The organism is Mesorhizobium amorphae CCNWGS0123 (genome assembly GCF_001686985.1).
Classification (GTDB): Bacteria; Pseudomonadota; Alphaproteobacteria; order Rhizobiales; family Rhizobiaceae; genus Mesorhizobium; species Mesorhizobium amorphae.
In genome coordinates, this window is record NZ_CP015318.1 from 3,723,557 (window position 1) to 4,175,068 (window position 451,512).

The following is a 451,512-nucleotide window of genomic DNA, read 5'->3' on the forward strand; positions in this document are numbered from 1 at the left end:
CGGCCCCATCTCGACCGGCACGCCGAGCATTTCGGCAATGATGGTGATCGGCAGGGGCGAGGCAAAGGACGGCAGCAGGTCGACTCCGTCAGGCTCGAACCGGTCGATCAGCTCGTTGGCTAGAGCCTCGACGCGCGGCCGGAGCCGCTCGATCTGGCGCGAGACGAAGGCGCGGTTGACCAGCGTCCGCAGCCTGGTGTGGACCGGCGGCTCGAGTTCCAGCATCGAATTAGCCTCGATGCCGTCGAAGGCGCTGAGATGCGAGCGGTCCGCGCCGACACCGCGGCTGTCGGGAATGCCGGCCGGGTTCTGGCGGCCGAAACGGCGGTCGCGAAGCAGCCGGTTGACGTCGTCGAAACCGCCAAAACACCAGAAGCCGTAATCCTCCCAGAAAAAGGCACTCGATGCGCCATGCAGGAAGCCATAGGCCTTGTATGGATTCTGGAAGAACGCCGGCTCATGCGGGTCGAGCCGCAACCGGCGATTGGCTGGATCAAGCACGAGATAGGAGGGCATCAATTCGATCATGCCAGATGATTAGCGCGCCTTGCCTGCCCGCTGCCAGACCGTATGTTGGCGCCCGGCAACCCAATGTATTGAGCCAGAAGAAGCGGCTACCGAAGGAAGTTTTCCATGAACGTGATCGTGGTTGGTGCCGGCATCGCCGGACTTTCGACGGCGTGGTCGCTGGTCAAGGCCGGCCATAGCGTGTCGCTCGTCGAGCAGGGGCCGATCCCCAATCCGCTCGCCGCGTCCGGCGACCATCACCGTGTCATTCGTCGCGCCTACCGTGCCGGAACCGGCTATGGCCGATTGATCACCGAAGCCTACGAGGCCTGGGACGAGATGTGGGCCGATCTCGGCGAGAACCACCTCGATCCCAGGGGCTTCCTCTGCATCTCGCGCGAGCCGGGCGATGAGGCCGAGGAATACCGCGAAGGTTTGGAGGAGGGGAATTTTCCGTTCGAATTGTTCGAGCCCGACGCTGCGGTTGAGCGCTGGCCGTTCCTCGAGCCCAATTCGTTCCGCTACGCCTATTTCTCGACGGAAGGCGGCGCCCTGCATTGCCGCGGGATCGCCTCGGGCCTCGCGGCATGGCTGCGCGCCAACGGCGCCAACATCTATGAACACAGCAAGGTGACGGAGGTCGACGCCGAGGCAGGCCGCATCGTGCTGGCCTCTGGCGAGACCATGCAGGCCGACCGCATCGTCGTCGCGGCCGGCGCCTGGGTGCTGAAACTGTTTCCGGAACTCGGCGGCGAACTGAAGACTTTTCGCACCGCGCTCGCCTATGTCGAACCGCCGGCGAATCTGCAAGCGACCTGGGAGGCGGCCCCCGTCGTTCTCGACGTTGGCGGCGCCACCGATGGTTATATTATCCCGATCTCGCGTGGCGCCGGCATGAAATTCGGTTCCGGCCTGCACAGGGTGCCGACCAGCGACGCCGACTGGAACCGCGAGCCGGTGCCGGGCGAGGGGGAGGCGATCCGCAACCTGTTCTCGCCGCCCATCGCCAACATCGAGGAATACGAGGTGACCGAAGTCGTCACCTGTGCCTATACCTTCACCGCCGACGAGAAGTTCCTGGCGCATGAGAAGGGCAAATGCCTGATCGTCTCGGCCTGCTCCGGCCATGGCTACAAATTCGGCGCGGCGGTCGGCCGGCGCGTGGCGGCGGCAGTCGGCGACGGCGACATTGCCGGCCTGAAGAAATGGCTGCGGGCGGAGGTTGCCTAATCCGGGCAGTGCCGCGCAATATGCACGCGCCGCCACTTGGTGGAGCCCTCTCGCACCAGCACCCGGCGCGGTACCCTCTGGTATGAAGGCGCAATCTCGGTGATGCGGCGTCGTTCCGGCCGCACCAGTACCTCCCGGGCGACACTTTCATATTCAGCCGGAAGAACCACGCGCCGCGTGCGCGCGGGCTCGACGATCACCGTTTCGGCAACGCGCGCATATCGCGCCTTGCGCCAGACCTTGCACAGCACCTTGCGGCCGTGGATGACGCGCCACTCCCAGGCATAGCCGCCATCGTCGACCTTGACCGTGTGGTAGATGGTGCGCGTGATTGCCGGCACGACCTCATAGGTGACGCGAGGAGGCGCGATCAGCTCCACGCTCTCGCGCGTGCCGTAGATCGGCGGATCGTAGTCGACCAGCTGCCCGCCAGGGCTCACCATCACGTCCTCATAGACCGTGTCGTAGAGGGCCGGCCTGTGCTCTGGTTCATAACATTCAAGCGCGCGGCCGCCGGCCGCGGTTTCGGACGCGGTGGCAAGGATTGCGAGGCTGGCAACGGCGAGCGATGCAGGACTTTTCTGGATCATGACACTCCCCCTTCGCGAACGCGTGGTACAGTTCAACGCAGAAGTGTAGCGCAAGGCGCATCGCGAGGAAGTGATTTTGCCGCGTTTCGTTAAGCGGCGCGGTTAAGGAATTGCTACCGGGGCGTCGCCGCAATTCCTTGCGCTCAACGCTTGATTCGACTTAACCAGATGGCTAGGAGGGGCGGCCTTGCGCTAGGGTGAGCCGGCATCCTATTTACAACGTAACCGTCAAGAACCGATTCTGCCCGACTTGCTCATTTCCCGGCGCCGGAATCCCATCTCCAAAAAGGGATAGTCATGAAGAACCCCGTCGAAACCTACATGAACCTCGTTCCGATGGTGGTCGAACAGACCAATCGCGGCGAGCGGGCCTACGACATTTTCTCGCGCCTGCTGAAAGAGCGCATCATCTTCATCACCGGTCCGGTCGAGGATGGCATGGCGACGCTGGTTTGTGCACAGCTTTTGTTCCTCGAGGCCGAGAACCCGAAGAAGGAAATCAACCTCTACATCAATTCGCCGGGCGGCGTCGTCACCTCGGGCATGGCGATCTACGACACCATGCAGTTCATCAAGCCGGCGGTGTCGACGCTGTGCATCGGCCAGGCTGCTTCGATGGGCTCGCTGCTGCTTTGCGCCGGCCAAAAGGACATGCGCTTTGCCACGCCGAACGCCCGCATCATGGTTCACCAGCCTTCCGGCGGCTTCCAGGGCCAGGCGTCCGACATCGAGCGCCATGCCCAGGACATCATCAAGCTGAAGCGCCGTCTCAACGAGGTCTATGTCAAGCACACCGGCAAGAGCTACGACGAGATCGAAAAGACGCTCGACCGCGACCATTTCATGACCGCCGACGAGGCCAAGGATTTCGGCCTCATCGACAAGGTCATTTCGTCGCGCGAACCGGTCGAAGGCGTTGCCGCATAAGCCGCAATGGCAGCTGGATGGCGGGGATAACGCGCTTTTGGCGCGGTTTGCGGCATTTCGGCCACAATTGGCTGTTCCCTCGACGGTTGGGATTGCCTACGTTAAGGCTATGTTGATTTTCGACGGCTTAGCTTTGCGTGGGGTTTGTGCGAATCATTGCGACGTTTTCTGATTTGTGTTTCGTTCTGAAAACGTTGTGTGAGCTAGGACACTGGCGGCGGCGAATTCCCGCGATAGATTGAATATGCGCCCTTTCAGCCAGACCATCGGCGGGCGGCCATGAAAGGACTGGAAAATGAGCAAGGTCGGCAGCAACGGCGGCGATTCCAAGAACACGCTCTATTGCTCGTTTTGCGGCAAAAGCCAGCACGAAGTGCGCAAGCTGATCGCCGGTCCGACGGTCTTCATCTGCGACGAGTGCGTCGAGCTCTGCATGGACATCATCCGCGAGGAGAACAAGACCTCCATGGTGAAGTCGCGCGAAGGCGTGCCGACACCGCAGGAGATCCTCAAGGTCCTCGACGACTATGTCATCGGCCAGCCCTACGCCAAGCGCGTGCTGTCGGTGGCCGTCCACAACCACTACAAGCGCCTCGCGCATGCCGGCAAGAACAACGACGTCGAGCTGGCCAAGTCCAACATCCTTTTGATCGGCCCGACCGGTTGCGGCAAGACGCTGCTGGCGCAGACGCTCGCCCGCATCATCGACGTTCCCTTCACCATGGCCGACGCCACGACGCTGACCGAGGCCGGTTACGTCGGTGAGGACGTCGAGAACATCATCCTGAAGCTGCTGCAGTCGGCCGACTACAATGTCGAGCGCGCCCAGCGCGGCATCGTCTACATCGACGAGATCGACAAGATCTCGCGCAAGTCCGACAACCCCTCGATCACCCGCGACGTGTCGGGCGAGGGCGTGCAGCAGGCGCTGCTGAAGATCATGGAAGGCACCGTCGCTTCGGTGCCGCCGCAGGGCGGCAGGAAGCATCCGCAGCAGGAATTCCTACAGGTCGACACCGCCAACATCCTGTTCATCTGCGGCGGCGCCTTCGCAGGGCTGGACAAGATCATCTCGGATCGCGGCAGGAAAACCTCGATCGGCTTCGGCGCCATCGTCGCTTCGCCCGAGGATCGCCGCACCGGCGACGTTTTCCGCCTGGTCGAGCCCGAGGATCTGCTGAAGTTCGGTCTCATTCCCGAGTTTGTCGGCCGTCTGCCCGTCCTGGCGACGCTGGAAGACCTCGACGAGCCGGCGCTGATCCAGATCCTGACCGAGCCGAAGAACGCGCTGGTCAAGCAGTACCAGCGCCTGTTCGAGATGGAGAATGTCGACCTGACCTTCCACGAGAACGCACTGTCGGCGATCGCCAAGCGCGCCATCGAGCGCAAGACCGGCGCGCGCGGCCTGCGCTCGATCATGGAAGCGATCCTGCTCGACACTATGTTCGAGCTGCCGGCGCTGGAAGGCGTCCGCGAAGTGGTTATTTCGGAAGAGGTGGTTACCGGCAGCGCCCGGCCGCTCTACATCTATTCCGAGCAGAAGGAAAAGAAGGGCAACGTCAGCGCCTGACGTGAGCCTCAGACAGGATTTTGAAACGGCGCCCGCGAGGCGCCGTTTTGCTGTAGCGGCCGTTTCATGCCGCGCAACGACGGATCGGATGGACCAGCCGGTGTTGACCCTTGATCTTTGCCCCTCGGGCATCCAACTAACAGCAGAAGGCCGCCGGGCCGAATTCTGTGCTGTAAAACTCCCGTCACAAACGGTGGTAGGCGGAACGACCCCCGGTCGCTAATATGAGATTCGCGGTTGGCCGATTGGTGGCCGCGACATGAAAGGTTGGACAATGGCCAAAATATCAAAGGCTCCCAGCGACGGCGTCTTCGCAGTCCTCCCGCTGCGCGACATCGTGGTGTTCCCGCACATGATCGTTCCGCTCTTCGTTGGGCGCGAAAAGTCGATCAAGGCGCTGGAAGAGGTGATGGGTCAGGAAAAGCAGATCCTGCTGGCGACCCAGATGAATGCCGCAGACGACGATCCCGAGCCCGATGCCATATTCGACATCGGCACGCTCGCCAACGTGCTGCAACTGCTGAAGCTTCCCGATGGCACCGTCAAGGTGCTGGTCGAGGGCGCATCGCGCGCGAAGATCGTGTCGTTCACCGACCGTCCCGACTTCCATGAGGCCAGTGCTTCGGCGCTGGTCGAGCCGGAAGAGGAAGAGGTCGAGATCGAGGCGCTCGCCCGCTCGGTCGTCACCGACTTCGAGAATTACGTCAAGCTGAACAAGAAGATCTCGCCCGAAGTGGTTGGCGCCGCCAGCCAGATCGACGATTATTCCAAGCTCGCCGACACTGTCGCCTCGCATCTTGCCATCAAGATCCCCGAGAAGCAGGAGATGCTGGCCACGCTTTCCGTCAAGGAGCGGCTGGAAAAGGCGATGGGCTTCATGGAGGCCGAGATCTCCGTCCTGCAGGTGGAGAAGCGCATCCGCTCGCGCGTCAAGCGCCAGATGGAGAAGACCCAGCGCGAGTACTACCTCAACGAGCAGATGAAGGCGATCCAGAAGGAGCTCGGCGAAGGCGAGGACGGCCGCGACGAGGCCGCCGAGATCGAGGCGCGCATCAAGAAGACCAAGCTCTCCAAGGAGGCCCGCGAGAAGGCGGAAGCTGAACTGAAGAAGCTGAGGACGATGTCGCCGATGTCGGCTGAATCGACCGTCGTGCGCAACTATCTCGACTGGATTCTGTCGATCCCGTGGGGCAAGAACTCCAAGGTCAAGCATAACCTGGCTTTCGCGCAGAACGTGCTCGACACCGACCATTTCGGCCTCGACAAGGTCAAGGATCGCATCGTCGAGTATCTCGCCGTGCAGAGCCGCCAGAAGAAGCTGAAGGGGCCGATCCTGTGCCTCGTCGGCCCTCCCGGCGTCGGCAAGACCTCGCTCGGCAAGTCGATCGCCAAGGCGACCGGCCGCGAGTTCATCCGCATGGCGCTGGGCGGCGTGCGCGACGAGGCCGAGATCCGTGGTCACCGGCGCACCTATATCGGCTCGATGCCCGGCAAGGTCATCCAGTCGATGAAGAAGGCCAAGAAGTCCAATCCGCTCTTCCTGCTCGATGAGATCGACAAGATGGGCCAGGATTTCCGCGGCGATCCGTCGTCGGCCTTGCTCGAAGTGCTCGATCCCGAGCAGAACTCGACGTTCATGGACCATTACCTCGAGGTCGAGTACGACCTGTCGAGCGTGATGTTCGTGACGACGGCCAACACGCTGAACATCCCTGCGCCCTTGATGGACCGCATGGAGATCATCCGTATCGCGGGCTATACCGAGGACGAGAAGATCGAGATCGCCAAGCGGCACCTGATGCCGAAGGTGATCCGCGATCACGCGCTGCAGCCGAAGGAATTCTCCGTCGGCGAGGACGCGATCCGCGGCATCATCCAGACCTACACCCGCGAAGCGGGCGTCAGGAGCCTGGAGCGCGAGCTGATGAAGCTCGGACGCAAGGCGGTGACCGAGATCCTGAAGACGAAGAAGAAGACGGTGAAGATCACGGCGGACAATCTCGCCGACTATCTCGGTGTTCCGCGCTTCCGCTTCGGCCAGGTAGAGGCCGACGATCAGGTCGGTGTCGTCACCGGGCTTGCCTGGACGGAAGTCGGCGGCGAGCTGCTGACTGTCGAAGGCGTCATGATGCCCGGCAAGGGCCGCATGACGGTGACCGGCAATTTGCGCGACGTGATGAAGGAATCGATCTCGGCGGCGGCCTCCTATGTGCGCTCGCGGGCCATCGATTTCGGCATCGAGCCGCCGCTGTTCGACAAGCGCGACATCCACGTCCACGTGCCGGAGGGCGCAACCCCGAAGGACGGGCCGTCGGCGGGCGTGGCGATGGCGACCGCGATCATCTCTGTCCTGACCGGCATTCCGATCAAGGCCGATGTCGCGATGACCGGCGAGATCACGCTGCGCGGCAGGGTGCTGCCGATCGGTGGTCTGAAGGAGAAGCTGCTGGCTGCGCTGCGCGGCGGCATCAAGAAGGTGCTGATCCCGGAAGACAACGCCAAGGACCTGGCGGAGATTCCGGACAATGTGAAGAACGGCATGGAAATCATTCCGGTCGCACGCGTCGGCGAGGTGCTGCGTCATGCGCTGGTGCGCATGCCGGAGCCGATCGAGTGGGTCGAACCGGTCAACCCGCCGGCCGCCGCCGATACGACGGACGATGCCGGAAAATCGCTTGCACATTAGAGCGCCGCGCGTCCACCTGGACGCGCAAAGGACGCTCTAACACTTTAGACTTGCGCATGGTCCTTTCCGAAAACCGGTTACGGTTTTCGGGGCCATGCGTTAGTTTCAGCTAAAGTTGCAGCGCACAAAACGAAAGCCGGGCCTCGCGCCCGGCTTTTTCATGTGAAAAACCCCGGAATTCCGGGCTTTTTTCGACCTCTTGCTGCTTTTTCGACTTGGTTGCAGGAACGCTTCTTTCTAAAGTCCCTTTCCTGCCGGATGAGTCGAGTGTTCTTCCGGTTTTCTCATGGAAGGAAATTTTGATGAACAAGAACGAACTGGTGTCCGCTGTCGCCGACGCTGCGAGCATTTCGAAGGGTGACGCACAGTCCGCCGTCGATGCGGTGTTTTCCGTGATCACTGGCGAACTGAAGAAGGGCGGCGATGTCCGGCTTGTCGGCTTCGGAAATTTCACCGTGTCAAAACGCGCTGCATCGACCGGCCGCAACCCGCAGACCGGCGCTGAAGTGAAGATTCCGGCGCGCACCGTGCCGAAGTTTTCGGCCGGCAAGGGCCTCAAGGACGCGGTCAACTAAGACCTTTTTCTTTAGAGATCAGAAAAGCCGGGCTTGCCCGGCTTTTCTTTTGCCTCCCGATTGGTGTCGCCGGCCGAGAGGAAGGCTGCCTTATGCGGTTGGCGCATCATCGCGCATCAGGCCTTCCTGCTTGAGGTCGGCCCACAGCGCTGGCGGTAGCGTGGCATCGAGCAGCGAGCGGTTGCTTTCTACCTCGCTCGGCCGTTGGCCGCCCGGGATCACCGAGACGACGCAGGGATGCAGCAGAGGGAATTGCAGCGCCGCTTCGATCAGGCGCACGCCGTGGCGCGTGCAAACCGCTTCGATGCGGGCGACGCGGTCCAGGATATCCTGCGGCGCCTCTGAGTAGTTGTAGTAGGCGCCGGGCTTCGGGCCCGTTGCCAGTATGCCGGAATTGTAGGGGCCGCCGAGAACGATGCCGATGCCGCGTTCCTGGCAAAGCGGCAGGAAGGAGGCCAGCGCCTCCTGTTCCAGCAGCGTGTAGCGCCCGGCCAGCAGGAAAAGATCGAAGTCGCCGCGCTCGGCCAGCGTCTGGCAGACCTGCCATTCGTTGATACCCCCGCCGAACGCCTTGATCGCGCCCTGGTCGCGCAGCGAAAGCAGCCCATAATAGCCGGAGGTCATGAACTCCTCGATGCGCTGGTCCGCGGCTGCCTTGCTGCCATGGGTGAATATGTCGACATCGTGCACAAAGAGGATGTCGATGCGGTCGACGCCGAGCCGCTCCAGCGAAGCCTCGAAGGAGCGCATGACGCCGTCATAGCTGTAGTCGTAGACTTCGCGGCGCGACGGCGTGTCGAAGAACTTGCCGATGCCGGTGCGCTGTTCGGGCGGACAGGCACGCATGATGCGCCCGACCTTGCTCGACAGCACATAGTCGTCCCGCTTCTTTGAGCGCAGGAACGGATTGAGCCGGGTTTCCGACAGGCCGAGCCCATAGAGCGGGGCGGTGTCGAAGTAGCGGCAGCCGGTCCGCCATGCCGCTTCCAGCGTGGCGTTGGCATCCTCGTCGGAGACGGCGCGGTAGAGATTGCCGAGCGGCGCCGTGCCGAAGCCGAGCTCGGTGAAGTCTATGCCGCCATTGCCGATGCGGTCGAAATGCCGTGTCTTCATGTCCTGCGCTTATCCTGGATTGATTTGTCTGACATGACACTATCATGCCGGTGGCACAGCAAAAGCACGGAGCGCCGTTGGACACGCATTTTCGCGGTGATAGCATGAACAAAAACAAGCTGTTCGGGGGAAACGTGAAGAAGAGATCGCGATCGTTTTTCAGGCCCCTCATGCGGGTGGAACGCGCATGACCGGCACCGGCACGACCCTGTTCGACGCCGCGCTGGGTGAACTCGGCAAGGTGCTTGCCCGGATCGACGAGAGCCGGGTCGAGGCCGCCTGCGCCATGCTCGCCGGTGCCGGCAAGATCGCCGTCTATGGCTGTGGCCGCGAGGCGTTGCAGCTCAAGGGTTTCGCCATGCGGCTCTACCATCTCGGCCTGCCGGTGTCGGTGGTCGGCGACATGACCACGCCGCCACTGGGTGAGGGCGATGTCTTCCTGGCCAGCTCTGGCCCAGGCGAGACCACCACCGTGCTGACCCTGATGCAGGTCGCGCGCGATGCGGGTGCCACGGTGCTGCTGCTCACCGCCGAGGCGGCAAGCAGCGCGGCCAAACGCGCCGACTTCACCTTGCTCATCCCGGCGCAAACCATGGCCAGCGATCAGGGCACGGCAAAGACCTCTGTCCTGCCTATGGGCTCGCTGTTCGAAGGTGCGTTGTTCCTGCTCTTTGAGGTGATGGTGCTGAAGCTCAAGGACCTCACCGGCGCGACGCCGGAGGTGATGCGCACCCGCCACACCAATATGGAGTAGAGGCGATGCGCTATGAGTTGATGCTGCCGCACCAGATCCGCAGAGCGATCGCGGAGAACTGGCCGGTGGTGCTGCCGCTCGGCGTGCTCGAATACCATGGCGAGCACATGGCTATCGGCATGGACACGCTGGCCGTCGTCAAGACGCTGGATCTGTTCGAAAAGGAAGCCGACATCGTCATCCTGCCGCCTTTCTACTACGGCGCTGCGAGCTATGCGGTGGCGCCGCCGGAGGGCAGCGGTTCGGTGCAGGTCGGCGGCAATCAACTGGCGCCGTTCGCGGAGGAGCTGTTCTACAGCCTGCTGCGCATCGGCTTTCGCAACATCCACGCCATCATCCACCATCAGACCGAGAATTTCACCGCCGGCATGCCGACCGATCTCGCCTTCAAGACCGCCGGCAGGCAGGCGATCTTCCGCTTCCTCGAAAGGCAGCGCGGCGAGGGCTGGTGGGGATCCGAGGCGATGGCCGACTACTATTCCGGACACGCCTCGGGTGAGAATTTCTTCAACTGGGTGCAGGTGCATCCGCTGATGCCGGCGGCCATGAGCGGCAAATACCCGTTCGACCATGCCGGCATCGGCGAGACCTCGCTGATGCTCGCGCTCTGCCCGGAAGCGGTCGACGCCGGCTATTTCGCCGCCAATACCGGCTGGTACACGGCAACCGCGCCGGACGCCTCGGCGGAGATGGGACGGAAGGGCGTCGCCATGATCCTCGATCATTTGCGGGCGGTACTGTCGGCCTAGGGTGGCTTTCCCTTCTCCCACGGGGGAAGGGAAGAGGACGCCGCCTACTTCACCGCACCCGCCGTCATGCCCATGATCAGGTAGCGTTCCAGCGCGATGCCGATGACGGCAAGCGGCGTGATGGCGGCGGTGGCGAGCGCCGCCATCGACCACCAGTTGATGCCTTGCGATCCGGTCTGGCTGGCCACCATGACCGGAATGGTCTTGGCGTCGGTCGAGGTTAGAAGGGCGGCGAAGAAATACTCGTTCCAGCACAGGACCATCGCCAGGATGAAGGCGGCGACCATGCCGGGCAGCGCGATCGGCATGACGATGCGGAAGAAGGCGCCCCAGATCGTCAGGCCGTCGACGAGTGCGGCTTCCTCCAGCTCGACCGGGATCGAGTTGAACTGGTCGCGCATGATCCAGATGACGATCGGTAGCACCATCAGCGTGTAGAGCAGGATAAGCCCGACGCGCGTATCGAGCAGGCCGACTTCGCGGTAGAGCACCAGGAAGGGCAGTGCCAGCACGACCGGCGGCAGGATCAGCTGCGACAGGAAGAAGAAGGAGATGTCCTCGTTCTTGAACCAGGCGAAGTGATAGCGGTAGCGGGTCAGGCCATAGGCGGCGAGGCTGCCGATGATGATGGCCAGGCTCGACGCGCCGACCGAGGTGATGACCGAGTTCATGAAACGCTTGAGGAATTCCTCGCGCACTGTCGAGGTCTGGAACAGCGAATCCGGCGACAGGCCAAGCGAGCGCCAGCCCTTCCAGTCGGGCTGGAAGTCGACGAACGGGATCAGATGGCCCTGGGTGACATCGACCGCGGTCTTGAACGAGGTGGTGATCGTCCAGTAGATCGGGAACAGGCAGATGAAGGCCCAGAACACCAGCGCGCCATAGATAAAGACGCGGTTGGCGACGAAGCTCACCGGCGAGCGGATTTCGGAAGCGGTATAGTCGGTGGTCTGGACGCTCATGGTACCTGCCGGCTCAGTTTACATTGCGCACGAAGCGGGTGGCGAATTTCAGCAGCCAGGTCACGAACACGACGATGATGATGAGATAGGCCATTGCCAGCATCGTGCCGTAGCCGACGTTCGAACGGTCGCGGTACTCGCGATAGATGAAGCTCGACACCGAATCGGTGGCGCCACCGGGACCGCCCGAAGTGACGGTAATGATGATGTCGGCCAGCTTCAGCTTGAAGATGATGCGCAGGATCACCGCCGTCACCGACACCGGCAGCATCAGCGGGAAGGTGACCTGCCAGAAGGTCTGCCAGGGCGTGGCGCCGTCGACGCGCGCCGCCTCCAGCACCTCGCGCGACATCGCCTGCAGCCCGGCGAGCAGCATGATCATCATGAACGGGATGAAGGTCCAGGCATCCAGCACCATGATCGAGATGCGCGCGGTGATCGGATTGGAGAAGAAGGCGGGATTGTCCCAGCCGAGAGTGCGCGCCAGCGTCGACGCTGGTCCGAAGCGGTACTCCATCAGCGACTTGCCGATCATCCACGACACTGCGACCGGCGACAGCATCAGCGGCATCAGGAAGACGACGCGGAAGAATTTTCGCGCCCGGATCTGCGCATTGAGCAGCAGCGCCAACCCGAAGGCGATGACATATTCGACAAATACCGCAAGCACATAGAGCACCATGTTGAACAGCGCGTTGCGGTAGTAGGGGTCGGCCAGCATCTGCCAGAAATTGTCGAGACCGTTGAACTTTCGGCCGGAGAAGGAGCTCAGGTTCCAGTCGGTCAGCGCGATGTAGAAGCCGAACAGCGTCGGGAAGATCACCATGGCGATGGTGAACAGCAATGCCGGCAGCAGGAACAGCGCGCGCTGGCCGTCTTCACCGCGCGTCAGCACCTGGCCGACGCCGAGCGCCACGCCCCACAGCAGATAGGCGTAGACGACCGGCCGCCAGGTTTCGAAGCCGAGCGTGGTGACTTCCGTCTTGTAAAGGGTCTGCAGCGCGATCACGGCCAGCAGGCCGAGTGTCGCCGCAGCCATCAAGGCAAAGCCGAGCCGCTTGCGGCCCGGCGCGATCAGATCGGATGGAACGCCGTTTGCCGGCCAAGTATTGGTGGGCAAGGTCTGTTCAGCCACGCGTCCCGTCCGTTCACAACAAAGACCCTGACCGGCCTCAGGCCGGTCAGGGTTTACTATAGTATCAGGCTACAGGCCAAGCGAGGCCTTGTAGAGCTTGACCTGGTTTTCGCGGCCGATCTGGTCGGTCAGCTTCTCCCAGGCGGCGGCGATCGCGTCGGCGCCTTCCTGCGCCTTCATCTTGCCGGCGAAGGTGTTGGCCAGGATGTCCTCGGCGGCGCTGTAGTACTGGAAGATGCCGGGGATGCGCGGCTCGATCGCGGCGTTCGGATGGTTGTAGCTGTCGCCCTCCGACTTGAGGTAGGAGGTGATGAACGCCTCGTCGTAGCCTGCCGCCACCCATTCCGGAACGTCGAAATGGGAGTTGCGGTAGGGCTGGAAGCCGGACGGATACATCGCCGTCCAGATCGACAGATCCTTGCCGCCGAGATGAGCGGCGGCGGACCATGCCGCCTTCTTCTTCTTCTCGTCGCTGTCGACGCGGGCCATGACATAGACGCCCCAGCCGAGATAGGCGCAGTTCGGCGCATAGTTCGGGCCGCTGGCGAGCTTGTCCCAGGCGCCTGTCTTGGAATTGTAGACGTCGTCGGAGCCCGGCAGGATCGAGAAGCCGGTGACGTCGCCGATGACCGAGCTATCGTTGGTCTTGACGTTGGAGCCGATATCGCCCCACCACGGGATCATCGAACCCGTGCCGGCCAGGAACTGCTGGAAGCCGGTGGTGTTCGGGTCGGCGTTGATCTGGTCCGGCGGCTCCGACGGCAACGCGTCGATCACGTCCTGGATCGCCCGCACCCAGGCTGGGTTGTTGATGCGCGGCTTCATCGTGTCGGCGTCGAACAGCCATGCCTTGTCGTCGGGATGCTTGGCATAGGCGCTGGCGCGGCTGCCGAGGAAGTAGAAGCCGAAACCGCCCCAAGGCTTGGGCGCATCGAGATAGCCGTAGACATCCTGGCCCTTGAACTGCTTGCCCTTGAGGAATTTGGTGACGGCCTGCACCTCCTGCCAGGTCTTCGGCACGCCCCATTCGGTCGTCGCGCCGCTTTCCTTCCACGCCTTGGCGAGGTCGGCATCGGCAAACACGTCGGTGCGGTAGTTGAAGTTGTGCGCATCGCCGTCGATGGTGATGCGGTACTGCTTGCCGTTCCAGGTGCCGACCGGCGGCTTGAGATAGTTGACGAGGTCGTCGAAATCGATCTGCGCCTTGACCCAGTCCGGCATTTCGGAGGTGAGGCCCTTGCCGCAGACATCGCCTTCGAAGGGCGCGCCCATCTCGATGATGTCGAAGTCGACGGTGCCGGTGGCGATCGACTGCTGCAGACGGGCGTTGTAATCAGCCTGCGCCAGGTCGATCCAGCTGATCTTGGCGCCGGTATAGGCCTCCCACGGCTTCAGGAAGCCGCGGAACAGCACGTTGTGCAGGTTCTGGTTGTTGAGGCCCATGAAGGTGAGCTCGACGCCGGCGAATTCGCCTTCCTTGACATTGGCCTTGGTCGCCTCGAGGCAGAGTTCACCGACCTTCTGGAAGTCGGCATCCGTCGGTTGGCCTTTGCCGACACCTGGAATCTGCAGGATCTTGGCGCGCAATTCACTGGCGGCGGAAGCCGGCCGGGTGAGGGCGCCGAGGCCGGCGCCGGAGGCTGCGGCGATCGCAGCCATGCTGGCCGCGCCCTTCAAGATGTCGCGCCGGGTCGCCCCTGCGCGGACCAATTTTTCGTAAAGACCGACTCTCATCTACCATTCCTCCCAGAACAACAGTGGTGAACTGACCAATCTCGAATTTGATATGCCAATCTGTCGGACGCCGGAGCGCCGGCGGTTCTCCTTGATATACGGGGACGTGGGACCCCACCCTGCGTCGCCAGGAGCTCCGATTTTTCGGGTAAAGGACCGGCATTCGGATTGGCGATTTCCACTATTCTCGCAACCGGATGCCGTGTCAACGACATTAGTTTTTTATCTATAAGAGACTGACTTGCCCTTGCCGTCAGCGTTGGTTAGCTTCACGGCAAACGAAGGGCCCGCAGGTCCAAAACCCCAGGGGAGATGATGGCTCAAGTCGCGATCAGCAATGTGGCCAAGGCGTTCGGACCCGTCAAGGTTCTGCACGAAGTCAGCGTCGATATCGCCGACGGCCAGTTCGTCGTGCTGGTCGGTCCCTCGGGTTGCGGCAAGTCCACGCTGCTCAGGATGGTGGCCGGGCTGGAGAGCGTTTCGGGCGGCACGATCGCCATCGGCGAGCGCGTCGTCAACAATTTGCCGCCGGCCAAGCGCGACATCGCCATGGTGTTCCAGAATTACGCGCTCTATCCGCACAAGACGGTGGAACAGAACATGGCTTTTGCGCTGAAGCTGCGCAAGACCGACCCGGCTGTCGTCGCCGAGCGGGTCAAGCGGGCGGCCGACATCCTCGACCTCGCGCCCTATCTCAAGCGCTATCCGCGCCAGCTGTCGGGCGGCCAGCGCCAGCGCGTCGCCATGGGCCGGGCCATCGTGCGCAACCCGCAGGTGTTTTTGTTCGACGAGCCGCTCAGCAACCTCGATGCCAAGCTGCGTGTCCAGATGCGCACCGAGATCAAGGAACTGCACCAGCGGCTGAAGACCACCACCATCTATGTCACCCACGACCAGATCGAAGCCATGACCATGGCCGACAAGATCGTGGTGATGCGCGATGGCCGCATCGAGCAGATCGGCGCGCCGCTGGAGCTGTTCGACCGGCCGGCCAATCTGTTCGTCGCCGGCTTCATCGGCTCACCCTCGATGAACCTTCTGAAGGGCATCGTGAAGAAGGGCGACAAGCCGGTGGTCGACATATCGGGCACGCCGTTCCCGATCGCCGCCAGCAGCGCCGCGCAGGACGGCCAGGCCGTCGTCTACGGCGTACGGCCCGAACACCTCGAGATCCATCCCGACGGCGTCGCCGCCAAGATTTCCGTGGTCGAACCGACCGGCTCCGAAACCCTGGTCTTCGTGCGCTTTGGCGAGGGCGAGATGGTGGCGTTGTTTCGCGAGCGCCACGACTTCAAGCCGGGCGACACGCTGCACCTGAAGCCGCGGCTCGACAAGGTCCACCTCTTCGACGCAGAGACCGGCAAGCGGCTCTGATTTCCAACCGACTTTTCCACGAGGAATACCATGCTCAAAGGGATCAATCCGCTGCTCAACGCCGATGTGCTCCAGGCGCTGCGGGCGATGGGCCACGGCGACGACCTGATCGTCTGCGACACTAATTTCCCGGCCGATTCCGTGGCGCGCCAGACCGTGCTCGGCAAGCTGTTGCGTATTGACGCGCCGGCGGCCGATGTGGCCAGGGCGGTGCTGTCGCTCTATCCATTGGACACATTTGTCGACGACGCGGCCGCGCGCATGGAGATCGTCGGCAAGCCGGACGAAATTCCGCCTGTGCAGAAGGAAGTTCAGAAAGAAATCGACGCCGCCGAAGGCAAGGCATGGCCGATGATTTCGGTCGAGCGCTATGCCTTCTACGAACGCGCCAAGAAGGCCTATTGCGTCATCCAGACCGGCGAGCGCCGCTTCTATGGCTGCTTTGCCTTCCGCAAGGGCGTCGTTCCGCCGGATGCGGAGTAGCATCATGGCGGCCGGCAAGCCTGTCGTCATTCTCGGTGTCTTCGTTGCCGACACCGCCTATCGCGCCGATCGCCAGCCGCGCATGGGCGAGACGATCCTCGGCAACTCGTTCAAGCTCGGCCCCGGCGGCAAGGGCTCGAACCAGGCGGTCGCGGCCGGCAAGCTCGGCGCCGACATCACCTTCCTGACGCGCCTCGGCGTCGATGCCTTCGCCGAGATGGCCAAGCACACCTGGCAAGAGGCCGGTGTAAAGAGCGCCGTCATCGACACGCCTGACAGCTATACGGGCGCCGCCTACATCTTCGTCGAGGAAACGACCGGCAACAACGCCATCATCGTTAGCCCCGGCGCCGCCATGCTGATCTCGCCCGATGACATCGAGGCTCATGCCGGCCTGATCCGCTCGGCAGGCGTTTTCGTCACCCAGCTCGAACAGCCGTTCGAGGCGGCGCTGAGCGCACTCGAGATCGCGCGCGGGGCAGGGGTGACCACGATCCTCAACCCGGCGCCGGCGGCAAGCCTGCCCGACCGCATCTACACGCTCTGCGACTACGTCACGCCCAACGAGACCGAGGCCGAGGAATTGACCGGCATCAAGGTCGCGTCGGTCGACGATGCCCGCCGCGCCGCCGACAGTCTGCTCAAAAAGGGAGTCGGCTCGGTAATCATCACGCTTGGCGAGAAGGGCGCGCTGCTGCACACGGCGAGCCGCTCTGACCATGTCGGCGCGGTCAATGCCGGCCCGGTGGTCGAAACCACAGGCGCCGGCGATGCCTTCAATGGCGGCCTGGCCGCGGCGCTTGCCAAAGGCGTCGAGCCGCTGCAGGCGGTGCGTTTCGCCTGCGCCGTCGCCGGCATTTCGGTGACCCGGCCAGGCACGGCGCCGTCGATGCCGACACTGCAAGAGGTCGAGGCACTGCTGGCGAGAAGTTGAACTCGATCACCAATCTCGATTGCCCACCGAGCCAACAGGCATCGAGGCAGCCGAATTGACGCGGGATGCCAAGCCGCTCGATCAGGGTGGCATATTAGCCACAGGTAATGTTAATCGCCAATCCGGTCTTGCGCCATCGGCATATGTGTCCCGTAATGGGCCAGTGGGTTTGGCATCCCAATTGCACTGTCAGAAATGACCGGGGTCACTTGTTGGCCCGGCAGCCGGGGGGCTAATTTGGGGGGCCCCGCCGCTCCGCAAATGGAGCGGCGGGCTCTTTAAGAGTTGCGTTGAAAGCCGCCTGAATCGCCAAAAAATGGGTGCTGGGTGTCATGTATTTTCCGCAGTTTCTGGTGGGCATGTTCGCAACGTCGTTCATCGTGGCGATCTGGGCAGCGATGGAAACCGGCTCTGTCTGGAAAGCCCTCGGTTGGGCTGTTGTTGCTCTGATCGTTCTTCAGGTCGGATACATCGGTCTGGTCCTCGGCCTGGCCTATGGACGGGGGTCGAAGGGCGCCGAGGCAGACCTGGCAGCGGCAAATTCCATGCCCGCGCTGCGTGGGGAACTGGGTAAATTTCTGCAGCGATGGAATCGAGCCCGTCCGCGGTAATTGGTTCGAGAGACGCGCCGGGCAGAGACGCCGCGGCGAAACGGCATCAGGATGGAAAAGCGCGGTTTGCTCACCATCCCTTCGCGCTTCCGAAATCGTGGGGAATGAGATCGCTGTCGATCGGCAGGCGATACTTGTCGGGATTCGAGTGGTCGTACTGGATGGTCGGAAAGTTGATGACGACCACATCGGACGTACCAATGTTGTGGTCGGCGTGCCAGACGAATTTCGGGATATTGACGAGCCGGGGACGACTGCCGGAAAGGTAGACCTTGGAAATCTTGCCGTATGTGCTGGAGTCCGGCCTTGGATCGTAAACAACCAGCTCCATTTCGCCGCTGACCACGAAATAGCGGTCCTCGTGCAGCTTGTGCAGCCCCCAACCCTTCACCATGCCGGGCCGAATTGTGAAAATGTAGGAGAAGACCAGCGGGTCGGGATGCCAGCCCCAGCGAGGGTCGTAGATCTCGGTGACGCTGCCGCGCTCGTCATCGTGTCGAATGCTGTCGTAGAAGGACATGCCGTCGACCAGAGGCGCAATGCTTTGACGCTGCTCGTCCACCGTTCGCTGGTCCTGCAAGGCAGCGGCGAGGGTGGTCTCAAGAATGTTCGGACGCGTCCCGCTATCCCGGTGGTCGTTCATCGCAAGTCCTCCCTGACCCGAACAACGTGGGTTCGCCAGCAACTTCTCACAGCCGGCACGGGTTTTGTAAATACGGCACAAACGATGCCGCGCCTGCGAACGAGTCCGGTTGAACTCGTGCCAGGTGCGAAACCGATACGTTGAAAATAGTTGGCGCGAGTGACGGGGCTCGAACCCGCGACCTCCGGCGTGACAGGCCGGCACTCTAACCGACTGAGCTACACCCGCGCACAAGACGAGCACGGGTCAGCCGTGTTCGTCGTTGGGCCGCTGGATAAGGGGTTCGCCACCGGGTGTCAAGCGGAGTGGGACAGCATAACAGCAAACAGGAGAAGGTTTTTTGACAAGCCTCGCTTTGTTGGCGAAACCGGCATCCGAACAGGACGTTGCCTGTTCATTTTGCCTTGCGAAGCCTGTCCTGACCGCTTAAAGGTCCGCGCCGGAGCGGGCGATTAGCTCAGTTGGTAGAGCGCTTCGTTTACACCGAAGATGTCGGCGGTTCGAGCCCGTCATCGCCCACCATTTTTCAGGTTTGATCCTATCCCTCTTCACTTGACCCCGATGCCGGCCATCAGGCCGCCGTCGATCTTGTAGTCGGCGCCGGTGCAGAAGCCTGCCTTGGACGAGCACAGGAACGCGATGAGCTCCGCCACTTCTTCCGGTTCGCCGATGCGGCCAAGCGGGTGCGCCTCGCCGAAGCGTTTGTAGGCCGCCTCGACATCGGCGTCGGTCCCGTTGTCGCCGCGCGCCGCTTTTTCCAGGATCGGCGTGCGGATCGATCCGGGGCTCACCGAATTCACCCGGATCCCCTGGCGGGCGTAGTCGAGCGCCAGCGAGCGCGTCAGCGTATGGATCGCTCCCTTGGTCGTCGCATAGGCGGCAACGTTCTGCTGGCAGGCGTGGCCCTGCACCGAAGCGACGTTGACGATGGCGCCGCCGCCCCGCTTGATCATTTCGGGAATGCCGAAATGCGCGGTCAAATAGATCGAGCCGACATTGACGGTCATTGCCCGGTTCCAGGTTTCGAAATCCGTGCTCGTTGCCGTGCCATAAGGGTGCACGGCGGCCGAGTTGACGATGACGTCCAGCCCGCCGAACCGCGCGACGCCGGCGGCGACCGCCCGGGCGACCTGATCCGGCACGGAAACGTCCGTCGTCACCACCAGCGCCTTTGCGCCGGCGCGATCGAGTTCGGCCTGCATCGCTGCATTTGCGTTGCTGTCGATGCCGCAGGCGATGATCGCGGCACCACCCGCCGCCAGGCGTCTGGCGCTTGCCAGGCCGATCCCGGTCGTTCCCGTCACCAGGGCAACCTTGCCGCCAAAGTCGTTCATGGCTCAAACTCCGTCATGCCTCGTTGGGATTGCCGAAGTCTCGACTCCGACTATGGTCCAACAATACGGTTTTGGCTTCGCTTCGGAAGGGACCTTTATGGAACAATGTTGGCGCTGGTACGGGCCGGACGATCCGGTCACGCTCGATCATGTCAGGCAGGCAGCGGCGACGGGCATCGTGTCGGCCCTGCACAACATCTATGACGGCCGTGCCTGGCCTCTGGCCGATATCCTTGAACGCAAGCGCATCATCGAGGCCGCGGGGCTGACCTGGTCGGTGGTGGAGAGCATCCCGGTCCACAACTCGATCAAGATCGGTTCGGCGGAAAGGCAGCGCTACGCCGGCTTCTACAAGGACACCATTCGCGCTTTGGCCAAGGCCGGCATTTCGACCATCTGCTACAATTTCATGCCCGTGGTCGACTGGACCCGCACCGACCTCATGTACCAGTTGCCGACCACCGGCTACGCCTTGCGCTTCGACGCGATCGACTTTGCCGCCTATGACCTGTTCGTGCTGAAGCGGCCGAATGCCGAGGCCAGCTACAGCCCGGCGCGCATCGCGGAGGCGCAAGCGCGGCTGAAGGCTTTGAGCGACGAGCAGATCGACACGATCGAGCGCAACCTCATTGCCGGACTGCCGGCCACCGAACGCAAGTACAACCGCGACACGATGCGCGAAGCGCTTGCCGACTACGATGCAATCGGCCCGGCCGAACTGCGCGCCAATCTTGCCTGGTTCCTGAAGGAGATCATCCCTGTGGCCGAGGAGGTCGGCGCGCGCATGTGCATCCATCCCGATGATCCGCCTTTTTCGCTGTTCGGGCTGCCGCGCGTCGTGTCCACCGCCGAAGACGCACGCTTCATCCTGGAGACGGTCGACAGCCCGGCGAACGGCCTGACCTTCTGCACCGGCTCCTATGGCGTGCGCGCCGACAACGACCTGGTCGCGATGATCGAGGAGTTCGCCCCAAAAATCCATTTCGCCCACCTGCGCAACGTCACGCGCGAGGACGACGGCTCGTTCTTCGAGGCCGAACATCTGGAAGGTTCCACCGACATGGCGGCGGTGATCCTGGGGCTGATGAAGGAAGAGGTGCGCCGGCGCAAGGAAGGCAGGCGCGACTGGCGCATCCCGATGCGCCCGGACCATGGCCACCTGCTCGCCGACGACATCGGCAAGACCAGGATCAACCCCGGCTATTCGCTGATCGGCCGCCTCAAGGGGTTGGCTGAGCTGCGCGGCATCATGCGGGCGGTGGAGCGGTTTGGGCTGGCTTGAAAGAAAACAGCAGAACTTTCAATACTTTATAACGCGGCGTTCAACAAGAACGACGATTGCGAACAGCGCAATCGACAGCGACGACGACAGCACGATCGCCGCATAGAGCCGGTCCGACTGGTAGTTGAAGCTCGCCTGGATGATGAGCGCGCCGAGTCCCTTGTCCGAGCCGATCCATTCGCCCACGATGGCGCCGATAACTGCGGTGGCCGATGCGATCCGCAGCGAGGAGAACAGCATCGGCAGGGCTCGCGGCAGGCGCAGGCTCCAGAAAACCTCCGAGCGCGTCGCCGACAGCACCCGGAACAGTTCGTGCTCGCTGTCGCTGGCCGAATCCAGCCCGCGGATCATGTTGACCAGGGTCGGGAAGAAGCAGATCACGGCGGCAATGACGATCTTCGGTGTCATGCCCAACCCGAAGATCAGGATGATGATCGGCGACAGCGCCAGGATCGGGATCGTGTTGAAGAACAGCACGATCGGGAAATAGGCGGCCTGCAGCACGCGGCTGTGCACGAAGACTACCGCCAGCAGCACGCCGGCGAGGTTGCCGATGACGAAGCCTGCCAGCGCCTCGATCAGCGTCGGCCAGAGATTGCTCATAAACAGCGCAAGGCTCTTCTGGAAAACCCCGAATATGGCTGTCGGTGTCGGCACGATATAGGCCGGCACGCCGAGCCAGGGCAGCAGGAACTGCCAGGAGAACAGGATCGAAGCTGCACCCAGGACGGGGAGCGCGATCGCCAGCGCCGGCGGCAAGGGTTCCTGTCTCATGAGGCTTGCCCCAGCGCGCCACGCAATTCGGCCATGGCGGCGGCGACAGCGGCATCCTCGCGCGAGCAGCGGTTGCCGTCCTGCTTGAACGGCCGCATGTCCAGGTCTTTGATCAAGCGCCCGGGATTGGCGGCAAGCACGATCACACGCTCGCCGAGATAGGCGGCTTCGGCGATCGAATGAGTGACGAAGAGAATGGTCGTGCCGGTGCGCCGCCACAGCGCCAGCAATTCGTCGTTGAGGCGGTCGCGGGTGATTTCGTCCAGCGCGCCGAACGGTTCGTCCATCAAAAGCAACTTCGGTTGTCCAAGCAGCGCGCGGGCGATCGCCACGCGCTGCCGCTGGCCCCCCGACAATTGGTGCGGCAGGCGCTCGCCAAAGCCGGCAAGTCCCATCAGCTCCAGCAATTCGTCGCTGCGATCCTCGATCGTGCGCGTCAGGCTGCCTTGCCCGACGCCGAGCGGCAGGCGGACATTGTCGCGAACCGTGCGCCAGGGCAGCAGGGTCGAATCCTGGAAGACGAAGCCGACATCGCGGCGCGAGCGCACCGCGTGCGGCGTGTCGCCAAGCACGCTGATCGTACCGCCCAGCGGATCGAGCAGGTCAGCGACCACCCGGAGCAAGGTTGACTTGCCGCAGCCCGACGGCCCGAGGATCGACAGGAAGGAGCCGGCCGCGACCGTAAGGTCGAGGCCGGAGAGCACTTTCACCGCCGTCTGCCGGCCGCCATAGCCGACATCCAGCCTGCTTGCCTCGATTGCGTTCGCCATCAGGCGGCGGGCGCGTCGAGCTTGGGCCGATCTACGGCCGAGAGTTCCAGGATCTTGGTGGTGTAGACATCCGCCGCCGCCGGCCGGCCGTTCGGGTATTGCCCGACCTTGTCCAGCAGCGCCAATTGCTCCTCGATCGAGGCTGGGTCGAATGTCCCCCAGCCGTCCTTGGCAGTCTGCCCGTCGAAGGACAGCTTCAGCACCAGGTTGACCGTCTTTTCTTCCCAGCCGAGATCCATTTCCGGATAGGCGGCGACCATTTTCTTCACCGCTTCCTGCGGATTGGCGTGCACCCAGCCCCAACCCTTGGCGACGGCGCCGATGAACTTGGCCAGCGTGTCCGGATCCTTTTCGATCGCTGCATCGGTGGCGAAATAGACATCGGCATAGGAGCTCAGCCCGAGATCGCGCACCAGAAGGTCGATGCGATCGTCGCCGACGACGCTCAGCGCCTGCGTGTTGGTGATCCAGCCGCCGATGGCGTCGACATCGCCGCGCACCAGCGGCGCCTTGTCGAAGCCGACATTGACGATGGTGACTTCGGACGGGTCGATGCCGTTCTTGGCCAGGATCTCGTCGATGACGAAGCGCGCCGTCGGCTGGATGCCGATCTTCTTGCCCTTGAGGTCGGCGACGCCGCGGATCGGCTTGGCCGGCTTCGAGGTGAAGGCATAGGGGCCGGTGCGGAAGCCGCAAGCGATGATCTTGACCGGCACGCCGCTGGCCCGCGCCGCATAGAGCTGCGGCGTCTCGGAGAACTGGCCGAGCTGAGCGGCGCCCGAAATGACCGGCGGTACGGTGGCGGCATTCGGCCCGCCGGGGCTGAATTCCACTTCCAGACCGGCGTCCTTGAAGTAGCCGTTGGCGACGGCGGCGATGTCGCCGATCTGTCCGTTCGACATCAGCCAGTCATACTGGATGACGACCTTGCCGGCCGCCTTGGCGCCGGGCGTCAGCACCAGCTGCATGCCGGCCGATGCGGCGGCAAGGCCGGCGATGCCGGCTTTCACGAAGCTGCGGCGGTTCATGTCGTAGTGTCCGTTCCCACTCATTTGTTGCTCCTGTTGCAAGACTTCTTGTTTCTTCTTCAGGCGCCGCTCCCACGGCGCGGCGTCGTCTACGGCTGTTCGTCGTGGTAGTCGCCGGGGCCGCCGTCGAGCCAGGCGTATAATTCCCAAAGCGTATCGTCGGGATCGGTGAAGTAGGCGCAGCGCGCGTTCCAGACATAGTCTTGCGGAGGGCCATAGAAGGGCACGCCCTTGGCGCTCAGCTCGCCATGCAGCCGGTCGATATCGGCGGGCGTATCGAGTTTCACTGCCACGCAGACCTTGTGCGCCTGGCGCGGCGACTTGAGCTTCGACACGCCGGTATGGCGGCTGATATGGTCGATCTCCCATGCCGCGAGTGTGACGCCCTCGCCATGGAAATCGGCAAAGCCTTCGGCGCGGCGGCGCAGCCGAAAGCCGAGCTTTTCGACATAGAAGTCGACCGTCCGCTCGATATCCTCGACGAGCAGGCAGACATCCGAAATCGCGTATGCGCCTCCGAGCGGCATGGTCATTTTCCCTTGCCGGTATGCTTGGCGCGCGCCGCGGGCAGCTTGACGCCGACACGCTCGGCGGCGCCGATGATATGCGCGCGCATCGCCGCCTCGGCCGCCTTCGGGTCGCCGGCGACCAGTGCCTCGTAGATGCGCACATGCTCGCCGACATTGACGTCGACCAGGTCGTGCAGCGGGTTGGTGAGGCGGGCGTAGTGGATCGAGCGGCGGATCTGCTCGCAGACGAAGGAAATGAAGGTGTGGATGTAGCTGTTGCCGGTGGCGCGTGCGATCTCGCGATGGAACAGCAGATCGGCGTCGATGCTGCCTTCTTCCCAGCGCTCCTCGCCGCTCATGCGGTCGAGTGCTGCCTTGATGGCGTCGAGGTGCTCCTGTCCGCGCCGCTCGGCGGCAAGGGCTGCCGACTCGGCCTCGAGGATGCAGCGCAGCTCGAACAGCCGCTCCATATTCTCGGTGTCTTTCAGTGCTTCGCCGTCGATGCGGATCGAGGCGCGCTGCTCCGGCGCCAGCACGAAGGCGCCGACGCCTTGCCGCGCCTCGATCATGCCGTCGGCGCGAAGCTGGGCGATCGCTTCGCGCACCACATTGCGGCTGACGCCGAATTTCTCCGAAAGCTGCTGCTCCGTCGGCAGCCTGGTGCCCGGATTGAGTTCGCCGGAGTCGATCTCGCGGCTGAGGAAGGCGGCGACACGGTGCGGCAGCGCTTCCACGGTGCCGATGGCGGCCAGTCTTTGCTTCATGAAGAGGTCTCCGTCAAAGGCAGAAGGCAGCCGGGGTTCATCAGTCCTTGCGGGTCGAGCGCATCCTTCAGCGCAGTGACGAGCCGGCGATGGGTGGGTGCCAGGCCAGCCCAGAAGGCGCGGGTGCGGGTGCGGCCGATGCCGTGCTCGGCGCTGATCGAGCCGCCGAGCGCGCCGGCGATCCGGTAGAGTTCCGCGGTGATGTCGGCGCCCGTGGCACGCGCCTCGCTTTCGGCAAGGTCGGCTGGCGGCAGCACGTTGAAATGGATGTTGCCGTCGCCGGCATGACCGTAGGCCTGCGGCAGCCAGCCGGGATGGTCGAGCGTAACGAAGCGGCGAGCCTGATCGATGAGGGTGGGGACGTCCGATATCCTGACGGCAAGGTCGGTGCGCACATGGTAGCCGCGCTTTGCCTGGCCCTCGACCAGCCCTTCGCGGATCGCCCAGAAGGATTTGGCCTGCGCGCCGCTTTCGGCAAGCAAGGCTTCGGTGACGAGACCGCTCCCCATGGCGCCGGCCAGGAAGTCGACCAGCAACGCGCGCAGATCGACCGCGGCACTTGCGGACAGTTCGATCAGCACGTGGACGGGAGCCTCGACCGGCGAGGCAATATCGGCGTCGATCAGGCGCGCCAGTTCGATGCATTCCGAACCGATGATCTCGAAAGCCGACATCAGATCGGCCGAGGCCCGGCGCGCCTGCCGGAACAGCGTGATGGCTGCTTCGAACGAGGCAAGGCCGAGATAGGCCGTTTCGACCCGAACGGGTTTCGGAAACAGTTTCAGCTCGACGCCGGTGATGATGCCGAGCGTCCCTTCGCTGCCGATGAAAAGCTGCTTCAAATCGTAGCCGCGATTGTCCTTGCGCAGACCGGAAAAGCCGCTCCACAATTCACCGTCCGGCAGCACGACTTCGAGGCCGAGGATGAGATCGCGCGCCATGCCGTAGCGCAGCACATTGATACCGCCGGCGTTACTCGCCGCATTGCCGCCGATCTGGCAACTGCCCTGGGCGCCGAGCGCCAGCGGAAACAGGCAGTCATGCGCCTCGCTGGCGTCCTTGATGGTCTGCAGGACGCAGCCGGCATCGGCCTGCAGGACGAAATTGTCGGCATCGACGAGACGGAGGGCGTTCAGCCGTTCCAGGTTGACGACCACCGATCCACGGGCCTCGATGTCGATCGCGCCCGCCACCAGCCCCGTGTTGCCGCCTTGCGGGATGATGCCCAGCCCAAGCGCTGCGCACAGCCGCACCACCGCCTGAACCTCGGCGACCGAAGCCGGCTTCAGCACGGCAAGCGCGCCGCCATGGTGATCGCCCGACCAGTCGCCAAGGTATTTCGCCATGTCGGCGGCGTCGATGGCGACGCCGCCTTGCCCGACAGCGCCTTCCATGGCGCTGAGGATTTTTGGCGAAAGGCGGTGAACGGTCATGAACGGGCCGAAGCGATGTCTGGAGATAGGGTGATACATATCATCCTACAACTGAGATCGAGTCAACGGCTCCCGGGAAAATCGGGCTAATCACCGACACCGTCTGGGATGAAGATGTCGAGAGCTGCCTATGCCGCCGGCAAAGTGAGGGTCGTGTTGGACGTATCGGGTTTAGGACCTGCTCATGCGCCGTCTTGGCCGATTGCCGCCAGGTCGAAAGCATTTCAATGGTGAGCGGCGGCTCGCCCGCGACCGTTGATCCAGCAAGGCATGGGGACAAGATGATCGAATTGCCGTTTACGCGTGACGAATACCAGCAACGGCTTCGAAAGATCCGCGCCGAGATGGCAAGGCGCGGCATCGAACTTCTGATCGTGAACGATGTCGCCAACCAGCATTACATCACCGGCTATGACGGCTGGTCATTCTACACGCCGCAAATGGTGCTCGTTCCGATCGAAGAGGCCGAGCCGGTCTGGATCGGCCGCGCCATGGATGCAGCCGGCGGTCTCCTGACAGCCTGGATGAAGCCCGAGAATGTGGTCGGCTTCCCGGAAGACTATGTCCAACGCGGCGATCGCCATCCCATGGACTGGATAGCAGCCTGGATCGTCGCCAAGGGCTGGGGCAATCGTCACATCGGCATCGAGCTCGAAGCCTATTATTTCTCGCCGAAAGGGCATGCCCGGCTTGTCGCCGGACTGCCCAATGCCAGGCTGCACGACGCTGATCTGCTGGTGAACTGGATACGCGCGGTCAAATCAGCGCCAGAGATCGATTATTTGCGCAAGGCATCAACCTTGGCCGAAGCGGCGGTCGCGCGGGCCTTCGAAATTATTGCACCGGGCGTTCGCGAATGCGATGCGATTGCTTCCATCCAGGCGGCACAGATCGCCGGCAGCCCGGACTTCGCGGGCGACATCACCGCTCTGCCTCCGACAATTCTCGGTGGCGAGAATGCCTCCGCTCCGCACATCATGTGGAGCGACAGGCGGTTCGGGGAGAACGAGACGATCGCCCTGGAACTCGCCGGGGTCTGCCGCCGCTATGCCGCCGGGCTCGCAAGAACGCTGCAGCTTGGCAAGACGCCGACCAATGTTTCGGACACGGCAAGGGCGGTGATCGAGGGCATGGACGCGGTACTCGAAGCGGCCAGGCCAGGAACGACCGCCGAGGCGGTCGAAGCTGCGTGGCGCAAGGTCATTCAACGCTACGGGCTGAAGAAGGAGTCGCGTATCGGCTATTCCATCGGCGTCGCGTACCCGCCGGATTGGGGCGAGCACACGATCAGCCTGAGGCCAGGCGACAAGACGGTGCTTGCGCCTGGCAACGTCGTGCATTCCATTCTCGGCATGTGGATGGACGGCTGGGGCATCGAGATCAGCGAGACCATCCTGGTGACCGAAACCGGCAATGAAACCCTGACCAGGTTCCCGCGAGACATCCATGTCAAATCCTGACGATCCGACGGCGGTTGGCGGTGCCGCGGCTCCCGTCCCAGTCGACATCGATGCCGGGATCCTCGACCGGATGATCGAGATCCGCCGGCATCTGCATCGCAATCCGGAGCTTTCGAACCGGGAAGTGAACACGCAGCGTTACCTGCGGCAGATGCTGGCAGATCAGGGAATTGCCGACATTCGCGACGTCGCGGGCTTTGGTCTGGCCGTCGATATTGTCGGCACCGGGAAGCCTTCAAATCGCAAGCTGGTCATTCGCGCAGACATCGATGCCTTGCCGATCGAGGAAGAATCCGGCGTCGACTATGCGTCGATAAATCCAGGCGTGATGCATGCATGCGGTCACGATGCCCATGCATCGATGGGCTTTGCGGTTGCCGCGCATCTTCATCGGTCGAGGGATGATTTTGGCGGAACCGTGCGCCTCATCTTCCAGCCGGCCGAGGAAGACGAACCGTCGGGCGGGAGACGGGTGGTCGAAGAGGGGCTTCTTGACGATGTCGACGCCGCCATCTGCGTTCATGTCGATCCGTACACGCAGTCCGGCAAGATTGCCGTCAGCTCCGGTCCATACACCCTGGCTTGCGATACGTTCGATGTTGTCGTCACGGGCTCCGCCGCGCACGCCGCAAAACCGTATGAAGGTATCGATGCGATAGCCGTGGCCTGTTCGATGGTCACCGAACTGCAGAAGATCGTCTCGCGCGAGATCGACCCTTACGACCCGCTGGTCATATCCGTTACCACCATCAATGGCGGTAGCGCCTACAATGTGATCGCCGGCAAGGTCACGTTGAAAGGCACCATCCGCAGCGGCAGCGACGCCTCTCGCGAGCGGGCCTGGCGCCGCGTTCGTGCCATACTCGAGGGGATAGCGACGAGCCACGGCGCGAGTGTCCAGCTCGACATCCACAAGGGCGAGCCGGGGGTCGTCAACGATGTCGAGATGACTGAACTGGTTGTCGCCAGCGCCAAGGCCTGCATCGGGGCTGAAAATGTTCTCAACACGCCCGGATGGACCATCGCCGACGACTTTGGCTACTACAGCGAGAAACGCCCGTCGGTCTATTTCCGGCTCGGAATCCGCAATGAAGCGGTCGGATCGGTCTTTCCGCTGCACCATGCCAGGTTTCGTGTCGACGAGGCCGCCCTGAAACTCGGTGCGGCCACTCTGGCTTCGGCAGCGACGATGTTTCTGTCGACGCAGCCGGAAAGTCTCGACGCACAGTGAATTGCGGGACAGGGTGGCCTAGAGGTACTGCTCGACCTTCCTGCCGACGGTCAGGAAACGCAGCGGATCGACGGCCTCGCCATTGTGGCGAACCTCATAGTGCAGATGCGGGCCGGTCGAGCGGCCGCTGCTGCCGGTCTTGCCGATGACGTCGCCGGCCGCGAGCTTCTGGCCGACAGTGACGTCGATTTCGCTGAGATGCCCGTAGCGCGTGGCAAAGCCGTTGCCGTGATCGACCTCGACCATGCGGCCATAGCCGCCGTTCCAGCCGGCCTTGACGACGACACCGGGAGCCGTGACCTTGGCCGCCATGCCGATCGGGGCCCTGAAATCCATGCCCGAATGCAGTGCGGCAGTGCCGAGGATCGGGTCGGTGCGCACGCCGAACGGGCTGGTGACGGAATGGCCGGGAGCGGGATTGGCGAGCGGCAGCTTGCGCGCTTCCTTCTTCAGATGATCGAGCGCGTCCAGCGCCTCGTCCAGTTCCTTGACCTTGCTGTCGAAGATCATCGACCCGTCGACCGGGATCAGCGGGCCGCCGGCATCGCTCTTGCCGAATTCGCTGTCGACCGGCAGCCCGGCAGCCTGCAGTGCCTGGGTTATGGCATCGGCACTCTTGTAGGCGTTGTCGGCAAGCGTGGCGACGCGGGTAAGCTGTTCGGTTTCGATGGCCTTGAGCGACTGGTTGATCGACACGAACAGCCTGTCGGCACGGTCGGCGGCCGAATCGCTGGGCAGCGGCTCGGAGCGGGTCGACCACAGCGAGAACGGCCTGGTGTCGCCGGCGCCCGGACTGGTGGTAAGGCTGGCCACGGAATAGGCCGCTGGCTGGGCGATACCGCCGGTCACGTCGGCATGTTCGTCGGGCTTGGCGGCGGCATCGGCTGCAGCGGGCGCGGTGCCGACTTCGCTTTCGGCACGTTCGAGGATCGGGCCGAGGCGGCCGTGGCGCTGGCTGAGCTGGCTCTGCCGCTCGAGAAGCTCGCTCACCTTGGTTTCCATGAGTTGCTGGTCGAGAAGCTGGCGGCTGGTGATGCGGTCGACCTGGGCGCGAAGCGCCGAGATGCGGTCCTCATAGGCCTGCTGCATGCGTGCCTGGCGCGCCGTGGTGGCGCCGATCAGATCGTCGCGCAGTACCAGATAGGAGGTCGCCAGGAGGTAGCCGATGGCGATCGCCGCCAGCGCCGAGCCGATGAAGGCGGCAAGCCAGGGGCGGATGGTGAAATGCCGTATCTCGTTGCCCCGGGCGATGATGACTGTGTGGGGCTCTTTGCGCCTGCCGAAGACCGCTGACTGACCGGTTAGGTTCACGGGACCAAGCTTTCGTTACGACATCAACGACAGGCCTGATTACACATCATTAAGGTTAACGGTCGGTTGATTTGGCGCAACGCCTTGCAATTCACGGGTTGTAGCCGTTTTAAGATGAGGCGCGCCATCGCGTCGCCCATCGCGCCGACCGGCAAACCTTCTTCACGTGATTCTTCGACGGCATCCTGACCGTCACCAAAGGCGGCAACATGAAGCTTGCCGGCAACGTCATAGCCTCGGTGCTGGACACCCTGACCGTGACCTGGGATGGTACGAAATGTGCCAGTCGGTGAACGTCTAGAGTTCAGCCACCTCAACGACATAGCCATCCCGAAGCCAGTAACGTTCTCGGGATGGCGACAGGCCGGCGGCAAGCATCAGCTCGCGGACGGTGAATGGGTTGGCTTCGTGGTTGATGGAGATCAGAAGTTTGGCGTTCTCCTTCGCCCATTGAATGTATGTCTCGGCGCTGCCCCTCGACATTTCGGTGAACGAATCCACGTTGATGACGATGTCGACCGGCGGGGCTTCCGGCAGCCATTCCGGGATGCGCATGTTTACGGCTGCCCGCTCTTCGCCATGCAGCGAGATTTGATCGTCGCCAAGAGTGCGGCCCAGAAAATAGGCCTGGGCAACACCTGTCGTCGGAAGGTCGATGAGGGTGTAGTCCTCAAAGCCGAACCTTTGGGCGTAGTATGCGGTGCGGCCGAGACCACCGCCGATGTCGAGTACGGAGGGGGAAGGCATCCCGGCGGCATATCGCTTAAGCAAAATGGCCTGGTAGAGGGAGTTGATGGCTCTGTATGAGGCGACGCCGCGCTTCGACGCGATGCCGAATTCGTTCGGGAATGGATTGGGAAACGACAACTCCCCACCCACGATGCCTTCGATACCGTCGATCAATATGTCGGTGTCAAGAGCCGCCCGTGGCCGACTTTCCGGGTTTGCGAGTCTTATCGCGCCGATGACTTCGGCGAGATAAACAAGCCTGATGTGAAAAACGGCGCCCTGCTGCTTTTGAGCGGCATCGCCACCATTCTTGAGCGCGTCGCGGAAGTCGCTCACGAGATTGTCGAAACCATAGTGGAACATCGTACTGGATGGATCGCGCAAGAGCTTGGTGGCCAGCTCAATGTCGTCATTCATCAGCGCAGCTGAGACGTCGCCCTTCTTCTGTTCGACAATCGACTTCCAGAATGAGCCGGCAGGATCGGTGTGCATGGCGCACGCCGCACGGAAGGAGCGGGCTATCCGCCTTACCAGGTCGGCGTCATCGGGCGTGGTCTCGCCGCTGAAAGTGGTGCAGTAGGGAGCAGTCTCTACGGGAGGTTCGGCCTCCCGCTTAAGTTGTTCTTCCTCTCGCTTAAGTTGTTCGACTTCTCCGATGCTGTTCAGCCGAGACTGGGTGCGGAAATGGTCAAGCATGAAGCGTTGCCAAAGCGTCCGCGGTTGTTCTGTCATTGCTGTATCCACCCTAAACACAACTGACCATTAACCGAAAATCAAAACCATGAATAGTTGCCGGCTGCGCCACTGCACAGAGATAATTCTATACCGGTGCCGCGGCGGTATCTCTTGCGATTGCAGGAGGCGCAATCCATGGACCGCAACTTTACCCGCGTGCTGGCGCGGCGGTGCTGAAATCCGAGGACGGATGGTTGGACAATCCGGTCGACCCGCGCGGCGCCACGATGAAGGGCGTCACGCTCGCCGACTTCCGCCGCTACGTGAAGGCGGACGCCGGCAAGGCGAATCTGCCCGAGACCAGCGGTGGGCTAGATCGCCGCTGTCTGCCGACGATTCTATTGGGACGCCGTCGCCTGCGTCGGCAGGACGGACGCATCGACGAGCGCTGCGACAACCGCCAGGCCTTGCTGAAGCCCTGCCGACCTGGCCGACCTTCGGCAGGGGCTAGACGGAACGCGTCGTTTCGGTGTGGGCTCAGGCCTTGCTCAGGGGTTCTTTTGCCGCCACGCCCGCGCGCCAGAAGCGTCGACAGCACCGCACGCCAGGAACCGGCTAACGGCTCCGCGCGTCAAAGCGCGCGCACCGCCTCGAGCACCTCTTCGGCGTGGCCCTTGACCCGGACCTTCCGCCAGATCCTGGCGATGCGTCCGTCCTTGCCGATCAGGAACGTCGCGCGCTCGACGCCCATATAGTTGCGGCCGTACATCGTCTTTTCGACCCACAAATTGTAGGCCTCGATCACCTTGCGCTCCTCGTCGGCGACGAGGTCGACGGTCAGATCGTATTTCTGCTTGAACTTGTCGTGCTTCTTGATGCTGTCCGGCGACAGGCCGATCACCACCGCGCCGGCCTTTTCGAATTGCGGCTTCAACTGCGAAAAGCTGATCGCCTCGGTGGTGCAGCTTGAGGTGTCGTCCTGCGGGTAGAAGTAGAGTACAACAGGCTTTCCGGAATACGCGGCGAGGCTGAGCGACCCGCCACCGTCGCGCGGAAGGTCGAATTGCGGCGCATGGTCGCCCAGGTCGAGATCAGCCATATAGGTGCCCTTGTTTGCGGTTACGCGCCAAGCCGCATCGATATAGTGTCGAGCGGGGATTCGTCCACGATCGAGTTCGCTACAACGGAATATTGCGTGGATCAGGAAGAACCGCAGCACGAGAAGATCAGGTTCAGGCGTGACGAGATCACCGACCTGGGGGCTTTTCCGTCTGCGTGCAAGGTGCCGCCGCTTGGCCGCGCCAGGATCGGCCGCGGCTTTCGCATTCTTGGGCGGCTGGTTGCCGGTCTCGGCGCGCTGGTGCTGCTGGCCGCGGCCGGCGTCTATGTGCTCGGTGCGTCGGGCTTGGGCACCGAGCGGCTTCGGGCCGAGGCGGAGACGGCAATCGAGAAACTGGCCGGCTTCGATGTCGATGTCGCGGTCGGGCCGGCACGACTGACGCTCGATGGCTCGAGCTTCATCGCCTTGCAGGTGAGCGACGTCGTCTTGAAGACCGCCGATGGCAAGCCGATGGCCGATGCCGGGCGTGTGCGTTTCGGCATACGGCTGATCCCGCTGCTTTCGGGCGAGGTGCGGCTGACCAGCGCCAGGATTTCCGACGCGCATATCGTGGCGGCAGCGATGCCGTCAGGCGGCGGCGACTGGACGGCGGCGCTGCGCAACGAAGACGGGCTCGTCGATCCGGAAAAGCTCGCTGACGCGGTGTTCGCCAACGTCAACCATGCGCTCGACGCGGTGCGCGAGGATTCGATGCGCCAGATCGACCTCTCGAATGTCGAGTTCTCTCTGCCGGACACCGGCTCCGTCAAGCGGGTCACCGTCGCCGACGCCTCAGTTCTGCAGACGGGGCCGGGCAGGATGCAGTTGTCGGCCACGGCCGATGTCGATAGCAGGGCACTCACCGTCTCCGCCACCGCCACGCGCGACCCAACGACACGGCGCGTCAGCGCGCTGGACGCCAGCGTCGGGTTGGCTGAGACCAAAGGTGCTGCCACGGCCACCGGCGGAAAGCTGGGCACGGTCGCGCTCAAATTGACGGGATCGGAAGGGGCGGGCGAGACCGCGTCGCGGCTTATGGCCTCTCTGTCGCTTGCCGGCTCCGTGCTCGATCTCGGCACGCGCGGCCTGCTTCCGGCCGACGTCGATACCAATGCCACGCTCATCTCCGGCTCGAACAAGATCCAGGTCGACAGGCTGCTGCTCAAGACCGGCCGCTCGACCTTCGACTTCGCTGGTTCGATCGGACCGAAGCCGGCCTCCGGCACGGCGGGCGAGGAGCCGTCCTACCGCTACGACCTGACCAGCGACCGTTCGACCTTGTCGCCTTCCGAGTCGCCGGAGCCGGCGCTCGACTTCGTCGCGCGCGTTGCCGGCGTTTACCAGACCAGAAGCCACAAGCTCGTCGCCGAGCAGATCGGGGTCCGTTCGGGCGGCTCGAGCGAGGTCATGGGCACGGCCGCGGTCACCTTTGTCGACGGCAAGGCGCCGGGCATATCCGTCTCCCTCAACGTCCACGACATGCCGGTCTCGCACGTCAAGCAATTGTGGCCCTGGTTCTCCGCCCGCAACGCCCGCCTCTGGGTGCTGAACAATCTCTTTGGCGGCCGTGTCGTCAATGGCAGCGTGGGATTCCAGGTCGTGCCGGATCGCCTCGGCAACGGCGTTCCACTTTCCGCCGATGAGGTGTTCGGCCGCTTCCAGATCGAAGGGTCGCGCTTCGACACCGCCGGCCGCATTCCGCCGATCCGCGATGCAGTGGGCGAGGTTTCGTTCCATGGCAACGACGTCGACGTCGCGCTCACCTCGGGCAGCGTCTTCATGCCGAGCGGCCGCACCGTGGCGGCCAGCAACGGCACGCTGACGGTCAAGCAGGCCAACCGCCCGCCGGTGATCGGCGCGCTCGATATCGACGTCGCCGGCGAGGCGCCGGCGATCGCGGAACTCGCTTCCTACGAGCCGATCAACGCCATGCGCCATGTCGGTCTCGTGCCGGAGGATCTGTCCGGCGAAATGACCGGCCACGTCAAGGCGGATATTCCGCTGCAGTCGGGTGTCGACACCTCGAAACTCGATTGGCTGGTATCGCTCGACTACACGGACCTGTCGCTCGCCAAGCCGTTCGAGGACCAGACGGTGACCGAGGCCGACGGTTCGATCACGGTCGGGCCCGATCAGGCGGTGATCTCCGCCAAGGCGCGGCTCAACGGCATCCCGGCCGAGCTTGACCTCGTCGAACCGCTCAGGGACGGTGGCCCTCCGCGCAGCCGCAAGGTCGCACTGGTGCTCGACGACAAGATACGCGCTGCCGCCATGCCTGGCCTGTCGCCGCTGCTTTCGGGAACCATAAAGGTGGCGATCGACAAGAGCGAGGGCGGCGACCAGAACGTCTCGGCTGACCTCACCAATGCTAGGCTGGACATTCCCTGGGCAGGCTGGAGCAAGGGCGCGGGCGTTCCGGCCAAAGTCACCTTCGTCATGGCGAAGTCGGGCAGCACCACGACGCTGTCCGATTTCGACCTCGACGGAAAGAGTTTTTCCGTCGATGGCGACGTGACGCTGGTCAATGGCGGCCTGTCGTCGGCCCGCTTCAGCAAGGTCGCGCTGAACAGGGGCGACGATGTCGCCGTCTCGGTCAAGCGATCGGGCAAGAGCTACGCGGTCAATGTCAGCGGCGAGGCGCTCGACGCCCGCTCGCTGATCAAGCAGTTCACCTCCGACGTCGACACCGCCACCAAGACCACCGGCTCCGATGCGATTTCGGTCAGCGCCGACGTCAATTCCCTGACCGGATTCCATGACGAGGTGCTGTCCAATCTGAAACTGGACTACAGCGCCGCCGGTTCCAGGGTGAACGGGCTGAAAGTCAGCGCAACGGCAAGTTCGGGTGCCGCGATCACCATCAGCAACACCGCCGGTGACGGCACGCGCATGCTCAACATGAAGTCGGCGGACGCCGGCGCGATCCTGCGCTTCCTCAACATCTACGAGCACATGGAAGGCGGCTCGATCACGCTGTCGATGGCTGGCGCAAGCGACGGGCCGATGAAGGGCCAGGTCGATTCCAGCAACTTCTTCATCGTCAACGAGCCGAAGCTTGCCTCGATCGTATCGACGACACCGGCCGGCGACAACCGCAATTTGAGCCAGGCGGTCAAGGCCGACATCGATACGTCGCGGGTCAAGTTCGAGCGCGGCTTCGCCGAGATCGACAAAGGCGCCGGCTATCTGAAACTGGCGAACGGCGTGCTGCGCGGCCCGCGCATCGGCACCACCTTCCAGGGCACGCTCTACGACCAGAGCAACAACATGGACATGACCGGCACCTTCATGCCGGTCTACGGCCTCAACCGTATCTTCGGCGAACTGCCGCTGTTCGGCCCGCTGCTCGGCAATGGCAGGGATCGCGGCCTGATCGGCGTCACCTACCGGCTGAAGGGCAACGCCAACAAGCCGGTCCTGGACATCAACCCGCTGTCGGTGATCGCGCCCGGAATATTCAGGTCGATCTTCGAATATCGGTGAGTCAAACCCAATCGCATTGAGCGACCGAATTCGATCCTAGGCGGATACTCGTTCGCCCTGACCGTGTCCGCGCCCATGGCACGATGCCGACGTCCGCGTTGTCCATTCCTCTGCCGGACGACGCTCAAGAATCACCAGCCGCCGCATCGGTCGCCGCATGACGAAGGAGATGATGCGCGCCAGGCTTCCCATCAGATGGTTCCGTCGCACCTTCGCGGGCGCCGCCCGCGTCTCGATTTGAATAAAGCCCCATCTTGAGTAGGCGCCGGCATTGGGCTCGGCCGCGATCAGCCAAACAGGCTTCTGGTCGTCGGCAAGCAGCGTATCGATCAACCGCGAAGCGATCCCGTGGCCTCGCGCCTCCTTGGCAACGACGAGCGATCCGAGTTCGCGCGAGCCGTCGGTATGTTTGCGCATCTGCACCGCACCGATGATGCGGCCTCCTGTCAACGCAACTATGAAGTTCGGCCAATCGAGGCCGGTTGGGTTCAGACGCTCGGAACGCACCAACGCGCGAATGGCTTGCTGATCCCGCTCCGTGGCGCGACGAACGACAATGGCCAGTTGATCCATGCAATATGCCTCCTGCACCGCGATCTGATCGCATTTCGGCGGCAGGAAGTAGCAAGACGGGTGTTTCGACCAAATGTCGCTACGACCGAGCTTTGTTTCGGCCGGCAGTTGATCGCGTCAGGGCGTTGCCCGTCAGGCCGGTCGCACCAGGACGTGTTTTTTCTTGCCAAGTGAAAGCTTTATGACGTTTTCCGGACTCAAATCCTGAAGTGTCACCATGCGGCGGTCGTCCGAGACCGGCTGGTCGTTGAGGCGCACGGCGCCGCCCTGGATGTGCCGGCGCGCTTCGCCGTTGGAGGCCGCCAGCCCGGCGGTGACGAGCAACGACAGGATGCCGACGCCGGTTTCCAGCGCCGCTCTGTCCACGTCCACGCTCGGCAATGTGTCGGCGAGCGCGCCTTCCTCGAAGGTCTTGCGCGCGGTTTCGCTGGCAGTCTCCGCAGCATCGCGGCCGTGCAGCATGGCGGTGATCTCGGTGGCGAGGATCTTCTTCGCCTCGTTGATCTCCGAGCCGCCGAGTTGTTGCAGCCGCGCCACCTCGGCGAGTGGCAGCGTCGTGTAGAGCTTCAGGAAGCGGCCGACATCGGCGTCCTCGGTGTTGCGCCAGTACTGCCAGAACTCGTATGGCGACAGCATCTCGGCATCGAGCCAGACGGCGCCCGAGGCCGACTTGCCCATCTTGGCGCCCGACGACGTGGTGAGCAGCGGCGTGGTCAGCGCATAGAGCTGCGCGCCTTCCATGCGATGTCCCAGATCGATGCCGTTGACGATGTTGCCCCACTGGTCGGAGCCGCCCATCTGCAGCCGGCAGCCGACGCGCTTGTAGAGCTCGACGAAATCGTAGGCCTGCAGGATCATGTAGTTGAATTCGAGGAACGACAGCGACTGCTCGCGGTCGAGCCTGAGCTTGACCGAATCGAAGGCCAGCATGCGGTTGACGGAGAAATGCCGCCCGACATCGCGCAGGAAATTGACGTAGTTGATCTCCATCAGCCAGTCGGCGTTGTTGACCATGACGGCGTCTTTCGCACCGCTGCCGAATTTGAGATAGGGCGCGAAATTGCGGCGGATACCGGCGAGATTGTCCTCGATATCCTGCGGCGTCAGAAGCTTGCGCGCCTCGTCCTTGAAGGACGGGTCGCCGATCATCGAGGTGCCGCCGCCCATCAGCGCGATTGGCCGGTGGCCGGTCTGCTGCAGCCAGTGCAGCATCATGATTTGGATCAGCGAGCCGGCATGCAGGCTTTTCGCGGTTGCGTCGAAGCCGATATAGGCGCTCACCGTTTCCTTGCTGAAAAGTTGGTCGAGACCGGCATCGTCCGAAGTCTGGTGGATGAAGCCGCGCTCGCTCATCGTGCGCAGGAAATCGGATTTGAAGGCGGACATTTTTTCTTTCCCGGAGATCGCCTGGCCGCTCGACCAGCGTGACGTGAAGGCGGGCGTTTAGCATCCGCGGGCGATCAGCAAAAGTGGTTTCCGGTTTTGCGTCCGATCGCCCGCCAACAAAAGACCAGCGGCCAGCAAAAGTGGGTTTCCGGTTTTGCGGGCCTGCGGCGCCATTTGCGAATCCTTGCCTCATCGTTTTGGCTGGCGTAATGAGGCGCCGCGCAACGGCTTCGCCCGAAGCGCCGCGACGAGGCCAATCGACCGCCCCGCAGATCAAGTCAGGAATCCGGCCTCCCGCACATGAACAGGAACACCCTCATCCTCTTTCTGTTCAGCCTGCTGATGACGCTCAGTGGGCTGATGACCCTTCCGCCGGTCGATCGCGACGAGTCACGCTTTGTCCAGGCCACCAAGCAGATGGTCGAGACCGGCGACTATGTCGACATCCGTTTCCAGGATGTCTCCCGCTACAAGAAGCCGATCGGCATCTACTGGCTGCAATCGGCGGCGGTCGCGCTGAGCGGGCAGGGGGCCGAAGCCCCGATCTGGGTCTATCGCCTGGTGTCGGCCTTGGGCATCGCCATCGCCGTCGTCGGCATTGCCTGGACGGGCACAAAACTTTTCGGCGCCAAGGCCGGTCTCGCCGCCGGCCTGATGATGGCGGCGATCTTCGCCACCGCCTTCGAAGGCCGTGATGCCAAGACGGACGCCATGCTTCTGGCCTGCTGCGTGGCGGCGCAGGGCGCGCTGGCGCAGATCTATCTGGCCTCGCGCCGCAACGAACCGGTTGCCGGCCATCTGCCGTGGGTCTTCTGGATCGCCCAGGGCGCGGGAATCCTCATCAAGGGCCCTGTGAGCCCGCTCCTTTCGGTCCTGACGGTCGCCGCGCTGTTCGCCTTCGAGCGCGACTGGCGCTGGTTGTTGAACCTGAAGCTTGTGCGCGGTATCGCGCTGGTCCTGCTGATCGTGCTGCCCTGGGTCATCCTCATTACCTGGAAGAGCGGCGGCGCGTTCCTGCAGGAAGCCGTCGGCAAGGACATGATTTCCAAGGTTGCGCAGGGCGAGGAATCGCATGGCCTGCCGCCCGGCTTCTATATGCTCACCTATTCGCTGTTCATGTGGCCCTTCGGCCTGATCGCGGTTGGCGCCGGCCTCCAGGCTATCAACCGTTTCTGGGACGACCCGCGCCTGCGCTTCTGCCTCGCCTGGTACATCCCGTTCTGGCTGGTGTTCGAGCTGATCCCGACCAAGCTGCCGCATTATGTCATGCCGGCCTACCCCGGCATGGCGCTGCTGATCGGCTGGCTGCTCACCTTGCCGGCCGAGGAGGCCAATGCGCCCCTACGGCGCTGGCAGTCCTGGCTGTGGTGGGCGACCGCTTTCGGCCTTGTCGTGGTCTCCATAGGCCTGGCTGTCGTCTGCATCGGAGCGCCGCTCTATCTGGCCGGGACATTTTCCTGGTGGAGCATCCCGGCGGCCCTTGCCGCGCTCGGCGCCGGCTATCTGGCCTTCCCGCGCCAATTGCAGGTGCCGCTCGGCCGCATCGGCGGCATCGCGGTCTGCGCCGGCATCACCTTCTCCCTGCTGTTCGGTGTCATCGCGCCGTCCTTGAAGCCGATCTGGCTGAGCCCGGCGATCAAGGCCGCCGTCGACGCGAACCGCCCGTGCGAGACGAGCGTGCTCGCCTCCGCGCCGTATCATGAGCCGAGCCTGGTCTTCCTGGTCGGCACGAAGACGATCCTGACCGATGTCGATGGCGTCGCCAAGCACCTGCTCGACGACCCGGCCTGCGCGCTGGGACTGGCGCCAATCGGGGACGAGAAGAAACTGAACGACGCTCTGGCCGGGCAGGGCAAATCCACACGCCGGCTGGCCGAGATCGACGGCCTCAACTACTCGTCAGGGGACAAGCTGTCGCTCGGCCTCTACCGGGTGGACAAGTGAACACGACGATGACCCCGCCTGCGGTGTTCCGCCGGTCTCTCGGCAACTTCCTCGACACGATGCGGATCGTGCGAAGGCGCTTTGCCGTGCGCAAACCCGACTATCCGCGCATAGCCTGGCCGGTCTGGCTGCTCGCCTGGATCATGCTCACGGCAGCGGTCTTCTTTCGCCTTGACCACGCAGCCGGGACGCGTTGGGGGGAATGGCCTCCCGGTCTTGCGCGCTTCACCGAGTTTTTCACCGATTTCGGCCTGGGCGGCTGGTACCTTATTCCGGCCGCACTCTGCCTTGTCGCCGCCAACCTCACCGACTGGCGAGGCCTTTCGCGGCGCGCGCGGATGCTCGTCTACAACTGGACCTGCTTTGCCTTTCTGGTGCTCGGCGCGGTCGGCCTGTCGGGCATCGCCGTCAATCTGCTGAAATACGGCATCGGGCGGGCGCGTCCGCGCTATTTCGACGATTTCGGGGTGTTGTCGCTGCATCCTTTCGCTTTTGATGCGCGCTTTGCCGGCTTTCCATCCGGCCACGCCACCACCATGGGCGCCGTCTTCGGCGTCGCGCTGCTGTTGTTTCCGAGACGCTGGTACATCGCGCTGGCGATCACTGCATGTATCGCGTCGACGAGGGTTTTCGTCGGCGCGCATTATCCCAGCGACACCGTCGCCGGCTTCGGCCTCGGCTGCGCCAGTGCGATCCTTTGCGGGCTTCTCTTTGCCCGGCTCGGCTTCATCTTCCGCCGGTCGTCGGCGAAGTTGCCCGTCCGCAAGACGACCTTTCGGCTCGCGGGCTACGGCGGGACTGGGAACAGAAGAGTGGCGTCCAGACAGGGCGAAGATCGCGTCGCCGCGGACCGGCCTTAGGGTCTTCAAGAGCGGACATTATGCTCGGCGTTGGCATCGTCATGACCTTGACCTGGTCAAGATGTCCACTCCGGCCAGTGGAATGTCTGGATTTGGCGCGCGATTCCGACCTCAGCGAACGAAGTTATGACACGCCATTCAAGTGAAGAACCGCTTCGCCAATTGCACTGTAATGACATCCGAGACACTCGCGCTTGCCGAAGGGGCTGTCGGCTCTGACGGGATTAGCGTAAGCTAATGTCCACAAGGGGGTGCGCACATGCACCGTGTCATCGCCATAGCGATCTTAGTTCTGGTGGCCGTGTTCAGTTCCGCGCGGGCGGAGGTGCTGATAGGGGTTTCATCCGCGCTGACGGGACGGCTCGCCTGGTTCGGCGAGCAGGGGCAGCGTGGCGCAGAGATGGCCGTGGCCGACATCAATGCAAAGGGTGGCGTACTCGGCCAGCAGATGCGACTCATCACGGCCGACGACTTCTGTGATCCCGAGCAAGCGGTCGCCGCAGCCCAGAAGCTGGTGGGTGACGGTGTGGTGCTTGTCGTAGGGCACTACTGCTCTGGAGCCTCGATCCCAGCATCGAAGGTGTACGAGGCGGCGGGCGTTTTGCAGATTTCACCAGGATCGACCAATCCCCTGTTGACTGAACAAGGCCGCGCCAACGTTTTTCGCGTCATTGGTCGCGACGACGCGCAGGGGATCGTGGCCGGCAACTACCTGGCCGAAAATTGGAGCGACAAAAGGATTGCGATCCTTCACGACGGCACCACCTATGGAAGGGGTCTTGCCGACGAGACTCGAAAACAGCTGAACAAGCGCGGCGTAGTCGAAGCGATCTACGAGGAGTACACCCCCGCCAAGAACGATTATTCGGCCGAGATCGCTTCGCTAAAGGCTGCGAATATCGCCGTGGCATATGTCGGCGGATATCATGCCGAGGTCGCACTCATGGTTCGCGCCGCACGCGACCGCGGCTATACGGTTCAGCTCGTCTCAGGCGATGGCATGGCGACCGAGGAATTTGCTTTGATCGCCGGCCCCGCGGCCGAGGGGACCATCTTCACGTTCCCGGCGGATGCTCGCCGAAATCCCGAAGCGGCCTCAGTCGTCGAGCGGTTCCGGGCTGAAAACTTCGAGCCCGCAGGCTACACGCTGTTCAGCTACGCCGCCGTCCAGGCCTGGTCGCAGGCGGTGGAGAAGGCCGGCTCACTAAAGCTCCAAGCTGTGATTGCGTCGCTGCGCGGCAATCAATTTGATACTGTGTTGGGCCGTATCGACTTTGACGACAAGGGCGACCTCACGACCCAAAACTGGGCTTGGTACGTCTGGCGCGGCGGAGAGTACGTGCCGGTTGAATAGGGTTCGCTGATCGCCGGCGTGCCGGCTGAGACGTCTAGTCTGATGCAGACCAGTGTGGCCGGACTGTTCCGACTCGCCGAGATGCTTGAACGCCTCGGCATACGCGGCCGGCTGTTGCTCGCCTTTTTCGGGATCAGCGCCCTTGCGGTGCTGGCAACCGTTGCGGCGCTTTATGCTTTCCTCCAGGTTGGCGACGTCGTCGACCGAATTACCACGGATCGAGTGCCGTCGGCGCTCGCCTCCCTCCAGCTGTCGCGCCAGGCCGAACGGGTCGCTGCTGCCGCGCCATCGGTGCTGGCAGCGACTAGCAGGGCTCAGCACAACGAGGTCTCGGCTGCCGTCGCGCTCGAGATGTCCCGCCTCGAGGCCCTGCGCACGGACCTACGGGATGCCACGTTAGGCACAGTGCCTTTGGCCGAGATCGAGGAAGCCGCGATTGTTCTGAGGCGCAACCTGAAGGAGCTCGACTCTCTTGTTGTCGCCCGGCTCGACGTGGTCGCCCGCAAGGAGGAGCTCCTGAACCGCCTCGCCGCGACGACGACCGGAAGCCAGCGCCTTGTCGCCACCGGCATCCTGGTCATGGATTCCAGACTCCCGCAATGGCGGGCGGTCGCGGCCGACACGTCGCTGTCGCCCGATCGACGCGCAGCGGCGATGGCCGACCTGGTCCAGGCGATTGCGGCCTACATCCCCCAGCAGAAGGCGCAGCGGGAGATCTCGGCGGTCAACGACGCGCTGGTGAAGGTCGCGAACGCGCCGACGCCGGGCGATCTGGCGTTGATCCTTTTTCCGCTACGCCGTTCGCTCACTGCTCTTGAAAAGGCTTCCATGGAGATCGACGAAAAGCTGCGGACCCGCTTCCGGCAGCGTGTCGACGAATTCAAGGGTTTGACCGACGGCGAGGACAGCATCCCCAAGGCGCGGGAGGACGAGTTTGCTGTCCTGGCACAGGGCGAAAGGCTTCTCGCCGAGAACAATCGACTGTCGCGCAATCTCACCGCTGGCGTCGATCGCCTCGTCGCTACGGCAGACCAGGAGATCGCTGCGTCCGGTCGCGAAGCCGCGCTCGTCCAGCGCTACGGCACCGCGGTTGTGCTCGGCTCCGCCTTCCTCAGCCTCCTGAGTTCGGTTCTGGTCGTCTGGCTCTATGTCGACCGCAGCCTTCTCGCCCGTCTGGGAGCGGTGAGCCAGGGCATGCTGGCGATCGCGGGCGGCGATCTTCGTGCGCCGCTGCCGGCCGCGGGCAGCGACGAAATCGGGCGCATGGCCGAGGCGCTGAGCCTCTTCCGGGATACTGCTGTCGAGGTCGAGGAAAAGAACCTGCGCGACGTTGAAGAAGCGCGCCAGCGGCTGGTCGATGCCATCGAAAGCATCTCCGAAGGTTTCGCACTCTATGACAGAGAGGACAGGCTTGTCCTTAGCAACAGCCGCTACCGCGAACTGCTATACGCCGGTCTGGAGGCCGAGCTAACCCCTGGCACAGCATTCGAGGAGATCATTCGCCGATCCGCCGAACGCGGCTACATCAGGGATGCCGAGGGGCGGGTCGATGAGTGGGTTGCCGAGCGCCTGTGGCTGCACCGCAACCCTGGCGAACCATGGGTGCAGCGGCGGGGCGACGGACGATGGATCATGATAAGCGAGCGGCGGATCAGCGCCGGCGGCACGGTCGCCGTCTATTCGGACATCACCGAGCTGAAGCAAAGGGAGGAGAACCTCGCCGAGAAGTCCACGGCCCTAGAGGCGCTTTCCAGCAAACTGGCCAAATATTTGGCGCCCCAGGTGTACAGCTCGATATTCACCGGCCGCCAAGACGTTAGAATCGCCAGTCAGCGCAAGAAGCTGACCATATGCTTCTCCGACATCGCCGGCTTTACCGAGACCACCGACAAGATGGAGTCCGAAGATCTCACCCAGCTCCTCAATCACTACCTGACGGAAATGTCGAAAATCGCGTCGGATCATGGTGCCACGATCGACAAGTACGTCGGCGACGCGATCCTGATGTTTTTCGGCGACCCTGAGACGCGCGGCGTCAAGGAGGACGCGCTGGCTTGCGTACAGATGGCGCTTGCCATGCAAAAACGGATCAGCGAGCTTACCGAAGTCTGGCGGGACATGGGGATCGAAACACCGCTGCGCTGCCGCATCGGCATCCATACCGACTACTGCACCGTCGGTAACTTCGGCAGCGAGGACCGGATGGACTACACGATAATCGGCGGCGCCGTAAATCTCGCCTCGCGCCTGGAACAGGAGGCGGCACCGGGGGCTATCATCATTTCCTACGAGACGTTTGCGCAAGTGAAGGACACGATTGACTGTGAGGAGATGGGGCACGTCCAGGTCAAGGGGATCGCCTATCCCGTCGCCACCTACCGCGTCATCGATCTGAAGGCCAATCTAGCGGACGCTTGTCGCGGCGTTCGAACCGAGTTGCCGCACTTCAGGCTGGAACTTGAACCGGAGCTGATGTCCGCTGACGAGCGTGGCGGTGCCGCCACTGCGCTTCGAGACGCGCTGGATCGGCTTTCCCACAAGCCCGGGCAGTAGGGCTTGGTTCACAGCGGGCCCTCCCAATGGACGCAAGGAGTAGGATGGGGACGCCGCTTCGCGCGACTGAGAAAGCCCGCGGGTGACGCCGGTCAGATCCATGGACCGCCTGGCGGCGGACTTTCCTCCCGAAGCATCGGCATCGTCCGCAAGGGAGTCGAACGTTTGCCGGGGGACTCGCAAGGTCTGGAGATGGTGCGACCATCTCGGCTGCGAGGGGCAGTCTTTGAACCTGTAGGCGCGTCCGCAGCTCCGACGCGACCGTCTGCCCGGCTCTTCTTAGGCGCTCAAGCGATGGCACCGCGCACCGCCATAATCAAGTATAGTTCCTAGCCGATCGCAGACGGAGGAGAAGAGCAAATGTCCGAGGACGCCGGACCGAGAAAAGTGGACGCCGAATATGCGATTGAGTACCTCCAGGAGCATCCGGAAGCAGGGCTTTGCTGCGACGATGGGCGCTGCTGGATTACGCCGAACGCAAACGAGACCGATCAGCGGATCCTGCTTCTTGAGGTGGTTGAGGCTGACCGGCTCAAAGATGATCCTCGCCTTCGACTCGTGTCCGGAATCGCTCATGCGGGTCGGTCGCTCTGGGTCGTTCGGAGAATGACATAATTACGTTAGCGAGGGTCGCCTCGTCCTTACGGATCATCTGCGCCCAATCGGCGGCATGATCTTGCCGCCAGAGCGCAACCAAATCCGCATTCGGCGGGCCTCGCTATAGGCAGCTATCATCGCCGACCTTGCCAAAGCTGTCGGTGGAAATGTCCATGTCAGTTGCCGAGTGCAACATCTGGCGAAGATGAACGTACGGCAGCTTCCAGGATTGGCGAGGGGATCGGCGGACGGCGCAAAGCTGCCGTTCGCGTCGTGCGATCCTTCGAGCGTCGCCTGAGCGAACGAGCTATGTCCTACTCCAAATGATGTATGCCCTCCCGTAAGGACAGCCTTTTGCGCATGTGCTAATAAAGCCATTGCAGGAGGATGCCATGCCGTCCTTGAGGTGGGCTGCTATTGTCGTGCTTGCCGCGACGCTCAACAATGCGACGCCGATAATGGCCGCCGAAGCAGTGGGCCAGGCAGTCGTGATCAAGACTGCCGTTACCGGCGCAACCGGACCGCTGGTGGTCAGGGCACCCGTTCATCAGGACGAACGTATCAGGACATCCAATACCGGGCTTGGCCAATTCGTGTTCCTGGATGGCACCAAGCTGGCGGTAGGGTGGGGTTCTTCCGTCGTCATCGACAAGTACGTCTTCGACAATGAGAATTCGGTGAAGAAGCTTACCATCCGCGCCGCCAAGGGAACGTTTCGCTGGATAAGCGGAAGCTCGCCTTCGTCCGCCTACCAGATCGTGACGCCCGCAGGCACGATAGGCGTGCGGGGAACAGCATTCGATGTCCACGTCGCACCAAACGGCAAAACCGCCGTCGTGCTCCTGAAGGGGTCGGCCCGATTCTGCGGCGGCGGCGGATGCAGGGAACTGAAGCGGCGCTGCGATTGTGTGGTCGCGACGCCATCAGGCGCAATGAGCGACGTTACCAAGGTCAATCGATCTGTGCTCGCCGCACTCGGCACCTCGCGGGCATTGCCGTTTCTGACCGGCAATCAGAAGCTTTCGGGAGGCCTTGACGGAATCGGCGGAAATTGCGGGCTTGCGGCCGCCATTCAGCAGGAGCATGAGGCGCGGCCGCAACAGCGCAACTCACCGGCGCCCAGTCCACCCAGTCCGGGCACGCCCGATCCGCCGAGCCCGCCGGACCCGCCAACGCCTGGCGTCACGGATGACGGCAACAACGGCCATGGAAATGATCCGGGTAAGCACGATCCCAGCAATCCCGGAAAATCCAACGGTCCTCGCCACGGATAGGGCAAGGGCGGTGGCAACGGCAACAGATAGCCGTTCTTTTCCTTGGCGCGTCCGGTATTCGACTTCGCTGGCCGGTCAGGGCTAACGCGCTCCTATGTCGGTGTGGACGAAATCATTGCCCTTGAACAGCAGCGAGTCCCGCGGTCGACTGGCCTGTATGAATGCAGGTCAGGAACCGGAGCCGAATTGTTGCTCCGCATAGCCGGCATTCGCTTCCGCCGCCGCTCCGGCCCGTTTGGCAAGAAAATCATCCGCTCTGCGCGAAATCCGACCATAGAAGTCCTGCAAGCCTGCCGGCAGGCCCGCGGCCTTGGCTTTGGCCGCCGCGATGATCTTTCGGCTGCCTGGCGAGCGCGAATGCAACGCCTCGACGAGCTTGCCGTGGAGAAGGCGCAATTCCGCAAAATCCGGCGACGACGCAACACTTTCATCGCCGACGACGGCATTGATTCTCGTCCTCGCGCTCTTTCCCTTGAGCTCCAGCGATCCCGCATCGAGCAAGGCCCAGCCTGCCAGCGATCGTACTGTGTCGTCGGACGCGAGGATGTCGAAATTCACCGTCTTGCACGCTGTCTCGATACGCGCTGCGACGTTCACCACGTCGCCAACGGCCGAATAGTTGAATCGCGACTCCGCGCCCATGTTTCCGACGCAGGCGACACCGGTATGGATTCCGATACCGATGCGAACCGTCTGGCCGGCCCCGAATCCGAATGCATCGCTTTCGTTGAGGCGAGCAATCGTCTCGCGCATGGCCAATGCCGCGCGAACGGCCTTGGCGGGATGATCGGTGACATCGACCGGGGCATTCCAGAAGGCCATGATCGAATCGCCGATGAACTTGTCGAGTGTGCCTTCATTGGCGGTGACATGACGGCTGAGCGCGTCGAGAAGCGTATTCAGAAACCGCACGACAGCGGTGGGCGGCAGTCTTTCGCTGATCTCGGTGAAGTTTCGCACATCGACAAACATCATGGTCAGCTCGCGGTCGTCTCCGCCAAGACGAAGTGCGTTGCGCGTGTGCTCGATGCGGTAGAGGAGCGATGGCGACAAATATTGGCCGAAGGCCCGCCGGATCGCGCGCCGCTCCCGGTCAGTCACCAGGAAGCGGAAAGAGGTTGTCGCGAAATGCGTGATCGAGCCCATGACGATCGGTGCAAACGGGTCGAACAGCAGTCCCGCAAGCGAAAAGGCAAGCCATGATGCGACGAGCGCCATGCCCGTGATCGCCAGGCCGCAGGCGAGCGCAATCGCGGGGCTTACGAAAATCGTGAGAATCACCAGAAGGCTGCCCAGCATCGCGATCAACGCGATCTCCAGCCCGTTTGCCCAGTCGGGCCGCGACAGATAGTGGCCGGACAGTACCTGTTCAACCATCTGCGCGTGGAGCGAGACGCCCGGCACGTTCTCACCGAGTGCCGTGACACGAATATCCTGCAGCCCGGCGGCGGAAGTGCCGACAAACACGATGCTGCCCTCGATCGCGGCCCTTGTTTCGGGCGAGACGCCGCCGGGTGCGAGCACGTCCTTAGCCGAAACATACCGTTCCGCCCTGTCGGGACTGACATAGAGCCAGAGTTCGCCGGCCGAGGTCACCGGGATAACGAAGTCGCCGATCTTGACGGAGCTCATTATGCCCTGCCGATCCGGCACGCCGGCAATGAGATAGGTGGAGGCGCCTTGCGCTACCCTCATGGCTTCGAGGGCAAGATCCGGATAAAGCTGCTCGCCATCAGTGAGAAAGAGTGGAGCTGTCCTCACCACAGCGGTCGATCTGCCCGGATTGAGGCTGATATGTCCGATGCCGGCGGCATTGGCCTCAAGCTGCGGCCGCAGCGGTGTGGCTGCCCTGATATGGGGAGGAGCATCGACCGGGCTCTCGCCCGTAAACGCAATGCCAGCCTTCATTCGCGGCCGATAGTTCCCTTCGTTGGAGATGCCGTAACCCAGGACAACTGGCTTGCCGGCGATCGATCGGGCGAAGATTTCGTCGTTGTCGGGCAGGCGGTCGAGCAGGGCAGGATCGATGCCTGGCACGTCGCGGACAACATTGCGAGGCGACAGACGATCGGGCTCGGCGAAAAGGATGTCGAACGCGATGGCCGCCGCACCAAGCTCCGTCAGTTTCTCGACCAGAGCCGCCATGCGATGCCTGGGCCACGGCCACTGCCCGAATTGCTGCAATGAGGCCTCGTCGATGTCGACCACGCGGACGGGCATCGCCTCGAAGCTGCGAGGTGCCAGCCTCTGATATTGGTCGAACGTCGCTTCGCGGGCGAGTCTCAACGGCTGCGGGTCACTCGCCCGGACAATGGTAAGCGCCGCTACCAGCGACAAGCCCAGGATGACGCCGGCCAGCTGGGCGCGTGTCATGATTTCTGCACCAGTTGCTGTGCCGCGCATCCTTCCTGCATGGTACCCGCTCCGGGAAGTAGCTTTTCGAGCCTCAAGGCTAGGCTGCATTGTTCCCGGCAAATGCGCAATCGCCAACCTTACCGCCCAAAGGAGTAGCGCAGTTCTAGCGCTGGTGCGGCACACCAACGGCATGGCGCAGCGCCTGTCATCCTGGATGCTGGCTATCACTTCGCTGCTGAAACCGAAACGAACCAGCTTGTGGCGGAGGCAACAACGATAGCGGACGTTGAACTTCCAATGTCCGATGTCGTGAGGTGACCCAATTCCGCACGCTCGAATGGATACAAGGACTGCTGATTGGGCCGAGCATACCTATTCGGCGAGTCCGGCCTTGCGATACCCCTCGACGAAATGCTGCACGATTGTCTCGTCACGTGCAGGCTGGCTCGCCGCCCAGTGGCTAATGGTGAACTTTGGGTTCTCGGCCATGAACTGCGCTGCCTCGCGCTTCGCCTCTTCCGTTCTCCCAAGTTGCGCAAGGGTTGCTGCTAAAACGCGTCGGGAGGCAGTTGCGTAGGTCGAGGGGTCAGTCAGCATCTCCAATGCGAGCTCGTACTGGCGTGCGGCGTAGTAAGCCAAACCATACTCCCAGTAGTACCAGGCTGCTGGATGCGGATTGACACGCAGAGCGCGCTTCAAAAGGTCTATAGCCTCAAGAGGACGACCGTCGAAAGAAAGTGTCTCAGAGTAGAGGACCAGAGCGTCGGCGTGGTTCGGATCAATTGCTAGAGCAGCCGAGAATTCCGATTGGGATTCAACCCATTTTCCCTCATGTGCAAGAAGATAACCGAGCACCCATCGGTTTGCGGCGTCATCCGGATCGAGTTGCACGGCTCGGGAAGCCATCTCCAGCGCAATCGATCTCGATGGCTCTTTCGGCTCGATCGCGAATGCCCACGCTTGCCAGAGCGCGAATGCTAGCAATCGATAGGCCTCGGCATAACCGGGATCGACAACAGTGGCCTGCCAGGCGATCAAACTTGCCTCGCGGGCTGCCGGAGATCCGGCATTGAACTCAATCAGGCTTCTGGCTCGAACACAGAGGTCGTAGGCCAAAATATCCTTTGGTCGGTTTCGTTCAGGCCGTGGAGCGAGACGCCCCGCGAGTTCCTGGACGATGCGCCCCGTCACTTCATCCTGGACAGCGAAAATATCCTCAAGCCCCCTGTCAAACCGTTCGGCCCACAGGTGACCTCCTTCGGTTGCATCGATCAACTGAACGTTGACCCGTACCCGGCCCGCGGAGCGTCGAGCGCTGCCCTCCAGAATATACCGCACTCCAAGATCGCGTGCGATCAACCGAACGTCGATTGACTTTCCCTTGTATGCGAAAGTCGAGTGTCGGGCGATCACGAACAGACCTGTGTTGCGCGAGAGGTCTGTAATGAGATCCTCGGTCAGCCCGTCGGCAAACATATCCTGATCGGTTTCGCCACTCATGTTTGTGAATGGCAGGACTGCGATGGACGGCTTTGACGGCAGCTGCAGGTTCCACGAATCGTCGCTGAGTATTGCAGTCTGCGTCTGTGCCTTGACCCGGTAGACCTGTACCGGCTCGGAGATGTTTTTGAGAGCCATTGCGCCAAGATCGTCAAATCGGGCTTCAATCTTTTTCCTGACTTGATCGTAGACATTGCCGGCGATGCAGATGTCACCGGGCTGCCCTAGCGCCTCGAGCCGGGCAGCAATGTTAACGCCGTCGCCGTAGAGGTCATCCCCTTCGACGATCACGTCGCCAACGTTGATGCCAATGCGCAGAACCATCCGCGATTCATGCGGTATCTTGTCGTTTGCCAGCCCGGTTTCGCGCTGAAGCTCAATTGCGCATTGCACCGCATCAACGGCGCTGCCGAATTCAATCAGTATGCCGTCGCCCATGAGCTTGACCAGACGACCGCCGTATCTGGCAATCAGTGGGCTTAGGATGTCGCGACGTTGCGCCCTCAGCACATCAAGCGTTCCAGCCTCGTTTTGCTCCATGAGCCGGCTGTAGCCTGATACGTCGGCAGCAAGGATTGCTACGAGACGGCGCGGAACGCGATCCTGGGTCATCACGCAAATCCTATGGGCGCGTTGCCGGATAGTCTATCACTTAGACTTCATAAGAGAGACGGCCCCGAGAACAATCCGCAGAGTATGGCTGGAGCCTCAAGTCCCACCTCTGGCGCGAAGTAGCCGTTAGCGCTTGGACGAGCGATTTCGGCCTTTGGTGGACAGCGATTGGCCGATGGAATGACCGAGATCAGGCGCATCGCCGCCAAGCAGCATTGAGCCGGAAGCGGAACGTCCGCATTGAAGGGCGGAGCCTCGGAAAACCGCCGTTTGTGGATTTAGCTGCGACGTGCTGCTTCCGACCATCCGCAGTTTCTCTCTCCGCCGATGTCGACACGATAATCCGGAGATCGGGCCCGCCGACGTCCTACTCTGCAAACGGTGCGTGATGGAGCAGGTTGACGGCTGAAGATCGCACGTAGCCTCGCACGTATTTCGTGCCGAAGTCGGCAATGAAATTGTCCCGTGTGGTATCCGGCTGACTTCTTGCCAGATTGGATAGGCAGGTCGTCATCATTTCCTTCATTTGAAGCCGGGGATAAGCCGACAGGATGGCTTCCTTGTCGCCAGCGCCGAGCTCTTGGCAGCCGAAGCCGCCATAGTCGCACCCAATGCCGATCCCGCAACAGGCGACATCGACACCCTTGTGCCGCCCGATCGACGCCGTGGTATGCAGTGCGATCGCGTCCCATATTGTCTCAGCGCGCCGTTCGCCCATGTGAAGGGCGAGGGCGAATGCCCGGCCGGTGCCGCGCTTCTTGAAGGTCCACATGCATCTGCGACCATGACGAGATGGGTGCGACGCACATCAGACAGCTTGCTAGGACGGCCCGCCACTTTGCCACAGTTGCCTGAGCCGCTGCTGGACGTGCCCGACTATGATGCGAGATTCATCAATGCTCGACAGGATCGTCCCTGACTTGCGGGTGGAAGCGAAATCGAGCCCGGCAAAATAGATCCCGCTCGCTGCTCCTATGCCGTCCACCTGCAATGGCTGCTGGTCCTCTCCGACCGCACCTGGTACTCTGACCCAACTGAAGTCGCCATCGAAGCCGGTACACCAGACGATGGTTGAGATCCCGCTTTTCTCGAGGTCGAGCGACGTGATCGGCGGCGATGGAATTTTCGGTGCTACCGCTTCGGCCGGATCGTCTTTGGCCGGTGGCGCCGCGATGCCACTTCGCGCGATATAGTCATCGATCTTTCGGCACAACTCAGCCGAGCTTTCATCGGCGAAGCGAATATTATCGGCAACGTCACCTGTAAAGCTTAGCGCAGTGCCATCGGCGCTAAGCAGCCTACCAAGCAGAACTACACCCTGAGCGCTAAGCGACTGCAGGCTGATGGTTTCGAGGGCGCCTTGCAGTGGGCGGCCGGGGATAGCGCCAGACGGCAGAACGAAGTCCTTCCGGCGGATGTCCATCAAACCGCAGTCAACCAGCCACAGAACGACGTCTCGGCCTCGATAACGCCGCGGGAGGCGGCCGATCTTGCTGGTCGCGAAGAAGGTCTGACGGCCGGCGTCGGCGAGGTCCTTGGCGATCTGGCCGCCTGACTGGCCGCTGCCGACCACCAGCACCGCTCCCGGCTCGAGGGGCGTGGCGGAACGGTAGTCAGACGCATCGATCTGGCGGACGAATGGAGGGATCCGCTGCGACGCCGCCGGCCGCCTTGGTCGGTTGAGGCTGCCGCTCGCGACAACAACGTTACGTGCCGCAACCGTCCGGATCGGCGTACGCACGAGGTAGCACTCGGCGCCGTTCGGCGCCACCTCGGTGACCGATTCCCCGGTATGCACCGGCAAGCCGTTCCGCGATGCGTATCCCTCCAGCATGCTGACGAACTCGTCACGCGTCATCGCCCCTTCCGGGTCGCTGCCCTCATAGCGGTCACCTGGCAAAACCGTCAGCACTTTTGGGATGTTGAAATGAAAGGAGTCCCAGCGCTGCGACCGCCAGGTTTCGCCAATTCGTCCACGCTCGAGCACAACGTGGGAAATACCAGAGTGCCTAAGGCCGTGACTGACGCCGAGCCCAGCCCAGCCAGCGCCTATGACCACCACGTCGAGGACGTCACTCATTCGCTCCCCCAAGCCCGCAACAGCCACTCTAGTGTTCTGACCTATTTATAGGAGTCCCTTGATGCCGCAAATCAGTGTAACGACGGTGTATGCGGAGTATCGAGGCAAGCCTGTAAGTCAGGCCCAGTGATCGGGCGACACTGGAGCGGCTCGTTGCCGATGGCAAGATGAGGCGCAAAGCTGCCGTTCGCGTCGTGGAAGATGTACGGCTTCGGGTCGAACTCGGTCGTTCAGAAGTGATTGGGTTTGACCCAAGAGCCTCGGCTTCAGCTACTGGCGTTCAATGCCGCCATAGGATCTAACCAGTTCGGCCATGTCCGGCGCGCTTGCGCTCGGCGCCTCGCTCTCCAGCCCCTCGGCGACGCCGACGCGGTCGGCGACCGGACGGTTCTGGCTGACCTTCCACTTGCCGCTGATGTCGGTGATCTCGATCTCCAGCCCGATGATGCCCTTGATCTGCGACTGGATGAAGCCGGCCGGCGCGTCGGTCACCGCCCAGGGCGCCTCGCGGCTGCCTTCCTGCGACGCCGTCAGCTCGGCGATCTGCTGCGCCAGCCAGGCCTGGTCCTCGATCACCTTGACCGTGCCGCGCACCTGGACGATGGCGTAGTTCCAGGTCGGCACGACCTTGCCGGTCTCGCGCTTGGTCTCGTACCAGGACGGCGTCACATAGGCGTCGGCGCCCTGGAAGACGACCAGTACCGGCGAAGCGGGATTTTCGGCCAGCTGCCGCCATTGCGGGTTGGCCTTCGCCAGATGGGCGCGCAGCCTGCCCTTCGTGCCAATTTCGGCGTCGAGCAGGAACGGGATCGCGTTCGCGACCGGCCCCTCGGCGCCGTTGGAGATCAGCAATCCCAGCGGATGCGCCCGTACCAGCCCGTGCAGGACGTCCTGCCGCGTCTCCTGGAAATGCGGAGGCTGGTACATGGCGATCGCTCCCTATCTCAGGCGCTTCGGCCGCGGGTCGGACAATTCGCCGGCGAGCCGCCGGTCGAGATAGTCGGCGCATTCCTGCAGCAGAAGGTCGGCGTCATTGGCGAAGAAATGATTGGCGCCGGGCAGCGTCTTCTGGGTGATGGTGATGCCCTTTTGCGTGTGCAGCTTGTCGACCAGCGCCTGCACGTCCTTGGGCGGCGCCACCTTGTCGGCATCGCCATGGATGATCAGGCCCGACGACGGGCAGGGCGCCAGGAACGAAAAATCATAGGTGTTGGGCTGCGGCGCGATCGAGATGAAGCCCTCGATCTCGGGACGGCGCATCAGAAGCTGCATGCCGATCCAGGAACCGAACGAGTAGCCTGCGACCCAGCAGCTCTTGGAATCCGGATGCAGCGACTGCACCCAGTCGAGTGCCGCCGCGGCATCCGACAACTCGCCGGTGCCGTGGTCGAATTCGCCCTGGCTGCGGCCGATGCCGCGGAAATTGAAGCGAAGCGTGGTGAAATCGCGCTTCTGGAACATGTAGAAGAGGTCGTAGACGATCTTGTTGTTCATCGTGCCGCCGAATTGCGGATGCGGGTGCAGCACAATGGCGATCGGCGCGCTCTTTTCCTTGGAAGGCTGGTAGCGACCCTCAAGGCGGCCGGCCGGACCGGTAAAAATGACCTCAGGCATAAAATACTCCACATGGCATAAGAATGCGCGGCGCCCGGAACACTCTTTCCTCTGGCCTTGACGCAGGGCGAGCGTCTTCTTAGAAGCTAGTTTAGAATTGTTCAAAACTGGGTGGCCAAAACCTGCCGGCCAGGCCGCCCGCGCCGCAAGCCGCGTAAATAGGACGGCTTGCCTTGCGATTTCAAGGAAATAACGCGCTATCCTCGCCGAATGGCTTTTGACGGGACCAATTGAAGGAAAATGGCCGCAACTCGCGCCTATCTCGACTACAATGCCAGCGCGCCACTCATTGCAGAGGCGCGCGCGGCCATGGTTGTCGCGCTCGACGTCGCCGCCAATCCGTCGTCGGTCCATGCCGAGGGTCGCGCCGCCCGCCGGCTGATAGAGGACGCGAGGCGCGACGTCGCTCGGCTGGTCAACGCCAAGCCGGAGCATGTCGTGTTCACCTCGGGCGCGACGGAAGCCGCCTCGACGCTTCTTTCGCCCGACTGGCAGATGGGGCGCGGCACTGTCCGCATGAGCCGGCTCTATGTCTGCGAAGCCGACCATCCCTGCTTGCTCAATGGCGGCCGCTTCCCGGCGGCGCAACTGACGCGGATCGGCGTCGACGCCAACGGCACCGCCGATCTCGGCGCATTGGCTGCGGCCCTTGCCACCCATGACAAGGCCGACGGCCTGCCGCTGGTGGCGATCCATGCCGCCAACAACGAGACCGGCGTCATCCAGCCCGTCGAGGCCATCGCCGGGATCGTCAAGGCGGCGGGCGGCATACTCGTCGTCGATGCGGTGCAGGCGGCTGGCCGTATTTCCCTGGATATGTCGGCGCCTTACGCCGATTATCTGATCCTGTCCTCGCACAAGATCGGCGGCCCCAAGGGTGTCGGTGCCATGGTTGCGGCGTCTGACCTGATGATGCCGAAGCCGCTGGTCAATGGCGGCGGCCAGGAAAAGGGCCACCGCGGCGGCACCGAAAACCTGACGGCTATCGCAGGCTTTGGCGCCGCGGCACGGCAGGCGCTGGCGGGGCTGAACGACGTCGATGCGCTCGCGCGCCGCCGCGATGAGGTCGAAACGATCATCAAAACGCTGGTGAATGACGCGGAAATCTTCGGAACTGGCGCTCCAAGGCTTGCCAACACGACATTCTTCGCTATTCCCGGCATCAAGGCCGAGACGGCGCAGATCGCCTTCGATCTGGCCGGCGTCGCCCTGTCGGCGGGATCGGCCTGTTCGTCGGGCAAGGTTGGTCCGAGCCATGTCCTGAAGGCCATGGGTTATGGCGACAGCCTTGGCGCCTTGCGCGTGTCCATTGGCCACGCAACGAGCGACGAGGACATTGAACTGTTCCGGACCGCGCTGGCAACGATCGCCGCGCGCCGGGCGGGCAGGGAAGAAGCTGCTTGAGGGCGGCAAAAGGAATTCGGGCCGCAAGGGCCTGGTAGAGCCGTGCGTTTCGCAGTGGCCGGGTGAATTCCCGGCGGGAACGCACTATATGGAACTTACGCCGCCTCGGGTGCCCAAGGGTGCCGTGGCGATGCCATAGTTTGAAAACTGTCGGGCCTTGACCCCGGCGTGGATGGAGAACGCTTATGCCTGCTGTGCAGGACACGATCGATCGGGTCCGAAAGATCGACGTCGACCAGTATAAATACGGATTCCAGACAGAGATCGCGATGGACAAGGCCCCCAAGGGCCTGAGCGAAGACATTATTCGCTTCATCTCGGCCAAGAAGGACGAGCCGTCCTGGATGCTGGAATGGCGGCTTGAGGCCTATCGCCGCTGGCTGACGCTGGACGAGCCGAACTGGGCGCGCGTCAACTATCCGAAGATCGATTTCCAGGACATCTACTATTACGCCGCGCCCAAGAGCACGCCCGGCCCGACTTCGCTCAGCGACGTCGATCCAGAACTCTTGAAGGTCTACGAGAAGCTCGGCATTCCGCTCAGGGAGCAGGAAATCCTCGCCGGCGTGCAGAAGACCGATGTGTCGGAGTTCGAGGAGGCCAGCGACAATGTCTACAAGTCGGGCCGCGTCGCCGTCGACGCGGTGTTCGATTCCGTCTCTGTCGTCACCACCTTCAAGAAGGAGCTGGCGCAGGCCGGTGTCATCTTCTGCTCGATCTCGGAAGCCATTCGCGAGCATCCGGAACTGGTGAAGAAATATCTCGGCTCGGTCGTTCCGACCACCGACAATTTCTACGCCACGCTGAACTCGGCCGTGTTCACCGACGGTTCCTTCGTCTTCGTGCCCAAGGGCGTGCGCTGCCCGATGGAGCTGTCGACCTATTTCCGCATGAACGAGAAGAACACCGGCCAGTTCGAGCGCACATTGATCATCGCCGAGGAGGGGGCTTACGTCTCCTATCTCGAAGGCTGCACGGCGCCGCAGCGCGACGAGAACCAGTTGCATGCCGCGGTCGTCGAGCTGATCGCGCTCGACGATGCCGAGATCAAATATTCGACGGTGCAGAACTGGTACCCCGGCGACGCCGAGGGCAAGGGCGGCATCTACAATTTCGTCACCAAGCGCGGCGATTGCCGTGGCCACCGCTCGAAGATTTCGTGGACGCAGGTCGAGACCGGCTCGGCCATCACCTGGAAGTATCCGAGCTGCATCCTGCGCGGCGACGATTCCAGCGGCGAGTTCTACTCGATCGCCGTGTCGAACGGCTACCAGCAGGTCGACAGCGGCACCAAGATGATCCATCTCGGCAAGAACACGTCGAGCCGCATCATCTCCAAGGGCATCGCCGCCGGCTTCTCGCAGAACACCTATCGCGGCCAGGTCTCGGCGCACCGCAAGGCGACCAACGCCCGCAACTTCACCAATTGCGACAGCTTGCTGATCGGCGACCAGTGCGGCGCCCACACCGTGCCCTACATGGAAGCCAAGAACTCGACGGCGCAGTTCGAGCATGAGGCGACCACCTCGAAGATTTCCGAGGACCAGAAATTCTACGTCATGCAGCGCGGCATCCCCGAGGAAGAGGCGATCGCACTGATCGTCAACGGCTTCGTCAAGGACGTCATCCAGCAGCTGCCGATGGAATTCGCCGTCGAGGCGCAGAAGCTGATCGGAATCTCGCTTGAGGGCTCGGTCGGTTGACCGGACAGATATTCAGGAAACAAAAGAATGCTTGAGATCAAGAATTTGCACGCCCGCATCGTCGATGACGGCACCGAGATCATCCGCGGCCTGAACCTGACGGTGCAAGCCGGCGAGGTCGCCGCCATCATGGGCCCGAACGGTTCGGGCAAGTCGACGCTGTCCTATATCCTCGCCGGTCGCGAGGACTATGAGGTCACCGAAGGCGACATCCTCTACAACGGCCAGTCGATCCTCGAAATGGATCCGGCCGAGCGCGCCACCGCAGGCATCTTCCTGGCTTTCCAATATCCGATGGAGATACCGGGCGTCGCGACCATGGAATTCCTGAAGGTGGCGATGAACGAGCAGCGCAAGGCGCGTGGCGAGGAGCCGCTAAAAATTCCGGAATTCTTGAAGCGCGTGAAGGACGCCGCCGGCTCGCTCAACATGGACATGGCGATGCTGAAACGGCCGCTCAATGTTGGCTTCTCCGGTGGCGAGAAGAAGCGCGCCGAGATCCTGCAGATGAAGCTCTTGGAGCCGAAGCTCTGCGTGCTCGACGAGACCGATTCCGGCCTCGACATCGACGCGCTGAAGATCGTCTCGGACGGCGTCAACGCGCTGCGCTCGCCGGAGCGTGCCATCGTCGTCATCACCCACTACCAGCGCCTGCTCGAGCACATCGTGCCGGACAGCGTGCACGTGCTCTACAAGGGCCAGGTCATCAAGTCGGGCGACAAGTCGCTGGCGCTCGACCTCGAGGCCAATGGCTATGCCGGTGTTATCGGCGAAGCCGCGTGAGATACCAGGGGCGGAATTGATGAACATGCACGCACAACCGCAGCGGACCCCGGCCGAAACGGCGTTGATCGACGCCTTCGGCGAGCGGCTGTCGCTGCTGCCCGGCGATGGCGCGGTGATGCTGAAGCGCGACGACGCCATCGAGGCGATCAAGCACGGCCTGCCGACGCGGCGCGTCGAATCCTGGCATTACACGGATTTGCGCCGTCTGCTGACGTCGGTGCCGGCCTTCGATCCGGCAGCCGCAACCAAGGCCATCGCGCCGGTGATTGAAGGCTCTGCCGTCCTGCCGCTGCTGGACGGTGTCTCGACCGCGAAACTGCCCGATATCGAGGGCGTAACCGTCCAGCGCCTGTCGGAAAAGCTGACCGATGGCAGCGTCGCACCCGGTCTCGACCCCTATGGCGCTGATGATGCCATCGGCGCGCTCAACACCGCCTTCGTCGCCGACGGCTATTTCGTCGACATCGCCGACGGTGCCGAGCTGGACAGGCCGCTCGAACTGCAGAACCTGCAATCCGCAGGCCAGACGCATGTGCGTCTGCTGACGCGCGTCGGCGACGGCGCCAAGGCGACGATCGTCGAGCGCCAGACCGGTGAGGGCGCGGCGCTTGTCAGCTCTGTCAGCCAGCTTGTGCTTGGCGAGGGCGCCGAAGTGACCTGGCTGATCGTGCAGGAGCAGCCCGACACGGCGACGCACCTGGCCCAGTTCAAGGCGCATCTCGGCAAGAATTCGAAGCTGACGCTGTTCGTCATGAACGCCGGCGGCAAGCTCGTGCGCCAGGAGATCGTGGTCAGGACGACGGGCGAAGGCGCCGACTTCAAACTGCGCGGCATCAACCTCTTGGCCGGCGACACCCATACCGACGTGACCATGGTGCTCGACCATGCCGTGCCGCACACCACCTCGACGGAAGTGATCCGCAACGTGGTGACCGGCAAGGCGCGCGGCGTGTTCCAGGGCCGCATCAACGTCCACCAGTATGCGCAGAAGACCAACGCCAAGATGGCCTGCAACACGCTGCTGCTGTCGGACGATGGCGAATTCTCGACCAAGCCGGAGCTGGAAATCTTCGCCGACGACGTCGTCTGCGGCCACGGCGCCACCGTCACCGAGATCGACCACGACCATCTGTTCTATCTGATGGCGCGCGGCATCGACGAGAAGTCGGCCCGGGGCCTGCTCGTGAAAGCGTTCGTTGCCGAGGTGATCGAGGAACTGGACGACGAGGCGATCGTCGACGCGCTGGAAGCACGGCTCGACGATTGGTTTTTGACGCACGGGTGAGCGCCTGACATTCTCCCCTTGTGGGAGAAGGTGGATCGGCGCGTAGCGCCGAGACGGATGAGGGGTGTTGGAAGGAACGCGGCCTAGTACGGCAAGGACTTCGAAATGGACCAAAAAGTCGAAAGCATCCCCTACGACGTCGAGGCGATCCGCCGCGATTTCCCGATCCTGTCGCGGGAAGTCTACGGCAAGCCGCTGGTCTATCTCGACAACGGCGCCTCGGCACAGAAGCCGCAGGCGGTTCTCGACGCCATCCAGCACGCCTACAGCCAGGAATACGCCAACGTCCATCGCGGCCTGCATTTCCTGTCGAATGCCGCGACCGACGCCTATGAGAAGGCGCGCGAGACGGTGCGCCGTTTCCTCAACGCGCCGAGCACCGACAACATCGTCTTCACCTCCAACACCACGTCGGCGATCAACACGGTTGCTTACGGTTATGGCATGCCCAATATCGGCGAGGGCGACGAGATCGTGCTGTCGATCATGGAGCACCACTCCAACATCGTGCCGTGGCATTTCATCCGTGAGCGACAGGGCGCCAAGCTGGTCTGGGTGCCGGTCGACGATCTCGGTGTCTTCCACATCGAGGAATTCGAAAAGCGCCTGACGAACAGGACGAAGCTCGTCGCCATCACCCAGATGTCTAACGCGCTGGGCACGGTGACGCCGATCAAGGAGATCGTGCGCATCGCACACGCCCGGGGAATCCCGGTGCTGGTCGACGGCAGCCAGAGCGCGGTGCATATGCCGATCGACGTGCAGGACCTCGACTGCGATTTCTTCGTCTTCACCGGCCACAAGGTCTACGGGCCCTCGGGCATCGGCGTGCTCTACGGCAAGAAGGACATTCTCGAGCGCATGCGCCCGTTCATGGGCGGCGGCGAGATGATCGAGGAAGTGACGGAAGACATCGTCACCTACAACGAGCCGCCGCACCGGTTCGAGGCCGGCACGCCGCCGATCGTGCAGGCGATCGGCCTGGGCGCCGCACTCGACTATATGGACAAGGTCGGCCGCGAACGCATCGCCGCGCACGAGGCGGATCTCAAGGACTATGCGCATGAGCGCCTGCGCGCCATCAACTCGCTGCGCATCTTCGGCGACGCGCCGGGCAAGGGCGCCATCATCTCGTTCGAATTGCAGGGTATCCATGCCCATGACGTATCGATGGTGATTGACAGACAAGGTGTGGCGGTTCGCGCCGGCACGCATTGCGCCCAGCCGCTGTTGAAACGCTTTGGCGTAACCTCCACATGCAGGGCATCGTTCGGCATGTATAATACCAGGGCCGAAGTCGACGCTTTGGCCGATGCGCTGGAAAAAGCGCGCAAGTTCTTCGGGTGATGATCATGGAAGACGCTAGCCACACCACCGAGACCGCGCCGGAAGCAGCCATTAACCCGCTGGTTTCCGCCTCGGCCATTCCCGCCGACGAACTGGCACGGCTGACCGACGACATCGTCTCGGCGCTGAAGACGGTCTACGACCCGGAAATCCCGGCCGACATCTACGAACTCGGCCTGATCTACAAGATCGATATCGAGGACGACCGCTCGGTCAAGATCGACATGACGCTGACCGCACCTGGCTGCCCGGTGGCCGGCGAGATGCCCGGCTGGGTGGAGAATGCCGTCGGCGCCGTCGAAGGCGTTTCCGGCGTCGAGGTCAACATGACCTTCGACCCGCCCTGGTCGCCCGACCGCATGTCGGAAGAGGCGCAGGTCGCGGTCGGCTGGTATTAGCATCAATGGGTTGGTGCACTTGCGCCTAGCATAAAACTTCACCATTTTAGGTGAAGAATCATTCGGCAGGCCTTGAACCTGCATGGAATGGAGAGAGAAAGAATGGGACGCTTCGCCGTCATCACGATGACCGAAAAGGCCGCCGACCGGGTGCGCGAGATCGTCGCCACCCGAGAAAACGCGCATGGCATTCGCCTCGGCATCAAGAAGGGCGGCTGCGCCGGCATGGAATACACGGTCGACCTGGTGACCGAGCCCAACACCAAGGACGACCACATCGAGCGCGATGGCGCCCATGTCTATGTCGCGCCTGAGGCGGCCCTGTTCCTGTTCGGCACCGAGATGGATTTCGAGCAGACGACCTTGCGCACCGGCTTCACCTTCCGCAACCCGAACCAGAGTTCGGCCTGCGGCTGCGGTGAATCTGTCGAGCTTAAGCCGGCCGATTTGAAGGCGCTGGCCGAGGCGCGCGCTTCGGCCTGATTTTCCTTCGCCCCGTGAACGGGGCGAAGAAGGCTAGTCCACCCACATCCCCGTCCGCTTGTGCCAGTCGGCGATCGATTCCTCGGGATAGACGTCGAACACCTTGTCCTTCTTGCCGATCTCGGGCTCGATCCAGCTCGCCTTGTATTTCAGCATCAGATGCACCTTCTCCGGCGGCCTGGGCAGCTCGCTGTCGACCGCCGAGGCGAAGGGATGCACCAGCTCCGGCCAGGTCGGGTCGTAGAGCCACAGCGCCGAACCGCACTTTTTGCAGAAATTGCGTTCGCCCGTCGAGATCCCGCATTGCGGATGCTCGTCATCGTCGATCTCGGCCCGGTAGACGCCGAGATTGCGCTTGCCGGTGATCTTCAACGTCTCGTAGTCGGCGCCGAGATTGATGGCGAAGCCGCCACCGCCCTGCTGCTTGCGGCAGATCGAGCAGTAGCACAGCATGAACGGCACCGGCGTGTGGCTTTCCACCTCGAAGCGGACGGCATCGCAGCGGCAGGATCCTTTGAGCAGAAGCGGCATGTTGGAACTCCAACGTGTTTGTCCCTCAACCTTGTCAGCATGGTTTTGGTTGCGGCGATGACAAGGCCGGTGACATCATCGCCGCATGGACAACGAACGCATAGAAGAACTTTTTGAAAGCCTGGGTCCGGTCAGCATCCGAAAACTGTTCGGCGGCAAGGGCATCTATTGCGACGGCGTCATCGTCGCCATCGTGGTGAGCGGCGAACTGATGCTGAAGGCGGACGCGGAAAGCGCGCCCGACTTCGAGGCCGCCGGCTGCAGGCAGTGGACCTATACCGGTTCGCGGCACGGCAAGCAGGTTTCGATGCCCTATTGGAGCGTCCCCGACAGCGCCTTCGACGATCCAGACGAGATGGCGGTCTGGGCGCGCCGGGCCTACGAGGCAGGACGACGGGCAGGCAAGTAGGGCCTAAAGCGCTTTCGCGATCCCCGCTGCCAGCCTTGCATTGTTCTCGACCAGCGCGATGTTGGTCTTCAGGCTCCTGCCGCCGGTCAGTTCGAGGATTTTCCCCAGCAGGAACGGCGTCACCGCCTTGCCGGTCACATTGAGCGCTTCGGCCGCCTTTTGCGCGGCCTGGATGTAGCCGTCCATCTCGCTCGCCGGGATTTCGTGGTCTTCCGGCACCGGATTGGCAACGAGCACACCGCCGCCCAATCCCAGCGCCTGCCGCGTCCGGTAAAAATGCGCGATGTCTTCCGGCGCATGCAAGGTCAGCGGCGCGCGGAACGGCGAATGCCTGGACCAGAAGGCCGGCATCGTCTCGCAGCCATGGCCGACGACAGGCACGCCGCGCGTCTCCAGCACCTCCAGCGTCTTTTCGATGTCGAGGATCGCCTTGGCGCCGGCCGACACGACGATGACCGGCGTGCGCGCCAGCTCATCGAGATCGGCCGAGATGTCGAAGCTTTTTTCCGCCCCCTTGTGCACGCCGCCGATGCCGCCGGTGGCAAACACCTTTATCCCGGCCATATGCGCGGCGATCATGGTGGCGGCGACCGTGGTGCCGCCGGTGCGGCCTTGAGCGACCGCAAAGCCGAGATCGGCGCGCGACAGCTTCATGGCGTCACCTGTCATGGCGAGCGACTCGCGCTCGCCGTCGGAAAGCCCGATCTTGATGCGGCCGGAAACCACGGCGATCGTCGCCGGCACCGCGCCATTGTCCAGGATGATCTTCTCGACATTGGCTGCCATGGCGCCATTGTCTGGATAGGGCATGCCATGGGTGATGATGGTGCTTTCCAGCGCCACCACCGGCCTGCCCGCGGCAAGCGCCTCAGCCACAGGTTTGTGGATGTCGATGAAGGGGCGGGCGGTTTCCGGCGTCATGTCTGTCTCCGATCGCCGCGCGTCCACTTGGACGTCGCGCTGTGGCAAGCTGATCCGCCCGCCCTCATGCCACTTCCCGCGGCTGCGGCACAAGGGCCAGCGCCTCGGCAAAGCTCGCCGCCGTGAAGCCAGGCACGGCATCGCAGCTCTCGATGGCAAGCGTCGCCGCGGCGACACCTTCCCGAAGCGCGGCGCGCAGCGACAATCCGCGCAGCAGGGCGGCGATCGTCGCGCCCGCCAGCGCATCGCCGGCGCCGGTGACATCGGCAATCCGTCGGGGGGCAGAGGGCGCGACGGCGAAAAGCCCGTCTCCGTCAAAGCCTAGTACCGGGGCGCCGCCCGCCGTCACCACGCCGCTCGCGAGGCCAGCGCGCCTCAGCCCCTCGACAAGACCTTGCTCGGAGGCATCGGCGTCTACCCCGGCCAGCGCGACTGCTTCGCGCCGGTTCATGAAAAGCAGGGCCAGGCTGCCGAGCACCGGCATCAGCCGTACCACCTTGGCCGGCGAGATGGCGATGGCGAATACCGGCCTGGCGCCGGCCAGCGCCACCAGCCGCTCGAGTGCCGCGGTCGGCAGGTTTGCGTCGCACAGGATCGCGTCGGCGGCGGCGACCACCTCGCGCACCTTGGCGCGGCGGATCTGCTTGGCGAAGGCGAGGTCGTAGAGCGCCATGTCGGCAAAGCCGACGATCAGCTCGCCGTCACGATCGATCAGCGCTGTATAGCTCGGCGTGGTGCGGTCGAGGAACACCGCCGACAGGTCGGCGATGCCCGACGCGGCGATGGCGCGCGACACCGTCTCGCCCGAGGCGTCGCCGCCGCGCAGCGAAAGCAGCGAGGCAGAAACACCGCGCCGCACCAGGCTGCGCAGCGCGTTGAAGACGCCGCCGCCGACATCCTCGCGCATCGTGCCGGGGTTGGACGCGGCCGGCACATAGGGTCCTGCAACCTGGCCGCGCCGGTCGATATGGGCGCCGCCCACGGCCAGGATTTTTGGGGATGTCGTCATGCGGGCGATATGACCTTTGTTATTCCAGCGGCACAAGCGCTAAGCTGTGCGGCGGAGCTTCGCAGGGCAAGGCAGCGATTCGGTGGATCAATACAATCGGATCGGCTGAGCGAATGCGGGACACATCCCGGAACAAAGGGATGGGACAAAAAAAGAACAAATCCGGAAAAATATTGCTTTTCAGAACGTTGGCGCCCCTTGCCAAACGAGAACAAAAGTGGTACAAATAATCAGGGATCGCGGATTGTCCGGCCTTCATTGACGACCAAGGGGTGATGTATCATGGCTCAGAATACTTTGCGGCTTGTAGAGGATAAGGCAGTGGACAAATCAAAGGCCCTGGATGCGGCGCTGTCGCAGATCGAGCGCGCTTTCGGCAAGGGCTCGATCATGCGGCTCGGCGCCAATGAGCAGGTCGTCGAGATCGAAACCGTGCCCACCGGATCGCTCGGCCTCGACATCGCGCTTGGCGTCGGTGGCCTGCCGCGCGGCCGCATCGTCGAGATCTACGGGCCGGAAAGCTCAGGCAAAACGACGCTGGCGCTGCACACGGTAGCGGAGGCACAGAAGAAGGGCGGCATCTGCGCCTTCGTCGACGCCGAACACGCGCTCGACCCGGTCTATGCCCGCAAGCTCGGTGTCGACCTGGAAAACCTTTTGATCTCGCAGCCCGACACCGGCGAGCAGGCGCTCGAGATCTGCGACACGCTGGTGCGGTCCGGCGCCATCGACGTGCTGGTGGTCGATTCGGTTGCGGCGCTGACGCCGCGCGCCGAAATCGAGGGCGAGATGGGCGATTCGCTGCCCGGCCTGCAGGCCCGCCTGATGAGCCAGGCGCTGCGCAAGCTGACCGCTTCGATCTCGCGCTCCAACACCATGGTCATCTTCATCAACCAGATCCGCATGAAGATCGGCGTCATGTTCGGCTCGCCCGAAACCACGACCGGCGGCAACGCGCTGAAATTCTATGCCTCGGTCCGTCTCGACATCCGCCGCATCGGTTCGGTCAAGGACCGCGACGAGGTTGTCGGCAACCAGACCCGCGTCAAGGTGGTCAAGAACAAGCTGGCGCCGCCCTTCAAGGTGGTCGAGTTCGACATCATGTATGGCGAAGGCGTCTCCAAGACCGGCGAACTGGTCGACCTCGGCGTCAAGGCCGGTGTGGTCGAGAAGTCAGGCGCCTGGTTCTCCTACAACTCACAGCGCCTCGGCCAGGGCCGCGAGAACGCAAAGCTGTTCCTGCGCGACAATCCCGACACCGCGCGCGAGATCGAACTGGCGCTCAGGCAGAATGCCGGGCTGATCGCCGAGAAGTTCCTCGAAAATGGCGGCCCTGAGCGCGGCGAAGACGACGGCTTCGAGGAGGAATCCGGCGCGATGTAGGGCTTGCGAGCGGCGGCCGGAGTTCGGCCATAATCTCGGTCCATCACCTGAAGCTTATGTAATCGAGTTCTGTGTTGTTGCGTTTCGAACCGCCGGCCTTGCGCCGGCGGTTCGTGTTTTAGGCGGCACCTTGCGCAGCCGGCAAAGGGCTGCGTTTTCCCTCCATTTTCGGTGGTGGGTCAGTTTGAAATTCGATCAAGATGGATTGCCGAAGGCAATTGCCACGAGAATGGCCGCGCCGAAGCTGCAGAGATAGACAATGACACCATATGCAATCACCCGACGAGCAATCAGGAAACGGGGTGACCAATATTCAGCATACAGCCTTGCATTTCGTTTCCCCAGTCGTTCGCTCCATGGAAGGTTCCGTTCTTCATTTGACCCGTAGAAATCGGTCCGCACAAAAATGCTTAGAGTTGCGAAGAACATGGCGGCGAAACTCAGGACTGCGACAACGCAACAGGCGGCTATTGGAATAAACAAGTGAGGATTGTTCGCCCATTCATACCTCAAATGTCCTCACTCCTCCGCTATTTGTATGGGCCGCGAACCATCGGCTTCTCTGCCTCTTCGGCGGAATTTCAACTGACCCACTACCCCATTTTCGTGTTTCTGGACAGGCTGCGGCGTGATCGCTAAAAGGCCAAGTCCATCTTCCAATGGACAAGACCAGTTTCCGCCGGGTTGCCGGCGGTTTTCGCGAAAAGGCAGCACTCATGAGTGGCGTGAACGAGATCCGGTCGACATTTCTCGACTATTTCCGCAAGGAAGGCCACGAGGTCGTGGCTTCGAGCCCGCTGGTGCCGCGCAACGACCCGACATTGATGTTCACCAATGCCGGCATGGTGCAGTTCAAGAACGTCTTCACCGGCCTCGAGAAGCGGCCCTATTCGCGTGCCACGACCGCGCAGAAGAGCGTTCGCGCCGGCGGCAAGCACAACGATCTCGACAATGTCGGCTACACGGCGCGCCACCTGACTTTCTTCGAGATGCTCGGCAATTTCTCCTTCGGCGACTATTTCAAGGAGCGCGCCATCGAGCTTGCCTGGAACCTGATCACCAAAGAGTTCGGGCTGAACAAGGACAAGTTGCTGGTCACCGTCTATCACACGGACGACGAGGCGGCCGGCTTCTGGAAGAAGATCGCCGGCTTCTCGGACGATCGCATCATCCGCATCCCGACCTCCGACAATTTCTGGGCGATGGGCGATACCGGACCGTGCGGTCCGTGCTCGGAGATCTTCATCGACCGTGGCGAGCATATCTGGGGCGGTCCTCCCGGCACCCCCGAGGAGGACGGCGACCGCTTCCTCGAATTCTGGAACCTGGTGTTCATGCAGTATGAACAGGTGACCAAGGAGGAGCGCATCGACCTGCCGCGGCCGTCGATCGACACCGGCATGGGCCTGGAGCGCATGGCCTCCATCCTGCAAGGGGTGGAAAGCGTATTCGAAACCGATCTGTTCCGTCACCTGATCGATGCAGCGTCGTCTGCGCTCGGCCGCGGTCCGGATGCCGACACTGTCGGCTCGTATCGCGTCATCGCCGACCATCTGCGGTCTTCCTGCTTCCTGGTGGCCGACGGCGTGCTGCCGTCCAATGAAGGCCGCGGCTATGTGCTGCGTCGCATCATGCGCCGCGCCATGCGCCATGCGCAGCTGCTCGGCGCGAACGAGCCGCTGATGTGGAAGCTGGTGCCGGCGCTGGTCCGTGAGATGGCCCAGGCCTATCCGGAACTCGGGCGCGGCGAAGCGCTCATCACCGAAACGCTGAAGCTGGAAGAGACCCGCTTTCGCAAGACGCTGGCACGCGGCCTCGGCCTGCTTTCGGACGCGACGGAAACGCTCGGCGCCGGCGACATGCTGGATGGTGAGACGGCCTTCAGGCTCTACGATACCTATGGCTTCCCGCTCGACCTGACGCAGGATGCGCTGCGCCAGCGCAGCATCTCGGTCGATCTTGCCGGCTTCACCGATGCGATGGAGCGGCAGAAGGCCGAGGCGCGCAAGAGCTGGGCCGGTTCCGGCGACGCTGCCACCGAGACCGTCTGGTTCGCGGTGCGCGAGAAGACCGGCGCCACCGAGTTCCTCGGCTACGAGACCGAGCAGGCGGAAGGCCTCATCCTGGCGCTGGTCAGCGACGGCAAGACCGTCGACAGCGCGAACAAGGGTGACGCGGTTGCCGTGGTCGTCAACCAGACGCCGTTCTATGGCGAGTCCGGCGGCCAGATGGGCGACACCGGCGTCATATCAGGCGAAGGATTCTCGATCGCGATCTCCGACACGCAGAAGAAGGCCGACGGGCTGTTCGTGCATCTCGGCACGGTGGCCGACGGCACCGTCAAGACCGGCGCTGCCGTCGAGTTGAAGGTCGACCATGCGCGCCGCTCCAGGCTGCGCGCCAACCATTCTGCCACGCACCTGATCCACGAGGCGCTGCGCGAGGTGCTGGGTACGCATGTCGCGCAGAAGGGCTCGCTGGTCGCGCCCGAGCGCCTGCGCTTCGACATCTCGCACAACAAGCCCATTTCATCAGAGGATCTCGAAGAGGTCGAGCGCATGGCGAACGAGATTGTCGTCCAGAACAGCCCGGTGACCACGCGGCTGATGTCGGTCGACGACGCCATTGCCGAGGGCGCCATGGCGCTGTTCGGCGAAAAGTACGGTGACGAAGTGCGCGTCGTGTCGATGGGCACCGGCCTGCATGGCGCCAAGGCCAACCGACCCTATTCGGTCGAGCTTTGCGGCGGCACGCATGTCAGGGCGACCGGCGACATCGGCCTGGTGCGTGTTGTTTCGGACAGCGCGGTCGCCGCCGGCGTGCGCCGCATCGAGGCGCTGACCGGCGAGGCCGCCAGGAAACATCTCGACGAGCAGGACAGGCGGCTGAAGACGGTTGCCGCGACGCTTAAGATCTCGCCGGCCGACGTGCCGGCCCGCGTCGAGGCGCTGCTCGACGAGCGCAAGAAGCTCGAGAAGGAACTGACCGAAGCGCGCAAGAAACTGGCGCTGGGCGGTGGTGCCGCTGCCGGTGCGCCGGCCGAGAACGAGACCGTTGCCGGTGTCGGCTTCCTCGGCAAGGCCGTCTCCGGCGTGGCGCCGAAGGATCTGAAGCCGCTTGCCGATGCCGGCAAGACGTCGCTGGGCTCCGGCGTCGTCGTCTTCGTCGGCGCCGGCGAGGACAACAAGGCCAGCGTCGTGGTCGCCGTGACCGACGATTTGCTCAGTCGCTTCAGCGCCGTCGATCTGGTGCGCGTCGCGTCCGCGGCACTCGGCGGGCAGGGCGGCGGCGGTCGCCCGGACATGGCCCAGGCCGGCGGTCCCGACGCATCGAAGGCCAGCGACGCGATTGCAGCGGTAAGGGCGGCGCTCGAGGCCGCCTGAAAGCCACCACATGAAGGTCCTTGTTCTCGGCGGCTATGGTCTGATCGGGGAAGCCCTCATCGGCCGTTTGCTCCGCGACGGCCATCATGTGGCCGGCCTGGGCCGCGATGTTCTGGACGCTGAACGGCGCAGGCCAGCGGTACGCTGGATCGCGGCCGACATGTCGCGACTGCTTGCCGCTCAAGACTGGCTGCCAGTGGTTGCGGGCATGGATGTGGTCGTCAACGCGGCGGGCGCCCTGCAGGACGGCGCGCGCGACCATCTCGACGCCGTCCACCGGGGCTCGGTGGTGGCACTGGTGGCGGCGTGCGAACAGGCCGGCGTGCGCCGTTTTGTGCAGATCTCCGCGATCGGCGCCGATCTCGCCTCGGCAAATCCTTTCTTCAGCACCAAGGCGGCGGGCGACAAGGCCGTCGCGAGCTCGTCGCTGGAATGGACGATCCTGCGGCCGGGTCTGGTGATCGCGCCGGCGGCCTATGGCGGGACCGCGCTTTTGCGTGCCCTTGCAGCCTTCCCTTGTTTTGTTCCCGCGGTCCTATCGCGCCAGCCGATCCAGACCGTATCGGTCACCGACGTCGCCGAAGCGGTCTCACGCGCGGTCGCCGGCTCCCTGCCGCCGCGCCTTGGCGTCGATCTCGTCGAAAGCGAGGCCCGGTCTCTCGCCGATGTCCTGTCTGCCTTTCGCGCATGGCTTGGTCTGCCGCAGGCGCGGGTCGTGCCGATACCGGCCATCCTCGGTCGGCTTGCCGGCGCCGGTGCCGACGTCCTCGGCAAGCTTGGTTGGCGTTCTCCTTTGCGCAGCTCGGCACTTGCCGCGCTGGCAGACGGTGTTACGGGCAATGCCCAGTCCTGGAACGATGTTTGCGACCATAAGCTGCAGTCGCTGGAAGCAACGCTGGCCGACATGCCTGCGCATGTTCAGGAGCGATGGTTCGCCCGCCTCTGGCTGGCAAAGCCGGTCATCTTTGCCTGCCTGTCCCTGTTCTGGCTTGCTTCGGGCATCATCGGCCTGATCCGGCAAGACGAGGCCGCGGACATTCTCGTCTCGCGCGGCGTGCCGGCGAATCTCGCGCATATCCCGGTTCTGGTCGGCAGCGCCGCGGATATCCTTGTTGGCGCGGCGGTTCTGGTCCGGTCCTTGGCCAGGCCGGCGCTGCTGGCGATGATCGCGATCACGCTGTTCTATCTGGCGGCGTCGACGCTTCTTGCCCCCGATTTGTGGCTCGCTCCGCTGGGGCCATTGGTCAAGACAATTCCCGCGCTTTGCCTGGTGCTGGTCGCGCTTGCGGTTCTCGACGAGCGATGAGCCTCTGGGTCGACCTGCTGCACTGGGTGCACGTCATCGGTGCCACGGTGCTCTTCGGCACCGGCGCGGGCATCGCCTTCTTCATGCTGATGGCGCAACGTACCGGCCGCGCCGACCTCGTCGCCCATGTCGCGGGCACCGTCGTCATCGCCGACACCATATTCACGGCGACGGCCGTCATTGTGCAGCCGATATCGGGTGTGCTGCTGGCGCAGGCAACGGGCTGGCCGCTGTCCGAAGGCTGGATTGTGCTGTCCTTGCTGCTCTATGTCGTGACCGGTCTGTTCTGGCTGCCCGTTGTCTGGATCCAGATCCGGATAAGAAATCTGGCGCGACGGGCGGCCATCGAGAACGCACCGCTGCCCGCCGAAGAGCAGCGCTTGTTCCGCATCTGGTTCGCTTGCGGCTTCCCGGCTTTCGCCGCCGTGCTCGCCATTCTCTGGCTGATGGTCACCCGGCCCGAGATAGGGTTTTAGCTGTCGCCTTCTGCTGGGCCCGGTTTGCGGCGGCTCAATCGGCCTTTTCGGTCCTGGCGAAGCTCGCGCGCCCGGCGATGCGCGCCCACCAATCCCCGATCTCCGGAAACGTGGCCAGAAGTTCTTGCCCTTCGGCGACCTTGACGAAATAGCCGATGATCGGCGCCGCATGCAGGTCGGCCAGCGTCAAATCACTGCCCAGCAGCCATGGCCCCGGAGCCTTGAGTGAGGTGAGCACCCGCAGCACCGTCTCGGCTTGCCTCAGGCCGCTGGCAATCAGCGCCTCGTCCGGCGGCGTATTCTCCAGCCGTTCGACGGCGACATCCCAGACCATCGACCGATAGCCATAGGCGTCGAGCATGCCGATGATCTGGTTCATGACGGCTCGCCCGCGCGCGTCTTGCGGCTGCAGTGCCGGACCCTCGAAGGACTCGTCCACAAAACGCGCGATGGCGCTCGCCTCGAACAGGCGAAAGCCGTCATGCTCGAAGGCCGGGATGCGGCCGAACGGATGGTGATCGAGATACCAGGCCGGAACGCCTTCTGGCGCGAAGACATCGACCGGCACGAGCTCGTAGTCGACGCCCTTCTCCGCGAGGGCGAGGCGGACGATGCGCACATAGACGCTGTAGTCCGCCCCGTAGACGATGGGCTTGCCCATGGCGAGTGCCGGTCAGGCCATCGCCTTCTGCAAATTCTCGTCGATCTTGTCGAGGAAGCCGGTGGTCGAGAGCCAAGGCTGGTCGGGGCCGATCAGCAGCGACAGGTCCTTGGTCATGAAACCGCTCTCGACCGTCTGGATGCAAACCTTTTCCAGCGTCTCGGCGAAGCGCTTCAACTCGGCATTGTCGTCGAGCTTGGCGCGGTGGGCGAGCCCGCGCGTCCAGGCGAAGATCGAGGCGATCGAATTGGTCGAGGTCTCCTCGCCCTTCTGGTGCTGGCGGTAGTGGCGCGTCACGGTGCCGTGCGCGGCTTCGGCTTCCACCGTCTTGCCGTCCGGCGTCATCAGCACCGAGGTCATCAGGCCGAGCGACCCAAAACCTTGTGCCACCGTGTCGGACTGCACGTCGCCGTCATAGTTCTTGCAGGCCCAGACATAGCCGCCCGACCATTTCAGGCTGGAGGCCACCATGTCGTCGATCAGCCGGTGCTCGTACCACAGCTTCTTCGCCTTGAACTCGGCCTCGAACTCGGCCTCGTAAACCTCCTGGAAGATGTCCTTGAAGCGGCCGTCATAGGCCTTGAGGATGGTGTTCTTGGTCGACAGATAGACCGGGTAGTTGCGCAGTAGGCCGTAGTTCAGCGAGGCGCGGGCGAATTCGCGGATCGATTCGTCGAGATTGTACATGGCCATGGCCACACCTGCCGCCGGCGCGTCGAACACGTCGTGCTCGATCACCTTGCCGTCCTCGCTGACGAACTTGATCGTCAGCTTGCCCTTGCCGGGGAAGCGGAAATCGGTGGCGCGGTACTGGTCGCCGAAGGCGTGACGACCGACGATGATCGGCTTGGTCCAGCCGGGCACCAGGCGCGGCACGTTCTTCATGATGATCGGCTCGCGGAAGATGGTGCCGCCGAGGATGTTGCGGATGGTGCCGTTCGGCGACTTCCACATCTTCTTCAGCTTGAATTCCTCGACGCGCTGCTCGTCGGGGGTGATCGTCGCGCATTTCACGCCGACACCGTATTTCTTGATGGCGTTGGCCGAGTCGATGGTCACCTGGTCGCTGGTGGCGTCGCGGTGCTCGACGCCGAGGTCGTAATAGTCGAGCGTGAGGTCGAGATAGGGGTGGATCAGCTTGTCCTTGATGAACTGCCAGATGATGCGGGTCATCTCGTCGCCGTCGAGTTCGACGACCGGGTTCGCCACCTTGATCTTCGCCATGGAAAGAATGCCTCGTTGCTGGGGGTATCGGAACGGCCTGCCCGCATGGCTTTCGGCCGGGGATGCGGCTCGTATATCAAAGCATTTTTGGCCGCGCAAACGGCGATCCGCGCTGCTCGGTTCGACCGTGGCATCGGCAGGTCCTTGCTGGAGCTTCATTTTCGCGGCCGAATGTGGCAGGGGACGCTGAAATGCCGCAAACAGCAGTTCATTGACGACGATGTCAGCCGACGAAAATCCCAGCCACACCGCCGCCGCCGGCCCGGCGATCATCCTCGTCGAGCCGCAGCTTGGCGAGAATATCGGCATGGTCGCGCGCGCCATGGCCAATTTCGGGCTCGCCGAACTGCGCCTGGTCAATCCGCGCGACGGCTGGCCGAGCGAGAAGGCACGTGCTGCCGCCAGCCGCGCCGACCATGTCATCGATGCCGTCAAAGTGTTCGACGATCTCGCCTCGGCGATCGCCGATCTCAATTTCGTCTTCGCCACCACGGCGCGCGAGCGCGACGGCTTCAAGGCCGTGCGCGGCCCGGTCGAAGCGGGCAGGGCACTGCGGGCACGCCACACCGCCGGCCAGCGCACCGGCATCCTGTTCGGCCGCGAGCGTTTTGGGCTCTACAATGACGAAGTGGGTCTCGCCGACGAGATCGTCACCTTTCCCGTCGATCCGGCCTTCTCCTCGCTTAACATCGCCCAGGCGGCACTTCTGATGTCCTATGAATGGATGAAGTCCGGCCTCGAGGACGAGACCAGGACCAATTTCTCCGGCCCCGAAATGCCGCCGGCGACCAAGGAGCAATTGCACGGCCTGTTCGCCTATCTGGAAGGCGCGCTCGAAGCGCGCGGCTATTTCCGCCCGGCGCAGAAGAAGCCGAAGATGGTCGACAATCTGCGCGCCGTGCTGACGCGCGCCGGCTTCGCCGAGCCGGAACTCAAGGTGCTGCGCGGCATCATCTCGTCGCTCGACAGGTTTTCACCGGCGATGCCGCGCGGAGACGGTTCACCTGGAGATGATCCAAGGCGGCTTCCTGCAGCGCCGCGAAACCAGTCGCCGGACAAGGAAGAATAGAACCGGTTAAACTTGAGGCTCGCCAGTAACCGAATCTTATTCTGTTTCGTCCATTATCCCCAAAACTGGGGGTGTTGGATGTTTGCGTCCAGTATCGGTCGTTTGCGCTTCTTTCTTTACTCTGTCGCCGCGACCGTGGCGGAGATTGTGGCGATCGTCGTCTGCATCGCGGGAACGATCGGCTTCGCGGGGCTGATCAATTCGACACCCGGCCCGTCGCGGCAAGGGATGGCCGGCGTCATCCTGGTCATGTCCCTGGCGTTTGTGCTGCTGCGCGGCAACCTCGCCTGGCGCCGCAGCCGCGACGCCAACGGACGCAGTTGGATCCTGTGGGCCTACATCGTGTTCTCCGCCATCTACGCAGTCTTGCAGGCAGGGACCATGCTGGTCATCGACTTCGGCAACCCGGACAGCGTGCCCGGCGGCTTGAACCTGCTGGGCCTTTCCATATTCGGCCTCTGGGTAACGATCCTGGTGGCAAAGCCAGCCGCCGGCGTCGATATCGACGAACTGACATCTGTTTTTGATTTCGATGGCGCCGTTCCCGCGCCGGCGGGCGGCGGCAGGATGGCCGCGAGCGCTGCACCGTCTACCCCGCGTACCGCCGCGCCGGCCGCTCAGCCGATCGGCCGGCCACGGCCCGCCGGTTTCGGCAAGCGCGGGCTCTGAGCAGTTCCGGGAAGATTGGGTCTCCGGCCGGAACTGCGCAAAACTTGCTGGTATTCGCCACTTCAAGATCATGATCGTTCGCGATAGAAGCGCCTTGGCCAAATCATGGGCCAGCCTCTTCCCGTGGTCTCAATCCTCCTCGTGATCAGATGACAATGAACGATCGATCAAGCCACCGCCCGATCCTGATGTTCGATTCCGGCGTTGGCGGCCTCACAGTGCTGCGCGAGGCACGCGTGCTGATGCCCGATCGTCGCTTCGTCTATGTCGCCGACGACGCGGCTTTCCCCTATGGCGCCTGGGAGGAGCCGGCGCTGAAGCGCCATATACTGGAATTGTTCGCAAAGCTGCTCGACCGGTTTACGCCGGCCATTTCGGTGATCGCCTGCAACACGGCCTCGACGCTGGTCATCGATGCCTTGCGCGACAGATTTCCCGGCCATCCTTTCGTCGGCATGGTGCCGGCGATCAAGCCGGCGGCGGAGCGCACGCGCTCGGGCCTGGTCTCGGTGCTGGCCACGCCCGGCACCGTCAAGCGCCAATATACGCGCGACCTGATCAGCAAATGGGCGTCGAAATGCCATGTCCGGCTGGTTGGCTCCGACCGCCTGGCGCCATTGGCTGAAATCTACATGCGCGATGGCTTCGTCGACGAAGAGGCCGTGCGCGCCGAGATCGCGCCGTGTTTCGTCGAGCGCGACGAGCTGCGCACCGACATCGTCGTGCTTGCCTGCACCCACTATCCCTTTCTCGCGAACCGCATGCGCAAGACGGCACCCTGGCCGGTCGACTGGCTCGATCCCGCCGAAGCGATCGCGCGTCGCGCCGTTTCGCTGCTCGCCGACATCGATCCCAACGGTCGCGGCGAGGTCTTGCCGGAAGGCGCCGACCTTGCCGTCTTCACCTCGAACAGAACCGATTTCCCGACCCGCCGGCTGCTGCAGGGCTTTGGGCTGGCGATGTCCTGATCGCCGGCAGCGGGAACATCATCGGGGACGGCTGCGTTTTCCTCCCATTGCAAACGGGAGAACCGATCATGCCAGCCACCTCGAAAGCCCAGCAAATGGCTGCCGGCGCGGCACTGTCTGCCAAGCGCGGCGAGACGAAGAAGAGCGAGCTCAAAGGCGCATCGAAGGAAATGTACGAATCGATGAGCGAGAAGCAGCTCGAGGAATTCGCCGAGACCAAGCGCAAGGGGCTGCCCAGGAAGAAGCATTGACGCGCCACACCAGAGGCGGTCCATCAAAAAAGCCCGCGGCCAGAACCGCGGGCTTTTTGATGGCGATTGTCAGTCCTCTGGGGCCGAAGCCGGGCTTACCAGCGCAACCAGCAGCGCTTTACCTTGTAACGGATGACCTTCTTGTGGCCGTGCCGCCACACGACCTTCTTCTTGACCACGATGCGGCAGACCTCATGTGGCCGGTGGCCATGCCAATGCCGCGCCTGTGCCGGTTCCGGCACGGCAACGGACATCGACCCTGCCAGTACGGCTGCACCCACCAACGAAAGGAAGTACTTCTTCATGCGACTTCGGGCTCCTCTGGCTCCGTTCCCTTCCTTCCGCATCGGCCCGAAAATCGATCGATTTTCGGAAAGCACGATGCGAAACTCTAAAAGTCCTTTGAGCGTACTTTGTGCGTCCGAATGGACGCACGTCGCTCAAATGCCGCCGGCGCAACCTCCCGCCACATCCGGAACCGCACTCAACCCAAAGATGTTATATTGTCGCCATCGCCGGCGCCAGCCGCGAGCTTGACACCGGTTAAATCTCCGTTTAACCAGCGCCCCAACACCGGGCCGCAATGCCCGGTCGTTTATTTTGCATGGCAAGACCTCAGGGAAATCAGGTTTTTCGTTTCCTTGGTCTTGTTTGAACTGACGTGTCCCGTGGGTTTTCCGTCGCGTTGCGTGGAAAACCCTGTCAGGTCTCGAAAACGGAGGCCAGAGGAGGGCGCGTTTCCTTCACCCGGACCATGAGGTTCCGGGTGGTTTGTTTTGAAAGGGAATGCGATGAGCAAGCGCGAATCCGCGAAGTACAAGATCGACCGCCGTCTTGGCGAAAACATCTGGGGCCGCCCGAAGTCCCCGGTCAACAAGCGTGAATACGGCCCCGGCCAGCACGGCCAGCGCCGCAAGGGCAAGCTTTCCGATTTCGGCCTGCAGCTGCGCGCCAAGCAGAAGCTGAAGGGTCACTATGGCGACGTTTCGGAAAAGCAGTTCCGCAAGGTCTATGAAGAGGCTGATCGCCGCAAGGGCGACACCTCGGAGAACCTGATCGGCCTGCTCGAGTCGCGTCTCGACGCGGTCGTCTACCGCGCCAAGTTCGTGCCGACCATTTTCGCCGCCCGCCAGTTCGTCAACCACGGCCACGTCAACGTCAACGGCAAGCGCGTCAACATCGGCTCGTACCGCTGCAAGCCGGGCGACGTAGTGGAAGTGCGCGAGAAGTCGAAGCAGCTGGTGATAGTGCTGGAATCGGTTGGCCTCGCCGAGCGCGACGTGCCCGACTACATCGAAGCCGACCACAACAAGATGGTCGCGACCTTCGCCCGCATCCCCGGCCTGTCGGACGTTCCGTTCGCTGTGCAGATGGAACCGAACCTGGTCGTCGAATTCTATTCGCGCTGATAGGTTGCTCTCTGCGACACTATCGAAGGCCGCCCGTCGAGGCGGCCTTTTTCTTTTGTGCATCGCGCTTTGCCAAAAACCGATTTCGATTTCTGGGCCGATGCGCTAATCCGGGCGCAACAGGGATTTGGGCCGACGCGCCATGAACATGTTGCCAGACGCCGATTCACTTGAACCCGTTGCCGATGCCGAAGGCGGCTTTCATCCGCTGTTTGCCGAGGTGCCGTCTTCCGTCGAGTTCAACAAGCTGCGCAAGCGGCTGCTCAGGCTCACCCGTCAGGCGATCGAGGATTTCGCGATGGTCAGGCCCGGCGACCGCTGGCTGGTGGCCTTGTCCGGCGGCAAGGATTCCTACGGCCTGCTCGCCGTGCTGCTTGATCTCAAATGGCGCGGGCTGCTGCCGGTTGAGCTCTTGGCCTGCAATCTCGACCAGGGCCAGCCGAATTTCCCGAAGCACATATTGCCGGACTATCTCGACAGAAACGGGATTCCGCACCGCATCGAGTATCAGGACACCTATTCGGTGGTCACCGACAAGCTGCCCGAGGGCAGCACCTATTGTTCGCTGTGTTCGCGGCTGCGGCGCGGCCACCTCTACCGCATCGCGCGCGAGGAGGGCTGCGCCGCGTTGGTGCTCGGCCATCACCGCGAGGACATCCTCGAAACCTTCTTCATGAACCTGTTCTATGGCGGCCGTCTCGCCGCCATGCCGCCAAAGCTGCTCAACGACGACGGCGATGTCATGGTGCTCAGGCCGCTCGCCTATAACGCCGAGGCCGATCTCGAAAAGTTCGCCGCGGCCATGAAATTCCCGATCATCCCTTGCGACCTCTGCGGCAGCCAGGAAGGCCTGCAGCGCAACGCCATGAAGGCGATGCTGGACGACCTGGAAAAGCGCATGCCCGGCCGCAAGGACACGATGATCCGCGCCATGGCCAATGTGCGGCCCTCGCATCTGCTCGACCGAAAACTGTTCGATTTCGCCGCTCTCAACGAAGCTCCAGATCTCCGGCAAGACAATCCTGATGACATTTGACGACAAAGCGATCGACTGGCTCGCCGACCTCCTGTCCGACGTGGCCAAAGCCGAGATCATGCCGCGCTTTCGCCGGCTGGGCGAGGGCGACATCCGCCAGAAGACGTCCGCCGCCGACCTGGTCACCGAAGCCGACGTCAATGCCGAGCGGCTGATCACCGCCAGGCTGCGCGAGCGCTATCCTGAGGCCATGATCGTCGGCGAGGAAGCCTGTTCCGACAATCCGGCGCTGCTTGGCGGCCTCGGCGATGCCGATCTCGCTTTCGTGATCGATCCGGTCGACGGCACCTTCAACTTCGCCTCCGGCGTGCCGCTGTTCGGCGTCATGCTGGGGGTCGTGGTCAAGGGCGAGACGGTCGCCGGCATCATCCATGATCCGGTCGGCAAGGACTGGCTGATGGGCGCCAGGGGCGCCGGCAGCCATATCCGTCACGCCCATGGCAGCCTGGAGAAGGTGCGCGTCGCGAAGCCGGTGCCGATCTCGCAAATGACTGGCGCGGTGTCATGGCAATACATGCCGGAGCCGGAACGCTCGCGCCTGGCGCGCAACCAGACCAAGTCGCTCTCGCAATTCGGCTATCGCTGCGCGGCGCATGAATACCGCCTGCTGGCCAGCGGCCATGCCCATTTCGTCGTCTACGCCAAGCTAATGCCGTGGGACCATCTGGCCGGTGCGCTGATCCATACCGAGGCCGGCGGCCATGCCGCGCGCTTCGACGGCAGTGCCTACCGGCCTTCGCATCTCGACGGTGGCCTGCTCGTCGCACCCGACAGACAAAGCTGGGAGGAGTTGCGCCGCGAACTCTGGGCCGAATAGGCGATGAACCCTCGGTCCGCACTTGTCGCAGCGGCCCTTGCCGTCGCGCTTGTTGCCGGTTCCAGCGAAGCGGGAGCACAAGCTCGCACCTGTCGCAGTGCCGACCCCATCGACACACTGAAGGAGATGTCGGCCGCCATCTATGCTTGTTGGAAGCCGCCTCCCGGAACCGCAGGCATGTCCCTTACGCTGCGGTTCTCGCTCCGCCGAAACGGCACGCTCATCGGCAAGCCGCGCGCGACCTTTTCCGATCTGGGAACCGACAGCGCTTTGAACCGGGCCTTCGTGGCTTCCATCCTCGAGGCACTCGACGAGGCTCTGCCGCTGCCCTTTTCGGACAGCATGGGCGGCGCAATCGCAGGGCGTATGCTTGCCCCTCGCTTCACGGCAACCTTTGAAAGGGCCTCGTGAAGCGTGTCGCCCAAAGGTGCGCAGCGGTTTTGGGACAACGACACGCACAAAACAAAAACTTAGAGCGCGCCTGCGTGCATCAAACGGGTGGATTTTGCGGCTGGAACATCTTGCCGTGCTCGGCGATGAAGATCATCAGCAATGCCGCGACCGACACGCTGCAGAAGCCGGCGGCCAAAGGCGTCACCGTGCCGTTGAAGGCCTGGCCGATCAGCGTGCCGAGGATGCCGCCGAGGAAGGTCTGCATGAAGCCGAGAATGGATGATGCCGTGCCGGCCAACTGCCCGAGCGGCTCCATGGCCAAAGCGTTGAAGTTGGCGCCAAGCGCACCGAACGGCACCATCGCGCCGGCAAAGAAGGCCATGAACAGCCAGAGCGGCATCTTCATTTCCAGGGACACCAGCAGCCACGCAAGGCTGATCACCAGGAACAGCAGCAGCGCGCTCTGCGACAGCCGGCGCATGCCGAAGCGGCCGACGAGGCGTGAGTTCAGATAGTTGGAAAAGGCGAGCACCGCCGCGACACCGGCGAAGATGACCGGGAACATCTCGCCGACATTGAACACGTCGACATAGATCTGCTGGGCCGAGGCGATGAAGCCGAACATGGCGCCGAAGATGAAGGTGCTGGCGAAGGCATAGCAGAGCGCGATGCGGTTGGTGAGCACGATGCGAAAACCGCCGACGATGGATGCGGCCGTCAGCGGCCGGCGATACTCGGGATGCAGCGTTTCGGGCAGGCGCAGCAGAGACCAGGCGGACACGATCAGCGCGCCGGCCGCCATGGTGATGAAGATCCAGTGCCAGGAGGCAAACAGCATGATGAACTGGCCGATAGCCGGCGCCACCACCGGAATGGCCATGAACACCATGAAGATCAGCGACATGACTTCGGCCATACGCCTGCCGTCGAACGTATCGCGCACGATCGAGACGGCGATGACGCGCGTGGCGGCCGCACCAATGCCTTGCACCATCCGGAGCAGAAGCAGCGTCGCGAAAGACGGGGCGATTGCTGCCGCGCCGGCCGCGAGCACATAGATGATCAGCCCGGCGACAAGCGGAGGGCGGCGCCCGAAACGGTCGGAGATCGGCCCGAAGAAAAGCTGTCCGCCGCCGAAGCCAAGAATGTAGGCGGTGATCACATATTGGCGATGGTTCTCATTGATCACGCCGAGCGAGGCGCCGATCTGCTGCAGCGCCGGCAGCATGATGTCGATGGCCAGGGAGTTGAGCGCCATCAGCGCCGCGCACAGCGCGATAAATTCCCAGCGCGGAATAGGCAGGCTGCCTGTCTGCTGCGGCGCTTCAACCTGCTTGTCCACGGCAAAAGTCCGATCTTTCAAACGAGTAAGCGCCGGAGAACCGGCGCATTGGCTCGTCTCATTCCCGGGGCCCGGGAGCTAGAATTGCCGAGGTGGGGGCAGCCCCGAACGCTTTAGTGCATGTCGTCCAATGCACTAACCGAAATCAGGCGGCGCCTTTGACGCTGACGCCTTTTTCGACGAGGAACGTCTGCAGTTCACCCGCCTGGAACATCTCGCGCACGATGTCGCAACCACCGACGAACTCGCCCTTGACGTAGAGCTGCGGAATGGTCGGCCAGTTGGAATATTCCTTGATGCCCTGGCGCAATTCCGCCGAGTCGAGCACGTTCACGCCTTTGTAGTCGGCCCCGATATAGTCGAGGATCTGGACCACCTGGCCGGAGAAGCCGCACTGCGGAAAACCGGGCGTGCCCTTCATGAAGAGCACCACGTCGTTGCTCTTCACTTCGCTGTCGATGTAGTCGTTGATACCGCTCATGGAGAATCCTTTCACGCCTGTGGGAGTCAGGCTCGAAACATAGCCATCAAATAAACCCATAGGTTGACCGAAACAAGATGTTTGCGCCGCCGCCGCGGAAATGGCGCAAAGGATCGCCGATGTTGGGCCAAGCTTCTGGGCCAACTGCTTTCTCCGGGACGTGATGAAAAGACGATATGGCGCCGCGATCCTGATCGCCATCCTGCTGGTGGCACTGGCTCTGGCCTGGTGGTCGAGGCGCCCTGCGCCGCCGCCGCTGGTCGTCGGTGGCGAACTGCCGGCACCGTGCCGGGATGTCGGCTTCGAGGCCGTGTCCTATGTCGTCTGCGAGATCGACCTTCGCACCAACAGCATCGGCGTCTTCCATGCCGGCGCCGATGGCAAGCCGTTCGGTTCGCTGCAGGCTTTCGACAAGGCGATGCAGGCTCAGGGCCAGCCGGTTCTGCTCGCCATGAATGGCGGCATGTACCACGAAGACCTGACGCCGGTCGGCCTTCTGATAGAGGATCGTATTCAAAAATCGCCGCTCAACCTCGCCGACGGCGAGGGCAACTTCTTCCTCAAGCCGAACGGCGTGTTCCTGATCGGCAAGGATGGCAAGGCGGCGGTCATGGAGGCGAGCGCCTATGCCACCGCCAGGCCGGATGTGGCGTTTGCCACGCAATCCGGGCCGATGCTGGTCATCGACGGCCAGCTTCACCCGCGCTTCGAGCCGAACGGCACGTCGCGCTACATCCGCAACGGTGTCGGCGTGCGTGACGGCAATACGGTCGTGCTGGCGATCTCGCGCTCGGCGGTCAGCCTTGGCAGCTTCGCACGGCTGTTTCGCGACGCGCTCGGCTGCCCCAACGCGCTGTTTCTCGACGGCGCGGTCTCGGCGCTGTCGGGTGGCGAGCGGATGATCGTCGGCGGACATTATCCGGCGGGGCCGATCATCTCCGTCTCGGCGAAGAGACCCGCGGCCGGGTAGACTCCCAAAGGAGAGCTTTCGTCTGCCCTGTCCGGCGTCAATTGGCCGCTGCCGAATATAGCTATAGCTAAATCTTGAAGCATACGCTATCCTTACCGCGATCTGGAGGAACGCAGGCATGCGCGAAACGAAATCCTTGTTGGAGCGAAAGCTCGATCGAAGGCTGCTTCTGGCCGGTGGCCTTATGGCTGCCGGCGGCACGGCGGTCGCGGCGAGTGCCGCCCGCGGGCAGACAAGCCACGCCGGTCACGAGATGCCGGCGGCAGCTGCAACTGAAGCGCAGCCGGCGCATCTTTCGGCCCATGGTTCGATGATCACGGTCGGCGATGTCGACGATGCCCGCAACGGCTTCGATCCTTCGAAGCTGCTGAGCGACTGGTACACCGGAACGGTGTCGACACTGCCGGACGGGCGGACGCTTCGCACCTTCGAGGTCACGGCCGAGGACAAGGAGATCGAGATTGCGCCGGGCATCATGTTCCCGGCCTGGACCTACAATGGTCGTGTGCCGGGACCGACTTTACGAGCGACCGAGGGCGAGCGGCTGAGGATCGTCTTCCGCAACCAGGGTTCGCATCCGCATTCGATGCATTTTCACGGCATCCATGCCGCGCGCATGGACGGCGTTCCAGGCGCCGGCCTGATCGGGCCGGGCGAGGAGTTCGTCTACGAGTTCGATGCCAGGCCGTTCGGCTGTCATCTCTACCACTGCCACGCCCTGCCGCTGAAGCGGCACATCCAGAAGGGCATGTACGGCGCCTTCGTGATCGACCCCGATCCGGCCCGGCATCCGGAGCACGAAGCGGTCGCCCGCTCGCGCCTGCTCGGCACGCCCGAGAATGCCGGCTGGCAGGAATTCGTCATGGTCATGAATGCCTTCGACACCAACTTCGACAACGAGAACGAGGTCTACGCCGTCAACACGGTCGCTCACGCCTATGCGAAGAAGCCGATCCGGGTGCTGAAGGACAAGCCGGTCCGCATCTATCTCGTCAATGTCGTCGAGTTCGACCCGATCAACTCCTTCCACCTGCATGCCAATTTCTTCGATTACTACAATCAGGGTACGACGCTCACGCCCACGCTCAAGACGGTCGACTTGATCACTCAGTGCCAGGCCGAGCGCGGCATCCTCGAGTTCCATTTCCGGGAGCATGAGCCAGGGCTCTACATGTTCCATCCTCACCAGTCGGAATTCACTGAACTCGGCTGGTCCGGCATGTTCGACGTCGTGGAGGCCGTGTCGTGACCGATCTGAGCCGGACTTCCGCCGACACACGCGCCGACCGCCCAAGGTCGGCCTATCTGCTCTGGGTCGCGCTGCCGCTCGTCGTGCTCGGGTTGGCCATCGCCTGGCTGGTCTCCTCGGACCCGCTGTCGAGCTTCCGCAATGGCGCGCCGGCGGTCGAGAACCTCACTTTCGAACGGACGATCCTGGGGGCGGACGGCATCCGCGTCCTCGTCCGAGCCGGCGGATCGGAACCGATGACCATCGCGCAGGTCCAGGTTGATGATGCCTACTGGCAGTTCACGCAGGACCCGCCTGGACCGATCGCACGCGGCGCCACCGCCTGGATCAGCCTGCCGTATCCATGGGTTCTGGGGGAGGCGCATGCGATCAACGTCGTGACCAACACCGGGACGACGTTCGGGCATGAGATCGCCGTCGCCGTACCAACGCCGACACGCGATTCGCTGAGCTTTGCCGCCCAGGCGGTGCTTGGCGCCTTCGTCGGCATCCTACCCGTGGCGATCGGCCTTATGTTCTATCCCGCGCTCCGCGGCGTTGGACGGAACGGCATGGACTTCCTTCTGTCGCTGACCGTCGGCTTGCTCGCCTTCCTGTTCGTCGATGCCCTGGAGGATGCGTTCGAGCTGGCCGGCGAGGCCGCCGCCCTGTTCCAGGGACCGACCATGGTCGTGCTGGCCGCCACGGCCAGTTTCCTGCTGCTGATGGCGGCGGGCCGGCGGAGCGGGACACCGACGGGGTTGGCTCTCGCCACCTTCATCGCGCTCGGCATCGGCCTGCACAATCTCGGCGAAGGGCTGGCGATCGGCGCCGCCTTCGCCTCGGGCGCGGCGGGGCTCGGCACCTTCCTCGTGCTCGGCTTCACACTGCACAACATCACCGAGGGTATCGGCATTGCCGCTCCGATCCTGAAGCAGCGGCCGCCATTGCGGACCTTCGCCGCGCTGACGCTGCTGGCGGGCGGCCCCGCCGTGATCGGCCTGTGGATCGGCAGCCTTGCCTATGCTCCACAATGGTCGGCGCTGGCGCTGGCGGTCGGCGCCGGGGCAATCCTGCAGGTGATCGTCGAACTGGTGTCGATGCAGCTTCGTCAGCGGACCGACGGCACACGCGCCTTGTTCGCACCGAGCGCGATGGCTGGTTTGGCGGCCGGCGTTGGCTTCATGTACCTGACGGCGATGCTGGTAAAGATCTGAGCGTCGCCGGCCGGAAGTTCAGTCCGGGACGCTGGTCTGTAGGGCGAGTGCGTGGAGCACGCCGCCCATATTGCCCTTCAGCGCGTCATAGACCATCTGGTGCTGCTGGACGCGGCTCTTGCCGCGAAAGCTCTCGGCCACCACTTCGGCCGCATAGTGGTCGCCGTCTCCGGCGAGGTCGCGAATCGTCACCTTGGCGTCCGGAATGCCTTCCTTGATCAGCTTTTCGATGTCGTGGGCATCCATTGCCATGGCAAAATCCTGTTTCGAGCGGGGCAGTTAGGCAGCTTATATATAGTGTGACTCGGGCGAGCCTAAAGCCTTTCCAGTTCGGATTGAAGCCGTTCCATCCGTGGATCTACGGGCCATCCTGCCGGGGACGGACCGCACCGCCCTCGCCGATGTCATCGCGCATCGAGAAAGCCCGCCCGAGGCTGAAGGTGAGCACGTAGAGCGGGATATTGATCACCAGGCAGACGATGGGAAGATAACTGGTCATCTGCCAGAGCGGCGAGAAGAAGGGCTGACCATAGCCGTCGCAGACCAGAGACGAGCCGTATTCCCACACCGCCCCGGTGGCCATGGCGACGGCGAAAAGCTTGAGGCAGGTGACGATCTGGCGTGCCCGCGCGGCCTCAGGCGAAAGCCGGTTCCACAGCGCCAGGCAGATGATCGGAACAGCATAGATCAGGTTCTGCGCGAGCAGCATCGGCAGCGTGCCGTTGGCCGCAGCAAGAAACTCCGCCCGCGTTTCCAGGCGGGGGCAAACTTCGCTTCCGGTCGTCGACAGCAGGAAAAAGACGAACGGCCCGAGAAACCAGAAGAAGAACAGCGACGGCCAGAAGACGACTGCGAGCAGCGCCCGGACGGCCAGCCTGGTGGTCAAATGGCCTGATCCATGAAGCGCGGGAACCAGCCTTCGTGAGCGGCTGTCAGGTCGCTGACCGGGATCGCGCGCGCATCGCCGAGTTTCAGTTCGCTGCCGCCGGTCGAGCCGATCCAGGGCGCGAAGATGCCGAGCTTGCTCTGCTCATCGCGAATGGCGTCCCATTCCTTGCTTTGCGGATCGACCGACAGCGTCAGCAGATAGCGGCCCTGATCCTCGCCGAACCAGACCGGGATCGGGTCGGTGCCGGTCAGCCCGGGGATGGTGGCGCCGATGCCCGACGCCATCGCCATTTCGGCCAGGGCCACGGCGATGCCGCCATCGGAGACGTCATGCGCCGCGGTTACCACGCCGGAAGCGATCAGCGCGCGCACATGATCGCCGACGCGCTTTTCATGCTCGAGGTCGACCGGCGGCGGCGGGCCGTCCGCGCGGCCATGGATGTCTCTGAAATAGACGGACTGGCCGAGATGGGTTCCCCACATGGACGGCGCACCGACCAGTATGATCATCTGGCCTTCGGCGGCAAAGCCGATCCGCGCCATCTTCGACCAGTCGGCGATCAGCCCGACGCCGCCGATGGTCGGTGTCGGCAGAATGCCGCGCCCATTGGTTTCGTTGTAGAGCGAGACGTTGCCGGAGACGATCGGGAAGCCGAGCGCGCGGCAGGCGTCACCAATGCCTTTTACCGCGCCGACCAGCTGGCCCATGATCTCGGGCCGTTCCGGATTGCCGAAATTGAGATTGTCGGTGGCGGCCAGCGGCAGCGCTCCGGTGGCGGTCAGGTTGCGCCAGCATTCGGCCACCGCCTGCTTGCCGCCTTCATACGGGTCGGCCTCGCAATAGCGCGGCGTCACGTCGGAGGAGAAGGCGAGCGCCTTGGTCGGATGGCCCTCGACACGGACAACGCCGGCGTCACCGCCCGGAAGCTGCAGCGAATTGCCCTGGATCAGCGTGTCGTATTGCTCCCACACCCAGCGGCGCGAGGAGAGGTCCGGCCCGCCGAGCATCTTGAGCAGGGCGTCGGCGACGTCGGCCTTGGGCGCATCGTTGGCGGCCAGCGGCGCCGGCTTCTTCGACTCAACCCAGGGGCGATCATATTCGGGCGCCTGGTCGCCGAGATCCTTGATCGGCAGATTGGCGACCTCCTCGCCCTGATGAATGACGCGGAAACGCAAATCGTCGGTGGTCTTGCCGACGATGGCGAAGTCGAGGCCCCATTTGTGGAAGATCGCCTCGGCTTCCTTCTCTTTTTCCGGGCGCAGCACCATCAGCATGCGCTCCTGGCTCTCGGACAGCATCATCTCATAGGCACTCATGCGCTCCTCGCGCACCGGCACTCTGTCGAGGTCGAGCTCGATGCCGAGGTCGCCCTTGGCACCCATCTCGACCGCCGAGCACGTGAGGCCGGCCGCACCCATGTCCTGGATGGCGATCACAGCGCCCGAAGCCATCAGTTCGAGGCAGGCTTCGAGCAGGCACTTTTCGGTGAAGGGGTCGCCGACCTGAACGGTCGGGCGCTTCTCCTCGATCTTGTCGTCGAATTCGGCCGACGCCATGGTGGCGCCGCCGACGCCGTCGCGGCCTGTCTTGGCGCCGAGATAGACGACCGGCAGGCCGACGCCCTTGGCCTCGGACAGGAAGATGGCGTCCGTCTTGGCAAGGCCGGCAGCGAAGGCATTGACCAGGATGTTGCCATTGTAGCGGGCGTCGAAATTCACCTCGCCGCCGACCGTCGGCACGCCGAAGGAATTGCCGTAGCCGCCGACGCCGGAAACAACGCCGGCGACGAGATGCCGGGTCTTGGGATGGTCCGGCGCGCCGAAGCGCAGCGCGTTCATAGCCGCTACCGGCCGCGCACCCATGGTGAAGACGTCGCGCAAAATGCCGCCGACGCCGGTCGCCGCTCCCTGGTAGGGCTCGATGTAGGACGGATGGTTGTGGCTCTCCATCTTGAACACGACGCAATCGCCGTCACCAATGTCGACCACACCGGCATTCTCGCCCGGACCCTGGATGACCTGCGGTCCGGTGGTGGGCAGCGTGCGCAGCCACTTCTTCGAGGATTTGTAGGAACAGTGCTCGTTCCACATCGCCGAGAAGATGCCAAGTTCGGTGAAGCTCGGCTCGCGCCCGACCAGATCGAGGATGCGCTGGTATTCATCGGGCTTCAGCCCATGCGAGGCAATGAGTTCCGGGGTGATCGGCACGGAATTGGAAATGGTCATGGGCGGCGATTTGTATCCGTGGGAGCGGGGATTTTGAGTCCCCTCTTATCGCAAGCTTCCGCGCGATACACCCCATCGAATGACGAAAAACGCCGGAAAACCACAGGCTGGCGCTTGCTCGCTGGTAGGCTTAGCGGAGGGCGGGGCGAAATCAGGAAAAACTGTCGTAGCCGGCGCGGCCTTCGTCGAGCAGTCGCCGAATGACCGCGACGCCGCCGGCGACATCCTTGCCCTGCCTTGGCTGCGAAACGCCGAAACGCACGCCGTGGAAGACTTGCTCGGAGCGGCCGGCCTTGAACTCGTCCTCGTCGTCGATGAGCACGCCATGCTCGAGGCAGGCATTCTTGAAGGTGCCGGAGAGCCAGGGGTCGGGCAAGGTTAGCCAGACGAAAGGCACGCTGTCCTTGGCCCTGAATTCGAAACCGGAGAGCGTCTCGCGCACGATGGCGATGCGCGCGCCGATTTCGGCGATGCAGCGCTTGCGGATATCGCTGGCCTGGCCTGACAGCACCAGCCGCGAGCCGACCTCGGCCAGCAGGAAAGGGAGGCCGCCGGTCATCATCTTGTGGGCGACGCGGATGCGATGGCGGTAGGCCGGCGGACAGGCGAGCCAGCCGCCGCGAACGCCCGCCGCGACCGATTTCGACAGGCCGCCGGCAACGATGGTTCTTTCGGGCGCATATTCCGCGAGCAGCGGCGTCGGATCGTCGGTCAGGTCGCCGTAAAGATCGTCCTCGATCAGCACGACATTGTACTCACGGGCGACGCGCGCGATCGCTTGCCGGCGATCCGCTGAATGCGTCACCAGCGTCGGGTTCTTGGCCGTCGGCATCAAGAACATCATCTTCGGGTGCTTTTGCGCGCAGACGCGCTCGAAATCGTCGGGGTCGATGCCGCCCTCGTCGGATGCCACCAGCGCGGTCCTGCGGCCGATCAGGCCGGCGCTGCGCGATATCTGCGAATAGGTGAGGTGCTCGAAGGCGACATAGTCACCGGGCGTGGTCAGCGCGGCGATGGCGGCCATCACCGCTGCATGGGTGCCGAGCGTCGGCACGATGGCGTCAGCCGCCGGCCGGAACGAGTTCCGCGATAGCCAGCGGGCGCCGGCCTCGTACCAGCGCGCCGGGAAATCCCGCGTGTAGCTCGAAATGTCGTACGGATGCTCCTGCGCTATGCGCGACAGCACTTCGGCGATGATGGCGCCCTGACCGATGTCGGGCGCGGCCGTGCTGTCGAAGCGCAGCTTGCCTATCGGCGCGTCGATAAAGCGCGTGCCCTGCACATCGGGCGGCGGGAGATCGGACTTCGTTTCAGACTGCTGGGCGAGCACGTAGGTGCCGCGGCCGACCTCGCCGCTGACCAGCCCGCGCTCGCGCAGCAACTGATAGGCCCGGCCGACGGTGCCGACGGTGGTGCCGATATCGTAGGCGAGGTCGCGCTGCGGCGGCAGTTTTGCCCCGGCGTCGATGACGCCGCGATCGATATCTGACTCAATGCTGTCAGCAAGGCGCTGGTACAGAGGGCCGGAACCGGCGGTGAGATCGGGAAGCCAATTTGTCATGGTGACAATTTTCTACATTGCACCGCACAAGGAGTCAATCCATATGCGCAGTGCATGGAAATGGGTACAAAGGCAACTTTTGGCAGAATGACAATGGATACAATCGAGACAATTCGTTACGCGGGAACTGAATGGATCGGGCAGACGCAACGCCCGTCGGCACGGCCGACCCACGGCCGTCGTCTCATGCGTTTGGTCCGCTCGCTCGCCATGTGGGTGGCCAGGCTGCTGGAGCGCCGGCGCAGCCGGCTGGCTTTGCTGGAAATGACCGACGAGCAGCTCAAGGACATCGGCGTTTCGCGCTGCGATGCCCATCGCGAAGGCCTGAGGCCGTTCTGGGATTGAGCGCTGCCGGGCTCGCACCTTCCGCGCAGGTCTCTAGCAATTCCAGGAAAAGTGCTTGGCGGTTTTCCGTCTGGAATTGCATGAAACAAAGAACCGCTTTAGCGGGCTTTTGATCCCCTGGCGCACGCCACAGTGTGGTCGGCCAGGACGGCGATGACGCACAGCACCAGAAAAAGCCCGGTAACGGCCAGCGCCGAAACAGCGACGCTGGCCGCGCCGTTCTTGGCGACATCGAGGAACGGGTAGGGCACTTCGCCGGCGAACGGCGCCCTCGCCAGCGCATAGATCAGGTAGGCGATCGGATAGACCATCCACCAGGAAATGTCGCTCCAGCGCGTCGTGCCGTCGGCGCCGGCGATCAGCCACCACAGCACGAACAGCATCGGCGTCACATAATGCAGCAGCACGTCGCAGAGCAGGAATAGCCCCTGCGGCTGCCAAAGCTGCGCCAGAACCGTTGCATAGATGATGAAGACCAGCGCGATAGCGATCGCCACGCCGGCCCGAACGCGCGGCCCGGCAAAGGCCGGCAGCCAGGCATAGCCGGTCGACGACAGCAGCGAGGTATGGACGAGAACCGCGCCGATATTGGTCAGGATGGTGAAGAAGCTGAACAGGAAGACGATGGAGCCGAGCAGGCTGCGTCCGGCTTCCATCGACGCCGGGATGGTGATGCAGAACTGCAGGACAAGCCCGGCCAGACCGATGACCAGCCCGGTGATCTGCAGGAAGCGGCCCATTGGCCTACGCGGCCGCGGCGCAGGAGGGATTGCCCGTCTGCCAGCGGGCGATGTCCGAGCCGATGCGGGCTCCGAGCGGGTCGGCCATCAGCGGACCGAACACGTCGACGCGGCTGGAATTGCCCTGCGCCTGTACCACCAGCAGCGGCTTGCCACCATAGTGCTTGGCCGGGACCAGCAGGAAGCGCGGCGTGCCGCTGAACGAATTCAGCTCGTTGGCCATCTGATAGGGCTTGAAGGCCGGATCCTTGCTGGCAATCCAGCATTTATGGGCGGCGATCGCCACCTGTTCCATGGCAAGCAGCGACGCGCTCTTGCCCGACGGGACCGGCGCGCTCTTCGGGCTCGCCTGGCAGGAGGCTAGCGCAAGACCGGCGGCGGCCACGAGAGCAAGGCGAGCAATCGTCAGTCTCATGGTCAGGCAGCCCTGTCTCGCGTTTAGAAGGGATTCTTCAGGTGAAAAAATCAGGCGGCGATGCCGAGGGCACCTTCGAACAACGCCCGGCCGTCACTGCCGCCATGTGCCGCCTCGATCAGGTTCTCGGGATGCGGCATCAGGCCCAGAACATTGCCCTTGTCGTTGATGATGCCGGCAATGTCGTTGATCGAGCCGTTGGGATTGGTGCCTTCGGCGTAGCGGAACACCACTTGTCCCTCGCCTTCGATGCGGGCCAGCGTCTCGGCATCGGCGAAGTAATTGCCGTCATGATGCGCCACCGGCGAACGGATGATCTGGCCCGGCTGGTAGCGGCGGGTGAACATGGTGTTGGCGTTGTCGATCTTGAGCTTCACCTGCCGGCAGACGAATTTCAGCGACGAATTGCGCATCAGCGCGCCGGGCAACAGGCCAGCTTCGACCAGGATCTGGAAGCCGTTGCAGACGCCGATGACCATGACGCCCTTGGCCGCCTTTTCGGCAACCGCCCGCATCACCGGCATGCGCGCCGCGATCGCGCCACAGCGCAGATAGTCGCCGAACGAAAAGCCACCCGGAATGGCGATCAGATCGACATCGGGGATTTCTGTGTCGGTCTGCCAGACGGTCGCCGGCGCTTTCCCGGAAATCTTGGTCAGCGCCGCAATCATGTCGCGGTCGCGGTTGAGGCCAGGCAGGAGGACGACGGCTGATTTCACCTCAGGCGATCTCCACAGCATAATTCTCAATCACCGTGTTCGCCAGCAGCTTGTCGCACATGGCCTTGAGATCGGCCTCGGCCTTGGCCGTGTCGGTCTCGGCGAGCTCGACGTCGAACACCTTGCCCTGGCGCACCTGGCCGACGCCGTCAAAACCCAGCCCGGACAGCGCATGTTCGATCGCCTTGCCTTGCGGGTCGAGCACGCCGTTCTTGAGGGTAACGGTGATACGGGCTTTCATCGATGCTCCTGAGAAATCAATACGGTCTGCTCCGGGCCTGCCGTCACCGGCAAGTCCGGTTTGGTAATTAGTGCTTCATACCCTTGGGCGGCTCGCTGGACGCAACCAGCACCGGCCCGGTCGGGCGCGGCGGCTCGTTCTCGTTCATGATGCCGAGGCGGCGGGCAACTTCCTGATAGGCTTCGACCAGCCCGCCCATGTCGCGGCGGAAACGGTCCTTGTCGAGCTTGTCCTGGGTTGCGACGTCCCAAAGCCGGCAGGAGTCGGGCGAGATCTCGTCGGCGACGACGATGCGCATCATGTCGCCCTCGAACAGGCGGCCGCACTCGATCTTGAAGTCGACGAGCTGGATGCCGACGCCCATGAACAGGCCGGAGAGGAAATCGTTGACGCGGATGGCCAGTGCCATGACGTCGTCGATCTCCTGCGGGCTTGCCCAGCCGAAGGCGGTGATGTGCTCTTCCGACACCATCGGGTCGTCGAGCGCGTCGGCCTTGTAATAGAATTCGATGATCGAGCGCGGCAGCACGGTACCTTCTTCGATGCCGAGGCGCTTGGACAGCGAACCGGCGGCAACATTGCGCACCACCACTTCGAGCGGAATGATCTCGACTTCCTTGATCAGCTGTTCGCGCATGTTGAGCCGGCGGATGAAGTGGGTCGGAATGCCCATTCGGTTCAAATGGTTGAAGATATATTCGGAAATGCGGTTGTTGAGCACGCCCTTGCCGTCGATGACCTCGTGTTTCTTCTTGTTGAAGGCGGTCGCGTCGTCCTTGAAGAACTGGATCAGCGTGCCCGGTTCGGGCCCCTCATAGAGGATCTTGGCCTTGCCTTCATAAATGCGGCGGCGATTTTTCATCTGATTTTTTCTCTGGATTTCCGGGCAGGCGGCAAGCGACCAGTTCCTGTCCGTCTGCCTTAATTAGTACGGCGACGGTTGGGTTCAATGCCGGGTCTATCCCAATCACATCGTTTGCTCAATCGGCAAATCCTTCGAATCAACCGCTTTCGGGATCGAAATGCCGCAGCGCAGCATGCGATGAAGCGTATTGACCGGCCCGCGACCTTTTGGTTTGTGCTTTGGCAACACACATATTCACCGCCAACGAATCGAATTTGACCCGGAGGGACGCCATGAGCAGCATGAAAGACCGCGAAGAGGGCTTCGAGCGCAAATTCGCCTTCGATGAGGAACTCCGCTTCAAGGCCTCGGCCCGCCGCAACAAGGCGCTTGGCCTGTGGGCGGCCGAGAAGCTCGGCAAGTCGGGCGCCGATGCCGAAACCTATGCCAAGGAGGTGGTCGTGGCCGACATCGAGGAAGCCGGCGATCATGACGTTTTCCGCAAGATCCGCGCGGATTTCGATGCAGCCGGCGTTGCCCAGTCCGATCATCAGATCCGCCGCACCATGGATGAGTTGATGGCGCAGGCGATCGAGCAGATCAAGAACACCTAAGAGCATGATCCCGAAAAGTGGAGGCCGGTTTTCGGAAAAGATCATGCTTCGATAGAGCCTTTGTCTGGACCAATCGACCGCCCGGCCCAACCGGGCGGTTTTTCTTTGCCTTTGCCGCCGTTTCCGGCTGAAACTGCTGACGTTAACAAGGAAAGAGCTGATGTCCCTGAAATCACGCCTTGCGGCGGATGAAACGCTGTTCACCGCATGGTCCGGAGTGCCGGACGCGCTCACGGTGGAAATCGTCGCCAAACAGGGTTTTGACGCCGTCACGCTCGACATGCAGCATGGCGGCCATCACGAGGACAGCGTGCTGCGCGGTCTCGTTCCGGTGCTCGCCGCCAACAAGCCGGCCCTGGTGCGCATTCCGGTCGGCCGCTTCGACATGGCGAGCCGGGCGCTCGACTTCGGCGCCGAGGCGGTGATCGCGCCGATGGTGAATTCGGTGGCCGACGCCAGGCTTTTCGCTGCCGCCATGAAGTATCCGCCAATGGGCGAGCGCTCCTGGGGGCCGACCTATGCCTTTCCGCGACATGGCAAGGGCGATCATGCCGAATGGCTGCGCGACACCAACCAGCGCACGATGGCGTTTGCGATGGTCGAAACGCGCGCCGCCTTCGAGGCGCTCGACGGCATCCTCGACACACCGGGCATCGACGGCATCTTCGTCGGCCCGTCGGATTTCTCGATCGCCTGGTCGAACGGCTCCACGGTCAATTCGACGCTGGAAAGCATGATGGAGACGGTCGCCTCGATCGCCGAACGCACGCGCAAGGCCGGCAAGCATGCGGCGATCTACGTCATCGAACCGGCCGTCGCCGGCCGCGTGGTGGCGATGGGCTACCGGCTGCTGGCCATGGGCTCGGATCACGCGCTGATTGCGCTCGGCGCCAAGACCTTGCTGAAGAGCATGCGGGATTCGATCGGCAACTGACGGCGCGGGCGCGCTGTCCCCAGGGTCTTAAGTCCCTTTGAGGTCGGTCAGGAACTTGGCGAAGGTCATCGAGCCCTCCGGCCACGGGCCGAAGCCGGAATCCGCGTTGAGATGGCCGGCATCTCCGGCGTCGATGAACAATGAGCCCCAGGCTCCGGCGATGTCCTCGGCGACGTCGAAGGCGCAGAACGGATCGTTGCGGCTGGCGATCACCACCGAGGGGAAGGTCAGGGGCTCGCGCGGGTAGGGGCCGAAGGTCATCAGGTGCCTCGGCCTGATATCGGGGTTTGCAACGTCGGGCGGCGCCACGAAAAAGGCACCAGCGATCGGGCGCTGGAACTGCGGCATCGCCTGCACTGCTGTCGCGACGCCCAGCGAATGCGCGACGATGACGACCGGCCGTTCGGCCTCGTTGACTGCCTTGGCAACATTCGCCGTCCAGTCCTCGCGCACCGGCTTCGACCATTCCGCCTGCTCGACCCGACGCGCAGTCGACAGTTTCGACTGCCAGCGGGTCTGCCAATGCTCGGGACCGGAATTGGTGTAGCCCGGCACGATGAGAATATCTGCGTCCTTGACCTTCATGGCGCGCATGTAGCGAGCGCCGATGCTGGGTGCAACCATCTCGAATGACGTTGGCGATCACAATAGTGAACACCTTGTTCGCTTCTTGCCATCTTGTGTGAACGATCGCGATCGACGATCTGAGACGGGACAACAAACAGCCGTGAAGGACCGGGATTTTGGCACTGACACGACGTACAATCATCGGTGGCGCCGGACTTCTGGCTTTGGGAGCTTCAACGAGCGCCGCCCGAACGGAGACCATGATGAGCGAACTGCCTTTTGCAGCCACCACCCCGGTGAGCGTTTCCCGCGTTGGGTTGAAGGCGCGCGACGCCGAAAGCCTGGCTGCCTATTATCGCCAGGTCGTCGGTTTGCAGGAATTGGGCCGCGCCGACGGCGCGATCACGCTCGGTGCCGCCAACCGTCCGCTGCTGGTGCTGGAGCCGGATGCGGCCGCCAAACCCGACGATCCGCGTAGCGCCGGCTTGTTCCACACGGCCTTTCTGCTGCCCAGCCGGGCAGACCTTGGCCGCTGGATCAACCACGCCATCGCCAACAAAATCTCCATTGAGGGCGCATCGGACCATCTGGTCAGCGAGGCGCTGTACCTGACCGACCCCGAGGGCAACGGCATCGAGATCTATGCCGACCGCCAGCCACAGGATTGGAAGTGGAACGGCGACAAGATCGCCATGGCGACCGAGCGGCTGAACATTCCGTCCGTTGTCGCCGACGTTCCGGCCGGCGACGCGGGATGGCAGGGCGCACCGGAAAACAGCATTGTCGGCCATGTGCATCTGCGCGTCGGCCGGCCGGAAGAGGCCGAGGCCTGGTGGAACCAGGAATTCGGCTTCGATACCGTCGCCAAATATGGCGGGCAGGCGGTGTTCCTGTCGTCGGGCGGCTATCACCACCACATCGGCGCCAATGCCTGGCAGAGTTCCGGCGCCGGCCGTCGCGATCCGGCCCGTTCGGGCCTGGCCTGGGTCGAGATGCGCTCGGACAATATTGCCAGTGAAACGACCCGCGAGGATCCGTGGGGCACGGTGATCAGGACCGTTCCCGGCAAGGCGTGAGCATCGCCTGATCGACGCTCGAACAAAAAGGCCCGCCGGACAAAGTTAGGCGGGCCTTTTTGTTGGATATCCGTTCGAACGCTCAGGCCTCTCCAAACACCCGCTTGAAGATCGTGTCGACATGCTTGGTGTGGTAGCCGAGGTCGAACTTTTCGCGGATCTCGGCTTCGGGCAAGGCAGCCGTGACCTCCTTGTCGGCCAAAAGTTCCTCAAGGAAATCAGCGCCTTGTTCCCACACCTTCATGGCGTTGCGCTGCACCAGCCGGTAGGCGTCCTCGCGGCTGACGCCGGCCTGGGTCAGCGCCAGCAGCACACGCTGCGAATGCACCAGGCCGCGGAACTTGTTCATGTTCTTCAGCATGTTGTCGGGATAGACCAACAGCTTGTCGACGACGCTGGTCAGCCGAGACAGCGCGAAATCGAGCGTCACCGTGGCGTCCGGCCCGATCATGCGCTCGACCGAGGAATGCGAAATATCGCGCTCGTGCCAGAGCGCCACATTCTCCATCGCCGGCAGCGCCATCGACCGCACCATGCGGGCCAGGCCGGTGAGGTTTTCGGTCAGCACCGGGTTGCGCTTGTGCGGCATCGCCGACGAGCCTTTTTGTCCCGGCGAGAAATACTCTTCCGCTTCCAGCACCTCGGTGCGCTGCAGATGGCGGATCTCGATCGCCAGCCGCTCGATCGACGAGGCGATGACGCCGAGCGTGGCAAAGAACATGGCGTGGCGATCGCGCGGGATCACCTGCGTCGACACCGGCTCCGGCTTCAGCCCGAGCTTTTTCGCCACATGCTCTTCGACATAGGGGTCGATGTTGGCGAAGGTGCCGACCGCGCCTGAGATGGCGCAGGTAGCGATGTCTTCGCGCGCGTGCACCAGCCGCTCGCGGCAGCGCGCGAATTCGGCATAGGCTTGCGCCAGCTTGACGCCGAAGGTCGTCGGCTCGGCATGGATGCCATGGCTGCGGCCGATGGTGACGGTGTCCTTGTGTTCGAAGGCGCGGCGCTTGAGTGCGGCGAGCAGCCCGTCGATGTCGGCGAGCAGGATGTCGCTGGCGCGGGTCAGCTGCACGGCAAAGCAGGTGTCGAGCACGTCCGACGAGGTCATGCCCTGGTGGATGAAGCGGGCATCCGGCCCGACGAATTCGCCGAGATGGGTCAAGAAGGCGATGACGTCATGCTTGGTGACGCGTTCGATCTCGTCGATCGCCTCGACGTCGAATTTCGCCGCACCGCCCTTTTCCCAGATGGTTTTCGCGGCTTCCTTGGGAATGACGCCAAGCTCGGCCAGCGCGTCGCAGGCATAGGCCTCGATCTCGAACCAGATGCGGAAGCGGGTTTCGGGCGACCAGATGGCGACCATTTCCGGCCGGGAATAGCGAGGGATCATCGGTCAGTCCTGACATACGAGGGATTCGCCCGCGTCCTAACAGAGGCTGGCCGAATGCTCAACGCCGCTGGCGCGCAAACCAGACGCTGGCGACAGCGAGTGCCGCGAAACCGAGCGGAAAATAGAGCCGGATGCCGAGAACGACGAACTGGTACAGCGCGGTCAATCCCGTGAACACCAGTTGGAATGCCCAGGTGATGGTGAATGCCGGCTCATGCCATTCGGCATAGTAGGAACGGTACTGCAGGGCAAACAGCGCGCCGGTGAAAGCGAGCGTCGTGGCGAGCAGACAGACGAAGGCAGCGGCAAGCGCAACCTCCCAGTGCCGGCCGCGCGAAACAAGCCGCGCCAGAAACAGGCCAACAGGAAAGGCCAGCGCACCACCAGCGGCATAGAGCAGCGACACAAAGCGGATCTTGGCCGGCGTTTCCCAATTGTCCAGCAGGAGATTGATCAATGCGCTGGCGCCCATCGTCACGCCCCACAGCAGGGCGCCGAGAAGTGCAGTGCGCAGCGATGGCAAGGCGCTCCGCAGACGGCCTCGGGTGGGAGTGCGCATGGTGGGTTGAGGAAGCGGTGTCACAGGCGGCCGGTCACCGCGATCCAGCGAAAATCCGGCCCTTCGAAGCCATACTGGCGCACGGCGATCAGCACGGCGTAGGCGCTGAGACTGTCGAGCGAGAATGTCTGTACCGCGCCGATCTGGTAGCCGTTCGGGCAGCCGCGGCTTTGCGGGATGGATTTGTCTTCATGCAGCAGATGCGTCTGGCCGCCATCCTTCGCCTCGATGCGCAGCAGGCGAAAGCCGTTGATCTCACCCAGGCTCTGGCAGCGTTCGGTGTCGTTCCTGGCGATCTCGTCGAGCCGGAATTCGAGCGGAGGGTCGACCGGCGAGAAGATCGGCCGTGGATTGACCACCATGCGGAACGGATCGACCGAGAGTTCGGTCACCGGGTTGAAGCCGGCGGTGATGCCGCGATTGGCGGTGAGCTCCGCTTGGCTGACGATCGCTTCGCCTTTCTGGCGGGCCTGCAGCCGCGCCGCCTCGAGCGTGGCGTTCTCGTCGTCGAGCCGAACCTTGATCGGCGTGCCCTTCAGGAATGTGTCGTCATTGATGTCGATGTAGTAACGATTGGCATAGGGGAATCCCGATCCGTCCTGGACGCCATACTCTTCGAAGGCGAAGACGCCGCCATCCTTGGTGAAACCGAGGATCTCAAGCTCGGCGACGTCACCGGCACGCACGGCAACCAGGGTCGCAAATTGGGCCAGCAGGCAAACGGCAAACAGGACAAGGGTTCGCATTGGCTCTCCATTTGCACAGCCAGGCACGTTTTCTTCCCTATCACGAGACAATCAAAACGTCGTGCTACCTGAAGGCCATGCATCCATCTCGAGGTCGATTGTCATTGACGCGACGACCAGACCGGAAACAGATCGCCGTCGGCCGGCGTCGCTGCATGCACACCGCGGCTGATGGCGCGCGCCATGGTGGCGCCGGCCGCGGCGTACAGATCGATGGCGTCGTCGGCTGAAAGCGCAATGCCGCTCCTGCCGGTCGCCAGAGCGAACACCAGATCGCCATCGGCCGGCGTGTGTGTCGGCCAGATGGCGCGCACGAAGCCGTCATGCGCCGATATCGCCAGACGCTTGGCGGCGGCCTTGGAGAGGACGGCGTCCGTAGCGATCACGGCGATGGTGGTGTTGCCGCCGGTCTCCGCCTGCCTGTCGCTATCCTTGCCGGTGAACTTGCGGTCGCGGAACTTCAACAGGATCCGTCTTGCGTCTTCCGGCATCGGCGAGGGATAGCCAAGCCCGCCGAACTCGTCGCCGATCTCGAAAGGCGCCGCCCAGAAGTGGCGGGTTCGCCCGACGGTCACCGAGCCGGTCGGGTTGACGGCGGCGAGCGCGCCGATGGTGACGCCGCTTTCCAGCAGCAGTGAAGCCGAACCGAGTCCGCCTTTGAGGCCCGGCGTCAGCGCGCCGGTGCCGGCGCCGGCCGTGCCGAGAGCAAAGTCGGCCGCGGCGGCCTGGGCGGCTTCGTAGCCGAGCTCCCGGTAGGGCGGATAGCGGCCCCAGTCCTTGTCGCCGCCATTGCGCAGGTCGAACAGGATCGCAGCCGGCACGATCGGCACGCGAAAGCCGCCGACCTCGACGCCGATGTTCCTCTCGCGCAAGGCCGCCTGTACGCCGGATGCGGCATCGAGCCCAAAGGCCGAGCCGCCGGAGAGCACAACGGCATGGATCGCCTCGATGGAATTCTGCGGCTCGAGCAGGTCGGTCTCGCGCGTGCCGGGCGCGCCGCCCAGCACCTGTACGCCCGCCACCGCCGGTTCGTCGCAAAGCAGGGCGGTCACGCCCGACTTCAGCCTGGCGTCGGCGGCGTTGCCGACGCGCAGGCCGGCGACATCGGTGATCAGGTTGCGCGGGCCGGTGCGGAACATCACTGCGTCTCGAAAGGCACAAAACGTGTCCCGTCGAAACGGAACGCGCGGTAGGGGTTTTGGCTGAGATCGCCCTTTTCGTCGAAACGGACCGGCCCGATCGCAGTGGTGAAGTCATGCGCGGTGAGCATCTCCGCCAGCGGTTTGCCGGAGGTCTCGGCCGCCGCCACGGCCGCCCTGGCGATCTCGACCGCCGCATAGGCGGGCAGCGCGTAGCCTTCTGGAATGATACTCTTTGCAGCGAATGCCTCGAGCACCTTGGGATCGGCGACATCGACCCATTCGGGTGGGGCGATCATCAGCGTACCCGCCGCATAGGGCACGTCGCCCGGCGGCGTGCGCATATTTTCGCCGCCGGCAAAGGTCATGCCGGCATCGAGCTTGCCGGCATCGCGGCCCATGATGGCGATGTCGTCGCCGTCGCCGCCGGCGAAGACATGCGTTGCGCCGGATTTCTTCAGCCGGCCGATCAGCCCGATCTGGTTGTCGAGCTGCGGCCGGAACGTGTCGACGAACACCGGTTTCAGCCTTGCCTGCTCGGCTGCCGCCCTTAGCGTCTCGGCGATCTCGCGGCCGTAGATGGTGCCGTCGTCGACGATGGCGAAAAGCTCCTTCTGCCAGAGCTTGGTAAGGATGGTGGCGACGGCATTGCGCTCGTCGTCGCCGCGCGGGCCTAGCCGATAGACCGGCCAGCCGGTCTTGGCGCGCCGGTCGGTCAGGCTTTCGGTGCGCACGCCGATGGTGATGACCGGGATGCCGGCGTCCTTGAGGATCGGCAGCGCCGCCTCGATCGCGTCGGTGCAGAGAAAGCCGACGACCACGCTGACTTTCGCGGCGGCGAAGTTGCGTGCGGCGGCAGCGCCGCCGTCGGCCGTGCAGGCATCGTCGACCGTCTTGATTTCGGCGCCGTTCGCCTCGGCCGCAAGGCTGGCCCCGGCCTCGATCTGCTTGCCGAGGATCTCAGACGGGCCAGACAGAGGTGCGGCGACGCCGACAAGCAGTGTCTGGGCGCTGACACCTGCAGGGAAAAGCCAGAGCAGTGCCGCTATCGTCGCTGTCCAGGGTCGCATTCTGACGAAGAATTCCTCCGTGCCGGATGCATGCTCCCGGCGCCTCTTCCCGCCAAGACCTAAAGGCTGCTCGTCCCGGGTGCAACACGCGAATTTCGGGATGTGGGTCAAGCACTTCGCTTGTGGCATGCCGTATGCCGCCATATATAACGATCGGGTTTCGACTTGTGGAAAATCATCAGTGCTGAAGAAGAATGACATCGGGCCGCAGGCCTATCGCGACGCGATGGCGCATTTTGCCGGCCACGTCCATGTGGTGACCACAGACGGCCCCGCCGGCAGGCGTGGTGCGACGGTCATCGCTGCCTGTTCGGTGTCGGACACGCCGCCAACGGTTCTTGTCTGCCTCAACCGTGAGAATCCCAAGAACGAGCCTTTCGTGAAAAACGGCAAATTCGCGTTGAATACGCTGGCTTCGCACCAGGAACCGCTGTCGATCGGGTTTTCCGGCATCACCGGCCTGCCGGTCGAGGAGCGTTTCGCGCTCGGCGAGTGGGATGTCATCTCGACCGGCGCGCCGACCTTGAAGGGTGCGCTCGCCGTGTTCGACTGCGAGCTGTTCGACACCAAGGATCTGGCCACCCACCGTGTGCTTTTTGGCAAGGTGACAGGCCTGCGCATCGGCGATAATTTGCGGCCGCTGATCTATCACGACCGCGCCTACCGCGCGCTCTAGAGGGCTCTGGATGGGCCGCAGCCACGGAGACAGGATGACCGAGCTGAAACCGCGCCCGGCGCCGCGGACGATCGACGAGACGCTCGATCTCCTGACCGGCGCGGACTATGTGGCGGATCGGTCGCTGGCGACGGTTCTGTTTCTCTCTCTGCGCATGCAGCGGCCGCTGTTCCTCGAGGGCGAGGCCGGCGTCGGCAAGACCGAGATCGCCAAGGTGCTGGCGCAGGCGCTCGGCCGCCGGCTGATCCGCCTGCAATGCTATGAAGGGCTCGACGTCTCTTCCGCCGTCTACGAGTGGAACTATGCCGCGCAGATGATCGAGATCCGCATGGAGGAGGCGGCCGGCAAGGTCGTGCGCTCCGACATGGAACGCAATGTATTCTCCGAAAAATACCTGATCCGCCGCCCGGTGCTCGACGCGCTGACCGGCAAGGCGGGTGCGGCCCCGGTGTTCCTGATCGACGAACTCGACCGCACCGACGAGGCCTTCGAGGCGTACCTGCTCGAGATACTCTCCGATTTCCAGGTGACGGTGCCGGAGCTCGGCACGATCAGGGCGGAAGAGCCGCCGATCGTCATCATCACCACCAATCGCACCCGCGAGATCCACGACGCGCTGAAGCGGCGCTGCCTCTACCACTGGGTCGACTATCCCAATGCCGAGCGCGAGCTGGAGATCGTGCACAGGAAGGTGCCGCAGGCCAACAGCCGGCTTTCGGCCGAAGTGGTGTCGTTCATCCAGAAACTGCGCCAGGTCGAGCTGTTCAAGGCGCCGGGCGTTGCCGAGACCATCGACTGGGCCGGCGCGCTGACCGAACTCGACAAGGTGGCGCTCGATCCCGAAACCGTGTCCGACACGATCGGCGTGCTGTTGAAATACCAGGACGACATTGCCCGCATCGGTGCGGGTGAGGGCCGGCGCATCCTCGACGAGGTCAAGGCCGAGCTCGCGGCGGCGGAGTAAGGCAATGAAGGCGCCGCGTCCCGATCCCGGAGAGGCGATAGTGGACGGGCGCATCGCCGACAACATCGTCTATTTCGCCCGCACCTTGCGCAAGGCCGGCATGCGGGTCGGGCCGGCCTCGGTCAAGGATGCCATCGAGGCGGTGCTCGCCGCCGGCATCGGGTCGCGCGACGATTTCTACTGGACGCTGCATGCCGTGCTGGTCTCCAGGCATGAGGATCATCCGACCTTCGACGAAGCCTTCCGGCTGTTCTGGAAATCGCGCGAGCTGATCGAAAAGATGCTGGCGATGTTTTCGCCGGTGGCACCGGACAACAAAGAGAAGCAAAAGCCCCGCGCGGCCGAGAACCGCGTCAGCCAGGCGATGTTCGAGGGTCATCAGAAGAACCAGCCGGTGCAGGAAATCCCGGAGATCGAGGTCGACGCCCGTTTCACCTTCTCCGGCAACGAGGTGCTGCGCGGCAAGGACTTTGCCCAGATGGACGCCGCCGAGATGGCCGATGCCAAGAAGGCGATCGCTCAGTTGCGGTTGCCCTTCGACATGGTCAGGACACGCCGCTTCAAGGCCGATGCGCATGGCCGCCGTGTCGATCCGCGCGCCATGATGCGCTCGGCCGCGCGCACCGGTGGCGAGCTGATCCTGCCGAAATTCCGCTCCGCCCGCGAGGTCCATCCGCCGCTGGTGGTACTGGCCGATATTTCCGGATCGATGAGCCAGTACACACGCATCTTCCTGCATTTCCTGCATGCATTGACCGAAAAGCGCCGGCGCGTGCACGCCTTCGTCTTCGGCACCAGGCTGACCAATCTGACGCGGCAGATGCGCCATCGCGATCCCGATGCCGCGCTCGCGGATTGTTCGGCGGCAGTGAAGGACTGGTCCGGCGGCACCCGCATCGGCGACACGCTGGCCGAGTTCAACCGTCTGTGGTCACGCCGCGTGCTGGGGCAGGGCGCGGTGGTACTTCTGATCACCGACGGGTTGGAGCGCGACGACGTCGCCGGCCTGTCGGAGGAGATGGAGCGTCTGCACAAATCGTGCCGGCGGTTGATCTGGCTGAACCCGCTGCTGCGCTTCGACGGATTCGAGGCGCGCGCCCGCGGCGTCAAGGCGATGCTGCCGCATGTCGATGAATTCCGCTCGGTGCACAACCTCGATGCGCTGGCCGATCTCTGCGCCTCGCTGGACAAGAAGTCGGCCGGCTCGGTCGATCCGCGCCGCTGGCTGGATGCTGGCGCGCGGCGGGCCGCATAGCCATATGTATGCGAAAACAGACTTCCAGAGAAAAACAGACTTCAAGAGAAGTGATTATGGAAAACAGCATCTATCTCGATGAGGCCCGCGATCCCCTGATCATCGCGGAGGGCTGGATGAAGGACGGCAAGGATGTCGCCATCGCTACCGTGGTCGAGACCTGGGGTTCGGCGCCGCGTCCTGTCGGCAGCCATCTGGTCATTGATGCAGACGGCAATTTCCACGGCTCCGTCTCGGGCGGCTGCGTCGAGGGCGCGGTGGTGACCGAGGCGATCGACGTCATCGGCTCAGGCAAGGCGAAGATGCTTGAGTTCGGCGTCGCCGACGAGACCGCCTGGCAGGTCGGCCTGTCCTGCGGCGGCCGCATCAAGGTCTATGTGGAACGCCTGGGCTGACCTCCGATGGATCCGTACGCGCTCAAGACATTGAATGCCGAACGCCGCGCCCGCCGTGCGGCGATCCTGGTCACCGACCTCGGTGACGGCCGCGACCGCATCGTGCGCGAGGGCGACCAGGTCGCCGGTGACCTCGGAGTGGCGATCGACAGGGCGTTTCGGACCGGCAATTCGGGTTCTGTCGAGGCGGAAGGCCGGACCTTCTTCCTCAACGCCCATCTGCCGCAGCCACGACTGGTGGTGGTCGGCGCCGTGCATATCAGCCAGGCCCTGGCGCCGATGGCGAGGATCGCCGGCTATCCGGTCGAGATCATCGATCCGCGCACCGCCTTCGCCACGCCGGACCGCTTTCCCGACGTTGCGCTCTCTGCCGAATGGCCAGAGGATGTGCTGACGCGCCAGCCGTTGGACAGTTACACGGCGCTCGCCGCCGTCACCCATGATCCGAAGATCGACGATTTTGCGCTGAAGGCGGCACTCGACGCCAACTGCTTCTATGTTGGCGCGCTTGGCAGCCGCAAGACGCACGCCAAGCGTGTCGAGCGCTTGCTGGCATTGGGCGCGAGTGCCGACCAGATCGCCCGCATCCACGCGCCGATCGGCCTCGATATTGGTGCTGCGAGCCCGGCGGAGATCGCTGTCGCCATCCTTGCCCAGACCATTCATGCTTTTCGTTCGCGCGGCCTGGAAAGCAAAGGCGCGGTGGCGTGAAATTCGGTCCGGTCCCGATCGATCAGGCCGAAGGCGCGGTGCTGGCGCACGCCACCACGGCCGGCGAGCGGCGCTTCCGCAAGGCGCATAGGCTGAGCGCCGAGGATGTGTCGGCGCTAAAGGCCGCCGGGATCACCGAGGTTGTTGCAGCCGTGCTGGCCGCCGATGATCTCGGCGAGGATGCGGCGGCTGAAATGATCGCCGCTAGCATGAGCCATCGCAACATCGAGGCGAAGCCCGCCGCGACCGGCCGGGTCAACCTCCATGCCGAGACGGCCGGTGTCTTCACCGTCGACGCGGCGATGGTCGATGCCATCAATGCCGTCGACCCGACCATCACCATCGCCACGCTGGCGCAGCACGCGCCGGTCGAGAAGGGCCAGATGGTGGCGACGGTGAAGATCATTCCCTTCGCCGTGGCAACCGCTTTGGTCGATAGGGTGGCAAGGATCTGCGCCAGCGGCGAGATCTTCGCCGTCAATGCCTACCGGCCGGTGCGCGTCGGCGTCATCCAGACCGTGCTGCCCGGCATCAAGTCGAGCGTGCTCGACAAGACGCTCCGCGTCACCGAAGCGCGGCTGGCACGCTCCGGCGGACGGTTGACGGCCGAGCGCCGCACGCCGCACGAAATCGCGCCGGTCGCGGAGGCAGCGGCGTCGCTGGCGCGCGACAACGATATGGTGGTGATCTTCGGCGCTTCGGCGATGAGCGACTTCGCCGATGTCGTTCCGGCAGCGATCGAACAGGCTGGCGGCACCGTCATCCGCGCGGGCATGCCCGTCGATCCCGGCAATCTGCTGGTGCTCGGCACGCTTGACGGCAAACGCGTCATCGGCGCACCGGGCTGCGCCCGCAGTCCCAAGGAAAACGGTTTTGACTGGGTGCTCGACCGGCTGATCGCCGGGCTCGACGTGACGGCCGGCGACATCGCCGGCATGGGTGTCGGCGGGCTGCTGATGGAGATCCCGACCCGGCCGCAGCCGCGCGAGCCGCTGCCGGCGAGAGCCGAGTTGAAGGTCGATATCGTGCTTCTGGCCGCCGGCCGCTCCAGCCGAATGGGCGGGCCGAACAAGCTCCTGGCGCTGTTCGACGGCAAGCCGCTGGTGCGCCGCGCCGCCGAGCGCGCGCTGGGCTCGATGGCAGCGAACACAATCGTCGTCACTGGCCACCAGCAGGAGCGGGTGCGCGCGGCTATGTTGGGCCTCGATGTCACGCTGGCCGACAATCCGGATTTCGCTGACGGCCTGTCCTCTTCGTTGAAGGCCGGTATCGCCCGGGTTGCGGGCGATACGGCCGGCGCCATGATCGTTCTTGGCGACATGCCAGGCGTCTCGGCGGCCGACCTCGACGGGCTGATCGACGCCTTCCGCAGATCCGGCGGCCGCTCGGTGGTGCGCGCCGCGCATGATGGCAGGCGCGGTAATCCGGTGCTGCTGCCGCGTTCATTGTTTCCGGCCATCGCACATCTCGAAGGCGATACAGGTGCGCGCCATCTGGTCGAGGCTGAGGGGCTCGATGTGATCGATGTCGAGATCGGCGAAGGGGCTGCTGTCGACGTCGACACCCGCGAGGCGCTGGAAGGCGCCGGCGGCGTGCTGCAGGATTGACAAACCGAAGCCGAAAAACGCATGCCTTGGGCATGGCTATCCGTTTGCAGTTTCTCCGTCTCTATCTGGCCGCGATGGCTTTTGCCGCGTCTGGCGCTTACGCCGACGCCCTCGAACTAAAACCCTTCAAGGACGATCTCTTCGCCTATCCGGCGACGCTGTCCTCCGCCGACAACGGCGCCTACACGGTCATCGACTACCGCGAAATGCGCGACATCAATGCCCGTGACGAGGTGCCGGAGCGCCGGGTGCATGCCCAGTACACCGACACCGGCGTGCGCAAGGTACAGCAGGACCTGATGCTGAAGACCGACGCCGGTGATGTCAGGCACATCGCCGTCGGCAAGACCGAGGGCGCCGGCATCATCGTGCTCTACCTGCACGGGCAGGGCGGCAGCCGCAAACAGGGCGTTGACGACTTCACCTTCGGCGGCAATTTCAATCGCCTCAAGAACCTGATGGCCGGCAATGGCGGCCTTTATCTCAGCCCGGATTTCACCGATTTCGGCGACACCGGTGCTGCCCAGGTGGCGGCGCTGATCGACCACTATGCCGAAGCCTCGCCGGCAGCGAAAATCTTCGTCGCCTGCGGCTCGATGGGCGGCTCGCTGTGCTGGAAGCTTGCCGCCCGCAACGACACCGGCCGGCGCATCGACGGGCTGCTGCTGCTCGGCTCGCTATGGGATGAGAGTTTCTTGTCGAGCCCCGCTTTCAGGCGCCATGTGCCGGTCTTCTTCGGCCAGGGCAGCAAGGACCCGGTATTTCCCGTGGAAAAGCAGGAAGCTTTCTTCCGCTCCATCATCGCCAGATCGAAAGCCTATCCGTACCCGACCCGCTTCGTCCGCTTCGAGACCGGCACCCACGGCACGCCGATCCGCATGACCGACTGGCGCGGCACGCTGAACTGGATGCTCACCAAGGCGCCTTGATCTGCGCCATCGCGGATCTCGTTCAAGGCGCTGTGTTGTAATCCAGAATGGTCTGCGGGTTGATCTCGCCGTCATAGGATGCGTCGACGTCATACTGCACCAGCGGGAAATTGCCGCTGCGAAACAGATAGGTGCCGGTCGACGAGGCGTCGCCGACGCCACGCCATTTGTTCATCGATGTGATCGTCCTGGTCTTGTCGTCATAATCGGAATTGACCAGCTGGTCGTCGGTCTGGAAGCCGATGATGTGGACCGCCTCGACCTTGCCTTCGCTGTTGTTGTTTTCATAGCGGATGTCGAGCTCCGGCGAGGCGAACTGCAACTGCCTGACGCCCATGACGTCATCAGCGATGTAATAGACCGCGCTTTCATTGTAGGCAGCCATCGAGCAGAAGAAGCGGAACAGCCGCGTCTCGCGTTCGGGTTCGTCGGCGCCGGCATTCGCATCCTTGTAGTGCAGGCTGTATGCATCCGGCTCTGTTGTCGGCTTGCCGTCCGGGGTCTGCTTGTCGCACTGGTCGCCATAGGTGGCGACGAAGGCCTTCTTGGCCTGTTCCAGCACCGTGTCCTGCTTCGGCGGCGGGCCATCGCCGCAGCTTGCCGGCACGGCGTCCTCGAAATTGGCCGTGGAGGGTTTCAGCGCACCCTTGTCGATGAGGATCGGCCGGAACGGCGGCTCCTGGGCCTGGGCGTTGACCTGGCGCAGCGTGTAGCAGCCTGCGAAGACCTTTGCTTCGCCGTTCTTGTCGGTGGCCTGGATGGCAACCGGCACATTGTAGAAAATGCTGCCGGCAGCGCCGTCACTGGAGGCGGCGCCGGTTTTGACGTCGACCTTGTCGGTGCCGTCATAGCCTTTGACGAATGTATCAAAATCCTTTGCCGGCTTTATATCGCCATAATAGTCCCAGGCGCGGGCGAATTCATGCCGGTTGATGGCGCTGTAGAGCGAACGGATGACCGCAGCGGCGTCCGACCGGTCGTCGACATAGGGCGCGTCTTCGGCGAAGGCTGTCTGGCTGATGGCGGCAAGGGAGAAGAAAGCGGTCGCGGCGAAAAGGGCGCTTCTCATCGGGAATCTCCAGTCGATGGCGAAATTCTAACATGCCGATTACGGCGACGCGGTGACGCTTGAAATGTCATGCCCGAAGGCGCTACGTGCCGCCGTCGGTGTTCATGCCGCATAGGAGATTCAAGTGACAATATCGATGTATGAAGCATCCGTGGCGGTGTTCTCGGCCCGGCTGAAGGCGCTGTCCGATATATTGTCGGCGGCCGAGCAGAATGCGGTCGATCGCAAGATCGACCCGCAGGTGTTTCTGACCTCAAGGCTGGCGCCGGACATGTTTGCGCTGACGCGACAGGTGCAGATCGCCACCGACCATGCCAAGGGTGCGCCATCGCGGCTCGCCGGCCGCGAAGTGCCGAAATACGAAGACAATGAGGCGAGCTTCGCCGACCTCCAGGCGCGAATCGCCAAGACGCTCGAACTGCTGGCGTCGTTCTCGCCTGCCGAATTCGAAGGTTCGGATGACAGGATGATCGAATTGAAGCTAGGCCAGCGCGAAATCTCGATGCCCGGCATGCAGTATCTGCTGCATCTGGCAATGCCCAATTTCTATTTTCACGTGACCACCGCCTACGACATCCTGCGCCACAATGGCGTGCCGCTGAGCAAGGCGATGTTCCTCGGACATCGTTGAGCGGTCAGGCTTTTGAGGTTTCCCGGAGCGACCGGGAAACCTTCATGCTCCGACCTTTTTCAGCGCATGGACATTTCGCGCGCGATGCGCGGAAAGTCGGCCGGCTTGATGCCGATATCGGCGCGGTCTGCATTGCTCATCGCGTTCAGCAATGCCAGTGCCGCGCGATAACGCGGATGGTCCTGCGGCCGCGGACGGGCGAACATTTCAGTGAAGAACCCCATGAATCAGGCCCCTTATTGATCCTCCACAATCGCTAATATAGGCAAATTATGAAGATTGTGCAGTGCAGCATTTGCATGGCAGCCATGTCGCTTCGATTTTTTTCGTGATAATCGATATTTTCGTGAAACTTCTCGGTCTTTACGACCGTACGCTTCGTCGCCGGTACATGGCCGGCTTTTCCTCGCCACTCCTGGCGAACTTCCGGGCTGCATGAAAATGCAGTCCGGCTTTTCATTTCGGGCCGTCTGAAGGCAAACTTGTGTGTGGTCAGCCTGGCGAACGCCTAAACTCGTTAAGATCGATGGCATTCATTTTTAACGAGCCGGTTCTAAGGTGCGACCGTCTCAATCGCATGCGCATGCTCAACACAAAGGGAGGCTGACATCGGCGCCAAGCGGGATTTCGCCTCCTTGCTCGACGACCTCTTCGTCGCCTCGGACAAGGACGAGGCGGGCGAGGAGGCCGGTGCACGGCCGTCCATCCCGTTCGACTATCTGTCGGTGGCGGACGAGCTTCATTCCGGCCGCATCAAGGTCTCCGGCGACACGTTCGCTGCGGAGTATCGCGAAGCAGGCGCTGATCTCGCCGCCGAATTCGCCGCCTTGCTCGACCAGGCAAAGCTCGCGCTCGCCGGCGAAGCAGCAATGCCCGCGGAAAAGCTGCCGCCGATCGATCCCGAAGCGATTGCCGCCGAACTCGGCCTCGATCAGCCCGCAAAGGGTGCTGATTTCGGCCGCATGCGCCGCAGTTTTGCCTTCGCCAATCATCCCGATCGTGTCGCGCCGCATCTTCGCCCGCGCGCCATGATCCGCATGCAGGTGGCCAACATGCTGATCGACGAGGCCAAGCGGCGCGCGCTGGCCGGCGCAAGGCGCTGATACGCCTCAGTTTCACGCAAAAGTTCGGCCTTGCCTGACCGCAAGAGCTTGGAGAACAGCGCTCCTTTGCTCTATGCTGCTGCGTCCTCCCCCGCGCCGCCGCGCGCAAAGCCTCCCGCCGGAGAAATTCCATGCACAAACGCCGTCTCGGCCGGACCGATCTTCTTGTGTCGCAAATCTGCCTGGGGTCGATGACCTGGGGCCAGCAGAACACTGAAGCCGAAGGCCATGCTCAGATGGACCTCGCCTTTTCGCGAGGCGTCAATTTCATCGACACCGCCGAGCTCTACCCGATCCCGCCCAAGGCGGAGACGCAAGGCCGTACCGAGAAGATCATCGGCAGCTGGATGAAGGCCAAGGGCAATCGCGACAAGGTTATCCTTGCCTCGAAAGTGGTCGGCCGCACCGCCAACACATGGTTTCGCGGCGACCGGCCGTCGAAGCTGGTGCGCGCCGATATTTTCGATGCGGTTGAAAAATCGCTGACCAAGCTCGGCACCGACTATATCGATCTCTACCAGATCCACTGGCCGGAGCGCGATGTGCCCTGGGGCGCCAATCCGAACCGTATCGGGGCGGTGGCGCCGCGTGCCGACGCTTTAGGTGCCCCGACAGGAGAGACGCCGATCGCCGAGACGCTCGCCGTCTTCGACGAACTTGTGAAGGCTGGAAAGATCCGCCATTTCGGCCTGTCGAACGAAAGCTCCTGGGGCGTCATGCGCTTCATCGCCGAGGCCGACAAAGGGATCGGTCCGCGCGTCGCTTCGGTGCAGAACGCCTACAATCTCGTCAACCGCACCTTCGAGGTGAACCTTGCCGAAGTCTGCGAGCGCGAGCAGGTTTCGCTGCTCCCGTACTCGCCACTGGCGCAAGGCTACCTGACCGGCAAATACGACCACGGCGCGCGGCCGCAGGGCTCTCGCTCGCAGCTTTTCAACCGTGGTCAGCGCTACGAGACGCCGAATGCCGCGGAGGCACAGCTCGAGTATAACGAACTGGCGCGCTCGTTCGGTCTGGAGCCGGCGCTGTTCGCCAATGCCTATGTTTCGAGCCGACCCTTCGTCACCTCCAACATCATCGGCGCCACCGCCATCTGGCAGCTCGAAATGGCACTGTCTTCTGTCGACGTGACCTGGACCGAGGAGATGCAGAAGGCGGTCGACGCGATCCACCAGCGCGTCGGCAACCCGTGCCCGTAGGCAGGCCGCTTTCAGGAATTGTCAAACAATAACAAAGGGAAGGGGACGGTGATGAATTTCCCGATCGAGGCCGTACGGAAAAGATTTCCAGCACTGTTCCTGACCGACCGAGGCCGCCGTCGGATCTATCTCGACAACCCTGCCGGCACGCAGGTGCCGCAAGCGGTCGCCGATGCGGTTTCGCGCTGCCTTTTGACCACCAACGCCAATCTCGGCGGCTTCTTCGAAACGACTGTCGCGGCGCAACAGGTCGTCGACGACGCGCATGCGGCGATGGCCGATTTCCTGGGGGCCGCGAGCCCGCAAGAGATCATCATCGGCGCCAACATGACGACGCTGACCTATCACATGTCACGTACGCTCGGCCGCGCGATGAAACCAGGCGACGAGATCATCCTGACCCGCATGGATCACGAGGGCAATGTCTCGCCCTGGTTGCAGCTGGCCGAAGATCTCGGCCTCGTCGCGCGCTGGCTGCCGTTCGATGAGCACAGCTGGCAGGTCGAGGAGGCGGCGCTGAGCGCACTGCTCAGCGACAAGACGCGGCTCGTCGCGTTGAACTACGCCTCGAACCTCACAGGCTCGATCAACCGCGTGAAGGCGCTGACCGCGATCGCCAAACAGGCCGGCGCGCTGGTCTATGTCGACGCCGTGCAGTTCGCGCCGCACGGGCTGGTCGACGTGCAAAACCTCGGCTGCGATTTCCTGGCCTGCTCGGCCTACAAATTCTTCGGCCCGCATATGGGCATACTTTGGGGCCGGCGCGACGTCATCGATGCGCTGAAACCGTACAAATGCCGCTGTTCGTCCAACGGCCTGCCGGAGCGCTTCGAGCTCGGCACGCCGCAGATCGAGTTGATGGCCGGCCTCACGGCGGCGGTCGACTATTTTGCCGATCTCGGCGCTGCGGCCGGCGAAAGCGGGTCACGGCGTGCCAGGATCGCCAAGGCGTTCGAGCTGTCGGTCGCCTATGAGAACGTGCTGGCGCAAAGGCTGATCGACGGGCTGTCGGACATCGAGGGCCTGACCATCCACGGCATTACCGACCCGGCGCGGGTCGGTGCGCGGGTGCCGACGGTGTCCTTCACCGTTGCGGGCATGGTGCCGGAGACGATCGTGCGGCAGATGAATGCCGAAAACATCTTCCTCTGGTCCGGGCACAACTATGCCTGGGAGATCGTTCACCAGCTGGGCATTCCGGCGGAGGAGGGCGTGGTGCGCATCGGCATCGCCCACTACAACAATGCCGCCGAAATCGACGAGACGCTGGAGAGCGTGCATCGGGTTGTTGCCATGCTACGGCAAGAGCGGACCTGAAGCGCCTATAGGCGAGAGCTATCGCTTCTTGCCGCCGCCAAACCCGGTCAGGAAGGCGGTAAGATTGTCGCCGAGTTCCTCGCAGAGATAGCCGCCTTCCTGGACGATGACCGTCGGCAGACCGAACCCGGCAATGGCTTCGCCGATGAGCGAGAATCCAGGCGTCGTCACCGACAGTCCGCCGAAAGGATCGCCTTCGAAGGCGTCGAGCCCGAGCGCCACCACCAGCGCGTCGGGCGAAAAGGCGCGAATGCGCTGGAAGGCGGTGGCTAGAGCTTCGAGGAATACCGAATCGCCGGATTTCCTGGGCAGCGGCAGGTTCAGATTATAGCCGAGGCCGGGCCCTTCGCCGCGCTCGTCGGCATGGCCCCAGAAGAACGGATAAAAGCGCACTGGATCGGCGTGCAGCGAGACGGTAAGCACGTCCGGCCGCTCATAGAAGATGCCTTGGGTGCCGTTGCCGTGATGCAAATCGACATCGAGGATTGCTACCCGCGCAGCCTGCTTGCGCAGCGTCTGGGCGGCAACTGCCGAATTGTTGATGAAGCAGAAGCCACCGGCGACATCAACAAAGGCATGATGGCCGGGTGGGCGGCACAGCGCATAGGCCGAAGGCGCGCCCGCCATCACCGCTTCGGCAGCCTCGACCGCGCTCCAGGCGCTCCACAGCGCACTCTGCCAGGTCTCGCCTGAGATCGGGCAGGCGGTGTCGGCCATATGGTAGCCGGCCTGACCGACCGCCGAGGCCGGATAAGAGCCGGTCCGCGTGATCGGATGGATGTTGGGGATCACTTCCGCCGAGGCGCCCTCGATACGCTGCCAGCGGCCGAAGATATGCTCGAGAAAGTCAAGATATTCGGGTGTATGCACCGCGGCAATCGGTCCAAGCCCGTGATTCCGTGGTCGCTCGATCGTCAAGCCGGCAGCTTTTGCGCCGGCTAACAAGCGCTCGACCCGCTCCGGCTTTTCCGGGTTGGGTTGCTGAGCTCCGCTGGAGAGGAACGCCTTGGGGTCGTGGCGCTTTTGCTCCTCGGCGTAGAAAGCCTTCATCGTTCGTCCTCCGGCGCGTCGGCAAAGGCGAAGAAAGCCTCGCCAACGATCTTCTGCACCTGTTCGTAGTCCGACCAGGCAATCCCCAGCCTTTCATAAAAGGCCTTGGCGGTTTCATTGTCGGTGTCGACGGACAGCCTGAGATAGACGCCGCCTTCCTTCCGGCAGTCTCGCGCGACACGACGCAGGAGGCGCTCGCCGATCCGGCGGCCGCGAAAGCGGTGCTCGACGTAGAGGTCCTGCACATAGACGCCGGGGCGGCCCATCCAGGTCGAGAAGATTGGGAAATGCAGGCACAGCCCCGCGAATTCGCCACCGACTTCGGCGATCAGGGCGGAGAAGGCGGGTTTTTCGCCAAAACCGTAGCGGCGCAGGTCGTCAGGCGTCGAGGTGATCTCATGATGCGCGCCGATATGGGTGCCGAGGCGCAGCAGCGCGGCGTGCATGGTGTCGACGTCGTCTACCCGGCCGGGGCGGATGACGGTGTCGGTGACCTTGGCTTGGGACTTCCCTCGCATGTATCAGGCCGAGGTTCCGGCCGAGCCTGGCCCTGTCAAAAGATCATCAAGCTCGCCAATGCGGTCTTCCGAAAAGACGCGAATGCCGTTCGCTTCGAGCAATGCGGTGGTCGTGCCAACACCGGCCACTCGGTTGCTCGAAAAACTCCCATCATAGATGAAGCTGCTGCCACAGGACGGGCTGCCGTCGGTTAGAACTGCATAGCGACATCCTGTTTCGCGGGCGAGATCAAGCGCGATCTGCCCGGCTTCGCGGTAAAGGTCGGTCACATCGTTGCCGGTTAGCTCAACCACTTGCCCTTGGCCTCGGAGCACGGCGCGCCCGTCACCTGCGCTGCGAATTTCTGCCGGAGGACGCGGCGTGGAAAAACCTGCGGCGACTTCCGGGCAGACTTGCACGATCCGGCCCTCCGCCTGCCACCGCGCCAGTATGGGATGGTCGTTGAGCCGATAGGAGCCGTTATAGCGAACCTTGCCGCCGAGCAGGCAGGCCGAGACGAGAACCCTTTCCATGTCAGCGCCTCCCTTTGCCACGTGCGACCTCCACTGCGCTCTCAAAACGCCACCCTGTCGCCGCCCTTGAGCGCCAGCATGGCGCGCGCTTCCGCCGGTGTCGCGACCTCCAGAGACAATCCATCGAGCACCGAGCGAATCCGTCGTACCTGATCGGCATTCGACTTTGCCAGTTGCCTGCCATCATAAAGACTGTCCTCCAGCCCGACGCGGACATTGCCGCCCATTGCCGCGGCGATCGAGATCAACGGCATCTGGTGGCGGCCGGCGGCGAGCACCGAGAACTGGTAGCTGTCGCCGAACAATTTGTCGGCGATGCGCTTCATGTGGACGAGATTGTCGGGATCGGCGCCGATGCCGCCCAATATGCCGAGCACAAACTGGATGAACAGCGGCCCCGACACCAGGCCGCGGTCGCGGAAATGCGCCAGCGAATAGAGATGGCCGACATCGTAGCACTCGAACTCGAAGCGTGTACCGCAGCCCGTGCCGAGCTTTTCGAGCACGCCCTCCATGTCGGCAAAGGTGTTCTTGAAGATCGTGTCGCGGGTGGCTTCCAGCAGCTTCGGCTCCCACTCGTGTTGCCAGTCCCTCGGCTTGTCGAGCATCGGGAACAGCGCGAAGTTCATCGAGCCCATATTGAGCGAGCACATTTCAGGCTCTGCCCGCAGAGGGGCAGCCAACCGCTGATCGAGCGTCATCAGCGACGAGCCGCCGGTGGTGATGTTGATCACCGCGTCGGTCGCCTGCTTGATACGCGGCAGGAACTGCATGAACACGTTCGGATCGGCGGTCGGCCGCCCGTCCCTGGGATCGCGGGCGTGAAGATGCAGGATCGAGGCGCCGGCTTCGGCGGCGGCGATGGCGTCCGTCGCGATCTGGTCCGGCGTCACCGGCAGGTAGGGCGACATGGACGGGGTGTGCACCGAACCGGTGACGGCGCAGGTGATGATGACTTTTCGCGGCGCCATATTTTGTCCCTCAGCCTTCGACCGGTAGGTCGAGCTCGGCGGCGAGTGCTTCAAGTGTGTCGCCAAGGACCGAGACAATCTCACCGATCTGATCTCTGGTCACAATCAGCGGTGGGCAGACCATAAAATTGTCGCTCACCGGCCCGCCACGCACGCGCCGCGAATAGATGATCAGTCCGCGCTCGAACGCCAGATCGATGAGCCGCAAATTGGCGTTGAGAGCCTGCGGCAATGGCGTCTTGGCCAAGGGGTCCGCATAGAGTTCAGCCCCCATGAACAGGCCCTTGCCCCGCACGTCGGCAATGAAAGGAAAGCGCCGAGTCAGGGCCTCGAGCTCGCCTCTCAGCAACTCGCCCATGGCGGCGGAATTCTCGACCAGGCCAAGGCGGTCGACCTCGCCAAGAACGGCAACACCCGCTGCGCAAGCGACAGGGTTGCCGCCATAAGTATGGCCATGCAGGAAGCCACCCATCTCGAGAACCGGCCCGACGATCCTCTGTGTCGCGGCAAGTGCGCCAAGGGGAGCATAGCCAGAAGAAAGACCCTTCGACAGTGCGACGATATCCGGCCGGCAGGACCAATGGTCGCCACCCAGGAATTTTCCGGTGCGCCCAATGCCAGTCATCACTTCGTCGTGGATCAACAGGATCCCGTAGCGGTCGCAGATTTCACGGATACGCGGAAAATAGCTGTCGGGCGGAACCAGCGCTGCTGTCGCGGCACCGCCGATCGGCTCCATGACGAAAGCGAGCACGCTTTCCGACCCTTCCTCGAGGATCTTTTCCTCCAGCATATTCGCGTAGCGGATGCCTCGTTGTTCCATCGACAGATTGTCGTGATCGCGATGAACAAACGGGGCCGGCACCAACGGCATTGGCCGGCCGCTCGCGTCGAAGGTCTTGGTGAGTATGTCGTCGCCGGTGACGGCAAGCGTGCCGATCGTGACGCCATGATAGGAGGGCATACGTCCGATGATTTTCCAGCGCTTGTCCTGACCTGTCGCTACTGCCCATTGCCGCGCGAGCTTGAGGCAGGCCTCGATCGCCTCAGAGCCGCCCGATACGAAATAGATGCGGTCGAGCCCGTTCGGCAGTCGCTCGGCCAGCCCCCGCGCAAGCTCGACGGCCTGTTCGTTCTCGAATTGAAAGATGTAGGCAAAGCTGACGCGATCCAGCTGCCGCTTCATCGCGTCGATGACATTGCGGTTGCCGTGACCAACATTGACGTTAACCGCGCCGCTCGATCCGTCTATGTAGCGGCGGCCGCTCTTGTCCCAGAGGTAGATGCCATCGGCGCGGTCCACCATTGGCCGTTGCAGCCGGGTGAAATGGAAAAGATTCGGTCGGCGGTCGGCTTCGACGGACTGCACAGCGGTCATCAACCCCTCTTATTTTCGGCCGAGATAGCGATCGAGGACATTTCTGGTCACACGCTCGACCATCGCGTCCTGCCTTAGCAGGCCGGCGACCCATTCGCAGCTTCCGGCATGAAACACCTCGCCCTTGCCGCGCGGGAAATTGACGATCATGCCGTTGCCGCGTTTGACTTTTTCCAGATTGGCGTCGCTCGCCTCGCCGAACAGGGTTTCTGCAGTAAACCGGCCGTCCTCGTCGCCGAGGAACTGGTCCTTGAGCGGAATGTCGGCGCTCTCCTCGACCTGGCTGGCCATGCCGACCGCAAGTACCTCGAGGCCATCAGGCGCGCCGCTGGTGGCGGTGGGATAGGGCAGGCCGCCGCGGATCTCGAAATCGAGCCCGTCGACCTCGTAGCCATAGATATGGCTGTCGGCGCCCAGCAGATCGCCATAGTAGATGCCGGTGCCGGCGAACGCCCAATGTTCCGGACGGTAGACCGGAAAACCCCGCACGCCGCGCGGCGCACAGCCGCCCCAGCCGGCATAGACGCCCCTGGTCGCATTGAGGCCGAAGGTTGCCGAGCCCGGCCGGCCGATCTCCGGCGCTTCCCAGGAGTTGGTGGCGCGGGTGACGTCGCCACCGCGATAGGCCGGATCTTCGGCACGCGCCTTGTACTTGTAGCAGACCTGCCGGCGGCCCTCGTCCTCAAGCCTGGTCTGCCACATGAAATTGCCGGCGAAACGGGCCGCGTGGCCGCCACGTTTGACGTAATTGTCGACCGCATCGCGCATCTCCCAGGTCCAGTATTCGTCATGGCCGACGAAGACGACACAATCGTAGCCGTCGAGGATCTCGGGCGAGAAATGCAATTCGTGTTGGCTGGCGAGATCGACTGCATAGCCGGCGTGCTCGGCGAAGCGGAAAAAATGGCTGTCGTAGCTCGCCCAGCCGGAAGAGGCGTACTTTTTCGAATGCCCGGTGGCAAAAGCCCATTCCATGTGCGGGTAGCGCGGCACCGTCTTCGGCGGCACGGCGACCTCCAGCGGCACGCGCGGTACATCTTTCGGCAGCACGACGAAGCCGCGGCACCAAGGCCGCTGTGTCGACACCATGCGCGCATACTGGTCGCGGTTCGCGCCGGTGATGCCTTCATAGTGATTGGAGCCGCCCCAGGTGTTGTAGGCGAGCCAGGTGCCCGTCGCCGCCACCTGCAGCACGCGGCCGGGTTTCTTGCCAGGCTTCGGTGCGACGATGAAGAGATGGTGGCAGCGGATCGGCTTGCCGTCACGGCCCTCCGCTTCAAGCGTGATGCGATAGGCGCCGGATGGCCAGTCGTCGCCGATGCGAAACTCGAACGACGCCTCCCAGCCGCAGCCCTCGACCGAGCACTGATCCGGCGTGTCCTGCCAGCGCGCCGCTATTCCCGTCTTCTCGAACGCCTTTGTCTCGAAGCCGCCGTCGCGGACGATCGTGATGCCGAAAGTGGCGGCCGTCGCGCTGACATGCAGCGCCACCGTTTCGCCCGGGCGGTAGGAAAACCGGTCGCTGTAGCACCAGATTTCGCCACGCTCGCCGTCCATCCCCGGCCGTTCGTAGTAATGCGTGCGCACCGCCTGCCGGCGCTGCTCCGGCGTCAGTCCGAAATCGGGAAATTCGGTCGGCAGATGGGTCATGAACACCGCAAAGGGCTCGAACGCCGCCATTTCGGCGATCTGCCGGCCAAGCGTCAAATGGAAACGATCGGGCCAGCAATCGCCAGGGCCACCCTTGGCCGCTCTCGCCAAACCGACTATCTCAAACGAGGCGGTGTTTTCCGCAGGTGGGAGCCGACATGCTGAGAGTCCAGAAGGTCAAGGTCGACGACATCTACGTGCCGACCGCGCGCAAGAAGACGCTGCATCCCGAGACCGTCCGCCATCTGGCGGAGGACATTCTGGAAAACGGCATGAAGATGCCGATCCAGGTCCGCCACGACGGCAAGCGCCATATCCTCGTCGAGGGCCTGCACCGGCTGGAAGCGGCCAAGTGGCTCGGCGAGACCGAGATCGACGCATATCTGGTCCAGGCCAAGCGCCACTAGGCGAACTCCTGAGCCGTCGGCCGACGCCGGCCGTTCCTGTCACCCTCCTGTGAATTTTTTCGCGGACCGTGTCGGCCCGCGCTGCGCTCACCCGTCTTTGAAGCGGAACCGCATATCAAACACACCGAGGAGACCCCATGACCACCAAGCTCGACATCGCCCCCGCCAACGACCGCGAACTGGTTCTCGCCCGCATCATCGATGCGCCGCGCGAGAACGTCTATCGCTGCTGGACCGACAACAAGCTGGTGACGCAGTGGTTCGCGCCAAAGCCGTGGACGACGCCGCGTGCCGAAATGGACGTGCGCACCGGCGGCAACAGCCTGGTCGTCATGGCCGGTCCCGACGGCAATGAATTTCCGAACCCAGGCGTCTTCCTCGAGGTTGTTCGGGGCGAGAAGATCATTTTCACTGACGCCTATACCAGTGCCTGGGAGCCATCTGAAAAACCGTTCATGACCGGCGTGCTCACCTTCGAGGATGAAGGCAACGGCAAGACCCGCTACATCGCGCGCGTCAGGCACTGGAGCGTCGCCGACCGCGAGCAGCACGAAAAGATGGGTTTTCACGAGGGCTGGGGCCAGTGCACCGAACAGCTCGAAGAACTCGCCAGAACCCTTGAACTCACCAAGACACTTTGACAGCGGCAAGACCGGAGGAGACCAGCATGTCCAGATCGATATTTTTCGCCATTCTTGCCTCAGCCGCAGCCCTGTTTGCCGCGCCGTGCCAAGCCAACGCAGAGGAGACCAAGCCCGCCATGACCACCGAGACCAAAGCACTGCCGAAGCCGGAAAAGTCCGGCCTGCTGCCGATCGACGGCCTGAACTATTATTACGCCATCTATGGCAAGGGCGAGCCGCTGCTTCTGCTGCATGGCGGTCTCGGCACCACGGATATGTTCGCGCCGATCCTGCCCAGCTTTGCCGAAAACCGCACCGTCATCGCCGTCGACCTGCAGGGCCATGGCCGCACCGCGCTTGGCGACCGGCCCTTTGGCCTGGAGGCGATGGGCGACGACATGGCCGCGATCGTCAAGGCGCTGGGTTACGACAAGGTCGATGTCCTGGGCTATTCGCTCGGCGGCGGCGTCGCCTTCCGCATGGCCGTCCAGCATCCCGAAACGGTGCGCCGGCTCGTCCTGGTCTCGGCCGGCTATGCCGCCGACGGCTTCTATGCCGAGATGCGCGGCCAGCAGGCGCAGGTCAGCGCGGCGGCGGCCGAATTCATGAAGGACACGCCGATGTACAAATCCTATGTCGCGGTGGCGCCGCGTCCGCAGGATTTCCCAAAACTGCTCGACACGCTCGGCACCTTTATGCGCAAGGATTATGACTATTCCGCCGATGTGGCCAAGCTCAAGATGCCGGTGATGCTGGTCTATGGCGACAGCGACATGTATCGGCCCGAGCACGAGATCAAGTTCTATCAGATGCTCGGCGGCGGGTTGAAGGATGCCGGCTGGATGCGCGAGAATCTGTCGCAGAACCGTCTGGCCATCCTGCCCAACCGCACCCACTACGACGTCTTCTTCGCCCCGGAACTGACAGCCACGGCGCTGCCCTTCCTCAATGGCGAGACCAAGGTGAAGAGCTGGGACGAGGTCGTCAGCGAAACGAAATAGTCATCTGTCCGGCAATTGCCTGACTGCGGCCGTCTCTCCCGGAGACGGCCGCAGGCCTTCTACGAAGCCTTGGCGCGGCGCGGCATCGCGGCATCGGTGAGCTCGCGCTCGGGCGAGGGTGGTCCGAACAGATCTGCAATTCCGATGGTTTCGATGTCCTGCGCCATATGGCTGCCTCCCGAGCGGCTGGCCGCAAGCAGGCGCGGGGTCTGCCGTTCTGTCAATCCCATGCCGGCACCCGTCATTGGGCCAATGACGGCACTGCAACGCCACGGCCACACAACATCACGGCAACAGATGATGTCCCATCAAAGCTTTTGAATTGACGCCACAATCTTCGCCGCTAGCGTGAGCCAATATCCCTTGAAGGCATGGAGTGCGGCGATGGCAAGGTATGGTGGCGGGTGTCTGTGCGGCGCGGTTCGCTATAGCGCGGAGGCTACGCCGATCAACGAGCGCGTCTGCCACTGCCGGGCCTGCCAGAAGGTCATCGGCGCCGCCTTCAACGCGCGCGTGCTGTTCCGCATCGACGACGTGACTGTCGAGGGGCCGGTGGCGATGGTCAACACCTCGCCGGACCTCAAGCGCGGCTTCTGCGCGGCCTGCGGCACGACGATGTTTTCGCGGCGGGATTCCGCCGGCATCATCGGCATCACGACAGGCTCGCTTGACGATCCTTCGCTGTTCAAGCCGCAGATGCATATCTGGACGGCCTCGAAGCAGCCCTGGGTGCAACTCAACGATGGCCTGCCGCACTATGAAGGCGCGCCGCCGCCGAACTAGGTTTTTCCCTCCTCCCACTGTGGGACAAGGGTGGGCGCTGGCGTTAACAGAAATTAATCCGAAACCACGAGATAGCCGGCAAAGCGTCATTGGCGAGCCATCATTGCCTGCTTATCTATCGGCTTGCGGGCCGGTATTCGAGGAGGCGACGGATGAGCGACAGCATCAACACCCTGGACGAGCTTTTGAACGACCCGATGGTCCGGCTCGTGATGGAGCGTGACCGCGTGCAGCCGGCGGAGCTTCGCATGTTGCTCGAAAGGGCCCGCGGGCGCACAGCCGAAGACGCGTCCGCCGATCAGCCGGTCGTGCCGCCGGCGCATGTCGTGGCCAGGACCTGTCTGCAGCAATGGTTGCTCGGATAAGAGCAATTCCGGGAAAAGTTTGCAGCGGTGTTCCGTCCGGAATTGCGTGAACAAAGAGTTGGAGCGGTCAGCTATTCTATCAGCCGCTGAACCGCTCCAGGGACGTTAGCCGGAATTCGCCGGCAAATAGCTGTAATGGCTGCGGAAATAGGCGAGCTTGAAGCCGAGACGCGCATAGTTGCGATAGGCCGGTCCGTCGCGGTCGGGGTGCGGCGCCTCGATGTCGGCGGCAACCAGTTTCGCGCCGGCGGCAATGCCGTCGCGAACCATCGCTTCGCCAAGCACGGCGTCGAGATCGAAGCTCGGCGCCATGATGCCCGGTACCGGCGCATCGATGCCACTCCACGCCATGCCGTCGACGCCGATGAACAGCGAGCGCACCGCCACCACCGCGCTGTCCTGCCTCAGCATGTAATGATGCCAGCCGGGCCGACCGACCAGCGCCAGCAGCCAGGGCGAGGTCGGCAGCCGGTACCGGCTGTCGATGAAACCAGCCCATTCTCCCGCCGTTGCCGGCGTGACCCGTTCGACCGAATGCCCATCGGTCGGGAACAGCGGTTCGATAGCCAATGGCGTCGCGTCGCGAAAAATCCGCTCCCAGCCACTCTGGCGCTGCAGGCCGCGCGCCTCGAGCCAGCATCTGAGCGCCGACGGCTCAGCATGCGGATTGGCATGGAACCATGGTCGGGCAATGCCGGCGGCGCGGTAATGCGCCAGCAGCGCGTCGAGCTGGCTTTCGGTGGCCGGGCGCTCGACGCCAAGATTCTTCACGCAGTTGAAATGGATGAACGGGATCGTCGTACAGGTGGTCCAGACGAGATCGGCCTCCTCGGCGATCGACAGGCCTTGGCGCGCGGCGAAATCGGCAGGCGCCGCGGCGTAGAGGTCGCGCCAGGCATTGACCTCCGCGCGTTCGATGGCGCGGCTGAAGTCGCCGGAGACATCCTCCATTGCAATCGCGGGATGGTGCGGTTCGGGCAGGACAACGGGTTGCAATTCGGACAGTGCAGCGGTCGACACCGGTTCCTCCCAGCTCGCACCTTACGTTGTAAGGTTAGCGAAGGGTAATATTACCACGAAACTTGTCAAGCTGGATCGGACGCACCTTACAAAACCGTGAATTGGATTCCCCGTCTGGCGACGCTATCCCACTGCCGGGATCGGCCGAAAGCGGCGCTTCCCATGCAACTTTCGCCTGGGAAGGATCGACATGGCTGACATCTGTACCCAGGGCCTGGACACCGGCTTCGTCGGCCTGGGCTACGCCAAGGTAGCGTTTCTCGGCGTGGTGCAAGGCATCACCGAATTGCTGCCGATCTCGTCCACGGCGCATATGCGCATCGTGCCGGCCGTACTTGGCTGGCAGGATCCGGGCTCCGCATTCTCCGCCGCCATGCAGCTTGCGGCCCTGGCGGCTGTGGTCAGCTATTTCTGGAGCGATGTCAGGGATATGCTGTTTGGTTCGCTCGACGCCCTGACGCGCCGCGATTTCGCCGACCGACATTTCCGCCTGGCACTGTGGATCGTGTTGGCAACCATTCCGATCGTCATTGCCGGCGTCGCGCTGTCGGGCCTGCTCAACGCCTGCAATTCGCCGCTGCGCAGCCTGAGCGTCATCGGCTGGGCCTGCATCGGCATGGCGATCCTGCTCGCGCTGGCCGAGATTTTTGCCCGCCACCGGCGAACCATCGGCGAAGCATCCATGGCCGACGCGCTGCTTGTCGGCGTCGCCCAGATCGGCGCCTTGATACCTGGCGTGTCGCGCTCCGGTTCGACCCTGACGGCCGCGCTCGGGCTTGGCTTCAAGCGGGCCGAGGCGGCACGCTTCTCCTTCCTGCTCGGACTACCGGCAATCGCGCTCGCCGGCCTCAAGGAATTGTGGGAGCTTCACAAGGTCCATCTCGATGCCCATGGCTGGTCGGTTCTCGCCGTCGGGCTCGTCGTCGCCTCGATTTCCGCCTTCTTTGCCATATGGGGCCTGATGAGCATTCTCGAGCGGTTCTCCGCCTGGCCCTTCGTCGTCTATCGCGGCGTGCTCGGCGTCGTGCTGCTGGTCGCGGTGGCGATGGGGTGGCTCGCCTAAGGTGTGTTGCGCGGCTACCACGCCTGCGATGCAAACGGTCAACCGTCTGTGATCGCCCTGCGCACGCATTGACTTGCTCGTGAATTCTCCCTTAGCCTTTTGTTAACAAACAACAGACGTGGGGCCGCAATGGCATCCTCTACGGGTTGGCGTTGCGCGGCGCGGCTTGCAATAGCTCTGACGGCTTTCGCCTCTGTGCCGGTTTTGGCCAGCGCCGCCAGCCTGTCCATGATGGTCGGCGGTCCGACGTCCCAGCCGGTCGGCCATTATGATTTCTGCAAGATCCATCCCGCCGAATGCTCAATCCGTTCGCCCAACAACACGCCGGAGCATATGACCGGCAGGCTGCTGCGTGAGATCACTGCCGTCGACGCCTCGGTCAACGCGCGCGTCAAGCCGATGAGCGACATGGACAATTACGGCAAGGAGGAATGGTGGGCCTATCCGGACAATGGCTTCGGTGATTGCGAGGACTATGCGCTGGAAAAGCGGCGCGAGCTCATGAGAGACGGTGTTGCCGTATCCAACCTGCTGATGACCGTGGTCCGCAAGCCGGACGGCGAAGGCCATGCGGTACTCACCGTGCGCACGGACAAGGGCGATTTCATCCTCGACAACCTCAGCGACAAGGTTCGCCTGTGGAGCGAAACCGGCTATCGCTACCTGAAGCGACAGGCGAGCGACAACTCCGGGCACTGGGTCTCCATCCTCAGCGGCGACGAGACCCTGGTCAGCTCGGTCAAATAGTCTTGCCGCCAACCCGGCTTCGGTTTCTCCGCAGACAAGAGCGGGGCAGAGCCGCGCTCCCCAACCATTTCGCTAATAATTGATTCAAACTTTGTTGGTAATTTCTCGTTAGGGAATTGCCACTTGTCCGGCGGCGGTTGGTTGCCTTCGGTCTGTTGTGTTTTGCGTACAGGTCCAGATGCGGTTACCAGGCGTCGTCATTTTCTCGCTCGCGTCCCTGTGGCTTGCCGGCTGTTCGTCGACAGCAGGCGTCGATGCCCTGCAAATGCCGTCGAACGAGACGACCAGCTCCGTCGTACGGCCAAGCGTGCCCGTCGCGGCGGCCCCGGACACACCCGTACTTGCGCCCATGTCGGACGAGGCCGCACCAGTGGCCGACAATGCGCCGCCCTTTTCCCTGGCAGAGGAAGAAGAGACGATCGACGCGGACACACCGTTGCCGCAGGAGGCCATCGAGCCACCGGTCGAGCCGGTTGCCCTGGTGTCGCAGCCGAAGCGGCTGACACGCGCGGCACCCCCTATGCTGGCTGGGCCGGTGACGCGCTACGGTTTCCGCGACGCCAAGCCGATCAATTTCGGTCGCGGGGCTTCGCCCCGGCACCTTGCCGTGCACGGCGTCGACGTCTCGCGCTGGCAGGGCAACGTGAACTGGGGCAAGCTGCGCGCCCAGGGCGCCAATTTCGCCTACATCAAGGCCACCGACGGCGGCGACCATCTCGATCCGATGTTCAGGACCAACTGGCGCAATGCCGATGCCGCCGGGCTGAAGCGCGGCGCCTATCACTTCTTCTACTGGTGCCGCACCGCCGGCGAGCAGGCCGACTGGTTCATCCGCAACGTGCCGAGGGTCGAGGGTGCGCTGCCGCCGGTGATCGATGTCGAGTGGAACGGCGAGTCCTCCTGCAAGCGGCGGCCGTCGCGCGCGACGGTGCAGGAGAAGATGCAGGTGTTCATGGACAAGCTGGAGCGACACTACGGCCAGCGACCCATCATCTACACCAGCCCCGATTTCTACCGCGACAATCTGCGCGGCGCCTTCCTGGATTACCCGTTCTGGCTGCGCGCGGTGGCGCGGCATCCATCAAAAGTCTATCCCGGCCGCAAATGGTTGTTCTGGCAATATTCCGGCTCCGGCCTGTCGCACGGGGTGAGGGGCCGCATCGACCTCAACGTCTTCCATGGCGATGAGAGGCAGTGGCGTGCGTGGGCCGGTGGCAGCCGCCAGATGGTGGCCGACGCGGATTAGAGGCGGCGCGCCTGCGTTCTGAAGTTTTGCGGCAAGTTTCAGCGTTTTTCTAACGATCCGCTCACCCTTTTCTTTAGCGGTCCGGCAACGCCCGATTGGTAACATCGGCGTGATCGTGCATGTCGTCCAGAAGCCATGCCCCTTGGCTTACCCCCAAGTGCGCAGCGGTTTTGAACAGCGACATGCTTCAACGCAATGGCGTGAGGGGTCGATGCGCAATCCGGTTCTGGCAGTCGCTTTTGTGGCCGCTCTCGGCTACGGGTTTTTCAACACGCTCGGCCATATGCCGAGCAACAAGCCGGTTACCATCCCGGAGGCGGCACCCGGTGCCTCACCGACGGCGCTGCGTCCGGTCCAGGAAAACGTCGTCGCCTACTATACCGGCGACGAAGCGATGCAGGCCGCCAAGAAGACCGGCCGCTCGACGCTGCCGCGTTTCCACGAACTGATCGCCGCCGGCACGCCCGGCACCTACACGGTGAAATTCCCGCTGACGCAGAACGGCGCCACCGAGCATATCTGGCTGCAGCTGCTCGGCTACAGCGACGGCACCTTCATCGGCCTGCTCGCCGACGAACCGGTCAACGGCAACAAATACAAGATCGGCGACAGGATGAAGGTGGCCGAAGCCGACGTCGAGGACTGGATGATCAGGAACGGGGGCGAAGTCTATGGCGGCTACACCACGCGCCAGGCGTTCGCCGACATGCCCAAGGAACAGGCCGCAAAATACGGCATCACCTTCAAGGATTGAGGACCCGCGACCGCTGCCCTGAAAGCCTATCGGACCTCGCGCCTTTCGCGCTCGCGTATCTCCGCCGTCTGCGCCAGCACCCAGTCCCGGAACACTTTGATCTTGGGTGTGTTGCGGCGGCTTTCCAGGTGCACCAGCCAATAGCCATCGCCATCAGATCCAAGGACTTCGAATGGCTGTATCAACTGGCCCTTTGCCAGAAGGGCGCTGTAGATGTTGCGGGTGAGGATCGCGGCGCCCCGATCGGTCAGCGCCGCCATTGCATCGTAAGCCTGCGACCCCAGCGTCGGGCCCGCGATGACGCGATCGGGCTCGAAGGGTACGCCGGCCGCCTCGAACCAGATTTTCCACCAGGGATCGTCGGCACAGCATAGCGCCACCTTGTAAAGATCCTCGGGGCGGTGGATGCCGCCCACGCTCTCGGCCAGCCTCGGGCTGAGCATTGGCGTATAGTCTGCCTTGAACAGATAGTGAGCCGTCAGGCCGGGCCATTTTCCGGTGCCGGTGCGAATGCCGATATCCATGTCCTCGCGTGTGAAATCGGCCAGCCGGGACGATGTGTTGACCTTCACGGCAAGGTCGGGATGCATCAGCTGGAATGTTCCGAGCCATACGGCCAGCCAGTTCGAGGCAAACGTTTCCATGGTCGTCACCGACAGCACGCCGGTCGCTCCACCCTTCGTGGCGACCCAGGCATCCGCCAGGGCCGAGAAGGCGCCTGTTGCGTGCGGCGCCAACTGCTGTCCGGCCTCGGTCAGGGCGATCTGCCTTGTTTTTCTTATGAAAAGTGACGTTCCGGCGCGTTCTTCCAGCACCTTGATCTGATAGCTGGCCGCCGACTGTGTCATGCCGAGTTCTTCGGCCGCCTTGGTGAAGCTGCCCAGCCGCGCCGCGGCTTCAAAGACGCGAATGGCCGCTAATGGCGGTAGCTCCCAACTCATGACGCATCAGTCCTCCTGATGCATGGTACGCGACGTTCGATTGGAAACCAAGGCCGGAAAACGGCATGCTTTGTCCATCAGATCGAACCCGAAAGGACACGGCAATGACCACTCTGTACAACACGCTTCGTCGTCCGATGCTCGACCTCTTCATCGCGCCGTTCAGGCCCCGCAAACGCGGCCTGCTCGACCACCGTTCGCTGTCGGACCATTTCCTGCGCGATATCGGCATGCTCGATGGACATGTTCCTCCCGGAACCATTCGTTGAGGAAGCTCTTTGACCATGGATGCAAGGGAGGAAAAGATGGATGTGTCATCGGAGGCTCTGGCGAAGAGCCGGCAAACGATCAGTGCCTATGAGGACTATGCCGAACGCTACGATGCGATCGTGCGGCATGTCCCCAACGAGCGAGAGCAGGCATCGCTGAAGCGTCTTGTGGCGATCGCCGGCACGAGCGGCCAGATTCTGGAAGTTGGGTCCGGACCCGGATACGATGCCGACTTTCTCGAGACCCTGGGTGTCAGGGTTCGGCGCACCGACGCAACGAAGCGGTTTCTTGAGCTGCAGGCCGCGCGCGGCAAGCAGGGTGAGCTACTCGATCTCATCACCGATGATCTCGGCGGCCCCTACGACGCCGTCCTGGCCCTCTGTGTCCTGATCCATGTGCCTCGCGACCAGACCGACCAGGTGCTTGCCAAGATTGCCCAGTCGCTGCGGCCAGGCGGCGCCTTCCTCGTCTCGATGCGCAATGGCGATGGCGAGACGGGCGGCGAATATCACACGGTCTACTGGCGCAGGGACGACTTCGCGGCGCGGCTCGAAGCCGCCGGGCTGGTGCTTATCAGGGACGATTTCAACGTCGGCCGCGATCGCGAAGAATGGAACACGTTCCTGGCTGTGAAGCCGGCATGACGCACCGCGGACTGTTGTGGTTTGCGCTGCTAGCCTTCTGTGGAGTGTTCCCTACCGCGCGTCATTCCCATCGCCCTTGGATCTACCAAAAAATCGGCCCGATCTCACGACCGGGCCGATGATGTTCCGTCTTAGCGGCTCAACTTTCCTCAGCTGCACCCGCTCGTAGAACCGCACGTATCGCACTTCTCGCAGGTGCCGTTCCGCACCATGGTGAAGTTGTGGCATTCCGAGCACTCGTTGCCGGTGTAGCCCTGCATCAGCGATTGCTGACGCCGGGTTGCGGCAAGCGCCTTCGCCTCGGCGGCTTCGTTTGCCGCTGCGTCGGTGAACAGCGCCGAAGCCCCCGACGCCTCGTCGGCCGCCTCTTCATAGACGATGTCCTCGACCAGTTCCCGGGCCCGCTCCTCGTAGTCGCGCTTATAGGCGATGGCCTCGTCGCTGGCCGGCTTCAGCGCCAGCACGTTGGAACCCGAAAAGGCAGTCGGCGCGGCGCGGGCAGGGGCGGTGGTCGGCGCCGTGCCGCCAAAGCCCTTGGGCTCTGCGCTGGCGCCCGAGACCAGCTTGACCGGAGAAACGCCGCGGGTCAGGCCCTTCGAGAAGGGCGTTGCCTTGCCTTCGGTGATGCCGCGGCCGAGTGCCGTCTTGTCGAAATCCGACTGGTCGACATGGGCGAGGTCGTGGCGGCCGAGATAGGACACGGCAAGTTCACGGAACACGTAGTCGAGGATCGACGTGGCGTTCTTGATCGCATCGTTGCCCTGCACCATGCCGGCCGGCTCGAACTTGGTGAAGGTGAAGGCCTCGACAAATTCTTCGAGCGGCACGCCATATTGCAGGCCGAGCGAGATGGCGATGGCGAAATTGTTCATCATCGCGCGGAAGGCGGCACCTTCCTTGTGCATGTCGATGAAGATCTCGCCGATACGACCATCGTCGAATTCGCCGGTCCTGAGATAGACCTTGTGACCACCGACGACCGCCTTCTGGGTGTAGCCCTTGCGGCGGTTCGGCAGCTTTTCACGGTCGCGATAGAGACGCTCGACGACGCGTTCGACGATCTTCTCCGTCACCTGCACCGCGCGCTGTGCGGCCGGTGCCTGGATCAGCTGCTCGACCGCATCGTCCTCGTCCTCCTCGCCATCGGCGAGCAGCGAGGAATTGAGCGGCTGCGACAGTTTCGAGCCGTCGCGATAGAGCGCGTTGGCCTTCAGCGCCAGCTTCCACGACAGCATGTAGGCGCCTTTGGCGTCTTCCACTGTCGCTTCGTTCGGCATGTTGATGGTCTTGGAGATGGCGCCGGAGATGAAGGGCTGCGCCGCCGCCATCATCAATATGTGGCTGTTGATCGACAGCGAGCGCTTGCCGATCTTGCCGCAAGGGCTGGCGCAGTCGAACACCGCCAGGTGCTCGGCCTTCAGGAACGGCGCGCCTTCCAGCGTCATCGCGCCGCATACATGGATGTTGGCGGCCTCGATGTCCTTCTTGGCGAAGCCCAGCGCCGGCAGGATCTCGAACGAGAAATCGTTGAGCTGCTCATCCGTGAACCCAAAAGTCTCCTTCACCCAGTCGGCGCCCAGCGTCCACTGGTTGAAGACGAACTTGATGTCGAAGGCCGACTTCAGCGCCGCATTCAGCGCCGCGATCTTGTCGTCCGAAAAACCCTTGGCCTTGAGCGAGCCGGGGTTGATGCCGGGCGCCTGGTTGAGGTTGCCGTGGCCGACCGCATAGGCCTCGATCTCGGCGATCTGGCTCTCGGAATAGCCGAGCGTGCGCAGCGCTTCCGGCACGGCGCGGTTGATGATCTTGAAGTAGCCGCCGCCGGCGAGCTTCTTGAACTTCACCAGAGCGAAGTCGGGCTCGATGCCGGTGGTGTCGCAATCCATGACCAGGCCGATCGTGCCGGTCGGCGCGATCACCGTTGCCTGCGCATTGCGGTAGCCATGCTCCTCGCCGAGCTCGATGGCGCGGTCCCAGGCGGCCTTGGCGTGTTCGGCAAGCGCCTGCTGCTTGAGGTCGGAAGCAACCAGCGGCACCGGATTGACGGCCAGCTTCTCGTAACCGTCCTTGTCGCCATAGGCGGCGCGGCGGTGGTTGCGCATGACGCGCAGCATGTTCTGGGCGTTGCGGTCATAGTCGGGGAAGGCGCCGAGTTCGGACGCCATCTCGGCCGACGTGGCGTAGGCAGTACCGGTCATGATCGCGGTGAGCGCGGCGCAGATGGCGCGGCCCTCGTCGGAGTCATAGGGGATGCCCGAGGTCATCAGCAGGCCGCCGATATTGGCGTAGCCGAGGCCCAGCGTGCGGTATTCGTAGGAAAGCTTGGCGATCTCCTTCGACGGGAACTGCGCCATCATCACCGAGATTTCAAGTACGATGGTCCACAGCCGCACCGTGTGCTCGTAGGCGGCGATGTCGATCGTGCCGTCGGCGTTGCGGTAGGGCAAAAGGTTGATCGAGGCGAGGTTGCAGGCCGTGTCGTCGAGGAACATGTATTCCGAGCACGGGTTGGAGGCCCGGATCGCACCGGCCGACGCGCAGGTGTGCCAGTCGTTCATCGTCGTGTTGAAATGCAGGCCCGGATCGGCCGATGCCCAAGCGGCATAGCCGATCTTTTCCCAGAGATCCCTGGCCTTCAGCGTCTTCAGCACCTTGCCGTCCTTGCGGGCGGTCAGCTGCCAGTCGCCATCCTGCTCGACGGCGCGCAGGAAATTGTCCTTCAGCGAAACCGAGTTGTTGGAGTTCTGGCCGGAAACGGTGAGGTAGGCGTCGGAATCCCAGTCGGTGTCGTAAGTTTTGAACGACATCGACGTGTAGCCTTGCTTGGCGAACTGGATGACCCGGTAGATGTAGTTCTCCGGCACCGCGTCCTTCTTGGCCAGCTTGATCTCACGCTTCAGCGCGGTGTTGATCGCCGGGTCGAAGCAGTCGTCGTCATGGCCTTCGCAGTTGACGCAGGCCTTCATGATCGCTTCGAGATGCTTCTTGACCATCTTCGAGCCGGTGACCAGCGAGGCGACCTTCTGCTCCTCATTGACCTTCCAGTCGATGAATTCCTCGATATCGGGGTGGTCGGCATCGACGATGACCATCTTGGCGGCGCGGCGCGTCGTGCCGCCTGACTTGATGGCGCCCGCCGCGCGGTCGCCGATCTTGAGGAAACTCATCAGGCCGGACGAGCGGCCGCCGCCGGACAGCTTTTCGCCTTCGCCGCGCAGGAACGAGAAGTTGGAGCCGGTGCCCGAGCCGTACTTGAACAGGCGCGCTTCGCGCACCCAAAGGTCCATGATGCCGCCTTCGTTGACGAGATCGTCCTGCACGCCCTGGATGAAGCAGGCATGCGGCTGCGGATGCTCGTAGGAGGACTTCGACTTGGTCAGCTTGCCGGTGAACGGGTCGACATAGAAGTGGCCCTGGCTCGGACCGTCGATGCCATAGGCCCAATGCAGGCCGGTGTTGAACCACTGCGGCGAGTTCGGCGCCACGCGCTGGGTGGCCAGCATATAGGCAAGCTCGTCGCGGAAGGTGCGCGCGTCGTCCTCGGACTTGAAGTAGCCGCCCTTGTAACCCCAATAGGTCCAGGTGCCGGCAAGACGGTCGAAGACCTGGCGGGCGTCGATTTCGGAGCCATAACGCTCTGCCTCGGGGAGCTTGGCCAGTTCCGCCTCGTCGGCGACGGAGCGCCACAGGAAGGAGGGAACGTCGTTCTCCTCGACCTTCTTCAGGCGCGCCGGAACGCCGGCCTTGCGGAAATATTTCTGCGCCAGGATGTCAGCCGCGACCTGGGAGAACTGCGCCGGCACATCGATATTGTCCAAGCGGAACACCACCGAGCCATCCGGATTCTTGATCTCCGAAAGCGCCTTGCGGAATTCGATCTCCGCGTAAGCTGATTGCCCTTGCTTGGTGAAACGACGCTCGATGCGCATTGGTCCGATCCCTTTTGTCTATATATAGCGCTTTTCCCCAGGGATTTCTGCCCCCAAAGCGAAACGCGCAGTCCGCCGTTGGCCGACGTCTTGACAACGCCGGCATCTCCTTTCGCAGCTTCCGCCCGTCCTGCCGGCCAGACTTCTTGCGAAGCGCCTGTCCAACCCACTGGCGACCCCTGCGGGTCCCTCAAATCTGAAACTTTTTGCTCGATTCCCCCGATCGAGGAATTTCACATTATCTAGCGCCGAACCTGCCTGCAAACACTAAATATAGTGTTAACAGAGTATTTTTTCCAGTCCGACAATTGTCCCTTTTCGCCACCCCTGGCCCCAACAACCCCAACGCTTCCGCCGGCCTCGTAACGGGCGGAAATGCGGGCAAAACGCACAAATTCCGGGAAAAAAGACCGGGCTCAGAACATTCCGGTCGCGCTCTCAACAGGAGCGCATGGCCTATAAAAGGCGACTCGTTTTGCGCCGTCAAGGATTCGTTTGCGTAGCTTTTGTGACCCCAATATCTTGTGTGTCACACATGTGGATAACGGGGACAGAATGGCGCTCCTGAAACCCCGGTTTGCCCGGCCTTTGCGACCGCCATGCCTCGCTTTGGTCGCTACGTGCAGCGGCTGTGATCCACTGCCTTTTCATTTAGCCCTCTATGTTCTATGTCTGCCCGTCGCGCGGGGGCGCGTCTTGTCAACCGGAAAAGCATCCGCTACGCCCCGCTCATGACAGTTACCGTCCGTTTTGCCCCATCGCCGACCGGCCGCATCCATATCGGCAACGCACGCACCGCGCTGTTCAACTGGCTGTTCGCCTTGAACAACAAGGGCCGCTTCATCCAGCGCTTCGACGACACCGATATCTCCCGCTCGACGCAGGAGTTTGCCGATTCCATCCTTTACGACCTGCACTGGCTGGGGATTTTCCCCGATGTCACCGAATATCAGTCGCGGCGCGTCGAGATCTACGATGCGGCGGTCGAGCGGCTGAAGGCGGCGCGCGTTCTCTATGCCTGCTACGAAACGCCGGAAGAGCTCGATCTCCGCCGCAAGGTGCGACGCACGCGCGGTCTGCCGCCGGTCTATGGCCGCGAGGCGCTGACGCTGACGCCGGAGCAGGTGGCCGAATACCAGTCGGACGGCCGCAAGCCGCACTGGCGCTTCCTCCTGCCGAACTTCACCAGCGATCCGCTGCAGCCCGAGCGCACCGAGATCCACTGGAACGATCTGGTGCGCGGCGAGGAGACCGTCGATCTCGCTTCGCTGTCCGATCCGGTGCTGCTGCGCGAGGACGGCACCTATCTCTATACGTTGCCTTCCGTGGTCGACGACATCGAGATGGGCGTCACGCACGTCATCCGCGGCGACGACCATGTCACCAACACCGGCGTGCAGATCGCCCTGTTCCAGGCGCTTGAGGCTGTGCCGCCGGTTTTCGGCCACCACAACCTCCTGACCACGGCATCGGGCGAGGGGCTATCGAAGCGCACTGGCGCGCTGTCGATCGAAAGCCTGCGCGAGGACGGTATCGAGCCGATGGCCGTCGCCTCGCTGGCCGTGCTGGTCGGCACCTCCGAAAATGTCGCCACCATGCCTGACCTTGCCGAGCTTGCGGGCCATTTCGATCCGGCCGCGACCTCGAAATCAGCGGCCAAGTTCGATCCGGACGAGCTTTTCGTGCTCAATCGGGCGCTGATACACCATATGCCGTTCTCCGAGGCGCGCGACCGGCTGATCGTGCTCGGCGTCTCCGGCGACAAGGCCGAGCCGTTCTGGCTGGCCGTGCGCGGCAATCTCGACAGGCTGGCCGATGCGGTTCAGTGGTGGCGCATACTCGGCGACGGGCCGCAGGAGCCGCCGGAGCTTTCCGGCGAGGACCGCGACTTCCTTCGCGAGGCGTTCGACCTGTTGCCGGAAGAGCCGTGGAACGGCACCGTCTGGAAGGACTGGACCGGCAAGATCCGGGAGGCGACGGGCCGCAAGGGCAAGGCGCTGTTCATGCCGCTAAGGCTCGCCCTTACTGGACAGCCTTCCGGGCCGGAGCTTGCAGATCTATTGCCCCTGCTGGGTCGGGAAGGAACGCTGGCCCGACGACCCTGACCTTGCGCTGGTCCGGCGGCAACGCCGAGACCGGCGAGGTGGCGGGCTTTTCGGCCATACGCTTGATCGTGTCGCGGTCGAGGCCGCCCTCTGCATTGGCGAGCGTCTCGGGATCGGCGCCCGGATCCGGCTTGTTGGCCGGCACCGGAGTGAACGGCGTCGTCGTCGCATCGGGGACGGATTGTTCCGGGCTTGGCGGATTGCCGGCGATGATCTCGAAATTCCCGGCCTGGGCATTGCAGCCGCAGGCCGGCGGCCTGGGCATATTGGTCTGCTTGTAGAGATAGGCCGTCGGCATTTCGCTATAGGGCCTGCCGGTAACCGACGATGTCATGTTCGCCGAATCGTCATCCATGCCGCGGGTGTAGAAAACCTGCATCTCGGTGCCGGGGCAGCTCGATTCGCAGTTCTTCTGGTCGCGCTCGAAGTCGCCGAGCGAGGCGGCGTTCGACATCGGGAAGAAATAGCCGTCGCAGGTGCGCACGCACATGGTGCGGTACTCGCCGCTCAGCCGCGGCAGGTCCATGCCGTCGGGCTGGTTGATCACCCGGCGTATGGCACGCTCTTCGTCCGGATAATCGGGCTGCTCGAGCGCGTCGAGATGGCCGCTGCCGCCGAAAAGCTGGTCGAACAGGTTGCCGTTGCCGCCTTCGCGAGCCGCTTCCTGGACCGGCGCGCGCCGCGGCTCGATCCTGTCCTCACGGCAGCCATTGGCGTCGAGCGCCGCCAGGATGCGGCTGCGGTCGCGTCGCGTGCCGCCGCCGGCAAGCCGCTCGCGCTTTGCCTGCAGGGCGTCGAGATTGGCATTCATGCGATCGATGGTGGCGTTGAGTGCCGCGCATTCGCTGACGTTGCGGGAAAACAGCGAGAAACCGCAGCTGGCATCGCTCGCCTGTCCGCGCGCCTTGGCCAGTTGCTGGCGCTGGCGGGTGATGGCGTCGTCATATTTGCGGATCATAGCCGGCTTGCCGCCGCCACCATTCGATGCGGCGGCAAGCTGTGCTTCGAGCTGGCGGCAGGTGCGCGAGGCGGCTTGCGGCTCGGTGACGCCAACGACCGATGCCGCGAGCGCGCCAAGCAGCGCGGCAAGGTGCGTCAGCCTCGACCCTGCGCCCGCCATGTGCCCCAAAACTCCGCTTGCCTGTTCGCCCACGAAACTAACGCGACCGCGGTTAACCGCGCCTTAGTCTGCAACCAAACGCAATCGAATCTGCAACCAAACGTGACGGCAGCTTAGCGCCAAATGCGGCCTTAGCCCAGATTGACCACCGCCTGCGCCTTGTGCGCCGCCTCGACCACGGCGAGCGCGGTCATGTTGACGACGCCGCGCGAGGTCACCGAAGGCGTCAATATGTGTGCAGGCTTGTCCGTGCCGAGCAGGATCGGCCCGACATGCAGCGCATCCATCATGGCGCGCAGCGCCGTCAGCGTGATGTTGGCGGAATCGAGGTTTGGGAACACCAGCAGATTGGCTTCGCCCTTCAGCCGCGAATGCGGATAGACGCGCTGGCGCAACTGCTCCGACAGCGCCGAGTCGGCATGCATCTCGCCGTCGCTTTGCAATTCCGGCGCGATGCGCGCCAGGATTGCCGCCGCCTGGCGCATCTTCAGCGCGCTCGGCGAATCGCGCGAGCCGAAATCCGAATGCGACAGAAGTGCTGCCTTGGGCTCGATGCCGAAACGCTGGATCTCCTCCGCCGCCAGCACCGTCATCTCGGCGATCTCTTCCGCCGTCGGGTCGACCGAGACATGCGTGTCGGTGAGGAAGATGATGCCGCGCTGCGAGATCAGCATCGACAGCGTCGACAGATCCCGGTCCTTGATGCCCTCGCGTGGCCCGATGATCAGGGTGACGTTGCGCAGATGCCGCTCGAAACGGCCTTCGAGACCGCAGACCATGGCATCGGCGTCGCCGCGCTTGAGCGCAAGGGCGGCGATCACCGTGTTGTCGGTACGCACCATGGTGCGGGCTGCCTCCGTCGTCACGCCGCGCCGGCCGGCAAGCTCGATCAACAGGTCGACATAGTGGCGGTAGCGCGGATCGTCCTCGGGGTTGATCAGGCCGAAATCGACGCCCGGCTTGATGCGCAATCCATAGCGCTTCAGCCTGACTTCGATGACATGCGGACGCCCGATCAGGATCGGCTCGGCAATGCCTTCCTCAAGCACAACCTGCGCGGCGCGCAGCACCCGCTCGTCCTCGCCCTCGGCATAGATGACGCGCTTGGCGCTCGACGCCTTGGCGGACGAGAACACCGGCTTCATCACCAGGCCGGAGCGGAAGACGAAGCGGTTGAGCTCGTCGATATAGGCGGCGAAGTCGGTGATCGGCCTGGTCGCCACACCGGTGTCGCAGGCTGCCTTCGCCACTGCCGGCGCAATGCGCAGGATCAGCCTGGGGTCGAAGGGCGAGGGGATCAGGAAATCAGGTCCGAAGATCGGCGTCTCGCCCGAATAGGCGCGCGCAGCGACGTCGGACGGCTCCTCGCGGGCAAGGGCTGCGATCGCCCGCACCGCCGCCATCTTCATCTCTTCATTGATGGCGCTGGCGCCGCAGTCCAGGGCTCCGCGAAAAATGTAAGGGAAGCACAGTACATTGTTGACCTGATTGGGAAAATCCGAACGGCCGGTACAGATCATCGCGTCTGGCCGCGCCGCCCGCGCCGCCTCCGGCATGATCTCCGGATTGGGGTTGGCCAGCGCCAGGATCAGCGGCTTCGGTGCCATATGCTGCAGCAGTTCCGGTTTCAGCACGCCGGCGGCCGACAGGCCGAGGAAGACATCGGCGCCCGAAATCACATCGGCCAGCGTCCGCGCTGCAGTATCCTTCACATAAGGATCCTTCCAGCGGTCCATCTCGTCCGTGCGCCCCTTGTAGGCGACGCCGAACCGGTCGGTGACCCAGATGTTTTCGACCTTGGCGCCGAGCGAGACCAGCAGATTGAGGCAGGCCAGGGCTGCGGCACCAGCGCCCGAGGTGACGATCTTGATGTCCGAAATCGCCTTGCCGGCAAATTCCAGCCCGTTGAGCACCGCAGCGGCGACGATGATCGCCGTGCCGTGCTGGTCGTCATGGAACACCGGTATGCCCATGCGGGCCTTGAGCTGTTCCTCGACCTCGAAGCACTCGGGCGCCTTGATGTCCTCGAGGTTGATGCCGCCGAAGGTCGGCTCCAACGCCGAGATCGTCTCGACCATGCGCTCGATCCCGGGCGCGTCGATCTCGATGTCGAAGACGTCGATGCCGGCGAATTTCTTGAACAGCACCGCCTTGCCTTCCATGACCGGCTTGGAGGCGAGCGGACCGATATTGCCGAGGCCAAGCACCGCCGAGCCGTTGGAGACGACGCCGACCAGGTTGGCGCGCGCCGTGTAGTCGGCGGCGGTTGCCGGATTGTCGCGGATTTCGAGGCAAGGGGCGGCGACGCCGGGCGAATAGGCAAGCGCCAGGTCGCGCTGGTTGCCGAGCGGCTTCGTCGCCTGGATTTCGAGCTTTCCGGGGGTCGGGTGCTTGTGGAAGTAGAGTGCGGCCTCGTCGAGGTCCGACCGGGCCGCCTTCTTGTTCTCGCTGTCCATACCGGCCCTCCCTGCGATGTTGCCTCGCTGCCTTTTAGCATGCGGCATCGGTTTTTCGCGACGCCAAATGACGCAAGCGCGAAGGAAAGGGTCAAAGTCGAAAAGACCGAGCTATTTCAATCTTTTGTGTTGAGATCCTGCGAGAAAGCCAGGCCTCGCCGTCAGAACGCGCTGACGTAGAGGCCGCCATCCACCGGAATGTTCTGCCCGGTCAGGTAGCCGGCATGAACCGAGCACAGGAAGGCGCAGATCTGGCCGAACTCCTCTGGTGTGCCAAGCCGCTTGGCCGGCACGTCGGCGCTGATGCGGGCCTTGCGTTCGGCTGCCGCAGCCGGGTCTTCCGGCGTGCCGGCTTCATGCGGGCCGCGCAGCCGGTCGGTATCGAGCTTGCCGGGCAGCATGCTGTTGATGGTCACGTTGCGGTCGATCACAGTGCGGGCCACGCCGGCCAGGAACGAGGTCAAGCCGGCGCGCGCGCCGGACGACAGATCGAGGCCGGGGATCGGCACATAGACCGACAGCGAGGTGATGTTGACGATGCGGCCGAAGCCGCGCGCCGCCATGCCGTCGATGACCGCCTGGATCAGCTCGATCGGCGTCACCATGTTCTGGGTGACGCCTTCGAGGATCTTCTCGCGGTCGAGCGTGCGGAAGTCGCGCAGCGGCGGGCCGCCATTGTTGTTGACGAGGATGTCGGGATCGGGGCAGGCGGCAAGCATCGCCTTCTGCACTTCGGGCTTCGACACGTCACCGAGGATCTCGGTCACCTTGACGCCGTAGCGATCACGGATGTCCTGGGCGGTGCTGGTCAGCAGCTCGCCATTGCGGCCGTTGACCACCAGATCGCAGCCGGCCTCGGCCAGCGCCATGGCGCAGCCGCGCCCAAGTCCTTTGCTTGATGCGCAGACGATCGCCTTCTTGCCGCGAATGCCGAGATCCATGATGATTTTCTCCTCTGATCAAGCGCGGCACGCTAGCTCTTCAGCTGGACCAATCGCAACCGTCATACGGTTGTTGCATGAATCGGGGCATAGCCTGCGCGAAAGCAACGGTGACGATCTGATGTCTGGCCCAGAGCCCCGCACTTTCCGCAGCATGTTCATCTCCGACGTCCATCTCGGCTCGAAGGCGGCCAAGGCCGACTTCCTGATCGATTTCCTGCGCCATCACGACGCCGATATCATCTATCTCGTCGGCGACATCGTCGATGGCTGGCGCCTGAGGCGCAGCTGGCACTGGCCGCAGAGCCACAATGACGTCGTACAGAAATTGCTGCGCAAGGCGCGCAAGGGCGCCAACATCACCTACATCGCCGGCAATCATGACGAGTTCGCGCGCCAGTTCCAGGGCGTGCATTTCGGCGGCATCGTCGTCGCCGACCGCGCCATCCACGAAACCGCCGACGGCAGGCGCCTGCTGGTCATCCATGGCGATCAGTTCGACACCGTCGTCCACAATGCGCGCTGGTTGGCCTATCTCGGCGACTATGCCTATGACGCAGCCATGCTCGTCAACAGGGTTGTGACGCGGCTTCGCCAGTTGCTTGGCCTGCCTTACTGGTCGTTTTCGTCCTGGGCCAAGGTCAACGTCAAGAAGGCGGTGAACTTCATCGGCTCGTTCCAGACCATGCTGACGGAGGAAGCGCGCCGCTCGCATGTCGACGGCGTCATCTGCGGCCACATCCACCACGCCGCGATCGAGAACTACGAGGACGTGCAGTACATCAACACCGGCGACTGGGTGGAAAGCTGCACGGCGGTGGTCGAGCATTTCGACGGCCGGATGGAAATCCTGCACTGGGCCAAGGTCCTGCCCGAGGCTCCGGACGAACCGTTCATCCCGATGCTCATCGAGGACCGGGTGGTCGAAGCGGCGTGAAGCCACGGCCGGTCGCGGACTACCGAATCAATCGATTAGTCCAACCGGTTTCGCCCGTTTTTTCTCCGTGTTAATGGTCGATCACGTTGCTGCCGTCTGGTCGAATGCGGCGTAATTGGATCGATTCATGTCCCTGCCGCCGCTTTCACCCGAACAGCTCGTCAAGCCGCGCCATTTCGAACTGCGCATGAGCCTGATCTTCTTCACGCTGTTCGTGTCGCTCGGCATCCATCTGCCTTATTTCCCGCTGTGGCTGCAGGCCGAGGGTTTCCATGCCGGACAGATCGCGGTCATCCTGGCCGCGCCGATGTTCCTGCGCGTGGTGACGACGCCGCTGCTGACCGCCCTGGCCGACCGGGCGAAGGACCGGGCCAATGTCTATGTCGTGCTCGTCGCCGCGACCATGGTCATCTCCGCCGGCTATTTCCTCACCCCCACCTACGCCATGGTGTTGGCCGTTTCGCTGGCACTGACCATCGTCTGGACGCCGCATTCGCCGATCGCCGATTCTCTGGCGCTTTCGGGCGTGCGCCGCTTCGGCTCCAACTATACCGCCATGCGCAAATGGGGCTCGATCTCTTATCTCTGCGCCAACATCGCCGGCGGCTTCATCCTGGCCTGGACGGGCCCCAAGGCCGTGCCGGCGATCATCTTCGTAGCCCTAGCCGCCGCACTTCTGGCCGGATTGCTGGCGCCGCGTCTTGGCCGTCCGCGCCGCGCCTCGCCGCTTTCGGCCACCGACATCCAGCACGCGGCGCCAAAGCTGCTCAACGCCTACTTCCTGTATTTTACCTTCGGCGTCGGCATCATCACCGCCAGCCATGCCTTTCTCTACGGCTTCGTGTCGATCTACTGGAAGTCGATCGGCATCAGCGATTCCGTCGTCGGGCTGCTCTGGGCCTGGGGCGTGGTGGCCGAGGTCTGCATGTTTTTGTTTTTCAACCGCATTTTCGCCTCCGTTTCCGTCGTCCAGGTCATGGTGATCGCCGGCATCGGCTCGATCGTGCGCTGGATCGCTTTTCCGCTGATCTGGCCGCTTGGCCTTGGCGTTGCCGGCTTCTTCGGCGTCCAGACCTTGCATTCGGTGTCGGTGGCGATGGTGCTGATCGGCCTGCAGAAGATGATCGGCGAAACCGTCTCCGAAGAGCGCACGGGTGCTGCGCAAGGCATTGCCTATTTCTTCAACGGCTTCTTCATGGCTGTGGTCACGCTGGCGTCGGGCCCACTCTACGACCGCCTCGGCGTCGATGGCTTTTGGGCGATGATTCCGATCGCTATCTTTGGTCTGGTGCTGATCGGGCTCGCCGCGCGCTCAGCCCCACAGCGCCCTATCAGGGGGTGAGACCAGCGACCCCTCGTAGACGAGGCCGGGCTCGCGGTCGCGGGCCAAGAGCAGCGGGCCGTCCAGGTCGACGAAATCGGCGTCTTGTGCCAAGAGCACTGCGGGCGCCATGGCCAGTGACGTGCCGACCATGCAGCCGACCATGATACCGAAGCCGAGTTCTCGGGCACGGTCGCGCAACACCAGCGCTTCCGTCAGGCCGCCCGATTTGTCGAGCTTGATGTTGACGGCGTCGTAAAGGCCAACCAGCGCTTCGAGGTTTTTCGCCTCGTGCACGCTCTCGTCGGCGCAGATCGGCACCGGATGCGCGATATGCCCCAAAATGCCGTCGCGACCGGCGGGAAGCGGCTGCTCGATCAAAGCGATGCGTTGCGCGGCGGCAAAAGCGAGGTTTTCGACGATGTTTTCATCGGTCCAGCCCTCGTTGGCGTCGAGGATGATGCGGCTGTCCGGTGCCGCCTCCGCCACGGCACGAATGCGGGCGATGTCGTTGTCGCCGCCGATCTTGACCTTGAGCAGCGGCCGCGAGGCATTGGAGCGCGCCTGCGCCGCCATCGCCTCCGGTTCGCCCAGAGACAGCGTGTAGGCTGTCTCGAGCGCTCGCAACGGAGCCTTGCAAATGCTGGCCGCAACCGGCTTGCCGCTTGTCTTTGCTTCCAGATCCCACAGAGCACAGTCGATGGCGTTGCGGGCCGCCCCGGCGGGCATCGCGTCGAGCAGTTCGGTTCGGCTGATGCCGCCAGCGATCATCTCGCGCATAGCGTCGATCGCCTCGCGCACGCCCTCCATGGTCTCGCCATAGCGCTTGTAAGGAACGCATTCGCCCCGTCCGCGATGGCCGCCGTCGCTGATCGTGCAGACGATCACTTCGGCTTCCGTCTTCGAGCCGCGTGAAATGGTGAAGGTGCCGGCGATTGGAAAACGCTCGGATTCGACCGAAATGACACGCGCCATATTTTTCTTCTCAGGCTATGCGACAACGGCATGCCGGCAAATGACAGGCTGGTTCCGGCAGGCTAAACAGGACGCCATGTTGACCATCGGCAAACGCGACGCAACCGCCAAGGAGCCAAATGGCCAGCCGCGCATCGCCGTCGGCGAGGAGGGCGGCGTTCTCGGCTGCGCCTTTTCCGGAACCTGGACGACACGCACCGTGGCACTGGTCGACGCGGAGATGCGCCGGATCGAGAAGCGCAGCGGTTTCAAGACCTTGGCGCTAGATCTTTCGCAGATTGAAAAGATGGACACCGCCGGCGCCTGGCTGATCGATCGCCTGGTCAGCGCTTTCGAGAAGAAGGGCGTCGAAGTCAAGTTGCAAGGGCAGAGCGAGATTGCTTCGATCCTGCTTGGCGCTGTCGGCGACGCGGTCCGGCGCGAGCCCGAATCGGGAGCGGCCGGGCCGCCCAACATCATCATCCGCGGGCTCGAGGCGGTCGGCCGCCGCGTCTATGAGATGCGCGACGATTTCCTGGCGTCGATGAACATCCTCGGCGCCACCATCCGCGGCGCGCAGATGAAGCTCGGTCGCGGCCATGCCGTCAATCCGGCCGCGATCTTCAACCAGATCGACCGCATGGGCGTCGGCGCCATCCCGGTCGTGGTGCTCATGTCGGCCATCGTCGGCGCCATCGTCGCCCAGCAGGGCGCCTACCAGCTCAGCTATTTCGGCGCCGACATCTTCGTCGTCGACCTCGTCGGCGTGCTGATCCTGCGCGAGCTCGGCGTGCTGATGACCGCGATCATGATAGCCGGCCGCTCCGGCAGCGCCATCACCGCCGAGATCGGTTCGATGAAGATGCGCGAGGAGGTCGACGCGCTGAAGGTCATCGGCCTGAACCCGATTGGCGTGCTGGTCTTTCCGCGCCTGGTCGCCCTGGTGATCGCCCTGCCTTGCCTGACCATCATCGCCAATTTCGCCGCGCTTGGCGGCGGCATCGTCGCAGCATGGCTTTACTCGGACATCCCTCCGGCTGCCTTTATCGACCGTCTGCGCGTCGCCATCGATCTCAGCACGATCTTTGCCGGGCTGATCAAGGCGCCGTTCATGGCCATGATCATCGGCACCATCGCCTCCGTCGAAGGCATGAAGGTCGGCGGCAGCGCCGAATCGCTGGGCCAGCACGTGACCGCTTCGGTGGTGAAGTCGATCTTCGTGGTCATCATCCTCGACGGCCTTTTCGCCATGTTCTACGCAGCGATCGAGTTCTGACATGGCGGTGACGAATGGCAACGGGACCAAGGTGGAGGAGCAGGACGAGAGCGAGATCGTGCTTTCGGTGCGCGACGTCACCGTTGCCATCGATGACAAGCTGATCCTCGACAAACTTTCACTCGACATCAAACGCGGCGAAATCCTGGGCTTTGTCGGCGCTTCGGGCGCCGGCAAATCGGTGCTTTTGCGCACCATTCTTGGCTTGCTGCGCAAGCAGTCGGGGACGATCAAGCTGTTTGGCGTCAACGTCGACAAGGCAAGCGACATCGAGCGCTTGCGCATCGACATGCGCCTCGGCGTTCTTTTCCAGCATGGCGCGCTGTTTTCGGCGCTGACGGTGCAGGAGAACGTGCAGGTGCCGATGCGCGAATATCTCGACCTGCCGAAGAAGCTGATGGATGAATTGGCTTTGCTCAAGATCGAGCTGGTCGGCTTGCCGCCTGACGCGGCGCAGAAATTCCCCTCCGAACTCTCCGGCGGCATGATCAAGCGCGCGGCGCTGGCGCGTGCGCTGGCGCTCGACCCGGACATCGTCTTCCTCGACGAGCCGACTTCCGGCCTCGACCCGATCAGCGCGGCCGAATTCGACGAACTGGTGGTCAAGCTGCGCGATACGATGGACCTGACGGTCTACATGGTCACGCACGATCTCGACACGCTGTTCACTGCTTGCGACCACGTTGCGGTGCTCGGCAAGAAGAAGGTGCTGGTCGAAGGCACGATCGACGACATGCTGAAGAGCGAGGAGCCGTGGGTGAAATCCTATTTCCGCGGAAAACGCGCGCGCCAACTTGATCTTGCGGCGCGCGCATAGCCATAAGTGGGGCAATGGAAACCAGAGCCAACTACGTCATTGTCGGCATCTTCACGCTGGCCGCTATTCTGGCGGCCTTCGCCTTCGTCTATTGGACCGCTGCGATTGGTGACAGGGGCGAGACGGCGGTGCTGCGCGTGCGCATTCCGGGCTCGGCGTCCGGCTTGGGGCGCGGCAGCTTCGTGCTGTTCAACGGCGTCAAGGTGGGTGACGTCAAGCGCGTCTATATCGATGTCGACAACCCGACGGTCGCCATCGCCGACACCGAAATCGACCGCATGACGCCGATCACCAAGTCAACGCAGGCCGATATCGGGCTTGCCGGCCTGACCGGCCAGGCCAATATCGAGCTCAAGGGCGCCGACCCCAAGGAGGTCAAACTGCTCGACCAGGCCGAAAAGGAAGGCAAGGTCGCCGAGATCGTCGCAAATCCGTCCGCCGTCACCAACCTGCTGCAGACCGCGCAGGACATCTTCACCCGCGCCGACAAGGTGCTTTCGAATCTGGAAGGGTTCACCCAGGACGTTCGCGGTCCGCTGACCCAGACCGTCAAGAACGCCCAGACGTTCTCCGATGCGCTGGCCAAGAATTCCGACGGCATCGACAAGTTCCTCGCCAGCGTCAGTTCGCTGTCGGATGAGCTGAAGGGCGTGTCGGGCAAGCTCGACGGCACGCTGAAAGCCGCAGAAGGCCTGCTCAACGCCGTCGACAAGGACCAGATCAAGAGCATCGTCGCCAATGTCGATACGGTCACCGGCAATCTGAAGGAAACCTCCAAGCAGTTCGACGGTGTGATCAAGAACGTCGACACGGCGGTCGGGTCGATCAACAACTTCGCCCAGAAGACGCAAGGTACGCTGGACAAGGTCAATGGCGTTCTCGACGGCATCGATCCGGCAGAGGTGCGCACGGCGCTCGCCAATATCCAGAAGGCCAGCGAAAGTGCCGACAAGGCCGCCGCCGACATCGCCAAAGTGACCGACAGGATCGCCGACAGAAGCGACGATATCGACCAGACCATCAAGGACGCCAAGCAACTGGCACAGCGCCTCAACGATGCCTCGGTGCGCGTCGACGGCATCTTGGCCAGGGTCGACACCTTACTCGGCTCAGGACAGGCTGACGGCGTCATGGCCGATGCCAGAAGTACGTTGAAGTCGTTCAAGCAGGTTGCCGATACGCTCAATGCCCGCCTCGGCACCATCACCGACAATCTGGCTCGTTTCTCGGGCCAGGGTCTGCAGGATGTCGAGGCGCTGGTCCAGGACAGCCGCCGCTCGATCAACCGCATCGAGGAGGCAGTGACCGATCTCAGCCGCAATCCGCAGCGGATCCTGTCGGGTGGCGAGGGCGAGGTCCGGCAATATGACGGCAGGGTGCGGCGTTGACTTCGGCGTCCGTCCACCGCAAGAACATAGACCGCAATTGCGGGTTGATCTTACGATCCGGGGACAACGGGGATCGCGCGTGAAGTCGGTGTGGGTGAGAACAGACGGGTTGACATCGGCTGCGGCATTGCTCGCGCTGACGCTTGCCGGGTGCGCGGCACTTGGCGGCAAGCCTGCGCCGCTCGATACATTCGAGCTTTCGGCGCCGTCGATCGACGCGCATGGCCACAGCCGCCGCCAGATCCTGATTGCCCAACCCTCCGCGCTCAAGGCGCTCGACAGCCAGAACATCGTCATCAAGCCGTCCGACCGCTCGATCCAGTATCTCAAGGGCGCGCAATGGGCCGACCGGCTGCCGCTGATCGTGCAGGCAAGGCTCGCCGAGACGTTCCAGCGCTCCGGCAGCTTCGCTGGCGTCGGCAAGCCGGGCGAGGGCCTGGCGATCGACTATCAGGTGATCGTCGAGGTTCGTTCCTTCGAAGTCCGGGTCGATGGCGGCGAGCATGCCGAGGTCGACCTGTTCGTGCGCATATTGAACGACCGCAACGGCGAGGTGCGCGCCTCCAAGACCTTCACTGCCAGCGCGCCGGTCTCGGGCAGCGGCAACCCGGCCTATGTCGACGCGCTGGACAGCGCTTTCGGTAAGGCGGCGAAGGACATTGTCCGCTGGACGGATTCAGTGATCTGACAGCGCCCGAACGGCTCGGCCGGTGCGCATGCATTCAATGTTGAATGACGGCGGACAAATAAAAAAGGCGGGCTGCGGCCCGCCTTTTTTATGTTCAGCCTATCGTCATTGCAGGCGGCCGCTGGCGTGCGCCAGCATGGTGTAGACCTTGCCGGTGTCCGACGTCAGATAGGTCTGCGCCATGATGTTGTCGCGGTCGTTGCGCGACACGTCCTTGAGCAGCTTCTCGAAATCGTCGCAGTAGCGGTCGACGGCGGCGCGGAACTCTGCCTCCGTCTGATACTTGCGGCGGATTTCGTCGAAGGTCTGCTGGCCCTTCAGCGTGTAGAGGCGCCGCGTGAACACGTCACGCTCGCCACGCCTGTAGCGGTTCCACAGCTCGATCGACGCGTCGTGGTCGATGGCCCGTGCGATATCGACGGACAGCGAGTTCAGCGACTCCATGACGTGAAGCGGCGAGCGCTGGGCCGGAGCGGAACGTTCCGCGGGAACGGCAGGCCTCGCATCCTCCTCACGCGATGCGCCGGTCAGCAGGTCGCGCACCCAGCCGCCCTGTGGCGTGCGGCCGTTGGGGTCGCGTCGCGGAGCCGCCTCGGCGGGGCGATCGAGATCGAGCGTGCCGCGCAGCGTTGCGCCGCCCAGCGGCACCTGAGGCGCCGGACGCTCCGGCTGCTGCGGCGCCGGCGGGCGACGCTGTGGCTCAGGCGCACGTGCAGCAGGCGCCTGCGGTGCGGGGCGCAGGTTGCGCTGCTCCGAGCTGTCGTTGCTACCGCGGCCCGATTTCGCAACGATGTCGGACAGTTCCTTGAGCGCGTTGATCTGCTCGGAGACGGCGCGCCGGATTGCCGAGGTCGATTCCTTGGCCTCTTCCGGCATCTCGATGACGCCCTTCTTCAGTTCGGCGCGGGTCAGGTCGAGCTCGCTCTTGATCGAGCCGGCCGTCCGCCGCATCTCCTCGGTGGCGTCGGCGAAGCGCTTGGTTGCCGAATCGACCACATCGGCAATGGCGGTGCGAATCTTTTCCGCCGATTCTCTCGTCCGCCCCTCGGCGTTCTGCATCGTCTGGCCGACCAGGTTCTCGAACGAACGCATCACCTTCTCGAGGTCTTCCGACTTCTTGACCAGGCCGACGGCGAGGTCTTCCAGCGACGACTGCCGCTCCAGCGTGTGCTCCAGATTGCTCTGGGCCGAGCTCAGCAGGTCCGAAGCGGAAGACAGCAGACGGCTGTGCTCGTCGAACTTGGTGGCGATCGCGGCGACCTCGCGCAGGGTGGCGGACGACAGTTCGGTGAGCCGCGTCGTGTTCGAATCGACCAGGCGTGCCGAGCTCGCGAAGGTCTGCGCCGCCTTTTCCGTCGTCGCCGCGAAGCTTTGCGTGCTGCCGGTCAGGCGTTCGTCGACCTGGCCGAGATTGAGCGCCGCCTGGTCTATCAGCTGACCGAGCTGCGCGCTGGAGTTGCTCATGCGGCCGATGAGGTCGGTGACGCTTTCGGCGAGCGTCGAACGCGCGCCTTCAACCGCCGACAAGGTTTCGGCCGTACGGCTGGCAAGCGCGTTGACGAGGGCCGCGTTTTCGCTGCGCAGCTTCTCGGTCGCCCGCTCGGTGACCTCTTCCATGCTCTTTTGCAGTTCCGAGCCGCCTTGGGCGAAGCGTTCGACCAGAGGCCGCGCCGTCTCGTCGAGGATCCTCGACATTTCGGCCGAACGCGCCGCGAGCATGGTGTTGAGCTCGCGGGTGTTGGCGCCGATGGTCTTGGCGGCATCGTTGGTGCTCTGGCCGATATGCTGGCCGACCGCGGTAAAGGTTTCGGCGATGACGTTGGCGCGCGAGATGAGCTGCGCCTCGGCACCCGAAATCTGCTCGTTGAGCTTCTGGCCCATCGTTTCCGCCGTGTTGGCGAGGCGGTTCTCGACGCCGGCGACCTGTTCCTCGACGCGCGCGGCTGCCGCCGCCGCGCTCGAAGCCAGACGCTCGTCGGCACCGGCCAGCGCCTGCTCGATCTCGCGGGCATGGACAGCCAGGTCCTGACCGGTCTGGCGTGCACGCTCGGCAACGCGCTGCTCGGTGCTGGCAAAGGCGCCGACAATGGTCTCGGCATGCCCACCGATCGCGGTGCTGCTGTCGGCGATGCGCGACACCAGGCGTTGGTCCGCATCGTCGAAGATGCGGGCGATCTCGGATGCACGCGACGACAGCGCTTCCGAACCTTCGGCGATGCGCGATAGCAGATGCTGGTCTGCGGCATCGAAGATGCGGCCAAGGTCCGTGGCGCGAGCCGCCAGAGCTTCGGCCGATTCGCCGATGCGCATGCTCAGCCGCTGGTCGGCGCCTTCGAAGTTGCGCAGGATATCACCGGCGCGAGCCGCTAGCGACTGCGCGGTTTCGACAGCGCGGGCAACCAGCTTCTGGTCCGCCGCGTCGAAGGTGCCGGCGATCTCGCTGGCACGAGCGGCCAGCTGTTCGGCCGTCGCCTCGGCGCGAGCCAGCAGCGAGTTCGAAGTTTCGTCGTGCCTGGCAAGCAGCGCGCTGGTCGTGTCCTCGGTACGCGCAAGCAGCGCACTGGTGGTATCTTCCGCACGCGCATGCAGGCGGCGATCCGCCTCCTCGAAGGCGTGGGCGATGTCCTCAGCCCTGGCGAGCAGGGCGGCCGAGGTCTGCTCGGCGCGCTCGGCGATCTTGCGGTCGGCGTCGCTGAAGGCGAGGCCGGCCTGCTCGTGCAGGGCGCTGGTGACCTCCATGACCTTCTCGCGCAACTGGCCGGCGACGAAGACGGCGCTCTTTTCCAGCACGCTGCGAACACTGTCGACGCCTGTCGACAGCGCGCGCTCCATGGTTCCGGCACGTTCCTCGATGATGCCGGTCTGACGGCTGAACGCCTGCTCGATCTTTTCGACATCGGCGGCGATTGCCGCAGAGATGTCCGTGCTTCTGGCGGCGATCTGGTCGATGTGGCCGGACAGGGAGCGGTCGACGTCCTTGCGCGTGTCGGCAAGCTTGGCGAGATCGTCTTCCAGCGCGCGGGCCAGCATGTCGCGGCCTTCGGTCAGCTTGCCGACGTGCCCGGCGATGATGTCGTCGACCTCGCCGCGGCTGGTCGCGATCTTCTGCAGGTCCGCCTCGAGCGCGCGCCTGAGGATATCGCGGCCTTCAGCCAGCTTCTCGACCTGGCCGGCGACCAGCCCGTCGATCGAGGAGCGGCTTTCCGCCAATTTGGCGAGATCGTCCTCCAGGGCCTTGGACAGCGTCGAGCGGTCCTGCACCAGCCTGTCGGAGTGGCCTTGCAGGAGGCTGTTGACGTTCTCCAGATCGGCTTCCAGCACCCGTGCGAACTCCGAACGGTTTTCGGTCAGCTTCTGCGACTGGTCGGTAATGGCGTTCCTGATCGTGTTGAGATCGGCCTCCAGCGCACGCTTGAGGATATCGCGGCCTTCGGCCAGCTTCTCGACCTGGCCGGCAACCAGCCCGTCGATCGACGAGCGGCTTTCCGCCAGCTTGGCGAGATCGTCCTCGAGCGCTTTTGACAGGGTCGAGCGATCCTGGAACAGCCTGTTCGTGTGGTCGTCCATGATGCCGCTCACGTTCCGTAGATCGTCCTCGACGACCTTCGACAGCGTCGAACGATCCTGGACAAGCCGGTTCGTATGATCGGCAATCAGGCTGTTCACATTCTGCAGATCGGCTTCCAGGGCCTTCGAAAGCTGGCTGCGCTCTTGCGCCACCTGCTCGGAATGACCCGAGATGGCGCTCTTGATCGTGTTGATATCGGCTTCCAGGGCGCGCTTGAGGATATCGCGGCCTTCGGCCAGCTTCTCGACCTGGCCGGCGACCAGACCGTCGATTGACGAGCGGCCTTCCGCCAGCTTGGCAAGGTCTGCCTCGAGCGTCTGCGACAGCAGGCTGCGGTCGTCGGCGAGCCTGACGGAATGATCCTCGATCAGGTTCCTGATGCCCGACAGATCGCCTTCCAGCGAACGGCTGAGCTCGCTCCTGTCCTCGGCGAGCTTGGCGGAATGGGTCTCGATCAGGCTCTTGATACCGACAATGTCAGTCTCCAGGGCCTTTGCCAGGACCGAACGGCCCTCGGCGATCTTCTCGACCTGGCCGGCGACCAAGCTGTCGATGCCGGCGCGGCTGTCGGCGAGCTTGCCGAGATCGGCTTCCAGGGCACGCGAAAGAATGCTGCGGCCCTCAGCGAGTTTCCCGACGTGTCCGGCAACCATTTCATCAATGATCGTACGAGCTTGCACAAGTTTACTGGAGTCGTCGTTCAAAGCTTGGGTAAGCCGGTTGCGGCCTTCCTCGAGCTGTTCGAGATGGCTGCCCAGCGAGGCGTCGATGGCGGCGCGCGACTCGTTGACCTTGCGCAGATCCTCTTCCAGCGCGCGCGAAATGAGACTGCGGCCTTCGGCCAGCTTCTGCACCTGGTTGTTCACGGCGTCGTCGATGCCGGCGCGGTCTTCCGCGAACCTTGCGAGGTCCGCCTGCATGGCCTCGGCCATACGGTCGCGGCTCTCGGCAAGCTTGCGGCTGTGGTTCTCGACGGCTTCCTCGATGCCGACGCGGGCGTCCGCGAGGCGCTGGATATCGCTGTCGAAGGAGCGCGAAACCACGTGGCGGGCCGCTTCCATGCGGCCGGCGAAATCGCCGGCGCGGGCTTCGAGCATCGACGAGGTCGACGAGATGATGTCGGCCATGTCGGCGCCGATCTGGGTCTTGCCCTGATCGATCATCGACGACAGCTGGTCCTTGCTCTCGGCGAAGGTGTGGGCGATCTCGCGTGCACGCTCGACCAGCGTCTCGTTGATCTGGCGGGCGCGAGCCTCGAGCGCGGCATTGAGCTTCTGCGTACCGGTGTCCAGCGCCTCGGCGCGGGTCTGGAATTCGCTGATCAGCGCCTGGCCGCGTTCGGCAAGGGTGCGTTCGATGCCGTCGAGGCTGGCCTCGAATTCGGAGCTCAGCGTGCGCGCGGCACCGCCGAGCAGCGACACCATGCCGGTGGTGCGGTCGTCGAGCAGGTCGGTCAGCGAGCGGGTAAGGCCGTCGGTCGTGTCCGTCAGCTTGGCGATGCGGGTATCGAGCAGCGAAGCGAAGGCCTCGCCCGAGGTCGACAGCTTGTCGGTGATCGTATCGAGACGGCCTTCGACCGAATCGAAGATCGACATCGAGCTTTCGTTGATCCTGTCGATCAGCGTGTCGCCGGAATTGGTGATCGTCATCGACAGCTTGGTCGAGGCATTGAGGATGCTGTCACGAATGATGTCACTGGCCGAGCCGATTTCGTCCCGGAGCGTCTCATGGGCGCCGGCAATCGAGGCGCGCACGCGCTCGGCGTGGGTAACGACCGCCTCGCGCTCGCTGCCGAGCCCGTCGACCAGCGAGCGGATACGCGCTTCATTCTCGGAATAGGAGCGCTCGATCTGGTTCACTTCGCTGTGGACCAGCGTCTCGAGCTCGACGGCGCGTGCAAGCGTGCGCTCGATGCCTTCACCCATCGCCGCCACTTCGCGGCGAACGGCCTGGCCGATCATCATGACGCGATCCTGGGCAAGGTTTTCCGGCTCGGCGAGGCGGAACGCCACTTCCGTCATGGATTGCGCGGCAATGCGCATTTCCTGGGCACGGCGCACCATGGCCGCGAAGGCCCAGAACAGGATGATCGGAATGATCGCGGCGACCGCCAGGCCGATCAGCTCGGGGCGAGCGAAGAACTGGTCGAAAGTGCGGATCTTCCAGATACTCGAGCCGAACAAAAGGTTCGCCAGGCCGCCGGCACCGGCGATCCAGGCAAGCGAAATGAACGCCACCACCCAATAGATCGTGCTCGACGCGCGCCGGTTGAGGCTGTGCAGAAGCGTCCGGTAGTCCTTCTGGCGGTCGTCATTGGCGGGCGTGAAACCGGCCGGCTGCGTGCCGTTGCGGTTTTCCACGGGGCGCAGCTCGGCCGGCTTGGTCGTGACCGAAGTCGTTCCGTTCTGACCCTGATTCCCATTCTGGCTCAGATTTGCGGTCTGGTTCAGATTGGCGGTCTGGCCTTGATTGACCGCCGGCTCGGCTTTCTGGCTGCGCCCTTCGCGCGCCAGTTCGTCCGCCGCCTGCGAAATCTGCGCTTCAAGATCTTCCATCGACGCCGCCATATCGAGGCCGCCGTCGCCATCTCCGCTCAAATCGAGGTCGAGCGCTTTTTCGAGTTCCCTGGCTACGTCGCTGTCGAGATTACGTGTCGTCGTTGGTTTCTTCGCCATGCCTTCGCTACCCTGTACTAGCTGCCGAGGGACTTCTGATTTTGGCCTGATTCTGGCTTCTCTTATCCCGTGCAGGAGGCTGAAAATGGACCCTCGTATCGTAATGACACACAGGGGTAAAGAAAACCTGCATTCCTTGCGATACGTAAAACTTTAAATATAGGGTTAACGCAGACGTGATTTCGCCGCCTCCATCGCAACATTTTTCCGGGCCAATCATTAACCCGTTAGCTACGCGAATGGCCTAGATTTCCCGGCCAGTCAAACATCAAGGAGCTGCAATTCTCATGCGCGGCGAAAGCGGCATTGCCTTTTCCATGCCCGGCGGTGATGTGTCGGGAACGGCCCGGTCGCGGCCTGTGGATCTCGCGCATCTCGCGCGCCAGACGATGGGCGATCGCGGTCTTGAACAGGAGGTGCTGGCGCTGTTCGTGCAGCAGGCACTTTCCGTACGCGACAAGATCCTCGAAGCCGACGTCAAGGAAAGGCTGCTTCTGGCGCACGGGCTGAAAGGCTCGGCGCGAGGGGTGGGGGCCTTCGCCATCGCCGATTGCGCCGCAGCCATCGAGGGGCAGCCGGAGGACGTCAAAACCCTCGGGCGGCTTGGTGTGCTGATCGAGGAAGTACGCGATTTCATCGCCGCCATTAGCCGATAAGCGCAACTCTCCAAAAAAACGTCACGAAGCGGCGCTTTCGCGCCGCAGTTGACTTGTCCGGCCAAGTGATTATCTCGGCTGGAACTCCCTTCAGGTGACAAATGACCAAGCTGACCTTCATTGCCCATGACGGCACACAATTCGACGTGGACGCCGAAAACGGCTCGACCGTCATGGAAAATGCGATCCGCAATGCCGTGCCCGGCATCGAGGCCGAATGCGGCGGCGCCTGTGCCTGCGCGACCTGCCATGTCTATGTCGACGAGGCCTGGACGGCTGAGGTCGGCGAGCCGGAGGCGATGGAGGAGGACATGCTGGACTTCGCCTATGAGGTACAGCCCAACTCGCGGCTGTCCTGCCAGATCAAGGTCCGCGATGCACTCGACGGTTTGGTCGTGCGCGTTCCCGCCCGCCAGGGCTGATCTGCCCGCTCCAATCGATTTTTGTCTTGGCCGCTTGGCAGCGGCCCCATGCTCATGCAGTGTCGCGCGGTTTCTGCAACAAGGCACATGGCATGACCGAGACGATCAAGACGGACGTACTCATTGTCGGGGCAGGGCCGGTTGGCCTGTTCGCCGTGTTCGAGCTCGGCCTCTTCGACATGAAGTGCCATCTGATCGACATCCTCGACCGCCCCGGCGGCCAATGCGCCGAGCTCTATCCGGAAAAGCCGATCTACGACATTCCCGGCTGGCCGCTGATCACGGCACAGGGCCTCGTCGACAAGCTGCTCGAGCAGATCCACCCGTTCAAGCCGGACTTCACGTACAACCGCATGGTCTCCAGCCTCGAAAAGCTTGAGGACGGCAGCTTCCGCGTCACCACCGACGAGAACGAGGTGTTCGAGGCCAAGGTGGTGGTGATCGCCGCCGGCGGCGGCTCGTTCCAACCCAAGCGACCGCCCATTCCGGGCATCGAACCCTATGAGGGCAAAAGCGTCTTCTATTCGGTGCGCCGCATGGAGGACTTCCGCGGCCATGATCTCGTCATCGTCGGCGGCGGCGATTCCGCACTCGACTGGACGCTGAACCTGCAGCCGGTGGCAAAGAGCGTGACGCTTGTGCACCGGCGCCCGGAATTCCGGGCTGCACCGGACAGCGTCAACAAGATGTACGCCATGCAGGAGATGAAGGAACTCGACTTCCAGGTCGGCCAGGTCACCGGCCTGACCGGCGCCGACGGGCAGCTTTCATCGGCGATCATCAAGGGGCCCGACGGTGACGTCGAGGTGCCATGCACGCGCATGCTGCCCTTCTTCGGCCTGACCATGAAGCTCGGACCGATCGCCGAATGGGGGCTCAACCTGCATGAGAACCTGATCCCGGTCGACACGGAAAAATTCCAGACCTCGGTACCTGGCATCTTCGCCATCGGCGACATCAATTGGTACCCCGGCAAGCTGAAGCTGATCCTGTCGGGTTTTCACGAGGTGGCGCTGATGGCGCAGGCTGCCAAGCGCATCGTCAGCCCAGGCGAGCGCATCGTGTTCCAGTACACCACTTCCTCGACCAGCCTGCAGAAGAAGCTCGGCGTTCACGACTGAGGGTTGCTGAGGCCTATTCTGCCAGCACCGGCGCCGCGGCTTCGTCGCGGCCGCGCAGCGGCTTTTCCGGCATAAGCGTCATTGCGACGAGCGCCAGCACCAGGGTGATGCCGGCGGTGATGAAGATCATCACGAACGGCAACGCCGATGCCAGCTGAATATGTATCTGCGCGCCCTCGGCCGAGAGCGGCAGGCCATAGCCGAGCGCGACGGCGCCGAGCATGGCGACGCCCAGCGCGCCACCTAGTGTGCGCAGGAAGGTCAGCACGCCGGTCGCGACCCCGAGATGGGCTCGATCGACGGCGTTCTGGACAGAGACGGTCGCGACCGGGAATGTCGTTCCGCTGCCCAGGCCGATCAGGGTGGTCAGGATCTCGACCTCGAGCAGCGACGCGTGTCCCGCAATGGCACTGAGCACGCCGAGGCTGACAATAGCCAAAGCGATGCCGGTCATGGCGATACGCTTGTAGTGCACGAAGCGGGGGATCATTCGGCCGCTGAAGGTGGCGCCGGCGACCGTGCCGAGCAGAAGACCGAGCATGGCCATGCCGGATTCGCTGACCGAGAGCCCAACGACCGATTGCAGATAGACCGGCAGGTAGACCGAAGCGCCGATATTCGCCGCCTGCAGCAGGAACATCGACAGCGTACCGGCGAGCACGATCGGGTTGCTCAGCACCTCAAGCGAGATCAACGGTTCGGCGGCCCTTAGCAGCCTCAGTGCGAACAGGCCCCAGAACACGGCCGAACAGGCTACCAGCCCGAGGATCTCGCGCGAGAACCACGGATAGGTGCTGCCTCCCCAGTTGAGCGCCAGAAGCAGAAGTGCGGTGGCTATGACCAGAAGCACAGCGCCCAACCCGTCGATGCGATGATGTCTGGCCGCAATCGGCAGCTTCTTTAGCGGGTTGTTGATGATCGCCATCGCCAGAAGGCCAAGCGGAATGTTGATCCAGAAGATCAGCGACCAGTGCAGATGTTCGGCGAAGGTGCCGCCGAGCAGCGGTCCGGCGATGCTGGCGACCGCCCATGTGCCCGAGATCCAGGCGGCATAGCGCGCCCGCTCGCGCGGCGGCACGAGGTCGCCGATGACGGTCTGCGACAGCGCAATCAGGCCGCCGCCGCCGGCACCCTGAATCGCGCGGCCTATCACCAGCACGAACATGCTGGGGGCCATCGCACTGACCAGCGAGCCGATGAGGAAGATGAGGATCGCGGCATAGATGGTCGGGCGGCGCCCGTAGACGTCGGAGATCTTGCCGTAGAGCGGTGCCATGGCGGTGGCGGTCAGCAGGTAGGCCGTGACGATCCATGGCAGATATTCGGCATGGCCGAGCGCGTGGGCGATGGTCGGCAGAGCCGGCGCGACGATGGTCTGGTCGAGCGCCGCCAGCAGCATCGACAACAGCACGCCGCCGATGATGGCGTTCTTCTCGATTTCCGTCAGCGGCAAAGCTGTTCCCATCGTCTGCTTGTCGACAGCCTGATCCATTGTCCTGGTCTTTCATGGGCTTGCGGCGCGCTGCCATGGGCGGCCGGCCTGCCGGTCCGGTGAGTCTGCCGCGTCGATGGGTTGTCTCGTGCTTCGAGGGTTCCGCGTTTGCGAACCTGACATATGTCGTTCTGTTTAGGCCAATTTCGACCGGGCCCCGAAAGTTTTTCCGGCCTGGCACTATGCTTCGGCGAAATTGGCTTGCGTCGCTTACGCTCATCACCGGGCGAAAATCAGGCCGGCGGCAACCGGCCTTTCTCGATGCCCTCGATGCGGTAGCGCAAGAGCCGCAGGATGCGGCTTTCGAAATTGACGCTCTCGACGCGATCGAACCGCAATTGGTCCTGGTCGTGCGCGGCGAGCTGCGTGGCCGTGATCTCGGCTGCCTTCGCCTTTGCCGCCGCGCAGGTCTTTTGCGGATAGCTTGCCTTCAGCGCGTCCTCGAGCTGCTTGCCATGGTTCTTGGCGATCTCGACATGGCGCTCCTCGTGGCGCTTGATGTCGGCGAACAGCGTGTCCCAGAACAGCCGCACGTCAGGGCCTGCTCTGCGCGAACGACGCCATTCCGGAAGGATCACCTTGACCTTGACGGTCACGATGGCGTCGGCGATGCGGCAGGAGCCCGGCTTTTCCGCGTAGCTGACGCGGGTTGTGAACGCCATTTGCGTCGCGCCGGGATGTCTAGACCCGGTGCTCTTCACCTGCGGTCCGTTCTTCGAAAGCTGCTTTTCGATATCGTCGAGCGTGCGACCGCCAATTGCGAAGTAGCTGTAGGTCTTGACCAGATTGGCCGCACCCGCCGGCAGGGCGGTCAAGGCGAGCATCAGGGCGCAGAGCAGGTGTTGTTTCATCAGGTTGCCTCTTTAGCCACCTTGCGTTACGGCCGTGCCCGGCGCAACGGATTTGATTTCCGGCGGATCAAAGATGGTTGATGGGCGATGACGACAAGGCGGTGGCAGCTGGCGCACGGGCGTCATCTCGAGCTTGGTGGCAAGGCCGTGGTCGTCGGCATCCTCAACGTCACACCGGACAGTTTTTCCGATGGCGGCCTGTTCGCCTCCCGCGAGCAGGCAGTGGCTCAGGCGCGCCGCATGGTCGAGGAGGGGGCTGAAGTCATCGACGTCGGCGGAGAATCGACGCGGCCAGGCGCCTCTCCCGTGACGATCGAGGAAGAGCAGGCCCGCGTGCTGCCGGTCGTCGAGGCGCTCGCCGGGCTCGGCGAAGCATTGATTTCGGTCGATACCTATCGCGAGGACACAGCAAGGCTGGCTGTCGCCGCCGGCGCGCACATCGTCAACGATGTCTGGGGCCTGCGGCGCGAGCCGGGCATTGCCCGCGTTGCTGCCGAAACGGGGGCCGGGCTGGTCATCATGCACACCGGCCGCGACAGGCAAAAACTGCCGGACGTGATCGAGGACCAGTTTTTCTTTCTCAGGAAATCGCTCGAGATCGCGCACGCCAGCCGCGTTGCCGACGGCCAGATCGTGCTCGACGCCGGCTTCGGCTTCGCCAAGGAAACGGCGCAGGAAAACCTCGAACTGATGGCGCGGTTTTCCGAGCTCGCGGCACTGGGCTACCCGCTGATGGCCGGTACGTCGCGAAAGCGGTTCATCGGCAACGTCACCGGTCGCGACGCGATGGACAGGGCCGCGGGCACGGCGGCCACCAGCGTCATCTTGAGGCTCAAAGGCGCGCACTTATTTCGCGTCCACGATGTCGCAATCAACGTGGACGCTCTGGCTGTCACCGATGCTATGCTGGCGCGTGAAATTCCGGGAAGCTGAGCCATGTACGTCATCCGCATGAAGAACTGCGCCTTCTTTGCCCGCCATGGCGTGCTGGACGAAGAGGAGACGCTTGGCCAGCGCTTTTATGTAGATGCGGCTTTGACCGTTGAGCCCGGCCGCGCGCTGGTCGACGATTCCATCGACGATACAGTCAATTACGGCGTCGCCTTCGCGGTTATCGAAAAGATCATCACCGGGCAGCGGCGCTTCCTGATCGAGGCGCTGGCGCTGGAGGTGGCACGGGCGCTGACGGCGCGGTTTCCGCAGATCAAGAAGGCCGAGATCACCGTGCGCAAGCCGAACGCCCCGGTGCCCGGCGTGCTCGATCATGTCGAGGTGACCGTTGTCTGGCCAGAATAACACCGTCTATCTCAGCCTCGGCGGCAATCTCGGCGATCCGGCGAAGTCGATGGCGGCCGCGCTGCGCATTCTGGACGGCGACGACAAAACCCGTGTCGTTGCGGTCTCGTCGCTCTACCGCACGCCGCCTTGGGGCAAGCTAGACCAGCCTGATTTTCTCAACGCTGCCGCCGCGATCGCCACGACGCTCGCGCCGCGGGCCTTGCTCGAGCTTTGCCTCGATGCCGAACGCCGGCTGAAACGGGTGCGCGAGGAGCGCTGGGGTCCGCGCCTGATCGACATCGACATCCTGGTGTTCGGCGACCGGATCATCCACGAGACCGGCCTGGAAGTGCCGCATCCGCGCATGCTGGAGCGCGCCTTCGTGCTGGCGCCATTGGCCGAGATCGCGCCGGACCTTGCCGTTGGCGGCAAGAGCGTGTCGGAGCGGCTGAGCAGCGTCGATACGGCAGGCATAGAGAAATTGCCGTCGGGCCGGGACTGGTGGCTGGCCTGACGTCGCCCGAGATCAACCGGAAAATCCGCCACCAGCGAGGAACGCCTGTTCCTCCGGCGTTGTCTCGCGGCCAAGCATTTTGTTGCGGTGCGGAAAGCGGCCGAAGCGCTGGATGATGTCACGGTGCTCCAGCGCATATTTCAGATAGTCCGGTGCCCTGGTGGTGGTGAACTCCACCGATTTGTCCTGGTCGGCGAGAAGCTCCGAATGCTCATAGGGCAGATAGAGGAAGACCCGCAGATCCTGCTCGAGCGCCAGATCATGGCCGGCCGCGATGGCCTTGCCGGCGAAATGCCTGGCCAGCTCGTCGGTCGCATACATGTGGCCGGTGCCGCGAAAGCAATTGCGCGGAAACTGGTCGAGCAGGATCATCAGTGCCAGCGACCCCTCGGCATGCTCTGACCAGGCATCGCATTCGCGCCGCGCGGCACCGTAGTGCAGGTCGAGAAATCGGGTGCGGAAGTCGGTATCGAAGCCGTCGTTCTTTTCGAACCATGCATCTTCGCCGGCATCGCGCCAGAATTTGGCGACTGAGAGCGCCTGCTTGTCCAGTTCGGTCATTGCTTACTCCTCGGCAGGCTCGGATTTGTGCAGCACGCCGGCGGTCTCCTCGTTGAGTGCCTGGCCGGCTCGCCGCGGCGGCGTCAGCGGCGCCGGAATTGGCGTGCCGATATTGCCCTTGAGGAAGCGCGCGCCGGCACGAACGCCTTCCGCCAATTGCGTTTCGAAGCGGGCGGTGTCGCGGCGGCGGACATCCTCGATGACGTCGGCGACGTCGTCCGGGTCGATACCCAACGCCTCCAGGGCGGAGCCGCCGAAGACAAGCGCCGATTCGAAGGTTTCACGCAGCTGGAAGTCGACGCCGGCGCGAATAAGCTGAAGCGCGGTGCCGCGATCGAAGGCGCGCGCCAGCACTGTCAGCAGCGGAAACTCGGCCTTGACCAACTGGGCGATGCGCACGGCGGCCTCGGGCTTGTCGACGCAGATCAGCACCGCGCGTGCCCGTCCGGCGCCCGCCGCATGCAATATGTCCAGCCGTGTGCCGTCGCCATAATAGACCTTGAAGCCGAAATCGGCCGCCGCCTGGATCATCTCGACCTCATTGTCGATGATCGACACGTCGATGCCGCGCAGCAGCAGCGGCTGGCTGGCGATCTGGCCGAATCGGCCAAAACCGATGATCAGCACGCTGCCCGAAAGGTCCGCGGCGACGTCGACCCCATCGAGCGACTGCTCGTCGCGCGGCGTGAGATAGCGCAGCGCGATGATGGCTAAAGGCGTCAGCACCATGGAGATGATGACGATCGCCGTCAGCGTCGCGTTGGCCCGGCTATCGATGATGCCGACCGCCGCGGCGGCCGAATAGAGCACGAAAGCGAATTCGCCGCCTTGCGCCATGAACACGGCGCGTTCGAGCGCTTCACGGTGGCCGCTCTTGAGCATGCGGGCGACCAGGTAGATGCCGAGCGCCTTCATCACCATGTAGGCGACGACATAGATGGCGACGATGCGCCAGTTCGCGACCACGACGTGCAGGTCGAGCGACATGCCGACGGCAAGGAAGAACAGGCCGAGCAGGATGCCGCGGAATGGCTCGATATCGGCCTCGAGCTGGTGGCGGAAGGTCGATTCGGACAACAGCACGCCGGCCAGGAACGCGCCCATCGCCATCGACAGGCCGGAGAGCTGCATGGCCAGAGCCGACCCCAGCACGACCAGCAGTGCGGCCGCCGTCATCACTTCGCGAGCCCGGGCATCCGCCAGGATGCGGAAGAACGGATTGAGCAGGTAGCGCCCCGCCACCACCAGCCCGACGATCGCCCCAAGGCCGATGCCGACTTCGGTCAGCCGTTGCGACAGGCTCATATCGGCGCCGCCCGGCGCCAGGAAGGCGATCAGCGCCAGCAGCGGCACGATCGCCAGGTCTTCCAGCAGCAGGATGGAAACGATGCGCTGGCCCTTGGGCGTGGCCATCTCGCCGCGCTCTTCCAGAAGTTGCATGACGATCGCCGTCGAGGTCAGCACGAAGCCGGCGCCGGCAACGAAGGATACCGCGATCGGAAAGCCGCCGGCCAGGCCGACACTCGTCAACAACAAGGCGCAGACGCCGACCTGCAGGGCGCCGAGGCCGAAGATCTCGCGGCGCAGGCCCCACAGCCGTGACGGCTGCATTTCCAGCCCGATGATGAACAGGAACATGACGACGCCGAGTTCGGCGACATGAAGAATCGCTTCCGATTCGGAGAAGATGCGAAGTCCGAATGGTCCGATCACCACACCGGCGGCGAGATAGCCGAGAATCGAGCCCAGGCCCATGCGTTTGAAGATCGGAACGGCTACCACGCCGGCGGCAAGCAGCGCCACCACCTGGATCAGATCGCTGCCCGATGCTTCCGCCGCCATGCCTGCTCTTCCGTTCCTGGAGGTTCCTCGCATATGCTGCGGAATCGAGGGCAAGGATAGGGACTTCGGCCGGGATCGAACAGAGCGAATCGGCGCGCTACCGTCCCGGCACTGTTGCAGCCGCGTTACACAAATTTATGCGGTGCTCGCGTTGCGTGTCACCACAATCAGCGGTTAAGGGACGCTTGGCTTCGGCCATTGGAGGGGAGTGACGATCAAGTCGCTGCCCTTTTTGAGGAGATGACTGACATGAAGAAGTTTTTGCTCGTTGCCGTGGGTGTTGCGGCGCTTGCTGGCTCGGCCTGTTCGAAGGCGCCTGAGTGCACCGCCGAAATGGCGACCAAGAAGGCGCAGGACATGACGACCGCGCTGCAGGAAGCCATCACCAAGGATCCGTCCAAGGCGGCCGATCTGACGGCCAAGGTGCAGGCGGTGACGACCAAGTATCAGGGCGCCACGACGCTGGACGAAGCCTGCAAGGCCTATGACGAGCTGACGGCCACCATCAAGGGCTGATTGATCGTTCGGAAATTGAAAAAGGCGGCGGCCCTGGTGGGCCGCCGCCTTTTTTCTTGGCTGCTACGAATCTCAGTTCGGTGCGATGGAGCCGACTTCGACCGCATCGACCCGCTTCAGGCTCATGCCGATGACCGGCACCAGCTGCTCTTCGACGCGCACCGCGACGGTCACTGTCATCGAGTTGTCGTCGGGAATGCGGGCCTGCATGACACCGCGCAGCTGTTTACGGTTGATGGTGAAGACGACCTTGTGAGCGTCGACGACATTGCCGCCGATGATGTCGAGGCCTGACCCCGCGGCGCCGCCCATGAAGTTGCCCTTGTAGCCGTCGCGGCCCTTGCGCTCGACTGACGCCGACATTTTCTGGGTGAACATGCCGACCCGACATCCGCCGTCGAGCGTCATGCCGGTCTTGCCGTCAGGCGTCGAGCCGTTGAAACTGCAGGTGAATTTCGTGCCCTTGTACTTGCCGGCGACGATTTCGCCCGGGCCGACCCACTTGCCTTCCACCGATTGAAAGAATTGCTTGTCGGGTTCCGAGCCAAACGCCTTTTCAACGAGGCCGAAAGGGGCTGCAACCGCGACCGCGACAGGCAGGACGCTGGATAGAATTACGCTTTTCATCGACCACACCCGGCAACAAGGAAGCTGTTCTTGGAACACTTCCGACCATGAACAAGATTGGTTAATGCTTGGTGACTGCGGGGCGTCTCTTCACTTGCCGGAGGTCGATGTTTCACTTTCTTTCTTGGTTGCGAAGGATGTCAGAGCGGACAGGAAATCGCCCAGTCCCGGCCGTCTGGCGGCGATGAAGGGCAGGGGCCGCGCCGTCTCCATTGCTGCGATGCCGATCCGTGCCGTCATCATGCCGTTGACGACACCCTCGCCAAGCTTCGCCGAAAGGCGTGCGGCGAGGCCATGGCCGATGATCTGCTGGACAAAACTGTCGCCGACGGCGATCGAACCGGTGACCGCGAGATGGGCAAGAACGCTGCGCGCCAGCCGGAAGAAGCCCAGCGTGCCCGGCCGGCCACCGTAAAGTTCCGACAGGCGGCGAATGAGCCGCCCAGCCTCGAACACGACATAGGCGACATCGACGACGGCCCGCGGGCTGACCGCCGTCACCAGCGACACCCGCTTGGCCGCTTCGAGGATCATGACCTTGGCGCGCGCATCCAGCGGCCCGAGGATCTCGGTCTCGGCCAGCCGCACCAGATTGCCGCCGTCGATGATTTCACCGCGCAGCTCGGCCAGCGAGCGCCTGCCGGCCGCGGTTTCGGGTTTTGCCGCGACAAAGGCCGAAAGCTCGTCGACGACGGCCCTTGCGGCCTTCGGATCGTCGCGCGCCACGGCATCCAGCGACCGCTTCTGCAGTTTTTCGACCTCGGCCAGGCGGGCGATCGCCAGGAATTCGCGCACCAGGATGACCATCAGCGCCAGCAGAGCGATGGCGGCCATTCCAGCGGCCAGCCAGCCCAGCCATTCGGCGCGCTCGAACAGGTCGCGAATGAGCTGGTCGGTCCACAGGCCGACGGCCAGCGAAACCAGGACACCCAGCGCGCCGAAGAACAGCCTGCCGAGCAGCGAACGCTTGCGCGGCGCGGTGGCAGGCGGCGGTTCGGCGGCGACGATGTCAGGTTCGTCGAAAACATCGATCTCGGCCGGCAAGACGACAGCGACGCCAACCCCTGCGGCGCGCGGCTTGCGCGTCTGCGGCGGCTCGGCATGGGCACGGCGCGTCTCCCGCGCCTCCTGCTTTGGTTCGGGCTCAGCCTCGATGCGGAATGCCGCGGGTTTGCGGGGCGCTGTCATGCCAGGTGATCTCCGATCAGGAACTGCAAGGCGCGGTCGAGCCTGATATGCGGCAGCGAGAGCGTAACACCTTCTGCCGTGCGTTCGAGCTTTGGCGGACGAAAGCGCACGAAACGGATCGCCGGCCCGTCAGCATCAGGTTGCTGCGACCCGGAAACATCGAACACCGCATCAGCTTTCTCTGGCAAGTCACCGGGAAATATGGCGGTTTCGGCTTTGCCGTCGAATGTGTCGCCATTGATCCTTTCGTCCTTGAGCGGTGTGCCGATGATGACCGGCAACGTCTCGCGACCCTGCTTGACCGTGCCTTCGCGGGTCGCGCGCACGGCCGCCATGGCAACCACGTCGACATCGGCGCCCGTGAAATTCGCCCGAGTTACCGCCCGGTCGGCCAGCCGGCGCACGATCGCCTGCAGCCGGTCGTGGCTTTCGTGATGCAGATGGTCCGCCTTGGTCGCCGCAACCAGGATGCGGTCGATACGCCGCGAGAACAAGTCGGTGAGGAAATTGCCCCTGCCGGGCCTGAAGCAGGAGAGGATCTCGGTGACGGCGCGTTCCAGGTCGGCCATGGCACCGGGGCCGGCATTCAGTGCCTGCATGGCGTCGATCAGGACGATTTGACGGTCGAGGCGCGTGATGTGCTCGCGGAAGAACGGTTTGACGACATGCGTCTTGTAGGCCTCGTAACGCCGCTCCATCATGGCTTGCAGCGACCCGGAACGCGGCCGCCGGTCGCCTGGCGCCAGCAAAGGCGAGAAAGTCAGCGCGGGCGAGCCCTCGAGGTCGCCCGGCATCAGGAAGCGGCCCGGCGGCAAGGTCGAAAGCGCTCGTTCGTCGAGTTTGCATGCCTTGAGATAGGCGGCAAAGCTCTCGGCCAGGCGGCGCGCCGTCATTTCATCGGCATCGGCGTTCGGATCGATAGTGGCTGCTAGCGCCCGCCAACCTTCCGAAAGATCGGCGCGCACCGGCAGCGCCGCCATCTCCATCGCTTCGCGTGAAAAATCGGCGAAGGATTTGCCGAGCAAGGGCAGATCGAGCAGCCACTCGCCGGGGTAGTCGACGATGTCCAGCGACAATTTCCCGGCCGAAAACAAGCGGTTCCAACCGGAGGCTGATTCAAATTCGATGGTCAGCCGGAGCTCGGAGATGGCGCGCGTCGATTCGGGCCAGATGCGATCGTTGACCAGCGCCGCTATGTGATCCTCGTACTGGAAGCGGGGAACGGCATCGTCGGGTTGTTCCTCGAGGAAAGCCCGGGCGATGCGCCCGGATTTCTGCGCCTCGAACAGCGGCAGGCGCCCGCCATGGATCAGATTGTGGACAAGGGCGGAGATGAACACCGTCTTGCCGGCGCGTGAAAGGCCGGTCACGCCCAGCCGCAGCGACGGGGAAAAGAGCCCGGCCGCCCGCCCTGAAAATGTATCGAGCGCAATCTTGGCTTCGTCGGAGAATGTGGTCAGCGATGATGCCAAAATGGGGTCTCTCGGGCGCTTGTCAGGCTCCGATATAGGCCTTGGACCCGTGGTTTGAAATGGTTCAGAGGTCGGCAGGGGTGAGAAAGGCTTCGAGATAGCCATTGCCTTGCGCGGCACTGGCAAGGGCGCCGGCAAAGCGCACGACGGCAAGACCGGATGTGGGAAAGCCGTGGTTCATCATGCCGCGGGCGGCTTCTTCGCCGTCGCCCGAGACCGCCATCGCCAGATCCTCCGTCATCGGGTTGTGGCCGATGACCAGCAGCGAGCCGGGCCCGCCATTGTCACGGATGAGGGTGAGGTAACCGGCGGCGTCCTCGCTGTATAAAGTGTCGAAGAACAGCACGCGGCCGGTGTCCGTCTGCCCGGCCAGACCTTCTAGCGTCTGGCGCGCCCGCATCGCGTTAGAGCAAAGGGTGATGTCGGGAACATAGTTGCGGACGCGCATGACCTCGCCCATCAGTTCGGCATCGGCCATGCCGGCTGCATCGAGCGGACGATCGAAGTCACGGACGCCGGGCAGCGCCCATCCGGCCTTGGCATGCCTCAACAGGTACAGTCTGCTCACAGCTCCCTCACGCCACAAGACACCCGCCCGATTAGCCATCAGAACGGCCTGCTGCACAATGGCCGGCGCCACTCAAGCACAACAAATCATGTCAGAATTCGCTCGCGTCCTTGAAGCAGAAGGGTTCCGCCATCAACTGCTAACATTTGCGTGACTCTATCGCCGATTGCGCTTGTGCAGGCTTCGGTCCGCGAATATATAGGCGCCAAATTTGGGGTTGTTGGGTGAGTCGCATGAACGACATCGTTACCGCCGATTACGTACCCTCCGAAGACGAGCCGTTCATGAACGAACGGCAGAAATCCTACTTTCGCCTAAAGCTCGTCACCTGGAAGAACGACATTCTGCGCGAAGCGCGCGAAACTCTCGAAATTCTGCAGCAGGAAAACGCCAACCATCCCGATCTCGCCGATCGTGCCTCATCGGAAACCGACCGCGCCATCGAGCTTCGTGCCCGCGATCGCCAGCGCAAGCTCATTTCGAAGATCGATTCGGCGCTGCAGCGCATCGATGAAGGCACCTACGGCTATTGCGAAGAAACCGGCGAGCCCATCGCGCTGAAGCGGCTCGATGCACGCCCGATCGCGACCTTGTCGATCGAGGCGCAGGAGCGTCACGAGCGCCGCGAGAAGGTCTATCGCGACGACTGACGCGAGCAAAACCGGGCAAACTCATAGTCATGGCCGGGTTTCCCGGCCATTTTTGTGCCTGGCTTGTCCTGTGCAATGCCGGGAAAAGTGCAGAAAAACAATGAGTAGAGCGCTTCAGCTCTAGCGTTTGTGGTTGGCCAGTTCGCCGAGAAGCTTCGTCATCTCGTCGTCGAGCGATTGCGGTGGCGCATTGGCCGCCGTTTTGCTCGCAGCCCTCGAATGCGAGTTGTCCAGCGAGACCTCGAGTTCCTGCATCAGCGTATCGTCGATGGATTCTTGCTTTGCCGGCGCCGGGGTGTGCCTGGCGGTGTTGATGGTCGACCCATAGGCCGGAAGCGGCGTAACATTGCTCGCCTGATAGTTGGGCGCGGCCGGTTTCGGTGCCGGCGCCGGAGCCGGAGCCGGCGTGACCGGGCGGGGTCGGGCAGGGGCCGGAGCGGCCGCAACCGGCTGCGGTGGCGCCTGCTTTGCCGGCGCCGGGGCGGGCTGGACTGCGCGCGGCCGCGGTGCCTGGGCCTGCTGCTGGCCGCCATCTCCGGTCAGCGCCGGGCGGCGCGGTGTCGCCAGCCGGATGTCGCGTTCGACGACGACGTCGGTCGGGCCGCCGATCAGGAGCAGGTGCTCGATGTCGTCGCGGCGCACCAGCACAAGCCGGCGATGGCTGTCGACTGCGGTGGCATCCATGACGGCGAGCCGCGTCTTGCGGTTCCTGCCGCCGGCGACGAACGTCCCGAAAGTCAGGCTGCGGACAAGCTTGACGATGAGCAGAACGACGATAAGCAGAACCAGCGCGGCAAATGTCCACAGGATTGCGGCGACATATCCAGGACCCGCTACGCCATCCAGCCACTGCAGCATCGGTGCCCCCAATCGGCTTTTGAAGTGAGGCGACACTAGACTGTAGCGGCAGGCCACCGCAAGTTACCTTTCCGCTTCGTGAACAGCTTGAAACAGCAATGGCCGGACGGCGCCATTTTTATCTGACATTTGCGGCCGGGGCCTTTTCCGGAATAGGAGAATGTGATTCAACCGGGCAGCGCCGGTAGACCGGATTCACAAGCAGGGGGCACATGGCCAAGGAAACGCGCGGCGATTTCTATCCGGTACCTATCGTCGATCAGAACACGCGTCCGGGCGCCGTCACCCGGCTCATCATCTTCATTGCCGTCCTGACCGGCGCCGCGATCATCTTCGGGCTTTTCCGCGAGCGCCTTGGCGATCCCTTCCTGCTTGGAATGCTGGGCGTGCTGGCGATGATCGGCGTCGGCTTCCTGTTCGCCACCGCAATCGGCTTCGTTCAGGTCGCGCCCCGCTCGACCAGCGACGAGCTGTCGAAAGCCTTCGTCGATTCGATGTCGCAAGGCCTTCTGGTCACCGACACCAAAGGGCGTGTCGTCTACGCCAACCGCGCCTATGCCGACATGACGGGTGCTGCCTCGGCGACCGACCTCAAGACGGTCGAGGGGCTGCTTTCCGACGTTCCCGAGGCCTCGATGACCATCTATCGTCTGGCATCGGGCCTGCGCGACGGCCAGCCTGGCGACGGCGAATTCCGGCTGGCGCAGTCAATCAAGCCCGGCGCCGAGCCAGGGGCGCGCTGGTACCGCGCCCGCGCCCGCACCTTTGCCGTGCCCGGCCAGCGCTTGCCCATGCTCGCCTGGCAACTCGCCGACATCTCGCAGGAGCGGGCCGAGCAGGAGCGCTTCTTCCTCGACCTGCAAAAGGCGATCGATCACCTCGACCATGCCCCGGCCGGCTTCTTTTCGGCCGACCAGGAAGGCCGTGTCACCTATATCAACGCGACGCTCGCTGAGTGGCTGGGCATCGACCTTGCCAGTTTCACGCCCGGCGCCGTCTCCCTGCCGGAGATCGTCGCCGGCGACGGCATGGCGCTGGTCCGCTCGGTCAAGGCCGATCCGGGCACCACACGCAACGCCGTCATCGATCTCGATCTGACGACGATGACCGGCGAGGCGTTGCCGGTGCGTTTCATGCACCGTGTTTCGGCGAGCCGCGAAGGCATCGGCAGTCCGACCCGCACCATCGTACTGAACCGGACGCAAGGCGAGGATGCCTCCGCCGATCTTCGCGCCTCGGAGGTCCGCTTCACCCGGTTTTTCAATTCGACACCAATGGCGATCGCCGGCGTCGACGCCAGCGGCCGCATCCTGCGCACCAATGCGCCGTTCCTGTCGCTGTTTTCCTCCGTCGTCGACCGCGACGCTGTCGACCGCCGCGTGCGGCTCGACACGGTCATCCACGAGCGCGACCGGCCGGCATTTGCCGACGCCTTCGAAAAGGCACGCCAACGACAGGCCGACATCGAGCCGATCGACACGTTGCTGCCCGGCAATGACGACCGCCACATCCGCTTCTACGTCAATGCGGTCGCCGACGGCACCGGCGGCGAGGGGGCCGAGGAATCGGCCATCGTCTATGCCGTTGAGACCACCGAGCAGAAGGCGCTCGAAGGCCAGATGGCGCAGAGCCAGAAGATGCAGGCGGTCGGCCAGCTCGCCGGCGGCATCGCGCACGACTTCAACAACGTGCTGACCGCCATCATCATGGCCTCCGACCTTCTGCTGACCAATCACCGGCCGTCGGATCCGTCCTTCCCCGACATCATGAACATCAAGCAGAACGCCAACCGGGCGGCGTCGCTGGTGCGGCAGCTTCTGGCCTTCTCCCGCAAGCAGACCTTGCGGCCGGAGGTGCTCAACCTCACCGACGTGCTTGCCGACCTCAGGATGCTGCTCGCCCGCCTGGTCGGCAACGACATCAAGCTGAAGGTCGACCATGGCCGCGACCTGTGGCCGGTCAAGGTCGATATCGGCCAGTTCGAGCAGGTGGTGGTGAACCTCGCCGTCAACGCACGCGATGCGATGCCGGCCGGCGGCGACCTCACCGTGCGCACCCGCAACGTCACCGCGGAGGAATGCAAGACCTTCTCCTATCGCGAACTCACCCCGGCCGACTATGTGGTGGTCGAGGTCGAGGATACCGGCAGCGGCATCGCCCCCGATGTGCTGAAGAAGATATTCGAACCCTTCTTCACCACCAAGGAGGTCGGCAAGGGCACCGGTCTCGGCCTGTCGATGGTCTACGGCATCATCAAGCAGACCGGCGGCTTCATCTTCTGCGATTCCGAAGTCGGCAAGGGCTCGGTGTTCCGCATCTTCCTGCCGCGCCATATCGCCGAGGTCAGGACGGCAAGCGAGCCCGGCGAAGCGCCGGCGACCCCCGCCAAGCCGGCCGACACGGCCAAGGACTTGTCGGGCTCGGCCACCGTGCTGCTGGTCGAGGACGAGGATGCCGTGCGCATGGGCGGCATGCGGGCGCTAACGTCGCGCGGCTACACCGTTCACGAGGCCTCTTCGGGCGTCGAGGCGCTGGAGGTGTTCGAGGCGCTCGGCGGCAAGGTCGACATCGTCGTCTCCGACGTGGTGATGCCGGAAATGGACGGACCGACGCTGCTTGGCGAATTGCGCAAGCGCCAGCCGGACATCAAATTCGTCTTCGTCTCCGGCTATGCCGAGGATGCGTTCGCCAAAAACCTGCCGGCCGACGCGCATTTCGGCTTCCTGCCGAAGCCGTTCTCGCTCAAGCAACTGGCCACGATCGTCAAGGACGTGCTGGAATCCTAAGGCAATTCCAGGGAAAACTGCGTAGCGGTCTTCCGTCCGGAATTGCGTAAAATCAGAATCAAATAGTCGCGCGCCCGCCCGAATGTGAAAAAGCACACAGACGCCCGTGCCGTGCCGTTTACAGGTGGCGGCGCCGGAGAACGAGCCGTCCGTTCATAACCAGTGAAATCCGGCCACTGGAGCTTCGCAATCGACGCTTGCGCATCGACGCCAGCCTGCCATGATTGCGGTGACAAACGCGGCGGGGAATTGGGGTAGATGCCGTGACGCCGCACAATGAGGCTGGCAGGGGCGATTATGCCGAAACGGTGCTGTTGCCGGGTGACCCGGAGCGCGCCGAATGGATGGCTGAGACTTTTCTGGAAGCGCCGCGCTGCGTGAACCGCCGCAGGGGCGCGCTTGGCTTCACCGGGCTGTTTCGAGGCAAGCCCGTCAGCATCCAGTCGACCGGCATCGGCGCCTCGTCCTTCCTGATCTACGCCCACGAGCTGCTGGATTTCCATCGTGTCAAAACGCTTATCCGCACCGGGACATGCGGTGGCCTGAGCGAGGACGTGGCGCTGCGCAGCGTCGTCATTTCGAGTGCCGTCCACGCCGAGAGTGAGCGCAGCGGCCAGGTCTTCGATCTGTACGAACGGGCAGGCCCCGATCCGGCGCTTCATGCGCTGGCGCTGCAAAGGGCCGCCGACCTTGGCATCGTCTGGAGCGCGGGGCTGACGGTCTGCAGCGACATATTCTACCACCCCGACGGGCGCGACCGCTTTGCTGAAGCGCAGGCGCTTGGGGCAGTGGCGGTCGATATGGAAACCAGCGCGCTTTACCGCATTTCAGCCCATTTCGGCGCGCGTGCCCTGTCGCTGCTGAACGTGGTCGATCATGTCACCACCGGCGAGCAGACCGACTACTCCGAACGCCAGGCGCTTTTCACCGACATGACGCGGCTGGCGCTCGAAGTGGCGGTCGACAGCTAATGCATGTCGCCCAAAAGTGTGCAGCGGTTTTGGGACAACGACATGCATAAAAACAATAACCAAAAGCGCGTCGCATGAGGCCGTTCAGCCGCGACGCGCTTTAGGCGGCTTGCCGCTTCGGCGTCATCTGTTCTTCCGGCCGATGGCCGCGCAGATAAAGCGCGCAGGTGGTGCGCAGCATCGACGCGAAGTTCGGGATCTGGCCGTTGATCTCGATCGCCTCGTCATAGAGTTTTGAGATGAATTTCGGCGTTGTCAGACCCTGGCTGTCGGCGATCTCGTCGAGCAATGCCCAGAACGTTGCCTCGAGCTGGATGCTGGTCGAGTGGCCGTCGATGCGGATCGACCGGTTGATCTGGCGGTAGCCTTCCGGGTCCTGCCCGGCAAAAACCCTGCACATGCTTACCTCCCATTTTGTTGGTTTTGGGCGCGACCGGCAGAGTCGGCACCTTTCAGCAGTCGCTCATCTTCATTCGGAAAACAGAAAACAGCAATCGGACTTTCGTCTTTGGCAGGAATGGCATCGGGCTTCCCGAGAGTTTCGCGTGGTAACCGGCTGCCACCACCTTTTCCCGCCGCCGCCCATAATCGCTCCAGTCACGCTGCAACGGAGACTGATTTGGCGAAGGCGATCCACACCATGATCCGGGTTCTCGAAGAGGCCCGGTCCGTCGATTTCTACCGGAACGCCTTTGGACTCGACGTTGCCGACCGGCTCGATTTCGAGACCTTCACGCTCGTCTATCTCAGCAATGCCGACATACCCTTTGAAGTCGAATTGACCGTCAACAAGGGCCGGCAAGAACCTTATGCGCTGGGTGACGGCTACGGCCATTTGGCGGTTTCCGTCGCCGACCTGGACAGCGAGCATGACCGGCTCGGCGCACTTGGCCTCAACCCGAAGAAGATCGTCGAGTTCAACCGCGATGGCGCGCTGCTCGCGCGCTTCTTCTTCATCGAGGATCCCGACGGCTACAAGATCGAGGTCCTGCAGCGTGGAGGGCGTTTCCAATAGGGGATATCGGCCGCGCCAACCAGCGCGGCGCCAGCAACGGCACCTCTTGAGGTGCGAACAGCCAGCAGGGAGGAAATTATGGTCACGATCTACGAAAGGAAGCCCGGACTGTCGCGGCGCGAGCTTCTGAAACGCGGCGGCGCCAGCGCATTGCTCGTCATTTCAGGCAGTGCCGTCATCAGTCCGCAACATGCGTGGGGCTTGGAGACATCGGCACTCAAGCCCGAGACGATGGCGACGCTGATCCAGATGGCGCGCGACATCTACCCGCACGACCAGGTGCCCGACAAATATTACGCCATCGCCGTCAAGGCGCATGACGAGCTGGCCGGCAAGGACCCGGCCCACAAGGATCTCATCGAAAACGGCATTGCCGATCTCGACACGAAGGCCGGCAGCGGCGGCTACCGCGGGCTTGGATGGGAGGAGCAGCGTGTTGCGCTGCTGAAGGACATCGAAACCTCGCCATTCTTCCAGGCCGTGCGCGGCGGTCTCGTCGTCAGCCTCTACAACCAGAAGGAGGTCTGGCCGATCTTCGGCTACGAGGGCGAATCCTATTCCAAGGGCGGCTACATCAAGCGCGGTTTCGACGACATCGAGTGGCTCTGAGCCTCGTTCGTCTCCAACCGCTTCAGTCAGACATCATGGGAGGAAACCATGGCAGCACCATTTGATCTCAACAATGACGGCGTGGTCGTCATCATCGGTTCGGGCGCCGGCGGCGGCACGCTCGGCAACGAACTCGCACAGAAGGGCGTCGATGTCGTCATCCTCGAGGCGGGCGCCCGTCACGAATATGATGACTTCGTCAACGACGAGTGGGACTCCTTCACCCAGCTTGCCTGGAAGGACAAGCGCACGACCTCGGGCGACTGGCGGGTGGCGAGGGATTTCCCCAACCTGCCGGCCTGGATCGTCAAATCCGTCGGCGGCTCGACCACTCATTGGGCAGGTGCCTCGCTGCGCTTCCAGGAGCACGAATTCAAGGCGCATTCGACCTACGGCAAGGTGGACGGCGCCAGCCTGCTCGACTGGCCGATCACGCTGGCCGAGATGGAACCCTATTATGCCAAGGCCGAAGCCAAGATGGGCGTCACCGGCACCAATGACTGGCCGCGGCTGCCTGGCAACAACAACTTCAAGGTGCTGAAGGCCGGCGCCGACAAGCTTGGTTACAAGGAATGCCACACCGGCAACATGGCCATCAATTCGGTCGATCGTGACGACCGCATGTCCTGCCAGCAGACCGGCTTCTGCTTCCAGGGCTGCAAATGGGGCGCCAAATGGTCGACGCTCTACACGGAGATCCCCAAGGGCGAGGCGACCGGCCACCTCGAGGTCAGGCCGAATGCCATGGCGGTCAAGATCAACCATGACGCCAGCGGCAAGGTGACCGGCGTCGTCTACGCCGACAAGGACGGCAAGCTGCAGGAGCAGAAGGCCCGCATCGTCGCGGTTGCCGGCAATTCCATCGAGAGCCCGCGCCTGCTGCTCAATTCGGAATCAGCCAAATTCCCGAACGGGCTCGCCAATTCGTCGGGGCAGGTGGGCAAGAACTACATGCGCCACACCACCGGTTCGGTCTACGCCATCTTCGACAAGCCGGTGCACATGTATCGCGGCACCACCATGGCCGGCATCATCCGCGACGAGGCGCGTCATGATCCTTCACGCGGCTTCGTCGGTGGCTATGAAATGGAGACGCTCGCACTCGGCCTGCCGTTCATGGCCGCGTTCCTCAATCCCGGCGGCTGGGGCCGTTCCTTCACCACTGCGCTCGACCACTACGACCACATGGCGGGCCTGTGGATCGTCGGCGAGGACATGCCGCGCGCGGAAAACCGCATCACCTTGCATGCCGACGAGAAGGACGAGCATGGCATGCCGATCGCCGACGTCCATTTCGACGACCATGCCAACGACACCGCAATGCGCGATCACGCCTATAAACAGGGTCAGGCGCTCTATGCGGCGGTAGGCGCCACCCGGACGTTCCCGACGCCGCCCTATCCTTCGACCCACAATCTCGGCACCAACCGGATGAGCGAGAAGGCGGAAGATGGCGTCGTCAACAAGCATGGCCAGGCGCACGACATCAAGAACCTGTTCGTGTCCGACGGCAGCCAGTTCACCACCGGCGGGGCCGAGAACCCGACATTGACGATCGTCTCGCTGGCGATCCGCCAGGCCGACTACATCGCCAACCAGATGTCGGAAAAGAGCATTTAGGCACTCCTCCCGACTGCCTACAGGCGCGGAACATATCTGGCATGTTCCGCGCCTTTTTTTACTGAGGCGGTGGCCAACGCCAGGCGTCGCCGCTCAGCCCTTGGTGCAGGTCGAGGCCGTAAAGGCGCCGTCGGGTTGCTTCATGATGATGTCGAAGGAAGGGCTGGTCTGGCCATCCAGGGTGGCTTGCGTCATCGAGATCGAATTGCCGCCGGTCGAGTAGCCACCGAGAGGGCCAAGCCAACTGATCACGCCGTTGGCGTCCATCTGGTAGTTGTAGGCTTGGGGCGCGGTCCCGAACGTCACAGGGCCGGTATAGACGTTGCCCTTGATGGTGATGTCGCCGAGGTTGAAGAACAGGCCGAGCAGGTAGACCTCGCAATGATAGGTCCCGTCCGGCAGCTTGCCGTCAGTGAAGTCGGCACGTGCGCCAACCGTGCTGGCAGACAGAAGCACGATGCTGAAAATGCAAGAAATCCTGGATGCCATGACGTCGCTCGCGTGAAGGCCGACCTTGCCTCATCTCCATGCCGGGCCGCAACCGTTGACGCATGTCGTCCTGATGTTGCGGGCTCAAAATTTAGGCATTGGTCGGATTTGGGCAAAATCTAGGCAGATGTGCGCAATTTCTCCTCATTCAAGATTTCGGTCGGCGCCATTCATGCTTGGCATCTAATATAGTAACCGGCTGATAAGGCTTGGATATCCAGGATCAACCGACCTCATTTCACAGTTTGGCACGGTGGTTGCATAGCTTTGTTGCGGTGCAATCAACCAGCTCGGGAGTGTGGAATATGAGGGGAAATTTCTCAAAAATAACAAAAATGTTTTCGGCAAGCGTGGTTGCTGCCGGCCTGTTGGCGTCGGCTCCCGCGAGGGCGGCGGACGACACGATCAAGGTCGGTATCCTGCACTCGCTGTCGGGGACCATGGCGATTTCGGAGACGACGCTGAAGGACGCCATGCTGATGCTCATCGAGGAGCAGAATGCCAAGGGCGGTCTGCTCGGCAAGAAACTCGAAGCGGTCGTCGTCGATCCGGCGTCCAACTGGCCGCTGTTCGCCGAAAAGGCGCGCGAGCTGATCTCCAAGGACAAGGTCGCCGCCGTGTTCGGCTGCTGGACCTCGGTGTCGCGCAAGTCGGTACTGCCGGTGTTCTCCGAGCTCGACAACATCCTCTTCTATCCCGTCCAGTATGAGGGCGAGGAAAGCGAGCGCAACGTGTTCTACACGGGTGCCGCGCCCAACCAGCAGGCGATTCCCGCCGTCGATTATCTGATGAGCGAGGACGGCGGTTCGGTGAAGCGCTGGGTGCTGGAAGGCACCGACTATGTCTATCCGCGCACCACCAACAAGATACTCGAAGCCTATCTCAAGGCGAAGGGCGTCGCCGCCGAGGACATCATGGTCAACTATACGCCGTTCGGCTTCTCCGACTGGCAGACCGAGGTTTCGGCGATCAAGAAGTTCGGTTCGGCCGGCAAGAAGACCGCTGTCGTCTCCACCGTCAATGGCGACGCCAACGTGCCGTTCTACAAGGAGCTCGGCAACCAGGGCATCAAGGCCGAGGACATCCCGGTCATGGCCTTCTCGGTCGGCGAGGAAGAGCTTGCCGGTCTCGACACCGCGCCGCTGGTCGGCCATCTCGCCGCCTGGAACTACTTCGAAAGCGTCGACACGCCGGAGAACAAGAAGTTCATCGCCGACTGGCACAAGTTCATCAAGAACGACAAGCGCACCACCAACGATCCGATGGAAGCCCACTATATCGGCTTCAACATGTGGGTGAAGGCGGTCGAAAAGGCCGGCACCACCGATCCGGACAAGGTCATCGACGCCATGATCGGCGTCTCCGTGCCGAACCTGACCGGCGGCTATTCGACCATGATGCCGAACCACCACATCACCAAGCCAGTGCTGATCGGCGAGATCCAGGCCGACGGCCAGTTCGAGACGGTGTCGCAGACCCCCGGCCTCGTGATGGGCGACGAATGGTCCGACTACCTGCCGGACTCCAAGGACCTGATCTCCGATTGGCGCGCGCCTTTGTCCTGCGGCAACTTCAACGTCGCCACCGGCAAGTGCGGCGGCAAGGGGACCAACTAATCCTCCCGGGTCTGACCGGTCGCGGATTCTTCCGCGACCCAGGCCGCGAAGCGTCCGGGCGAGCTTTTCCTCCAGTCCGCCCGGACGCGCAATTCCAGATCACAGAAGAGTATCTGAACGGATGATCCTGTTGCGCGCTCTCGGTCTCACACTGTTGTTCCTGATGGCAAGCCTGTTGCCGTCGAACGCAGCCGAGGCTGATCTGCGCGCCATAATCGCCAAATTCGCCACCGGCACCGGCTTTTCGGCCACCGAGGCCGTGGTGCGTGAACTTGCAGCCACTGGCGACCCTCTGGTCGAACGCCCACTCGCGGCACTGGCCGAAGGCAATCTCTACATCCGCAAGGCCGATTCCGCGGTCTTCGTCGGCACGGAGGCCGGCGACAGCGTCGCCTTGCTCGACCCGCTGAGCGGTGAGAAATCGGCCGAGGCCGCCAAGGCCGACATCACCAAGATCAAGGTCAACAACACGCTGCGCCGCGTCATCCGCGACGCGCTGGGCACGCTGACGCTACGCGCCAAGGATCCGACTGTCCGCATTGCCGCCGCCGACACCATGTTCAAGACCCCCGATGCCGCCAACATCGAACCGCTCGATTCGGCCATCGCTGCTGAAACCGACGCCAACGTCAAGGCGCTGTTCGAACAGGCCCGGGCGGCGTCGGTTCTTGTTTCCGAAAGACCCGAGGCCGACAAGCTCGCTGCCGTCGCCCTGATCGGCGCACGTGGCGACCGCGACGCGCTCTCGCTGCTCACCTCGGTGGAGGCGAATTCGCAAGGCGCGGTCAAGGACGCCGCGACGGCGGCGATCGGCAGCATCAACTCGTCGCTGGCGCTCTGGGATGCCGGCCAGAACATCTGGTACGGCATCTCGCTGGGTTCGGTGCTGCTGCTCGCCGCGATCGGCCTCGCCATCACCTTTGGCGTCATGGGCGTCATCAACATGGCGCATGGCGAGATGGTCATGCTCGGCGCCTACACCACCTTCGTCGTCCAGCAGGTGATCCGCACCTCCTTTCCCGGCCTGTTCGACTGGTCGCTGGTCATCGCCCTGCCACTCGCCTTTCTCGTTGCCGCCCTTGTCGGGCTCATCATCGAGCGCGGCGTCATTCGTTTTCTCTATGGCCGGCCGCTCGAAACCCTCCTGGCGACCTGGGGCGTCTCGCTGATCCTGCAGCAGGCCGTGCGCTCGATCTTCGGGCCGACCAACCAGGAGGTCGGCAACCCGTCCTGGATGTCTGGCTCCGTCGACATCGGCCAGTTGGCCGTGACCTGGAACCGGCTGTGGATTCTGGTCTTCGCGCTCGGCGCCTTCGCCGTGCTGCTCTACGTGATGAAGCGCACGCCCTGGGGCTTGCAGATGCGTGCCGTCACCGCCAACCGCCGCATGGCCGCCTCCATGGGCATAAGGACGCCATGGGTCGACGCGCTGACCTTTGCGCTCGGCTCCGGCATTGCCGGCATCGCCGGCGTCGCGCTCAGCCAGATCGACAATGTTTCGCCCAATCTCGGCCGCGGCTACATCATCGACAGCTTCATGGTCGTGGTCTTCGGCGGCGTCGGCAATCTCTGGGGCACGCTGGTCGGCGCCTTTTCGCTCGGCATCGTCAACAAGTTCCTCGAGCCCTATGCCGGCGCCGTGCTCGGCAAGATCGTCGTTCTCGTCCTCATCATCCTGTTCATCCAGAAGCGCCCGCGCGGCCTGTTCGCGCTCAAGGGCAGGGCGGTGGAAGCATGATCACCGGACGCTTCTTCGCCGCCGGTGCGGACCGCCGCATCGCCATCACGATTCTCATCCTGCTGGCGGCCGCGATCATCGTACCGCTGCTCAATCTCGCGGTGTCGCCGGCGAGCGCCTTCTATATCCCGTCCTACATCGTTGCGCTCACCGGCAAGTATCTCTGCTACGCGCTGCTTGCTCTGGCGCTCGATCTGGTCTGGGGCTATTGCGGCATCCTCTCGCTCGGCCATGGCGCCTTCTTCGCGCTCGGCGGCTATGCGATGGGCATGTATTTGATGCGCCAGATCGGCTCGCGCGGCGTCTACGGCAATCCCATCTTGCCCGACTTCATGGTGTTCCTGAACTACAAGGAACTGCCCTGGTTCTGGTACGGGTTCGACCATTTCTGGGTCGCGGCGATCATGGTGCTGGCCGTGCCTGGCCTGCTCGCCTTCGTCTTCGGCTGGTTCGCCTTCCGCAGCCGCGTCACCGGCGTCTACCTGTCGATCATCACCCAGGCGATGACCTACGCGCTGCTGCTCGCCTTTTTCCGCAACGACATGGGCTTTGGCGGCAATAACGGCCTGACCGACTTCAAGGATATTCTCGGCTTCAACGTGCAGGCCGACGCGACGCGCTCGGCCCTATTCGCGGCCAGCGCGATCACGCTTGCGCTCGCCGTCTTCATCACCTGGGCGATCGTCGGGTCCAAATACGGCAAGCTCCTGATGGCGGTGCGCGATGCCGAGAGCCGCACGCGCTTCCTCGGCTGGCGGGCCGAGAACGTCAAACTGTTCGCCTTCACCGTGTCGGCGGTGATGGCCGGCATTGCCGGTGCGCTCTACGTACCGCAGGTCGGCATCATCAATCCCGGCGAGTTCGAACCGTCCAATTCGATCGAGGTCGTGGTCTGGGCCGCCGTGGGCGGCCGCGGCACAATCGTCGGGCCGATCATCGGCGCTCTGCTGGTCAACGCCGGCAAATCCTGGTTCACCGGCGCGCTGCCGGAATTCTGGCTGTTCGCGCTTGGCGGATTGTTCGTCGCCGTCACGCTGTTCCTGCCCAAGGGCATCATCGGCATGTGGGACTCATGGCGCGGCAACGCCAGGGCGCAGCGCGCGGCCTCGCTCGCCGAGGAAGCCGGCACCGATCCCGATGTCCCGCCGCCGAAGGTCGTTCGCAGCGCGGCGACAAAGCCGGGTGACTGGTCCGCGTCCGGCCCCGAACCACAGCCGGCGGAGTGAGCGATGTCGAAGTCGAACACGATCCTCTATCTCGACGGCGTCTCGGTCTCCTTTGACGGTTTCCGCGCCATCAACAATCTGTCGCTGGTGCTGGACAAGGGCGAGATGCGCGCCATCATCGGTCCCAACGGCGCCGGCAAGACGACCATGATGGACATTGTCACCGGCAAGACGCGCCCCGACGAGGGCGAGGTGTTCTTCGACGGCCAGGTCGATCTTACCAAACACGACGAGGCCGAGATCGCCATGATGGGCATCGGCCGGAAATTCCAGAAGCCGACCGTCTTCGAAAGCCACAGCATCGAAGAGAATCTGATGCTGGCGCTCAAGGGCCCGCGCTCGATCTTCCCGGCGCTGTTCCATCGCCGCTCGGCGGCCGAGGCGCGGCGGATCGACGATATCCTCGGCATTATCCGACTCGGCGACAAGCGCAACGAACTCGCCGCCAATCTGAGCCACGGCCAGAAGCAGTGGCTGGAGATCGGCATGCTGCTGGCGCAGGATCCAAAACTGCTTCTGGTCGATGAGCCGGTCGCTGGCATGACCGACGCCGAGACCGAGGAGACCGCGCGCCTGCTCAAGGATATCGCTCGCGACCATTCGGTCGTCGTCGTCGAGCACGACATGCATTTCGTGCGTGAACTCGGCGTCAAGGTCACCTGCCTGCATGAAGGCTCGGTGCTGTCCGAAGGCTCGCTCGATTTCGTTTCGGCCGACGAGCGTGTCGTCGAAGTCTATCTCGGGAGATGATCATGGTCTGGCGGGTGCAATTTCATCGCTTCGATCTGTCGTTTCTCAGGTTCTGGAGAAGGCGCTGACATGCTCGAAGTTTCGAATGCCACGCTTCACTACGGTGCCGCCCAGGCGCTGCGCGGCGTGTCGCTGAAGGCAGGAGCGGGCAAGATCACCTGCGTGCTCGGCCGCAACGGCGTCGGCAAGACCAGTTTGATGAGATCGATCGTCGGCCACCACCGGCTGACGAGCGGAAGTGTTGCCTTCGAGGGGAAGGCGCTCGACCGGAGCGCGGCGTATGACCGCGCCCGGTCGGGCATCGCATTCGTACCGCAGGGCAGGGAGATTTTTCCGCTGCTGACGGTCAGGGAAAACCTCGAATCGGGCTTTGCCCCGCTGAAGCGCGCCGACCGCAACATTCCGGGCCATGTCTTCGAGCTGTTTCCGGTGCTGAAGCAGATGCTGGGTCGTCGTGGCGGCGACCTGTCCGGCGGCCAGCAGCAGCAGCTCGCCATCGGCAGGGCGCTCGTCATGCGGCCGAAGCTGTTAGTGCTCGACGAGCCGACCGAAGGCATCCAGCCGTCGATCATCAAGGATATCGGCCGCGCCATCCGCTATCTGCGCGACCAGGCCGGCATTGCCGTGCTCCTGGTCGAGCAATATCTCGACTTCTGCCGCGAGCTTGCCGACGAGGTCAACATCATGGACCGTGGCCAGATCGTCCATACTGGCCCGGCGGAAGATCTCGACCGCGCGGATGTCAGGAAGTTTCTGACAGTCTAGACCGTTCGTCGGCCTTTCTTCTCCGGCGGCTCCAGTCATTCTCCAATCATGCTGTCTGCAACTCTGGCGCGCCAAGAACTGCGTGCTACTCTTTGCTTGGCTTTGGTGAGTCGGCCACTTTCCGTACCAGTCTGTTTTTGGGTCAGATCAAAGGGACGGCGCGGGCTCGGCGGCAAGTTCCACGCAAGCATGGCCTCCTATCCTCCTCCTGCGATCTGAGTTGTTCAACGCGTTTGGGCAATCTGGCTTGGGGAACGGCCAATGGAGCGTTTTGTCGAGGACTACCAGAAACGGCGGCTCACCGAGCGCGTCGACATCATCACCGCCATCAACATTTTGAGGTCGCAGGGCTACGATCCCGACGAACTGATCGGCGAAATCACCAAGGTGTTCTACGTCGACCTCGATGCCTACAACGAGATCGTCATGGCGTCATAGCGCCGGCGAAGCTGTTAGCCCGTTCGCCTGAACGTCGAGGCAAGCACACGATTGCGGCCGTCGCGCTTGGCGGCATAGAGCGCCTTGTCGGCGGCGCTGAGCACCTTGTCGAAGCTCATGCCGTCCTTGCTGCCGAAGGCATAGCCCGCGCTGACCGTGCACGACAGGGGGCGCGTCTCGGTCTCGATCCGCCGCGCTGCGAAAGACGCGCGGATCCGTTCGGCGGCAAATTCCGCCTTCTCGGGCAAGGTTCGCTTGAGGACCAGCGCGAATTCCTCGCCGCCCATGCGCGCGGCGGCATCGCTCGGCAGCAGATTGGCGGTAAGCTCCTCGGCGAACACTTTCAGCACTTCATCGCCTGTAGCATGGCCGAACTCGTCGTTGATGGCCTTGAAGCCGTCGAGGTCGAACACCACCACCGCCGTGAAGGCGCCGACCGGCGCATTGCCATGCAGGTCGAACAGCGCGCGCCGGTTGAGCAGGCCGGTCAGCGGATCGGTCAGTGCATTGCGGCGATGATGCTGCGCTAGGCGCCCCTGGTTGAGCGCCAGCGACAGCGCGCCGATGCCGGTCATGCAGGCGATGACGATGACAAGGCTCAGATCCTCGGCCCAATTCCTCGGCGCATGGCCAAGCACGAGTTTGCCGTCCGATGCCAGAACCATGGCGCACAGCAGGAAGGATATCGCGGTGATTGAATAGAGCGCCGCGACACCGATGATCGGTACGGGGGATTCGCTGCGCCCCCTCCAGTATTCGAGAGCGGTGGCGAACAAAAGCAGCGCGGCGAACGAATTCTCCAGCATGAAGCCCAGTCCGTCATAACCGAGCGCCATTGGCGGCAGGGCCACGGCAAGTGAGATGCCGGCGCCGAGAGCGATACGCGGTAGCGGCGAACGGCCTGTCGTGAACTGGTGGGCCGCACCCAGCATGGTCGAGAAGCCGAGCAGCAGCAGGGCGAGCGTGGCGACGCCGAGCATTGGCCCGGGCTTGTCGATATAGGCCTTGTAGGCAAAGACGTCGCCGACAACCAGCAGCACGCTGACCGCCCAGGTCAGCAGGAATTTCTCCGAACGCGCGGTGAGCCAGATGCCGAACAACGTCAGGCTCAGGCAGGCGGCGGAAAAGCCGACCGCGAGCAGCAATGAGTTGTAGTCGAGCGCCATGCCTCGTCCTTGCCCGCGCTGGTGCAGCTCAGCGCCCGGTTGGATTCATGCAGCAAGGAGGTATCGATAAGGTTACGATATCGGCGAAGATGTCGAGATTTCACAACGTTAGAGGATCGCCACCGACAAGATACCCTGCAGGTTCCGACAGGGCTGCTGGATGCAGTGAGGGCTCGCCGCCTAATCCATCACCCGTTTCATCAGCGCCATGGCGCCGAAGGGCGCGCGGACTTTGCCTTCGGTGATGAAGTAGGCGAACACATCGCGCGGCTTGACAGGCGCCTCGGTCGAAGGGTCGGCGTGTGGCAGATCGGCAGGCGCCTTGCCTTCCGCCCAGGTCTTTACCCGCGCCGCCCACTCATCGAGCCCTTCCGGTGTGTAGCAGTCGGGATTGTCGTCGCTGCCGGTCTGCAGCCGCGCATAGATGAAATCGCCGGTGACGTCGGCAATCCCAGGATATTTGGCATGGTCGGCATAGACGATCGCCACCTTGTACTTGCGCGCCAGGACTGGGAATTCCGGCACGACAAAACTGTCGTGCCGCACTTCCACCGCATGGCGCAGCGCAACCCCGTCCTGCTTTTCCGGCAGCAGCTTGAGAAAGGCTTCGAAATCGTCCGGATCGAATTTCTTGGTCGGCGCGAACTGCCACAGGATCGGCCCGAGCTTGTCGCCGAGCGCGGCGACCCCCGAGCCTAGGAATCTCGTCATCGATTCACCGGCCTCGCCGAGCACGCGCCGGTTGGTGACAAAGCGGTTGCCCTTCAGCGAATAGACGAAGCCATCAGGCGCCTCGCTGGCCCATTTGACGAAGGTCGGTTCCTTGAAGCTCGAATAATAGGTGCCGTTGACCTCGATGCTCGGCACCTGACGGCTGGCATATTGCAGCTGCTTGGCCTTGGAAAGCTTGTCCGGATAGAAGGACGTGTCCCACGGCTCGAAGGTCCAGCCGCCCATGCCGGCGCGGATTTTTCCCTGGCTGCTCATCGTCGTCCTCCCAATGCTCGAAAATCAGACCGCCATACCGCCGTCGACGGGCTTGGCCATGTCGACGACTGTCCATCCTGGCTGGTAGGGATGGGGCCGTCGACCCGTTTCCCGGAAACCATAGGCCGCGTAGAGCGCAATGTTCCGCTCCATACGCGAATTGGTGTAGAGCCGCACCCCCGGCAAGCCCCACAGCCGCGTCTGCTCCTTGGCGAAATCGAGCAGCTTGATGCCAAGCTTCTTGCCCTGGAAGGCAGGCGAGACTGCGACGCTGAAGATCATCGCATGATCGGGATGCCGCTCGAGAACGATCAGTCCGGCCAGTTCTGAGCCGCTCTCCAGCAGCCAGACCTCGCCGCGTTCGATCCGCGGCGCATAGTCCTCGGTGACCGGGATTGGCGGCGCGCCGAACAGGGCAGTGTAGGGCGCATAGGCAAATTCGGTCAGCGAGACGACGGCGGGTAGGTCACCGGCATGCGCTTGTCTGATGGTCATTCAAAAGCTCTCCAGACACCGCGCTGTCCGCCTACTCCGCCGCTTCGCGCTTGCCTCCAGGACGCCGCTCCAGAAGCTCCTTGAGGAACTGACCGGTATAGCTGCGCTTCTCGCGCACGACCGCTTCCGGTGTGCCGGAGGCGACCAGCTCGCCACCGCCGTCGCCGCCCTCCGGGCCGAGGTCGAGCACCCAGTCGGCGGTCTTGATCACCTCAAGATTGTGCTCGATGACCACCACCGTGTTGCCTTGGTCGACCAGCTCGTGCAGCACTTCCAAGAGCTTGGCGACGTCGTGGAAATGCAGGCCGGTGGTCGGCTCGTCGAGGATGTAGAGCGTCTTGCCCGTCGCCTTGCGCGACAGTTCCTTGGCGAGCTTGATGCGCTGCGCCTCGCCGCCCGACAGCGTCGTCGCCTGCTGGCCGATATGGATATAGCCCAAGCCAACCTGCTTCAGCGTCTCCAGCTTGTCGCGCACGCCGGGCACCGCGGCGAAGAAGTCGACGCCTTCCTCGACCGTCATATCCAAAACATCGGCGATCGACTTGCCCTTGAACAGCACGTCGAGCGTCTCGCGGTTGTAGCGCTTGCCGTGGCAGACGTCGCAGGTGACATAGACGTCAGGCAGGAAGTGCATCTCGATCTTGATGACGCCGTCGCCCTGGCAGGCCTCGCAGCGGCCGCCCTTGACGTTGAAGGAGAAACGTCCCGGCTGGTAGCCGCGCGCCTTGGCCTCCGGCAGCCCCGCGAACCAGTCGCGGATAGGCGTGAAGGCGCCGGTATAGGTGGCCGGGTTGGAGCGTGGGGTTCGTCCAATGGGCGACTGGTCGATGTCGATCACCTTGTCGAGGAACTCGAGACCCTCGATGCGATCGTGATCCGCCGGATGCTCGCGCGAGCCCATGATGCGGCGCGAGGCCGCCTTGAACAGCGTCTCGATCAGGAAGGTCGACTTGCCGCCACCCGACACACCCGTGACAGCGGTGAAAGTGCCGAGCGGGATTTCGGCGGTCACGTTCTTCAGATTGTTGCCGCGCGCGCCGACGATCTTCAGCCGCCGGTTCTTCTTGGCCTCGCGCCGCACCGCCGGCGTCGCCACTTCGAGCTCGCCCGACAGATATTTGCCGGTGATCGAGGCAGGCGTCGCCATGATCTGCTGCGGCGTTCCCTGGGCGATGATCTCGCCACCATGGATGCCGGCGGCCGGGCCGATGTCGACGACATAGTCGGCATGCAGGATGGCATCCTCGTCATGCTCGACGACGATGACCGTGTTGCCGATGTCGCGCAGATGCTTCAGCGTGTCGAGCAGGCGTGCATTGTCGCGCTGGTGCAGGCCGATCGAAGGCTCGTCCAGCACATAGAGCACGCCGGTGAGGCCGGAGCCGATCTGCGAGGCCAGGCGGATGCGCTGGCTTTCGCCGCCCGACAGCGTGCCGGAATTGCGCGACAGCGTCAGATAGTCGAGCCCGACATCGTTGAGGAAGCGCAGCCGCTCGCGGATCTCCTTCAGCACCCGCACCGCGATCTCGTTCTGCTTGTCGTTGAGCTGCGCCGGCAGCTCGGTGAACCACTGGTCGGCCTTGCGGATCGATTGCTCGGTCACCTCGCCGATATGCTTTCCCGCGATCTTCACCGCCAGGGCTTCCGGCTTCAGCCGGTAGCCTTTGCAGACGGGGCAGGGCGTCGCCGACATGAAGCGCTCGATTTCCTCGCGCATCCAGGCGGATTCGGTCTCCTTCCAGCGCCGCTCGAGATTGGGGATGACGCCTTCGAAAGTCTTGGTCGTCTTGTAGGAGCGCAGGCCGTCATCATACTGGAAGGTGATCTCGCGCTCTCCGGTGCCGCGCAGGATCGCCTCCTGGGCCTCAGTGGTCAGATCCTTGAACTTGTCGCCAAGCTTGAAGCCATAGGCCTTGCCCAAAGCCTCCAGCGTCTGCGCGTAATAGGGCGAGGTCGACTTCGCCCACGGGCTGACGGCGCCGTCGCGCAACGACACGTTCTCGTCCGGCACGACCAGATTGCCGTCGATGGCGCGCTGGCTGCCGAGACCGTCGCAGGTCGGACAGGCGCCGAACGGGTTGTTGAAGGAGAACAGCCTGGGCTCGATTTCCGGAATGGTGAAGCCGGACACCGGGCAGGCGAATTTTTCCGAGAACAGGATGCGCTCATGCGTCTCGTTCTTTGACTTGTTGACCGAATCCTCGCCGGTCTGGCTGGCGTCGAGCGGTCGGTCGGCGAACTCGGCCACCGCCAGCCCTTCGGCGAGCTTCAGCGCCGTCTCGATGGAATCGGCAAGTCGCGTCGCCAGATCGCCGCGCACCACGATGCGGTCGACGACGACGTCGATGTCGTGCTTGTATTTCTTGTCCAGCGCCGGCACGTCGGCGATCTCGTAGAAGACGCCGTCGACCTTGACGCGCTGAAAGCCCTTCTTCTGCAGCTCCAGCAGTTCCTTGCGATATTCGCCCTTGCGGCCGCGCACGATCGGCGCCAGCAGGAACAGGCGTGTGCCTTCCTCGACGGCCAGCACGCGGTCGACCATCTGCGACACAGTCTGGCTTTCGATCGGCAGGCCGGTGGCCGGCGAATAGGGGATGCCGACGCGCGCGAACAGAAGCCGCATGTAGTCATAGATCTCGGTGACGGTGCCGACCGTCGAGCGCGGGTTCTTCGAGGTGGTCTTCTGTTCGATCGAGATGGCAGGCGACAGGCCGTCGATCTGGTCGACGTCGGGCTTCTGCATCATTTCGAGGAATTGCCGCGCATAGGCCGACAGGCTCTCGACATAGCGGCGCTGGCCTTCGGCATAGATGGTGTCGAAGGCAAGCGACGACTTGCCGGACCCCGACAGGCCAGTCATGACGATCAGGCTGTCACGCGGCAGGTCGAGATCGACATTCTTCAGATTGTGTTCGCGCGCCCCGCGAATGGAAAGGTATTTATGGTCGGCCATCGCCGGTCGCCGCCTCAGGTCTGGAATTCGTGGGATCGGCGGGTTTTCCCGGCCATCCCCTATGTAGGTATTTTCGCCGCCACGTCGAGAGACGCCACAAATCTCGACAGAAGCCTTTAACCGTCTTTCGCGCGAGGGGGCAAGCGGAAAGAACAAAGGCCGAACACGCTCCTGACAAAGTGCTGTGAAGAACCGGAACGGCGGGCACTCCGTTGGGCAGTTCCGGCATGTCGCCCTTACCTGGACGTAACCTCCCGGCGATCACATTTTCCGTAACCGGCTATTCAAAGGTTGACGCTGCCGACTCGGGGGCGCAGTGTCCACGGGTCAACGGAGCCGGCCGTCTTTCGATGGCCTCGCCGCCCCAGGCGGCTTGCGAGACGCCGCAGGCTTTTGCGATTTGCGCTTCGGACGACATGTCGCAACGGACAGAGGAGTGGAGCATGACGCCACCGGACAGTCCCTTGAGGCTCCACATATGGCTGGAGCCCCGGCAGGCATAAGTGCCAGGGTGGGCGTGAGCGCCCGACCCGACAAACCGTGACCTGCCGATCCCTGACAATTAGAGACCACTGGTCGGATCGTCGGCTGAATGCCGCGAAGCATCCGAAATCAAAGTCGGTATAACACTACCGACACGTTGGATTTTAGATCCATAAAAAGCCCCGTCCGTTTGCGGAAGCAACGGCGGGGCTGCTCGTTTGAGGGGGGGTGCAAAGCCGACTGATGTTGCCGCGAGCGAGAGCTACCGGTTGGAAGGCTTGATCGCACCGGCGCCAACATCGACCGTGATGCTGCCGGAAATCCTGACATCGGTTTCGCCGATCTTGAACTGGCCGTTGCCGCTGGCAGGCAGCGCGTCGTCGGGTTCGGGTTCCGGGGCCGGCTTGGCGATGCGATAGTCGCCGGTCACGCCGGGAAGGGCGCCTTTCTGGGTCGAGCTGTCGTCGGCAAAGGCGGATCCGGCCAGCATGCTGGCGCCGGCGAAGGCGGCGGTGACGGTGCGAACCAGTCTGGAAAGGCGGATGTCGGTCATTGCTGAACTATAGTGTCGCGCCGCTGGCGAGGCCAGACCGACGCGATCAAATTGCCGCGCGCCCGCTGCTTCTCAAGCAGCCTTCTTGCGGGTGTCGAAAACATGGTCGACGAGACCCCACGCCTTCGCCTCTTCGGCGGTCATGAAATAATCGCGGTCGAGCGTGCGCTCGACCTCCTCGTAAGTACGCCCGCAATGATGCGCATAAAGCTCGGTCATCCGCCGCTTGGTGCGCAGTATGCCTTCGGCGTGGCGCTGGATGTCGGAAGCCTGGCCCTGGAAGCCGCCCAGCGGCTGATGCAGCACGATGCTGGTGTTGGGCAGGGCGATGCGCCGCCCCGGCGTGCCGGCCATCAGCAGGAACGAAGCCATCGAGGCGGCAAAGCCCATGCAGACGGTCGACACCGGGCAGGAGATGTATTGCATCGTGTCGTAGATGGCGAAGCCGCTGGTCACCACGCCGCCCGGCGAGTTGATGTAGAGCGATATCTCCTTCTCGGGATTGTCGGATTCCAGCGACAGAAGCTGGGCGCAGACCAGCGCCGATACGCCGTCATTGATCTCGCCGTTGATGAAGACGATGCGTTCGCGCAGCAGCCGCGAAAAAATGTCGAAAGCGCGTTCGCCGCGGCTCGATTGCTCGATCACCATCGGCACCAGATTGGCAAGGCCGCTCATCTTTCTTCTCCGATTTCCCTGTTCAGGCCGCGCGCAGCAGCATGTACGGCGCATTCGCCGCGACAGGCAGTTTGGATTGGGGTGCATCGAGCGACAGCCGGCAGCCGGCGCCTGCCATGGCAAGCACAGGCGTTGCTGCCCGGGCGAACCCGTCATGGACAATACGCAGATGCGTGCCGCCCGAAATCGTACGGTCGAGGGTAAACGTGACGATGCTGTCGAACGCTTGGCTGGCATCGTCCGGCTCCGGCCGTTCGCGCCAGGAATAACGCAGCAGCCTGCCGGGCTCGGCATCGAGGACTTCGCAATCGATCGGCGCGTCCGGTCCGGCAAAGGCAAAGCGGCTGCCGATCTCGGGCCTGATGTCGTTGGGCATCATCCAGGCCGCGAGCAGCTTCGGCTCGGTCAGTGCGCGCCACACTTTCTCCGGCGGTTCCGGCAGCTCGCATTCGAATTCGAGCGAGTCCGCAGCGCTTTTCGCATTCTCTTTCAATGTCATGGGTCCATGTCCTTCAAAACAGCCTTCAGCCTTTCGATGCGCTCCGGCCAGAACGCACGGTAGCGCTCGATCCAGCCGAGCAGCGGGTCGAGCCCTTGCGGGTCGGCGCGGTAGTATGCGTTGCGGCCGGCCCGCCGTTCGGTGACCAGGCCGGCGCCGCGCAGCACCGCCAGATGCTGGGAGACCGCCGGCTGCGATACGGTCATGCCGGTGCGCAGTTCCGACACCGTCATCTCGCTGGCGGCAAGCCGCTCATAGACGGCGCGCCGCGTCGGGTCGGCAAGGGCGCGAAAAATCTCTGCTTCGATCATGGTCAAAGCATAAGTGTATACTTATTGGTTTGGCAAGTGCTGTTTTATGGCGCCGCCGGAAGCCAGCGTCTCACCGGCTCGGCAGATCCGTCAAAAACTGCCTCGAAGATCGGCGATGCCAGCACGGCATTGATGTGAAGCGTCTCGGTGCCGACGTTTCGAAAACCGTGCTTCCTCTCCGCAGGCACGAGAAGCGACTGCCCGGCCGTCAGCGTCATGCTGTCGTCGTCGATCCACATTTCGGCGGTTCCGCTGAGGACGGTAAGCACCTCCTCGACCGAGTGCCAATGTGTCGGAGCCCCAACCCCCGGCTGAACCCATTGTTCAAACAGGCAGAGCTGGCTGGCACCGTTGCCGGCGGAAACCTGCATCCGGGTTTCCACGCCCGCCCGCCATTGCTCTCGCGGGTGATCCATATGTGCGATGACTCTCATTCGCAGCCGCCGCCCTTTCGATCCCGACATATTCGCAATTTCAAACAGGCACCCTACCTCCTGGTGACATTCCTTGACAGCCGAGAGTGACAAGAATAGAACAAAAAAAGAACAAAAACCTTGTGGGAAAAGGCAGCCACAGCAGGCGGGGATTGTCCGTAGGCTGTAAGGTGCGGTCGGCAAAAATTTGTTTCGGATGAGCGCGGAGAAGTATGATGGCGGGTAGCATCAACAAGGTCATTCTGGTGGGCAATCTCGGGGCGGACCCGGAAATCCGCCGCCTGAACTCGGGTGAGCCGGTCGTCAACATTCGCATCGCCACCTCGGAAAGCTGGCGCGACAAGAATTCCGGCGAGCGCAAGGAAAAGACCGAGTGGCACAACGTCGTCATCTTCAACGACCAGATCGCCAAGGTCGCCGAGCAGTATCTGAAGAAGGGCATGAAGGTCTATGTCGAGGGCCAGTTGCAGACGCGCAAATGGCAGGACCAGACCGGCAATGACCGCTACACGACCGAAATCGTGCTGCAGAAATTCCGCGGTGAATTGCAGATGCTCGACGCGCGCGGCGAGGGCGGCGGCCAGGTCGGCAACTATGCCGGCGGCGGCAACAGCAGCCGTGGTTCCGATTTCGGCCAGTCCGGCCCGAACGAAGGTTTCAGCCGCGGCGGCGGTGGCGCCAAGGGCGGCGGCGGCGGTTCGTCGCGCGAGCTGGACGACGAAATCCCGTTCTGAGGCCAATCGACTGCAGGAGAGGGCGCCATGTCGCTGGGACCGCTGCTTGCCGCGCCCCCTCCAATTCCCTGGCATGCCTTCGCGGCCTTTGCCGCATTGGTGACCGGCGCCACGCAGCTGGCGCTGCCCAAGGGCACGACGCGCCATCGCGTCGTCGGCTATGTCTGGGCGGCGCTGATGCTTGTCATCGCCATCTCGAGTTTCTGGATCCAGGAGATACGCCTCATCGGTCCTTTCAGCCCGATCCATCTGCTGTCGATCCTGGTGCTGGTCACCGTGCCGCTGGCGGTGTGGTACGCGCACAGCCATAAGGTCAGCGCGCATCGTGGCGCCATGATCAAGCTCTATGTTTTCGCGCTGATCGGCGCCGGCATCTTTACGCTGCTGCCCGGCCGCATCATGCACGCGGTCGTGTTCGGCCAGTAGTCAGCGCGATGCGCTTGCAGGGAAGAAACCAGTGAAAGCACGGGTAAAGTGGGTCGAGGAACGCACCTTTGTCGGCGAATCCGGCAGCGGCCACAAGGTGGTGCTGGGCACCGCCTTCGAACCGGAAGGCAGGACGCCGGGACCAAGTCCGATGGAACTGGTGCTGATCGGCACTGGCGGCTGCTCGGCCTATGATGTCGTCCACATCCTGGAAAAGGGTCGCGAGGCGGTCGAGAACTGCGTCGTCGAGCTCGACGCCGAGCGAGCCGAGAAAGAGCCCAGGGTGTTCACCCGCATCCACATGCATTTCACCGTCAAGGGCAGGGCGCTCTCGCACGACAAGGTGAAGCGGGCGATCGACCTGTCGATCGAAAAATACTGCTCGGCGACTGCCATGATGGCCAAGACAGCGGTCGTTACGCACGATTTCGAACTGATCGACACCTCGGCGAAGTAGCATTGGCGGTTTGCCACGGGAGCAGAAACCGCGTCGGGGGACACTCCGGCCGCCGTGGGACATCCGGAATGGCCGTACGGATTAGTCTCAACGAGTGATACCGCCAGGAGCAGCGTCGTTTCAGACCCTGCGGGCTAGTGTTCCGTGGTTCCTTCTGCAGCGCGGGCCTCACCCGACTTGGCGTCTATCACTGCGTTTTGGAAGGTGGGATGCTGGGTCGCTGACGCCGACTATGCACCATGGAGGCGCACGATGGAGCCTGACGAGAAGGCCAAGGACGACGCGACGCTCCGTGACCACTCGCAAGAGGATGGGGCCGCCGAAGTCACCGAACCCGACCACGAAGAACGCGACATCTCTGAACGCGATGCCGCGGATCCACGTCATGTCGACATCGGCGTCAACCAGGCCTCGGAGACCAGCGACGATGTCGATATGGAGGTGTCGATCATCGGTTCGCGGCCCGCTATCGTCAAACTCGACGCGGAGGTCGATCAGAGCGGCGAAATAGATCAGGACGCAGAGATCGCGAGCGAAACGGGCGAGCCCAGCGGTCGGGACATCGACGTCGCGGCCGACCAGAGGCCCGAGGTCGATCAGAGAATAGAAGTCGATGTCGAAGTCAGCGAAGACGACGGGATCATCATCGTCGAGATCGATGCGGAGGTGGAGGACGATGTCGAAGTCGAGAGCGATCTGGATGTCGACGTGGACGATGATGACGAAGATAGCCTCGATGCCGAGATCAATCAGGAGACCGAAACTGACGGCAACGTCGATGTCGATGTGGAAGTCCGCGATGACCTCGATGCCGAGGTCGATGTAGACATCGCCGCCCTCATCAAGACCGCTTTGTTGGGCGCCGTCGATGTCGCGGAGAACGATGGCGCGGCCGACATCGATGTCGACCTTTACGAGAAAGCCGCCGTCGATGGAGATGTCGGGATCATCGTCGACTTGAGTGACATCGACGCCTGAACTTTCATGGCCTGAGCAGGAAAAGTGCGTAGCGGTTCTCCGTCCGGAATTGCGGAAAAACAAACACTTAGAATGGGTCGGCTGCTATCAAAAGCTGAACCGCTCTGGGGGAGCAAGCCGGGGTTCGCCCCGGCTTTTTCGTGCCTCGGCTCGCGCGGCAGCACCGCTTCGACTTTGGGTTGCCCGGAGTGGTGCACCTGTTCGGGTCGTCCATCATCCATAAGGACGAGCCAACCTGCACTGGCAATTGCCGTTTGGGCCGAATGCTCATTGGTAACTATTTTCCACAGCGTGAAACAGGGATGCTTGCTGCATCGGCGGGCTGCCTCAGGATCCGCTTGGATCGTAACCGTCGGTCCGCTCCGCAAGCAAGTGCTCGGCAGGGCGGCTGTCCTCGAACAGGGAGGGTGAACCCTTGTCTAAGAAAGCTTACGGCAAATTTGATCCGACCCAATTCAACATCGACGTCGATGCCGACATCGATCAGGACCTCGATCAGGATCAGGATCAGGACGTAGACGTCGATACCGACCAGGACTCCGACGTCGATATCGACAACGAAAATTATGCTGACATCGACAACAAGACCGACCAGGACGCAGACACCGACAACGACGCCAAGGCCCGCGCCGACGCCGACGACAAAAGCGATGCAGACGCCGACGCTGATGCCGACGGCGATGCCGACAACGACAACGACACCGACATCAAGGTCGATCAAGACAACGACAATGATGTGGATGTCGACCAGAAACAGCACGTCGACGTCGATGTCGACCAGGATCAGTACGCTGAACAGGACGCCGACATAGACGTGAATTTCGATTTCGCCTTCGCCTGATAAGTCTTGCTCGTAAGGGGCGTCCGGATTTCATCCGGGCGCTTCCCCGGGGCGGCCTGTGACGAGGCACGGCGGTGAGTGCGGCCTCGGGCTTGCCCTTCCCGCCGGCGCCGGGCCGCCACTCTGACGCCGCCGCGGAGACATGTCAGCCATGAGTTTCCCCAAGGCCTTTGCAACGACCGAAGTGGAGCGCGCATTCCATCATTGCAGGGTCTCGCTGCTCCTGGTCTTCGTGCTCAGCTTCTTCGTCAACCTGCTCGCTCTGACAGTCCCTCTCTATCTCCTGCATGTCTATGATCATGTCCTGTCGAGCCACAGCCTCGACACACTGGTAATGCTGACGATGATCGTGATCGTGGCGCTGGCGGTGCACGCAACACTCGAAGCGCTGCGTCGCGCGATCCTCGCCCGGATCGGCGTCTGGCTCGACGACCGGCTCCAGACCTCCGTTCTTGTAGCGGCTGTCCAGTCGGCCTTGCGTAGCGATCCGGCCGCGGCGGCGCAGGCCTGGCGTGACATCGGTGGCCTGCGCTCTTTCTTCGGCGGCAGCGCCTGCACCTCTCTGTTCGATCTGCCGTGGACGCCGATCTTCATTCTGGCAATGATCGTGTTGCATCCGCTTCTCGGCCTGATCGGCCTTGTCGCGTGTGTTGTCCTGTTCGGTCTGGCGGCGCTCAACGAGGTAGCGACTCGCAAGCCATTCGCCCGCTCCAGTGCCGCCTGGGCAGAGAGCCAGCACCGGTTCGAGGCGCTCCTGCGCAATGTCGAGGTCATCAGCGCCATGGGCATGCTGCCAGGGGTGGCCCGCCTGCTTAATGACGATCAGTCACAGGCGAAAGAGGCCCAGCTCTCCGCCGCCGCACGCGCCAACGTCATCCAGTCCCTCGCTCGCTTCGTCCGGCTGCTCGCCCAAGTCATCGTCATGGCCTGTGCCGCTTGGCTGGTGATCCTGCAGGACGTCAGCCCGGCGGCGATCTTTGCGACATCGATCCTGCTCGGGCGATCCCTGGCGCCGGTTGAGGCCGCCATCGGCACCTGGAAGGCGGTTTCGAGCGTGCGCCTGGGCTACGTCCGTCTCAGGAAGATCATGGCGGCTGCGCCGCAGCCTCGAAAAACCATGGAACTGCCACGCCCCAATGGGCAGTTGTCCGTTGAACAGGTAACCTTCCTGCCGCCGGGCGCGAACACGGCGGCGTTGCGCCGGCTGAGCTTTGTGGTCAACCCGGGGGAGATCCTGGGCGTGATCGGTCCTTCCGGAGCCGGAAAGTCGACCCTTGGACGCCTTATCTCCGGCACGATCGCTCCGACCGCCGGGCATGTGCGCCTTGACAGCGCGGACATGGGAATCTGGCTGGCCGCCGGCGGTCACCGACACTTCGGATATCTTCCGCAGGACATCGAGATCTTCGGCGGCACTGTCCGGGAGAACATAGCCCGCCTGCAGGATGCATCGGCCGATGAGGTGATCGCAGCCGCCGCCATGGTGGGGTTTCACGACACGATCATGCGGCTTCCGCTGGGCTATGAAACCGATATCGGTGAGGGCGGCATGAGGCTGTCCGGCGGGCAACGGCAGAGGCTTGGCCTTGCGAGGGCATTCTTCGGACATCCCCGCGTCATCGTGCTGGACGAGCCGAACGCCAGCCTCGACTTCGAAGGCGAAGAGGCTTTGCGGCAGGCGATCCAGGAGATGCGCCGACGGGGATCGACGATCATCATCATCGCCCAACGCCTTCGCGTCCTGAACATGTCCGACAAGGTTCTGGTGCTCGACAATGGCATGATGAACGCCTTCGGGAACCGTCGGGAAGTCGCCGGCAAGATCAAGACCGCGCGCGCCACCGTTCCGACCGGACAACAACAGATCATCACTGCCCGCAGCAGCGTCAGGCGCCTGGGCCGTGAGGGCGTCCTGGAGCCTGCACGGCACAAGACAGCGAAGAGGCCCGTTTCAGCGGAGCAATCCGGCGTGTCGTGAAACACTCAAGCCACATAGTTGCACTCTGCCTGGCGGCTATCCACTCGCAGCGGTCGAGAACGCTGATGCGCCGTTCGCGCCTCATCGGCGCAAAGATCCTGGCGGACGCCGGCATTTTCGTGATCGGCTTCGGCGCCGCCTGCCTTCGGTGGCTGGAATCGACGAGGGGGACGGCCGGACAATGGGTTTCATCGGCAAGGACGTCCTTAGCCGGCATCACCGCCAATTTTCCTTCAATCGTGTTTCCTTCAATCGTGCCGGTCGGTGACCGGCTGCGCGCAGGCCGGATGGCACTCGGCACGGTCATGACCAGGCGCCGAGGAGGCCTGGGAGCAGCCAACGCCCCGAACGGAGAAAGCAGGCACTTCAGCAACGGGCTCAGGGAGGAGCGCGCCACGATCGGCTGGAAACGCACCGTCACCAATGCGCATGCTTCTATCCCGCCGCCGCCGGCGACACCGTTCCATCGCCTGCGTCTGCTTTTCGCGAGCGCCTTTGCGGTCGTCGGCGTGTTCATGATCGGCTTCAGCGTCTGGGCGGCCTACGCCCCGTTGGAAAGTGCCGCAATCGCAGCGGGTGCCATCGAAGCCGAGTCGAGCCGCAAGACCATCCAGCATCTGGAGGGCGGTATAGTCGGGCGCATTCTGGTGAACGATGGCGATGTGGTGTACGCAGGCCAACCCCTCATCGGCCTTGACGACACGAAGTCCCGCGCCACCGTCCAGATGCTCCAGATGCAACTCTGGGACGCGCTGGCCCTGGAGGCACGCCTGGTGGCCGAGCGCGACGACCGGGAGCGCATCCAGTTTCCGCAGGACATCGTGGCGGCGGCCAGGAAGCATCCTGCCGCGGCGGGTATAGTCGCCGGGCAGACCCGGATCTTCGACACCCGCCGCAGGCTCAACTCATCGCGGATCGACATGATCCAGCGGCGCATAGCCCAGACCGAGCAGGAAATCGCCGGGCTGCGTTTTCAGGCCCAGGCGGCCACGTCGCGTGCGACGATCATCAAGGGAGAGATTGCCGACGTCGCCCCCCTGGTCGCCAAGCGCCTTCTGACACGCGGGCGTCTGCGGCAGCTGGAACGCGAACAGGCGGAGATCGATGGACGGATCGGCGAGGCGACGTCCCAGATATCACGTGCGGAACAGTCGGTCGGAGAATCGCAGGCGATGATCTTCAAGCTCGAGAGCGACCACCAAAGCGAGGTCGCGCAGAACCTGCGTGATACCCAGGCACAGATCCTGCAGTTCATTGAACGCATTCAGGCGGCAAGGGACGTGCTCGCCCGAACGATGGTTCGCGCGCCGGAGGCTGGCACCATCACCGATCTGCGCATCCATACGACCGGAGGGGTCATAGCTCCCGGCGAGCCGTTGGTAGACCTCGTTCCGAGTGATGACCGCCTTATCGTGCTGGTCCAGGTCAAACCGGAAGACATCGACCTGGTTCGTCCAGGTCTCCCGGCCCGCGTCCGGCTGCTGTCCTACAAGCATCGCCGCGTGCCACCCGTGGAGGGCGTCCTCACCTATGTCTCTGCAGACCGTTTGATCGATAGTGAAACGAGGCGGCCCTACTACACCGCCCGTGTCCGGATCACCGATGCTTCCCTGCGCGTATTGCCGGAGGTCGATATCATGCCGGGAATGCCTGTCGAAGTGCTGATCAAGACAGGACAATTCACGGTAGCCCATTACACGCTGCGCCCGGTTTTCGACGCCTTCGATCGTGCCTTTCGAGAGGATTGACGATGTATCGCGTCGACCCGGGCACTCGGCATCTCCCGCCCGCCATGGAATCCGATCCGGAGGAAATCGTCGGACCGGAGATGGCGCTTGCTGGCAGCTTTGCCGACACTCCCACGTTGCCGCCCCCAGTCGCCGTATCGGCGACTCAACCGGCAGTCGATTTGCCGCCTGTCGAGCAAGACACCGATTGGGAAGTCTCACCGATGCCGATAAAGGGGCCGGCGTCGTCCATCGTCTCCCATGGCGCGCAGGCACCTGGGGGAGACCCCGAGTGGCCCCATGTCATGCCCGTTTTGGTGGCCGAGAGCTTTGCTCCGCCGAAGCCGCCGGCGATCGCCCATCGGGACGTGGACAGCGAATCTGCCCACCCTGAGGAGGAAGGGCAGGATGAGCGGTCCGAGTTTGAAAGCGATGACGGCCATCGGCGGCACGACGCCGATGGCATACCTTCCGAATTCGACGACGTCGACAGCATCGACGTCACGCAAGTCGCGGTGGTCGAGCAGGACGCCAGCATCATCGTCAACGGCTATGTGGGCGACGTGGTCACGCGCCTGCAGATAGACCAGGACCTGATGATGCACCAGGACGCGGACATTTCCGTTATCATCGACGGCGACGGACATTTCCTCGTTCTGATCGATCAGGACATGCGCATCGATCAGGATGTCCAGATCGACGTCGATATGTTCGATGTCGACGGTGTGCTCTATGTGGATATTTTCCTGCGCGACACGATCGAGATTGAACAAGACACGGCTATCGACGTGCGCATCACCGACGGAGCTCCTGGCGGCGCGGTTGACGTGAACCAAAGCATCGAGATGGATCAAGACGTGGACATAGACGTCGACATCGAGGACGAGCTGGAAGAACGCTATGTCGTCGATGTGGGTGTCCTGGTCACGCAGACGATCGACGCCGATCAATGTGCTGTCGTGGACATCGAGGACTGGAACGGGGAAATCGACTTGGATCTGGACACCATCCAGGCGGCGACCGTCGAGCAGCAGACCATCGTGCAGGCCGATCTTGTTCTGATCTAGCCCAATCGACATTCATCGAGCTGGCCGCAAACTGCTTGGCTCTGCCCGCAATTCAAACGCATTTGAAACAAATGCGCTCAATCTTAACCATATCGCGAACTATCGGTAGATTAGCGCCAGCTAACACGGTTAGATGCCTTGGGGCGGCAATGACGGGGAAGCAATTGACTCTCTCGTTTTCGGCCGAGCAGAACGGCTCAGCGCATGACCACCCTTCCATTGTCGTTATCGACCACCATCCGCTATGGCGAAGTTGTCTGGCCCGGATTCTTCGCGCCGAGTTCCAGGAATTCGCCATCCTGGAGATCGAGACCGCGCACCATTGGGATTCCATCGTCGGCAAAGACATCAGCCTCGTGGCTCTCAACACAGGGAGCTCGATCGTTACGGACGAGCGGGTGCTGGAGAACCTCGCCTACCTTCGTCGATCGCTGCGCGAGGGATATCTCGTGCTGCTTACGGAGATCGACGAGTCGGCGATAACCGACGCGATGATCTTCGAACTCAGCAAATATGGCGTCAGGGGCTACATTGCGGCTTCCGCCTCCGTCGAGATCGCGCTCGCGGCCTTTCGGCTCGTGATGGCTGGCGGGGTCTATTTTCCACGATCGGTGATCATGAGCTGCTCTGACTGGACGCCGGTCTCACCTGAGAACATCGTCGCCCTGCACCCGAACGCGACCATGATCGGAATGGCGCCCGAGCCACCTGCCATCGCCAACACGGCCTGCGCCATATTCACGGAACGCGAGCGACAGGTTATGGCATCCTTGTTGCGCGGCCTGTCTAACAAGGTCATCGCCAGCGAACTCAATCTGTCGCAGAATACGGTCAAGTCGCACATCTCGCACATCATGCGAAAACTGCATGCGACAAACCGGACCGAAGCAGTCGTACTCTCCCAGCACGCCGGACCCGTTACAAATGGAGGGTTGTAGCGGGGCATTTCCGATGCCTGGGCGCGGCGGAGTTTGGGTTACCCCGCCATCAGCGCCTTGATGCCGTCGGCGACGAACTGCACGGCAAGCGCTGCCAGGATGACGCCGAGCAACCGGGTCAGGATCGAGCGGCCGGTCTGGCCGAGGATGCGGTCGATGCGCTCGGCCAGCACGAACACCAGATAGGTAATGGCAAGGCAGGCGAAGATGATGCCGACCAACGCTGCCTGCGCGCCAAACCCCTGGAACGAGCCGGACAGAAGCACGGTCGCCGAAATCGCGCCGGGACCGGCGATCAGCGGGATCGCCAGCGGGAAGGCGGCGATGTTGTGGATCATGTCCTTGGTGATGGCGACGTCGCCGATCTTCTCCTTGCGATCCTGCCGCCGCTCGAACACCATTTCGAAGGCGATGAAGAACAGCAGAAAACCGCCGGCGACGCGGAAGGCCGGCAGCGTGATGCCGAACACCGACAGGATCGAGGCGCCGGCAACGGCAAACAGCGCCATCACCAGGAAGCCGATGGTCGAGGCGCGCACGGAAACCTGCTGGCGCTCCTCGCGGTTCATGCCGCGTGTCACGGCGAGAAAGAGCGGCGCCAGCCCCGGCGGGTCGATGGTCACCAGGATGGTGACGAAGGCGTTGAACAGGCTGTCGAAGCTCGGCATCTTTCACCCCTCCCGCCGGGCAACGCCCGAACCCCCCAATTGGTAGAGCAAAGCAGGGGCGCTGGAAACAGCGCGGGAGGAGGATTTGAGCCGGCTAGCCGGCAGCGCTGCAGTAGGCTTCGATGCGGTAGCCATCCGGGTCGATGACGAAGGCGGCATAGTAGTTCTCGCCATAGTCGGCGCGCAGGCCGGGCGCGCCATTGTCGCGGCCGCCTTCGCTGAGCGCCGCCTTGTGAAACGCATCGACGCTTGCACGCGTTGGCGCGGCGAAGCAGAAATGCAGGCCGGACTTCGCATCCGCCATCACCGGCCGCGGCGCTTCATTCACCCAGAGCGCCACAGTTTCACCGCCATAGCCAAGTGAAACGGGTGACTGGCTGAGGCAAGAGTAGCCGAGCGGTTTCAGCGCGGCGTCGTAAAAATGTTTCGCGGCATTGGCGTCTCGGACGCCGATCGAGACATGGTCAAGCATAGTTTTCTCCATATTTGCAAATGGTTGGTTGATCAGGTTGAAGTCACGCGGCGAGCCAGGAACTCGACCTCAAGGCGCCAGTCCGTGCCGCCGTCATGCAAACACTCACCCAGCCAGCGGAACGAGTTCTCGGTGATCCGGAAAAAGCTCCAGCGCACGGAGGAGCCGCGGGCGTCGACGCCTTGCTGGACGATCGTGTCGCCTTCGGCGCGGCCGAGTTGGCGGCTGAAATACTGGTTGCGCGGGTCGCTCCAGAAAATGTGCCAGGCATCGACGCCAGGATCGTAGACGCGCAATGTGGTGCCGTAGAACGTCCATGTGCCGAGGGACGGTGAGGGACCGGCATCGCGCGCGGGCAGGATCCATACATCCTGGATCGCTTTGCCTTCCAGGACCCAGCCAAAATGCACCTCGCCGCGCCCGGTAAGCACCGTGCCGTCTTCGAGGTGGCGTGTGGCATCGAAAGTCCAGGCGCCGACGAAACGGCCGTAAAGCTTGAGCTTTTCAGCCAGGTCGGGGTTGGGTCCGTCGCTATGCAGGGCTTCGGCAAAGGGATCGATCATGGTTGCTGCCTCGTTTGTCAGGAGACCACGACCAATAGAGGCATGGCTGGGTTCAGCGCTTGGGAAAAATTGCTATCTTTCAAGCCATGACGACGAGCGAGCAAAACCTTGCATCGGGGCAGGGCTGGCATGTGCACGACGTGGTGTGCACCGCCGGCGCCGGCGACAGCCCGTTCGAGGAAGAGCACCGGACCTTCTGCGTCGCCGCGGTGACTCAAGGCACCTTCCGCTACCGCACGCGGCAGGGCATGGCGATGCTGGCGCCAGGCGCCATCCTGCTCGGCAATCCCGGCGCGTGCTATGAATGCGGCCATGAGCACGGAGCCGGCGACCGCTGCCTCTCCTTCCATTTTGCCCCGGCCTATATGGAAGCCATCGTCGCCGAGGTGCCAGGCGCGAGGCGACTTGGCTTCGGTACACCGCGCCTGCCGCCCTTCCCGGCACTGGCGCCGCTGCTGGCGGAAGCGGAGGCCGCGCGCGAGACGGCCGACAGCGATGCATTCGAGGAACTCGGTCTGCGCATTGCCGCAGCGGCGGTGGCCGTTGCCGCCGGTACCGCGAATGTCGGCCGTGCGCCGAGCCGCCGCGACCAGAAACGCGTCGCAGAAGCGGTGCGGCGGATCGAACTCGACGCCGACCAGCCGATTTCGCTGGCTGAACTTGCCGGCGAGACCGCGACCAGTCCTTATCATTTCCTGCGCACATTCCGGCACGTCGCCGGAATGACGCCTTATCAGTTCCTGCTGAAAACCCGGCTGCACCGGGCCGCGGTGCGGCTGCGCACGTCGGACGAGGCGATCTCTGCCATTGCCTTCGAGGTCGGCTTCAACGACCTGTCGACCTTCAACCGCCGCTTTCGGCGTGAAATGGGGCAGGCGCCTGGCGCCTATCGCGCCCGCCGGCGGATCGTCTAGCGTTCACCGCTTTGCCCCGGCGGCGGCGAAAAGCGCTTTGGCCATATCGTCGCAATCAACGGTATCCTTTTGAAATCGCCGCCGAAATTGTCTCTGGAAAAGCCGTCGCCGACATTGGAGTTTCGGCCGCGCTTCCTATATAAGCAGCCAGTGATTCCTGACTGGATTGTGACCTGATTTGACCGACCAGAAGACACCGCGCGGCGCCGACGGCGGCCCGACCGGCATCGAGCCGATATCCATCATCGAGGAGATGCAGCGCTCCTATCTCGATTACGCCATGAGCGTGATCGTCAGCCGTGCGCTGCCGGACGTGCGCGACGGCCTGAAGCCGGTGCATCGCCGCATCCTCTATGCCTCGCATGAGAGCGGCTACCACTGGAACCGCAAGTATGTGAAATCGGCGCGCCCGGTCGCCGACGTGATGGGTAAATACCATCCGCATGGCGACGCCTCGATCTATGACGCCCTGGTGCGGATGGCGCAGGACTGGTCGCTGCGCGTGCCGCTGATCGACGGGCAGGGCAATTTCGGCTCGATCGACGGTGATCCGCCGGCGGCGATGCGCTACACCGAGTCGCGCCTGACCAAGGTCGCGCACGAGCTGCTCGAGGATATCGACAAGGAAACCGTCGATTTCCAGGACACTTACGATGCATCGGGCAGCGAGCCGAAGGTGCTGCCGGCGCGCTTTCCGAACCTTCTGGTCAACGGCTCCGGCGGCATCGCCGTCGGCATGGCCACCAACATCCCGCCGCACAATCTCGGCGAAGTCTGCAACGGCGCCATTGCCATCATCGACAACCCGGCGATCGACCTGCCGGCGCTGATGGAAATCATCCCCGGGCCGGATTTCCCGACCGGCGGCATCGTGCTCGGCCGGTCCGGTATCTACAGCGCCTATTCGACCGGCCGCGGCTCCATCGTCATGCGCGGCAGGGTCAACATCGAACAGCGCGGCAACGACCGCGAGTCGATCATCATCACCGAGGTTCCCTATCAGGTGAACAAATCGTCGATGATCGAGAAGATGGCCGAACTTGTGCGCGACAAGCGCATCGAGGGCATTTCCGACATCCGCGACGAGAGCGACCGGCAGGGTTACCGCGTCGTCATCGAACTGAAGCGCGACGCCGTCGCCGACGTCATCCTCAACCAGCTTTACCGCTTCACGCCGCTGCAGACCTCGTTCGGCGCCAACATGGTGGCGCTGAATGGCGGCAAGCCGGAACTTATGACGCTGACCGATATGCTGAAGGCCTTTGTGGCCTTCCGCGAGGAGGTGATCACCCGGCGCACGAAATTCCTGCTGCGCAGGGCGCGCGAGAGCGCCCATGTGTTGGTCGGCCTCGCCATCGCGGTCGCCAACATCGACGAAGTCATCAAGCTGATCCGCGCAGCGCCTGATCCGCAGACGGCGCGCGAACAGTTGATGGAGCGGCGCTGGCCGGCCAGCGATGTCGAGTCGCTGATCCTGCTGATCGACGACCCGCGCCATCGCATCAACGAGGACGGCACCTACAATCTGTCCGAGGAGCAGGCGCGCGCCATCCTCGAACTTCGCCTGCAGCGCCTGACCGCGCTTGGCCGCGACGAAATCGCCGATAAGTTGAACACGATCGGCACCGAAATCGTCGACTATCTCGACATCCTGTCGTCTCGCGCCCGCGTCCAGCAGATCGTCAAGGACGAGCTTGCCGCCGTGCGCGACGAGTTCGGCACGCCGCGCCGCACCGAGCTCTCCGAGGGCGGGGCGGACATGGAAGACGAGGACCTGATCCAGCGCGAGGACATGGTCGTCACGGTCAGCCATTCCGGCTACATCAAGCGCGTGCCGCTGTCGCTCTACCGGGCGCAGCGCCGCGGCGGCAAGGGCCGCTCCGGCATGTCGACCAAGGAAGAGGATTTCGTCACCCGGCTGTTCGTCGCCAATACGCACACGCCGGTGCTTTTCTTCTCCTCGCGCGGCATCGTCTACAAGGAAAAGGTGTGGCGCCTGCCGATCGGCAACCCGCAGTCGCGCGGCAAGGCGCTGATCAATATGCTGCCGCTCGAGCAGGGCGAGCGCATCACCACGATCATGCCGCTGCCCGAGGACGAGACCAGCTGGGGCGAACTCGACGTGATGTTCGCCACCACGCGCGGCACCGTGCGCCGCAACAAGCTCTCCGACTTCGTCCAGGTCAACCGCAACGGCAAGATCGCCATGAAGCTGGAGGAGGAAGGCGACGAGATCCTCGGCGTCGAGACCTGCACCGACAATGATGACGTGCTTTTGACCGCAAGCTCCGGCCAGTGCATCCGCTTTTCGGTCGGCGACGTGCGCGTCTTCCAGAGCCGCAACTCGGTCGGCGTGCGCGGCATTGCCATGGCCGAGACCGACAGGGTGATTTCCATGGCGGTGATCGAGAATGTCGATGCTCCGCCGGCTGAACGCGCTGCCTATCTCAAGCGAGCGGCGGCCGAACGGCGGCTCGCCGCCGGCATTGCCGCCGGTGAGGAGGAAGAGATCGCGCTTACCAATGAGGAGATCGGCGAGGAGACGGAACTTTCCGACGAGCGTTACGAATTCCTGAAGGCGCATGAGCAATACGTGCTGACGGTGACCGAATATGGCTACGGCAAGCGCTCGTCGTCCTATGATTTCCGCCTGACCGGGCGTGGCGGCAAGGGCATCCGCGCCACAGACGTTTCGAAAGTGGCCGAGATCGGCCGGCTGGTTGCGACCTTCCCGGTCGGCAATGACGATCAGATCATGCTGGTCTCGGACGGTGGCACGGTCATCCGCGTGCCGGTCGAGGGCATCCGTTTTGCAAGCCGCGCCACCAAAGGCGTGACCATCTTCAATACCGCCGAAGGCGAGAAGGTGGTGTCTGTCGAGCGGATCTCGGAACCGCAGTCGGACGAGGAAGAGAGCGTCGAGGGCGAAGCGGATACCGCGGGCGGCGACGCCGGTCCGAACAACGCCGAATAGGCCTTAGAAACAGCGACGCCGGCCCGATGGGCCGGCGCGGTCGAAAACTCTTCGGCGAAAATGGCTTGCTAATTCAGAAGTGACGGTACGGCTTGCGGGGGCCGAAACCTTCGAAGCGCTTGGTGTTGGCCCTGGCGCGAACGCGCCCAGCTTCCTGATGCAGCCCGAATACAGTGGCGATCAGCATGGCGACGGTCATTGCGGTGGCTAGCATGTAGATCAGCATGTGCGTGTTCTCCTGCGCCTAATAACGGATAGATGGGAATTTGGTTTCATCATCTGAAGTGGCAACCTAGTGAACGCTGCGTGAAGCCTTCGTGATCAACGCATTCATCTGTCGTTCATGTCTGCGAAAAGGTTCACGGATGTTATCTCGATCGGGATTTGCCTTCCGCCCGCGCGCCCGCTAGAAGCACCAGCCATGACCGAACGCATCGCCCTCTATGCCGGCTCCTTCGACCCGCTGACCAACGGCCATCTCGACGTGCTGAAGGCCTCGCTGGCCGTCGCCGACATCGTCTACGCGGCGATCGGCATCCATCCCGGCAAGAAGCCGCTGTTTTCGTTCGAGGAACGGGTCAAGTTGATCGAGACCGCCACCAAGGCCGAATTCGGCAGTGACGGCGCCCGCATCAGGGTCGTGGCCTTCGACGGGCTGGTCATCGACGCGGCCAGGAGAGAGGGCGCATCGATCATGATCCGCGGCCTGCGCGACGGCACCGACCTCGACTATGAGATGCAGATGGCTGGCATGAACGAGACCATGGCGCCGGAACTGCAGACGGTTTTTCTGCCTGCCAGCCCTTCGGTCAGAACCATTACCGCCACACTTGTCCGCCAGATAGCTTCGATGGGAGGCGACATCCGCCCCTTCGTGCCGGCGGCGGTTGCCGGTGCGCTCACCGCCAAATTCGCAAAATAGGTTTCTCGGAGAAGACCATGCAGCTGAAAAAGCTCGCCTCGTTCCTCGTCGTGCTTGTCGGTCTCGTGACCGCATCCGTTTCGGCCTTCGCCGCCGATGCGGAAAACACCATGATCATCACGCTGAAGGACGGCGACGTCACCATCGCCCTGCGTCCCGACCTCGCGCCCAAGCATGTCGCGCAGATCAAGAAGCTGGTGCGCGAAGGCGCCTACGACAATGTCGCCTTCCATCGTGTCATCGACGGCTTCATGGCGCAGACCGGCGACGTCAAGTTCGGCAACATGAAGAAGGGCTTCAACTCCCAGGCTGTCGGCACCGGCGGTTCCGATCTTCCTGACTTGCCGGCCGAGTTCTCGCAGAGCGAACACTACAAGCGCGGCGTGGTCGGCATGGCCCGCTCGCAGGATCCGAACTCGGCCAACTCGCAGTTCTTCATCATGTTCGCGCCGGCGCCGCCGCTCGATGGCCAGTACACCATCGTCGGCAATGTCGTCAGCGGCATGGAACTGGTCGACAACATCAAGAAGGGGGACGAGGCCGACAACGGTACGGTTACCGACCCCGACCGGATGATCAAAGTGCGCATTGCCGCCGACAAATAAATCTGTTTTTTCAAAAGGATATCTGACATGGCTGAGATCAAGGACCGCGAAAACGCGCTCATCATGGAAACGACCAAGGGCCAGGTCGTCATCGAACTTTTGCCCGATCTGGCGCCCGGACACGTCGCCCGCATCAAGGAACTGACACGCGAAGGCGCCTATGACGGCGTGGTCTTCCACCGCGTCATCGACGGCTTCATGGCGCAGACCGGCGACGTCAAGTTCGGCAATTCCTCGAAGCCGACTTTTGCGCCGTCCCGCGCCGGCATGGGCGGCTCCGAGAAGCCGGACCTGAAGGCCGAGTTCTCCAACGCCAACCATGCCCGCGGCACCTGCTCGATGGCCCGGGCCCAGAACCCGAATTCGGCCAACTCGCAGTTCTTCATCTGCTTCGACGACGCCGCCTTCCTCAACCGTCAGTACACGGTCTGGGGCCAGGTCATCGAAGGCATGGACAATGTCGACAAGATCAAGCGCGGCGAGCCGGTGCAGGATCCCGACAAGATCGTGTCGCTGAAGGTCGCGGCCGACATCAAGTAAGGCAAGACGATGATGGGCGCTGTCTGGTCCCTGCTCGGCATACTGTCCGGCGCCTTCATCGCCGTACAGGCGCCCATCAATTCGCAGCTGGCGCGCGGCCTGGGTCTCCCGGTTGCCGCGGCCGCATTCTCCTTCCTGTCCGGCGCCATCGTGCTCGGCATCATCGCCGTCGCGGTAGGGAAGCTTCAGGGCATCTCGCTCGACTGGAAGGCGCCGGCGCCCTGGCTGTTCGTTGCCGGCGGTATGCTCGGCGGCTTCTACGTCACACTTTCGACCATCCTGACGCCGCGCATCGGCGCCGCCGCCCTGATGGCGTTCCTGGTGGCCGGGCAGTTGCTGGCCGGCATGCTCATCGACCGAGCCGGCTTCCTTGGCGTCGCCGTGCGCGAGATTTCGCTCGGCCGTGTCGCCGGTGCGGTTCTGCTGCTGGCCGGAGCGCTGCTTATCCGGCTTTACTGATGCGCGTCGATCTCTTCGATTTTGAATTGCCGGAGGAGCGTATTGCGCTGCGACCAGCCGAACCGCGCGACAGCGCGCGCATGCTGGTGGTCAAGCCCGGTGAAGGGCTCGGCGACCGGACGGTGCGCGACCTGCCGTCGTTTCTCGAAGCCGGCGACGTGCTGGTCTTCAACGATACCAAGGTCATTCCGGCGCAGCTCAAAGGCATCAGACGGCGCGGCGAGGCGCAGGCGCAGGTCGAGGCCACATTGCACATGCGCGTGGCGCCAGACCGCTGGCAGGCCTTCATGCGGCCGGGTAAGCGCGTCGCTGCCGGCGACCGCATCCATTTCGGCCATGACGGCAATTCCTGTTTCCTCGGCCAGCTCGACGCCACGGTGATCGAGAAGGGCGAGGCCGGCGAGGTGCTGCTCGGCTTCGATCTGTCCGGCGCGTTCCTCGACGAGGCGCTGCATGCCGTGGGTCATATCCCGCTGCCGCCCTATATCGCCTCCAAGCGCGACGACGACGATCGCGACCGCAGCGACTACCAGACCATCTATGCCAGGGAGGAGGGTGCGGTCGCGGCACCCACGGCCGGCCTGCATTTCACGCCGGAACTGTTTGCAGCACTTGATGCCAAAGGCATCGAACGCCGCTTCGTCACCTTGCACGTCGGCGCCGGCACCTTCCTGCCGGTCAAGGCCGACGACACCGCCGACCACAAGATGCATGCCGAAACCGGCTCTGTCAGTCAGGACACCGCCGAGGCGCTCAACGCTGCAAAGGTGAGGGGCGGACGCATCATCGCCGTCGGCACGACCTCGCTGCGGCTGCTGGAGAGCGCTGCAAACCCGGACGGCATGCTGGCCGCATGGTCGGGGCCGACCGACATCTTCATCACCCCTGGCTACCGCTTCAGGACGGCCGACATGCTGATGACCAATTTCCATCTGCCGCGCTCGACGCTGTTCATGCTGGTTTCGGCCTTCTCCGGCCTCGAGACGATGCGCGCGGCCTATGCGCATGCCATCGACAACAGCTACAGGTTCTACTCCTACGGAGATGCAAGCCTGCTTTACCGAGCGGAGACGAGCGATGGACGATGACCTCGACGTTTTGGATCGCGACGCCCTGATCGCGGAAGTGAAGAGATTGCGCGCCGGCATTCGTGCGCACCGCGACGCCACGGGACATGATCTGTGCTGGCATCACCCTGATTTGTGGGACCTGTTGCCGGAAAAGACCGAACCGGCGATCGCGGTGCCGCCCTGGCCGAAATTCATGCGCGGCTGCATCCGCTACCGGCAGTCGCTGGACAAACAGGCACCCGGCGCGCCGATGCACGACAAGGAATTCAATGGCTGAGGCATTCTCCTTCAAGGTGCTGGCAGCGGACGGCAAGGCGCGGCGCGGCGTGATCGACATGCCGCGTGGTGAGATCCGCACGCCGGCCTTCATGCCGGTCGGCACCGGCGGCACCGTCAAGACCATGTATATGGACCAGGTGCGCGACCTCGGCGCCGATATCATCCTGGGCAACACCTATCACCTGATGCTGCGGCCCGGCGCCGAGCGCGTGGCGCGGCTCGGCGGCCTGCACGAATTTGCCCGCTGGCCGCACCCGATCCTGACCGACAGCGGCGGTTTTCAGGTGATGTCGCTGTCGAAGCTGAGGAAGCTGACGGAAAAGGGCGTCACCTTCCGCTCGCATATCGACGGCGCCGCCTATGAGATGTCGCCCGAACGCTCGATCGAGATCCAGGGGCTGCTCGATTCCGACATCCAGATGCAGCTCGACGAATGTACGGCGCTGCCGGCCAAGGAGAAGGAAATCGAGCGCGCGATGGAATTGTCGCTGCGCTGGGCCGAGCGCTGCAAGGCGGCGTTCGGCGACCAGCCGGGCAAGGCGATGTTCGGCATCGTCCAGGGCGGTGACGTGCCGTCGCTCAGGGTGCGCTCGGCGCAAGCGCTGAAGGTGATGGAGCTGAAGGGCTATGCCGTCGGCGGCCTGGCCGTCGGTGAGCCGCAAGCGGTGATGCTCAACATGCTCGACATCACCTGCGCCGAACTGCCTGAAGACAAGCCGCGCTATCTGATGGGCGTCGGCACGCCGGACGACATCATTAAGTCTGTGGCGCGCGGCATCGACATGTTCGATTGCGTGATGCCGACCCGCGCCGGCCGCCACGGCCTCGCATATACCAGGCGCGGCAAGGTCAATCTCCGCAATGCCCGCCATGCCGACGATCCGCGCCCGCTGGACGAGGAAAGCGACTGCCCGGCCGCGCGCGACTATTCGCGCGCCTATCTGCATCATCTGGTGCGCTCGCAGGAGGCGTTGGGCGCGATGCTACTGACCTGGAACAATCTTTCTTATTACCAGAATCTGATGCACGACATCCGCGCCGCAATCGAAGCCGGCGCCTTCGAAGCGCGCGCGACGGAGATTTCCGAAGGCTGGGCACGGGGCGATATCCCGGCGAACTGATCGGGTTCAGGTGCTTACCGAGGTCGACGCGCGCAGGCTGCAGCCGGTGATCTGGAAACTGCCGTCGGGCTGCTGCTCCAGCGTATAGACCGCCTCGTAGTCCTTGCCGTCCGGCCCGACGATCAGCACCTGTTGGACGATCGAGGTCGGGCCCGTCTGCTGCACCTTGCCGAAGGAATAGTTCTGCGGCTGGCGCACCGGCGCGTAGCCATTGGTCACCATGTTCATGAAGGTGTCGACGGTCGGGAATATGCGCTTCACGTTCGGCGCGGCGAAACTGTAGGCGGTGGCGCCGTCATTGGCGATGAAGGCTTTCAGTTGGCTGTCGATGACCGTCTGCGCCGCCTTGATCTCGGCATCGCCGGCAAACGCCGAAGACACTAGAAGGAACGGAACGACTGCGAATGCCAGTAAGGTGCGGCGCATGGCCTGCCTCCGGTGTCCCCAGGGAAATCGCTGTTCGAAGACGACACTATACCATACGCATTGCAGCGCTCCGCGGTTTCAACAAGGGCGCAACAATCGCAACGATACGCCAGCCTCGGCAGCCTGAGCGCCCCAAATGCTTGAAAGCCGGGCGGCAGTCTGCCACAAGGGCCGCTTATTCGCGCAGAGACTAGGCAGGACCGGGCAATGAAGGCGTTTTTCGTGCAGATAAAGTGCGACCTGGGCAAGGCCTATGAGGTTGCCGGCGCGCTCGCCGATGCCGAGATCGCCTCGGAAATCTATTCGACCGCCGGCAATTACGACCTGCTCGCCAAATTCTACGTCGAGGACGAAGAAGACATCGGCCACTTCGTCAACGAGAAGGTGCAGATTCTGCCCGGAATCAAGGACACGTTTACCGTCGTTACCTTCCGGGCCTTCTGACCGAATCGAGGCTTGCCCGGGCGCAAGGCAGAGCCTGACCCGACCCTGTCGGCGCTGCCTTAATCTTAGGCAGTTCTGACATACTGACCGCCGGCGTGCCCCAAATCACCGATTGCGCTTGATTTTCTCCGGCGACGCCAGTGAAATGGCGTCACAGGGGAGTATGCGATTGGCAGCGTTCGACGAAATGCTTCCGGAAGTTTCCGGATTGAGAAAACCGTATTCGGCTTACGACCGCTGGCTGAAGGAGCAGGATCCGGCCAGGCTTACCGAGAAAATGCAGGATGCCGAGCGCGTCTTCCGCAAAACCGGCATCACCTTCGCCGTCTACGGCGAACAGGAAGCCTCCGAGCGACTGATCCCTTTCGACATCGTTCCGCGCATCATATCAGGCAATGAATGGCGCCGGCTGACGCAAGGCATCGAGCAGCGCGTGCAGGCGCTCAACGCCTTCCTCGACGATATCTATCACCGCCAGGAAATCCTGCGCGCTGGCCGAGTGCCCAGGGAGCTCGTCGCCAAGAACGAGGCCTTCCTGCCGGAGATGATCGGGGTCAGGCCGCCGGCCGGCGTCTACACCCACATTATCGGCGTCGACATCGTCCGCATCTCAGAGAACGAATTCTACGTGCTGGAGGACAATGCCCGCACGCCCTCCGGCGTCTCCTACATGCTGGAAAACCGCGAGACGATGATGCAGCTCTTCCCCGAGCTGTTCCAGCAGATCAAGGTGCGGCCGGTGGAAAACTATCCGCAGCTGCTGCGCCAGTCGCTGGCGGCGGTGCGACCGCAGAGCACCAAGGGCACCCCGACCATCGCCGTGCTGACGCCCGGCAGCTACAACTCCGCCTATTTCGAACACGCCTTCCTGGCCGACCAGATGGGCGTGCAATTGGTCGAAGGCCAGGATTTGCGCGTCGTCGACGGCCATGTCGCCATGCGCACCACCGAAGGCTACAAGCAGATCGACGTGCTCTACCGCAGGGTGGATGATTCTTTCCTCGACCCGCTGACCTTCCGTCCCGACTCGGCCCTTGGCGTGCCCGGCATCATGGACGTCTACCGCGCTGGCAACATCACCATCGCCAATGCGCCGGGAACCGGCATCGCCGACGACAAGGCGATCTATTCCTACATGCCCGAGATCGTCGAATTCTATACCGGCCGCAAGGCGATCCTCGGCAACATCCCGACCTGGCGCTGCTCGGAGGCTGACAGCCTGAAATACGTGCTCGAGCACATCCACGAGCTGGTGATCAAGGAAGTGCACGGCTCCGGCGGCTACGGCATGCTGGTCGGACCGGCGGCGACCAAGAAGGAATGCCAGGATTTCGCCAAGAAACTCCAGGCCAAGCCGTCTAACTACATCGCCCAGCCGACGCTGGCGCTGTCGACCTGCCCGATCCTGACCGAAAAAGGCCTGTCGCCGCGCCATGTCGACCTCAGACCCTATGTGCTGGTCTCCGACCGTATCCAGATCGTGCCCGGCGGATTGACCCGTGTGGCGCTGAAGGAAGGTTCGCTGGTCGTGAATTCCTCGCAAGGTGGCGGCACCAAGGACACCTGGGTGCTCGATGACTGATTTTCATTCGAAGGTTTTTTGATGCTTCTCGGCCGCACCGCCAACGGGCTCTACTGGATGAACCGCTACATCGAGCGGGCGGAGAATATGGCCCGCCTGGTCGATGCCGGCCTGCGCATGGCGCTGACGCGCACACAGAATGCCTCGGAAGAGTGGAATTCGGTGCTGCTCAGTGCCGGCGCGGACATTGCCTTCACCCAAAAATACCAGGACTACACGGCGGCCAATGTCTCCGATTTCCTTTTGCGCGACACGTCGAACCCGTCGAGCACGATGTCGGCGATCGAGACCGCGCGCAACAATGCCCGCATGGTGCGCACGGCACTGACCCGCGAGACCTGGGAAAGCATCAACGAAGCCTGGATGTCGCTGAAGCGCATGCTGGCGAGACCCATCGACGAACGCGACCTGCCAAGTGTTCTCGATGCGATCAAGCGCGAGACGGCACTGATCCGCGGCTCGTTTTACGGCACCATGCTGCGCAACGAGATCTTTGATTTCTCGCAGCTCGGCACCTATGTCGAACGCGCCGACAACACGGCGCGCATCCTCGACGTGAAATACTACGTGCTGTTGCCCTCGATCTCCTGGGTCGGTTCGACGCTCGACAATTACCAATGGGAATCGATCCTGCGCTCGGTGTCGGCGCACCGCTCGTATCGCTGGGTCTACGAAGCCGACTACAAGCCGACCAACATCGCCGACTACCTGATCCTCAATGTCCGCATGCCGCGCTCGCTGACCTTCTGCTACCGCTTCCTCGCCGAACATCTGAAATTCCTCGGCGACGACTATGGCGAACGCCATGCCTGCCATGCGACCGCCGACAAGACCCAGGCAATGCTGAGGGCGGGCTCGATCAAGGATATATTCGACGCCGGCCTGCATGAATTCCTGGCCAATTTCATTCGCGACAACACCAGGCTCGGCGACGAGATCGCGCAGGATTACAAATTCTACTGAGCACGATCCGGCAAGATCATGCTCGCAAATGGAAAATGACGCCCATGCGGCTCAAGATCACCCACCGGACCGAATACAGCTACGACGCGCCGGTTCAGTATCTGCTGCAGCGCCTGCGGTTGCTTCCGCTCAGCGGGCACACGCAGACCGTGCTGTCGTGGGAACTGAGGATCGACGGCGCGCGCGAGGAAGTGCGCTTCACCGACCATTTCGGCAATGACACGCGGCTGCTGAGCGTCGAGGGCGAGCAGCATGCCATCACCATCGAAGCGTCGGGCGAAGTCGTGACGCGCGACACCACTGGCGTTTCGGGACCGCATCAGGGTTTTGCACCGCTCTGGCTGTTTGGCCAGGAAACTTCGCTGACCGCCGTCGGCGAAGGCATTCGCGAACTTGCCGCCTCAGTGGGTAAGGGCACCGACATCGAGCGGTTGCACCGGCTGATGGCCATCATCGGCGAGCGCGTCGCCTACAAGCCCGGGACCACCAATGTCATGACGCCGGCCGAGGACGCGCTGGCGCTCAAGACCGGTGTCTGCCAGGACCACAGTCATATCTTCACCGCTGCCGCGCGTGCCATGGGTTTTCCGGCCCGCTATATCAGCGGCTATCTGATGATGGACGCGATGGTCCAACAGGCGGCCAGCCATGCCTGGGCCGAAGCGCATGTCCAAGGCCTGGGTTGGGTCGCCTTCGATGCCGCCAACGGTATTTCTCCCGACGAGCGCTATGTGAGAGTGGCAACAGGCCGGGATTATCGCGATGCCTCGCCGGTTTCGGGGATCAGGCTGGGACAAGCGCAAGAACAGCTTGCCGTCACCGTCACGGTAGAGCAGTAATTCCAGCGGAATCGCTGCTAAAAGAGAATCGATGACCTATTGCGTCGGCCTGAAGATTGATCGCGGACTCGTGTTCATGTCGGACACCCGCACCAATGCCGGCATGGATTCGATCTCGACCTTCAAGAAAATGCATGTCTGGGAGGAGCCGGGCGAGCGCGTCATCGTGCTGATGTCGGCCGGCAACCTGGCGACGACGCAGGCCGTCGTCAGCCTGCTCGACGAGCGCACCAAGGCGGTGGCGGATCGCCATGCGACGCTCTTGGAAACGCCGTCCATGTACCAGACGGTGCGGCTGGTTGGCGACACGGTCAAGGAAGTCATCGCCCATTCCTCGCCGGCGGGCGAGAAGGCGGATTCCTATTTCAATGCCTCCTTCATCCTCGGCGGACAGATCAGGGGCAGCGCGCCGCGCCTGTTCATGATCTATCCCGAAGGCAATTTCATCGAATCGACTGACGACACGCCGTTCTTCCAGATCGGCGAGACCAAATACGGCAAGCCGATCATCATCCGCGCCTATGAAAAGACTATGAGCCTGGCCGAGACGGTGAAGCTGCTTTTGGTCTCGTTCGATTCGACGCTGAAGTCGAACCTGTCGGTCGGTCTGCCGCTTGACCTTTTGTTCTACGAGAAGGACGCCTTCAAGATCAGCCTGAAGAAGCGGATCGGCCAGGACGATCAATATTACCGCACTATCTCCGATGGGTGGTCGAGCGCGCTGAAAGCGGCCTTTGCCAGCCTGCCTGACTTTCCCGGATAAGCGGACCTTCTCCCTCAGGCCATTGCCAAAACATATTTCACACGTTAATTAAATTGGATTGAGAACGCTTGTGCTGCGATTGGCAGCGCGTGGTTGAGTTTTGTGGGAGGATGCGATGAACAACGATGAGTTCCGTGCGTGGTCGAGGCGCGCTGCCGATTGGGGCGCCGACTATCGCGACACATTGCGCGAAAGGCCGGTTCGGCCGGCGCTTTCGCCAGGTGCAATTTTCCGTAGCATCGAAGCCTCGCCGCCGGAAACGGCGGAGCCGATGGACAGGATCTTTGCCGATTTTGAAGCGAAGATCGTGCCCGGCATGACGCATTGGCAGCATCCGCGCTTCTTTGCCTATTTCCCGGCCAATGCGGCGCCTGTCTCGGTGGTGGCCGAATATCTGGTCTCGGCGATGGCCGCGCAATGCATGCTGTGGCAGACCTCGCCGGCGGCGACCGAACTCGAGACGCGCACCGTCGACTGGATGCGCCAGGCACTCGGCCTGCCTGACGAGTTCTCCGGTGTCATCCAGGACTCGGCCTCATCGGCAACGCTGGCGGCCGTGCTGACCATGCGCGAGCGGGCGCTCGACTGGCAGGGCAACAAACAAGGCCTGGCCGGGCAGGCAAGGGTGCGCGTCTATTCCTCCGACCAGGTCCATACCTCGATCGACCGCGCGATCTGGGTTGCCGGCATTGGCGAGGAGAACCTTGTCCGCATTCCCGTTGCCGGCCGTTTTCGCGCCATGGATACGTCAGCGCTCGATGCGGCGATCATCTCTGACCGTGAGGCCGGTATGCTGCCCGCGGGCATCATCGCCAGCGTTGGCGGTACCAGCACCGGCGGCACTGACGACATTGCCGCGGTCGCTGCTGTGGCCAAACGGCACGGGCTTTATCTACATGTCGATGCCGCGTGGGCCGGATCGGCGATGATCTGCCCGGAATACCGTCATTTCTGGAGCGGCGTCGAAGAGGCGGATTCCGTTGTCTTCAACCCGCACAAATGGCTGGGCGCGCAATTCGACTGCTCGATCCAGTTCATTCGTCAGCCCGAGGACCTGGTCCGCACGCTGGCGATCAAGCCCGAGTTCCTGAAGACCCATGGCCATGACGGCATCATCAACTATTCCGAATGGACCGTACCGCTCGGCCGGCGCTTCCGGGCGCTGAAACTCTGGTTCCTGTTGCGCGCCCATGGCCTGGAAGGCCTGCGCACCATGATCCGCAACCATGTCACCTGGAGCGAGGGCCTCGCCGCGCGCCTGGCAAGGGAGGCGGATTTCGAGATCGTCACCGAACCGATGCTGTCGCTGTTTTCGTTCCGGCATCGGGCGGGAGTCGACCCCGACGAACACAACCTTCGCCTGGTCAATGCCATCAATGATGATGGTCGCATCTATCTCACTCAGACACGAGTGGATGGCCGCGTCGCGATCCGCTTCCAGGCCGGCCAGTTCGAGGCGACGGCAGCCGATGTCGATGCGGCATTCGGCGTCGTGACGGAAATCGCACGCGGGCTTGCTTGAAACGACGCCGGCAGCCGCGCGCGGGTTTGCCTTTGCAATCGGATCATTTTCATTAGCCGGCTTATGCCTTTTCATCGCTTTCGTTTTCAGGTATAGACAAGAAAAACGAAAACGGGAGGCTTTTGATGTATCTGTCGCCGCGCCACGCCGAAATCATCCAGATGGCCAAGGACCAGGGCCGCGTCCTGGTCGACGATCTGGCGACGCATTTCAACGTGACACCGCAGACCATCCGCAAGGACCTCAACGATCTCTGCGATCAGCGGCTGCTTTCGCGCATCCATGGCGGCGCGCTTTTCCCGTCCGGCATCGAGAACATGGAGTATGAGGCGCGGCGCAAGATCGCTGCCGACGAGAAGGAGGCGATCGGCCGTGCGGCGGCTAGGCTGATCCCCGACAATGCCTCGCTGTTCATCAACATCGGCACCACGACCGAGTCGGTCAGCAAGGCGCTTCTGGATCACAACGGCCTCATGGTCATCACCAATAACATAAATGTTGCCAATAGGATGCGCGTGTATCCTTCGATCGAGGTGGTGATTGCCGGCGGTGTCGTCCGCGGCTCCGACGGCGGCGTGGTCGGTGAGGCGGCGGTCGATTTCATCCGGCAGTTCAAGGTCGACTACGCGGTCATCGGCGCCTCGGCCATCGACCATGACGGTGCGTTGCTCGATTTCGATTTTCGCGAAGTGAAAGTGGCGCAAGCCATCATCGCCAATGCCAGGCACGTCATCCTTGTGTCCGACCAGACCAAGTTCGAACGCACCGCGCCCGTTCGCATCGGTCATCTGTCGCAGGTCAACACCTTCATCACCGACCGTTGCGACATCCCTTCGGTACGCAAGATCTGCCAGGAGGCGGAGGTTCAGCTGATCGAGACGGCTCTCGGCTAGGCGGCTTTTGGGGCCGCATCACAGGCCTCTCACATCTCTGTGATATTTCGTTTGACATTCGTTCCTATTTCGAAATAATCCCGCAACGGTTTCGCAAAAGACCAAAAATGCTGCAATGCGAAATCGCTGGAGGACTTCTTGGACGCATCTCCGATCCATGACATTTTCGTCATCGGCGGCGGCATCAACGGCTGCGGCATCGCCCGTGACGCTGCCGGACGTGGCTTTTCGGTTTTTCTGGCCGAGATGAACGATCTGGCCAGCGGAACGTCGTCCGGCTCGACCAAGCTGATCCATGGCGGCCTGCGCTATCTCGAATTCTATGAATTCCGTCTGGTGCGCGAAGCGCTGATGGAACGTGAGGTGCTCTGGAAGAACGCGCCCCACATCATCTGGCCGATGCGCTTCGTGCTGCCTTACGCCAAGGGCCTGCGCCCGGCCTGGCTGATCCGGCTCGGCCTGTTCCTCTATGACCATATTGGCGGGCGCAAATTGCTGCCGGCGACCAAGACGCTGGACATGGCGAAGGATCCGGCCGGCAAGCCGCTGAAGCCGCTGTTTCGCAAGGCTTTCGAATATTCCGACGGCTGGGTCAACGATGCCAGGCTGGTGGCGCTCAACGCACGCGACGCCGCCGACCGCGGCGCAACCATCCGAACCCGGACGAAGGTGGTCAGCGCACGCCGCGAGGGTGATCTCTGGGCGATAAGGCTGGAAGACGTCCACACCGGGCAAGCGGAAGAGGTCAAGGCGCGGCTTCTGGTCAATGCCGCCGGTCCTTGGGTCGACCAGGTGCTGTCGGCAACGGTCGGCCTGAACGACGTGCACAATGTCCGCCTGGTGCAGGGCAGCCACATCGTCATCAACAAGAAGTTCGACGATCCGCGCGCCTACTTTTTCCAGAACAAGGATGGCCGCATCATTTTCGCCATCCCTTATGAGGAAGAATTCACGCTGATCGGCACCACCGACCGGGATTATCCGGGCGATCCGCACGAGGTGAAGATCAGCGACGCCGAGATCGACTATCTGTGCACCGCGGCGAGCGAATATTTCGCGCAGGGCGTCAAGCGTTCGGACATCGTCTGGACCTATTCCGCCGTGCGCCCGCTCTATGACGATGGCGCCTCGAAGGCGCAGGAAGCGACCCGCGACTATGTGCTCAAGGCCGACGGCGGCGAGGGCGCGGCCCCGATCGTCAACGCCTTTGGCGGCAAGATCACCACCTATCGCCGGCTGTCGGAATCGATGCTGGAAAAGATCGAAGCTTTCCTCGGCAAGCGCGGCAAGCCGTGGACCGCCAACGCTCCTTTGCCCGGCGGCGATTTCCCGGCCACCGGTTTCGACGTCGAAGTGGCGAAGCTGAAGACCGCCTATCCGTTTCTCGATGCGCGCCTGGCCCGCCGGCTGACCCGCCTCTACGGCACCCGTGCTCGCACCCTGCTCGGCCTCGCCAGGTCGAATGCCGACCTCGGCCGGAATTTCGGCGCTGATCTCTACGAGGCCGAGGTGCGCTATCTCGTTCAAAACGAGTGGGCGATGACGGCGGAAGATGTATTGTGGCGCCGGACCAAGCGCGGCCTGCAGTTGAGCCGCGAGCAGGCGGGTGCACTGGACGAATTCATGCGCGGAATAAGCCGGCGCCATGTCGCGGCGGCAGAATAAGGATGGCTGGCTGATGCAGAAAGCCTGGGAGGAGGCATCATGCTGGAACTGAGAAACGTCACCAAGACGGTCGGCGCCGCGGAGCATATCCGTGACGTGTCGCTGACGCTTCAGCACGGCTCGCTCAACGTCCTGCTTGGACCGACGCTGTCCGGCAAGACCAGCCTGATGCGGCTGATGGCAGGCCTCGACGTGCCGACCTCCGGCTCGGTCTGGTTCGACGGCAAGGACGTCACCGGAATGCCGGTGCAGAAGCGCAACGTCGCCATGGTCTACCAGCAGTTCATCAACTACCCGGCGATGACCGTCTACGAGAACATAGCCTCGCCGTTGCGCGTCGCCGGCACCGACCAGGCAAAGATCGACAAGGAAGTGCGCAACGCAGCAGCACTCTTGAAGCTGACCCCCTATCTCGACCGCACGCCGCTCAGCCTGTCCGGCGGCCAGCAGCAGCGCACGGCTCTTGCCCGCGCCATCGTCAAGAATGCCAGCCTGGTGCTGCTCGACGAGCCGCTCGCCAATCTCGACTACAAGCTGCGCGAGGAACTGCGCGCCGAACTGCCGAAGATCTTCGCCGCCGCCGGCACCATCTTCGTCTACGCCACGACGGAGCCGCATGAAGCACTTCTGCTCGGCGGCAACACGGCGACGCTTTCGCAGGGACGCATCACCCAGTTCGGGCCGACCATCGACGTGTTCCGCAGGCCGGTCGACCTGGTGACGGCAAAGACCTTTGCCGACCCGCCGCTCAACACCATCGTGCTGGCCAAGAAGGGTCCGGATTTCCTGCTCGAGGGCGGCGTCAAATTGCCGGTGCCGGCCGATCTCGCCGGCATTGCCGATGCCAACTATACGATCGGCTTCCAGCCGCACCATCTGTCGCTCGAGCGCCCAAACGCCGCCGCCGTGCCGGTGCGGGCAAAGGTCACCATCACCGAGATCACCGGCTCGGAGAGCTTCATCCATCTCGACTTTGCCGACGCGCGCTGGGTCATGCTGACCCACGGCATCCGCGATTTCGAACCCGACGCAGAGGTCGAGGTGTTCATCGATCCGCGCCACATCATGGTCTTCGACGAGCACGGCCGCGCCGTGGCCGCGCCGAAGCTGGCGGCATAGGGAGGCAAGCGATGGCGCGCATCGACGTCAACCATATCAGGCACTCCTATCTGCCGAACCCGCAGAAGGACGCCGATTTCGCCCTGAAGGAAGTGCACCACACTTTCGAGGATGGCGGCGCCTATGCGCTGCTCGGCCCGTCGGGCTGCGGCAAGACCACGCTGCTCAACATCATCTCGGGATTGCTGCACCCCTCGCACGGCCAGCTGCTGTTCAACGGCAAGGACGTGACCCGGCTGTCGACGCAGGAGCGCAACATCGCCCAGGTGTTCCAGTTCCCGGTCATCTACGACACCATGACCGTCTACGACAATCTGGCCTTTCCGCTGCGCAACCGCGGTGTGCCGGAGGCCGACGTCGATCGCAAGGTACGCGAGACGCTCGACATGATCGACCTCGCGGAACTGGCGAAGAAGAAGGCGCGCGGGCTGACCGCCGACCAGAAGCAGAAGATCTCGCTCGGTCGCGGCCTGGTGCGCTCGGACGTTAACGCCATCCTGTTCGACGAGCCGCTGACCGTCATCGATCCGCATATGAAGTGGGTGCTGCGCTCGCAGCTGAAGCAACTCCACCGCCGCTTCGGTTACACCATGGTCTATGTCACCCACGACCAGACCGAGGCGCTGACCTTCGCTGACCGGGTCGTCGTCATGTATGACGGCGAGATCGTCCAGATCGGCACGCCGGCCGAACTGTTCGAGCGGCCGCGCCATACTTTCGTCGGCTATTTTATCGGCTCGCCCGGCATGAACGTCATGCCGGTGGCCATCGACGGCAAGACCGCGACGATCGGCAGCCAGCGCATCGAACTGCCCGGCGTGCCCAAGACTGTTACTGGGAACACCGGCGCAGGCGCCATCGAGCTCGGTATCCGCCCGGAATATGTCAGGCTCGGCCGCGACGGCATGGCCGTGAAGATCAGCAAGGTCGAGGACGTCGGTCGCCACAAGGTGGTCCGCGCCAATCTCGAAGGCCGCGAGATCGCCGCGGTCATCGGCGAGGACGAAGACGTTCCTGCCGATCCGAAAGTGCGGTTCGACCCGGTCGGCATCAACATCTATGCCGATTCCTGGCGTGTCGAGATGGGGGCATAGATGGAAAAGACCTGGAACAACAAGGCCTGGTTCATGGTGCTGCCGGTGCTTCTGCTGGTGGCGTTCTCGGCGGTGATCCCCCTCATGACGGTGGTCAACTATTCGGTACAGGATACGTTCGGAAACAACGTCTTCTTCTGGAATGGCTCGGACTGGTACACAGAAATCCTGGGGTCGGATCGTTTCTGGCTGTCGATGGTCCGCAACCTGATCTTCTCCGCAATCATCCTCGTCATCGAGATTCCGCTCGGCATCTTCATCGCTCTCAACATGCCCAAGAAAGGCTGGGGCGTGCCGGTCTGCCTGGTGCTGATGGCCCTGCCGCTGCTCATCCCGTGGAACGTCGTCGGCACGATCTGGCAGGTGTTCGGCCGCATCGATATCGGCCTGCTCGGCTACACGCTTTCCGCGCTCGGCATCGACTACAACTATGTCAACGACCCGACCGACGCCTGGGTGACGGTCATCCTGATGGACGTATGGCACTGGACGAGTCTCGTCGTTCTGCTCTGCTACGCCGGCCTCGTCTCCATACCGGATGCCTATTATCAAGCCGCCAAGATCGATGGCGCGTCGCGCTGGGCGATCTTCCGCTACATCCAGCTGCCGAAGATGAACCGCGTGCTTCTGATTGCCGTGCTGCTGCGCTTCATGGACAGTTTCATGATCTACACTGAGCCCTTCGTCGTCACCGGCGGTGGTCCCGGCAATTCGACGACATTCATGTCGATTGACCTGGTCAAGATTGCCGTCGGCCAGTTCGACCTCGGGCCGGCAGCTGCCATGTCGATCATCTACTTCCTGATCGTCCTGCTGCTGTCATGGGTGTTCTACACCGTCATGACCACCGTCGATGCGGAGGGTTGAGATGAGCGGCGCCAACGAAAGAACGACGAGGCAGGACCGGGTGAGTGAGACGACGGTTTCGGACGGGCTCGCCAGCACCCTGTCACAGGACCAGATTGCGCGGCTGATGCGCCGGCGCGGCGAAGAATCCCGGTTCTGGTGGCTGGTGCCGACGATCTACATCATCGTTCTGATGCTGCCGATTTACTGGCTGGTCAATATGAGCTTCAAGACCAATCAGGAGATCCTGGGCGCCTTTTCGCTGTGGCCGAAGAACCCGACCATCGCCAACTACATGGTGATCTTCACCGACCCGTCCTGGTACAAGGGCTACATCAATTCGATCATCTATGTCGTCATGAACATGGTGATCTCGGTTTCGGTGGCGCTGCCTGCCGCCTACGCCTTCTCGCGCTACCGGTTCCTCGGCGACAAGCACCTCTTCTTCTGGCTGCTGACCAACCGCATGGCGCCGCCGGCGGTGTTCGCGCTGCCGTTCTTCCAGCTCTACTCGGCCTTCGGCCTGATCGACACGCACATCGCCGTGGCGCTGGCGCACTGCCTGTTCAACGTGCCGCTGGCGGTCTGGATCCTCGAAGGCTTCATGTCCGGCGTTCCGAAGGAGATCGACGAGACGGCCTATATCGACGGCTATTCCTTCCCGCGCTTCTTCCTGAAGATATTCATGCCGCTGATCGCCAGCGGCATCGGCGTGGCCTGCTTCTTCTGCTTCATGTTCTCATGGGTCGAGCTGCTGATCGCGCGCACCTTGACCACGACCGCCGCCAAGCCGATCGCGGCGATCATGACGCGCACGGTCTCGGCCTCGGGCCTCGACTGGGGCGTGCTCGCCGCCGCCGGCGTGCTCACCATCCTGCCAGGCGCGCTCGTGATCTGGTTCGTCCGCAACTACATCGCCAAGGGCTTTGCCCTGGGGAGGGTATGACCATGAACCTCACCTGGATGGCATGGACGCTGCCGACGGCGCTGTTTTTCATCACGATCCTGGTGCTGCTGTGCGGCATGGCGGCCTGGGAATACGCCTCGCCGGGCGGCAATCCGCGCGTCGGCATCCTGCGCTTCGAGACGACGCGCGGCGACCGCCTCTTTGTTTCGCTGCTCGGCAGCGCCTTTATCCATCTCGCTTGGCTGGGTCTTGTCGGACCCAACCTGTGGTGGGCTCTCGCTCTCTCCGTAGTCTACGCCGTCGGCGTGTTCCGCTACGTATAGAGGGGGAAACTGTTGGAGCGGCCGCGTGCCGACGGCCGCTCCAGATCGCACTTGAAACCTGAAAAGTGGAGGAAACTAATGCGAAGGCAATTTTTAACATCAACGACTGCGCTTGTCCTGCTCTGGGGAGCAGGCCAGGCGTTCGCCGGAATGGACGAAGCCAAGACCTTCCTGGATACTGAAATCAAGGATCTGTCGACGCTCGATCGCGGCGCCCAGGAAGCCGAGATGCAATGGTTCATCGATGCCGCGAAGCCTTTCGCCGGCATGGACATCAAGGTGGTCTCCGAGACCATCGATACGCATAGCTATGAGTCCAAGGTTTTGGCGCCCGCCTTCACCGCGATCACGGGCATCAAGATCACCCACGACCTGATCGGCGAAGGCGACGTCGTCGAAAAGCTGCAGACCCAGATGCAGTCGGGCGAAAACATCTACGACGCCTACGTCAACGACTCCGACCTGATCGGCACGCATTGGCGCTACCAGCAGGCGCGCAGCCTGACCAAGTGGATGGCGAATGAGGGCAAGGATGTCACCAACCCCAACCTCGACCTCGCCGACTTCATCGGCACCAAGTTCACGACCGCTCCGGACGGCGACCTCTACCAGCTGCCCGACCAGCAGTTCGCGAACCTCTACTGGTTCCGCTACGACTGGTTCAACGACGAGAAGAACAAGGCCGATTTCAAGGCCAAGTACGGTTACGACCTTGGCGTTCCCGTCAACTGGTCGGCCTATGAGGACATCGCCGAATTCTTCACCGGCCGCGAGATCGACGGGAAGAAGGTCTATGGCCACATGGACTACGGCAAGAAGGACCCGTCGCTCGGCTGGCGGTTCACCGACGCATGGCTGTCGATGGCCGGCAATGGCGACAAGGGCCTGCCAAACGGTCTTCCGGTCGACGAATGGGGCATCAAGGTCAACGAGAAGTCGCAGCCTGTCGGCTCGTGCGTCGCGCGCGGCGGCGACACCAACGGCCCGGCTTCCGTGTATTCGATCCAGAAGTACCTGGATTGGCTGAAGGCCTATGCGCCGCCGGAAGCCCAGGGCATGACGTTCGGCGAATCCGGCCCCGTCCCGTCGCAGGGCACGGTCGCGCAGCAGATGTTCACCTACACTGCCTTCACCGCCTCCTTCGTCAAGGACGGGCTGCCGGTCGTCAACGCGGACGGCACCCCGAAATGGCGCTTTGCTCCGTCGCCGCATGGCGTGTACTGGAAGGATGGCATGAAGCTTGGCTACCAGGACGTCGGTTCCTGGACCCTGCTGAAGTCCACGCCCGACGATCGCGCCAAGGCCGCCTGGCTCTATGCGCAGTTCGTCGTGTCGAAGACGGTCGACGTGAAGAAGAGCCATGTCGGCCTGACGCTCATCCGCGAGTCGACGATCCAGGACAAGAGCTTCACGGAACGCGCTCCAAAGCTCGGCGGCTTGATCGAGTTCTACCGCTCGCCGGCCCGCGTCCAGTGGTCGCCGACGGGTACCAACGTGCCGGATTATCCGAAGCTGGCACAGCTCTGGTGGCAGGCGATCGGCGATGCTTCGTCGGGTGCCAAGACGGCACAGGAGGCGATGGACTCGCTCTGCGCCGAGCAGGAAAAGGTCATGGAACGCCTGGAAAAGGCAGGCATCCAGGGCGACATCGGTCCGAAGATGGCCGAAGAGCATGACCTGGCCTACTGGAACGCCGACGCGGTCAAGAACGGCCATCTCGCGCCTCAGCTCAAGATCGAGAACGAGAAGGAAAAGCCGGTCACCATCAACTACGACGAACTGGTGAAGAGCTGGCAGAAGTAAGACTGTCTGATGCGGGCGTCAGCGCCCGCGCAGGACTTGCGGGGGAGGCGGCTTTTGCCGTCTCCCCTGTTGCATGATTAGCGGAGGAGCGGAAATGAGCGGCTTTGTGCTGGCCATCGACCAGGGCACGACATCGAGCAGGGCGATCCTGTTCGACGACAAGATGAAGGTTGCAGGCACAGGCCAGCAGGAATTCACTCAGCATTATCCGGCCTCCGGCTGGGTCGAGCACGACCCGGAGGAGATCTGGTCGAGCGTCGTCGCCACCGTGAAGGCGGCGCTGAAGAATGCCGGCAGCGCCGCTGCTGATGTCGCCGCGATCGGCATCACCAACCAGCGCGAGACCGTCGTCATCTGGGACAGGGCGACCGGCAAGCCGATCCACAACGCCATCGTCTGGCAGGACCGCCGCACCGCGCCACTGTGCCACAAGCTGAAGAAACAGGGGCTGGAGAAGACATTCACCAGAAAGACCGGCCTGCTGCTTGATCCCTATTTTTCCGGCACAAAGATCGCCTGGATACTGGACAAGGTGAAGGGCGCCAGGAAACGCGCCGAGAAGGGTGAGCTGCTCGCCGGTACCATCGACAGTTTCCTGATCTGGCGGCTGACCGGCGGCAAGGTGCACGCCACCGACGCCACCAACGCCTCGCGCACGCTGGTCTACAACATCGAGAAGAATGTCTGGGACGACGAGCTGCTGTCCATCCTGCGCATCCCGGCCGCGATGCTGCCTCAGGTCAAGGATTGCGCCGACGACTACGGCGTGACCGAGAAAAGCCTGTTTGGCGCCGAAATAAAAATTCTCGGCGTGGCCGGCGACCAGCATGCCGCGACCATCGGCCAGGCCTGTTTCGAGCCGGGCATGATGAAATCCACCTATGGCACCGGCTGCTTCGCGCTGCTCAACACCGGCGCCGACCTGGTGCGCTCGAAGAACCGGCTGTTGACGACCATCGCCTACCGCCTGAATGGCAAGACCACCTATGCGCTGGAAGGCTCGATCTTCATCGCCGGTGCCGCCGTGCAATGGCTGCGCGACGGCATCAAGGTGATCGGCAAGGCCGAGCACAGCGGCGCGCTGGCGGCGACCGCCGATCCGACACAGGAAGTCTATCTGGTGCCGGCCTTCGTCGGCCTCGGCGCGCCGCACTGGGACGCCGAGGCGCGTGGCGCCATCTTCGGCCTGACCCGCAATTCGGGCCCGGCGGAGTTTGCCCGCGCCGCACTCGAATCCGTCGCCTACCAGACCCGCGACCTGCTCGATGCGATGCGCAAGGATTGGAAGGGCGCCTCGGCCAAGACCGTGCTTCGTGTCGACGGCGGCATGGTGGCGTCCGACTGGACCATGCAGCGGCTGGCCGACATCCTCGATGCGCCGGTCGACCGGCCGACCATCCTGGAGACCACCGCGCTCGGTGCCGCCTGGCTTGCGGGTTCAAGGGCGGGTGTGTGGCCAAAAGCCAAGGAATTCGCCAGGAGCTGGGCGCTCGAGCGGCGCTTCAAGCCGGATATGGAGGCCACTGTCCGCTCGGCCAAGCTCGCCGGCTGGCGCGATGCGGTACGCAGGACCTTGAGTACGCAGTAGTTCTGCCAGCAAAACGAAAGCCCGCACCGTCGCCGGCACGGGCTTCCATCAGCCTCCCGTGTTCGATCCGCCCGGGAACCCTAGTAGGGCGAATAGCACTGCTGACGCGGGCCGTCATAAGGCTGGAAGGTGTTGTCCGACGCGCGATAGCTTCTGTAGCGGTCGTAGCACCACTGTACATGCGCGTCGCCGCGATAGACGCGGTTGTTCTCATTGTTGATGATCGCGCCAGTGATCAGCGCGCCAGTGGCGAACGCAGCCAGCGGGAACCAGTAGTCGCCGTGGCGGCGATAGCCGTGACGATATTCGCGATAGCCGCGATGGCCGTTCCAATAGGCGTCGCGGTTGAAGTCGCGACTGACACCACGGCGGTTCCAATGGCGATGCTTCCATTGAAAATCGCCATTGCGGGCCTCGATCTTCTGAATGTCCGACGAAACCGGCAATGCCTGCTGCGGTATGACCATCTCGGCATTGGCAGGCACGGCGGCCGCCGCCGCGAACGAAACTGACAGTGTGGCAGCCAGCAAGCCCGAAACGATCTTCCTCATGGCCTTCTCCTTGAAAGGGGTGACGTCCCTTGTGGTGAGAAAACGGCCCGGCCGGGCTATGGTTCCTGTAAAATCGCAGGTTGCCGATTTGTAATGCTTCTACCGTACGGCGTTGCTGCGATACAGAAACGCTCGTCCTTTCGCGTAAGGCGAGCTCGTCATTGGCCGGGCAACGTGCGAGCGGCGTGCACCGTGGAAAGCAAGGCTTGGAGGCCTTCTTTTTCCGGTTGACCGGTCGCGGCACTCTCCCTATGTTCCGCGCAATTTCGAGGGCGGCCTTTTCGAGCCCGCGGGAGCGCGTAGCTCAGCCGGTAGAGCAACTGACTTTTAATCAGTAGGTCATGGGTTCGAATCCCATCGCGCTCACCAAAACAATCAATCGCTTAGTGAGCTTGGCGCTCATGGTGTCGCGGCCGAAAGGCACTGAACCGCTGCTCGAAAAGCCGTTCTGACGATATCTGGACTCTCGATTGCAACGGAAGCATTCTTTTCCCATTGGGGAGAGAAGGGCGTGGATAAGCTAAGCATAGGGGCTGATGAGGCTAAACGCTGGCGAGACAAGGCCCTGCGCGGTCGCCGGAGAGGCCTCTCGCGCAACGTCGTGTCGTGGGCGCTGATCCTGACGGCGATAATCTCTCTCTCTAGTCTGATTGCGTTGGGCGTCTGAGAGTGGTGCCCTCTCGCCCTCGCGAGCATTTTAGTTTTGCGGGAGTGCAGAGACGTACCCTCAAATGCGACAGTTGCGGGCATTCCGAGGAACACTTTCACGATCCGAACGGCGACGCGAAGCTCAAATAGAGGGCCGTTCGCTAGAGCGCCGGGCGCCCGCTTTGCACGACGCGGAGGCTAGGTTAATGGTCAGGCAGGTAGTTCTTCGAAGATGGTGCGGGACGGTGCGCACGCCGATGGCTGCCGAGTACGCGCGCTACGTGGCAGGGACTGGTGGCGACGAGCTTGGCGCCACCAATCACTTCGAGCATCTGGATGACCGTTTATTTGGCACCAAGAGGAATGCGCCAGAGCCAATCACCGAGGGCGGCGTCATCGAATCTTTTGGCGGAACCTGGAGTGGCAACTGGTGCAATCCTGCAAAATCATGTGCACCAAGTGTTCTGCGGGCAACGTCGCCGGCTCGGGTTCAGCCGCGTTAGTGCGCTTCCCCAGCAGACTTCCGCCGTCCATCATCGTTCCAGGCCCCATCCGCATTTCGGCGTTGATTTGCGGGGGCGCGTTCGCAGCCTCCTTTGCCAGTGCAGTTGCGAGCGTGGCGATGTGGTGAGCCAGTGCCTCAAAACTTCGTCGGTCTTGGTCGATTTCCGGTTTGGCACCGGACAGTGGACCGAGCGATCCGGATGGAAACTCACCAAGGAGGCTCCCGGTTCGATCTCGTAGGGTTTCGGCAGCGTCTCGAAATGTAGCAGCATTGTAAGGGACTTGGCCGTTAAAAATCCCAGCAAGCGTTTTTGCAGCCGTTGCCATTTGTTTCATGGACGCTTGGCGGCTCTCAATGAGTGCTTCAATGCCAACCTTGGCAGCGACCAGGCTCGAAACACAAGCCAGTGCAAGCCCCACCGCAAGGACGAGTCTCACTGAGTTGTGCGCTTCCCCGTGCGGGCAGGCCGCAACTCCAATGTTCATGCGCCTTCCTCCAAGTCACGCTTCGGCCGTACACCTTCCAGTACATGGAAGGTCAAGCCGGGCTCCAACAAGCGATCTCAATCAATGGTGGGAAGGGCAGAATGGCGATCACGGGCTGATGCGCGGCGACGAGAGACTCACCATCGCGCGCTCCAGCAGCCGCTCTCCTGCCCGGCGAAGCGCGCCTCGCGAGTCCCTGGCACCCGCCTATGGCTCGTGGCAACGGGCTTAGCCCGCCCCGATCAAATCCATCAAGAGGCCCACAACGGCAGCGAGTGACCCGCCACCTATGAGCAGTGACCAGCGCCGCCGTTTGACGCGGAGGATCGGCTTGTTCCCCTTGGTAGTCTCAGCATGGGCAGCCTCGATAGCCTTGGCAAACTTCGCGGCCTTGGTAGCCTTCGTGGTCTTGGCGGCATCATGGGCACTATACAGGCGCCTGCCGTCCTCTCCGAACCGATCGCTGTTCGGAGAGGCCTTCTTGGACATCTTCGGCATCACTACGCCCCATCTCCGTCAAGGTATATTAGCGTCTGCTTGAATTTATCCCGAAGCAGGATCATAATGAAGGTGGGTTTTTGAAGGGGTAAAGGGGTAAAGAGTCATGGAATTCGCAAGTTGCTACGACCAGAGCGCGATCGTTTTGGCGTTCCTCAACGTCACTGCCGTGTTCATAATTCTGACCGCATTTGCCGGTGCACGGTTGATTGCGGTGTCAGGCAGGATGCCTGCTGGACAGCTTCAGGCGTCGTAGAGCCGGAAAGCTGCTTTTATCGGAAACTCCGAGGGAGGGCTTTCCGATGCGATGGGCCTTATTGATCATTATTGCCGGTGTTGCCGGGTTCTACCTATGGGACCAGTTGGCAAACGATGGAAAGTATACGGCTCAGGTCGAGCGTGGTTTCGATCAGGCTGCTTCCTTTCCAGGCGAATTGGGCATTCAGGTCACATTCAATTAGAGCCCTTGGCAATCATGCAATGCGAAAAGCGGTCGCCGGCGTGTCTATCCTGATCGTCCTTTCGCTTGGCGCGTTGCTCGCGACGTCGAGCGGCGTCCTCTATCACGAAGAGAAGAGCCCAACGGGTGCATCTACCTGCCACTATTTCACAGGACTCGGCGTGTTTACGACGCCAAGTTATTCGGTGGACGGCTGCCCACGCTTCATCAAGGTAGGCCGATAAGGACGCGCCGATATAGCAGGCTATATATTCGCCAAGTCTAGTCTTTGCGATTATCAGAAATGGTTAGCGCGCGGAATACGCGAATATTTTCATTGGCTTATATTAGCGAGAAGCAGAACATTCTGCGCTCGGGCGCATTCCCAAAGGTTAACAACGAGTTAAGGTCTGTTGACACGACGTGGTCGCCGGGAACAGGATCATCGTCGCGACCGGGGGATGAGCTTTTGCACCTCTGTCTGGGTTTAACGGGTAAGGGGAAATCACATGACGAAACTTCTGAAGCAATTCCGCGACGACGATTCTGGCGCCGCGATGGTTGAATATTCCATCCTCGTCGGCATCATCGCAGCAGCATCGATCCTTGCGATCCTCGCCATCGGTGGCTGGGTTACGGGCCGCTTTACGGGCCTGTGCGCAAATCTGGAAGCATCGCCGCTCGGCACCTGTAACGTCGGAACGGGCGTCGGAACCTGATACGGCCAAAGGGCCACAAGCCTTGTTGAGACAGGGGGTCGGCGCACGTCGCCGGCCCTTTTCTTTACAGCGGCGCGAACGACGCCACGACCATATACAGGGAGACGATACCACCGCCGAAGCGGGCTACTGTGAGGGCACATAGGACCGGCGTCCCCGATCAGCGCTATCGCAATTACAGATTTGCCCTCGCGTGCGTGCAAGCGCGCGAGGGCAAAAGTGATTATGTCCTCAGCGCCAGACAGGTTACGTTACGTCAGCACGAAAGGGAAAGACGATGAAAACGTTGCTGGCAATAGCCGCCGCACTTGGCCTCTCCATATCCGCTGCATCCGCAGAGTGCCCCGGGCATTCGAAGGTACAGGCATCGGTCGACACACAGACGAAGACTGCGAGCGTCGCGTCCGCCGACACAGCAACCGCCGATACCCAGACGATCAAGAAAGAAGTGCCGCCGGAGACCGAATAGCGGTTGAGCTCAGTCACCGGAGGCGCCCCAAGCGGCTGCACGACTTCGGCCTGCAAGGCGGGATATGCTGGCTGCGCAGGTCCACGATGTCTTTGACGACATTACCGGTCCGGGCACCTGAAGGCCCCGGGTGATTTCTCAACCGGAGGTCGCCGGGCGTAAAGACCCAAAGCAGATTTCACAGGCAGACTTGGAGTACCTTCTGGCACACGCGGAACGGCTGCAGACTCGTTCTCTACATTAGCAATCACTTGTATTTCCCTTGAATCAGGATCATGCTGAGCCAGGCGGTGGGGCCACTGGATTGGGGTAGGTGGGTTTGAAGGGGTAAGGCACCATGGAATTCGCAAGTTGCTTTGACCAAAGCGGGACCGTTCTTGCGTCGACGATCTTCCTTGACATCACGGCGGTTCTCATAATCCTGGCCGCATTTGCCGCTGCGCGTTTGATTACAACGTCAGGCGCAGGTTCCATCGAACGGCTTCGTACCGCGTAAAGCCAGCGAGGGCGTCGCCCGCGTGTGTTGCGGCGAACGAGTGCTTCCGCGCTCGTCGGCCTCGACGCAGTGGGGCGGGCTGATCTGCAATCTGCTTTGCCTCTGATCGATTAGGTCGCCCTGTCGGGAACGCTTGGCGCCCCAACCTTGTCGCCACACAGGTCGATGGCTAAACTCAGCCTTCCCAAGGGAGGCTCGAACATGGCACTTCACCTTTCGGCGGAAACTGTAGCTCCCAGGGCGGCGGCACCTCAAAAGTATCTCTTCGGCCCGGTTGCCGATTTCCTCATGCTCGGTGGGAGCGCATTTCTGATCCTGCCGTTTCTGTTCTTGGTGCCGCTCGAGTACGAAGGCGCTGTAGCCGCAACGATGGTCTTTGTGGCCTACGTGATAAACTATCCCCACTTCGCCCACTCATACCAGCTTTTCTACCGCAATTTTGGGCGCAAGGTGAGCGGGGACGGATACGACAGGGGCCTTCAGTTTCGCTACATTTTCGCAGGCATCGTCGTTCCCGTCATCATGGGCGCGTTCTTTGCGTATGGCGCGGCAGCGGCGAACGCCCGCCTCTTGGGATATGCAACCAATGCGATGTTCTTTTTCGTCGGCTGGCACTACGTCAAGCAGGGCTACGGCATGCTGATGGTGGATGCCGTCCTGAAGCGCAAATTCTTCGACGATCGAGACAAGAAGGTGCTGCTGGTCAACAGCTATGCCGTGTGGATCCTGGCATGGCTTCAGACGAATACGGCAGTCACCCAGGGCAAATATTATGGCCTGGAATATTACACATTTGCGGCCCCGTCGTGGATCATCAACATTGTCCTGCTGCTGGCGACTGCTTCCACGGCGGCCACGGGTCTGATGCTGGTCGATCGCTGGCGAAAAAACGGCGGCAACCTGCCGTATAACGGCGTCGTGGCCTACGTCGCATCGCTCTACCTTTGGATTCTGATTGCGAGGATAAACCCGCTCTGGCTGCTTGTGGTGCCCGCGCTCCACTCGCTCCAATACTTGGCGGTGGTTTGGCGCTATCAGACCAATGTCGAGCGCGACGATCCTGGCGCCGTCGGAGATCCGCCGCTGAAGCTCCTGGCCTTTCTTGGTCCGCTCTACAGGCTGCGGGTCCTGGGATTTATCGTCGGTGGTGCCGCACTTGGATATCTCGGTTTCTGGCTGATCCCGTTCGTGCTGACTGCCTTGATCCCGTACGACAAGCAGGTGCTCGGTTCATCGCTCTTCTTCTTCATCGTGCTGATATTCATCAACGTGCACCACTACTTCCTGGACAACGTGATGTGGCGCCGCGGCAACCCGGAGGTGTCGAAGTATCTGTTCCGCTAGGCTGTTCGGCGGCGGCCCGCAAAGGTTCGAATTCCATCGCGCTGGCCGGAAACTCAAGATCGTCCGAAGGCGCCAGAAGGTGGCTCGGAACTGCCGGTCAAGCGTATGGGAGAGGCCGGGTCCGGCAGGGCCTCGGGGTGGCCAGCAACAGGCTGGCACATCCAGAGATGCCGACCACTACGACGAGAGCGGAAATTCCTCCGGCCAAGAAAACGGGATAACACCCAACTTGCTCGACAGCGCGTATCTGTTGATCACTAGCTAACTTATTCTGGCTATATATCGCCCGTGGGCAGCAGAAATGCGTGGGTTGCATGCCTTGGGTTGTCGGCATTGTTGACGCTTGGGCTGGATCGGGTGACACGATGGGCGACAGGTCAGATTTCGCGGCGATCCAGACCGAACAGGGCAGCCTGCGCGCCGATGATGCGGGGGCTCCAATTGTATCGGCGATTATCCCTTGCCTGAACGAAGAGCGCACGCTCGGCATCTGCATTCGCAAGGCTCTTGATGTCTTTGCCGCGCGTGGCATCAGCGGTGAGGTGGTCGTCGGAGACAATGGGTCAAGCGATCGGTCGGTTGAAATTGCCGAGTCCCTCGGCGCGCGTGTCGTGCACCAGCGGGTCAAAGGATATGGCGCGGCGATCAGTGCAGCGGCTGAATCCGCGCGAGGCAAGTACCTCATCATGGCGGATGCGGACGATTCCTACGACTGGAGCAAGCTCGGCGACTTCGTCGACGCCTTGGAGGGTGGTGCCGACCTCGTCATGGGCAATCGCTTTGCGGGCGGTATCGAGCCTGGGGCCATGCCTCCGCTGCATCGATATCTGGGCAATCCGGTGCTTTCAACGATTGCCCGCTGGCTTCACCACTCTCCGGTACACGATTTCCATTGCGGCATGCGCGGATTCACCCGCGATGCGTTTCGCAGGATAGGCGCGCGCTCGCCCGGCATGGAATTCGCCTCGGAGATGGTTATCAACGCGCATCGCGCAGGCCTGGTGATCCGCGAAGTGCCGATCAAACTCCATCGGGACAAGCGAGACCGGCCACCTCATCTGCGTTCATTCCGTGATGGTTGGCGGCACCTGCGGCTGATCGTGGCCCATGCGCCCGATACCATGTACCTCATACCGGGCGTGAGCTTGCTGGTGCCCGGCATTGTTGGCCTTGCAATCCTCGCTGCCGGGCCTGTTCGCATCGGTGGGTGGTATTTCGGAATTCACTTCGTCGCGCTCTCCGCCATGGCGACACTGATTGGCCTTTCAGCCATCCTGTTCGGGATGCTGGCCAAGGTCGCGATCGCGATCTACCAGCCAGTCCACGGAGGCAGACTTGTACCCATGCTGATGCGCGGTCGCCCGTTGGAATGGCTGCTCTTCTCAGGCGGCGTGCTTGCCGTGGCCGGCTTTGTCGCGGATGTATTACTGGCGCTACGTTGGTTTTTTGTCGGCGGGCCAATGGAGCAGTCGGTGCACCTGACCTTTGTGATCACCACTGCCTGCGTGGCCGGCATGTCCATGGTGCTGTCCGGTTTCGTGCTCAAGCTGCTGCTTGATAATTTGGGTGACAAGCGTGCGTTCTAACCGTCCGACTGCCTTCCGAGCGGAAACTCGAGCAGGTAGCCGCGTGGCCGAAAAGCCATTTCTGTCCGTTGTCATGCCGGTCCATGAAGGAGCGGCATGGATTGGCGCGACACTTGACTCGCTGGCTGCTGAGCCGACCGACGGCCTCGAGATAATCGTTATCGACAGCAGCCCGACGAGCGCCACCGCTGCGATTGTCGAGCGATTTGTCCACCAATTGCCCCTTCGGCTGCATCAGCGAAGGGATCTCGGGCAGTGGCAGACGAAGACCAACCTGGCCGTCGAGCTGGCGGCCGCCGATCATGTCTGCATACTCCCATCCGACGACCTGTGGCTGCCTGGACGCGTCGCGGCCGCTCGCCGCTGGCTTGCAGACGCTCCCGAAGCCGCACTTCATTTGGCCCCGACCGCTATCGTCGACCGCAACGGCCGGCGAATGGGGCGCTGGAACTGTCCCTTGCCGGCTGACGAGGTGCTCGGAGCTGAGTTCCTGCTGGAACGGCTGCTCGTGCAAAATTTTGTCTCGGTGCCCGCGCCGGTATTCCGCCGAAGCGCGTGGCTGGAGTGCGGGGGCTTGGATGAGAGACTCTGGTATACGGCGGATTGGGACATTTGGGCGAAGCTCGCCAGTACTGGACCGGTGACCTATCACGACGAGATCACGACGGCCTTTCGGGTTCACGGCAGCTCGCTGACTGTAACCGGATCCCGTGACGCGAGCGAGTTCCGATCACAAATGCAGATAGTCCTGGAGCGCCATTTGCACCGGCTACCGGCAAGCAGTCGCCGCCGGGTCGAACCGGCCGCTCGGGCGTCGATCAGCGTCAATGTGTTGCTGGCCGCTGCGTCGGGCGGTAATTTGAGGGCTTTGGTTCGCGCGACTGGTGTTGTGCTGTCGCTCGGGCCGATCGGAATGAGGCGCTATTTGCGCGACTCGCGGTTGCGTGAGCGTACCGTGAGCCGACTTCGCGCGAAACTGACGGGAGCTTTCTGAGCCAATGCCCAGGACAGCTACGACCTCCGGTGAGCAGGCGGGGCAGGAGCGCCTTGCGGGTGCCCGTGAAAGACCGCTCTTGGAACGAGGGTGGCGATACACACTGGTTGGGTTGGTGTGCGCCATTACGCACAACGTTATCATGATTGCGGTCGATCAAGTGGGGGTGCATTACCTGCTGGGCACCGTGATTTCATTCATGGCAGTAACGCCCCTCGGATACGCACTGCACAGCCGCTTCACCTTTGCCGAGCCTCTTCGCTTGAAGGCATTCGCGCGTTTCATAGGAGGCGTGGCCACGGCCTATCCAGTCTCGGTGGCCATGATGATGGTTCTCTGTTCCGGTCTCGGTCTTGGTGTTGCGATTGCGACACCGATCGCTACCGTCGCTCTATTCGTCTGGAACTTTGTCGCTGCGCACTGGGCCATCCTGCCGCGGCTCTATCTGCAGCCCGCAACCGTGCCGACGGCACCCTCCCGCCCGGCGAACCAGCAATCAGTGGGAAATGAGGAATAAGAATGTTGGCACCAGGTCAGGTCGCGCGCAGGGTTCTCGGCCGCCATTTTGAGCCGGTCGGCAAGGCCTATCGCCGTGTGTTCGTCAACCTCGACACAATAGCGGATTTTCTCGATGGCGAGCTGCCGAACGGCGCGAAGATCTTGGATATCGGCGGAGGTGACGGCGCGCTTATCGAGCGGGTTCTGGATCGACGCCCTGACCTGGCGGTTACGATGTGCGATCCAGCTCCTGTAATCGGTACATTCCTGAGCAACGCAAATCGGGCGAGGGTTGAACTTCTGCCCGCGACTGATCTCACCTGTGTAACGGGATCTTACGATGTCGTAACGATTTGCGACGTCATCCATCATGTGCCGGTCGATCAGCGCGACGCCTTCTTCAAATCGCTGGCTGAAAGCTGCGAACGCTGGGCCTGCCGGAAGATCATCCTGAAGGACGTTGAGCCCGGAGCAATACGCGCCACGCTGTCGCTTCTTGCAGACTGGTACATTACCGGCGACAGGCATGTCGTGCTGTTTTCACGCTCGGACTTTGCGGCCATGGCGCGACGGCATTTCCCGAAAGCGCAGAGAGCGTCGGCGGTCCCGGACTGGCCGAATTATTGCGAAGTGCTGAGTTGGTAGTCTCTGACTGATTGACCCGCGAGACGACGAAGCCCGCGAATGGATGCCACCATTCCTTGCGCTGTTGGGTGTGCGCTGCGAGTGAGAGTCACGGGTTTGGGGGTATCTTGAACACGCAGGAACCGGGACACGGACTAACCAGGCTATTTGGTTTCGAGCAGCGCCAGGCCGCGATATATTTGGGTGTCCTGATCGCACTCAAGATTATTTTGCTGTTCGCCCTGGCTTGGAACACTCGCTTCGTCATGGACGAATTCGTCCAACTTGGATGGGCCAAATATTTCTCCAACGGCCTGTTCGATAGTATCTGGCATGCCAAGGCGGTCGGCTATGCGGTCTTTTACGAGATTGCCCACCTGATCGGCTGGGATGCCCCATCGATTCTGCTTACCGGCCGCATGCAGGTTGCGCTGCTGGCATGCGTGACCATCGCTTTCGTCTATGCATGCGCTCGCGCACTTGGCGAAGACCGCGTGCGCGCGCTGGCAATCGTCCTCATCCTGCTCTGCTTCTCGAATTTCATGGAGCGCATCTTTCGCACCATCGCCGAACCACTGGCGGTTTTCTTCGCCGTGGCGGCGCTGCTGGTTGTCTTGCGGGCCCATGCGTTGAGCGCAAGGCAGCTTCTTGCCGCTGGCATCCTAAGCGGCTTGGCCTTCCTCGCTACTCAGAAGTCAGTCTACTTCAATGTTGCCCTAGGGCTTGGCTTGGTCGCTGACGCAGCTTTGCAGAGACGCTACGCAACAGGCATAGTCCGCGGAGCATGGCTCGTGCTGGGATGGGCTCTTCCTGCAATTGCCTATTGCTTCATCTTCGGTAGCGGCGACCCCGTTCCTATTGCCAGGAGCCTCGTATTCGGCCCGCTTGATATTGCGATGCGAGGGGGCGGTGAATACGGGGGGCTGAGGCGCTTCGTGCTGCAGACGCTCCTGCGGAACTTCGTACCCTATGCCCTCTGTTTTTCCGGCATGGCTCTGTCGCTGATGCAGATCATGAAACTCGATGAACGAAGGCGAATTGCGCTGATCTTCACTGTAGTCATCACAGTGCTGGTTTTCGCGCACGACCAGCCGTGGCCCTACGTGTTCATCATGGCTCTGCCGTTCATGTCACTGTGGTCGTTGGTACTGCTCGACGGCATCGCAACCCACGCGCGTTACCTGCGCCTTGCATGGGTGGCGCTGATCACCAGCGTGGCCATAAGCTACGTGAGCAATCTCATTTATCTTCGCACCGAAAACAATGCGGCCCAACTTGAGCTGGTCGCGCGTGCAGGGTCGTTGCTCGCACCCGATGAGCGATATTTCGACGGTATCGGGATGCTGCCCAATCGGAAGGAGCCGACAACTTTGTGGCTCGATCGGCACTATGTTTTCGCGACCTTGCGGGAAGGCAGGAATTCCGAGGTCTACAAAGTCTTTAGCAAGTCTCCGCCGAAGATGATCCTGTGGTCCTATCGGATGGACAATATCTATCCCGTGGTCGCGCCTCTGATTGCGAACAGCTACGTCAGCGTCGCACCAAATCTCAGGATCGCCGGCTGCCGCCTTCAGCCCGGTGAGAAGACGATTTTCAACGTCCCGATTGCCGGAAGCTATGCGCTCTACGGCGCAACCGGGACGCCCTTGCAAGGTTCGGTCGAAATTGACGGCGCCGTGCTTGATCCGCCATTTCATCTTGAGACCGGATCAAAGACCCTGACATTGAAAACCGATTCCGGCGAAGCATTGCTGCTGCCGACAGGTTCGTACGCCGGGCATTTCAAGGCGGGCAGTGACAACGATCTATTTGCCAACATCTACGACTGAGCCGATTTACGGTCATCGGCAAACAGCGCGATGCCGCCGGGATCAACGGCCAATGCATTACCTGCAAGGATAATGTTTAGCCGGTTGCACAGCGGTTGGAGTCCGAAGGCGCTCGCATTCCCGCATTGGCGGGGACGAGCCGGACGCGCATGGCGCCACGCTCCGCATAAGGTCTAGCCGCCCGCGCCGTCGTCCATCATTGTGTTGGTCAGCGCCTCATAGGCCATGCTGCATGTCTCGGAATGCGGGCAGTCCTTCACAACGAGCACCGGTGCAATGGTAAAGATCGCCGCGATGAAGATTTGTAGGCCGAGACTGATGGCTCTCATCTTCCTGCCGAACAGGCCGCTGAAGAAGAAATAGAGACCCTGAGCCATGCAGGCTGCCGTCAGAATGCCCAGAAGCGGGCGGGTGGCTCTGGCAAAGGGGGTAATGTAGCCGTCCGGAAAACCCACCATGCTGAGCTCTATGGACCATTGCAGGGCCAGCACAACGCTTAGCGCCGCCCAGACACGAGCGGCCGCGCGCGTAAACAGCATTTGCTTTGACCTTTCGCCGGCAGCAGGCTCCAATAAACCTCAAGCCCCTCCGAAAACCAGCGAGACATTGCCGCCGGCGTGGCGCTCCAGCCGGCCGGCGAGGTCCAGTTCCAGCAGCACCATCGAAACCTGCGCGGCGCTGAGGCCGGTATGGCGGATGACATCGTCCACTGCCACCGGCGTCGGGCCGAGCGCTTCGAGCACACCGGCACGCTCGTCCTCGCCGGGCGGCGGCGTTGCCGAGAGTTCGGGCGGCTCGGCAAGCGGCGCCGTCCTTGGCGGCCGGGTGCCGGCGAGCGGCGCGATCGCGCTGGCAATGTCGGCCGCTTCGGTCACCAGCGTAGCGCCATCCTTGAGCAGGCCGTTGGAGCCGGCGGCGCGCGGATCGAGCGGCGAGCCCGGCACGGCAAAGACAAGCCGGCCCATCTCGCCGGCCAGCCTGGCGCTGATCAGCGATCCGGAGCGTTGCGCCGCCTCGATCACGACCAGCCCGAGTGCGGCACCCGCCACGAGCCGGTTGCGGCGTGGAAAATCCTGCGCGCGCGGCTGCCAGCCGAACGGCATTTCCGAAATGATGGCGCCGCCGCGCTCGGCGATCTCGTTGCTGAGGCCGGCATTTTCGGGCGGGTAGGGCAGGTCGAGCCCGCCGGCGAGCACGCCGATCGTTCCCGTCGCTATGCTGCCCTGGTGCGCTGATGTATCGATGCCGCGCGCCAGCCCGGAGACGATCGCGTAGCCATCGCGACCAAGATCCGCCGCCAGCATGCGCGCCATCTTGATGCCGGCAAGCGAGGCGTTGCGGGCACCGACGATGGCGACCGCCGGCAGACGGAAAACCGCGGCCTCGCCTTTCACCGCAAGCAGCGGCGGCGGGTTGTCCATGTTTTTCAGCAAGGGCGGATAGTCGGCCTCGCCGATGCCGACGAAGCGGGCACCGGCCTGGCCGGCGGCCTCCAGTTCCGCCTCCGCCTCGGTGACCGAAGGAATGCGGGCAATGCGGCTGGCACCGCCGGAGATCATCAGCTCGGGCAGCATCTCGAGCGCCGCCTCGGCCGAGCCGAACCGGTTGATGAGCTGACGGAAGGAAGCCGGGCCGACATTCGGCGTGCGGATCAGGCGAAGCCAGCTCAGCCGCTGCCGGTCGCTGAGGTGCGGCCCGACGGCAGGTTTGCTCACCCCTTGGCTCCGATCTTGCCCTCGGTGCCGGCGAGTAGCCGCGAAATGTTGGCACGGTGTTTTATGATGGCGATCAGGCTCATCACCGCGAACAGGCCGGCGATCTGCGGCGTGCTGAGAAAATAGAGTGCGATCGGCACCACCACGGCCGCCACCAGTGCCGCCAGCGAGGAGTAGCGGAACAGGAAAGCGACGGCGAGCCACACGACGGCGAAGATCAACGCCACCTGCCAGGCCAGCCCGATCAGCACGCCGAGATAGGTGGCGATGCCCTTGCCGCCCTTGAAGCCGAGCCAGGCCGGGAAGAGATGGCCGAGAAAGGCACCAAAGCCGGCCCAGAGCCCGAAATCCGGCCCGAAGCGGGCGGCGATCAGCACCGCCGCCGTGCCCTTCAGCGCGTCGAGCAACAGCGTCGCTACGGCGAGCCCCTTGTTGCCCGTGCGCAGCACATTGGTGGCGCCGATATTGCCGGAGCCGATCTTGCGTACATCGCCGAGGCCGGCGGCACGGGTGACCAAGAGGCCGAAGGGAATCGAGCCGAGCAGATAGCCGAACAGCAATGCCAGGATGAGGCCGTAACTCATTGTTTCCCCCCGCGTTTCCCCAACCGTTCGGAACAGCGCAATGCGCCGTGGCCGACTTAGGCCGAAAACACTGTGCGGCCCGCTACCATCGTTTGCAAGACCTTGCCTTGCAGCCGCGCGCCTTCGAAACAGGTGTTTTTCGAACGCGAGCGAAGGCCGCTTTCGCTGACCACCCACGGTTCGTCGAGGTCGACGACCGCAAGGTCGGCGACAGCGCCTGGCTTCAGCGTGCCGCCGGGCAGGCCGAACAGTCTTGCGGGAGCGGTGGACAGTGTCTCGATCAGCCGAAGCAGCGGCACATCGCCATTGTGGTAGAGCCTGAGTGCGGCGCCCAGCAGCGTCTCCAGGCCAATGGCGCCGGCAGCCGCGTCGGCGAAGGGCAGGCGTTTGGTGTCGACGTCCTGCGGGTCATGTGAGGAGACGATGATGTCGATCGTGCCGTCCTTGACCGCCTCGATCATCGCCAGCCGGTCCTCTTCGGCCCGCAGCGGCGGTGTCAGCCGGAAGAAGGTTCGGTATTCGCCGACATCGTTCTCGTTGAGCGACAGATTGTGGATCGAAACGCCCGCCGTGACATTGGCACCGTCGGCCTTCGCTCGTGTCACAGCTTCCGCCGCCATCGCCGTCGAGATCTTGGCCGCGTGGTAGGCGCCGCGCGTCAGCCGCGCCAGCGCCAGGTCGCGTTCCAGCGGGATCGCTTCGGCCTCGCGCGGGATGCCGGCAAGGCCGAGCCAGCTGGCATAGAGGCCTTCATTCATGACGCCGGCCGAGGCGAGGTCGGCGTCCTGGGTCTCATGCGCGATGACGCCGCCGAAATCGCGGGCATAGGTCAGTGCCCGGCGCATCACCAGCGCGCTTGATATGGTGTGGCGACCGTCGGTGAAGGCGACCGCGCCGGCTTCGCGCAGCAGGCCGAACTCGGTCATCTCGCGGCCGGCAAGACCCTTTGTGATCGCCGCCGCCGGGAAGATGTTGACCACGGCCGTGTCCTTGGCGGTGCGCAGCACGAACTCGACCAAAGCGACATTGTCGATCACCGGGTCGGTATCGGGCATCATCACGATGGAGGTGACGCCGCCTGCCGCAGCCGCGACACTCGCCGAGGCAATCGTCTCACGGTGCTCGCCGCCGGGTTCGCCTATGAAAACACGGGCGTCGATCAGGCCGGGAATGAGCGCCTTGCCGGCGCAGTCGACGACGATGGCGCCCTCCGGCATGCCCTGGTTCAGGGCGGCCTTGCCGGCAGCAACGATCTTGCGGCCCTCGACGATGACGGTGCCGATCTCGTCGACACCGCGCGACGGGTCGACGATATGCGTCTTGCTGAACACGGTCGTCGTCATGCGCCGCGCCCCTCATGGTTGCGGCGCGGGTCGAGCAGCGCTTCCATCACCGCCATGCGCACGGCGACACCCATTTCGACCTGCTCCTGGATGACGCTCTGCGGACCATCGGCGATTTCCGAGGCGATCTCGACGCCGCGGTTCATCGGGCCGGGATGCATGACCAGCGCATCGTCCTTGGCCGCCTTCAGCTTTTCGGCGTCGAGGCCGAAATAGCGGAAATACTCGCGGATCGAAGGCACGAAGGCGCCTTCCATCCGCTCGCGCTGCAGGCGCAGCATCATCACAACGTCGGCGTCCTTCAGGCCTTCGGCCATCGAGCGCGCAACGATCACGCCCATCCTCTCGATGCCTGACGGCAACAGCGTCGAGGGGGCGACGACGCGCACCTGCGCGCCGAGCGCGTTCAAGAGCATGATGTTGGAGCGCGCCACGCGCGAATGCAGGATGTCACCGCAGATCGCCACGATCAGCTTTGACAGCGGTCCCTTGGCGCGGCGGATGGTCAGCGCGTCGAGCAAAGCCTGCGTCGGATGTTCATGCGCGCCATCGCCGGCATTGACCACCGAGCAGCCGACCTTCTGCGCCAGAAGCGCCGCCGCTCCAGCCGATTGGTGGCGGATGATCAATATGTCGGGGCGCATGGCGTTCAGCGTCATCGCCGTATCGATCAGCGTCTCGCCCTTCTTCACCGAAGAGCTTGCCACCGACATGTTCATGACGTCGGCGCCGAGCCGTTTGCCCGCAAGCTCGAACGAGGACTGCGTGCGGGTGGAGGCTTCGTAGAAGAGGTTGATCTGGGTGCGGCCGCGCAGCGTCGAGGTCTTCTTCTCAGGCTGCCGCGAAATGGCGACGGCCCGGTCCGCCCGGTCGAGCAAAAGCTCGATATCGGCGGGGGAAAGATCGCGGATGCCCAGAAGATGGCGGTGGGGATAGAGCGGCAGGGACGAAGCATCGGTCATCTCAAGGCGCTGCTATAGGGTGCAGAATTCCCTGCTGCAAGCACCGGCTTTGGATTGCGGCCTTTCTCCCCGGTATTTTCGTCGCGCGCCTTGCGTGGCTTGGGCTATAACCCGCCGATGGCTTCGGATTCGACCGACCTGCGACGACAAGGACAAAGCGTGACCGACGACGTGACCAACCAGCCGCCGCCGCTGACGGGCGGCAACGCCTGGCGGGGCGATCCGTTGCTGATCCAGCTTGCCGAGCGCTTTTCCGATCCGGTGCGCAAGGATCTGGATGGGCTTGGCCGCTTCGTGCTGACGCAGGAAGCGCAGGAACTGGCCCGTCTCGCCAATGTCGAGACGCCGAAGCTCAGGACCCATGACCGCCAGGGGCGGCGCGTCGATCTGGTCGAGTTCCATCCCGCCTACCACGCACTGATGCGCCGTTCGGTCGCCAACGGACTGCATTCCTCGGTCTGGGAAAATGGCGACGCCGAGATCGGCCGCCGCCATCAGGTGCGCGCCGCCCGCTTCTACATCACCGCCGAGCTCGAGACCGGGCATCTCTGCCCGATCACCATGACCAGCGCCTCTCTTGCGGCGCTGATGGCCAGCCCAAAGCTGTTCCGCGAATGGGCACCACGGGTGACGACGCGCAAATACGACCAGAGCCAGAAGCCGCCGGTTGAAAAGACCGGGCTAACGCTCGGCATGGGCATGACCGAGAAGCAGGGCGGCACCGACGTGCGCGCCAACGTCACCAGGGCCGAGCGCGCCGGCAGCGGCTTCTATCGCCTGACCGGCCACAAATGGTTCATGTCGGCGCCGATGTCGGACGCCTTCCTGGTGCTTGGACAGGCGCCGGAAGGTCTTTCCTGCTTTCTCGTCCCGCGCATCCTCGGCGACGGTTCTGGCAACGGCTTCCGCTTCCAGCGGCTGAAGGACAAGCTCGGCAACCGCTCCAATGCCTCGTCGGAAGTGGAGTTCGTCAATGCCATCGGCGAGATGGTCGGCGAACCCGGGGCAGGGGTGAAGACGATCATGGACATGGTGACGCTGACCAGGCTCGACTGCGCCGTCGCCTCCTCGGCGATCATGCGGGCGGGTCTCGCGGAGGCGGTGCACCACACCCGTCATCGCCAGGTGTTCGGCGCCAGTCTGATCGACCAGCCGCTGATGCAGCGCGTGCTTGCCGACATGGCGCTCGACGTCGCCGCCGCCACCGCGCTGTCGTTCCGGCTGGCGCGCTCCTTCGACGAGGCGGCCAGTGACCGTGGCGAGGCGGCCTTCGCCCGTGCCATGACGCCGGTCGTCAAATACTGGGTCTGCAAGATCGCGCCGCCGCTGCTCTACGAGGCCATGGAATGTCTCGGCGGCAACGGCTATGTCGAGGAGGCGCCGCTCGCCCGCTACTACCGCGAAGCCCCGGTCAATGCGATCTGGGAAGGCTCGGGCAATGTCATGGCGCTCGACGTGCTGCGCGTGCTCGGCCGCGCGCCGGGCCTGTTCGAGGAGGTGCTGGCCGGCATCGACCGCGACCTCGGCGCCGGCGGACGCGGCACCATCGGCGTGCTCAAGGCGGCCATGCAGGTGGCGGCGACCGACGAGGGCTCGGCGCGATTGCTCACCGAGCAACTGGCGTTGTCGGCGGCCGCAGCCGAGTTGCGTCGGCTGGGGGCAGGGCGGATTGCCGACGCCTTCGTCGAGACGCGGCTCGCCGGCCAGTGGCGCAACACCTACGGCATGCTCGATTCGCGCCACGATGCGCGCATGATCATCGACACGCTCTATCCGCCGGTGAACTAGCGCCGACGCGGGCTTTTCGCGGTTCGCCTTGTCCTGTGGATAGCCGTTAACCTTAACAAATGGTTTCCGTTGCGGTGGCCGGCCGCAGAGCCCACAGTCCTGCTGGAGCAAGGATTGGTTAACCATAGGCCGCCTGTGCTCGCGAAGCAGGAACGCCATGCGGCACGTACTGACCTCATTTCTGGCATTGCACTGGGCTCTCGTTTTCGCCCTGCTCGCCTTCATCTGCATCGATGGCAACCGCGGTGTCGCCAGCGCACTCGGCGTGCTGGGTGTGGCTGTCGAGAGCACCCACTTAGCCGGTCTAAATGACGCCGTCGTCGTCGCGCCTTTGGCCATCGCACTGCTGGTCGTGGCGGTCCTGTTCTGCTGGGCTTTCGTCGAGACCCTGCTCAACATCGCGGCAAATCCCGATGCCACCGACATCGTCGTGCGCATCGCCTTCATTTCCGCGTCCGGTGTCCTGTCGCTGATCCTGGTCGGCGGCGCCGCGCAAGGCATCGACGGACAGTTCATGGTCATTGCCGTGCAACTGACGGCGCTGCTGGCATCCTATGTTGCCGTGCTGGCCGAGCGCAGGTCGGCCTCGGCCACGACGGTTGTCGCCGAGAGCGAGATCCGTGCCAGAGCCAACGTCATGGCAAGAGGGGCAGCGCACAGTTCCTTGCTCAACCGTATTTCCGGCCGATCGGACACGAAGCATGGGGATGGCCGCTGATGCGCATTCTGTTCGCACTGTGGGCGGCCCCCATGGCCTTGTTCTGGGGCTGGTTCTATTTGTCGCTCAACGACATCAATTTCGGCTATGTGATGCTGAGCCGTCGGCTGCATGATTTGGTGTTCGAGCTCTACGGCCAGATGCTGGGCATCGATCCGGCAATCATTCCGGGCATGGTGGCCAAAACCTGCGTCTTCGACGGCTTCCTGCTGATGGCGTTGTGGGCGTTTCGCCGCCGCCGCAACATTGCCGCCTGGATCAGGAACCGCTGGATGAATCCGGTCCCGCCTGAGCGGATGGCCCGAGCGACTGAAGCCGGTCAAGGACTCCCTGCAGAATAAAGGCGGCCGCCGCCGAATCGATCTTGCCGGCGCGCTTCTTGCGCGAGAAATCCATCTCGATCAGGGTCCGCTCGGCCGCCACGGTCGACAGTCTCTCGTCCCAGAGTACGAAAGGCAGGTCGGACAGGGCAGCCATGTTGCGTACGAAGGCCCGCGATTTCTGGGCACGCGGGCCCTCCGACCCGTCCATGTTGACCGGCAGGCCGAGCGCGATGGCGCCGACATTGTCCTTCTGCAGTTGGGCAAGCAACAGGGCCGCGTCGAGCGAGAATTTCTTGCGCATAATGACAGGGCGCGGATGAGCGAAGGACAGGCCGCGGTCGGAAACCGCCACGCCTATCGTCTTGTCGCCGAGGTCGAGCCCGGCCAGTGTCCTGCCGCCGACAAGCCGTGCCGGCAATTCCTCGATCGCTATGATCCCCAACGGTTTTCCTTCGATGGAGCGTGACACGCTCTTTTGACCGGCAACGACACTATGGCACTTTCATTCTGCAGGAGGCGTTCTATCTTCCGGCGCAGCAAAAATCGAGGAACACGACTGATGAAACTGACCTGGTATGGACATTCGGCATTCCGCATCGAAACGGCGGACGCCAACATCCTCATCGACCCCTACCTGGTCGGCAATCCGTCCTGGACGGGCGGCTGGGAAGGGCCGGCGGAAGGGGTCACGCATGTGCTGCTGACCCACGGCCACAACGATCACGTCAGCGGCGCGCTGGAAGTCCTCAAGAAGAGCGGCGCCATGCTGGTCGCCAATTACGAGATCTGCATGTACCTCGTCGGCAAAGGCGCCAGTGGCGACAAGATCAATCCCGGCAACATCGGCGGCACCGTCGATTGCGGCGCCTTCACCACCACCTTCGTGCAGGCGCTGCACTCGTCATCATTTGGCGGCGAGGGCGGTCAAAACACCTATCTCGGCAATCCCGGCGGGCTCGTCCTGCACTTCCCCGAGGACAAGACGCTTTACCATATGGGCGACACCGACATCTTCTCCGACATGGCGCTGATCAACGAATTGCACGAGCCGAAGATCGGCATCGTGCCGGTCGGCGACCGCTTCACCATGGGCGGCGCGGTGGCAGCCCTTGCCTGCCGGCGCTTTTTTCGCTTCGATACGGTCGTTCCCTGCCATTTCGGCACGTTTCCGATCATCGATCAGACGGCGGAAAAATTCGTTGCGGGAATGGAGGGATCAGGTGTGGAGGTGGCGTTGCCGGGGATCGGCCAGACCATCACTCTCTAGAAAAACCGTCGCACTCTAGAAAAATGGAATGAAACCATGGCGTTCAGGCAGACTCTTTGCGTTTCGATGTTGGTCGCTGCATCTCCCGCGCCGGCGGCCGAGGATTTCATCGAAGGAGTCTATCTCCAGTCCGAGGAGCTCTGCGCCAAGGCCAAGAAGGAGACGCTGCAGAACGTGATCGACGCCGGCAACATCGTGCTGTCGGCCCACGGCCTGCAAAGCGTCGAATACAATTGCGAATTCCTTCAGGTCACCAAGGCAACGCTCTCGCCAAGCTGGGCGGTCACCGCCATCTGCCAGGAGCCAGGCTTTGTCTTTCCGGATGTCCTTTCGGTCACGCAGATGAGCCCGACTCAGATCGACCTGGTTTCGGTCCGCCCGGTCGTCGACGAAAGCGAGCAGGCCGGCAACGGCGGCAGTTACGTGCTGTGCGACGGCGTGGCTCTGCCTTGATGCAATTCCAGGAACGGCGTCGAAAGACGGCACGATGATGAGTGGAGCTGCGTAAGCCCGTGAAAATCCTGGAACGGTTGGGCCTGAAACGGCCGGTGTCAGAACCGAGCCCCGACCGACCGGTCTTTCGCAAGCTCGAGCTGCATGTCGCGCATGGCTGCAACCTGTCCTGCGAGAGCTGTTCGCACTATTCCAACCATGCCCATGCCGGCATCGTGTCGCTGGAAGATGCCGACCGCTGGATGGGCCTGTGGAGCCGTCGCGCATCGGTCACGCGGTTCTCGCTGCTTGGCGGCGAACCCACCATCCATCCGGAGCTGCCGCGTTTCGTCGGTCTGGTGCGAAAACACTGGCCGCGCACCAACATCGAGATCGTCAGCAACGGTTTCTTTCTGCATCGCCATCCTTCCTTGCCGGCCGTCCTTGCCGCCGATCCCGACGCACGCCTGGTCATCTCCGTCCACCATATGGCACAGGAATATCAGGAGAAGCTGAAACCGGTCTTTGCCCTGTTGCAGGAATGGCGGCGCGACCACGGCGTTGTCGCCACAATCCGACCCGCGCACAAGAACTGGACGCGGCGTTACGAAGGTTTTGGCGACACGATGCTGCCTTTCGAGGACGCTGACCCGCGCGCCAGCTGGCAGACCTGTCCGGCCCGCCATTGCAAGCAGCTTCTCGACGGCCGTATCTGGAAATGCGAGCCGCTGGCTTATCTGCCGATGCAGAAGGCGAAATACCGCCTCTCCGAGAAATGGGATCCCTATCTCGGCTACCAGCCGCTCGAACCCGATTGCTCTCCGGCCGAGCTACAGGCGTTCGCCGCGCTCGAGGACGAGGTTGCTTGCGGCATGTGCCCGGCCAAGGAGCGCCTTTTCGAGCTGCCCGTTCCGCTGCGCCCGCCCAGGTCCCGGGCCATCCCGGCCATTTAGCCGTTCCAGGCCTGCCGATCCCGGCACGATGCATGTTGCGCGTCACGCGCCGCGCCGCTATAGCGCTGGTTTTCCCGAGGCAACAGAAATGTCCGTTGATCTTCAGACAGTGAAGCGCGTCGCGCACCTTGCCCGCATTGCGGTGAGCGAAGAGGACGCCGAGCGCATGACCGGCGAGTTGAACGCCATTCTTGGCTTCGTCGAACAGTTGAACGAGGTCGACGTCTCCGGCGTCGAGCCGATGACGTCGGTCACGCCGATGGAGATGAAGAAGCGCCAGGACGTCGTCACCGACGGCAGCAAGGCCACCGACATCGTTGCCAATGCTCCGGCGACCGATGAGAATTTCTTCCTCGTTCCCAAGGTGGTGGAGTAGGTGCCGGTGGCAGTCGAGATCGCCATCGAGACGCCGCTGCAGGACGACGTGCGCGGGCTGGTCGAGGAACTCAACGCCACGCTGCTCGAGCTGACGCCGCCGGAGCATTGCTACCACCTGACCGTCGAGCAGATGGCCGGCGAGGACACGAGCGTCTTCATCGCCCGCGACAACGGCCTTGCCATCGGCTGCGGCGCGCTGAAGCGCCATGATGGCTCGGTCGGCGAGGTCAAGCGCATGTACACGCGGCCCTCGCATCGCAGGCAGAAGATCGGCGCCAAGATCGTCGAGCGGGTCGAGGCGCTGGCACGCAGCGAAGGGCTGAAGCGTCTGGTGCTGGAAACCGGCGACCGCCATCCTGCCGCCTGGGCCGTTTACGAACGCGCCGGCTTCTCGCGCTGCGGCCCGGTCCTAGATTATCCCGATTCCGAGTGGTCGGTGTTTTACGAAAAGAGCCTTGCCTGATGAGCGACCTGACCCACCTGACGATTTCGCAGGCCCGTGCCAAGCTGCGCGGCAAGGAAATTACCGCGGCCGAGATCACCGAGGCTTACCTTTCGGCGATCGAGCGCGCCAATCCGGTGCTCAATGCCTATGTCACCGTGACTGAGGACAAGGCGCGCGATATGGCCAAAGCCTCCGACGCCAAGCTGGCCAAGGGCGAGGGCGGTGCGCTGGAGGGCATCCCGCTCGGCATCAAGGACCTGTTCGGCACCGAAGGCGTCCACACCCAGGCCTGCAGCCACGTGCTGGACGGCTTCAGGCCGCGCTATGAATCGACCGTCACCACGAATCTGTGGGCCGACGGCGCCGTCATGTTGGGGAAGCTCAACATGGACGAGTTCGCCATGGGCTCGTCCAACGAGACCTCGTATTACGGCCCGGTGATCAACCCGTGGCGGCGCTCGCGCCTCGACACGGTGGTGATGCCGACGACGCATCAGGGCGATGGTGGCTTTGTCTCGGCCGGCGGCACCAGGACCGCGCGCACCCTCGACAACGCGCAGCTCGTTCCGGGCGGCTCGTCGGGCGGCTCGGCGTCCGCCGTCTCGGCCTTCCTCTGCGCCGGCGCCACGGCGACCGACACCGGCGGCTCGATCCGTCAGCCCGCCGCCTTCACCGGCACGGTCGGCATCAAGCCGACCTACGGCCGCTGCTCGCGCTGGGGCATCGTCGCCTTTGCTTCCTCGCTCGACCAGGCCGGACCGATCGCCCGCGACGTGCGCGACGCCGCGATCCTGTTGAAGTCGATGGCCTCCGTCGATCCGAAGGACACCACTTCGGTCGACCGTCCCGTGCCGGACTACGAGGCGGCGATCGGCAAGCCGATCAAGGGCATGAAGGTCGGCATTCCAAAGGAATACCGCGTCGACGGCATGCCCGAGGACATCGAGGCGCTCTGGCAGAAGGGCATTGCCTGGCTAAAGGATGCCGGTGCCGAGATCGTCGACATCTCGCTGCCGCACACCAAATACGCTTTGCCGGCCTACTACATCGTCGCGCCCGCCGAAGCTTCGTCCAACCTTGCCCGCTATGATGGCGTCCGCTACGGCCTGCGCGTGCCGGGCAAGGATATTATCGACATGTATGAGAAGACCCGCGCCGCCGGCTTCGGCCGCGAGGTCAAGCGCCGCATCATGATCGGCACGTATGTGCTGTCGGCCGGCTACTACGATGCCTACTATCTGCAGGCGCAGAAGGTGCGCACCCTGATCAAGCGCGACTTCGAGAACGTCTTCGCGGCAGGCGTGGATGTGATCCTGACCCCGGCGACGCCGTCGGCTGCCTTCGGCGTCGCCGACGAGGACATGGCCTCCGATCCGGTCAAGATGTACCTCAACGACATCTTCACCGTGACCGTCAACATGGCCGGCCTGCCCGGCATCGCCGTGCCCGCCGGCCTCGACGCCAAGGGCCTGCCGCTCGGCCTGCAGCTCATCGGCCGTCCTTTCGATGAGGAAACGCTGTTCCAGACCGCCCATGTCATCGAGCAGGCGGCCGGCACATTTCAGCCGGAGAAGTGGTGGTAGGATCGTTCCTGTCTAGCGCATGACCCCGAAAATCGACATCGATTTTCGGAAAAGGATCATGCGCAAAATCAAAGTGTTACAGCGTCCTTTGCGCGTCCAGGGACGCGCGGCGCTGTAATGGGGCAAGGGATGTTCTTCTATCTTTCCAAAATCTTCTGGTTCTTCATCCAGCCGCTCAACCTGGCGATCTTCCTGCTGCTGGCCGGATTGCTCGCCGCCTTGCTTGGGCGCCGAAAACTGTTCGCTACCGGCAGCGTGCTAGCCTTCCTCATCCTCGCGCTGGCGGCATGGACCTCGCTTGGCGCGATGCTGCTCAATCCGCTTGAAGAGCGCTTTCCCAAGCCGCCGCTGCCACAGAAGGTCGACGGCATCGTCGTGCTCGGCGGTGGTTTCGAGGGCACCATCAATCTGGTGCGCGGCGGCTATGAGCTGAATTCCGGCGGCGACCGCATGGTCGAGACCGCGATCCTCGCGCGGCGCTTTCCCGAAGCTAAGGTGGTCGTCTCGGGCGGCAATGGCGAGCTTTTCCTCGAAGGCGAGGGCGATGCCGACACTGCACCCCGCCTGCTTGGCGCGCTCGGCGTCGTGTCCGACCGCCTGATCCTTGAGAACAAATCCCGCAACACCTACGAAAATGCCGTCTTCACCAAGCGATTGGTGGCGCAGAAGCCGGGCGAGACCTGGCTGCTGGTGACCTCTGCCTTCCACATGCCGCGTGCCAAGGCACTGTTCGACAAGGCCGGTTTCGCGACCATTCCCTGGCCGGTCGACTACCGCACCTCGGGCAAGGAGGGCACGGGCCTGTTCCGCGACAATCCGGCCGATTCGCTGCAGGTCACCACCATGGCCATTCGCGAATGGATCGGGCTATTCGCCTATTGGCTGTCGGGCCGGATCGATCAGCCGTTTCCGGCGCCCGGCGGCTGACCGATCACCGCCTGTCTGGCGGCGGAGAAGAACTGGCGGCGCACCAGCACCGCTAGCAACAGCAGCGTCGACAGCACGAACACGATCGGGTCGACGAACCAGCCGAGATAGGCGATCGAGAAGAACACGCCGCGCAGGCCGGAATTGAAATGCTTGCCGGCCAGCATGTTCATGCGCGCCGCACGCCAGACCGCTGTTTGCGTAACCGGATTGCGTGAGGCCTCGCCATGCGGAATCGGCACGCAGCCGATCAGGATCGAGCAGTAGTTGAACAGGCGGTACGCCCAGCCGAACTTGAAGAAGGAAAAAGCCAGGATCAGCACCAGGCCGAGCACCTTCATCTGGAACGCCGCGCGCGACGAGGTCGTGCCGAAGGGCAGGTCGCTCAGCACCGAGAGAACCTGATCCGAGGCGCCAAGCAGCGCAAAACAGCCGCCGAGCGCGATCAGCGAACTGGAAGCGAAAAAGGCGGTGCCCTGCTGCAGGCCGCTCATGATCGCGGTGTCGACGATGCGAATCTCACGCTCGGCCATGGTCCGCATCCACGTCTCGCGCTGCGCGTTCATCGCCGTCGTCAGCGACACACGGCTGACCAGTCTTCCGTCGGAGGCTAAAGTATGCAGCACCCAGACGAGGAGGAAGAAGGCCAGTGCCGCGATATCGGCCGTCGACAGATGGAAGGAATCGCCCATGTTCCTTTGTACCACAGGCAAGCCCGCCGCTTCGATGACCGGCTAGGCCGGCAACGGTTCGGCAGTTTTCACGCGCAAGGCGTCGATGACCATGTCGGTCCTGGTGACCCATCCGAACGCGTTTTCGAAATTCCACAGCGTTGACTGGCGGTTGAAGTCCGGGCCCGAATGGTTCATCGCGTCCTCGACCAGGATCGGCCAGAATTCCAGCATGTAGGCGTCGCGCGCCGTTGCATCGACGCAAACATTGGTGGCGACCCCGGTGAACAGCAGATGGCGAATCCTGCGGGCTCGCAGATACGCCTCCAGACCGGTGTTGCAAAAGCCGCTGTAGCGGGATTTGCGGATGACATGGTCGCCGGGCTCGGGTTTCAGCGCATCGACGATTTGCCAATCCCAGCTGTTGTCGATCAGCAGCTTGCCGCGAAGCTCCGGGCGCCCGCGCATCATGGCCATCCCCAGTTCCTTGTGGTAGTTCGGTGAGGAGGGATCTCCTGCATCGCTGAGATCGGGTCTGTATGACATCTGCAGATAGACCACCGTCACGCCTGCTTTGCGCGCGGCGGCAAGCAGGCGCTTGTTGGCCTCGATGGCTGGTGCCGCGCCGGATATGTCGAACCCTGCCAGGTCGAACATGCCGCCTGCCGAAACAAAGGCGTTCTGCATGTCCACCACAATGATGGCTGTCTGGGCAGGCACGATACCCACTGGCTCCGGCTTGGCGTTCAAGGCGAGCATTGCTTCCTCCCTGGGTAAGTGACAAGCAAGGCACTGGCGCCGCCGTCGGGGGCGCAAGGCGCAGATTAATTGCGCCGTCGTCGTCTAGCAACCAATGTCGCTGCAGGAGCAAACAAGGTCGGCAGGCGCCGCGCCGCGATCTTCAAAACAGCGGAAACGTCTTGGGAATTCCTATATATAGGTTTCAAAGGGTCCAAGTTTCAAAGGACCAGGAGACAGCGCCGCGTGTTCCTTTCGGTTTTCGACCTGTTCAAGATCGGCATCGGCCCGTCGAGCTCGCACACGATGGGGCCGATGACGGCCGCGCGGCGCTTCCTCGACGAGGTTGCCGGGGACGACTGGCCGCGCCCGGCCGGCGCAAAGGTCGAGCGCATCGCCGCCAGCCTGCACGGCTCGCTCGCCTATACCGGCATCGGCCATGGTTCGGACCGCGCCGTTGTGCTGGGGCTGGCCGGTGAGACGCCACAGACGGTGGATCCCGACCAGGCCGACGGCATTGTCGCCCGCATCGTCACCGAAAGGCGAGTCTCGCCGCCCGGACACCCGTCCTATCGCTTTGATCCGGCCACCGATCTGGTGCTCGACAAGAAGACGCCGCTGACCGGCCACGCCAACGGCATGGCCTTCTACGCTTACGATGCCGACGACCGCCTGCTGCTCAAGCGCATCTATTATTCGATCGGCGGCGGCTTCGTCGTTTCCGACGAAGAGCTGCAGCGGATTAAGGCCAAGGGCTCGGTGACGACCGAAGGCAAGAAGGTGCCTTACCCCTTCAAGAATGCCGTCGAAATGCTTGCGATGGCAGGCAGGAGCGGGCTTTCCATCGCCGAGATGAAGCGCGTCAACGAGGAGACGCAGATGTCGCGCGAGAAGCTCGACACCGGCCTCGACGCCATCTGGAGCGCCATGAAGGGCTGCATCGATCGCGGTCTGTCGCAGGACGGCATCATGCCCGGCGGGCTGAAGGTGCGCCGCCGCGCCCGCCGGTTGCACGACAAGCTGCAGGAACAATGGCAGCAGAACCGGCCGAACCCGCTGCTCGCCAATGACTGGCTGTCGATCTACGCCATGGCTGTCAACGAGGAGAACGCCGCCGGCGGCCGCGTCGTCACGGCGCCGACCAATGGCGCTGCCGGCACACTGCCGGCGGTGCTGCGCTACTGGCTGCATTTCCATCCCGAGGCCGACCAGCCGAGCATCCGCGACTTCCTGCTGACGGCGGCGGCCGTCGGGGGCATCATCAAGACCAACGCTTCGATCTCGGGCGCCGAGGTCGGCTGCCAGGGCGAGGTGGGTTCGGCCTCGGCGATGGCGGCGGCTGGGCTTTGCGCCGTTATGGGTGGCACGCCCGAGCAGGTCGAGAACGCTGCCGAGATCGCGCTCGAACACCATCTTGGCATGACCTGCGATCCGGTCGGCGGGCTGGTGCAGGTGCCCTGCATCGAGCGCAACGCACTGGGCGCCGTCAAGGCCGTGACCGCCGCCTCGCTGGCGATCAAGGGCGACGGCGTTCATTTCGTGCCGCTCGACGCGGCGATCGAGACCATGCGCCAGACCGGTCTCGACATGAACGAGAGGTACAAGGAGACCAGCCTTGGCGGTCTCGCCGTCAATGTGGTGGAGTGCTGAGCCGACCCCGGCGGCCCGTACTGGCACTGTGGAGAAGTCGATCAGGCCGTTGACGCGCTGGGCTGTCAGGCTAAATCTTGGGCCATGGCTCTCAATCTCCTAAAACTTTGCGTCGGCTGCGACAGCGTCGAGGATCTGGAAGAGTGGATCGCCTTCCGTCTCGATGAGCGTCGCCGCGCCGGGGAGCCTGCGGAACACTGGCACACCACCCGCATGGTGCCGACGCGTGGCGCCGAGATCACCGATGGCGGCTCGCTCTATTGGGTGATCAAAGGCAATGTGCAGTGCCGCCAGCTGATCACCGAGATCCGGCCGTTCACCGATGACGAAGGCATCGGCCGCTGCCATCTCATGCTCGACCCGCAAGTCGTGCGCACCGACTGGCAGCCGCGCCGCGCTTTCCAGGGCTGGCGCTACCTGAAGCCGTCCGATGCGCCCGCCGATCTCGGCAAGGGCAAGGCCGCGATTGCCGAGATGCCACCGAAACTGCGGCTCGAACTGGCCGAACTCGGCCTGCTTTAGTCAGCTGTCCTGAAACCGCTTCTCCTGCCCGGCCGTACTGGTCCTTCATGTCGCCCATGATGGGACTTGCAAGCGCTGCCGCCGCGCCACATCTTGATCTCATGAGCGACAACAAGCAGCCCGTGCCCGCAAAGGCCGATTCTGCGCCGGTCAAACCTCAATCCAGCGCCGGCGAGATCGATGCCTTTATCCGTCAGGCGAGGACCCTTGCCGCGTCCGCGACCGGCGTGGGCCGTCTGATCCTGTCCCTCGACGCAACGATGAGCCGGCAGCCGACCTGGGATCTGGCCAATGCGCTGCAGGGTGAGATGTTCGACGCCGTCGGCAAGGTCGGCAGCCTCAGCGTCCAACTGGTCTATTTCCGCGGGCTTGGCGAATGCCGCTCGTCCGATTTCGTCACCGACACCAATGCCTTGAAGCAGTTGATGACCGGCATCGAATGCCGCAGCGGCAACACCCAGATCGGCAAGGTGCTCGCCCATGCGCTGAAGGCGACGGCCAAGGCCAAGGTCAATGCCCTCGTCTATATCGGTGACGCGATGGAAGAAAACCTCGACGACCTAGCCGACAAGGCCGCCAGCCTCGGTCTGCATGGCGTTCCGGTCTTCGTCTTCCAGGAAGGTCATGATTCCGGCGCGGAAAAGTCGTTCAAGGAAATCGCGCGGCTGTCCAAAGGGGCTTGGTTCCGGTTTGATCGGCGGGCTGCCGCGACGCTGGCAGGGCTGCTTTCGGCGGTCGCCATGTTTGCGACCGGTGGGCTGAAGGCGCTGGAAGCCAGGGGTAGTCCGGGAGACCGGCTGTTGATCGAGCATTTGCGGGGCGGTGGGAGCTGATGGGCGCAATCATCGCACTTGTTGCACTGGTTCTGGTGCTTTTGGGCGTCGCGGCGATTTTCGTGCGCGCCGATCCGGCAAAGGTTGCGGACGGCTTGAAGACGCTGGGGCCGGTTCTTCTGGCACTGGTCGGCGCAGCCGTGCTTGTCGCGGGGCGCAGCGGCATCGGCGGCATGATGCTGGTTGGCGCGGCCGCCTGGTATGGTTCGATGAGGATGGCGCGGCCAACATCGAAACCGGCGGCCAGCAAGCGTTCGACTGTGCGCACCGCGGCGCTGGAGATGGAGCTCGATCACCAGACCGGCGGTCTGGAAGGCCTGGTGCTGGCCGGGCGCCACGAAGGCAAGATGCTTGGCTCGATGGGCCTGGCCGAATTGCAGCAGCTCTACCGCGAACTCCCGGGCGATCCCGAGAGCCGCCAGCTGCTAGAGACGTATCTTGACGGCAGATTTCCCGTCTGGCGCAAAAACGCTGAGCCGGACGGTGGCGAAGGGCTGGGTGTTGCGCCAGGTGCGGGCGCCATGACTAAGGAGGAGGCCTACAAGATCCTTGGTCTTGAAGCGGGGGCCGCCGCGGCGGATGTCCGCAAGGCGCACCGCCGCCTGATGCAGCGCCTGCACCCCGATATCGGTGGCACGTCGTTCCTTGCGGCGCGGATCAATGAAGCCAAGGACGTCTTGCTCTCCAACCACAATTAGTCTCCTTCGACGCAGAAATTTCCCGGGAGAATCCAGCACCGTCCTACTGTTGGACGGCGTAGCACGCGATTTTCTTCTTCTTCAAAGCACTGCAGGCGTTCCAGGCGGCGTCCTTTGAACCGAAGCCGCCAAACCGGGCGCGGTAGTAGGTCACGCCGTCCTTGTCGAAGGCGACGGTGAAGCCGGCCGCATCGGCCAGGACCTTGGGCGCCTGCTTGCTCGTCTTGTCGAGGAAGGCCTGGGCTTCGGACTGCTTTGGCGAGGAGGCGACCTGGATCGCCCAGCCCGACGGCACCGAAGCGGTGTTGACCGGGTCGACTGCGGGCGCGGGCGCCGGCTCGGCATAGGCGGCCACGACTTGCGGCGCCGGAACCTCGGTCGCGGCGGCGACGGCCACCGTCTTGACCTTCTTGATCTGGACGACGGGAGCGATCTCTTCGACGACCGGCGCGCTGTCTTCCGCCGAGGCAACCGTCGTATCCTCTTCGACCGCCGGCTTTTCATCCGGGGTCGGCGCATCGTGCTTCGGCAGGAACACCTTGGCCAGCGCGCGGATCGGACTGTCGCCGCCGGCCTTGGCGATCAGGCCGCCGCCGCCGCGGGTCGACGCCCTCGGCATATAGGCGTTGATCAACCCGGCCATCTGGTTGTCACGGCTGCGGCCCGAGCTTCCTCCCATCACGACGGCGACGAGGCGGCGGTTGCCATCGGAAACCGACGAGACGAGGTTGAAGCCGGAGGCGCGGGTGTAACCGGTCTTGATGCCGTCGACGCCCTTGATGCGGCCGAGCAGGCGATTGTGACCGTTGATGCGCTGGCGACCATAGAGGAAGGAGCGCTGCGAGAAATAGCCGTAATACTGGGGGAAGTGCTCCCTGAGCGCTATGCCAAGCATCGCCATGTCGTGGGCGGTGGTGAACTGGCCGGGATCGGGCAGGCCGTTGGCGTTGCGGAACACAGTGCCGTTCATGCCGAGTTGGCGCGCCTTGGCCGTCATCATGCGGGCGAAATCGGGCTCGCTGCCGCCAAGCAGTTCGCCGAGCGCGGTCGCCGAATCATTGGCCGATTTGGTCACCATCGACAGGATGGCCGTCTCCACCGAAACCGAGCGGCCGGCTTTCACACCGAGCTTCGTCGGCGGCTCGGCCGCGGCACGGGCCGAAAACGGCACAGGCGTGTTCTTGCTGATCCGACCTTTGGCCAGCGCCTCGAAGGTCAGATAAAGCGTCATCATCTTGGTCAGCGAGGCGGGGTAGCGCCGGCCGTTCGCGTCGGACGAATAGAGCACCTTGCCGGTCTTGGCATCGACGACGATGGCCGCGGACTTGGCCGCCATCGACGAGGCCACGTCGCCGAGGACGACCGCCATCGCCAAAGCGACGATCATGACCGCCCTGAAGGAGATTGAGGATTTGGAGACGAAGCCCGACCACGCCTGACGCACTGATACTTCCCTTGAATTTCATTGCCTTGGAGGCGGCAAAGGGACCTGCCTCGCTTCCGGCCAAACTATCGCGGTCGGCGTTACCAATCCGTTTATGGTAACCGCCGCGTTCACCATTTTCTTTGCGTTTGAGCCTCCCTTTATTCGAATTTTAGCCATTGCCGGTGCAGCGGCGCCTGAAAAAAGGCAGAAACTTGACTTTTGTGCAGCGCACAATATATTCATCGTGCATTGCACAAGGGCGCCCGGGGCTAAAGGGCGTTTCAACCAAAGGGAAACGTGAAATGACCCAGACCTATGAGGACTTCAGCAAATACGGCAAAGAGTTTGCCGACACCGGATTGAAGAGCTTCGCTTCCCTCTCGAAGGGTGCGCAGGCGATCGCCACCGAGGCTGGCGAGTACACCAAGAAGAGCTTCGAAGCGGGCAGCGCCGCGTTCGAGAAGCTGTTTTCGGCCAAGTCGCTGGACAAGGCGATCGAGATCCAGTCCGACTACGCCAAGCAGAGCTACGAGAGCTTCGTCGCCGAAGCCACCAAGATCGGCGACCTCTATGCCGAGCTCGCCAAGGAAGCCTACAAGCCGTTCGAATCGATCGTCGCCAAGGCGAAGTAATTTCGTCCGACGGCACTGAAAAACCGGCCTGCGGGCCTGCAGGACAGACCCGGTCGCGGATGCGCGGCCGGGTTTTTTCATGCCCGGTTCAATTCCGGGGCTTTATGTCCTCACGATTTTCAAAATCGCTCAAGTTTGCCCACCTAGCCATATTGTCAGCTAACCAGAAGGGCTTAAAATCGTCCATCGAACACCTACATGTCGAACTCGCATGGGGATTCGAAAGAGGCAGGACTACGTGACGATCGGTTTGACTGCCACGGCAGGCGTGGTGCGGATGCAAAGTGACGGCGACGGCAACGAGGCCGGTCGCGGCACTGCCGTTATCACGCGCACCAAGACCAAGACCAAGAAGCCCAGCCTATACCGGGTCCTAATCCTCAACGACGACTACACGCCCATGGAGTTCGTGGTTCACGTCCTGGAGCGTTTTTTCCAGAAGGACCGCGAAGCCGCCACACGCATCATGCTTCATGTTCACAATCATGGAGTGGGCGAGTGCGGGGTCTATACATTCGAGGTGGCCGAGACCAAAGTGTCCCAGGTCATGGATTTTGCACGACAGAATCAGCATCCGCTGCAATGCGTGATGGAGAAGAAGTGAGGTAACATGCCGGCTTTCTCCCAAGGCCTGGAAAAGGCGCTTCACCAGGCGCTGACGCTCGCCAATGAGCGGCACCATGAATATGCAACGCTCGAACACCTGCTGCTCGCGCTGATCGACGATACCGAGGCGGCCGCCGTCATGCGCGCCTGCAATGTCGATCTCGACGAGCTGAAGCACACCGTTCTCACCTACATCGACACGGAGCTCGACAATCTCGTTACCGGCTACGACGAAGACTCCAAGCCAACCGCCGGTTTCCAGCGCGTCATCCAGCGCGCCGTCATCCACGTGCAGTCGTCGGGTCGCGAGGAAGTATCCGGCGCCAACGTGCTCGTCGCCATCTTCGCCGAGCGCGAGAGCCACGCCGCCTATTTCCTGCAGGAACAGCAGATGACCCGCTACGACGCGGTCAACTACATCTCGCACGGCATCGCCAAGCGCCCAGGCGCCTCGGAGAGCCGCACCCCGCGCGGCGCCGATGACGAGCAGGGCGGCCCGAACGGCGCCGAGCCGCAGGAGGAGAACGGCAAGAAGAAGCAGCAGCAGGACGCGCTGACCGCCTATTGCGTCAACCTCAACAACAAGGCCAAGGCCGGCAAGATCGACCCGCTGATCGGCCGCGAGAGCGAGATCAACCGCACCATCCAGGTGCTGTGCCGCCGCTCCAAGAACAACCCGCTCTACGTTGGCGATCCCGGCGTCGGCAAGACGGCGATCGCCGAAGGTCTGGCCAAGCGCATCGTCGAAGGCGATGTGCCGGAAGTGCTGCACAACGCCACCATCTTTGCGCTGGACATGGGCACGCTGCTCGCCGGCACCCGCTATCGCGGCGATTTCGAGGAGCGGCTGAAGCAGGTCGTCAAGGAGCTCGAGGATTATCCGGGCGCCGTGCTGTTCATCGACGAGATCCACACCGTGATCGGGGCAGGGGCGACGTCGGGCGGCGCCATGGACGCATCGAACCTTCTGAAGCCCGCGCTGTCGACCGGCGCCATCCGCTGCATCGGCTCGACCACCTACAAGGAGTTCCGCCAGTTCTTCGAGAAGGATCGCGCGCTGGTGCGGCGCTTCCAGAAGATCGACGTCAACGAGCCGACCATCGAGGACGCCATCGAGATCATGAAGGGCCTGAAGCCCTATTTCGAGGAGTTCCACAAGGTCCGCTACACGAGCGAGGCGATCAAGGCCTCGGTCGAGCTGTCGGCGCGCTACATCAACGACCGCAAGCTGCCGGACAAGGCGATCGACGTGATCGATGAGACCGGCGCCTCGCAGATGCTGGTGCCGGAGGCCAAGCGCAAGAAGACCATCGGCATCAAGGAGATCGAAGCGACGATCGCCACCATGGCGCGCATCCCGCCGAAGACGGTTTCGGCTGACGACGAGAAGGTGCTGCAGGGCCTCGACATCGAGCTGAAGCGCGTCGTCTACGGCCAGGATACCGCGATCACCGCGCTGACCTCGGCGATCAAGCTGGCACGTGCCGGCCTGCGCGAACCGGAAAAGCCGATCGGGTCTTACCTGTTCTCCGGCCCGACCGGCGTCGGCAAGACCGAAGTGGCAAAGCAGCTCGCCGCCTCGCTCGGTGTCGAGCTGATCCGCTTCGACATGTCGGAATATATGGAACGCCACACCGTCTCGCGGCTGATCGGCGCGCCTCCCGGCTATGTCGGCTTCGACCAGGGCGGCCTGCTGACCGACGGCGTCGACCAACATCCGCACTGCGTGCTGCTGCTCGACGAGGTCGAGAAGGCGCATCCGGACCTGTTCAACATCCTGTTGCAGGTCATGGACCACGGCAAGCTGACCGACCACAACGGCAAGCAGATCGACTTCCGCAATGTCATCCTGATCATGACCACCAATGCGGGCGCGTCCGACGCACAGCGCGCGGCGATCGGCTTCGGTTCGACCAAGCGTGAAGGCGACGATGTCGAGGCGATCAACCGGCTGTTCACGCCGGAGTTCCGCAATCGCCTCGATGCGATCATCCCGTTCGGCTCGCTGCCGGTGCCGGTCATCCATCAGGTGGTGCAGAAGTTCGTCATGCAGCTGGAGGCCCAGCTTTCCGAGCGTGGTGTCACCTTCGACCTGTCGCCCGAGGCGATCTCGTGGCTGGCGGACAAGGGCTATGACGAGCGCATGGGCGCGCGTCCGCTCGGTCGCGTCATCCAGGAGCACATCAAGAAGCCGCTGGCCGACGAGGTGCTGTTCGGCAAGCTGAAGAAGGGCGGCACGGTGCGCGTCACCGTCGAGAAGAAGGAAACCGGAGAGACCGGCCTGAAGCTCGAATCGCTGGCCGACGAAGCGCCGGTGAAGCCGAAGAAGGAAGAACTGGACGAGGCGCCGAAGGTACGCAAGGCCGTGGCCAAGAAGCCCGCCGCGAAAAAGGTGGTGGCGCAGAAGCCGGAGCCGAAGGGCAAGGACGGTGGCAAGCGCAGCCTGGTGCCGCAATTGCCACGCAAAGGCTGACAAGCTTCCGAGTCAAATAGTCAAAAAGCCCCGGCAACGGGGCTTTTTTCGTTGGTAGGAGGATGCCGCGTGGAAATCGGGCAAATCATCGTTCTGAACGGCGCACCGCGATCGGGAAAGTCGAGCATTGTCCAGGTGATCCAGGAGACGTTCGACGGCGCCTGGATGAATCTGGGCGTCGACGTTTATGCACGGATCACCCCGCCAGGCTATCGTCCCGGCATCGGCCTGCGTCCCGGGGGAGAGCGTGCCGATCTTGAAATCTACCTGCCCCAATTCTACGCCGCACTCTATGAATCGATTGCCGCCCATAGCCGGGCGGGACTGAATGTCGTCGCCGATGTCGGTCACCACGACGCCTATTCGAAGCCGCTCAACATACTTGCCGATTGCGCCCGGCGGCTCGCCGGCCTGCCGGCGCTTTTCGTCGGCGTTCGCTGCCCGATCGAGATCATCCTTGAAAGGCGCGCGCAGACTTCCGCGGAGGGCTATGTGACGGGATCGCGTGATGATCCGGCACCGCTGCCGGTCCGCCTGTGGCAGGACGAGGTGCACAAACCCGGCATTTACGATCTGGAGGTCGATACGTCGAAGCTAAGCCCGGCTGCTTGCGCCGAGGCAATCCGGCAACGGCTCGACGCCGGGCCGGAGGCGACGGCCTTCCGGAGACTGGCGCAAATGCGCGCCGACTGAACCCGCCGTGAGACTAGCCGCCGAGTGCTGCCCGGATCTTGCCGGCGTTTTCGGCGAGCACTTCCGGCTTCTCCATCTGCCCGGAATGTGGCTTCAGCAGCACGCCGTCGAAGCGCGGGATCACATGGACATGGAGGTGGTAGACGCTCTGCCCCGACGCCGGTTCGTTGAACTGCATGAGGGTGACGCCGTCGGCATTGAAGGCCTTCTTCACCGCCACCGCCACTTTCTGGACGACCGCAAACAGCGGTCCGAATGTTGACGGATCGGCATCGAGAATGTTGCGCGACGGCGCCTTCGGCACCACCAGCGTGTGGCCGATCCCTTGTGGCATCACATCCATGAAGGCGACGACCGCATCGTCCTCGTAGATACGGTACGACGGGATCTCGCCGCGCAAGATTTTCGCGAAAATGTTGCCGGGATCGTAGTCGGCCATGGCGTGCCCTCCAGATAATTGTCCAGCCCGTTTAGCGAAGCCGCCATCGCGCGGCAAGGCAACGCCGGCCAGGCTTCAGCTATTCCGCCAGGTCCTTGCGGAATGGCGTGTGGTCCTCGAGATATTCGCCCATCCGCTCCACTTCGCGGCGTTCCCGCCTGAGATAGTCGGCCACCGCGTTGCGCAGGCCGGGATGCGCGATGTAGTGCGCCGAATGCATGGTCACCGGACGATAGCCGCGCGCCAGCTTGTGCTCGCCTTGCGCGCCAGCCTCGACCACCTTCAGCTTGCGCTCGATGGCGAAGTCGATCGCCTGGTGGTAGCAGACCTCGAAATGCAGGAACGGGTGGTCCTCGATGCAGCCCCAGTTGCGCCCGTAGAGCGCATCGGAGCCGATGAAGTTGATGGCGCCGGCAATGTAGCGCCCGTTGCGTTTTGCCATGACCAGCAGGATGTCGTCGGCCATCCGCTCGCCGATCAGCGAGAAGAATTCGCGGTTGAGGTACGGCCGGCCCCATTTCCGGCTGCCGGTATCCGTGTAGAAGGCGAAAAAATCGTCCCAGGCCTTTTCGGTCAGATCCTTGCCGGTAAGCCAGTCGATCGAGATGCCGTCGGCCAGCGCTTCGCGCCGCTCCTTCTTCATCGCCTTGCGCTTGCGCGAGGCGAGGGTGGCCAGAAAGTCGTCGTAGCTCGAAAAGCCTTCATTGAAAAAATGGAACTGCTGGTCGGTGCGGTGCAGGAAACCTGCCGCCTCCAGCGTCGCGACATCGCTCTCGCCGGCGAAGGTGACATGCGCGGAGGACACGCCGAGCTTGTCGGTCACCATCTTGAGACCAGCGGCAAGGCCGGCCTTCACCGCATCTTCGTCTTCACCCTTGCCGACCAGCAGGCGAGGGCCTGTGACCGGCGTGAACGGCACAGCACTTTGCAGCTTCGGATAGTAGCGCCCGCCGGCGCGCTCAAAGGCATCCGACCAGCCATGGTCGAAGACATATTCGCCCTGGCTGTGCGATTTCAGATAGCAGGGCACGGCCCCGAGCAGCCTGCCTTGCGCGGTCTCCAGCCTGAGGTGATGGCCCTGCCAGCCGGTGCGTCGCACGGCGCAGCCGGAATCCTCCAGCGCGCTCAGAAAAGCGTATGAAACGAGAGGGTTGTAGCCATTTCCTGCATCGCCGCGGGTAGTGCCGGCGAAGCCGTTCCACTCATCGCAGGTGAAGGCGCCGATGCCGGCGGCGACACGGATCGAAAACTCCGCATTCGCCGTTTGCCCATCGCCGTCGTCACCCTGATCCATGAGGCTTATTTAAGCTCCCTATGGGGCCGTGCAAGCCTGGATCACGCCACCTTTACGAGATCGGGTTCAAAACCTTCGAAGGTCATCTGGTCGGCGTATCTGAAGGTGAGGTCCACCGCCGGCTGGTCGTGCACGGTCCAGGTGATGACAGGCATTTTCAGCCGCTCGCGCACGAAACTGACGAACTGGTTCGGCAAGTCGCCCGCGGCATAGGAGGTGAAGGCGATGTCATGCGCCAGCATCGAGAAATGCGCTTCGATCAGCTGATTGTCCTTGCCATAGGCTGTCAGTCCGCCGGGGATGCCGGCCGCGTGTTTCGGAAAGTCGCGGATCAGCCAGTGGTCGAACGACATGATCGCGGCCTTGCCCCTGTAGCGCCTGAGCATCTTGCCAACACTCTCCACCAGGCCCTGGTCGTGACCGGGAACGCCCTTCAGTTCGACGACCAGCGGCACGCGGCCGTCGACCAGATCGAGCGCCTGCTGCAACGTCGGCACGTGATCCGATGTGCCGCCGACCTTCAAAGTCGTCAGCTCGGCTGCTGTGCGCTGCCAGACGAAACCGTCCTGGCCGGTCAGCCGCTTGAGGTCGCCGTCATGGATGACGACGGGGATACGGTCCGACGACAGGTGCACGTCGCACTCGATCGCATAGCCGCGTTCGGCTGCGGCTTCGAAGGCCGACAGCGTGTTTTCCCAACGCGCCTTGTTCATGTCGTGGAAGCCGCGGTGCGCGACAGGGCGGGCCGTCAGCCAGGAAAGATCGGTCATGGTTTCGTCTGCTCTATTCGACTTCGAAGATCGCTTCGATTTCCACTGCGGCATTAAGCGGCAGCGAGGCGGTGCCGACGGCGGAGCGTGCATGCTTGCCGCGCTCGCCAAGTGCTGCGACCAGAAAATCGGAAGCGCCGTTGGCGACCAGATGCTGTTCGAAGAAATCCGGCGCCGATGCGACGAAGACGGTGATTTTCACCACGCGGCGGATCTTCTCGAGATCGCCGAGTGCCGCCTTGGCTTGCGCCAAAATGTTGATCGCGCAGTATTTTGCATCTTCCTTGCCGGCCGCCGTGTCGACGTCGCGGCCAAGCAGGCCGCTCGCCTGCAGCTTGCCGTCCTTGAGCGGCAACTGCCCGGCGGTGAACAGCATGTTGCCTGTTCGGCAATAGGGCACATAGTTGGCGGCGGGCGCGGCGGCGACGGGAATCGTCACGCCGAGATCGCTTAGCCGCTTTTCGATTGTTTCACTCATCGTATTTCCCTATTGCTTGAAGACGCCGCGCGGGCCGGGCCGAAATTGCTATTTTTGCCTCGCTTCCGCCATGACTTTTTTTAAGCTGGACCATCTTTCCCTGCGGCCTGCCATCAGCCGCGACGATCGGAGCACCATATGCGCGCAACGCGCCTTGCCTTCCACACCGTCCTGCTGCCAACGCTCTTCTCGATGGCTCCAGCCTTTGCCGTGCCGGCCCTGCAGGCGCATCGCGCCGTCTACGATCTCACCTTGAACAAGGCCTCCGATCGCTCGGGAATCACCGGCATATCGGGCCGCATGGTCTATGAGTTCAATGGTTCGCCCTGCGAGGGCTATACGGTCAAGTTCCGCTTCGTCACGCAGATCGTCACCAACGACAACACCAGGCTGACCGACCAGCAGACGACCACTTTCGAGGATGCCGAGGGCAAGACCTTCTCCTTCGTCACCAAATCCTTCGTCGACCAAAACCTCGACAAGGAGGTCAAGGGCACTGCGACCAAGGAGGCCAAGGGCCTCAAGGTCGATATCGACAAGCCCGAGAAGAACAGCCTGGAGCTCGCCACCACCCAGTTTCCGACGCAGCATCTGGTCGAGCTGATCGGCAAGGCGGAAAAGGGCGAAAACTTCTACGAAACCAATCTCTTCGACGGCTCGGAAGACGCCAACAAGGTGATGACCACCACCGTCATCGTCGGCAAGAAGACCGACGGCGACAAGGCCGACCCGGAAGCGCCGGCGCTGGCAAAGCTTGCCGGCGACAAATACTGGCCGGTCGACATCGCCTATTTCGACGACACCGACAAGACCGGCGAAGAGGTGCCGGAGTACCGGATCAGCTTCAAGCTGCACGAGAACGGCATCACCCGCGATCTCACCATGGACTATGGCGAGTTCTCGATGACCGGCAAGCTGGTCAACCTATCCCTGTTCGACCAGTCGAAGCCCTGTCCGGCGAAATAGCGCCACCCCGCCTGAGTTAACCACGAGCCGGCGACCGACTTGAACGCGCCGCAATCGGGCTCCAGTTTTCCCTGAAGCATATTCGGGGGGAGTGCAGCTTGAGCAGGATAGACGTGTTCGTGGCGCCGCGGCCCAATCCGGCGCTGATCAGGGTCATGACGGTATTCAACCGGATCGTCATGCTGCGCGGCGTGCCGGGGTTTCGCGATCTCTTGCCGTTCAACCGGCTGGCCGGGCTGCGCGGTGTCGCCAATGTCCGCCACATTGATTTTCCGGACGCTGACCGGGAGCGGCTGAAGGCCTGCTGCGGCGCCGGCAAGGCGACGTTCATCACCCCCAACCATCCCGAGTTCTTCACCGATTGGATGATCGACAAGGAGATCGTCTCGCAGGTCAGCCCGCTCGCCGCGTCCTGGGCCACGCATGGGGTCGTCAACGGGCTCGGCCGGCCGATGCAGAAATTCTGGCTGGCCAACAATCTGATCGCCCAGATCCCCGGCAACAGCCAGGCCGCCAAGGAACACTCGGTCACCTGGGCGCTGCAGGGGCACGGCGTGCTCCTGCACCCGGAAGGCAGCGTCGGCTGGCACGGCAATGTCGTCGCGCCGCTGCTTCCGGGCGCCGTCGAGATGGGGCTCGAGGCGCTGAAGCGTGGCCGAGGCACGGCTGCCGATTTCAAGGTCTGGGTCGCGCCGGTGGTCTGGAAGCTCGCCTTCACCGGGAATGTGGAGCCGGCGCTGGCAAAGGAATGTACCTATGTCGAGCGCAGGCTGGGGATCGATCGTCGCTCCGCCGACACACTGCCGGAGCGTGTCCACGATATCTACTCGACGCTGTTGTCGCGCGACGTGGGCGCCTCGGGCATGGTGTCCGACCGGCGGCTCCCATACGACGTGCTGCAAAAGGCGTTGCTGGTCGAACTTAGCCGCCGGCTTGGCGAGGTCATTTCGGCCGACACCGCCGGCGATCTCATCGAACTGCTGCGCCTGTCACGCCGCTGGCTGCGTGAAAACGCCGGTGACGCCGAGAGATCGAAAAAGGTCAGCGCGCTTACCGAGACGATCCAGCGCCTGCAGCGGCTCGGGCCTTGGGCGTCAGTCAGTCCGACGGTCACGCAGGAGGAGATCGCCGAGCATCTGAAGCGCATTCGCAACGACTATTGCAAGCGCGGACTGCGCGATACGCTCAACCGCTTCATTCCGCAGCCGGCCGGACCGCGCCGTGCCCATATCCGCGTGCCGGAACCGCTAGGCTTGCATACCTTTGAAGGCTCGGTCGACGAGGCGCTCGACGAATTGCGGTCGCGCATGCAGGAAGCCATCAGTGGCATCGTGGCCGGTCTCGACGCAAGCGGCGGCTTCATTTCCTATCCGAATCCCTTCTATCATCGCTGAGGTTGGACGCCGGGCTGATCGCATGGCTGCCAGAGAGAAATCGGGAGTGCGGCAAGCCTCATGGCGGTCTATGTCGATGCGGCAATCTGGAAATGGGCCGGCCACCGCTGGTGCCATCTGATGGCCGACGACACCGACGAACTGCATCGCTTTGCGGCCGCGCTCGGGGTCAAGCGTTCATCCTATCAAGGACCACCCAGGACATCGGCGCCGCATTATGACATAACCGGCTTCGAGCGCGACCGCGCGGTGCGGCTCGGCGCCATCGAATGCAGCCGCGAGGAGATCGTCGCGATCTTCCGGCGGGTACGAGTGCCGAACGGGAAGAGACGGCCATGACATCGACGGCATTTCTGGCTTACTGCGCCGCGATCACGCTTGCGGCGGCAACGCCCGGTCCGGCGATGTTTGCAGTCATCACCAACGGCGTCTCGCGCGGCTTCGTTCGCGCCTTCATGGCTGGCGTCGGCATTGCCGCCGGCGACGCGGTGCTGGTGATCCTGGCACTGCTCGGCCTGGTGGCACTGGCGCAGACCTTCGAATGGGTGTTTCTCGCCCTGAAATATGCAGGTGCCGCCTATCTGGTGTTCCTTGGCATCAGGATGTGGCGGTCGGCAGCAGCGCAATCCGATGGGCCGACTGCGGCGCAGCCAAGACTGTCCCGATCGTTTTTCCTCGGTGCATCCATTGCCCTGGGCAATCCGAAGGCGATCCTTTTCCACGCTTCCATCATGCCGCTGATCCTCGACCTCGATACGATGACCTTCGCCGACGGAGTGCTGGTGATTGCCGTCGTGATCAGCGTCAACATCGTCACCATGGGTGTCTATGCCGCTCTGGCCGGAAGGGCTTCCGGCTGGTTCAGGACGCCGGGCCGCATGCGCCTGATGAACAGGTTTGCCGGCAGCGCCATGATCGGCACTGGTGCGCTGATCGCCGCACGCTGAGCCATTAGACGGCGCAGCGCTTGCGTTTGTCGCGCATCCCCTCTATATGGCCGCTCATTCCACACACGGACTTTGGTGTCTGCCCGGGAGAAATCCGGCTGAAACCTCCGGTGGCGTTCGAGGACATAAGTCCAAAAATGCCTGTGTCCGTGGAGGCTAACCGGAAAGGAACTAAGAATGGCTCTGCCTGATTTCAGCATGCGCCAGCTTTTGGAAGCTGGCATTCACTTCGGCCACCAGACCCACCGCTGGAACCCGAAGATGGCGCCTTACATCTACGGCGCCCGCAACAACATCCACATCATCGACCTGTCGCAGACGGTGCCTTTGCTGCACCAGGCGCTGAAGCAGGTGTCCGACACCGTCGCCAAGGGCGGCCGCGTGCTGTTCGTCGGCACCAAGCGCCAGGCGTCCGACATCGTTGCCGATGCCGCGCAGCGTTCGGCTCAGTACTACGTCAATTCGCGTTGGCTCGGCGGCATGCTGACCAACTGGAAGACGATCTCGAATTCGATCCAGCGCCTGCGCAAGCTCGACGAGCTGCTGGCCGGTGAGGCCCAGGGCCTCACCAAGAAGGAGCGCCTCAACCTCGATCGCGAGCGCGAGAAGCTCGACAAGGCGCTGGGCGGTATCAAGGACATGGGCTCGACCCCGGACCTGATGTTCGTCATCGACACCAACAAGGAAGCGATCGCCATCCTCGAGGCCAAGCGCCTCGGCATTCCGGTCGTCGCCATCATCGATTCGAACTGCGATCCGGACAAGATCGACTTCCCGATCCCCGGCAATGACGACGCGGCCCGCGCCATCCAGCTCTATTGCGACCTGATCGCCAAGGCTGCGATCGACGGCATCGCTCGCCAGCAGGGCGCGCTTGGTGTCGACATCGGCGCCTCGGTCGAGGCTCCGGTCGAGCCGGCGCTCGATCCGACCCCGGCTGCCGAAACTCCGGAAGCATAACAGCGAAGGCCGGTTGCGGCCTTCATCTTTCCAATATGTTGGCGCGTTAAGCGCTGGTGTCGGGCGCATCATCGAAAATCGATGGTGCGTCGGCGCATTTGAAACAAAGAGGCGACAATGAGCATTTCGGCTGCACAGGTCAAAGAACTCCGCGACTTGACCGGCGCGGGCATGATGGACTGCAAGGCGGCGTTGAACGAGACCAACGGCAACATGGAAGAGGCCGTCGACTGGCTGCGCAAGAAGGGCATCTCCAAGGCCGACAAGAAGGCCGGCCGCACCGCCGCCGAGGGCCTGATCGGCGTTGATTCTGGCGTCCGCGAGGCCGCGGTCGTCGAGGTCAATTCCGAGACCGACTTCGTCGCCCGCAATGCGGCTTTCCAGGAGATCGTCGCCAACGTCGCCAAGGTCGCGCTCGCCTATGGCGGCAAGACCGATGTGGTCGCCGCGGCCAAATATCCGGGCTCGGACAAGTCGGTCACCGACACCATCAAGGACGCGGTCGGCACCATCGGCGAGAACATGGGCTTCCGCCGCTCGGCCAAGCTTGCCGTCGAGCACGGCGTTGTCGCCACCTATGTCCACAATGCGGTTGCCGACGGTCTCGGCAAGCTCGGCGTGCTGGTGGCCATCGAGACCACCGGCAACGAGCAGGCGGCCAACGCTTTTGCCCGCCAGGTCGCCATGCATGTCGCCGCCACCAACCCGATGGCGCTGACCGCCGAGCAGATCGATCCGGCCGCGGTCGAGCGTGAGAAGGCGATCTTCTCCGACCAGGCACGCCAGTCCGGCAAGCCGGAAGCGATAATCGAGAAGATGGTCGAGGGCCGCCTGCGCAAGTTCTACGAGGAGGTCGTGCTCCTGAAGCAGGCCTTCGTGATCAATCCCGACATCACCGTCGAGAAGGCGCTGAAGGATGCCGAGAAGGAGATCGGCGCCCCGGCCAAGATCACGGCCTATCTGCGCTTCGCGCTCGGCGAAGGCATCGAGAAGGAAGAGACCGATTTCGCGGCGGAAGTCGCCGCGGCGGTCAAGAAATAACCCGAAGACGGGTTTCTCTGCTCAGGCAGCACGGCCGGGCGTCCGCGAGGATGCCCGGCCGATTTCTTGTGCGGTGTCGATGAAGGCCCTGAGCTTCGGCGCCATCGACGCACGGCGCGGAAAATAGAGGAACAGGCCGGGTTCCTCGATCGCCGATTGCGGCAGGATCTGCACGAGGCGACCGGTGGCGATGTGGTCTCGCACCAGCGGCTCGAAGACATAGGCGATCCCCACTCCGGCCAGCGCGAGATCGATCGCGGCAAGCGAATCCGTGACGATTGCAGTGCCGCGCGTTTCCACGGAAACGTCCTTGCCGTCCTCCGCCAGATCCCAGCGATAGAGCGCGCCGCTGCGGACAAGCCGGTAGCCAATGCAATTGTGGTTCGCCAGATCGGCCACATCGCGCGGACGACCATGCCGCCCGATATAGGTGGGAGTGGCAACCATGAGGGCGCTGAACGGCTGCGTAAGCCGGACCGTGACCATGTCCTGCGCGATCATCTCGCCGAGCCTGATGCCGGCGTCGAACCCTTCTCCAACGATATCGACGAGCCCCTGGTCGGCGACTATTTCGACCGTCACGTCCGGATAGCGCTCCGCCATTCTGGCGACCACAGGCGTCACCGCCAGGGGGATCGCGATGTTGGAGGCGTTGATCCTGAGCCGGCCTGCCGGGCGCCCCTTGATGCCGCGGATACGATCCATCCGCTCGGCGATGTCCTGGAGGGCAGGGGCCGCCGTCTCGACCAGCGCCTTGCCGGCCTCCGTCAGCGAAACGCTGCGGGTGGTGCGCGCAAACAGCGGTTGACCGATCCGCTCCTCGACAAGACGCACCGCATGGCTGACCGCCGAGGGGCTCATGCCGAGTTCGGCCGCGGCGAGCGCGAAGCCGCCGCGCCGTGCAACGGCGACCACGACAGGCAGATGGCTGAGCAGGTCCCGGTCCATTCATGAACAATATGACATAGTCCTTGCGAACAATGCAATCTTCTCGATGCCAGCATACCGGCCCATATTGCCCTAACACATCGGCGGCGGGCTGATGCACAAGGGAGAAGAGACATGAATGCGTTGAGAAACGTCACCTTCGCAGCAGGCATTGCGCTGGCGCCGGTAGATGCCGGCGGGGCCGAGTCATCCGAGTGGCGTGCGTTCGCCGATGAGCGCGCCGTCATCCGCATCGCAGATGCTATCGACCGCGCCGTCGACGCGCAGGACTGGAAGCTTGCGCGCAGCTATTTCGCGGAGCAGGTCACCGCCGATTTCAGCAGCCTTTCCGGGCAGCCCGCGGCCAACATCGCCTCGGACAATCTGATCGGCGTCTGGGCGGCGAACCTGAAGGGCAGCAAGACAAGCCTGCACCTGCGCACCAACCACCAGGTTGTCATCGATGGCAACGGCGCCACGGTTTCGTCAAACGGCTACGCCTGGAACCGGATGGAGGGCAATGGCGACCCGCTCTGGGAAGTCTGGGGCACTTACGAACACCACCTGACCCGTTCGGATTCCGGCTGGAAAGTGGATGGCTTCACATTCCGCATGACGCATGAGCGCGGCAACCCGTGGGTCAAAGCCACCCCTGGCCACTGAGCGGCGGCATCAACCTTGATCTCTATCGGAACGACTCCATGACGATGACCTACTACAATCTTGGAAACAGCGGCCTTCGGGTAAGCCGGCTGGCCTTGGGCACCATGACCTTCGGAACCGAATGGGGGTGGGGGGCGGACAGGGAGACTGCCCGCGCCATGTTCGACGCCTATGTCGAGGCAGGCGGCAATTTCTTCGATACCGCCGACCTTTACACCGGCGGCACCAGCGAGACCTGGCTGGGCGAGTTCGTGGCGGAGCGCGGACTGCGCGACAAGGCAGTGATCGCCACCAAGTTCACCATGAACACGCAGCCCGGCAATCCGAACGCCGGTGGCAACGGGCGCAAGAACATCATGCGCGCGGTGGAAGCGTCGCTCAAACGGCTAGGCACCGACTATATCGACCTCTATCTCCTGCATGTCTGGGACAGGCTGACGCCGGCCGAAGAGGTCATGCGCACGCTGGACGACCTCGTGCGCGCCGGCAAGGTGCGTCATATCGGCCTTTCCGACGTGCCGGCCTGGTATGCGGGCCGGGCGCAAGCGATCGCCGAATTGCGCGGCTACGAGCCGGTTTCGGCCCTGCAGCTCGAATACTCGCTCGCCGAGCGCACCATCGAGAACGAATTCGTACCCTTCGGCACGCGTCACGGCGCCGGCATCATGGTCTGGAGTCCGCTGGCCAGCGGCCTGCTAAGCGGCAAATACCGTCCCGCGCAGGCTGGAAATGCCGGGCGGCTCGATGGTTTCCGCAACACCACCCATCCAGGGTTCCAGAAATTCACGGAGCGCAACTGGAAGATCGTGGCCGAGCTCGAAAAGGTCGCCGCAGAACTCGGCCACAGCATGCCCCAGGTCGCGATCAACTGGGTGGCGCCGCAGCCGGGCATCGCCTCCGTCATTCTCGGGGCTACGAAGCTCGACCAGTTGCAGGACAATCTCGGGGCGTTGGACTTTTCGATCCCCGCCGACCTTCGCCAGAGGCTGGATTCGGTCAGCAGATCGCCGGCACCATTTCCCTACTCGTATTTCGGTTCCGAGATACAGGCCCGGGTTACCGGCGGTGCCGCGACCGGCGACAAGCCTGCCGGCTATGCGCCACAGGTGCTTATCGAAGGTGAGGCCGTCAGCGTCACCGGCAGCTGACCGACCGCGACCAAAACAGCCGGGAAATTGCCAAAGGGCGCCGCGTGACATCGCGGCGCCCTTCGTGTATCGGAACTCGGCGTCGCGCCGGTGTTAGGAGCGCGGTGCCTGCGCGGCCTGCCCCCCAGGCGCATCACACGCAAAATGACGAGGACCAGATGACGGCGAAGCCCCTCTACCGACGTGTCTTGCTGAAAGCGTCGGGCGAAGCGCTGATGGGCGAACAGCATTTTGGCATCGACGTCTCGGTTGTCGACCGCATCGCCGCCGACATCGCGGAAGCCCGTGCTCTGGGCATCGAAGTGGGCGTTGTCATCGGCGGCGGCAACATCTTTCGCGGCGTCGCGGTTGCATCGAAAGGCGGCGACCGCGTCACCGGCGACCACATGGGCATGCTCGCCACCGTCATCAATTCGCTGGCGCTGCGCACCTCGCTGAACAAGATCGGCGTCGACGCGGTGGTTCTGTCGGCCATCGCCATGCCTGAGCTCTGCGAGAGCTTCTCGCAACGCCAGGCGACCGCCTACATGAACCAGGGCAAGGTCGTGATCTTTGCCGGCGGCACCGGCAACCCGTTCTTCACCACCGATTCGGCCGCTGCCCTTCGGGCCGCCGAAATCGGCGCGGACGCGCTGTTCAAGGGCACCCAGGTCGACGGCGTCTACTCGGCCGATCCCAAGAAAGACCCGAACGCGACGCGCTTCGAGCGCATCAGCCATGCCGAAGTCATCAACAAAGGCCTTTCCATCATGGATACGGCCGCGATTGCACTTGCGCGGGAAAACAACATTCCGATAATCGTCTATTCGATCCACGAGAAGGGTGGTTTTGGCGATATTCTGAGGGGCGGCGGCCGTTGTACAGTCGTTGCGGACGATTGATCCGGAGCTGTTTCGAAAACCTGGGCACCGGTTTTTTCGAAACAAGGCTCGAACACAAGCAGTGAACCCGGCTAACGGGTCGAGGAGATAAAGATGAGTGGTGAGTTCGACGACCTCAAGCGGCGCATGGATGGGGCGATTGCAGCATTCCGGCATGATCTCGCTTCGTTGCGCACCGGCCGCGCCTCCAGCAACCTGCTAGACGCCATCCAGGTCCAGGCCTATGGCACCGCCATGCCGATCAACCAGGTGGCGAACGTGTCCGTGCCGGAGCCGCGCATGATTTCGGTTTCTGTCTGGGACAAGGCCATGGTCGGCGCTGTCGATCGCGCCATCCGCGAATCCAATCTCGGCTTCAATCCGATCGTCGACGGCACCAATCTGAGGATACCGCTGCCTGAGCTCAACGAGCAGCGCCGCAAGGAGCTGGTCAAGATCTCGCATGGCTATGCCGAGAACGCCCGTGTCGCCGTGCGCCATGTCCGTCGCGATGGGATGGATTTCTTGAAGAAGGCCGAAAAGGATGGCGACATCAGCGAGGACGATCATCGCAAGCGCTCCGATCAGGTGCAGAAGCTGACCGACGAGATGATCAGCACCATCGACCACCTGCTTTCCGATAAGGAAGCTGAAATCATGCAGGTTTAGGGTCGGTCCTGCACCGGCTCGAAAGCGAGACAATGGCAACGCCCGCGCATGTCGCGATCATCATGGACGGAAACGGACGCTGGGCCAAGGCGCGCGGCATGCCGCGACTTGCCGGCCATCGCGCCGGTGTCGAGGCGCTGCGCAAGACGGTGCGCGCCGCTCCCGGTCTCGGCATTTCGTTTCTGACCGTCTACGCCTTCTCGTCGGAAAACTGGTCGCGGCCGAAATCCGAAGTCAGCGACCTGATGGGCCTTTTGAAGCTGTTCATCCGCCGCGACCTTGCCGAACTGCACCAGAACGGCGTGCGGGTGCGAATCGTCGGCGACAGGGCAGGGCTGCAGCCCGATATCAGGGGTCTGCTCCAGGAAGCCGAATCGCTGACCGCGGGCAATGAAGCGCTGACCCTGGTCATCGCCTTCAACTACGGCGGACGCGACGAGATCGTGCGCGCGGCGCGCAAGCTCGCCGCCGCCGCCGCGCGCGGCGAAATCGACAGCGAGGCGATCACCGCCGACATGTTTGCCGGTTCCCTCGACACCGAAGGCATCCCCGATCCGGAGCTGGTCATCCGCACCAGCGGCGAACTCAGGCTGTCGAATTTCCTTCTGTGGCAGGCGGCCTATAGCGAACTGGTCTTCCTGCCGTGCTACTGGCCGGACTTCAGCCGCGAGCACCTGGCCGACGCTTTGCGCGATTTTGCCAGCCGCGAACGCCGTTTTGGCGGCCTTGCCGCCCAAGACGTGGCTTCGTGACCGGCGCTCAAATGAGCAACCTCCAGCTGCGGGTCATCTCGGCCTTGGTGCTGGCAGTCATCACCCTTGGCCTGACCTGGTTCGGCGGATTGCCCTTCCGTTTGCTCTGTGCTGCCATCGCGGCGGCCATTTTCTATGAATGGACACGCATGGCGCGGCCATCCGCCGGCTCACGCCTCGGCTTTCTGCCTGAAGCGCTGCTTCTGGTTTTCGTCGGTGCCCTGATTGCCGGCCTGCCGGCGTCCTGGCTGCTTGCCCTTGTCGCCGCACTGGTTGTGGCCGCGGCGCTCAGCGCGCAAATGCGCGGAGCAGCGCAATGGGATGCGGCCGGCATTGCCTACGCGGCGCTTTCCGGCCTGTCGCTGGCACTGCTGCGCGATGGCGACCGTTCCGGCCTGGTCGCGATCCTGTTCCTGTTCGCGGTGGTCTGGGCAACCGACATCTTTGCCTACTTCGTTGGCCGCGCCATCGGTGGGCCGAAACTGGCGCCGTCGATTTCGCCGGGCAAGACGCAGAGCGGAGCACTCGGCGGCGCCATCGGCGGCGTGATCGCCGGCTTGCTTCTGGCGGCCGCGGCAGGTGCCGGCAATCTCGGTATGCTAAGCGTTGTTGCATTGGCACTGTCGGTCATCTCCCAGGCCGGCGATCTTTTCGAATCCTGGGTCAAGCGCCGCCACGGTGCCAAGGATTCCGGTACGCTGATCCCAGGCCATGGCGGTGTCATGGACAGGGTCGATGGGCTTGTCGCGGCGGCTTTCGCCCTGTACGTCATCGGCTGGATTTCGGCGAGCGCCGACCATCCGGCACAGGGGCTGTTTCCGGCTTGAATGACACGACTGCATGGCGAAGAACGGGCTACGCCACGGATTCGCCCGGATTGATGTCACAGTCACGGCGCGACCTGCGCCGCGGGCGAATTTGAGGGCATGACTTGAACGAGATATTTCACGCGGTCTTCAGCACGGAAGGCTTTGTCCTCGGCACGCTGGTGCCTTTCCTGTTCGTGCTGACCGTGGTCGTCTTCGTTCATGAAATGGGCCATTACCTGATCGGTCGCTGGTGCGGAATCGGCGTGAAAGCCTTTTCGATCGGCTTCGGACCCGAACTCTTCGGCTTCAACGACAGCCATGGCACGCGCTGGAAACTCAGCGCCATACCGCTGGGCGGCTATGTCAAATTCGTTGGCGACATGAATGCCACTTCGAGCCAGCCCAGCGCCGAGGACATGGAAACGCTGAGCGATGCCGAACGCGAGGTCGCTTTTCATACCCAGCCGATCTGGAAACGCGCGGCGACGGTGGTGGCCGGGCCGCTGTTCAATTTCCTGCTGACGATTGCCGTCTTTGCGGTGCTGTTTTCGGTCTATGGCCGGTCCGTGCTCGAGCCGACAGTGGCCGAAGTCAGAGCCGACAGTCCGGCGGCCAGGGCCGGCATCGAGCCCGGCGACCGATTCGTCAGCGTCGATGGTAGCAAGATCGAGACCTTCGCCGACGTCCAGCGCCTGGTGTCCGGACGTGCCGGCGACGCCATCACCTTCACCATGCTGCGCGACGGCAAGGAGGTGACCGTCACCGCCACGCCGGAGCTGATGGAGCAGGAGGACGCGCTGGGCAACAAGGTCAAGGTGGCCGTGATCGGCGTCGCCAACAACACCGAACTCGGCCAGCCGCGGCTGATCACATACAGCCCTGTCGGCGCAGTGGGAGCGGCCGTCGAAGAGACCGGCCACGTCATTCAGCGCACCGGCCAGTTCCTGCAACGCTTCGTTGCCGGCCGCGAGGACAAATGCCAGCTGGGCGGCCCGATCAAGATCGCCAAAATGTCCGGCCAGGCGGCAAAACTTGGCTTCGAGTGGCTGGTTCAGCTTGTGGCATTCCTGTCAGTCGGGATAGGAATTCTGAACCTTCTGCCGATTCCCCCCCTCGACGGCGGCCATCTCTTGTTCTACGGCGTGGAGGCTGTCATCCGACGGCCGGTATCGGAATGGATGATGGAGATGGCCTATCGGGTCGGACTGATTCTGGTTCTGGGCTTTATGGGGTTCGTGTTCTGGAATGATCTGTTTGGGTGCTGAAATCATGAAGAAATTTGACTTCGGCACCGCCAATGTTGAGACGCCGTTTACCATGCACGGGGATATGCGTGACGCGAAAGCCACGCATCAGGGTTAAGTAAATACAAATTAACCAGAAGCCTTGCGTGTAGGGAAAATCCGGTTAATACGGTATGGGAAATTTACCGCACGTCCGGTTTTCTCGCCGTGGGGACTTCGAGAAAAGGTACAAAAGCCCGATGAAGGCAGCATCCAAGTTTCTGAGCGCCGCGTCCGCGGTGGCCTTGTCCGCCGCTCTGGTTGTGCCAGGCGCGCTCGCAGTGCAGTTCGTTGCCACATCAGCTGCCCAGGCGGCCGTTGTCTCGAGAATCGAGGTTTCGGGCAATCAGCGTGTCGACGCCGACACCATCCGCAATTACATCCAGATCAAGCCAGGCAAGGCCTTTTCCAGCTCCGACATCGACGATGCGGTCAAGGCGCTGTTCGGCACCGGACTGTTCTCGGACGTACAGATCAATCAGGTCGGCTCCTCCCTGGTCGTCAAGGTTTCCGAATATCAGGTCGTGAACCAGGTCCTGTTCCAGGGCAACAAGAAGCTCAAGGACAACGCCCTTGCGGTCGCGGTCCAGTTGAAGCCGCGCGGAACGTTCTCGCAGGCCACGCTTGATTCCGATGTCGAGGCGGTGAAGGCTGCCTATCGCCGGATCGGCCGCGACGATGCCGCAGTGACCACGCAGATCATGAATCTCGGCGACAACCGCGTGAACGTGGTCTTCAACATCAATGAAGGCGGCCGCACGCAAATCGCCTCGATCAATTTCGTCGGCAACAGCGCGTATTCGAGCCGGCGGCTTTCGGACGTCATCGCCACGAAGCGCTCGTCCTGGCTCTCGTTCGTGCTGCGCGACGACGTCTATGACGAGGACAAGCTGCGCGCCGATCAGGAACTGCTGCGCCGCTTCTACTACAATCACGGCTATGCCGACTTCCAGGTCGTCTCCGCGGTCGGCGAGCTCGACGACACCACCAACAAGTACACGGTCACCATCACCGTGCAGGAAGGCGACCGCTACACGTTCGGCGATGTCAGCGTCGAGAGCACGATCCCCGAAGTCGACAGCAAGTCGCTGGAATCAGTGGTCCAGACCCACAAGGGCGACGTCTACAACGCCAAGGATGTCGAGGATACGATCATCGCGCTGACCGAGAAGGTCGCCGGTTCCGGCTATGCCTTCGCCCAGGTGACGCCGCGTGGCGACCGCAATTTCGAGAACCACACCATTTCGGTCGTCTACACGATCGATCAGGGCACCAAGGCCTATATCGAGCGTATCGAGATCCGCGGCAACGATCGGACGCGCGACTATGTCATTCGTCGCGAATTCGACGTCAGTGAAGGCGACGCCTTCAACCAGGTTCTGATCCAGCGCGCGAAGAAGCGCCTGGAAGCGCTGGATTATTTTGAGAAAGTCGAGATTTCGACGGTGCCCGGCTCGCAGCCTGACCAGGTTGTGCTGGTGGTCGACGTGGTCGAGAAGTCGACCGGCGAGTTCTCGGTCGGCGCCGGCTACTCGACCGGCGGCGAGACGTCAGGCCCGTCCGTCGAGGGTTCGATCACCGAGCGCAACTTCCTCGGCCGCGGCCAGTTCATCAAGCTTTCGGCAGGTGGCGGCAAGAATTCGCGCGACTACAGCCTCTCCTTCACCGAGCCCTATTTCCTCGGGCGCCGTATCGCTGCCGGCTTCGATATCTATCAGCAGACGCGCAACTACGACAATTATGACAGCGACACCACGGGCGCGACCGTCCGTTTCGGTCTGCCGATCACCGACGACATCTCGACCCAGCTGGCTTACAACATCTCTCGGGAAAAATATGAGCTGGACGATGGTTGCGATACCAATGGGGATGGCGTGCCCGACGGTACTTGTACCGTTTCAACGGCAATCCTTGATGGCATCCAGGAAAGTCCGTGGATTAAGTCTTCGGTGAGCCTGGGGTTGGTCTACAACACCATCGACGACATGAAGAACCCGCATGAGGGAATATACGTCAATGGCGTCACAGAGGTCGCTGGCCTAGGCGGCGACGCCAAGTGGGTCAAGGTGACCGGGCGTGCTAGCGTGTACCAAACCTTGTCCGAGCAGCTTGACCTCGTCGGTCTTGTTTCGGGTGGCGCCGGCTATATCGCAGGCTATGGTGACAATGGCTTGCGCATCTTCGATCAATTCCAAAGCTCTGATCGTATGATCCGCGGCTTTGAATATGGCGGCATTGGTCCGGCGGATGCCGCAACGGGAGACCACCTCGGTGGCACTACCTATTTCAATGCTTCGGCCGAAGCACAGTTCCCGCTTCCGGTTATCCCGGAAAGCTTCGGCCTTCGCGGCGCTGTCTTCGCTGACGCCGCAACTCTATATGGCAGCAAGATCGATTCCGTCGCTCAGGTTTCGACCGAGATGCAGTTGCGCGCCTCGGTCGGTATCGGCCTGATGTGGGCCTCCCCCTTTGGTCCGATCCGCATCGACTACGCGATGCCGGTCAAGAAGGAAGCGAGCGACGACGTTCAGGAATTCAACTTCGGCATAGCCACCCGTTTCTGATCCGCGGGTGACGTTGCTTCCGGGCCGGTTGCGGTCCGGAAGAGAGTGATCCGACCTAGCTGGATATTGCTTCTGGAATGACCGATCCGGTGTTCTTCGCGCCCTCACGCCGGTATACGGCTGGCGAAGTCGCGAATCTGACCGGCGCGCAGCTTGTCGATTCCGGCCAGTCCCTTATTTCGATCGAGGCATTGGCGCCGGCCAATGAAGGCGGTCAGGACGCGCTTGTCTTCGTCGACGGCAAGCGCAATTTCGCCCTGATGCAATCTTTGAAGGCCGCGGCTGTTCTTTGTCCGGCCGAATTCGCAGGCAAGGCTCCTGCGGGCATCGCCGTTCTGATTCACCCGCGCCCGCAGCAGGCTTTTGCGCTGGTCGGGCGTCTCCTGTTTCCGCAGGCTGCGACCCCGGGACCGATGACCGGCGAAACCGGTATTTCGCCACATGCCCACATCGATCCATCGGCGCATGTCGAGACCGGCGCCATCATCGAGGCCGGCGCGGTCATCGGCCCCCGTGTATCCGTCGGCGGTGGTACCGTCATCGCCCCGCATGCGGTCATCGGCCACTCCTGCCAGATCGGCCGCGACGGCTATATCGGCCCGGGCACCAGCGTTCAGTATGCGCTGATCGGCAACCGTGTCATCATCCATGGCGGCGCCAGGATCGGTCAGGATGGCTTCGGTTTCGTAGGCGGCGCCAAGGGCCCGGAGCGCGTGCCGCAGATCGGCCGCGTCATCATCCAGGACGATGTCGAGATCGGCTCGAACACCACGGTCGATCGCGGCGCCATGTCCGACACCATCATCGGCCAGGGCACCAAGATCGACAATCTGGTTCAGATCGCCCATAACGTCCGCATCGGCCGCAATTGCATTATTGCCGGTCTTTCGGGTATTTCCGGTTCCGTCGTGGTGGGCGACAACGTCACCATGGGCGGCGGCGTTGGGCTTGCCGATCATTTGACCATAGGGACAGGGGCCAAGCTTGCGGCGAGAAGTGGATTCATGAGCAACGTCCCGGCAGGCGAGATCTGGGGAGGCTACCCGGCGCAGCCGATGGCGGAGGCCATGCGCGAGATCGCCATGCTGCGCAAGCTCGCCAGGACACGCAAACAGGGCGACGGGAATGGCTGACATGGTGGCGACGCTCGAGGCGGTCGACATATTGGGACTGATGAAGCTCCTGCCGCATCGCTATCCGTTCCTTATGATCGACCGCATCGTCGATATCGACGGCGACGAGTCCGCCGTCGGCATCAAGAACGTGACCATAAACGAGCCGCATTTCCAGGGTCATTTCCCGGACCAACCGGTGATGCCGGGGGTGCTGATCGTCGAGGCCATGGCGCAGACCGCTGGCGCCATCTGCATCCGCAGCCTCGCCACCGAGAAACCGTCGCTGGTCTATTTCCTGACCATCGACAACGCCAAATTCCGCAAACCGGTCGTCCCGGGCGACCAGTTGCGGATCCACGTCAAGAAAATCAAGAAACGCGGCAACCTGCTCAAATTCGCCTGTGAAGCTCTGGTGGACGGCACAAAGGCCGCTGAAGCCGAGATCTCGGCGATGATGGTCACCAGCGTTTGACAATCGAAATGCTCATGAAAATCCAGACTTCAATCCATCCTTCCTCGGTCGTCGAAGAAGGCGCTCAAATCGGCGAAGGCGTTCGTGTAGGGCCTTTCTGCCATATTGGCGCCGACGCGGTGATCGGCGACCGCGTCGAGCTTGTCAGCCATGTCTCTGTGATGGGCGCGACCACCATCGGTGCCGCGACCAAGGTCTACCCGATGGCGATACTGGGCGCGCCGCCGCAGAACACCAAGCACAAGGGTGGCCGCACCACGCTGGTCATCGGCGAGAATTGCACCATCCGCGAAGGTGTCACCATGCATGTCGGCACCGATTCCAGCCGTGGCGAAACGACGGTCGGCGACAACGGCAATTTCCTTGCCTATGCCCACATCGCTCATGACTGCGTAGTCGGCAAGAACGCCACCTTCGCCAACGGGGCGACGCTGGGCGGCCATTGCGAGATCGGCGACAACGTCTATATCGGCGGCCTCAGCGCCGTTCATCAATTCGTGCGCGTCGGCGACAACGCCTTCCTCGGCGGATGCTCGGCTTTTGTTGGTGATGTCATCCCCTATGCCCTTGCCGTCGGCAATCGCGCCAGCCTGCGTGGCCTGAACATCATCGGCCTTAAACGCTCAGGCTTGCCGCGCGCCGAAATCTACCTGCTTCGCAAGGCCTACAGGATGATTTTCGACCGCTCCCGCACCGTCGCCGAGAACGTGGAACTCGCCAAGGCCGAATTCGCCTCGTCGCCGACGGCCATGAAGATCATCGATTTCATCACCAGTCGCGGCAAGCGGCACTATGCCGTCCCGTCGCTCAAAGGTGGCGACGGCGACGACGCCGATGACGAAGGCTGAGACCGCCGGAACGAGACTTGATCTTCCGCCGGGCGCCAGGGTCGGCATCGTTGCCGGCGGCGGCAGCCTGCCGGTCGAGGTGGCGGCCGGCCTGGCCGGGCGAGGCTATCCGCCCTTCATCATACTGATGGAAGGCGAAGTCGACCGTAAGCCGGATCTCGCCGGTTACGAGCAAGAGACACTTGCCCTGGAAGATATCGGCTCGCTCGTACCATTGCTGAAACGGCGCCGGATTACCCATCTGGTGCTTGCGGGCGAGATCAGGCGTCGGCCAAGGCTGGCCGGCCTGCGTCCGAGCCTCAGTCTGATCGCCGTGCTTCCCGTGGTCGTCATGGCGCTGGCCCGCGGTGACGACGGCTTGTTGAAGGTCGTGGCACGCGCTCTGGAAGCGCGGGGGATCAAGATCGTCGGCGCCCATGAGATCGTGCCTGAATTGGCCGCGGCCGAAGGATCGTTGACCAGGGCGGAGCCGCGAAAATCCGACTGGCGCGACATCGATGCTGCCCATGCAGCGGCAAAGGCCATCGGTGCGCTCGACATTGGCCAAGCCGCAGTCGCGATCGGCGGCCGGGTGATTGCACTGGAAGGCATCGAGGGCACCAACGGGCTACTCGAGCGGACAAGGCAACTGCGCGACCATGGCCGGCTCGCCGGCAAGACGCGCGGCGTGCTGGTCAAATGCGCCAAGCCCGGTCAGGAGTTGCGCGCCGATCTGCCTTCCATCGGTCCGCTGACGGTCGAGGCAGCGCATGAAGCGGGACTTGCCGGCATCGCCATCGAAGCCGGCCGTTCGCTCATTCTGGAAGGCCCAGCCACCATCGCGCGCGCCAACGCGCTTGGTCTGTTTGTCGTCGGTCTGGCAGCGGCGGAGCCGGCCAATGGTCACTGACAAGCCGCTCAAGATCGCCATCGTCGCCGGCGAGGAATCCGGCGATCTGCTTGGCGCCGACATCGTTGCCGCACTCAAGCGGACGACCGGCCGCGAAATCAGGCTTGTCGGCATAGGCGGCCGCCATCTGCAGGGGCTCGGGTTGAAATCCCTGTTCGACGGCAGCGAAATCGCGCTGATGGGGTTCAGTGCCATCCTGCGCGACCTGCCGCGCCTGATCAGGCGCATCGGCCAGACTGCAGGCGCGATCGCTGCCGAGAAACCCGACTGCCTCATCACCATCGACAGCCCGGATTTTTCGCTGCGTGTGGCCCGCAAGGTCCGCGCCGCCGATCCGTCGATCCCGATCGTCCACTATGTCTGCCCGAGCGTCTGGGCGTGGCGGCCGGGCAGGGCGGTGGCGATGAAGCCCTATGTCGACCACATCCTGTGCATCCTGCCGTTCGAGGTGAAGGCGCTTGCCCGTCTCGGCGGCCCGCCCGGCACTTATGTCGGCCACCGCCTGACGCAGGATCCGGGCGTGCTTGCCGCAGCCAGGGCGCAAGGCCAGGCGCGCGACCTCTCGGAAGATCGCGTGAAGACACTGCTCGTGCTGCCCGGCTCCCGCCGTGGCGAAGTGCGGCGCCTGATCGACGCGTTCGGCAAGACGGTGTCGGTGTTGCACCAGCGCGGTCATCGCCTGCGCCTTCTGTTGCCCACCGTGCCGCATGTTGCCGACCTGGTCAGGACTTCGGTCGCAAGCTGGGACGAAAAGCCGGAAATCATCCTCGAGCCCGAGCGCAAATGGCAGGCATTCGGCAAGGCCGACGCGGCGCTGATCGCCTCGGGAACGGTATCGCTCGAACTTGCGCTGTCAGGTGTCCCGATGGTGTCCTGCTACAAGCTCGATCCCGTGGCGCGGCTCGTCATGCCGCATCTGATTTCCGTCTGGTCGGCGCTGCTGCCTAATCTGATTTCCGACCGCGCGCTCGTGCCGGAGTTCTACGACCAGTATGTCTTGCCGGAAAACCTCGCCCGGCAACTGCAAGCATTGTTCGCCGACACCGGCATGCGCGCCTGGCAGAAGGACGGCTTCGCCGAGATCGCGAGGCGTATGACCACGAACCGGCCCTCCGGCGATATCGCGGCAGAGGTCGTTCTCCGACACATCAAATAAAAAGCGCCCTTGCGGGCGCTTTTTCGCGTTCTGGTTCAGGACCGATCAGCGCTTCGCAATCGGCACGTAGTCGCGCTCCGGCGCACCGGTGTAGAGCTGGCGTGGGCGGCCGATCTTCTGGTGCGGATCCTCGATCATCTCTTTCCACTGCGCGATCCAGCCGACGGTGCGGGCGACCGCGAACAGCACGGTGAACATGGTGGTGGGGAAGCCCAGCGCCTTCAGCGTGATGCCGGAATAGAAGTCGACATTCGGGTAAAGCTTCTTCTCGATGAAATAGGCGTCCGTCAGGGCGATCTTTTCCAGTTCCATGGCGATGTCGAGCAGCGGATCGTCCTTGATGCCGAGCTCGCCCAGCACCTCATGCGCGGTCTTCTGCATAATCTTGGCGCGCGGATCGTAGTTCTTGTAGACGCGGTGGCCGAAACCCATCAGCCGGAACGGATCGTTCTTGTCCTTGGCGCGGGCGATGAATTCTGGGATGTGGTCGACATGGCCGATCTCGCCCAGCATGTTGAGTGCCGCCTCGTTGGCGCCGCCATGCGCCGGGCCCCACAGGCAGGCGATGCCGGCGGCGATGCAGGCAAACGGGTTGGCGCCCGACGAGCCGGCAAGCCGCACCGTCGAGGTCGAGGCGTTCTGCTCATGGTCGGCATGCAGGATGAAGATGCGCTCCATGGCGCGCGCCAGCACCGGATTGATCTTGTATTCCTCGCACGGCACCGCAAAGCACATATGCAGGAAATTGGCGGCGAAGTTCAGCTCGTTCTTCGGGTAAATGAAGGGCTGGCCGATATGGTATTTGTAGGCCATCGCCGCGATGGTCGGCATCTTGGCGATCAGCCGCATCGAGGCGACCATGCGCTGGTACGGGTCCGAGATGTCGGTAGAGTCATGGTAGAAGGCCGACAGCGCACCGACCACGCCGCACATCACCGCCATCGGGTGCGCGTCGCGGCGGAAGCCGGTGAAGAAGCGCGACATCTGCTCGTGCACCATCGTGTGGCGCGTCACCCGGTAGTCGAAATCGTCCTTCTGCGCCTTGGTCGGCAGCTCGCCGTAGAGCAGGAGATAGCAGACTTCGAGGAAGTCGCCATGCTCGGCCAGCTGGTCGATCGGATAGCCGCGATGCAGGAGGATGCCGGCGTCGCCGTCGATGAACGTGATCCCCGACTCGCAGCTTGCCGTCGAGGTGAAACCGGGATCGTAGGTGAAGGCCCCGGTCGTGTTGTAGAGCGAACCGATATCGATGACATCCGGCCCGACTGAACCGCTTCGCACCTTGAATTCATGCGTCTTGCCGGCGAGCTCGAGCTTTGCGGTCGACTCGTGCGGTTTGCCGCCAAATTCCAGTTTTGTCGCAGCTTCGGTCATTGCAAACTCCTTTTCATTCCTCATGCCGGCAAGGGCAAATCCTGCAAATCACCGGAATGCGCGTACTCGCCACCGCATTTTAGGAGGTGCGTGCCAGATTGGGCCAAGGCCTAATGTTGCACTGCGAAACGCGCCTTTCAATGCCAATCTTCTTGGGCCAGTTTTCCTAATCGATTTGATCCGCGATGCGCGCCAGGCTTTCGTCCCGGCCGAGCACCGCAAGCACGTCGAACACGCCCGGCGAGGTGCTTTTGCCGGTGAGGGCGGCCCTGAGCGGTTGGGCCACGGCGCCGAGCTTGTGGCCTTCGGCCAGCGCGAACTCGCGGATCGCCGCCTCCGCCGCAGCGGCAGTCCACTCGCCGGAAACCGCCTTCAAAACACTGTGAGCGCCAGCCAGGATCGCGCGCGCGTCGCCGCCGAGCAATGAAGCCGCCTTGTCGTCGACCGGCAGCGGCCGCTCGGCGAACAGGAAACCGGCCCCATCGACGAGCTCGACCAAAGTCTTCGCCCGTTCCTTCAAGCCGGGCAAAGCAGCGAGCAGCTGTGCCTTCTTGTCGTCGTCGAGGCGCGCCGCGATTGCCGGGCCGCCCTCAAGATAGGGCAGCGTGGCGACGAAGATGCAGAACAGCTCGGCATCGTCCATGCGCCGCATATGCACGCCGTTCAGCGCCTCGAGTTTGGCGAAATCGAAGCGGGCAGCACCCTTGTTGACGTCGCCGATGTCGAACCAGGCGATCATGTCCTTGATCGACATCACCTCGTCGTCACCATGGCTCCAGCCGAGCCGTGCCAGATAGTTGAGCAGCGCCTCGGGCAGATAGCCCATGGCGCGATAGGCCTCGACGCCGAGCGCGCCATGTCGCTTCGACAGCTTGGCGCCGTCGGCGCCATGGATCAGCGGAATGTGCGACATCGACGGCACCTCCCAGCCCATGGCGTTGTAGATCACCGTCTGGCGGGCGGCGTTGGTCAGATGGTCGTCGCCACGGATGATGTGGGTGACGCCCATGTCGTGATCGTCGACGACGACGGCATGCATGTAGGTCGGGTTGCCGTCCGAGCGCAGGATGATGAAATCGTCGAGATCCTTGTTGGGGAAGCGCACCTCACCCTGCACGCGGTCGTGCACCGCAGTCTCGCCCTCGGTCGGCGCCTTGATGCGGATCGCGCCCTTGACGCCTGCAGGTGCCTCCGACGGATCGCGGTCGCGCCAGCGGCCGTCATAGCGGGGCGGCAGGCCCTTGGCACGTGCGGCCTCGCGCATCGCCTCCAGCTCGGCCGGCGTCGCGTAGCAGTAATAGGCCTTGCCCATGCGCACCAGCTCCTCAGCCACCTCGCGATGGCGCGGCGCGCGCTCGAACTGCGACACCGGCTCGCCGTCCCAGCTGAGGCCAAGCCAGGACAGCCCATCGAGGATGGCGGCTGTGGCGGCGTCGGTGGAGCGTTCGCGGTCCGTATCCTCGATGCGCAGCAGCATCGTGCCGGCGGTGTGCTTTGCATAGAGCCAGTTGAACAGCGCCGTACGCGCGCCGCCAATGTGCAAATAGCCTGTCGGCGAGGGGGCAAAGCGGGTGACGACCTTGTCGGACATGGAACTCTCGGAAAGCGCAGAAAGCGGATGTGGTTGCGCGGACTTTCGCGCGTTGCGCGTTCATGTAGCATAGGAGGTCTGGGGCGCAAGGGGCAGACCCGATGGCTGGACGAGGCCGGGGTGCGGAGGAGGGCGAGGGTGCGACGAGCAACGTCAGCGAGCGGGGCCTGTTTGCCGATGTTCCGTACGCCGAGCCCGTGCTGGTTCTGTCGCCGGCGCCGCAATCCGGCATTGAGCTTTTGCAGCCCGGCAATCGCGTACCGGCGCCTATCCCCACGAAAGCACCGGTCAGGCGGATCCACGCATCGCTACGCCGCCTTTCTGGTCCCGCAGTCCGCCGAAGCCTCGCCGCGGCTGCCGGCACAGAGCTTGACCGCGGCATGGGCTTCCTGCTGGTGCCGGCGTTTCTGGCATGCGGGGTGATCTTCTATTTCTCGCTGGCGACGGAACCCGATTTCTACAGGCCCGTCGCCGTGGTCGCCTTGACGGCGGCCTGCGCTGTTGCCTCGCGGTCATGGCAGAGGACGCATTTGTGCTTCATGGCGGCGCTACTCTGCGCACTCGGCCTGCTCGCCGCCAAGATCGAAACCTGGCGCGCCGGAACGCAAATGCTCGGCTCCGAGATCCAGACGCGGCTGACCGGGCGGCTCGCCAGTCTGGAGGAGATGGAAAACGGCCGCGTCAGGCTGACCATCGACGTGATCTCGACCGCCCGCCCCAAGCTGCGCTACGCGCCGGAGCGGGTCAGGCTTTCGGCGCGGAAAGTTCCTCCGGAGATGACGGCCGGTTCCCTGATCACCGGCTATGCTCGGCTGCTCCCGCCGACCGGACCGGTGCGGCCGGACAGTTACGACTTCTCCTTCGACAGCTATTTCTCCGGCATCGGCGCCAGCGGCTTTTTCCTCGGCAATCCGAAGACTGTTGCCTCCAAATCTGGCGCCGGCGAAGACGCGCCATCCAGGACGCGCCTGGTGTCCGCGATCGAGAACGCCCGGGAGAACATCGCAGACCACATTCGCGGTCAGATTGGCGGCGCCGAAGGTGAGATTGCCGCGGCACTGATGGTCGGCGTACGCGCCGGCATCCCGGATGAGATCAACGAAGCGATGCGGCGCACCGGCATCTACCACATCATCTCGATTTCCGGCCTGCACATGGCGCTTGTCGCCGGCACCATCATGGGGCTGCTGCGCGGCGCCTTCGCCCTGTTTCCCGATTTCGCTTCGCGCCGGCCGGTGAAGAAATATGCGGCCGCCGCAGCGCTCTTTTCCATCGCCGCCTACCTCGTCTTTTCCGGCATCGTCGTCGCCGCCGAACGCAGCTTCATCATGCTGGCGGTGATGCTGGTCGCCGTGCTGTTCGACCGCGCGGCACTGACCATGCGTAACCTGGCGATCTCGGCCATCGCCGTCATCCTGGTGTCGCCGCACGAAGTGGTTGGCCCGAGCTTCCAGATGTCGTTTGCGGCGACAGCGGCCCTTGTCGGCGCTTATGCCGGCTGGTCGGACTACCGCGCCGGCAGGGCGACATCGCCGCCGCCAAGGCGATCGCCGCTCGCCTTCGTCACGCGAAAATTCCTGCTCGGGATGGGCGGTCTCGCCATGACCTCGATCATCGCTGGCGGTGCCACAGCGCTCTTCGCCATCTGGCATTTTCAGCGCGTGTCGCCGCTCAGCCTGTTTGCCAATTTGGCCGTCATGCCGATTGTCTCGGGAGTCATGCTGTTGGCCGTAATCAGCGCGCTGCTGATGCCTTTCGGGCTCGATTGGCCCTCCCTCTATCTGATGGGCAAAGGGCTGACGGCGATGATCGCGATCTCGGAATGGATTTCGGAGCGCTCACCGGTCGATGCCGTCGGTTTGATCTCCATTCAGTCGGTGCTGCTGGTGACCATCGCGCTGGTCATCGCCACCATGGCGACGACATGGCTCAGACTGGCAGCGGTTCCGTTCGCGCTCGCCGGGCTGCTGACTGTCTCCAACACCCGCACGCCGGACGTCCTGATTTCGGAGGATGCGCATCTGGTGGCAATGCCGATCGGCGGCAGCGAACTCGCCATCAACCGGGTGCGATCGAACGAGTTCACCACCGACAACTGGAAGCGCGCCGTGAAGTCCGAAACCATTGTCGAACCCGAGCCTTTCGAGAAGGGAGACGCGCGGTTCGACATGGATCCGGCCGACCTGCCGCCGGGCTCGCCCTTCTACTGCAGCGCCGGTCTGTGCCTCGCACGGCATCCGTCCGGCGCCATCGTCGCGTATGCAGAAGACCGCAAGGACGCTTGGCGAGCGTGTGCTTTCGCGACCCTGATCATCGTCAACGACGCCACCGCCTACGACCCTTGCCGCAATCCGCTTGTCCTTGTCGTCAAGAAACGGCAGCTTGCCCGCTTGGGCAGCGCCGCCGTCTTCTTCGATCAGCAATCGGCAATCGCGCCGGCAGAGATAGACTTCGCTATCGAGCAGCCGTACCGGCCCTGGCACGAGCAACGCAGATTTTCGCGCGAAGCGAGGGGCCTGCCGCCTTACAAGACACCCGAAAGGCAGGCCAGCAAACAATCACCGCCGCCTCAGTAACGCCGGATCAAGCCAACCAACTTGCCCTGCACCTTGACCCGGTCGGGCCCGAAGATGCGGGTTTCATAGGCCGGGTTTGCGGCTTCCAGCGCGATCGACGCGCCCTTGCGGCGGAAGCGCTTGAGCGTCGCTTCCTCCTCGTCGACCAGCGCCACGACGATCTCGCCCGGGCTCGCCGTATCGGCGTTGCGGATGATGACCGTATCGCCGTCGAAAATCCCGGCCTCGATCATCGAATCGCCCTTGACCTCCAGCGCGTAATGCTCGCCGCCCATAATCATGTCCGGCGGCACCGAGATCGAGTGCGTCTGATGCTGGATGGCGTCGATCGGCACACCGGCCGCGATCCGGCCCATCACCGGAATGGAAACGGCCGCCACCGCATCGTCGTCATTGCCCGCCTGGGGCGTGCGCGACGATGCCATCGGCTTGATCTGCCGTCCGAGGCCGCCCTGCCCAAGACTGCCCTGAATGACGCTCGGCGAGAACTTTTTCGCCGCATTGAGGCCGGGGGCGATCGAGTCGGGCAGGCGCAGCACTTCGAGCGCGCGCGCCCGGTTGGGTAGCCGGCGAATGAACCCGCGCTCCTCCAGCGCCGTGATCAGCCGGTGGATGCCCGACTTCGAGGCAAGGTCGAGCGCCTCCTTCATCTCGTCGAAGGATGGTGGAATACCACTTTCCTTCAGCCGCTCATGGATGAACATCAGCAGTTCATGTTGTTTGCGTGTCAGCATCGCGGCCCCCAACGGAATCGGAAAAACAAACCCAGAACAAACACTATCTGTTCCATTTGTGTTCCGCAACCGTTTAAAGTTTAATGAATGGGTTAAGGCGCCCGAAACGATGCTGCGGTCGACAGGGAATTCGCAACTCCCTCAAAGTTCGGCTTCATCGCCTTGATTTTGTTTTCATTTATGGCCTCAGCCCGACTTGCAAGGCTTCAGTACCGGCAATCATTTGGCGCAGACATTCCCGGATCGGGCCGTGTTCGACCATCCAGCCCGCTCGATGCACCGTGAACGAAACGAACTCAAAATGCCAACTTTGAGCAAGGGTCGAGGGTGTCGTTGGGCCGACAAGTCATCGAGGCAGGTTCTTGCAGTGCGATGGCGAGTGATGAGAGAAAGTACCGATCGGCCTGTGTCGTCATTGCGTGCGGTGTCCTGCGGAGGGGAGCAGACATATCATGACCGGAATTCCTGATCTTGCGACCATCGAGGCGATGGACGCCGCGGATCCGCTGCGCTCCCTGCGCGACCGCTTTGTCCTGCCCGAAGGGGTGATCTATCTCGACGGCAATTCGCTGGGCGCTGCCTCGCATGCCGCCTTCGACGAGCTGCGCAAGGCGGCCAGCGAAGAATGGGCGTACAACCTCATCCGGGCATGGAACACGGCCGGCTGGTTCGACATGCCGCTCGAACTCGGCGACCAGCTGGGGCGCCTGATCGGCGCAGCGTCCGGCCAAACGGTGGTCTGCGACACCACCTCGATCAACATCTACAAGGTTCTGCACGCGGCAATGGCCATGCGGCCGGATCGGCCCGTCATCGTCGCCGAGGGCGACAGCTTCCCGACCGACCTCTACATGGCTGAAGGCGTGGCCTCGACCCGAAAGAACACTGTTCTGCGCCTCGCTGGCGTCGACGCGCCGACGATCGAGGAGTTGATCGACGAGAATGTCGCCGTCGTGTTGGTCAACCACGTCAACTACAAGTCAGGCGAACTGCGAGACATGACCGCGCTGACGCGCATCGCCCATGACGCGGGGGCGCTGATCGTCTGGGACCTCTGCCACACCGCTGGCGCCATGCCGGTCGAACTGGATAAGGCCAATGCCGACTTCGCGGTCGGCTGCACTTACAAATATCTGAACGGCGGCCCCGGTTCTCCCGCCTTCATCTACGCAGCGGAGCGCCATCATGCCGATGTCCAGCAGCCGCTCAGCGGATGGTGGAGCCATGCGCGGCCCTTCGCCTTCGAGCAAGCCTATGCGGCCGGCACCGGCATCCGCCGGTTTCTGTGCGGCACGCAGCCGGTGCTGTCGATGCGCACGCTGAAGGGCGCGCTCGACATCTGGAAAGATGTCGACATGGCGGCCGTGAGGACGAAGAGCATCGCCCTGGCCGATCTGTTCATCGAACTCGTCGAGGCGAAATGCGGTATCTACGGTCTCACGCTCGAAAGCAACCGTAACAGCGCCAGGCGCGGCAGCCAGATCTCATTCATGCACGAGCATGGCTATCAGATCATGCGGGCGCTGATCGAACGTGGCGTTATCGGCGATTTCCGGGCGCCGTCGACCATACGCTTTGGCTTCACCCCGCTCTATGTCGGCTACGCCGATGTGTGGCACGCTGTAGAAGTTCTGGCAGACATCCTGCGCAGCGGCGCCTGGAAGGACGCACGTTTCGCCGTCAAGGAGGCCGTCACCTGAGCGGCAAGGAGAGCAGGGGGAGGGCAGAGGTGCTCGAACATCGTATTTCCGACTGGGACAACGCTTATACAAACGGCGCCAACATCGCTGGCGGCGATCGCTGGCCGGCCGCCTGGGTCGAGCCCGCGCGGGCCTTTCGCGACGCTCTTTCGGCCGAGGGTAGGGCGCGGCTCGACATCGTCTACGGCGACAGACCGCGCAACCGGCTCGATCTTTTCCTGCCGGGCACCTCACCCAACGGGCTCGTTGTGTTCGTGCACGGCGGCTATTGGAAAGCGTTCGACAAGAGTTTCTGGTCGCATCTTGCCGCTGGGCCGATCGGCCACGGTTATGCGGTGGCGATGCCCTCCTACACGCTATGTCCCGAGATACGCATCGCCGGCATCGTCAGGGAGGTTGGCGCGGCGATCGGCAAGGCGGCGGCGCTGGTCGACGGGCCGCTGATGCTGATCGGACATTCCGCCGGCGGCCATCTCGCCAGTCGGATGGCGAGCGCAACCACGCCTCTGTCGCCCGAAGTGACTGGGCGCATACGCCATGTCGTGTCGATCTCTGGTGTGCACGACCTGCGCCCGCTCATGCGCGCCGCCATGAACGAGACGCTGGCGATCGACGAGGCCGAAGCGCTGACCGAAAGCCCAGCCCTTTTGCGCCCGATGGGCAATGCGCGTCTGACCTGCTGGGTCGGCGGTGGCGAGCGCGCCGAGTTCGTGCGTCAGAGCGCGCTGCTGGCCAATATCTGGACCGGCCTCGGCGCTGCGACCAGCTCGGTGGTTGAACCGGACCGGCACCATTTCAGCATCATCGACGGTCTTGCCGACCTGGAGCATCCGTTGACCCGGACGCTGATCGCGCAATAGGAACGGGTTCAGCGCAGCATCAGCACGCTGCAGGCGGCGCCTGCTGCTGCGGCAGGGGCGAACGGCTCGCGCACGATCAGCCCGTTGGCGTCGGCGAGCATTCTCAACATCGAGGAATCCTGGATGCCGAACGGCGTCGCCACCAGCGCGCCGGCCTCTTCCAGAACCACAGCACGCACATAGTCCTGCCTGAGATCGTTGGCCGGCATCGCGGTCCCGAGGCGGGCCGCGCGTATGTCCTGCCGGAAGTCACGGCCGCCGAGCCGCGCCAGCAACGGCTTTAGGAACAGTTGCGAGCAGACGAGGCTGGCCACCGGATTGCCGGGCAGGCCGATGCAGCTTATCTCCCCGAGCCGGCCGAACATCAGCGGCTTGCCCGGGCGCATGGCGATCTTCCAGAAGTCGAGCGTCATGCCCTCGCCGGTCAGCACGTCATGGATCAGATCGTGGTCGCCGACCGAGGCGCCGCCGAGCGTGACGATGACATCGGCGCCTTGCTCGACCGCCTGCTTCACCAGCGCGGCAATTGCCTCCTTGCGATCGGCGGCAATGCCGAGGTCGAGCGCGCGCGCCCCTACAGACTGCGCGGCGGCCGCGACACCATAGGCATTGGACGAGATGATCTGGTCGGGACCGAGCGCGCTGCCCGGCGGCAGGAGTTCGTCGCCGGTGGCGATGATGGCGACAAGCGGCCTTTTGACCACGGTCACTTCTGGATGGTTGGCAGAGGCCGCCAGGGAGAGTGCCGCCGGATCGAGCAGGCGGCCCTTTTCGAGCAGCACGTCGCCCCTGGTGAAATCGAGACCGAGGCGGCGGATGTTGCGTCCTTCGGCTGTCGGTTCCGTCACCTCGATGGCGCCACCACCGATATCCCTGACATTCTCCTGGATGACGATGGTGTCGGCGCCTTCGGGCAATGGCGCGCCGGTGAAGATACGCACCGCCTGACCATTGTGGACTGCACCGCCAAAGCCACGCCCTGCCGGCGCCATGCCGATCACCGAAAGCTGCGCCGGCACTGAGGCGATATCGGCGGCCCGAACGGCATAGCCGTCCATGGCGGAGGCGTTGAACGGCGGCTGGGTGCGCAGCGCCACGACGGGTTCGGCGAGCACACGGCCGGCGGCATCGATGAGCGCTACGCTTTCGCTGCCTGTCGGCGCAGCGCCATCCAGCAGGCGCTCGAGCGCCTCGGCGACCGGAACCAGCGCCATCTAGGCGCCTGCCTTTTGGTCGGATCTGTAATCGCCGGATTTGCCGCCGGTCTTTTCGACCAGCCTGATGCCGGAGATCACCATGCCGCGGTCGACCGCCTTGGCCATGTCGTAGATGGTCAGGCACGCGACCGAGGCCGCTGTCAGTGCCTCCATCTCGACGCCGGTCTTGCCAGTGACGCGGGCCAGCGCCGTGACTTTCAGGCCCGGCAGCGAATGGTTCGGCTCGATGTCGACCGAGACCTTGGTCAGCAGCAGCGGATGGCAGAGCGGGATCAGCTCATGCGTCTTCTTGGCGGCCATGATGCCGGCGATGCGTGCCGTGCCCAGCACGTCACCCTTCTTGGCATCCCCGGCCAGGATCATCGCCAGCGTTTCGGGGAGCATAGCGACAAAGCCTTCTGCGATTGCCGTGCGTGTCGTCTCGGCCTTATCGCCGACATCGACCATGTTGGCCTCGCCCTTGGCGCCGAGATGGGTGAGGGCGGCCGCCATCGTCAGATGGCCATAGAGCGACGTGCGTCCATTCGGACGCACAAAGTACGCTCTATCATTTTGAATCTATGCATCGTGCTCTCCGAAAATCGATTCCGATTTTCGGGCCGATGCATCCGGCGCCTTGCCCGTCAGAAGCAGGCGCGTGGCAGCCGCCACGTCCTGCTGGCGCATCAGACTCTCGCCGACGAGGAAGGTGCCTATGCCGCTTGTTTCCAGCCTGCGGCAGTCCTCATGCGTGAAGATACCGCTCTCGCTGACCAGCAGCCGGTCTGCCGGCACCATCGCCGCCAGCCGCTCCGAAACAGTCAGGCTGGTCTCGAATGTCCTGAGGTCGCGGTTGTTGATGCCGATCAGCCGCGACGACAATTTCAGCGCGCGCTCCATCTCGGCCTCGTCATGCACCTCGACCAGCGCGTCCATACCGAGCGCGAGTGCCGTGGCTTCGAGTTCGCTCGCGATCGCGTCATCGACACTGGCCATGATGATCAGGATGGCGTCGGCGCCCCAGGCGCGCGCTTCGAACACCTGATAGGGATCGAACAGGAAATCCTTGCGCAGCGCGGGCAAGGCGACGGCGCTACGCGCCGCGCTGAGGAATTCGGGTGCGCCTTGGAAAGAGGGAGCATCGGTCAGCACGGAAAGGCAGGCAGCGCCGCCCTTCGCATAGGCTTTGGCCAGTGCTGGTGGGTCGAAATCGGCGCGGATCAGGCCCTTGGACGGGCTCGCCTTCTTGATTTCGGCGATCAGCCCAAAGCCATCCGCTTTGCGCTTTGCTTCAAGCGCCGCGAGAAAACCGCGCGGCGCGTCTGCATCCTTCGCCCGCGCCTCGATCTCGGCAAGCGGGACTCGCAACTTCGCCGCGGCGATCTCGTCGCGTTTATAGGCTTCGATCTTGCGCAGGATATCGGACAAGGGCCTATCCGTTCGAAATTGCTACCAGCCTGTCGAGCACCTGGAGCGCCCGGCCGCTGTCGATGGCTTGCGAAGCACTCGCCATGCCGTCGGCCAGCGTCGTCGCCTTGCCTGCCACCACCAGTCCGGCGCCGGCATTCATCAGCACCGTGTCGCGATAGGCGCCGGCGGCACCGCCCAGCATGTCGCGCATGGCCTTGGCGTTATAGGCGGCGTCGCCACCGCGCAGTTCGTCCTTGCTGTGGCGCTTCAGCCCGACCGCTTCCGGGGTCAGCGTGAAGCTGCGGATCTCGCCGCCGACGAGTTCCGCCACCTGCGTCTCCCCGGTGGTGGTGATCTCGTCATAGCCGTCGCCATGGACGACCCAGGCATGGTCGGTGCCCAACGCCTTCAGCGTCTCGGCGACCGGCATGATCCATTCCGGCAGGAACACGCCGACCATCTGCCTGAGGACGCCGGCCGGATTGGACAGCGGTCCGAGCAGGTTGAAGATGGTGCGGGTGCCGAGTTCGCCGCGGATCGGGCCGACATGCTTCATCGCCGGGTGATGCGCCGGCGCGAACATGAAGCCGACGCCGGTCTCGTGGATGCAGTGGCCGATGGTTTCCGGCGGGATGTCGATCTTGACGCCGAGCGCGATCAGAACATCGGCGGCACCCGTCAGCGAGGACAGGCCGCGATTGCCGTGCTTGGCGACCGGCACGCCGCTGCCGGCGATGACGAAGGCCGATCCGGTCGAGATGTTGACCGAGTGCGAATTGTCGCCGCCGGTGCCGACGATGTCGATGGCGCCCTGCGGAGCATCGACGCGCAGCATCTTGGCGCGCATGGTGGCGACGGCGCCCGAAATCTCGCTCACCGCTTCGCCGCGCACGCGCAACGCCATCAGGAAGCCGCCGATCTGGCCGGGCGTCGCATCGCCCGACATGATGATGTCGAAGGCTTCGCGCGCCTCGTCGAAGGAAAGCGGCGTGCCGCCCGCGACCTTGGCGATATGGGTCTTCAGCGCGCTCATCTGGCCTGCGCCTGGGCAACGGCGGTCTGGTCGATGCGGACGTCGAACTGCGTCTGCAACCGCGCCACCAGTTGATCGAGCAGGTCGTCCGACATGCCGGCGGTGAAGGATTTCTGCGCGTCGTCCGGCACCGAGCTTGCATCGGCGCCGGCCGGTTCGAACACTTCGGCGACCTTGAACAGGATCTGTCCTTCGCCGGTGGGCGAGGGGATCAGCCCGGTTCCGCCTTCGCCGACACCGAACATCGCCGCCGCACCCTCCTTGCCGAAATCGACGTCGTCCGCCTCGCGCTTGACGCCGCGCTTGGTCTGCTTCTCGAGCTTGAGTTCGCCGGCGATGACATCGAGCGTGGTGCCCGCCTTGAGCCGCTTCTCCAGTTCGTTGGCCTTGGCGGTGAGCCGCTTCGTCGTCTCGTCAGCCGTCCAGTCGGCCACCACCTTCTGGCGGACCTCGTCCAGAGTGCGGTCGCGCGCTGGCGTGACCGATCCGACCTCGTAGAAGACGAAACCGTTGTCGGCGGTGGTCAAACCCTCATTCTCGGCGCCGGGCTCGGCGGCGAACGCCGACTTGATCAGCTCGGCCGATTCCGGCAGATCCTTGACGATCGTGTCGTCAGGCCGCTGGCCGGTGCGGTCGATCGCATCGATGGTGACGACCTTGAGCTTCAGCTTGGCGGCTGCATCGGCGAGCGAACTGCCCGAGGCGCGCGTGTCTTCGTAATTGTCGTGCACATCCAGCAGGATGCGGCTTGCCTCGCCCAGCGCCAGGTCCTTGCGGATCTGCTCGGACACTTCCGCGAGCGGCTTCACCACTTCCGGCTTGATATCGGTAACGCGCAAAAGCACCGGTCCGAAGGCGCCCTGGACGACCGGACTGACTTCATTGGCGGCAAGCTTGAAAGCCGCGTCGGCCACAGCCGTGTCGGCGATCTTGTCCTTGGCCAGCGTGCCGAGCAGCGTGTCGGCCTGCGTCTTGCCCTCGGCGGTGACGATCTTGTCGAAGGTCGCGCCGGTCTTCAGCGAGTCTAGCGCTGCCTTGGCCGCGTCGGGCGACTGGAACACAAGCTGTTCGATGGTGCGCATTTCAGGCGTGGTGTAGCGCGACTTGTTCTTGTTGTAATCGTCGCTGATCTGCTGCTCGGTCACGGCGCTGAGATCCATAATGTCTTGCGGCTCGAGCCTGACATAGGAGAATTTGCGGTATTCCGGCGCCGCATAGGCCTTCTTGTTGGCATCGAAATAGGTCGAGAGCACGCTGTCGGAGGGCGCCTCGATCGGCTCGACCAGCTTTTTAGGCAAGGTCAGGTAGTCGACCGTGCGGTCTTCGCCGCGATAGAGCGCCACCGCCTTGAGGAAAGTTTGCGGCGCCTTGAGGCCGTCGGAAACCGCCTCGACGATCTGCTGGCGCACCGCCACCTGGGCGCGGTTCTTCAGATAGTCCTCGGGCCGCATGCCGACCTCGCGCAGCAGATACTCGAACGTCCTGCGGTCGAACTGGCCGCCCGGCCCCTTGAAGGCCGGGTCTTCGCGCGTGAGTTCGGCAAGCCGGTCCTTGGAGAGGCCAAGCCCGAGCTTGCGGGCCTGCTCGTCGAGGACGGCGCCCGAAACGAGCTGGGCCAGCACCTGATTGTCGATGCCGAGCGCCTTTGCTTGCTCGTGCGTAATGCGCTGACCGAATTGCTGCGACATGACGCTGACCTGACGATCATAGGCGAGGCGATATTCGTTGATCGAAACGGTCGTGCCACCGGCGGTGATCACCGAATGATGGCCACCCAAGGTACCAGACAAGCGCCCGGAAATACCCCAGACCGCAAAGCTGAGCACCAGCAATGACAGCAACGCCTTCGCGACCCAGGTGCCCGCCGCGTTTCTCAAGATACCAAGCATGCATACTTCCGATTTATGCGCATTTCGCGTGCGCCCGAGTCTGAAACAAGCGCAATAGCGCCCTTCCGGCCCACTGTCGATTGCTTTGTGGCCTGATTTTGGTAGTGAGGGCGGGAGCCCAATGTCGCCCGGAGAAACAAAGCCCATGACGCCTGGAATCCGCCCGCTCGTCGCCGGTAACTGGAAAATGAACGGCACCAGCGCCTCGCTGAACGAGCTGAGGACGATTGGCAACGGCTTCATGAGCGGGCTCGACACCGAAACGGAAGCCGTGGTCTGCGTGCCCGCGACCTTGCTTGCGCATGCCGCCGAAATCCTGTCGCGCACCCCGGTGCGGGTCGGCGGCGAGGATTGCCACCCCAAGGAGAGCGGCGCCTATACGGGGCGGATTTCGGCGGAGATGTTGAAGGACGCCGGCGCCAGCCATGTCATTGTCGGTCATTCCGAATGCCGCGCCGACCTCGGCGAAGACGATGCCCTGGTCCAAGCCAAGGCTTCCGCGGCCTGGCGTGCCGGCCTGGTGGCGATCATCTGTATCGGTGAGACACGGGCCGAACGCGAAGCCGGCACGACACTCGAAGTCCTGTCGCGCCAGGTCGCCGGTTCGGTGCCGCCGAGTGCTACCGCCGCCAACACCATCATCGCCTACGAGCCGGTCTGGGCGATCGGTACCGGCCTGACGCCAACCGCCGCCGATGTCGCCGAGGCCCACGCCCACATCCGCGCAAAGCTGGTGGAACTGCTCGGCGATGCCGCGGCACGGATGCGCATTCTCTATGGCGGCTCGGTCAAGCCCTCCAACGCTGCTGAGTTGCTTGGCATCGACAATGTCGACGGCGCGCTGGTCGGCGGCGCCAGCCTGAAGGCGGCGGACTTTCTTGGCATCGCCGAGGCTTATTTGAACATCGCGTAACCAGGTGGCTCATAGCCGGCCCGGGCGCGCCGGCGAAATCGTTGCAAAGACTGCAATGCTTCCCATATTCCGGCCACGGGCTTGGAAATGCCGTTAAAGCATTGTAAGGAGCCGCCTCCAAATCACCGGCCGTCTTCGCGGCCGCGCAAGGCATTGCCAGGATAAATTATGGAAACCGTACTGATCGTCATCCACCTTATGGTCGTGCTCGCGCTTGTCGGCGTGGTGCTGCTGCAGCGCTCCGAAGGCGGCGGTCTCGGCATCGGCGGCGGTTCCGGTTTCATGACCGCGCGCGGCGCCGCCAATGCGCTGACGCGGGCGACGGCGATCCTGGCGGCCGCCTTCTTCGTCACCTCGCTGACATTGTCGATCCTTGCCCGCTATGGCGAAAAGCCGATCGATATCCTCGACCGCGCTCCGGCGTCCTCCGATAATTCAGGCAAGGGCGTGCTCAACCAGTTGCCGGGCACCACGCCGCCTGCAGGCACCACGGCGCCGGCGGCTCCCGCCGGCAGTACCGCGCCAACGCCGCCGTCCGGCAACGATGCCGCCACGACGCCTCCCGCGGCCGCTCCGGCGACGCCGGCGCCCGCGACTCCGGCCACCCCGCCGGCAGCCAATGGCGTCACCTTGCCGGTCACCCCGCAGGTCCCGAACCAGTAGTCGGCAGAGCATGATCCCGAACAGTGGAATCATGCTCAAAACAAATGATAAAAAGGTAGCTCCCATCCCGGCTCTATCGGCATGGAAAGGCCTCTTGATGCCGCGATCTGTTGTCGTTTGAACACAGTCGCGGCAAATGCCGCACAATCACGAAGATTCAACCGAGCGTAGCGCTATGGTGCGCTTGAGGCGTCCGTGGCTAATCGATTATAGATTGCGCGCGGCACTTTCGGCGTCCTTGGGGGGCGCCGGGCGACGCCGTGGGCAACAAGCATTGAACGATCGGATCTTCGCCATGCAGCTTCGCAGCTTCATTCTCCTGGGGTTTTGCGCCGTATTCGGCATGAGTTCGGCCGCCGTCGCCGGCACGCCGGCTATGGTTTCACAGCAATCGGTTGGAAAGACCGATGTCATCAATATCGCCGCCGCCAAAAGCGATACGGCGCAGTTGAAGCTTCTCAAGAAGAAGAAAAATCCGAGCGCCGACGATCTGGCTCAGATCAGCAAGCTCGAAGCCAAGATCGCGGCCGACAAGGAAGCCGCTCGCGCCAAGGCGCTCGAGGCCAGGAAGCTGGCGATGCGCGAGGCGGCCAAGGCCAAGGCCGACGCGGAACGCCAGGCATTTATGGCCAAGAAGGGCAAGGCGGCGGAAGCAAAGGTGGCGGACGCCAAGCCGGGCAAGAAGACCGTCAAGATCATCGAGCCGGTTGAGCCGCTCGCGCCGATCCAGTCCGCCGAAACGCTCCCGGCCGAGGCCATGAACGTGGCGCTGACCGGCAACAATGGCGAATTGCGCAGCGAAGCGCCCGGCCAGAAGCCGCGCAACGTCGGGCTCTTCGCCGGCCTGTTCGGCGGCACCTCGTCCTCGTCGATGTCGCTGCTGCCGGAGACGCGCGCGCTCGATCAGGTGCTCGCCAAGAAGGAAGCCAAGAAGCAGTTCAAGGTGAAGCCGGAATTCGTGCCGCAGGAAGTGGAATTCACCGGCTACGATACGGGCACCATCGTGATCGACACCAGCGCGCGTCGCCTCTACCTCGTCGAATCGGCTTTCACAGCGCGCCGCTATGCCATTGCGGTCGGCCGCGAAGGCCTGCAGTTCAAGGGCACGGTCGCGGTCGGCGACAAGCAGGAATGGCCGCGCTGGATCCCGACGCTCGACATGCAGAAGCGTGAACCCAAGCACTATGGCCAGTACAAGGACGGCATGCCCGGCGGCGGCGAGAACCCGCTCGGCGCGCGCGCCATTTACCTCTATGACGGCAAGAAGGACACGCACCTGCGCATCCACGGCACCATCGCGCCGCAGTCGATCGGAACCAGCGCCTCCAATGGCTGCTTCCGCATGATCAACGAGCACGTCATGGACCTCTACAGCCGGGTCAGGGTCGGCACCAAGGTCGTTATTATCTAACGGCCAAGGTCGTCATCATCTGACGGTTTGATCAAGAATGCCGAAGGGGCCGGCTCAGCCGGCCCTTTTGTTTTGATCGGAACACTATTTGGCCCCTCGGGGCTTCGCGCCTTCTTGGGAAAAAGCCTTCGCGGCGGTTTTTTCTCTGGCGGAATCAATCCGGCCGCGTTAAGCGATGACTCCCATGGCGCGATATGTATTCATCACTGGCGGCGTGGTTTCCTCACTCGGAAAAGGCATCGCTGCAGCGGCCCTTGGGGCTCTCTTGCAGGCGCGAGGCTATCGCGCGCGCATCAAAAAGCTCGATCCCTACCTCAACGTCGACCCCGGCACGATGTCGCCGTATCAGCATGGCGAGGTCTTCGTCACCGACGACGGCGCCGAGACCGATCTCGATCTCGGCCACTACGAGCGCTTCACCGGCCGCTCGGCCAACCAGCAGGACAACATCACCACCGGCCGCATCTACAAGAACATCATCGAGCGCGAGCGGCGCGGCGACTATCTCGGCGCCACCGTGCAGGTCATTCCGCACGTCACCGATGAGATCAAGCATTTTGTCCTCGACGGCAATGACGACTACGACTTCGTCCTGTGCGAGATCGGCGGCACCGTCGGCGACATCGAGGCGATGCCGTTCCTGGAGGCAATCCGCCAGCTCGGCAACGACCTGCCGCGCAACAATGCCGTCTACGTGCACCTGACCTTGATGCCTTACATCCCGACGGCCGGCGAGCTGAAGACCAAGCCGACCCAGCATTCGGTCAAGGAACTGCGCGGCATCGGCATCGCGCCCGACATCCTTCTGGTCCGCGCCGACCGGCCGATCCCCAAGGAAGAGCGCCGAAAGCTGTCGCTGTTCTGCAATGTGCGCGAGAGCGCCGTCATCCAGGCGCTCGACGTGCCGCACATCTATGACGTGCCGATGGCCTACCACAAGGAAGGGCTGGATTCGGAAGTGCTCGCCGCCTTCGGCATCGACCCGGCGCCGAAGCCGCGCATGGAGCCCTGGCAGAAGGTGTCCGACCGCATCCACAATCCGGAAGGCGAGGTGACCATCGCCATCGTCGGCAAATACACAGGCCTCAAGGACGCCTACAAATCGCTGATCGAGGCGCTGTCGCATGGCGGCCTCGCCAACCGCGTCAAGGTCAAGCTCGACTGGATCGAGAGCGAGATCTTCGAAAAGGAAGACCCAACGCCGTGGCTGGAAAAGGTGCATGGCATCCTGGTCCCCGGCGGCTTCGGCGAGCGCGGCTCGGAAGGCAAGATCTTGGCGGCGAAATTCGCGCGCGAGCGCAAGGTGCCCTATTTCGGCATCTGCTTCGGCATGCAGATGGCCTGTATCGAGGCGGCGCGGTCGCTGGCCGGCGTCGAGCATGCCTCCTCGACCGAGTTCGGCCCGACCCAGGAGCCGGTCGTCGGCCTGATGACCGAGTGGCTGAAGGGCAACATGCTGGAGAAGCGCAAGGAAACCGGCGACCTCGGCGGCACCATGCGGCTCGGCGCCTATCAGGCCGAGCTCACCAAGGGCTCGAAGATCGCCGAGATCTACGGCGACACCCAGATTTCCGAACGCCACCGCCACCGCTACGAGGTCAATGTCGACTACAAGGAGCGGCTCGAGGATTGCGGCCTGGTGTTTGCCGGCATGTCGCCCGACGGCGTGCTGCCGGAGACGGTCGAATATCCCGATCATCCCTGGTTCATCGGCGTGCAGTACCATCCCGAACTGAAAAGCCGGCCGCTCGACCCGCACCCGCTGTTCGCCAGCTTCATCGAGGCGGCGATGGAGCAGTCGCGGCTGGTTTGAGCCGGCTGCGCGGCTTGTCATGCAGACTTACGTCGCGCTGCTCTACAGCATCATCCTGGGCGAGGGGCGGCGCGTGATCATGGCCGATCTCAAGGCGATGGCGGAAGGCCTCGGCCTGAAGAACCCGCGCACGCTGGTGGCGACCGGCAATCTGGTGTTCGAGACGAAAGCGACGGACATTGCCAAGCTGGAGCAGCGGCTGGAGGTTGCGTTCGAAAAGACCTTCGGCCGCCATGTCGACATCATCGTGCGCCACGCGGATGACTGGCTGACGCTTGCCGCCGGCAATCCGTTTCCGGCCGAATCGGCTGCTACACCCGATCAGGTGGCGGTGCGCGTGATGCGCAAGCCTGTTCCTGCGGAGGCTGCCGCAACGCTCCAGGCCTATGTCGGCGACGACGAAAAAATGCAGGCGGTCGGCGGCGACATCTGGATCGTCTTTTCGCGCGCGACCCCAAGTTCGCGGCTAATTGCGGCGACCAGCCACAAGCGCTTGGGTATCGGCACCTCGCGCAACTGGAACACGGTGCGCAGACTGGCCGAGATGGTCGGTCGATAGAGCAGGGGCGGCTTGCACCGCCCCTGACGATACCAGTCTTCAAGCCTTCGCCGTCTTCGCTCCGGCTCCCAGCGCCATCGTGCGCAGCACGTAGTAGATGGCGCCGGCGATGGCGACGCCGAAGAACCAGCCATAGACACCCCACCAGGCCGGCAGCCAGTTGGTGAAATTGGGCAGGATCGAGGAGAAGATGGCGCCGATGCCGGCGGCGATGAAGGCATTGACATGCCAGCCGCCCTGGAAGCGGAATTCGCCCTCTTCCCGGTAGAGCGCCTCGACGTCGACCTCGCCCTTCCGGATCAGATAGTAGTCGACCATCATCACACCGAAGATCGGCCCCATCGTCGCGCCAATGATGTTGACGAAGTGCGCGGCACCGCCTTCCCATGGCGCGAACGGATAGAGCAACAGCGCGATCACTGCTGCGATATAGCCGCCTTTCTTGAAGTCGATCTGCCGGGGGAAGACGTTGGAGAAGTCGAAGGCCGGCGAGACGAAGTTCGCCACCACGTTGATGCCCAGCGTTGCGACCGCGAAGGTGAGCGCCGCGAGTGCCGCCAGGAACCAGCTGTCGAATTTCGCCGAGATCTGGTCGGGATGCAGCAGCACTTCATGGTAGACGTCATAGGCGGCAATGGTGGTGACGCCGGCAACCAGCGAAAACAGGATGAGATTGACCGGCAGGCCCCAGATGTTGCCCTTGCGCAGCGCGGCGTTGTCGGGAGCATAGCGTGCGAAATCGCAGAAGTTGAGATAAAGCGCCGAGAAATAGGTCACCCAGATCGCCGCCACCGCAAACAGCGCCGTCCACGAGCCAGGCGTGCCGGGAACGCCCGCATCCTTGGTCTTCTCGAGCAGGACATCCATCGGGATGTCGCTGGTGAAGGCGAAACTCCCAGATTTGACGCAGAGATAGACCGCGAGGATCAGCATCATCACCCAGACGGCGGGACCGGCCCAGTCCTGGAAGCGGCGCACCGTCTCCATGCCTTTCTGGATGATCAAGAGCTGCAGCGCCCAGATCACCACGAAGCAGATCACTTCGAGGCCGGAATGGCCGAGGAAATGTGTATTGGCGTTGAAGTCGGCGAACCATTGCGAGCGGATCAGCAGCGCCACGATCGCGCCCGACGCGGCCGCCGTCTGCGCGCCATACCAGAAGCAGGCAACGACGGCGCGTACAAGAGCTGGAATGTTGGCGCCCCAGATGCCGAACGAGGCCCGCGCAAGCACGGGGTAGGGCACGCCGGTCTTCACGCCGGCATAGCCGACCATGTTCATCAGCACATAGATGATCAGCGAGCCGATACCGATGGCGATGATGAAATTGACGAAGCCGCCGCAGAACAGGAACAGGCTTGCCGCCAGGTAATAACCCCAGAGGCTGTGGACGTCCGACGTCCAGACGTTGAAGATCGAGAACGGTCCCCAGTTTCGAACCTTCGCCGGAGCGAGGTCCTCATTGTACAGGTCAGGCGATGCGCCTTGGATGGTCATTGCTGTGTCCCCTGTTTGCCAAACGCGCCCTCACGCGTTGATCGCGGAGGTTAAGCCTGACGCTGGGGAACCGGCAAGCAATCCATTTGCCGGCTTTGGCCTTAAAGATATTCAACGAGAATCGCGCTTATCGGCAGGGGTAAGCTGATGCTGTCATGGCAGCAGCGGCGATTCGATTCCCGCGATTTTGTTGCCGAGAGACGAGGGCCGAAGGCTGTCCGTTTTCTTGCGCGAAGTTTTTTTTGCGCAACCCACTTTTTTCTGGAACCAAATGCCCATCCAGGAGTTTAATGGGGTTCGATCGAGCGGAGGCGATCGGCCGGGAGGATAAATATGGATCGCTTGCAGTTCTTTACGCCCGTGCGCATTGCGCCCGGGCAGGGATACCCAGTTCAAGAGGTCGATAGCGTTGCCGAAGCAATGGTGTTCCTGCGTAAGTGGCCAGCAGGGCGGCGCGGACCGGTTTACCAATGCGCCTTGAATTGCTGTTCCGCAGCGTTGTCCGGCAATATGTCGGCCGAGGAAGCGAGGAAGGCTTTCACCGGATTTGCGCGCATCACCCGTCTGCTGGACGACGACATGGCACTGCCGATCGGCGGCGAAAGCATGGAAAACGTCTACGCGTTGAGGCGCTAGGCCGGCTCCAATCGTTGGGTAATCTGAAGTCTGCAAACCAGATGGTGCGCGGGCTGTCGGTTTTTCGACGGCACTTCGCAGCAATTGGCTTCCCGCCACCCGCCAATTGAAAAAATTCAGGAATAGGCTAGATGGTGCGGCTCGCCGGGCCGACCTGATCGTTGCTGCCGGGCAAACGCGCCGCGCGGACACGAACACGATGAGTATGTTGATCAACCGGCTTGCCATTGCGCCGATGATGGACTGGACGGACCGGCATTGCCGGTTCTTCCACCGTCAGTTGACGCGTCGTGCGCTGCTCTACACCGAGATGGTGGTGGCCGACGCGATCATCCAGGGCGCCCGCGATCGGCTGCTCGGCTTCGATGGGGCGGAGCACCCGGTGGCGCTGCAGCTCGGCGGCTCCGATGCCCGGAAGCTGGCCGAGGCGGCGCGCATCGGCGAGGCCTTCGGCTATGACGAGATCAACCTCAATGTCGGCTGCCCGTCGGATCGCGTCCAGTCCGGCACGTTCGGCGCCTGCCTGATGAAGACGCCTGTTCTGGTCGCCGATTGCGTCGCCGCAATGAAGGCTGCGGTGAAAATTCCGGTCACCGTCAAATGCCGCATCGGCGTCGACGAGCAGGACCCCGAGCCGGCGCTCGATGCGCTGGCGGACGGCGTTTTGGCGGCCGGCGCCGACGCGCTGTGGGTGCATGCCCGCAAGGCGTGGCTGGAAGGGCTGAGCCCGAAGGAAAACCGCGACATCCCGCCGCTCGACTATGACAGGGTCTATCGGCTCAAGGCCAGAAAACCGAACGAATTCATCGGTATCAATGGCGGCATTCAATCATTGGACGGGGCACGTCTCCACCTCGACCATGTCGACGGCGTCATGCTCGGCCGCGCTGCCTACCACACGCCGGGTATCCTGGCCGGTGTCGACGCCATGTTCTACGGCGATGCGCCGGGCGCGTTCGACCCAACGGCGCTGATCGACGCGATGGCGGCCTACGCTGCCCGCCATATCGAGAAGGGCGGACGGCTCGGCCACGTCACCCGCCACATGGTCGGCCTGTTTCACGGCCTGCCCGGCGCGCGCCGCTACCGGCAGATCCTGTCGACCGACGCGACGAGGCCGGGCGCTGGACCGGATGTGCTGAAGAAGGCCCTTGCCGCCGTCGATTTCAGCGGTGCTGCCGCGGAAGCAGCCTGACGAGCGGCGGTCGAACGTGCCGCCGCTCTTTCTCTTTTGTTTGACCATGATCTTTTCCGAAAACCGGTTCCCACTTTTCGGGATCATGGTCTAGTCCCTGAGGATCATCCGGTCGCCGCGCACATCGAAGCCCGACAGCGAGCCGATGAAGTTCATGCCGAGCAGGCTCTGGCCGAGCATGCCGGGCGCCGCAATCATCACCGGCATGTCCTTGCGCACGATGCCGCCGATCGCCACTTCGTCGGTCTTCACGGCGGCAGCGCGCGCCATGCCGTTGGCGGTCGAGACCGGTATGGTGAAGTTGAGGGCGGCAGGGTTGAAGCCCGCGGCCTGAGCGTCTTCCGCCGTCAGCACGATGCTGGTCGCGCCGGTGTCGACGACGGCGCGGATAGGCGCGCCATTGATCATGATGCGGGCTTCGAAATGGCCATTGTCGGCCTTGTCCAGCGTCACCGTCGCGTGGCCGTCTTCCACGCCCAGCGCCAGGGGGCTGCCGGGAACGAGACCGGCGGTCACCCGGCTGGCGATATCCTGCAACTCGTAGCGGTACTGATACCCGGCGACCAGCGCCAGCGCGATGACGGCCCAGGTGCCGAGATTGCGGGCCATGTCACCCAATGGCCGGCCTGAGCGAATGAGGCTGGCGCCGATCAGCGCAGCGATCGCGCCAAGCCAGATCAGCCGGCTGAAATCATAGTTTTCGACACCGAAAGTGCTGCCGGCCGAATCGTTGATCATCAGCAGGATCAGTCCCGCGCCGATCACGACCATCACTATCCAGAACAGTCGGCTCATTGGGTTTGCCGTCTCACGAGAGCACGTCGCGCTCGCGCGCCATGCGCGTGCGGCGCGTTTCCCGGCGCGGCCGCCGCTCGACCGTTTCCAGCCTTGCCGGCAATTCGGCCATGACGCTGCGGCGCGTTTCCGGGGTCATGCCGATCCAGGCGCCGATTTCCTCGCGCGTGCGGCCACAGCCGAAACAGAAGCCGGTTTTCATATCGATCGAACAAACCAGGATGCACGGGGATTCGATGGCCGTCATGATATTCTCTTGCGTTACTTCCACATGGTGCAACGCTAGGGCCAATGCAAGCCCTCGGGAATGCGTCGCCAGCAGCCACGTTCGCGTCAACGCTGGCGGTTGTGCCGGCCGGGCAAGCCAGCTATGCCCCTGACCAACCTCCAGCAACGATCGCCACCGACATGACCAGCGCACTGCCTTTCGACGATTTTCGCAACCTGCTGGCAAACCTGCCGCCGGCCGATGCGCAGGCCGAGGCGCGTGTCCGCACACTGTTTGCCAAGGCCGACAAGCCCAGGGGATCACTTGGCCGCGTCGAGGACATCGCAGCCTGGCTCTCAGCCTGGAGTGGGCGTGCGCCGCCGGCGGTGAACCGGCCTTTGGTCGCGATCTTTGCCGGCAACCATGGCGTCACCCGTCACGGCATTTCGCCGCGGCCGATGGCGGCTACCGCCAATGCCGTCGAGCTTTGCGCGGCCGGGGGTGCTGCGATCAACCAGGTCTGCATCGCCCATGATCTCGGCCTGAAGGTTTTCGACCTCGCGCTCCATATCCCGACCGAGGACATTACCGAGGACGCCGCACTCGACGAGCGCGACTGCGCCGCCACCATGGCTTTCGGCATGGAGGCGATTGCCGGCGGCAGCGACCTGCTTTGCCTCGGCGATCTCGGCGTCGGCAATTCCACCGTCGCCGCCGCCCTGTGCGCCGCGCTGTTCGGCGGCGGCGGCGCCGACTGGGTTGGAGCGGGATCGGGCGCCGATGCCGCGATGCTGGCGCGCAAGGCCGAAATGGTCGACACGGCACTTGCTTTCCATGCCGACGCCTTGCGCGATCCTCTCGAGGCCTTGCGCCGGGTCGGCGGCCGCGAGTTCGCGGCAATAGCCGGCGCCATCCTGGCTGCCCGCATGCAGAAGATCCCGGTGCTGCTCGACGGCTTTGCCGCGACCGCCGCGGCGGCGGTGCTGTATGCCGCGAACGAGGCTGCGCTCGACCATTGTCTTCTTGCTGGCCTGTCACCGGAGACAGGGCACGCAAAGGCCGCCGAACGGCTTGGCCTTCGGCCGCTGCTCGACCTTGGCGTGAGCCACGGCGAAGGGGTAGGGGCCGCACTTGCCGCCGGTCTGGTCAAGGCCGCCGCACTCACCAGCTCGGGCATGGCGGCGGCTGTTCGAAACTGATTCAGCGCCTGCGCGCGGCAACCGCCTTGGTGGGCAGGGCCGGCAGTTCCTCCATCACCCGACTGAGCGGGAAGATGGCGATCGCCTCGGTGCCTTCGCGCAGCTTGGAATGAAGCTCGAACTCGCCGCCATGCATGGCCAGCAGGCCCTGCACGATCGGCAGGCCGAGCCCGGTTCCCTGTTCGGCGCTCTTGATGGCGATCGAACCCTGGCCGAAGGCGGAAAGCACCACCGGAATCTCCTCTTCCGGTATGCCCGGGCCGTTGTCCTTGACCGAGATGTATTGCCCGCCGCCGGCCGTCCAGCCGACGCGCACGCGGACCTCGCCGCCGGATGCGGTGAACTTGATGGCGTTGGACAAAAGGTTGAGCGTGATCTGCCTCACCGCGCGCTCGTCGGCAAACAGCCGCGGCAAGGTGGTTTCGAAATCCTGGACGACGCGGATGTCTTTGTTGCGCGCCTTCAGCTCCATCATGTGGCAGCAATCCTCGACGACGTTGGGCAGCATCACCGGCTCCTCGCTGATCTGGTAGCGGCCCGCCTCGATGCGAGAGAGGTCGAGGATCTCGTTGATCAGATCGAGCAGATGCTGGCCGGACTCGTGCACGTCATGGGCATAGTCGCGGTAGGTCGGGTTGCTCATCGGTCCGAGCACCTCGTTGGCCATCACCTCGGAAAAGCCGAGAATGGCGTTGAGCGGGGTGCGGAGCTCATGGCTCATCGAGGCAAGAAAGCGCGACTTGGCCAGATTAGCATCCTCGGCCCGCCGCCGCGCTTCGTCCGACATCGATTTCGCCGTCTCGACCTCGGCGATCAGAGCGTCCTTTTCGGACCGGAACGACAAAAGCATCAGCGACGAACGGTTGAGATTGCGCGCCACGTAGATGAAGAAGGGCAAGGCTGCGACCAGCAGTGCAGCCATGATCATCTCGATCGGCATCCAGAACCGTGCGCCGGCATAGGCATAGACCGCCACCGGAACGGCAAAGGTCGCCAGCAGGGCGCCGCTCAGCGACGAGGCCATGACGGAAGTCGCCGCCATCGCAACCAGCAGCACCATCGCCTTGACTATCTGGAACTGGTCGATCTGGCAGGTTGCGCAACCGAGCCAGGCGAACCAGGCCCAGCCGAGGCCGCACAGCGAGTGGCCGATCAGGAAATCCCTTTGCGTTCGCGACGGGTCGAGTTCGGAAGCTTCGGTGCGTTCGACGCGCCGCGCCATGAATGAAACGACGGTGTAGCAGATGAGCATGAACAGCGCCCAGACGGCGATCTGCTTGTCCATTCCGGCAAGCAGGCCTGCTGCCGCGATCGCCAGCACAAGCAGCGGAATGGCGATCACTCCACCCATCATCGAGCGAGCGTGCAGCTTCAGGAGTTCGCGGTCGAAGTCGAGATTGCCGGCCTGCTGCGAGAGACGGTCACGCGTCCTGCGCACCGCGCGCGCCACATCGCTGTTGCGATGCGGTTTCCTGCGGTCCACAATGAATTTGTCCGCTGTGTTCGAGCGTAGCAAAGGCATGATAACTTCGATTTATGCGCGCAGCGATTTCAATTCGTTAAGCTACGTTCGAATGATTAAGAGACTGTTTGCCATATGACCCGTTCGTGGTCGCCGAGGCCGCGTCGGCGCTATGCTCCGCCGCCGCCGCGAAGCCTGTGGCGCAGGCTGCTGGACTACGCACTGACGGTCATCCTCCTTGGCTTGCTGATCCTGCTTGCGGCGCGCCTCGACCGGTTCGAGACCCGCAAGGCCGAAGGTGCGGCCATCGTCAATGACGGCGATTCGATCACGCTCGGCAGCGAGCGCATTCGCATGCGGGGCATCGACGCCCCGGAATACCAGCAGGTCTGCCGCAAGGATGGCGCCGACTACCCTTGCGGCAAGCTCGCGCGCCAGTCGCTGGTGCGGCTGATCGGCGGCCGGCCCGTCTCCTGCAGTGGCTGGCAGCGCGATCGCTACGGCCGGCTGCTTGGCGACTGCAAGGCCGGCAGCACGGATCTCAACCGCGCCCAGGTCGAGGCCGGCTGGGCGGTCGCCTTTGGCGATTTCGAGACCGAGGAGGCCGGCGCTCGCGCCGGCAAGTCCGGCATCTGGGCCGGCAGCTTCGACGAACCGCAGGACTGGCGCGACAGCCACGGCCACGATCCGGTCGAAAGGAAGCACGGCACGCTGGCCTCGATCGGCGACGCCATGCGTGAGTTTTTCCGCTTCCGGTGATGGCGAACAGCTGCATGAACCCTATAGTTTGTCAGGTCAAATCGGGAGGGATGGGATGAAACTGTTCGATGGCGGCCGCGCGCCCAACCCGCGCCGGGTCCGCGTCTTCCTCGCCGAGAAAGGGATCAAGGTTCCCTTGGTGCCCGTCGATATGGGCGCGCTTGGGCACAAGCAAGAGCCGGTCAGCTCACGCAACCCGCTGCGACGCCTGCCGGTGCTTGAACTCGACGACGGCACCATCATCACCGAATCCGTCGCCATCTGCCGCTATTTCGAGGAACTGCATCCCGAGCCCGCTCTGTTCGGGCGCGACGCGCTCGGCAAGGCCAGGGTCGAGATGTGGCAACGGCGCATGGAGTTCAATCTGCTCAGCTGCGTAGCGCAGGCCTTTCGCCACATCCATCCGGCGATGAAGGAATGGGAGATCCCGCAAATCCCCGAATGGGGCGAGGCCAACAAACCGAAAGCGATCGAATTCCTGAAGCTGCTCGACGGCGAACTGGCACAAAGGGAGTTCGCCGCCGGCGACGCTTACTCGATCGCCGACATCACCGGCCTGATCGCCATCGACTTCATGAAGCCGGCGCGCATCAAGGTGCCGGAAGAGTACGCCAACGTGCTGCGCTGGCATCAGGCGATATCCAGCCGGCCAAGTGCTGCTGCGTAGGTTCTGTCGTGGACCTGGTGAGCGAAGACCTGGAACGCTTGACGGCCAAGGTCCGCGCCTGCCGCATCTGCGTCGAGCACCCGCTCGGCCGGCCGCTGCCGCACGAGCCGCGCCCGGTGCTGCGGCCGTCGTCGAGCGCCCGCATCCTGCTTGCCAGCCAGGCGCCGGGCACCAAGGTTCACATCACAGGCATGCCCTTCACCGACGCGTCCGGCGACCGGCTGCGCAGCTGGCTCGGCGTCACCAGCGAGGAATTCTACGACACGGAAAAATTCGCCATCGTGCCGATGGGCTTCTGCTTTCCCGGCCAGGACGCCAAGGGCGCGGATCTGCCGCCGCGCCGCGAATGCGCGCCGGCATGGCGCGCGCCGCTGATGGCGCTGATGCCGCGCATCGATCTTGTGCTGACGATCGGCATCTATGCGCAATCCTGGCACATGGGCGCCACGCGCCGTTCCTCGCTGACCGAAACGGTGAAGGACTGGCGCGCCATATGGGAGGCGCCGGCTGGCCCGAAAGTGCTGCCGCTGCCGCATCCGTCCTGGCGCAACTCCGGCTGGCTGAAGCAGAATCCATGGTTCGAAATGGATTTGCTGCCGTTCCTGAGGTCGGAAATCCGCTATCGCCTTGTTTAGCCATCTTGCAAGAAATCACTCGCTTTTGTGGCGGTTGGGAGAATTTCGTTCTTGTGAAAGCCCCGGATAAAAGGGAATATAGCCAAACTATTCCTCTGGGAGCATCCAATGGACCGCCTTGACAGAAAAATCCTTCGCCTCCTGCAGGAGGACGCGACATTAGCGGTCGCCGATGTCGCCAAGAAAGTCGGCCTGTCGACCACGCCGTGCTGGCGGCGCATCCAGAAGCTCGAGGAAGAGGGCGTCATCAAGCGGCGCGTCGCCATCCTCGACCACGAGAAAGTCAATGTGCGGGTCACCGTCTTCGTGTCGATCCGCACCAATTCGCACAGCCACGAGTGGCTGCGGCGCTTCTCCGAGGTGATCCAGGAATTTCCGGAAGTGGTCGAGTTCTACCGCATGAGCGGCGATGTCGACTATCTCCTGCGAGTCGTGGTGCCCGACATCGCCGCCTACGACGCTTTCTACAAGCGTCTGATCGCCAAGATCGAGATCCGCGACGTGTCGTCGTCCTTCGCCATGGAGCAGATCAAGTACACCACCGAAATCCCGCTCGACTACATGGTGCTGGACAAGGAATCGGGCGCCAACGCCGCCTGAGGCTCAATGAGTTAGTTCTTCTTTTTGTTGAGGAAACTCCAGGGCGAGTTGACCGGCAGCGTCACCGTGTCCGGCACGCTGTCGACACTCGCCACCTCCGCCTTGCGCACGGTGTAACCCGACTGGATGACGCTGACGCCGTCGAGGATGAAAAGCTGGCTCTTCTCCATGCCCGGCTGCAGCGTGCCGGTGACGGAAACCGGCTCATAGGCCTCCGCCATCTTGTAGGGATGCGCCGGCGTGACCAGCACGATCTGGTTGGGCGGTGGCGTCGGCATGTGGCTGCAGGCGCCGGTCCACGGCACCAGCAGGAACTGGTAGACGAGGTCGCCGTCGCGATCGACCGGAAGTGCATAGCCAGCTAACTGAATGGTCTTGTCCTGCAGATTGACCGACAACGTCTCGCCGTGGTCGGGCAATTTTGCCGCGATCATCGGCAGGCCGGCGTCCTCGGCGATCGCCTGCGTCGCCGGACGCAGATCCTTCCAGAATATGCGCGCGGTGTCAGCGGACGCGTTTGCCGACGCAATGGGCAGGAGCAGCACGATTGCCAGAACTACGGTCGATCTTAGGCAAATGCGCATTGGCTGCTCCCTTGACATCGAGTAAAGCCGCCGTCGTCGGTAGCGTCAACGCTCCAGCCGCATCACATGTCTGCGAGAGCCGGCCATGCCGGTCTCGTGGAAGCCGCGGGCGACGAACATGTCGCGAAAGCCCATGAACCTGTAGCTCGGCGATGCCTCGTCGACCGGGTAGGCCTCGATCGTGTCCGCACCTTTGGCAAAGGCGTGATCGATGGCCGCATCGAGCAATGCCGAGGCAAAACCGTCGCCGCGCAGCGCCCTCGGCACGTAGAAGCAGACGATCGACCAGACGCCGGTCTCGCTGTCGTCCTGCTGTTGCGACAGCTTGCGATAGGTCTCGCGCGGCGCGACCGAGCACCAGCCGACGGTCTTGCCTTCGAGTTCGGCGAGAATGCCGACCGGCGTGCCGGCCTCGATGAGCGCCATCATCGCCCGCTTCATCTCATCGTTCTGGACATGCTCGCGGCTGCGCAGATGGCGCCAGGCCGTGCACCAGCAATATTTCGGTCCGCCCGGCGCTTCGAACAGGTTCTCGAAATCCGCGCGCGTTTCCTTCGCCACCTCGATGAACCGCAGTTTGGCGAGAGGCTTGACTTCAGCCTTTCCTGGCAGCGATCCGCTCGAGCGTCTTGGCATTGCTCAGTTCCCTCACTGCGTCCTTGCCGATCCAGCGCGCCGTTTTGTCGGTTGACTGCGCCAGCCGTTCAGCGACGGCAAGGGCAGCGCCATGCATCTCCATCGATCGCTTGCCGATCGAACGAAGCGCCCAGTTCACAGCCTTCTTCACGAAGTTGCGGCCGTCGGTGGCATGCGCTTCGATGACCGGCAGGAATCCGAGGAACGTCGCTGCTGGCTCTTGCTTCCGGTGGACGACCGACCAGGCCATCATGGCAAAGGCCGTGCGTCGAACGAACTCCCGTTCGTCGGCCGCGAACTCGTCGATCAGCTCCCTCCAGGACTCCGTGTCGACAAAGAGATCGGAGACGCCGTCGACGATATCCCACGAATCGAAAGACGCCGCCCATTGCCTCGCATCCGCAGCTGAAAACCGCTTCGGGTCGGCAGTGACGGAAGCGATGAACTGCGCCTCCATGATACCGGTCTGCCAAAGTTCGAAGGCGCGTTCATGGTTGCGCTTGATTTTCCTGGCAATCTGCCGCTGCACGCCATGCGGAATGCCGAGCGCACGTTCGATCTTGATGCCGTAGCGCAGCATGCCACGGCGATTTTCCTCCGACCCGATCGAGCGCAGATGCGCGACGATTTCGTCGGCACTGGATTGGGGCGAAAGCTCGGCCACCGCGATATCCTACTTCTCCAGGCGCGCCAGCAGCGAGGACGTATCCCACCGCCGGCCGCCCATCGCCTGCACATCCTTGTAGAACTGGTCGACGAGCGCCGTCACCGGCAGCTTGGCGCCGTTGCGGTCGGCTTCGCTGAGACAGATGCCGAGATCCTTGCGCATCCAGTCCACGGCGAAGCCGAAATCATATTTGCCGGCATTCATGGTCTTGTGCCGGTTCTCCATCTGCCACGAGCCGGCGGCGCCCTTGGAGATCACCTCGATGACCTTTTCGATATCGAGCCCGGCCTTCTTGCCGAAATGGATGCCCTCGGCCAGGCCCTGCACCAGCCCGGCTATGGTGATCTGGTTGATCATCTTGGTGAGCTGGCCGGCACCTGCCGGACCCATCAGCCCGACCATGCGGGCGAAGGCCTCTATGACAGGCTTGGCCTTGTCGAAGGCTGCCTGCTCGCCGCCGACCATGACCGTCAGCACGCCATTTTCGGCACCGGCCTGGCCGCCCGAGACCGGCGCGTCGAGGAAGGAAAAGCCAAGTGCGTCCGCCTTCTCGGCCAATTCGCGCGCGACTTCTGCCGACGCAGTCGTGTTGTCAATGAAGACGGAGCCCTTCTTCATCGCCTTGAAGGCGCCGTCGGCACCAATCGTCACCGAACGCAAATCGTCGTCATTGCCGACGCAGGAGAAGACGAAATCCTTGTCTTCGGCCGCTTTGGTCGGCGTCGCCGCGAAACGACCACCATGCTGACCGACCCATTGCTCAGCCTTCGCCGTGGTGCGGTTGTAGACGGTGACGTCGTGGCCGCCCTTGTTCCTGAGGTGCCTGGCCATCGGGTAACCCATGACGCCAAGACCGAGAAATGCCACCGATGCCATAGGCTTACCTTCCACAGAAACAGAATTTGCTGCGGAAGCTCTAGCGCATGGCCCTGAAAATCGGAATCGTTTTTTGGCGCGGCCCTATGCCTGACTGCATCAGCGTTTCAGGTGGATGGTGATCCGGCGCTCGATCCATTCGATGCCATGACGCAATATCTCGACAATCACCAGATACACGACGGCGACCCAGATATAGGCCTGGATATCGAAGGTGCGGGAGTAGGTAAGCTTTGCCATGCCCATCAGATCGTACACGGTGATGATGGCGACGATCGCGGACGCCTTGATCATCAGGATAAGCTCGTTGCCATAAGGCCGCAGTGCGACAACCAACGCTTGCGGCAGGATGATCTTCCACAACGTCTGCAATTTGTGCAGGCCGAGCGAAGCAGCCCCCTCCCACTGGCCCCTCGGCACGCTTTCAATGGCGCCGCGCAGGATTTCGGCCTGATAGGCAGCAGTGTTGAGGGCAAAGGCAAAGACGCCGCAGTTGAACGCCTCACGGAAAAAGCCCCACAGCCCGACCATCTCGAGTTGCGGCTTGAACGAACCAACCCCGTAATAGACCAGGAAGGCCTGCACGAGCAGCGGTGTTCCGCGGAAGAAATAGACATAGCAATAGGCAAGACCGGACAGGATGCGGTTCTTCGACATGCGCGCATAGGCGACGGGAAACGACAGGATGGCGCCCAGCACAATCGAAATGCCGACCAGCGAAAGCGTGACGCCGAGGCCTTCTAGGTAGCTCGGACCATATTTGGCAAAGAGTTCGCCGTTCCAGGCCCAAACCAGATAGGCGACGATGCCGCCGCCGGCGGCAATCCAGATGCCTATCAGCACATAGCCGATGACGCGGGAACGCGGCCAGCCACGCGCACGCGGGGGAGGCCGTTCTACAGCGGACTTGGCGTCGGCTGCAACGCTCATCGCCGTGCCTCCCGCCGGCTAAGCGAGCGCTGTATGGCGCCGGTTGCCAAGGATGAAACGACCGCCAGGATAAGAAACACCACCGCAGCCACGCTGAAGAACAGGAAAGTGTGTTTGGTGACGCGGGCTGCCACGCCGGCTTGACGCAGAGTCTCAGCCAGGCCGACAACCGACACCAGCGACGTGTCCTTGAGCAGGCTCAGCCAGCAATTCTCCAAGCCTGGAAACGCGATGCGGACCAACTGCGGCAAGATCACCTTGCGCATCGTCTGCCCATAGGAAAGGCCGACAGCGTAGCCGCCTTCATATTGGCCCTTGGGGATTGCCCGGAAAGCCGAAAGGAATACCTCGCTGGCATAGGCCGAAAAGATAATGGCTAGCACGATCATGCCGGCAACGAAGGCGTTGACGTCGATGGTCGCTTCGGGCCTTACCAATCTGATCAGATATTGCAGGATCAGCGGGCCGCCGAAAAAAAACAGGAACAGCGTCACCAGTTCGGGCAATCCACGGAAGATCGTCGTGTAGATGTTGGCCGCGATGCGCAGCGAGGGCTCCTCGGACTGTTTGCCCAGCGCTATGAAAAAGCCGATCGTCAGACCGATTGGAAGGGTTGCCAGCGCCAGAAGAACGGTGACGGCGGCACCAGAGACGATGTCGTCAAGCCAGCCATCGGGTCCCCAACTAAGAAGCGTCCAAACGCTCAGCATCCGCTCGCCTGTTCTCCCAAATGCCTTTGGAGAATCATGCCGCCGCACCCCGCGTGCCCGGCCTGTTCTTGCAAGAACGGCGGGACTATCCCGCCGTTCTCTCGGTCAGAAGGCTGCGATCAGGAATCGCCGCCGTAGACGTCGAACTTGAAGTACTTGTCGTTGATTTCCTTGTATTTTCCGTTGGCGCGAATGGCGTCGATCGCGGCGTTGAACTGGTTGACCAGGTCGGTCTCGCCCTTGCGTACCGCAATGCCGGCGCCCGGGCCGTGGATTTCGACGACAGGCTTGATCGCACCGATCAGCTTGCAGCAGGCGCCGTCCGGCGAATCCAGCCACTGCTGCAGCACGACGATGTCGTCATTGGCGGCATCGAGGCGGCCATTGGCGAGATCGAGCTGGTATTCCTGTGCGGTCGGATAGGGTTTGACCGTGCTGTCGATATAGGTCTTGGTCGAATAGTTGAAATGCGTGGTCGAAGCCTGCACGCCGATCGTCTTGCCGGCCAGGTCTTCCTTGGTCACGCCCTTGATGTCGCTGTCCTTGGGCGCAACGATCGCCGGTGGCGTGTTGTAGTATTTGTGGGTGAAGTCGACCTTTTCGGCGCGCTCCGGCGTGATCGACATCGACGCGACGATGGCGTCGAACTTGCCTGCCTGCAGCGCCGGAATGATGCCGTCCCAATCCTGGGCGACGAAGGTGCACTTCACCTTCATTTCGTCGCAGAGAGCCTTGGCGATGTCGATGTCGAAGCCGACGAGCTGCCCGTCGGAAGTCAGGTTGTTGAATGGCGGATAGGCGCCCTCCGTGCCGATCTTCAGGGTTTTTTCCTGAGCCTGGGCGACGCCCAAGGTCAGCAGCGCAGCCGATGCGGCGAGCGCGATACGCAATGCAATTCGCATGATGATCCTCTCATATTGTCCCGGCCGCTGTTCCATGCGGCTCTGAGGGCGGTGCTTTTTGACCGCCCGCTGGCGGCGATACTCCCACTCTTTCTCCGAAAAAAGCAACTGCAAAACAGTGGCCTCGGGGATTTGCATTCCCGGCCAATGATGACGCAAGGTTAGCACCTGGAAACACGTTTGGCGGCGGTGAAAAGATGTTTCGCCGGTGCGCTCAGCGGTTCAGGCCTGCGATGCCTTCGACGAAGTCGGCTATCGATTTCACGTCGTCGAGATCGAACGCCGGCAGACCTTCTCCATCGGCTGGGAAGTCGGCGGCTATGGCGACGATGTTGGGATCGCTAGCCGCAAGCGGCGTGCTGTCCTTTGCCTCCAGCCGCCGCGTCTCGATCTTCTTGTGCGCCTCGCGCTTGTACCCTTCGACCAGCACGATGTCGGACGGCGCCAGCCGCGACAGGATGGCGTCCAGCGTCGGCTCGTCTTCGCCGCGCAATTCGTGCATCAGCGCCCAGCGCCGGCCGGACACGATCGCGACCTCGGTCGCGCCTGCCTGGCGGTGGCGAAAGGAGTCGGCGCCCGGCTTGTCGATGTCGAAATCATGATGGGCGTGCTTCACCGTCGACACGCTCCAGCCGCGCCGCACCAGCTCGGCGACCAGCTTTTCGGTCAGGGTGGTCTTGCCGGAATTCTTCCAGCCGGTGATACCGAAGACGCGTCTCATGGTTTGATGCTCTGCAACAGACGCTCGGCCGCCGCAAGGTCATCGGGCGTATTGATGTTGAAGAACGGATCGATCTCGTGCTCGCCGGAACTCCACATCGGAAACTCGACCTCGACAAAGCCATGCCGTTCGATGAAGGCGGAAACCCGCCGATTATCCTCATCGACCAGGAACCGGCGTAAGGCGTCATGCAGGCCAAGCGGCCAGAGCGCGAATGTCGGATGCCGCTTGCCGTCCGAACTGGCAACGGCGATGGCCCCGGGCTGTTCGGCTGCTGCCGCAGCAAGCCGTTCGACCAGGTCCTCGGGAAGGAACGGCGTATCGCCGGCGGCGGTGACCACCCCGCTGCAAGCCATGGACGCCCATTCCAGGCCGGTCAGGACCCCGGCAAGCGGTCCTGCATAACCTTCCACCGTATCGGCAAGCACCGGCAGCCCGAACCTGGCAAAGCGCATCGGATCGCCATTGGCGCTCAACGCCATCGGTCCGACCTGCGGAGCAAGACGGGCGACGACATGGTCCACTAGCCTGCGACCACCCAGCACAAGCAGCGTCTTGTCGCCGCCGCCCATGCGCCGCGATTGGCCGCCGGCCAGAATGATCCCTGCAATGTCCCGGTCCATGTCCGCCGTCTTCTCTTCAGCCCGAAAATCGCGGGGTCTCGGGACGATCTATATGCCGTCCGGCGCCATGTCAGGTCCAGCGCTTTCGGCGGCGGTTTGCCGCTTGCCGACGACTCGTTCGCGGTAGAGCGCATAGAGGCCGGAGCCGACGATGATCGACGCGCCGACGATCATCGGCAGGTCGGGGATGTCGCCGAAGACGACCAGGCCGAGCAGGATCGCCCAGAGCAGGGCGGTGTAGCGAAACGGCGCGATGAAGGCGATGTCGCCCGAGCGCATCGCCATGATGATGAACTGGTAGCCGATGAGCACCAGCACCGCCGCCAACGCCAGCAGCGCGGTGGCTTCGCCGCTCATCGGCGTCCAGCCGCCCATCGGCGAAAGCAGTGCCGCGCCCAGCACCGTCATAGCCAGCGCCGTGGCGGTCGAGACAAGCAAGGTCGGGATTGCCTGCGGGACGCGCTTGGTGGCAAGGTCGCGCACCGCGCAGCAGGCAACGCTCGCCAGCGCCAGCAGCGAATAGACGCTGAACCCTTCGAAGCCCGGCCGCACGATGATCAGCACGCCGGCAAAACCGACGGCAATCGCCAGCCAGCGCCGCCAGCCGACGCCCTCGTTGAACACAAGTGCTGCCCCCATCGTCACTGCCAGCGGCAGTGCCTGCAGCACGGCCGAGACATTGGCAATCGGCAAATGGGCGAGCGCAAGCAGGAACGACACCGTGGCGCCGGCCTCGCCGGCGACGCGCAGAGCCACCATCGGCTGCAGCATCGAGGCAGGCCGGGCCAGCGCGCCGCGCTGCCAGGCAAGCAGGCCGACGAACAGCGAAGCGAAGGCGCCCCGGATCAGCATGACCTGCGCCATGTTCATCGATTCCGAGGAGAATTTCGTGATCGCGTCATTGAGGGTGAAGCCGACCATGGCCACCACCATGAACAGCGCGCCGCGAAGATTTGGCGAAAGAGGCAAGGGCATCACCGGTTGTGCTTCGGATCAGCCTGTAGCAGCCGGCCGCAAAACAGCAACGCCAAAGGACTGGGCCACGGTTTTCGCCGTGGCCCACAATATCCGCTTGAAGACCCGGGACTTACTTCGGAGTCAACACCTCCGTGCCGCTGCCGTCCTTGCCGGCGATCGTCCAAAGGCCGTGCAGCGAGCCGTCTTTTTCCACCTTGTAGACGACGAGCCCGATTTCCTTGCCCATCACGTAGCCGGCCGAGAAGGCATTGTCGTTGCGCATGCAGATGCCGTCCGAGGACGAACCGCCGGTCTCCCAATGGATGGTGCGGGTCGTCTCGCTGGTCAGCGGATGGTTGCCTCGCCGCCATAGGCCGAGCCGTCGAAATTGGTGCCGGCGACAGTATAGGTGCCGCCGATCGACTGCGCCGTTGCCGGTACCGCCGCGAGGCCGAGCAATGCGAGAGAAAGAACGAGTTTACGCATGTTGTAATCCCCCTTTGTAGCGAAAACCGCCAGAATCGAAGGCTAGGCTGGAACGCATTGCCGGTAAATCAGGTAGCGGCTCTCGGATCTGAAAATATTGCGGTGCTGCCGAGATGCTCACGGTCCCTTGAGGCTGCCCGCAATTGCGCCCACCAGCGGATCGTATTTCGCCTTAAGGGCTGGCGGATACTCGATCCAGACGGTGCGGATCACGCCGTCTTTTCCAAACAGACGGCGCTCGTAGAAAATGGCCTCGCCCTTGATGCCCGACAGCACCGCCCAATCCTTGCCGGTCTTGCTGTAGGTAATCTTGTAGCTCGGCTCCTTGCTCGCTTTCTCGGCGGCGACAAAGCTCTTCGGCGTGTCGTCATCGATATTGAGGATGCCCGAACAGATCAGGCTGGCGCCGTCGGCGCTGAGCCATTGCTACCCGTCGCCATTGTCCGGCTCTGGCTGGGGCAAGGTGAAAATCTCGTCGGGAAAGGTGCAGACTGTGCCGAAGCGCGCATTGGTATAGGTGAATGGAGCCGCGATCGCTGCGGTTGTCACAAACGATGCCAAGGCGATCGAGATGAGCTGAAAGTGCCTCACGGTGCCTCCCGCTGCCTGTGTTCGGAGGCGATCTTGCACCAATCGCGAGAAAAAATCAGCCGCCGGTGACGCTCATATGCCTGGACACCGAGGGGCGGCTGGTGCGGCGGTCGATGATGAAATCATGGCCCTTCGGCTTGCGGCCGATCGCCTCGTCGATGGCATCTGCGACGAGTTCGTTGCCTTCGGACGCACGCAGCGGCGCGCGCAGGTCGGCAGCGTCTTCCTGTCCCAGGCACATATAGAGCGTGCCGGTGCAGGTCAGCCGGACACGGTTGCAACTTTCGCAGAAATTATGCGTCATCGGCGTGATGAAGCCGAGCCTGCCACCGGTCTCGGCGACATGGACATAGCGCGCCGGGCCGCCGGTCTTGTAGGGGATGTCGGTCAGCGTGAACTGCCGCTCGAGCGAGGCGCGCAGCAGCGACAACGGCAGATACTGGTCGGTGCGGTCGGCGTCGATCTCGCCCATCGGCATGGTTTCGATGACCGTCAGGTCCATGCCACGACCATGCGCCCAGCGCATCATGTCAGGCAGTTCGGCGTCGTTGAAATCCTTCAGCGCCACCCCGTTGAGCTTGACCTTCAAGCCGGCGGCCTGCGCGGCGTCGATGCCTTCCATGACCTTGCCGAGATGGCCCCAGCGAGTAATCTGGTGGAACTTGTCGGCATCGAGCGTGTCCAGCGAGACATTGATGCGCCTGACCCCGCAATCGGCGAGCTCCTGGGCGAAGCGCGACAGCTGCGAGCCGTTGGTGGTCAGCGTCAGTTCTTCCAGCGCGCCGCTGTCGAGGTGGCGCGAAAGCTGGCGCACCAGATGCATGATGTTCTTGCGCACCAGCGGCTCGCCGCCGGTCAGCCGCAGCTTCCGTACACCCTTTTCGATGAAGACGGTGCAGAGCCGATCGAGTTCTTCCAGCGACAGCAGGTCCTTCTTGGGCAGGAAGGTCATGTCCTCGGCCATGCAATAGGTGCAGCGGAAATCGCAACGGTCGGTGACCGACACGCGCAAATAGCTGATCGTGCGACCGAATGGGTCGATCATGTCCATGTTCAAGCGCTTCCGTGGCCGTGAGCGGCGTCGTTATATACGGCTATGTGATACGATCCGGTCCAGCATTCAAGATAGCCGGTCTTGATCTTTGGTAACATTCCCTCACCGACATTGCGTGTCGGCTGGCCTGCAACGGCCTTTTCGCCTGTGCCGAAGCAGCGTAGGGAAGGGCGGACGCAACGCAGGAACGATCAGCATGACGGCGCCGAAGGAACTCCGGGTCTCGAAGGACCGCAAGCTGCTCACCGTCACCTTTCCGGATCACCGGCCGTTCGAACTGCCGGCGGAATTGCTGCGCGTAGCCTCGCCCTCGGCCGAAGTGCAGGGCCATTCGCCTGACCAGCGGGTGACCGTTCCCGGCAAGCGCAACGTCGCGATCCTCAAGATCGAGCCGGTCGGCAATTATGCCGTGCGCATCACCTTCGACGATTTCCACGACACTGGCATCTTCACCTGGAACTATTTGCACACGCTGGGTCACGAGAAGGAAGAGCGCTGGAGCGCCTACCTCGCCGAACTGGCGGAAAAGGGACTCAGCCGCGACCGCTAGTTCGTCCTGGCCGCATCTGTCGGCTTGGCCAGGGCAGCCAGGATCTCGCTGGTGTCGTAGTAGAAGGGCGTGCCTTCAAACAGCCGGCCATCCCTGAAGCGCAGGACTTCGGCAAAAGGCTGCCTGATCGTCATGCCATTGGCTCGCGACGTCAGCGAAAGCGTGCAGCTCATGAAGACGATGTCATCGTTTTGTGCCGCCTGCAGGTTCTCGACCGCAACATTGCTCCAGCTTTCCTGCATCTTCTGGAAAAGCGCGGCGATGCCTTCAAGGCCGCTCCAATCGCCGGAATAGGGCAGTGATTGCGGTTCATGCACTACGACGTCGCTGTGGAAGGCGCCGGTCAGCATCTCGATGTTGCCGGAGCCCGATTGGAGGAAGCGCATTTCGACGTCGAACATGTTTTCCAGAAGTTCCATGGCGGTGCTTTGCCGCTCAAGTGCTTTGTCCATTTCGATCTCCGTGTCCGTTTTGTACGGTCGACACGGTTTGCGCCTGAAATTATTGCATCGACACCCGTTTCCTGATTGTCAGGCTGCGGCGCGTCGCGAAGATGTCACGCAGTTGGAGTAACGCCGGCAAAGTTTCGGAGACTGGAAAAATGTCTGAGATCACATCGGTCGAACAGCTCGAAGCCCTCTATGGCCTGCCCGGCGAAGCGTCGGTGGTCAAGGAACTCGACCATGTCATCCCCGAATATGCCGCCTTCATCGAAGCCTCGCCCTTCGTCGCTCTGGCTACCAGCGGACCGGAGGGGCTGGACTGCTCGCCGCGCGGCGATCTCGCCGGCTTCGTGCGCATCCATGACCCGAAGACAATTATGATGCCGGACCGGCGCGGCAACAACCGAGCCGACTCGCTGAAGAACATAATCCGCGATCCGCGCGTCGGTCTGCTGTTCCTGGTGCCAGGTTCCGGCACGACGCTGCGTGTCAACGGCCGCGCCCACATAACCACCGATGCCGTGCTGTGCGCTTCGTTCAGCGTCGATGGCAAGCCCGCTCGCTCGGTCACCGTCGTCGATATCGATTCGGTCTATTTCCAATGCGCCCGCGCCATCGTCCGATCGGACCTGTGGAACCCGGCAAGGCATGTCGACCCGAAGTCGCTGCCGACGCCCGGCCAAATCCTCGAAATCACCAGCCGCAAGAACATCGACGGCGAAGTCTATGACAAGGAATGGCCGGAGCGGGCGAAGAAAACGATGTGGTGAATGGCTTCAAGGCCAATCGAGCCCGTCACGCGTCCTTCAGCACTTCGTAAATCTTGCGCATTTGCTCGCCGATCAGGTCGCACTGCTCCGGCGTCGACTGGCTCATCGCTTTCTCGATCAGCGTCATGTGGATCTTCAGCGCCTGCATCAGCAGGGCCTCGCCCTCATTGGTCAGCGTCAGCCGCAGCACCCGCTTGTCCTTCTCGTCGCCTTCGCGGCGCAGCAGGGCGCGCGTTTCGAGCTGCGGCAACAGCATGGTTATGTTGGAACGGCCGACCAGGAGCTTGCGGGCAAGATCGTGCTGCGACATGCCCGGATGGCGATAGAGGTTCATCAGCACGTCGAGCTGCGCCGGCTTCAGATCCAGCGGCGCCAGCTTCACCGCCAGCGAACGCTCCACCACATGGCAGGCGCGCGCCACCGCGACCCAGTTGCGAAAGCGCGGGTTGTCCCAGGGCAGGTCTTGCTTAATGTTCATATTTGAACTATTATGTTCATGCTTGAACGAATGGATGGATCGCCACTATGGCATCATTTGGATTGAAGGTCATCCGGGGGGTGTTCGGCGCCGCCGAGCATGTGGCACCCCGTCTGAGCGGCCGCGCCGCGTTCGAATTGTTCTGCCGTACGCCCAACGTCAAAGCCCTCAGCGACGGCGAGCGTCGCGCCGTTGACCGCGCGGCGGCCTTCATGACCGAGGCGCGCCATCACCGGCTGAAGACCAGGACGGGTTGCGTCATGGCGCATGAATTCCGGCCCGAGCCGGGCAGGGCGGCCCAAGGCACCGTGCTTGTCATCCACGGCTGGCGCTCACGCACGGAATATATGCGCGCGCTGATCGAAGGCTATCGCGGCGCCGGCTACAGGGTCGTCTCGCTCGACCTGCCGGGCCACGGCCAGTCGCAAGGGCGCCGCCTGAACATGGTCAACGCGGTCGACGCTGCAAGGGTGGTAGGCGAATGGTTCGGGCCGTTCGCGGTAATCGTCGGCCATTCCTTCGGCGGTGCCGTCGCTGCCAACGCCGTTGCCGGTTCCGTCAAGGGCATCCAGCCGGTGGCGGCCGATCGGCTGGTGCTGATCGCGGCGCCGAGCTCGCTGCCGGCGATCTTCGACGACTTCAGCCGCATGCTCAATGTCGGCCCGCGTTCGCAGGTTGCCATGGCCGACCGGGTCGAAAAACTAGCCGGACGGCCGTTGCGCGAATTCACCGGTGATCGTCAGCTTGCCCAGGCGCCGGTGCCGACGCTGGTCATCCACGCGCCCGACGACCGCGAGGTCTCCGCCGATCATGCCAGGCGCTATGCCGGCGCCGGTGAGCATGTCAGGCTTCATTGGGCCGAGGGGCTCGGCCATCGCCGCATCCTCGCCGACAAGGGTGTGGTCGAGCGCGCCGTCGGCTTCGTTGCCGGCGAGCGCGAGCCGGCAGCTCTGCACTAAGCTCCATTTCTTTTCTGCCCCGGGGCTCGACCGGAAGATGGCGACGCCCCGATTCGGCATGGCCGAGGAGATCGCCGGCATGGTCGCATGGCTGACGGGGCCCGAGAGCCGATTCGCCACCGGCGCCGCGCTGACCATCGACGGCGGCGCCAACGCCTGACGCACCCCAGGTTTCAACCGGCCGGAGCAGAAACGAATTCGCTCCGGCCGTCACAAACTTGTGAAACCGTTCTGCAACAGACCCCTCGAAATTTATGGAAGCTTAACGAAATCGGTATGAATCGGTATAGTCGCGCCTTACATCCGCCATGCGGTTGGCAAGATCGTCTAGCGGCGCGGAACGGGAGCCGGTTGCAACCGGAGCGGGTGAATCCATGAATGTCTTCGCAAACAGAGCCGCCGTAATGCCGCTTGCGGTCGCGGCAGCACTGGCCTTTGCCGTGCCGCAGGCCAGCGCGCAGGGCCTGTTCGACATGCTTTTCGGCGGCGGTGTCCGCCATAACCCGGAAGGCGAATTCCCGCCGCCACCCAAATACAAGCCGAAGCCAAAACCCGGTACCGGTGGCGGCACCAGGATCAGCAGCCCGTCCTATTATACCTACAAGGCCGACCGGCTGGTGCGTGTCGACTTCACGGCGCTGATGCCGAAACCGCAGCCCTCGGCGCCGCAGGACGCCGCTTTCGTGCCGTCCGTCACCGGCAATGCCTTCGCCGAGGCGATTGCCGGTCTCGGCGACTATGAGCTTTATGCCGAACCGGATGTCGCCAAGGCGCTGACCGCCTATTACTCGGCCAATCCGGATTTCATCTGGGTTAGCGGAACCGCTCCCAACAGCCGTGCGCAGGATGCAGTGCGGGTGCTTGGCGAAGCCGCGAGCTATGGCCTGACGCCGGCCGACTATACGGTCGACGTTCCGGCAGCCGCCACGTCGTCTGCTACCCCCGACGAGCGCCTGAAAGAGCTCGTCCGCTTCGAGATGGCGCTGTCGGCACGCGTGCTGCGCTACGCCCATGACGCCCAGAGCGGCCGCGTCGACCCCAACCGCATGACCGGCTACTATGATTTTCCGCCGAAGCCGCTCGACATGGAAGGCGTCCTGAAGACGCTGGCGCATACGCAGGAAGTCCGCACCTATCTCGAATCGCGGCATCCCCAGAACCCGGAATACCAGGCACTGCGCGTCGAGCTGGAAGCGCTCCAGGCCAGCGAGGAGAACGAGATCGTCGTCGATCCCAAGCTCTTGCTGAAACCCGGCGAGACCAGTCCCGAACTGCCCAAGCTGTTGACGCTGATCGCTCGCAATCTCGACGACGAGATGGGCGGCGAGTTTGGCGAGGTGCTGGCGAGACTCGGCAAGAGCGAGATCTATGACCCCGAGCTGGTGCCGGTCATCAAGGCGGTGCAGAAGCGGGCCGGCATGAAAGGCGACGGCGTCATCGGCCCGCGTACGGTCGCCTCGCTCGCCGGTACGTCCAAGGCCGACAAGATCGGGAAGGTGGAGGTGGCGCTCGAGGAACTGCGCTGGTTGCCTTCCGATCTCGGCAGTCCACGCGTGTTCATCAACCAGCCGGCCTTCACCGCAAGCTATATCGACAATGGCGAGGTGAAGCTGAAGACCCGCGTGGTCATCGGCCGGACGACCAACCAGACCGCCTTCTTCTACAAGGAGATCAAGCAGGTCGATTTTCATCCCTATTGGGGCGTGCCGCAGTCGATCATCGTCAACGAGATGCTGCCGAGGCTGCGCAACGATCCGGGCTATCTCGACCGAGCCGGTTACGAAGTCACCGATTCGCGCGGCAGGCGCGTCCCGTCATCGGCGGTCAATTGGGGTGGCTACGGCGCCAACATCCCCTACAGCGTGCGCCAGCTGCCAAGCGAGGCCAACGCGCTGGGCGAGCTGAAGATCCTGTTCCCCAACAAGCACGCCATCTACATGCATGATACGCCGCAGAAGTCCTTCTTCGAGCGCGACATGCGCGCGCTCAGCCACGGCTGCGTCCGGCTGCAGGATCCGCGCGGCATGGCGGCGGCGGTTCTCGGCACCTCGGTCGATTATGTCGTCGAGAAGCTGAAGCACGGGCATTCGACCGAGAATGTGACGCGGACCATCCCGGTCTATGTCGCCTATTTCACCGCCTGGCCCGACATGTCCGGCAATGTCGAATATTTCGGCGACGTCTACGACCGCGACACAAGGCTGATGCAGGCGCTCGACGCGACCGAGGCGGTTCGCTCGCCGGCGAGCTGAAGCCCCAAGGCCCGGCCGGAGGGTGCGCGACGCAGGTTAGGCTCGCTCGAAGAGCGGCCGCCGGAAACCGGCGTCGCGGCCGGCAATCAGCCAATAGACCAGGCCGGCCACGACACCCGCCGTGCCGATGATACCCATATCGGCCCAGCGCTCTGGATTTTCCGATGCGCCCGGCCAGATCAGAGCGAATCCCGCGACCGCCGCGATGGCGCCGAACATCATGTGCAGCAGGGCATTGCGCAGCGAGAAGAACTCGGCGATCAGGGCAAAGACAAGCGTCTGCATCCCGGTCAATACGATCGTCAGGAAATAGATGAACATGCCGAGCGGCGGCACCAGCAGTGCCGCGATCGGGCTAACGCCCACGACGCTGAAATAGTCTGGCGCGTTGGGCAGCGAACTCAGCATGGCGTAAATCGCCACCACCGCGAACAGCCCCGCCAGAACCGCCACCAGATAGCCGGCGAGCATCATCAGGACGCGCTTCGATACGTGCTTTACCACTGCCATGCACCCCCGTGCCCGCAATTATAGAGCCGCAGTCAGCCATCAAAGATGTGCCGGCGCAAGAGCATATGGCGCGCCGTGCCATGGGTCTGCAGCGCGTTGGCGATCTATTTCGTCTCGCCGGTCACGGGATCGTAGGAGATTTCGACTTTCGCCTTGTCGCTCGTATAGTAGGTGACGGTATAGACGCCGCTATCCCAGTCGACCTCCTTCACATACTGGAAGTCGTTGCGCTGTTCGACCTTGGCGATGATCTCCGACAGCTTCTTGGCATTGGGCGGGGGCAGTGGTTTTTCGTCGGCCGCGAAAGCCGATCCACTCACGAGAAGAACCGCCAGGCTGGTCGCCAGAACAACGATGCGCATGAGTGCCCTCATTTCATGTTGGCGTAATGTGCGTTGGAAACTCGCTTCCGGGCCGGTTTGTTCCGGTGCGCCAAAGGTAGGATCGGGTCGTTGCACCACCATTGTTTGCAATTGCGATCCGGGATCATCAAAAACCGTTCCCAATCGCTGCAGCTGCAATCTACGAATGCCATTGAATTTCAATGCGTAAGGACAACTACCCTTTCCGAGATCTCAGATAACCAGCAGCTGGCCATGGCGGAGCCGCGCTCTGCGATACATTAGCTGATCGTGGTGGAGCTTTTGCCGTGACCCTGCTAGACTTGCTGCCGTGACAGGGCGGTATCTGCGCGCCGGCCTGTCTGAATCTTCATTCAGCAACGCGGCGAAGTGCCCAGGAGCGGGCAATCGCCTGTGTTGGACAGGACCAGAAGGGACCGGGGGGCTCCATTATGGCTGAACGGAACTACACCCGTCAGCTGGCGACAATCATTTCCATCGATGCCGTTGGATTTTCACGGCTGATGGGTATCGACGACGAGTTGGCCGTCGCGGCCTTCGAGGAACGGCGCGACATCATCGCCGATAGCTGTGGGGCGTTTGGTGGCCGCACCTTCGGCGATGCCGGCGACAGCGTCATGGCCGAATTCGGCAGTCCGATCGAAGCTCTGCGTGCGGCCTTCGATTTCCAGGGCCGGATCGTGACGCTCAATGCATCGGCGGCGCAAGACATGCGCATGCCCTTTCGTGCCGGCATCAACACCGGCGACGTCATCGTGCGCGAAGGTCGCCTTTATGGCGACGACGTCAACATCGCCGCCAGGCTGCAGGAACTCGCTCCGCATGACGGGCTCGCCATCTCCGAGACCACCTGGCACCATGTGAAGGACAAGACCACGGCTGAATTCACCGACCTTGGCGAATTCATGCTGAAGAACATCGCGCTGCCGGTGCGCGTCCTGATCGCCGGCCGCGGCGGCAACGGCTCCGCGCCAATGGCCCCGCTGGCCTCCATGTCGATGCCCCTTGAGCGGCAGAAGCTCGCCCTCATGGGCCCGCCCGCGATCGCCGTGTTGCCGTTTGCCGGCGACGGCGGTGAGCACGACGTCGGCTACATGGCGGATGGCATTGCCGAGGACATCATTTACGGCCTGTCCAACACCAGATGGCTTTCGGTGATCGCCAAGAGTTCCAGCTTCCAGTTCCGTGACGACAGCCTGGGAACGCGGGTGATCGGCAACGCCCTTGGCGCGCGCTACATCGTCAGCGGCACACTGATACGCAATGGCGGACAGATCCGCCTCAACACGTCGCTTGCCGACAGCTCGAACGGGCGCCTGGTGTGGTCGCAGCGCTTCGATCGCGACCTCGTCGACATCTTCAACCTGCGCGACCAGATCGGCAGCGAGATCGTCTCCATTCTCGACAAGGAGGTCGACCGGGCCGAGCAGGCGCGCACCTTCCAGGTGCCCTGGGAAAGCCTGGAGACCTGGCAATTGGTGCGGCGTGGCCGCTGGCACATGAACCGGCGCACCCGCGGCGACACCGAAATCGCGCTGGATTTCTTCGAAAAGGCCTATCGGGAAGACCCCAATTCTAGCGCCGTGCTGAATGAGCTCGCATGGTGGTATTTCTGGCGGGCGTGGCTTCGTTTCGGCGACAGCGACGATCTGGCGAAGGTCGAGCAATATGCGCGCAAGGCCTTGCTCATGGACAGCCTGGACGCACGCCCGCACGCCCATCTCGGCGCGATCGACATCATGAGGGGAGAGCCGCGGGCCGCGGTCGAGCATCTGCGGGAGGCGATTCATATCAATCCGAGCTTTGCCTTCGCGAGCTCAGCGATGGGCAGCGCCCGGCTGCTGCTCGGCGATGCCGCCGGCGCGATACCGTTCTTTCTCGACGCCGAGCGATTGAGCCCCTTCGATCTCTACAGGTTCCACAATCTGGGGGAACTGGCGGTCGCCTACAGTTTCGTCGAGGACTGGCAGGCCGCCATCGCCATCGCGGATCGCTCGCTCAACTTGTCGCCTGGCTACTTCTACGCCAGGTTCCTCAAGATCGGTGCCTTGGCGCGCAGCGGCCGCACGGAAGAAGCCCGACGGGAGCTGGCCATTTTCACGACGAGGCACCCGGATTTCTCCGACCAACGGGTGCGCTGGATACCTTTCGTCGACAAGGCGGCGAACGAATTCCTTATCGGCAATTTCGAAGCGGCCAGGTCGGGCAAATGATTTGGCTGCTGACTGTGAGGAACTTAACATACGCCGAGCCGAAGCAAACCTAGGCCATGGGGTTAGCCGGTATCGCAATGACGTGGACAGCCGGGGGGCTTGAACGCGCATGATCAAGATCAAGTATTTCGCCGCCATTCTCGCCGCCCAGCAAAGCCAGCGTCCGGTGTCGGAAATGCCGCCCTTCGATCTCGGGCGGCTCCGTTCCAAGGGCGGCCTGGCATCTCGCATCGCCGGCTATCTGTTCAGCGATCCGCGCTGGGTGCTGGGGCTGCTGCGCCGCTTCTGGCCAAACCTTGCTATCGGCAATTTCCTGCTGGTGACCAGGAATGCCGACGTTCGCGACATCCTTGAGCGCGGCGACGAATTCGAGACGCCCTATGGCCCGGAGATGGCCGAGCTGGCGCGGGGGTCGAACTTCATTCTCGGCATGCAGGACGGCGCCGCCTACCGGCAGATGAAATCGTCTGTGCTCAGCGCCTTCCCGCCGGCGGAGGTCGAGGCCATGGTCCGGCCGATCGCCGCGCGTCATTCCAAGGACATCATGGCCCGGGCCAACCCCGGCTTTGACGCCATCTCCGGGCTGATGAAGATCGTTCCGGTGCGCATCTGCCGCGACTATTTCGGTCTCGAGATCGACGACGAATCCGAATTCGCCGACTGGGCGATCGCATTGAGCGCGCTGTTCTTTTCCGATCCGACGGCAAGCCCCACCACGCGCCAGCTTGCCGTGGTCGCGGGCGACCGGCTGATCAAGGTCATCGACCGCTCCATCGACGCGATCAGGCAGAGGGGAGGAAAGGACGAGCGGCCGCTGCCGAGGCTCGTCGCCCTTCTCGACCAGGGCCGCCTGTCGAAGCCCGACCTCCAATCGATCATGCTCGGCATGATCGCCGGCTTTGTCCCGACCAACGTGCTGGCCGGCAGCAACTGCCTCGATGTCATCCTGTCCCGGCCGGACGCGCGGCGGGCGGTCGATGCGGCGCTGGCCGACGACGATACCGGCAAGCTTGACCGGGCGATCATGGAAGCCATGCGCTTCAAGCCGATCTGGGTCGGTCCCTGGCGCTATACCTCGCGTGACGCGACCATCGCCAGGGGCACGCCGCGCGAGCGCCTGGTGAAGGCGGGAACGGTGGTAATGCCGGCCACGCTGTCGGCGATGTTCGATCCAGAAGCGGTGCAAAACCCGAACGAGTTCGACACCTCGCGTCCGCTTCGCGATTACATGGTGTTCGGCCACGGCATCCATTTGTGCATCGGCGCCGAGATCGCCAGGATTCAGATCGGCGAAAGCATTCGCGCACTGTTCCAGAAGGACAGGCTGCGCCGGGCGCCCGGCAGGGCCGGGCGGATGACGAACCTCGGCGCTTATCCGGAAAGCCTCAAGGTCGATTTCGACCGGCCGGCGCTGTGCCGCACGGTCGATCATTCGATGGTGACGGTGGTCTGCCCGATCACACGCGGCGCATCGCTGGATGCCATTCGCAAAAGGGTCGCGACATTAGGCAATCCGGCCACGCAGGCAGTCGGCGAGGAACTCGACATCGCCGGCACCATTCATTTCACCAGCCTGGCCGTTGCCGGCACCGGCGAGACAGATGAGGCGTCAGGCCTTGAGAAAGGCGCCCTCGTTCTCGAAATCTCCGGCGACGGCGCCGCCGATGAGGTGATCGATGCCCTGGCGCAGGCCATTGGCCACCAGTTGCGGCCGATTTTCAAGGATTTCTGCGGCCTGCCCGAAGGCAGCGCGCTGAACGACTTCCTGCGCAAGCGCAACGTCGCGATATCGCCATCATTCGGCAGCACCGCCGGTCTGGTGTTTTCGGGCACGCCCGGACATTCGGTCCGACGGATCCTGGCCGAAGCCGACCTCGCCGACGCGGTACGCAACATCGTCGAACGTCCGCGTACCGGCAATGGCGACGCCGCCGCGGTGCTTGCCGAGGCGCGTCAGCATGTCCGGTCGCTCGGAAGGTTCAGCTGGGCGTTCGAGCCCGCCGAAAGCCTGCTGGAGAGGCCTCCGGGTCATTGGGGCCGTGCCCTCATGACGACCCTGCTGGTGCCACCGGTTTTTGCGACAGTGGCGGTCATCTGGGCTGCGTGCTGGTACATGACTTACAGTGTGGTGTTCGGCAGATCCATTGACATCAGTTCCCACGAGATCTCCTCAACCGCCATAGCCATAGCACTCACTTCGCTTCTGTTGTCGGCGCTTGGACTGTTGGCAGCGGTGGCGCTGCTGTTGTTCTTGTGCTTGCTTGCGTTGCGGCGCATCGAGGACAAGGATCGGCCGGAAAATACATCGATCGGAATATCTGCCTTGAACGAGATACTCGCCAAGGAGGACCACGCGGCGCAGAACCATCTGACCGCGATCTCGACGATGAAGGCTGGTATCTTGCGGAGGCTGGCGCTCAGGTTTTCCTTCTACCTGATCTCGATAGCTGCGCAGAAGGTGTTCAAGCCAGGCTTTCTCAACACCATCAACACCATCCATTTCGCCCGCTGGGTGCTGCTGCCGGGCTCCAACAGGCTGATGTTCTTCTCCAACTATGGCGGCAGCTGGGAAAGCTATCTCGAAGACTTCATTGCCAAGGCATCCGCCGGGCTGACCGGCGTGTGGAGCAACACCAACGGCTATCCTCGCACACGCTGGCTATTCCTCGACGGCGCGCGCGACGGCGATCGCTTCAAGCGCTGGGCGCGGCGCCAGCAGGTGCCGACCCTGTTCTGGTACTCCGCCTATCCCGATCTCAACACCACGCGTATCCGGATCAATTCCCGGATCAGGCGCGGCATTGGTTCCGCCGTCGGCAACGAGGCGCGCGACTGGCTGAGCCTGTTCGGTTCGCTGCCGCGTCCGGTGACCGAAAGAACCACCGTTCAAAAGACCACCTCGCTTCTGACCAACATCAGCTCAGCCTTTCCGGCGCCTCTCGAGCAGCAACTGGAAACCGGCGAGATCCAGTCCATCTTCTTCGGCCCGTTCGGCCCGCTTGGCTATGCGCATATGATTGCGATCCGCGTGCCGGACAAATTGCCGACGTCCAAACGCCGGGCCTGGCTCGATTTCGTCATCGAACAGACGAGTTTCGGCGAAGGCAGGCCCGCCGGGCGAGCCATGACGGTGGCCTTTGGTCCCGGCGGTCTGCGGCAGCTTGGGCTCGACGCCGGCGTCGACGACGATCCGCTGGACACATTCCCGATTGCCTTTCGCCATGGCATGGGCAATCCCGAGCGTGGGCGCATCCTGGACGACCGAGGCCGCGAAGCACCCGACGAATGGGAGTGGGGATCGTTGAAGAAGCCTGTGGACGTGGTCATCGTCTGCTATGCGGAAAAACCGGAAAAGTTGGTGACCGAGATCGCCGTCGTGAAACGAAAGACGACCGGCGCGGGGATGAAGGTCGTCGCTGAACTGCCGCTCGCCGTAAAGCGAGACCCGACCAACACGAACACGAAATCGTCGAATACGGCAAAACCTGACGGCAAGTCGGAACGCGGGCCCGCTTATGAGCATTTCGGCTTCGCCGATGGGATTTCGCAGCCGATCGTGCGGGGAACGACGCGCGCCAGCAGGGGCGCCGCGACCATGCATCTGGTCGCGCCCGGCGAGTTCCTGTTCGGCTACCGCGACGAGCACGGCTTCTATCCGGCCTCGCCCTCGGTAAGCGCCGCGCGCGATCGGAGCGGAATCCTGTCGCAGGTGCGTCGTAGTCGGCAGATTCCGGACCTGCCTCCGCCCCCGCGGGATTTCGGCCGCAACGGCTCGTTCCTGGTCGTTCGCCAATTCGAGCAGCATGTCGACATTTTCAACGACTATTGCAAAAGGGCGGCGGCGCGGGTTGCGAACGAAACCGGCAATCAGTCCGCGACGTCGGAGTGGGTTGCCGCCAAGATGCTCGGCCGCTGGCAGAACGGCAGTTCGCTGGTGCGCAATCCCGATCATCCGGGACGCGTCGTCGACAACAATTTCGCCATCGGCGCCGAGGATCCGCAAGGGCATCGCTGCCCGCTCGGTGCCCACATACGCCGTTCCAACCCGCGCGACTCGCTTGGTGAGGACCGCGAGACGGAGATCAATATCGGCAAGCGCCACCGCATCCTGCGCGTCGGGCGCACCTATGAGAAGCAGGACGGTGAGAGTGGAAAGGCCGAAAAGGGGCTGCTCTTCATGTGCCTGAACGCCGACATCGAGCGCCAGTACGAATTCATCCAGCAGACCTGGGTATCGTCGACTTCCTTTCAGGGCCTGGTTGGCGAAAAGGATCCGACGATTGGTGCGCGCGACCAGGGCGGGCACTTCACGATTCCATCCTGGGAGAAGGTCACGATCCTCCAGGAAATCCCGCAATTCGTCACCACGAAGGGCGGCGGCTACTTCTTCATGCCGAGCCGTTCGTCGCTGCGCTACCTGAAATCGCGGCTTTGATTCGGCCCGGAATCGCTCAGTCGTCGTCCTGCGATTGGGCGATATGGTTGAGCGCCTTGCTGTCGGTTATGCGCAAGCCGCCGCGCTTGATGGCGATGATCTGCCGGTTGCGCCAGTCGTTGAGCGTCTTGTTGACGGACTCGCGCGTTGCGCCGAGGAACTCGCCGAGCTCCGATTGCGAGATCGGAATCCAGCCTGCTCCGTCGGCCATGACGCCGGCGAGAAACACCAGGCGCTTGGCCAGCCTGGCCTCGATGCCGAAGAAGGCCTGGTCCCCGAGCTCGCCGCTGACCCAGCGCAGCCGCGCGCACAACAGCTCGATCATCGCGCGCGCCAGAGACGGGTTTTTCTCAATTCGATCAAAGAGTTGCGTCCGGCTGAGCGAGACCAGCTCGCAAGCCGTGAGACAGATGGCGGTTGCCGTGCGCGGGCGTCCGTCAAGCGCGCCGATCTCTCCGACCAGGCTGCGCTGGAGCTCGATGTTGGCCACCAGCTTCTGGCCGCCGGGCGAGTAGATCGAAATCTCCACCGTGCCGCTCATCACGCCGTAGATGCGGTCGGCGGCATCTTCCTGGACGAACAGGTGCTGGCCGGCTGCGTAGCGTTCCAGCTTGCAGCCGCTGAACAGCAGGTCGAACTGGAGCGGGTCGATCCGTGCGAGGCGCGGCAGATCGTTCCTGTCGTTCGCGCTGGCGAAAGCCATATCGATTTTCCAATTACCCCAACTGCTAAAGTTTACGGCAAGAGAGCCCATCATCAAAGCCCGGCGTTCATGTAAGGCCGCGGCCGAAACACGGAAGGCCGTCTGCACGCGCGGCGGGAGGTGGCCGGGAGCGCGCAGACGGCAGCCGTGCAAATGACTAGGTGCTCAAAAAACCCGCCTTGGAGCGGCTGCCTTTTTTCGAAGTGTGGGAAACCCGGTTCGAAGCAGCCGGCCGAAGTGCAACCCCTGGGCACATTCGTGCGGAAGCTGCCGGGCATCTGTGAAGTCCGTCACAGAGATGCCAGTCGAATGGCGCGATTGTCCGGCAACCGGCAGTATTTCAACGACAAGCAATCACGCGCGGCAAAACACTTCTTCATGAAACATAAGCCGGCGTAACTTCAGTTATTTGGCGGTTTTTCAACCTACCCTTGCCAGGACCTGACAGTCGAGACTACGATTTCTACTTCAACCGATTGGGAAAGCGGAGCATGCCATGGCGACGGCAGCGGGACTCCTGATCAAGGTGCGCGGCGACGGTGCCGGTTTTGCCGCGGGCAGCCGCTCATTGCGCCTCGGGGCGGTCGACGTCGAGCCAATCCTGCGCGTGCCGCCGGGCGCTTCGGGCGGCAATCTCGGCGCCGCTGCCGATCCAGGCGCGACCTGGCTCAGGCTGAGCGCCAAGGCCAGTTCGGGGAATCCCTGGAACGATGCCCATGCCCTTGTCGGCCAAGGCCAGGCATTCGCGGCGGCAGGCGGCCCTGAAGTCCTGGCCGTGGAGCCCGACATCGTCCAGCACTGGGACTACAGGGACGCCAATGGCAACCGTGGCATGGCGGCGAGCGCCAGTCCGGTCTGCACCTTCGATGACCAGGATCCGGCAGGCGGGCAGGCCACGATGCCGGGCGTCGTCGCCTGGAATGCCGGCGCGGCCTTCAGCCAGTTCGCCACCGCCCGCGCCAAGGTCGGCGCCAAGCAGGCCAAGATCACCATCGCCCATCTCGATACCGGCTTCGATCCGGGGCATCGCACCTTGCCCGCCGGATTGCTCACCGCGCAGCAGCGCAATTTCGTCAATGACGGCGCCGGCCCGAACGACGCCACCGATCATGCTCCGTCAGGCGGCCTCGCCAGCAATCGCGGCCACGGTACCGGCACGCTCAGCCTGCTCGCCGGCAACAAGCTCGACGGCACCTCGCCGAACTGGCCGGGCTTCAAGGACTTCGTCGGCGCCGCCCCGCTGGCAAACATCATCCCGGTGCGCATCGCCGACTGGGTGGTGCGGCTCACCACCGGCACGATGGTGCAAGGTATCGACTATGCCCGCGCGAAAGGCGCCCAGGTGCTGTCGATGAGCATGGGCGGCCTGACCTCGCAAGCGCTGGTCGACGCGGTCAACCTTGCCTATGACAACGGCGTCGTGATGGTCACCGCCGCCGGCAACAATTTCACGATCACGCCACGAAGCATCGTCTTTCCGGCCCGCTACAACCGCGTTCTGGCGGCCTGCGGCGTGATGGCCGACGGCCGCGCCTATTCCGGCCTGAGCTTCGGCACCATGCAAGGCAATTACGGGCCGCAATCGAAGATGAAGACGGCGCTTGGCGCCTATACGCCGAACGTGCCGTGGGCCGAAATCGACTGCGCCAAGATCGTCGACATGGATGGCAGCGGCACATCGGCGGCAACGCCGCAGATCGCCGCCGCGGCGGCACTCTGGCTGGCCGAGCACTGGAACGTTGTCAAGAATTACTCCCAGCCCTGGATGCGCATCGAAGCCGTTCGCTTCGCGCTGTTTTCAGCGGCATCGAAGACCACGGCCAAGATGGGGGCGGCGGAGACGTTGGAAAAGATCGGCCAGGGCGTGATCCGCGCGGATGCCGCGCTTTCCATCATGCCGCCGGCGGAGAACAAGCTTCGCAGATTGCCGCCGGCCGAATATTCCTGGGCCTGGCTGGATTTCATCACCGGTGGCGGCAACTCCGTGGCGGCGATGTCGCCCGCCGACATCATGCATCGACAAATGCTGGCGCTGGAACTGACCCAGATGGCGCAGCGCGTCGCGTCGGTCGACCAGGCGATCGCCGATCCGGATGTCGACCCCAGCAAGATCTCGGCCGCCGCGCGCAACCGCTACCTGGAAGCCGCGCTCGACGACGGCGATCCATCCGGGCCGCTGCGGACCTTTCTCGAAGGCGTGCTGGGACGACCAGGCGCCAGCCCCCCTGCGCCGGCGGCGACGAAACCGGCGCCGCAGATCAAGCGCAAGCCGCGCCCGCTGCCGCCGCCCAAGCGCCGCCTGCGCATCTATGCGCTCGATCCGTCCATCGCCAAGCAGCTGGATTCCGTGTCCGTCTTTCAGGCGACCCTTTCCGTTCCCTGGGACGACGAGCCGTCGACGGCCAAGGCCTTGCTGCCCGGCCCGGTTGGCGAATATCTCGAGGTCATCGACATCGATCCGGCATCCAACCGCGTCTACGACCCGGTCGACCTCAACGACAAGATCCTGCTCGCCCAGGACGGCCTGCCGCCCTCGGAAGGCAATCCGCAATTCCACCAGCAGATGGTCTACGCCGTCGCCATGACCACGATCGGGCATTTCGAGCGCGCCCTGGGTCGCCGCGCTCTGTGGGCGCCGCACTATACCGGCAAGGTCGGCAGCCGCGGCAGCATGGCCATGAAGGCGCATGAAGTGCCGCGCCTGCGCATCTATCCGCACGCGCTGCGCACTGCGAACGCCTACTACAGCCCCGACAAGAAGGCGTTGCTGTTCGGTTATTTTCCCGCCGAGAGCAAGGACGGCGACGTCACCACGCCGGGCACGACGGTGTTTTCCTGCCTGTCGAACGACATTGTCGCGCATGAGATGTCGCATGCGCTGCTCGACGGTTTGCATCGCCTTTTCGAAGAGGCGTCCAACCCCGACGTGCCGGCCTTCCATGAGGCCTTTGCCGATATCGTGGCGCTGTTCCAGCACTTCACCCTCAAGGAGCTTGTCAGCTTTGCGATAGCCAAGGCGAAGGGCGACGTGTCCGTGGCCACGCTTTTGTCCGGCATCGCCGCGCAGTTCGGCGAGGGCAGCGGCCGCGCCGGGCCACTGCGCGACTATGGCGGCCCCGGCATGGCCGCGCTCGACTATGCCAAGACCTTCGAGCCGCATGACCGGGGCTCGATCCTGGTCTTTGCCGTGTATCAGGCGTTCCTGGCGATCGCCGACCGCCGTACCGACGACCTTGTCCAGTTGGCGACCGGGGGCACCGGCGTGCTGCCGGCCGGCACCTTGCATCCCAGCCTGGTCGAGCGCCTGACCGACGAGACCGCCAAGGTCGCCCAGCAGATGCTGACCATGTGCATTCGCGCGCTCGACTACTGCCCCGCCGTCGACATCACCTTCGGCGAATATCTGCGGGCCCTGATCACGGCCGACATCGATGCCTTCCCCGACGACCCGCTCCATTATCGCCTGGCTTTCATCGAATCCTTTCGCCGATGGAAGCTTCTGCCGCGCGACGTGCGCACCATCTCGGAAGAGACGCTTGCCTGGAGCGAGCCCGACGATCCGTCACCGCCCTGGCTGCAGGGGCTGCTGGACGAGATCGACCTCGGCTGGAACCAGCAACTCGATCGCTCCGAGATCTTCGCCCTCAATGAGAAGAACCGCTATGCGATGTGGCAGGCGATGCACCGAACCTTTGCCGCCCATCCGACCCTTCACAAGGAGTTCGGACTTCTGCCCGACCTGCCGCGCTATCGCGACGACGGCACCCTTTTGGCCAAGGCAAAAAAGGGCGAGACCACCTTCAGCATTCTCAGCGTGCGTCCGACCCGACGCGTCGAACCCAACGGCTCGTTCCGCACCGAGGTGATCGCCGTCATCCAGCAGCGCATTCCGATCGATTTCGAAGGCAAGCCCGTGCCGAACGGCGTGAAGGCGGGCGATGGCTTCATCTGGTTTCGCGGCGGAGCGACGCTCATCATCGACCCGCGTAAAGGCAAGGAAAGCATCCGCTATTCGATCATCAAGAACACCGGCAGCCTCGATCGGCGCAAGCGCCAGGCCGACACCGCGACCGCGAACTATATGTCGCCGCTGCGAGCGCTGTATTTCGGCAACGAGGTTTCCGAGCCCTTCGCCCTCCTGCATGCCAGCGATGGAGATGACGATCATGTCTAGGAAGCCGGCAACAAGAGCCAGGCGGCAAGAAGCGGCGAATGCGGCAGTGGCGATAAAGCCCGCCGTGACGGTCCGGCACTATTGCCAGGGCATCGGCGACTGCCACCTGCTGAGCTTCCCAACGCCCGACGGCTCACTGTTCCGCATGCTGATCGACTGCGGCGTTCATGTGTCGATCAAGGGTGGCCCGGCGCTCGTGGCGGACATCGTCGCCGACATCGAGAAGGCGACGGATGGCGGCAAGATCGACGTCCTCGTCGTCACCCATGAGCATTGGGACCATGTTTCGGGCTTCCTGACTTCGAAGGACCTGTTCGCGGGCTTTGATGTCAAAGAGGTATGGATGGCATGGACGGAAAACCCGGCCGACCAGCAGGCCGTCGAGCTCGACAAGTTCAAGGCCGCGGCCCTGACGGCGCTGCAAGGTGTGAGCAAGAGGCTCGATGCCGCCCAGGAGCCGACCGCTCATCTGGCAGGCATTCGTGACGGGCTGCAGTCGGTGCTCGGCTTCCAGTTCGGCGCCGCCGGCGAAAGAGTGCGCTCGGCGCGAGACGCAGCCGCCGGCCTTTCGAAGACCAGGCCGACCTATCTCGAACCAGGCAAGCCGCCGCTCTCGATCGAGCAACTGCCCAATCTACGCATCTACGTGCTTGGTCCGCCTCGCGACAAGGCGGCACTTCGGCTTGAGGAAAAGGCGGGCGAAATGTTTCCGCTTGCCGGCGGCGGTCCGTTCGCGCGGGCGCTTGCCGCGGGGCTGAAGATGAACGACGGAACCGGCGACGCAGACTATATCGATGAGCTCAGCCCGTTCGAGCGCCACGTCGGCACGGAACTGTCGGCGGCGCTGAACGGCGACAAGGGCAGTGATCCCAGGATCGATATCGGCGCCTTTGTCCGCGAGCACTATGCGGGGCCGGTCTCCCATCCGGCGCCAACGGAGGACCACGACCAGTCGTGGCGCCGCATCGACGCCGACTGGATGGGGATCGCCGCCGACCTTGCCCTGCAGCTCGATCGCGGCGTCAACAACACCAGCCTGGTCCTGGCGTTCGAGTTCACCGACAGCAACAACGTGTTCCTGTTCCCGGGCGACGCCCAGATCGGCAACTGGCTGAGCTGGAAGGATTTGAAATGGCAACTGGAGCAGGCGACGGTGACGACGGCCGACCTTATGGCGCGCACGGTCTATCTGAAGGTCGCCCATCACGGCAGCCAGAATGCCATGCCGCAGAAACAGGGCATCGACCTTTTGACCAACGCCGATCTTTCGGCCTTCATCCCGACCAACCAGGATGACGCCAAGAAAGTCCGCTGGCACGAAATGCCCTACGACGCCATCCTGACCGCGCTAGCCGCCAAGACCAACGGCCGCGTCATCCGCGCCGACGACAAGTGGCTGGCCGACAAGAACGGCAAGCCGGCCTTCGTCACGCCGTCCGGATCGATCCGTGCAGTGCGACACGCGCCACGCGATAAGGCTCGCGGGGAGGGTGGGCTGTGGGTGGAGGTTGATTTGGCGTGAGATGCGTCAAGCGAAGCGATCATCTCATCTCTTGAGCGATTTTACGCGAACATACATGCCAACATTATGACGCGAGAATGTTTGACGCGAATTGACTTGCTTACTTGATTGTTAATCTGAGTTACGTCAGTCTAAAATACAGTTTTTTACTTTGGTAGTACCTTTTTTGGGAGGGGCGACCATGCCGATGAGCAGAGAGCAGCGTATCCGTCAATATCTCGACCTTGTCACAGGCGGCGAGGGGACTGAATCGGTCCTCGCCAACATGGAGACAATGGCCGGGGGCGGCCTGGAATCGCTTGCGCCATCGGATGGCGGCGCGTCGGAAGCGGCGTTTGAATCGGCGCGCGCCGGCATGGAGAATCTCGCCCGAGGGGCTGAAGTCGCGCCCGAGCAACTTTCCGATCTGGAAGCCATTATCATCCCGGAGCTGCGGCCGGTCTATGACATCAAGGACGGCAGCTTCACCACGACAAGCTTCGACGGTCGAGCCACACCTGGCCATTCGCTGTGGACCAAGCTGACCAGCGAGGCTGCATTGAAGCAGCGGATCGTGTCCGCACTGCCGGCGATCGGGCGCATCGAACTGTTGTGGAACACCAACATCCCTTATGGCGGCACCGGCTTCGTCGTCGGGCGCAACCTGCTGATGACCAACCGTCATGTCGCGCAAATCTTTGCCGAGGGGCTCGGTGACCGCAATGTGCAGTTCATCAACGGCCGCGCCGCCGGCATCGACTTCAAGCGCGACTCGGCGGCAGGACAAATCTTCAAGATCCTCGATGTCCGGATGATCCATCCCTATTGGGACATGGCGGTCCTCGAAGTCGAAGGCCTGCCCGACACCGTTACGCCGCTGTCGCTCGCCGTCGCCGACGCGCGCGATCTGCTGCGCCAGGAGATTGTCGCCATCGGTTATCCGGCGTTCGACAACCGCAACCCGGACGATGTCCAAAGCGACATCATGCGCAACCGCTTCCAGGTCAAGCGCCTGCAGCCAGGCATGCTGCAGGGCGCCTTCGACACCGACAGTTTCGGCAAGATCGTCAACGCGGCGACACATGACTGCTCGACGCTGGGCGGCAACTCCGGCTCGGCTCTGATCAATCTCGCCACGGGCGAAGTTGTTGGACTGCATTTCGCCGGCCGCTATCTCGAGCGCAACTACGCCGTGCCCACCGGGGCGCTTGCCAAGGACCAGCGCGTCGTCGACCTCGGCCTCAATTTTGCCGGCACCGCCAGCGGCGGCCCCAACGATTGGGGCGCCTGGTGGAACAAGGCCGACAGCGCGACGCCAGCCGAAGAGGTAAACCTGGTCGATGCCGGCGGGGTAAAGCAGATTCCGGGCGTCGTTACCCAGGCGCCGCCATCCGGGGGCGGGGGCGTCGTCGTTTCGCCCGGCGGCAGCGTCACTTTCGAAGTGCCGTTGCGCATCACCGTCTCGCTCGGCGGCGCTCCTGCCCACGAAGCGGTCTCCGAGTCGGTCGAACTCGAAGCCGCCAAACCGCCCGCTCCTGGCGGCGCGTTCGTTCCCAAATCGATCGCCGACTACGACGGCTTTGACGGCTATGACGAGAAGTTCCTCTCGAGCGGCACCAAGCTCGCGCCGGTCGTCGTGCCGATGCCAGACGCTGCTGACCAGTCCGTGCTGGCGCCGCTCAAGGCCGGCGGCACGCAGCTCGACTACCAGAATTTTTCGCTCAAGATGCACGCCAAGCGGCGGCTGGCCCTGTTTACCGCCTCCAACATTACCGAGGAGAGCCAGCTGCGCGAACCGGAAAAGGGCCGCAACTATTCTCGCGCCGGCCTGTTCAACGAGCGCTGGTTCCCGGATCTGCGGCTTGACGACAAATACCAGATCCCCGAGGTCTTCTATACCCAGGATCAGGGCGCCTTCGACAAGGGCCACATCGTCAGACGCGACGACGTGGCGTGGGGCAAGACCTTCGAGCTTCTGCTCAAAGGCAATGTCCACTCCTTCCACGTCACCAACTGCTCGCCACAGGTCGAAGGCTACAACCGCTCCGACAGGGGCGAGAGGAACTGGGGCGATCTCGAGAACCACGTCCTGTCCGAGGCGGCAAGCGAGCGGCTTTGCGTCTTTGCCGGCCCGGTTCTCGCCGATGACGACCGCATATTCGCCGGCAAGGGTCCCAAGGGTACCAGTCTTCGCGCGCCCGTGCCGCGCCGCTTCTGGAAGGTCGTCGTTGCCCGCGTCAGTGACGGGCTCGCCAGCTATGGCTTTGTGCTCGAACAGGATCTCACCGACACGGAGCTCGAATTTACGGTCTCCGAAGAATTCATCGGTGCCATGTACCCGCTGGCCGAAATTTCCGAGATGACCGGCGTCAGCTTCGACCAATCGCTTGTTGACGCCGACCAGTATGACACGGTGCGCGGCACGGAAATCGCAATGCGGGCCGGGTCACGCAAGCGACAGAAGAAGGGGTAGGGGCGTCCAATGACCGAGTGGACGCAACCAGAACTGAACAGCCTCAACCGGATCCTCGCCAATCTCTACCCGATGATCGGCGACGGCATGCGCGTGGCCAAAGGGGTTGGGCTGTCGACGGCGCAGATCGCCTTTGACAACAAGGCGATCAACAACTGGTTTGCGATTGTGCAGCGTGCAAAACAGGAAACCAGGGTCGAGGCTCTCGTGGCCTTTGCGCTTGATGAGAATCCTGGCGATGAGGCCTTGCTGCAGGCAAAGCAGCACGCTCCGCCGCCGCCGGTCGAAGGGCCTGCCACTGCCAATTGGGGCGGCGCGACGTCGAAAGGCCAGCTCGAAAAAATCCTCGGCGACAAGAGCACGCTGGTGCCGATCAGCTATCTTGAACTCGGCCTTGTCCGGGCGAAATCGGTGGTGCGCATCAAGCGTGCCGATGGCAGTTCCGGCACCGGCTTCATGACCGCCGGCGGGGTCCTGATCACCAACAACCACGTGCTGCCCGACGCAGCTTCCGCGGCGACTTCTGTCGCCCAGTTCAACTATCAGCGGACCGTTGCCGGGCTCGACGCGCCGTTGGAGGAGTTCGGCCTCGACACCGACGCATTCTTTCGCACCTCCAAGGACGATGACTGGTCGGCCGTTCGCATCAAGGGCGACGCCTCGAAATGGGGCGAACTGGAACTGAAACCTGTCGCCGTCAAGGTCGGCGACCATGTCAACATCATCCAGCATCCCGGCGGCGCGCAAAAGCAGATTTCATTCGTCGCCAATGTCGTGGCCTTCGTCGGCGCCGGTCGCGTTCAGTATCTCACCGACACGCTGCCCGGCTCGTCGGGCTCGCCCGTCTTCGACACTGACTGGAACCTGATCGCGCTGCACCACAGCGGCGGCTGGCTCACCGAGCCCAACGCGGCTACCAAGAGCACATATTATCGCAACGAAGGCATCGCGATCGACAGCGTCATCCAGGGGCTGGCGACCAAGCCCGCGTAGCAGTGGTGCACGCAGACCGATAGCGCATCCCGGGCTGTATCGAGATGCGCATCGGTTTGAGACAATGACATGCATCGCGTGGTCTTTTCAGACGCGACGCGTTTTTTAAAGCCATGCCCGAAAAACCAGGGAGTTTTCTTCGATCCGCGCCTATTTCGACCTCAGGCTTCAACTGGCTGATCTTTACCCATTGCCTCCCGATTGGCTGCAGGTGACCAAGCAGGCTGGGATCATCGCGGGCGCGATCAACCTCCAGGGAGCCGCACTTACAGTCTGGTTCAACATCCTCGACTATGCGTTGACCAACAAACTGTCGCAGGCGCTCATAGATACGATCGTGGTGCAAAATCCGCAGTGCGAGGCCCTGTGCAAGGCCTATCTGGACGAACTCGCCAAGGGCGAAAAACCGACGCCTGAATTGCCTGGCCTGACGACCGACGATCGGGTCAGCACGGCGCTCGCAGGCTTCAACGCCGTCAACCAGCAACCCAAGGACATTCAGGCGGCGCTCGCCGCCGGCACCGGGCTCGCCACCGTCACCGGCCAGATCGACGTCCTTGCGACCTACAAGAATCTGCACGACGGCCTGCAGAGCTTTCAATATGGCATCGGCAGCTTCCAGACCCTCCTGATCGCCGCTCGCGACATGGGCACGTCCCTGGAGCAGGTCCGCGTCCTGCGCAAATTCCTCAACCAGTTGAGGCTCTTCTGTGCCTCGACCGGCGAGAAGGTCGCAGTCTTGCCCGCGGGACCCGCGCTTCGCGATATCGAGCAGGCGTGGCTCGACGACCTCGGGCAGGCGGCAACGAAACTGCAGGGCGCAATCGTCAACAAATCCCCTGACGCCTACGATGCCCTGTTCGACGTGCGTACCGTGCTGCGCGTCGTGCCCTCGCGGCTCAACCAGCAGATTTTCGTCACCGCAAAGAACCTGCCTTTCGGACTTTTGGCCACCGGCCTCGACACGATAGCCGGCAAACTTCCGACCGACGATCCGGCCGTTCCCCCGATAAAGGCCGCACATGACGCGATCATGGTGCTGTCCTCGACCATCTATGCGCGCGTCGTCGAGCACAAGCTCTGGCAGGACGTCGACAACAAACTGGCCAGCCTCGCCGACATGATCGAGCCGGTGGAAAGCGCGCAAGGGGCCGCGGCGGACAAGTCGCTGCCTTTCCAGTTTTCGCCGCTGTGGCGAAATCTGGAAACGAAGGCTCGTGTTCTTGCCGATCTCGACCCCAATGGAGCGTGGCGGACCACGCTCGCTGCCTACTCCACCGACGTCAACGACCAACTGTCGCGCGAAACCGTCGATACAGCCTTCATCCTTGCCTTCGAAGCCTACCGGGACGAGGCCCAGCAGCGCTTCGTCCAGGTCGACCTGGCGCTGAAAACCGAATGTGCCTCGATCGTTCGCGTCAGCACGCCGTTGCACAAGATCATTGAGGAGCTCGGGCCATGATCGAGGAACCCGCGACAGGCGTCGAAACCGCAGCCTCGGCTGATTCAGATTTTGACTCGTTGAGCGACATCCGGATCGCGCATCTCGAACTGATGCGGATCGCCAGCAGCAACGAAGCCGTCGATCCCACGATGAGGCGCAGCGATCAGGCGAGTTCCGAGACGACGGATGCCAATACCGACAACGCAGTCCCTGATGCGCAAACCATCCGTGGATTCCTCGCCAAAGCGAGGCGTGCCGGCCGCACCATTGCGCGGGAGTCCGACCGTCGCGCGGCGCAGCGCATCCTTGACTATTGGTCGGCCGAGCTGGTCACGCGGCCCGGCATCACCTCCGCCGATATCAGCCCGACACGTCTTGCGGCTTTCGCAGGCGGCCTCGAAACTGCCGACCCGGTCGCCGTCGCGGTCGACTACGAATCCGCATCGCGCGAAATCACCGATCCGGGATCGGTCGCCATCGCCGTTCCCGGATCGGCCGCCGTCACAACCGAAGACGTCGCAACCGAAGACAGTGCGGGATCCGGCGACGGCTTCGCATCCGATGATGAGCTGAGCTCGGACGAACTGACCGAGCGCTTTCGCATCCGCGTTGCCGCGCAGGCCCGGCAATGGAAAAACACCGGCTATCCCGGCTATCTCCTGCGCGGCGACGCATTGAAGGAGGCGTCGGAACTTCCGCAAGGCCCCGACATTGCCGAGTTCGTCGAGGAGAGCATCAAGGCGGAGACGGACAGCCAGAAGCAGCGCGACCGCAGCAAGAACATATTGATCGCGATGTTCGCCACCCTGGCCGGAATCCTCGCCGCGGCGGCCTATTTCGCTGTTACCCAGAGGAATGACGCTTTTGCCGCGCGCGAACAGGCCGTGGCGACGGCGCGTCAGATCGCGGCGCTCAACCAAGACCTTACCGTCGCCGTTGAAAGGGAGAAAAATGCACGCGCGCAGGTCGAGGATGCGCTTAGAGTTGCCCTGAAGAAGGCGGAGGACGCCGCGAATACGCAACGCGCGCAGCAGGCCACCCAAGCCACCTTGCAATCCGCAATCGTGTCTATCGTCAAACAGCTCCGCTCGGGCGGCATGTCCCTGGACGACTTGACGCCGGACCTGCGGCAGTCGGTGCTTGTCGAGCTGGCCGGCCAGGTCAAAAGCGGCGAGGTCGCGCTCGCCCAGTTGCCGGCGCTGTTGCAGACCGCAGTTGAACCGCTGCTCGGCAAACTTACCGACAAACAGCCCAACATTCTTACGGGATACAAGGTCGATTTTATCGAGGCCAGGATCGCCTTGCCCAGGCTAACCGGCGATCTGGCGAGCGACGCCTCGGCGCGACCGCTGGACTACATCAATTACTCGCTGGTCATGGGCCGAAGTCACCGCATGGCCATTTATTCAGCGGTTAACCTCGCCCGATCGCAAAGGATGACCCTGCAGGCCACCGGCGGCAGACTGAGGTATGATGTCCGCCTGCCGCGCGACGCACAGCCGGATCGCAGCTGGTACCTTAGCCCGGACCGGCTCTGGCTGCCGGCGCAATTGGCGAATGCCAGCGACATCGCCTGGGGCCCCGAGTTCGCCGGCGATCCGGCAACGGCGGCGCTCAAACTGGCCCAGTATGCCTATGTCCTGCCCAACACGATGCCGCAGCCGCGCGCTTTCTACGGCAATAAGTGGGCGCCACTCGAAAACTGGGTGCGCACGCAGCACAACCCGCTGGCCAACCGGGTGACCATCTTCAGCGGCCCAACCTTCCGTCCCGCCGACCGGCCGGTCGACGGCGTGCCGGTCCCCTATGCCTATTGGAAGCTCGCAGTATCTTCCGTGCCGGCCGCCGTGAAGGGAGAGGTGAGCGAGCCGGAATTCGTCGTCGATGCGTTCCTCATTCCAGGCGACGCAACGGGCGAGTTCAACCCGGAGCAGTATCGGCTCCCGGTTGCCGAGCTCGAAAAACGCACGGGCCTGAATTTTGGCTATCTCATCGAATGGACGGATTCCGTGAAGCATCCCGGCTCGAATGGAACGGCGGCCGATGAACTGGCGGGGCGCGTCAAGCTGCTTGACGGCGCAAACGATGTGCTGCGCGCTGAACTGATTGCCGTCCTCGGCAATCCTAACCTCCCGGTGCCCGAACGGCGCAAGATCGTCGCGGCGCTTGTCGAGATGGCCGGTCTCCGAAGCATGACCGGGCTCACCCCTGCGGGGCGCCTTAACGTGCTTGAAGCTTTGCTCGGGGTTCCGCCTGAATTGTGGGAGCGCCCGGACTGGCTGCCCTTGTTCGCCGACGCACGCCGAGCGATTGCCGATCTCTTCCTGTCGGTGGCCGACGGCCAAACGATCATCGACGATCAGGATCGCGACGCGCTCATCGCTTTGAAGGACCGGCTGCGTATCCAGCCCAGCACGCAGACGGTCTACGTCCAGTTTGCAGGGATGGCGCGCGAGGACGCCGAGGCGCTCTCCGCCAAAATGCGCGCCTTGGGCTGGGGCATCCCGAAGCCGGGCGAGGAACGGACAAGCGCTGCCGCCGGCATGAACGAGGTTCGCTACAATTCCGATAGCAACACCGACCGCCGCGCCGCGGAACTTCTGGCCGCCGACCTCACTGCCGCCGGTCAGCCGGCGATCGCCCGAGCGGCACGAATCGGTATCAACACTCTGGAGATCTGGGTCAGTGTGTAGCGGCGGCTAAGGTCGCACTGCATCGCTGCTACAGCGATTTGGCGGTCCAGGTTGCACTTGCCCACCCAGCGATTTCGCAAACTTGGTCGCCCGAGCGATCTGGAACGCAGCCTCCCGAAGGTGCGTTCACGCGGGAAAACCGGCCTTTCTGAAGCCTGACATGAAAAGCTCTAGGGCGACTTGGTCGGCGAACGGGAGACCTGAAATCAGCCGGACAGTCAGGCCGTGTTTCCTAGCCAGCGCTTTCTCGACTTCAGCGCGCGCCTTCTCCGTCTCGCCCAAATGTGCGTACGACGCTGCGAGGAAGGCATGAATAAAGAAGTGGTCGCCGGCCTTCTGATACGAACCGACGGCCTCCGAGTACCTTCCAAGCAGGAAAAGGGAGCTGCCCTTCACCTCCCAGAACCATGTCGGAGGTAACGGGTCGCGCAGGAGCGCAGTTTCGAGCACGTCCAGCGCCGTCTCGGCCCGTCCGCCGTAGTTGAGCCAGCTTGCGTAGTCCCCCGCTATGTTCACGTCTAGCGGGTTCAACGAGCGCGCTCGCTCGAAATGCACTCCCGCATCGCTGTGCTGGCGCATGTGCGTAAGCACCAGCCCCATGCTCTGGTGACAGACGCCATCGCTCCTGTCGAGAGCGAGCGCCGTTCGTGCCGAGTCCCAGGCCTTCTGTAGCGTCCGCGGATCGTTGTCGTACCAAAATCTGCCGACGAGGGCCTGCGCGAGGAAGGCGTGGCCTTGAGCGAACGTCGAATCGAGCTCCACACACCGAACGAATAGGGGCTCGGACTCGTCCAGTTCATACCGGTAGAAGTGCGCGCGCCCCTGCAGGTAGTAGTCGTATGCATCCCAATCGGCCGGAGGCTTGCGCCTGGTCCGGCTTGCCGAATCGGCCTCCGCTTGGCCTTCGACCATCGAGGCGATAAGAGCCGCAACCTCGTCTTGCAATGCGAAGATGTCGTCGAGGGCCCGGTCGTACCGTTGCGCCCACAGGTGGGTGCCGGTGGCGGCGTCAATCAACTGTGTGGTGATCCGAATGCGATCACCGAGCTTTCGTATGCTGCCTTCGACGAGGTAGCGAACTCCGAGTTTGCGATGGACTTCGGCAATGTCCAGTGCCGGATGGCGAAACTGAAAAGATGAATTGCGCGCGATGACGAGGAGGGAGCGGAACCTGGCCAGCTCCGTAATTATGTCCTCGGTTATGCCGTCGCTGAGATACTGCTGGTCCTGATCGCCGCTCAAGTTGGCAAAAGGCAGCACCGCAATAGACGGCTTGCCGGACGGTGGCATCGGTCTGCGGGAAGCGCTCGCCGCCGGCTCTACAATCCCGGTGAAGCGGTAGCCGACGCGAGGCACCGTGGCGATCCACTCGCCGCCGTTGTCAGCCGGACCGAGTGCCTTTCTTAGTGTCGCGATTTGGACGGTAAGGTTGCCTTCCTCAACGGCGGTGCCCGGCCAGGCAGCGTCCATCAGCTCGGCCTTGGTCAGGATCTCACCGGGCCGTGCCGTAAGCGCAGCAAGCAGCGTCAGCCCACGATGCCCAACAGCGATCGGGATCTGCTCTTTCAGGAGCGTCCCGATGTCGGGATCGAGTACGAACGGACCAAAAGCGATGCGAGTCCCCTGCATGTGGGCATACTAGACGTTTCGGAGGTTTTCGGAACAGTTTCGCCACCGCTTAGATCCCCGGGTCGCTTTCGAGGCCTGTGCCTGACCGGCCGAAGTGGCCAAAAATCGCTTCGAAGCAGGCAAGCCAGCGTTCGCGCTGCCGGCAGAGCGCGGCACAGGGCGCTATGTCGGCTCGGCCTTCATCAATGCCAACCGGGAAGTCAGGGAACGGCTCGTCGCGACTGTGAAGCATCTGCGCGGCGAGGACGACTTGCGCCACGCCTCGCTGCAGGATTTCCGGGAAGAGTAAGGGAGTCGTTCGGCGCCGCTGCTCCCGCCGTCGCTGGTACATCCGCAGTCGACGGCGGGTGCCGGACTTAAAGCTTGCACCGGCCACTGCGGGAGGTCCCGCGCTAGTGAATTTACAGCCACAGCAGCAGTCACTCAATTACGGCTAAATGCGGCCGACCATCATCCATTCAGCGGGCTGCATGGCGACACGGCAAATCGTGATCAATTCGACGCGACCGTTTTGACCGTATGACCAATCGTTTATACGAAAGAATTTTGGTGGGCGATGCAGGGATTGAACCTGCGACCCCACCCGTGTGAAGGGTGTGCTCTCCCGCTGAGCTAATCGCCCGCTCGTTGCCCGAAGGCCAAGCGAGCCGCGATATAAGGGAGGCAGGCCGTTGAAGTCAAGGCGATGCGCCCGCCTTCTACGCCTGAAATAGACGAGGGCAGACGCAGCCGCGCAATCGACCGTTTCGCTCAGCCCTCGGCCGCGGCAATCAGCCGTTCCGCCAGATCGAGCGTCAGCGCATCGAAATGCGAGATCACCGCCGACGGCTCGAATTCGCGCACATGGCGTTCGGTATAGCCGAAATCGACGGCCACCACCGGAATGCCGGCAGCCTTGGCGGTGTCGATGTCGGTCTGCGAATCACCGACCATCAGCGCCCCGTGCGGGTCGCCGCCGGCCAGCCTGATGGTTTCGGTGAGATGGCGCGGATCGGGCTTGCGGAAGGCAAACGTGTCCTGGCCGGCGATCGCAGAAAAGTGCTTCGCCAGGCCGAGCGCCTCGATCAGCGCCACCGAATTCGCCTCGTATTTGTTGGTGCATACGGCAAGCAGATAGCCGGCCTTCTCGAAGCGGGCGATCGCCTCGACGACGCCGGGGTAGGGGCGCGACTTGCCGGGGATGTTGTCAGTGTAGTGGTCGAGGAACAGTTTCAGCAACCGGTCATGCTCCTCCACAGCCAGCGATCGCCGCTGTGCTGCGTGGGCGCGTTCGATCATCACCCGGCCGCCATGGCCGACGTAGCGCTTGAAGCCGGCCTCATCGACGGCCGCCAGTTCGCTGGCGGCGAGACTGTGGTTGAGGCTGTCGAGCAGATCCGGCGCCGTGTCGACCAGCGTCCCGTCGAGGTCGAACACGATGATCGGTCTGGTCATGGCCTGTCCTGTGGCGATTGCATGCCGGCAGGCGATAGCGGCTACGGCGCGTCAAGGCAAGCGGGCTGGGCAAGCGGGCTGGCAAGCAGTCGAGGCAAGCAGACCCACCGGATTTCCCGGCGAGCCGCCAGAAATGAAAAACCCGCCACGGCGGCGGGTCATTGGCGCAAATCAGCACCATGGACAAATATCTAGCATAGCTGCCGTCACCGTGTCAACGAGTTTCAGGAAGATATTCCTATGCAGGCTGCCCACGCATCGCTCCCTGCGCGTCGCCGGGCGCACCGCCGCTGCCAAGGGCTTTGACCAGACTGGCAAAAATGTTAGGAGCGCCCGAACCAGCGAAAACGGACGGACAGAGCATGGATGCGAGGCAATTGAAGGTCGAGGCCGCGCGGGCAGCCCTTGCCCATGTGAGCGAAGGCATGCGGCTCGGCATCGGCACCGGCTCGACCGCCGAGGAGTTCGTGCGGCTGCTCGCCGAAAAGGTCGCCACCGGCCTCACCATCGTCGGCGTGCCGACGTCGGAGCGCACCGCGTCACTCTGCCATGAGCTCGGCGTGCCACTGTCGACCCTCGAGGAAACGCCTGAACTCGACCTCACCATCGACGGCGCCGACGAGGTCGACCCGGCGCTGACCCTGATCAAGGGCGGCGGCGGCGCGCTGCTGCGCGAGAAGATCGTCGCGGCGGCATCCGGGCGCATGATCGTCATTGCCGACCGTTCGAAAATGGTCGAGACCCTCGGCCGTTTCCCGCTGCCGATCGAGGTCAATCAATTCGGCCTGCGGGCGACCGAAATCGCGGTTCGCGCAGCGGCCAAAAGTCTCGGTCTTTCCGGCCCCATTACATTGAGGATGACGGGGGGCCAGCCTTTTGTTACAGACGGCGGCCATTTTATCCTCGATGCATCTTTTGGCCGCATTCCGGATACAAGAGCGCTTTCGAATGCTCTCCACGCCATACCGGGCGTCGTCGAGCACGGTCTTTTCATCGGGCTGGCATCAGCGGCCATCATCGCCGGCGGCGACGGCATCCAAACCGTCCATGCCGCCCGAAAACCAGGGAGTTCTACCGACCATGATGTTGCATAACCGGGTTCGCAGCCTTTCGGCCATTCTGGTGGCTTCGGCCGTCTTCGCGTTTTCTTCGCCTGTCTTCGCGCAGGACGTGACCGAATCGCACCTGAAGGCAGCGCGCGCTGCCGTCGTCGCGATCCACGCAACCGACCCGTTCGACAACATCCTGCCGCAGGCCGCCGCCGCCCTGGAACAGCAGCTGATCCAGAAGAACCCGGACATGCAGGAACTGATCGGCAAGACCGTCACCGACAAGGCGGTGGCATTGGCCGCGCGCCGCGCCGACCTCGAGAAGGAAGCAGCCCTTGCCTATGCCAAGGTCTTCTCCGAGAAGGAACTCAACGAAATCGCCGCTTTCTACAGCTCCGACTCGGGCAAGAAGCTGCTCGACAGCGGCCCGACCGTGACGCGTGACCTGGTGAAGGCCGCCGACATCTGGCAGAACGGTCTTGCCCGCGATCTCGCCCAGCAGGTCGGCGAGACACTGGCCGCGGCGGCGAAGGCCAATGCACCGGCAGCGCCCGCTGCTCCCGCAGATGCCACGGCCCCCGCGGCTCCCGCCGACGGCGCTGCTCCGGCCGATGGCGACGCGCCCGCCGACAACACGCAGAACTGATTTGCCTTTCCAGGCGGCCGGATGGCCGCTGGACCAGAAAGCCCGGCTTTGTCCGGGCTTTTCTTTTGGTGGTTGGCGGCATACCTGTCTCAGACATTTTTGAATGCAAGGATCTGCGCATGGCCGGCTACGACTACGATCTTTTCGTCATCGGCGGCGGCTCCGGCGGGGTGAGGGCGGCGCGCGTCGCGGCCGCGCTTGGCAAGCGGGTCGGCATCGCCGAGGAATACCGCTATGGCGGCACCTGCGTCATCCGCGGCTGCGTGCCGAAGAAGCTCTACGTCTATGCCTCGCAATTTCCCGAGCATTTTGCAGATGCCGCCGGCTATGGCTGGACGGTGCCCGAGGCGAGCTTCGACTGGCCGACCCTGGTCGCCAACAAGGATCGCGAGATCGCCCGGCTGGAGGCCATCTACGAGAAGAACGTGAAAGGCGCCGGCGGCGAGACCTTCCATTCGCGCGCCATGCTGGTCGACCCGCATGTGGTGCATCTTCTCGGCGAGGATCGCACCGTCACCGCCGACCAGATCCTGATCGCCACCGGCGGCCGCCCGGCGTCACATCCGGCGCTCCCCGGTCACGAGCATTGCATCTTCTCCAACGAAGCCTTCGACCTCAAGAAACTGCCGAAGGCGATCATGATCGAGGGCGGCGGCTATATCGCCGTCGAATTCGCCAACATCTTCCATGGGCTCGGCGTCGACACCACGCTGGTCTATCGCGGCAAGGAGATCCTGTCGCGCTTCGACATGGACCTGCGGCGCACGTTGCACGAAACCATGGAGAAGAAGGGCATAAAAATCCTCTGTCACGCCGTGTCGGAATGGGTCCGCAAACGGCCGGACGGGCGGCTGGACGCTTTGGTCACCGGCGGCAAGGTGCTGACGGTCGACCAGGTCATGCTCGCCCTCGGCCGTATCCCCAACACCGAGAACATGGGGCTGGAAGGCGTCGGCATCGAGCTCGGCCAAACCGGCGCCATCGTTGTCGACCAATACTCCCGCACCAACATCGACAACATCTGGGCGATCGGCGACGTCACCAACCGCGTGCAATTGACCCCGGTGGCGATCCACGAGGCGATGTGTTTCATCGAGACCTCCTTCAAGGGCAATCCGACAGCGCCCGACCACGACACCATACCGACGGCGGTGTTCTCGCAGCCCGAGATCGGCACCGTCGGCCTGGCGGAAGACGAAGCGGTCAAGCGCTTTGCCGACATCGAAATCTACCGTGCCTCATTCCGCTCGATGCGCCACACGCTGTCCGGCCGCGACGAGAAGATGCTGATGAAGCTGGTGGTCGACGGCGCTTCGAAGAGGGTGCTCGGCGCCCACATCCTCGGACCTGACGCCGGCGAGATGGCGCAGCTCCTCGGCATCCCGCTGAAGGCCGGGCTCACCAAGGACGACTTCGACCGCACCATGGCCGTGCATCCAACGGCGGCGGAGGAGCTGGTCACCATGTACAAGCCGACCTACCGCGTGAAGGACGGCCAGCGCATCGATTGACGCCTGTCGCTACAGAACTCATCGCGGCAACAAGATGCCGCGATGAGTGTGCTCGACGTTGCTACAGCAGCGTGCCGCGCAGGATGACCAGCGCCACCGAGAAGTAGATGACCAGGCCGGTGACGTCGACCAGCGTGGCGACGAACGGTGCCGAGGCGCTGGCGGGGTCGAAGCCGATGCGTTTCAGCGCGAATGGCAGCATCGATCCCGACAGCGAGCCGAAGGTGACGATGCCGACCAGCGCCGCGCCGACGGTCGCCGCGATCAGCTCCCAGTGCGGGCCGTAATCGTAGAAGCCGAAATACTGCCACAGCGTGATGCGGCAGACGCCGACGACGCCGAGGATCGATCCGAGCACAAGCCCGGTCGGCAGTTCGCGCAAGGCCACCCGCCACCAGTCGCCAAGGCCGATCTCGCGCAGCGCCAGTGCGCGGATGACCAGCGAGGTCGCCTGCGAGCCGGAGTTGCCGCCGGAGCTCATGATCAACGGGATGAACAGCGTGAGCACGATTGCCTTTTCCAGCTCGCCTTCGTAGCTCTGCATCGCATTGGCGGTCAGCATCTCGCTGATGAACAGCGCGCAGAGCCAGCCTGCACGCTTCTGGATCATGGCGAGAAAGCTCATCTTCATGTAGGGCTCGTCGAGAGCCTCCATGCCGCCGAAACGATGCACGTCCTCGGTCGTCCCCTCGACCATCGTGTCGATGATGTCGTCGATGGTGACGATGCCGAGGATCTTGCCGTGGTCCACGACCGGGACGGCGAGCAAATCGTATTTGGAGATCAGCTGCGCCACCTTCTCGCTGTCGGTGAGCGGCGAGACCGTCACCGGCACGCGATCCAGCGCGACATCCATCACCAGATCGTCCGGCTCGCCGCCGATCAGCCGGCGCAGGCCCGTCGAGCGCACCAGGACATGCGTCTCGGGATCGACGATGTAGATCGCGTAGATGGTCTCGCGCGTCCGCTCGACCTTGCGGATGTAATCCAGCGTGCGGCCCACTGTCCAATCCGAGGGCACGCTGACGAACTCCGTCGTCATCAGCGACGCCGCACTGCCTTCGGGATAGCCGAGGATGGCAAGCAGCGTGGCGCGCAGCGGCGGCGCGAGTTCGGCGAGCAGCTCGGAACGGGCCGGCTCCTCCAGCTCGCGCAGGATGTCGGCGGCGCGGTCGACCGACATGGCGGTGAGCAGCTTGCCGGCCTTGGCGCGTGGCAGCGCCTCGACAAGCTCGGATGCGCCGTCGAGTTCCGGCTGGTCGAAGATCTCGACCAGCCGCTCGAAGGGCACTTCGCAAAGCAGCTCGATCGCCGTTTCGCGAGGCTCGTGGTTGAGCGCCTCGACGACGTCGGCGACGTGATCGTTGGCAACGATACGGGCGATGGCGACGGCCTCGTCGCCCGCTACGGGGGAAAGTTCGTTCATGGGTTCACTCCTTGCCGTCCGGCAGGACGTGAACCGGTCAGGTCACGTCTAGGCGGACGGCGGTTGCGTTCGACTACTGTCGCCAGGCATGGCGCGGTGACCTTTCTGCTCGCGGGTTCAGGTTGGAATTCTGCGAGCCGGCGCAACATAGGAGCGCGTCCTGCCGAGTCAATCGCGGGAAAGGGCAAAAACGACGCCGGAGAGGCGAGATCGCGAGACTGTGATCGCCGCGCGAGGCGGCGTCAGCGCGACTGGTCTAAACGACAAGCAAGAGGCGCGGCGGCGCGGCTATTTCTGCTTCAGCCGGCGCGGGAAGCGCAGCCATTTGTCCTCGACCGGCCTTGGGACCGGCCTTGGCTGTGCGAGGATGGTGGTGAGCTCGCGCGGCAGGCTTGGAGCCAGCGGCTTCTTGGTCGCGACGCCATCCGAGATCGCCACCACGCTGTGATAGAACTCGGCGCCGGACAGCGAGCGCGGTGGCGTGGCCTCGTGCATGACGCTGATCACCGTGACGTCAGGGCAATTGTCCTTGATCGCCTGGTGGAAGGCGATCTTGCCTTCGGGATCAAGGGCGCCGGTCGCTTCGTCGAGGAACAGCAGCCCAGGCTGCTGCAGGATGATGCGGGCGACCACCAGCTTCTGCTTCTGGCCACCTGAAAGAACCTGGTCCCAGTTCTTCCCTTCGCGGCTTTCATCTGCCATGTGCTCGATGAAGTCGCCAAGGCCGGCCTTGTGCAACGCCGATGCGACCTGCGCATCGCCATGATCTTGCTCGGAGCCGGGCAGGCAGACCAGCTGCTTCAGCGTGACCTGCTGCAGCTTGACCTCCTGGGCGGCATAGAAATTCCTGATCCCTTCCGGGAAGACGATGGTGCCGCGGCCATAGGGCCACAGGCCGTTGATCGCCTTGATCAGCGAGGTCTTGCCGCAGCCCGATTCGCCTTTGAGGAAGGTCCATTCGCCACGCCGGAAGCGCAGGTTCGCCGCGCTCAGGAATGGTGTCGCGTCCTCGCCCTGGTGCGCCAGTTCGAGCTTCTGGATGGTCAGGCCGAAAACCGGGTTCTGGCGATCGTAGCGGAAGTCGGAACGGCCGGTCTGGCTGTAGAACTCCTGCGGCTGCTGGACGTTCTCGATGGCGTTCGCCAATTCGGTCACACGCTGGCTGTTGGCCCGCAATGTCGCGATATTGGGCATGACATGGATGAACCACGAACACTGGCTGATCAGCGAATTGACCATTTCGGAGCCGGTAATGTAGCCCTTGAGATCGAAGCCGTTGTGGATGAACGGAACAAGGCCCGGCCCATAGGCGACAATGCGGGCACCTATGAAATTATAGATCAGCTCGAACGAATTGTAGCTGGTGTTGACGATGTTCAGTCGCGCCCAGGTGCGGTCGATATCGACATAGAGCCGGCTGTGCATCGACTTCTGCACATTCTCGCCCTGCGAGGCGGCGACATGGAAACTGCGGCGCAGGAAGGTCGTCAGTTCGCCGCGATAGCTGCCCTCGGACTGCTGCATCCTGACGTTGAGACGTTCCAGCAATCTGCCCAGCTTGACCGCGATCCAGGTGTTCAGCGGCACATAGGTGGCGACGGCCAGGAAGGCCAGGATCGCGCTGCCGTAGCTGCCGAGGAACTCCAGTCCTCTCACTTCCACCGAGGTCTCAAGCAGCTTCTGGCCGACGAAATAGAGTGACGTGGCAACAGCCAGGACGCCCATGGCGAGGCCGATGGCTCCGCCGGTCATGTCCTTGATCGATTCCTGGATGCGCTGGTCGATGTTGTCGGGAGCCGCGTTGCCGGACGAACCATGCTGGGCGTGGAAATGCGTGTGATTGGTGTCGAGCAGCGCTTCGTTGAAGCGGCTGTCCAGCCAGCCGCGCCATTTGCGATGCAGCGTCGCCGAAACGAGGCTGCGGATGCCGGTAAAGCCCGCATCCTTGAGGATGACCAACAGGACCAGGATGCCGGCGTTGGTCAGCAGCGACTTCAGCGGTGCGGTATTTGCGGCATCGTGGAAAAAAGCGATGGAATTGACCAGTTCACCCGATGCTTCGGCGAACCACACGCCCGATTTGCTGGACAGCGCCGTGAGCAATGCGATGACGAGGGTGAGTGTCCAGGCTTCCTTCCAGCGATCCGAGAACCAGTAGGCTCGCATCAGCCCCCAGAAGGTACGCATCGACGACACCGGCGTCAGGGGCGAGGGCCTTGCGGTCTCGCTGGGTAGTTCTGCCGGTACTGTACGTCGTGGTCTGCCGACCCGAATCACGATCCCGCCCAAACCTTTTTTAGTTTTGTTACGGATAGTAACACCAATTGATCATTTTCTATTAATTTTCTCCCGCCCTCTGTGAACACGCGCACGCAACGTTGCCATGGAGCAACAGGTCGAGTTGCGGACGCAACGCACAAAAACCGGATTATTGGTAGTTATTCCAATAGGTTGAGCAGCCATGGCGGCGGCCGCTTTTACCTTCCCTTAGGGAAGCTTTTCACACGATTTTGTGAACCTTTTCGCGTTGCCGAGCGGCCGATTTTCCTACGAAGGACTGACTGGCAGGTCCCCCAATCGGCTATTCTCGACCACTCCAGCAGTACTCTCGTGATGACTCGCGGGCGGCCGAGCCTGCATCGATTCGTCTTGCACGAAGCGTTTTAGGGCGCGGGCAGGTCGCGCCTTCCCGGATGCACGGCAAGCCGCGTTTGACAATGCAGCCGTGCGGATCGAACTTGGTCCGCACATTGGCTTAGGGGGTCTTCCATGTCTGTACGTAGATTTTCAGTCACGATGCTGGCGGTCTTCGCCTGGATGCCTCTGGCGCATGCGGGTAGCCAGACCATTCCTGCGAGCGCCGAAGGTCAGATCGAGTTCAACACGCCATCGGGCAATATCGGTTGCATCTACACGCCGAAGGGCGGCACCAGCACCTACCAGCCGCAGGACGGCGGGCCGGAACTGAGCTGCTCGCGCGTCGAGCCGAGTTACGTCACCGTCATTCTTGGGCCGAAGGGACCGGCGACGCAGATCAAGAACCCCGGCGAGCAGGGCTGCTGCAGCGACGTCGCCAAGCTGGCCTACGGGAACAGCTGGAAGAAGGGACCGTTCTCCTGCCAGTCATCGACCAAGGGGCTTACCTGCGGCAGCAGCAATGGCCATGGTTTCTTCGTCAGCAAGGCCAAGGTGACGGTTAAGTAGAGCGTGTCGCCCAAAAGTGTGCAGCGGTTTTGGGATAAACGACACGCGCAAAAACAATTACTTTAGCTCGCCGTTTCCAACTCGCCCCGCGCCTTGGCCGCTGCGACCTGGCGGATGGCGTCGGCAATCGTCTCGGCGTCCTGTGCGCCCATCACCGCATATTTGCCTTCGAGCAGGAAGCACGGCACGCCGGTGATGCCCATGCGCGAAGCAGTTACGATTTCGGTGCGCACCGCCTCGACATCGGCGTCGGTCGGCAGCAGCGTTTCGACCACCGAGGCGTCCATGCCGGCTTCGCGCGCGGCTTCGAACAGCACGCCATGGTCGCCGATGTTGGCCCCTTCCTCGAAATTCAACTGGAATAGCCGGCGCACCAGCCGGTTCTGCACGGCATCGCCGGCAGCACCTGCCCAGCGGATGACGCGGTGGGCGTCGAGCGTATTGGGCGCCACCTTGATGGCACCGAAGGCGAATCTGATCCCTTCCGCTTCGCCGAGAGGCTCGATGCGGGCATGGATCTCGCGGATACGTTGCTCGCTGCCGAATTTGGCCAGCATGTATTCGCGGCGATCCTTGCCTTCGGGCGGGATGGTCGGGTCGAGCTGGAATGGCCGCCAGCGCACAGTGACGTCAATGTCGCCGGCGGCAGCGATCGCCTTGTCGAGACGCTTCTGGCCGATGAAGCACCACGGGCAGACGACATCGGACACAACGTCGACCGTGATCGAGTTCCCGTCGCTCATCTTCATCTCCTGTCTGCAAGGATCTCAGTTCGCCTTGCGCCACCAGGTCGGCAGTTGATAACCGAATATGGGCGTCTTTTGCGGATGTTCCAGGTAATTCCAGTAGGCAATCCACTGCTGGTCGTTGTGCTGCATCGGCACCATGTAGTTGCCGGAGATCAGCAGCCGGTCGAGAACGCGCACCGCCGCGACATAGTCTTCCTTCGAACGCGCCCTCAGCATCGCATCGATCGCCGCATCCACGGCCGGATCGGCGACCCCGGCAAGGTTGAACGAGCCTTCCGCCTTGGCGGCGGCAGAGCCCCAGCGCCCGATCTGCTCGATGCCCGGCGACAGCGAGTTGTTGAAGCCGCTCGAGCCGATCAGCACCTCGAAATCGAAGCGCTGCTTGCGCGACTGGATCTGGTCGCCGTCGAGGCTGCGGATGGTGACGTCGATGCCGATCTTCTCCAGCGTGCGCTGGTAGATCGCGGCGAGGCGTTCTTCATCTTGCGATGAAGTCATGATCTCGAAACCGAAGGGTTTTCCCTCGGGATCGAGCATGGTCCCGTCCTTGACGCTGTAGCCCGCGGCCTTCAGCAGGTCGAATGCCGCCTTCAGTTCCTTGCGGTCCTGGCCAGAACCGTCGGTGACCGGCGGCCGCCAGCTGCCGTCCATGACATCGGCCGGCACGCGGCCGGGGTAGGGCGCCAGCAGCGCCTTCTCCCTGTCGTCGGCGGGATGGCTAAGCGCCGAAAGCTCGGAATTCTGCCAGTAGCTCATGGTGCGGTTGTATTTGCCGCCGAACAGGTTCTTGTTGGCCCATTCGAAATCGTAGAGCATGCCCAGCGCGCGCCGCACGACAGGATTGGAAAATTTCTGCAGCCTGGTGTTGAACAGGAAGCCCGTCACCACCGGCGGGATGCCGGTGTCGAAGGTTTCGGCCACCACATCGCCCTTGCGAAAGGCCGGAAAGTCCATGTCGCGATCGCGCTTGACCGGGTCCGTCTCGGTGTCGGTAGCGCAGATGCCCTTCTTGAACGCTTCCGTCATGGCATTGTCGTTCAGGAAATACTCAATCGTGATCTGGTCGTAATTGTCGAAGCCGCGCTTGGCGGGGACATCCTTGCCCCAATAGTCGGGATTGCGCTTGAACACGATGCGCTGGCCGGGCTGCACCTTATCCACCGTATACGGTCCGCTGCCGATCACCGGCTTCAGCGTGGTCCTGTCGAACATCTCCTTGTCGAAGCCATGCTTCGGGATGATCGGCGTCAGCGCGATGATCAACGGCGTCTCGCGATTGGCCTTCTCGTTGAAGGTAAAGCGCACGCTGTGGTCGCCAGTCTTTTCAAGCTTGGCGATCAGGCTCATGCGATCGCTGTAGGGCGGCCGGCCCTTGTCGGTAAAAACATCGTAGGTGAACAGCACATCCTCGGGCGTCACCGGCTGGCCGTCGGACCATTTTGCATTGGGGTTGAGATGGAATTCGATCGACTTGCGCTCCGGATCCATGTCGGCGCTGTCGGCGAGCAGACCATAGAGGCTGAAGGCCTCATCATAATTGCGCTGCATCAAAGGCTCGAAGACGAGGTTGCCGTAGATCGTGTCGATCATGCCGCGCGCCGTGGTGCGCAGGCTTTTCAGGATGAACGGGTTGAGATTGTCGAAGCTGCCGACGACGCAATAGGTGATGCTGCCGCCCTTCGGCGCATCGGGATTGACGTAGTCGAAATGCTGATAGTCGGCCGGCAGCGCAGGCTCGCCCTGCATGGCGATGGCATGCCTCGGTTCCGACGCGGCCGGCCGGAACGAAACGGTCAGAAACGAGATCGCGGCGATCAGCCAGACGAGAACGCGGCCCATGACCGTCTCCTTGCAGGCGGCTTTGTGATTCGCTGTGCACCCTAGAGCATTTCAAGCAGGGATTGAATCGCTCTGCAGGAGAAGAGTTCGGCCTGCGGCGAGCGCTCCGACACAGGGGCTGCCCGTGTCATCTTCGCACCAAGAATCGCGGAGAACGGGCTGGATTCGACATCGCTGGCGGTGTAACACGCGCACCGAAGTCATGCTGTTGCCTCATTTCGGCAACAGGTAGCTGGACCACGCGGCACGAAGCGGCCGGTTCCGGGATCATTGAGAGGAAGTACACCATATGAAGAGCCTGAACAGCAACGCATACCGCCTTTCGGTCATGGCCGCGGGCGTGGTCGGCTTTCTGGGCGCTGAGCTTCCCGCTGCTTCGGCACAGCAGCAACAGCAGATTCCGCAGGGCTGGTTCAAGGCCTGCACCAAGCAGGAAGATGTCGATATCTGCAACGTCCAGAACATCGTCACCGCCGGCAACGGCCAGCTGGTCACCGGCGTCAGCCTGATCGAGCTGAAAGGCAAGGTAAACCGCAAGGTGTTCCAGGTGACGGTTCCGACCGGCCGTCTGGTGCCTCCGGGCATCGGCCTGCAGATCGACACCGGCAAGGCGCAGAAGCTCGACTACGTGATCTGCTTCCCGGACCGTTGCGTGGCCGAAGTGCCGCTCACCGACCAGCTTGTCTCGTCGTTCAAGAAGGGCCAGGCAATCACGCTTACCTCGGTCAACTTCCAGAACCAGCCGAACCCGATCAAGGTTGCGCTGACCGGCTTCAGCGGCGCCTATGACGGCCCGCCGCTGCAGCAGTCGGACATCGAGGACCGGCAGAAGAAGCTGCAGGATTTCGTGGCCAAGAACAACCAGGACTTCGCCAAGAAGCTCAAGGAAGAGCAGGACAAGGCGAAAGCCGCCAACTGATCGCCGGGAAAAATCCCGGACCATGAAAAAGCGGGGTCATGCCCCGCTTTTTTATTGCTCCCGCGTCAGTGTCTCGACTGACGTTTCGGCTGGTAGCGGCCGTCGGGCCGTTTGTCGAACATCTCGCGGATCTGCGGATGCCGGACCGGTTCGCCCGACTGGTCCTCGAGCAGGTTCTGCTCGGACACATAGGCGATGTATTCCGTCTCCGAGTTTTCGGCCAGCAGATGGTAGAAAGGCTGGTCCTTGCGCGGCCGCACGTCGGCCGGGATCGCCTCGTACCACTCCTCGGTGTTGGCGAATTGCGGATCGACATCGAAGATCACGCCGCGGAACGGAAACAGCCGGTGGCGGACCACTTGTCCGATCGAGAATTTGGCCGTTTTCATCGTACTCACCACTTAAGTCTTCAAGGCGACGCGAAGACGCCCTAAGACCTTGAATCTACACAACCCGCCACCAAAATCGAGCCCCACTTTAGGGTGAGTGGGTGCTATTTGACGCAGACGCTCCTTCAATTCAATCCCGAAGCGCTTGACGTCTGGTCAAGCAACGTACCATCCGGTCCAGAGGTTTCGGGACGGGGCAAGAATGTCCGATGTCGGCCTGGTTACCGACGGACCTGTTTCCTGAAGCCCCCAGTGAGCGCCTGGAAGCCACTGCCCGGCCGCAGCCCCTCACGCATGAAGAAGGCGCGCAGCGGTGCGAAGCTGCCAAGCACGCTGAGACCGGCACTGCGCGCCATCTGCGCCGGCAGCATGTCCGACAGCAGCGACCTGTTGAGCAGATTGACCGCACCGCTGCGCGCCAATATGTCGGGCCGCCGCCTGGAATCATAGGCCGCAAGGCTCATCCTGGAGCCTGGATCGGTTCGATTTTCGCAAGCGATTCCAATCAGGTCGTCGATATCCCTGATACCGAGATTGAGACCTTGTGCGCCGATCGGCGGGAAAACATGCGCGGCTTCACCGACCAGCGCGACACGGTTCTGCGCGAAACGCCCGGGTGACGCCGCCGACAGAGGGTAGACCTGCCGGCCAGGCTCAACGGAGACCCGGCCCAGCATCGACTGCATCTGCTCCTCGACGCGCTGTGAAAGCGTGTCGTCATCGAGTGCCGCAAGCTCTTTCGCCGTTTCCGGCTTTACCACCCAGACAAGGCTGGAGCGGTTGCCGGGCAGGGGAACCTGCGTGAACGGACCGGTTTCGGTGTGGAATTCGGTCGAGGTGAAGGCATGCTCGCTACGATGGCTGAAATTGAGGACGAGCGCTGCCTGCGGATAGGGCCGCACGGAGGCCGGGATGCCTGCCGCCTCGCGCGCCGGCGACAGGCGCCCATCGGCGGCAACCGCCAGCGATGCCGAAACCTCGCTGCCATCGGCCAATGTCGCATGCGCATGGCCGGCGTCGAGGCGCCAGCTCTCAACCATCGACTTCCGCCAGTCGATGCCGGGATGCGCGGCAACCGCCTTGGCAAGGGCGGGGAGAAGAACACTGTTGGGCAGGTTCAGGCCGAACTGCTCCTCGCCGATTTCGGTCGCGCGGAAGGTGACCGTCGGGCTGCGGATCAGTCGTCCGGTTGCATCGACGATGCGCATCACCTTCAGCGCCGCCGCCTTCGGCTTGAGGTCGGCGAGCACGCCCAGCCGCTCGAGCACCGCAAGGGCAGGGTTCATCAGGGCGGTGGTGCGACCATCGGCGCCGGCAGCTTCCGGGCCGACCAGCGTCACCGGAAAGCCTGCTTCGGCAAAGCCGAGCGCGGCGATCAGGCCGGCCGGGCCGCTGCCGGCTACCAGTATTCGCGCTGTTTCCTGATGGTCCAATTTCGGCTTCCGGATCGCAATTGAGGCCCAACCGGCCGCCAATCTGTATAGGCCCGATCATGCGGCTTGATCAACGCGGCGATTCGGCCCATTCGATTGCCATGAGCGACGACTTCAGCCATCTCGACCGGGCCGGCCGCGCCACCGCAGGCGTCGCGCGCAATCCCCGGCTGGCGGTGACCGTCAGCGTCGGCATGGGCATCGCCTTTGCCTGGGCCATTCTCGGCGCGATGGCGATCCGCGGCGCCGAAAGCCGCTTTGCCGGCGCCGATGCGCCCGGCGATACAGTGCTCAGATATCTGCCGCGGCTGCCGCTGCCGGATTTTCTCGACCGGTTCTTTGCTCTTTGCCTTGCGCCTGCACCGCTTGCCGGAGCGGCAGCGATACAAGCCCTGGCGCTGATGTCGATGTGGTTCCTGATGGCGGTGGCGACGATGCTGCCCTCGGCGGCACCCATGATCCGCACCTATTGCGAGATCGCCGACACGGCGCGGATCAAGGGCGAGCCGGTCGTCCACCCGCTCGTTCTGGTCGCCGGCTATCTCGGCATATGGCTGGTTGCGTCGACGCTGTTTGCCGCGCTGACGCTCGGCGTCCACGCATTCGCTGCGTCCGGGCAGATGCTCGATCCGGCGGTTGGAATTGCCGGCGCGCTCGCCCTGCTGATTGCCGGCCTCTACCAGTTCAGCGGCCTGAAGGAAGCCTGCCTGACAAAGTGCCGGAACCCGTTCTCGATCCTGTTTGCCAACTGGAGCGCAAAACCCTTGCGCATCTTCAGGCTCGGCATGCAGCAAGGCGTATGGTGCCTTGGCTGCTGCTGGGCGCTGATGCTGGTGATGTTCGCCGTAGGCGCCATGAACGTCTTCTGGATGGCGCTGATCGGCCTGTTCACCCTGATCGAAAAACAGACAGCGGGCAGGATGCCAAGCCGGGTTGCCGGTGCGATACTGCTTGTGTGGGCAACCGCGCTGCTATTAGTCTCGGCCTGAGGGGGAGAGAATTCGATGAGCGACCAGGGCTGGGCAATGAAGGGAGAGCTCGTACTCTCCTGCAATTGCACGGTTTTTTGCCCTTGCGTCTTGTCTCTCGGCGGGCATCCGCCGACGGAGGGCTATTGTCAGACCTGGGCCGGATTCCGCATCGATGCCGGCCATTTCGGCGAGGTCGACCTCTCCGGCCTCAATCTCGGGCTGATCATGGAAATTCCCGGCTATATGAGCCGCGGCAACTGGACCGCCGGCCTGTTCATCGACAAGCGCGCCTCGGTCTACGCGGTCAAGGCGCTGACCAGGATATTCACCGGCAAGGCCGGCGGAACCACCTCGCTGCTCTCCATCCTGGTCGGAAAATTCCTCGGCGTCGAACAGGTGCCGATCAGCTATGAGACGCGTGACAAGACGCGCATCTTCCAGATACCGAAGATCATCGACGGGGCGGTGACGCCGGTTCCCGGCAAGGATCGCGAGAAGGATACGGTGATCAGCAACTCCGAATACTGGATCGCGCCGGAAATCATCGTGGCGAAGTCCGACAAGAGCAAGATGCGGGCCTTCGGCCGCAACTGGAACTTTGCCGGCCGCTCGGCCGAAATCTGCAAGCTGGACTGGCGCGGCCCGTGAGCAAGAACACATCGGCCAGGAAAACGGCCAAGAAAATCGCGGACCGGATTCCGCGGCCGAAGAAGAAAGTCACCTGGCCGCAGGCGCGCGCGTTTTCGGTCCATCTCTTGACCGCGTCGGGTTCGTTCCTGGCGTTCCTGTCGCTGGTCGCGGCAAGCGAGCAGCGCTGGACGGCGATGTTCTGGTGGCTCGGCCTGGCACTGTTCGTCGATGGCATCGACGGCCCGATCGCCAGGAAGCTCGAGGTCAAGGAAATCCTGCCGACCTGGTCGGGCGAAATGCTCGACAACATCATCGACTACGTCACTTATGTGCTTATCCCGGCCTTCGCGCTCTATCAGCGCGGCTTCATGGGCGAGGGTCTGTCGTTCCTGTCGGCGGCCATCATCGTCGTATCCAGCGCCATCTACTATGCCGACACCGGCATGAAGACGAAGGAGAATTTCTTCAAGGGCTTCCCGGTCGTCTGGAACATGGTGGTGTTCACGCTGTTCGTCATCGAACCGGGACAATGGGTTTCCTTCGGCGTGGTCGTGGCTGCCGGCATTCTCACCTTCGTGCCGATCAACTTCATCCATCCGGTGCGCGTGGTGCGGCTGCGGCCGATCAATCTCGGCATGACGCTTTTGTGGTGCGCCTTTGGCGCGCTGGCGCTGGCACAGGCCGCACTCGCCGCCTTCTACGACCAGATCGGCGTGCTCGGCGAACAGGTCAGCGACTTCACCAAGATTGGCATCACCGTGACCGGACTTTACCTGGCAAGCATCGGCGCTATCATGCAGTTCTTTCCAAATCTCGGCGCCAAGCCCGGCGCCGGAAAGACTGATCCCAAGGCCTGACAGCCGCCCCAGGCGAGCCGTATCCCAAGAGAGACCAATCGATGCCCAAAGCAGTCCGCATCCACGCCCATGGCGGTCCGGAGGTTATGACCTATGAGGACGCCGATCCGGGACAACCCGGTGCCGGACAGATCCTGATCCAGCACACCGCGATCGGCCTTAATTTCATCGATGTCTACCACCGCTCGGGCCTCTATCCGCCGCCCGGCGGGTTTCCGCTGATCCCAGGCGGCGAGGCGGCCGGCGAGGTGCTGGAAGTCGGTGCCGACGTCGACTGGCTAAAGCCGGGCGATCGCGTCGCCTATGCCGTCAATGTCGGCGCCTATGCCGAGCAGCGCGTGGTTGCCGCCGACCGTGTTGTGAAAGTGCCGGACGGCATCAGCGACGAGCAGGCCGCCGCCATGATGCTGAAGGGCATGACGGCCGAATACCTTTTGCGCCGCACCTTCAAGGTTAAGGCCGGCGACACCATCCTGTTTCACGCTGCGGCCGGCGGCGTCGGCCTGATCCTCGGACAATGGGCCAGGCATCTCGGCGCGACCGTCATCGGCACAGCCAGTTCCGCCGACAAGATCGAGCTCGCCAAGGCGCATGGCTTCGACCATGTCATCAACTACAAGGAGCAGGACTTTGTCGCCGGCGTCGCCGCCATCACCGGCGGCAGGAAATGCGACGTGGTCTACGATTCCGTCGGCAACGATACATTCCCGGCTTCGCTCGACTGCCTGAGGCCGCTCGGCACGTTCGTCAGCTTCGGTCAGTCGTCCGGGCCGATCCCACCGTTCAGCATGTCACTGCTGGCGCAAAAGGGCTCGCTGTTCGCCACCAGGCCGACGCTGTTCGTCTACAATGCCAAGCGCGAGGACCTCGAAGCCTCAGCCGCGGCATTGTTCGACGTGGTCTTGAGCGGCGCGGTCAAGATCAGGATCAACCAGCGCTATTCGCTTAAAGACGCCGGCAAGGCGCACTCCGATCTCGAGGGCCGCAGGACGACCGGAACAACCATTCTCATCCCTTAGTCCCGTCTGCCTTGCTATCCCTTGAGTTTCCGCTGAAATTCTTGAAGCTCTTTCAAGTCGTGTGCCGCTTTCCGACGGGAGGCGGCAGCGCATACCATGCTTGCGGGAACACAGAACATATCTGGCAAACCAGATGGGAGGCACTGTGAGTGCAAATCATGACGGCACGACCCTGCTTGAGGTTCGTGGACTGACCAAGATATTCGGCACGCTGACGGCGTGCGACCATGTCGATCTCAACATCGCCAAGGGTGAGATCCACGCATTGCTCGGCGAGAACGGCGCCGGCAAGTCGACGCTGGTCAAGATGCTGTTCGGCTCGCTCGAGCCCAATTCAGGCGAGATCTTCTGGAACGGCCAGGCAGTCAGGATCACCAGTCCGGGCGCCGCCAAGAAACTCGGCATCGGCATGGTTTTCCAGCATTTTTCACTGTTCGAGGCGCTGACCGCGGCCGAGAACATTGCGCTGTCGCTGGACGACGGCTCGCCGATCAGCAGCATTGCGGCGAAGGCGAGGGCGCTTTCCTATAGCTACGGCTTGCCGCTCGATCCGGAATCGCTGGTTGGCGATCTTTCGGTCGGCGAACGCCAGCGTATCGAGATCATCCGCTGCCTGCTGCAGACGCCGCAGCTCATCATCCTCGACGAACCGACCTCGGTGCTGACGCCGCAGGAGGCCGACAAGCTGTTCGAAACGCTCGAGCGGCTGCGCTCGGAAGGCAAGTCCATCCTCTACATTTCGCACCGGCTGGAAGAGGTGAAGCGCATCTGCGACCGCGCCACCGTGCTGCGCCACGGCAAGGTGGTCGGCCACTGCAATCCGCGCCAGGAAACAGCTTCATCGCTGGCCCGCATGATGGTCGGCAACGAGGTGAAAGCGGTGGTTCGTGCGCCGGCTGAAGGCATCGAGACCGCGCCGGCACTGCTCGATATCCGTGCCCTGACCCGCAAGCCGGCAACGCCGTTCTCGATCCCGCTCAAGAACATCAATCTGAGGGTGCGCGCCGGCGAGGTGATCGGCATCGCAGGCGTGGCCGGCAACGGCCAGGGCGAATTCTTCGAATCCGTCTCCGGCGAGGTGCTGCAGCAGGATGCCGGCTCGGTGCGCATTCGCGGCAAGGATGCCGGCGGCCTCACCATCACCGGCAGGCGGTTGATGGGCGCTGCCTTCGTGCCCGAAGAGCGGCTTGGCCATGGTGCAGCACCCCGCATGAAATTGTCGGAAAACCTGCTCCTGTCGCGCCACGCCACCGACGGCAAGGCTTTTGTCGGCTCCGGCGGCATGGTCAAAAGCAGTGCGGTCTACAGCGCCGCCCAGCGCATCATAGAAGCGATGGACGTGCGCAAGAGCGCGCCGGATCCGGAAGCCGCTGCACTTTCCGGCGGCAATCTGCAGAAATTCATCGTCGGCCGCGAGCTCGACCGCAGGCCGAGCGTGATGGTGGTCAACCAACCAACCTGGGGTGTCGACGCCGGTGCGGCCGCGCATATCCGCCAGGCGCTTATCGAACTGGCCCGCAGCGGCTCGGCCGTGCTGGTGATCAGTCAGGACCTCGACGAATTGTTCGAGATTTCGGACGCCATCGCGGTCATGCACAATGGCGAATTGTCGAAGCCGCTGCCGATCGCCGAAGCCACATTCGAGAAGATCGGACTGCTGATGGGCGGTGCCGAACCCGGCCACGCCGAACACACGCTGGAGACGGCATGATGCGCCTCGAACTCGTCAAACGCCCGCAGCGCTCCATGCTGTTTTCGGCGCTGTCGCCCTTCATCGCCTTCGGGCTGACGATCGTCGCCGGCGCCATCATGTTCGCGCTGCTCGGCGTCAACCCGCTGAGCGCGTTTCGTATCTATTTCATCGAGCCGATCAGCCAGGTCTGGCAGCTGCATGAACTGGCGATCAAGGCTGCGCCCTTGATCCTGATCGCGGTCGGCCTGTCGGTTTGCTTCAAGGCCAATATCTGGAACATCGGCGCCGAGGGCCAGTTCATCCTGGGCGCCATTGTCGGTTCGATTATCCCGGTGTTTTTTCCTCAGTTCGAGGGACCGCTGGTGCTGCCGCTGATGCTTCTGTTCGGCATGGTCGGCGGCGCCGCCTATGCGGCAATCCCGGCTTTGCTGAAGACGCGCTTCGGCACCAACGAGATCCTGACCAGCCTGATGCTGGTCTATGTCGCCCAGCTCTTCCTCGACTGGCTGGTTCGTGGCCCATGGCGCGATCCGCAGGGCCATGGTTTCCCGCAGACCATTCAGTTCAACGACTCGGCCATCCTGCCGGAATTGATGCCGGATGCCGGCCGCGCCAACTGGGGCTTCGTCTTCGCGCTGGTCGCGGCGGTGGCGATCTGGATCCTGATGAGTCGCATGCTGAAGGGTTTCGAGGTCCGCGTGCTCGGCTCGAGCCCGAGGGCAGGGCGCTTCGCCGGCTTCGGCCTCAACCGCATGGTCTTCTTCGCCTTCCTGTTGTCGGGTGCGCTGGCCGGGCTTGCCGGCATCTCGGAAGTCTCCGGCGCCATCGGTCAGCTGCAGCCGGTGATCTCACCCGGCTACGGTTTCACCGCCATCATCGTGGCCTTCCTCGGCCGGCTCAATCCGCTCGGCATCGTCGCCGCGGGCCTGGTGCTGGCGCTGACCTATCTCGGCGGCGAGGCGGTGCAGAGCGCGCTCGGCATCTCCGACAAGGTGGCACGTGTGTTCCAGGGCATGCTTTTGTTCTTCGTGCTCGGCTGCGACACGCTCATTCACTACCGCATTCGTCTGATCGGATTGGCCGCGCCGAAACTCGAGGCCGCGCCGAAGTTGAAGGAAGCCCGCTGATGGACATCACCGTCAACATCCTTTTGACCATCGCCACGGCGGCGACGCCGCTGCTGATCGCTGCGATCGGCGAACTGGTCGTCGAACGCTCCGGCGTGCTCAATCTCGGCGTCGAAGGCATGATGATCATGGGTGCGGTCGGCGGCTTCGGCGCCGGCTACCTCACCGGATCGCCATGGATCGGGCTGCTCGCGGCCGTCGCCATGGGCGCTGTGTTCTCGCTGCTGTTTGCAGTCATGACGCTGTCTTTGGCCACCAACCAGGTGGCGACCGGCCTGTCGTTGACGCTGCTCGGCCTCGGCCTGTCCGGCATGATGGGAACCAGCTTCGTCGGCCAACCCGGCGAACGGCTGCCGAACCTCGACATACCCGGCCTGACGTCGATCCCGGTCGTCGGCAGGCTGCTGTTCGGCCAGGACCCGATCTTCTACATCTCGATCGCGCTGACCGCCGCCGTCATGTGGTTCCTGTTCAAGACCCGCACCGGGCTGACGCTGCGCTCGATCGGCGACAGCCATACCTCGGCGCATGCGCTTGGCATCAAGGTCATCCGCTATCGCTATCTCTCGGTGATCTTCGGCGGCGCCTGTGCCGGCCTTGCCGGCGGCCACCTGTCGCTGGTCTACACGCCGCAATGGGTTGAGAACATGACCGCCGGACGCGGCTGGATCGCGCTGGCCCTGGTCGTCTTCGCCTCCTGGCGGCCATGGCGGGTGCTGGCCGGCGCCTACATCTTCGGCGCCGTCTGGATCGGCCAGCTTCATGCACAGGCATTTGGCATTCCGGTGCCTTCGCAACTGCTTTCTTCGCTGCCCTATCTGGCAACCGTCGTGGTTCTCGTTCTAATCTCGCGCAACAAGCGTCTGACGATGATGAACACGCCGGCTTCCTTGGGGCAGCCATTCGTTCCGGATCGTTGACAATAACAAAGACGGGAAGCTCCAAGGCTTAACTCAGAGAGGTAACACAATGAAAAAACTGCTTATTGCCCTGATGACCACGACTGCCGCCATGTCGCTGGCGGTAACCGCCGAGGCTGCGGACAAGTTCAAGGCCTGCTGGGTCTATACCGGCCCGATCGGCGACTTCGGCTATTCCTACCAGCATGACCAGGGCCGCCTCGAAGTGGAGAAGGCGCTCGGCGACAAGGTCGAGACCGCCTATCTCGAGAACGTCGCCGAGGGCCCCGATGCCGACCGCGCTTTCGAGCGTCTGGCACGCGAAGGCTGCAAGCTCATCTTCGGCACCTCCTTCGGCTTCATGGATCCGGAAGTGAAGGTTGCCAAGAAATTCCCCAAGGTGATGTTCGAGCACGCCACCGGCTACAAGACCGGCGACAATCTCGGCATCTACAATGCGCGCTTCTATGAAGGCCGCTATGTGCTCGGCCAGATCGCCGCCAAGGAATCGAAGGCCGGCGTTGCCGGTTACATCGTTTCCTTCCCGATCCCCGAAGTGGTGATGGGCATCAACTCCTTCATGCTCGGCGCGCAGTCGATCAACCCGAACTTCAAGGCCAAGATCGTCTGGGTCAATTCCTGGTTCGATCCGGGCAAGGAAGCCGATGCCGCCAAGGCGCTGTTCGACCAGGGTGCCGACATCATCGTCCAGCACACCGATTCCACCGCCGCCCTGCAAGTGGCCGAAGAGCGTGGCCTGCACGGCTTTGGCCAGTCTTCGGACATGATCAAGTTCGCACCAAAGGCGCAACTGACCTCGCTCACCGACGATTGGGGTCCGTACTATATCAGCCGCGTCCAGGCCGCGCTCGACGGCACGTGGAAGCCGGGTAATGTCTGGCTGGGCATCAAGGACGGTGCCGTCAAGCTGGCTCCGTTCACCAACATGCCCGACGACGTGAAGGCGATGGCAGAGGCGACCACGAAGAAGATCGCAGACGGCTGGAACCCCTTCACCGGGCCGATCGCCAAGCAGGACGGCACGCCGTGGCTGAAGGACGGCGAAGTCGCCGACGACGGCACGCTGCTCGGCATGAATTTCTACGTCAAGGGCGTCGACGACAAGCTGCCGCAGTAAGTATCGGAAAAATCAAACGAAAAGGGCGCCGCGAGGCGCCCTTTTTCATTCGGCTGGTTGCGCATCGGTGGAGGCGCGCCGAAATCGCGCCAGCGTGACCTCAACCGCACGGCCCAGCCAGGTCTTGAGAGCGCGTTGGACCGGTCGCTCGAAATGGCGCCAGATCACCCATGAAGCAAAGAGCATGAGGGCGACGCAGCCCAGGGCGGCGGTCCATTTGCCGACCAGCGGTGCGGCGGCATTGATCGCGAGATAGCCGATGTTCTGGTGCAGAAGGTAGAGCGGATAGGTCAACCCGCCCAGCGCCAGCGTCAGCCCGGGTGGGCCAATCCGGCTACGCAACAGAACGCCGCCAATCAGCATGGCATGCATGGCGAAATTGGCGATCACGAGATGGGGCTGCGAGACGGCAATGCCGTATTCGTTCAGCATCCAGTCCCGCGTCACCGATATCGTGCTGCAGGACAGCAGGAAGGAGGCCGCAAGCAGCAGCAAGGCTGACAGCGAACGGCCATGCGCATGGATATGGTGGACCACCACGCCGGCGGCGAAGAACGGGCCGAACTCGGTGATGAACAGCAGCCTAATTGCACGACTGCCGACGAAGAACTCGTTCAGCGCCGAGATTGCCAGCCAGATGAAGATCAGCTCCAGCTTGCGTTTCTGGAGCATGCCAGTGAACAGAGCGAGCGTCACCCAGCCGTAGAAAACCAGCTCAAGCACGATCGACCAGTAGACGCCGTCCATGAACGATTGGCCGAAGGCCGGCGCAAACATCGACAGGTTGGCGGCATATTGAGCGAAGGAAGTTGAAAACAGCGGTTCGCCGACAGCAAGGATGACGATGAAGGTGATCGTCATGCAAGCGAGAAAGCCCGGATAGAGACGCACGCAGCGCGCCATCGCAAACTGTTCCCAGTCGCGGCCTTCCGCCGACCAGGCGATGACGAAGCCGCTGATCAGAAAGAACAAATTGACGCCGAGGTAGCCGTACAGGGCGAACGGCGCGGCAAGCGGATAGGCTTCGGCGAGAGCGCCGGAGGCCGCGCCGCGAAAGAAATAGTGGAAGATGACGACAGCCAGCGCAGCCGCCAGCCTCAACAGGTCCAGCGTAGCGATGTAATCCTGCCGCGCCGGTTTGACGTGCATGCGAACCCCCGCATCGACGGTTGAAACCATTAATGCGGATTGCGGCCGAATGGGTTAAGACGCCGGAACTATCGCCGGTTGTAGTAAATGCGGCGAGGTTGAACCGACGTCAGGCCACCGAGCCGTAGAGGTCGCCGACGTCGCGCGGTCGATCTTGAAGGATCGCTCGACGGTCTTTCGCCAAGTGTTAAATCCGGTATTTCTTGTGAGATCCATGTCCTCGTGCGCCAGTCACAGTATCCGTGATGCGGCTCCGTGACCGCCTTCACATACACCAACGGCTTTTACTTCCATGCTGATCTTGCGGCCTGGACTACATCGGTCGGCGTGACAAGTGTCAGCAGAAGGAGGTCTTATGCAATTGAATAAAAAACTCTTGGCGATCATCGGGAAACGCATTCCCGCCATCTTCGACGTCATCCCGCGCGGACCACAGGGGCGGCTTGCGCAGATCGCACTCAATCCGCAGCCGCTCCCGCCTCACGAACTGGGCGCCGCGATCGCCGACGAATTCGTCCGCGGCGCGTGGTTCGCCGAGCGAGGCGGGCTCGGTATGCAAGCGTTAATGAGCGACCTTGACGACTGGTGCCCCACGCGACCGAAGATACCGAAGCTTCCGCCGTGGTGGGGGCCATTTCCGGAGCCGGAGCCGCGACCCGATTGGTTCGTGGACTATCATCTGGGATTTGCCGCACGGCTGTCGGTAGTCGCAGCCGAGTCGACGGGCATGCAACTGGATAAGACCCTCGATCAGGTGATCGATCGGTCCCTGGCTGCAATCGAGGCGGTGAAGCTCTGACGAAACGCAACACCGATTGCCGAAGGGTGTGCCAAAAAAAATCTGAGGGCGCCGGGAGGCGCCCTTTCGGCGGCTTCCGGTCTCGCAGGGACGTGGCGAACCGCATCGGCCCGCCCTAGATCCTGAGCCGGCTTCGTATCGCCCGTTCGAAAATATTGGTTCTAGACCGCTGAACCATAGAGATCATAGGCATCGGCGCGGTCGATCTTGACGGTGACGATGTCGCCGGCGCGCAGCGGACGGCGCGACTGGATATGCACCGAGCCATCGATCTCCGGCGCATCGTATTTGGTGCGGCCCTTGGCAGACGTGCCATGCGCCTCGTCGATCAACACCGGCAGGCGCTTGCCGACCTTCTTGGCCAGCTGCGTCGCCGAGATCTTCTGCTGGCGCTGCATGAAGCGATGCCAACGCGCTTCCTTGATCTCCTGCGGCACCTGTTCGAGACCGAGGTCGTTGGAACGCGCACCCCTGACCGGCTCGTATTTGAAACAGCCGGCGCGATCGATCTTGGCCTCGTCCAGCCAGTCGAGCAGCATCTCGAAATCCTCGTCCGTCTCGCCGGGAAAGCCGACGATGAAGGTCGAGCGGATGGCGAGATCCGGGCACACCTCGCGCCAGCCGCGAATGCGCTCCAGTGTCTTTTCGCCATGCGCGGGGCGGCGCATGTTCTTCAGCACCTGTGGCGAAGCATGCTGGAACGGGATGTCCAGATAGGGAAGGATTTTTCCCTCGGCCATCAGCGGGATGACGTCGGCGACATGCGGGTAGGGGTAGACATAGTGCATGCGCACCCAGATGCCGAGCTTGCCGAGCTCTTCCGAAAGATCGAGGAACTTCGCCCGCACTTCGCGGTCGCCGAACATGCTTGTCTGGTACTTGATGTCGATGCCGTAGGCGCTGGTGTCCTGCGAGATGACCAGTATCTCCTTGACCCCGGCCTTGGCCAGTTTCTCGGCTTCGCGCAACACGTCGGCGGCCGGGCGCGAGACGAGGTCGCCGCGCAGCGCGGGAATGATGCAGAAGGTGCAGCGATTGTTGCAGCCTTCCGAAATCTTGAGATAGGCGTAGTGGCGTGGTGTCAGCTTGACGCCTTGCGGCGGTAGCAGGTCGACATACGGATCGTGGCTGGGCGGTGCTGCTTCATGCACCGCCGCCATCACGCTCTCATAGGCTTGCGGTCCGGTGATGGCGAGAACGTTCGGATGCTTTTCGCGGATGACGTCCGGTTCGGCGCCGAGGCAGCCGGTGACGATGACCCTGCCATTTTCCGAAAGCGCGGAACCGATTGCGTTGAGCGACTCGTCGCGGGCCGAATCGAGGAAACCGCAGGTGTTGACGACGACGAGATCGGCGCCGTCATGCTTGCGCGCGATCTCATAGCCTTCGGCGCGCAGGCGCGTGATGATGCGTTCCGAATCCACCAGGGCTTTCGGGCATCCAAGACTGACGAAACTGACGCGGGGAGCTGCGGACATTTGCGGTTTCCAATGGACGCGGGCCGGAAACCCTGAGGTCCGGCCCGGAAGTCCCGATACATATCGATCTGTTGGGCTCTCGCGGGAGCCTAATTTGCGCGGCGCAATAGCACAGTTCCGCAGTCAAGCAAACCGCGAACGGGTCGCCGCGATGCGCGCCGACCGCCCAGGCTCAATGATGGCTCGGTCCGAACCAGGGCGCCAAGAACGCAAACTGCTCGGGAAACTGCTGCACGGCACCATCCAGAAACATCTTCACCGCGACGTAGAGGATGATCAGGAGGCCGATATAGGCAATCCAGCGGTATTTGTGCAGCAGCCGTGCGACAAACGAAGCGGCGAAGCCCATCAGCGCAATCGACAGCGCCAGGCCGATGATCAGCACCGTCGGATGGTCCATCGCCGCCCCCGCGACCGCAAGGACGTTGTCGAGAGACATTGAAACGTCGGCGATGACGATCTGCCACGCTGCCTGGGCGAAGGTCTTGCGCGGTCCCTTGCTGCCAATCGTTCCGTCCTTGTCATAGTCGACATTGGACAGCGATTCCGTCGCATCCTCTTCCTGCTCATGGGTGACTCGCAGCTCGCGCCACATCTTCCAGCACACCCAAAGCAGCAGCAGGCCGCCGGCGATGAGGAGCATGGGGCCGATGGCGAGCAGCCATTGCGTGATCAGGGCAAAGAAGATGCGAAGCACAGTGGCCGCCGCGATGCCGACGAGAATCGCCTTCTTGCGCTGATCGGAGGGAAGGCCGGCTGCGGCAAGGCCGATAACGATGGCGTTATCGCCGGCAAGTACGAGGTCGATGGCGATGACCTGGAGCAGGGCGGAGAAGCCCGCGGCGGTGAAAATTTCCATCGTCTGGACGCCCTTTGCTGTTCGCCGAGTGTCGGTCGTCGAATATCCAGACGCCCTAACGTGTATGGTTCGTGCGCGTCAAGGGATTGCAGGGAACAATGTCGGATGCCCGCCTTGCCGCATCAGCGATACAAGGCAAGCAGCACTGTCGCCGAAGGCGGCCAAAGCCCACAAATGCCAGGAATCGGGGGGTAGAGGATTCTAGTCGTAGAGATTGTACTTCGTCCAATCGGCCTGCGGAATCTCGTCACCGATCCGGTATCGGAGCTGCAGCACCTGCATATGGTCCGGCGCGGTCTGGCACTTGAATTTCAGCCGATACCACTGGCCCTTGCTGCGGAAGGCAGCCCCTGGGCTCCTGATCGCGTCGGTGCCCATTTCCGGGGTCGCGAAGGCGTAGGCGACGACGCGATCCGCCTTGAACTTGCGGTCGTCGTGGGAAATCCGGTCCAGCACCTCTGCATCGCAACGCTGTTCGAGCCGCGTCTGTGGATCGAGTTTCAGCAGGCCGGCGCGTAGCGCGCTATCCATCGCGCTGGCCGGCCACGCCAGCGTCAGGGACGCCAGCACCATAAGGCAGAGCTTTTTCATGGGCGCGACAAGCAGCATATTTCGTCCAGGAAATCAACCAAGCGCGATCGCAGGTAGTGTCTCAGTTTGAAATCCGGCGGCCTTTACGCGCTGCTCGCTCTCGCCCTTCCGATGCGGTATGATTTGGTTTGGGAAAACCAAATTTGATGGGCATTGGAATGTTGGCCTCCGACCTGACGAAAGTCATCGAACAGGATCATCTGGCTGTGGGTGCTTTTGTTAAGGGTGATCCTGAGCCCCTGAAAAGCCTCTATTCACGACGCGATGACGTGACAATCGCGAACCCGTTCGGTCCACCGGCCAAGGGATGGACAAAAGCTGCTGAGACCATGGATCGAGCTGCCACCAACTACCGGGATGGCGAGGTCATCGGCTTTGAGCGAATTGCCGAGTACGCGACGGCAGACTTGGGCTATATCATGGAGATCGAGCGGGTCCGATCCAAGGTTGGCGGTGCCGATAAACTGGTGCCGATTGCGCTTCGGACCACCACTATCTTCCGGCGGGAGGATGGCGTGTGGAGGATCGTTCTACGTCACGCCGATCCTATCACGTCGGCGCGGCCAGCGGCGTCCGTAGTTGGGCAGTAGAAGATGCCGACCGGACCTAAAGGCCAGAAGCGCCCGCAGGCTTTGTCTCGAAACCATCGGGCAGGCAGGCGCGGAACGGCGTCACGTCAGGCGTCAAGTTCAACTCGCTTGCCAATTCCGCATGGTGTATATTCGCCTCCAACACCTTCGCAGAAGCGCTTGTTCGCGGGCTCCCGCTACAGCGTCTGGCCAGTCGCCACAGGGTGATTTGGATGTGAGATCGATCACATCTCAGGCGCAGCAGATGCGAGATGATGCGCTGCGATCCGTGACGTCAGCACTGGAGGCGGCAATGCGGGCAACCTTTTCAATCTTCGTTCTGGCGGCAGCACTGACGGCGTCGAGTTCGTCGCTTGCCGACCCGGTCCAGTCGTCGGAAGACATCATCAAGTTTTTCGCCAAGACGTCCGATCTGGGCGCATCGCGTGGGATATGCGTCGGCGCCCAGGATCAATGCGAGAGCAAGACCGATGCGCCGGCGCCAGGCGGCCTCGATATGCTGATCAACTTCAACCTGAATTCCGCCGAGCTGCTGCCTGAAGCGCGCGCCAAACTCGGCGAATTCGCCAAGGCGCTGAAAGACAACCGCTTGAAGACACACAATTTCGTCGTTGAAGGCTATACCGACGCTTCAGGCGCGCCGGCCTACAACGATCGCCTGTCGGAGCGGCGGGCTCAATCGGTGACGACATTCCTTTTGTCGAGCGGAATAGAGCCGGCACGCGTCAAGGCTGTCGGTCTCGGCGCGACCAATCCGCGCGTTCCCGACCCCTACGACCCGGTCAACCGGCGGGTCGAAATGCGGCTGAGCGTGCAATAGGCGATAGGACCGCTGGCATTCGCCTGCCGATGATGCCTGCCAAGTGGCAGGCTTGGGTTCTCTAGAACACGCCACCTATACCGATCCCGCCGCTGATGTCGGGCGGAGGAGCCGCGGGACGCGAGGCTTGCGGCTTCGAAGCTTTGCCGGCCTTGCGGTTGGTTGCCGCCTTGCCGCGCGCCGGAGCCAGACCAGTGGAAACCCTCGCCGGCTTGGCCTTCACAAGCACGGGATCCTTGCAGACCCTGCCGGAATGCAGGAACAGGTCGCTCAGAAGCTCGACCGTGGGTTCGGTCGTCGACGCTGTCTGCCTGGTGTTCCTGTAGTAGTTGGTGACGGCGCGGACGGAACCCTTGCCCCAGCTACCGTCAATCGTCGTCCGGTAGCAGCCGAGGCGGCGCAATTCCGTCTGGATGCTGCGTGCGAGATCGGTTGCTTTCTCCTGGTCCGGCTCGCCCGTCTTGCCGACGATCAGCGTTTCGAGGCCGGAGACGACGCTTTGCCGCGCGCCCTCGAGGCTGGCCATCTGCGTGCCGGTGGGCTTGGCCGGTGCGGCTGATGGCGGCGAAATCTCGACCGATCGCAATGTCTGCCCGACGATGATCACCGCGGTCTGCAGATCGTTGGAGGCAAGCTCGATCTGCAATTTTTCCTTGGCGACCGGATCCGACAGAATGCGCGACAGGCTGGCGCTGAGCTGAGCCGGGTCGAGTTCTTGCTGCTCGGTGAAATAGAACTGCTCGCGCAGGTTCGACTGGTCCCATGGCACCTGGCGGCCAACAGTCAGTGCTTCGGTCTCGTTGCGTACCCGGATCATCATGTCCGAAATGCTGAGCCCTGGAATCTCGATGCTCTTCAGCAGAGCCGTGGTGAAGGGGCTGTTGTCGCCCGACCCGTCGACAGTCGTGTTGCCGGGTTGCGTCGCGAAGGCGACAAACGTGTTTTCGCCGACCTCGACCTGAGCGAGACCATCCATGGCGCTTGCGCCTTTGCCCATGGGATTGTTCCGGCACGCATCGAGAAAAATGAACGTCTGCCGCTCCCGGTTGGCAAACCTCGAAATCACGTCGTTGAGCCTGACCGCGCGCGCGGTCAGCTCTGCAAGGTTTTGAGCATCGGGGGTGTCGACCGGCAACAGATAGTTTTCGCCCTGAAGCTGTACCCCGTGGCCGGCGTAGAAGATCAGCACGGCACTGGCGCCGGCAAGCTTGCCGTCGGCCTCCTGAAAGAGCCTGGCAAATCCGTCGGACGACAGATCCGTTCCTGTCAGCACGTCGAAGTTCAGCCTTTTCAGGCTTTCCGAAAGCCTTGTCGCGTCGTTGCCGGCATTCGCCAGATGGGGAAGGTGCGTGCTTCGATAATTGGAATTGCCGATGACGATCGCCAGCCGTTTGCCGGGCTGCGGCGACAGTTCTTCCACGACCGCGGCCTGAGCGCCGATCGATCCGAACAATGAAACCAGCAGAACTGCCACAATGCGCAGGAAGGGACCGTAGGTCATGTCACGAGCTCGTTTCAGCATGCGACAATCTTCGAGTCACCGAAGTGTCCACCCGCCTGGCGCCGTGCCCTCTTCGTGCGCCGAAACCAGTACTCCGAAGACAGCGGCAATTTTTACACGAGAAACCATCCTGAAGGAAGGCTGCGTGGCACGGCTCACTTTCGACCTGCGTGCGCATGGTCCTCAACACGCCGTCGAGTGCAACCACAGGCGGCCCTGCCATCTCAGCATGCCGGGGCCAGCGCTTCACACGAATCCATATGCTCGCTGAACATAAGATGGTATGTTCCTTGCCAACAAAGGAGCAATTGTTGCTCTCGCATCTGCAGCAGTCAGTGACGTACTTCATGGTTCATCGGCGAATCGCATGCCCTGATATTCAAGTCTGATATCGCAAGCAGCCAGTGAAGAGGGGACAATGAAAGCAGGGAATTGGCTTCTGCGCCTGTGCACGGCGAGCGCGTTCTCGATCGGCACCGGCCTCATTTTCATGCCCTCCACCGCGAACGCCTGCATCCTCGACAGCGAGGGGACCTTTCTCGACACGAGCTGTTATATTGGCGGCGCGGCCAACAGCGCGATTGTCGACACCTCCCTGGATGCGCTTGGCAACATTGTCGACGACATCGTCGATGCAGATGTCAGCCCCGCCAAAATAGCCCCACCGGGCCAGGCCGCGCCATTCGGTGTTTTCGCGTCCGGCCAGCTTGCCCATACCGAGCATGACGGTTTCACGGTTTCGAACAGCTTCGATACGTTCGACGGACCGCATTTCGACGTCGATGAATTCTCTGCTGCCGTCAGCGTGGACTTCAATGCCGCCAAGCATTTCGGCTTCGACAACGAGCACGGCCTCAACCTCGGTCTGTTTGGCGGCTATGCCTCGGCCGATGTAGGCGTCGATGCTTTCGGGTTCTTCGACGGCGGTGAGGCCACGAACAGAAGCGGCATGTTCGGCGGCTATGGCCTTTATCGTCACGGCACAAGCTATGTGCTCGTGGCCGCATCGGCATTCCTCGGCAACACGGACGTCGACCGCTCCGGCACGTCCGGAAGCTACGACACGCAAGGCTATGCGGTAACCGGATCGGTCGGCCGTATCTTCAGCCTGACCGATCGTGTGCGCCTTGACCTGCGCGGCGGATTGCTGGGCGTCACGTTTACCGGCGATGCCTATACGGACAGCTCCGACACGGATTTCGGAAAGAGCCGCTTGTCGTTTGGCGCGGTCAAATTCGATCCCGGAATCTATGCCGATTTTCAACTTGGGAACGGCATGGTGATCAGCCCCTATGCGCGGGCCGATATCCAGCAGCGCTTCGGTTATTCGAACACGGCCAGCGTTGAAGGCGTGGAGAGCGAGTTCGACGATGCGGACCTCTCCGTCGCCTTGTCCTCAGGCTTCAATCTCAAGATGACGCAGGCAACCACGCTCAGCAGTGAAATTCGCGGCAAGTGGTCCGAAGACAGCTCAACCATCAGCGGCAAACTGGGCTTGAAGATCGCCTTTTGACATTCGGCAAGGCGCGGGTTGTGGCCGGATCGAACCTGTCTCGATCCAGGCAACAACTCGTTGCGGTGTTGCGCCGCTCGACTGTCCGAGATGAACCTCGCCGGACGCACGGGAAGGGGGCCGGCTGCGGCCACACCGTAGCCGCCACAGGTTGCCTCACCGGGCCTACTCCGCGACAAAACTTGACCATTTTCATCAAGAAATGTACTGAACCAGAGTCTCGATCTGGTGAGGGGAAAGCGTGTCCTTCGTTCCGCGCATGGAAAGCCGCATTCAGGGATTTTCCGTCATTGGCGGTTTGAAATGCCACGTCTGGGACGGCGCGATTGCCGACCTCTGGGATGTGTCATGCGCGGACCGGGCCGAGGGCTTCTATGTCTCTCCCGATCCCCGGCTGTTTGTCGCTCTCGATGTCGAAGGCGACGGCGCTTTCTTCGTCGAAGGGGTCAAGGGCGATGCGCGCCGCCACGACCGGGCCTTTTCCATGGCCTACATTCCGGCCGGGGTGCCGATTCGTGGCCGGGTCGATGGACTGCACCGGATCAGGCATCTCGACCTTCACTTCGACGCCGCAGCCCTGACGCGCCGCTTCGGCCGCAGCCTCGATCGCGAGGCCCTGCATGTGTCACGCTTCCAGTTTCGCGACGACCGGATCGCCACGCTTGCCGGCTTGATTGCCGCCGAATGCGACGCCGGCCAGAAGCTGCATGATCTCTACGGCGAGGGCCTGCTCAACGCCTTGTTCGCGAGCCTTTTCCAGATAGACCAGCCGGTTGCCGCGCGGCGCCGGGCGCCATTGTCCCGCCGCAAGCTGCGCCTCGTCACCGACTACATCGAGGCGCATTGCCTGGACAGGATCCGTCTCGCCGACCTCGCCACGCTGACCGGCCTGTCCGAAACCGCAACCAGCCACGCCTTCAAGGCGGCGACAGGCGTGCCGCCGCATCGCTGGCAGATGCAGGCGCGGATCGGCAGGGCACAGGCGATGATGGCGCATGATGCCGCCTCGCTCGGTGATATTGCCGAGGCGACCGGGTTTTTCGACCAGGCCCATCTGACGCGGGTGTTCAAGTCGGTCGTCGGCGTGACGCCGGGCGCCTGGATGAAGAGTGCCGTCCGTGAGTGACATTTCCGCAACATGACGCTGCGATGTCAGCCGTTTGGACAAGAACCGACAAACCGCCCAACTCCGTCCAATGACCAGCAGATAAGTTGAGATAAATGATCAAGTATCTCAATGTCGACGGGTGGGACCTTCCTTATGAGCAGATTTTGCCGGATGAAGTCGCTTCTGGCTGGCAGCGTCGCCGCTGTCGCGATGATCTCGCCGATGGCCGCGTTCGCGCAAACCGTGCAAGCCGGCACCCAGCTGGAACCGGTGCTGGTCGAGGGCGAGGTGGGAGACAGCGCCACCGGGCCGGTCGACGGCGTCGTCGCCAAGAAAACGACGACCGGCTCCAAGGCGGCCACCGAGCTCAAGGACATCCCGCAATCGGTCTCGGTGATCGGCCGGCAGGAAATCGACGACCAGGGCGCGCAGAAGGCCGACGAGGCGCTGCGCTACACCGCCGGCGTGTTCGCCCAGCCTTTTGGCCCTGACAGCGACACCAACTGGATGTTCATCCGCGGCTTCCAGGCGACGGCCACCGGCACCTACATGGATGGTCTGCAGCTGTTCAGCTACGGTTTTGGCGGTTTCTATGTCGATAGTTTCGGATTGGAGCGCATCGAAGTGCTGAAGGGACCGGCCTCCGTGCTCTATGGCGGCAGCAATCCCGGCGGTCTGGTCAACTATGTCAGCAAGCGGCCGGATTTCGAACGCAAGCGCTATATCGAAACCGGCGTCAACGATGCCGGCAATGTCTATCTCGGCTTCGATGTCGGCGATGTCGCCAACAATGGCGCGGTCAGCTACCGGGTGACGGGCAAGGTCGCCGGCGGCGATACCTACAGCGACTTCCAGGACGGCTGGCGCGGCTTCATTTCGCCAAGCATCAGCTGGAAGCCGGACGAAGCCACCACGCTGACCATTCTGGCCAACTACAGCCACATCGACGAGAACCACAATGGCGGCAGTTTCCTGCCTTACGACGGCACGGTGACCGACCGGATCGTCAACGGCGTGAATTACGGCCGCATCGACCGCGACGCCAACTTCACCGAACCATCCGTCGACCTCTACAAGCGCGAGCAGGGCTCGATCGGCTACGAGTTCGAGCACACTTTCGACAATGACTGGACGGTGCGCTCCAACATGCGCTTCACCGCCGCCGACATCAATGAGGTCAGCGTCTACCCCAACGGTTGGGTGAGCCCTGCGTCGACGGAGCTGAACCGTATCAACTTCGGTCACGACACCGACGCGATGACGTTCCTGTCGGACCTGCAGATCGAGGGAAAGGTGGAGACCGGCCCGCTCGAGCACACGCTGCTGGCCGGCATCGACTACAAATACTACAACATCGACCAGGTGCAGTCGTCGGCCCTCTTCGGAACGACCCCGCCGATCGATGCCTTCGACCCCGTCTATGGTGCGCCGCTTACAGAACGCGTCAGCTACCTCAACCAGGACCTGACGCAGAAGCAGCTCGGCTTCTATGCCCAGGACCAGCTGCGCTTCGGCGACGGCTGGCTGATGACGCTGAACGGCCGCTATGATCGTGGCTGGCTCGAAGCCGACAATCGTCCGACCTATTACTCGGCGAGCTCCAGCACGCAGAACAGCACCGTCGGCGATGTCTCCGGCCGCGCCGGCCTCGCCTATGAGTTCGCCAACGGCGTAACCCCCTATGTCAGCCTCGCCACCTTCTTCAACCCGATCATCGGTACCGACGCGAATGGCAATCTGTTCAAGCCGGAGGAGGGCGTACAATACGAGGCTGGTATCAAATACGTGCCGACCTTCATCGACGGGCTGTTCACCCTGTCGGTATTCGACCTGACCCGTCAGAATGTGCCTTCGAATGTCACCCTGTTCACGCAGATGCAAACCGGCGAGGTGCGCTCGCGCGGCGTGGAACTGGAAGGCAAGGTCAACGTCACCGAGGACTTCCGGGTAACGGGCGCTTTCACCGCCTACGACATCGACATCACCAAGGACGAGGATGCGTCACTGATCGGCAAGACGCCTTTCATCGTACCAGAAGTGATGGCCTCGGCCTCGGTCGACTATACTTTCCGCGACGACTGGCATGACGGCATCTCGATCGGTGCCGGCGTGCGCCATCTCGGCTCCTCATGGGCCGACAATGAGAACACTGCGAAGGTGCCGGCTGTCACGCTGGCCGACCTGAAGCTTGGCTATGAAAGGGAGAACTGGGGCGTCGATCTCAACATCACCAATCTGTTCGACAAGACCTATGTCGCCAGTTGCCAGACGACGCTGACCTGTTCGTATGGCGAAGGCCGGTCGTTCAAGCTGAAGGCGCATACCAGTTGGTGACGACCCAAGGAGGAAGGCGGCGACGGGCCTTCCGCGTCAGCTTGTATGGTCCAGCAGTCTGGTGGTCGGGTCACGACGATGTTCGGAATTGGCACGATCGATGCCGTCTACGGTGATCGCGAACATCCCGTTTTCGATCCTTGCGATCCAGCCTTTTGCCTTTAGATACCAGAGATGAAACTCCAGGTGTTCGCGCGGACAGCCTGACAAGCGTTCGAGTTCTGTATCGCCAATGCCGGGATTGTTCACGTCCTGTCGGCGTTTGACATAAAGTAGCGAGAGCACTTTGGCCTGAATGACGACGTCCCGTTCGATGCCTTTGGTGTTGCCGGCTTCCTCGGTCAACTCGCGCCGAAGGTTCAAATGGTCTTTATACTGAATGTCATACTGCGCGCGCTTGACCGGATCTCTGAGCGTATTATGGGCCTCCACGATTTCGCTGAAGCGTGCTTCATCGCCGGTGTTTTGATTGTCGGGATGATAACGCATGGCAAAATGACGAAATATCCGTTCTATCGTTTCCGAATTCGCGTTGGGGCTGATTTCCAGAGTTTCGTAGTAGTCAATGAACATAGTGGCGCCTCCACGACATCGCTTGCGCAGACTGGCGGGCCTCCGCCAGCATCCGCCGAGCGAAGCGCAACTTGTCAAAAGTGTCTGATGGGCTCACTGCGCCCCTCTCGAGTTCAACCGCGCCCCGTAATATCAGCATAAAGCTTGTACGAACTCTTTACGAAAGTCGGGAGATCGGACCTCTGCCGCCATCACTCAGACCTCTCGCATCAGACCAGAGGACTTCGGTTGAGTTGGCATGACACAAACGTCGATAGATCCGCGCCGTTGTCGCCATCGTGGGTTGCAACTGCAAGCGGTTGATTCCTCCGCGATGTACGTGCCGGGGGCGCCACGGTCCCGCTGAGCATTTTGCGCAAATGCCGCCTGGTCAGCAGGAAGGCGCCGCAGCGGTGGTTGACGCCGCCCTCGATGCCGCTCTACAGGAATGAACAGCGAACCGGTCGGGAACGCCTCCGGTGCCAATCCGGTGCCTACTGCTCAAACCTGACCGAACGCGACAATCCAAGTGATTGAAAAATCACGATGGAGGGATGGCCGAGCGGTTTAAGGCACCGGTCTTGAAAACCGGCGTGGGCGCAAGTTCACCGTGGGTTCGAATCCCACTCCCTCCGCCACAGTATCAATAAAATCAATTACTTAGATGGGTGAAATGGGGCTTGCCATAACATTTGCCCGTCCCAAAAAGAAAACGCCCGCCACGTTTTCAGCAGCGGGCGCTAGCGCCGTCTGCCGACGCGGTGCCAGTTCTTTCCTGCAACTTGTCGGCAGGTCCGTGCGACATGAACGCGACATGAAAAGGCCCGGAAGCCGAAGCCGCTGTCAATTATTGCCAGTTCGAAAACCACGGACTGGTGTCATACCCTAAGCGCGGATTATAATGATCCAGGAAGTTTGCGGCCCTATTTGACGGTCGCGCAACAACGGTGCCTGTCGATTTGCAATCCAGTTTCGGGGTCGGCTTGCTGCCGGCCTTCATTTGAGCTGCAGAACACGAGGTTGCAGCCTGAGTGGTGGCCACCTTTTTCTTCTCTTTCGCAACGGCTGCTCCGGTGGCGGCCAGTACCATTGCTACGCCAAAGACAACGAGTTTCATTGAAACGCCCTCACCCTGCACAATCCGAAATAATTGCGCCTACGTTAACGTCACGTCAACCACGTTTTGTCCGCAACGACGGCGAATAGTGCCGCTTCCGCAAGAACGGGAATTCTGATATCAGAGTTTTTATGCCAAAGCAAGAAACCGTGGTATCAAAGAAACGGCGCGGACCCGCTCCGACTGGAAAGGGTGTGCCGATCATGGTCCGCCTTCAACCGGACATGCTCGCGGGCGTCGATCAATTTGTTGCCGAACATGATGTTTCGCGACCGGAAGCCGTCCGTTTGATCATTCGCGACTGGTTGACCAGACACCAAGTACTGAAGGCTGAGTGATGCCAACCGCGCTCGTGGCGTTGGTGTCTGGCTTGAGCGTGACCGTCAATTCGCTAACGATCGACAATCGTCGCCACATCGCCAGCGTTATCGCTCGTGTAGCAGCGGACCTTGCCAGATGTGTTGACCCAATACGGGGCACCTTTAACCCTGTGCGATGCTCGATCACCCCCGCAGTCCAATCGATCGTGCGACCGAAGTCCAATCGGCATATCCAAGTGGCCACGTCGCCAGAGGGCCTTGGGTCCAGCTTGCGGGACCATCTAGCCGGAGGGCATCTTTCCATCGACTGAGAGATCCAGCGCCGGGGGGCGCGCATGATCGCTATCTGGACGCATGAAGGAACAATCATCGTGTTCGATCCCGAGATTGGCACCGTCGCCGCTCGTTCCGAACATGAAGCGTGGCGCGAGGTCGAGCGCCGAAAAGCGATAAAGCAAGAACAGCGAGCAGCTACCGCCCCGCTGTGAGTTGGCGCCACGGCCCGGCTATGCTTCTGGACTCTTCCGCGAGTTGGAAGCATTCTCCTTTCGGGGAGAAGGGGCGTGGGCAAGGTCCAGCGTCATCAAGGTGCCAACCAGGTTGACCGTTGGCGAAAGCGCGCCGCCAATAAACGGCGTCACCGCTGGCGGCTGCGATATCTTTTTCCGTTGCTGATGGCTGGAGCGTGTTACCTGCTTGCGTGTCGGCAGTCAGGACACAGGCGGCATTCAGGATGGCAGTCCAGTTCGTTTCGCCCATCGCTCCGATGGCCGGAAAAGCGAACCGTGCCAACGGAGGGGTCCTAAGTTGGAAATCTTGCACCAAGCGAGTGAAATCGCCTTTGTCGTGGTTCCAATCTTGATTCTGACGTTTGCGGCAATCCTGTTTCGCAAGCGAAAATGGAAGGAAGCTTTCGGCCTCTTGATCGGAGGCACATTGGCGGCATTCAACGCGGTCACTCGGTTCGGGTGGCTTGGGTAGCAGCACGCGCCTACGACGGCATCAATGAAAAGGCCGCCGCCGTGAGTGAGGCAGAAGGCGGGGCACCATCACATATATTAGCAATCGCTTTGTGTTCTTCCTCAAGGAGGATCATGCTTGCTGCTCTGGTCGGAAACTCTTTTGAGGGAGGTTTTCCGATGCGTATGGTGCTCTTCGTCATCGCAGTGGCGGTAACCTTCGTCCTGTGGGACAGGTCCATGAACGAAGGTCGGTATACCGCGCAGGTGGAATCAAGCTTCCGGCAGGCGGCAGCCGATCTGCCGAGCGGTTCTTACGGCCGTGAGATCAGGTTAAACCGCGACCTGATGAAACATTGAGCCTGGAGCCGCCAGCACTTCCTAGTTGCCGGCCATCAACACAAGTGTCGTCCGCGTTTTGCCCGCTTCGGCCTGCTTGCGGCAATATTCCGGGATGTTCGGCCAAATGGCCACGTCGCATTGCACCACGGGTTTGCCAGTCATCTCGACGTTGGCGGCCTCGCTGGTGGACGACGCGAACAGCAGTGTCTCGGTCACAAGCCCGGCAACGACGGCGACCTGTGTCAGCACGATAGCGAAAGCGACATTTTTAAGCATTCGGCGACAACGCGCCGGGCGGGCTCCGGTTCCATGGCGCGCCTCGCGCCAATCAGCAGGCGAGGGCGCGCCACAATCTCGCCCGGTTCCGACCATAATCGGTTAACATCGTGATAAACAATTCCTGCGCACAAGGGGGGATTGGGGATCAGGGTGTCGCTGGCATGTTTCGTGCGGGTTGCTTTGGCTCCACGCAATTCAGCTGGCAGCAAGACTGTAGGGGACATCAGGAAAAATGCAGACTTCGGCGCGCCCGCGTCTTCGTCGCGCTCCCGCTTTCGTGCTGTTCGCCGTCTCGGCGGCGTTGCTGGCTGGCTGCGCGGCGCCGCAGCCGAAGGCGATGGTCGACACCAGGAAGCCGCGCTCGAAGGAGTATTTCTCCGAAACCGAATATGGCGTGAAGGCAAGCCCGCGCGTCAGGTTCACCATGGCAGGGATCCCTCGTGGCGGTGGCCGCGACCAGCTCGGCAAACCCTACCAGGTGCGCGGCAAGTGGTATTATCCGAAGGAAGACAGGCGCTACGCCAAGGTGGGTCTCGCCTCCTGGTATGGTGATGCATTCCACGGCCGGCTGACCGCCAATGGCGAAATCTACGACATGAAGCATCTGACGGCGGCGCATCCGACCATGCCGCTGCCGAGCTATGCCCGCGTCACCAATCTCAAGACCGGCAGCTCGGTCATCGTGCGCGTCAACGATCGCGGTCCCTATCACGAGGGCCGCATCATCGACGTGTCGCAGCGAGCCGCCGAAATGCTCGACTATGCCAATATCGGCACCGCCAAGGTGAAGGTCGAATATGTCGGCCGCGCCCCGCTCGACGGCAATGACGACCAGTATCTGATGGCTTCCTACCATCCCGGCAACAGGGCGCCGGACCCGTCCGACGGCCTGCCGACCGGCGTCATGGTGGCCATGAATGGCCCGTCGCCGAGCCTGCCGGCGAGCGCCACCGCCGTACCGTTTCCCGGTCAGCTGACCGATTCAGGCCAGCAGCCCGAAGCGCAGGCGGTCACGTCCTTGCAGGCCCCGTCCTCCAGCGATGTCACGCTGCCCGATTTCGGCCCGATCGTGCCCGAGCGCCCGGCAATCAACCTGCCGCCGCAATCGCCCTTTGCCTTGGCCTCGCTGTCCTACGCGGATGAGCGTGTCGAGCGCGCCGACGTCTTTGCCGCTTTGGGTGGCCGGGGCATGTCGCCTGCCGATGTCCTGCAGTCCTGGAAGCGGACCAACCCGCAGGCCCCCTCAGTCACCACCGACTATGTCGCCGCCGGTTCGTTCGAGGATGCCACCGAGGCCAGGCGCGTGGCGGCCGAGCTCTCGGGTTTCGGCAGGATCGAGATCCAGCGTTCCGACCTCGATGGCAAGGACTGGTATTCGGTCAATCTCTATCCGGACGGCCATGGCAGCCTAGACGAGATGCTGCAGGCCGCCTGGTCGCATGGCGCGCCCGACGCGCTTGTTGTGCGCAACTGATCAATTTTGCGCTCGCGGTTGATCCGCCGGGAAAAAGCCTGATAGCTTTGCGGGCATGACGCACGCCGGCTAACGGGTCGAGATTCCTTATGCAATTTCGCTTTTTCTCGCCTGTCGCGGGGCTTCTGGGACTTGGCCTGCTGCTGCTCTCGTTGGCTTCTGCGAGTGCGCAGCTTTTCGAGACCAAGGCCGCGCAGGCCTTCATGATCGACGCCGAAACCGGCACTGTCCTGTTCGCCAAGGATGCCGACAAGCCGATCCCTCCCGCATCGATGGCCAAGCTGATGACGATGGAGGTGGTTTTCAACGCCATCAAGTCCGGCCGCATGACGCTCGGCGACACCTTCGTGGTCAGCGAGAACGCCTGGCGCACGGGCGGGGCGCCGTCGGGAACGTCGACCATGTTCGCCAAGCTCAAGTCGGCGGTCAGCGTCGGAGACCTGATCCAGGGTGTGACCGTGCAGGCCGCCAATGACGGTTGCATCGTGCTGGCCGAAGGCATGGCCGGATCGGAGGCGAATTTTGCCGCGCAGATGACCGAACGCGCGCGTCAGCTCGGCCTGCAGAAATCGACTTTCGTCAACGCGACCGGACTGCCGGCCGATGGGCAGCAGACGACGGTCAGGGAACTCGCGCTTCTGGCGCTGCATCTCTGGCGCGACTACCCCGAGTTCTTCCGCTATTACGGCCAGCCGGAATTCACCTGGAACAAGATCACGCAGAGGAACCGCAATCCGCTGCTCGCCATGGGCATCGGGGCCGATGGCTTCGTGGCCGGCACGAGCGAGGCGGCGGGCTTCGGCATCGTCGGCACGGTCAGCCATAACGGCACGCGGGTGATCGCGGCGATGAGCGGGCTGGCCAGCGACCGCGAACGGTCCGAGGAAGCGCGCAAGCTGCTCGACTGGGGCTCGCGTTCGTTCGAAAAGACCGAGATCTTCGCCAAGGACGAAGTGGTCGGCGAAGCCGCGGTCTTCGGCGGCGCCAAGTCCGGCGTGGCGCTGAAAGCCAAGGGGCCGGTGGAGATTTTCCTGCCGATCGCCAACCGTGACAGGCTGACCGCGAAGATCGTCTATGACGGGCCGGTTTCCGCACCGGTGGAAGCGGGGCAGCCGGTCGGCGCCCTGCGTGTCTGGATCGGCGACACGCTGAGCCAGGAGACGCCGCTCTTCGCAGCCGAGTCGGTCGGCGTCGGCACGCTGCCGCAGCGCGCGCTCGATGCCGCGAAGGAACTGGCTGTCGGCTGGCTGCGTTAGGGCAATTGCAGGAGAAGCGCGCAGCGGTTTTCCGTCCGGATTTACGTCAAAACAGTAGTTGGAAGTGGCTTCTAGCCTCAGGTCGTGGACCTTTTTTCAAGCCGGGACTAAGACAACATCCAGACCAGGGCGGCACGGCAAGGGCAGTTTCGAGTGGCGAGCGGATTTTTCATCACCTTCGAAGGCGGCGAGGGCGCCGGCAAGTCGACGCAGATCGAGCGCCTGGCAAGGAAGATGCGTGCCAAGAAATACGATGTCCTCGTCACTCGCGAGCCGGGCGGCTCGCCGGGCGCGGAAGCGGTCAGGCATGTGCTGCTTTCAGGTGCCGCCGAACCGTTCGGCCCCAAAATGGAGGCGCTGCTTTTCGCGGCCGCGCGCTCCGACCATGTCGAACAGGTCATCCGGCCGGCGGTCGAGCGCGGCACGATCGTGCTTTGCGACCGCTTTATGGATTCCTCGCGGGTCTACCAGGGCGTCACCGGCGGCCTCGATCCGGCCTTCATGGAGGCGCTGGAGGAGGTCGCCATCAACGGCATGGTGCCCGACATCACGCTGATCTTCGACATCGACCCGGCCGAAGGCCTGCGGCGCGCCACGGCACGGCGCGGCGCCGGCGACGGCCCGGACCGTTTCGAAAAGGAGACGCTTGATATCCACCAGCGCCGCCGCGAGGCTTTCCTGGCGATCGCCGCGGCGGAGCCGCAGCGCTGCATCGTCGTCGACGCTTCCGCCGACCCCGATACGGTCGACCATGTCGTCACCGCCGCCGTGTTCGCCGCCCTGGAGACCATGACGCCGGCGCACAAGCGGCAGGCAGCACCCGCATGATCTTCGAACGCATCGCTCCCGAACAGCACGACACGCTGGACGGCGTGCCGGAGCCATCCGAAACGCCGCGCCTGGTCGGACATGCGCAGGCGGCTGCCATGCTGGCATCGGCCTATCGCTCCGGCAAGCTGCCCCATGCGCTGATCCTTGCCGGGCCGGTCGGCATCGGCAAGGCGACTTTAGCTTTCCACCTGGCACACCATCTCTTGAAGCATCCAGCCTTCGAAAAGGCACCGGACGCGCTTGCCGTTCCCGATCCGGCCTCATCGCTGTTTCGCCAGATCGCCACCGGGGCGCATCCTTCGGTGCTGCATCTGACCCGCCCGGCCAACGACAAGACCAAGAGCTTCAAGACGGTCGTCACCGTCGACGAGATCCGCAAGGTCAGCCGCTTCCTGTCGCTGACCTCGCACGACGGCAGCTACCGGATCGTCATCGTCGACCCGGCCGACGACATGAACATCAATGCTGCCAATGCCTTGCTGAAGAATCTTGAGGAGCCGCCGGCGCGCACGCTGTTCATCCTCATCGTCCATGCGCCGGGCAGCCTGCTGCCGACGATCCGCTCGCGCTGCCAGATGGTGCGGCTGACGCCGCTCGACGCCGAGGATCTGATGAGCGTGCTGGAGGGCATCGAACCACCGCCGCCGGAAGAACCGGCGGCCCGCGCAGCACTGGCTGAGCGGGCAGGGGGCAGCGCCCGCAACGCGATTCTGCTGACGCAATATGGCGGGCTGGAGATCGCCGCTGCCCTGGACGCCCTTGTCGGTGCCGGAAAGAACGACATCACCGGTGCCTACCGGCTTGCGGAGGCTGTCGGCGGTCGCGACCAGGCGATTCAGTTCGACATCTTCAATCGCCATGCACTGGACCTGCTCTCGAACGGCGCAAGCGAAGCCGCACGTGCCGGTGATCTGGCGCGGGCCAAAACGCTGTCGGACACTTGGCACGAGGCGCTGAACGCTATATCTGAGACCGACACCTACAATCTCGACAAGAAGCAGCACGCACTGACCATGATCGACCGTCTGAACTCTGCAATGCGAATGTGAACGCGGCCCTGGCTCGGGATGGCAATCGCCGTTCCGATGCGATATCCACCGCCACACTCCCATTCAGACATTCATGACGGCTTCATCCATGGCACGCGAAAAATATTACCTGACCACTCCGATCTTTTACCCGAACGGCAAGCCGCATATCGGCCATGCCTATACGGTCATTGCCAGCGACGCGCTGGCCCGCTTCCAGCGCCTCGACGGCAAGGACGTGTTCTTCCTCACCGGCACCGACGAACACGGCCTGAAGATGCAGCAGACGGCCGAGAAGGAAGGCATCACGCCGCTGGCGCTTGCCGACCGCAATTCGGCGATCTTCCGTTCGATGACCGAGACGGTCGGCGGTTCGAATGACGAGTACATCCGTACGACGGAAGCGCGCCACTACGCGTCCTGCCAGGCGATCTGGAAGGCGATGGCCGCCAATGGCGACATCTATCTCGACCGCTACAGCGGCTGGTATTCGGTGCGGCAGGAGGCCTATTTCGAAGAGGCCGAAACCACACTCGGCGAGGACGGCGTGCGCCGCGAGCCGCTAGGCTCGCCGGTCGAATGGAACGAGGAGGAAAGCTATTTCTTCCGGCTGTCCGCCTATCAGGACAAATTGCTGGCGCTGTATGAGAACCAGCCCGACTTTGTCGGCCCGGCCGAGCGCCGCAACGAGGTGCAAAGCTTCGTCAAGTCCGGCCTCAAGGATATCTCGATCTCGCGCACCACCTTCAATTGGGGCGTCCCGGTGCCGGGCGACGACAAGCATGTGATGTATGTCTGGGTCGATGCCTTGACCAACTACATCACCGCCGCCGGCTATCCCGACACCAAGTCCGGGAAATGGAGTTTTTGGCCGGCCACGCATATCATCGGCAAGGATATCGTGCGCTTCCACGCGGTCTACTGGCCAGCCTTCCTGATGTCGGCCGGGATCGAACTGCCGAAGCGCGTCTTTGCGCACGGCTTCCTGTTCAACCGCGGCGAGAAGATGTCGAAATCGGTCGGCAATGTCGTCGACCCCTTCACCATGGTCGAACATTATGGGCTCGATCAGGTGCGCTATTTCTTCCTGCGCGAGGTGCCGTTCGGCCAGGACGGCAGCTACAGCCACGATGCGATCGTCAACCGCACCAACGCCGATCTCGCCAACGGCCTCGGCAATCTGGCGCAGCGCTCGCTGAAGATGATCGCCAAGAACTGCGGCGGCGTCGTGCCGAGGCGCGGCGAACTGACCGACGCCGACAAGGCGATCCTCGACCAGGCTGTTGAGGCACTCACCGTCGCGCGCAAGGCGATGGCGGAGCAGGGCATCCACCTGGCGCTGGCGGCGATCTTCGGCGTGGTGGCCGAAGCAGACCGCTATTTCGCGTCCAACAAACCCTGGGCGCTGAGCGCAACCGATCCAGAGCGCATGGAGACGGTTTTGTGGACGACGACTGAAGTCGTCCGGCGCGTGACTCTGCTCTGCCAGCCCTTCGTTCCGGGGTCAGCCGCGAAGTTACTCGACCTGCTGGCGGTGCCGGCGGGCAACCGTGACTTTGCGCATGTCCACGCAGACTATGCGCTCGTGCCCGGCACGGCTTTGCCGGCGCCGGAGGGGGTCTTTCCGCGTTACGTCGAAAAGCCGGACGCGAACGCCTGATGCTCGTCGACAGCCACTGCCATCTTGATTTTCCTGATTTCGCCGAGGAGCGGGCGGCCATCGTCGCCCGCGCCCTGGCAGCCGGAATTGGCCGCATGGTGACGATCTCGACGCGGGTGAAGTGGTTCGATCAAATACTTGAAATTGCGGAGTCTTTTGACGACGTCTATTGCTCCGTCGGCACCCATCCGCACAATGCCGCCGAAGAGCTTGACGTAACGACCGCCGATCTTGTCCGGCTCTCCGCCCATCCCAAGGTGGTGGCGATCGGCGAGGCGGGGCTCGATTACTTTTACGATCACGCCCCGCGCGAGGCGCAGGCGCAGGGATTTCGCACCCATATCGCCGCCGCGCGCGAGACCGGCCTGCCGCTGGTCATCCATTCGCGCGACGCCGATGACGACATGGCAGCGATCCTCGAGGACGAAACAGGGAAGGGCGCCTTCCCTTTCATTCTGCACTGTTTTTCGTCCGGGCGGCGGCTGGCCGAAGTCGGCGTTGCGCTTGGCGGCTACGTGTCCTTCTCCGGCATCCTGACCTTCAAGAATTCAGCCGAGCTGCGCGCCATCGCCGCCGACGTGCCGCATGACCGCCTGCTGGTCGAAACCGACGCGCCATATCTCGCGCCGATCCCGTTTCGCGGCAAGCGCAACGAGCCCGCCTATGTCGCGCACACTGCCAAGGTGCTGGCCGAGACGATCGGCGTAAGCGAGGCCGAGATCGCCGACATCACCACGGACAATGTCTTCCGGCTTTTCGGGAAAATGCCGCGTCCGGGCGCGCCGGGCGCCTGAGGCATGAGCGACCGGCTGCGCCTTACCATCCTCGGCTGCGGCTCATCGCCCGGCACGCCGCGCATCACCGGCGACTGGGGCAATTGCGACCCGGCCAATCCAAAAAACCGGCGCATGCGCACTGCGGCACTGGTCGAGCGCATCGCGGCGAACGGCGCCAGGACCACGGTCGTCATCGACACCGGACCGGATTTCCGCGAGCAGATGCTCTTGGCATCGGTCAAACGCATCGACGCGGTCATCTACACGCACCCGCATGCCGACCACATCCATGGCATCGACGATCTGCGCGGCTTCGTGCTCGAACAGCGCCGCCTGATCGATGTCCACGCCGACCAGCCGACGATGCAGCGCCTGAGGCAGGCGTTCGGCTATTGCTTCGAAACGCCTCCGGGCAGTTCCTATCCGCCGATCTTGCGTGGCCACATCATCGACCACGCCAGGCCGGTGGTGATCGAAGGCGAGGGCGGTGCCCTCACCCTTGAGCCGCTGCCGCAGATCCATGGCGACATCATCTCGCTCGGCTTTCGCATCGGCGGGCTCGCTTATTGCCCTGATATCAGCGACTTTCCGGACGCCACGGCGGAAAAGCTGCGCAGCCTCGACACGCTGGTCGTCGACGCGCTGCAGTACAACCCGCATCCGAGCCATCTGTCGCTTGGCGAGGCGCTTGGCTGGATCGAGAAACTGGCGCCGAAGACCGCCGTGCTGATTCACATGCACGTGCCGCTCGACTACGCCACAGTCATGGCAGAGACGCCGGACAACGTCGTGCCGGCCTATGACGGCATGGCGATCGAAATCCCTTACGAATCAGCGTGATAGGAATGGCGCTTCATAAGGGCGTTCGGCCCTTGGGCCCAAATATCAGCAGCGTTCCTATCCGCTCATAGCCCGTGCGGGGATAAAGCAGCGCTCCTGTATGGGTCGCGGTCAGCACCGAGCACCGCGACCCTTGTGCCCGGTCGTCGTGCAGCATTTTCGACATCAGAGCCTGACCGAGGCCGCGACGCCGGTGCGAAGGCTCGACATACATGTCCGCGCACCACGTGGCATCCACGGCGTCCACGCTACGCACGCGACCAACGATAGCGTCGCCATCGACCGCCACATACTGGCGGAACGGCGCGCCGTCGCCGAGCAGATTGTCGGCGATCGGGCGCCGGCGCATGACCTTTCCCAACTGCGCCGCCCGTTCGGCTGTGCGCACGCGTTCGACCAAAGCAACCGCCGGCGGGCTTGGAATCAGGCGCAAGCGGTGGATGAAGAAGCCTTCCGTCCGAAGCAGCCGGTAGCCGAGAGCCTTGTATGCGGTTCGCGTCGGCCCATCCGGTTCGTCGTTCGCGATCACGACGGAAATGGCAAAGCCCGGCCGCGCGTGCTGCCGCACGATCGTATCGGCTTCCTGAGCGGCAACGTCATGGACGACCCATTCCTCGTTGCGGTAGTCGCGAGAATTCTTGCGCTCGGCATCGCGCATCAGCCACAATGGCCCGACGCGGCTGGCCTCATATGGAAAGGTGCGGCTCTTGCCGATGCTGTAGCCATGCACGAACACCTCGATTGCCGATTCAATCTCACGCTTTGCTGTCGTCATCCGGGCAGCGTAGCGTTGGCCATCTGCCCAAGGCAACACACATCGATCGTGCCAAGCCCATGAAAATCAGCAGAAATTCCCAGGCATCGGTCAAAGCACTAGTTCCATAATCTATCTTATGCGACCTTCTGATGTAGCTGCAGCTTCGTAGCGCGACAGCCGCGAAGCGTTGTCGCTCGGCCCTCGTGATTGCGAGCGCGCGGCTGCCTACGGCGCGCTCGCACCAAGAGCGTCGCCCCACTAATCCAGAACGACGATGGCTTCCACCTCGAACAGCATCGGGTCGATCGCAAGCTTGGGAACAGGAACCAGGGTCTGCGCCGGCAGCGCGTCGCCGAACATTTCCTTGACGTTTCTGGTTAGCGCCTCGAGCTTGGACATGTCGTGATCAACCACGAAGACCGTGAGCTTGGCGACCTGATTGGGTTTCGCGCCGATACCCTCGAGCGCGGCGCTCAGGTTCGCATAGGCCTGTTTCACCTGGACGGCGAAGTCGGGCGACAGGCCTCCCGTGGCGTCCTGGCCGCCCTGCCCGGAAATGTAGGCCACCCGGGCGCCTGGCGGCATGATCACCGCCGTGCTGTAGCCATTCGGCGATGGGTCGTAGAGGGTCTTCGGATTGACGATGGTCAGCTTGTTCTCAGTCGCCGTCGCTGCCGTGGGGATTGATATGTTCATGATGATTAGCCCTCCGATAAGCAGATGCTTGATTGCGCGTGACATGATTGTCCCTTGGCTCCGCGGGCTGCGAGCGACCCTCGCGACCGGCATGATTGCACTTTAGCCATATCAGCCATAGGGTGACTCATACGATGTACGAGTCATCGTATGGTACAACGTACTAGTCAAGTGGTCAGCATCGACATTCCTGACGGTGACTGCCAAAATCGAAGTTCGACGAGAGAGGAAAATGATGGCAGCCAAACGCAGCGGCGCCGGGAGCAAACGCGCAAGGGCGGCGCCCCAACCCGCGCAGGAGGTGCCTGGTGAACCGCCTCTCTCCCGGGACCGTATCGTAGCGACCGCGCTGGAACTTCTGGACGCCCAAGGGCTCGACGGATTGACGATGCGCCGGCTGGCCGATCGCCTCGGCTCGGGCGCGATGAGCCTGTATTGGCACGTTGACAACAAAGAGGAGGTCTTTGATCTGGCGCTCGACTCGGTGCTCGAATATCGCGGGCCGCCGCAAATGGTTGAGTCTCAGGACTGGCGCGCAGATGTCGTTCATATGCTCGAAGACTGGCGCGCCAGCATGCTGCGCCATCCCTGGTCGGCATCGCTGTTGCCGCGCCGAGCGTTTGGCCCGAACATCCTTGGTCGCCTGGAATTGCTGAGCAAGACCTTGTCGAGAGCCGGTGTAGCGGACGCAGATCTGAACGTCGCGATATGGTCGCTCTGGAACTATGTTATGGGCGCCACCATCACCCGGGGGAACTTCGACCTCTCGGACGACGACAGGGCCGCCGCGCAGCAGCGCCTTGCCAGCGAACGCTACCCGACGATCGAACGCTCCCGCCTGCTGTTGGATGACGATTGGGACGGCGCTTTCCGGAAAGGCCTCGACTTCCTCCTCGACGGCCTCGCTCCAGATAGGAACTTTGGTTGCAAGATCGGATAGGAAGAGGGATTCAGAGTTCTGTAGTGAACCATCATCGAGACCATCAAGAAATGACCGCCTCGCCTTCCTTTCTCGGCTTCCCCGATCGCCTTGCCGATGGTCGCATGCCCCGTGCGGTGATCTTTGGAGCCGGTCATGGCAGCACATATCCCGGCAAGGACAGCAGCGGTTATGCCTTGGCCGCCGACGCCATCCGCGCCGCGAGCCAGGACGATGCCGCACTCATCGAGCACTGGGATTTCGATCTCGGCGGCCCGCTGTTCGACGGCAAGCCGGTCTGCTGCATCGACGCGACATCGCGACCACCATGCATGACAATGCCGGCAACCGGGCCCGGATCGAGGCGAAGACGCGCGAGGTCCTGGCATTGCCGGCCGTGCCGATCCTGCTCGGCGGCGACGATTCCGTGGTCATCCCCTTCCTCGCCGGCTTTGCGGATCACGGGCCGGTCTGGATCCTTCAGATCGACGCCCATATCGACTGGCGCGACGAGGTGCATGACGAACGCTACGGCTATTCGAGCCCGATGCGGCGGGCGAGCGAGATGGCGCATGTGGTCGGCATGGTGCAGGTCGGCCTGCGTAGTGTCGGCAGCGCGCGCCTCGCCGAAATCGAAGCTTCGCGCCACTATGGTAGCCGCTTCGTGACCGCCCGCGCGGTTCACACAGAGGGCGTCGAAGCCGCGCTGCGGCATATTCCGGAAGGCGCGCGAGTCGTCGTCACCCTCGACTGCGACGGCCTCGATCCCGGCATCATGCCGGGCGTGGCGGCGCGCACGCCCGGCGGCCTCACCTATACGCAGGCGATCGACCTGATCGCCGGCCTCGGCAAGCGGGCCAGGATCGTGGGATTCGACCTTGTCGAGCTCTATCCTCCCGCCGACATTGACGGCCTGTCGGTCCTGACCGCCGCGCGGCTTCTCGTCAATGCGATCGGCACCATCGTCCGGCAGGTTTGAAACCGATTTCCACCGAGCATGACGGCCGCGACAGGATTTCGTCCGGCACATCACGCTAAATTGAAACGCCCCCTCCTCTGCAACTGCTGATTTGTAGGCAGTGCGGCTGAATCGCTACAGCTGTTTTGTCATTTCCCGTTATGCTTGCAGGCGTTGGGGGTTCATTGGGGATCGGGGCGGGAGAATTTCTGTGAAACGACTTCTTGCAATTGCCGCGCTGGCCGGGCTCAGCGCGACCGCTGCTGCATCGGCGGCGGATCTGACAGGTCCGGTTGCCGGTTCGGCTTATGACTGGAGCGGCTTTTACGCCGGCGCACATGTCGGCGTCGCCGTTGGCGATATCACGGCCACGGACGTGACACAGCCGAATGGCGGCTTCTTCACCGATCTGGTGCCCGCCGGAACCGAGGGTTTCCATTTCAGTGACACGAACATCGCGGGAGGCGTGCACGTGGGCGCGCAGTACCAATGGGATCAGTTCGTGTTCGGCGGCGAAGCGACGTGGACCGCCACGGGGATCAGGAAGACGATCGTCAGCCCCTACTTTCCCGACAGCGATACCGAGACCGGCAGGATCCAGCATTATGCGACGGTGGTCGGGAAGATCGGCTACGCTTTTGATCGCGTCATGATCTATGCCAAGGGCGGCTATGCCGGCGGCGAGGTCGGGTTCAAGGCCCGGGACAACGACGCCCTCGTCACATACGAGCAGAACGAGTGGCACAATGGCTATGCGCTGGGTCTCGGCGCCGACTATGCCCTCACCGACAGGCTGAGCCTTGGCGTCGACTACACGCATGTCGATCTCGGCTCCAAGACGAGCACAGGGCCTAACGTGTTCGACGATGGCTCGCTCGGAGCCAATCCGGAGACCTACAAGACCAAGGCCAGGGCCGACGTGGTGATGGCGCGGCTGAGCTACAAGTTTGGTGGCAGCGCACACAACTAATCGCGTGAACTGATTAAGGAGTTGCCCGGCCGCAGTGCCGGGCTCTTCTTGCCTGGTCGGAGAAAATTCCGCCAAGCAGCTCGACCGCATTAGCTGGAAAAAACGGCGGCAGAATCGACCTCGGGATCGCGTATTTCGGCGTTGATTGCGAACGCCGTCACTGGGCTATTTTGATCCGGTAGCCCAGCACGCGCCTGGCGCCCGGCTTGATGAGCATCACGCCCGGCTTGTCGCTGAACTCTCCGTCAAAATCAACAGGGCTGGCAATGCCATGCCAGGGCTCGACGCATAGGAACGGCGCGCCGCCGGGTTTGGACCAGATGCCCAGCTCCTGGAATCCTTGCCACGACATTTCGATCGCCGGGCCCTGGTCTGCGGCGTAGCGCACGCTGGTGCTGGCAGGCCGATCCAGGATGACGGCGTCGTCGTCGAACAGGCGTTCGGAGAGTGCCAGCGTCCTGCCTTCGATCGGCGTGGGCTGCGGCTTTGGCAGCAGCAGGCCATCCTTCAGGCGGCGGACCGGCGCGGGCTCGGCCTCGTTGAAGGTCAGCCGGTAGGCCTCCTTGGGCAATTCCGGCAGCAACGGCCAATTGAACGCCGGATGCGCCCCGATCGATGCCGGCAATGGTTCGTCGCCGGTGTTGGTGATTTCGAAAGTCACGCCGAGCTGCCGATGCCCGACGCTGTAGCCTATGACCAGGCGAAAGGCGAAGGGGTAGTGAGCCCGGGTCTCGGCATCGTCGGTCAGCATCAAGGTGCAGGAGCGATCCCCCTGCTCCGCCCAGCCAAAGCGCCTGTCGCGAGCAAAGCCGTGCTGCATCATCGGATAGCTGCGTCCTCGATGGCGCAGCTCATCGCCCTTCAGCCGGCCAACGATCGGGAACAGGACGGGTGAATGACGCCGCCAGGCAGGACCGGCCTGCCAAAGAAGCTCGGTTCCCTCGGCATCGCGCAAGGAGACGAGCTCGGCCCCCTGCCCGACTATGGTCGCCGAAATGCCGTCACCATGCAGCGTCAGGCTGTCTTGTTCCATATGTCCTCGCGGGGTGGCTATGTGGCCGGCAGGCTAGCAAAAGGCCGCGCGTGAACTCAAGAGCGACGGGACAAGCCGCATCTCACAGAGCCGCGATGAACGATCCGCGACACCCAACACCAGTCGCTATCCAAAATAAAACCGTGACCGGAAGTTTCCCTCCGGCCACGGGCAAGGTACGCAGCGTTGCCTGCTACGGTTCTATTCGCGCTCGCCGGTGAAGTTCAGCAACAGCTGGAAGATGTTGATGAAGTTCAGATAAAGCGAGAAAGCGCCGAACACGGCGAGCTTCTGCTGCGATTCCGCGTCGAAGTTCTCCGCATACTGTTCCTTGATCGTCTGCGTGTCCCAGGCGGTGAGGCCGATGAACACGGCGATGCCGATCACCGAAATGGCGAACTGCAGCGCCGTCGAGCCGAGGAAGATGTTCACCACGCTGGCGATCACCACGCCGATCAGGCCCATGATCAGGAAGGACGAGAACTGGGTCAGGTCGCGCTTGGTCGTGTAGCCGTAGAGGCTGGTGGCGCCGAACATGGTGGCGGCGATGAAGAAGGTGCGCGCGATGCTGGTCCCGGTGAAGACCAGGAACACGGAAGCCAGCGACAGGCCCATGACCGCGCAGAAGGCCCAGAACATGGCCTGGGCGCTGGCCGCCGACATCGTCTGCATCTTGAACGAGAACAGTAGCACGAAGGCGAGCGGCGCCAGCATCACCACCCATTTCAGCGGGGTGGAGAAGATCGGCACGTAGAGAGCGGGCGTCGAGGCCACAGCGAAGGCGATGAGGCCAGTGACGACCAGGCCAAGGCCCATATAGTTGTAGACGCGCAGCATATGCTGGCGCAGGCCCTCGTCGAACACGGCGCCGGCTCGGGCGCCGGCGCCTACGCGGTATCCAAGATCGGGGGTATTCATGCTGGTTCTCCTTGGCTGGATCGGATCAGTAAAGCGTCTTGGCGAGTGTCTCGGCGGCGCGGTCGAGGTCGCGGACATCGCTTCGCGCGACGATCGCGTAGGCGACATCGCCAATCTGGAAATAGGCGGACGAGATATCGCCCGAGGGTGCGACGGCAGGCCTGACCACGTCGAACGTTCCCGGCCTGATGGCAAACAGCGAGATAAGCCCAAGCTCCCCGGCTTCGACGATCATTTCGACGCTCGGGCCGAACTGTGACGGATAGACCTGTACGTCGCGGACCTTCCAGTCCTTCGGCAGCGACGGCATGACGATCGCCGTGGCGGCGCGGATCTCGTCGCTGTCGTAATTCGGCGCTTCGGTCTGGGACGACATGGTTTCGCGCATCAGCGTCGTCCGGTGCGCCCGGATCGCCTCCTCGAGATAGGCTGGCGGCTGGGTCGAGGCGACGACCTTGGTCACCGGCCCGAGCATGCCGTTCGCCAGCCAGCCCGCGGCGACGAAGACGGCGACCGCCGCCGCCCGCTGCAGCACGCCGAGCACACGGCCGCGGGCGAGTCCCCTCTCCAGCCGCCGGGCGGCATCGGCCGTTGCCGGCCGCGCCATGCCTTTTGAACCGGCAAGCGCCACCCGCAGTTCGTCGCGTGTCCTGAGGTCGGACATCACCCGCGCCGCCGTCTCCGGGCGGGCGGACAGAAACGCCTCGACTTCGATGCGGCGGGCAACGTCCAGCTGGTCGTCGACATAGGCGTCAAGGTCGGCGTCGGTCACGGGATCCAGCACTGCGGTCATGGCTCGCCTCTCACGATCCGGAGATGATTTTTGGCGCGCGCCGGCGCGTTGTCTTCCATTTCGCGCAGCGCCGCGCGTGCCCGGCCGATGCGTGACATCAGCGTTCCCAGCGGCACGCCGATGGCCTTGGCTGCCTGCTCGTAGGTAAGGCCCTCGATGGCGACGAGATGCAGCGCCGAGCGCTGCTCGTCCGGCAGCTCGAAAAAGGCTTCACGTATCTGCGCCAGGCGAACGGAATGCTCCTGGGGAGCCTGCGTGCTGCTGTCGGCAAGCTGCCCGGCCTGCTCGAGCCGCGCCGCTTCGGACCGGCGCGACCGCAGGCGGTCGATGAAGGCATTGTGGACGATCGACAGCAGCCAGGCGCGCAAATTGCCGCCGGCGCGGAAGGTGCCGCGCCGCTCATAGGCCCGCACCAACGCGTCATGCACCAGATCCTCGGCCTCAGTGCTGTCGCGCGTCAGCGATTGCGCGTAGCGGCGCAAGGAACCCAGCTGTCCTACGATATCGAAGCGCGGCATCGACCGTTTCATGCCCTGTTTACGGAGCACGGTAAGGTTTTAATCCCGCCTGTGTCGGATTTTTTGCTGCCGCTTCCCGGACAGGCCTACCGCTCAGGCTTCGGCCTCAAGGCCGCTCGCCGCGCCGCAGCCTGCCCTCGATCGCGGCGATGACCGGCAAGAGGTCGGCAACGCCATTGACGACATAGTGCGCGCCAGCGGCGCTGAGCCTGGCGATTGCCTCGACACGTTTTTTCCTGAACACGTCCGGCGCCAGCGCCTGCGTCTCCGCCAGCGTGTGGCCGAAGACGTTGCCGGTCACCGAAACGCCGACCGTCCAGGCACCGGCGTTGATCCCTTCGGCGATGCCGACTTCGGTGTCGTCGACCTTGACGCTCAGCCATGGCGGGTAGACGCCAAGCTCGGTTAGTGCCTTCCACAGCATGAACGGCGTCGGCCTGCCGTCCGGCGTGTCGCCGGTGCAGACCAGGCAATCGGGCGAGAACCCCTGCCCGGCCGCCACCGGCAGGATCTCGGCCATGATGTCGCTCGTATAGCCGGTGGTCGAGCCGATCTTGAGGCCGCGCGCCCGCAACGCCGCGACGACATCGGCAACACCCGGGATGACATCCGAAAACCGTGCCGCCACCGCCCGGTTCTTCGGAACGAACACGGCGTAGACGGCATCGATGTCGGCCTCCGTCGGCGCATGGCCGCGCTGTTTCGCCCAGGCCGCGGCGACCCTCGGCAGCGCCATCAGCGCCGCGATATGCGGGCGCTTGGCCATGCCCATCGGCCCGCGCGCTTCATCGACGCTGATCGCCACGCCGAACTCGGCAAAAGCCTCGACGAACACGCCCATCGGCGCCAGCGACCCGTGGTCAACGACGGTGCCGGCCCAGTCGAACACCACGGCGCGGAGCAAACCCTCAGTGGCCATCATGCGATCTTCCCATCATGCGATCTTCATTGTCTCTGCCGTGCTCGCGCCGAACAGCTCTTCGACCACCTCTTCGGCGATGGCAAAAGAGGTGCTGGCGCCGGTGCCGCTGGTGATCATCACCAGCCGCACATCCTCATGCGGCGCATCGGCGAACATGGTGCGGTCGGACGCCGACGCGTAGATGCCCGTCCAGCGCTCGAGCACGCGCGGAACCGGTCCACCGAACACGGCGCTGAACTCATCGAGGATGATCTCGTCGACCCGCTCCGAAGCGAACGGATCGGGTGTCGCCGCATAGTGATGGGAATCGCCGACCACCAGCGTGCCGTCGGCGCTCTGCACCACGATCAGATGCACGCCATTGTCGAGCGCATCGCGCTGCTCGGCTTCAAGCCGGCGCCGCAAGGCGACCGCCTCCGGCAATGCGGCATAGCCGGCATAGCGCGCAAGCCCGAGGTCGGACATCACCGATACCGGCAGCCTGAAGCCGGGATCGGCAAGCCGCATCATCTGCAGCTTGCAGCGCGTGACGGCATAGCGAGCGATGCGGTCGGGATAGAGCGTCGCCAGGTCGTGGCCCGGACAAACGATCACCTTGCCGGCATGGACCGTGCCACGGCTGGTTTCTATATCGGGCGGCTCGACCGATCGAACCGCCGTTTCACGGCGGAACTCGACGCCGTGCCGTTCGGCGAGAAAGGCCGCGAGAAGCGGGATCGCCTGGCGCGATTCGACACGCACCTCGTGCGGGCTCCACAGACCGCCGGCAAAGTCCTGTCCGGCTAGACCGGGATAGTCGCGGTTGAGCGCATTGGCTTCGAGCAGCTTGCACCCCTCGCCCATCTCTGTTTGCAGGAAGGACTCGACCACCGCTCGCGCTTCCGGACGGCGAGCAACGACGACGGCGCCGCGCTGGACGATGTCGATGCCGGCAGGCCCGGCCACCTCCAGCCAGATATCTCTAGACCGCATCGCCCGCCGCCAGACCTGGCCGCGCTCCTGCCCGCTGACGGTGATGAATCCGAAATTGCGCACCGAGGCGCCATTGGCCTGCGCATCACGGTCGATGACGACGACGGAAAGGCCACGGCGAACGACGGCGAGCGCATGCGCCAGACCGACAATACCGGCGCCGACAATGGCGAGATCGAATTTTTCTTGCCGGCTCATCATCGTCTCACGCCGTCATTCTCGCGCTTGTCCCGGAAATACCTATTCAAACTACGTCGATGTGACAGGAACGTGTAGGGCACGTTTCGCATCTTGGCGCCGAGGCTTTTCAGCCTGCCGCATAGGAAAGCGCTGGCGAAGCCCGGCCGATTTGCGTATCACTCCGCCGCCATTGGAGCCATGTCGATGTTCGAAACCCTGCAGCCCGCCCCTGCCGACAAGATCCTTGCCTTGATCGGCCTCTATCGCGCCGACCCGCGCCCCGACAAGGTCGACCTCGGCGTTGGTGTTTACAAGGACCGCGACGGCAAGACGCCGGTCATGCGCGCCGTGCGCGAGGCCGAAAAGCGGCTGCTCAACAGCCAGGACACCAAGACCTATCTCGGCCTTGCCGGCGACACCGGGTTCAACACGGCGATGGCCAGGCTGGCCTTTGGCGAGGCAGTCGACTTCTCGCGCATTCGCACCGCGCAGGCGCCCGGCGGATCAGGCGCGCTGCGGCTTGTGGCCGAACTTTTGAAGCGCACCCGCGCCGACGCCACCATCTGGCTGTCGGACCCGACTTGGCCGAACCATATGCCGGTGATGCGTGCCGCCGGCCTGCAGATCCGCGGATACCCCTATTTCGACGCCGCTTCGGGCGCGGTTCGCTTCGAGGACATGCTGGCGGCGCTGCGGACCGCCAAGAGCGGCGACGTGGTGCTGCTGCACGGCTGCTGCCACAATCCGACCGGTGCCAATCTGGATGCGGCACAATGGGCTGCCGTGACTGAGATCGTTGTCGAGCGCGATCTTTTGCCCTTTGTCGACATTGCCTATCAAGGCTTTGGCGATGGCCTCGAGGCCGACGCCGCCGGTCTGCGCCTGCTCGCCGCAAAAGTCCCTGAAATGGTTGTCGCCTCGAGCTGCTCGAAAAACTTTGCTGTCTACCGCGACCGCGTCGGCGCGGCGATGATCCTGGCCAAGGACGGCGCCCAGGCGGATGTGGCGATGAGCCAGATGCTGTCGGCGGCGCGCGCCATCTATTCGATGCCGCCGGACCATGGCGCCGCGGCGGTGCGGATGGTTCTGGAAGATGCGGCCCTTCGGGCCGACTGGGAAGCGGAGCTCGAGGAGATGCGCCTGCGCATGCTGAGGCTGCGCGTCGCGTTCGCCGAAGCGCTGCGCCGGCAGTCCAATTCCGACCGCTTCGATTTCGTCGCCAGCCATCGCGGCATGTTTTCCAGGCTTGGCCTGACCGAGGCGCAGGTCGAGCGCCTGCGCGGCGAGTATGGCATCTACATGGTCGGCGACAGCCGCATCAATGTCGCCGGCCTGCCGGAAGACGGCATGGACAAGCTCGCCAAGGCGATCGTCTCAGTGCTCGACTAAGCAATTCCGAGAAAAGTGTGAAGCGGTTTTCCCGGGAACGGCGCGTAGCGCTTTCCCTTGGAATTGCGTCAAAACAAGGAGATAGGGCGGTTCTGCGTTTCCGTGAACGATGAACCGATCTAGACCGCAGCCATGATTACGTGGGCCTGGATTTTGGCGGCAACCTCACCGCTGCCATGCCTGTCTGCAATCGCGGATGCGGCGTAGTCGGTTGCAGCGTCCAGTTTGCCGGCGTCCCTGGCCTCGATTTCGGTGCGAAGGACAGTTCCCTGGCAATAGGCAACGGCCGGCAGGCGCGGCGAGGATGCACGGCTTTGTTCGGCTCTCGTCTCGATCACCACGCGGGAGAACCCCGCGCCCTCCAGCTCGCTGCGGATCAGTGCCGTATCGTGGTAGCCATGCGGCGTGCGCGCCAGGAAGCGCGGCGGATCGTTCGGAAAAATCCTGGCGAGAGCATTCGTCACGTCATCCGCAAAGACATTCTCCTCGATGCGATCCCAGACGTTGAACAAGAAATGCCCTCCGGGTTTCAGGACTCGCCTGGCTTCGCGGTAGGCAGACGGGCGGTTGGGAAAGAACATCGCGCCGAACTGACAACAAACGAGATCGAAGGCCGCATCTTCAAACGGCAGCGTCAAAGCATCCGCCTGGCGCCATTCGATGCGACTGTCGGGAGCTTGTCGCGAGGCGGCGTAGTCGAGCATCGGCTGGTTGAGGTCGGTCACGACATAGCTGGCGTCGGGGGACAGTTTTGGCGCCAATGCGCGGGTGACAACCCCGGTGCCGGCGGCGATTTCCAGAACGGCGCCTGGCGACAAGGACGCTGCTCGTCGGGCAATATCCGCAGCGAACGGCTCGAAAATCAACGGCACCATATAGCGGTCGTAGTTCTCCGGAATCGAGCCGGCGAACACCTTGTCCGTTTCCAACATCGCTATCACCCGCCGTCCGTTTGATGGCTCGCGAGACCAGCATATATGATTGTGTGCGTCGGGTCGGTTTCGACCGGAAGGCGCCCAACAGCATATGCAGATATGTCGGCCATAGCCCCGCGAAAGCGGACGTAAGATAGCCTATTGAAATCCACCGCAACAGTCGTGGCGGGTTGACAATAGCGTGTTAGTGAGCGCGTCGCGGATCGGCTGCACCGCACCGGCACCTGTGGACAATGTCCACTCGCCGGCCGACGGCATTGGCCGGCCGGCCGCATGCACGATAGCATCCGGCCGATGAAACCCTCGCAAGACATTTCCCGGCTGATCGAGATCATGGCGGCGCTCAGGGCGCCGAAGACCGGCTGCCCATGGGATATCGAGCAGGATTTTTCGAGCATCGCGCCCTACACGATCGAGGAAGCCTACGAGGTGGCGGACGCCATTGCGCGCGGCGATCTCGATGACCTGCGCGATGAGCTCGGCGATCTCCTACTGCAAGTTGTCTACCATGCGCAAATGGCTGAGGAGGCTGGCGAATTCGCCTTCGGCGACGTCGTCCAGGCCATCACCACGAAGATGATCCGCCGCCATCCGCATGTCTTCGGCGACGAAGAAGCGCGCAGCGCCGGCATGGCCAAGGGCATGTGGGAGAAGATCAAGTCGCAGGAGAAAGCCGAGAAGCGAGCTGCCCGCATCGCCCGCGGCCATGATCCGGAAGACCACGGCAAGGGGTTTCTGGACAGCGTGCCGGTCGCCCTGCCCGGCTTGACGCGGGCCTTGAAGCTTCAGGAGAAGGCGGCCCGTGTCGGTTTCGACTGGAGCGAAGCAGCGCCCATCCTCGACAAGATCGAGGAGGAGATCGGAGAGCTGCGCGAGGCTCTCGCCAAGGGCGACGCAGCACCGATCAAGGACGAGTTCGGCGACATGCTGTTTGCCATCGTCAATCTCGGCCGCCACCTCAAGCTCGACGCCGAAGCAGCACTCAGCGGCACCAACGAGAAATTCCGCTCGCGCTTCCACTATGTCGAGCGGGCGCTGGAAGCCTCCGGCAACACCCTGGAAAAGGCGACGCTGGACGAGATGGAAGCGCTCTGGCAGCAGGCCAAAGGCGCGAAATAACCAGGGTTACGCGTTGTTTTTACGGTGCAATCGGCTCTCGATCTCTTGCCTAGCGCTGTGCGTGGCCTTGAGCGAGATGGTCGCGCTGCCATCCTCATTGTCGGTCCGCGAAACGACGTCGCCATTCCGGTAGAGCCAGTCGACGAGGCCGAACTGCGCCGGTTCGATCGTCACCGTCAGCGCCTCCAATTCGCCCGCCATCCTGGTCTCGATCAGCGCTTTGAGCGCATCGAGGCCCTCGCCGGTGACTGCGGAAATCGCAATCGGCGGCGCCTTCCTGCCGTCATTGCCATCGGCCAGCAGCCTGGCGCGGTTGCCTTCGTCGAGCAGGTCGATCTTGTTCCAAACTTCGATGACGCGCTTGGTATCGCCGGCATCGACGCCGAGATCGGCCAGGATGCGCTCGACATCCTCGGCCTGCGCGGCCGTGTCGGGGTCGGAGATATCGCGCAGATGGATGACCAGATCGGCCTCGACCACCTCTTCCAGCGTTGCCCGGAAGGCTGCGACCAGATGCGTCGGCAGGTCGGAGATGAAGCCCACCGTATCCGACAGGATGATCGGCGTGCCGTGCGGCAGGCGCACGCGGCGCAGCGTCGGATCGAGCGTGGCGAACAGCATGTCCTCGGCCAGCACCCCTGCCCCGGTCAGCTTGTTGAACAGCGTCGATTTGCCGGCATTGGTGTAGCCGACGATCGCTACCACCGGGAACGGCACCTTCTTGCGCTTGGCGCGGTGCAGGTCGCGGGTGCGGCGCACCGTTTCCAGTTCGTGCTTCAGCTTGATGATCTTGTCCTGCAGGATGCGCCGGTCGGATTCGATCTGCGTTTCGCCGGGACCGCCGAGGAAGCCGGCGCCACCGCGCTGGCGCTCGAGGTGGGTCCAGCTGCGCACCAGGCGGCCCTTTTGGTAGTTGAGATGGGCGAGTTCGACCTGCAGCGTGCCTTCCTTGGTCCGCGCGCGCTCGCCAAAGATCTCCAGGATCAACCCGGTGCGATCCAGCACCTTGGCGTTCAGTTCCTTTTCGAGATTGCGCTGCTGCACCGGCGTCAACGGGTGGTCGACGATGACCACTTCGGCGTGACCCTCTTTGACGATCTCGGCGAACTCCTCGACCTTGCCGCTGCCGAGCAAAGTCGCCGGGCGTGGATCGTTGACGGTGGCCACCGCCGTGTGGATCAGGTCGAGGTTGATGGCGCGGGCAAGCCCGACCGCTTCGTCGTGGCGAGCCTCGGCCGAGCGAGTCAAACGCGGACGGTTCGACTCATCGTCGCTGCGCTGATGGCGGGTAAGCACGGGCACGATGACGACAGCCCGGGTCGGGCCTTTGGCTTCCGTCCCCGGCTGATGTGCCAATTTTCCGCGGACGCTGCGGTCCGCGTCTTTCTCACGAGCCAATCAGGCGCCCTGGCTTTCCTCGCCATCGAACATCTGAACCGGCTGGCTCGGCATGATCGTGGAAATGGCGTGCTTGTAGACAAGCTGGGAATGGCCATCTCGACGTAGCAACACACAAAAATTGTCGAACGAAGTGACGACGCCGGTCAGCTTCACGCCGTTGATGAGGAAGATGGTGAGTGGATTTTTGCTCTTGCGAACTGAATTCAGGAACAGGTCCTGAAGGTTTTGCGATCGTTCCGCCATTGTTCTTGTCTTTCGCCGATCCCCTTCGGTTTGCAGCCAATGCGCCAAATTACCGGGCGCATGTCAAGCGCGCAAACACCCTCTTGCCGTCAGTAACGACAAGCAGAACGAGATAAATTGATGTTCATTCCACCTGTGCGGTTATCAGGCTGGACTTTTTTCCGCAATGTCAAAAAAGGCTTGGCGCAACGAAAGTGTTATTGAGCCGGGGTGGCCGTTGGCGATGGGAGCACCGTCAATCGCCACGACCGGCATGGCGATCGTGGTCGCCGAACTGATGAAAGCCTCCCGCGCCGCCTTGGCTTCAGCCACCGAAAAGCCCCGCTCCTCGACCTTCAGGCCGAGCTTGGCGGCGACTTCGAACAGCGTCGTGCGGGTAATGCCGCGCAGGATGCCGTGCTCGGCCGGCCGCGTCACCAGCACCCCATCCCTGGTGACGATCCAGGCGTTGGATGAGCCGCCTTCCTTGACCGTGCCGTCGGTGTCGATGAACCAGGCTTCCTGGGCGCCGGCCTCCTTGGCCTTCTGCTTGGCCAGCACGTTGGGCAGCAGGCCGACGGTCTTGATGTCGACCCGGTCCCAACGGTTTTCCGGCACGGTTATCACCTTGATGCCGGTCTCCGCCCTTTTGGCTGCAGCGGCCGGATCGGCTTTCCTCGCGGTCACCACCAGCGACCGCCTGGTGCCCGCCGCCGGGAAAACAAAGTCTCGGCTGGCGACGCCTCGCGTCACCTGGACATAGACCAGGCCGTTGGCGACATGGTTGCGGCGCACCACTTCGCGCAGGATGAGCGGCAGCACGCCGCGTGTGACCGGCCAGTCGATCGAGAGCTCGTTCAGCGAACGGTCCAGCCGCGCCAGATGACGCGGCATGTCGACGATGAAGCCGCGCGCCACCTCGCAAACCTCGTAGACGCCGTCGGCAAATTGATAGCCGCGATCTTCGATGTGCACGGATGCGTCGGCATGGGCGACATAACGCCCGTTCACATAGGCAATACGCGGCATGGGAAACCCTCGAGAAACGTCCCGGCCTTCTTAGGCGATTCCGCCGTGGTCGTAACTGGCAATTGCGTGGGCCAGACCGGCCGGCCTCACGCGTGCCCCGCGGTCAGACGCCGAGCGACTTCAACTTGCGGTGAAGTGCCGAGCGCTCCATGCCGATGAATTCGGCCGTCTTCGAGATGTTGCCGCCGAAGCGGTTGATCTGGGCGATCAGATAGTCCTTCTCGAACTGTTCGCGCGCCTCTCGCAGCGGCAGCGCCATGATGTGCTGGTCGGACTGGTTCGGCGTGCGCGGCATGACATCGCCGATCTCGGACGGCAACAGATCGGCGGTAATCGGCGCATCGACATTGTCGCCGCGCGCCAGGATCATCAGCCGCTCGACATTGTTGCGCAGCTGGCGCACGTTCCCCGGCCAGTTGTGCGCCTGCAGCACCGCCAGCGCGTCGTCGCCGATGCGGCGCGGCTTGATGCCGGCCTGGCGCGCGATCTGCTTCATGAAATTGTCGACCAGATAGGGAATGTCCTCGCGCCGCTCGGCCAGCCCCGGAACCATGACCGGAACCACCGCCAGGCGATGGTAAAGATCCTCGCGGAAGCGGCCGTCGGCAATCATCGCTTCCAGGTTCTGCGAGGTCGACGAGATGATGCGGACGTCGACCTTGACCCGTTTGGTGCCCCCTACCCGTTCGAACTGCTGCTCGACCAGCACACGCAGGATCTTGTTTTGCGTCTCGCGCGGCATGTCGGCCACTTCGTCGATATAGAGGATGCCGCGATGCGCTTCCTCCAGCGCACCGACCTTGCGCTCAGTGCCGTTCGATTCGGTGCCGAACAGCTCGATCTCCATGCGCTCGGGCGTGATGTTGGCGGCGCTCAGCGTCACGAACGGCGCACCCTTGCGCGTCGACAACGCATGAATGGCACGCGCCGCCAGTTCCTTGCCCGAACCCGAAGGGCCGATGATCATGACACGGCTGTTGGTCGGCGCGACCCGCTCGATCGTCTGGCGCAACTGGCTCATCGCCGACGACATGCCGATCAGGTCGAAGGTCTCGCCGCTGCGCTGCTTGAGGTCCGAGACTTCGCGCCGCAGCTTCGAGGTTTCCAGTGCCCGTTCGGCGATGAGAATGAGCCGGTCCGCCTTGAACGGCTTCTCGATGAAATCATAGGCGCCGCGACGGATGGCCGACACCGCCGTTTCGATGTTGCCATGGCCGGAGATCATCACCACCGGGAGCGTTGGGTGCATCGTCTTGATCTCGTCCAGCAATGCGAGACCGTCCAGACGCGAGCCCTGCAGCCAAATGTCGAGGAAAATCAGCCGCGGCGCACGGTCGGCGATCGCCGCCAGCGCACTGTCGGCATCGAATGCCGTGCGGGTTTCGTGACCTTCGTCGCTCAGGATACCGGCGACGAGTTCGCGGATATCTTCCTCGTCATCGACGATGAGAATGTCAGACGCCATTACCGACCTTTTCAGTTTCTCTTTCGTTTTCCGCCTTGCTCTCGCCGCGCGACGGCGCGGCGGCAGCAGAAGGCGGCAGGATGATGCTGATCATCGCACCCCGCCCGCCGTGGAAGTCCGCCGGCGCATCGTGCAATTCAAGCCGGCCGCCATGGTCCTCCACGATCTTCTTGACGATAGCGAGGCCGAGCCCGGTCCCCTTCTCGCGTGTCGTCATATAGGGCTCGAGCAGCCTTTGGCGATTCTCGCGCGGCAAACCTTTGCCATTGTCGATGACGTCGATTCTGATGGCGCCATTCTGCCGTCCGGCTTGAATCCGGATTGTGCCGTCCGAACGATCTTTTGCATCAAGTCCGTCAATGGCCTCTGCAGCGTTCTTGATGACGTTCCCGAACGCCTGCGCCATCAGCCGGCTGTCGAAGGTACCCTTAAGCGCCTCATTGCCGAAAATCCGCTCGAAGGCGATGTCTGAACGGCTGACCTCGACCAGGAACGAGGCCTCGCGCAGCGATTCGCGCAGATCGATGGCCTTCATCTCGGGTTTCGGCATGCGCGCGAAGGCCGAGAACTCGTCGACCATGCGGCCGATATCCTCGACCTGGCGGATGATGGTGTCGGTGCATTGATCGAAGACCTCGCGATCTTCGGTAATGACCTTGCCGTAGCGGCGCTTGATGCGCTCGGCCGACAGCTGGATCGGCGTCAGCGGGTTCTTGATCTCGTGCGCGATGCGCCGCGCCACGTCGGCCCAAGCCGACGAACGCTGCGCCTGGACGAGGTCGGTGATGTCGTCGACGGTCACGACATAGGATTTCTCCTCCGCCCCGTCGTCGCCCGCCTCGATGGTGATCTGCACGTTGAAGGTCCGCTCCGTGCCGGCGCGGTAGAAGGTCACCTGCTCGCGATAGACCGGTTTGCCCGACTTGCGGCCGATCTCGAAGACACGGCCGACATGAGGCAACACCGCCGAAAGGTTCTGCCCGAGTGCCGCGGAGGCCGAAATGGCCAACATCGTCTCGGCCGAGCGGTTGACGATGGTGACGATGCCATAGGGGTCGACGCCGATGACGCCGGCGGTGACGCCCGCCAGGACCGCTTCCGAAAAGCGCCGCCGCTCGTCGATCAAGTCCTTGGCGGACAGGATCTCGTTGCGCTGCGATTTCAGCTCCAGCAGCATCTTGTTGAAGGTGTCGCCCAGCGAGGCGACGTCGCCGTCGGAAGGCCTGACTGGCACCGCAACGTCGAGATTGCCGGTGGCGACCTCGTCGGCAGCACCGATAAGCTGGCGGATCGGCCGCACCAGCCGGTCGGCGACGGCGATGCCGGTCCAGATCGCCGACAGGATGATGATCAGCGTCAGCGACAGATAGGGCAGCGCGAAGGCCACCTGCGAGGTGCGGCGGTTGTCTTCCAGCCCGCGATACTCGTCGGTGTTGGATCGGACAATCTGACGTGCCTTGATCACTTCGGGATCGACCAGGCGGATCGTGTAGAGGTAGAGCCCTTCGATTTGGCGCAGCTTGACGATGGCGCCCATGATGTTGCGCGTCTTCGGCTCGATCAGCACCGGCTTGCCGTCGGCGGCGCTGGTCACGGCACCTTCCGGCGGCTCCGGCATGGCGAAATCCGCATCGGTCTTGGCGCTCATGACGAAGGAGCCGTCTGGCTTGATCAGCGCCGCATGCGCCAGCGACCGGCCCACCGCTTCCTTGTTCATCAGGTCGAGGAACCCGGTCCGGTCGAGGCCGTAGAGCGTACGCGACGCATCGAGATCGTAGGCCATCGACAGCGTCGTGCCCTGAAGATTGCGGGCGTTCTCCTGGACATAGGCGTCTGCAATCGAGAGCGACGAATTGACGATCGTCTTGGTGCGGATCTCGAACCAGCGGTCGAGGCCGATATCGAGCGTGATCGAGGCGATGATCGCCACCATGATGGCCGGGATGGCGGCGACCAGCGCAAACATCGCCACGATGCGCACATGCAGCCGCGACGCCGCCTTGCCGTGCCGGCGCGCCATCACGATGCGGTGAACCTCGCGGCTGACCAGCGCGATCAGGAACAGGACGAAGACGGCGTTGAGCGCGATCAGCGCCAGCGTCGTCCTCTCGTTCGGCACGATCGGCGTGGCGCCGACGAGGATGGCAAAGGAGATCGCCGCCGTGACCAGCGCACCGGCAATCGCCACCACGCCAGGCAGCGCCAGCAGCCGGCGCCTGTCTTCGACGCCGTGCCTGCTGAAAATCGGTTCGTTCAGTGTAGGGGCCTGAGTCGCCATGTCGCCGTCTAGAGCCAGTGATTGCGTCGGATCTATGCAACGCATTGTGGCGATTATGCAACAAGTGTGGCCGGGACGGAAATCTTTCCCCGGCTCATTCGCCTAAAACGCCGGCTCCAGGACCTTTTTGTCCACAGGCGCTACAGCGCATTCTCGAAAAGTGGGTCCCCGGGATTCGGCAAAATCACGCTAAAACAAGTAGATAGAACCAATCCCGACTCTATGGGATCAAACAGGCACTAAGCCGGCCGCGACGACTTGTAGACGTTGACGCCGAGCTCGCGGATCTTCTTGCGCAGCGTGTTGCGGTTGAGCCCCAAGAGTTCGGCGGCCTTGATCTGGTTGCCGCGCGTCGCCGTCATCGAGGCCAGAACCAGCGGATACTCGACTTCGGACAGAATGCGCTGGTAAAGACCGGCCGGCGGCAGGTCGCCGGCAAAGGATGCGAAGTAGCGCTGCAGGAAATGCTCCACCGCCTGGCCGATCGAGAGGTCGTCCGGAATGAGATTGCCGGCGCCCGGGACAACCGGCCTCTCGCCGGTCTTCAGCTCGGCCTCGATGATCTCGGCGGATATCTCGTCCTGCGAATAGAGCGCGGCCAGCCTGCGCACCAGGTTTTCCAGCTCGCGCACGTTGCCCGGCCACGGATAGCGCTTCATCAGTTCGATGCCGCCGGTCGAGATACGCTTGGTCTGCAGGCCTTCGCTGGCGCCGAGCTTGAAGAAATGCCGCACCAGGTCCGGAACGTCCTCGGAGCGCTCGCGCAGCGCCGGCAGCCTCAGCGGCACGACATTCAGGCGATAGAACAGATCCTCGCGGAACAGCCCCTGGTTGATCAGCGTGCGCAGATCCTTGTTGGTGGCCGCGACGATGCGCACGTCGGTCTTGATCGGCGTGCGCCCGCCGACCGTGGTGTATTCGCCCTGTTGCAGCACGCGCAGCAGGCGCGTCTGCGCCTCCATTGGCATGTCGCCGATCTCGTCGAGGAACAGCGTGCCGCCTTCCGCCTGCTCGAAGCGGCCGGTCGAGCGGTTCTGCGCGCCGGTGAAGGCGCCCTTCTCGTGGCCGAAAAGTTCCGATTCGATCAGGTCGCGCGGGATGGCAGCCATGTTGATGGCCACGAACGGCCCGCCGCGGCGACGGCCATACTCGTGCAGCGCGCGCGCCACCAATTCCTTGCCGGTGCCCGACTCGCCTGAAATCATCACCGTCAGGTCGGTCTGCATCATGCGCGCCAGCATGCGATAAATGTCCTGCATGGCTGCCGAGCGGCCGACCAGCGGCATCGTCTCCGGTTGCTCGTCGGCGCGCGCGTCGATTTTCGGCCGTCTCGGCTCTGCCAGCGCCCGGTTGACGATGCTGAGCAGCTCCGTCAGGTCGAACGGCTTCGGCAGATATTCATAGGCGCCGGTTTCGGAGGCCCGGATCGCGGTCATGAAGGTGTTTTGCGCGCTCATGACGATGACCGGCAGTTCCGGCCGCGCTTTCTTGATGCGCGGCAGCATGTCGAAGGCGTTCTCGTCGGGCATCACCACATCGGTGATCACCAGGTCGCCCTCGCCTGCCGCCACCCAACGCCACAGTGTCGAGGCATTGGAGGTCACGCGCACCTCATGGCCGACGCGCGACAGCGCCTGGTTGAGGACCGTACGGATGGCCGCATCGTCGTCGGCGACCAGAATATTGCCGCGAACGGTCATTTGCGGTCTCCTTCATTGTCATCGTCCGTGCCGAACGAGGTTTGCTTCCAGGCCGGCATCAGGATGCGGAATGTGGTTGCGCGCGGCGTTGAATCGCATTCGATGATGCCGCCATGCTCGCCGACCAGCTTCGCCACCAGCGCCAGGCCGAGGCCTGAGCCGTTCGGCTTGGTGGTGATGAAGGGATCGAACAGGATCGGCAGGATATCTTCCGAGACACCGGGGCCATTGTCGCGCACGCAGAATTCCAGCGGCAGCGAGACGCGGTCCTGCGTTCCCGGAACAGAAACGCGGATGCCCGGCCGGAACGCGGTCGACAGCACGATCTCGCCCTGCGGGTCGCTACCGATCGCCTCGGCGGCGTTCTTGACCAGGTTGAGGAATATCTGGATCAGCTGGTCGCGATTGGCGAAAACCGGAGGCAACGATGGATCGTATTCCTCCAAGATCTTGATCCGCTTTGCAAAACCATTCTTGGCAATCGCCTTCACATGGTCGAGCACGACATGGATGTTGACCGGGTAGCGGTCGATCGGCCGCTCGTCGGAAAACACTTCCATGCGATCGACGAGCGATACGATGCGGTCGGTCTCGTCGGTGATCAGCCGGGTCAGCGCCCGATCCTCGTCGGAGGCGGAGAGTTCGAGCAATTGGGCAGCGCCCCGAATACCCGACAGCGGGTTCTTGATCTCATGGGCAAGCATGGCGGCTAGGCCCGTGACCGAGCGCGCCGCGCCGCGATGCGTCATCTGCCGGTCGATCTTGTCGGCCATCGAGCGTTCCTGGAACATCACCACGACCGAGCCCGGAAATTCCGGCACCGGCGCGACGTAGAGGTCGACGACCTTCTCGATGCCGAGGCGCGGCGACGAGACATCGACACGGTATTCGTTGACCGGCGCCAGGCGTTCGCGCACCTGGTCGACAAGCGTCAGCAGCGGACTGCCGAAGGGCACCAGCTTGGACAGCGTGTTGCGGGCCAGCATGGTGGCGCTGGAGCGAAAGAAATCCTCGGCATCGGCATTGGCGTAGGTGATGAAGCCTTCGCCATCGACCATGATCACCGGGCGGCGGATGGTGTTCAGCACGATCTGGGCGGCATCCACCATGTCCGTGCCCTGCGCAACACTGGCTTTCATGCAGCACTCCGCAGGGTCACAGGCGCGGCGGCGGTCGAGAACGCGTCGCGCAGTTCGGCAATGACCTTGGCTGGCTCGAAGGACGTCAAAATGGCCTTGCGCTGGTCGGGACCGACGCCGGCGGCGTGGCGGTCGAGATACCAGCCAAGGTGCTTGCGCGCCTGGCGCAGCCCACTTTCGCTGCCATAGAGCGTCAGCATGTCCTCATAATGGGCGATGATGTAGTCGGCGAGAGCCCGCGGGCTTTCCGGAATGCCTGTTGCCTCTCCACTGGCCACCGCGATGCTGCCTGCAATCCACGGCGCGCCGTAATGCGCGCGGCCGACCATCACCGCGTCGGCGCCGGACTGCTCCAGAATGTCTGCTGCCTCGGCGACCGAACCGACATCGCCATTGGCAACGACCGGGATCGACACCGCTTCCTTGACCCGTGCGATGGCGCGCCAGTCGGCCTTGCCCTGGTAGAACTGGCAGCGCGTGCGGCCGTGTACGGTCACCATGCGCACGCCGGCCTGCTCGGCGCGGCGCGCCAGCATCGGCGCATTCAGCGCGCCTTCGTCCCAGCCGAGCCGCATCTTGACCGTGACCGGCACCTCGACGGCGCCGACCACCGCCTCGATCAGAGTCAGCGCGTGATCGAGATCGCGCATCAGCGCCGAACCGGCATAGCCGCCGGTCACCTTCTTGGCCGGGCATCCCATGTTGATGTCGATGATGTCGGCGCCCTCGCCCTCGGCTATGCGCGCGCCTTCGGCCATGTGCACGGCCTCGCGGCCCGCGAGTTGCACCATGTGCACCGGCAATCCTGAATGGCGGATGCGCAGATCGCAGCCGGCCCTGCCCTTGGCCAGTTCACCGCTCGCCACCATTTCCGAAACGACCAGCCCGGCACCATGCGCATGGGCGCGCTGCCGGAACGGCTCGTCCGTTATCCCGGACATCGGCGCGAGAAAGACGCGATTGCGGATCGTCACGCCGCCAACGTCGAGCGGCACAGTCAATTTGGTCAATTCAGGCATGCACAAAAACCAAGCATGTTCGATTGCTGCACATTCTCTAGCCAGAACGGCGACAATGTGCAACGCGGAATGACGCCACATTAAGGCGCATTTGGGAAAATTCTGGCCAAAGCGCCGCACGTCCTGAAGGACGCGCAAAGGACGCTTGGAACTTCATAATTGGCGCACGATCTTTTCCGAACCGAAGGTCAGCGCAGCAAAAACCGATTACACTTTTCGGGATCGTGCGCTAGGACCAATCCGCATGACTGACGCAAGTGAAAATCCAGCCGACGCGGCGAACGACAAGGTTGGCGTGGTGATCGTCGCCGCCGGCCGCGGCGCGCGTGCAGGACAGGTCCACGGTCCGAAGCAGTATCAGAGCATTGGCGGCCGCGCGGTCATAACACGCACGCTGGACACGTTCCTGGCGCATCCGAGAGTTGGCCAGGTCGTCGTCGCCATCCATGCCGACGACCGCGACCTCTTCCGCAAGGCGGCCGGCGCCAAAGCCGACCGGGTCATCGCCATCACCGGCGGCGATTCGCGTCAGGCCTCGGTACGGCTTGGTCTGCTCGCCTTGCGGGACCACGCGCCCGGCAGGGTCCTCATCCATGACGCGGTGCGCCCCTTCGTCGACGGTGGCTTGATCGAACGCACCATCGAGGCTATCGGCGAACGTCAGGGCGCGCTGCCAACACTCCCCGTCGCCGACACACTGAAACGCCAATCTGCGGCCGGCATGATCGAAGAGACCGTGTCGAGGAACGGGCTTCACGCCGCCCAGACACCGCAAGGGTTTCCGTTCTGGCCAATCCTGGCGGCGCATGAAAAGGCGCATCAGCTGGGCAAGACGGATTTCACCGACGATGCCGCGATCGCCGAATGGGCGCATATTCCGGTGAAGATCGTCCCGGGCTCGCCGGACAATGTGAAGCTCACCTGGGCAAGGGATATTGCGATGGCCGATCAGCGGCTATCCGGCGAACGTCAGCACTTTCCGGACATCCGCACCGGCAATGGCTATGACGTCCACGCCTTCGAGCCCGGTGACCACGTCACGCTCTGCGGTGTCGTTATTCCGCATGACAAGAAGCTGTCGGGCCATTCGGATGCCGATGTCGGCCTTCATGCCCTGACCGATGCGCTGCTCGCCACCTGCGGCGCCGGTGACATCGGCACGCATTTCCCGCCTTCCGATCCGCAATGGAAGGGTGCCGCCTCGCGTATCTTCGTCGAGCATGCGGCCAAGTTGGTGCGCGAACGCGGCGGACGCATCGCCAATGCCGACATCACCCTGATCTGCGAGGCGCCGCGCGTCGGCCCGCACCGCGAGGCGATGACGGCAGCCCTTGCTTCGATGCTGGGCATTGCGTGGGAACGCATCTCGATCAAGGCGACGACCAACGAAAAGCTCGGCTTTGTCGGCCGCGAGGAAGGCATAGCCGCGATCGCCACCGCCAGCGTCGTGTTTCCGGGAGAAGTCCCCGCATGAGCAACGCCGAGCTCGCAAACGCCCTGCTCCTGGCCTGCCAGCAACGCGGCATCATGCTGGCGACAGCCGAAAGCTGCACCGGCGGCCTGATCATCGCCGCGCTCACCGACATTGCCGGCTCCTCCGCCGTGGTCGACCGCGGCTTCATCACCTATTCCAACGAAGCCAAGATGGAGATGCTCGGCGTCTCCGCCGCCACGCTCGACGCGCATGGTGCCGTGTCGCGCGAAACGGTGCTGGAGATGGCATCCGGCGCGCTGGCGCATTCGCGCGCAAGCCTTTCTCTTGCGGTTACCGGCATTGCCGGCCCAAGCGGCGGTTCGGCTGACAAGCCGGTCGGTCTCATCTGGTTCGGCCTGGCGCTCGCCGGCCAGCCGGTTGTCGCCGAGCGCCAGCTGTTTGGCCACAAGGGCCGCGAATTCATCCGCCACGAGACGGTGAGGCACGCGCTGCAGCTCGGCCTGCGCGCGCTGGGCTGAGATTAGGCGGGTCTGGCGCCGTAGATGACGTTGGCACGCTTCTCGAACGCCTCGGAAAACATGCGGAAGCCGCGGTCGAACATCGTGCCCATCAGCGCGCCGAGAATGCGGCTCTTGAACTCGTAGTCGATGAAGAAGTGGACCTCGCAGCCGCCGCCATCGGCCGGGTCGAAGCGCCAGATATTGCTTAGGTATTTGAACGGGCCGTCGATGTATTTGACGTCGATGGTGTTATCGTCCGGCTTCAGCAGCACCTGCGTGGTGAAGGTCTCACGGATCGCCTTGTAGCCGATGCTCATATCGGCGAGGAGAATGGTGCGGCCATCGCGCTCCTTGCGCGAGCGCACGGTCAGCGCCTCGCAGAGCGGCAGGAACTGCGGATAGGCCTCGACATCGGCGACCAGCCTGAACATCTCTTCCGGCGTATGGGCGACGCGGCGGGTGGCTTCGAATTTCGGCATGAAGACCGGATATCAGGCGGTTTTTCTGAGCTGCGCTTCGCGCGCCGCGCGCAGCCTGGCGAAATCGTCGCCGGCATGGTGCGAGGAGCGCGTCAGCGGGCTCGACGCCATCAGCAGGAAACCCTTGGTCCGGCCGATCGTCTCGAAGGATTTGAACTCCTCCGGCGTGACGAAGCGGATCACCGGATGGTGCTTCTTCGACGGCTGCAGATACTGGCCGATGGTCATGAAGTCGACATTGGCAGAACGCAGATCGTCCATCAGCTGCAGGATTTCGTTCCGCTCCTCGCCCAGGCCCACCATGATGCCGGACTTGGTGAAGATCGACGGATCGAGCTCCTTCACCCGCTGCAAAAGCCGGATCGAATGGAAATAGCGCGCACCCGGACGCACCGTCAGGTAATTCGACGGCACGGTCTCGAGGTTGTGGTTGAACACATCGGGCTTGGCCGCCACCACGATCTCCAGCGCGCCGTCCTTGCGCAGGAAGTCCGGCGTCAGGATTTCGATCGTCGTCGATGGCGTCGCCGCCCGGATCGCACGGATAACCTCGGCGAAATGCTGTGCACCGCCATCGGCAAGATCGTCGCGGTCGACCGAGGTGATGACGACGTGGCTGAGCCCCATCTGCTTGACGGCGTGCGCGACGCGCGCCGGCTCATCGGGATCGAGCGCTGTCGGAATGCCGGTGGCGACATTGCAGAAGGCGCAGGCGCGCGTGCAGATCTCGCCCATGATCATGAAGGTGGCGTGCTTCTTCTCCCAGCACTCGCCGATATTCGGGCAGCCGGCCTCCTCGCACACCGTGACCAGCTTGTGCGACTTCACGATCTCGCGCGTCTCGGCATAGCCTTTCGAGACCGGCGCCTTGACGCGGATCCAGTCGGGCTTACGCAGCACTTCCTGGTCCGGCTTGTGCGCCTTTTCAGGGTGCCGCAGGCGCGGCGCATTGGCGATCGTGTCGAGAACAGTGACCATCTCAAACCCGGTTCATTGGCGAGCCGCTGTCCGGAGCTCGCGTTCCAACGTCATCTAAGGCTTTTCGGCGCAAAGAAAAAGGTCATGCCGGCGCATGACGGCAGGGCCTTTTTCGCATAGCAGATATCGATGCCGGCTAACGGCGCACCAGCCGTCCTACAAAGATCAGCAGGCAGGCACCGACGAAGCCGGTGATCAGATAGGCGAACCAGCCGACGCCGAAGGGCTCGATGCTGAGGGCTCTGAGGATCGCGTTCAGCACCACCGCGCCGACGATGCCCATGATGATATTCATGAAGATGCCGGTGTTGCTCTTCATCACCATCTCGGCCAGCCAGCCGGCCAGACCTCCGATGATGATGGCTGTAATCCAGCCCACGCCATTCACGTCCATATGCCCACTCCTCGTATGATGGAGAAAAATGCATCCGCAAACGAACTGCCTTGCCGTCGCGTTCCTCCGAGCATTGCGCGTGAGTCCCGCCCGGCCAATTTATCATGCGTTGAGCGCCCGGCCATAGGCGTCGAGCACGCTCTCCTTCATCATCTCCGACAGGGTCGGATGCGGGAAGATGGTGTGCATCAGCTCTTCCTCAGTGGTCTCGAGGTTCATCGCCACGACAAAACCCTGGATCAGTTCGGTGACTTCGGCGCCGACCATATGCGCGCCGAGCAACTGACCGGTCTTCTTGTCGAAGATGGTCTTGATGAAACCCTGGTCCTCGCCGAGCGCGATCGCCTTGCCGTTGGCGCCGAACTGGAAGCGGCCGACGCGGATGTCCTTGCCTTCGGCCTTCGCCTTGGCTTCGGTCAGGCCGACGGAGGCGACCTGCGGGTTGCAATAGGTACAGCCCGGGATCTTCAGCTTGTCGGTGGCATGCACGCCGGGGAAATTGGCGATCTTCTCGATGCACACCACGCCTTCGTGCTCCGCCTTGTGGGCAAGCATCGGCGGTCCGGCGACATCGCCGATGGCGTAGATACCAGGCACGTTGGTCTTGCCGTAACCGTCGACGACGACGCAGCCGCGGTCCGTCTTCACGCCGAGCGTCTCGAGGCCGAGATTCTCGATATTGCCTTGTACGCCGACGGCCGAGATCATCCGGTCGGCGGTGATCTTCTCGACCTTGCCGTCCTTCATCTCGACATGCGCGGTGACCGAATTGGCTGACTTCTCGACCTTGGTCACCTTGGCCTCGAGGATGATCTTCATCCCCTGCTTCTCGAACTGCTTCTGCGCAAACTTGGAAACCTCGGCATCCTCGACCGGCATCACCGCCGGCAACAGCTCGACCACCGTCACCTCGGCGCCCATGGTGCGGTAGAAGGAAGCGAACTCGATGCCGATGGCGCCGGAGCCCATCACCAGCAGCGACTTCGGCATCTCCTTCGGCACCATCGCCTCGAAATAGGTCCAGATCAGCTTGCCGTCCGGCTCGATGCCGGGCAGCGCGCGCGGCCTGGCGCCGGTCGCCAGGATGATGTGCTTAGCGGTGTAGGTGCCTTCGCCCTTGACGCCCTTCGGCGCCGGCGGCTGCGGCTCCATCGGCTTCTTGGCTGTCTTCGAGACCACAATCTCGCCGGGCTTCGACAGCTTCGCCTCGCCCCAGATGACGTCGACCTTGTTCTTCTTCATCAGGAAGGCGACGCCGCCGTTGAGGCGCAGCGAGACCTTGCGCGAACGGTCGACGACGGCGGCCGTATCGGCGCTGACCTTGCCGCCATCGAGCTTCAGCCCATAGTCCTTGAGATGATCCGAATAATGCATGATCTCGGCCGAGCGCAGCAGCGCCTTGGTCGGGATGCAGCCCCAGTTGAGGCAAATGCCGCCGAGATGCTCGCGCTCGACGATCGCCGTCTTGAAGCCGAGCTGGGCGGAGCGCACCGCCGTGACATAGCCGCCGGGGCCGGAGCCGATGATGATGACGTCGTAGGATTCAGCCACGGGTTTTCTCCCTGATTTTCTAGAGTTCCAGCATCACGCGCACCAACGGTGCCAGCGCACTGCCGATGTTTCGCGTGTTTTGGGCATCGAGGTGGACGCCGTCCAGCGGTGTGGTCGTCGCCACCGTTCCGGCATCGAAAAAGCCGCAGCCTGCCTCGTCGGCAAGTGCGGAATATTGCGGCGCCAGCCGCTTCGAGGCTTCATCGCCGCCGGCGAACATTTCCTTGAATTCGGCATTGTCGGTGCGGCTGACCGCGGGCGGCGCGACGAGCAGAATCTGCGGCGCCGGCCAATCGAACGGGTAGTCGTGGCCGCGCACGATATCGATCAGCCGCTGCATGCCTTGCTTGGCGGCGACCGGATTGCCGTGGATCCACGGCTTCATGTCGTTGGCGCCGAGCATGATGATGATCAGGTCGAGCGGCGCATGCGTCATCAGCACCGTCGGCAACAGCCTGGCACCGTTGCGGTCGGCGCCGGCCAGGTGGTCGTCGAAGGCCGTGGTGCGGCCGTTCAGGCCGTCGGCGATGACCTCGATGTTGCCGCCCAAAGTCGCGCGCAGCACGCTCGGCCAGCGGTCTTCCAGCGCATGGCGTCCGAGGCTGGCGGCGTCATAGCCCCAGGTCAGCGAATCGCCAAAGCAGAGAATTGTCTTCATGCGTTTGTCCCACCCCTGCCGAACCCCGCCGCCGTGCCTTTGAGGCGCCAGCGCACGAACAGCCATTGCACGATGATCGCCACGACGCCGGGCAGGATCAGCCCGGCAACGATTGAAAGATCGCTTGCGGTCGCACGGTTCTCGGCCGGCACGGAAAACGTCCAGCCGGCGAGCGCCAGCAGCGTCAGTGCGAAAACCGCCAGCAGCCACCACAACATCCGGTCGACCGCTCGAACCGGCTCGGCGCGGAACTGGACCAGAAAGAAGATGACGGTCACGACGATGACGATCAGGGCCGTCGCCGCGAAGACCAGTATGTACTCTTCCGTCGCGCCGGTGAGGACGGCCAGTTCCTGCACCACCAACCCGCCAGCCAGACCGGAAAGGATGAAGGCGAAAAGGCTGGTGAAGAATTTCCGCACCGCCTTTTCCTTTCCTAGACCAGCATGCCCATCGGATTTTCGATCATGCGCTTGAAGGCGCCGAGGAGTTCCGCACCCAGCGCGCCGTCGACGGCCCGGTGATCGGTCGACAGCGTCACCGACATGACTGTAGCGATCCTGATCTCGCCGTTCTTGACCACCGCCCGCTCCTCGCCCGCACCCACCGCCAGGATCGTCGCATGCGGCGGGTTGATGACGGCGGCAAAGTCCTTGACGCCGAACATGCCGAGATTGGACACCGCCGTCGTGCCGCCCTGATACTCCTCCGGCTTCAGCTTGCGGCTGCGCGCCCGGCTCGCCAGGTCCTTCATCTCGTTGGAGATGGTGGACAGCGTCTTTTCCTCGGCGCGGCGGATGATCGGCGTGATTAGGCCGCCGGGGATCGACACCGCAACGCCCACATCGGCGTGCTTGTGCTTGACCATGGCGCTGTCGGTCCATGACGCGTTGGCATCCGGCACCGCCTTCAGCGCCATGGCCATCGCCTTGATCACCATGTCGTTGACCGAGAGCTTGTAGGCAGGCGCCTCGCCCTTCTCGGTCTTCTTCACGGGAGCCGCAGCATTGAGCTGCGTGCGCAGCGCCAAGAGCGCATCGAGTTCGCAGTCGAGCGTCAGGTAGAAATGCGGGATCGTGCTCTTGGCCTCGACCAGCCGGCGCGCAATGGTCTTGCGCATATTGTCGTGCGGGACGAGTTCGTAGGAGCCGGCTTCGAAAAGGCGAAGCACCTGATCGTCCGACATCGCCTTGGGCGCCGCAGCCGCCGGTGCCGGGGCGCCGGCAGGCGCTGCTTTTGCGGCCGGGGCGGCCTTGGCGCCGCCACCGGCAATCGCCGCCTCGACATCGGCCTTGACCACGCGACCATGCGGGCCGGTGCCTGTCACCGCCGAGACATCGACGCCGGCATCCTTGGCGATGCGCCGGGCAAGCGGCGAAGCGAAGGTACGCTCGCCAGCCGCGTGGCCATTGGCAACCGGCGCCGCTTCTGCTTTGGGTGCCGGCGCTGCAGCCGGTTCCGGCTTCGGCGCCTCGGCCTTGGTAGATTCAGCCTTGGGTGCCTCGGCCTTGGCTGGCGCGGCTGCACCACCGCTCTTGGCAGCGGCTCCTGTGTCCTCGCCTTCAGCCGCGAGCACCGCGATCAGCGCATTGACCTTGACGCCTTCGGTGCCGGCCGGAACCACCAGCTTGGCGACCGTGCCCTCATCGACGGCCTCGACCTCCATGGTCGCCTTGTCGGTCTCGATCTCGGCGATCACGTCGCCCGGCGAAACCTTGTCGCCTTCTTTCACGAGCCACTTGGAAAGATTGCCCTCTTCCATCGTGGGCGAGAGCGCCGGCATGGTGATGTTGATTGGCATTTTTTCCTCCCGCCCGGCTCAGCGATACGTGACGGCTTTGACCGCCTCGACGACCTCGCCGATATTCGGCAATGCCAGCTTTTCGAGGTTCGCCGCATAGGGCATCGGCACATCCTTGCCGGCGACGGTGATGACCGGCGCATCTAGGAAGTCGAAGGCGCGCTGCGACACCTGGTTGGCGATGTGGTCGCCGACCGAGCTCTGCGGGAAACCTTCCTCGACCACGATCAGGCGGTTGGTCTTCTTCACCGAAGCGATGATGGTGTCGAAATCGAGCGGCCGGATCGACCTCAGATCGATGATCTCGGCATCGATGCCCATGCCGCGCAACTCGGCCTCCGCCTTGATTGCATAGGTCATGCCGATGCCGAACGAGACGATGGTGACGTCTTTGCCTTGCTTGTGGACACGAGCCTTGCCGATCGGCAGCACGAAATCGTCAAGCTTCGGCACGTCGAAGGACTGGCCGTAGAGGATTTCGTTCTCGAGGAAGATGACCGGGTTCGGATCGCGGATCGCCGCCTTGAGCAGGCCCTTGGCATCGGCGGCCGTGTACGGCATCACCACCTTGAGGCCCGGAATGTGGCTGTACCAGGCAGCATAGCACTGCGAGTGCTGGGCGGCGACGCGGGCAGCCGCACCGTTCGGTCCGCGGAAGACGATCGGCGCGCCCATCTGGCCGCCGGACATATAAAGCGTCTTGGCGGCGGAGTTGATGATCTGGTCGATCGCCTGCATGGCGAAGTTGAAGGTCATGAACTCGACGATCGGCTTCAGCCCGGCCATCGCCGCACCGACGCCGACGCCGGCAAAACCGTGCTCGGTGATCGGCGTGTCGACGACGCGCCGAGGTCCGAATTCCTGCAGGAGCCCTTGCGTGATCTTGTAGGCGCCCTGGTATTCGGCAACCTCTTCGCCCATGACGAAGACGTCGCCGTCGCGGCGCATTTCCTCGGCCATGGCGTCACGCAACGCCTCGCGCACCGTGGTCGACACCATCTCGGTGCCGGCCGGAATGTCGGGATCGGCGGCGATTTCGGTCTTCGGCGCTGCAGCGACGGGTGCCGCGGCCTCGCTCTTGGCCGCCGCCGGCGCTGGTGCCGCTGTTTCAGCCTTGGCAGGCTCTTCGCCGATGCCTTCGCCGGCCTTGTCGACATCTTCGCCGTCGACCGCAAGCACGGCGATCACCGCGTTGACCTTGACGCCTTCGGTGCCGGCAGGAACCACGATCTTGGCAATCGTGCCTTCATCGACGGCCTCGACTTCCATCGTCGCCTTGTCGGTCTCGATCTCGGCGATGACGTCGCCGGCGACCACCTTGTCGCCTTCGTTCTTCAACCACTTGGAAAGATTGCCCTCTTCCATGGTCGGCGAGAGAGCGGGCATGAGAATTTCGATCGGCATGTCCTTGCCCTCCCTTACAGTACGATGTCGGTCCAGAGCTCGGACGGATCCGGCTCTGCGTCGTTCTGGGCAAAATCAGCGGCGTCGGCGACGATGTCGCGGACCTCCTTGTCGATGGCCTTGAGCTCGTCCTCACTTGCCCATTTCTTGTCGATCAGCCGCGCCTTGACCTGCTCGATCGGGTCATGCTCGGAGCGCATCTTCTGCACTTCTTCCTTGGAGCGATACTTCGCCGGATCGGACATCGAATGGCCGCGATAGCGATAGGTCTGCATTTCGAGGATCAGCGGACCGTTGCCGGATCGGCACCACTCGGTGGCGACGTCGGCGGCGGCCTTCACCGCGCGCACATCCATGCCGTCGACCTGGATGCCGGGGATCTTGAACGAGGCGCCGCGATGCGAGAAATCGGTCTCGGCCGACGAGCGCGACACCGAGGTACCCATGGCGTAGCGATTGTTCTCGATGATGAAGATCACCGGCAGCTTCCACAGCGAGGCCATGTTGAAGCTTTCATAGACCTGGCCCTGATTGGCCGCACCGTCACCGAAATAGGTCAGCGACACGTTCTTGTTCTCGCGGTAGCGGTTGGCGAAGGCGAGCCCGGTGCCGAGCGACACCTGCGCGCCGACGATGCCGTGGCCGCCATAGAAATGCTTCTCCTTGGAGAACATGTGCATGGAGCCGCCCTTGCCCTTCGACAGGCCGCCGCGGCGCCCGGTCAACTCGGCCATGACGCCGCGCGGCGACAGCTCCATCGCCAGCATGTGGCCGTGGTCGCGATAGGCGGTGATCATCTGGTCGCCGTCGATCAAGGCCATCTTCATGCCGGTGACGACCGCTTCCTGGCCGATATAGAGGTGGCAGAAGCCGCCGATGAAGCCCATGCCGTAAAGCTGGCCGGCCTTTTCCTCGAAGCGTCGGATGAGCAGCATGTGCCGGTAGGCGGCAAGCTCCTCGTCCTTGGTGAAATCAGCTGGTTTGGGGGCGGAAAGTCCCGATGATTTGACGGATTTGGCAGGCGCTTTTCTGGCGGCGGTGGCCATGCATCACTCCCTGTTGGCGTCTCTTTGCGGACATTAGAGCAAGATGAAATCTGCTCTGAGGGAGATCAGTTCTCCCCACCGATTTGAGCAAGGCTAACACGCGGGAAAGCGTTTCGCTATGCAGAAAAATGCATGGCTGTCATGCGTCTAAGCGATTAAAATCATTGCAAATATCAACGATTAACTGAAATTCAGTTATTTCGCTGAAGCCGGCAGCATGATGGTGATTTCGTCGGCATGGGAGACATTGAGCGCCTTGCGCGCCTGCTCGTCAAGCATGTCCTTCTCCAGCGTACCTTCATGCATCAGCTGGACACGGCGTTCGAGATCGACCCGCCGCGCCTTGATGGCGTCGAGCTTGCCCTGCAGATCGACCGCCTGGGCCGCGAGCTGGTACTTGGAGTAGATGCCGAATTCGCCGTGATAGGCGTGGAAGCCGAAATAGGCCAGGAACAGCACGCAGAGCGAGGGGATGATCAGCCGGCCGGTGTTTCTCTGCTTGTGCTGGCGTGTCCACATGGCGCTCGTCCTCTCAACGCCTCTTTCTCGCCGATTGTGCTTAATGGACGGTTACGGACGGCCGGATTCGGCAGCCGCGAAAAACAAAAGGGCGGGAATGCTCCCGCCCTTTTCGTTACTGGACATGGTCCGGAGATCAGCTTTTCACGATCGACTTGCCGGCGTAGCGCGCCTGCTTGCCGAGTTCTTCCTCGATGCGGATCAGCTGGTTGTACTTGGCCATGCGGTCGGAGCGCGACAGCGAGCCGGTCTTGATCTGCCCGCAATTGGTGGCGACCGCCAGATCGGCGATGGTCGAATCCTCGGTTTCGCCCGAGCGGTGCGACATGACTGCGGTGTAGGCGGCCTTGTGCGCGGTCTCGACCGCGTCGAGCGTCTCGGTCAGCGAGCCGATCTGATTGACCTTGACCAGGATCGAATTGGCGACGCCCATGCGGATGCCGTCGCGCAGCCGCGCCGTGTTGGTGACGAACAGATCGTCGCCGACCAGCTGCGTCTTCTTGCCGATCAGGTCGGTCAGGATCTTCCAGCCTTCCCAGTCGTCCTCGGAGAGGCCGTCCTCGATCGAGATGATCGGATAGTCGGCGGCGAGCTTGGCCAGGTACTTGGCCTGTGCCTTCGGATCGCGGGTCTTCTTCTCGCCTTCATAGACGTAGTTGCCGTCCTTGAAGAACTCGGTCGCCGCGCAGTCGAGGCCGAGCGCCACGTCCTCGCCCGGCTTGAAGCCGGCCTGCTCGATCGATTCCATGATGAAATCGAGCGCCGACGGCGCGCTCTTCAGATTCGGAGCGAAGCCGCCCTCGTCGCCGACATTGGTGTTGTGGCCGGCATCCTTCAGCTTCTTGCGCAGCGTGTGGAAGATCTCCGAGCCCCAGCGAACGCCGTCGCGCAGCGTCGGCGCGCCGATCGGCAGGATCATGAATTCCTGGAAGTCGATCGGGTTGTCGGCATGGGCGCCGCCATTGATGATGTTCATCATCGGCACCGGCAGCACATGCGCCTTGGCACCGCCGACATAGCGGTAGAGCGGCAGGCCGGCCGCTTCGGCAGCGGCCTTGGCGACCGCCAGCGACACGCCGAGGATGGCATTGGCGCCGAGCCGGCTCTTGTTGGGCGTGCCGTCAAGCTCGATCATGGTCTGGTCGATATGGATCTGGTTTTCGGCTTCCATACCGCCGATCGCCTCGAACAGTTCGCCATTGACGGCCTCGACCGCCTTGAGCACGCCCTTGCCGAGGTAGCGGGGCCCGCCGTCGCGCAACTCTACGGCTTCATGAGCGCCGGTCGAGGCGCCTGACGGCACCGCGGCGCGGCCCATGGAGCCGTCTTCCAGCACCACGTCGACCTCGACGGTCGGATTTCCACGGCTGTCCAGGATTTCACGCCCGACAATGTCGATGATGGCGGTCATTTGCGATGTCCCCGATTGATCGATTGAAGCGTCGCGCCCCTCTTAGCCAAAGCGCTGCAAAAGGCAATCGGGCGGCTCGCAAATAGTGCCGCTGCGTCGATTCACGAAGCGCAAATTTTTGTCATCATAAGTCATGCGCGGCGAACCGGTTTCTGGTCTATGATTCTCCCGCGCGGGGCGAAACAGGAGGAGTTTCGCCATGTCCCAGTTGAGCGGTATCGTGAGTTTGTTCCTGATTGCGGCGGCGTTCCTGACATCGTGCGACAGTCAGAAGCCACAGCAGGGCGCGGTGCAATTGTCGACCCTCAACGCGGCGGAGTAGGTTTTCTTCGCAGACAAAGGGCCCCCGGTCATTCGGGGGCCCTTTTCTTTTGCGGCTGGGTTGCCCTACCCGGTCAGTGCCAATAGGGCTCAACCTTGTAGTAGTCGTATGACGCATCGCGCGCCATCTCGCCGTCAGCGCCCGTCAGTTCGTTGATCGAATAGGCCGGCGCGGATTTCAGCTGTTCCTTGGAGAACGGCACGACATAGCCGCCCTTGTCCTCGTCATAGTCGAGGCTCGCCCACGGAATGGCATGGTATTTCTCGCCAATGCCGAGAAATCCGCCAAAGCCGATGACCGCGAACATGATGCCATTCGAGGTCTTGTCGAGCATGACATCCTCGATGCTGCCGATGTGCGTGCCTTCGGTGTTGTAGACCGACGTGCCGATGACCCGCGAAGCGGCAATGGCTTCGGTGTGTCCCGTCTGGGTTGTCATGGTGGTGCTCCTCTTTTGTCTCTGCCACTATGCATTGACAATGAGGGGCGCTGACGAAGGTTCCAGACTTTTCTTCGGCGGGTGGAAGGCTAGTCGGCGAGAATGAACGTGACCTTCATATTGACCCGGTAGGCGGCGATCTTGCCGTCCTCGACGTCGATCTTCTGGTCCTGGATCCAGGCGCCCTCGACGTTCTTGAGGGTCTTTACGGCACGCGCAATTCCCTTTTCGATAGCGTCCTGAAAGCTCTTCTTGGACGACGACGTGATCTCGGTGACGCGGGCGACGGACATGGCTTCCTCCTGCCAAGACGCTCAGTTGCAGGGCAAGCCTACAACTGACCCCGGCAGACGACAAGCGCGGGTGCTAACCCTTGGCGATGCGGTCGAACGCCATCAGCCTTTCGAGCAGCGCCGGCAGGTCTTTGAGCGGCACCATGTTGGGGCCGTCGGATGGCGCGTTGTCGGGATCCTGATGCGTCTCGATGAACACACCGGCGACACCGACCGCGACCGCGGCGCGCGCCAGCGTCTCGACGAAGCGGCGGTCGCCACCGCTGGAGCCGCCCTGCCCGCCCGGCTGCTGCACCGAATGGGTCGCGTCGAAAATCACAGGCGCGCCGATCTCGGCCATGATCGGCAGCGCACGCATGTCGGAGACCAGCGTGTTGTAGCCGAACGAGGCGCCGCGCTCGGTGACCAGCACATTGGCGTTGCCGGATCCCGTCACCTTGGCGACGACGTTCTTCATATCCCACGGCGCCAGGAACTGGCCCTTCTTCACATTCACCACCTTGCCGGTCTTGGCTGCGGCGATCAGCAGATCGGTCTGCCGCGACAGGAAGGCCGGTATCTGCAGGATGTCGACATGCGGCGCGACCAGCGCGCACTGCTCTTCGGTGTGGATGTCGGTCAGAATTGGCAGCGAGAATTCCTTGCGCAGATCGTCGAACACCGGCAGTGCAGCTTCGAGCCCAGCGCCGCGCGTTCCGCCGAGAGAGGTCCGGTTGGCCTTGTCGTAGCTGGTCTTGTAGACGAGCCCGATGCCGAGCTTTTGCGTCAGTTCCTTGAGGGCGCCTGCCATGTCAAAAGCATGCTGGCGCGATTCAAGCTGGCATGGTCCGGCGATCAGCGACAGCGGCGCTGTGTTGGCAAACACGACCTTGCCGACGGTTACCGACGAATTGGGCTTGCTCATGGGGTCTCCTGAAAGATGAAGGCCGCGCCCTGCCCGGGCGCCGGCGGCACGACAATTTCATTGCCGCGTATGTCGTGATCAACGGACCCGGCTGCAAGCAGCCTTGCCACGGTGTCGGCGCTGCCGACCGAAAGGACGATCGCCGCAAATCGAAGTTGCGACGGCGCGCCGGCCGGAATTCCGAAGCGGGTGGCAAACGTGGCTGGATGCAGAATGGTCAGTGTTGCATTGGGCAACTCGAACACATCGTCATTCTTGTTCGCCGAGCCGGCGGCGATCGAGATCAGCCGGCGTTGCCCGGCAGGCGCATCGCTGACCGCCACGATCTCGGCAATGCCGGTGACGCCATTGCCATGGGCCTGCAGCGCCGTGCGGTCGATTTTCGGCGCATTGATCCGCTCGCAGGCGAACAGGAGCGCGTCCGTAGCCGCCTCGCCTGCAGCGAAGCCCAGCTTGAAGGACGCGGTATCGCTCTTGCCGCTCGCATCGGTGAAGGCCCGCGAAAAGCTCAGCTCGTCTCCCGCCGACAGGCCGGCTTCGACATAGCGCGCATGATCCGCGTCGGCGTCGCCAGTGCCGAGAACCACGGCGGAGAAGCCTTCATCGCCGAGACCGTGGCGATAGAGGCGGTCGCGTGCGACGAACACATTGCCCTCGGCGATCGCGCTCGCCGCTGCCTGTCCATTGCCGATCGCGAGCGGCTCCAGATAGGTGCCGTCGGCGAAGAAGACGCAGCAATTTTCCGTGCCGAACGGATGGATGCCGGTCGGCGCCACGACAAAGCCGAGCGAGGCAAGCCGAGCCCGCGCAACATCGAGGCTTGCAGTCGGCAGCACAAGGTGATCGAGCGGGTGAGCCGCGGGCGTTTTGGTCATGCGGGTGCGGTGTGCATCATTCCCAAGGCTGGTTCAAGAGCCTCATCTTGTGCAGCCACGGCATCGGTTGCCTTCCCTGATTGCACTTGCAGTCACCGGGAAGCGACCCTAGCTCACAAGCATGAAGAGAATCGTCCTTACGGCAATGGCGGTTGCGGCGATCGTGGTTGTCGCCGCGCTGGTGCTGAACACGCGGCCGGGAGTCGACCCGGCGGAGACTTCCGCCGTCCAGACGGAATGAAACCGTTCATCCCATGCATTCGAGCGCGTTGCCTGCAGTCGAAATTCGCTCAGGCAGCCACGACATCGGCCGAATAACGCAATTCGCGCAATGGTTTGACCCGGCTGGTCGTCTCGGCGTAGAGCGGATGCGCCTTGTAGGCGGCGAGTGCGGCATCATCTTCGAATTCGGCATAAACGACCACGTCGATGGCATCCGACAGCGGATCGACCTTGGTGTTGAGGGTCACTTCGAAGAGGCTGGAATGCGGGATCTTGCCCAGCGCCATCAATCCGTCGCGCACGGCTCCCACATCCTCTTTGCGCCGGGCGCTGAAGAAAACGATATGCCGGATCAACACAACCTCCTGATCGGTATGCGCGGGTGTTTTGTGCGAGCGCAGCCGTCGCGTCAACCGGCAACGATGTCGCGCCAGGCCCTTTGGAATGCGGGGCGGAATTAGGCCGCGCCGGTGACGTAGCGCACGATGCGCGACATCTCCCTGACCGTATAGTCGAGGTAGGCGCCTTGATTGTAGAGGCCGTCCCAGATCAGGAAGAAGGTGAAGGCGATGATCACGATTACATAGCGCATGGCTAAAGCTAACGCATATGGGTAGGCGCAACCATAGCGATTCCGATCGCCACAGACACTCTTCAGCGGAATTTTCGCACCCTCGATTCGATTGCCTGGCACTGCCTTGCCGGTCGCTTGCCTCTTGAAGTTCCCGCCGATGAAGTGGAAGATTGTCGTGGGAATTCACAGGGAAGCGCGAAAACCCTTGAGGGGCGCGTTTTCATTCGAGCCCGCCCGCTGCCGAATCGGCAAGCTGTCGAGATCGGGGAGCGGAGTTCGAGCCTGGCGAAGGAACCGCGAGAGGGTGGGAGCCGGCATATTGCGCCGGCTCTGCGGAAGTTCAGGGGCGTGACATGACCTGTAGCGAACACAAGAGCGGTGGCCCGGGCGGCATGTCCCTCGGCGACGCGGTAAAGCTCGACGAGTTCAATTTCGCCGAGATCGTCAAGGGGCTGCCTGCCAAGGCACGCATGGTGTTGTCGGCTGCCATGAACCTGCCGCGCGGCTCGCTCAAGGTCAGGATGCCGGACGGCCGCGCTGTGCTCGTCGGCGGCAAGGGGCCCGGCCCCGACGCCGAACTGGTGCTGAAGAACTGGCGCCTGCCCGGCCGCGCCTTTTCCGGCGGCACGATCGGCGTCGCCGAATCCTACATGGACGGCGATTGGGAAAGCCCTGACGTCACCAGTTTCCTGGAACTGTTCGTGGTCAACTCGGCCATCGGCGAGCGTGTCGCCGGCGGCGCCAGTTGGCTGATCAACACCGTCCAGCGCATCCGTCACTGGTTCAACGACAACACCCGCACCGGTTCGAAGCGCAACATTTCGGCGCATTACGATCTCGGCAACGCCTTTTACAAGCAATGGCTGGACCCGAGCATGACCTATTCGTCGGCGCTCTACGCCACCGGCGCCAACGATTTGGAAAGCGCGCAAGCCGCCAAATACCGCGCGCTGGCCAAGGACACCGGCATCGGCAAAAAGGACCATGTGCTCGAGATCGGCTGCGGCTGGGGTGGCTTTGCCGAATTCGCCGCGCGCGAGATCGGCTGCCGCGTCACCGGCCTGACCATCAGCCGCGAGCAGCACGATTTCGCTAGGGCGCGCATCCAAAAGGCCGGGCTTGCCGACAAGGTCGACATCAAGCTGCAGGACTATCGCGACGAGACCGGCACCTATGACCGCATTGCCTCGATCGAGATGTTCGAGGCGGTCGGCGAAAAATACTGGCCGGTGTTCTTCGCCAAGATGAAGGCCTGCCTCAGACCCGGCGGCACGGCGGGCCTGCAGATCATCACCATCAACGAGGATGCCTACGACACCTATCGGGCGCGGCCGGATTTCATCCAGCGCTACGTGTTTCCGGGCGGCATGCTGCCGACGCCGTCGATCCTGAAATCGCTGGGCAAGGAGCATGGCCTTGCTCATCTGCGCGAGCGCGTGTTCCCGGACGACTATGCCCGCACGCTCGCCGAATGGCGCCAGCGTTTCTGGGGATCCTGGGAAAAGATCGTCCCGCTCGGTTTCGACGACCGCTTCAAGAAGCTCTGGGAATTCTACCTGCACTATTGCGAAGCCGGCTTCCGCGCCAGCTACATCGACGTCCGCCAGGTGGTCTACAAGGCCTGATGCATGACGCCCTTGACCGTTCCCAACGATCCGCTGGGCGATTCCATTGAGCCCGCGTTCCCTGGACCGGTCACCGTTCCCGCGACCGGCTCGCCCTAAATATTTGGCGACCCCAACCGGGCAACAAGCTGGACGCGCCCCCGCTTCACAAAGCGATGCGGTATTTGGCAAAACCTGCCTCGCCTTCGCCTGCGGGCTCGATCTTCAGCGACTTCACCTCGGCGATGAAATCCTTCGCCTTGGGCCCGGTCTCGAACACGACGCTGGTTCCCGCCAGCGGCGCGAACGACCAGTTGTCATCAGCGGACGGGTTGATCGTACCTTCGCTGATGATGTAGCGCACGATCACGTCGCGATTGGTGTCCGGCGCCTCATAGATGATCTTCGAGGCATTGATGTCGGGGAAATTGCCGCCGCCGCCGGCGCGGTAATTGTTGGTGGCAACGACGAATTTAGCTGCGGGATCAATTGGCTTGCCGTCGAACATGAGATCAACGATGCGGTTCGAGCCGGCATTAGCCAGACCACCCTTGGCATCGTATTTCGGCGGCTGCGACAGGTCGATCTTGTAGCTGACGCCGTCGATCACGTCGAAATTGTAGGACGGGAAATCAGTATTGATCAGCGGCTCGTCCGCTTTGCCCGCCTCGATCCGGTTGAAGATACCGGCCGACATCTCCAGCCATTCCTTGACTTGCGCGCCGGTGATTTCGACCGCCCGCACGGTGTTCGGATAGAGATAGAGATCGGCGACATTCTTGATAGCGATGTCGCCCACGGGAACGTCGGTATAGTAGTCGGCGCCGCTGCGCCCCCCGGCCTTGAAGGGAGCCGCGGCCGACAGCAGCGGCACGTCCTTCCATTGCGTGCTCTTCAATATGTCCTTGAGATACCAGCTCTGCGCCTGGTTGACGATCTGCACCGACGGATCGTCGGCGACCAAAGCGAAATAGGAATAGAGCGGCGCCGACGTCTTGCCGACCGGACGGCGCACATAGGCGAGCGTCGCCTCATGATCCTGCTCCAGCGCCGCGATGATGCGCTTGTCGTCGTTGACCGTCGCCTTGTTCTTGTTGTCGACCCGCTCGTAGATCGGCCGCGCCTCGGAGGTCGCCGAAACGACCCGCCATTTCGAGCCGTCGCGCTCCAGCAAAAGGTCGATCAGGCCCATATGCGAGCCCCAGAACCCGCCCATCACGGCAGGCTTGCCCTGCAGCGTGCCCTTTTCGGTGTCGACGGCCTCGAGCGATTGAAAGTCCTTCTTGCCGGGGAAGACGAGATGCTGGTGGCCGGTGAACACGGCGTCGATGCCTTCAACGCCGGCGACGAAGAAGGAAGCGTTTTCCATCATGTCGCCTTGCTTGACGTCGATGCCGGAATGCGAAAGCGCAATCACGATGTCGGCGCCTTGCTCCTTGATTTCAGGCACCCAGGCCTTGGCCGCGTCGACGATATCGCGCGTCTTGACGTTGCCCTCGAGGTTTTTCAGATCCCAGACCATGATCTGCGGCGGCACGAAGCCGATGATGCCGATCTTGATCGGCTGCTCGGCGCCGGAGCCATCCTTGATCTTCTTGTCGAGGATCACGTACGGCTTGAGGTAGAGCTTGTCGTCGCGCGGATTGGCGGCCAGCTGGGTGCCGCGGATCAGGTTGGCGCAGACGAACGGGAAATTGGCGCCGGCCAGCACCTTGTCCAGGAACGACAGGCCGTAGTTGAACTCGTGGTTGCCGAGCGTCGAGCATTCGTAGCCGAGCAGGTTCATGCCTTTCATGATCGGATGCAGGTCGCCGTCCTGCATGCCCTTCTCATAGGCTATGTAGTCGCCCATCGGGTTGCCCTGCAAAAGGTCGCCATTGTCGATCAGCATCGAATTGACCGCTTCCTTGCGCACGGCATCGATCAGCGAAGCCGTCCGCGACAGGCCCATCGTGTCGTTTGCTTTGTCGGCGTAGTAATCATAGGGCAGCACGTTCACATGGATGTCGGTCGTCTCCATGATCCTGAGATGCGCCTGGTTGGCCTGAGCGCGGGCGGAGAACGGGTGCAGCATGATCAGCGCCCCGGTGGCGGCGGCGCCCGCCAGCAGTGAGCGGCGGGAGACAGGGTGGAGCAGTTGAGACATTGTTTTTTCCTGTTTCGACAATGCGACAAGCCCTGCCCCGAAGCGAAAGCTTCGCGCTGAAATCCTGCCATGTCCATCTGGAATCCAGTCGATCAGCAAAAGGTGACGGGCGGATGAAACGCCTTCCCGCCAGGCAAGGTCAGCCCTTGTCGTTGTCGCCCTGGGTGATCAGCCGCGCGCTGCGCTGGCCGGTTACATAAATCCATAGCCAGCTAAGCGAAACCGCCAGCCGGTTGCGAAAGCCGATCAGGAAATAGATGTGGGCGATGCCCCACAGCCACCAGGCGGGCCAGCCGGTAAGCTTGATCCAGCCGAAATCGATCGCCGCGGCGCGCTTGCCGATCGTCGCCAGATCGCCGTCATGCTTGTAGCGGAACGGCCGCGGGCTCGTGTCGCCGGCAAGCCGTGCTTTGATGGTCGCGGCGACGTGCCAGCCTGCCTGCTTGGCTGCCGGCGCCACGCCCGGCACCGGCTTGCCATCCGGCCGCAACACATGCGCTGCGTCGCCGATGACGAAGATCTCCGGGCTGCCCGGCACCGTCAGGTCGGGCTCGACGAGCACCCTGCCCGCCCGGTCCGCCGCCGCGCCCAGCCATTCGGCGGCCGGCGACGCGGCAACGCCGGCCGCCCACAGGATTGTCCGGGCCGGCAGCACCGTGTCGCCGAAGACGACGCCCTCGGCGTCGCAGCGAGTCACGGCATGGCCGAGTTCCACCTCGACGCCAAGGCGCTCGAGCGCCTTCCTGGCATAGTCGGAAAGCTCAGGCGCGAAATTGGCAAGGATGCGGTCGCCGGCCTCGATCAGCACCACGCGCGTCTGGCGCGTGTCGATGTTGCGGAACTCGCCGCGCAGCGTGTCGCGCGCGAGTTCGGCAATGGTGCCGGCCAGTTCCACGCCGGTCGGCCCGCCTCCAACGATCGCCAGCGTCAAAAACGCCTTGCGCTTCTCCGGATCGGTTTCCCGCTCGGCCTGCTCGAAGGCCATAAGGATGCGCCGCCGAATGGTGGTTGCGTCCTCGAGCGTCTTCAGCCCCGGCGCAAAAGGCTCCCATTCGTCATGGCCGAAATAGGCGTGGCGGGCGCCGGTGGCGAGCACCAGCGTGTCGTAGGCGACCGCGCTGCCGTCGTCGAGCAGCACGCGCCTGCCGGCGCGATCGACACCGTTGACATTGGCGAGCAGCGTCGTCACGTCTTTGCGCTTGCGCAAGAGATGGCGGATCGGCCAGGCGACCTCCGAAGTCGCCAGCGCCGTGGTCGCCACCTGGTAGAGCAGTGGCTGGAAAAGATGGTGGTTGCGCTTGTCGATCATGGTGATGCGCACCGGCACGCCTGACAGCGCGCGGGTGAATTCCAGGCCGCCGAACCCCGCGCCGACAACGACGACATGATGGCTGGCTTCGTTCATCTCGTTCACCCATGGGCGCGTAAATTCACCGGCTTCGATATAGGGACTTTTGTGCACTGCAACAATGCCTCGACTGCCCGGGAGCCGCCGCTCGATGTCGTGAATGCACATGCCGGCCGGCTCATGCCGGGTATAGCCTCGCCGGACTGGATGACGGGAGTGAAGCATGGCCAACGATCGTGACGGCGAAGGTCCGGCGCAGTATTCCTCGCCGCCCTGCTTCATGCACGAACTCGACCCGGGATTCCGCGCTCCTCTCACCGACTGGACCGATGTGCGGCGCTGGCGCAAGGCCGAGCGCGAGCGGCTGATCGCGGCCCGGCTGGCGGTTTCCGCAGACACACGCACGGCAATGTCGCAGCGCATCGCCGAAGGCCTCGACGCCATGATCGGCGACATTGCCGACCGTCTGGTTAGCCTCTACTGGCCGTTTCGCGGCGAGCCGGATTTGCGCCCATGGATGGCATCGGTCAACGAGCGCGGCGGCCGCACGGCGCTTCCCGTCGTCATCGAGAAGGGACAGCCGCTAGTGTTCCGCACATACAAGCCGGGCGACCGCCTCGAAAAGGGCGTCTGGAACATCCCGATCCCTGCCGAGGGCGAACCGGTGCTGCCGGACATCGTCATTTCACCGATCGTCGGCATCGATCCCGGCAAGTACCGGCTGGGCTATGGTGGCGGCTTCTTCGACCGCACGCTGGCGGCAATGCCGTTCAGGCCATTGGTCATTGGCGTCGGTTACGAACTGCAGCGCATCCCCACCATCTACCCGCAGCCACACGACATCCCGATGAGCGAGGTGGTGACGGAGTTTACGGTCGCCTAGACTGGCGCCGCCTAAGTCAGACGGTCCAGGTCCAGTCGATCGGATAGTGGAAAATCGGGGTGAACGTCACGCCGACCGCCTCCATATCCCTGCGGCCGTCGACGACCATTTCCTTCAATCGGTCCAACTGCGCCGCATGCTCGTCGGTGTCCCAGACACTAACTTGAACGATCGAACCCTTCGGCGAAACGCCTGCATAAAAGTGAAGAAGCCCCGGCAGCCGCCTGACTGCCGGGATTATGTACTGCGAGGTCTTCTTGCTCGCGGCGTCGACCTCGGCAAGCCGAACCGGGTCGAAGCTGGCGCGCGAGATGCGGACGACGGAAGTTGCCGGCAATGACTCGGCCAGCGTGATTCTTTCTGTCATGTCGCGGCCGCTGCCTTCTACCGGTTATGAATCCGGACTAGAGCAATTCCAGGCAAAGCGTGAAACGGTTTCATCCGGAATGCGGTTCACTGTTCCGTGAAACGGTGAATCTCGCTAGGCCATCTCCGGTCGCAAGCCGACCGTTGTGCGGTCGACGATTTCGCGTAGCGCGAAGGACGAGTTGATCTTCGTCACATGCGGCATGGCCGACAACCATTCCTTGTGGATGCGCTCGTAGTCAACAAGGTCCTTGGCGGCGATGCGCAGAATGTAGTCGTATTCGCCGGACATCAAATGGCAGGAGAGCACGTTCGGGCAACGCTTGATCGCCGCCTCGAAGTCCGACAGCGTCTTCTCGAATTGCCCCGACAGCGATATATGAACGATCGCCGTCATCTGGTGGCCGAGTGCGGCATTGGAGAGCCGTGCGTGGTAGCCACGGATGGTTCCGGATTTCTCCAGATTGTCCAGCCGCCGCGAACAGGCCGACTGCGACAGGCCGACCTTCTCGGCAAGCGCGGCGTTGGGTATCCGCCCATCCTTCTGCAATGTCTCCAGAATGGCGATATCAATCCTGTCGAGCGGCATTCTTCGGGATTCCTTCGAAGATCTTGATATTTCGCGCAACGATTATCGAAACGCGCAGGTCAGCGCAAGCGCATTCGCAAACACTTGCGCAACGATTCGTGGTTCACTCACTTCATACAGGGAACGTGCCCTCAAAGGGCCGGATCAGGAGAAGAAAATGCGCGTCGGCTGCCCCAAGGAAATCAAGAACCACGAGTACCGCGTCGGCCTGACGCCGGGCTCGGTCCGCGAATATGTCGCGCATGGCCACGAAGTGCTGGTCGAGACCGGCGCCGGTGCCGGTATCGGCGCCGACGATAACGCCTACCGCGCCGCCGGCGCCACCATCGCCAAGACGGCGGCCGACGTGTTCGCCAAGTCGGACATGATCGTCAAGGTCAAGGAGCCGCAGCCCAACGAGTGGGTCCAGTTGCGCGACGGCCAGATCCTCTACACCTATCTCCACCTGGCTCCGGGTCCGGAGCAGACCAAGGGCCTGCTCGCTTCCGGCGTCACGGCGATCGCCTACGAGACCGTCACCGACGACCGCGGCGGCCTGCCGCTGCTGGCGCCGATGTCGGAAGTCGCCGGCCGCCTGTCGATCCAGGCCGGCGCCACAGCACTGCAGAAGGCCAATGGCGGCCGCGGCGTGCTGCTCGGCGGCGTGCCCGGCGTGCTGCCCGGCAAGGTCACCGTGCTTGGCGGCGGCGTCGTCGGCCTGCATGCCGCCCGGATGGCGGTCGGCCTCGGCGCCGACGTCACCATCATCGACCGCTCGATTCCGCGCCTGCGCCAGCTCGACGACCTGTTCGCCGGCCGCGTCCATACCCGCTACTCGACCGTCGAGGCGCTGGAAGAAGAATGCTTCTCGGCCGACATCGTCGTCGGCGCCGTGCTGATCCCGGGCGCTGCGGCACCCAAGCTGGTGAGCCGCGAAATGCTGTCCGGCATGAAGAAGGGTTCGGTGCTGGTCGATGTCGCCATCGACCAGGGCGGTTGCTTCGAGACCTCGCACGCCACCACCCATGCCGAGCCGACCTACGAGGTCGACGGCGTCATCCACTACTGCGTCGCCAACATGCCGGGCGCGGTGCCGGTCACCTCGGCGCACGCGCTCAACAACGCCACGCTGCATTATGGCCTGCAGCTCGCCGACAAGGGTCTGAAGGCGCTGGTCGACGACCACCATCTGCGCAATGGCCTCAACGTCCACAAGGGCAAGATCACCAACCGTGCCGTCGCGGAAGCGCTCGGCTACGAGTTGGTCGAGCCGAAGGCCGTGCTCGCCGCCTGATATCCTGACAAAAGAATTCCTCCTGTCGCCCGCCGGTTCACCCCGGCGGGTTTTTCTTTGCCCGGAGCAATTCCAGGAAAAGTGTGTAGCGGTTTTCCGTCCGGAGTTGCGACGAACTGCCCAAAGAAAAAGCGCGCAAACAAAAAAGCGGAGCCAAAGCCCCGCTTCCTCGATGTCGAGATTTGCCGCCGGTTCATCCGCGGTCGGCAATCGATCGACGACTACCTTTTAGCGCTCTTATGCGACGGGAGTGCGACAGTCGTCACCATCTTTCGCTCCGCCATGATCAATACGCGCTGTGTGAAGCACTTCACATTCGGCGTTCGAAAACTATGCCTACACAGGTGTCGTTCCCTGACGGCTCGAGCCGCTCCCAGACGCCGGCGAATACCAAGCTTTGCCGGCGGCTTCGGCCGCAGCTTCTGTCGCGACTATTTTCCCCAACTGCCCGCCAGACTATCGGCGGGCATCTTTTTGCGCGCCGTCAGCCGCGATCGATCCGGCACTGGTAGCAATTGTTGCGCGCCGAGCGGACGTGGACGTAGGCGATGTCGTCGCGCTCGAACAGCGCCTCGGCGCGTGCCGCGATGGCGGTCGTCGGGATGACGCCGCCGCTGCCATAGACGATGCGGTCGTCGCTGCCATAGCCGCGCACGATATAGTCGCTGCTTTCGAGCATGTCGGGCAGTGCCTCGGCCTCATCGGCACGTTCGCATTCCTGCGCGTGCAGGAAGATCGGCCCGGTCTCGGCGTAAGGCTGCGGTTCCGGAAACGGCCGGTAGGCCAGGATCAGATAGGCATCGCCGGCGGCGACGTTCTTCAGGCAATGCCGGCACGGCACGCCGTCGCCGTCGGAAATACCCCGCTCGGGCGTATGGCCGTAAGCGTCAGGTCCACCGCGCTGCAGGGCTCTCACATCTTCCGTCGGCAGAGCTTTGAACTGGATGGTCATGGCGAAATCTCCGGTGTCGTTGACCGGAAATTATGCTGCAGAGAAACCGCTTCCCACCCGATTCCTGCCAAGGCGGATCAGTCCATCAGCGCATCGAGGCCGCGCACCAGCCCGATGGTTTCCTGCACCCGCCGGACGGCAAGCAGCGTACCGGCGACATAGGGTGCTGCTGACGAACCCGCATCATGGCGGATGGTCAGCCGCTCGTCGGGCAGGCCGAACAGCGCCTCGCAGGACAGTATGTAGGATGGCAGGCGCAGCGCGTGCACCTGCACCCCCTCGCCCGCGCCGACAGCAGCACCGCGTGTTCCCGGCACGCCGGAGACCTCCGACACCGGCCGCGCGGTGGATGCCTTGCGGACATCAGCCAGCGCTTCCGCCAGTTCGCGCGCCGTGCCCGACGGCGCATCGGCCTTCCTGGCGCTGGCATAGTCGATGACCTCGACATCAGGCACGTATTTCGCCGCCATCAGCGCAAAACGCTTCATCAGCGTGGCGGTGATCGAAAAATTGCCGGCCGCGATGACGCCGACCCGGTTGGCACGCGCCGCCGCATCGATGTCGGCATAGTCGGCGGCTCCGAGCCCGGACGTGCCGATCACCACATGCCGTCCCTTCTCGATGGCGAGCAGCACGTGGTCCTTCACCACATCCGGCTTGGTGTAGTCGACCAGCACGTCGGACGGCGCCTGCAGCGCCTGCGCCAGCGTGGCGGACGCGATCACGCCATTGGCCGGCACGCCGACCAGCAGGCCGGAATCTTGCCCCGCGCCGCTGCGCGACACCGCACCGGAGAGCAGCATGTCGGCCTGCGCCGCGATCGCCGGCACCAGTGCCTTGCCGACCCAGCCGGTCGCGCCTGCCATCACCACCCGTATCGTCATCATCCGATCCTCCTTTGGCCCCTGGACGATCAGCGTTATGCAAAGAGCCCGGCTCGTTCAAGCCGGGCTCTTTCCAGTATTGCTCCAGAATTCTGGTCAGGCTCAGCGGATGAAATCGTCGAAGCGGCGCAGCGTCACCCGGCGATTGCGCCAGTTCTCGTTCTGGGTCGGCACCAGCAGGAATTCTTCGCCATAGCCGACGGTTTCCAGCGCATGACCCGGCACGCCGAATTCGCGCACCAGCGTCCGCTTCAGCGAGGCGGCGCGCTGTTCGGACAGGATCTGGTTCGACTGGAAGGAACCGACGGCGTCGGTATGGCCTTCGATCAGCACCCGGGCGCGAGGATCGCGGCGCAGGATGCGCTCGAGCGCGTCGGCGATGTTTTCGATCTTGCCGTACTGCGAACTGGAAATGGCGGCCGAGCCGAAGGCGAAATTGATCGACTGGATGTCGATCGAGCGCGCCATGCGCCTGAGATCCGGCCGCCGCTTGAACTCGCGGATGGTGACGCGCTGGTTGGGGCGCAGCTTCACCTTGGGTGGCGCTTCTAGCTGGCGCTCGATCGTCGCGGCGGACGGTGTCGTCGCCTGAGCGGATGCCAGGCTCGGCATGGCAAATGCCGCAATCATCGCCACGGCAAATGTGCGTCGGGTCAGCATGTCTCTTCTCCTTCGGCGCCGCTCTGTGATGGGCGCGTTGATGCTGAAGGCACCATGGCAAAGACAGTCTGAAGCGCGGATGAACGGTGGGTTCAGCTTAGGGAGAAGCTAAGGCCGCATGACACTGGCCGAACGCTCGGCGAAGGTCATCGGATGCACGATCTCCTTCTTTTGCGCCACCGGCGCAAAGCCGAGTTTCTGGTAGAGCGGCAGGGCCGCGGGATGGTCGAGCGTGCAAGTCTGCACCGTCACCCGCTTCGGCCCATGCGACCACGCAGCGGCGATCGCCGCGCCCAGGAACCAGCGGCCGATGCCTTGCCCGGTGGCGTGCTCCATCATGCCGAAATAGGCGAGCTCGACTTCTTCCGGCAGATGCGGTTTGAGGTCGAAGAAACCGGCCGGCGCACCGTCGAGATAGAGCACCCTGATGTCGCGGTCTTCGCGATGCAGGCCGGCCGAAAGCTCTTCATCGTCCAGCCTCAGCACGTTGACCCAGTGCCATTTCCGCCCCACCCGATCCATCAAATAGCGATAGAAATGCAGCGGAATATCCTTGACCTTCAGCAGCGCGATCTGGCGGTTGTACGGCACTGGCGGCGAGTAGGCCGGAGGCACATGCATTTCGAGAAACGTCACCGTGACGTCGATGTCTTCCAGCGCTCCGTTTTCCATCGCCGTCATTCCTTGCCCGTCACCACCGGCGTATCGCCAAGCCCGCCCCATTCGGTCCACGAACCGTCGTAAAGCCTGTTGTCGGCATGGCCAAGCGTCTCCAGCGCCAGCGTGATCGCCGCCGCCGTGATGCCCGAGCCGCACGACGTGACGACCGGCTTCGACAGATCGATGCCGGCATCCTCGATCACCTTGCGCAGGCGATCCCTGGGCAGCAATTCGCCGTTCT

At 63.1% G+C, this 451,512-nt stretch carries 440 protein-coding genes, 5 tRNA genes and 3 pseudogenes (2 of these 448 only partly in view); 247 read left to right on the plus strand and 201 right to left on the minus strand.

The features are described 5' to 3' along the window. Positions 1 to 528: the 5' portion of a cytochrome P450 gene (locus A6B35_RS17465; protein WP_006201851.1), read on the minus strand. 720 nt of this gene lie to the left of the window's left edge; the window shows 528 of its 1,248 coding nt (coding positions 1–528); it begins with the start codon at positions 526 to 528; its stop codon lies beyond the left edge, outside the window. 105 nt (positions 529 to 633) lie between these two features. Here A6B35_RS17465 and A6B35_RS17470 point away from each other — a divergent pair, with 105 nt between their 5' ends. Continuing rightward, the gene (locus A6B35_RS17470; RefSeq protein WP_006201850.1) at positions 634 to 1,737 is read left to right on the plus strand and encodes an NAD(P)/FAD-dependent oxidoreductase; all 1,104 of its coding nucleotides are present in this window, start codon (positions 634 to 636) and stop codon (positions 1,735 to 1,737) included. Here A6B35_RS17470 and A6B35_RS17475 read toward each other — a convergent pair. Next, positions 1,734 to 2,327: a hypothetical protein gene (locus A6B35_RS17475; protein ID WP_006201849.1), complete on the minus strand. Its 594-nt coding sequence runs from the start codon at positions 2,325 to 2,327 to the stop codon at positions 1,734 to 1,736. The genes A6B35_RS17470 and A6B35_RS17475 overlap by 4 nt on opposite strands. Positions 2,328 to 2,624: 297 nt before the next feature. On the opposite strand from A6B35_RS17475, the gene clpP reads away from it, so the two are divergent. The 3 genes from clpP (at position 2,625) to lon (ending at position 7,510) form a co-directional block, all read left to right on the plus strand. After that, on the plus strand, positions 2,625 to 3,254 hold the full coding sequence (gene clpP, locus A6B35_RS17480; RefSeq protein WP_006201848.1) for an ATP-dependent Clp endopeptidase proteolytic subunit ClpP: 630 nt from the start codon (positions 2,625 to 2,627) through the stop codon (positions 3,252 to 3,254). 295 nt (positions 3,255 to 3,549) lie between these two features. Next, complete coding sequence (gene clpX, locus A6B35_RS17485; protein WP_006201847.1) at positions 3,550 to 4,824, plus strand: ATP-dependent Clp protease ATP-binding subunit ClpX; 1,275 nt, start codon at positions 3,550 to 3,552, stop codon at positions 4,822 to 4,824. Positions 4,825 to 5,098: 274 nt separating this feature from the next. Beyond that, positions 5,099 to 7,510: an endopeptidase La gene (gene lon, locus A6B35_RS17490; RefSeq protein WP_065518226.1), complete on the plus strand. Its 2,412-nt coding sequence runs from the start codon at positions 5,099 to 5,101 to the stop codon at positions 7,508 to 7,510. 109 nt (positions 7,511 to 7,619) lie between these two features. Here the strand turns inward: lon and A6B35_RS35630 are convergent, their stop codons facing one another. Next, positions 7,620 to 7,820, minus strand: coding sequence for a hypothetical protein (locus tag A6B35_RS35630; protein ID WP_139032201.1), 201 nt, complete (start codon positions 7,818 to 7,820; stop codon positions 7,620 to 7,622). Between A6B35_RS35630 and A6B35_RS17495 the strand changes: the two genes are divergently transcribed. Next, on the plus strand, positions 7,813 to 8,085 hold the full coding sequence (locus tag A6B35_RS17495) for an HU family DNA-binding protein (protein ID WP_006201846.1): 273 nt from the start codon (positions 7,813 to 7,815) through the stop codon (positions 8,083 to 8,085). The two genes, A6B35_RS35630 and A6B35_RS17495, sit on opposite strands and share 8 nt — an antisense overlap. 90 nt (positions 8,086 to 8,175) lie before the next feature. Here the strand turns inward: A6B35_RS17495 and A6B35_RS17500 are convergent, their stop codons facing one another. Beyond that, entirely contained in the window at positions 8,176 to 9,198 is a 1,023-nt protein-coding gene (locus tag A6B35_RS17500) for an aldo/keto reductase (RefSeq protein WP_006201844.1), read from the minus strand. Between the two features lie 187 nt (positions 9,199 to 9,385). On the opposite strand from A6B35_RS17500, the gene hxlB reads away from it, so the two are divergent. Then, positions 9,386 to 9,952, plus strand: a complete 567-nt coding sequence (gene hxlB / locus A6B35_RS17505; RefSeq protein WP_006201843.1) for a 6-phospho-3-hexuloisomerase — start codon at positions 9,386 to 9,388, stop codon at positions 9,950 to 9,952. A gap of 5 nt (positions 9,953 to 9,957) precedes the next feature. Further along, complete coding sequence (locus A6B35_RS17510; RefSeq protein ID WP_006201842.1) at positions 9,958 to 10,701, plus strand: creatininase family protein; 744 nt, start codon at positions 9,958 to 9,960, stop codon at positions 10,699 to 10,701. A gap of 44 nt (positions 10,702 to 10,745) precedes the next feature. Here the strand turns inward: A6B35_RS17510 and A6B35_RS17515 are convergent, their stop codons facing one another. The 3 genes from A6B35_RS17515 to A6B35_RS17525 form a co-directional block, all read right to left on the minus strand. Further along, complete coding sequence (locus A6B35_RS17515; protein ID WP_006201841.1) at positions 10,746 to 11,663, minus strand: carbohydrate ABC transporter permease; 918 nt, start codon at positions 11,661 to 11,663, stop codon at positions 10,746 to 10,748. 13 nt (positions 11,664 to 11,676) lie between these two features. Beyond that, on the minus strand, positions 11,677 to 12,798 hold the full coding sequence (locus tag A6B35_RS17520) for a carbohydrate ABC transporter permease (protein WP_006201840.1): 1,122 nt from the start codon (positions 12,796 to 12,798) through the stop codon (positions 11,677 to 11,679). 69 nt (positions 12,799 to 12,867) lie between these two features. After that, on the minus strand, positions 12,868 to 14,532 hold the full coding sequence (locus tag A6B35_RS17525; RefSeq protein ID WP_065518227.1) for an ABC transporter substrate-binding protein: 1,665 nt from the start codon (positions 14,530 to 14,532) through the stop codon (positions 12,868 to 12,870). Between the two features lie 315 nt (positions 14,533 to 14,847). On the opposite strand from A6B35_RS17525, the gene A6B35_RS17530 reads away from it, so the two are divergent. The 4 genes from A6B35_RS17530 to A6B35_RS17545 all read left to right on the plus strand — a co-directional run bounded on the left by A6B35_RS17530 (position 14,848) and on the right by A6B35_RS17545 (position 17,934). Next, positions 14,848 to 15,906, plus strand: coding sequence for an ABC transporter ATP-binding protein (locus A6B35_RS17530; protein WP_006204444.1), 1,059 nt, complete (start codon positions 14,848 to 14,850; stop codon positions 15,904 to 15,906). A 30-nt stretch (positions 15,907 to 15,936) separates the two neighbouring features. Beyond that, entirely contained in the window at positions 15,937 to 16,389 is a 453-nt protein-coding gene (locus tag A6B35_RS17535) for an RbsD/FucU family protein (protein WP_006204445.1), read from the plus strand. Between the two features lie 4 nt (positions 16,390 to 16,393). Continuing rightward, positions 16,394 to 17,323 (plus strand): ribokinase, encoded by a 930-nt coding sequence (gene rbsK, locus A6B35_RS17540; protein WP_006204446.1) that lies wholly within the window; start codon positions 16,394 to 16,396, stop codon positions 17,321 to 17,323. Positions 17,324 to 17,655: 332 nt separating this feature from the next. Then, the gene (locus A6B35_RS17545; RefSeq protein ID WP_006204447.1) at positions 17,656 to 17,934 is read left to right on the plus strand and encodes a hypothetical protein; all 279 of its coding nucleotides are present in this window, start codon (positions 17,656 to 17,658) and stop codon (positions 17,932 to 17,934) included. 70 nt (positions 17,935 to 18,004) lie between these two features. Here A6B35_RS17545 and A6B35_RS17550 read toward each other — a convergent pair whose 3' ends face one another. Continuing rightward, positions 18,005 to 18,577 (minus strand): polysaccharide biosynthesis C-terminal domain-containing protein, encoded by a 573-nt coding sequence (locus A6B35_RS17550; protein WP_006204448.1) that lies wholly within the window; start codon positions 18,575 to 18,577, stop codon positions 18,005 to 18,007. A gap of 151 nt (positions 18,578 to 18,728) precedes the next feature. Beyond that, a tRNA-Asp gene (locus A6B35_RS17555) sits at positions 18,729 to 18,805 on the minus strand. A 218-nt stretch (positions 18,806 to 19,023) separates the two neighbouring features. Here A6B35_RS17555 and A6B35_RS17560 point away from each other — a divergent pair. Then, positions 19,024 to 19,099, plus strand: a tRNA-Val gene (locus A6B35_RS17560). A 26-nt stretch (positions 19,100 to 19,125) separates the two neighbouring features. Here the strand turns inward: A6B35_RS17560 and A6B35_RS17565 are convergent. After that, the gene (locus tag A6B35_RS17565; RefSeq protein WP_006204449.1) at positions 19,126 to 19,911 is read right to left on the minus strand and encodes an SDR family NAD(P)-dependent oxidoreductase; all 786 of its coding nucleotides are present in this window, start codon (positions 19,909 to 19,911) and stop codon (positions 19,126 to 19,128) included. 97 nt (positions 19,912 to 20,008) lie between these two features. On the opposite strand from A6B35_RS17565, the gene uxuA reads away from it, so the two are divergent. Then, on the plus strand, positions 20,009 to 21,193 hold the full coding sequence (gene uxuA, locus A6B35_RS17570) for a mannonate dehydratase (protein ID WP_006204450.1): 1,185 nt from the start codon (positions 20,009 to 20,011) through the stop codon (positions 21,191 to 21,193). 18 nt (positions 21,194 to 21,211) lie between these two features. On the opposite strand, the gene A6B35_RS17575 is transcribed toward uxuA, so the two are convergent. The 6 genes from A6B35_RS17575 to A6B35_RS17600 form a co-directional block, all read right to left on the minus strand. Then, positions 21,212 to 21,967, minus strand: coding sequence for an ABC transporter permease (locus A6B35_RS17575; RefSeq protein WP_006204451.1), 756 nt, complete (start codon positions 21,965 to 21,967; stop codon positions 21,212 to 21,214). Then, complete coding sequence (locus tag A6B35_RS17580) at positions 21,964 to 22,737, minus strand: ABC transporter ATP-binding protein (RefSeq protein ID WP_006204452.1); 774 nt, start codon at positions 22,735 to 22,737, stop codon at positions 21,964 to 21,966. Before A6B35_RS17580 ends, A6B35_RS17575 begins: the two co-directional genes overlap by 4 nt. After that, positions 22,737 to 23,765: an ABC transporter substrate-binding protein gene (locus A6B35_RS17585; RefSeq protein ID WP_006204453.1), complete on the minus strand. Its 1,029-nt coding sequence runs from the start codon at positions 23,763 to 23,765 to the stop codon at positions 22,737 to 22,739. Before A6B35_RS17585 ends, A6B35_RS17580 begins: the two co-directional genes overlap by 1 nt. Positions 23,766 to 23,854: 89 nt before the next feature. Then, positions 23,855 to 24,292 (minus strand): VOC family protein, encoded by a 438-nt coding sequence (locus A6B35_RS17590; protein WP_006204454.1) that lies wholly within the window; start codon positions 24,290 to 24,292, stop codon positions 23,855 to 23,857. 2 nt (positions 24,293 to 24,294) lie between these two features. Next, positions 24,295 to 25,038 carry a FadR/GntR family transcriptional regulator gene (locus A6B35_RS17595; RefSeq protein ID WP_006204455.1) on the minus strand — a complete coding sequence of 248 codons (744 nt, stop codon included), beginning with the start codon at positions 25,036 to 25,038 and terminating at the stop codon, positions 24,295 to 24,297. Further along, complete coding sequence (locus tag A6B35_RS17600; protein ID WP_040583468.1) at positions 25,035 to 26,471, minus strand: FAD-binding oxidoreductase; 1,437 nt, start codon at positions 26,469 to 26,471, stop codon at positions 25,035 to 25,037. Before A6B35_RS17600 ends, A6B35_RS17595 begins: the two co-directional genes overlap by 4 nt. Before the next feature lie 281 nt (positions 26,472 to 26,752). Here A6B35_RS17600 and A6B35_RS17605 point away from each other — a divergent pair, with 281 nt between their 5' ends. Both A6B35_RS17605 and A6B35_RS17610 read left to right on the plus strand, forming a co-directional pair. Then, complete coding sequence (locus A6B35_RS17605) at positions 26,753 to 27,931, plus strand: M24 family metallopeptidase (protein WP_040583470.1); 1,179 nt, start codon at positions 26,753 to 26,755, stop codon at positions 27,929 to 27,931. Beyond that, the gene (locus A6B35_RS17610; RefSeq protein ID WP_006204458.1) at positions 27,918 to 29,162 is read left to right on the plus strand and encodes a M20 metallopeptidase family protein; all 1,245 of its coding nucleotides are present in this window, start codon (positions 27,918 to 27,920) and stop codon (positions 29,160 to 29,162) included. Before A6B35_RS17605 ends, A6B35_RS17610 begins: the two co-directional genes overlap by 14 nt. Before the next feature lie 18 nt (positions 29,163 to 29,180). Here A6B35_RS17610 and A6B35_RS17615 read toward each other — a convergent pair whose 3' ends face one another. Next, a complete protein-coding gene (locus A6B35_RS17615; RefSeq protein ID WP_006204459.1) occupies positions 29,181 to 30,473 on the minus strand; it encodes a M23 family metallopeptidase in 1,293 nt (430 codons plus the stop codon). A gap of 297 nt (positions 30,474 to 30,770) precedes the next feature. Next, positions 30,771 to 31,934 carry a class I SAM-dependent methyltransferase gene (locus tag A6B35_RS17620; RefSeq protein ID WP_139032243.1) on the minus strand — a complete coding sequence of 388 codons (1,164 nt, stop codon included), beginning with the start codon at positions 31,932 to 31,934 and terminating at the stop codon, positions 30,771 to 30,773. A 173-nt stretch (positions 31,935 to 32,107) separates the two neighbouring features. On the opposite strand from A6B35_RS17620, the pseudogene A6B35_RS37360 reads away from it, so the two are divergent. Further along, positions 32,108 to 32,167 (plus strand): annotated as a pseudogene (locus A6B35_RS37360) (hypothetical protein); the annotation flags it as partial. A gap of 341 nt (positions 32,168 to 32,508) precedes the next feature. Here the strand turns inward: A6B35_RS37360 and A6B35_RS17625 are convergent. Beyond that, the gene (locus tag A6B35_RS17625) at positions 32,509 to 32,976 is read right to left on the minus strand and encodes a peroxiredoxin (RefSeq protein ID WP_006204461.1); all 468 of its coding nucleotides are present in this window, start codon (positions 32,974 to 32,976) and stop codon (positions 32,509 to 32,511) included. A 96-nt stretch (positions 32,977 to 33,072) separates the two neighbouring features. Here A6B35_RS17625 and A6B35_RS17630 point away from each other — a divergent pair, with 96 nt between their 5' ends. Then, a complete protein-coding gene (locus A6B35_RS17630; protein ID WP_040583471.1) occupies positions 33,073 to 36,459 on the plus strand; it encodes a YhdP family protein in 3,387 nt (1,128 codons plus the stop codon). Between the two features lie 36 nt (positions 36,460 to 36,495). On the opposite strand, the gene A6B35_RS17635 is transcribed toward A6B35_RS17630, so the two are convergent. Then, positions 36,496 to 37,032, minus strand: a complete 537-nt coding sequence (locus A6B35_RS17635) for a GNAT family N-acetyltransferase (RefSeq protein ID WP_006204463.1) — start codon at positions 37,030 to 37,032, stop codon at positions 36,496 to 36,498. 132 nt (positions 37,033 to 37,164) lie between these two features. Beyond that, a complete protein-coding gene (tyrS, locus tag A6B35_RS17640; protein WP_006204464.1) occupies positions 37,165 to 38,418 on the minus strand; it encodes a tyrosine--tRNA ligase in 1,254 nt (417 codons plus the stop codon). Positions 38,419 to 38,718: 300 nt separating this feature from the next. Between tyrS and A6B35_RS17645 the strand changes: the two genes are divergently transcribed. The 6 genes from A6B35_RS17645 (at position 38,719) to A6B35_RS17670 (ending at position 47,000) form a co-directional block, all read left to right on the plus strand. Then, positions 38,719 to 40,362, plus strand: a complete 1,644-nt coding sequence (locus A6B35_RS17645; protein WP_006204465.1) for an ArnT family glycosyltransferase — start codon at positions 38,719 to 38,721, stop codon at positions 40,360 to 40,362. A gap of 8 nt (positions 40,363 to 40,370) precedes the next feature. Continuing rightward, positions 40,371 to 41,222 carry a phosphatase PAP2 family protein gene (locus A6B35_RS17650; RefSeq protein WP_006204466.1) on the plus strand — a complete coding sequence of 284 codons (852 nt, stop codon included), beginning with the start codon at positions 40,371 to 40,373 and terminating at the stop codon, positions 41,220 to 41,222. A gap of 259 nt (positions 41,223 to 41,481) precedes the next feature. Further along, positions 41,482 to 42,576, plus strand: coding sequence for a branched-chain amino acid ABC transporter substrate-binding protein (locus A6B35_RS17655; RefSeq protein WP_006204467.1), 1,095 nt, complete (start codon positions 41,482 to 41,484; stop codon positions 42,574 to 42,576). Between the two features lie 81 nt (positions 42,577 to 42,657). After that, positions 42,658 to 45,129, plus strand: a complete 2,472-nt coding sequence (locus A6B35_RS17660; protein ID WP_065518316.1) for an adenylate/guanylate cyclase domain-containing protein — start codon at positions 42,658 to 42,660, stop codon at positions 45,127 to 45,129. A 360-nt stretch (positions 45,130 to 45,489) separates the two neighbouring features. Then, positions 45,490 to 45,744: a hypothetical protein gene (locus A6B35_RS17665; RefSeq protein WP_006205987.1), complete on the plus strand. Its 255-nt coding sequence runs from the start codon at positions 45,490 to 45,492 to the stop codon at positions 45,742 to 45,744. A gap of 440 nt (positions 45,745 to 46,184) precedes the next feature. Beyond that, positions 46,185 to 47,000 carry a FecR family protein gene (locus A6B35_RS17670; RefSeq protein WP_244426117.1) on the plus strand — a complete coding sequence of 272 codons (816 nt, stop codon included), beginning with the start codon at positions 46,185 to 46,187 and terminating at the stop codon, positions 46,998 to 47,000. A gap of 168 nt (positions 47,001 to 47,168) precedes the next feature. Here the strand turns inward: A6B35_RS17670 and A6B35_RS17675 are convergent, their stop codons facing one another. The 6 genes from A6B35_RS17675 to A6B35_RS17700 form a co-directional block, all read right to left on the minus strand. After that, positions 47,169 to 49,373: a CHASE2 domain-containing protein gene (locus A6B35_RS17675; RefSeq protein WP_006205989.1), complete on the minus strand. Its 2,205-nt coding sequence runs from the start codon at positions 49,371 to 49,373 to the stop codon at positions 47,169 to 47,171. A 354-nt stretch (positions 49,374 to 49,727) separates the two neighbouring features. After that, positions 49,728 to 51,467 (minus strand): adenylate/guanylate cyclase domain-containing protein, encoded by a 1,740-nt coding sequence (locus A6B35_RS17680; RefSeq protein ID WP_006205990.1) that lies wholly within the window; start codon positions 51,465 to 51,467, stop codon positions 49,728 to 49,730. Positions 51,468 to 51,834: 367 nt separating this feature from the next. Further along, positions 51,835 to 52,239, minus strand: a complete 405-nt coding sequence (locus A6B35_RS17685) for a hypothetical protein (protein WP_006205991.1) — start codon at positions 52,237 to 52,239, stop codon at positions 51,835 to 51,837. Positions 52,240 to 52,287: 48 nt separating this feature from the next. Further along, complete coding sequence (locus A6B35_RS17690; protein ID WP_006205992.1) at positions 52,288 to 53,547, minus strand: flavin-containing monooxygenase; 1,260 nt, start codon at positions 53,545 to 53,547, stop codon at positions 52,288 to 52,290. A 270-nt stretch (positions 53,548 to 53,817) separates the two neighbouring features. After that, on the minus strand, positions 53,818 to 54,474 hold the full coding sequence (locus A6B35_RS17695) for an FMN-binding negative transcriptional regulator (protein ID WP_006205993.1): 657 nt from the start codon (positions 54,472 to 54,474) through the stop codon (positions 53,818 to 53,820). A gap of 12 nt (positions 54,475 to 54,486) precedes the next feature. Further along, positions 54,487 to 55,161 carry an alpha/beta hydrolase gene (locus A6B35_RS17700; RefSeq protein ID WP_006205994.1) on the minus strand — a complete coding sequence of 225 codons (675 nt, stop codon included), beginning with the start codon at positions 55,159 to 55,161 and terminating at the stop codon, positions 54,487 to 54,489. 240 nt (positions 55,162 to 55,401) lie between these two features. Between A6B35_RS17700 and A6B35_RS17705 the strand changes: the two genes are divergently transcribed. The 7 genes from A6B35_RS17705 to sufA all read left to right on the plus strand — a co-directional run bounded on the left by A6B35_RS17705 (position 55,402) and on the right by sufA (position 62,567). Beyond that, the gene (locus A6B35_RS17705; protein WP_006205995.1) at positions 55,402 to 56,565 is read left to right on the plus strand and encodes a cysteine desulfurase family protein; all 1,164 of its coding nucleotides are present in this window, start codon (positions 55,402 to 55,404) and stop codon (positions 56,563 to 56,565) included. Positions 56,566 to 56,750: 185 nt separating this feature from the next. Continuing rightward, positions 56,751 to 58,268, plus strand: a complete 1,518-nt coding sequence (gene sufB / locus A6B35_RS17710) for a Fe-S cluster assembly protein SufB (RefSeq protein ID WP_006205996.1) — start codon at positions 56,751 to 56,753, stop codon at positions 58,266 to 58,268. A gap of 27 nt (positions 58,269 to 58,295) precedes the next feature. Then, entirely contained in the window at positions 58,296 to 59,051 is a 756-nt protein-coding gene (gene sufC, locus A6B35_RS17715; RefSeq protein WP_006205997.1) for a Fe-S cluster assembly ATPase SufC, read from the plus strand. A gap of 19 nt (positions 59,052 to 59,070) precedes the next feature. After that, on the plus strand, positions 59,071 to 60,339 hold the full coding sequence (gene sufD, locus A6B35_RS17720; RefSeq protein WP_006205998.1) for a Fe-S cluster assembly protein SufD: 1,269 nt from the start codon (positions 59,071 to 59,073) through the stop codon (positions 60,337 to 60,339). Positions 60,340 to 60,444: 105 nt separating this feature from the next. Next, positions 60,445 to 61,686 (plus strand): cysteine desulfurase, encoded by a 1,242-nt coding sequence (locus tag A6B35_RS17725; RefSeq protein ID WP_006205999.1) that lies wholly within the window; start codon positions 60,445 to 60,447, stop codon positions 61,684 to 61,686. A 5-nt stretch (positions 61,687 to 61,691) separates the two neighbouring features. Beyond that, complete coding sequence (locus A6B35_RS17730) at positions 61,692 to 62,084, plus strand: SUF system Fe-S cluster assembly protein (protein WP_040584091.1); 393 nt, start codon at positions 61,692 to 61,694, stop codon at positions 62,082 to 62,084. Positions 62,085 to 62,186: 102 nt separating this feature from the next. Beyond that, positions 62,187 to 62,567 (plus strand): Fe-S cluster assembly scaffold SufA, encoded by a 381-nt coding sequence (gene sufA / locus A6B35_RS17735; RefSeq protein ID WP_006206001.1) that lies wholly within the window; start codon positions 62,187 to 62,189, stop codon positions 62,565 to 62,567. A gap of 33 nt (positions 62,568 to 62,600) precedes the next feature. On the opposite strand, the gene A6B35_RS17740 is transcribed toward sufA, so the two are convergent. Next, entirely contained in the window at positions 62,601 to 63,098 is a 498-nt protein-coding gene (locus A6B35_RS17740) for a GFA family protein (RefSeq protein ID WP_006206002.1), read from the minus strand. An 85-nt stretch (positions 63,099 to 63,183) separates the two neighbouring features. Between A6B35_RS17740 and A6B35_RS17745 the strand changes: the two genes are divergently transcribed. Beyond that, positions 63,184 to 63,507 (plus strand): TfoX/Sxy family protein, encoded by a 324-nt coding sequence (locus A6B35_RS17745; RefSeq protein WP_006206003.1) that lies wholly within the window; start codon positions 63,184 to 63,186, stop codon positions 63,505 to 63,507. A 3-nt stretch (positions 63,508 to 63,510) separates the two neighbouring features. Here the strand turns inward: A6B35_RS17745 and A6B35_RS17750 are convergent, their stop codons facing one another. Further along, on the minus strand, positions 63,511 to 64,428 hold the full coding sequence (locus A6B35_RS17750; RefSeq protein ID WP_006206004.1) for a pseudouridine-5'-phosphate glycosidase: 918 nt from the start codon (positions 64,426 to 64,428) through the stop codon (positions 63,511 to 63,513). A 64-nt stretch (positions 64,429 to 64,492) separates the two neighbouring features. Beyond that, positions 64,493 to 65,437: a carbohydrate kinase family protein gene (locus A6B35_RS17755; RefSeq protein ID WP_040584055.1), complete on the minus strand. Its 945-nt coding sequence runs from the start codon at positions 65,435 to 65,437 to the stop codon at positions 64,493 to 64,495. Positions 65,438 to 65,719: 282 nt separating this feature from the next. On the opposite strand from A6B35_RS17755, the gene recA reads away from it, so the two are divergent. The 4 genes from recA to A6B35_RS17775 all read left to right on the plus strand — a co-directional run bounded on the left by recA (position 65,720) and on the right by A6B35_RS17775 (position 71,985). Next, positions 65,720 to 66,820: a recombinase RecA gene (gene recA / locus A6B35_RS17760; RefSeq protein ID WP_040584057.1), complete on the plus strand. Its 1,101-nt coding sequence runs from the start codon at positions 65,720 to 65,722 to the stop codon at positions 66,818 to 66,820. A gap of 716 nt (positions 66,821 to 67,536) precedes the next feature. Beyond that, positions 67,537 to 70,203: an alanine--tRNA ligase gene (gene alaS / locus A6B35_RS17765; RefSeq protein WP_040584094.1), complete on the plus strand. Its 2,667-nt coding sequence runs from the start codon at positions 67,537 to 67,539 to the stop codon at positions 70,201 to 70,203. A gap of 10 nt (positions 70,204 to 70,213) precedes the next feature. Next, positions 70,214 to 71,509, plus strand: a complete 1,296-nt coding sequence (locus tag A6B35_RS17770; protein WP_006206008.1) for an SDR family oxidoreductase — start codon at positions 70,214 to 70,216, stop codon at positions 71,507 to 71,509. Further along, the gene (locus A6B35_RS17775) at positions 71,506 to 71,985 is read left to right on the plus strand and encodes a DUF2269 family protein (RefSeq protein WP_006206009.1); all 480 of its coding nucleotides are present in this window, start codon (positions 71,506 to 71,508) and stop codon (positions 71,983 to 71,985) included. Before A6B35_RS17770 ends, A6B35_RS17775 begins: the two co-directional genes overlap by 4 nt. Before the next feature lie 34 nt (positions 71,986 to 72,019). Here A6B35_RS17775 and A6B35_RS17780 read toward each other — a convergent pair whose 3' ends face one another. Beyond that, on the minus strand, positions 72,020 to 72,646 hold the full coding sequence (locus tag A6B35_RS17780) for a glutathione S-transferase family protein (protein WP_006206010.1): 627 nt from the start codon (positions 72,644 to 72,646) through the stop codon (positions 72,020 to 72,022). A 12-nt stretch (positions 72,647 to 72,658) separates the two neighbouring features. After that, positions 72,659 to 73,870, minus strand: a complete 1,212-nt coding sequence (locus tag A6B35_RS17785) for an NADP-dependent isocitrate dehydrogenase (protein ID WP_006206011.1) — start codon at positions 73,868 to 73,870, stop codon at positions 72,659 to 72,661. Positions 73,871 to 74,090: 220 nt separating this feature from the next. Between A6B35_RS17785 and A6B35_RS17790 the strand changes: the two genes are divergently transcribed. From A6B35_RS17790 to A6B35_RS17805, 4 genes are all read left to right on the plus strand, one after another. Continuing rightward, the gene (locus A6B35_RS17790) at positions 74,091 to 74,939 is read left to right on the plus strand and encodes an RNA methyltransferase (RefSeq protein WP_006206012.1); all 849 of its coding nucleotides are present in this window, start codon (positions 74,091 to 74,093) and stop codon (positions 74,937 to 74,939) included. A gap of 147 nt (positions 74,940 to 75,086) precedes the next feature. Then, positions 75,087 to 75,608 carry a hypothetical protein gene (locus tag A6B35_RS17795; protein WP_139032266.1) on the plus strand — a complete coding sequence of 174 codons (522 nt, stop codon included), beginning with the start codon at positions 75,087 to 75,089 and terminating at the stop codon, positions 75,606 to 75,608. A 155-nt stretch (positions 75,609 to 75,763) separates the two neighbouring features. Then, positions 75,764 to 76,576, plus strand: coding sequence for a glutamate racemase (murI, locus tag A6B35_RS17800; RefSeq protein ID WP_006206014.1), 813 nt, complete (start codon positions 75,764 to 75,766; stop codon positions 76,574 to 76,576). 68 nt (positions 76,577 to 76,644) lie between these two features. After that, positions 76,645 to 76,827 carry a DUF3008 family protein gene (locus A6B35_RS17805; protein ID WP_006206015.1) on the plus strand — a complete coding sequence of 61 codons (183 nt, stop codon included), beginning with the start codon at positions 76,645 to 76,647 and terminating at the stop codon, positions 76,825 to 76,827. Between the two features lie 95 nt (positions 76,828 to 76,922). On the opposite strand, the gene A6B35_RS17810 is transcribed toward A6B35_RS17805, so the two are convergent. Then, positions 76,923 to 77,132 (minus strand): hypothetical protein, encoded by a 210-nt coding sequence (locus tag A6B35_RS17810; protein WP_006206016.1) that lies wholly within the window; start codon positions 77,130 to 77,132, stop codon positions 76,923 to 76,925. A gap of 486 nt (positions 77,133 to 77,618) precedes the next feature. Between A6B35_RS17810 and rpsD the strand changes: the two genes are divergently transcribed. From rpsD to A6B35_RS17830, 4 genes are all read left to right on the plus strand, one after another. Further along, positions 77,619 to 78,236 carry a 30S ribosomal protein S4 gene (rpsD, locus tag A6B35_RS17815; protein WP_006206017.1) on the plus strand — a complete coding sequence of 206 codons (618 nt, stop codon included), beginning with the start codon at positions 77,619 to 77,621 and terminating at the stop codon, positions 78,234 to 78,236. 142 nt (positions 78,237 to 78,378) lie between these two features. Further along, positions 78,379 to 79,272: a tRNA 2-thiocytidine(32) synthetase TtcA gene (gene ttcA, locus A6B35_RS17820; protein ID WP_006206018.1), complete on the plus strand. Its 894-nt coding sequence runs from the start codon at positions 78,379 to 78,381 to the stop codon at positions 79,270 to 79,272. After that, a complete protein-coding gene (locus A6B35_RS17825) occupies positions 79,262 to 80,089 on the plus strand; it encodes an inositol monophosphatase family protein (RefSeq protein ID WP_006206019.1) in 828 nt (275 codons plus the stop codon). Before ttcA ends, A6B35_RS17825 begins: the two co-directional genes overlap by 11 nt. Before the next feature lie 126 nt (positions 80,090 to 80,215). Beyond that, entirely contained in the window at positions 80,216 to 80,500 is a 285-nt protein-coding gene (locus A6B35_RS17830; protein WP_006206020.1) for an energy transducer TonB, read from the plus strand. 79 nt (positions 80,501 to 80,579) lie between these two features. Here the strand turns inward: A6B35_RS17830 and A6B35_RS17835 are convergent, their stop codons facing one another. Both A6B35_RS17835 and grxD read right to left on the minus strand, forming a co-directional pair. Then, positions 80,580 to 81,779, minus strand: a complete 1,200-nt coding sequence (locus A6B35_RS17835; RefSeq protein ID WP_040584098.1) for a multidrug effflux MFS transporter — start codon at positions 81,777 to 81,779, stop codon at positions 80,580 to 80,582. Positions 81,780 to 81,969: 190 nt separating this feature from the next. Next, entirely contained in the window at positions 81,970 to 82,305 is a 336-nt protein-coding gene (gene grxD, locus A6B35_RS17840) for a Grx4 family monothiol glutaredoxin (protein WP_006206022.1), read from the minus strand. A 163-nt stretch (positions 82,306 to 82,468) separates the two neighbouring features. Here grxD and A6B35_RS17845 point away from each other — a divergent pair, with 163 nt between their 5' ends. From A6B35_RS17845 to A6B35_RS17855, 3 genes are all read left to right on the plus strand, one after another. After that, positions 82,469 to 83,275 (plus strand): phosphodiester glycosidase family protein, encoded by an 807-nt coding sequence (locus tag A6B35_RS17845; RefSeq protein ID WP_244426118.1) that lies wholly within the window; start codon positions 82,469 to 82,471, stop codon positions 83,273 to 83,275. A gap of 118 nt (positions 83,276 to 83,393) precedes the next feature. Further along, positions 83,394 to 84,524, plus strand: a complete 1,131-nt coding sequence (locus tag A6B35_RS17850; RefSeq protein WP_006206024.1) for a multicopper oxidase domain-containing protein — start codon at positions 83,394 to 83,396, stop codon at positions 84,522 to 84,524. Continuing rightward, entirely contained in the window at positions 84,521 to 85,720 is a 1,200-nt protein-coding gene (locus A6B35_RS17855) for a ZIP family metal transporter (RefSeq protein ID WP_006206025.1), read from the plus strand. The genes A6B35_RS17850 and A6B35_RS17855 overlap by 4 nt, the downstream gene beginning before the upstream one ends. A gap of 18 nt (positions 85,721 to 85,738) precedes the next feature. Here the strand turns inward: A6B35_RS17855 and A6B35_RS17860 are convergent, their stop codons facing one another. The 4 genes from A6B35_RS17860 to A6B35_RS17875 all read right to left on the minus strand — a co-directional run bounded on the left by A6B35_RS17860 (position 85,739) and on the right by A6B35_RS17875 (position 90,395). Continuing rightward, on the minus strand, positions 85,739 to 85,972 hold the full coding sequence (locus tag A6B35_RS17860; protein ID WP_006206026.1) for a BolA/IbaG family iron-sulfur metabolism protein: 234 nt from the start codon (positions 85,970 to 85,972) through the stop codon (positions 85,739 to 85,741). Positions 85,973 to 86,078: 106 nt separating this feature from the next. After that, positions 86,079 to 86,606 (minus strand): hypothetical protein, encoded by a 528-nt coding sequence (locus A6B35_RS17865; RefSeq protein WP_006206027.1) that lies wholly within the window; start codon positions 86,604 to 86,606, stop codon positions 86,079 to 86,081. Further along, positions 86,603 to 88,834 (minus strand): phosphoribosylformylglycinamidine synthase subunit PurL, encoded by a 2,232-nt coding sequence (purL, locus tag A6B35_RS17870; protein ID WP_006206028.1) that lies wholly within the window; start codon positions 88,832 to 88,834, stop codon positions 86,603 to 86,605. Before purL ends, A6B35_RS17865 begins: the two co-directional genes overlap by 4 nt. Positions 88,835 to 88,985: 151 nt before the next feature. Next, positions 88,986 to 90,395 carry an aminotransferase-like domain-containing protein gene (locus tag A6B35_RS17875; protein WP_006206029.1) on the minus strand — a complete coding sequence of 470 codons (1,410 nt, stop codon included), beginning with the start codon at positions 90,393 to 90,395 and terminating at the stop codon, positions 88,986 to 88,988. 93 nt (positions 90,396 to 90,488) lie between these two features. Between A6B35_RS17875 and A6B35_RS17880 the strand changes: the two genes are divergently transcribed. Next, a complete protein-coding gene (locus A6B35_RS17880; RefSeq protein ID WP_006206030.1) occupies positions 90,489 to 90,740 on the plus strand; it encodes a DUF1127 domain-containing protein in 252 nt (83 codons plus the stop codon). A gap of 98 nt (positions 90,741 to 90,838) precedes the next feature. Here A6B35_RS17880 and A6B35_RS17885 read toward each other — a convergent pair whose 3' ends face one another. From A6B35_RS17885 to purC, 5 genes are all read right to left on the minus strand, one after another. Continuing rightward, complete coding sequence (locus A6B35_RS17885; protein ID WP_006206031.1) at positions 90,839 to 91,480, minus strand: Pr6Pr family membrane protein; 642 nt, start codon at positions 91,478 to 91,480, stop codon at positions 90,839 to 90,841. Positions 91,481 to 91,484: 4 nt separating this feature from the next. Further along, the gene (locus A6B35_RS17890) at positions 91,485 to 91,895 is read right to left on the minus strand and encodes a hypothetical protein (RefSeq protein WP_006206032.1); all 411 of its coding nucleotides are present in this window, start codon (positions 91,893 to 91,895) and stop codon (positions 91,485 to 91,487) included. Between the two features lie 50 nt (positions 91,896 to 91,945). After that, a complete protein-coding gene (purQ, locus tag A6B35_RS17895; RefSeq protein WP_006206033.1) occupies positions 91,946 to 92,614 on the minus strand; it encodes a phosphoribosylformylglycinamidine synthase subunit PurQ in 669 nt (222 codons plus the stop codon). A gap of 1 nt (position 92,615) precedes the next feature. Then, on the minus strand, positions 92,616 to 92,855 hold the full coding sequence (gene purS, locus A6B35_RS17900; RefSeq protein WP_006206034.1) for a phosphoribosylformylglycinamidine synthase subunit PurS: 240 nt from the start codon (positions 92,853 to 92,855) through the stop codon (positions 92,616 to 92,618). A 67-nt stretch (positions 92,856 to 92,922) separates the two neighbouring features. Further along, complete coding sequence (purC, locus tag A6B35_RS17905) at positions 92,923 to 93,717, minus strand: phosphoribosylaminoimidazolesuccinocarboxamide synthase (protein WP_006206035.1); 795 nt, start codon at positions 93,715 to 93,717, stop codon at positions 92,923 to 92,925. 275 nt (positions 93,718 to 93,992) lie between these two features. Here purC and A6B35_RS17910 point away from each other — a divergent pair, with 275 nt between their 5' ends. After that, a complete protein-coding gene (locus tag A6B35_RS17910) occupies positions 93,993 to 94,313 on the plus strand; it encodes a DUF1476 domain-containing protein (protein WP_006206037.1) in 321 nt (106 codons plus the stop codon). Positions 94,314 to 94,473: 160 nt separating this feature from the next. Then, positions 94,474 to 95,247, plus strand: a complete 774-nt coding sequence (locus tag A6B35_RS17915; RefSeq protein ID WP_006206038.1) for an HpcH/HpaI aldolase family protein — start codon at positions 94,474 to 94,476, stop codon at positions 95,245 to 95,247. Between the two features lie 27 nt (positions 95,248 to 95,274). Here the strand turns inward: A6B35_RS17915 and A6B35_RS17920 are convergent, their stop codons facing one another. Then, complete coding sequence (locus A6B35_RS17920) at positions 95,275 to 95,832, minus strand: RBBP9/YdeN family alpha/beta hydrolase (protein WP_006206039.1); 558 nt, start codon at positions 95,830 to 95,832, stop codon at positions 95,275 to 95,277. Positions 95,833 to 96,077: 245 nt separating this feature from the next. On the opposite strand from A6B35_RS17920, the gene A6B35_RS17925 reads away from it, so the two are divergent. Further along, positions 96,078 to 96,890 carry a VOC family protein gene (locus A6B35_RS17925; RefSeq protein WP_040584061.1) on the plus strand — a complete coding sequence of 271 codons (813 nt, stop codon included), beginning with the start codon at positions 96,078 to 96,080 and terminating at the stop codon, positions 96,888 to 96,890. Positions 96,891 to 96,972: 82 nt separating this feature from the next. Here the strand turns inward: A6B35_RS17925 and purB are convergent, their stop codons facing one another. The 5 genes from purB to A6B35_RS17950 all read right to left on the minus strand — a co-directional run bounded on the left by purB (position 96,973) and on the right by A6B35_RS17950 (position 101,794). After that, complete coding sequence (gene purB / locus A6B35_RS17930; protein ID WP_006206041.1) at positions 96,973 to 98,280, minus strand: adenylosuccinate lyase; 1,308 nt, start codon at positions 98,278 to 98,280, stop codon at positions 96,973 to 96,975. Positions 98,281 to 98,338: 58 nt separating this feature from the next. Further along, complete coding sequence (locus tag A6B35_RS17935) at positions 98,339 to 98,803, minus strand: hypothetical protein (protein WP_006206042.1); 465 nt, start codon at positions 98,801 to 98,803, stop codon at positions 98,339 to 98,341. A 56-nt stretch (positions 98,804 to 98,859) separates the two neighbouring features. Beyond that, on the minus strand, positions 98,860 to 99,585 hold the full coding sequence (locus A6B35_RS17940; protein ID WP_006206043.1) for a DUF2259 domain-containing protein: 726 nt from the start codon (positions 99,583 to 99,585) through the stop codon (positions 98,860 to 98,862). Positions 99,586 to 99,686: 101 nt separating this feature from the next. Further along, positions 99,687 to 100,724: a P1 family peptidase gene (locus tag A6B35_RS17945; RefSeq protein WP_006206044.1), complete on the minus strand. Its 1,038-nt coding sequence runs from the start codon at positions 100,722 to 100,724 to the stop codon at positions 99,687 to 99,689. Next, a complete protein-coding gene (locus A6B35_RS17950) occupies positions 100,724 to 101,794 on the minus strand; it encodes a branched-chain amino acid ABC transporter substrate-binding protein (RefSeq protein ID WP_006206045.1) in 1,071 nt (356 codons plus the stop codon). Before A6B35_RS17950 ends, A6B35_RS17945 begins: the two co-directional genes overlap by 1 nt. Positions 101,795 to 101,975: 181 nt before the next feature. Between A6B35_RS17950 and A6B35_RS17955 the strand changes: the two genes are divergently transcribed. From A6B35_RS17955 to A6B35_RS17985, 7 genes are read left to right on the plus strand one after another with little or no spacing between them, the layout of a single operon-like run. Further along, a complete protein-coding gene (locus tag A6B35_RS17955; protein WP_006206046.1) occupies positions 101,976 to 102,470 on the plus strand; it encodes a flavin reductase in 495 nt (164 codons plus the stop codon). Between the two features lie 34 nt (positions 102,471 to 102,504). Beyond that, positions 102,505 to 103,434: an AAA family ATPase gene (locus A6B35_RS17960; RefSeq protein WP_006206047.1), complete on the plus strand. Its 930-nt coding sequence runs from the start codon at positions 102,505 to 102,507 to the stop codon at positions 103,432 to 103,434. Between the two features lie 4 nt (positions 103,435 to 103,438). After that, entirely contained in the window at positions 103,439 to 104,689 is a 1,251-nt protein-coding gene (locus tag A6B35_RS17965; RefSeq protein WP_006206048.1) for a vWA domain-containing protein, read from the plus strand. 56 nt (positions 104,690 to 104,745) lie between these two features. Further along, complete coding sequence (locus A6B35_RS17970) at positions 104,746 to 105,084, plus strand: XdhC family protein (RefSeq protein WP_006206050.1); 339 nt, start codon at positions 104,746 to 104,748, stop codon at positions 105,082 to 105,084. A gap of 6 nt (positions 105,085 to 105,090) precedes the next feature. Continuing rightward, complete coding sequence (locus A6B35_RS17975; RefSeq protein ID WP_006206051.1) at positions 105,091 to 105,795, plus strand: XdhC family protein; 705 nt, start codon at positions 105,091 to 105,093, stop codon at positions 105,793 to 105,795. Further along, entirely contained in the window at positions 105,792 to 107,402 is a 1,611-nt protein-coding gene (locus A6B35_RS17980; RefSeq protein ID WP_006206052.1) for an NTP transferase domain-containing protein, read from the plus strand. Before A6B35_RS17975 ends, A6B35_RS17980 begins: the two co-directional genes overlap by 4 nt. 32 nt (positions 107,403 to 107,434) lie before the next feature. Continuing rightward, positions 107,435 to 108,331, plus strand: coding sequence for an alpha/beta hydrolase (locus A6B35_RS17985; protein WP_006206053.1), 897 nt, complete (start codon positions 107,435 to 107,437; stop codon positions 108,329 to 108,331). 22 nt (positions 108,332 to 108,353) lie between these two features. Here the strand turns inward: A6B35_RS17985 and A6B35_RS17990 are convergent, their stop codons facing one another. After that, positions 108,354 to 109,400, minus strand: a complete 1,047-nt coding sequence (locus tag A6B35_RS17990; protein WP_006206054.1) for a DUF1176 domain-containing protein — start codon at positions 109,398 to 109,400, stop codon at positions 108,354 to 108,356. Positions 109,401 to 109,524: 124 nt separating this feature from the next. Here A6B35_RS17990 and A6B35_RS17995 point away from each other — a divergent pair, with 124 nt between their 5' ends. Continuing rightward, positions 109,525 to 110,031, plus strand: a complete 507-nt coding sequence (locus A6B35_RS17995) for a DUF1993 domain-containing protein (protein WP_040584065.1) — start codon at positions 109,525 to 109,527, stop codon at positions 110,029 to 110,031. Positions 110,032 to 110,090: 59 nt separating this feature from the next. Here A6B35_RS17995 and A6B35_RS34565 read toward each other — a convergent pair whose 3' ends face one another. Beyond that, on the minus strand, positions 110,091 to 110,255 hold the full coding sequence (locus A6B35_RS34565) for a DUF1127 domain-containing protein (RefSeq protein WP_006206056.1): 165 nt from the start codon (positions 110,253 to 110,255) through the stop codon (positions 110,091 to 110,093). A 411-nt stretch (positions 110,256 to 110,666) separates the two neighbouring features. Here A6B35_RS34565 and A6B35_RS18000 point away from each other — a divergent pair, with 411 nt between their 5' ends. From A6B35_RS18000 to A6B35_RS18010, 3 genes are all read left to right on the plus strand, one after another. Beyond that, positions 110,667 to 111,134, plus strand: a complete 468-nt coding sequence (locus tag A6B35_RS18000; protein ID WP_006206058.1) for a hypothetical protein — start codon at positions 110,667 to 110,669, stop codon at positions 111,132 to 111,134. Positions 111,135 to 111,265: 131 nt separating this feature from the next. After that, on the plus strand, positions 111,266 to 112,333 hold the full coding sequence (locus A6B35_RS18005) for an aldo/keto reductase (protein WP_006206059.1): 1,068 nt from the start codon (positions 111,266 to 111,268) through the stop codon (positions 112,331 to 112,333). A 51-nt stretch (positions 112,334 to 112,384) separates the two neighbouring features. Next, positions 112,385 to 113,650, plus strand: coding sequence for a cysteine desulfurase-like protein (locus tag A6B35_RS18010; RefSeq protein ID WP_006206060.1), 1,266 nt, complete (start codon positions 112,385 to 112,387; stop codon positions 113,648 to 113,650). Positions 113,651 to 113,668: 18 nt separating this feature from the next. On the opposite strand, the gene A6B35_RS18015 is transcribed toward A6B35_RS18010, so the two are convergent. The 6 genes from A6B35_RS18015 to A6B35_RS18040 are packed head-to-tail and all read right to left on the minus strand — an operon-like array spanning position 113,669 to position 119,730. Continuing rightward, positions 113,669 to 114,700, minus strand: coding sequence for a histone deacetylase family protein (locus A6B35_RS18015; protein WP_006206061.1), 1,032 nt, complete (start codon positions 114,698 to 114,700; stop codon positions 113,669 to 113,671). Then, on the minus strand, positions 114,697 to 115,218 hold the full coding sequence (locus A6B35_RS18020; RefSeq protein WP_006206062.1) for a GNAT family N-acetyltransferase: 522 nt from the start codon (positions 115,216 to 115,218) through the stop codon (positions 114,697 to 114,699). The genes A6B35_RS18015 and A6B35_RS18020 overlap by 4 nt, the downstream gene beginning before the upstream one ends. Positions 115,219 to 115,221: 3 nt before the next feature. Continuing rightward, complete coding sequence (locus A6B35_RS18025) at positions 115,222 to 115,731, minus strand: 2-thiouracil desulfurase family protein (protein ID WP_006206063.1); 510 nt, start codon at positions 115,729 to 115,731, stop codon at positions 115,222 to 115,224. A gap of 41 nt (positions 115,732 to 115,772) precedes the next feature. After that, positions 115,773 to 116,702 (minus strand): 3,5-dioxohexanoate:acetyl-CoA acetone transferase, encoded by a 930-nt coding sequence (gene kce / locus A6B35_RS18030; RefSeq protein WP_006206064.1) that lies wholly within the window; start codon positions 116,700 to 116,702, stop codon positions 115,773 to 115,775. Positions 116,703 to 116,712: 10 nt separating this feature from the next. Next, positions 116,713 to 118,080 carry an aminotransferase family protein gene (locus A6B35_RS18035; RefSeq protein WP_006206065.1) on the minus strand — a complete coding sequence of 456 codons (1,368 nt, stop codon included), beginning with the start codon at positions 118,078 to 118,080 and terminating at the stop codon, positions 116,713 to 116,715. A 9-nt stretch (positions 118,081 to 118,089) separates the two neighbouring features. Beyond that, positions 118,090 to 119,730: a N,N-dimethylformamidase beta subunit family domain-containing protein gene (locus A6B35_RS18040; RefSeq protein WP_040584108.1), complete on the minus strand. Its 1,641-nt coding sequence runs from the start codon at positions 119,728 to 119,730 to the stop codon at positions 118,090 to 118,092. A gap of 158 nt (positions 119,731 to 119,888) precedes the next feature. Here A6B35_RS18040 and A6B35_RS18045 point away from each other — a divergent pair, with 158 nt between their 5' ends. The 5 genes from A6B35_RS18045 to A6B35_RS18070 all read left to right on the plus strand — a co-directional run bounded on the left by A6B35_RS18045 (position 119,889) and on the right by A6B35_RS18070 (position 122,909). Further along, entirely contained in the window at positions 119,889 to 120,137 is a 249-nt protein-coding gene (locus A6B35_RS18045) for a ParB N-terminal domain-containing protein (protein WP_006206067.1), read from the plus strand. Positions 120,138 to 120,274: 137 nt separating this feature from the next. Beyond that, positions 120,275 to 120,778: an SRPBCC family protein gene (locus A6B35_RS18050; RefSeq protein WP_006206068.1), complete on the plus strand. Its 504-nt coding sequence runs from the start codon at positions 120,275 to 120,277 to the stop codon at positions 120,776 to 120,778. Positions 120,779 to 120,804: 26 nt separating this feature from the next. Continuing rightward, entirely contained in the window at positions 120,805 to 121,761 is a 957-nt protein-coding gene (locus A6B35_RS18055) for an alpha/beta fold hydrolase (protein WP_006206069.1), read from the plus strand. 384 nt (positions 121,762 to 122,145) lie between these two features. Continuing rightward, positions 122,146 to 122,544, plus strand: coding sequence for a GFA family protein (locus A6B35_RS18065; RefSeq protein WP_006206071.1), 399 nt, complete (start codon positions 122,146 to 122,148; stop codon positions 122,542 to 122,544). Positions 122,545 to 122,696: 152 nt separating this feature from the next. Next, positions 122,697 to 122,909 (plus strand): hypothetical protein, encoded by a 213-nt coding sequence (locus tag A6B35_RS18070; RefSeq protein ID WP_006206072.1) that lies wholly within the window; start codon positions 122,697 to 122,699, stop codon positions 122,907 to 122,909. Between the two features lie 105 nt (positions 122,910 to 123,014). Here the strand turns inward: A6B35_RS18070 and A6B35_RS18075 are convergent, their stop codons facing one another. Next, positions 123,015 to 123,929, minus strand: a complete 915-nt coding sequence (locus A6B35_RS18075) for a hypothetical protein (RefSeq protein WP_006206073.1) — start codon at positions 123,927 to 123,929, stop codon at positions 123,015 to 123,017. A 190-nt stretch (positions 123,930 to 124,119) separates the two neighbouring features. Between A6B35_RS18075 and A6B35_RS18080 the strand changes: the two genes are divergently transcribed. The 4 genes from A6B35_RS18080 (at position 124,120) to A6B35_RS18095 (ending at position 127,739) form a co-directional block, all read left to right on the plus strand. Next, positions 124,120 to 124,992: an undecaprenyl-diphosphate phosphatase gene (locus tag A6B35_RS18080; RefSeq protein ID WP_006206074.1), complete on the plus strand. Its 873-nt coding sequence runs from the start codon at positions 124,120 to 124,122 to the stop codon at positions 124,990 to 124,992. Positions 124,993 to 125,121: 129 nt separating this feature from the next. Continuing rightward, a complete protein-coding gene (locus A6B35_RS18085; protein WP_040584072.1) occupies positions 125,122 to 125,739 on the plus strand; it encodes a transglutaminase-like cysteine peptidase in 618 nt (205 codons plus the stop codon). A 178-nt stretch (positions 125,740 to 125,917) separates the two neighbouring features. Further along, on the plus strand, positions 125,918 to 126,985 hold the full coding sequence (locus A6B35_RS18090; protein WP_040584074.1) for a glycoside hydrolase family 25 protein: 1,068 nt from the start codon (positions 125,918 to 125,920) through the stop codon (positions 126,983 to 126,985). A 211-nt stretch (positions 126,986 to 127,196) separates the two neighbouring features. Then, the gene (locus tag A6B35_RS18095) at positions 127,197 to 127,739 is read left to right on the plus strand and encodes a DUF2314 domain-containing protein (RefSeq protein ID WP_006206077.1); all 543 of its coding nucleotides are present in this window, start codon (positions 127,197 to 127,199) and stop codon (positions 127,737 to 127,739) included. A 26-nt stretch (positions 127,740 to 127,765) separates the two neighbouring features. Here A6B35_RS18095 and A6B35_RS18100 read toward each other — a convergent pair whose 3' ends face one another. Beyond that, entirely contained in the window at positions 127,766 to 128,680 is a 915-nt protein-coding gene (locus tag A6B35_RS18100) for a LysR substrate-binding domain-containing protein (protein WP_006206078.1), read from the minus strand. Positions 128,681 to 128,784: 104 nt separating this feature from the next. On the opposite strand from A6B35_RS18100, the gene A6B35_RS36240 reads away from it, so the two are divergent. Together A6B35_RS36240 and A6B35_RS18105 are read left to right on the plus strand one after the other, a co-directional pair. Beyond that, complete coding sequence (locus A6B35_RS36240) at positions 128,785 to 128,949, plus strand: hypothetical protein (protein ID WP_006206079.1); 165 nt, start codon at positions 128,785 to 128,787, stop codon at positions 128,947 to 128,949. A gap of 36 nt (positions 128,950 to 128,985) precedes the next feature. Beyond that, positions 128,986 to 129,594 (plus strand): class I SAM-dependent DNA methyltransferase, encoded by a 609-nt coding sequence (locus A6B35_RS18105; protein ID WP_081482302.1) that lies wholly within the window; start codon positions 128,986 to 128,988, stop codon positions 129,592 to 129,594. Between the two features lie 149 nt (positions 129,595 to 129,743). Here the strand turns inward: A6B35_RS18105 and A6B35_RS18110 are convergent, their stop codons facing one another. Then, a complete protein-coding gene (locus tag A6B35_RS18110; RefSeq protein ID WP_006206081.1) occupies positions 129,744 to 133,523 on the minus strand; it encodes a vitamin B12-dependent ribonucleotide reductase in 3,780 nt (1,259 codons plus the stop codon). 731 nt (positions 133,524 to 134,254) lie between these two features. On the opposite strand from A6B35_RS18110, the gene A6B35_RS18115 reads away from it, so the two are divergent. Then, entirely contained in the window at positions 134,255 to 135,628 is a 1,374-nt protein-coding gene (locus A6B35_RS18115) for a glutamate--tRNA ligase (RefSeq protein WP_006206082.1), read from the plus strand. On the opposite strand, the gene A6B35_RS18120 is transcribed toward A6B35_RS18115, so the two are convergent. The 3 genes from A6B35_RS18120 to A6B35_RS18130 all read right to left on the minus strand — a co-directional run bounded on the left by A6B35_RS18120 (position 135,546) and on the right by A6B35_RS18130 (position 140,145). After that, positions 135,546 to 136,748 (minus strand): DUF2865 domain-containing protein, encoded by a 1,203-nt coding sequence (locus A6B35_RS18120; protein WP_006206083.1) that lies wholly within the window; start codon positions 136,746 to 136,748, stop codon positions 135,546 to 135,548. The genes A6B35_RS18115 and A6B35_RS18120 overlap by 83 nt on opposite strands. Positions 136,749 to 136,879: 131 nt before the next feature. Then, entirely contained in the window at positions 136,880 to 139,204 is a 2,325-nt protein-coding gene (locus A6B35_RS18125) for an NADP-dependent malic enzyme (RefSeq protein WP_006206084.1), read from the minus strand. 161 nt (positions 139,205 to 139,365) lie between these two features. Further along, positions 139,366 to 140,145, minus strand: coding sequence for an SDR family oxidoreductase (locus tag A6B35_RS18130; protein ID WP_006206085.1), 780 nt, complete (start codon positions 140,143 to 140,145; stop codon positions 139,366 to 139,368). A 121-nt stretch (positions 140,146 to 140,266) separates the two neighbouring features. Between A6B35_RS18130 and A6B35_RS18135 the strand changes: the two genes are divergently transcribed. Further along, positions 140,267 to 141,082 carry a UDP-2,3-diacylglucosamine diphosphatase gene (locus A6B35_RS18135; protein WP_081482303.1) on the plus strand — a complete coding sequence of 272 codons (816 nt, stop codon included), beginning with the start codon at positions 140,267 to 140,269 and terminating at the stop codon, positions 141,080 to 141,082. Between the two features lie 127 nt (positions 141,083 to 141,209). Beyond that, positions 141,210 to 142,424, plus strand: a complete 1,215-nt coding sequence (locus tag A6B35_RS18140) for an MFS transporter (protein ID WP_006206087.1) — start codon at positions 141,210 to 141,212, stop codon at positions 142,422 to 142,424. On the opposite strand, the gene dgcA is transcribed toward A6B35_RS18140, so the two are convergent. Further along, positions 142,395 to 143,378 carry an N-acetyl-D-Glu racemase DgcA gene (gene dgcA, locus A6B35_RS18145; RefSeq protein WP_006206088.1) on the minus strand — a complete coding sequence of 328 codons (984 nt, stop codon included), beginning with the start codon at positions 143,376 to 143,378 and terminating at the stop codon, positions 142,395 to 142,397. The two genes, A6B35_RS18140 and dgcA, sit on opposite strands and share 30 nt — an antisense overlap. 76 nt (positions 143,379 to 143,454) lie before the next feature. Between dgcA and A6B35_RS18150 the strand changes: the two genes are divergently transcribed. The 4 genes from A6B35_RS18150 to A6B35_RS18165 are packed head-to-tail and all read left to right on the plus strand — an operon-like array spanning position 143,455 to position 147,526. Further along, positions 143,455 to 144,633 (plus strand): ABC transporter permease, encoded by a 1,179-nt coding sequence (locus A6B35_RS18150; RefSeq protein WP_006206090.1) that lies wholly within the window; start codon positions 143,455 to 143,457, stop codon positions 144,631 to 144,633. A gap of 1 nt (position 144,634) precedes the next feature. After that, positions 144,635 to 145,450: an ABC transporter ATP-binding protein gene (locus A6B35_RS18155; RefSeq protein ID WP_006206091.1), complete on the plus strand. Its 816-nt coding sequence runs from the start codon at positions 144,635 to 144,637 to the stop codon at positions 145,448 to 145,450. 14 nt (positions 145,451 to 145,464) lie between these two features. Beyond that, positions 145,465 to 146,838 carry an MlaD family protein gene (locus tag A6B35_RS18160; protein WP_006206092.1) on the plus strand — a complete coding sequence of 458 codons (1,374 nt, stop codon included), beginning with the start codon at positions 145,465 to 145,467 and terminating at the stop codon, positions 146,836 to 146,838. 37 nt (positions 146,839 to 146,875) lie between these two features. Next, positions 146,876 to 147,526, plus strand: coding sequence for an ABC-type transport auxiliary lipoprotein family protein (locus A6B35_RS18165; protein WP_193364577.1), 651 nt, complete (start codon positions 146,876 to 146,878; stop codon positions 147,524 to 147,526). 105 nt (positions 147,527 to 147,631) lie between these two features. Here A6B35_RS18165 and A6B35_RS18170 read toward each other — a convergent pair whose 3' ends face one another. After that, positions 147,632 to 153,769, minus strand: coding sequence for an apolipoprotein A-IV repeat region-like domain-containing protein (locus A6B35_RS18170; RefSeq protein WP_006206094.1), 6,138 nt, complete (start codon positions 153,767 to 153,769; stop codon positions 147,632 to 147,634). A 287-nt stretch (positions 153,770 to 154,056) separates the two neighbouring features. Between A6B35_RS18170 and A6B35_RS18175 the strand changes: the two genes are divergently transcribed. From A6B35_RS18175 to A6B35_RS18185, 3 genes are all read left to right on the plus strand, one after another. Further along, positions 154,057 to 154,425, plus strand: a complete 369-nt coding sequence (locus A6B35_RS18175) for an Hpt domain-containing protein (RefSeq protein ID WP_006206095.1) — start codon at positions 154,057 to 154,059, stop codon at positions 154,423 to 154,425. Positions 154,426 to 154,526: 101 nt separating this feature from the next. After that, positions 154,527 to 154,847 carry a 2Fe-2S iron-sulfur cluster-binding protein gene (locus A6B35_RS18180; protein WP_006206096.1) on the plus strand — a complete coding sequence of 107 codons (321 nt, stop codon included), beginning with the start codon at positions 154,527 to 154,529 and terminating at the stop codon, positions 154,845 to 154,847. A gap of 92 nt (positions 154,848 to 154,939) precedes the next feature. Next, positions 154,940 to 155,968, plus strand: a complete 1,029-nt coding sequence (locus A6B35_RS18185) for an NAD(P)/FAD-dependent oxidoreductase (RefSeq protein ID WP_006206097.1) — start codon at positions 154,940 to 154,942, stop codon at positions 155,966 to 155,968. A 13-nt stretch (positions 155,969 to 155,981) separates the two neighbouring features. Here the strand turns inward: A6B35_RS18185 and A6B35_RS18190 are convergent, their stop codons facing one another. Together A6B35_RS18190 and A6B35_RS18195 are read right to left on the minus strand one after the other, a co-directional pair. Continuing rightward, positions 155,982 to 157,460, minus strand: a complete 1,479-nt coding sequence (locus A6B35_RS18190) for an MDR family MFS transporter (protein WP_006206099.1) — start codon at positions 157,458 to 157,460, stop codon at positions 155,982 to 155,984. A gap of 233 nt (positions 157,461 to 157,693) precedes the next feature. Then, positions 157,694 to 158,311, minus strand: coding sequence for a DUF922 domain-containing Zn-dependent protease (locus A6B35_RS18195; RefSeq protein ID WP_006206100.1), 618 nt, complete (start codon positions 158,309 to 158,311; stop codon positions 157,694 to 157,696). An 87-nt stretch (positions 158,312 to 158,398) separates the two neighbouring features. Here A6B35_RS18195 and folP point away from each other — a divergent pair, with 87 nt between their 5' ends. From folP to folK, 3 genes are read left to right on the plus strand one after another with little or no spacing between them, the layout of a single operon-like run. Continuing rightward, positions 158,399 to 159,244, plus strand: a complete 846-nt coding sequence (gene folP, locus A6B35_RS18200) for a dihydropteroate synthase (RefSeq protein WP_006206101.1) — start codon at positions 158,399 to 158,401, stop codon at positions 159,242 to 159,244. A gap of 3 nt (positions 159,245 to 159,247) precedes the next feature. Beyond that, positions 159,248 to 159,607 carry a dihydroneopterin aldolase gene (gene folB, locus A6B35_RS18205; RefSeq protein ID WP_006206102.1) on the plus strand — a complete coding sequence of 120 codons (360 nt, stop codon included), beginning with the start codon at positions 159,248 to 159,250 and terminating at the stop codon, positions 159,605 to 159,607. Next, entirely contained in the window at positions 159,591 to 160,103 is a 513-nt protein-coding gene (folK, locus tag A6B35_RS18210) for a 2-amino-4-hydroxy-6-hydroxymethyldihydropteridine diphosphokinase (protein WP_006206103.1), read from the plus strand. The genes folB and folK overlap by 17 nt, the downstream gene beginning before the upstream one ends. 12 nt (positions 160,104 to 160,115) lie before the next feature. On the opposite strand, the gene A6B35_RS18215 is transcribed toward folK, so the two are convergent. Further along, positions 160,116 to 160,664, minus strand: a complete 549-nt coding sequence (locus A6B35_RS18215) for a DUF924 family protein (protein ID WP_006206104.1) — start codon at positions 160,662 to 160,664, stop codon at positions 160,116 to 160,118. 3 nt (positions 160,665 to 160,667) lie between these two features. Further along, positions 160,668 to 162,506, minus strand: coding sequence for a monovalent cation:proton antiporter-2 (CPA2) family protein (locus A6B35_RS18220; protein ID WP_006206105.1), 1,839 nt, complete (start codon positions 162,504 to 162,506; stop codon positions 160,668 to 160,670). 249 nt (positions 162,507 to 162,755) lie between these two features. Between A6B35_RS18220 and A6B35_RS18225 the strand changes: the two genes are divergently transcribed. Then, positions 162,756 to 163,022, plus strand: a complete 267-nt coding sequence (locus A6B35_RS18225) for a hypothetical protein (protein WP_006206106.1) — start codon at positions 162,756 to 162,758, stop codon at positions 163,020 to 163,022. A gap of 72 nt (positions 163,023 to 163,094) precedes the next feature. Here the strand turns inward: A6B35_RS18225 and A6B35_RS18230 are convergent, their stop codons facing one another. The 4 genes from A6B35_RS18230 to A6B35_RS18245 all read right to left on the minus strand — a co-directional run bounded on the left by A6B35_RS18230 (position 163,095) and on the right by A6B35_RS18245 (position 166,877). Continuing rightward, complete coding sequence (locus A6B35_RS18230) at positions 163,095 to 163,649, minus strand: hypothetical protein (RefSeq protein ID WP_040584079.1); 555 nt, start codon at positions 163,647 to 163,649, stop codon at positions 163,095 to 163,097. Positions 163,650 to 163,739: 90 nt separating this feature from the next. Then, complete coding sequence (locus A6B35_RS18235; RefSeq protein ID WP_065518229.1) at positions 163,740 to 164,837, minus strand: YcjF family protein; 1,098 nt, start codon at positions 164,835 to 164,837, stop codon at positions 163,740 to 163,742. Beyond that, complete coding sequence (locus A6B35_RS18240; protein WP_065518230.1) at positions 164,834 to 166,309, minus strand: YcjX family GTP-binding protein; 1,476 nt, start codon at positions 166,307 to 166,309, stop codon at positions 164,834 to 164,836. The genes A6B35_RS18235 and A6B35_RS18240 overlap by 4 nt, the downstream gene beginning before the upstream one ends. A 64-nt stretch (positions 166,310 to 166,373) precedes the next feature. Next, a complete protein-coding gene (locus tag A6B35_RS18245; RefSeq protein ID WP_040582717.1) occupies positions 166,374 to 166,877 on the minus strand; it encodes a SixA phosphatase family protein in 504 nt (167 codons plus the stop codon). 233 nt (positions 166,878 to 167,110) lie between these two features. Between A6B35_RS18245 and dksA the strand changes: the two genes are divergently transcribed. Next, on the plus strand, positions 167,111 to 167,527 hold the full coding sequence (dksA, locus tag A6B35_RS18250; protein ID WP_006202025.1) for an RNA polymerase-binding protein DksA: 417 nt from the start codon (positions 167,111 to 167,113) through the stop codon (positions 167,525 to 167,527). A gap of 120 nt (positions 167,528 to 167,647) precedes the next feature. Here dksA and A6B35_RS18255 read toward each other — a convergent pair whose 3' ends face one another. Beyond that, on the minus strand, positions 167,648 to 168,385 hold the full coding sequence (locus A6B35_RS18255) for a flagellar biosynthetic protein FliO (RefSeq protein WP_006202026.1): 738 nt from the start codon (positions 168,383 to 168,385) through the stop codon (positions 167,648 to 167,650). Between the two features lie 212 nt (positions 168,386 to 168,597). Here A6B35_RS18255 and cckA point away from each other — a divergent pair, with 212 nt between their 5' ends. After that, positions 168,598 to 171,171, plus strand: coding sequence for a cell cycle histidine kinase CckA (cckA, locus tag A6B35_RS18260; protein WP_006202027.1), 2,574 nt, complete (start codon positions 168,598 to 168,600; stop codon positions 171,169 to 171,171). A gap of 263 nt (positions 171,172 to 171,434) precedes the next feature. Then, positions 171,435 to 172,142: a purine-nucleoside phosphorylase gene (locus A6B35_RS18265; RefSeq protein WP_006202028.1), complete on the plus strand. Its 708-nt coding sequence runs from the start codon at positions 171,435 to 171,437 to the stop codon at positions 172,140 to 172,142. Positions 172,143 to 172,242: 100 nt separating this feature from the next. On the opposite strand, the gene A6B35_RS18270 is transcribed toward A6B35_RS18265, so the two are convergent. Next, on the minus strand, positions 172,243 to 172,542 hold the full coding sequence (locus A6B35_RS18270) for a ribbon-helix-helix domain-containing protein (RefSeq protein ID WP_006202029.1): 300 nt from the start codon (positions 172,540 to 172,542) through the stop codon (positions 172,243 to 172,245). A gap of 219 nt (positions 172,543 to 172,761) precedes the next feature. Here A6B35_RS18270 and A6B35_RS18275 point away from each other — a divergent pair, with 219 nt between their 5' ends. From A6B35_RS18275 to A6B35_RS18285, 3 genes are all read left to right on the plus strand, one after another. After that, positions 172,762 to 173,157: a VOC family protein gene (locus tag A6B35_RS18275; protein ID WP_006202030.1), complete on the plus strand. Its 396-nt coding sequence runs from the start codon at positions 172,762 to 172,764 to the stop codon at positions 173,155 to 173,157. 78 nt (positions 173,158 to 173,235) lie between these two features. Beyond that, positions 173,236 to 173,766 carry a hypothetical protein gene (locus A6B35_RS18280; protein WP_006202031.1) on the plus strand — a complete coding sequence of 177 codons (531 nt, stop codon included), beginning with the start codon at positions 173,236 to 173,238 and terminating at the stop codon, positions 173,764 to 173,766. Between the two features lie 48 nt (positions 173,767 to 173,814). Then, positions 173,815 to 175,386: a GMC family oxidoreductase gene (locus A6B35_RS18285; RefSeq protein ID WP_006202032.1), complete on the plus strand. Its 1,572-nt coding sequence runs from the start codon at positions 173,815 to 173,817 to the stop codon at positions 175,384 to 175,386. Between the two features lie 93 nt (positions 175,387 to 175,479). Here A6B35_RS18285 and A6B35_RS18290 read toward each other — a convergent pair whose 3' ends face one another. Further along, positions 175,480 to 175,875 (minus strand): hypothetical protein, encoded by a 396-nt coding sequence (locus tag A6B35_RS18290; protein ID WP_006202033.1) that lies wholly within the window; start codon positions 175,873 to 175,875, stop codon positions 175,480 to 175,482. Between the two features lie 305 nt (positions 175,876 to 176,180). On the opposite strand from A6B35_RS18290, the gene urtA reads away from it, so the two are divergent. The 6 genes from urtA (at position 176,181) to A6B35_RS34570 (ending at position 182,408) form a co-directional block, all read left to right on the plus strand. Then, positions 176,181 to 177,491, plus strand: coding sequence for an urea ABC transporter substrate-binding protein (gene urtA / locus A6B35_RS18295; RefSeq protein WP_040582718.1), 1,311 nt, complete (start codon positions 176,181 to 176,183; stop codon positions 177,489 to 177,491). 121 nt (positions 177,492 to 177,612) lie between these two features. Further along, positions 177,613 to 179,229 (plus strand): urea ABC transporter permease subunit UrtB, encoded by a 1,617-nt coding sequence (gene urtB, locus A6B35_RS18300; protein ID WP_006202035.1) that lies wholly within the window; start codon positions 177,613 to 177,615, stop codon positions 179,227 to 179,229. Continuing rightward, positions 179,226 to 180,455 (plus strand): urea ABC transporter permease subunit UrtC, encoded by a 1,230-nt coding sequence (gene urtC, locus A6B35_RS18305; protein ID WP_006202036.1) that lies wholly within the window; start codon positions 179,226 to 179,228, stop codon positions 180,453 to 180,455. Before urtB ends, urtC begins: the two co-directional genes overlap by 4 nt. 3 nt (positions 180,456 to 180,458) lie before the next feature. Next, positions 180,459 to 181,205 (plus strand): urea ABC transporter ATP-binding protein UrtD, encoded by a 747-nt coding sequence (gene urtD / locus A6B35_RS18310; protein ID WP_006202037.1) that lies wholly within the window; start codon positions 180,459 to 180,461, stop codon positions 181,203 to 181,205. 69 nt (positions 181,206 to 181,274) lie between these two features. Continuing rightward, positions 181,275 to 181,970, plus strand: a complete 696-nt coding sequence (gene urtE / locus A6B35_RS18315) for an urea ABC transporter ATP-binding subunit UrtE (RefSeq protein ID WP_006202038.1) — start codon at positions 181,275 to 181,277, stop codon at positions 181,968 to 181,970. A 261-nt stretch (positions 181,971 to 182,231) separates the two neighbouring features. Continuing rightward, entirely contained in the window at positions 182,232 to 182,408 is a 177-nt protein-coding gene (locus A6B35_RS34570) for a hypothetical protein (RefSeq protein WP_006202039.1), read from the plus strand. Positions 182,409 to 182,422: 14 nt separating this feature from the next. On the opposite strand, the gene A6B35_RS18320 is transcribed toward A6B35_RS34570, so the two are convergent. The 9 genes from A6B35_RS18320 to A6B35_RS18360 form a co-directional block, all read right to left on the minus strand. Continuing rightward, a complete protein-coding gene (locus tag A6B35_RS18320) occupies positions 182,423 to 183,574 on the minus strand; it encodes a GGDEF domain-containing protein (protein WP_006202040.1) in 1,152 nt (383 codons plus the stop codon). A gap of 180 nt (positions 183,575 to 183,754) precedes the next feature. Then, positions 183,755 to 184,561 carry a DUF72 domain-containing protein gene (locus A6B35_RS18325; RefSeq protein ID WP_006202041.1) on the minus strand — a complete coding sequence of 269 codons (807 nt, stop codon included), beginning with the start codon at positions 184,559 to 184,561 and terminating at the stop codon, positions 183,755 to 183,757. A gap of 24 nt (positions 184,562 to 184,585) precedes the next feature. After that, positions 184,586 to 185,056, minus strand: a complete 471-nt coding sequence (locus tag A6B35_RS18330) for a GNAT family N-acetyltransferase (protein WP_006202042.1) — start codon at positions 185,054 to 185,056, stop codon at positions 184,586 to 184,588. Between the two features lie 31 nt (positions 185,057 to 185,087). Continuing rightward, positions 185,088 to 188,009 carry an excinuclease ABC subunit UvrA gene (gene uvrA, locus A6B35_RS18335; protein ID WP_006202043.1) on the minus strand — a complete coding sequence of 974 codons (2,922 nt, stop codon included), beginning with the start codon at positions 188,007 to 188,009 and terminating at the stop codon, positions 185,088 to 185,090. Positions 188,010 to 188,754: 745 nt separating this feature from the next. Then, the gene (locus tag A6B35_RS18340; RefSeq protein WP_006202044.1) at positions 188,755 to 189,045 is read right to left on the minus strand and encodes a hypothetical protein; all 291 of its coding nucleotides are present in this window, start codon (positions 189,043 to 189,045) and stop codon (positions 188,755 to 188,757) included. Between the two features lie 72 nt (positions 189,046 to 189,117). Then, positions 189,118 to 189,723 carry an ATP-dependent Clp protease proteolytic subunit gene (locus A6B35_RS18345; protein WP_006202045.1) on the minus strand — a complete coding sequence of 202 codons (606 nt, stop codon included), beginning with the start codon at positions 189,721 to 189,723 and terminating at the stop codon, positions 189,118 to 189,120. A 22-nt stretch (positions 189,724 to 189,745) separates the two neighbouring features. After that, the gene (locus tag A6B35_RS18350) at positions 189,746 to 190,222 is read right to left on the minus strand and encodes an SRPBCC family protein (protein ID WP_006202046.1); all 477 of its coding nucleotides are present in this window, start codon (positions 190,220 to 190,222) and stop codon (positions 189,746 to 189,748) included. Next, positions 190,219 to 190,533 (minus strand): ArsR/SmtB family transcription factor, encoded by a 315-nt coding sequence (locus A6B35_RS18355; RefSeq protein ID WP_006202047.1) that lies wholly within the window; start codon positions 190,531 to 190,533, stop codon positions 190,219 to 190,221. Before A6B35_RS18355 ends, A6B35_RS18350 begins: the two co-directional genes overlap by 4 nt. A 44-nt stretch (positions 190,534 to 190,577) precedes the next feature. Further along, positions 190,578 to 190,997 (minus strand): cupin domain-containing protein, encoded by a 420-nt coding sequence (locus A6B35_RS18360; RefSeq protein ID WP_244425921.1) that lies wholly within the window; start codon positions 190,995 to 190,997, stop codon positions 190,578 to 190,580. Between the two features lie 185 nt (positions 190,998 to 191,182). On the opposite strand from A6B35_RS18360, the gene ssb reads away from it, so the two are divergent. The 9 genes from ssb (at position 191,183) to A6B35_RS35640 (ending at position 200,113) form a co-directional block, all read left to right on the plus strand. Further along, positions 191,183 to 191,701, plus strand: a complete 519-nt coding sequence (gene ssb / locus A6B35_RS18365; protein WP_006202049.1) for a single-stranded DNA-binding protein — start codon at positions 191,183 to 191,185, stop codon at positions 191,699 to 191,701. A 27-nt stretch (positions 191,702 to 191,728) separates the two neighbouring features. Then, positions 191,729 to 192,127 (plus strand): DUF2306 domain-containing protein, encoded by a 399-nt coding sequence (locus A6B35_RS18370; RefSeq protein WP_006202050.1) that lies wholly within the window; start codon positions 191,729 to 191,731, stop codon positions 192,125 to 192,127. A 31-nt stretch (positions 192,128 to 192,158) separates the two neighbouring features. Beyond that, complete coding sequence (locus tag A6B35_RS18375; RefSeq protein WP_006202051.1) at positions 192,159 to 192,584, plus strand: OsmC family protein; 426 nt, start codon at positions 192,159 to 192,161, stop codon at positions 192,582 to 192,584. 252 nt (positions 192,585 to 192,836) lie between these two features. Continuing rightward, positions 192,837 to 193,562, plus strand: coding sequence for a hypothetical protein (locus tag A6B35_RS18380; protein ID WP_006202052.1), 726 nt, complete (start codon positions 192,837 to 192,839; stop codon positions 193,560 to 193,562). Positions 193,563 to 193,977: 415 nt separating this feature from the next. Further along, positions 193,978 to 194,403, plus strand: coding sequence for a hypothetical protein (locus tag A6B35_RS35635; RefSeq protein WP_006202053.1), 426 nt, complete (start codon positions 193,978 to 193,980; stop codon positions 194,401 to 194,403). 232 nt (positions 194,404 to 194,635) lie between these two features. Beyond that, positions 194,636 to 196,381: a type I secretion system permease/ATPase gene (locus tag A6B35_RS18390; RefSeq protein WP_244425923.1), complete on the plus strand. Its 1,746-nt coding sequence runs from the start codon at positions 194,636 to 194,638 to the stop codon at positions 196,379 to 196,381. 65 nt (positions 196,382 to 196,446) lie between these two features. Then, on the plus strand, positions 196,447 to 198,129 hold the full coding sequence (locus A6B35_RS18395) for an HlyD family type I secretion periplasmic adaptor subunit (RefSeq protein WP_006202055.1): 1,683 nt from the start codon (positions 196,447 to 196,449) through the stop codon (positions 198,127 to 198,129). A 2-nt stretch (positions 198,130 to 198,131) separates the two neighbouring features. After that, positions 198,132 to 199,175 (plus strand): hypothetical protein, encoded by a 1,044-nt coding sequence (locus A6B35_RS18400; protein WP_065518231.1) that lies wholly within the window; start codon positions 198,132 to 198,134, stop codon positions 199,173 to 199,175. 149 nt (positions 199,176 to 199,324) lie between these two features. Beyond that, positions 199,325 to 200,113 (plus strand): response regulator transcription factor, encoded by a 789-nt coding sequence (locus A6B35_RS35640; RefSeq protein WP_085983161.1) that lies wholly within the window; start codon positions 199,325 to 199,327, stop codon positions 200,111 to 200,113. 38 nt (positions 200,114 to 200,151) lie between these two features. On the opposite strand, the gene A6B35_RS18410 is transcribed toward A6B35_RS35640, so the two are convergent. The 3 genes from A6B35_RS18410 to A6B35_RS18420 all read right to left on the minus strand — a co-directional run bounded on the left by A6B35_RS18410 (position 200,152) and on the right by A6B35_RS18420 (position 201,816). After that, positions 200,152 to 200,781, minus strand: coding sequence for a MarC family protein (locus A6B35_RS18410; protein ID WP_006202058.1), 630 nt, complete (start codon positions 200,779 to 200,781; stop codon positions 200,152 to 200,154). A 94-nt stretch (positions 200,782 to 200,875) separates the two neighbouring features. After that, a complete protein-coding gene (locus A6B35_RS18415) occupies positions 200,876 to 201,253 on the minus strand; it encodes a VOC family protein (protein WP_006202059.1) in 378 nt (125 codons plus the stop codon). A 32-nt stretch (positions 201,254 to 201,285) separates the two neighbouring features. Then, on the minus strand, positions 201,286 to 201,816 hold the full coding sequence (locus A6B35_RS18420) for a hypothetical protein (RefSeq protein ID WP_006202060.1): 531 nt from the start codon (positions 201,814 to 201,816) through the stop codon (positions 201,286 to 201,288). 86 nt (positions 201,817 to 201,902) lie between these two features. Between A6B35_RS18420 and A6B35_RS18425 the strand changes: the two genes are divergently transcribed. Both A6B35_RS18425 and gyrA read left to right on the plus strand, forming a co-directional pair. After that, positions 201,903 to 202,730, plus strand: coding sequence for a helix-turn-helix transcriptional regulator (locus A6B35_RS18425; RefSeq protein ID WP_006202061.1), 828 nt, complete (start codon positions 201,903 to 201,905; stop codon positions 202,728 to 202,730). A gap of 178 nt (positions 202,731 to 202,908) precedes the next feature. Beyond that, complete coding sequence (gene gyrA / locus A6B35_RS18430; RefSeq protein WP_006202062.1) at positions 202,909 to 205,704, plus strand: DNA gyrase subunit A; 2,796 nt, start codon at positions 202,909 to 202,911, stop codon at positions 205,702 to 205,704. Positions 205,705 to 205,777: 73 nt separating this feature from the next. On the opposite strand, the gene A6B35_RS34585 is transcribed toward gyrA, so the two are convergent. Beyond that, positions 205,778 to 205,930: a hypothetical protein gene (locus tag A6B35_RS34585; protein ID WP_006202063.1), complete on the minus strand. Its 153-nt coding sequence runs from the start codon at positions 205,928 to 205,930 to the stop codon at positions 205,778 to 205,780. Between the two features lie 195 nt (positions 205,931 to 206,125). Between A6B35_RS34585 and coaD the strand changes: the two genes are divergently transcribed. From coaD to tgt, 7 genes are all read left to right on the plus strand, one after another. Continuing rightward, entirely contained in the window at positions 206,126 to 206,626 is a 501-nt protein-coding gene (gene coaD / locus A6B35_RS18435) for a pantetheine-phosphate adenylyltransferase (RefSeq protein ID WP_006202064.1), read from the plus strand. A gap of 110 nt (positions 206,627 to 206,736) precedes the next feature. Continuing rightward, positions 206,737 to 207,231 carry a peptidylprolyl isomerase gene (locus A6B35_RS18440; protein WP_425277656.1) on the plus strand — a complete coding sequence of 165 codons (495 nt, stop codon included), beginning with the start codon at positions 206,737 to 206,739 and terminating at the stop codon, positions 207,229 to 207,231. A gap of 27 nt (positions 207,232 to 207,258) precedes the next feature. Next, positions 207,259 to 207,771: a peptidylprolyl isomerase gene (locus A6B35_RS18445; protein WP_006202066.1), complete on the plus strand. Its 513-nt coding sequence runs from the start codon at positions 207,259 to 207,261 to the stop codon at positions 207,769 to 207,771. Positions 207,772 to 207,780: 9 nt separating this feature from the next. Then, complete coding sequence (locus A6B35_RS18450) at positions 207,781 to 208,230, plus strand: DMT family transporter (protein ID WP_040582721.1); 450 nt, start codon at positions 207,781 to 207,783, stop codon at positions 208,228 to 208,230. Then, positions 208,230 to 209,318: a tRNA preQ1(34) S-adenosylmethionine ribosyltransferase-isomerase QueA gene (queA, locus tag A6B35_RS18455; protein ID WP_006202068.1), complete on the plus strand. Its 1,089-nt coding sequence runs from the start codon at positions 208,230 to 208,232 to the stop codon at positions 209,316 to 209,318. The genes A6B35_RS18450 and queA overlap by 1 nt, the downstream gene beginning before the upstream one ends. After that, complete coding sequence (locus A6B35_RS18460) at positions 209,308 to 209,577, plus strand: hypothetical protein (protein ID WP_006202069.1); 270 nt, start codon at positions 209,308 to 209,310, stop codon at positions 209,575 to 209,577. The genes queA and A6B35_RS18460 overlap by 11 nt, the downstream gene beginning before the upstream one ends. After that, entirely contained in the window at positions 209,570 to 210,700 is a 1,131-nt protein-coding gene (tgt, locus tag A6B35_RS18465; protein ID WP_006202070.1) for a tRNA guanosine(34) transglycosylase Tgt, read from the plus strand. Before A6B35_RS18460 ends, tgt begins: the two co-directional genes overlap by 8 nt. A 6-nt stretch (positions 210,701 to 210,706) precedes the next feature. Here tgt and A6B35_RS18470 read toward each other — a convergent pair whose 3' ends face one another. Next, positions 210,707 to 211,126, minus strand: coding sequence for a DUF4864 domain-containing protein (locus A6B35_RS18470; RefSeq protein WP_006202071.1), 420 nt, complete (start codon positions 211,124 to 211,126; stop codon positions 210,707 to 210,709). 207 nt (positions 211,127 to 211,333) lie between these two features. On the opposite strand from A6B35_RS18470, the gene A6B35_RS18475 reads away from it, so the two are divergent. The 15 genes from A6B35_RS18475 (at position 211,334) to glpK (ending at position 227,477) form a co-directional block, all read left to right on the plus strand. Then, on the plus strand, positions 211,334 to 211,570 hold the full coding sequence (locus tag A6B35_RS18475) for an Lrp/AsnC family transcriptional regulator (RefSeq protein WP_006202072.1): 237 nt from the start codon (positions 211,334 to 211,336) through the stop codon (positions 211,568 to 211,570). A gap of 169 nt (positions 211,571 to 211,739) precedes the next feature. After that, the gene (locus tag A6B35_RS18480; protein WP_006202073.1) at positions 211,740 to 213,152 is read left to right on the plus strand and encodes a circularly permuted type 2 ATP-grasp protein; all 1,413 of its coding nucleotides are present in this window, start codon (positions 211,740 to 211,742) and stop codon (positions 213,150 to 213,152) included. A gap of 21 nt (positions 213,153 to 213,173) precedes the next feature. Further along, positions 213,174 to 214,115 carry an alpha-E domain-containing protein gene (locus A6B35_RS18485; RefSeq protein ID WP_006202074.1) on the plus strand — a complete coding sequence of 314 codons (942 nt, stop codon included), beginning with the start codon at positions 213,174 to 213,176 and terminating at the stop codon, positions 214,113 to 214,115. A gap of 44 nt (positions 214,116 to 214,159) precedes the next feature. Then, positions 214,160 to 214,954 carry a transglutaminase family protein gene (locus A6B35_RS18490; protein WP_006202075.1) on the plus strand — a complete coding sequence of 265 codons (795 nt, stop codon included), beginning with the start codon at positions 214,160 to 214,162 and terminating at the stop codon, positions 214,952 to 214,954. 31 nt (positions 214,955 to 214,985) lie between these two features. Then, the gene (locus A6B35_RS18495; RefSeq protein WP_006202076.1) at positions 214,986 to 215,717 is read left to right on the plus strand and encodes a proteasome-type protease; all 732 of its coding nucleotides are present in this window, start codon (positions 214,986 to 214,988) and stop codon (positions 215,715 to 215,717) included. Between the two features lie 115 nt (positions 215,718 to 215,832). Further along, on the plus strand, positions 215,833 to 217,239 hold the full coding sequence (locus tag A6B35_RS18500; protein WP_006202077.1) for a pyridoxal phosphate-dependent decarboxylase family protein: 1,407 nt from the start codon (positions 215,833 to 215,835) through the stop codon (positions 217,237 to 217,239). Between the two features lie 125 nt (positions 217,240 to 217,364). Beyond that, positions 217,365 to 218,132, plus strand: coding sequence for a DeoR/GlpR family DNA-binding transcription regulator (locus tag A6B35_RS18505; RefSeq protein ID WP_006202078.1), 768 nt, complete (start codon positions 217,365 to 217,367; stop codon positions 218,130 to 218,132). Positions 218,133 to 218,270: 138 nt separating this feature from the next. Continuing rightward, on the plus strand, positions 218,271 to 219,797 hold the full coding sequence (gene glpD, locus A6B35_RS18510) for a glycerol-3-phosphate dehydrogenase (RefSeq protein ID WP_006202079.1): 1,527 nt from the start codon (positions 218,271 to 218,273) through the stop codon (positions 219,795 to 219,797). Positions 219,798 to 219,836: 39 nt separating this feature from the next. Continuing rightward, positions 219,837 to 220,916 carry an ABC transporter ATP-binding protein gene (locus tag A6B35_RS18515; RefSeq protein ID WP_006202080.1) on the plus strand — a complete coding sequence of 360 codons (1,080 nt, stop codon included), beginning with the start codon at positions 219,837 to 219,839 and terminating at the stop codon, positions 220,914 to 220,916. A gap of 11 nt (positions 220,917 to 220,927) precedes the next feature. Beyond that, the gene (locus A6B35_RS18520) at positions 220,928 to 222,010 is read left to right on the plus strand and encodes an ABC transporter ATP-binding protein (protein WP_006202081.1); all 1,083 of its coding nucleotides are present in this window, start codon (positions 220,928 to 220,930) and stop codon (positions 222,008 to 222,010) included. Next, complete coding sequence (locus tag A6B35_RS18525) at positions 222,011 to 222,877, plus strand: carbohydrate ABC transporter permease (RefSeq protein WP_006202082.1); 867 nt, start codon at positions 222,011 to 222,013, stop codon at positions 222,875 to 222,877. Between the two features lies 1 nt (position 222,878). Then, positions 222,879 to 223,802 (plus strand): carbohydrate ABC transporter permease, encoded by a 924-nt coding sequence (locus A6B35_RS18530; protein WP_081482130.1) that lies wholly within the window; start codon positions 222,879 to 222,881, stop codon positions 223,800 to 223,802. 2 nt (positions 223,803 to 223,804) lie between these two features. Then, positions 223,805 to 224,086 carry a DUF2160 domain-containing protein gene (locus A6B35_RS18535; RefSeq protein WP_006202084.1) on the plus strand — a complete coding sequence of 94 codons (282 nt, stop codon included), beginning with the start codon at positions 223,805 to 223,807 and terminating at the stop codon, positions 224,084 to 224,086. 78 nt (positions 224,087 to 224,164) lie between these two features. Continuing rightward, positions 224,165 to 225,889: an ABC transporter substrate-binding protein gene (locus A6B35_RS18540; protein WP_006202085.1), complete on the plus strand. Its 1,725-nt coding sequence runs from the start codon at positions 224,165 to 224,167 to the stop codon at positions 225,887 to 225,889. Positions 225,890 to 225,983: 94 nt separating this feature from the next. Beyond that, positions 225,984 to 227,477, plus strand: a complete 1,494-nt coding sequence (gene glpK, locus A6B35_RS18545; protein WP_006202086.1) for a glycerol kinase GlpK — start codon at positions 225,984 to 225,986, stop codon at positions 227,475 to 227,477. Positions 227,478 to 227,557: 80 nt separating this feature from the next. Here glpK and A6B35_RS18550 read toward each other — a convergent pair whose 3' ends face one another. Further along, positions 227,558 to 228,028: a BA14K family protein gene (locus A6B35_RS18550; protein WP_006202087.1), complete on the minus strand. Its 471-nt coding sequence runs from the start codon at positions 228,026 to 228,028 to the stop codon at positions 227,558 to 227,560. Between the two features lie 293 nt (positions 228,029 to 228,321). Here A6B35_RS18550 and A6B35_RS18555 point away from each other — a divergent pair. Then, positions 228,322 to 228,397: transfer RNA gene (locus A6B35_RS18555), tRNA-Lys, on the plus strand. 672 nt (positions 228,398 to 229,069) lie between these two features. Here the strand turns inward: A6B35_RS18555 and A6B35_RS18560 are convergent. Next, positions 229,070 to 229,666, minus strand: coding sequence for a c-type cytochrome (locus A6B35_RS18560; RefSeq protein WP_006202089.1), 597 nt, complete (start codon positions 229,664 to 229,666; stop codon positions 229,070 to 229,072). Positions 229,667 to 229,894: 228 nt separating this feature from the next. Further along, on the minus strand, positions 229,895 to 230,164 hold the full coding sequence (locus tag A6B35_RS18565) for a hypothetical protein (protein WP_006202090.1): 270 nt from the start codon (positions 230,162 to 230,164) through the stop codon (positions 229,895 to 229,897). 948 nt (positions 230,165 to 231,112) lie between these two features. On the opposite strand from A6B35_RS18565, the gene A6B35_RS18570 reads away from it, so the two are divergent. The 8 genes from A6B35_RS18570 (at position 231,113) to A6B35_RS18605 (ending at position 239,162) form a co-directional block, all read left to right on the plus strand. Continuing rightward, the gene (locus tag A6B35_RS18570) at positions 231,113 to 231,322 is read left to right on the plus strand and encodes a Flp family type IVb pilin (protein ID WP_006202093.1); all 210 of its coding nucleotides are present in this window, start codon (positions 231,113 to 231,115) and stop codon (positions 231,320 to 231,322) included. Positions 231,323 to 231,599: 277 nt separating this feature from the next. After that, positions 231,600 to 231,791, plus strand: a complete 192-nt coding sequence (locus A6B35_RS34590) for a hypothetical protein (protein WP_006202094.1) — start codon at positions 231,600 to 231,602, stop codon at positions 231,789 to 231,791. 697 nt (positions 231,792 to 232,488) lie between these two features. Continuing rightward, entirely contained in the window at positions 232,489 to 233,631 is a 1,143-nt protein-coding gene (locus tag A6B35_RS18580) for a hypothetical protein (protein WP_006202096.1), read from the plus strand. Positions 233,632 to 233,996: 365 nt separating this feature from the next. Then, on the plus strand, positions 233,997 to 235,217 hold the full coding sequence (locus tag A6B35_RS18585) for a glycosyltransferase family 2 protein (RefSeq protein WP_006202097.1): 1,221 nt from the start codon (positions 233,997 to 233,999) through the stop codon (positions 235,215 to 235,217). Positions 235,218 to 235,260: 43 nt separating this feature from the next. Next, on the plus strand, positions 235,261 to 236,211 hold the full coding sequence (locus tag A6B35_RS18590; RefSeq protein ID WP_244425924.1) for a glycosyltransferase: 951 nt from the start codon (positions 235,261 to 235,263) through the stop codon (positions 236,209 to 236,211). Between the two features lie 142 nt (positions 236,212 to 236,353). After that, positions 236,354 to 236,728 (plus strand): GtrA family protein, encoded by a 375-nt coding sequence (locus A6B35_RS18595; RefSeq protein WP_244425925.1) that lies wholly within the window; start codon positions 236,354 to 236,356, stop codon positions 236,726 to 236,728. Between the two features lie 2 nt (positions 236,729 to 236,730). Continuing rightward, positions 236,731 to 237,354: a class I SAM-dependent methyltransferase gene (locus A6B35_RS18600; protein WP_006202100.1), complete on the plus strand. Its 624-nt coding sequence runs from the start codon at positions 236,731 to 236,733 to the stop codon at positions 237,352 to 237,354. A 107-nt stretch (positions 237,355 to 237,461) separates the two neighbouring features. Next, the gene (locus tag A6B35_RS18605) at positions 237,462 to 239,162 is read left to right on the plus strand and encodes an ArnT family glycosyltransferase (RefSeq protein ID WP_139032205.1); all 1,701 of its coding nucleotides are present in this window, start codon (positions 237,462 to 237,464) and stop codon (positions 239,160 to 239,162) included. A 173-nt stretch (positions 239,163 to 239,335) separates the two neighbouring features. Here A6B35_RS18605 and A6B35_RS18610 read toward each other — a convergent pair whose 3' ends face one another. The 5 genes from A6B35_RS18610 to A6B35_RS18630 are packed head-to-tail and all read right to left on the minus strand — an operon-like array spanning position 239,336 to position 243,766. Next, a complete protein-coding gene (locus A6B35_RS18610; protein WP_006202102.1) occupies positions 239,336 to 239,701 on the minus strand; it encodes a hypothetical protein in 366 nt (121 codons plus the stop codon). A gap of 39 nt (positions 239,702 to 239,740) precedes the next feature. After that, positions 239,741 to 240,877, minus strand: coding sequence for a DNA-processing protein DprA (gene dprA / locus A6B35_RS18615; protein ID WP_006202103.1), 1,137 nt, complete (start codon positions 240,875 to 240,877; stop codon positions 239,741 to 239,743). Next, entirely contained in the window at positions 240,874 to 241,461 is a 588-nt protein-coding gene (plsY, locus tag A6B35_RS18620; RefSeq protein WP_006202104.1) for a glycerol-3-phosphate 1-O-acyltransferase PlsY, read from the minus strand. Before plsY ends, dprA begins: the two co-directional genes overlap by 4 nt. Before the next feature lie 56 nt (positions 241,462 to 241,517). After that, positions 241,518 to 242,804, minus strand: coding sequence for a dihydroorotase (locus A6B35_RS18625; protein WP_006202105.1), 1,287 nt, complete (start codon positions 242,802 to 242,804; stop codon positions 241,518 to 241,520). Further along, positions 242,801 to 243,766: an aspartate carbamoyltransferase catalytic subunit gene (locus A6B35_RS18630; protein WP_006202106.1), complete on the minus strand. Its 966-nt coding sequence runs from the start codon at positions 243,764 to 243,766 to the stop codon at positions 242,801 to 242,803. Before A6B35_RS18630 ends, A6B35_RS18625 begins: the two co-directional genes overlap by 4 nt. Positions 243,767 to 243,883: 117 nt before the next feature. Here A6B35_RS18630 and A6B35_RS18635 point away from each other — a divergent pair, with 117 nt between their 5' ends. From A6B35_RS18635 to A6B35_RS18645, 3 genes are all read left to right on the plus strand, one after another. Beyond that, a complete protein-coding gene (locus tag A6B35_RS18635; RefSeq protein ID WP_436249279.1) occupies positions 243,884 to 245,554 on the plus strand; it encodes a DNA alkylation response protein in 1,671 nt (556 codons plus the stop codon). Between the two features lie 157 nt (positions 245,555 to 245,711). Next, a complete protein-coding gene (locus A6B35_RS18640; RefSeq protein ID WP_006202108.1) occupies positions 245,712 to 246,272 on the plus strand; it encodes a hypothetical protein in 561 nt (186 codons plus the stop codon). Next, positions 246,272 to 246,613 carry a DUF6105 family protein gene (locus A6B35_RS18645; protein ID WP_006202109.1) on the plus strand — a complete coding sequence of 114 codons (342 nt, stop codon included), beginning with the start codon at positions 246,272 to 246,274 and terminating at the stop codon, positions 246,611 to 246,613. The genes A6B35_RS18640 and A6B35_RS18645 overlap by 1 nt, the downstream gene beginning before the upstream one ends. Here A6B35_RS18645 and ruvX read toward each other — a convergent pair. Then, positions 246,531 to 247,037, minus strand: coding sequence for a Holliday junction resolvase RuvX (gene ruvX / locus A6B35_RS18650; RefSeq protein ID WP_006202110.1), 507 nt, complete (start codon positions 247,035 to 247,037; stop codon positions 246,531 to 246,533). The two genes, A6B35_RS18645 and ruvX, sit on opposite strands and share 83 nt — an antisense overlap. Positions 247,038 to 247,154: 117 nt before the next feature. Here ruvX and A6B35_RS18655 point away from each other — a divergent pair, with 117 nt between their 5' ends. The 7 genes from A6B35_RS18655 to A6B35_RS18685 all read left to right on the plus strand — a co-directional run bounded on the left by A6B35_RS18655 (position 247,155) and on the right by A6B35_RS18685 (position 252,580). Continuing rightward, positions 247,155 to 247,862: a metal-dependent hydrolase gene (locus A6B35_RS18655; RefSeq protein WP_006202111.1), complete on the plus strand. Its 708-nt coding sequence runs from the start codon at positions 247,155 to 247,157 to the stop codon at positions 247,860 to 247,862. Between the two features lie 36 nt (positions 247,863 to 247,898). Continuing rightward, on the plus strand, positions 247,899 to 248,315 hold the full coding sequence (locus tag A6B35_RS18660; RefSeq protein WP_006202112.1) for a hypothetical protein: 417 nt from the start codon (positions 247,899 to 247,901) through the stop codon (positions 248,313 to 248,315). Positions 248,316 to 248,374: 59 nt separating this feature from the next. Then, a complete protein-coding gene (locus A6B35_RS18665) occupies positions 248,375 to 249,247 on the plus strand; it encodes a radical SAM protein (protein WP_202799450.1) in 873 nt (290 codons plus the stop codon). An 88-nt stretch (positions 249,248 to 249,335) separates the two neighbouring features. Next, positions 249,336 to 249,623, plus strand: coding sequence for an Asp-tRNA(Asn)/Glu-tRNA(Gln) amidotransferase subunit GatC (gatC, locus tag A6B35_RS18670; RefSeq protein WP_006202114.1), 288 nt, complete (start codon positions 249,336 to 249,338; stop codon positions 249,621 to 249,623). 6 nt (positions 249,624 to 249,629) lie between these two features. Then, positions 249,630 to 250,088, plus strand: a complete 459-nt coding sequence (locus A6B35_RS18675; protein WP_040582733.1) for a GNAT family N-acetyltransferase — start codon at positions 249,630 to 249,632, stop codon at positions 250,086 to 250,088. Further along, positions 250,088 to 251,653, plus strand: coding sequence for an amidase (locus tag A6B35_RS18680; protein ID WP_006202116.1), 1,566 nt, complete (start codon positions 250,088 to 250,090; stop codon positions 251,651 to 251,653). The genes A6B35_RS18675 and A6B35_RS18680 overlap by 1 nt, the downstream gene beginning before the upstream one ends. A 129-nt stretch (positions 251,654 to 251,782) precedes the next feature. Continuing rightward, positions 251,783 to 252,580 carry a YdcF family protein gene (locus A6B35_RS18685; RefSeq protein WP_006202117.1) on the plus strand — a complete coding sequence of 266 codons (798 nt, stop codon included), beginning with the start codon at positions 251,783 to 251,785 and terminating at the stop codon, positions 252,578 to 252,580. Here A6B35_RS18685 and A6B35_RS18690 read toward each other — a convergent pair. Together A6B35_RS18690 and A6B35_RS18695 are read right to left on the minus strand one after the other, a co-directional pair. Next, on the minus strand, positions 252,553 to 253,272 hold the full coding sequence (locus A6B35_RS18690) for a DUF599 domain-containing protein (protein ID WP_006202118.1): 720 nt from the start codon (positions 253,270 to 253,272) through the stop codon (positions 252,553 to 252,555). The genes A6B35_RS18685 and A6B35_RS18690 overlap by 28 nt on opposite strands. Before the next feature lie 42 nt (positions 253,273 to 253,314). Next, entirely contained in the window at positions 253,315 to 254,010 is a 696-nt protein-coding gene (locus A6B35_RS18695) for a cysteine hydrolase family protein (protein ID WP_006202119.1), read from the minus strand. A 225-nt stretch (positions 254,011 to 254,235) separates the two neighbouring features. Between A6B35_RS18695 and A6B35_RS18700 the strand changes: the two genes are divergently transcribed. From A6B35_RS18700 to A6B35_RS18715, 4 genes are all read left to right on the plus strand, one after another. Continuing rightward, entirely contained in the window at positions 254,236 to 255,639 is a 1,404-nt protein-coding gene (locus A6B35_RS18700; protein ID WP_006202120.1) for an L-serine ammonia-lyase, read from the plus strand. Positions 255,640 to 255,723: 84 nt separating this feature from the next. Next, entirely contained in the window at positions 255,724 to 256,161 is a 438-nt protein-coding gene (locus tag A6B35_RS18705; RefSeq protein WP_040582725.1) for a DUF1489 family protein, read from the plus strand. A gap of 101 nt (positions 256,162 to 256,262) precedes the next feature. Then, positions 256,263 to 256,994, plus strand: a complete 732-nt coding sequence (locus tag A6B35_RS18710; RefSeq protein WP_040582735.1) for a vWA domain-containing protein — start codon at positions 256,263 to 256,265, stop codon at positions 256,992 to 256,994. Then, positions 256,994 to 257,692, plus strand: a complete 699-nt coding sequence (locus A6B35_RS18715) for a DnaJ domain-containing protein (RefSeq protein ID WP_006202124.1) — start codon at positions 256,994 to 256,996, stop codon at positions 257,690 to 257,692. Before A6B35_RS18710 ends, A6B35_RS18715 begins: the two co-directional genes overlap by 1 nt. 43 nt (positions 257,693 to 257,735) lie before the next feature. On the opposite strand, the gene A6B35_RS18720 is transcribed toward A6B35_RS18715, so the two are convergent. Next, a complete protein-coding gene (locus A6B35_RS18720; RefSeq protein ID WP_065518233.1) occupies positions 257,736 to 259,136 on the minus strand; it encodes a D-alanyl-D-alanine carboxypeptidase in 1,401 nt (466 codons plus the stop codon). Positions 259,137 to 259,420: 284 nt separating this feature from the next. On the opposite strand from A6B35_RS18720, the gene A6B35_RS18725 reads away from it, so the two are divergent. The 4 genes from A6B35_RS18725 (at position 259,421) to A6B35_RS18740 (ending at position 263,522) form a co-directional block, all read left to right on the plus strand. Then, complete coding sequence (locus tag A6B35_RS18725) at positions 259,421 to 259,750, plus strand: phasin family protein (protein WP_006205150.1); 330 nt, start codon at positions 259,421 to 259,423, stop codon at positions 259,748 to 259,750. 277 nt (positions 259,751 to 260,027) lie between these two features. After that, complete coding sequence (gene clpS / locus A6B35_RS18730; RefSeq protein WP_023671012.1) at positions 260,028 to 260,354, plus strand: ATP-dependent Clp protease adapter ClpS; 327 nt, start codon at positions 260,028 to 260,030, stop codon at positions 260,352 to 260,354. A 6-nt stretch (positions 260,355 to 260,360) separates the two neighbouring features. After that, positions 260,361 to 262,829: an ATP-dependent Clp protease ATP-binding subunit ClpA gene (gene clpA / locus A6B35_RS18735; protein ID WP_006205152.1), complete on the plus strand. Its 2,469-nt coding sequence runs from the start codon at positions 260,361 to 260,363 to the stop codon at positions 262,827 to 262,829. Positions 262,830 to 262,880: 51 nt separating this feature from the next. After that, positions 262,881 to 263,522: a chloramphenicol phosphotransferase CPT family protein gene (locus tag A6B35_RS18740; RefSeq protein WP_425277676.1), complete on the plus strand. Its 642-nt coding sequence runs from the start codon at positions 262,881 to 262,883 to the stop codon at positions 263,520 to 263,522. A gap of 13 nt (positions 263,523 to 263,535) precedes the next feature. On the opposite strand, the gene A6B35_RS18745 is transcribed toward A6B35_RS18740, so the two are convergent. The 4 genes from A6B35_RS18745 to A6B35_RS18760 all read right to left on the minus strand — a co-directional run bounded on the left by A6B35_RS18745 (position 263,536) and on the right by A6B35_RS18760 (position 266,503). Then, positions 263,536 to 263,961: an HIT domain-containing protein gene (locus tag A6B35_RS18745; protein ID WP_006205154.1), complete on the minus strand. Its 426-nt coding sequence runs from the start codon at positions 263,959 to 263,961 to the stop codon at positions 263,536 to 263,538. Positions 263,962 to 264,040: 79 nt separating this feature from the next. Continuing rightward, positions 264,041 to 265,255 (minus strand): GNAT family N-acetyltransferase, encoded by a 1,215-nt coding sequence (locus tag A6B35_RS18750; RefSeq protein WP_006205155.1) that lies wholly within the window; start codon positions 265,253 to 265,255, stop codon positions 264,041 to 264,043. Between the two features lie 41 nt (positions 265,256 to 265,296). Beyond that, on the minus strand, positions 265,297 to 266,025 hold the full coding sequence (locus A6B35_RS18755) for a glycerophosphodiester phosphodiesterase (RefSeq protein ID WP_006205156.1): 729 nt from the start codon (positions 266,023 to 266,025) through the stop codon (positions 265,297 to 265,299). Between the two features lie 13 nt (positions 266,026 to 266,038). Then, positions 266,039 to 266,503: a RidA family protein gene (locus A6B35_RS18760; RefSeq protein ID WP_006205157.1), complete on the minus strand. Its 465-nt coding sequence runs from the start codon at positions 266,501 to 266,503 to the stop codon at positions 266,039 to 266,041. 138 nt (positions 266,504 to 266,641) lie between these two features. Here A6B35_RS18760 and A6B35_RS18765 point away from each other — a divergent pair, with 138 nt between their 5' ends. The 6 genes from A6B35_RS18765 to tsf all read left to right on the plus strand — a co-directional run bounded on the left by A6B35_RS18765 (position 266,642) and on the right by tsf (position 271,811). After that, positions 266,642 to 267,469, plus strand: coding sequence for a cell envelope integrity EipB family protein (locus A6B35_RS18765; RefSeq protein WP_006205158.1), 828 nt, complete (start codon positions 266,642 to 266,644; stop codon positions 267,467 to 267,469). Positions 267,470 to 267,567: 98 nt separating this feature from the next. After that, on the plus strand, positions 267,568 to 268,863 hold the full coding sequence (locus tag A6B35_RS18770; protein ID WP_040583686.1) for a hypothetical protein: 1,296 nt from the start codon (positions 267,568 to 267,570) through the stop codon (positions 268,861 to 268,863). A 60-nt stretch (positions 268,864 to 268,923) separates the two neighbouring features. After that, entirely contained in the window at positions 268,924 to 269,202 is a 279-nt protein-coding gene (locus tag A6B35_RS18775) for a DUF4031 domain-containing protein (RefSeq protein ID WP_006205160.1), read from the plus strand. Next, the gene (locus tag A6B35_RS18780) at positions 269,199 to 269,810 is read left to right on the plus strand and encodes a LysE family translocator (RefSeq protein WP_006205161.1); all 612 of its coding nucleotides are present in this window, start codon (positions 269,199 to 269,201) and stop codon (positions 269,808 to 269,810) included. Before A6B35_RS18775 ends, A6B35_RS18780 begins: the two co-directional genes overlap by 4 nt. Positions 269,811 to 269,987: 177 nt before the next feature. Next, positions 269,988 to 270,770 (plus strand): 30S ribosomal protein S2, encoded by a 783-nt coding sequence (gene rpsB, locus A6B35_RS18785; RefSeq protein ID WP_006205162.1) that lies wholly within the window; start codon positions 269,988 to 269,990, stop codon positions 270,768 to 270,770. A gap of 117 nt (positions 270,771 to 270,887) precedes the next feature. Further along, positions 270,888 to 271,811, plus strand: a complete 924-nt coding sequence (gene tsf / locus A6B35_RS18790; RefSeq protein WP_006205164.1) for a translation elongation factor Ts — start codon at positions 270,888 to 270,890, stop codon at positions 271,809 to 271,811. Between the two features lie 21 nt (positions 271,812 to 271,832). On the opposite strand, the gene A6B35_RS18795 is transcribed toward tsf, so the two are convergent. Next, positions 271,833 to 272,759 (minus strand): LysR family transcriptional regulator, encoded by a 927-nt coding sequence (locus A6B35_RS18795; RefSeq protein ID WP_006205165.1) that lies wholly within the window; start codon positions 272,757 to 272,759, stop codon positions 271,833 to 271,835. A gap of 114 nt (positions 272,760 to 272,873) precedes the next feature. On the opposite strand from A6B35_RS18795, the gene A6B35_RS18800 reads away from it, so the two are divergent. The 13 genes from A6B35_RS18800 (at position 272,874) to lpxB (ending at position 285,966) form a co-directional block, all read left to right on the plus strand. Then, positions 272,874 to 273,401, plus strand: coding sequence for a nuclear transport factor 2 family protein (locus A6B35_RS18800; protein ID WP_006205166.1), 528 nt, complete (start codon positions 272,874 to 272,876; stop codon positions 273,399 to 273,401). Between the two features lie 38 nt (positions 273,402 to 273,439). Next, positions 273,440 to 274,549, plus strand: coding sequence for an aldo/keto reductase (locus A6B35_RS18805; RefSeq protein WP_040583700.1), 1,110 nt, complete (start codon positions 273,440 to 273,442; stop codon positions 274,547 to 274,549). 158 nt (positions 274,550 to 274,707) lie between these two features. Then, on the plus strand, positions 274,708 to 275,430 hold the full coding sequence (gene pyrH, locus A6B35_RS18810; protein ID WP_006205168.1) for a UMP kinase: 723 nt from the start codon (positions 274,708 to 274,710) through the stop codon (positions 275,428 to 275,430). Positions 275,431 to 275,523: 93 nt separating this feature from the next. After that, positions 275,524 to 276,078, plus strand: coding sequence for a ribosome recycling factor (frr, locus tag A6B35_RS18815; RefSeq protein WP_006205169.1), 555 nt, complete (start codon positions 275,524 to 275,526; stop codon positions 276,076 to 276,078). 32 nt (positions 276,079 to 276,110) lie between these two features. Continuing rightward, positions 276,111 to 276,830 carry an isoprenyl transferase gene (locus A6B35_RS18820; protein WP_006205171.1) on the plus strand — a complete coding sequence of 240 codons (720 nt, stop codon included), beginning with the start codon at positions 276,111 to 276,113 and terminating at the stop codon, positions 276,828 to 276,830. 11 nt (positions 276,831 to 276,841) lie between these two features. Then, a complete protein-coding gene (locus A6B35_RS18825; RefSeq protein WP_006205172.1) occupies positions 276,842 to 277,657 on the plus strand; it encodes a phosphatidate cytidylyltransferase in 816 nt (271 codons plus the stop codon). Positions 277,658 to 277,761: 104 nt separating this feature from the next. Continuing rightward, positions 277,762 to 278,904, plus strand: coding sequence for an RIP metalloprotease RseP (rseP, locus tag A6B35_RS18830; RefSeq protein ID WP_006205173.1), 1,143 nt, complete (start codon positions 277,762 to 277,764; stop codon positions 278,902 to 278,904). A 218-nt stretch (positions 278,905 to 279,122) separates the two neighbouring features. After that, the gene (gene bamA, locus A6B35_RS18835; RefSeq protein ID WP_006205175.1) at positions 279,123 to 281,486 is read left to right on the plus strand and encodes an outer membrane protein assembly factor BamA; all 2,364 of its coding nucleotides are present in this window, start codon (positions 279,123 to 279,125) and stop codon (positions 281,484 to 281,486) included. A 77-nt stretch (positions 281,487 to 281,563) separates the two neighbouring features. Next, positions 281,564 to 282,619, plus strand: a complete 1,056-nt coding sequence (lpxD, locus tag A6B35_RS18840) for a UDP-3-O-(3-hydroxymyristoyl)glucosamine N-acyltransferase (protein ID WP_006205176.1) — start codon at positions 281,564 to 281,566, stop codon at positions 282,617 to 282,619. After that, on the plus strand, positions 282,612 to 283,073 hold the full coding sequence (gene fabZ, locus A6B35_RS18845) for a 3-hydroxyacyl-ACP dehydratase FabZ (RefSeq protein ID WP_006205177.1): 462 nt from the start codon (positions 282,612 to 282,614) through the stop codon (positions 283,071 to 283,073). Before lpxD ends, fabZ begins: the two co-directional genes overlap by 8 nt. Before the next feature lie 14 nt (positions 283,074 to 283,087). Then, a complete protein-coding gene (gene lpxA, locus A6B35_RS18850; RefSeq protein ID WP_040583702.1) occupies positions 283,088 to 283,921 on the plus strand; it encodes an acyl-ACP--UDP-N-acetylglucosamine O-acyltransferase in 834 nt (277 codons plus the stop codon). Further along, positions 283,908 to 284,810 (plus strand): LpxI family protein, encoded by a 903-nt coding sequence (locus A6B35_RS18855; RefSeq protein WP_006205179.1) that lies wholly within the window; start codon positions 283,908 to 283,910, stop codon positions 284,808 to 284,810. Before lpxA ends, A6B35_RS18855 begins: the two co-directional genes overlap by 14 nt. Next, complete coding sequence (gene lpxB, locus A6B35_RS18860; RefSeq protein ID WP_006205180.1) at positions 284,800 to 285,966, plus strand: lipid-A-disaccharide synthase; 1,167 nt, start codon at positions 284,800 to 284,802, stop codon at positions 285,964 to 285,966. The genes A6B35_RS18855 and lpxB overlap by 11 nt, the downstream gene beginning before the upstream one ends. Positions 285,967 to 286,011: 45 nt before the next feature. Here the strand turns inward: lpxB and gltA are convergent, their stop codons facing one another. Further along, positions 286,012 to 287,340, minus strand: coding sequence for a citrate synthase (gene gltA, locus A6B35_RS18865; protein ID WP_006205181.1), 1,329 nt, complete (start codon positions 287,338 to 287,340; stop codon positions 286,012 to 286,014). A 166-nt stretch (positions 287,341 to 287,506) separates the two neighbouring features. Beyond that, positions 287,507 to 288,931, minus strand: a complete 1,425-nt coding sequence (gene gltX / locus A6B35_RS18870) for a glutamate--tRNA ligase (protein WP_006205182.1) — start codon at positions 288,929 to 288,931, stop codon at positions 287,507 to 287,509. Positions 288,932 to 289,032: 101 nt separating this feature from the next. On the opposite strand from gltX, the gene A6B35_RS18875 reads away from it, so the two are divergent. Further along, complete coding sequence (locus A6B35_RS18875; protein WP_006205183.1) at positions 289,033 to 291,507, plus strand: ComEC/Rec2 family competence protein; 2,475 nt, start codon at positions 289,033 to 289,035, stop codon at positions 291,505 to 291,507. Here A6B35_RS18875 and lexA read toward each other — a convergent pair. Next, complete coding sequence (lexA, locus tag A6B35_RS18880) at positions 291,501 to 292,241, minus strand: transcriptional repressor LexA (protein ID WP_006205184.1); 741 nt, start codon at positions 292,239 to 292,241, stop codon at positions 291,501 to 291,503. The two genes, A6B35_RS18875 and lexA, sit on opposite strands and share 7 nt — an antisense overlap. A 452-nt stretch (positions 292,242 to 292,693) precedes the next feature. On the opposite strand from lexA, the gene kynU reads away from it, so the two are divergent. Both kynU and A6B35_RS18890 read left to right on the plus strand, forming a co-directional pair. Next, a complete protein-coding gene (kynU, locus tag A6B35_RS18885) occupies positions 292,694 to 293,941 on the plus strand; it encodes a kynureninase (RefSeq protein WP_006205185.1) in 1,248 nt (415 codons plus the stop codon). Positions 293,942 to 293,970: 29 nt separating this feature from the next. Beyond that, on the plus strand, positions 293,971 to 294,801 hold the full coding sequence (locus A6B35_RS18890) for an alpha/beta hydrolase (protein ID WP_006205187.1): 831 nt from the start codon (positions 293,971 to 293,973) through the stop codon (positions 294,799 to 294,801). 8 nt (positions 294,802 to 294,809) lie between these two features. Here A6B35_RS18890 and A6B35_RS18895 read toward each other — a convergent pair whose 3' ends face one another. The 5 genes from A6B35_RS18895 to A6B35_RS18915 all read right to left on the minus strand — a co-directional run bounded on the left by A6B35_RS18895 (position 294,810) and on the right by A6B35_RS18915 (position 300,329). After that, a complete protein-coding gene (locus tag A6B35_RS18895; RefSeq protein ID WP_006205188.1) occupies positions 294,810 to 296,015 on the minus strand; it encodes a molybdopterin molybdotransferase MoeA in 1,206 nt (401 codons plus the stop codon). Beyond that, positions 296,016 to 296,510 carry a cyclic pyranopterin monophosphate synthase MoaC gene (gene moaC, locus A6B35_RS18900; protein WP_040583704.1) on the minus strand — a complete coding sequence of 165 codons (495 nt, stop codon included), beginning with the start codon at positions 296,508 to 296,510 and terminating at the stop codon, positions 296,016 to 296,018. It abuts the gene before it with no gap. A 66-nt stretch (positions 296,511 to 296,576) separates the two neighbouring features. Further along, entirely contained in the window at positions 296,577 to 297,425 is an 849-nt protein-coding gene (gene trpC, locus A6B35_RS18905; RefSeq protein ID WP_006205190.1) for an indole-3-glycerol phosphate synthase TrpC, read from the minus strand. A gap of 4 nt (positions 297,426 to 297,429) precedes the next feature. Then, positions 297,430 to 298,440, minus strand: a complete 1,011-nt coding sequence (trpD, locus tag A6B35_RS18910) for an anthranilate phosphoribosyltransferase (RefSeq protein WP_006205191.1) — start codon at positions 298,438 to 298,440, stop codon at positions 297,430 to 297,432. Next, entirely contained in the window at positions 298,437 to 300,329 is a 1,893-nt protein-coding gene (locus tag A6B35_RS18915) for a SurA N-terminal domain-containing protein (protein ID WP_006205192.1), read from the minus strand. The genes trpD and A6B35_RS18915 overlap by 4 nt, the downstream gene beginning before the upstream one ends. Positions 300,330 to 300,474: 145 nt before the next feature. Here A6B35_RS18915 and tpiA point away from each other — a divergent pair, with 145 nt between their 5' ends. From tpiA to A6B35_RS18940, 5 genes are all read left to right on the plus strand, one after another. Beyond that, positions 300,475 to 301,242 (plus strand): triose-phosphate isomerase, encoded by a 768-nt coding sequence (gene tpiA / locus A6B35_RS18920; RefSeq protein WP_006205193.1) that lies wholly within the window; start codon positions 300,475 to 300,477, stop codon positions 301,240 to 301,242. A gap of 168 nt (positions 301,243 to 301,410) precedes the next feature. Further along, the gene (gene secG / locus A6B35_RS18925) at positions 301,411 to 301,905 is read left to right on the plus strand and encodes a preprotein translocase subunit SecG (RefSeq protein ID WP_006205194.1); all 495 of its coding nucleotides are present in this window, start codon (positions 301,411 to 301,413) and stop codon (positions 301,903 to 301,905) included. 295 nt (positions 301,906 to 302,200) lie between these two features. Beyond that, entirely contained in the window at positions 302,201 to 303,316 is a 1,116-nt protein-coding gene (locus A6B35_RS18930; RefSeq protein WP_040583705.1) for a L,D-transpeptidase, read from the plus strand. A gap of 175 nt (positions 303,317 to 303,491) precedes the next feature. Then, positions 303,492 to 305,129 carry a CTP synthase gene (locus tag A6B35_RS18935; protein ID WP_081482256.1) on the plus strand — a complete coding sequence of 546 codons (1,638 nt, stop codon included), beginning with the start codon at positions 303,492 to 303,494 and terminating at the stop codon, positions 305,127 to 305,129. 19 nt (positions 305,130 to 305,148) lie between these two features. Further along, complete coding sequence (locus A6B35_RS18940; protein ID WP_006205197.1) at positions 305,149 to 305,688, plus strand: DUF1697 domain-containing protein; 540 nt, start codon at positions 305,149 to 305,151, stop codon at positions 305,686 to 305,688. Between the two features lie 39 nt (positions 305,689 to 305,727). On the opposite strand, the gene A6B35_RS18945 is transcribed toward A6B35_RS18940, so the two are convergent. Next, positions 305,728 to 307,185 carry an NCS1 family nucleobase:cation symporter-1 gene (locus A6B35_RS18945; RefSeq protein WP_006205198.1) on the minus strand — a complete coding sequence of 486 codons (1,458 nt, stop codon included), beginning with the start codon at positions 307,183 to 307,185 and terminating at the stop codon, positions 305,728 to 305,730. Positions 307,186 to 307,518: 333 nt separating this feature from the next. On the opposite strand from A6B35_RS18945, the gene A6B35_RS18950 reads away from it, so the two are divergent. Both A6B35_RS18950 and dusA read left to right on the plus strand, forming a co-directional pair. Next, a complete protein-coding gene (locus tag A6B35_RS18950) occupies positions 307,519 to 307,821 on the plus strand; it encodes a DUF982 domain-containing protein (protein ID WP_006205199.1) in 303 nt (100 codons plus the stop codon). 205 nt (positions 307,822 to 308,026) lie between these two features. Beyond that, positions 308,027 to 309,016, plus strand: coding sequence for a tRNA dihydrouridine(20/20a) synthase DusA (gene dusA, locus A6B35_RS18955; RefSeq protein WP_006205200.1), 990 nt, complete (start codon positions 308,027 to 308,029; stop codon positions 309,014 to 309,016). Between the two features lie 90 nt (positions 309,017 to 309,106). On the opposite strand, the gene A6B35_RS18960 is transcribed toward dusA, so the two are convergent. Both A6B35_RS18960 and A6B35_RS18965 read right to left on the minus strand, forming a co-directional pair. Beyond that, entirely contained in the window at positions 309,107 to 309,811 is a 705-nt protein-coding gene (locus A6B35_RS18960; protein WP_006205201.1) for a TIGR02281 family clan AA aspartic protease, read from the minus strand. A gap of 13 nt (positions 309,812 to 309,824) precedes the next feature. After that, entirely contained in the window at positions 309,825 to 310,058 is a 234-nt protein-coding gene (locus A6B35_RS18965) for a DUF1289 domain-containing protein (RefSeq protein WP_006205202.1), read from the minus strand. A gap of 161 nt (positions 310,059 to 310,219) precedes the next feature. On the opposite strand from A6B35_RS18965, the gene A6B35_RS18970 reads away from it, so the two are divergent. Next, a complete protein-coding gene (locus tag A6B35_RS18970; RefSeq protein WP_040583706.1) occupies positions 310,220 to 311,218 on the plus strand; it encodes a nicotinate-nucleotide--dimethylbenzimidazole phosphoribosyltransferase in 999 nt (332 codons plus the stop codon). A 1-nt stretch (position 311,219) separates the two neighbouring features. On the opposite strand, the gene A6B35_RS18975 is transcribed toward A6B35_RS18970, so the two are convergent. Beyond that, on the minus strand, positions 311,220 to 312,740 hold the full coding sequence (locus A6B35_RS18975) for a sensor histidine kinase (RefSeq protein ID WP_006205205.1): 1,521 nt from the start codon (positions 312,738 to 312,740) through the stop codon (positions 311,220 to 311,222). A 75-nt stretch (positions 312,741 to 312,815) separates the two neighbouring features. On the opposite strand from A6B35_RS18975, the gene A6B35_RS18980 reads away from it, so the two are divergent. The 4 genes from A6B35_RS18980 to A6B35_RS18995 all read left to right on the plus strand — a co-directional run bounded on the left by A6B35_RS18980 (position 312,816) and on the right by A6B35_RS18995 (position 315,341). Further along, complete coding sequence (locus A6B35_RS18980; RefSeq protein ID WP_006205206.1) at positions 312,816 to 313,439, plus strand: thermonuclease family protein; 624 nt, start codon at positions 312,816 to 312,818, stop codon at positions 313,437 to 313,439. A gap of 55 nt (positions 313,440 to 313,494) precedes the next feature. Then, on the plus strand, positions 313,495 to 314,106 hold the full coding sequence (locus A6B35_RS18985) for a glutathione S-transferase (RefSeq protein ID WP_006205207.1): 612 nt from the start codon (positions 313,495 to 313,497) through the stop codon (positions 314,104 to 314,106). Between the two features lie 17 nt (positions 314,107 to 314,123). Next, positions 314,124 to 314,741 (plus strand): uracil-DNA glycosylase family protein, encoded by a 618-nt coding sequence (locus tag A6B35_RS18990; RefSeq protein WP_244426044.1) that lies wholly within the window; start codon positions 314,124 to 314,126, stop codon positions 314,739 to 314,741. Positions 314,742 to 314,849: 108 nt separating this feature from the next. Continuing rightward, entirely contained in the window at positions 314,850 to 315,341 is a 492-nt protein-coding gene (locus A6B35_RS18995) for an Lrp/AsnC family transcriptional regulator (RefSeq protein WP_006205209.1), read from the plus strand. Positions 315,342 to 315,352: 11 nt separating this feature from the next. On the opposite strand, the gene A6B35_RS19000 is transcribed toward A6B35_RS18995, so the two are convergent. The 14 genes and pseudogenes from A6B35_RS19000 to moaA all read right to left on the minus strand — a co-directional run bounded on the left by A6B35_RS19000 (position 315,353) and on the right by moaA (position 325,075). Further along, positions 315,353 to 315,925, minus strand: coding sequence for a DUF3299 domain-containing protein (locus tag A6B35_RS19000; protein ID WP_006205210.1), 573 nt, complete (start codon positions 315,923 to 315,925; stop codon positions 315,353 to 315,355). A 45-nt stretch (positions 315,926 to 315,970) separates the two neighbouring features. Further along, the gene (locus A6B35_RS19005; protein ID WP_006205211.1) at positions 315,971 to 316,561 is read right to left on the minus strand and encodes a GNAT family N-acetyltransferase; all 591 of its coding nucleotides are present in this window, start codon (positions 316,559 to 316,561) and stop codon (positions 315,971 to 315,973) included. Then, positions 316,521 to 317,225, minus strand: coding sequence for a DNA alkylation repair protein (locus A6B35_RS19010; protein ID WP_006205212.1), 705 nt, complete (start codon positions 317,223 to 317,225; stop codon positions 316,521 to 316,523). Before A6B35_RS19010 ends, A6B35_RS19005 begins: the two co-directional genes overlap by 41 nt. A 9-nt stretch (positions 317,226 to 317,234) precedes the next feature. After that, the gene (locus tag A6B35_RS19015; protein WP_006205213.1) at positions 317,235 to 318,104 is read right to left on the minus strand and encodes an NAD(P)-dependent oxidoreductase; all 870 of its coding nucleotides are present in this window, start codon (positions 318,102 to 318,104) and stop codon (positions 317,235 to 317,237) included. Positions 318,105 to 318,203: 99 nt separating this feature from the next. Then, on the minus strand, positions 318,204 to 319,034 hold the full coding sequence (locus A6B35_RS19020) for an ABC transporter permease (protein ID WP_006205214.1): 831 nt from the start codon (positions 319,032 to 319,034) through the stop codon (positions 318,204 to 318,206). Next, positions 319,031 to 319,744 (minus strand): ABC transporter permease, encoded by a 714-nt coding sequence (locus tag A6B35_RS19025; RefSeq protein WP_006205215.1) that lies wholly within the window; start codon positions 319,742 to 319,744, stop codon positions 319,031 to 319,033. The genes A6B35_RS19020 and A6B35_RS19025 overlap by 4 nt, the downstream gene beginning before the upstream one ends. A gap of 119 nt (positions 319,745 to 319,863) precedes the next feature. Continuing rightward, on the minus strand, positions 319,864 to 320,646 hold the full coding sequence (locus A6B35_RS19030) for an ABC transporter substrate-binding protein (protein ID WP_006205216.1): 783 nt from the start codon (positions 320,644 to 320,646) through the stop codon (positions 319,864 to 319,866). 214 nt (positions 320,647 to 320,860) lie between these two features. Further along, the gene (gene mobB, locus A6B35_RS19035; RefSeq protein WP_006205217.1) at positions 320,861 to 321,367 is read right to left on the minus strand and encodes a molybdopterin-guanine dinucleotide biosynthesis protein B; all 507 of its coding nucleotides are present in this window, start codon (positions 321,365 to 321,367) and stop codon (positions 320,861 to 320,863) included. Then, positions 321,364 to 321,990, minus strand: a complete 627-nt coding sequence (gene mobA / locus A6B35_RS19040; RefSeq protein ID WP_006205218.1) for a molybdenum cofactor guanylyltransferase MobA — start codon at positions 321,988 to 321,990, stop codon at positions 321,364 to 321,366. The genes mobB and mobA overlap by 4 nt, the downstream gene beginning before the upstream one ends. A 48-nt stretch (positions 321,991 to 322,038) precedes the next feature. After that, entirely contained in the window at positions 322,039 to 322,959 is a 921-nt protein-coding gene (locus A6B35_RS19045; RefSeq protein ID WP_040583710.1) for a DMT family transporter, read from the minus strand. A 118-nt stretch (positions 322,960 to 323,077) separates the two neighbouring features. Further along, positions 323,078 to 323,433, minus strand: a pseudogene (locus tag A6B35_RS37365) (hypothetical protein). A gap of 117 nt (positions 323,434 to 323,550) precedes the next feature. Then, entirely contained in the window at positions 323,551 to 323,709 is a 159-nt protein-coding gene (locus A6B35_RS36665) for a hypothetical protein (protein ID WP_244426046.1), read from the minus strand. Between the two features lie 150 nt (positions 323,710 to 323,859). Then, entirely contained in the window at positions 323,860 to 324,024 is a 165-nt protein-coding gene (locus tag A6B35_RS36670) for a hypothetical protein (RefSeq protein WP_244426048.1), read from the minus strand. A gap of 55 nt (positions 324,025 to 324,079) precedes the next feature. Continuing rightward, entirely contained in the window at positions 324,080 to 325,075 is a 996-nt protein-coding gene (gene moaA, locus A6B35_RS19060; RefSeq protein ID WP_006205222.1) for a GTP 3',8-cyclase MoaA, read from the minus strand. Between the two features lie 199 nt (positions 325,076 to 325,274). Between moaA and A6B35_RS19065 the strand changes: the two genes are divergently transcribed. Continuing rightward, positions 325,275 to 325,628 carry a gamma-butyrobetaine hydroxylase family protein gene (locus tag A6B35_RS19065; protein ID WP_006205223.1) on the plus strand — a complete coding sequence of 118 codons (354 nt, stop codon included), beginning with the start codon at positions 325,275 to 325,277 and terminating at the stop codon, positions 325,626 to 325,628. Here the strand turns inward: A6B35_RS19065 and A6B35_RS19070 are convergent. Beyond that, complete coding sequence (locus tag A6B35_RS19070) at positions 325,625 to 326,080, minus strand: nuclear transport factor 2 family protein (RefSeq protein WP_006205224.1); 456 nt, start codon at positions 326,078 to 326,080, stop codon at positions 325,625 to 325,627. The genes A6B35_RS19065 and A6B35_RS19070 overlap by 4 nt on opposite strands. Positions 326,081 to 326,229: 149 nt before the next feature. Here A6B35_RS19070 and A6B35_RS19075 point away from each other — a divergent pair, with 149 nt between their 5' ends. Beyond that, complete coding sequence (locus tag A6B35_RS19075; RefSeq protein WP_006205225.1) at positions 326,230 to 326,841, plus strand: pyridoxamine 5'-phosphate oxidase family protein; 612 nt, start codon at positions 326,230 to 326,232, stop codon at positions 326,839 to 326,841. A 25-nt stretch (positions 326,842 to 326,866) separates the two neighbouring features. On the opposite strand, the gene A6B35_RS19080 is transcribed toward A6B35_RS19075, so the two are convergent. Beyond that, positions 326,867 to 327,319: a MarR family winged helix-turn-helix transcriptional regulator gene (locus A6B35_RS19080; protein ID WP_006205226.1), complete on the minus strand. Its 453-nt coding sequence runs from the start codon at positions 327,317 to 327,319 to the stop codon at positions 326,867 to 326,869. A 47-nt stretch (positions 327,320 to 327,366) separates the two neighbouring features. Between A6B35_RS19080 and A6B35_RS19085 the strand changes: the two genes are divergently transcribed. The 3 genes from A6B35_RS19085 to A6B35_RS19090 all read left to right on the plus strand — a co-directional run bounded on the left by A6B35_RS19085 (position 327,367) and on the right by A6B35_RS19090 (position 330,530). Then, the gene (locus A6B35_RS19085; RefSeq protein WP_040583690.1) at positions 327,367 to 328,278 is read left to right on the plus strand and encodes an alpha/beta hydrolase; all 912 of its coding nucleotides are present in this window, start codon (positions 327,367 to 327,369) and stop codon (positions 328,276 to 328,278) included. Positions 328,279 to 328,315: 37 nt separating this feature from the next. Continuing rightward, positions 328,316 to 328,438, plus strand: a complete 123-nt coding sequence (locus A6B35_RS34595) for an SDR family oxidoreductase (protein ID WP_425277677.1) — start codon at positions 328,316 to 328,318, stop codon at positions 328,436 to 328,438. A gap of 214 nt (positions 328,439 to 328,652) precedes the next feature. Then, positions 328,653 to 330,530 carry a L,D-transpeptidase family protein gene (locus A6B35_RS19090; protein WP_006205229.1) on the plus strand — a complete coding sequence of 626 codons (1,878 nt, stop codon included), beginning with the start codon at positions 328,653 to 328,655 and terminating at the stop codon, positions 330,528 to 330,530. 36 nt (positions 330,531 to 330,566) lie between these two features. On the opposite strand, the gene A6B35_RS19095 is transcribed toward A6B35_RS19090, so the two are convergent. Together A6B35_RS19095 and A6B35_RS19100 are read right to left on the minus strand one after the other, a co-directional pair. Beyond that, the gene (locus A6B35_RS19095; RefSeq protein WP_040583694.1) at positions 330,567 to 331,040 is read right to left on the minus strand and encodes a hypothetical protein; all 474 of its coding nucleotides are present in this window, start codon (positions 331,038 to 331,040) and stop codon (positions 330,567 to 330,569) included. Positions 331,041 to 331,144: 104 nt separating this feature from the next. Then, positions 331,145 to 331,402, minus strand: coding sequence for a PepSY domain-containing protein (locus tag A6B35_RS19100; protein ID WP_006205231.1), 258 nt, complete (start codon positions 331,400 to 331,402; stop codon positions 331,145 to 331,147). A 431-nt stretch (positions 331,403 to 331,833) separates the two neighbouring features. Between A6B35_RS19100 and A6B35_RS19105 the strand changes: the two genes are divergently transcribed. After that, positions 331,834 to 333,615, plus strand: coding sequence for an adenylate/guanylate cyclase domain-containing protein (locus A6B35_RS19105; RefSeq protein WP_006205232.1), 1,782 nt, complete (start codon positions 331,834 to 331,836; stop codon positions 333,613 to 333,615). Between the two features lie 109 nt (positions 333,616 to 333,724). After that, on the plus strand, positions 333,725 to 338,050 hold the full coding sequence (locus A6B35_RS19110) for a cytochrome P450 (RefSeq protein ID WP_006205233.1): 4,326 nt from the start codon (positions 333,725 to 333,727) through the stop codon (positions 338,048 to 338,050). 16 nt (positions 338,051 to 338,066) lie between these two features. Here A6B35_RS19110 and A6B35_RS19115 read toward each other — a convergent pair whose 3' ends face one another. After that, entirely contained in the window at positions 338,067 to 338,753 is a 687-nt protein-coding gene (locus A6B35_RS19115; RefSeq protein WP_006205234.1) for a Crp/Fnr family transcriptional regulator, read from the minus strand. Between the two features lie 496 nt (positions 338,754 to 339,249). Between A6B35_RS19115 and A6B35_RS19120 the strand changes: the two genes are divergently transcribed. From A6B35_RS19120 to A6B35_RS19140, 5 genes are all read left to right on the plus strand, one after another. Next, positions 339,250 to 342,927 carry a S8 family serine peptidase gene (locus tag A6B35_RS19120; RefSeq protein WP_006205235.1) on the plus strand — a complete coding sequence of 1,226 codons (3,678 nt, stop codon included), beginning with the start codon at positions 339,250 to 339,252 and terminating at the stop codon, positions 342,925 to 342,927. After that, positions 342,920 to 344,449 carry an MBL fold metallo-hydrolase gene (locus A6B35_RS19125; protein ID WP_139032251.1) on the plus strand — a complete coding sequence of 510 codons (1,530 nt, stop codon included), beginning with the start codon at positions 342,920 to 342,922 and terminating at the stop codon, positions 344,447 to 344,449. The genes A6B35_RS19120 and A6B35_RS19125 overlap by 8 nt, the downstream gene beginning before the upstream one ends. 181 nt (positions 344,450 to 344,630) lie before the next feature. Next, positions 344,631 to 346,901 carry a DNA/RNA non-specific endonuclease gene (locus A6B35_RS19130; RefSeq protein ID WP_006205237.1) on the plus strand — a complete coding sequence of 757 codons (2,271 nt, stop codon included), beginning with the start codon at positions 344,631 to 344,633 and terminating at the stop codon, positions 346,899 to 346,901. Positions 346,902 to 346,910: 9 nt separating this feature from the next. Continuing rightward, on the plus strand, positions 346,911 to 347,894 hold the full coding sequence (locus tag A6B35_RS19135) for a trypsin-like peptidase domain-containing protein (protein WP_006205238.1): 984 nt from the start codon (positions 346,911 to 346,913) through the stop codon (positions 347,892 to 347,894). A gap of 211 nt (positions 347,895 to 348,105) precedes the next feature. Beyond that, complete coding sequence (locus A6B35_RS19140; RefSeq protein WP_139032252.1) at positions 348,106 to 349,356, plus strand: hypothetical protein; 1,251 nt, start codon at positions 348,106 to 348,108, stop codon at positions 349,354 to 349,356. A gap of 44 nt (positions 349,357 to 349,400) precedes the next feature. Here A6B35_RS19140 and A6B35_RS36245 read toward each other — a convergent pair whose 3' ends face one another. Beyond that, complete coding sequence (locus A6B35_RS36245) at positions 349,401 to 350,258, minus strand: hypothetical protein (RefSeq protein WP_167361601.1); 858 nt, start codon at positions 350,256 to 350,258, stop codon at positions 349,401 to 349,403. Between A6B35_RS36245 and A6B35_RS19145 the strand changes: the two genes are divergently transcribed. Then, entirely contained in the window at positions 350,223 to 352,031 is a 1,809-nt protein-coding gene (locus tag A6B35_RS19145) for a DNA/RNA non-specific endonuclease (RefSeq protein ID WP_157999195.1), read from the plus strand. The genes A6B35_RS36245 and A6B35_RS19145 overlap by 36 nt on opposite strands. A 126-nt stretch (positions 352,032 to 352,157) precedes the next feature. Here A6B35_RS19145 and A6B35_RS19150 read toward each other — a convergent pair whose 3' ends face one another. Beyond that, on the minus strand, positions 352,158 to 353,660 hold the full coding sequence (locus tag A6B35_RS19150; RefSeq protein WP_006199762.1) for a winged helix-turn-helix domain-containing tetratricopeptide repeat protein: 1,503 nt from the start codon (positions 353,658 to 353,660) through the stop codon (positions 352,158 to 352,160). Between the two features lie 94 nt (positions 353,661 to 353,754). Between A6B35_RS19150 and A6B35_RS19155 the strand changes: the two genes are divergently transcribed. Then, positions 353,755 to 353,949: a hypothetical protein gene (locus A6B35_RS19155; protein WP_006199763.1), complete on the plus strand. Its 195-nt coding sequence runs from the start codon at positions 353,755 to 353,757 to the stop codon at positions 353,947 to 353,949. 258 nt (positions 353,950 to 354,207) lie between these two features. Here the strand turns inward: A6B35_RS19155 and A6B35_RS19160 are convergent. Next, positions 354,208 to 354,282: transfer RNA gene (locus A6B35_RS19160), tRNA-Val, on the minus strand. A 128-nt stretch (positions 354,283 to 354,410) separates the two neighbouring features. Beyond that, positions 354,411 to 355,094, minus strand: a complete 684-nt coding sequence (locus A6B35_RS19165) for a phosphoglycolate phosphatase (protein WP_006199764.1) — start codon at positions 355,092 to 355,094, stop codon at positions 354,411 to 354,413. 362 nt (positions 355,095 to 355,456) lie between these two features. Here A6B35_RS19165 and rpiA point away from each other — a divergent pair, with 362 nt between their 5' ends. From rpiA to gor, 3 genes are all read left to right on the plus strand, one after another. Then, a complete protein-coding gene (gene rpiA / locus A6B35_RS19170) occupies positions 355,457 to 356,188 on the plus strand; it encodes a ribose-5-phosphate isomerase RpiA (RefSeq protein WP_006199765.1) in 732 nt (243 codons plus the stop codon). Next, positions 356,175 to 356,789: a DUF2059 domain-containing protein gene (locus A6B35_RS19175; RefSeq protein ID WP_006199766.1), complete on the plus strand. Its 615-nt coding sequence runs from the start codon at positions 356,175 to 356,177 to the stop codon at positions 356,787 to 356,789. Before rpiA ends, A6B35_RS19175 begins: the two co-directional genes overlap by 14 nt. A 119-nt stretch (positions 356,790 to 356,908) precedes the next feature. Continuing rightward, on the plus strand, positions 356,909 to 358,300 hold the full coding sequence (gor, locus tag A6B35_RS19180; protein ID WP_006199767.1) for a glutathione-disulfide reductase: 1,392 nt from the start codon (positions 356,909 to 356,911) through the stop codon (positions 358,298 to 358,300). A gap of 61 nt (positions 358,301 to 358,361) precedes the next feature. Here gor and mgtE read toward each other — a convergent pair whose 3' ends face one another. Continuing rightward, positions 358,362 to 359,726 (minus strand): magnesium transporter, encoded by a 1,365-nt coding sequence (gene mgtE, locus A6B35_RS19185; RefSeq protein WP_006199768.1) that lies wholly within the window; start codon positions 359,724 to 359,726, stop codon positions 358,362 to 358,364. A 288-nt stretch (positions 359,727 to 360,014) separates the two neighbouring features. Continuing rightward, complete coding sequence (locus tag A6B35_RS19190) at positions 360,015 to 361,913, minus strand: ABC transporter ATP-binding protein/permease (protein WP_006199769.1); 1,899 nt, start codon at positions 361,911 to 361,913, stop codon at positions 360,015 to 360,017. Between the two features lie 582 nt (positions 361,914 to 362,495). Here A6B35_RS19190 and A6B35_RS19195 point away from each other — a divergent pair. Continuing rightward, positions 362,496 to 362,930: a hypothetical protein gene (locus A6B35_RS19195; RefSeq protein ID WP_040581880.1), complete on the plus strand. Its 435-nt coding sequence runs from the start codon at positions 362,496 to 362,498 to the stop codon at positions 362,928 to 362,930. A 62-nt stretch (positions 362,931 to 362,992) separates the two neighbouring features. Here A6B35_RS19195 and A6B35_RS19200 read toward each other — a convergent pair whose 3' ends face one another. Further along, complete coding sequence (locus tag A6B35_RS19200) at positions 362,993 to 363,673, minus strand: DsbA family oxidoreductase (protein ID WP_040581887.1); 681 nt, start codon at positions 363,671 to 363,673, stop codon at positions 362,993 to 362,995. A gap of 24 nt (positions 363,674 to 363,697) precedes the next feature. Further along, positions 363,698 to 365,518 (minus strand): extracellular solute-binding protein, encoded by a 1,821-nt coding sequence (locus A6B35_RS19205; protein WP_006199772.1) that lies wholly within the window; start codon positions 365,516 to 365,518, stop codon positions 363,698 to 363,700. A gap of 289 nt (positions 365,519 to 365,807) precedes the next feature. Here A6B35_RS19205 and A6B35_RS19210 point away from each other — a divergent pair, with 289 nt between their 5' ends. After that, on the plus strand, positions 365,808 to 366,437 hold the full coding sequence (locus A6B35_RS19210) for an invasion associated locus B family protein (protein WP_006199773.1): 630 nt from the start codon (positions 365,808 to 365,810) through the stop codon (positions 366,435 to 366,437). Between the two features lie 65 nt (positions 366,438 to 366,502). Here the strand turns inward: A6B35_RS19210 and hspQ are convergent, their stop codons facing one another. Then, positions 366,503 to 366,826 (minus strand): heat shock protein HspQ, encoded by a 324-nt coding sequence (gene hspQ, locus A6B35_RS19215; protein ID WP_006199774.1) that lies wholly within the window; start codon positions 366,824 to 366,826, stop codon positions 366,503 to 366,505. Between the two features lie 221 nt (positions 366,827 to 367,047). Beyond that, on the minus strand, positions 367,048 to 368,259 hold the full coding sequence (locus A6B35_RS19220) for a UbiH/UbiF family hydroxylase (RefSeq protein ID WP_006199775.1): 1,212 nt from the start codon (positions 368,257 to 368,259) through the stop codon (positions 367,048 to 367,050). A 59-nt stretch (positions 368,260 to 368,318) separates the two neighbouring features. Here A6B35_RS19220 and A6B35_RS19225 point away from each other — a divergent pair, with 59 nt between their 5' ends. The 8 genes from A6B35_RS19225 to A6B35_RS19260 all read left to right on the plus strand — a co-directional run bounded on the left by A6B35_RS19225 (position 368,319) and on the right by A6B35_RS19260 (position 376,593). Further along, positions 368,319 to 369,248 (plus strand): DUF2182 domain-containing protein, encoded by a 930-nt coding sequence (locus A6B35_RS19225; RefSeq protein ID WP_006199776.1) that lies wholly within the window; start codon positions 368,319 to 368,321, stop codon positions 369,246 to 369,248. A 15-nt stretch (positions 369,249 to 369,263) separates the two neighbouring features. Then, positions 369,264 to 369,878 (plus strand): DUF1326 domain-containing protein, encoded by a 615-nt coding sequence (locus A6B35_RS19230; protein WP_006199777.1) that lies wholly within the window; start codon positions 369,264 to 369,266, stop codon positions 369,876 to 369,878. After that, positions 369,875 to 370,717 carry a phosphatidylcholine synthase gene (gene pcsA / locus A6B35_RS19235; RefSeq protein ID WP_006199778.1) on the plus strand — a complete coding sequence of 281 codons (843 nt, stop codon included), beginning with the start codon at positions 369,875 to 369,877 and terminating at the stop codon, positions 370,715 to 370,717. Before A6B35_RS19230 ends, pcsA begins: the two co-directional genes overlap by 4 nt. Before the next feature lie 41 nt (positions 370,718 to 370,758). Next, positions 370,759 to 371,736 (plus strand): quinone oxidoreductase family protein, encoded by a 978-nt coding sequence (locus tag A6B35_RS19240; RefSeq protein WP_040581883.1) that lies wholly within the window; start codon positions 370,759 to 370,761, stop codon positions 371,734 to 371,736. Between the two features lie 133 nt (positions 371,737 to 371,869). Then, positions 371,870 to 373,447, plus strand: coding sequence for an ABC transporter ATP-binding protein (locus A6B35_RS19245; protein ID WP_006199780.1), 1,578 nt, complete (start codon positions 371,870 to 371,872; stop codon positions 373,445 to 373,447). After that, complete coding sequence (locus A6B35_RS19250) at positions 373,444 to 374,556, plus strand: ABC transporter permease (protein WP_040581884.1); 1,113 nt, start codon at positions 373,444 to 373,446, stop codon at positions 374,554 to 374,556. Before A6B35_RS19245 ends, A6B35_RS19250 begins: the two co-directional genes overlap by 4 nt. Further along, positions 374,556 to 375,476, plus strand: coding sequence for an ABC transporter permease (locus tag A6B35_RS19255; protein ID WP_006199782.1), 921 nt, complete (start codon positions 374,556 to 374,558; stop codon positions 375,474 to 375,476). Before A6B35_RS19250 ends, A6B35_RS19255 begins: the two co-directional genes overlap by 1 nt. 49 nt (positions 375,477 to 375,525) lie before the next feature. Continuing rightward, the gene (locus tag A6B35_RS19260) at positions 375,526 to 376,593 is read left to right on the plus strand and encodes a BMP family ABC transporter substrate-binding protein (RefSeq protein ID WP_006199783.1); all 1,068 of its coding nucleotides are present in this window, start codon (positions 375,526 to 375,528) and stop codon (positions 376,591 to 376,593) included. 45 nt (positions 376,594 to 376,638) lie between these two features. On the opposite strand, the gene A6B35_RS19265 is transcribed toward A6B35_RS19260, so the two are convergent. Continuing rightward, complete coding sequence (locus tag A6B35_RS19265) at positions 376,639 to 377,742, minus strand: acyltransferase family protein (protein ID WP_040581890.1); 1,104 nt, start codon at positions 377,740 to 377,742, stop codon at positions 376,639 to 376,641. Positions 377,743 to 378,097: 355 nt separating this feature from the next. Here A6B35_RS19265 and A6B35_RS19270 point away from each other — a divergent pair, with 355 nt between their 5' ends. Then, a complete protein-coding gene (locus A6B35_RS19270; protein WP_006199785.1) occupies positions 378,098 to 378,541 on the plus strand; it encodes a hypothetical protein in 444 nt (147 codons plus the stop codon). A 161-nt stretch (positions 378,542 to 378,702) separates the two neighbouring features. On the opposite strand, the gene rimO is transcribed toward A6B35_RS19270, so the two are convergent. The 3 genes from rimO to A6B35_RS19285 form a co-directional block, all read right to left on the minus strand. After that, positions 378,703 to 380,019, minus strand: coding sequence for a 30S ribosomal protein S12 methylthiotransferase RimO (rimO, locus tag A6B35_RS19275; protein ID WP_006199787.1), 1,317 nt, complete (start codon positions 380,017 to 380,019; stop codon positions 378,703 to 378,705). A 172-nt stretch (positions 380,020 to 380,191) separates the two neighbouring features. Next, positions 380,192 to 380,878, minus strand: a complete 687-nt coding sequence (locus A6B35_RS19280; RefSeq protein ID WP_006199788.1) for a TerC family protein — start codon at positions 380,876 to 380,878, stop codon at positions 380,192 to 380,194. 201 nt (positions 380,879 to 381,079) lie between these two features. Further along, positions 381,080 to 381,487, minus strand: a complete 408-nt coding sequence (locus tag A6B35_RS19285; RefSeq protein WP_006199789.1) for a DUF930 domain-containing protein — start codon at positions 381,485 to 381,487, stop codon at positions 381,080 to 381,082. Between the two features lie 128 nt (positions 381,488 to 381,615). Between A6B35_RS19285 and A6B35_RS19290 the strand changes: the two genes are divergently transcribed. After that, complete coding sequence (locus A6B35_RS19290; protein ID WP_006199790.1) at positions 381,616 to 382,059, plus strand: YybH family protein; 444 nt, start codon at positions 381,616 to 381,618, stop codon at positions 382,057 to 382,059. Between the two features lie 292 nt (positions 382,060 to 382,351). Next, complete coding sequence (locus A6B35_RS19295) at positions 382,352 to 382,879, plus strand: OmpA family protein (protein ID WP_006199791.1); 528 nt, start codon at positions 382,352 to 382,354, stop codon at positions 382,877 to 382,879. Between the two features lie 61 nt (positions 382,880 to 382,940). On the opposite strand, the gene A6B35_RS19300 is transcribed toward A6B35_RS19295, so the two are convergent. Further along, entirely contained in the window at positions 382,941 to 384,380 is a 1,440-nt protein-coding gene (locus A6B35_RS19300) for a caspase family protein (RefSeq protein ID WP_006199793.1), read from the minus strand. 379 nt (positions 384,381 to 384,759) lie between these two features. Next, positions 384,760 to 385,359, minus strand: coding sequence for a hypothetical protein (locus tag A6B35_RS36250; RefSeq protein ID WP_167361602.1), 600 nt, complete (start codon positions 385,357 to 385,359; stop codon positions 384,760 to 384,762). Here A6B35_RS36250 and A6B35_RS36255 point away from each other — a divergent pair. The 3 genes from A6B35_RS36255 to A6B35_RS19315 all read left to right on the plus strand — a co-directional run bounded on the left by A6B35_RS36255 (position 385,330) and on the right by A6B35_RS19315 (position 389,335). Next, positions 385,330 to 385,893: an autotransporter outer membrane beta-barrel domain-containing protein gene (locus tag A6B35_RS36255; RefSeq protein WP_167361603.1), complete on the plus strand. Its 564-nt coding sequence runs from the start codon at positions 385,330 to 385,332 to the stop codon at positions 385,891 to 385,893. The genes A6B35_RS36250 and A6B35_RS36255 overlap by 30 nt on opposite strands. Before the next feature lie 241 nt (positions 385,894 to 386,134). Continuing rightward, a complete protein-coding gene (locus tag A6B35_RS19310; RefSeq protein WP_100084727.1) occupies positions 386,135 to 387,019 on the plus strand; it encodes a helix-turn-helix domain-containing protein in 885 nt (294 codons plus the stop codon). Between the two features lie 153 nt (positions 387,020 to 387,172). Next, positions 387,173 to 389,335, plus strand: coding sequence for a TonB-dependent siderophore receptor (locus tag A6B35_RS19315; RefSeq protein ID WP_006199796.1), 2,163 nt, complete (start codon positions 387,173 to 387,175; stop codon positions 389,333 to 389,335). Between the two features lie 36 nt (positions 389,336 to 389,371). Here A6B35_RS19315 and A6B35_RS19320 read toward each other — a convergent pair whose 3' ends face one another. After that, a complete protein-coding gene (locus tag A6B35_RS19320) occupies positions 389,372 to 389,908 on the minus strand; it encodes a DnaJ domain-containing protein (RefSeq protein WP_006199797.1) in 537 nt (178 codons plus the stop codon). A 527-nt stretch (positions 389,909 to 390,435) separates the two neighbouring features. Here A6B35_RS19320 and A6B35_RS19325 point away from each other — a divergent pair. Further along, positions 390,436 to 390,525: transfer RNA gene (locus A6B35_RS19325), tRNA-Ser, on the plus strand. A gap of 209 nt (positions 390,526 to 390,734) precedes the next feature. Here A6B35_RS19325 and A6B35_RS35645 read toward each other — a convergent pair. Next, positions 390,735 to 391,004, minus strand: a complete 270-nt coding sequence (locus tag A6B35_RS35645; protein ID WP_139032168.1) for a hypothetical protein — start codon at positions 391,002 to 391,004, stop codon at positions 390,735 to 390,737. 224 nt (positions 391,005 to 391,228) lie between these two features. Between A6B35_RS35645 and A6B35_RS36675 the strand changes: the two genes are divergently transcribed. From A6B35_RS36675 to A6B35_RS19330, 3 genes are all read left to right on the plus strand, one after another. Then, complete coding sequence (locus A6B35_RS36675; protein WP_244425843.1) at positions 391,229 to 391,342, plus strand: ribbon-helix-helix domain-containing protein; 114 nt, start codon at positions 391,229 to 391,231, stop codon at positions 391,340 to 391,342. Between the two features lie 317 nt (positions 391,343 to 391,659). Beyond that, positions 391,660 to 391,812, plus strand: coding sequence for a hypothetical protein (locus A6B35_RS36260; protein WP_167361604.1), 153 nt, complete (start codon positions 391,660 to 391,662; stop codon positions 391,810 to 391,812). 606 nt (positions 391,813 to 392,418) lie between these two features. Beyond that, on the plus strand, positions 392,419 to 392,643 hold the full coding sequence (locus A6B35_RS19330; RefSeq protein ID WP_006199800.1) for a hypothetical protein: 225 nt from the start codon (positions 392,419 to 392,421) through the stop codon (positions 392,641 to 392,643). 21 nt (positions 392,644 to 392,664) lie between these two features. Here A6B35_RS19330 and A6B35_RS19335 read toward each other — a convergent pair whose 3' ends face one another. Beyond that, on the minus strand, positions 392,665 to 392,901 hold the full coding sequence (locus tag A6B35_RS19335) for a hypothetical protein (RefSeq protein WP_006199801.1): 237 nt from the start codon (positions 392,899 to 392,901) through the stop codon (positions 392,665 to 392,667). Positions 392,902 to 393,136: 235 nt separating this feature from the next. Here A6B35_RS19335 and A6B35_RS19340 point away from each other — a divergent pair, with 235 nt between their 5' ends. From A6B35_RS19340 to A6B35_RS19370, 7 genes are all read left to right on the plus strand, one after another. Beyond that, positions 393,137 to 394,378 carry a septal ring lytic transglycosylase RlpA family protein gene (locus A6B35_RS19340; protein WP_006199802.1) on the plus strand — a complete coding sequence of 414 codons (1,242 nt, stop codon included), beginning with the start codon at positions 393,137 to 393,139 and terminating at the stop codon, positions 394,376 to 394,378. 89 nt (positions 394,379 to 394,467) lie between these two features. Beyond that, the gene (locus A6B35_RS19345; protein WP_006199805.1) at positions 394,468 to 395,634 is read left to right on the plus strand and encodes a D-alanyl-D-alanine carboxypeptidase family protein; all 1,167 of its coding nucleotides are present in this window, start codon (positions 394,468 to 394,470) and stop codon (positions 395,632 to 395,634) included. A gap of 153 nt (positions 395,635 to 395,787) precedes the next feature. Further along, a complete protein-coding gene (tmk, locus tag A6B35_RS19350; protein WP_006199808.1) occupies positions 395,788 to 396,462 on the plus strand; it encodes a dTMP kinase in 675 nt (224 codons plus the stop codon). Then, positions 396,459 to 397,514: a DNA polymerase III subunit delta' gene (locus A6B35_RS19355; RefSeq protein ID WP_006199809.1), complete on the plus strand. Its 1,056-nt coding sequence runs from the start codon at positions 396,459 to 396,461 to the stop codon at positions 397,512 to 397,514. The genes tmk and A6B35_RS19355 overlap by 4 nt, the downstream gene beginning before the upstream one ends. A gap of 88 nt (positions 397,515 to 397,602) precedes the next feature. Beyond that, positions 397,603 to 399,153, plus strand: coding sequence for a methionine--tRNA ligase (metG, locus tag A6B35_RS19360; protein WP_006199810.1), 1,551 nt, complete (start codon positions 397,603 to 397,605; stop codon positions 399,151 to 399,153). After that, positions 399,153 to 399,947 (plus strand): TatD family hydrolase, encoded by a 795-nt coding sequence (locus A6B35_RS19365; protein WP_006199811.1) that lies wholly within the window; start codon positions 399,153 to 399,155, stop codon positions 399,945 to 399,947. Before metG ends, A6B35_RS19365 begins: the two co-directional genes overlap by 1 nt. 3 nt (positions 399,948 to 399,950) lie before the next feature. Beyond that, positions 399,951 to 400,769 (plus strand): MBL fold metallo-hydrolase, encoded by an 819-nt coding sequence (locus tag A6B35_RS19370; RefSeq protein ID WP_006199812.1) that lies wholly within the window; start codon positions 399,951 to 399,953, stop codon positions 400,767 to 400,769. Positions 400,770 to 400,782: 13 nt separating this feature from the next. Here the strand turns inward: A6B35_RS19370 and A6B35_RS19375 are convergent, their stop codons facing one another. Beyond that, complete coding sequence (locus tag A6B35_RS19375; protein ID WP_006199816.1) at positions 400,783 to 401,544, minus strand: GNAT family N-acetyltransferase; 762 nt, start codon at positions 401,542 to 401,544, stop codon at positions 400,783 to 400,785. Between the two features lie 240 nt (positions 401,545 to 401,784). Then, positions 401,785 to 402,267, minus strand: coding sequence for a RidA family protein (locus tag A6B35_RS19380; protein WP_006199817.1), 483 nt, complete (start codon positions 402,265 to 402,267; stop codon positions 401,785 to 401,787). A gap of 190 nt (positions 402,268 to 402,457) precedes the next feature. On the opposite strand from A6B35_RS19380, the gene A6B35_RS19385 reads away from it, so the two are divergent. The 3 genes and pseudogenes from A6B35_RS19385 (at position 402,458) to A6B35_RS19395 (ending at position 405,069) form a co-directional block, all read left to right on the plus strand. Continuing rightward, positions 402,458 to 403,162: a TetR/AcrR family transcriptional regulator gene (locus A6B35_RS19385; protein WP_040581885.1), complete on the plus strand. Its 705-nt coding sequence runs from the start codon at positions 402,458 to 402,460 to the stop codon at positions 403,160 to 403,162. A gap of 50 nt (positions 403,163 to 403,212) precedes the next feature. Then, positions 403,213 to 404,120: pseudogene (locus A6B35_RS19390) on the plus strand (agmatinase). A gap of 190 nt (positions 404,121 to 404,310) precedes the next feature. Further along, positions 404,311 to 405,069, plus strand: coding sequence for an outer membrane protein (locus A6B35_RS19395; RefSeq protein ID WP_006199820.1), 759 nt, complete (start codon positions 404,311 to 404,313; stop codon positions 405,067 to 405,069). A gap of 157 nt (positions 405,070 to 405,226) precedes the next feature. Here the strand turns inward: A6B35_RS19395 and A6B35_RS19400 are convergent, their stop codons facing one another. The 6 genes from A6B35_RS19400 to A6B35_RS19425 all read right to left on the minus strand — a co-directional run bounded on the left by A6B35_RS19400 (position 405,227) and on the right by A6B35_RS19425 (position 410,426). Then, positions 405,227 to 406,102 carry an aldose 1-epimerase family protein gene (locus A6B35_RS19400; RefSeq protein ID WP_006199821.1) on the minus strand — a complete coding sequence of 292 codons (876 nt, stop codon included), beginning with the start codon at positions 406,100 to 406,102 and terminating at the stop codon, positions 405,227 to 405,229. A 201-nt stretch (positions 406,103 to 406,303) separates the two neighbouring features. Next, positions 406,304 to 407,020 carry a Bax inhibitor-1/YccA family protein gene (locus A6B35_RS19405; RefSeq protein WP_006199822.1) on the minus strand — a complete coding sequence of 239 codons (717 nt, stop codon included), beginning with the start codon at positions 407,018 to 407,020 and terminating at the stop codon, positions 406,304 to 406,306. A gap of 25 nt (positions 407,021 to 407,045) precedes the next feature. Continuing rightward, positions 407,046 to 407,813 carry an anti-sigma factor family protein gene (locus tag A6B35_RS19410; RefSeq protein ID WP_006199823.1) on the minus strand — a complete coding sequence of 256 codons (768 nt, stop codon included), beginning with the start codon at positions 407,811 to 407,813 and terminating at the stop codon, positions 407,046 to 407,048. After that, complete coding sequence (locus tag A6B35_RS19415; RefSeq protein WP_065518236.1) at positions 407,810 to 408,343, minus strand: sigma-70 family RNA polymerase sigma factor; 534 nt, start codon at positions 408,341 to 408,343, stop codon at positions 407,810 to 407,812. Before A6B35_RS19415 ends, A6B35_RS19410 begins: the two co-directional genes overlap by 4 nt. Before the next feature lie 94 nt (positions 408,344 to 408,437). After that, positions 408,438 to 409,253 carry a phosphonoacetaldehyde hydrolase gene (gene phnX, locus A6B35_RS19420; RefSeq protein WP_040582753.1) on the minus strand — a complete coding sequence of 272 codons (816 nt, stop codon included), beginning with the start codon at positions 409,251 to 409,253 and terminating at the stop codon, positions 408,438 to 408,440. Between the two features lie 12 nt (positions 409,254 to 409,265). Continuing rightward, positions 409,266 to 410,426 carry a TIGR03364 family FAD-dependent oxidoreductase gene (locus A6B35_RS19425; RefSeq protein WP_081482134.1) on the minus strand — a complete coding sequence of 387 codons (1,161 nt, stop codon included), beginning with the start codon at positions 410,424 to 410,426 and terminating at the stop codon, positions 409,266 to 409,268. Positions 410,427 to 410,609: 183 nt separating this feature from the next. On the opposite strand from A6B35_RS19425, the gene A6B35_RS19430 reads away from it, so the two are divergent. Next, positions 410,610 to 411,794 carry an amino acid aminotransferase gene (locus A6B35_RS19430; protein ID WP_006202168.1) on the plus strand — a complete coding sequence of 395 codons (1,185 nt, stop codon included), beginning with the start codon at positions 410,610 to 410,612 and terminating at the stop codon, positions 411,792 to 411,794. Between the two features lie 119 nt (positions 411,795 to 411,913). Here A6B35_RS19430 and A6B35_RS19435 read toward each other — a convergent pair whose 3' ends face one another. Continuing rightward, on the minus strand, positions 411,914 to 412,726 hold the full coding sequence (locus tag A6B35_RS19435) for a class I SAM-dependent methyltransferase (protein ID WP_006202169.1): 813 nt from the start codon (positions 412,724 to 412,726) through the stop codon (positions 411,914 to 411,916). 297 nt (positions 412,727 to 413,023) lie between these two features. Here A6B35_RS19435 and mazG point away from each other — a divergent pair, with 297 nt between their 5' ends. Next, a complete protein-coding gene (gene mazG, locus A6B35_RS19440; RefSeq protein WP_040582758.1) occupies positions 413,024 to 413,848 on the plus strand; it encodes a nucleoside triphosphate pyrophosphohydrolase in 825 nt (274 codons plus the stop codon). 6 nt (positions 413,849 to 413,854) lie between these two features. Here mazG and hflX read toward each other — a convergent pair whose 3' ends face one another. The 8 genes from hflX to dusB all read right to left on the minus strand — a co-directional run bounded on the left by hflX (position 413,855) and on the right by dusB (position 424,101). After that, entirely contained in the window at positions 413,855 to 415,246 is a 1,392-nt protein-coding gene (gene hflX, locus A6B35_RS19445; RefSeq protein WP_006202171.1) for a GTPase HflX, read from the minus strand. Next, on the minus strand, positions 415,247 to 415,492 hold the full coding sequence (gene hfq / locus A6B35_RS19450) for an RNA chaperone Hfq (protein ID WP_006202172.1): 246 nt from the start codon (positions 415,490 to 415,492) through the stop codon (positions 415,247 to 415,249). A gap of 144 nt (positions 415,493 to 415,636) precedes the next feature. After that, positions 415,637 to 416,500 carry a D-amino-acid transaminase gene (locus A6B35_RS19455; RefSeq protein WP_006202173.1) on the minus strand — a complete coding sequence of 288 codons (864 nt, stop codon included), beginning with the start codon at positions 416,498 to 416,500 and terminating at the stop codon, positions 415,637 to 415,639. A gap of 103 nt (positions 416,501 to 416,603) precedes the next feature. Next, positions 416,604 to 417,965, minus strand: coding sequence for a nitrogen assimilation response regulator NtrX (gene ntrX / locus A6B35_RS19460; protein ID WP_006202174.1), 1,362 nt, complete (start codon positions 417,963 to 417,965; stop codon positions 416,604 to 416,606). After that, positions 417,955 to 420,288, minus strand: coding sequence for a sensor histidine kinase NtrY-like (locus A6B35_RS19465; protein WP_425277657.1), 2,334 nt, complete (start codon positions 420,286 to 420,288; stop codon positions 417,955 to 417,957). The genes ntrX and A6B35_RS19465 overlap by 11 nt, the downstream gene beginning before the upstream one ends. Before the next feature lie 194 nt (positions 420,289 to 420,482). After that, entirely contained in the window at positions 420,483 to 421,943 is a 1,461-nt protein-coding gene (gene ntrC / locus A6B35_RS19470; RefSeq protein WP_006202176.1) for a nitrogen regulation protein NR(I), read from the minus strand. Next, positions 421,940 to 423,082: a two-component system sensor histidine kinase NtrB gene (locus A6B35_RS19475; protein WP_006202177.1), complete on the minus strand. Its 1,143-nt coding sequence runs from the start codon at positions 423,080 to 423,082 to the stop codon at positions 421,940 to 421,942. Before A6B35_RS19475 ends, ntrC begins: the two co-directional genes overlap by 4 nt. Further along, positions 423,079 to 424,101: a tRNA dihydrouridine synthase DusB gene (gene dusB, locus A6B35_RS19480; protein WP_006202178.1), complete on the minus strand. Its 1,023-nt coding sequence runs from the start codon at positions 424,099 to 424,101 to the stop codon at positions 423,079 to 423,081. Before dusB ends, A6B35_RS19475 begins: the two co-directional genes overlap by 4 nt. Before the next feature lie 244 nt (positions 424,102 to 424,345). On the opposite strand from dusB, the gene A6B35_RS19485 reads away from it, so the two are divergent. After that, positions 424,346 to 425,575 (plus strand): bifunctional 2-C-methyl-D-erythritol 4-phosphate cytidylyltransferase/2-C-methyl-D-erythritol 2,4-cyclodiphosphate synthase, encoded by a 1,230-nt coding sequence (locus A6B35_RS19485; RefSeq protein ID WP_006202179.1) that lies wholly within the window; start codon positions 424,346 to 424,348, stop codon positions 425,573 to 425,575. Further along, entirely contained in the window at positions 425,572 to 426,054 is a 483-nt protein-coding gene (locus tag A6B35_RS19490; RefSeq protein WP_006202180.1) for a CinA family protein, read from the plus strand. Before A6B35_RS19485 ends, A6B35_RS19490 begins: the two co-directional genes overlap by 4 nt. A 2-nt stretch (positions 426,055 to 426,056) precedes the next feature. On the opposite strand, the gene A6B35_RS19495 is transcribed toward A6B35_RS19490, so the two are convergent. The 11 genes from A6B35_RS19495 to eno form a co-directional block, all read right to left on the minus strand. Beyond that, on the minus strand, positions 426,057 to 426,515 hold the full coding sequence (locus tag A6B35_RS19495; RefSeq protein WP_006202181.1) for a type II toxin-antitoxin system RatA family toxin: 459 nt from the start codon (positions 426,513 to 426,515) through the stop codon (positions 426,057 to 426,059). Between the two features lie 12 nt (positions 426,516 to 426,527). Then, on the minus strand, positions 426,528 to 427,493 hold the full coding sequence (gene lipA, locus A6B35_RS19500; RefSeq protein ID WP_006202182.1) for a lipoyl synthase: 966 nt from the start codon (positions 427,491 to 427,493) through the stop codon (positions 426,528 to 426,530). Positions 427,494 to 427,629: 136 nt separating this feature from the next. Continuing rightward, positions 427,630 to 427,887, minus strand: coding sequence for a GlsB/YeaQ/YmgE family stress response membrane protein (locus A6B35_RS19505; RefSeq protein ID WP_006202183.1), 258 nt, complete (start codon positions 427,885 to 427,887; stop codon positions 427,630 to 427,632). Between the two features lie 102 nt (positions 427,888 to 427,989). After that, on the minus strand, positions 427,990 to 429,438 hold the full coding sequence (gene lpdA, locus A6B35_RS19510; RefSeq protein ID WP_006202185.1) for a dihydrolipoyl dehydrogenase: 1,449 nt from the start codon (positions 429,436 to 429,438) through the stop codon (positions 427,990 to 427,992). Positions 429,439 to 429,457: 19 nt separating this feature from the next. After that, positions 429,458 to 430,096: an SGNH/GDSL hydrolase family protein gene (locus A6B35_RS19515; protein WP_006202186.1), complete on the minus strand. Its 639-nt coding sequence runs from the start codon at positions 430,094 to 430,096 to the stop codon at positions 429,458 to 429,460. Beyond that, a complete protein-coding gene (locus tag A6B35_RS19520; protein ID WP_040582757.1) occupies positions 430,093 to 430,518 on the minus strand; it encodes a hypothetical protein in 426 nt (141 codons plus the stop codon). Before A6B35_RS19520 ends, A6B35_RS19515 begins: the two co-directional genes overlap by 4 nt. A 14-nt stretch (positions 430,519 to 430,532) precedes the next feature. Further along, positions 430,533 to 431,897: a pyruvate dehydrogenase complex dihydrolipoamide acetyltransferase gene (locus A6B35_RS19525; RefSeq protein ID WP_065518237.1), complete on the minus strand. Its 1,365-nt coding sequence runs from the start codon at positions 431,895 to 431,897 to the stop codon at positions 430,533 to 430,535. An 18-nt stretch (positions 431,898 to 431,915) separates the two neighbouring features. Continuing rightward, positions 431,916 to 433,301 (minus strand): pyruvate dehydrogenase complex E1 component subunit beta, encoded by a 1,386-nt coding sequence (locus tag A6B35_RS19530; RefSeq protein ID WP_006205396.1) that lies wholly within the window; start codon positions 433,299 to 433,301, stop codon positions 431,916 to 431,918. A gap of 14 nt (positions 433,302 to 433,315) precedes the next feature. After that, entirely contained in the window at positions 433,316 to 434,347 is a 1,032-nt protein-coding gene (gene pdhA, locus A6B35_RS19535; RefSeq protein WP_006205397.1) for a pyruvate dehydrogenase (acetyl-transferring) E1 component subunit alpha, read from the minus strand. Positions 434,348 to 434,542: 195 nt separating this feature from the next. Beyond that, the gene (locus A6B35_RS19540) at positions 434,543 to 434,866 is read right to left on the minus strand and encodes an FtsB family cell division protein (protein ID WP_006205398.1); all 324 of its coding nucleotides are present in this window, start codon (positions 434,864 to 434,866) and stop codon (positions 434,543 to 434,545) included. 136 nt (positions 434,867 to 435,002) lie between these two features. Then, positions 435,003 to 436,277 (minus strand): phosphopyruvate hydratase, encoded by a 1,275-nt coding sequence (gene eno, locus A6B35_RS19545; RefSeq protein ID WP_006205399.1) that lies wholly within the window; start codon positions 436,275 to 436,277, stop codon positions 435,003 to 435,005. A gap of 199 nt (positions 436,278 to 436,476) precedes the next feature. Between eno and A6B35_RS37185 the strand changes: the two genes are divergently transcribed. Next, on the plus strand, positions 436,477 to 436,599 hold the full coding sequence (locus tag A6B35_RS37185) for a hypothetical protein (protein ID WP_006205400.1): 123 nt from the start codon (positions 436,477 to 436,479) through the stop codon (positions 436,597 to 436,599). 73 nt (positions 436,600 to 436,672) lie between these two features. Here the strand turns inward: A6B35_RS37185 and A6B35_RS19550 are convergent, their stop codons facing one another. The 6 genes from A6B35_RS19550 to A6B35_RS37190 form a co-directional block, all read right to left on the minus strand. After that, the gene (locus tag A6B35_RS19550) at positions 436,673 to 437,038 is read right to left on the minus strand and encodes a PRC-barrel domain-containing protein (RefSeq protein WP_006205401.1); all 366 of its coding nucleotides are present in this window, start codon (positions 437,036 to 437,038) and stop codon (positions 436,673 to 436,675) included. A gap of 89 nt (positions 437,039 to 437,127) precedes the next feature. Continuing rightward, positions 437,128 to 437,331 (minus strand): dodecin family protein, encoded by a 204-nt coding sequence (locus tag A6B35_RS19555; protein WP_006205402.1) that lies wholly within the window; start codon positions 437,329 to 437,331, stop codon positions 437,128 to 437,130. A gap of 73 nt (positions 437,332 to 437,404) precedes the next feature. Then, entirely contained in the window at positions 437,405 to 438,235 is an 831-nt protein-coding gene (gene kdsA / locus A6B35_RS19560) for a 3-deoxy-8-phosphooctulonate synthase (RefSeq protein ID WP_006205403.1), read from the minus strand. Then, positions 438,232 to 439,110, minus strand: a complete 879-nt coding sequence (locus tag A6B35_RS19565; RefSeq protein ID WP_006205404.1) for a VOC family protein — start codon at positions 439,108 to 439,110, stop codon at positions 438,232 to 438,234. The genes kdsA and A6B35_RS19565 overlap by 4 nt, the downstream gene beginning before the upstream one ends. A 290-nt stretch (positions 439,111 to 439,400) precedes the next feature. Next, positions 439,401 to 439,688: a Dabb family protein gene (locus tag A6B35_RS19570; RefSeq protein ID WP_006205406.1), complete on the minus strand. Its 288-nt coding sequence runs from the start codon at positions 439,686 to 439,688 to the stop codon at positions 439,401 to 439,403. 101 nt (positions 439,689 to 439,789) lie between these two features. Beyond that, a complete protein-coding gene (locus tag A6B35_RS37190; protein WP_006205407.1) occupies positions 439,790 to 439,924 on the minus strand; it encodes a hypothetical protein in 135 nt (44 codons plus the stop codon). Positions 439,925 to 440,259: 335 nt separating this feature from the next. On the opposite strand from A6B35_RS37190, the gene A6B35_RS19575 reads away from it, so the two are divergent. Beyond that, a complete protein-coding gene (locus tag A6B35_RS19575) occupies positions 440,260 to 441,531 on the plus strand; it encodes an SAM-dependent methyltransferase (RefSeq protein ID WP_006205408.1) in 1,272 nt (423 codons plus the stop codon). A gap of 145 nt (positions 441,532 to 441,676) precedes the next feature. Here the strand turns inward: A6B35_RS19575 and A6B35_RS19580 are convergent, their stop codons facing one another. After that, positions 441,677 to 443,656 carry a bifunctional 2',3'-cyclic-nucleotide 2'-phosphodiesterase/3'-nucleotidase gene (locus A6B35_RS19580; RefSeq protein ID WP_006205409.1) on the minus strand — a complete coding sequence of 660 codons (1,980 nt, stop codon included), beginning with the start codon at positions 443,654 to 443,656 and terminating at the stop codon, positions 441,677 to 441,679. Positions 443,657 to 443,795: 139 nt separating this feature from the next. Beyond that, complete coding sequence (locus A6B35_RS19585; RefSeq protein WP_006205410.1) at positions 443,796 to 445,061, minus strand: NAD(P)/FAD-dependent oxidoreductase; 1,266 nt, start codon at positions 445,059 to 445,061, stop codon at positions 443,796 to 443,798. A 166-nt stretch (positions 445,062 to 445,227) separates the two neighbouring features. Between A6B35_RS19585 and A6B35_RS19590 the strand changes: the two genes are divergently transcribed. Further along, the gene (locus A6B35_RS19590) at positions 445,228 to 445,887 is read left to right on the plus strand and encodes a 5-formyltetrahydrofolate cyclo-ligase (RefSeq protein WP_006205411.1); all 660 of its coding nucleotides are present in this window, start codon (positions 445,228 to 445,230) and stop codon (positions 445,885 to 445,887) included. 16 nt (positions 445,888 to 445,903) lie between these two features. Here the strand turns inward: A6B35_RS19590 and A6B35_RS19595 are convergent, their stop codons facing one another. Together A6B35_RS19595 and A6B35_RS19600 are read right to left on the minus strand one after the other, a co-directional pair. After that, positions 445,904 to 446,254 carry a hypothetical protein gene (locus A6B35_RS19595; RefSeq protein ID WP_006205412.1) on the minus strand — a complete coding sequence of 117 codons (351 nt, stop codon included), beginning with the start codon at positions 446,252 to 446,254 and terminating at the stop codon, positions 445,904 to 445,906. 114 nt (positions 446,255 to 446,368) lie between these two features. Further along, the gene (locus A6B35_RS19600) at positions 446,369 to 446,842 is read right to left on the minus strand and encodes an Lrp/AsnC family transcriptional regulator (RefSeq protein ID WP_006205413.1); all 474 of its coding nucleotides are present in this window, start codon (positions 446,840 to 446,842) and stop codon (positions 446,369 to 446,371) included. Between the two features lie 157 nt (positions 446,843 to 446,999). Here A6B35_RS19600 and ald point away from each other — a divergent pair, with 157 nt between their 5' ends. Beyond that, positions 447,000 to 448,115, plus strand: coding sequence for an alanine dehydrogenase (gene ald, locus A6B35_RS19605; RefSeq protein WP_006205414.1), 1,116 nt, complete (start codon positions 447,000 to 447,002; stop codon positions 448,113 to 448,115). A gap of 484 nt (positions 448,116 to 448,599) precedes the next feature. On the opposite strand, the gene A6B35_RS19610 is transcribed toward ald, so the two are convergent. The 5 genes from A6B35_RS19610 to sseA form a co-directional block, all read right to left on the minus strand. Next, a complete protein-coding gene (locus A6B35_RS19610; RefSeq protein ID WP_006205415.1) occupies positions 448,600 to 449,067 on the minus strand; it encodes a DUF1203 domain-containing protein in 468 nt (155 codons plus the stop codon). Between the two features lie 77 nt (positions 449,068 to 449,144). Next, on the minus strand, positions 449,145 to 449,951 hold the full coding sequence (gene dapB, locus A6B35_RS19615; RefSeq protein WP_040583778.1) for a 4-hydroxy-tetrahydrodipicolinate reductase: 807 nt from the start codon (positions 449,949 to 449,951) through the stop codon (positions 449,145 to 449,147). Positions 449,952 to 450,053: 102 nt separating this feature from the next. Next, complete coding sequence (locus A6B35_RS19620; RefSeq protein ID WP_006205417.1) at positions 450,054 to 450,611, minus strand: OmpA family protein; 558 nt, start codon at positions 450,609 to 450,611, stop codon at positions 450,054 to 450,056. A 108-nt stretch (positions 450,612 to 450,719) separates the two neighbouring features. Further along, complete coding sequence (locus A6B35_RS19625) at positions 450,720 to 451,283, minus strand: GNAT family N-acetyltransferase (protein ID WP_006205418.1); 564 nt, start codon at positions 451,281 to 451,283, stop codon at positions 450,720 to 450,722. A 5-nt stretch (positions 451,284 to 451,288) separates the two neighbouring features. After that, on the minus strand, positions 451,289 to 451,512 hold the final stretch of the coding sequence (sseA, locus tag A6B35_RS19630; protein WP_006205420.1) for a 3-mercaptopyruvate sulfurtransferase. Its footprint extends 628 nt past the window's final position; the window shows 224 of its 852 coding nt (coding positions 629–852); its start codon lies beyond the right edge, outside the window; the stop codon is at positions 451,289 to 451,291.

Bases quoted from the DNA above. Each gene is read 5' to 3' on its own strand.
- A6B35_RS18095 (WP_006206077.1), top strand. From the start codon at position 127,197: ATGCGCAATCCGGTTCTGGCAGTCGCTTTTGTGGCCGCTCTCGGCTAC.
- A6B35_RS19150 (WP_006199762.1), bottom strand. From the start codon at position 353,660: ATGCAGGGGACTCGCATCGCTTTTGGTCCGTTCGTACTCGATCCCGAC.
- A6B35_RS18950 (WP_006205199.1), top strand. From the start codon at position 307,519: ATGGATCGCTTGCAGTTCTTTACGCCCGTGCGCATTGCGCCCGGGCAG.
- A6B35_RS36255 (WP_167361603.1), top strand. From the start codon at position 385,330: ATGTTCGGCGGCTATGGCCTTTATCGTCACGGCACAAGCTATGTGCTC.
- A6B35_RS18485 (WP_006202074.1), top strand. From the start codon at position 213,174: ATGCTTCTCGGCCGCACCGCCAACGGGCTCTACTGGATGAACCGCTAC.
- A6B35_RS18550 (WP_006202087.1), bottom strand. From the start codon at position 228,028: ATGAGGAAGATCGTTTCGGGCTTGCTGGCTGCCACACTGTCAGTTTCG.
- A6B35_RS19260 (WP_006199783.1), top strand. From the start codon at position 375,526: ATGAAAAAACTGCTTATTGCCCTGATGACCACGACTGCCGCCATGTCG.
- A6B35_RS18285 (WP_006202032.1), top strand. From the start codon at position 173,815: ATGGCAGCACCATTTGATCTCAACAATGACGGCGTGGTCGTCATCATC.
- A6B35_RS19415 (WP_065518236.1), bottom strand. From the start codon at position 408,343: ATGAAACGGTCGATGCCGCGCTTCGATATCGTAGGACAGCTGGGTTCC.
- rpsB (WP_006205162.1), top strand. From the start codon at position 269,988: ATGGCTCTGCCTGATTTCAGCATGCGCCAGCTTTTGGAAGCTGGCATT.
- A6B35_RS18855 (WP_006205179.1), top strand. From the start codon at position 283,908: ATGACGAAGGCTGAGACCGCCGGAACGAGACTTGATCTTCCGCCGGGC.
- A6B35_RS18440 (WP_425277656.1), top strand. From the start codon at position 206,737: ATGATCATCACGCTGAAGGACGGCGACGTCACCATCGCCCTGCGTCCC.
- A6B35_RS18970 (WP_040583706.1), top strand. From the start codon at position 310,220: ATGACCAGCGCACTGCCTTTCGACGATTTTCGCAACCTGCTGGCAAAC.
- A6B35_RS18750 (WP_006205155.1), bottom strand. From the start codon at position 265,255: ATGGATCAGGGTGACGACGGCGATGGGCAAACGGCGAATGCGGAGTTT.
- A6B35_RS18045 (WP_006206067.1), top strand. From the start codon at position 119,889: ATGCTGAGAGTCCAGAAGGTCAAGGTCGACGACATCTACGTGCCGACC.
- A6B35_RS18460 (WP_006202069.1), top strand. From the start codon at position 209,308: ATGGACGATGACCTCGACGTTTTGGATCGCGACGCCCTGATCGCGGAA.
- A6B35_RS18110 (WP_006206081.1), bottom strand. From the start codon at position 133,523: ATGCGCATCGAGCGTCGTTTCACCAAGCAAGGGCAATCAGCTTACGCG.
- A6B35_RS17575 (WP_006204451.1), bottom strand. From the start codon at position 21,967: ATGAGACAGGAACCCTTGCCGCCGGCGCTGGCGATCGCGCTCCCCGTC.
- ttcA (WP_006206018.1), top strand. From the start codon at position 78,379: ATGAACATGTTGCCAGACGCCGATTCACTTGAACCCGTTGCCGATGCC.
- lon (WP_065518226.1), top strand. From the start codon at position 5,099: ATGGCCAAAATATCAAAGGCTCCCAGCGACGGCGTCTTCGCAGTCCTC.
- urtA (WP_040582718.1), top strand. From the start codon at position 176,181: ATGAGGGGAAATTTCTCAAAAATAACAAAAATGTTTTCGGCAAGCGTG.
- A6B35_RS19625 (WP_006205418.1), bottom strand. From the start codon at position 451,283: ATGGAAAACGGAGCGCTGGAAGACATCGACGTCACGGTGACGTTTCTC.
- A6B35_RS34590 (WP_006202094.1), top strand. From the start codon at position 231,600: ATGAAAACGTTGCTGGCAATAGCCGCCGCACTTGGCCTCTCCATATCC.
- A6B35_RS19090 (WP_006205229.1), top strand. From the start codon at position 328,653: ATGAATGTCTTCGCAAACAGAGCCGCCGTAATGCCGCTTGCGGTCGCG.
- A6B35_RS19380 (WP_006199817.1), bottom strand. From the start codon at position 402,267: ATGTCACGCGCAATCAAGCATCTGCTTATCGGAGGGCTAATCATCATG.
- clpP (WP_006201848.1), top strand. From the start codon at position 2,625: ATGAAGAACCCCGTCGAAACCTACATGAACCTCGTTCCGATGGTGGTC.
- A6B35_RS19405 (WP_006199822.1), bottom strand. From the start codon at position 407,020: ATGAATACCCCCGATCTTGGATACCGCGTAGGCGCCGGCGCCCGAGCC.
- lpxB (WP_006205180.1), top strand. From the start codon at position 284,800: ATGGTCACTGACAAGCCGCTCAAGATCGCCATCGTCGCCGGCGAGGAA.
- A6B35_RS17565 (WP_006204449.1), bottom strand. From the start codon at position 19,911: ATGAACGACTTTGGCGGCAAGGTTGCCCTGGTGACGGGAACGACCGGG.
- A6B35_RS19210 (WP_006199773.1), top strand. From the start codon at position 365,808: ATGAAGAGCCTGAACAGCAACGCATACCGCCTTTCGGTCATGGCCGCG.
- A6B35_RS18090 (WP_040584074.1), top strand. From the start codon at position 125,918: ATGCGGTTACCAGGCGTCGTCATTTTCTCGCTCGCGTCCCTGTGGCTT.
- A6B35_RS18975 (WP_006205205.1), bottom strand. From the start codon at position 312,740: ATGCCTTTGCTACGCTCGAACACAGCGGACAAATTCATTGTGGACCGC.
- A6B35_RS17740 (WP_006206002.1), bottom strand. From the start codon at position 63,098: ATGCCGCTTCTGCTCAAAGGATCCTGCCGCTGCGATGCCGTCCGCTTC.
- A6B35_RS18380 (WP_006202052.1), top strand. From the start codon at position 192,837: ATGGAGCCTGACGAGAAGGCCAAGGACGACGCGACGCTCCGTGACCAC.
- A6B35_RS19565 (WP_006205404.1), bottom strand. From the start codon at position 439,110: ATGACCAAAACGCCCGCGGCTCACCCGCTCGATCACCTTGTGCTGCCG.
- A6B35_RS19290 (WP_006199790.1), top strand. From the start codon at position 381,616: ATGGGCATTGGAATGTTGGCCTCCGACCTGACGAAAGTCATCGAACAG.
- uxuA (WP_006204450.1), top strand. From the start codon at position 20,009: ATGGAACAATGTTGGCGCTGGTACGGGCCGGACGATCCGGTCACGCTC.
- A6B35_RS17670 (WP_244426117.1), top strand. From the start codon at position 46,185: ATGGCCGCCGAAGCAGTGGGCCAGGCAGTCGTGATCAAGACTGCCGTT.
- A6B35_RS17725 (WP_006205999.1), top strand. From the start codon at position 60,445: ATGGACCAAAAAGTCGAAAGCATCCCCTACGACGTCGAGGCGATCCGC.
- A6B35_RS19455 (WP_006202173.1), bottom strand. From the start codon at position 416,500: ATGCCGCGTATTGCCTATGTGAACGGGCGTTATGTCGCCCATGCCGAC.
- kynU (WP_006205185.1), top strand. From the start codon at position 292,694: ATGACCGGAATTCCTGATCTTGCGACCATCGAGGCGATGGACGCCGCG.
- A6B35_RS18775 (WP_006205160.1), top strand. From the start codon at position 268,924: ATGGCGGTCTATGTCGATGCGGCAATCTGGAAATGGGCCGGCCACCGC.
- A6B35_RS17730 (WP_040584091.1), top strand. From the start codon at position 61,692: ATGGAAGACGCTAGCCACACCACCGAGACCGCGCCGGAAGCAGCCATT.
- A6B35_RS18995 (WP_006205209.1), top strand. From the start codon at position 314,850: ATGGACCGCCTTGACAGAAAAATCCTTCGCCTCCTGCAGGAGGACGCG.
- A6B35_RS17890 (WP_006206032.1), bottom strand. From the start codon at position 91,895: ATGAGACTGACGATTGCTCGCCTTGCTCTCGTGGCCGCCGCCGGTCTT.
- A6B35_RS18410 (WP_006202058.1), bottom strand. From the start codon at position 200,781: ATGCCGAGCTTCGACAGCCTGTTCAACGCCTTCGTCACCATCCTGGTG.
- A6B35_RS18420 (WP_006202060.1), bottom strand. From the start codon at position 201,816: ATGATCGATCCCTTTGCCGAAGCCCTGCATAGCGACGGACCCAACCCC.
- A6B35_RS18105 (WP_081482302.1), top strand. From the start codon at position 128,986: ATGGATGTGTCATCGGAGGCTCTGGCGAAGAGCCGGCAAACGATCAGT.
- A6B35_RS19300 (WP_006199793.1), bottom strand. From the start codon at position 384,380: ATGACCTACGGTCCCTTCCTGCGCATTGTGGCAGTTCTGCTGGTTTCA.
- A6B35_RS17625 (WP_006204461.1), bottom strand. From the start codon at position 32,976: ATGGCTGATCTCGACCTGGGCGACCATGCGCCGCAATTCGACCTTCCG.
- A6B35_RS17915 (WP_006206038.1), top strand. From the start codon at position 94,474: ATGTCCCTGAAATCACGCCTTGCGGCGGATGAAACGCTGTTCACCGCA.
- A6B35_RS18915 (WP_006205192.1), bottom strand. From the start codon at position 300,329: ATGCTTGGTATCTTGAGAAACGCGGCGGGCACCTGGGTCGCGAAGGCG.
- A6B35_RS18940 (WP_006205197.1), top strand. From the start codon at position 305,149: ATGCAGACTTACGTCGCGCTGCTCTACAGCATCATCCTGGGCGAGGGG.
- A6B35_RS18450 (WP_040582721.1), top strand. From the start codon at position 207,781: ATGATGGGCGCTGTCTGGTCCCTGCTCGGCATACTGTCCGGCGCCTTC.
- A6B35_RS18280 (WP_006202031.1), top strand. From the start codon at position 173,236: ATGGTCACGATCTACGAAAGGAAGCCCGGACTGTCGCGGCGCGAGCTT.
- A6B35_RS19265 (WP_040581890.1), bottom strand. From the start codon at position 377,742: ATGCACGTCAAACCGGCGCGGCAGGATTACATCGCTACGCTGGACCTG.
- A6B35_RS18805 (WP_040583700.1), top strand. From the start codon at position 273,440: ATGACGATGACCTACTACAATCTTGGAAACAGCGGCCTTCGGGTAAGC.
- A6B35_RS19195 (WP_040581880.1), top strand. From the start codon at position 362,496: ATGTCTGTACGTAGATTTTCAGTCACGATGCTGGCGGTCTTCGCCTGG.
- A6B35_RS18325 (WP_006202041.1), bottom strand. From the start codon at position 184,561: ATGAGCAGCCAGGGAAAAATCCGCGCCGGCATGGGCGGCTGGACCTTC.
- A6B35_RS18695 (WP_006202119.1), bottom strand. From the start codon at position 254,010: ATGCTCGCCTTGAACGCCAAGCCGGAGCCAGTGGGTATCGTGCCTGCC.
- A6B35_RS34570 (WP_006202039.1), top strand. From the start codon at position 182,232: ATGGAGCGTTTTGTCGAGGACTACCAGAAACGGCGGCTCACCGAGCGC.
- kdsA (WP_006205403.1), bottom strand. From the start codon at position 438,235: ATGAGCAAGCCCAATTCGTCGGTAACCGTCGGCAAGGTCGTGTTTGCC.
- uvrA (WP_006202043.1), bottom strand. From the start codon at position 188,009: ATGGCCGACCATAAATACCTTTCCATTCGCGGGGCGCGCGAACACAAT.
- moaA (WP_006205222.1), bottom strand. From the start codon at position 325,075: ATGGACATGATCGACCCATTCGGTCGCACGATCAGCTATTTGCGCGTG.
- ntrX (WP_006202174.1), bottom strand. From the start codon at position 417,965: ATGGCGTCTGACATTCTCATCGTCGATGACGAGGAAGATATCCGCGAA.
- hxlB (WP_006201843.1), top strand. From the start codon at position 9,386: ATGACCGGCACCGGCACGACCCTGTTCGACGCCGCGCTGGGTGAACTC.
- A6B35_RS19585 (WP_006205410.1), bottom strand. From the start codon at position 445,061: ATGAACGAAGCCAGCCATCATGTCGTCGTTGTCGGCGCGGGGTTCGGC.
- A6B35_RS18660 (WP_006202112.1), top strand. From the start codon at position 247,899: ATGGCGTTCAGGCAGACTCTTTGCGTTTCGATGTTGGTCGCTGCATCT.
- A6B35_RS18055 (WP_006206069.1), top strand. From the start codon at position 120,805: ATGTCCAGATCGATATTTTTCGCCATTCTTGCCTCAGCCGCAGCCCTG.
- A6B35_RS17525 (WP_065518227.1), bottom strand. From the start codon at position 14,532: ATGAGAGTCGGTCTTTACGAAAAATTGGTCCGCGCAGGGGCGACCCGG.
- A6B35_RS17530 (WP_006204444.1), top strand. From the start codon at position 14,848: ATGGCTCAAGTCGCGATCAGCAATGTGGCCAAGGCGTTCGGACCCGTC.
- A6B35_RS18140 (WP_006206087.1), top strand. From the start codon at position 141,210: ATGTCCCTGCCGCCGCTTTCACCCGAACAGCTCGTCAAGCCGCGCCAT.
- A6B35_RS18710 (WP_040582735.1), top strand. From the start codon at position 256,263: ATGAGCGACAACAAGCAGCCCGTGCCCGCAAAGGCCGATTCTGCGCCG.
- A6B35_RS18035 (WP_006206065.1), bottom strand. From the start codon at position 118,080: ATGACCGCTGTGCAGTCCGTCGAAGCCGACCGCCGACCGAATCTTTTC.
- A6B35_RS18225 (WP_006206106.1), top strand. From the start codon at position 162,756: ATGAAGAAGTTTTTGCTCGTTGCCGTGGGTGTTGCGGCGCTTGCTGGC.
- A6B35_RS19225 (WP_006199776.1), top strand. From the start codon at position 368,319: ATGCGGCTTGATCAACGCGGCGATTCGGCCCATTCGATTGCCATGAGC.
- A6B35_RS18760 (WP_006205157.1), bottom strand. From the start codon at position 266,503: ATGAGTGAAACAATCGAAAAGCGGCTAAGCGATCTCGGCGTGACGATT.
- A6B35_RS19370 (WP_006199812.1), top strand. From the start codon at position 399,951: ATGAGCGACCGGCTGCGCCTTACCATCCTCGGCTGCGGCTCATCGCCC.
- A6B35_RS18070 (WP_006206072.1), top strand. From the start codon at position 122,697: ATGAGCGACAGCATCAACACCCTGGACGAGCTTTTGAACGACCCGATG.
- A6B35_RS17860 (WP_006206026.1), bottom strand. From the start codon at position 85,972: ATGGCAATGGATGCCCACGACATCGAAAAGCTGATCAAGGAAGGCATT.
- A6B35_RS19610 (WP_006205415.1), bottom strand. From the start codon at position 449,067: ATGACCATCCAGTTCAAAGCTCTGCCGACGGAAGATGTGAGAGCCCTG.
- A6B35_RS18120 (WP_006206083.1), bottom strand. From the start codon at position 136,748: ATGGCGGGCGCAGGGTCGAGGCTGACGCACCTTGCCGCGCTGCTTGGC.
- A6B35_RS19025 (WP_006205215.1), bottom strand. From the start codon at position 319,744: ATGCTGAGCGTTTGGACGCTTCTTAGTTGGGGACCCGATGGCTGGCTT.
- clpA (WP_006205152.1), top strand. From the start codon at position 260,361: ATGCCGGCTTTCTCCCAAGGCCTGGAAAAGGCGCTTCACCAGGCGCTG.
- mgtE (WP_006199768.1), bottom strand. From the start codon at position 359,726: ATGAACGAACTTTCCCCCGTAGCGGGCGACGAGGCCGTCGCCATCGCC.
- A6B35_RS17515 (WP_006201841.1), bottom strand. From the start codon at position 11,663: ATGAGCGTCCAGACCACCGACTATACCGCTTCCGAAATCCGCTCGCCG.
- A6B35_RS17925 (WP_040584061.1), top strand. From the start codon at position 96,078: ATGAGCGAACTGCCTTTTGCAGCCACCACCCCGGTGAGCGTTTCCCGC.
- A6B35_RS18495 (WP_006202076.1), top strand. From the start codon at position 214,986: ATGACCTATTGCGTCGGCCTGAAGATTGATCGCGGACTCGTGTTCATG.
- A6B35_RS17775 (WP_006206009.1), top strand. From the start codon at position 71,506: ATGAGCCTCTGGGTCGACCTGCTGCACTGGGTGCACGTCATCGGTGCC.
- A6B35_RS18600 (WP_006202100.1), top strand. From the start codon at position 236,731: ATGTTGGCACCAGGTCAGGTCGCGCGCAGGGTTCTCGGCCGCCATTTT.
- A6B35_RS36675 (WP_244425843.1), top strand. From the start codon at position 391,229: ATGCTCGCGGGCGTCGATCAATTTGTTGCCGAACATGATGTTTCGCGA.
- A6B35_RS17785 (WP_006206011.1), bottom strand. From the start codon at position 73,870: ATGGCGAAGATCAAGGTGGCGAACCCGGTCGTCGAACTCGACGGCGAC.
- A6B35_RS17965 (WP_006206048.1), top strand. From the start codon at position 103,439: ATGAAGGCGCCGCGTCCCGATCCCGGAGAGGCGATAGTGGACGGGCGC.
- folB (WP_006206102.1), top strand. From the start codon at position 159,248: ATGTACGTCATCCGCATGAAGAACTGCGCCTTCTTTGCCCGCCATGGC.
- A6B35_RS18340 (WP_006202044.1), bottom strand. From the start codon at position 189,045: ATGACCGACATCCGCCTTTCCAGACTGGTTCGCACCGTCACCGCCGCC.
- A6B35_RS17510 (WP_006201842.1), top strand. From the start codon at position 9,958: ATGCGCTATGAGTTGATGCTGCCGCACCAGATCCGCAGAGCGATCGCG.
- grxD (WP_006206022.1), bottom strand. From the start codon at position 82,305: ATGAGCGGTATCAACGACTACATCGACAGCGAAGTGAAGAGCAACGAC.
- A6B35_RS18195 (WP_006206100.1), bottom strand. From the start codon at position 158,311: ATGAAACAACACCTGCTCTGCGCCCTGATGCTCGCCTTGACCGCCCTG.
- A6B35_RS17805 (WP_006206015.1), top strand. From the start codon at position 76,645: ATGCCAGCCACCTCGAAAGCCCAGCAAATGGCTGCCGGCGCGGCACTG.
- A6B35_RS17850 (WP_006206024.1), top strand. From the start codon at position 83,394: ATGCGCGAAACGAAATCCTTGTTGGAGCGAAAGCTCGATCGAAGGCTG.
- clpX (WP_006201847.1), top strand. From the start codon at position 3,550: ATGAGCAAGGTCGGCAGCAACGGCGGCGATTCCAAGAACACGCTCTAT.
- pyrH (WP_006205168.1), top strand. From the start codon at position 274,708: ATGACGGCGAAGCCCCTCTACCGACGTGTCTTGCTGAAAGCGTCGGGC.
- A6B35_RS18050 (WP_006206068.1), top strand. From the start codon at position 120,275: ATGACCACCAAGCTCGACATCGCCCCCGCCAACGACCGCGAACTGGTT.
- A6B35_RS17910 (WP_006206037.1), top strand. From the start codon at position 93,993: ATGAGCAGCATGAAAGACCGCGAAGAGGGCTTCGAGCGCAAATTCGCC.
- A6B35_RS18445 (WP_006202066.1), top strand. From the start codon at position 207,259: ATGGCTGAGATCAAGGACCGCGAAAACGCGCTCATCATGGAAACGACC.
- metG (WP_006199810.1), top strand. From the start codon at position 397,603: ATGGCACGCGAAAAATATTACCTGACCACTCCGATCTTTTACCCGAAC.
- A6B35_RS17880 (WP_006206030.1), top strand. From the start codon at position 90,489: ATGGATACAATCGAGACAATTCGTTACGCGGGAACTGAATGGATCGGG.
- A6B35_RS19175 (WP_006199766.1), top strand. From the start codon at position 356,175: ATGATGTTGCATAACCGGGTTCGCAGCCTTTCGGCCATTCTGGTGGCT.
- A6B35_RS18540 (WP_006202085.1), top strand. From the start codon at position 224,165: ATGCGAAGGCAATTTTTAACATCAACGACTGCGCTTGTCCTGCTCTGG.
- tgt (WP_006202070.1), top strand. From the start codon at position 209,570: ATGGCTGAGGCATTCTCCTTCAAGGTGCTGGCAGCGGACGGCAAGGCG.
- A6B35_RS19320 (WP_006199797.1), bottom strand. From the start codon at position 389,908: ATGTTCATTGACTACTACGAAACTCTGGAAATCAGCCCCAACGCGAAT.
- A6B35_RS19065 (WP_006205223.1), top strand. From the start codon at position 325,275: ATGACGGCGCCGAAGGAACTCCGGGTCTCGAAGGACCGCAAGCTGCTC.
- plsY (WP_006202104.1), bottom strand. From the start codon at position 241,461: ATGAGTTACGGCCTCATCCTGGCATTGCTGTTCGGCTATCTGCTCGGC.
- A6B35_RS17680 (WP_006205990.1), bottom strand. From the start codon at position 51,467: ATGACCCAGGATCGCGTTCCGCGCCGTCTCGTAGCAATCCTTGCTGCC.
- A6B35_RS18190 (WP_006206099.1), bottom strand. From the start codon at position 157,460: ATGGATCAGGCTGTCGACAAGCAGACGATGGGAACAGCTTTGCCGCTG.
- A6B35_RS36240 (WP_006206079.1), top strand. From the start codon at position 128,785: ATGACCACTCTGTACAACACGCTTCGTCGTCCGATGCTCGACCTCTTC.
- A6B35_RS17645 (WP_006204465.1), top strand. From the start codon at position 38,719: ATGAACAGGAACACCCTCATCCTCTTTCTGTTCAGCCTGCTGATGACG.
- A6B35_RS19205 (WP_006199772.1), bottom strand. From the start codon at position 365,518: ATGGGCCGCGTTCTCGTCTGGCTGATCGCCGCGATCTCGTTTCTGACC.
- A6B35_RS17610 (WP_006204458.1), top strand. From the start codon at position 27,918: ATGTCAAATCCTGACGATCCGACGGCGGTTGGCGGTGCCGCGGCTCCC.
- A6B35_RS18690 (WP_006202118.1), bottom strand. From the start codon at position 253,272: ATGGGCGATTCCTTCCATCTGTCGACGGCCGATATCGCGGCACTGGCC.
- urtC (WP_006202036.1), top strand. From the start codon at position 179,226: ATGATCACCGGACGCTTCTTCGCCGCCGGTGCGGACCGCCGCATCGCC.
- A6B35_RS18155 (WP_006206091.1), top strand. From the start codon at position 144,635: ATGGCGGTGACGAATGGCAACGGGACCAAGGTGGAGGAGCAGGACGAG.
- A6B35_RS19425 (WP_081482134.1), bottom strand. From the start codon at position 410,426: ATGATGAGCCGGCAAGAAAAATTCGATCTCGCCATTGTCGGCGCCGGT.
- rbsK (WP_006204446.1), top strand. From the start codon at position 16,394: ATGGCGGCCGGCAAGCCTGTCGTCATTCTCGGTGTCTTCGTTGCCGAC.
- lpxA (WP_040583702.1), top strand. From the start codon at position 283,088: ATGAAAATCCAGACTTCAATCCATCCTTCCTCGGTCGTCGAAGAAGGC.
- A6B35_RS17550 (WP_006204448.1), bottom strand. From the start codon at position 18,577: ATGAACGACCACCGGGATAGCGGGACGCGTCCGAACATTCTTGAGACC.
- A6B35_RS34565 (WP_006206056.1), bottom strand. From the start codon at position 110,255: ATGGGGTTCTTCACTGAAATGTTCGCCCGTCCGCGGCCGCAGGACCAT.
- gltX (WP_006205182.1), bottom strand. From the start codon at position 288,931: ATGTCCGACAAGGTCGTCACCCGCTTTGCCCCCTCGCCGACAGGCTAT.
- A6B35_RS18965 (WP_006205202.1), bottom strand. From the start codon at position 310,058: ATGACGGCCATCGAATCCCCGTGCATCCTGGTTTGTTCGATCGATATG.
- A6B35_RS19505 (WP_006202183.1), bottom strand. From the start codon at position 427,887: ATGGACGTGAATGGCGTGGGCTGGATTACAGCCATCATCATCGGAGGT.
- A6B35_RS18585 (WP_006202097.1), top strand. From the start codon at position 233,997: ATGGGCGACAGGTCAGATTTCGCGGCGATCCAGACCGAACAGGGCAGC.
- A6B35_RS19240 (WP_040581883.1), top strand. From the start codon at position 370,759: ATGCCCAAAGCAGTCCGCATCCACGCCCATGGCGGTCCGGAGGTTATG.
- A6B35_RS17920 (WP_006206039.1), bottom strand. From the start codon at position 95,832: ATGAAGGTCAAGGACGCAGATATTCTCATCGTGCCGGGCTACACCAAT.
- A6B35_RS18945 (WP_006205198.1), bottom strand. From the start codon at position 307,185: ATGACCATCCAAGGCGCATCGCCTGACCTGTACAATGAGGACCTCGCT.
- A6B35_RS18270 (WP_006202029.1), bottom strand. From the start codon at position 172,542: ATGTGCAGGGTTTTTGCCGGGCAGGACCCGGAAGGCTACCGCCAGATC.
- A6B35_RS19400 (WP_006199821.1), bottom strand. From the start codon at position 406,102: ATGGAACAAGACAGCCTGACGCTGCATGGTGACGGCATTTCGGCGACC.
- alaS (WP_040584094.1), top strand. From the start codon at position 67,537: ATGAGTGGCGTGAACGAGATCCGGTCGACATTTCTCGACTATTTCCGC.
- A6B35_RS19100 (WP_006205231.1), bottom strand. From the start codon at position 331,402: ATGCGCATCGTTGTTCTGGCGACCAGCCTGGCGGTTCTTCTCGTGAGT.
- bamA (WP_006205175.1), top strand. From the start codon at position 279,123: ATGAAGGCAGCATCCAAGTTTCTGAGCGCCGCGTCCGCGGTGGCCTTG.
- A6B35_RS19365 (WP_006199811.1), top strand. From the start codon at position 399,153: ATGCTCGTCGACAGCCACTGCCATCTTGATTTTCCTGATTTCGCCGAG.
- purS (WP_006206034.1), bottom strand. From the start codon at position 92,855: ATGAAAGCCCGTATCACCGTTACCCTCAAGAACGGCGTGCTCGACCCG.
- lpxD (WP_006205176.1), top strand. From the start codon at position 281,564: ATGACCGATCCGGTGTTCTTCGCGCCCTCACGCCGGTATACGGCTGGC.
- A6B35_RS19590 (WP_006205411.1), top strand. From the start codon at position 445,228: ATGGCCAACGATCGTGACGGCGAAGGTCCGGCGCAGTATTCCTCGCCG.
- moaC (WP_040583704.1), bottom strand. From the start codon at position 296,510: ATGGCGGCCGCCCTCACCCATCTCGGCGCCAAGGGCGAGGCCAACATG.
- murI (WP_006206014.1), top strand. From the start codon at position 75,764: ATGAACGATCGATCAAGCCACCGCCCGATCCTGATGTTCGATTCCGGC.
- A6B35_RS19190 (WP_006199769.1), bottom strand. From the start codon at position 361,913: ATGCGTACCTTCTGGGGGCTGATGCGAGCCTACTGGTTCTCGGATCGC.
- A6B35_RS18290 (WP_006202033.1), bottom strand. From the start codon at position 175,875: ATGGCATCCAGGATTTCTTGCATTTTCAGCATCGTGCTTCTGTCTGCC.
- A6B35_RS19070 (WP_006205224.1), bottom strand. From the start codon at position 326,080: ATGGACAAAGCACTTGAGCGGCAAAGCACCGCCATGGAACTTCTGGAA.
- A6B35_RS19015 (WP_006205213.1), bottom strand. From the start codon at position 318,104: ATGGCATCGGTGGCATTTCTCGGTCTTGGCGTCATGGGTTACCCGATG.
- A6B35_RS18960 (WP_006205201.1), bottom strand. From the start codon at position 309,811: ATGAGCCGACTGTTCTGGATAGTGATGGTCGTGATCGGCGCGGGACTG.
- kce (WP_006206064.1), bottom strand. From the start codon at position 116,702: ATGGCGCCGCGAAAAGTCATCATCACCTGCGCCGTCACCGGTTCGGTG.
- A6B35_RS18755 (WP_006205156.1), bottom strand. From the start codon at position 266,025: ATGACCGATCTTTCCTGGCTGACGGCCCGCCCTGTCGCGCACCGCGGC.
- A6B35_RS18535 (WP_006202084.1), top strand. From the start codon at position 223,805: ATGAACCTCACCTGGATGGCATGGACGCTGCCGACGGCGCTGTTTTTC.
- eno (WP_006205399.1), bottom strand. From the start codon at position 436,277: ATGACCGCCATCATCGACATTGTCGGGCGTGAAATCCTGGACAGCCGT.
- tsf (WP_006205164.1), top strand. From the start codon at position 270,888: ATGAGCATTTCGGCTGCACAGGTCAAAGAACTCCGCGACTTGACCGGC.
- A6B35_RS18725 (WP_006205150.1), top strand. From the start codon at position 259,421: ATGACCCAGACCTATGAGGACTTCAGCAAATACGGCAAAGAGTTTGCC.
- A6B35_RS19600 (WP_006205413.1), bottom strand. From the start codon at position 446,842: ATGCCGCTCGACAGGATTGATATCGCCATTCTGGAGACATTGCAGAAG.
- A6B35_RS18645 (WP_006202109.1), top strand. From the start codon at position 246,272: ATGCGCATTCTGTTCGCACTGTGGGCGGCCCCCATGGCCTTGTTCTGG.
- A6B35_RS17940 (WP_006206043.1), bottom strand. From the start codon at position 99,585: ATGCGAACCCTTGTCCTGTTTGCCGTTTGCCTGCTGGCCCAATTTGCG.
- purB (WP_006206041.1), bottom strand. From the start codon at position 98,280: ATGATCCCTCGCTATTCCCGGCCGGAAATGGTCGCCATCTGGTCGCCC.
- A6B35_RS18595 (WP_244425925.1), top strand. From the start codon at position 236,354: ATGATTGCGGTCGATCAAGTGGGGGTGCATTACCTGCTGGGCACCGTG.
- A6B35_RS17745 (WP_006206003.1), top strand. From the start codon at position 63,184: ATGGACAACGAACGCATAGAAGAACTTTTTGAAAGCCTGGGTCCGGTC.
- A6B35_RS19515 (WP_006202186.1), bottom strand. From the start codon at position 430,096: ATGAAGACAATTCTCTGCTTTGGCGATTCGCTGACCTGGGGCTATGAC.
- rpiA (WP_006199765.1), top strand. From the start codon at position 355,457: ATGGATGCGAGGCAATTGAAGGTCGAGGCCGCGCGGGCAGCCCTTGCC.
- A6B35_RS19230 (WP_006199777.1), top strand. From the start codon at position 369,264: ATGAGCGACCAGGGCTGGGCAATGAAGGGAGAGCTCGTACTCTCCTGC.
- A6B35_RS18985 (WP_006205207.1), top strand. From the start codon at position 313,495: ATGAAACTGTTCGATGGCGGCCGCGCGCCCAACCCGCGCCGGGTCCGC.
- A6B35_RS18230 (WP_040584079.1), bottom strand. From the start codon at position 163,649: ATGAAAAGCGTAATTCTATCCAGCGTCCTGCCTGTCGCGGTCGCGGTT.
- A6B35_RS17545 (WP_006204447.1), top strand. From the start codon at position 17,656: ATGTATTTTCCGCAGTTTCTGGTGGGCATGTTCGCAACGTCGTTCATC.
- A6B35_RS18505 (WP_006202078.1), top strand. From the start codon at position 217,365: ATGTATCTGTCGCCGCGCCACGCCGAAATCATCCAGATGGCCAAGGAC.
- A6B35_RS17705 (WP_006205995.1), top strand. From the start codon at position 55,402: ATGGCCGCAACTCGCGCCTATCTCGACTACAATGCCAGCGCGCCACTC.
- fabZ (WP_006205177.1), top strand. From the start codon at position 282,612: ATGGCTGACATGGTGGCGACGCTCGAGGCGGTCGACATATTGGGACTG.
- A6B35_RS18160 (WP_006206092.1), top strand. From the start codon at position 145,465: ATGGAAACCAGAGCCAACTACGTCATTGTCGGCATCTTCACGCTGGCC.
- A6B35_RS19435 (WP_006202169.1), bottom strand. From the start codon at position 412,726: ATGTTGGAAACGGACAAGGTGTTCGCCGGCTCGATTCCGGAGAACTAC.
- A6B35_RS19410 (WP_006199823.1), bottom strand. From the start codon at position 407,813: ATGACCGCAGTGCTGGATCCCGTGACCGACGCCGACCTTGACGCCTAT.
- A6B35_RS18100 (WP_006206078.1), bottom strand. From the start codon at position 128,680: ATGAGTTGGGAGCTACCGCCATTAGCGGCCATTCGCGTCTTTGAAGCC.
- A6B35_RS18135 (WP_081482303.1), top strand. From the start codon at position 140,267: ATGTCTGGCCCAGAGCCCCGCACTTTCCGCAGCATGTTCATCTCCGAC.
- A6B35_RS17635 (WP_006204463.1), bottom strand. From the start codon at position 37,032: ATGGATCAACTGGCCATTGTCGTTCGTCGCGCCACGGAGCGGGATCAG.
- A6B35_RS18115 (WP_006206082.1), top strand. From the start codon at position 134,255: ATGACAGTTACCGTCCGTTTTGCCCCATCGCCGACCGGCCGCATCCAT.
- A6B35_RS18705 (WP_040582725.1), top strand. From the start codon at position 255,724: ATGGCTCTCAATCTCCTAAAACTTTGCGTCGGCTGCGACAGCGTCGAG.
- A6B35_RS19620 (WP_006205417.1), bottom strand. From the start codon at position 450,611: ATGCTGACCCGACGCACATTTGCCGTGGCGATGATTGCGGCATTTGCC.
- A6B35_RS19115 (WP_006205234.1), bottom strand. From the start codon at position 338,753: ATGGCTTTCGCCAGCGCGAACGACAGGAACGATCTGCCGCGCCTCGCA.
- A6B35_RS17660 (WP_065518316.1), top strand. From the start codon at position 42,658: ATGCTTGAACGCCTCGGCATACGCGGCCGGCTGTTGCTCGCCTTTTTC.
- A6B35_RS18525 (WP_006202082.1), top strand. From the start codon at position 222,011: ATGGAAAAGACCTGGAACAACAAGGCCTGGTTCATGGTGCTGCCGGTG.
- A6B35_RS19095 (WP_040583694.1), bottom strand. From the start codon at position 331,040: ATGGCAGTGGTAAAGCACGTATCGAAGCGCGTCCTGATGATGCTCGCC.
- A6B35_RS37185 (WP_006205400.1), top strand. From the start codon at position 436,477: ATGTCCCAGTTGAGCGGTATCGTGAGTTTGTTCCTGATTGCGGCGGCG.
- A6B35_RS19540 (WP_006205398.1), bottom strand. From the start codon at position 434,866: ATGTGGACACGCCAGCACAAGCAGAGAAACACCGGCCGGCTGATCATC.
- A6B35_RS19580 (WP_006205409.1), bottom strand. From the start codon at position 443,656: ATGTCTCAACTGCTCCACCCTGTCTCCCGCCGCTCACTGCTGGCGGGC.
- A6B35_RS18360 (WP_244425921.1), bottom strand. From the start codon at position 190,997: ATGTCGGGATCGAAAGGGCGGCGGCTGCGAATGAGAGTCATCGCACAT.
- A6B35_RS35645 (WP_139032168.1), bottom strand. From the start codon at position 391,004: ATGAAACTCGTTGTCTTTGGCGTAGCAATGGTACTGGCCGCCACCGGA.
- A6B35_RS17790 (WP_006206012.1), top strand. From the start codon at position 74,091: ATGTCAGCCGACGAAAATCCCAGCCACACCGCCGCCGCCGGCCCGGCG.
- A6B35_RS19080 (WP_006205226.1), bottom strand. From the start codon at position 327,319: ATGAACATTAAGCAAGACCTGCCCTGGGACAACCCGCGCTTTCGCAAC.
- A6B35_RS18655 (WP_006202111.1), top strand. From the start codon at position 247,155: ATGAAACTGACCTGGTATGGACATTCGGCATTCCGCATCGAAACGGCG.
- A6B35_RS37190 (WP_006205407.1), bottom strand. From the start codon at position 439,924: ATGCGCTATGTAATCGTGATCATCGCCTTCACCTTCTTCCTGATCTGG.
- ald (WP_006205414.1), top strand. From the start codon at position 447,000: ATGCGCGTCGGCTGCCCCAAGGAAATCAAGAACCACGAGTACCGCGTC.
- gatC (WP_006202114.1), top strand. From the start codon at position 249,336: ATGTCCGTTGATCTTCAGACAGTGAAGCGCGTCGCGCACCTTGCCCGC.
- dgcA (WP_006206088.1), bottom strand. From the start codon at position 143,378: ATGGCGCGTGTCATTTCGGTCGAATCCGAGCGTTTTCCAATCGCCGGC.
- A6B35_RS17595 (WP_006204455.1), bottom strand. From the start codon at position 25,038: ATGAAGCAAAGACTGGCCGCCATCGGCACCGTGGAAGCGCTGCCGCAC.
- ntrC (WP_006202176.1), bottom strand. From the start codon at position 421,943: ATGACCGTTCGCGGCAATATTCTGGTCGCCGACGACGATGCGGCCATC.
- A6B35_RS18930 (WP_040583705.1), top strand. From the start codon at position 302,201: ATGCAGCTTCGCAGCTTCATTCTCCTGGGGTTTTGCGCCGTATTCGGC.
- A6B35_RS19000 (WP_006205210.1), bottom strand. From the start codon at position 315,925: ATGCGCATTTGCCTAAGATCGACCGTAGTTCTGGCAATCGTGCTGCTC.
- folP (WP_006206101.1), top strand. From the start codon at position 158,399: ATGACGACAAGGCGGTGGCAGCTGGCGCACGGGCGTCATCTCGAGCTT.
- A6B35_RS18565 (WP_006202090.1), bottom strand. From the start codon at position 230,164: ATGCCGAAGATGTCCAAGAAGGCCTCTCCGAACAGCGATCGGTTCGGA.
- A6B35_RS35640 (WP_085983161.1), top strand. From the start codon at position 199,325: ATGACGGGGAAGCAATTGACTCTCTCGTTTTCGGCCGAGCAGAACGGC.
- A6B35_RS17970 (WP_006206050.1), top strand. From the start codon at position 104,746: ATGGAAAACAGCATCTATCTCGATGAGGCCCGCGATCCCCTGATCATC.
- A6B35_RS18005 (WP_006206059.1), top strand. From the start codon at position 111,266: ATGCACAAACGCCGTCTCGGCCGGACCGATCTTCTTGTGTCGCAAATC.
- A6B35_RS19105 (WP_006205232.1), top strand. From the start codon at position 331,834: ATGGCTGAACGGAACTACACCCGTCAGCTGGCGACAATCATTTCCATC.
- gltA (WP_006205181.1), bottom strand. From the start codon at position 287,340: ATGACCGAAGCTGCGACAAAACTGGAATTTGGCGGCAAACCGCACGAG.
- A6B35_RS19355 (WP_006199809.1), top strand. From the start codon at position 396,459: ATGATCTTCGAACGCATCGCTCCCGAACAGCACGACACGCTGGACGGC.
- A6B35_RS18980 (WP_006205206.1), top strand. From the start codon at position 312,816: ATGACCCGTTCGTGGTCGCCGAGGCCGCGTCGGCGCTATGCTCCGCCG.
- A6B35_RS18795 (WP_006205165.1), bottom strand. From the start codon at position 272,759: ATGGACCGGGACCTGCTCAGCCATCTGCCTGTCGTGGTCGCCGTTGCA.
- A6B35_RS18320 (WP_006202040.1), bottom strand. From the start codon at position 183,574: ATGGCGCTCGACTACAACTCATTGCTGCTCGCGGTCGGCTTTTCCGCC.
- A6B35_RS19250 (WP_040581884.1), top strand. From the start codon at position 373,444: ATGATGCGCCTCGAACTCGTCAAACGCCCGCAGCGCTCCATGCTGTTT.
- A6B35_RS18490 (WP_006202075.1), top strand. From the start codon at position 214,160: ATGCGGCTCAAGATCACCCACCGGACCGAATACAGCTACGACGCGCCG.
- A6B35_RS18330 (WP_006202042.1), bottom strand. From the start codon at position 185,056: ATGACCATCAGACAAGCGCATGCCGGTGACCTACCCGCCGTCGTCTCG.
- A6B35_RS18125 (WP_006206084.1), bottom strand. From the start codon at position 139,204: ATGGACAGCGAGAACAAGAAGGCGGCCCGGTCGGACCTCGACGAGGCC.
- A6B35_RS18235 (WP_065518229.1), bottom strand. From the start codon at position 164,837: ATGACAGCGCCCCGCAAACCCGCGGCATTCCGCATCGAGGCTGAGCCC.
- A6B35_RS17810 (WP_006206016.1), bottom strand. From the start codon at position 77,132: ATGAAGAAGTACTTCCTTTCGTTGGTGGGTGCAGCCGTACTGGCAGGG.
- urtE (WP_006202038.1), top strand. From the start codon at position 181,275: ATGCTCGAAGTTTCGAATGCCACGCTTCACTACGGTGCCGCCCAGGCG.
- A6B35_RS19530 (WP_006205396.1), bottom strand. From the start codon at position 433,301: ATGCCGATCGAAATTCTCATGCCCGCTCTCTCGCCGACCATGGAAGAG.
- A6B35_RS18825 (WP_006205172.1), top strand. From the start codon at position 276,842: ATGAGCAACCTCCAGCTGCGGGTCATCTCGGCCTTGGTGCTGGCAGTC.
- A6B35_RS18875 (WP_006205183.1), top strand. From the start codon at position 289,033: ATGGCTGGACGAGGCCGGGGTGCGGAGGAGGGCGAGGGTGCGACGAGC.
- tyrS (WP_006204464.1), bottom strand. From the start codon at position 38,418: ATGTCCGCCTTCAAATCCGATTTCCTGCGCACGATGAGCGAGCGCGGC.
- A6B35_RS18640 (WP_006202108.1), top strand. From the start codon at position 245,712: ATGCGGCACGTACTGACCTCATTTCTGGCATTGCACTGGGCTCTCGTT.
- A6B35_RS18085 (WP_040584072.1), top strand. From the start codon at position 125,122: ATGGCATCCTCTACGGGTTGGCGTTGCGCGGCGCGGCTTGCAATAGCT.
- A6B35_RS19005 (WP_006205211.1), bottom strand. From the start codon at position 316,561: ATGCCAAGACGCTCGAGCGGATCGCTGCCAGGAAAGGCTGAAGTCAAG.
- dapB (WP_040583778.1), bottom strand. From the start codon at position 449,951: ATGACGATACGGGTGGTGATGGCAGGCGCGACCGGCTGGGTCGGCAAG.
- A6B35_RS17580 (WP_006204452.1), bottom strand. From the start codon at position 22,737: ATGGCGAACGCAATCGAGGCAAGCAGGCTGGATGTCGGCTATGGCGGC.
- A6B35_RS18425 (WP_006202061.1), top strand. From the start codon at position 201,903: ATGACGACGAGCGAGCAAAACCTTGCATCGGGGCAGGGCTGGCATGTG.
- A6B35_RS18780 (WP_006205161.1), top strand. From the start codon at position 269,199: ATGACATCGACGGCATTTCTGGCTTACTGCGCCGCGATCACGCTTGCG.
- A6B35_RS19330 (WP_006199800.1), top strand. From the start codon at position 392,419: ATGCTTGCTGCTCTGGTCGGAAACTCTTTTGAGGGAGGTTTTCCGATG.
- A6B35_RS34595 (WP_425277677.1), top strand. From the start codon at position 328,316: ATGGCGACGCCCCGATTCGGCATGGCCGAGGAGATCGCCGGCATGGTC.
- A6B35_RS17475 (WP_006201849.1), bottom strand. From the start codon at position 2,327: ATGATCCAGAAAAGTCCTGCATCGCTCGCCGTTGCCAGCCTCGCAATC.
- A6B35_RS18015 (WP_006206061.1), bottom strand. From the start codon at position 114,700: ATGAAGGCTTTCTACGCCGAGGAGCAAAAGCGCCACGACCCCAAGGCG.
- sufC (WP_006205997.1), top strand. From the start codon at position 58,296: ATGCTTGAGATCAAGAATTTGCACGCCCGCATCGTCGATGACGGCACC.
- A6B35_RS18515 (WP_006202080.1), top strand. From the start codon at position 219,837: ATGCTGGAACTGAGAAACGTCACCAAGACGGTCGGCGCCGCGGAGCAT.
- clpS (WP_023671012.1), top strand. From the start codon at position 260,028: ATGCAAAGTGACGGCGACGGCAACGAGGCCGGTCGCGGCACTGCCGTT.
- A6B35_RS17945 (WP_006206044.1), bottom strand. From the start codon at position 100,724: ATGTTCCGCACCGGCCCGCGCAACCTGATCACCGATGTCGCCGGCCTG.
- A6B35_RS19125 (WP_139032251.1), top strand. From the start codon at position 342,920: ATGTCTAGGAAGCCGGCAACAAGAGCCAGGCGGCAAGAAGCGGCGAAT.
- A6B35_RS18350 (WP_006202046.1), bottom strand. From the start codon at position 190,222: ATGACATTGAAAGAGAATGCGAAAAGCGCTGCGGACTCGCTCGAATTC.
- A6B35_RS18170 (WP_006206094.1), bottom strand. From the start codon at position 153,769: ATGGCGAAGAAACCAACGACGACACGTAATCTCGACAGCGACGTAGCC.
- A6B35_RS19130 (WP_006205237.1), top strand. From the start codon at position 344,631: ATGCCGATGAGCAGAGAGCAGCGTATCCGTCAATATCTCGACCTTGTC.
- A6B35_RS19285 (WP_006199789.1), bottom strand. From the start codon at position 381,487: ATGCTGCTTGTCGCGCCCATGAAAAAGCTCTGCCTTATGGTGCTGGCG.
- A6B35_RS18040 (WP_040584108.1), bottom strand. From the start codon at position 119,730: ATGACCCATCTGCCGACCGAATTTCCCGATTTCGGACTGACGCCGGAG.
- A6B35_RS17990 (WP_006206054.1), bottom strand. From the start codon at position 109,400: ATGAGAAGCGCCCTTTTCGCCGCGACCGCTTTCTTCTCCCTTGCCGCC.
- A6B35_RS17535 (WP_006204445.1), top strand. From the start codon at position 15,937: ATGCTCAAAGGGATCAATCCGCTGCTCAACGCCGATGTGCTCCAGGCG.
- phnX (WP_040582753.1), bottom strand. From the start codon at position 409,253: ATGATGGCCACTGAGGGTTTGCTCCGCGCCGTGGTGTTCGACTGGGCC.
- A6B35_RS17950 (WP_006206045.1), bottom strand. From the start codon at position 101,794: ATGCGACCCTGGACAGCGACGATAGCGGCACTGCTCTGGCTTTTCCCT.
- A6B35_RS18635 (WP_436249279.1), top strand. From the start codon at position 243,884: ATGGCTTCGGATTCGACCGACCTGCGACGACAAGGACAAAGCGTGACC.
- A6B35_RS18570 (WP_006202093.1), top strand. From the start codon at position 231,113: ATGACGAAACTTCTGAAGCAATTCCGCGACGACGATTCTGGCGCCGCG.
- A6B35_RS19020 (WP_006205214.1), bottom strand. From the start codon at position 319,034: ATGAGCGTTGCAGCCGACGCCAAGTCCGCTGTAGAACGGCCTCCCCCG.
- A6B35_RS17845 (WP_244426118.1), top strand. From the start codon at position 82,469: ATGAAAAGACGATATGGCGCCGCGATCCTGATCGCCATCCTGCTGGTG.
- A6B35_RS18010 (WP_006206060.1), top strand. From the start codon at position 112,385: ATGAATTTCCCGATCGAGGCCGTACGGAAAAGATTTCCAGCACTGTTC.
- A6B35_RS17985 (WP_006206053.1), top strand. From the start codon at position 107,435: ATGGCTATCCGTTTGCAGTTTCTCCGTCTCTATCTGGCCGCGATGGCT.
- A6B35_RS18745 (WP_006205154.1), bottom strand. From the start codon at position 263,961: ATGGCCGACTACGATCCCGGCAACATTTTCGCGAAAATCTTGCGCGGC.
- A6B35_RS18025 (WP_006206063.1), bottom strand. From the start codon at position 115,731: ATGGAAAGGGTTCTCGTCTCGGCCTGCCTGCTCGGCGGCAAGGTTCGC.
- A6B35_RS19375 (WP_006199816.1), bottom strand. From the start codon at position 401,544: ATGACGACAGCAAAGCGTGAGATTGAATCGGCAATCGAGGTGTTCGTG.
- A6B35_RS17650 (WP_006204466.1), top strand. From the start codon at position 40,371: ATGACCCCGCCTGCGGTGTTCCGCCGGTCTCTCGGCAACTTCCTCGAC.
- A6B35_RS18820 (WP_006205171.1), top strand. From the start codon at position 276,111: ATGGCAACGCCCGCGCATGTCGCGATCATCATGGACGGAAACGGACGC.
- A6B35_RS18580 (WP_006202096.1), top strand. From the start codon at position 232,489: ATGGCACTTCACCTTTCGGCGGAAACTGTAGCTCCCAGGGCGGCGGCA.
- A6B35_RS18680 (WP_006202116.1), top strand. From the start codon at position 250,088: ATGAGCGACCTGACCCACCTGACGATTTCGCAGGCCCGTGCCAAGCTG.
- A6B35_RS34585 (WP_006202063.1), bottom strand. From the start codon at position 205,930: ATGCTGATCTACATGCTAGCCACCGCAATGACCGTCGCCATGCTGATC.
- sufB (WP_006205996.1), top strand. From the start codon at position 56,751: ATGCCTGCTGTGCAGGACACGATCGATCGGGTCCGAAAGATCGACGTC.
- A6B35_RS19490 (WP_006202180.1), top strand. From the start codon at position 425,572: ATGAGCAACGCCGAGCTCGCAAACGCCCTGCTCCTGGCCTGCCAGCAA.
- lexA (WP_006205184.1), bottom strand. From the start codon at position 292,241: ATGCTGACACGCAAACAACATGAACTGCTGATGTTCATCCATGAGCGG.
- A6B35_RS17700 (WP_006205994.1), bottom strand. From the start codon at position 55,161: ATGCCTGAGGTCATTTTTACCGGTCCGGCCGGCCGCCTTGAGGGTCGC.
- A6B35_RS19575 (WP_006205408.1), top strand. From the start codon at position 440,260: ATGACCTGTAGCGAACACAAGAGCGGTGGCCCGGGCGGCATGTCCCTC.
- A6B35_RS19245 (WP_006199780.1), top strand. From the start codon at position 371,870: ATGGGAGGCACTGTGAGTGCAAATCATGACGGCACGACCCTGCTTGAG.
- A6B35_RS18345 (WP_006202045.1), bottom strand. From the start codon at position 189,723: ATGAGCGGCCTTGCCAATCTGGTGCCGATGGTGATCGAGCAATCGAGC.
- A6B35_RS18400 (WP_065518231.1), top strand. From the start codon at position 198,132: ATGTATCGCGTCGACCCGGGCACTCGGCATCTCCCGCCCGCCATGGAA.
- urtD (WP_006202037.1), top strand. From the start codon at position 180,459: ATGTCGAAGTCGAACACGATCCTCTATCTCGACGGCGTCTCGGTCTCC.
- A6B35_RS19110 (WP_006205233.1), top strand. From the start codon at position 333,725: ATGATCAAGATCAAGTATTTCGCCGCCATTCTCGCCGCCCAGCAAAGC.
- tpiA (WP_006205193.1), top strand. From the start codon at position 300,475: ATGACGCCTGGAATCCGCCCGCTCGTCGCCGGTAACTGGAAAATGAAC.
- A6B35_RS19495 (WP_006202181.1), bottom strand. From the start codon at position 426,515: ATGCCGAAATTCGAAGCCACCCGCCGCGTCGCCCATACGCCGGAAGAG.
- urtB (WP_006202035.1), top strand. From the start codon at position 177,613: ATGATCCTGTTGCGCGCTCTCGGTCTCACACTGTTGTTCCTGATGGCA.
- A6B35_RS19385 (WP_040581885.1), top strand. From the start codon at position 402,458: ATGGCAGCCAAACGCAGCGGCGCCGGGAGCAAACGCGCAAGGGCGGCG.
- A6B35_RS19200 (WP_040581887.1), bottom strand. From the start codon at position 363,673: ATGAGCGACGGGAACTCGATCACGGTCGACGTTGTGTCCGATGTCGTC.
- dusA (WP_006205200.1), top strand. From the start codon at position 308,027: ATGTTGATCAACCGGCTTGCCATTGCGCCGATGATGGACTGGACGGAC.
- A6B35_RS17875 (WP_006206029.1), bottom strand. From the start codon at position 90,395: ATGACAAATTGGCTTCCCGATCTCACCGCCGGTTCCGGCCCTCTGTAC.
- A6B35_RS19120 (WP_006205235.1), top strand. From the start codon at position 339,250: ATGGCGACGGCAGCGGGACTCCTGATCAAGGTGCGCGGCGACGGTGCC.
- A6B35_RS17590 (WP_006204454.1), bottom strand. From the start codon at position 24,292: ATGCCGCTCGGAGGCGCATACGCGATTTCGGATGTCTGCCTGCTCGTC.
- A6B35_RS17585 (WP_006204453.1), bottom strand. From the start codon at position 23,765: ATGAACCGCCGCAGCTTCGTGAAAGCCGGCATCGCCGGCCTTGCCGCC.
- frr (WP_006205169.1), top strand. From the start codon at position 275,524: ATGAGTGGTGAGTTCGACGACCTCAAGCGGCGCATGGATGGGGCGATT.
- A6B35_RS18630 (WP_006202106.1), bottom strand. From the start codon at position 243,766: ATGACCGATGCTTCGTCCCTGCCGCTCTATCCCCACCGCCATCTTCTG.
- dksA (WP_006202025.1), top strand. From the start codon at position 167,111: ATGAACGACATCGTTACCGCCGATTACGTACCCTCCGAAGACGAGCCG.
- A6B35_RS17665 (WP_006205987.1), top strand. From the start codon at position 45,490: ATGTCCGAGGACGCCGGACCGAGAAAAGTGGACGCCGAATATGCGATT.
- sufD (WP_006205998.1), top strand. From the start codon at position 59,071: ATGAACATGCACGCACAACCGCAGCGGACCCCGGCCGAAACGGCGTTG.
- A6B35_RS17825 (WP_006206019.1), top strand. From the start codon at position 79,262: ATGACATTTGACGACAAAGCGATCGACTGGCTCGCCGACCTCCTGTCC.
- A6B35_RS19475 (WP_006202177.1), bottom strand. From the start codon at position 423,082: ATGAAAGCCAGTGTTGCGCAGGGCACGGACATGGTGGATGCCGCCCAG.
- A6B35_RS18715 (WP_006202124.1), top strand. From the start codon at position 256,994: ATGGGCGCAATCATCGCACTTGTTGCACTGGTTCTGGTGCTTTTGGGC.
- A6B35_RS18895 (WP_006205188.1), bottom strand. From the start codon at position 296,015: ATGGCGCTGGTTCCGGTCGCCGAGGCGCTCGAGCGCCTGCTGGATGGC.
- A6B35_RS19465 (WP_425277657.1), bottom strand. From the start codon at position 420,288: ATGCGTTGCATAGATCCGACGCAATCACTGGCTCTAGACGGCGACATG.
- A6B35_RS19315 (WP_006199796.1), top strand. From the start codon at position 387,173: ATGAAGTCGCTTCTGGCTGGCAGCGTCGCCGCTGTCGCGATGATCTCG.
- A6B35_RS18150 (WP_006206090.1), top strand. From the start codon at position 143,455: ATGTTGACCATCGGCAAACGCGACGCAACCGCCAAGGAGCCAAATGGC.
- A6B35_RS17975 (WP_006206051.1), top strand. From the start codon at position 105,091: ATGGATCCGTACGCGCTCAAGACATTGAATGCCGAACGCCGCGCCCGC.
- A6B35_RS17755 (WP_040584055.1), bottom strand. From the start codon at position 65,437: ATGACGACATCCCCAAAAATCCTGGCCGTGGGCGGCGCCCATATCGAC.
- A6B35_RS19335 (WP_006199801.1), bottom strand. From the start codon at position 392,901: ATGCTTAAAAATGTCGCTTTCGCTATCGTGCTGACACAGGTCGCCGTC.
- A6B35_RS19550 (WP_006205401.1), bottom strand. From the start codon at position 437,038: ATGACAACCCAGACGGGACACACCGAAGCCATTGCCGCTTCGCGGGTC.
- rpsD (WP_006206017.1), top strand. From the start codon at position 77,619: ATGAGCAAGCGCGAATCCGCGAAGTACAAGATCGACCGCCGTCTTGGC.
- A6B35_RS19030 (WP_006205216.1), bottom strand. From the start codon at position 320,646: ATGCGAATTGCATTGCGTATCGCGCTCGCCGCATCGGCTGCGCTGCTG.
- mobA (WP_006205218.1), bottom strand. From the start codon at position 321,990: ATGGACCGGGACATTGCAGGGATCATTCTGGCCGGCGGCCAATCGCGG.
- A6B35_RS18355 (WP_006202047.1), bottom strand. From the start codon at position 190,533: ATGATCGAAGCAGAGATTTTTCGCGCCCTTGCCGACCCGACGCGGCGC.
- purL (WP_006206028.1), bottom strand. From the start codon at position 88,834: ATGACCATTTCCAATTCCGTGCCGATCACCCCGGAACTCATTGCCTCG.
- A6B35_RS17500 (WP_006201844.1), bottom strand. From the start codon at position 9,198: ATGAAGACACGGCATTTCGACCGCATCGGCAATGGCGGCATAGACTTC.
- purC (WP_006206035.1), bottom strand. From the start codon at position 93,717: ATGAAAAATCGCCGCCGCATTTATGAAGGCAAGGCCAAGATCCTCTAT.
- A6B35_RS17885 (WP_006206031.1), bottom strand. From the start codon at position 91,480: ATGGGCCGCTTCCTGCAGATCACCGGGCTGGTCATCGGTCTGGCCGGG.
- A6B35_RS18560 (WP_006202089.1), bottom strand. From the start codon at position 229,666: ATGAACATTGGAGTTGCGGCCTGCCCGCACGGGGAAGCGCACAACTCA.
- ssb (WP_006202049.1), top strand. From the start codon at position 191,183: ATGGCGGGTAGCATCAACAAGGTCATTCTGGTGGGCAATCTCGGGGCG.
- A6B35_RS18020 (WP_006206062.1), bottom strand. From the start codon at position 115,218: ATGCGAGGGAAGTCCCAAGCCAAGGTCACCGACACCGTCATCCGCCCC.
- A6B35_RS19280 (WP_006199788.1), bottom strand. From the start codon at position 380,878: ATGGAAATTTTCACCGCCGCGGGCTTCTCCGCCCTGCTCCAGGTCATC.
- A6B35_RS19485 (WP_006202179.1), top strand. From the start codon at position 424,346: ATGACTGACGCAAGTGAAAATCCAGCCGACGCGGCGAACGACAAGGTT.
- A6B35_RS17600 (WP_040583468.1), bottom strand. From the start codon at position 26,471: ATGACCGTTCACCGCCTTTCGCCAAAAATCCTCAGCGCCATGGAAGGC.
- A6B35_RS17470 (WP_006201850.1), top strand. From the start codon at position 634: ATGAACGTGATCGTGGTTGGTGCCGGCATCGCCGGACTTTCGACGGCG.
- dusB (WP_006202178.1), bottom strand. From the start codon at position 424,101: ATGCCTGAATTGACCAAATTGACTGTGCCGCTCGACGTTGGCGGCGTG.
- A6B35_RS18185 (WP_006206097.1), top strand. From the start codon at position 154,940: ATGACCGAGACGATCAAGACGGACGTACTCATTGTCGGGGCAGGGCCG.
- A6B35_RS17675 (WP_006205989.1), bottom strand. From the start codon at position 49,373: ATGACACGCGCCCAGCTGGCCGGCGTCATCCTGGGCTTGTCGCTGGTA.
- A6B35_RS18685 (WP_006202117.1), top strand. From the start codon at position 251,783: ATGTTCTTCTATCTTTCCAAAATCTTCTGGTTCTTCATCCAGCCGCTC.
- A6B35_RS19255 (WP_006199782.1), top strand. From the start codon at position 374,556: ATGGACATCACCGTCAACATCCTTTTGACCATCGCCACGGCGGCGACG.
- A6B35_RS17495 (WP_006201846.1), top strand. From the start codon at position 7,813: ATGAACAAGAACGAACTGGTGTCCGCTGTCGCCGACGCTGCGAGCATT.
- A6B35_RS19165 (WP_006199764.1), bottom strand. From the start codon at position 355,094: ATGACCAGACCGATCATCGTGTTCGACCTCGACGGGACGCTGGTCGAC.
- A6B35_RS17690 (WP_006205992.1), bottom strand. From the start codon at position 53,547: ATGAGTGACGTCCTCGACGTGGTGGTCATAGGCGCTGGCTGGGCTGGG.
- A6B35_RS18215 (WP_006206104.1), bottom strand. From the start codon at position 160,664: ATGACCGAACTGGACAAGCAGGCGCTCTCAGTCGCCAAATTCTGGCGC.
- mazG (WP_040582758.1), top strand. From the start codon at position 413,024: ATGAAACCCTCGCAAGACATTTCCCGGCTGATCGAGATCATGGCGGCG.
- A6B35_RS18370 (WP_006202050.1), top strand. From the start codon at position 191,729: ATGTCGCTGGGACCGCTGCTTGCCGCGCCCCCTCCAATTCCCTGGCAT.
- A6B35_RS18935 (WP_081482256.1), top strand. From the start codon at position 303,492: ATGACTCCCATGGCGCGATATGTATTCATCACTGGCGGCGTGGTTTCC.
- A6B35_RS17750 (WP_006206004.1), bottom strand. From the start codon at position 64,428: ATGACGCCGGAAACCGCCCGCCCCTTCATCGACATCCACAAACCTGTG.
- A6B35_RS18395 (WP_006202055.1), top strand. From the start codon at position 196,447: ATGCGCCGTTCGCGCCTCATCGGCGCAAAGATCCTGGCGGACGCCGGC.
- A6B35_RS18065 (WP_006206071.1), top strand. From the start codon at position 122,146: ATGGCAAGGTATGGTGGCGGGTGTCTGTGCGGCGCGGTTCGCTATAGC.
- A6B35_RS18470 (WP_006202071.1), bottom strand. From the start codon at position 211,126: ATGCGCCGCACCTTACTGGCATTCGCAGTCGTTCCGTTCCTTCTAGTG.
- A6B35_RS17620 (WP_139032243.1), bottom strand. From the start codon at position 31,934: ATGACAGAACAACCGCGGACGCTTTGGCAACGCTTCATGCTTGACCAT.
- A6B35_RS18180 (WP_006206096.1), top strand. From the start codon at position 154,527: ATGACCAAGCTGACCTTCATTGCCCATGACGGCACACAATTCGACGTG.
- trpD (WP_006205191.1), bottom strand. From the start codon at position 298,440: ATGAGCGCGCTGAAGACCCATATCGCCAAGGTCGCGGGCGGCACGCCG.
- A6B35_RS19295 (WP_006199791.1), top strand. From the start codon at position 382,352: ATGCGGGCAACCTTTTCAATCTTCGTTCTGGCGGCAGCACTGACGGCG.
- A6B35_RS17830 (WP_006206020.1), top strand. From the start codon at position 80,216: ATGTCGGCCGCCATCTATGCTTGTTGGAAGCCGCCTCCCGGAACCGCA.
- A6B35_RS17655 (WP_006204467.1), top strand. From the start codon at position 41,482: ATGCACCGTGTCATCGCCATAGCGATCTTAGTTCTGGTGGCCGTGTTC.
- cckA (WP_006202027.1), top strand. From the start codon at position 168,598: ATGGCCAAGGAAACGCGCGGCGATTTCTATCCGGTACCTATCGTCGAT.
- hfq (WP_006202172.1), bottom strand. From the start codon at position 415,492: ATGGCGGAACGATCGCAAAACCTTCAGGACCTGTTCCTGAATTCAGTT.
- A6B35_RS18175 (WP_006206095.1), top strand. From the start codon at position 154,057: ATGCGCGGCGAAAGCGGCATTGCCTTTTCCATGCCCGGCGGTGATGTG.
- A6B35_RS17960 (WP_006206047.1), top strand. From the start codon at position 102,505: ATGACCGAGCTGAAACCGCGCCCGGCGCCGCGGACGATCGACGAGACG.
- gor (WP_006199767.1), top strand. From the start codon at position 356,909: ATGGCCGGCTACGACTACGATCTTTTCGTCATCGGCGGCGGCTCCGGC.
- A6B35_RS19595 (WP_006205412.1), bottom strand. From the start codon at position 446,254: ATGACAGAAAGAATCACGCTGGCCGAGTCATTGCCGGCAACTTCCGTC.
- A6B35_RS17695 (WP_006205993.1), bottom strand. From the start codon at position 54,474: ATGTACCAGCCTCCGCATTTCCAGGAGACGCGGCAGGACGTCCTGCAC.
- pdhA (WP_006205397.1), bottom strand. From the start codon at position 434,347: ATGGCCACCGCCGCCAGAAAAGCGCCTGCCAAATCCGTCAAATCATCG.
- A6B35_RS19085 (WP_040583690.1), top strand. From the start codon at position 327,367: ATGGCATCATTTGGATTGAAGGTCATCCGGGGGGTGTTCGGCGCCGCC.
- A6B35_RS18530 (WP_081482130.1), top strand. From the start codon at position 222,879: ATGAGCGGCGCCAACGAAAGAACGACGAGGCAGGACCGGGTGAGTGAG.
- A6B35_RS18475 (WP_006202072.1), top strand. From the start codon at position 211,334: ATGAAGGCGTTTTTCGTGCAGATAAAGTGCGACCTGGGCAAGGCCTAT.
- mobB (WP_006205217.1), bottom strand. From the start codon at position 321,367: ATGAGACGCGTCTTCGGTATCACCGGCTGGAAGAATTCCGGCAAGACC.
- A6B35_RS19345 (WP_006199805.1), top strand. From the start codon at position 394,468: ATGCAATTTCGCTTTTTCTCGCCTGTCGCGGGGCTTCTGGGACTTGGC.
- rimO (WP_006199787.1), bottom strand. From the start codon at position 380,019: ATGTCCGCAGCTCCCCGCGTCAGTTTCGTCAGTCTTGGATGCCCGAAA.
- hspQ (WP_006199774.1), bottom strand. From the start codon at position 366,826: ATGAAAACGGCCAAATTCTCGATCGGACAAGTGGTCCGCCACCGGCTG.
- A6B35_RS36260 (WP_167361604.1), top strand. From the start codon at position 391,660: ATGATCGCTATCTGGACGCATGAAGGAACAATCATCGTGTTCGATCCC.
- A6B35_RS19075 (WP_006205225.1), top strand. From the start codon at position 326,230: ATGTCTGAGATCACATCGGTCGAACAGCTCGAAGCCCTCTATGGCCTG.
- A6B35_RS17605 (WP_040583470.1), top strand. From the start codon at position 26,753: ATGATCGAATTGCCGTTTACGCGTGACGAATACCAGCAACGGCTTCGA.
- A6B35_RS18765 (WP_006205158.1), top strand. From the start codon at position 266,642: ATGCGCGCAACGCGCCTTGCCTTCCACACCGTCCTGCTGCCAACGCTC.
- coaD (WP_006202064.1), top strand. From the start codon at position 206,126: ATGACCGAACGCATCGCCCTCTATGCCGGCTCCTTCGACCCGCTGACC.
- A6B35_RS18625 (WP_006202105.1), bottom strand. From the start codon at position 242,804: ATGACGACGACCGTGTTCAGCAAGACGCATATCGTCGACCCGTCGCGC.
- A6B35_RS19525 (WP_065518237.1), bottom strand. From the start codon at position 431,897: ATGCCAATCAACATCACCATGCCGGCGCTCTCGCCCACGATGGAAGAG.
- queA (WP_006202068.1), top strand. From the start codon at position 208,230: ATGCGCGTCGATCTCTTCGATTTTGAATTGCCGGAGGAGCGTATTGCG.
- A6B35_RS18610 (WP_006202102.1), bottom strand. From the start codon at position 239,701: ATGCTGTTTACGCGCGCGGCCGCTCGTGTCTGGGCGGCGCTAAGCGTT.
- A6B35_RS19270 (WP_006199785.1), top strand. From the start codon at position 378,098: ATGCAATTGAATAAAAAACTCTTGGCGATCATCGGGAAACGCATTCCC.
- A6B35_RS18800 (WP_006205166.1), top strand. From the start codon at position 272,874: ATGAATGCGTTGAGAAACGTCACCTTCGCAGCAGGCATTGCGCTGGCG.
- A6B35_RS18130 (WP_006206085.1), bottom strand. From the start codon at position 140,145: ATGGATCTCGGCATTCGCGGCAAGAAGGCGATCGTCTGCGCATCAAGC.
- A6B35_RS19135 (WP_006205238.1), top strand. From the start codon at position 346,911: ATGACCGAGTGGACGCAACCAGAACTGAACAGCCTCAACCGGATCCTC.
- A6B35_RS17780 (WP_006206010.1), bottom strand. From the start codon at position 72,646: ATGGGCAAGCCCATCGTCTACGGGGCGGACTACAGCGTCTATGTGCGC.
- A6B35_RS18520 (WP_006202081.1), top strand. From the start codon at position 220,928: ATGGCGCGCATCGACGTCAACCATATCAGGCACTCCTATCTGCCGAAC.
- lipA (WP_006202182.1), bottom strand. From the start codon at position 427,493: ATGGTCACTGTTCTCGACACGATCGCCAATGCGCCGCGCCTGCGGCAC.
- sufA (WP_006206001.1), top strand. From the start codon at position 62,187: ATGGGACGCTTCGCCGTCATCACGATGACCGAAAAGGCCGCCGACCGG.
- A6B35_RS17685 (WP_006205991.1), bottom strand. From the start codon at position 52,239: ATGTGGACCTTCAAGAAGCGCGGCACCGGCCGGGCATTCGCCCTCGCC.
- A6B35_RS18415 (WP_006202059.1), bottom strand. From the start codon at position 201,253: ATGCTTGACCATGTCTCGATCGGCGTCCGAGACGCCAATGCCGCGAAA.
- A6B35_RS17770 (WP_006206008.1), top strand. From the start codon at position 70,214: ATGAAGGTCCTTGTTCTCGGCGGCTATGGTCTGATCGGGGAAGCCCTC.
- glpK (WP_006202086.1), top strand. From the start codon at position 225,984: ATGAGCGGCTTTGTGCTGGCCATCGACCAGGGCACGACATCGAGCAGG.
- A6B35_RS18080 (WP_006206074.1), top strand. From the start codon at position 124,120: ATGGCTGACATCTGTACCCAGGGCCTGGACACCGGCTTCGTCGGCCTG.
- A6B35_RS18500 (WP_006202077.1), top strand. From the start codon at position 215,833: ATGAACAACGATGAGTTCCGTGCGTGGTCGAGGCGCGCTGCCGATTGG.
- recA (WP_040584057.1), top strand. From the start codon at position 65,720: ATGGCTCAGAATACTTTGCGGCTTGTAGAGGATAAGGCAGTGGACAAA.
- A6B35_RS18255 (WP_006202026.1), bottom strand. From the start codon at position 168,385: ATGCTGCAGTGGCTGGATGGCGTAGCGGGTCCTGGATATGTCGCCGCA.
- A6B35_RS19430 (WP_006202168.1), top strand. From the start codon at position 410,610: ATGTTCGAAACCCTGCAGCCCGCCCCTGCCGACAAGATCCTTGCCTTG.
- A6B35_RS18220 (WP_006206105.1), bottom strand. From the start codon at position 162,506: ATGGCGGCGGAAGCATCGGGCAGCGATCTGATCCAGGTGGTGGCGCTG.
- secG (WP_006205194.1), top strand. From the start codon at position 301,411: ATGGAAACCGTACTGATCGTCATCCACCTTATGGTCGTGCTCGCGCTT.
- A6B35_RS19340 (WP_006199802.1), top strand. From the start codon at position 393,137: ATGCAGACTTCGGCGCGCCCGCGTCTTCGTCGCGCTCCCGCTTTCGTG.
- A6B35_RS19555 (WP_006205402.1), bottom strand. From the start codon at position 437,331: ATGTCCGTCGCCCGCGTCACCGAGATCACGTCGTCGTCCAAGAAGAGC.